We start from the raw sequence: 461373 nt of genomic DNA, 5'->3' as shown, positions 1-461373 counted from the left end.
GGAATGCGCTGAAAATACCTCCAAGCTATTTGAATTGCAGCAGCAGGTCATGGCGCTTGAGAATCAAGTTGAAGTAGTTGCTGCCGAGGGGCTTGTAGCAGATGTATTGCGGGCTGATGATTTAATCGTCCTGGATGCAAGTGTGCGTGACATTGATGAGTTTGACCAGGCATCGGCCATTGCACACAAAATCAAGATGACTATTGGAGAGTTTAAGCGACTCTTTAAGAAAAAACCGCCAACTGGCGTGAATACCTACGTTCTTGATCAGGAAGATGACACCAAGGACGAAAACAAAGATTACGACAACGACGATAAGATGATCATCGTCTATGAAGTGTGGTCACTGGCCGATTTAACCGTGTACACGCTGTGCGAAGGTGCCAAAGAGTACATCCGGCCACCATATCAACCTACTGCATTAGGTGCTAAATGGTATCCGTTCTTTGGGCTACAGCTTCGCCGGGTAGAAGGCGTCAAATATCCACGTTCATTTGTCGAGCAATTGATCGAGTTGCAGGACGAATACAACACTATGCGCACGAATGCAAAAGAGCATCGTCGCAAGAATATACCGGTCCGGGTTTTCAACAAGGCGGCTGGCATTACGGATGAAGAAATCGGCAAAATCAATGCGCGAGATATCACCACTGATGTGATTGGCGTTACTGCTGACAGTATTGACCCTGCCATCTTCGCTAATCAGATGGTTAGCCTGCCTGAAATACCTTACAACCCATCAATGTATGACCCAAGCGGCGTTTTGTACGATATGGAGCGCGTTGGTAACACCCAGGATGCCGCAGTTGGTGCAATTCGTGAGGCCAAGACAGCTACAGAGGCGGAAATCGCTGCCAGCGGCCAACAAGGGCGCGCCAGTGAGTCATTGGATGTAGTTGAGGATTGGCTATCTGACATTTCCACATATGCAGCGCAATTACTGCTTCAGAATGTGCCGGAAGCCACAATTAAGAAGCGATTCGGAGCAAATAGCGTATGGCCAACACTTACCAAGCAAGACTTATTCGAGCTAGTGAACATCACCATTCGCGCCGGATCAACTTCCAAGCCTAACAAGATGCGTGAGCGTGATCAATGGATTCAATTGCTGCCACAGATTCAAACAGCACTCGATACGCTTATCACAGCGAAAAAAGAAAACAACACACAGCTTGAAAGCGTTGTTATTGCCTTGCTGGATGAAACATTCAAGCGCTTTGACGAAAAGCTGGACGTGAAAAACATCCTCGGCCTGACTGATGAAGAAGGCAACGATGTTGAGAATGAACCGGAACTGCCGCCTGAAGTAATTCAGAAGATGGAAGAAATGAAAAAGCAACTTGAAGCTGTCACGCAGGAAAACGAGCAATTGAAGGCGGATCGCAGCATTGATCAGCAAGAAGTCGATATTAAACAACAGCAGGCCGATAACCAGTCGCTTGAAGTCATGAAAGAGGGAGTAGTAAATGCCTAATATCCACATCGTACGAGAAAATAGCCTCAATCTGAATCGTGGCATTTATGCTGACTGGATGGGGAACGCTCTTAGTGACGGCAATGCTAATACATTGCTTGTTGAAGGTTCGGCTGTGTTGGTTAATTACAAAAACGCATACCTTAACGAAGCATTGAGTGCGGCCCAAATAGCAAATGGGAATATTAATGGCGTTGCTGGTGTAGGAGATGGCATTCTCTACGATGAAAACGGCGAGGAAATTGTTGTAGCCACTGATCCATCTAGCAAGGTTGCAAACTCGCTAAGCGCATCGGATAAATTCATAGATGTAACCCAGCGCCATTATGCTTTTCAAGACAACACAGCAACCACAGCAGCCTTTCGGATCTGCTATCAAAACGAAAACAGGGACGGAATCACAATTATCAATCCGCCAACTAATACAGTCACTTTGCGGATAGGTTTAAAAGATTCTGACAATGTTCTAGATGCAAACGGCTCATTTTCTGTGTTTGAAACAGTTGCCCCAGGCGAGCAATTGGACCTTCCTTATGAGCGTAGACAAGTGTTTTTAAAGCAAGCCCAAAATGGGGTTGTTGCTGATCAATATGCTGTAGTGACAGAAAGGTTTTCATTATGATTACAAAAGGCCCAATTGTGGCGCCTCAGAATAACGGGTTCGGCCTCAAAAATATTGCATACATCAATGCAGTTAATGAGCCATTAAAGCTAAGTGCTGATATGGTGACCTTTTACGGTAGAAACCTAACATCTACTTCTACCCTTAGTTTCAGCACCAACGTTGACACGCTATCAACGCCGACATGGACGGACATATTTACTTTCCCTGTTGTGAATGGGTCTCAGCTTCGGAACTTCATTGAGTTGCCTAACGGCGAAGCATTGGCTTCCTGTGATGAAACAACAAATCCAACAGGTACAAATTTAAGCCTGGTCTATCAATCAACCGGATGGAATTTTGGTGTTGGCAGGCTGACTGCCACATGGGAGTTGGTGCATACAACCATCGGAGGGAAAATAGCCCCGCATTACTGCTTTCATGATTCTGCATTCGGTAAGAATGGCGTCATGATGTTTTCAGAGGAAGGCACCCAGACAACAGGCGGCGCAGGCAACCAAGCTGCTGACGTGAGAAAGGCCCGCCGTGTATGGAGTTATAACTACAACACAAATGTGGCTACTCTGATATTCGACATTTACGAATACGGAGCCACGCAAGGTTTTCAATATCCAGCAACAGTTCATATTCACGGGGTTGGATATGATGAGGATTGGGATCGTTATTGGATTTGCTATGGCGACGGAAACGGCAATGGGAAGGATATTGCCGGGCTAGGTAACACAATGATCGTATATATGGACGGGTTAAAAGCCTGGACAGGATTAAACGGGTCTGACTGGATCAAGCTGCCTCTACCAAAGAACTGGACTAATGCTGCACCAAATCAGTCGCAGACACAGCAATGGATTTGCCCACTAATTACGCCGAAGGCTATTGTATTCACCCCTGACACTGTAGAGCCTAAACGCCAATGGGTGTACCCAAAAATGGGCTATCGTAAACTTGGCGCACCAGCTGTAGCCACTCGTTATCGTGGTACCTCGTCACAAGGTGGCGCAGTCAATGGCATGGTTACAAGGACCAGAAAAGATAGCAAGCACCCAATCTTTTATACGGGCGTTCAGGGCGGGCTGACACAGACTGGTGTTGAGCGCGCAATTATTCCTGTCTCTGATTCTGATGGGTTAAACCACAGCATGATTTCAGAGTTTCTCCCTTTGCAATCTCCGGTTCTGACAAGCGTTGGTTATACCGCCATATTTGGCCCCACAATTAACGGGAAGATTGTAGGTAAGGCGGCACATTACATCAACAACACGCCAGCGAACAGAACAATGGTTGCTGACTTGATTGACTACTCTTACGCAAAGAGCCCTGTTGGTGGTGTAGCACAAGCACAGAATGGCACACTGATTCCTCATGGTTTGCCATTTGCACCTTCAAAAGTTGAGATCAAACAGACGGTTGCTAACAGACAGGCATTTGTATCGGCTGTAGATGAAACAAATATCACTGTTGGTTTACGTGATTTAGCGGGTACAGCCATTGCTGTTAATGAATCTGTCCGCTGGTCAGCGGCTCTTTAGGAAAAACCATGAAAACTCCAAAATTCAAAGTAGGTGATAATGTGAAAATGGAAGGCCGAAGTGATGAACTGATCATTTCAGAGGTTGATGTCTCTCCGTGCTCTTGCTCAAGTCATGAACGGCATGAAGATGATGAGATTTATTACTCTATCAATGACTGGTTTAATGTTAAAGAATCAGAAATAACCAAGGTCTAAAGCAAAATCACTTCTGCCCGCTTCGGCGGGTTTTTCTTTGCCCATGCAATACCAATATCGCATGGAAAAATATGCGATGTTGTAAATTCATGGCACGTGTAAACAACTAAGGTGCCGACCACATGAATAAATTGCTTTGCTTCCTGTTTTCTTTTCTGACTATGTATGCCGTTGATCCAGCCGAAGGTGGAGGTGATCAATCAAGCGATTCTGATACGGGGGCTGACGGAGTTGAAGAAGCGGTAGTTGAAGATGTTGGTGAGTCTGCCTGGGAAGCAATACAAACCGAAGATGATGGCACTGGTGAAGTAAAGCCAGAAGAAGAACAACTAGCTGGTGAAACACCAGAACAAATTGCAGAAGCGGAAGCTGCTAAACAGGCCGAGGCCGAAAAAGCTGCTGAAGCTGCAAAGGTTATCACTGAAGATGACCTGAAACCACTTGAAGGCGCAAAGCAAAGCACCCAGGACCGGTTTCAAAAGATTACTGAAGGTTATAAGACTGCCACGGCAAAGGTTGAGACATTAACTCAGGAAAACCAGCGCTACAGAGAATCGTTTGACTCACTGCGCCAGCTTGGATTTTCTGATGAAGCTGCTGCAAGTGACCTAGTTGAATTCTCGCAATACAGACAGGTTCTTGCATCTGGTGATGTAAATCAATTCTCTGAGATTATCAACGCTCAGTTAAAACAGTTTCAAGACCTGCATGGAAAGCCTGTGCAAGTTGGCGGTTCGATTATCAATGATCATCCTGACTTGCAGCAGAAGGTTGACAACCTTGAGATTGATGAGGCTACAGCAATAGAGGTGGCGCGCGCACGTAATCTGCAAAACCGCGCAAACAGAGATAACCAGCGCCAGGTTGAGCAGACTCAATCAGCGCAACAAAGCCAGCAAGTGATTAATGATGCCGTTGATCAGGTTGTGAAAATGGAAGATAACTGGCGCAAAACAGATCCTGACTTTTCGGCAGTGTTGCCAGAATTGCAGGAATCAATCGCTGAGATACGCGAAAAGATGCACCCAAGCCAATGGCCGGTAGCTATAGAAATGCAATACAAAGCAATTAAAAAAGCAATGGCTGGTGCAGCAGTGAATACGCGCCAGGCAACGCCTTTACGTGGCAATGGCCACATGAGCGGTAATAGACAACCCGCAAATATGCAGGAAGCTGCATTGCAAGAAATGGGAATGGACTTTTAACGCTTTGTTGTACCGGCTGTTAGCGGATTTCGCCACCGCGCAGGGCTGTAATGGTAGTCGCCCAACCGTGAAATGACCCCTCAATTTACGATTGGAGTATTACTATGCCTTTGAACGCTGGCGAAATCGCCAAAATCTCTAAAACCGCCATCACCGCGTATGGCAAAAACAAGCCGATTGACCAAATCAACGTTGAACGTCCTTTGCTGGATATTCTTGTGCCTAAAGCAAAAGACCTGGTTTCCGGCCCTGATGGCTGGACTATCAACGTCTTTAAAGCCAATGACGGTAACGGTCAATACTACTCTGGCAACGGTAAGGTTACTTACAACAGCCGCAACCCTAACGAGTTGGCGAAATACAATCACACTAACTTCCATGATGGATTTGTGCTGAACGAAGATGAACTGTTCCGCAACGGCATCAAAGTGAATGATGATATCGGCAAGTCCACTGCAACCAAGTCAGAAGTCATTCAGTTGACCAATATGCTGGAATCACAGTTCATGGCATTGGAAGAAGGCGCAAAAGACTTCATCCACGCTGCTTTGTGGTTGGATGGCTCTCAGTATGCCGACGCAGTGCCAGGCATTGACGCATTGGTTTCAACTACACCATCATCCGGCACAATCGGTGGCATCCCGGCTTCTAACGCTTACTGGCAGAACATTGCCCGTACAGGCTTGGGCACCACTCTTGCAGTGCTGTTAGATGCAATGGAGCAATCAAAACGCGACATCATCCGTCGTAAAGGTCGTTTTACACATATCTTTGTTGGCTCTGCATTCTACGATGCTCTGCGCAACGCTGTGATCGCTGCAAACGTTACTCAGATCACATATGGCGGTGGTTCAAAACTGAACATCGATATGGCGACAGACACAATCAAATTTGATGGCATTCCATTGACTTATGTGCCTGACTTTGACACCAACTTCGGTTTGTCTGCACCAACAATCCCTTGGACAAAACGCTGCTACTTCCTGAACCTGAACCAAGCTGCTGACACTGGCGTTGTATTGCGCGCAGCTAAAGAAGATTTCATGAAAATGCGCTATCCAGGTCGTCCAATTGACCAATACACCTATCACTTTGCAATGACTGCAAAATGGGGCATTGGTGTTGGTAAACGTAACTCTAACGCAGTATTGGCAATCGCCTAACCAAATAAGAGCGGGTGTAATGCCCGCTCTAACCGTTTTTACAACCAGGAGAAATCCAACATGAAACAACCTTATGTAATTGCACTGCTTCGCCGGTCAGAGAATGAAAAAACGCCTCTGGTAGTTTATCCGCATGAAGTTGAAGTGCTGAAAGCCCTGCATGGTAGTGATGCCATTGTTGAAACAGAAGATACGCCACCGGTGGCAAGTGGTGAGTTTGACCCACATGATGAATATGCGCGCCTTGAAGGTTTGTACATCGGTAATGAACAGCGCCCAAATCCAGTTTTCACTGCCCTGGGTGATGTTGATGAATTCGTTGCATCTTTCAAAGGCAAGAAAACAACTGTCAGCACACAAACGCCAAAAGATAGTGGCGACGATTCCGAGAAGGATGAACTGGTCGAGAAAGCCAAAGGTCTGGGCATTAAATCACCTCATCTATTCGGCGTTGATAAGCTGAAAGAGAAAATCGAAGAAGAAGAAGCCGACAAAATCAAAGCATTGGTCGAGAAAGCTGAATCTTTGAACATCGAAGTTCAAAATGAGTGGGATATCGCTACTCTTGAATCTGAAATTGCCAAGGCACAGTCATAAGCCATGGCATTGCCGCTGAAAAAAACGCTTGGTGAGATCCGGTCACAGATCCAATCCCGCTTGGGCTTTGGAATGGCCGGAAATGCTCAGATCGTTAACTCTGCATTGATCGATGATTTCATTATTGATGCGCAAGAGGCTTTATATATTCAATTTGATTGGATTGAGCTAAAAGCAACATATGAGCGTTACACCGGCGTTAATCAGCAGTTCTACGATTACCCGCCTGATTGCAATGTAGAGCGCATAAAAAGCCTTTCTGTGTATTGGAATGGTGATTATGTGCCTCTCATTGAAGGAATTGATTTAAAACATCGCGGCATTACGCCTGGAACTATTCCTTGCAGATATGAGCGCCGCGACCAACTTGAAATATGGCCGATTCCACAATCAGCCACCTACAAACTACGATTTGAGTACGAGCGCACCTTACTCCCTCTGGTAGACAACAGCGATAGGTTATCTTTGCCTGATGAAATGGTGAAGCTGTATGCATTGGCAAACGCCAAGGCGCATTATCGCCAGCCAGATGCAGACAGATATGCATCACAGCTTGAATCAATGTTATTGCGTCTTAAAGCACAGCATAGATCACGCACTGAATGGAAGCGCACTGAGCGTGTGCCATCGCCATATGCAAGCGTTTCATCAGATCAGGACGTCTAAGTGCCAAAGACTATCAGCTTTGATCGGTTTGATTTCGGACTTGATCTAAGGAAAGGTTTATCAACTTCTGACGCCAACCGTTTGCGTGTATTGAAGAATGCGCATGCTACTGAAGGCCGGACAATTCGCAAGCGGCCAGGAACTGTGAAGGTTGCAACGCTAGAGGCTGGCACTGAAGGCTTATTTGCAGGTAATGGCAAACTTAATACCTTTTACGGCGGCACAGCGCCTATCTCGCATGCAAATGCGCTATTCAAAGCCAATAACGTACAAAACCCTGTCACGCCAGCATTAACGCTGGATAAAGTGCATTACGGTGATGTGTTTAATGGCTTTATGTACGCTGCTGTCGAATATGTTGGCGGTGAGATTAAACACCACTATATGGAAAACCCATCTCCTTGGTCAGCGGCGGCAGTTGTTTATGTTGGATCAGTTATTCAGCCAACAACATCTAATGGATTTCGTTATGTGGCGACAAGTATTACAAATGGTGTTGCAACATGGGTGGAATACAACATCGAGACATTAGGGAATTTCAAAGTTCCCACAGTCCCAAATGGATTACGTTACAAAGTAACAGATGTTTCTGTTGGTGATGCTACATGGGCTGCTAGCGCGGCTGTCATTCTTGGTCAATTCAGGAAACCAACGGTTTCAAACGGTCATCGCTATGAAGTAACCGTTGCAGGAACAACATCATCTGTAGAACCGGCTTGGCCGACAACGGCAGGTGGAACAGTCGTTTCTGGTACTGCAACATTCACATGTCGAGATACAAACAGAAGTAACGGGATCAGAACGTTCCCTGCAACTACTGCATTGGTTAATGGTGACAAGGTGCAGCCATCAACGCCAAATGGATACTTTTACGAAGTTACTACCCCAGGCACTACGGCGGCATCTGCACCTGTATGGCCAACGGTGAATGGTACAACAGTCGTTTCAGGCGGCGTGACGTTTGTAACCAAAACAAAACCATCGCAAGAACCTGTATGGCCAACCGCAGCAGGTCAGACAGTAACTGATGGAAACGTGATCTGGACTTGTGAATCTACTGCGACAACGAGCGGTTCAGAACCTGCTTGGAGTACGACAGCCGGGGCAACGGTTAATGATGGATCTATTGTATGGGAAACACAAACCTATGCCGTTATGGATGCCAATTGCCCCAATACAAAACAAGTCACAAAAATTGCATCGAAGATCTGGGCCGTTGGCATTGATGGCGATGTAGTCAGATATTGTGCGACGAATACACCGCGCGATTGGACGACCGCAAATGATGCGGGGTTTCTGCCGGTTGGACTGCAACAATCAGGAGCTAATGAAGCTACAGCATTGGGGTTTTACAGCAATAGACTGGTTGTATTATTCGCAGATTCATCGCAAATATGGAATGTTGATGTTGACCCGGCATTGAATGCATTCCTTCAGGCGGTTGATGTTGGATCAGTATTGCCTTATTCCCATGCCAATATGGGCGGCGATGTGTTTTTTCTCTCTCCGGCAGGTGTAAGGACAATCACGCGCCAGGATGTGACGACGAACCTCATTGATGCTGACGTTGGATCACCTATTGATCGTGAGTTGATAAGTGGTGAATTTATTAACATAACAGATGCTAAAGCTCAGTATTACAGAGGCGGCGGCCAGTATTGGCTTTACTCTGGCAATACTGCAGTTGTGTACACATTCAGCCGAACAGCCAGTATCTATGCTTGGAGCGTTTACGAATTCCCTTTCAATCTGGATTATCTGGATGAGCTAAACGCCGAACTATATATTCGCTCCGGCGATGATGTATATCGCTTGGACCGCACAGTAAAAACTGACGATGGTGTCCTGTACTCAGTAGATATTGAGCTTGCATATCTTGACTTCAAGTCACCTGGCATCCTTAAACAGATTCAGGCTATGGATGCAGTCGTTAGCGGCTCATGCCAAATTTCACATCGTTATGACCCACGCAGCACTGAGTTGGTGACAAATCCACCTGTGACTATTCAAGGCGATTCGCGCCCTGGCTATTTGATGCCGGTGGAATTATGCGCTGTGAGTATTGCGCCGGTGATTCGCAACTTTGATGATGAAGATTTCGAGCTACATCAGCTTACTTACTATTATGACAATTTGGCCCCTTTATGATCAGAAACGCCACTCTAGATGATATTCCGAAGCTCGTTGAGATGGGCCAAGCACTTCACGATGAAACAACGTATAAGCATGTTTTATACAGCCCTGAACGTGTTGCAGAAACATGCCGCCTAATGATTGCTAATGGATTCTTGGTGGTGGCTGAAAAGTCCGGAGAAGTTATCGGCGTAATGATGGGCGATGTTTATATGCCTTGGTATACGACGGAACGCATGGGAATTGACTACACGTTATATATTTCTCCTGAACACCGAAATGGATTGATTGCAGTCAAGTTGATTAAACGTTTTGAACAATGGTGTATTTCAATGGGGGCCAAACAAATCAGGCCAGGGATCGGAACCGGAGATATGAAGGTCGCCAGGCTGTATAAGGCGCTTGGTTATAAATCGGTTGGTGAGTGGTTTTTGAAGGATGTGACATGAGATATTTAGGACAAGAATACATTGCACACATTGATGGCAACCAATCCGTAGATGGCGGTAAGCTAGGCCGTAAATTACACAAAGGCGGTGGAGGCGATGGTGGCGCGGCAGAACGTAAAGCGGCTGAAGATGGACGGATTGCAGCAGGTATTCGGCGACTAAATGAAGTGTTTGGCATTTCATCACCAAAAAGTGTCGATAAAAATCAGTTTTATGTCACTGTGCCAACAAAATCAACTGGCTCACCAATGGCAGATGTTGGACAGTCAAAGTACACAAAAATATTTAACCAAGCAGCTTATGACGATGCTGTTAAAAAAACGCAAGACGAAGCTTTAACTAAAAATCCCAACGCTGTAGCAAGAGAAAATCTATATTCAAAAATTGGTACTGATGCTACTAATGTCGCGAAAACAGATATTGATAAAGAAAGAATGCTTACTGAGCGTGAGCTTAAATTTCAATTGGCCAGAAATGGCCTGAGTGGTGGTAGCCGTGATATTGATGCAAACCGTGATGTGCTTGATACCTATCAACAAGGCGTTTTGAAAGCCTCAAACATCGGAACGCAGACGGCTAATGAAGCCAGGTCGAATGATGAGAAAACCCGAGTTAATCTGATCAATTCAATTCAGGCCGGGCTTACTTCTGGTGACGCGGTGCAACAGGCTTATGCGGGCATGGCGAATAACGCCACAGCCGCGCAAGATTCAGCCAATGCAGCAAGCCTAACAGGATTCTTTGATGTGCTGAGAAATCAGCAAGACCGTAACCAGTACCGCGCTGGAGTTGAAAGTGTTGCCGGGCAAAAAACCAAACCAACATACAACAGTAGTGCAACCGCTAATTACGGCGGCACGGTTAGATCAGCTTAGGGAGTGAATCATGTGCACAGGCGGTGAAATATTAGCAGTAGGGGCTGCATTAGGCGGTACCTATTTACAGCAAGAAGCGGCAGCCGACACTGCGAAACAGCAGCAAAAGATTATCAATGCCGGCGCTGACGAAAACTCACGCCTTCAATCAAAGAAAGCTGACACCATAACCGGCTTTGCTGAAAATACTTTCGATCCAACAACACGTGAGCAACGCTATGAAGATGCGGCCTCCAAGAACGAAAGCTCATTAAAAGATGCGCTTTTAAGTGCTTCTGGTGGCGAAGGTAAGATTTATACCGGCACCGAAGGCAATTTATCAAGCGATTACGGCAGATCAAAAGCCGCAGCAACATCAAGCGCCAGCCAAGACATTTTAAACCGGGCTAAATTGCTATCTAGAAGTAATGCAACCGGCCTTATGTACAACGACGAGAGCTTAAAGGGCGGTACGTTGGCAAGCGATCTTCTAGGTATTAATGCTGCTGGTTCACGCAATGGAAGCGCTACACAAGCTGGCGTAGGTTCAGTCCGCAATAACGGCTCAGTGCTTGGTGGAATTCTTACTGGAGGCGCGGCAGGTATAGGCAAGGCTTATGACAAGAAATACAACTCACAGTAATTTATAATTAAAGGCACCAAGATGCAAAATCGCACAAATCTGGGCATGTCGATCGGTCAGATGCTTTCATCAGCAAATGGCGGAAATAATAGTTTTATGCAAGGGCAGCAGGCCGGGGCTGATATTGCTTATCGCAAAGCCGCAGCCGATAAGATGAATGCAGAAGCTGAATCTGAACGAGCTGCCCAGTTAGCCAGAAGCGATGACGGATTAGCTAAAACATTGTTGGCCGGTATTGGTGCTGATAGCGAAGATGGCCGCCGTGATTTCAATGCGTCTCTTTCAGGTACATATCAACCACCAACACAGCCGCTTGCCTTCATTGATGGCGGGAAAGAACTGCCTGCGCCTGAATATGTAGCCAAATTCCCTGAATTGCAAAACAGATATTCAACATTAAAACAAATGCTTGCTCTGGGCGACAAAGACATCACCCATCTGCCAAAAACTATTCAAGGTGATCAGCGCAATGCAATAACCGCAAACCTTGGTAACGCCACGCCACAGGAAGCGGCAAAAATAGGATTGCGGGCATCAGCGCTTGAGGGCAATGTGAATCCGCTGGAGATGCAGAAAGCGGCGATTTTGTATGGTCTTACCAATGGTGAGAACTCAGTAGATGCGCAAAATGCTTTATTGCTATCCCAGGGTAAGACTCGTTTTGATAATACCGGTGATGTTGGAGTCATCGACCTCCTCACTGGAAATCAAGACCTGAATGTAATTGGAACTACTAGAGCAGATGAAAATACTGGCAAAGCAAATCAAGCCAATACGGCCGCTGATCTGAACACTGCCAAAGTTGATCAGACTGTGGCTTCTACAAATTTAAATAATGCCAATACAGGATTAGTCCAAGCTAAAACAGCCAATGAAAAGCTTAAGCCGACAACTTCAAAAGGATCTAAGGGCAATGCGACATTGCCGACTCCTGCATTGAAAATGCAGCAGGAAGAATTAGAGGCCATCGGCACGGTAGCTGGCACTAATTCAGACTTGAGTGCAATCAAAGCACAAATTGAAAATGGAACATTGAAGCTTGGCACGTTCACAAACTTTCTTTCCGGTGCCAAAAACTATCTAGGTCAAAGTGATGAGTCTAGCCAGGCATATTCGACTTTGCAGGCCATGCTAGAAAAGGCCCGTAACGCTTCATTACAGCTAAACAAAGGCGTGCAAACTGATGGAGATGCCCAACGGGCCTGGAATGAGTTGATTACCAACCTCAATGATCCTGAAGTTGTAAAAAAACGCCTTGGCGAGATTGTCGGTTATAACGAGCGTGCCGTTAAATTGCGCAAGGCAAAAGTAAATAATCTTCGTAGCAATTATGGCGCAGGACCAATGGATTTTAGTGAGTTTGACTCGCCGAATACGTCAGTTAAATCGAAAACTCCTGCAAATACTAATCCAGCATCAAGCGGACAAGATCAGGCAGCTATCTCTTGGGCCAAATCAAACCCAAATGATCCACGTGCAAAACAGATTCTTCAGTTGAACGGACAGTAATCATGGAATATGCAAAACTACTTGATGAAGCTGAAACTAAATATGGGCTTCCAAAAGGACTTCTGCATTCGCAAATGCAGGCAGAATCTAATGGCAATCCAAATGTTAAATCCCCAGTTGGCGCTGTTGGACTGATGCAGTTTATGCCAGATACGGCTGCGCAATATGGAATTGATCCTCTTGACCCTGCCCAATCTATAGACGGCGCAGGACGTTACATGCGTGATTTGGTTAAACAAACTGGGAACACTCGTAGTGCTCTTGCTGCCTATAATTGGGGCATTGGCAACCTCAAGCGGAAAGGCATTGATAATATGCCTGACGAAACACGCAACTACATCGACAAAGTAAGCAAAGGCATGAAAACAATAGCCAAAGCCGGCTTAAATGGTGTAGTTACAACGGCGCATGCAGAAGCTGGACCAAATACAAACAGTATTGCAAACGCATCGAACATAAATCAAAGTAACAGCTTCAACCCTGATGCTTATCTTGCAAATAAGGCACCCAAAGCAACGACACAGACTGTATCAACCTTTGACCCGGATGCATACCTTTCTTCCAAAACATCGCAACCAAAAAAAGATGATGGCATTTTCTCAGGTCTTTCATTAAGCAACGTGCCTGGCAATCTTAAAAATCTAGTTGGCGGTGCCGCTGAAGGCATTGGACAGATTGGGGCAACCATTGCCCAGCCAATTCAATATGCTGCAGAGAAGCTATTTGAAAAGCCGCCAACTATGGCAGAAATGATTGCCGGGAAACACAAAACTAATAGTCCGCTCGGTAACAACGCAGAAATGCGCGATAACATTGCCAAGAATCTGCGTGCCATGGGGGTCGATACTGATTCCGGCTTATATACAACTGGAAAGCTTGGTGCAGAGATTGCGGCAACGCTACCAGTTGGCGGCGCGATTGGCAAAGTTGTTGGTAAGGTAGCGCCTGCCCTTGGTGAAGCAATTGCATCTGGCGGCTTCTCGCTTGGGAAAGCCCCTGCAGCAAGTCTTGGTGAGTCGGCTGTTAACGCTCTTACACGTGTTGCAGGTGGCGCTATCAATGGCGGTGCAACGGTTGGTTTAGTAAACCCTGATGATGCGGCCACCGGCGCGATAGTAGGTGGCGCATTCCCTATTGCGGCGAAGGTTGCTGGCGAAACTGGCAAAGCAGTAGGCGCAGCTGTTCGCCCGCTCTATGAAAAAGGCAGAGAGGCGATTTTAGGTGAAAGATTACTTGAGCAAGCTGGGGCGAACCCTGGACAAGTTATTCAAAACTTGAAAGCCGCGAAAGGTAGTACGCCAGGATTTAATCCTACTGTTGGCCAGGCTGCTGGTAGTGACGAACTGGCAACTATGGAGCGTGTCATGCGCGGCGCAGCCCCTGGCGCTTTCCAAGATACTATGGAGGGTCAAACTAAGGCTTTGGCTAATGCTGTTCGTCAGCATGGCGGTGACGATGTGCAAAGACAATTATTAGTTGATGCGCGCGCCAATGCAAGTGAACCTTTGTTCAATGCAGCAAATAGTCAACAAGTGCAAATGACGCCTGAAATTGAAGCGTTAATGCAACGGCCCTCTATGCAGCAAGCGACCAGCCGCGCAGGCACTATTGCAAGTGAAAAAGGGATCCCGTTTGATTTAAACAATCTTACTGGTGCTGATGCTCAACGTATAAAAATGGGCTTGGATGATTTGGTAAATACCGGTGGCCAATCTGGACTAGGGGCAAACGAGTTAAATGCGATTCGTGACACTAAAGGCAATTACCTGTCTGAACTAGAAAAGCAGATACCAGCATATCTTGAAGGGAATCGCGCGTTTAAAGCTGGATCAGAACCAATTAACCAGATGGATCTAGGCAATGCCATTGCCGACAAGTTTATTCCGGCATCACAGCGCGATATGGATATCCCGATAAGCCTAAACTATGAAACTTTGGCAAAAGCTCTTAGGGATAACGGCGACGGCATTGCGAAGAAGGCTACAGGATTTAAAGGCGCTACTCTGGCGAATACAGCCAGCCCGGCGCAATTGGAAAGCTACCAGAATGTTTTGAACGATATTGAGTATGTAAAACAAGGCATGCGCGGGAAAATGGCTGGCAGTGACACATTCCAAAACCTTTTATTCAATGCAAAAACGAAGGATGGCATCCTGGCCAATATTCCGGTGTTCAAGGGATTGAGTGCGGCCTCGTTATTGCGAGTGCGTGATTTTATTTACAAGCAGCCAAATGAAGCATTACAGCAGAAACTTCTAACGGTATTGCAAGACCCGAATGGCGCAGCGTTATTGATGGAAAGCGCACAGAAGGGTAGCGCAACGCCTGGATTGGTTCGCATGTTGAAAAGCCCGGCCATCATCAATGCAACTGAAGTAATGCTGGCAGAGTGATTATTTTAAGTAGCCAAACAGGCCGGCAAAGAATGCAATAACGCAAACCACAGCCATCTTTAGCAACTTAAATTCTATTAATGTCATTGAGAAATATTATCATAAATAAGGAATCATCATGGAAAACAACTATTGCCCACATTGCGGAAAAAGCATGAAAGAAGAAGATGGCTCGAAAGAAGCAATGATCGATGAGTTGATTGAGTCATTTAAAGCAGAAGGTGAAAGCAAAGAATCTGATAAAAAGCAACCAGCAAAAAAGGCTTCAAAGTAAGTAATCGCATGGAAATCTAGCGCGCAATATAGGATAGGTCAAATTCAGGAGTTTGACCTATGAGCACCGCACCAGACTATACGCCAGGCACTAGCTTTGCAGATGACGAAGCAAATAACGTCGCCGGGCGTTCTCTTGTTAAAACGACCAGCCTAGATACTGAACTGGCTAACGTTTCAACGTCTATCAATGACATCAATGCAAACCTTCAAGCAATCCAGCGTGATGATAATAAGCTTAAGGACGGCATTATTGAGCCTTATGCTCTATCTGAGCAAACAAATGCTCTTATTGCTGTTGGTGGTTGTAACCCTAGAGGTACATGGGCACCAGATACAGATTATGCTTATAAAGACCTGATCCAGAGAAATAATATCGCCCAGATATGCTTGCAACAGCATAATTCTGGGTCTTTGTTTGTACAGTCTTTTTGGCTTCCTATATCCGGTGATGGTACGAGTGCAGCAAATGCCGCAGCTGCCGCAGCTTCTGCAAGTGCCGCATCAACGTCAGCATCCAGCGCTTCAGCTTCTGCAACTACAGCAACAAATGCAGCCAGTTCTGCATCTACTAACGCAACCAATGCTGCGTTGTCAGCAACCAATGCAAGTAATAGCGCAACGTCTTCTGCTACAAGTGCCACAGACTCAAGCAACAGTGCATCAGAAGCATCTGTAAGTGCTGCATCCGCAGCAGCAGCAGCAGCGTCAATAACAGCACCAGAAAATAATGCATCAGACCCAACGCATACTAGCGTCTCCTCTACAAAAGCAGCATCTCCTGAATGGGTAAGGGGGCTAATAGGTGAATTGCGCCATGCAAGAACATCATTCAGCTCCCCCTATACCCCAGCTTCAGGAGAGTCGTTCCTTCGCCCACATGGTTTAACAGGGAAAGTGCCGTTTGGAGGAAGAATAATTCTTGAATGTGTTGTTGCTGAATTTGGTTATGCGCCTGGCGATAGGGTTACCGCGTCATTCATGCGCACGGGTGGAACAATACTACCCCTCATAAATGTAATCTCTGATTCAACAAATATTGGGATGACATTGCCATCCGGTTACTCTCTTGCAATTTCAGTTAAGACCACAGGGAACGCTGCAACGCCCACAGCCTTAAGCTGGAAGTATGCATTTGAGTTTACATACATAGGCTAATCATGCAGACGAAATACTTTGTTAATGAACAGGGCAAATATATCGGTTCAAGCTCCGATCCTGTGCCGCCTGTCACTGGCATAGAAGTTCCAAGCTATCCGAGTAATCTGACAGACGAAGTTTGGAACGGTACTCAATGGGTATTCATAAAGAACATCACTGTATCGCGCGCACAAGCAAAGATCGCATTACTGAATGCTGGAAAATTAGCTTTGGTTCAGCCTGCTATTGACGCAATTAGTGATCCTGTATTACGCCAGAGAATGCAAATCGAGTGGGATGAACGGTTGGAGTTCAATAGCCAGAACCAAACTTTGCGCACACTGGCGCAAGTAATAGGAATAAATGATCAGGAATTAATAGAGCTTTTAGAGATAGCTTCAGAACTATAAATATTAAGCAGCCGCTTTCGAGCGGTTTTTTTGGCTGAATAAAGGAAGTATAAATGAACCAGGACGCACACGACAGATTGACCGAACTCGAAAAAGACTTCGTTCAGCTAAAAAAAGCGGTTGCCGAAAATACCAAGATAACCAATGAGATCAACAATACTACCGGCGAACTGCTTGAGTTATTCAAGACGGCTAAAGGTGGCTTCCGGGCGGCTTATTGGATTGGAAACTTTCTTAAATGGACATTCGGCCTGATTGCGGCTGGCGCAGCTGCATACGTTGCCGCGCGTGAGTTCTTGGGGAAGTAGCATGTTCTCGTTAATCACGAAGGTTATTCACGACTGCTTAACTGGCGTTGATGGTGTGACATATGACCCGGCCCGCGTTTATGGGGGCATGGCTGTCAATGTGTTCTTGTTGAATTCCATGTATGCCATCTATCGCGGTCAACCATGGGGGGCTGTGGACTTTGGTACAGGCTTTGGTTTGTTGATGGCTGGATTTGGTGCTGCTGTGGCTTGGAAGTCTAAGACTGAGCCTACACAGGAAGAGGGCGGTAAATGATCACCATCGAACAATACGTTGGCAAATGGTCAGAAAATGAGGATTGGACCGAAGTGCGCCAAGCGTATGCAGCGCAGTTGTTGATTCAGGTTAACAAGCTTCTTGAGGCCGCCAAAAAAGCAGGTATTGAGCTTAAAAATAATCCGAATACAGATTCACTTATTTCCGGCACTCAATACGGCGGATTCCGCCCGCAGTCGTGTCCGATTGGCGCGGCAGGATCAAGTCACAAGCAAGGCCAGGCGGTTGATATATTCGACCCGCAGAACAAGCTGGATGGCTGGATAAATGATGCCATCCTGACGCAGTACGGGCTTTATCGGGAACATCCGGATGCCACAATCAGATGGTGTCATTTATCAACGCGCGCGCCGAAGTCTGGCAGAAGGACGTTTTTGCCATGAGTGAAGAACAGTTATCACTTCAGCCAACATATGGAATTATTGATCCTGATTATGCGCGCATCTATTCAATTATTCGATGCATTGCTTGGGGATATGGCTATGCCGCGATGATGCATGGATCCTTTACGCGTGATTTAGATATCCTAGTTGTTCCTTGGGCTGAAAAGGCCAATACACAGCCGCAAAGATTTATAGACCTTATTTGTGCAAAATGCAATTTAAGAGAAAACGGCCATCCACCAGGCATCAAACCTCACGGCCGCATTGCTTACACATTGATGCTTCCTGAGTTTGGCGACCCGCGATTTGTTGATATTTCATTCACACCCAGCAAAGGGCCTGCCGATGTTTAAAATCATTGGCGGATTTGTACTAAAGCACCTGCCCGCAATCATCCTGGCCGCACTTATAGCAATCATAGCCTGGCAGTTCTACAGCATCACGTCAGAACGCGACAAAGCCATCAAAGACTATACCGAGCTAAAGCATGCCTTAGATATCGCCAAAGCGGAAAATACAGGCAAGCTGGCAGAATTGAAGGCTGAAGGTTTCCGCAACAAAGCTGACCAGGACAAGCAACACATAGCCGACATTCAACACATAGGCACTCAATACGGAAGGGTGATCAATAATGACAAAGCAACTATTAATCGTTATCGGGCTGATATTTCTGACAAGCTGCGCCAGCAACAAGCCGCAAATAGTGGCAATGGAATGCCCAAAGATGATGCCGGCGGACTTGCCGGAGACGACGGCAACCCAGCCGCTATTAGACTGGAAGAAGAGTCGCCCGGCTTCTACAAGCAAGCCTACTCCGGCGCCCAGCAATACATCGAAACCTTAGAGCAGGCCGGGGCAGTTTGCGCGGTTGATTATAACCGTTGTTATGCTTATGCGAAAAGCGAGCAGGGCAGGCTGGGTGTTGAATCTAGTGATGTAATTGAGTGACTAAATCCATATTAGTTTCAATAATAGTTGTTGGAATTTTATGTGCATCTGCCGCTTCTATTATCCTCGCCACAAAAGCCCAATCATTTTTATTTAGCATCCATGTATAAGGCGAAATGGAAATGATTTGTCCAGAATTAATTGCCGCATCTACGGAAACACCCATTTTTCCATAGAAATTATTCCATTGACTTACATCAGCTTTCAAAGAAATTATTACTTTAGCGGTCATTTACCTCTCCCTTTAATTAACCTTCAATAATTCATCCCAGTTCGTAGTATAGCTCGGACTCTTACGTTCTTGCTTCATCGCCCACGGCTGGCCGTATCCCTGGCTGCCGACAATCAGTTTACCTTTCCCCATTTTCCTATTCACTGCATCCATGGTTTGCATGAGCCTGTCGCTTTTGCTATCTGGCTCCATGTTGCTAAACATATCATTTTGAATTCCAGCGGCCGGCACAATCTCACCCAGCATGATCCCGGCTTTGGCATATTGATAGCCTGGCTTATATATCTGCTTCAGCACCCACATTGCGATACTGGCCAGCCTGGTTGTGTTGTCAGTGGGTGAGGGTAGTGGCACTGTAAATCCATTACTATACTGCGGCTGATCAGTCCGGAACGGGCTAGTGTGAATGAATACATGCAGTGATCCGGCATACGATTGTTGTCGGCGTAACTTCTCGGCGGCCCGGCTAATATAAAGTGAAACAGACTGCGCCAAATCTTCCAGGGTGGTCACCGGCATGCCAAAGCTGCGGGAGCTGACAATTTGCTGCTTGGGTGGTGCGATTTCTTCCATCTCGATGCAGATCGTGCCATTCAATTCGCGAATGGTTTTTTCCATCACCACGCTGAATAGCTTGCGGAGGCGGGTAGGGTCTGCCCGTTTTAAATCAAATACGGTCATGATTCCCAGGTCATTCAAACGCGGCGCTAACTTGCGACCTACACCCCACACCTCGCCAACTTCAATTTGCATTAAAAGAGCATCGAGCGTCTCATCATCAAAATAGTTGAAATTGCACACACCATCAAATTCAGTTCGTTTTTTCGCACAATGATTAGCAAGCTTTGCCAGTGTTTTAGTTGCACCCATGCCCACGCAAACCGGAAGCCCGGTACCTTGTAATATGGTCTTTCGTATCTGCTGACCGTACTTAATCAGGTCGCGACGCTCAAAGCCTGTCAGGTCCAGGAAGCTTTCATCAATGCTGTAAATTTCCTGCACTGGCGAGAATTGCCTGAGTAGTGACATCACCCGGTTTGACATATCTGCATACAGCGCGTAATTTGAAGAATAAGCAATGATTCCGTGCTGCTTGGCTAGCTCTTTCAATTTGAACCATGGTGCCCCCATTGGAACACCTAGGGCTTTTGCTTCGTTTGATCTGGCAACCGCACAGCCATCATTGTTTGATAGAACGACAACTGGCTTACCGTACAACATTGGATTGAATACGCGTTGACATTCAATATAAAAGTTGTTGCAATCCACTATTGTTATTGTGCGCTGAGCCATGATTTTCGGGATTTCTGACAAATGTTTTTATTGTAACAATAAAAAATATTGAAAGATGTAGGATATGTGTAGTAATTACCAGCCGATTAAAAGAAGCAGTAATCCATGGGTAAAAGACCACTTTAAGATTGACCTTCCAGATGCTGATTGGAAAGGGCACACCTGGCCTATGGATAAGGCACCATTTATTTTTATGGATAATGGAATTCTCAGATGTGAATTAGGAAAATTCGGGCTAGAACCGCTATGGGCTAAAACTAAAAAAAATTATGGTAGGTGGACATATAATGCCCGCAGCGAAACGGCTGATAAAAAACCAACATTCAGCCCGGCGTGGAAACATCAACGCTTTGGGCTAGTGCTTGCTCAACAATTCTTTGAGCCTTTATATCGAGACGGAAAACCAGACTGGGCAGCGATTTCCCGCAAAGACAATGAGCCGACAGCAATAGGCTCGCTATGGGAAAGTTATCCGGACCATGATACGGGTGAAGTAGTACGCTCATTTTCAATGCTGACGGTCAATGCCGATGAACATCCATTCATGCGGCAATTTCATGAGCCAGGCAAAGAAAAGCGTTCAGTTGTGATTGTTGAACCTGGTGATTTTAATAAATGGCTTAATGCCAATCATGAACAGGCAAGGGAGTTAATCAAGTTGCCAAATGTAAATGCACTTGAGTTTGAGTTGTGATAATATTTATTCACTCATTGCAAGTGAGTGCTGTTGTACTACGAGTTTGAAGGCCATCGAAAGGTGGCTTTTTTTTCGCTATGCGATGCCGTTTACCACAGTAATGCCTTCAACTTTATAAGGCACATCACCACTGGATAGGTGGTCAATATCATCACTCGTTAAATCATCAGCTGCAAGTATGCGGATCTCGGCACGGACATTGTTAGTGATCGAGCCGCCAATCAAAGCGACATTATGCTTTTTGCAAATCACCTCTATTTCGTCAATAATTTCCTGGGCTTTGTGAATGTCCATTTTTTGGCCTTAAAAGTGGGTGATAGATAAATAGTGGTGTTATATAAATCAAAGACTTAAAGCGCGTAGAATGGTTTCACAATCACCCAAATATATATAAGTAACTGTATGATTATTAATAGAAAAACAGTTGCGCGAGGCCGTGTCTACGAACCAAAGGGTCGGGCGTTCGAATCGCTCCGGGCGCGCCAAAAAAATAAAAGGGCTAGGTGATTAATCACCTAGCCCTTTTTTTATTTGATGGATTATGATCACGGTTTTTATCATCAGTTAGCAGCATATTTATGCTGCTAAGCGTGATGGCTTGAAAGCGCTATGTAGGCAAAGACTCCTTCAGCAAATGAATGGTTTTTGCGAGGAGTGATGCGTTTTATTGCGGTTAATTTTGAGTGACTTCGTGTCTGAGTGATAAGTCACTGAAATGGTCCGGTCTGTTTTTATTGCTCCTTTTCCGCCAGTGTGGATAAGCGGTAATTTAATGAATCAATGAGTCCTTCCTATCGAATATGCGCATATTAGTGATTGAAGATAACAAAGATATCCTGGCGAATATCGTTGATTTCCTGGCTAAAGATCACAAGGTTGATTGTGCTCAAGATGGTCTGACCGGTTTGCACTTGGCGGTCACACATGAATTTGACCTGATCATTCTCGATGTGATGTTGCCGGGCATGGATGGTTTGCAGCTCACTAAGCGCTTACGCCAGGATGGCAATATCTTTACACCTATCATCATGTTGACCGCGCGTGATACGCTGGAAGATCGTCTGAAAGGGTTCGATTCAGGAGCCGATGATTATCTGGTAAAACCATTCTCATTGTCTGAGCTCGAAGCAAGGGCACTGGCTGTCCACCGGCGTAGCAAAGGGCTGGTGCGTTCCAAATTAATTGTGCATGACTTGGTATTTGAACGGGAAAGTCTGGTAGTCACGCGTGGCGGAATGGTACTCAAAATCCCGCCTCTAGGGTTGAAACTCCTGGAATGCCTGATGCAAAACAGCCCCAATATCGTCAAACGTAGTTTTCTGGAAGAACATTTCTGGAGTGATGTTTCTACGCGTGGCGATAATCTCCGTGCGCACATCTATCAATTGCGTAGCGAAATTGACAGGCGATTTGATGTGCAGCTGGTCCATACAATTCACGGCATTGGCTACAGGGTCGGTGTTGAGCAAACATGAATAAAATCTCGATCAGATGGCGTATCGTGATTGCATTCACGTTGATCACATTATTTGTCGGCGGCGCTTTTTCGCTTGGCATTAATCAAATCATTCATGCCATGGAAGATGAGTTAATTTCCGATCAAATGGATATCAAGTTAAAACTCATTATCTCCAACCCAACACATACCGATGCCAGCCTGGCAAAACTGGGTTTGCATTTGTTCACGCCAGCATCTCCTGAGCATCCAGAACTATCTAAACATCTGGTGAATCTTCCACATGGATTTACTGAAGTTGAGAACGAGCCTTACAGTTATTACATATATCGCCAAACGGTAGATGGGCTTGATTACATCCTAGTGCAAGATCAAAGTCATTATGAAGATGGCTTTGAGAAAAATTTATTCATTGTCTTAAAATCAGGTCTTTTGTTAATTGTGTTGCTGGGGGGGCTGGTGGGCTGGCTACTGGCGCGGCAAATCCTGGCGCCTATCGTCAAATTATCTGAAGTATTCGCCAAACGGAAACAGCAGTCATTACATGAAACTGCCATTGCTGAAAAATTTTCCAATGACGAAATTGGCAGTCTTGCGCAAGCATTTGAAGATACTTATACCAAAGTGAAGGACGCACTTTGGCGTGAGCGGCTTTTCACCAGCGATGTCAGCCATGAGTTTCGTAGCGCATTAATGATTATTTCTTCCAGCTGTGAGTTGTTGTTACAGGATAAGCAAAACAACGATGCCGACTATGAGCGGATCACGCGCATAGCGCGTGCCAGCGCGGAAATGCAGCAACTGATTCAGTCATTACTCATGATTGCGCGGGCAGAGCATACGGCGATTAACCCAACGCAGACGCAAAGCCTGGAACACATCATTGACGAGGCTTTTGCTCGCTGGCAACGAGCTTTTTTAGAAAAGAAAATCGTGCTTAATGTCATTAAAAAAGACATGACAGTTGAAAAGAAAGTGAATGCAGATTTACTGTTAACGGTGTTATCCAACCTGCTCAAAAACGCGCTCAATTACACGGACAGCGGAAAAGTTGAAATTATTTTAGAAGGCCATTCAATCTCGGTGGTGGATACCGGGATTGGCATTGATTTAAACAAGCAGAGCCAGATGTTGAAACCCTTTGTGCGGGGTAGTGAACTGCCTCTTGATGGCCTGGGTTTGGGGCTATCACTGATTCAACGCATTTGTGAACATAAAGGCTGGCGCTTAAATCTGTTTTCTGAACCTAGAAAGGGTTCTACATTCACCATTATTGTGTAGCATCTTCACAAAAAAATCACAAAAAAACAACGGAAACTTAACTTCCCATTTATTAGTATTCTGGAATGAGATGGCTTCTCATTATTAAACGCAGTAATACTAATTAAATTAAAGGGATATGATGTATAACACGCGCGCTTTCCGTATGCGGCCGATGGCGGTCATACTTGGATTACTCTTTGCGAGTGCACAGCCAGCTTTTGCCGAAGAGCCTCAACAACTTCCGGATGTGGATGTCAAAACCACCAAAGAAAAACCGATAACAAATGGCTATGTCACCAAAAAATCCAGCACTTCCACCAAAACTGAAACAGACCTGATTGATATTCCACAATCAATCACCGTGTTTAACAAACAGCAGATGAAGGATCAGGCAGTACAGAATCTTGGAGATGTAGTTCGCTACACACCTGGTGTGGGTGCGGCACAAGGTGAAGGAAACCGCGAAACATTTATCTTTCGTGGCGTTGCTTCAACTGCTGATTTTTTCCAGGATGGCATTCGCGATGACACACAGTATTATCGCGACCTGTATAACGTAGAGCGTGTTGAAGTCCTGAAAGGCCCTAACGGCATGATTTTTGGCCGTGGCGGTGCAGGCGGTTTGATTAACCGGGTCACCAAGGAGGCAAACTGGAACAGCTTGCGCGAAATTGGCTTGCAATATGGCTCATTTGACCAGGCCCGCGGTACCGTTGATTACAACCAGGCTATCAATGATGTGGCGGCTTTCCGTCTGAATGCCATGTACGAAGACGGCAACAGCTATCGTGATGGTGTGAGTCTAGAGCGTAAGGCGATTAACCCAACCGTGACAATCAAACCATCTGACAATACTAAAATTGTTGCAGGCCTTGAATATTTTAAAGACGAAAGAATCGCTGATCGTGGCATTCCATCACGTAATGGCCGCCCGGTAGATACAAATGACTCCACATTTTTTGGTAATTCAAGATTAAGCCCTACACATACCGAAGTGACCGCTTTCAATTTCTTGTTTGAGCACTTGTTTGATAATGGCGTGACTTTGAAAAACCGTACTCGCTATGCAAACTACAATAAGTTTTACCAGAACGTATTTGCAAATGGTTCTGTTACACCACTATCACGAGTAGCCATTGCTGCTTATAACGTCGATACAGATCGCCAAAATCTGATTAACCAAACCGACCTGACTTTTAACTGGGATACCAGTTTCATCAAGCATGAATCACTTGTGGGTGTGGAATTGGGTCGCCAGCGCACTTCTAATTTTCGTCAAACAGGCTTTTTCAATAATCTCACTACGTCTGTTACCGTTCCATTAAGCGATCCTACTACCAATGCACCTATTACCTGGCGCCAAAATGGCACAGATGCTGATAATTACGTTCAAAATGATACTTATGCAGCATATTTCCAGGATCAAATGAAATTTAGTGAACAATGGTCTGCAATTGCGGGGTTAAGGTATGACCGCTTCAATACTGATTACACTAACTACAGGTTAACGGCGACAAACACAAACTACAACATCAAGACCAGCGATGATTTATTCTCACCACGTGTTGGATTAATCTTCAAACCGGTGGAAAACCTGTCTGTATACAGTAGTTATACAATAAGCTACGTGCCTCGTGCTGGTGAACAACTTGCAAGTTTGACAGCTACTAACAAGTCATTCGACCCTGAGCGATACAATAATATGGAAGTGGGTGTTAAGTGGGATTACTCACCTGATCTCGCGCTAACGGCTGCCGTGTATAAATTGGAACGTAACAAATTTGCTGTGGCAGATCCAGCCAATCCGGGAACTAATCAAGTACTAGTCGACGGACAAGAGGTCAAAGGTGTGGAAATCGGCATTAACGGCAAGTTAACCGATGCCTGGAGTGTTGCAGGTGGTTACGCTTACCAGGATGCCGAGTTCACCAAAGCTCAGCCCAGTGCTAATGCATTGAACGTCATCCCGGCGGGTGCGGATGTTGCCCAGGTGCCACGTCACACATTTTCATTGTGGAACCGTTATGACTTCAATGAAGTCTGGGGTGCTGGGCTTGGAGTGATCAGCCGTTCAGAAATGTATGCACTAGCACCTACCGTATCTACCAGCGTGATGCTGCCGGGTTATGTACGTCTGGATGCAGCCGTGTTTGCGCAAGTGAATAAGGATCTGCGCGTACAACTCAACATTGAAAACCTGTTGAATAAAGACTACTACCTGTTTGCGCATACTAACAACAACATCACACCGGGTTCGCCACTGGCGGCCCGTTTATCTGTGATTGCCAATTTCTAATGCCTTAGCGTTTCTAAGCATTGGAAAAACTTAAAGCCCCAAGTGTCACTTGGGGCTTTTTTCATTTTGAACATCGTTTAAACATAGGTATAAATATAGTTGCTAAGCATCTGTCGAATATATAACCAGCATTAGCAGGCGCTAACCAAGCACTAGGCACATGCCAGCATAGCGAGAGGTGTGTCAGATATGGTATGCTTTAACTTTGTTTTTTCATTGGTGTTTTAGTGTCTCTTAATGCTTGTTTGGCGCGGATTGCAGACGATATGCAGCAGGTGGATGTCGTTGTTCGCCAGTCTTTGTCATCCCAAGTTCCACTGATTAACCAAATCTCAGAATACATCATCCATAGTGGCGGCAAACGCCTGCGTCCGGCACTAGTATTAATGTCTGGTGATCTGGCTGGTGGTGTAACGCCAGCGCATCATCAGCTTGCAGTCATTATCGAATTCATTCACACCGCGACCTTATTGCATGATGATGTGGTGGATGCCTCAGACCTGCGTCGTGGAAAATCGACCGCCAATCACGTCTATGGAAACCCAGCCAGCGTACTGGTGGGTGATTTTTTGTATTCACGCGCTTTCCAGATGATGGTCAAGCTGCAGAATATGCGCGTGATGGAAATCCTGGCTGACGCCACCAATACCATTTCTGAAGGTGAAGTGTTGCAGTTGCTGAATGTGCGCAACATTGGCGTAAGTGAACAGGATTACCTGCAAGTCATTCATTTTAAAACAGCCAAGTTATTTGAGGCGGCCACACGCCTGGGTGCGGTGCAATGCCAGGCAAGTCCAGAGCGTGAGGAAGCACTGGCAACCTATGGCATGCATTTAGGAACGGCATTCCAGCTGATTGATGATGTATTGGATTTAACCGGGGATAGTGAAAAAATCGGTAAAACCTTAGGCAATGACCTCGCGGAAGGCAAAGTGACTTTGCCTATGCTCTATGCGATTCAGCAGGCGCCCTCGGAACAGGCCGAGTTGGTAAAACAGGCATTGCTGGAAGGGCAGGTAGCCCAGTTAGAACAGGTGCTTGAGATTTTGCATGCAGTGAATGCATTTGAGTATGTGCGTTCAGTCGCACAAAAAGAGGCGCTGTTAGCCTGTCAGGCGCTGGATAGTTTTGAATCAGGCCCTGCCAAGCAAGCATTGCTGGATCTGGCGCAATTTTCTGTCAGCCGCCAGCAGTAAAACTGCTGCAGCATGCATTGTGAGAACGCATGCTGCCCCGACTAAACCTCAGCTAATTTAGCGCAATCGGTTCGCCACTGACGTGGTAATAACTTAATCTCGCGCATTCATTGGTTGCGTTAGTCAGCGCGCCGTCAAACAGCGATTCGCCATCCACATCGACTACCGCATAGCCGTTATGATAAAGCGTCACTTCAGCTTGCAATGTATGGTCCGAGCGGCTGGCAATGGTTGGCAAGCCATGTTTGTGCGAAGCGCGCATGGCGAAGCTGACGCAATTTTCCTCTTCCTCCTCACTGTAGACTTCCCAGTGTGATTGTCCGGTCAGGTTTGCCAACCATCCTGGCAGGTCGACTTCAACCCGGCAAATCACCGGTTCGTCCCAGGCCGGATGTTCCACCTGGCCCAGCTCGACTTCGGCCAGCTCGACTTCGGTAGGAGGCGTGAATTTGATTTGATCAGACATAGGCAACTTCCTTCACTAGTAAGATTCAGATGCGAAGTCACTCGACTGGAGTGTGATTCTCATCTTACACATAAATGGTGACATTGAATCTGTTTTCAAGCCCGTCATTTCGGCTTTCCAACAGGTTTTGCCACGCACACACGGCTTTTAATCTTGCTTACTTGTATTAACGATGAGATGATGCAGCAACCTTAATAGTGTTATCGGTATCATGACAGAATTCCTTGAACCTGTTTTAAATTTATTAAGAACGCAACCACATTTTCTGCAGGGTGTATGCCTGGTCCTCGGCTTGCTGGTGGGCAGTTTCCTCAACGTAGTGATACACCGCCTGCCCAAAATGATGGAGCGTGAATGGCATGCCAATTGCCTGGATTTGCAGGGTAAAGATGTGCCAGAACAGCCAAAATATAACCTGGTGGTTCCGCGCTCTTCCTGCCCGAATTGCGGCCATATGATAGGCGCGCTGGAAAATATTCCTGTCATCAGTTATCTGTTTTTACGCGGACGATGCAAGGCTTGTAAAACACCAATTTCTATCCGTTATCCGCTGGTTGAAGCGCTGACTGGTGCATTATCCCTTGCGGTCGCCGTGCAATATGGTTATAGCCATCTGACCTTGTTTGCCCTGGTATTTGTCATCGCGCTGGTTGCTTTAACCTTTATCGATTTCGATACCCAGTTATTGCCTGACGATATTACCTTGCCGTTGTTGTGGCTGGGCTTGTTGCTGAATCTGAATAGCGGATTCACGGATATTAATTCTGCTGTAGTGGGTGCCATGGCCGGTTACCTTGTACTATGGGCTGTGTATTGGTTATTTAAACTCGTCACCGGCAAAGAAGGCATGGGCTACGGCGATTTTAAATTGCTGGCCGCGATTGGTGCCTGGTTTGGCTGGCAACTACTGCCTGCGGTGATATTGCTGAGTTCAGTGGTCGGCAGCGTGATTGGCATAGGTTTGATTCTATTCAAAGGTAAAACCCGCCAGACCGCCATCCCTTTTGGCCCCTTTCTGGCGCTAGGTGGCATTGCTGCCTTGTTTTACGGTCAAACGCTGGCCGCTTTCTATCTGATGCCTTGATGGGTAACTGATGACTAAAGTGGTAGCCGTCACCGGCGGCATAGGCAGTGGTAAGAGCGAGGTGGGCAAAACCTTTGTTGAGCTTGGTGTCCCTGTCGTTGACCTGGATGAGATCGCACATGCGATGAGCGCTCCCGGGAGTGCTGCCATGCAAACCGTGCGGCAGACATTTGGTGATGCCATGTTTGCGGAAAATGGCCAGCTAGACCGGAGCAGACTGCGCGAACTGGTTTTTGCAGACCCGGATGCCCTGGATAAGCTCAATCAAATCATGCATCCGGCCATCCGTGCAGAGGCTATACGCCAGATTGAGCAACATTCCGCGCATCCTTATGTCATTCTGGCGATCCCGTTACTTGTTGAAAGCCGCGATGACTGGGCCATCATCGATCATGTGGTGGTTGTGGATTGCAGTGAAGACACGCAACTCGCGCGCGTGATGCAACGTAATACGTTTTCTGAAGCGATGGCTCAAGCCATTATTGCCGCGCAAAGCAGCCGTCAGGAACGACTGGAGATTGCTGATACAGTGATCGAAAACGATCAAACATTGCCAGATTTACACGAAAAAGTACTCAAGTTTCATCAAATTTTCTCAAAAACTTGCCAGTGAGTAAAAAGGGTTTCATAATCAGGCTTTTATTGCATACTTTTCAAGTATCAGCTGACAGAAAAGGCTGCCGTGTCGAGCTACGAGTTTCCATTTAACGAGCGCATCAGAACATATCTCCGCCTGGAAGATTTGTTTGTAAAGATGTTGCACCATATTGAAGTAGGCCATGAGGTGAATCATCATGTGGCGCTGCTGACGCTGCTACAAATCCTGGACCTGATTGATCGTGGTGATTTAAAAGTCGATTTATTGCAGGAACTGGACAGGCACAAAGTCCAGCTTTCATTCTTGCAGAACAATCCGAATATCGATCAAGATGCATTGAGCGATACCTTGGCCAGCCTTGACCGTTGTGCAACGGCATTAAGGTCGGATCACCAGAAACTAGGCCAGTCGTTGCGCGATAATGACTGGTTGATGAGCGTGAAGCAACGTGCCGGTATCCCGGGTGGCGTCTGTGAGTTTGATTTACCTTCCTATCGCCACTGGTTGTATTTGTCGCTCGAGCGTCGCAAAACTGACTTTAACCAGTGGTTAACGAAGCTGATGCCCATGTACGAAGCTATCCGCATGATTCTGCAGCTATTGCGCGGCAGCGGTCAGGTACTGTCGCTCGTGGCGCATAAAGGGGCTTACCAGCAGCAGTTATCCGGCCATAAACCCGCACAATTATTGCGCATTGAAATAGGCCACGATGAATGCTTCCCTGAGGTGAGTGCCAACAAGTACGCCATTAATATCCGTTTCCAGAAACTGGATTTTGTGCAAAGACCTAAAGCCTGCGAGCAGGATATCCCTTTCAAGATGATCATCTGTAACTTCACCGGCCCTGGACACAACTAATGCAGACAACGGTCAAACCCCGCCAGGTGGCGTGCCCGGGCTGTAGCGAACTGGTCGTGTATTCAACCGCTAATCCCTACCGCCCATTTTGCAGTGAGCGTTGCAAATTGATGGATTTGGGCGATTGGGCCACCGAAAAATTCAGGATCCCTGATGCAACGCCGCCTGACCTGGACGAATCTGAGTCTTGAACAAAGCTGAGTAATGCGCCCATGTTAAAAAGCATCATCATGAAAAAACCGGCCAGCATTTTATCCAACCTTGTTTTAGCTGGCTGCTTGATGCTGGGTTCCAGCATAGCGCAAGCGGAGGTTACCATTAGTGATGCCTGGGTGCGCTCGACTAACCCTGGCCAATCTGTGGCAGCTGCTTACCTCACGCTGAGCAGTCGCGAAAATGTAAGCCTGGTCTATGTTGAAACCGAACGTGCTGGCACGACTGAATTGCATAGCATGGCCATGCAAAACGGTGTGATGAAAATGCGCCATGTGGAAGCACTGACTATTCCAGCTAATAAGCCAGTCAAGCTCGCGCCTGGCGGCTTGCACCTGATGCTGTTTGAATTACCAAGTCCGTTTAAAACTGGTGAGCAGATCAAATTCCGGTTTTGCTTCAAAGACAAAACAGGCAGGATTCATGAGCAAGTTGTCAGCCTGCCTGTCAAAACAGCAAATTAAAGCTGAATTCGCACCCCCTTTATTCTTTAAATTTTTAGCTTCCAATGTTGCTGCATGTGCTGGTAAATCATTTACTACGCAACGATAATGAATATCGTTAATACGATTAACATAACTTTTCTCAAGCCCTCCTTAACTTACTTCCTGGCTAGCCGTTATCTGTATGCGGACCTGGTATTTACTCAGGATGCATATCCATTGATGATCGGTAATAATATTAACAACAGGTTATAGGGCAATGACAACCAACACATTGCAGCGTATGCGTACCGGAGAACTGGCGCTCGGTATGTTTGTCGCTGAATTAGACATTCCATGGCTGGATAGTCCATTTATCCTGCAGGGTTTCCTGATAGAGAATGACACGCAGCTGAGTGAGTTGCGTACGCTATGCCGTGAAGTCATGGTAGATAAAAATATGTCTACCGGTATGCATTTCGCGCCAGTTAAACGTGAGAAAGCGACAGGTGTTTCCCGCACTGCGTCCGCCAGCCAGGTAAATGAAGGTTCACCTACTGCGACATCCCGCAGGTCACAGTCTCCAAATAGTTTTTTAAAGGTTGTACACGCGTTGCGCGAAGGTAAAGTGCCGCCTGTGGTGGATGTGGCATCACCTCAATCGACCTCTGCGAAATCAGCAAATGTATCTACACATGTAAAGCCTGTATCAGCGCAAACTTCTCAAAAACATCACCAGCAGGCCTCGGTATCATTCTGGAACCGGCTGTACAGCTGGCTTTACGGTTTAAGCACTCCGCAAAAGAAAAATGCGGACAGTGACCTGATTAAACTGCAGAAAACAGCCCCGGATCAACAGGAAACAATCGCTTCAAGTATTCCGGTGGAGCTTGAGATTGTTGAGGTATATCCGCAGTTTGCCAAAACTGAGGCGGATACCCGCGATGTGTTTGAGAAGATCGCGCTAGGCACCAATGTAGATCTGGTGCATGTCAGCCAGTCGCTCGATAATATGTTGCAGAGCATTGAGCGTAATCCGGATGCGCTGTTGTGGCTTTCCCGCCTCAGGCAAACTGATGATTATGCCTACAACAAGGCGCTGTATGTCAGCATCAATATGATGGCATTCGGTCATTTCCTGTCGCTGCCGAGAAAGCATGTCAAAGATTTGGGCATGGCTGGCCTGTTTCAGGATCTAGGCAAAATCCAGATTCCTACCGAAATCCTGCAAAAACCAGGCCGGTTGGAGGAAAGCGAGTTCCTGTTGGTGATGCAGCACGTGCAGACCAGCCTGGATACTTTGCGGTCCAATACCGATATCAGCCAGGATGTGATGCAGATTGTGGCTGAACACCATGAGCGGTTTGATGGCAGCGGTTATCCCAATCAGCTTGCAGGCGCCGATATTTCTTTACTCGGGCAAATTGCCGGCATTATGGATACCTATTGCGCCATGACCAGCGATAAACCGTATGCCAAAGGCATGTTCAGTCATCAGGTGCTAGAGCACTTATATACCACCAAGAATGAAAAATTCAGCGAGTCATTGATAGACCAGCTGATCCAGTTTTTCGGTATCTACCCGGTCAGCTCGCTGGTTGAGCTGAATAGCGGCGAAGTTGCAGTCGTGATTCAGCAGAACCAGATCCGGCGATTACAACCGCGCGTGATGATCTTGCTGGATACACAAAAAGTACGTATGAAATCGCCTGTCACCCTGGACCTGATTCATGGTCCGCTGACGCCAGCCGGCGATGCATATAGAATCGTGCGTGGCTTACCCCCAGATTGCTACGGGCTTAATCCGGCGCACTATTACGATTAAACATGCAATACATACAACCTACTGAGCGCGCAGCACGGCTTGAAAGTGACAAGCCGTCAGAGCAAAGAGCATTTAGGCGTTACCAGCCGTTATCAGCCGATGCATTGGCAGCACGCCTTTTGCAGTTTGGCCTGAAGCCCGCTGATGTTACGCGTAGCGCACTCCGCTTGCAGTCTGCGCAAGTAGCACACATACAAACGCATTTAATGAATGAGCCGCAGGTGAACCGGGCGCTGGTGCAACAATATAGCAGCGCTATTGAGAAGCTGGTCCAGCGTCATGATCTGGATGCATTTACAGAGGCTTTCAATGACCTGGCTGTCATCTGGATTGACTTGTATGCAGAAGGTGTTTCCATTACCTCCGTGGATACATTATTGAGTGCCATATCCGTTCCGCAATGGTTTTCAAACTCTAAAACGCAAGCGCTTAAGCATTGCCTTTCGCATTGCTTGATAGAGTCAGCCGCCAGGTATGACCATACCGCTCTCGAGTTCGCCAGACGCCACCATCAGCATAGTCATTTACCTAACGGCCGCTTGCTGATGGAACAATTGCAGCAACTGCTGATCTTTAGCCAGTCCGAAGCAGGCTTGCTACTGATCAGCTTTAAACTGAGTTCTACCATGCTGGATGGCCATCGCCACCGTATGCCTGAAGTCGCCGTTGAAATCATAAAACGCCTGCAACAAAGCCTGCCTAAAGACCATACCTTGTTCCACCTTGATGCATACGAGTTTGCAGTGTTATCACCGCAGCTAGACCATAGCGTGAAGCTCGACCTGCTCTCGGCGAAGCTTAGACGCCCATTTGAATTCACCGTGAATGCCAATCACCAGATGTTTTCTGTGAGCCCGGTGATCGGCGGTGTGTGTCGCGATGCTACCCACAAAAAAGCCGAAGATATGCTTTCGCAAGCACGTCTGGCACTAGAGCACGCGGATAGCACCTATCAATCTTTTGCCACGTATTCAGAAGCATTAAGCCAGCATGCAGATGCCAACGCACAACTGCGGCAGGACGTACTGGAAGCGTTCGAAAATGACCGTATGGCTTTATATCTGCAACCGATTGTGGATACCCATAGCGGGGAATGCATGGGCGCCGAGGCATTGTTGAGGTGTCGCAAAGCAAATGGTGAATTCATTCCGCCGCCGGTGGTGATCGAAGTGCTGTACCAACAGGGCTTGGGCAACATGTTTATCCGCTGGCTGATTAACACGTCATGCCGCTTGGCCAGCACCATTAAACAGAAAACGCAGCAGCCGATTTTTCTTTCCATCAACCTGACTGCTGACGATTTGATCAATAGGGAATTGCCATATTTGCTCGCGCAGGCATTAAAGCTTTGGGATGTAGAAGCCAGTATTTTCACACTTGAAATCACCGAAAACGGCTTGCTGGTGGATGAAGATACCGCTGTCGAGATCATGCACGAATTCACCAGCATGGGGTGCCGCATGGCGCTGGATGATTTTGGTACAGGTTATTCTTCCATGTCACGCCTGCGTAATCTGCCGATAGACCTGGTGAAAATCGATCAATCCTTCGTTCGTAACGTAGCGCATTCAGCACAAGACCGTGCCATCGTCCAGGGCATCATCACCATGGCCCACGGGCTGGGTAAAAAAGTCGTTGCCGAAGGTGTTGAAGATGCCGACTGCCTGGCAATTATCCAGTCATTGCAATGCGAAAAAATCCAGGGTTATTACTTCTCCCGACCTTTACCCTTTGAGCAGTTTTTAGCATGGATAGAAGAGGGGAAAGCATCGGTTCCAGAAGTGGCAATCGTGAATCAGCAGGCAACTGCATAAGGCATCACCTATCAAATTACGCCTAAGCATCAGTAAGGCATTAGCAAATCAAATCATGATTGGTGCTGGGCAGGCAATCTGTCTAATATCGTGGGTCATCGTTGTGGCGTATAAACCTCTACATCTGAATTGAATTTTTTCGGGACTAAAGGCTCATAGCTTTTTGATTAGGTTAATACGTTAATCATTCATCCAATGATCCTTATTGAAAACACTAACAATAATCTATGCCTAATTTTCATGCGATTCCCACTCTCATTCCTGCCAGTTTTTACACCACCGCACTAGTCATCATGGGTTTGCTGACAAGCGCTTGTTCGCCGGTGAACATACTCAATGCGGTGATTTCCGATAAAGCATATCGACTCACCAGTGGTGTTGCCTATGGTGATTCACCCAGGAAAACACTGGATATCTACATTCCGGCAAACCCGGTGAGTGAAAATCCTGAGTTAAATGGAAAAACAGAAAACACCCGCACCGTAACAAACAAAACCTTACCGGTCGTGGTATTTTTTTACGGTGGCAGCTGGGATTCCGGCAATCGCGGTAGCTACAAATTTATAGGCGAAGCTATGACTTCGCAGGGCTTTATTGCAGTGATTCCAGATTATCGCGTCTACCCTGAGGTGCTGTTCCCCGGCTTTATGGAAGACCCGGCCAAAGCCGCCAAATGGGTCAAACTACATGCGGCTGAATTTGGCGGTGACCCCGAGCGTGTTTTCCTGGCAGGGCATTCAGCCGGTGCGCATATTGCCGCCATGCTGACATTAGATCCCGAGTTTCTTGCAAAACAGAACAGCAAACCACAAGACTTCGCAGGCATGATAGGCCTGGCTGGCCCTTATGATTTCCTGCCGCTAAAGAGTAATCGATTGAAAACCATTTTTGGCCCGGAAGATCAGCGATCAAAATCGCAACCGATTAACTTTGTCACCGGCAACAATCCACCCATGTTGCTGATGGTAGGTACAAAAGACGGCACCGTCTGGCCCAGAAACACTTACAACCTGGCTGCCAAAATCAAGGCCGCAGGCGGTCCGGTCGAAGTTGCCGAGTTTGCCGGGTATGGCCACGTCGATATGGCGGCCAAACTGGCAAAACCCCTACGTGACAAATGTATGTTAGATACGATTGCAGCGTTTATAAAACAGCATTAAAGTCGGTGCCAGCTACTTAGAAGGTGGATAGATATAAATTTTCCACCTGCTCCCTGGCCCAGGGTGTTTTGCGCAAGAACTTGAGGCTGGACTTCACCGATGGATCGTTGTTAAAGCAATTGATATTGATTTTATCGCCAAGCTTTTCCCAGCCGTAATGGTCAACCAGTCGTGTCACGATACTTTCAAGCGTAACGCCGTGTAAAGGATTATTTGGCTGAGCAGGTTTAGAGGTAGTCATTTTTTGGGGCAGGTTAATATTGATATTTTGGTTTCTTGATTAAGCCTGGCTATCTTGCTGCCAGTGAAACTTGTGCATGATGCGATGCACAATTGGTGTCAGAACCAAACCAACCGTGACTATAAAAACAAGCCCCGCATATAATGCATATAGGCCGGCAAAGATTTTTCCATCATCTGTTTTTGGCGCATCCACAGGCCCCATGCCACCCATCAGCATTGCCGAGTTTAAAAAGGCATCGCGCCACGCGAGCTGCTCATAATGCATGTAGCCCGCCATCCCTATAGCCAGTGAAAGCAGCAACAAACCGATAGCGATAACAGCATGGAGCGCAACACGCTTGGCGAACAGTCTGTGTGGAATAGGTGGCTTATTTTTTGATTCGTACATGATAACGATTGTAGCCTAAAGCGAAGGCGCGGGAGTTAGCCAATCACAGTTTGGTAGTAGTTTAGGCCATCAAAAAATTAACTTCCTGTCCCAAGTCTCTAAGTCAATGAGCGCTTCGATACTTCTAAAGTTATCGGGCTTTATCTCGACTTGAATTGCAGCCTTGGTGCAGCATGATATGGATTTTATTTAGATGCGCTAACGATGTAATAAAGGAGGCTTGGTTGCCCACCAAATACATAACAACAACAGCATCTGCAAAGGTAAGCGAGCGACTAGCGCCCAATAAGGCACATCGGGAAACTGGCTGGCGTTTTGCAACATAAAAATATTAGCAGGTGTCACTGCAATAGTTAACAGAATCAGTCCCCAACCCGCAATGCGGCGTGTGCGGGTGAATAAAATTCCGATAGCGCCTGCCAACTCAAAGACGCCACTAATCACCACCAACTCCCTGTGTGCAGGCAACCAGGGAGGCACAATTTTCATCTCGAGTTCAGTAAAGGCAAAATGCGCAATTCCACCAATAAAAAACCATAAGAAAACAAAGGCAAGCGCCAGTATCCTGGGTAGCCCAAGTTTTGGATCACGGACTTTCTTAGTACTGCAATTATCGATTATTTTTTGAGTCATAGAGTATGAGCTATTCATGTTGAAGAATATTAATGAGTTTGCCAACAGGATCCCTGACATAAAACCGGCGAACACCCCATGGTTCGCTGACAGGGCCATACTCTAGTGGAATATTAGCTTCCATGACTCGCCGTAGTGCCTCATCAAGATTGTCTACTTCAATAGAAATATCAGGTACTGGCGTATCGGAACCGCCCTGACTGGCAACACTGATTTGTACTGGCATTTGGGCAGAGCCAGCATATGTGCGAATCCATCCCTGATCCATAGCAAGATCAAGACCAAGAATACCTTGATAGAAAGCATCCGCATCAGATTCTTGTGGCACTGCGATGTTGGCAATGATTCGTTTGACGTTCATGCGGTTTCCAAAAGAAGCCCTTGAATAATCGTTTAGCCTCAACGTTTAGACTTAAGTAACTGACGAATACCTAGTATAACCAAACCTAAAAAGGCAGAGAATAGACAAAAAAGATGAAGTTCTCCGAGTGGGATCAGCTGATAAAGCACGTTAGTCTTACTAAATGGTGAGAGTGGAGCAATGTCGGCGTGCATGAGACTATCGAACGCAATGTGAGAATAACTGCCAGTTGCTGCACCTAGCCAAATGGGAAAAGGACTTAAGCTTTGCCAATGAAATGGATTAGGTAACGTTATTCTTGAAGACAACTTTAGCGCAGCAAAGAAAATAAGCACGGTAATCACCGTGATGATGGTTGCGCCGATGTAAGTATGAAAAAATCTGTGTAAGGGATACTGCCCCGTAATCATGTAATAAAGTGGCTCAATATCAATCAGGACATTGGCAGTGCAAAAGGCTAAAAAACTGACATGCTTAGGTGCTATAGCATGAATCGCTGCACCATGGCCAAAATGAAAGGGAGTGATGGGCATATTCGTTTTATAGTTTAAAAATGAAAATTAATACTCTATAGCACCAGCCGCCGGCTAGCCCGCTTGACTTGACTAGCCAATGGAGCTTTTAGCAAACGTATTTCTTTCGAGTTTCGGAGGAAGATGAATTTCCTCTTCCTTTTTCTCGTCCTTTTTATTGCTTGAAGGCCAATCACAGTTACATGCATCTGCACAGTTAAGTACGTTGAACATGGGACATGATTTTAGATTTGGCAGTTTGCAACCATTATCGCAAGGTAAGTCACACCCAATGTCACAATCTCCTCGTTGTTTCCGATGCGGCCTTAATTTTGGCGGCGAATAGCGACGATGTGATACTCCACAAAGATAAAGTCGTCTTCTTAAAACAAAAAAACCATCAATTACGCCATATCGTTGAATTGCACGAAAACCAAGAGTAGAGCAGCTTGCATGCCCAGTGTGATGGCTGTAGGCGCAACAAAAACCCTTGAACGGGGAAATAAAGTGTTGATAAAACCTGATGATGTTAAGCGCAAGGAGTTGCATTGAATTTTGCTTAACGTTTGAATTGAGGGTTGCCATCAGGCACCCTGCTTGACTGTTGGGCAAAGGCCGCGGCAGATAGGCGATACAAGCAATGCTCACGCATAGGGTGACCATCTGGTAACGACGGATGTTGGAAAGTTAGTTGATCTCTTTGCATACCAAGTCGCTTCATAACGCGCTCCGATCGTTCATTTTCCAGAGTAGTGAAAGCAACCACTTCAGGCAACAACAATTTGTTGAAGGCAAACTCAAGCGCGGCACGGGCGCTCTCTGTCGCCAGTCCTTTACCCCATGAGGACTGAGCGAGCCTCCAGCCAATTTCCACGCAGGGCGAAAACGGTAGGTCGGCAATTGGTATGTGCAGACCAATAAATCCAATGAATTCATTAGACAATTTTTCCTGAGCGGCCCAAAATCCCCAGCCGCGCTGTTCAATAAGGTCATGGCATCGCTGGGCCATTGCGTAACTCTCTTGCTCGCTCAGCTTTGCCGGGAAGTACCGCATCACCTCTTCGTCGCTGTTCATTTGCGCAAAGGCAAGGAAATCAGAGCGCTGCCATTGACGCAGAAGCAGCCTTTCTGTTTCAATTTCGTGAATGTGCAACATTGTGGTTTTTTGGAAGCCTAACGTTTAACATAAGGGGCGCGCTTTAGCGCGTCCCTGTTGAATGATAGGTTTGGCATTGGAGTCTAATTAGCAGGACCAACGTCCATTCCATCATATGACTCAAGGTGATACCTTTACAGCGAGCTTGTAGAATTCGTGGTTTCGTTCATTAAGAGATTCAGGACTATGATGCTCAATTTTTTCCACATGCAGAAAAAAAAGTTTTCTTATCGTCTGTCGGGTAAATATTAACAAAGCGATAGCCATTCTTTGTGAGGTATTCAGCAACTGTTTGAAGTTTTTTTGGGTTGGGGTCTGTAAAAAATAGCCCCAAAGTAAATTGCCGTTGATGTTCCATTTCTTGTAACCAGGGTTCGATCGCATGTTTTCAAACATCTGGTTTAGTTGCTCCAACGTTATAGCCGCACTTCCTTCAGCCATTGCTGTGTCTCCAAAGCTCCAAAGGGATAATACAACTACAAAAAATCTGATTATTTTCATAATTATTATGCCCAACGTTTGAATTAAGGGGCGCCGTTAGGCGTCCCGCTTGAATGATGGCTTAGGGTTAAGAGGTGTATGGCTCATGCAGCACTCTCTCCGACACCCACCAAATGTTCCCATGTTTGTCCCTGACGCCACCTTGGCGGTCTCCATAAGGCATATCCTGCACATCCATTTCTAGAGATGCCCCGTGTTCAATGGCTCGTTTCATTGAGGCATCCGCATTTTCAACATACAGGTAAAAAGCACAACCCATATTTGGGTATTCTATTGTTGCCTCGCTAACCATAACTGTAGATGTACCAATAACTACCTGAACATTCAAAATATGACCGTTGGGGCGCATGGTGCGGCAAGTTTCAGAACCTCCCAACCCGTTGACTAGAAATGCTATAAAAGACTCGGCGTCTTTAACGAAAAAGTAAGGTGTAATTGTATTAAAGCCGGGTGGAATGTACATATCAATCCTAATGTACTGAACTAAGAAAACCTAACGTTTGGCATAAGGGGCACGCTTTAGCACGTCCCGCTTGAGGGATGGGTTAGCAGTCATTTTTCTTTTCTAAACCAATCAGATGTGCCTTTTTGGAATAGCCGATAAAGAATAAAGATTTCAACTGGAATAAGAGAAATTGAAATAACATATTCAAGTTTCATTTTTTCGTAACCGACCCCACCAAGCATTATGAGAGCTGATGCAATTGTAATAATTAAATAGGCATAGCGAGCAGCATTACTTTTATTACTAATTTTGTAAGGCAAAATACAAAGCAACGAATAAAGAATGAGTGCAAATGTAAACTCGCCATCTGTAGCATGACCAGTCAATTTTTCATATAAGGCTAGCAATGCATCAATAGCAAGTGTTGCCCATATTGCTATAACTGCTTGTCTAATCCCCATCGGCATATTTTGAATTCCTAACGGTTGAAGAAAGGGGCTGGCGATAATGGTGGCACAACCCTCGTTATTAAAACTGTATCATCAAAGTGCGTTTTCACCAGTCGCACTTGATGGTTGGATTAGGCTTAAAAATCTGTAGACGAATATAAGAGTTTCCCAGCGCTATGCAGAGTTGTGAGTCCTTGAGTGATGTGAGACCTAACGCTTGAGTGGGATATTATTCGATAACCTCGATTTGCACATCAATCACACCGTTTGAAATGCTGCCAATCTCACTGAATGCAGACTTTGAGAGATCAATTACCCGTCCTTTTACATAGGGGCCACGATCGTTAATTTTGACAAGGACCGATTTACCAGTATCGACGTTTGTCACTTTAACCAGCGAACCAAATGGCAATACTTTATGTGCACCTGTTTTAAGTTCCTGTTTATATAGCTCACCGCTTGCCGTCTTTTTTGACTGGTGGCTGTTGGCGTAATATGACCCCTTTCCACTTTCCTTGTATCCAACCCAGTCTGCATTGGACTTGGGACTGAGTGTGCCGCATCCACTGATAACGAAAGCGATAAATACTAAAAGATACCTTGTCAATTTAATCCCCGCTTTGAGTTTATGTTTTGAAGACAGATGCGATGCAAGGTGGGTCCAGTCATGGTTGTATCCAGATCGCTCGTTGCATAGCTATACCACGCGCGCCACTGGCTTGAGCTTGTGAAACATGTTCCGGTCGCATGCCACCCAAACCATAGATCGGTATTTCCAGACCATTTAGCATTTCACTAAATTTCTCCCAACCTAAGCCGCTTGCTTCAGGATGACTTGATGTCGGCAACACCGGCGAGAGAAGGGCACAGTCAAGTTTCAGATCCTGTGCTTTTTGCAGTTGCTCAGCATCGTGACAGGAAGCGCCAGTGAGCAGGTTATCTGGCTTAGTAATCATGGTCATCAGGCGCTGGCTGTTAAGGTGCACGCCTTGGTAGCCGAGTTGCAAGGCTTGTTCCGGGCTGCTATTTAACAAACAGCGGCAGTCGTAAGGCGCGCACAATGACAAGACTTTTGTGCTCAACTGAGAGAGGTTGCTTTCGTCGAGTTGCAGTTCGCGGATTTGCAGCAGTTGCAGGCCTTGATCCAATTGTTTTCTCAATGCTTGCAAGAAAGTATGTTCCCCCATTTTCTGTACATTGCTGATGGCGTACACAGAGGGCAATGACAGTGCCTGCATGATAGGGGCATTTGCGGGGAGCACCGGGCTGACATTCAGCTTTTGCGGATGCTGCCAGGCAAACTGCTGGCCTTCACGCGCTTGTAATTCACCTTGCCATTCGCTGACAAAAAAGAAATGCAGCAATACGGTTTTAGCTTCTGCATCATGTGTGGCAGGGTAGTCGTAGCGACGTTTGATCCATGGTTGTATCCGGGTCGGCGTAATGCCCAACTCTTCCTGTGATTCACGAATCAATGCGTGTTCAGGGCTTTCCCCAGTTTCAATCTTGCCACCGGGGAATTCCCACCAGCCTGCCCAGCCTTTGCCATCAGGCCGGCTGGCGAGCAGGTAATCACCGTTTGGTCGTATCAGGATGGCGACCGCGACTTGGACTAGTTTTGCCATCCTTAAGACTTCAATTGGAGTTTGCCGGCGTAATCCTTGGCAAACTGGAAAGCGACGCGGCCACTGCGGGCGCCACGGGTATGGTAAAACTGCAAGGCAGCATGTCGGGCAGTGTCATCCATGCTGACGCCAAAGCTTTTGAGCCAGTGTTCGGCAATGTTCAGGTATTCATCCTGGTCAAAACTGTAGAAAGATAGCCACAGGCCAAAGCGTTCGGCCAGCGAGGTTTTTTCATCTATGGTGTCATTCGGGCGAATCTCACCGGTTTTTTCCAGCACCGGTTGATTGTCCGCCATATATTCAGGCATCAGGTTTTTGCGGTTGGAAGTAGCGTACACCAACAAATTGGATGAAGCGTTTTCAATCGAACCGTCAAGGATGACTTTCAGGGCTTTATAACCGGTGTCGTTGGCTTCAAACGTGAGATCGTCACAGAAAATAATGAATTTTTCCGGTCGGTTCCTGATCAATTGTGTGATTTGCGGCAAGTCGGTTAAATCCTGTTTATCGACTTCGATCAGTCTTAACCCAATGTCTGCATAAGCATTCAGCAAGGCTTTCACCAATGACGATTTGCCGGTGCCACGCGCACCAGTCAGCAGTACATGGTTGGCGGGCAGGCCTTGCAGGAACTGTTTTGTGTTGCGTACTACTTCAGCTTTTTGCCTGTCGATAAAGCGGATATCTTCCAGCGAAACCGTATGCGGATGTTCGACTGCATGCAGTTGGCCTTGCGCACCATGTTTGACCCAGCGCCAGGCAGTGACTTGCCAGTTAGGTTCAGCCAGCGGTGCAGGTAACAGGGTTTCCAGGCGCGTGATCAAATGTTCGGCACGCTGTAGCAGGTGTTCAATCGAATTCATGCAGGTTTTCTTAAATTGTCGTGTGAGGTGAGCGGCTATTGTACACAATGCCGGAAAGGGCTGTCAGCGCCAGTGTTGCTTTGGCAAAATGGCTTTGCCGCAAATTTCGGCGCCTTTGTGGTAACTTGTCGGGCTTATACCAGTCACGTTTTCAATTCCAACAGGTTACTTAATTATGCAACACAAAAAGATTATTCTGGCATCGCGCAGCCCGCGCCGCGTGGAACTATTGGCGCAACTCGGGGTGCAGTGCGAGATTGTCCCCGCGGATATTTATGAATCCTGTCTAGCCGGTGAAGACCCTGCTATATATGTACAACGTCTGGCAAAAGCCAAGGCGCTGGCGATAGCCGCCACGCATGCAAATAGCGGATTACCCATTCTGGCTGCGGATACCACCGTGGCGCTGGGACAAGAGATTCTTGGCAAACCAGAGAATGCTGACGAGGCGATGGCAATGCTGTCCCGCCTGAGTGGCAGTGTGCATCTGGTGCATACGGCGGTGGCGGTTTTTCTGACTGGTGAAGTGCACTGTTTACTGAACACAACGCGCGTGGAAATGATGCAAGTGCCTAAGGATGTTTTGCAGGATTATGTGGCTAGCGGTGAACCGATGGACAAAGCCGGTGCCTATGGAATACAAGGCCGCGCGGGTGCCTGGATTGCGCGTATCGACGGCAGCTATAGCGGGGTGATGGGCTTGCCGCTGCATGAAACGGCGCAGTTGTTGCACGCGTGGTAAACTCTGGAAAAAAACGCTAACGGTTTGGGATCGGGTAAAGCAAAATGTCATTGGCGCAGGAAGTATTAATCAATGTCACGCCGCAGGAGACGCGCGTGGCGATTCTGGAGCAAGGTGTGGTCCAGGAGTTACACATAGAGCGGGCATCGTCACTTGGCATTGTCGGTAACATCTATCGCGGTACCGTGGTGCGGGTGCTGCCCGGCATGCAATCTGCGTTTGTTGAAATTGGCTTGCCGCGCGCGGCTTTTTTACACGCTGCCGATATTATGGAATGTCACTCTGAAGAAGGCGATGTCAAAACTGACAGGCCGATCCAGGAAGTACTGCATGAAGGTCAATCGATTATCGTGCAAGTGATCAAGGAAGCGATTGGCACCAAGGGTGCGCGCCTGACCACTGAAATCAGTATCGCCGGGCGCTTCCTGGTTTATTTGCCTTATCAAAAACATATTGGTGTCTCGCAACGCATTGATATAGAGGAAGAACGCGAATTCTTGCGTAACCGTTTGCTGGGTTTACTGCCGGAAGAGCGCGAAGGCGGTTATATCATCCGCACTATGTCAGAGGCTGCAACTGATGAAGAGTTACTGGCTGACATTGAATACCTGCGCAGGGTGTGGAGCAAGATCCAGACTGAGAGCAAAACCGTCGGTGAGCGGTCGCTGATTTTTTATGACCTGAGTTTGCCGCGTCGTATCTTGCGCGACGTAGTGTGCAAGGAAACCACCAATATCCGCGTTGATTCCCGCGAAATGTTCGAGCGTTTGAAAGAGTTTGCCGAGCTGTATGTCTCTCACGCCGTCAAGCCGCTGACTCATTACAAGGGTGAGCGCTCCCTGTTCGAGTTTTATGATATCGAAAATGAAATCGAAAAAGCACTTTCCCGCAAGGTAGAACTAAAGTCTGGTGGTTACCTGATTTTTGACCAGACTGAAGCATTAACCACGGTCGATGTGAACACTGGTAGCTTTGTCAGTGGCAAAAACCTGTCTGACACCATATTTAAAACCAATCTTGAAGCCGCACAAACCATCGCGCGCCAGCTACGTTTACGTAATCTGGGCGGCATTATCATCGTCGACTTTATCGATATGGATGAGGACGCGCAGCGTGAAGCGGTACTGGAAGAGCTGCGCAAAGCGGTGACGCTGGATAGGGCGCGTATCAATGTGAATGGTTTCTCTGCGCTGGGATTGGTGGAGCTTACCCGCAAGCGTACCAGGGAAAGCCTGGCGCATCTGCTATGTGAATCCTGCAAGGTCTGCCAGGGCCGTGGCGAACTGAAAACAGCGCAAACGATTAGCTATGAAATCATGCGTGAATTGTTGCGTGAGTCACGGCAGTTCAAGAGTGCCAATGCCTTTAAAATCCTGGCATCGCCTGAAGTGATTAATATGCTGGGCGATGAGGAATCGCAAAGCCTGGCCAGCCTCTCTGACTTTATTAAAAAACCGGTGACACTGCACCCGGATACCCAGTACGGGCGCGAAGAGTTCGATATTGTCTGGATGTAAATCAAATGCTGGGCGACTAAGCAGTCGCCCAGGCTAGAGTACTAAAATATGCTGGCTGCCAGCCCTGGCAACACGATATGGCTGATCATTTGCAGCAAGATCAGTGCGACCAGCGCTGAAAAATCAAAGCCCTGGATCTGTGGCAACACCCTGCGTAAGGGGTCGAGAATAGGATAGCTGAGTTGGTTTATCACCCCATAAATAGGGCTGTAAGGGTTCACCCAACTTAGAATCGCCATCAGCAGAATGGCATAGAAGAATACATCTACGATCTGCTCCAGTACGCCAAAAATCGCCTGCCACACCCACAATACAGGCGCAGCGCCCAAGCCTGTCAGTGTTGAAAGCAGGGCGAACAAAATCAGCTGCATCAGGTAAGCCAGCAACAAAGTAGAGATATCCCATTGCCTGACCGGGCGGATCAGCTTGCGCGTCGGTTTGACCATGAAATCGGTCAGCACCATGGTCATTTGCCCGAGCTGGTTTTGAAACGAGGTACGCGTCCATTGCATCAGGAAACGCAACACCAGTAAAAACGTCAATATGCCGAATACGGTCCTCAGCAAAAATACGGTCATCTCACCTAACATTATTGTCCTCCCAGTTCGTCGCCCAGGGTTTTTGCCCGGTTGGCTGCTTGTTGTGCCGCATGTTGCATGATGGCATGGATATTGTGCTGATTGAGGCTCAGCAAGCCTTGTTCTGTCGTGCCGCCTTTGGAAGTGACTTGCTCGCGCAATGTGGCAACAGGCGTTTCGCTGGCAGCGGCCAGCAGGCTGGCACCTCTGAATGTTGCGATACTCAGCTTCAGTGCCTGTGCTTGATCCAGTCCCAGTGCAACGCCCGCTTCCGTAAGGGCTTCAATCAGAAGAAATACATAGGCCGGACCACTACCAGAAATGGCGGTCACGGCATCCAGCTGTGCTTCATCCGTCAGCCATACTACTTCACCCGCTGCCTGTAGCAATGTATCTGCCAGTTGACGCTGCGTGTCATTGACATCAGCAAGGGCAAACACGCCGGTCACGCCCGCCTGGATTTGCGCCGGCGTGTTAGGCATGGTGCGTACCAGCGTGCGATAGCCATTCAACCAGCGGCTTAAATCTGCGGTACGTATACCGGCCGCGACTGAAATCACCAGTTGCGATTGCAGGAAAGGCGCAAGTGATTCTGCTACTGCTTTCAACTGCTGCGGCTTCACCGCAAGCACAATCACATCGACGTGTAATGCCTGCCCGGATAAGCTCTGCGCCGTAAGCACGCCCAGATTTTTCTGCAATCGATCATGCTTGCCGGCATCAGGGTCTATCACCGTAATCTGCTGCATGGGGAAGGCGCGCTGTTTAAGGCCGGTGATCAGGGCTTGCGCCATGTTCCCGCCGCCTATAAAAGCAATGCGGGGTGATGCGAGTGAAGACATGGTTAAGCAGCTCCTTTGCTGGCTAAATCTGAATCTGGGGAAGGTTTGGGCTGGCGCGCACCAAAAATCGCGGTGCCTATGCGTACCAGTGTAGCGCCTTCGGCAATCGCGGCCTGGTAGTCGCCGCTCATGCCTATCGATAAGGTATCTAGTTGCAGGTCATGCGTATTCAGATGCTCGAACAGCGCGCGCACCTGCCGGAATTGGTCACGTTGGGCTGCAAAGTCTTGTTGTGGCGCCGGGATCGCCATCAACCCGCGCAAGTGCAAGTGTGGCAATTGTTTGATCTGTAAGGCAAGTTCCAGCAATTCCTGGCCACTGGCACCACTCTTGCTTGCTTCCTCACTAATGTTCACTTGCAGGCAAATGTTCAGCGGCGCAAGCTCTGGTGAGCGTGCATCTGACAGGCGTTGCGCAATTTTTAAGCGGTCAACCGAGTGTATCCAATCGAATTGACGGGCAATTTGCTGTGTTTTGTTGCTTTGAATCGGCCCGATAAAGTGCCATGCTATTGCACAGTCCTGTAACTGCGCCTGTTTACTGAGCGCTTCTTGCAGGTAATTTTCGCCAAACACGGTTTGGCCTGCTGCATAAGCTGCACGGATAGCTTCAGCCGGTTGTGATTTGCTCACTGCGCACAGCGTCACGTTTTGAGACATTTGAAAGCGCGCTTTTGCCTGTGCAATGGTTTGCTGTATCTCAGCAATATTGTCAGCAGGGGCGTGAATAGGGGCGGTCATGGCTGGGTAAGGCGAGCTCTGGTATGCAGGTTAATAACAAAACAACATTATATAAATAATCACTGGAGTGAATTGTGGATATTTCAGATTTATTGACATTTTCTGTCAAAAATAAAGCGTCAGACTTGCATTTATCTTCCGGTTTGCCACCGATGATACGTGTGCATGGCGACATCCGTAAGATCAATTTGCCGGCGATGGATCACGCTGAAGTCCATCGCATGCTGTACGACATCATGAATGATACCCAGCGCAAGGTGTTTGAGGAAAAGCTGGAATGCGATTTTTCCTTCGAAATCCCCGATCTGGCACGTTTCCGGGTCAATGCTTTTAACCAGCAACGTGGTGCCGGTGCGGTATTCCGTACCATTCCGAGCAAGGTGCTGACGCTGGAAGAGCTGAATGCACCCCGTGTGTTTAAAGACCTCGCCGATACGCCGCGCGGCATTGTGCTGGTAACCGGGCCTACGGGTTCAGGTAAGTCGACTACGCTTGCTGCCATGGTCGATTACATCAATGAGACACAAATGTCGCATATCCTGACCGTGGAAGACCCGATCGAATTTGTGCATAGTTCCAAGAAATCGCTGGTCAACCAGCGTGAAGTCGGCCCGCATACGCAATCATTTGATAACGCCTTGCGGTCAGCCTTGCGTGAAGACCCGGATGTGATCCTGGTCGGTGAGATGCGTGACCTGGAAACCATACGCCTGGCGCTAACGGCCGCTGAAACCGGTCACCTGGTATTCGGTACACTGCACACCAGTTCCGCTGCCAAAACGATAGATCGGGTGGTGGACGTGTTCCCGGCTGCTGAAAAAGAAATGGTGCGCTCCATGCTGTCAGAGTCTTTGCGTGCGGTGATCTCGCAAACCCTCTGTAAAACCAAGGATGAACAGGGCCGCGTGGCGGCACATGAAATCATGATAGGCACACCGGCTATCCGTAACCTGATCCGTGAGAACAAGATTGCGCAGATGTATTCTGCTATCCAGACCGGGCAAAACGTTGGCATGCAGACGCTGGACCAGAACCTGCAAGACCTGGTGAAGCGCAATATCATTAGTGCCGGTGAAGCGCGGACCAAAGCGGCCAACCGCGATTCGATTATTGGGTAGCACAGACGATGGATAGCATACAAACTGGCGCCGACCTGGCCCAGACCGAGAAGTTTGTAAATGACTTGCTGAAGCTGATGGTGACCAAAAAAGCTTCAGACTTGTTTATCACAGCCGGTTTTCCGCCGGCGATGAAGATAGACGGCAAACTGACGCCAGTGTCATCACAAACGCTCAACACCCAGCAAACCGCAGAAATAGCGCGCGCAGTGATGAATGACAAGCAGGCGCAGGAGTTTCAGACTACCCGTGAATGCAATTTCGCCATCAGTATGTCCACAGTGGGACGCTTCCGCGTCAACGCCTTTATTCAACGTAGCGCAACCGGGCTGGTGTTCCGCGTCATTAATACCAATATCCCGAAATTTGAGGATTTGAAACTACCGCCAGTGCTCAAAGACGTGATGATGGCCAAACGCGGCCTGGTGATCTTTGTCGGCGGCACCGGTTCGGGCAAGTCTACTTCCATGGCAGCGATGCTGGGTCATAGGAATGAAAACAGCTACGGCCATATTATTACCATTGAAGATCCGGTAGAGTTTATCCATGGCCACAAGAATTGTATTGTCACCCAGCGTGAAGTGGGCGTGGATACCGAAAACTGGCACGCGGCCTTGAAAAACACCCTGCGCCAGGCGCCGGACGTGATCATGATTGGCGAGATCCGTGACCGTGAAACCATGGATTACGCGATTGCCTTCTCGGAAACCGGGCACTTGTGCCTGGCGACCTTGCATGCCAACAGCACCAACCAGGCGCTGGACCGGATCATTAACTTTTTCCCGGAAGAGCGCCGTCAGCAATTACTGATGGATTTATCGCTCAATCTGCGCTGTATCGCATCACAACGCCTGATTCCCAAAGTGGATGGAAGTGGTCGCGTCGCTGCGGTAGAAGTGCTACTGCATTCGCCACTTATCTCGGATCTGATTTATAAAGGCGATGTACACGCGATCAAAGAGATCATGGCCAAATCTCGCGAACTGGGCATGCAAACGTTTGATCAGGCATTATTTGAGTTATATGAAGAAAGTAAGATCACTTATGACGATGCTTTGCGCAATGCTGATTCGGTAAATGATTTAAGGCTGAAGATTAAACTGAACAGCAAGCTTGTTAATCCGGAAAACCAGGACCAAAGCAGGATTTCTAACCTGGATATTTTATAAGGGCATTCTTAAGGCGCAGCCTTAAGCTGCGCTGATTAACAGGCCATCGCTCAAAAATGAGCAGTGGCCTGTTGTTTTCAAACGGCGTGAATACCTGGCTGGACGCCCAGTTGCAGCGTTTCCTGCTGGAACACCAGTTCGCCACTGGTGATGGTTGCCGAAACTTTGCCGGACAAAGACTGGTTCAGGAAAGGCGTATTCTTGCCTTGGCTGACCAGTACACGGCTATCGACACGCCATTCGACTTCAGGGTCGTAAACCACCACATCGGCAGTGGCGCCAACCTTCAAAGTACCGGCGGCGATGCCTAGAATGTTGGCAGGTGCTTGGGTGATTTTCAGCAATGCCTGCGCAGGAGTGAGTTTGGCTTGCGCTGCCCATTTCATGGTGAGTGGCAATAACAGTTCCAAAGCCGAAGCGCCGGGGTGCGACTCGGCAAATGGTAAGGCTTTGGCATCGTCATCCACCGGCGTGTGGTCGGAGCAAATCGCATCCAGCGTGCCATCAAGTAACCCGGCACGTAAGGCATCACGGTCGCGCTGCGTGCGTACCGGTGGTTTTAAATGCGCCATGCTGTCAAAAAAGCCGATATCCATTTCTGTCAGGTGCAGATGCTGGATGCTGACATCCGCAGTCAGGCTGACGCCGGATTGCTTGGCCTGGCGTATCAGTTCGACAGATTCAGCCGTGGAGACGCGGGCAATATGTAATTTGGCGCCTGTATTCTGGGCTATGCGCAGCATGGTTTGCAGGGCGATGCTTTCAGCTGCCACCGGTATGCCTTTCAGGCCTAACCTGGAAGCCACTTCCCCATCGTGAGCCACGCCATTTTTCGCCAGGTAAGGGTCTTCTGCGCGCATAAACAGGGTGTAGCCAAAGGTAGCGGAGTATTCAAACGCGCGCCATAGTACTTGGGTATCGACAATCGCTGTATCTGCTTGTGAAAAACCGACGCAGCCAGCAGAAGTCAGGGCAAACATTTCTGTCAGGAAGTGGCCTTCCAGCTGACGGGTGACTGCACCCAGCGGGTAGACATGAGCCAGCGCGTGTGACTTGGCTCTATGTTTGAGCATTTCAACCAGGCCAGGCTCATCCAGCACCGGATCGGTATCCGGCGGGCAGGCCAGGCTGGTGACACCACCAGCCATGGCCGCGCGCAGTTCGCTCAGCAGGGTGGCTTTATATTCGCTGCCGGGTTCGCGCAGGCGTGCGCACAAATCCACAAGGCCAGGCAGTACCCATTTGCCATTGGCATCCAGCGTCTGGTCGGCTTTAAAACCTGCCGGGGCATCACCTATGGCAACAATTTTATCTTCCCTGATATAAATGTCTTTGACTGCATCCAGCTGCTGGCTGGCGTCCAACACGCGACCTTGTTTGATGATTATATTCATGCGGCGTTGCCTCCCCCCAGAATCGCCATCACTGCCATGCGTACCGCGATGCCATAAGTGACTTGCGGCAGAATGACAGATTGTTTGCCATCCGCTACGCTGGAATCGATTTCAACGCCACGGTTCATCGGGCCAGGGTGCATCACTATCGCATCTGGTCTCGCCAGTGTCAGCCGCTCGGGTGTCAGGCCAAAGGTCTGGAAAAACTCTTGGGTACTTGGCAATAAGGCGCCTGACATGCGTTCGTTTTGCAGGCGCAGCATCATGATCACATCCACGTCTTTCAGGCCTTGCTCCATATTGTGATACACCTGTACGCCCAGTTTTTCAACCTCAGCGGGTAACAGCGTACGTGGTGCAATGACCCGGATTTCAGGCACACCCAGTGTGGCGAGTGCATGAATTTCACTACGGGCTACCCGCGAATGCAAGACATCACCCACAATCGCAACGCGCAGATTGTGCATCTCGGGTTTATATTTTCGGATGGTGAATACATCCAGCAAACCCTGGGTAGGATGCGCATGGCGGCCGTCGCCGGCGTTAATCACACTGATGTGCGGTGGCACATGCTGCGCAATAAAGTGTGCAGCGCCACTTTGTTGGTGGCGGACGACAAACATATCCGCATGCATGGCAATCAGGTTATTGACGGTGTCGAGTATGCTCTCGCCTTTGGATTGCGATGAGGTGCTGACATTCAGGTTCAGCACATCGGCAGACAGCCGTTTGGCGGCAATCTCAAAGGTAGTGCGTGTACGCGTGCTGTTTTCAAAAAACAGGTTGCAGACGGTTTTACCGCGCAGCAGCGGCACTTTCTTGATCTCGCGTTCAGCCACGCCGACAAAGTTTTCGGCGGCATCCAGGATGTCCGTCAGGATACGTTTGGGCAGGCCTTCGATACTGAGCAGGTGTTGTAGCTGCCCCTGCGCGTTCAGTTGCGGGTTATACATGTTAATTGGCTCCAGTATCTACAGGAGAGTTGTCGTCAGCTGGTTTGGTCTCTGTCACGGTAAGGTTCAGGCGTCCCTGGGTATTGATCGAAAGCTCGAACGCCTGATGGGGCTGGAGTGGAATATCGGCACCGACAATATCCGGGCGGATCGGTAACTGTGCACCACCGCGGTTTATCAGCGCGGCCAGTTCTATCAGGCCAGGGCGGCCATAATCAAATAATTCGTTAATCACGGCGCGTACCGTGCGGCCAGTGTAAAAAATATCGTCTATTAGAATGATATGCCTGTCATTCACATCGAATGGTATATGGCCAGGCTGGGCGACAGTTTTCATGCCGCGTCTGGCATAGTCATCCCTGTACATGGAAGCGCTGAGTTTGCCATGGGCAATGTCACGCCCGAGTTCTGTTTGCAGGCGTAGCAGTAATTTTTCCATCAGCCACACGCCGCCGGTATAAATGCCGACCAGTGCGGTATTGTCGTTGATGCGGGGTTTTAATTGGTCGTAAAGCTGATCCAGTAACTGTTCGGGGTCAGGCAGTATCATGAGAGTCCTGTGCTATGAACGTGAGTGATAGGTATCAAAGTAAGATTGTAATATAGTTTGTGCGGCAACCTGGTCCAAATGTTGTTTTTGCGCACGGCCGGTAATGCCTGCCTCGCGCAGTGACTGCGCGGCTTCGGCCGAGGTCAGGCGTTCATCTATCATCATCACCGGCAGGTTAAAACGGCCTTCCAGCCGCTGGGCGAATTTTTGTGCCAGGGCGGTCATGGCGTGGGCGTCGCCGTCCATGGTCATGGGCAGGCCGACAATCAGCAATGCCGGTTGCCATTCCTGCAACAGCGACGTTATCTGCTCAAACTTTGCGGTATTCTCTTCCGCGTCTATGGTTAGTAAAGGATGTGCCAGGCTAAGCAAGGTTTCGCCGACTGCCACGCCTATGCGCTTTTCACCAAAGTCGAACGCGAGTATGGTGCCGCTGATATCAGGGTAACGGCGTTCTCTAATAGGCAGATGGCTTTGATTCAGGGGTTGCTTGCCGTGCTTGAGCGCTTCAGGCATGCCCGGCCACCTCGGACAGGGTGGCATAATCCACCCCAAGTTGCTGCATGGCCCATAGCACTTTGTCATCGTTAGGCAGGGTGAAGATGAGTTTATGCAGATTTTCGCTGTCTTCCAGCGGTAAAGTGAGCCAGGCATTAGCCTGGATCTCATCCTCCAGCTGACCGGAAGACCAGCCGGTGTAACCGAGGGCGATAAACATATCCTGTGGCGCCTGGTCGCGGGCTGCTGCTTCCAGGATGTCCTTGGAAGACGTCATTGCCAGTCCTTCGGACAAACCCAGCGTGGTGTTGAATTCTGTGGCAGGTGTATGCAACACAAAACCGCGCTCGACCTGCACCGGTCCACCAAAATGCACCAGTCTATCCTGCTGATGCGGGGCGTCACAAGCCATATCCAGTTGCTCAAACAGGTCGCCAACATTGAGTTGCAGCGGATGGTTGAGGATCATGCCCATGGCGCCATCATCATCGTGGCTGCAAATCAGGATCACACTTTTGCTGAAATAGGGGTCTTGCATGGCTGGCATGGCGATGAGGATCTGGCCAGTGAGGTTTAGTCTTTCGCTGATCTCGGACAAAGGTAATTGTTCACTCATAAGGGTGGCGCTTCTTCTTCGCTGAGGTAACCGGTAATTTCAAGGCCGAAACCATCCATGCTTGGCATCTTGCGCGGTGCTGCCATCAGGCGCATTTTTTTCACGCCCAGGTTTAGCAAGATCTGTGAGCCGATGCCGTAATTCCGCAATTCCTGGTTGAGCGTGATTTTCTGGTCAGCCCGCAAAATGCGGTCGGTCAGTCCCAGGCCATCTTCATCATGGTTAATCAGCACAATCACTCCACACGGCGCATTGCTGATGGTACGCATGGCTTGTAACAGATTCCAGCTATGCGACTGATGGCTGCTATCCAGCAAATCAATCATAGACAAAGGCTCATGCACACGCACCAGGGTTTCTTCCGCAGTTTGCGGATCGCCTTTGACCAGCACCAGATGTGTTTCCTGTGCGATATTGTCACGGTAGGCGATCAGTTGCATGGGTCCGAAAGCCGTTTCAATCTTGCGTTCGGCACTGCGTTCAATCAGGGTTTCATGCGCTGCGCGGTAATGAATCAGGTCAGCAATGGTGCCGATGCGGATATCATGCTCGGCAGCCACCTGCATTAAATCCGGCAGGCGCGCCATTTCACCATCGTCTTTCAGGATCTCGCAGATGACGCTGGCAGGCTCGCAGCCCGCCAGTTGCGCCAGGTCACATCCCGCTTCCGTGTGTCCTGCGCGCACCAGTACGCCGCCATTCATGGCGCCGATCGGGAAAATATGACCCGGGCTGACAATGTCGCTGGCTTTGGCATTCTTGGCAATGGCTGCGCGGATAGTCGTGGCTCGATCAGCGGCTGAAATGCCGGTTGTCACGCCTTCTGCCGCCTCAATCGAAACAGTGAAGTTGGTGCCCAGTCGCGTACCGTTTTTGCGTGTCATCGGCGGCAGATTCAGCTGTCGGCAACGTTGTTCGGTCAGCGTCAGGCAAATCAGGCCCCGGCCATACTTGGCCATAAAGTTGATATGTTCTGCGGTGACGAATTCGGCAGCAATCACGAAGTCGCCTTCATTTTCCCTGTGCTCGTCATCCACCAGGATGACCATTTTTCCCGCACGGATATCGGCAATAATCGCTTCGATAGTACTGATCTGTGCCGACATTATTCCTGCTCCCAGGCTTGCATGCGCTCAACGTAACGCGCGATTAAATCAATTTCCAGATTCACTGCGTCTCCGGGTTTGGCAAACTGCATAACAGTATGTTGCATGGTGTGGGGAATCAGGTTGATGCTGGCTTCATCCTGGGTGATGGCGTTTACCGTCAAGCTTACTCCGTTCACACACAACGAGCCTTTTTGTGCGATATATTTGCTTAGTGCATGCGGTGCGCGCACTTTGAGCAGCCAGCATTCGCCGACGGGTTCTAAAGCCGTAATGGTACCTACGCCATCTACATGACCGGTGACAAGATGCCCGCCAAGACGGTCAGCCAGCCGCAAGGCTTTCTCCAGATTCACCGGCCCCGGTTTACCCAGCCCGGTGGTGACTTCCAGCGTAACTTTGGATGCCATGACCTCGAAAGTGTTGTGGTCCAGGCTGGTGACGGTCAGGCATACGCCATTGACGGCGATGCTATCACCCAGCTGTACATCTTGCAGGCCTAAATCGGAAGCTTCGATACGTAATGCGCAATCGTCGCCGTGCGTGACTACGTCGGCGATATGGCCGACGGTTTGAATAATCCCTGTGAACATGGTGTGATTTTATCAGTGCTGCATGCTAAAGTAATCACATTCCCGCAACATTTTTCATAATCCAATACTTTTTCATACTTGTCCGGGTGAGCATATGCGTTTAGATGATCTGGAAGACAGTCAGCATGTTGAAGACAGCCGTGGCAGTGGCCTGATCGGTGGCCGCAGTATCGGCATAGGCACGATTGCCATCGCACTGGTGGCGATGTATTTTGGCGTGGACCCCAATCTGGTTTTAAACCTGGCGCAACAAGCACAACCCGCTGCGCAAACTTCAGCGGCCCCTGCTGATAGCAATGACCCGAAAGTGAAGTTTGTCTCCAAAGTATTGTGGAGTACCGAGCAGGTCTGGCAAACCATATTCACCTCGGCAGGAAAGCAGTACAGCGCGCCTAACCTGGAAATTTTCGGTGGCGCCACGCAAACTGCCTGTGGGCAAGGCCAGGCAGCAATGGGGCCATTTTATTGCCCGGCTGACCAGAAGGTATATATCGACCTGAGCTTTTACCAGGAACTGCAGGAGCGTTTCAAGGCGCCTGGCGACTTTGCGCAGGCTTATGTGATTGCGCATGAAGTCGGCCACCACGTACAAAATCTGCTGGGGACTTCACAAAAAGTGCAGCAGGCCAGGCAGCAGGCTGGCTCGGAAGCTGATGCCAATGCTTACTCTGTCAAACTGGAATTGCAGGCTGACTGCTACGCTGGTGTGTGGGCGCATCATGCCAACCAGCAGTTCCGTATCCTGGAAGACGGCGATATTGAAGAAGCATTGCGCGCAGCGACCGCCATTGGCGATGACACCTTGCAAAAGCAGGCGCGCGGTTATGCCGTGCCTGACAGTTTTACCCATGGCAGTGCGGAGCAGCGCGTGCAATGGTTTAAAACCGGGCTGCAATCCGGCAGTGTCAACGACTGCAATACTTTCAAACATTCGGTATAGGTAGTATGGAATTTAAGGCATGACCCAACAAGGTAATTCTTCACCAGCATCTGCAAGTGATCATCCAGGCGACCAGCATTTAATTGAAACCACTGTTTCCAGCGAGATTCTGGCGCAAGGCAAAATGCTGACTGTGCGCTACGACGAAGCACGTTTACCTAATGGCACCATCAGTGGCCGTGAATATGTCACCCACCCAGGCGCTGTGGTCGTTGTTGCGCTGACCGAAGACGGCGGGGTGGTGCTGGAAAGGCAGTTTCGCTACCCCCTCAAGCAAGTATTTATAGAGTTACCCGCCGGTAAAATTGATCACGGAGAAGCTGTATTGCATACCGGGCAACGCGAATTGCTGGAAGAAACCGGTTACAGCGGCAATACATGGGTGAAGTTAGGCATCCAGCATCCGTGCATTGGCTATTCGAATGAGGTCATTCATATTTATCTGGCCACGGGCCTGACGCTGGGTGAGCATGCCAGAGATATAGATGAGGCGATGGATGTATTTGTGTGGCCATTTGCAAACGTGATGCAAGCGATTGAAAACGGCGACATTACGGATAGTAAAACCATGGGTGCCATGTTGCTGGCAGAGCGTTATTTGCGTCAGCATCCCGTTTCAGGATTTAGTGTTTAGAAAGTGTTGTGAATGAAAGTATTGCAGATAGGCTGTGGTGGATTGGGTACGTTGATTGCGCAAGAAACCCTCACGCATGGACATGATCTGACGATAGTCCGTCGTTCCAAACAGGGGGTGCCGGAAGGGGCGCAGGTATTGCACCTGGATGTGGTTGCCGATGGAGCGTTAGCCGAGCTTGCTGAATTGCAGCCTGAAATCCTGTTGTATTGCCTGGCGCCAGTAGAAGGGCAGTCTTACCAGCAAACCTATGTGCAGGGTTTGAAAAACGTGTTGGCACATATGTCTAAATCAGCGTTACGTCATGTATTTTTTATTTCCAGCACCGGCATTTACGGGGAACATCAGGGCGAGTTTGTTGATGACAGCACTGCCGTAGCCCCCGCAGATGTGGATGGGCAGGTGATGCTGGATGCCGAGCGCTTGCTGTATGAGCTACCTTGCGGACATTCTGCCCTGCGCCTGTCAGGCATTTATGGTCCGAAACGCTTATATTTGTTACGCGCGGTTCAGGATAAAGCCCGCTGGCCAAAACAGTCGCACTGGACTAACCGTATTCATGAGCTGGATGCAGCGCGTGCCGTCGTGCATCTGTATGAACTACTCGCCAATGACGTGGTTTTGCCAGCGCATTGCATCATCACCGATGGCGTGCCTGCTTTGCAGCACGAGGTATTGCAGTGGATGGCCAAGCAGTTGCAAGTGCCGTTACCGGAAACACCGCCTTTGCAGCCGCAATCAGGCAAGCGCATCACCAACCAGTTTTTGCCACAAAGCGGTTTCAAGTTAAAGTTTGCCGACTATCAGGCAGGCTATGCCGCAATATTGGCTGACAATCAATGATGGCCATCTCATTCATCCATGCAGGAAAAACCATGCAGGAAAAATTAGGTGCAAGCTTGAAAGCATTACTCATGACCGGGCTGCTATTAAGCAGTGCGCTGACCAGCGCTGATGATGGCGAAGGTTTTCCAGCCTGGGTTGCGGCATTAAAACAAGAGGCGCTGGCTTTACATATTGCGCCGCAAGCAGTTGACGTCACCCTCAGCCAGGTGACTTATCTGCCAAAAGTGATTGAACTGGACCGTAAACAACCTGAGTTTGTCACCAGTTTTTCAGCTTATGTGAACCGCCGCATCAACCAGCGTGTGGTCAACAAAGGCAAGCAGATGCTGCAGGACTATCAGGGCGTGCTGTATGTCGTCGAAGAGTTGTACCAGGTGCCCAAAGAAGTCTTGGTGGCATTCTGGGGACTGGAAACCAATTTTGGCGGCTTTATGGGGGATATTCCGCTGGCCTCTGCGCTGGCGACCTTATCTTATGAAGGGCGGCGTGCCGAATTTTTCAAACGCGAGTTGCTGAACCTGATGCGCGTGGTCGAGCGCGAGCACCGGTATGATAGCCCGGTCACCGGTTCCTGGGCAGGCGCTACCGGGCATATGCAGTTTATGCCGAGTACTTTGCTTAAGTATGGCGTCGATGCAGATGCCGACGGCAAAATTGATATTTGGGGTTCGTATCCGGATATATTCAGTTCAGCGGCCAACTATTTATCACAGGCGGGTTGGCAAGCGGACAAACCCATCAGTATGCTGGTGGCACTGCCGCCGGGATTCGATTATAGCCAGGCGCAGTTGCAGCTGTATAAACCAGTCAGTGAATGGGTGAGGCTGGGTGTGGTTGGCGTGCCTGACAGTGCACTGAGTTTGCCGCAAGCAGCGATTATCTTGCCACAAGGCTTTGATGGCCCTGCCTATATGGTGTTCCCGAATTTCGATGTGATCATGCAATGGAATCGCTCGGTGAATTATGCACTGAGCGTGAGCCTGCTGAGCCAGCAGTTACGACAGGATATATATACTCTGGCTATGCCGCCTGAACCGCCCGCCCTGAGTTACCAGCAAATGTGGACATTGCAGGAAGCACTGAACGCGAAAGGCTTTGATAGCGGTACACCGGATGGTTTTCCCGGTGGCAAAACGCAGGCCGCCATCCGCCGTTACCAGGCTACGCAACAACTACCGCAGGATGGCTATCCCGGCATAGCTATATTTAACCGTCTGACGGCAGAAACGATATATAACGCACCCATCGGTGAGTAGGTCAGCCGGGCAATAAATAGATCAGCAGGTTTAATTGATTAGCGGGTTTTAAACCAGCCGGTCACACTCAGTCGGGCTTGCTTGGCAGGTAACACGGTATGCCAGAATCTGTCCGATAAAAACAGTACCAGCCTGCCCCCTGTCGGTGAGATGTCGATATGAGCAGCCTCTGGCAAAGGTTGCGCAGTATGCTGGCCGGTATATAAACGTAATTCTCCGCCAGCTTCTTCCGGCCAGCCTTCATTTAAATAGATAATCAACGTGAGCGCTCTGCTGCCAGATACTGGACCTGGGCTATGCTGCTGGAATTGATCAATATGCGTGGCATAGCCAGAGGAACCGGCCGGGTAGATGGCAAAATGCGTTTCGACAGTATCCAGCCCCATCATTAAATTTCTATTCACCAACTGCTGCAATTTGCTTAATAACGCAAAGTATTTGCGCAGTGCCGGATGCGGATCACTTTCATCCAGCCAGGCGATCTGGTCGCCGCGCAAGGCCGGGTTGGTGATGGCAGATTTGCTGGTACCTGCCTGGTGCATGAAGCCCGCTTGCTGGCGTGTCAGCGCCAGGTCGCGCAGGGATGCGATTAAGTCAGCTGGAATAAACTGGTCAATCACGCAGTAATGCTGGCGAGTTAGAGCATCCAGTAACGGATCCGCCACCTCTTCAGGCAGCGGGGCAGGAGTAAAAGCAATGTGATTCATAGCGATATTATAGGCCCGATACCATTGCCTATCCGCATGCTTTCGGATAGAATGCGCAACCTTATTGATTTGCAGCATGACTGTGAATTTATAGTCGCGTAGCTCAGCTGGTTAGAGCACCACCTTGACATGGTGGGGGTCGATGGTTCGAGTCCATTCGCGACTACCAGATATTAAAAGCCACCTCAGACGAGGTGGCTTTTTTGTTTTTGGACTGGATTCGCATTTTCTACGCTTCAATCAACCAGCTTAATGACGCTTGACTGTCGCTTCAACTTTGGTGAGCCGTTCCGTTGCAGACTTTTCACGCGCTGTGCGATAATGTTCGTTTGGTCACGAAGCAGTGCCATGCGCTTGTTTTATTAGTGATTTTAACCTTTCGAGAGAGAATACATGCCTGTAATACGCTTGCCTGATGGGTCCACCCGAAGCTTTGAGAATTCGGTGACCGTGGCTGATGTTGCGATGAATATTGGTGCTGGGCTGGCAAAAGCCGCTTTGGCAGGCAAGGTCACGCATCCAGGACAAGAGGCTAAACTGGTGGATACCAGTTACCTGATCGAGCAGGACGTGGATCTCGCGATTATCACCGACAAAAATGAAGAGGGCCTGGAGGTGATCCGTCATTCCACCGCTCACTTATTGGCTTATGCGGTCAAAGAATTATTTCCTGATGCGCAGGTAACTATTGGTCCTGTGATTGAAAATGGCTTTTACTATGACTTTAGCTATAAGCGCCCGTTTACACCGGACGATTTGGTAGCGATTGAAAAGAAAATGGTTGAGCTGGCTAAAAAGGACGAAAAAGTTGAGCGCACCGTATTGCCGCGCGATGAAGCCGTAGCCTATTTCAAAAGTATCAACGAGCATTACAAAGCAGAAATCATTGCCAGCATCCCAAGTAATGAAGATGTTTCTTTATATGGCGAAGGTAACTTTACCGATTTGTGTCGCGGCCCGCACGTGCCGAATACCGGCAAATTAAAAGCATTTAAATTGATGAAACTGGCTGGCGCTTATTGGCGTGGTGATAGTAACAACGAGATGTTGCAGCGTGTCTATGGTACTGCCTGGCGTAATAAGGATGAGCTGGAAGCTTATCTGCATATGCTGGAAGAAGCCGAGAAGCGCGACCACCGTAAGTTGGGCAAGCAGCTTGATTTCTACCATATGCAGGAAGATGCGCCTGGTATGGTGTTCTGGCATCCGCGTGGCTGGGTGATCTGGCAAGAAGTCGAGCAATACATGCGTGCCAAATTCAAAGAGTACGACTACCAGGAAGTGCGTACGCCGACAGTGCTGGATAAGACCCTGTGGGAAAAATCCGGCCACTGGCAGAATTACCGCGACAATATGTTTGTGACGCAGTCGGAAAGCCGCGATTACGCAGTGAAGCCGATGAACTGTCCTGGTCATATCCAGATTTTCAACAGCAGCCTGCATAGCTATCGTGACCTGCCTTTGCGCCTGGCTGAATTCGGTTCCTGCCATCGTAACGAGCCTTCAGGTTCCCTGCATGGCCTGATGCGTGTACGTGGCTTTACCCAGGATGATGCGCATATTTTCTGTATGGAATCGCAAGTCGAAGCCGAAGTGGCCGACTTTATCAAGATGCTGTACGAGGTCTATAAAGACTTTGGTTTTGATGATGTGATCGTCAAGTTGTCTACCCGTCCTGAGAAGCGCGTAGGTACTGAAGAAGCCTGGGATATGGCGGAAACTGCATTGGCGAATGCGATTAAAGCAAATGGCCTGGAATTTGAATACCAGCCAGGCGAGGGTGCTTTCTATGGCCCGAAAATCGAGTTTACATTGAAAGACTCACTGGGCAGGATGTGGCAATGCGGTACCATCCAGCTTGACCCTAACCTGCCAGAGCGCCTGGGTGCGGAATATGTGGCAGAAGATAATTCGCGCCAGCGCCCGATTATGCTGCACCGTGCCATCGTCGGTTCCATGGAGCGTTTCCTTGGTATCCTGATTGAAAACTTTGCTGGCGCGATGCCGGCCTGGTTGGCGCCGGTACAGGTAATGGTCCTGAATATTTCTGATGGTCAAGCCGATTATGTGCGCCAAGTAGTTGAAAGTTTGAAGAAAAATGGCATCCGATGCGATTTTGACTTGAGAAATGAGAAGATTACCTATAAAATACGCGAACATAGTTTGCAGAAGTTGCCATACCTGATTGTGGTGGGCGACAAGGAAATGCAAAATGGTCAAGTGGCCGTACGTACCAGAAAAGGTGAAGATCTGGGTGTGATGACGGTAGACGCGTTTGTAGCGCGTGTGCAGCAAGACATCCAAAGCAAGGTCTGATTTTCTCAGGTGCTGTGCGGCTTTGTTTGTTTGTTTAGGGGATTGTTATAGCTCAAGATAAAGATACACGCATCAATGGCGATATTACTGCGCCACAAGTGCGTTTAGTTGGTGTAGATGGCGAACCGTTAGGTGTGATGACTCTCAGAGAGGCCTTTGCCAAAGCGGAAGAAGCTGATATTGATATTGTTGAAATTGCACCAAATGCCGCACCACCAGTGTGCCGTTTGATGGATTATGGCAAATTCAAATACGCCGAGAGCAAACGTCTGCATGAGCAAAAGCTGAAACAAAAACAGGTGCAAATTAAAGAGGTCAAATTCAGGCCAGGCACCGATGATGGCGATTACAACATCAAGTTAAGAAATATCATCCGCTTTTTGGGCGATGGTGATAAAGCAAAGATTACTTTGCGCTTCCGTGGGCGTGAGATTACACACCAGGAATTTGGTTTGGCACTGTTAAAACGTCTGGAAGCAGATTTGTCAGAGCATGCACTGGTTGAGCAATATCCTAAAATGGAAGGCCGCCAGATGGTGATGGTGCTTGCACCGGCAAAGAAAGCGATACCAGTCGTGAAAAAAGCAGATAAACCTGCTGAAAAAGAAACACCAGCCGCTGAATAAATTCAGCGCTAAAAGTTTAAAGCAATACATAAAGTTTTTTTGGAGTAATACGGCTAAATTGGCTGCCTAGTTACTCTCTATTCAACCTCTAAGGAGACCAAAATGCCAAAGATGAAAACAAAGAGCAGCGCCAAAAAGCGCTTCAAGTTCTTGGGTAACGGTAAAGTGAAGCGTACACACTCTCACTTGCGCCATATCCTGACCAAGAAAACCACCAAGCAAAAACGTAAACTGCGCGGTACTTCCATTATTTCTGCAACTGATGTCAAACGCGTTCGCGCAATGATGCCAACACAATAAGGAGACCGATATGCCTAGAGTAAAACGTGGCGTCATAGCCCGCGCAAGACACAAGAAAGTTTTAAAAGCAGCCAAAGGCTACCGTGGCCGTCGTAAGAACGTTTACCGCGTTGCCAAACAGGCGGTGATGAAGGCCGGTCAATACGCATACCGTGACCGTCGTCAGAAAAAACGCCAGTTCCGCACCCTGTGGATTGCGCGTATCAACGCTGCAGCGCGTGAAGCTGGTTTGACATATAGCCGTTTCATGAATGGCTTGAAAAAAGCTGCGGTTGAAGTAGACCGTAAAGTGCTGGCTGACCTGGCTGTATTTGATAAAGCTGCTTTCGCTAAATTCGTAGAATTGGCAAAATCAGGTTTAAGCGCCTAGTCTGACCTAACGAAAAAAGAGGCTGCGGCCTCTTTTTTTTATTCAATCGCTGTACAAAATAAAATTGCTAGAAAATATACCTATGGCCGATCTCAATCCCTTAATCGCAGAAGCACAGCAAGACTTTGCTAACTGTCATGATGTGCCTGCCCTGGAAAATGCCAAAGCCAAATATTTGGGTAAGTCTGGCGCATTGACCGAAGCCCTTAAAGGCTTGGGTAAACTTTCTGCGGAAGAGCGTCCGGCAGCAGGTGCTGCGATTAATGTGGTTAAACAAGCGGTTGAGCAGGCACTGAATGCACGCCGCGACAGCATTATGGCGGCAGAGCAAGCTAAGCAGCTGGCGAGTGAGAGCATAGATGTAACATTGCCGGCAAGAGCCCAGTCTGCAGGTGGTTTGCACCCTGTGACGCTGACGTTACGCCGGGTAGAAGAACTGTTTCATTCTATCGGTTTCAGCGTGGCCAATGGCCCTGAAATTGAAACCGATTTTTATAATTTCACCGCGCTGAATATTCCGGATAATCATCCGGCGCGTGCCATGCACGATACGTTTTACGTAGATAACGGCACTGACAGTATGGAACACGTGTTGCGTACGCACACTTCTCCAGTACAAGTGCATTACATGGAAAGCAACACGCCTCCGCTGAAGATTATTGCGCCTGGCCGTGTCTATCGTGTCGATTCAGATGCCACGCATTCCCCGATGTTCCACCAGGTGGAAGGTCTGTGGGTGGATGAGCAGATCAGCTTTGCTAACCTCAAAGGCGTGGTACAGGATTTCCTGCAAAAATTCTTTGAGCGCGATGACCTGACGGTGCGTTTCCGTCCGTCATTCTTCCCGTTTACCGAGCCTTCTGCCGAGATGGATATGAGCTGGAATGGTGGATGGCTGGAAATCGGTGGTTGCGGCATGGTGCACCCAGAAGTGCTCAAGCACGTGAATATCGATAGCGAAAAATATCGTGGTTTTGCCTTTGGCCTGGGCGTTGAGCGTCTGGCAATGTTGCGTTATGGCGTGAATGATTTGCGCCATTTCTTTAATAATGACCTGCGCTTTTTGCAGCAGTTTATTAAATAAGTAATAAGCGCCCGTTACTTTTAAACCTGAGGAAACATGAAATAAGTGAGCGAGCGGGATAAAGTGCAAGGCGCACGGAACGCAGGAATCAAGACAGTACATACAGTACGGCTTGGTTCCGAGTACTGTGCAACGCAGCAATTTCCCTGTCTAGCCACTTGCTACATGTTTTCTTGATCAAATAGGTAAAGATAAAAATATGCAGTTTTCAGAACAATGGTTACGCTCCATGGTCAACCCGGCGCTGGATACAGCGCAGCTTGGTCACGCATTGACGATGGCGGGTCTGGAAGTGGAAGAGCTGACACCAGTGGCGCCCGCTTTCCAGCGCATTGTGGTAGCGGAAATCCTGGAAGCCGCTAAGCACCCTGATGCTGACCGCTTGCAGGTCTGTAAAGTGAACGTGGGTGGCGAAATACTACAAATTGTCTGTGGCGCAGCCAATGCCCGCGCTGGCCTGAAAGCGCCTTGTGCACTGGTTGGTGCAGAGTTACCTGGTATCAGCATCAAACAGGCCAAAGTGCGTGGTGTGGAGTCATTTGGCATGATGTGCTCGGCCAAAGAGCTGGGCATTGCAGCAGAAGCGAACGGTATTCTTGAGTTGCCAGCCGACGCGCCTGTCGGCCAGAATATTCGCGAATATCTTGATCTGAACGATCATACCTACACGCTGAAACTCACTCCTAACCGTGCGGATTGTTTAAGTATCTTAGGCATCGCGCGTGATGTGGTCGCCATGACCGGCGCACCTATTCATGCGCCATTCATCCAAGAAGCGGAGGTTACCAGCCAGCAGAGCAAGGCAGTGACTGTCAACGCCAGCGAAGCATGCCCTGCCTATTACGGCAGAGTGGTCGAAGGCGTGAATGCACAAGCCGCTACACCTGATTGGATGATACGCAGGCTGGAACGCAGCGGGATACGCAGCATCAGTGCCCTGGTGGATATCACCAACTATGTATTGCTTGAACTGGGTCAGCCATTACATGCATTTGACCTGAACTTGTTGCAAGGCGATATTCAAGTGCGTTTTGCGCAAGCGGGTGAAAAACTGGCCCTGCTTAACGACACTGAAATTACTTTAAAAGCCGATGACCTGGTGATTGCCGATGCCGATGGCCCCGTCGCTTTGGCCGGGATTATGGGCGGCAAGCCTAGCTCGGTCAGCGATGCGACACAGGCTATTTTCCTTGAAAGTGCTTTCTTCACTCCGGATACCATCGCGGGTAAGGCACGTCGTCTGGGCCTGAGTACAGATTCATCTTATCGCTTCGAGCGTGGGGTTGATTTTGGCAATACCTTGCAAGCCCTGGAGCGCGCAACTGCCCTCGTGCTTGAAATCTGTGGAGGCGAGGCCGGCCCAGTCACCGCAAGTACCAGCCAATTACCAGAGCGCAAACAGGTGAGCTTGCGCTACAACCGTTTGATTTCCGTGCTAGGCATTGATATTAGTTCTGCGCAAGTCGGCCAGTTGCTGACCCAGCTTGGTTTTGTATATAGCGAAACCGGCGGCGTATTCAAGGTGAGTGCACCTAGCTTCCGCTTTGATATTGCCCGTGAAGAAGACCTGATTGAAGAAGTCGCACGCCTGCATGGCTACGAGCATATTCCTGCCTTAACGCCAGTCGCCTTACAAGGCATGCTGACTGCGCCGGAGGCCAAGCGCCACACTGATCACTTGAGTGACGTGATGGTGCAGCAAGGCTACCAGGAAGTGGTCACCTACAGTTTTGTCGATGCAGCATGGGAACGTGATCTGTACGGAAACCAGCAACCCATCGCCCTAAAGAACCCGATTGCCAGCAATCTGAGCGTGATGCGCTCTGGTTTGTGGGGCGGCTTACTCGATACCCTAAGCTACAACCTGAATCGCCAGCAATCGCGTGCGTTATTGTTTGAAGTGGGGAGCAGTTATGAGCGTCAGGTACAGGGTTATGCTGAAACCCTGACCTTATCCGGGCTATGTTTTGGTAATGCATTACCTGAGCAATGGGGTACTACAGCACGCCAGTTCGATTTTTACGATGCCAAAGCGCATGTAGAGGCCTTGTTCGCACAGCCGGTGCGTTTTGTAGCTGAGCAACATCCGGCGTTACATCCGGGACAGACAGCCCGGATTTATGCTGGTGAAAAAGCCGTTGGCTGGCTGGGTAAATTGCATCCGCAATGGCAGCAGCAATACCAGTTGAATCAGGCCTGTTTCCTGTTTGAAGTCGATGCAGATAGCATTCAAATCAGTCATGTTCCTGCTTATCAGGAAGTCAGTAAATTCTTGCCGGTGCGTCGCGATCTGGCCATGGTCGTCGACCAAAATATCTCTGCGCAGGACATGATAAATGCCATTATTGCAGAGCAAATTCCACAGTTACAAAGCGTGAAATTGTTCGATGTTTATCAGGGTAAAGGCGTGCCGGAAAACAAAAAAAGCCTTGCATTTCTTGTACTTATGCAAGATACTGCCAAGACTATGGTCGATGAGGAAGTGGACACAATCGTGTCACAAATCCTCAAAAATTGGTCATCGAATTTTTCTGCAGTACTAAGATAATTATTCGGATATTCCTCGGTGAGTCGAGGAATATCAGTTAATTCGATACTAGCGTAATCTCACATAATAAGAAGGTTCAGGGGATCGTTAATGACACTCACAAAAGCTGACTTGGCTGACTTGTTGTTTGAACAAGTTGGACTAAATAAGCGTGAAGCCAAAGATATGGTCGAAGCGTTTTTTGAAGAAGTACGTAATGCACTGGAAAATGGAGACAGCGTAAAACTTTCCGGATTTGGCAATTTTGAATTGCGTACCAAATCCGAGCGTCCAGGCCGTAACCCAAAAACAGGCGAAGAAATACCAATTTCGGCACGTCGTGTAGTGACTTTCCATGCCAGCCAGAAATTGAAATTGCGGGTAGAAGAACATTACGCAGAACAACCTTTGCAAGCACAAGCTTAATTTAGTATTTATACATGGTCGAAACGCAAAAAATCACGCTACCGCCTATCCCCGCCAAACGTTATTTCACCATTGGTGAAGTCAGCGAATTGTGTGGTGTGAAGCCGCATGTGCTGCGTTACTGGGAACAAGAGTTCACCCAGTTGAAACCTGTCAAACGCCGTGGCAATCGTCGCTACTACCAGCATCATGAAGTGCTGCTGATCCGCAAGATTCGCGAGCTGCTTTATGAACAGGGTTTTACCATCAGCGGTGCCCGTAACCGCCTGGATGGTGTGGACGAGAAAGCCGAGAAGGCCGGTCGTCTGGCAGCCGAGTCTGCCACTGCATCCACCTTGAACACGGCCGCACTTGCTGCCGAAGCTTCAAGATTACCTTCTGTCGATATCCTGGCCTTAAAAGAACAAATACAGCAGGTAATCAACTTGCTCAAAATCGCCGTTTAATTGGCTTTCCCGATACCTAAAACCGCATATTCTGCTTAGCGAATATGCGGTTTTGTTTTATAATTCAGCCTTCTTTTCAGGCGGGTTCCCGCCTGAATTCAAATGTCGGGGCGTAGCGCAGCCTGGTAGCGCACTTGCATGGGGTGCAAGGGGTCGAGTGTTCGAATCACTCCGTCCCGACCAATGGAAACTTATTAAATTAAGTGTTCCATTTTATTCAAGAAAACGGCTCTAAATCCCAAATCAAATGCAGCTGAAAACATGTCGTTTGTCGAGTGTGGAAGGTTGGATTATCAGAATTACTTGCCCCTACTGAAAGCTAATAACCGCTTCTACTATTTACGTGTTCGCTGTTCTAGGTATTTATCGCCAGCTATTTGATTTGCCTTATACATTTCATCAAGCTTGTTATTCAAAGCATCACACTTATCTTTCCATTGTTCGGAATCTTCCAAGCCGTCATTAAGGTGTGACATTAAATAATCATACCTTTCATTTTTCTGCTTTTGCGTTAAGCCTTGCTCATCCATAGATGCATTAATTGCTTTCATCCGCTTTATTCGAATGTTTGCTTTAGCGGAATATTTCGCACAGACCCCCTCTTGATTGGCTTCAACTTTTTTGATTTCGGCTTTGGAAAACGGCATTGCCTTTTCATAAGTATTTGTTGTGGTGATCGATTGCTGTGCGCATGACGTTGTTAGTAAAGCAACCAGAAAAATTATTGCTCTTATCACTATAGACCTCCGCTCTATTAGCTTTCAGGTATTAGCATACAGCAAAGAAGTTAAGGATGATTCTGTGATCGAGAAAATGCGCGAGTTGAAGGCACTAGGGCTGGGATCGTCACTAGATGAGTTTGGCACCGGCTACTCTTCACTGAAATACTTATCCATTCTGCCGGTGGATTACATCAAAATAGATCAATCTTTTGTACGTGACATGATTCCAAATAAGAGCAAGAACAGCATCATTATTGCGGTGATCGCCATTGCGAGAAGCCTGGGCATACGCGTGATTTCAGAAGGCGTGGAAACTATCCATCAGTTTGAATATTTAACTCAGGAGGGCAGTAGCTTGTTTCAGGGCTTTTACTTTTCCGAACCCGTGCAAGTGAGGTCGTTTGAAGAAGCATGGTGTGTGCTTACAGAATAAGGTATTCGTGGGTGTTTTAAAATATCAAGTCGGCTTATCAGGCATAGAAGCAATCAATAGTGATATTGATTGCTTCTATGCGTTGGGCAGATGTTCCAGGCACAGCGCTTTAAGCACTGACATCTGTTGTAGCAGATGCAGAACTTGCCGTTGATTTTTGTAAGGTATTATTTGCTGAAAAGTGGCGTGACAACGCTTCACTAAGAGGCGCTGGCCGGTTAAGGTAAAAGCCTTGTGCATAGGCCACGCCCATTTCTTCCAGGCAGTCCAGGGTGGCCTGGTCTTCTACATATTCGGCAATGGTTTGAATACCCATAGACTCCGCAACACTTTGAATGGCTTTGGCCATCGCCAGGTCGACTTTATTAATGGTGATGTCTTTTACGTAAGCACCATCCATTTTGAGAAAATCTACCGGCAGGTGTTTCAGGTAACTGAAGGAAGACATGCCACTGCCGAAGTCATCCAGCATAAATCTTGTGCCCATTGCTTTCAGCTCAGTAATCAGTTTGATGGTGTTGTCGATATTAATGATGGCCGAGGTTTCCGTGACTTCAAAACAGACATGGCTGGGAGAAATCTCATAGTTGGAAAAACACTTTTGAATGTAAGGCAGCAGGGTGGGGTCACCGAGTGACATTCCCGACAGGTTGATACTGACAATGAATGGCCTGGTGGTCGACTGTGATTTAAATAATGGTTGTAATGCCATGAATGCGTGTTGGATCACCCAGCGATCAATCTTGGTCATCAACTGATAACGTTCTGCAGAAGGAAGGAATTCGGCGGGAGGAATTATGCCGCCATGTTCGTCACGTTTGCGGATCAGGATTTCGTAGAAAGGAGGCAGCTCTTTCTGCTGCATGGGGAATATCCCCTGGCAGTACAGCACAAAATCATTATGCTCTATGGCTTCGTTGATGCGTAATACCCACTCCATCTCGACGTGCCGCTTGAGTAATACATCATCTTCCGGGTGGAACAAATGTATCTGGTTACGGCCATTGTCTTTTGCCACATAGCAGGCTGCATCTGCATGGCGGGTGATCTGGCCAACGTCTTTCAGGTCGGCGGTAACTTCCACAATGCCGATACTGATGCCGGTCTGGAACAGGCGGCCTTCGTGCATAAACCTGAACGCTTCTACCATCTGGCGTAGCTGCACGGCGATTTCAATCGCTTTTTCAACCTGGCAATAGCTGAGCAGCAAACCGAATTCATCGCCGCCAAGACGTGCAAAGGTGTCTTCCGCACGGATGCGCTGGCTCAAAATCATGCTGATCTGCCTCAGCATCTCATCGCCGGCTGGATGGCCACAAGTGTCATTGATAACGCGGAACTGGTCCAGATCCATATAGCAGAACACATGGTTGGCACGGTGCTGTTTCACGTCTTCCAGCGCCTGTTGCAGGCGTCTTTCCAGTTCCTGCCGATTGACTAGTCCTGTCAGGGCATCATGCCTTGCCTGGTAGCGTAATTGTGCCTGTGCATCCTGGATACGATGGCGCATATCGGCTTCGACATGTTGCATCTCTCTGGAAATCTCGTTGATAGTCGTTTGCAGGGAGTTGATTTCAGGCAGCGTATTCTTTACCTGGCTGATGTGCTGGTTACCTACAACAAACCGTTTCAAAGCCGCTGTCAATTCACGAATAGGCTGGCTGATAGAGCGGCTCACCCAATAGACCAGCACCGAACATAGCATCAGTCCCAAGGTGATGTAACCGATATTCCTGATGAATGCCTGCCGGTGATCTTCTATCATTGCGGCCTTATCAATGGCGACAAACACAAACCCGAGCAGGGCATGTTTGGATTCGCTAGTGAAGATTCTCACCATGGTCACGTCATGCGTAGCCTGCTGCATTACCATAGTTTCTTGTTGCGGTAATGATTCGTTCACGATGAAAGAGGCGCCAAGTTGCGCCAGCGGACGGTTATCCGCATCGGTAATCATTAGTGAGAGGTAAGGCTCGCGGTCAAGCTGGCTGGCTTTGAGCAGCCGGTCTATATATGGGCGGCCATGCAGCTCTGATTGGTTGTGAACAACGGCGGAGAGGAATTTGGCGGTGGTCAGCGCATGTTGACTAAGCTTTTCTTCGTCTCGCTGTAATTGCTCCTGAAAATCAAACAGCAAGAAGGAACAAGATAAGGCGAATACTGGCGCGATCACCAGTAACAATAGCCTGGACTGAATACTTAAGGTTTGGAAAAATTGCATGGTTCCAGGTAATTCATTTAATTCAAAGCAGCGGTTAATACGTGAGGATGAGCATAGTAAATCGCGCTAGCTGAAGTCATGACATCCCCCCGGATTTCGTGTATAAGTCCAAAAGATAATATGGTAACAATTAATCTGCAGTCATTTACCAGATCGTTCATCCAGTCCCGCCAGCAAGTCCAATCAGGCCCGCAGGTTTGTTAACTTGTTTTTGCAGAAGAGTGTATTTGTTTTTTCATGATACAGCAAATTTATATCACAGATTATTTGTCTGATGCAGCAGCCGATACAGCGGCTGTGATTGAGCGCCTGACAGAGCAATGTCCCGTGCTGTTGAAAGCCGACTGGCAGGTGGTGTCTGCGACGCCTTTAAGCGCTTTATTTGACACCTTGCACTCTGTATCACCTGGCATATCAAAAGTGGCAGCAATCCTGCGCGCACGACAAACTTCTTTAAAAGGTCTGCCGGCATTATGTCTGTTGCCGGTGCATCTGGGTTTGCAACTGGATACCTTTTCGCTCAAGGGGACTGTCCCGCTGTCGCCGGAAGTATATGCCTATTTGACGGATATGCTGCAGCAGCATTTTCAGCAGGATTTCATCGTGCATGCGACCGCCGAGCAGCGATTCTGGTGGGTACAGCCAAACCATCTTTTAGATGTCCAGTGCCCCTGGCCGCAAGACTGTTTATATCAGCAGGCTTTTCAATGGCAGCCACAAGGCACGCATGCGTCGCTGATACGGCAATGGACCAATGAAAGCCAGATGCTGCTACACCCTCTTTCTCATGACCAGAATTTGCCGGGCTGGCCAGCACAATTGAACAGTCTATGGTTTGCAAGTGTGCCGGATGTGCCGGTATGGAAACATCAGTGGCAAGCTGTTTTCGGCACCGGCGCAGTGTTTGACGGGTTGCGGGTATCTGAACTACCGGCAGTGAAACAGCTGTCTATGGCGCAGATGCTGGAGGATGCGTCCATCACGAATGCGCTCATGGTTGTTGACCAGCCAGATCAGGTTGACTGGCATAGTCTTTCTGCGGCACTCCAGCAAGGCCGCATATCTACACTTGAGATTGTATTGCCACTGGCCGAGCGCAGCATACGTGTGACCTACAGAAAGCGTTACCGCTGGCAGTTCTGGCGTAAGACTTATACATTACCAGCCTTGTTTGACATGCTTGAAGCTTCATTGCCAAGCTTTAAAATACCCGAGTCTCTTTAACAGCGTTTGGGTTTATCCGGAATATAAATTCAGCCAAAATGAAAATTCAGCAAAGACAATACTCCACGACCTCTTTCCAGGCCTTGCAGGCACAAGGATTGCCAGACTTGATGGCCCGCTTGCTGGCCGCCAGGGCGGTTTCGGTCGAGGACTGGACTTTGCAGGACATGCCGCATCTGCTAAAGCCGCAGGCCTTGACCGGCTGTGCCGAGATGGCACGCTTGCTGGCCGATGCCATTCAGGGAAAGAAAAAGCTCCTGATCATTGGCGATTATGATGCAGATGGAGCGACTGCGACCAGCGTCGCCATGCGCGGATTGAGCATGATGGGGGCACAGGTCGATTTTCTGGTGCCCAACCGGTTTGAATATGGCTATGGCTTGACGCCGGAAATTGTCGCGCTGGCCGCACAACAGCAACCGGATGTGATTTTAACGGTAGACAACGGTATTGCCAGTATCGATGGTGTCAGCGCGGCGAAATCCCTGGGTATGCAGGTGTTGATCACCGATCACCATTTGCCAGCCGATCAGACCCCGATCGCCGATTGTATCGTTAACCCAAACCAGCGAGGCTGTGATTTCCCAAGTAAACATCTGGCGGGGGTAGGTGTGATGTTTTATGTGCTGATAGCCCTGCGCGCCGAGCTCAAGCAACGTGGTTTGTTCGTTGAAGAGTCAGTCCACCTGGGCAGCCTGCTGGATCTGGTGGCATTGGGCACCGTGGCTGACCTGGTCAAGCTGGACGCCAATAACCGCATCCTGGTTAGGCAAGGCTTAAAGCGTATCCGCCAAGGTCAGGCCTGCCCGGGCATTCTGGCGATTTTGAAACTGGCCGGGCGTAATGCTGAACAGGTCACCGCACAAGATTTAGGATTTTATGTCGGCCCGCGCCTGAATGCGGCGGGCAGGCTGGATGATATGACCATCGGTATCCGTTGCCTGCTGGCAACCACGCCACAGGAAGCCATGATGTATGCGCAGCAGTTACACGTGCTGAATGCGGAGCGCAAACAGATCGAGGCAGAAATGCAGTGGGATGCCATGGCCGACCTGACGCAGGATTTTCAGGATAGCCAATACACTATCAGCGTATTTCAGCCAGACTGGCACCAGGGCGTGATTGGCATTCTTGCCTCGCGTATCAAAGAGCGTTTTCACCGGCCGGTGATTGCATTTGCAGATGCCGGGGATGGATTGATTAAAGGGTCAGGCCGTTCGATCGCGGGGTTACACCTGCGGGATGCGCTGGACCTGGTGACCAAGCTGCAGCCTGATTTAATCATTAAATTTGGCGGGCATGCCATGGCCGCTGGCTTGAGCATACGTGAACAGGATTTTGCACGCTTCCAGCAAACGTTTGAGCAAGTGGTGCAACAGCTGATTAATGCTGAAACCCTGCAACAAGTGCTGGAAACGGATGGTGTCCTCCAGGTGCATGAGATGACACTGGAAAATGCAGAAGTCCTGGGCCATCAAGTATGGGGTCAGGGCTTTCCGCCGCCTTTGTTTTATGATGATTTCGAAGTCATACAGCAGCGTATCCTGGGCGAAAAGCACCTTAAGTTGCGCCTGCAAAAGCAGGGCGCGCAGTTCGAGGCCATTTACTTCCAGCATGCTATTTTGTTGCCGGAAAAAGTCACACTTGCTTATGCCCTGCAGATCAACGAGTTTAATGGCGCCAGGAATCTGCAACTGCAAGTGGTACATGCGGATATTGCTTGAGACAGGTTCAAGCCCGGTTTTCAGATTAGCTTTTCAAACCAGGCAAGATTTAGCCTTAGGGCGAACCTCTTAAATACGGTAAAATACAGCCTTCATTCAAGAGGTTAAACATGGCGCGTCCATTTAAAACACCTAAACCAGGTACTCCCGCAAAACGTCCAGCAGCACCCCAGCCACCTGCGATAGAAGCAGAAGGCGATGAGTCTGCTGCTCCGGCACGTGCAGGGCATCGCTTGCATAAACTGCTGGCGCTGGCAGGGTTTGGTTCCCGCCGCGACATGGAAACGCTGATTGAAAGTGGCCGCATCACCATTAATGGTCAGGTGGCACTGGTCGGTGCCATCGTCAATGAGCAGGATATCGTGCGCCTTGATAGCCGCATCCTGCATTTACCGTTTGAGCCTGAGCTGCCGCAGATATTGCTGTACCACAAACCGGAAGGTGAACTGGTCAGCCAGGATGACCCGGAAGGCCGTGCCACCGTATTTGATAAATTACCCAAGATTAAACAGGGTAAATGGATTGCGATTGGCCGTCTGGACATGAACACCAGCGGCTTGCTGATATTCACCAATTCGGGCGAACTGGCTAACCATTTCATGCATCCGCGTTATGAGGTCGAGCGCGAGTATGCCGTGCGTATTCTGGGTGAGCTGACTGAAGACCAGTTAGCGCAACTGAAACAGGGGATTGAGCTGGAAGACGGCCCGGCTAATTTTGAGAGCATCCACGCCAGTGGCGGCGAGGGTGTCAACAAATGGTACCAGGTGGTGATTAAAGAAGGCCGTAACCGCGAAGTGCGTCGCCTGTTCGAGGCATTTCATTTGCCGGTGAGCCGTTTGATGCGTGTGCGCTTCGGCCCTATCAATTTACCGCCACGCCTGAAACGCGGCACCATGCTTAAGTTAGAGCAAAAACAAGTGGTGGGTATCCTGGAGTGGGCGGGTCTGCCGGTGCCACACAAGCCACTCAAGCAATTAAGCCCGCGCGAAAAAGACCGTGCGACCAGCGTGTTCGTACCTAAAGTGCGCAAGCAGCGCCGCAGCCTGCTGGAAAGCGCCAATGGACCTGCGCCTGAAAAACCTGCACGCCCGGCACCGCCACCAGGCACGCGCCGTATTCGTCAGGATTCAGATTTGAAGCAGGCTTCACGCCAGAATGCGCGCGTGAATACGCGTGCTAAGAGGCCTGGGACAAAAAAGCCTGGCGCTTAAAAAAGCCAGGAACTTAAATTTAATTGCCCGCAATCGCAGCCGCGGTTAATTTGAATAAAGCTAAACTTGAGTTGACTTTGCGTTAAAGCAAAACAGACAAGTTAAGCAGATTTGTATGGTGGTAAAAAAAGCTCTACGCAACGTAGAGCTTTTCGTTTTATAGCTGAAGCTTTACTCTGTAGGCAAAACTGCTTCCAGCAAATCCTCTTTAGTCAGCATAAACACAAACTGGTCACCGCCACTGGTATCCAGCCAGGTGAATGGCAGGTCAGGGTAGGCTTCATGCAAGGCATCACGATTGTGGCCGATCTCGACAACCAGCACACCGCCATCATTCAGGTATTCACTGGCCTGTGTCAACAGCGTATGTGTATGATCAAGACCAGCATCACCACTGCCTAATGCCAGTTGCGGCTCCTGGCGGTATTCTGCCGGCAGTTCAGCCATGCTGGGCGCATCCACATAGGGCGGGTTGCTGATAATCACATCATATTTGCGGCCCTTGAGCGCACTAAACATATCGGATTGCACCGCCTGCACCTGGTCTTCCAATGCGTAGCGCTTGATATTGATATTGCTGACATCAATCGCATCAGAGGAAATATCGATAACGTCGATATGCGCATTCGGGAACGCTTCAGCCAGTAATATGCCCAGGCAGCCGGAACCGGTACAGATATCGGCAGCAGATTCGACCATTTCCGGGAACTCTACCCACGGTTGCAGGCCATTTTCCAGCAGTTCGGCGATAAACGAACGTGGCACGATCACACGCTCATCGACATAAAACTTATAGCCGCGCAACCAGGCTTCATTGACCAGGTAAGCGGTGGGCGTGTGTTCGCTGACGCGTTTTTCTATCAGCGTAGCCAGGTGCCGGTTTTCTTCTGTAGTCAGGCGCGCATCCAGGAAGTTATCCAGTGTGTCGTGCGGCAGGTGCAGGGCGCTCATGACCAGCCAGACGGCTTCGTCATAGCTGTTGTCGGTGCCGTGGCCATAAAAAATATCTGAGTTTTCAAAACGGCTGACCGCATAGCGCAGCCAGTCACGTATGGTTTGTAGAGTGTCGGTCATATCTTATTTCAGCAGTAACTGCATGGTGCGTTTGTAGGTTTCCTTGAGCGGTTCAATATCTGCAACCGCCACACATTCATTCAGTTTGTGGATGGTGGCATTCAAAGGTCCGAACTCAATCACTTCCCGGCAAATTTCAGCGATAAAACGGCCGTCAGAAGTGCCACCTGTGGTCGATAGTTCCGGCGTGATGCCGTAACTTTGTTGAATCGCCTCACTGATAGCGGCCACCAGTTCACCGCGTGGCGTGATGTAAGACTGATTATGTTCCCAGTCCAGCGTATATTCCAGCGCATGTTTGTCCAGGATGGCATGCACACGTGAGCGCAGGCTGGTTTCTGCACTGCCCTGACCATCTACTTCCGGGCAGTAGCGGAAATTAAACAGGATCTCTACTTCACCTGGCACCACATTGGTCGCGCCGGTGCCGCCATTCATATTGGAAATTTGCCATGACGTCGGCGGAAAGTATTCGTTGCCGTTATCCCACACAGTTTCAACCATGTCTTTGATCGCAGGCGCGACTAAATGAATCGGATTTTTCACCAGGTGCGGGTAAGCGATATGGCCTTGTATGCCTTTAACAACGAGCTTCCCTGATAGTGAACCACGGCGGCCATTTTTAATCATGTCTCCTACCAGCTTGTTGCTGGTCGGTTCGCCGACGATGCAGTAATCAAAAGTCTCACCGCGCGCCTGTAGCGCTTCAACCACTTTGACCGTGCCTTCAATGGCAATGCCTTCTTCGTCAGAAGTCACCAGCAAACCAATGGAGCCAGGGTGATCAGGATTTTCCGCAATAAACTCCTCAATACTGGTGATAAACGCCGCCAGTGAAGTTTTCATATCCGCCGCACCACGGGCATACAGCATGCCGTCTTTAATGGTCGGTTCAAACGGTGGTGTATGCCATTGGTCCAGCGGACCGGTCGGTACCACATCCGTATGCCCGGCAAATACAATCAGCGGGCTGGTTGTGCCACGGCGTGCATAAAAATTATCTACCTCACCAAAGCGCATACGCTCGATCTTAAAACCCAGCGCCTCCAGTCGTGCAATCATTGTTTCCTGGCAATCGGCATCTGCCGGTGTCAGTGAGCGGCGTTTGAGTAAATCAATGGCAAGTTCCAGTGTCTTGGACATAAGCATTATTCTTTGGCGAAAAGTTGGGAGTAGTCGGCTTCGTTAAAGCCAAGTGCGAGAATCTGGTTTTGATTGACCAACACCGGACGTTTGATGACAGAGGTTTTATCCTGCATCAGCGGCAAGGCGCTGGCGGCATCAACCACCGCATTTTTTTCGGTATCACTCAGGTTGCGCCAGGTCATGCCGCTACGGTTGACCAGTTTTTCCCAGGGCTGCTGGGACAGCCATTGCTGGCCGGTGGCAGCGTCTAGGCCGAGCTTTTTAAAGTCGTGGAATTCATAAGCGATTGCGTGCTGGTCCAGCCAGGCCCGCGCTTTCTTGACGGTGCTGCAATTGGGGATGCCGTAAAGTTTCATGACGGTAATTCTTGGTCAAAGAAACTATTTTACCAGCCAGCGACTTGGGTGTTGAAATTTATTCGGGTTCGCCTGGTCGGGTAAGTGCATTCAGGCTGTATGCATACAATCAGCGAAAGAGGCTAAAACAGACTTTTGGTGGTGGATTTGAGTTGCAGTTCACTGAATACATCAAACAGGAATTTCTGCTCTACCGGTTTAGAGAACAGGTAGCCTTGCATCTGGTCACAGTTGATGCTGACCAGGGCCTGGCGCTGGTCTTCGTCTTCTACGCCTTCGGCCACCACGTTCAGGTCCAGCGCATGTGCCAGTTTGACAATCGCTTCTACAATAGACAGCGAGGTTTTTGAAGCCGCCACGCCTTTGGTCAGTGAACGGTCCAGTTTGACTTCGCTGATCTCCAGGTCTTGCAGATGCGTCAGGCTGAACGGGTGCAGGCCAAAGTCATCCAGGGAGATTTTCAAACCCTGTTTTTTAAAGTGACGTAAGGTTTCCTTGAACTGTGCCTGGTGATGGATAGCCGTGGTTTCAGACACTTCCAGGATCAGGTTGCGCGCTTCTACCTGATGTTCTTCCAGAATGGCTTGAATATGCGCATCCAGGTGCTTGTTCCTGAATTGCTGGTTAGACAGGTTGACTGAGATACTCAGGTCTATACCTCTATCCCTGGCCTGGCTGATGGTACTGCAGGTTTGCGAAATCACCCAGGCATTGATTTCTTCAATCATGCCAAAACGTTCGGCCGCCTCAATAAAGAGGGTAGGCGAGAGCAGGCCGCGGGTGGGGTGCTGCCAGCGTAACAAAGCTTCAGCACCATGCACCAGCCGGGTGACGGCATCGACCTTGGGCTGGAACAGTAGCCTGAATTCCTGTTCGGTAATGGCTTTTTTCAGTTCAATGCGTGTCTGCTGCATTTCATCCGAAGCCTGCTCGATTTCGGCATCGAAAAAACGATACTGGTTCTTGCCGTTTTCCTTAGCCTTGTACATGGCTGCATCGGCATTCAATTTGAGTTTTTGCAGGTTGCCATCCTGCGGATACATGGAAATACCGATAGAGCAGGAAATCTCGATCACATGATTTTCGATAACAAATGTCTCGCGTAGTGAGTCAATAATGCGCTGGATCACAGTCACCGCACTCTGGTGATTCTCAATTTCACTGAGTACGGCAATAAATTCATCACCACCTGCGCGAGCCACATAATCACAGTTACGGATAGCATTGCTAATGCGTTTGGCAACCTCTATCAACAGCAAGTCACCAATGTGGTGGCCAAACTGGTCATTGACCGGTTTAAAGTGGTCAAGATCAATGTAGGCCAGTGCCAGTGATTCGCCATTGCGGTCACAGCGTTTGGCACTGATGGCCAGATGCTGGTTGAGCGCATCGCGGTTAGGCAGGTGGGTAAGCGGGTCGTAAGCGAGGAATTTCTTGCTAGCATCTTGCGTATTGCGGAAAGTCAGTTTGCTTTGCGCGAGATCGACATTGCGCTCGTAAAAGATCACCAGGATAAACGAGGTGATAAACAGCAGCACCGGTGCCAGTGTTAACAACAGTACCAGATAATTGCCCGCCTGGTCAGTGGGCTGCCCGATAAACATATTGTTATGCAGAATACTGAGGTTGATCGCTGCATGCGAAGCGAGGAAGCCCAGGGCAATTTCGACTGCAAACATCACTTTCAGGCGTTGCAGAGCCTTGCCTTCATAGCTCTTGATCCACAGCATGGTGACAATGGCAAGCGCCGAAGTCAGGCAGGTCAGGAAAAATGCAAACAGGGCAGTCCAGGTATCAATACGGGCGTTTATGGTGCCGGCACTGATCTGGTAGAAATAGGAAAGCAGGTAACCGCTGATGGCGGCCGCAAACGACGCATATAGCAGTTCACGCAGCGGCAGTTTTTTCTTATTGACGGTATTGAGCAGCGAAAGTGCAAGCATGTATGCGCACAACAGGCTGCCAATAAAGTCGACCGGGTGTTCAGTGATTTTGGGGAAGTTGTCTGCGGACATCTGGTAGCCACAGTGCAGCAGGAATACACCAAGTGCTACGACCAGTGCATTTTTTCTGAGCATGGAGTCGTGGTCTTTGGCTGTGACTTTACGTAGCCTGTCGACCAGTTCAAACGCAAAATAGCACCCGACCACACTGAGTGTGAACAGAACCGGGATAAGGAATTGCGTTGTAGTCATATTGTGAGTAATTACACGATTATTTTGATTGTTGGTGTTGTGACACTACTACGATTTTTTACTGTTACGGTTTGTTGCTTATTAACTCATTCTCCACACTAAACATTTCCCGTTTTGATACACCATCACGGGAATCACATTGATAACGACGTTTACAAGTGATAACTTGAGCCGAAAAAAGCCGGACCTATGCATACGCGGTGACTTGGGCTAGGTCAGGTGACACCTGTACCCCGCCCCAGTCCCATGCATGTAGTGATTCCTCGTTGATAAAGGTCTGAGGTTAGATACCGCGTAATAATTCGTTAATGCCGACTTTGCTCAATGTTTTGGCATCGACTTTTTTCACGATCACCGCGCAATACAGGCTGTATTTGCCATCGCTTGATGGCAGATTGCCAGACACCACTACTGAGCCAGCTGGAACGCGGCCATAATGCACTTCGCCGGTTTCGCGGTCATAGATTTTGGTGGATTGGCCGATATATACGCCCATGGAAATCACGCAGTTGTCTTCAACGACTACGCCTTCAACCACTTCAGAACGTGCGCCAACAAAACAGTTGTCACCAATAATGGTTGGGCCAGCTTGCACAGGCTCCAGCACGCCGCCAATACCTACGCCGCCGGACAGGTGCACGTTTTTACCGATTTGCGCACATGAACCAACGGTCGCCCAGGTATCTACCATGGAGCCTTCGCCCACATAAGCACCGATGTTGACGTAAGAAGGCATCAGCACGGTATTTTTGGCAATGAAAGAGCCTTTGCGCACGATGGCATTTGGCACCACGCGGAAGCCGCCGGCCTTGAAATCTTCTTCAGTGTAATCGGCAAATTTCGGGTCGACTTTGTCGAAGTAGCGGGTCACGCCATCATCCATCAGGTAGTTATCTTTCAGGCGGAAAGACAGCAGCACGGCTTTTTTCAGCCATTGATGTGTTTCCCACTGTTGGGTGTCGCCAATACGGCTGGCCACGCGCAGTTTTCCAGCGTCCAGGTCATCAAGAATGGAAGCAACGGTTTGCTTGATTTCTGCAGATGCATTCGCAGGGTTGATGTTGGCGCGGTCTTCAAAAGCCGCCTCAATAATGCTTAGACGTGGATCCATGATGTTCTCTATTGATAGGAATGGGTAAAACCCGAAATTTTAACCTAATTTCGGGTGTTTAGTACTTTGCATGTGGCAATGAATGTAAGGAGCAGATGTGCTTATTTGGATTTTGCTGCCTGGTATAAAGGCAGCACTCTCGGCATCATCGCCTTCAGGTCTGCGATGCGGCTGTCTCCTGACGGGTGGGTGCTCAGGAACTCAGGCGGTTTTGAACCGCCAAGCGCATTCATTTTGTTCCATAGTGTGATTGCTGCTTCAGGGTTGTACCCCGCACGTGCTGCCAGTTCCAGGCCGATCTCGTCGGCTTCATGTTCTGCGGTACGGCTATTAGGTAAGGTCAGCGCGACGGCAGCTACCGTGCCGCCCAATGCCAGGGCAGCATTGGCATTGTCGGCGTTTTTGGTTGTGACGCCCACCGCCGCAGCCAGGCCGAGTAAACCGTATTGTTGTACTTTGGCACGAGACATCTGCTCACGTACATGTTCACGCAAGGCATGGGAGATTTCGTGCCCCATAACTGCAGCCAGTTCGTCATCACTCGGCTTGATCTGGTCCAGCAGGCCCGTATACACCATGATTTTGCCACCGGCCATGCAATAGGCATTTACTTCCTTGCTGTCCATGACATTGATTTCCCATTTCCACTTGAGGGCGTCGGGACGGAACACGCCGACCTGGGCGATCAGGCGGTTGGCAATATTACGCACGCGCTGCGTTTCCTTGCTGTCGGTATTCAGCACCTTTTTGTCCTGGGCTTCTTTCACCGTTTTCTGGTAGGCCAGCGCTGATTCCTGCTCGGCCTCTTTCTCGGACACCAGTCCCACATACTGTTTACGCTCTACACCAACGGCGCCGGACTTGGTGGTGCTGGTGGTTGCGCAACCTGCTAACTGCAGGCTTAACACAGAGGTTGCAATAATCAAGTAGGTTTTTATGGTCATAGTTCATCTCACATGTGGCTATACACAAATTTTACTACGGTTGTCTTTTCCGTTCATCAATCGCATTTTATCTGCTTTGAGGAAGTGCTAAATTTTTACCTGTGACCCTAATTCAACCACCCGGTTAGGCGGCAGCTTGAACTGGTTGGTGATGGTTTCCGCCGTCCTGAACAAACCAATAAAAATCTTTTTGCGCCAGAATGCCATGCCTGGTTTGTCAGAAGCAATCAGACTCTCTTTACCGACAAAGAATGAGGTATCCATGGTATCCAGCGTTAAGCCCTGTGCTTCGGTCAATGCCAGGTCACGCGGCAGGTCAGGCTCATCCATATAGCCGTAACGGATAGTGACGCGATAGAAACCATAGTCCAGGTTTTCTACCGCGAGACGTTCTTCCTGGCTGGTGTAAGGGTAATCTTCAAAGCGTACGGTCAATATCACGACATTGTCATGCAACACCTTGTTATGTTTGAGGTTGTGCAACAGTGCATGCGGTACGCCATCCGGGTTAGGTGTCATAAACACACCGGCACCATTGACGCGAGCAGGCGGATGCGCGCCTATGGCCTGGATAAACGGCACCAGTTCCATGGATTCTGACCTGAGGATGCGATAGAGCAAGGCCCGACCTGTTTTCCAGGTACGCATCAGGGTGAAAATAATCAGCCCCATCAGTAAAGGCACCCAGCCACCATCAGGAATTTTCAGGATGTTGGCGGTAAAGAAAGACAAATCAATCACCAGGAATACTGTAATCAGGCAAGCGGTTTTGAATTTACTCCATCCCCATAAATGATGGAAAACCACTGCTGCCAGCAAGGTGGTGATGACCATATCGCCAGTCACCGCAATCCCGTAAGCCGCTGCCAGGTCGCCTGAGCTGCCAAAAATCACTACCAGGCCCATGGTCGCAAGCATCAGGCCCCAGTTAACGCGTGGCATATAGACCTGGCCTTCAGTTTGCTCGGAGGTATGCGCAACGTGCATGCGCGGGATAAAGCCGAGTTGCAGTGCCTGGCGCGACACAGAAAATGCGCCGGTAATCACGGCCTGTGAAGCAATCACGGTGGCCAGCGTGGCCAGCAGAATGAGCGGGAATAATGCCCAGTCGGGGGCCAGGTGATAGAAAGGGTTCTGGATGGATTCAGGATCGGCAAGAATCAGTGCGCCCTGGCCGAAGTAATTACAGATCAAGGCAGGCAATACAAACAGGAACCAGGCCAGGCGTATCGGTTTACGGCCGAAATGGCCCATATCTGCGTACAGCGCTTCGGCACCTGTGACAGCCAGTACCACGGCACCCAGGGCAATAAAAGCGATCTTGGGCTGGGTGCTGAAAAACAGGTAAGCATAATAAGGGCTGAGCGCTTTGAGGATTTCAGTATGGTGGCTGATATTAATGGCACCGAGGATGCCGAGCACAGCAAACCAGGTCAGCATGATAGGGCCAAAAAAAGCACCCATGACCGCGGTGCCTTTGCTTTGCGCCCAGAACAGTAAAAACAGCACAAACAGTGTGATGGGCACTATCCAGTCATCCAGCTGCGGTGCGGCAACCTCAAGCCCTTCCACCGCAGATAACACAGAAATCGCTGGTGTGATCATGCCATCGGCGTAAAACATGCAGGCGCCGATAATACCCAGCATCATGATGCGTTTGCGCTGGTCAGGGTCACCGCCAGCATAACGGCTGGCTAGTGACAGCAAGGCCATAATACCGCCTTCACCACGGTTATCTGCCCGCATGATAAAAGCCACATACTTAAAGGAAACAATGAGCAGAAGTGCCCAGGTGATCAAAGACAAAATACCGTAAACGTTATCTTGTGTAAGTAGAAGCGGGTGATGGCCTACCGCAAAAACTTCTTTCATCGTGTAGAGGGGGCTGGTTCCGATATCACCGAATACGACCCCGAGTGCGGCAAGTGCCATGGTATGGAGTGCCGCGGGCTGACTTTTTGTATTGTCCATTGTGTGAACGACGTAAAGCAAACGTTTATTATCTGTCAATTTGACAGCTTAACCAAAGACTTTTGCTGCCGCACCGGTATGGCTATGTTAAGAATATATAAAAAACATTAATCCTCGCTTTGGGCGATTTGCGTGACGACTACGTTGGCTGAGCCTTTGTGTAGCGTCACGCGCAATGGCTCCTGTGCCACCAGTTGCTGCACATCTGTGACTGGTTGACCATCCGCTTTCTGCACAATCGCGTAGCCACGTGCCAGTACCTCGTGCGGATTCAGCTGCTGCAGGCTGGTAGAAAAGTGATCAAGCCGTCGCAATTGTTTATTCAACAGATGCTGCATGGCTAGCTGTAAACGGTGTTGCCATTGTTGCAGCGATTGCTTTTGCTGCTGTAATTGCTGCGTTGGCGAAATCAGCCTGCGTGATAAGTAATCGAGCGTCTGCGCCTGTTTTTGCAACAGGGATTGCATGGCGCGCATCAGGCGCGCTTGTGATTGTGCCAGTTGTGATCGCAACTGTGACTGGTCAGGGCAGGCAAGCTCTGCGGCAGCCGTCGGTGTGGCGGCGCGCAGGTCAGCGACAAAATCAGCAATCGTAAAATCCGTTTCATGGCCGATGCCACTGATGGTGGGCAAGCGGCAATCTGCAATGGCGCGTGCCACCACTTCTTCGTTAAAAGACCATAAGTCTTCAATACTGCCACCACCACGGCAGATCAGCAGGGTATCGACTTCCTGCCGCTGGTCAGCCTGGCGGATAGCGTTCGCAATCAGCTCTGCCGAGCCTTTGCCTTGTACCGGTGTCGGGTAAATAATCACCGCCATGCCAGGGTAGCGCCGGCGTATCGCCGTTAACACATCGCGCAATGCCGCTGCATCGGGGGAAGTGACAACACCTATGCGATGCGGATCTGCCGGAATGGGTTTTTTGCGGGATTGATCGAACAGGCCTTCGGCCTGCAGGCGCTGTTTTAACTGCTCGTAAGCCTCATACAGCCTTCCAAGGCCGGCTGGCTGCATAAACTCAATCGTCAGCTGGAAATCGCCACGCGCTTCATACAGCGTCACGGTGGCACGCGCTTCAATCGAATCGCCTTCGCGCGGCATGTTTTCCACAAGGCTGTTACGCCCTTTAAACATCACGCAACGTACCTGGGCCTTGGCATCCTTGAGTGAAAAGTACCAGTGGCCACTGGCCGCGCGTGTGAAGTTGGAGATTTCACCGCTGATCCAGAATAAGGGGAAACTGGTTTCCAGTAATTCCTTGGTGAGTCGCGTCAGGTCGCTGACATTTAAGATTTGCTTGGAAGAGGTCGATAACAAACTGGCCATAGGCCCACATTATCCAACAGCCAGTGTTGGTTGGCTATGTTTTTTCTGTAGCCCTGAGAACTGGCTTATTCAATATAAAAATAATGTAGACGATATTTTTCGCCCTCTGCAAGTTAGGCAAAAGGGCACTTTTTCACTGCATATGAGTCCTTAAATAGGTCAGGCATAGAAAATTTTTTATCGTCATGCTTTAGATAATGTCAAAAATGCAAATAAAAACATATACATATACTGCGCGTAAGACATTCTTGTTTATGTCACTCTGGTTATCAATGGCGGTATTTACGCTGTGGTCGCTCACGTCCGTAGCTGACGAAGAAAAGACCGCGAATGAAATTGTAATGAACCAGCCAGCAGAAGATGTAGAAAGCACACCTCAGGCGAGTGAGCCAGTCCCTGGCTATAGCCGCGAGCAGTCAAAAATGCAGAATGAAGGCTACAAGCAGTTTATCAAGCTGCAAACCAGCCTGGCTTCGGGGACTAAAAATGCGCTTGGTTTAAGCAGTTATGAGCAGGCCTATACGGATTATTGTGCCCTCGCCGGCGAAGCCCACAATCCTGACGCACAATTCGCCATGGGCTGGTTTTACAGTACCGGCAAAGGCGTGGAAGTGAACCATGATATAGCGGCACGCTTTTTCAGCCTGGCTGCGATACAAGGGCACCGGGACGCGAGGGAATGGCTGGATAAAGAGCCGGGCAATGTGGCGCTGGCAAAATTGCCTGCGTGTATGCATAGCCAGGAAAATTCTGCTGCCCAAGTGTTATACCGTAAACGCGGGCCGGTGTATCAGCTGGTGAAAAAGCATGCGCCAACCTATGGTGTGGATGTGGATCTTGCCATGGCGGTGATTGCGGTGGAATCCGGCTTTAACCCGAAAGCCACTTCGCGCAAGCAGGCGCAGGGTTTGATGCAGTTATTACCTGATACTCAGGCCAGGTTTCATGTCAAGGATGCTTATGATCCCGAACAGAATATCAAGGGCGGGCTTTCGTATTTACGCTGGCTGATCGCTTATTTTAAAGGTGATGTGGAATTGGTCGCGGCTGCCTATAATGCGGGCGAAAATGCCGTGCAGCGCCATCAGGGTATCCCGCCATATCCCGAAACGCGAAATTATGTGAAACGCATTGCCTTTTACTACAAAAAGAAACATCACGAGGTCAGGCAAAAAACGGCCATGCGCCAAAATGATGTGGCATCCTCCGCGTCCTGATGCAGTTTTTTTAATGAAGCATTCATTAAAATTGGAGAACCATCTATCCGCCTAAGCCATCACAAGCCGGTTATCTATTACAATTTCAGTCTTATTTAATGCGCAGGAGCATGCAATGTGTCAATGGTTTAAAGGGAAGGGCGGCTATGTATTGGGGTTTCTGGCCTGTTTCGGGATAGTCGCACTGGCTTTGGCGATACAGGTGCATTACAACCTTGAGCCCTGCCCATTATGTATTTCACAACGCATTATTTTCATGAGCCTGGGCGTATTGTTCCTGGTGCATGCATTTGTGCAGCCTAAATCCTGGTTAAGCACCGGCTTAGTCGTGGTGGAAGTGTTAACTGCTTTAGGTGGTGCAGGTGTGGCAATCCGCCACTGGTGGCTGCAAGTGCATAAAGATGAAATCATTGCCGACTGCGGTGTGGGTTTTGACTATATGTTCGAGAACTTCCCGTTGAAGAAAGCCCTGACGCTGGTATTCCGCGGTACCGGGGATTGCGCGGCGATTGACTGGACTTTGCTTGGGTTGACCCTGCCACAACTCGGTTTGATCAGCTTTATAGTATTTGGCAGCTATGGCGTATTCCTGTTTCGCGCCAGACGTTGCAGTCGTTAATTAACAGCTAGCTCTAAATCTGGCGAAAGATCTAATCCGCCGCAGTAAAGGCGGTGACTTTCACACCGGGCAACTGCTCATACAGCATGGCAGATTGCCTGGAAATCGTCTCATGCCACTCCTGAAACTGGCTTTCGCACGAATGCTCGGCCAATTGCGGCACCATGTCATTGGGGATGTCGGAGGCGCGCAATTTGGCTTTTTCGCGTTTCAGGCAACCCAGGTATTTGGCTTTGGCGTAAATCTCTTCGGTATGCATGCTGGCAATCGCCTGGTCAGCCTGGTTGATGGACTGGCACAATGGCGCTTGCTGGCTACTCCAGGCATAGCTGGCGTTCTTTTGCATATGAATCACGCTGGCAATATCCTCGCCGCGTTTGTGTATCCAGCCTTCCAGAATCTCGTTGCCACAACTTTCGTTCTGGCAACGCATGACACTTTTAATCAGCCAGGCGGCCTGCTTGGTCATGCGGTCTTCAGAAATGCCGCAGTTGTGAATGACATCATGCGACCGGGACATATACAGCTTGTAATTGGCGCGCCAGGTGGCGTGGCTGGCACAGGCGACCTTGCGCAAGGGATTGGAAACGGCGCATTGTTCAGTCGGCATGCTCTGCAATCGCTCGGGGGACCGGTTGCCGACCCGGCGGCAGGCCAGTGAAATCGCCTGACCATATGCTTGCGTGATGCCCCAGAACGACAGTCTGGCACGGCTGAATTCCGGACTGCTTTTAAGCGTGCCATCATTTTTCCAGTCCAGCGTCTCCGAAGACATATTCGATTTATGAAACACTACTTCACGTTCTGCTTCCATCGAGAATTCACTGCATGATGCCTGTACAAACTTGGTGGTGATGGTGTCGTCATGATCGTCCGCCCTCAGTTTGAAACGGATCATATCGTCGAGCTGGCCGACTTGCAGAGAATCAAGATCGACAGACACGGTGAGGAATTTTTCGCGGCCCTGGACCGTTTGCCATTGCTCTGCATGTAACTCAGGGATGAGCAGCAACATCTGCAAACAAACTAATACAGCACATCTAAACATCATAAATAAAACTACATCCGGAGTGATCAGGTACTTTTTTTCAAAAGCATTCAGCCTAGCGCAGCTGAATATACATTATTACGACCGGCCTGTTTGGCTTCGTATAATGCATTATCAGCGCGATGCAACAAGTGTGAGAGTGTATCACCGGCTTGCAACACGGCAACACCTGCACTAATCGTAATGGTATCTATCTCGGTAATGTCGAGTAAGTGTATCTGCTTGCGCATTTTTTCAGCCAGCTGATAGGCCTGCTTTAGTGATGTGCGCGGCGCGTACACAATCAATTCATCCCCACCCCAGCGCACGGTAATATCCGAAGCCCGGCTATGTTTTTTAATGCACGCAGCAACGCTTTTCAGCACCTTATCTCCCAGTACATGCCCATAGGTATCGTTGATTTTCTTGAAGTTATCTATATCGATCAGTATCAGCGCATCCGAAGTTTTCCCTCGGGTAGCGGGCGAGTATTCGGCAAATACATTCTCAAAATGATGGCGATTGCTGAGGCCGGTCAAATGATCTGTGCTGGATAGTCTGGTGAGATTTTCTTTTTCCTTTTCGAGGGCCGAATTCACCGCAGCCAGCTGTTCAGTGCGTTGCTTGACCAGCGCTTCCAGATTGGCGTTCAGCGCTTTCAGATGACTGGTTTGCGTTTCGCGCAGGCTTTCATAATTGTGGATGATAAAAAACTGGGCCAGCATGTAAAAGCCCAGGCTGAGGATATCCAGATTTTTAAATTCAGAAGGAAACAATCCTGATAAATGGTTGCCTACCACCAGAGCTAGGATGATTGCCAGCATTGAATAGCCGGCTTGACGACCTTTGAGGTAAAAAGCGGAAGCTAATATCAGTAACAGCAGGCCACTGCGGGTTGGATTGCCATTGGCCAGAAAAAACACGATGAGAAACTGCACGAAGCATAGCCACAGGGCGATGCTCGCAATTAACTCCACCATTTTATGATGGCGGTGCAGTATCCATAGCAGGATAAATGCAGCACAGGCAAACAGAAGGTCGACTTTGCCCAGAAAGGGATTGGTATTCCAGCGGATCACGCTCATGGCCAGGGATACCAGGCCAGCAAAAGTGAACACATTATTGAGGAAAATCACCTTGTAACGAACGTTAACGGTGTCTGTTAACGCCGGAAAAAGCTGGATCGGACGTAACATGACCACAAGCAGCTTGTTAATCCACTTTTTCAATATCCGTTTTCCTTGGCAATTATTGTTTTTGTGATGCGGTCAGTTTATGTAAAATGGCTACTGCGTCAGCTAAGTCAGGAACTTCATTGGAATTTTACATATATTAAGCTGGCGCGTGTATTAAATTATCACTTCAATTCTGGATATTTGAATGATGGATGATTCCGGCTGCCAGTGCGGAAAAACTCTGTCGATCTGTTATGAAACCATATAAAACCTTAGATGACTTTGTCGGCAACACACCCCTGGTTGCTTTGCAACGCATCAACCCGAACACCAGCAATACCATTCTGCTCAAGCTAGAAGGCAATAACCCGGCCGGTTCGGTTAAGGACAGGCCTGCCTACAGCATGATCCTGCGTGCCGAACAACGTGGCCAGATCAAGCCCGGCGACACCCTGATTGAAGCCACCAGTGGCAATACCGGCATTGCGCTGGCTATGGTAGCGGCCATGCGCGGCTATAAAATGATACTGGTAATGCCGGAAAACCAGACCATAGAACGCCGCCAAAGCATGAAAGCGTATGGTGCCCAGCTGGTGCTGACGCCCAAGGATGGCAGCATGGAACTGGCGCGCGATTTGGCGATGAAGATGCAGGCAGAAGGCGAAGGTATCGTACTCGACCAGTTTGGCAATTCGGATAATCCGCTGGCGCATTATGAAGGCACCGGTCCGGAAATCTGGCGCGATACCGAAGGCAAAGTCACGCATTTCGTTTCCAGCATGGGCACCACCGGCACCATTATGGGCACCTCGCAATACCTGAAAGAACAGAATCCGGCTATCCAGATCATAGGCGTGCAGCCGGAAGACGGCGCCCAGATTCCGGGTATCCGTAAATGGCCCGAGGCGTATATGCCTAAAATTTTCGATGCCAAGCGTATAGATGAATTGCGCTATGTCAGCCAGAAGCATGCTGAAGATACGACGCGCAAACTGGCCCAACAGGAAGGTATTTTCGCCGGGATTTCCAGTGGCGGGGCTTTGTATTCGGCATTGCAATTATCCAAAGAAGTGAATAACGCCGTGATTGTCGCCATTGTGTGTGATCGCGGTGATCGCTATCTATCTTCCGGAGTGTTTCCTGATTGATGCGCAGTTTGTGCCTGAGCCTGATTCTGTGGTCGGCACAAGCCTGTGCCATCAGCCAGATCAGCCTCAGCGCAGATAGCGTCAGCAGTGACCTGTTTCAACTGGAAAAGCCCAATGCAGTACTGGACTTACGCAGCAAACAGCAGGTAAAAATCAACGCCGAGCGGCTGCAATTGGGTGATGCAACACTGGATAAACCGAATATCTCGCTGGACATCAGCCAGCGTCCCACCTTGCTGATCACTTCCGATCAATTGCAGATGCAGCCTTACCAAGTCAGGCATCCGCGCATTTTCCTGGATTACCGGCAAAAGACGGTTCAACCTACTTTGTCTCTGGATGCCGAAGTCAAAGCATTGCATGACGAAGTCTGGGGCAAATTTCACCTTAATTGTCTGGTGGCAGCACAAGCTGAGACGCAAACCTGGCGTTGCGAAGATGGCTTGTATCAGGATATTCGCTCCAACGTTCCCTTTGATTTGCTGGTGACCCCGACTTGGAAAGCCGTCGCTAAAAGCGGTGAGATGGCGAAGGGTGTAGACGTGGAGTTATCAGTCAACCAGGCAAAGTTCAGCGATGCAGAAGGTTTGCATGCAGCGGATAAGCTGACCGGCAAGGTCAATCTTTCGGCGCATGAACAAGCCGGCGGCTGGCGCTGGCAGGGTGTTTTCGACTGGCAACAGGGGGAGCTATTCTGGCAGCCATTTTATTTTGCCGATGGCAACAAACGGTTTGAGATCAGAGGGTTTTACCGCCAGCCTTATCTGGATATCGAGCAGGCTACCCTCAGTTTGCCAGGCGTAGGCACATTGCACAGCCAAAGCCGTGTCAACCTGATCAGCAAAGAATTCGAGATATTAAAGGTCGATGCCCATGATGTGGATTTTAATGGCGTCTACCAGGCGTTTATCCAGCCGCTGATTCCCAATTCAGCATTCGGGCATCTGAACGTTTCCGGCAAGGCGGACTGGTCTTTCGAAGCTAAAGGATTGCAGCCTTTGAAGTTCCACCTGAATATTGTGGATGCCAGCCTGGAAGACCAGCGCGGCAAATTCGGCTTCAGCCATTTGAGTGCCAATATCCCGTGGGATTATGAGCAACCAACACAGATAGCCATGGGTTACCAGTCCGGCCATATTTTAAAAATCCCCCTGGGCCCAACCAGCTGGTGGGCTGAAGTTAACCGTTATTCCATCACTTCACCCAGCCTGAAGCTGCCGATCCTGGATGGGATGCTGGATTTCCAGGATATTTCCGCCGCCTGGATCAACCAGAGCATGGTCTGGCATGTCAAGATGGATATGCAGCCTATCAGCATGTCACAATTCAGCCAGGCGCTGGACTGGCCGACCATGCGTGGCCAGATCACCGGGGCTGTGCCATTGATCACCTATGCCAACCATGAGTTGCGCATGACTGGCGATATGCAGTTCAGGCTGTTTAATGGCATGGTCGGCATGTCTGACCTGGATATTGATGACCCGTTAGGCGCGGTGCCGAAATTGCACGCGAATTTCACCATGCGCGATATTGACCTGGGTGAAATCACCCGCACCTTTAATTTTGGCTCTATCAGTGGCAAACTGGAAGGCGATATCAAGCACTTGCGGTTGCAGAACTGGAAACCGGTGTATATGGATGCTGTGATCCAGACCGCTGATGGCCCGTTTGAAAAGAAAATCTCGCAGCGTGCAGTGGAAAATATCACGGCATTGGGAGGAGAGGGGACGGCTGCCGCATTGCAACGTACTTTCCTGCGTTTTTTTAAAGAATTCGGTTATGAAAAGATTGGCCTGCACTGTGAGTTGCGCGGGGATATCTGCAAAATGGGTGGCGTGGAAGCCATCCCCGATGGCTTCGTCATTGTCAAAGGCAAAGGCGCGCCTTCAGTCAACGTCAATGGCTACACCAAATATGTGAGCTGGAAAGATGTGCTGGCACGCATGCAGCGCGTGACGGATAGCAATAGTAAGATCATTATTGATTAGGCGACAATGGATCATGGGAAAGGAAGCAGATTGAATTTTGCGATGGATAAACAGTATATGCGATGGCTACGCACAGGGCTGTTGATTGCTGCCGCCATCGAACTGACGGCATGTGTCACCATTAATATCTATTTCCCGGCGGCGGCGGCTGAAAAAGCGGCGGATAAAGTGATAGACGAAATCTGGCAGACCCCTGCCGGGCAGAGTCCGGCATCTGTTCCGAACACAGCACCTGCAGCAGCTACACCTGCTGCAGTTCCAGCCGTTAACCAGGAGTCTGCACCATGAGTATCTTTATCAAAACAATCCAGCAGCGGCTGCTGCAATTGCAACTATTTAAGCTTTGGGGCAATCACATCTTTAAGAAAGTGTTATCCAGTGCAGGTTTGCTGGTACTCATGACAATGCAGAGTCATGCAGCTGCCGACCTTGATGTGAATACGCCCGCAGTTGCTGCGGTGAAGGCCAGTATGCAAAACCGCCATCAGCTGTTATCGGCGCACTACCAGTCAGGGGCTGTGGGCTTGACTGCAGACGGCTTTGTCGCGGTAAAAGATGCAGGTTTGGTGCCATTGTCCCAGCGTAGTGCACTGGCCGCGCTGGTAAAGGATGAAAATGCAGACCGCGGCAGGTTATATCAGGGTATTGCTGCCGCAAATGGTCACCCTGAGTGGGAAGGCGAGATACAGCGGACTTTTGCCCAGCGCTGGATAGACCGCGCCCAAACAGGCTGGTTGGTACAACGTGACGGGCAGTGGGTGAAAAAATAATGGCTAAGGTCTTGTATAGCAAAGCTTTATCAAATGCTGTTTAAGCTGACCGTGAAATTAAGGCCTGTCATGTAAATTATTTATCATCCAGACAAATCGAAAAACAAAGCGGTAAAAAGACCGGGTTTCAATTTCAGGCACGGTCATTGCATACAAATAAAATGCATATTGCGATGGAAGGAGTTTGTTGTGGCAAATAATCTTTTCGTTCTACCTCGTCTGGGCCAAACTATCCGGCAGGAAGATTCGGGCATTTACTACATCCTGAATCAGCAAACCGGGCGGGTCCGTTCCCTGATACAACTGGTGCGTGAAAACCTGCACTGGTATATCTTGCAGTTACAGCCGATTGCAGATGGCCTGGATTACCGCTGGTCAGTGTTGTCGCGAGAAAACGATTGCGCACTTAAGCCAGCGACTGACAGGCAGATCGCTCATTACTTTTCCAAACCCGAATACACCGAACCAATCGGTGCCTGGCAAGTGATGCGTAATGCAGACTTTGGCTTTGGCAAGTTCACTCCCATCGAAGCGCCAGAAGATATCAGCTATGCCATCCTGACCTTTGAAGGGGATGAGATGAAGACACCTGTCCGTTTGCATAAAGCGCCTAGTGAGTGGCTGGAAGAAAGCAACGACAAAGACATTCTGCAACTGGAAATTGCCTGACGTTTATAGATTCACTGGTTTGTTAGATTTCCACCCGTTTCCCGCTAATAAAGGGATTGATGATTATCTCTTCAAACCACTGAGCGTTTAACGATAGGCATATTCGGCTGGTGAGGTGCCTATTGCCTGTGATATGGTAACGACCATATTATTTTATGGGGCAATCCGGCCGGATTGTTTTTCTCATGCTGCACAGCCTGGTGTTTGATATAGAAACCATTCCCGATATTGACGGTATCCGTCAATTACATAATCTGCCCTCCGACTTGAATGACAGCGATGTAGCCAACATCGCTTTTCATCAACGTCGCCAGCAAAATGGAACGGATTTTTTACCGCACCATTTGCAACGGGTATGTGCAATTTCTTGCGCCATGCGTGAAGGCAACCAGTTCAAGGTGTGGACCTTAGGAGATGAAGATTCAAGCGAAGCAGAAATCATCCAGCGCTTTTTCGACGGTATTGAGAAATACACACCCAACCTGGTGAGCTGGAATGGTGCCGGCTTTGATTTGCCAGTATTGCATTACCGCGCCATGGTGCATGGCATCACAGCACCTAGATACTGGGATCTGGGTGAAGATGACAAAGACTTCAAGTGGAATAACTATATCAGCCGCTACCACATGCGGCATGTGGATCTGATGGATGTACTGGCGATGTACAGCGGCCGCGCCAATGCGCCGCTGGATCAGATGGCCCAGTTATGTGGCTTCCCCGGCAAGCTGGGTATGGATGGCAGTAAAGTATGGCAGGCGTATCTGGATGGCGAAATCAAAGCCATCCGTGACTACTGTGAAACCGATGTTGCCAACACGCACCTGGTTTATCTACGCTTTTTGAAGATGCGCGGCCATTTAACTGACGCGGCATATCAGGAGGAAATCAGTTTGGTACGTGAGACCTTGACTGGCTACGATGCCACGCACTGGCAACAATTTGTAGCAGCGTGGGACCCGGTTAGCTGAAGGACCCGGTTAGCTAGCTGAGTCCACTGCTGCCCTGGTATCGTTCTTGATTTCATCAGGGGTGACATCATCTTGCCTGTTTTCTTCCCGTGAATCCTCATCAAGCGTCGTGTTCTTCCAATTGAGTATCACGCGCTGGTGTTTTTTAGCGTTAGCATTCAGCGTGTAACGCTGGGAGTTGCCCTGGTAACTGGCAATCACCGTATATCTGCCAGTTGGCAAGCTGAGTAATAATCTGGGAGCGGCGTGTTCCAGGCTGAACACTGTCTGTTTTTTTGCGTCGAGGATGCTGATATTGACGTCATCGACCAGGCGGCCGATTTTACCTTCAGAAAACAGGAAATACAGATTGAACTGTTTTTTGAATGACTCCAGCGCTTCGACTTCTTCCGAGCCTATGCCGCCAGTCACGTAACTCACACCATTTGCATCCTGCTGTATGGCAATCTCATCTGCCCGGCAGGCTGACGAAGTGAACAATGCCACCACCAGTGCAATACTTAGACTCCATTGTTTTAACATATGGTCTCCCTTATTTTGCAGTGCTTGTTGAGGGATTGTAAGCCCAATTCAGGTAAAATAACAGCTATGAGAAGCAACCGTCAAAGAACCCGCCTGTCGCCAGCGTCAATGGCGAAACAACCTCCCCGTATCGCCGTTATCGAATCCCTGGACCAGGAAGGCCGTGGTGTCGCCCATGTCGACGGCAAAGTGGTTTTTATTGAAGGGGCATTGCCATTTGAGAAGGTGCGGTTTGCCTCGCACTATTCAAAAGCGACTTATGAAGTCGCGGCGACGCTGGAAGTATTGAAACCCTCGAGCCAGCGTGTCACGCCTGGCTGTATTTATTTCGGCACCTGTGGCGGTTGCGCCATGCAGCATCTGGAGTTTTCCGCACAGGTGGCCGCCAAGCAACGCTTGCTGGAAGCTGATTTGTGGCACATAGGCCGCATCAAGCCTGAAAAAATGCTGCCACCGATCCAGGGTACCCCCTGGCAATACCGCCATAAGGCCCGCCTTCGCGTCAAGTATGTGGAGAAAAAAGGCGGCGTGCTGGTCGGGTTTAATGAAAAAGGCACCAGCTACGTCACGTTTATGGATAGCTGCCAGGTGCTGCCGAAAGCCATTTCTGACCTGATCGTGCCGTTAAAGGAATTGATCGGCCAATTGAGTGTGAAGCAATCATTGCCACAGATTGAACTGGCTGTCGGTGAAGATGCGACGGTGTTACTGCTGCGTATCCTTGAGGCACTGGAAGAGCGTGACCTGCCTTTGCTGCAAGCGTTTGAAGCAGCGCACGGGGTGCAATTCTGGACGCAAACCAAAGGCCCGGATACTGCTAAACCTTTGTTCGGCCACAGCGATCGCTTGCATTACAGCCTGCCTGAATACAATCTGGAATACCCGTTCAGCCCGATAGAGTTCACACAGGTAAACCCGGGTATCAACCGGGTGATGATCCGCCGTGCCATGCAATTACTGCAACCGCAGGCGGGCGAGCGCATTGCCGACTTTTTCTGTGGCTTGGGTAACTTCACCTTGCCGATTGCCCGCAGCGGCGCGCAAGTCTATGGCGTGGAAGGCGCGCAGGCGCTGGTCAAGCGTGCGATTGAGAACGCCAGCCTGAATCATATCCCCAATGTAGAATTCGCAGAATCCGACCTGTTTGATATGACGCCGGAACTGTTACAAGGCCTGGGCTATTTTGATAAATGGCTGATCGATCCGCCACGCGATGGCGCGATGGAACTGATCAAGTCACTGCCTGATGATGGCCAGGGCGCACCTAAGCGTATTGTGTATGTCTCGTGCAACCCATCTACGCTCGCACGCGATGTGGCGATCCTGACGCAGTCCAAAGGCTATCAATTGAAGGCGGCAGGCGTGATGAATATGTTCCCGCATACCGCGCATGTGGAATCAATTGCACTGTTTGAAAGAACCTGAAGTGTTGTTGAAAAGCGTTGCTGTTTGGGGGGTGTTGGGGCTTGCGTTAACCATTTCCGGCTGCCAGCCAGACAGGGAACCACGCGCATTGGTATTTGCGGTCGCTCAAGCGCCGGTGAACCTTGACCCCAGATTCGCTACCGATGCCGCTTCCGAACGCATCAATCACCTGTTGTACCAGCGCCTGGTCGAGTTTGATGCCGCCTCGCGTGAAGTACCGGGGCTGGCCTCGTGGCAAATGCAGGATCCCCAGCATTACCGCTTTCACCTGCAACAACCAGCCGCCAGTTTTCACGATGGCAAGCCACTCACGGCTGCCGATGTGAAAGCGACCTACGAAAGCCTGCTACAGCTCAAGAACTCTCCGCATACGGCTGAGTTCAAGCATATACAGCGCATCAGTACCCCGGATGCACAGACCATCGATTTTGAACTGAGCCGCCCGGACCCGCATTTTGCAGCGCGTTTGATCATCGGCATTTTGCCGGCAGATAAGATCGCCGCCGGACATGATTTTGGGCATGCGGCATTGGGCAGTGGCGCGTTTAAACTGGATCGGTGGGACAGTGAATTACAGTTAACCAGGTTGAATGACGGCCTCAAAGTCCGCTTCAGTGAAGTGAAAGACCCGAATGTGCGTGTGCTTAAACTCAAACGCGGCGAGGTTGACTTGATTCAAGGTGATTTGCCGCCAGAATTGGTGAAGTACCTGCAAAAGCAATCCAACATTTCGGTACAAGCCGTGGTTGGTGCCAACTACTCTTATCTGGGATTAAATGTGCAGGCCGAGTTCCTGCGTGACGTCCGGGTCAGGCGCGCCATTGCGCATGCCATTGATACACAGGCGATTATCGATAAAGTGATGGTCAGCCACAGCCGCCAGGCGAATGCCATACTGCCGCCTGAACATTATGCGGGCAACAAGACCTTACAGGCTTATGGTTACCAGCCAGCATTGGCCCGGCAATTATTACAATCGGCTGGTGTAAAACTGCCATTAACGCTGATATATAAAACCAGCACCGACCCGCAACGTGTCAGGCTAGCCACCATTCTGCAGGCGCAAATGCAGGCGGCGGGTATCGATTTACAGATTAAAAGCCTGGACTGGGGCACCTTTTTTGCCGATGTGCAAAAAGGTAATTTCCAGATGTCCGGGCTCACCTGGGTCGGCATCAAAACGCCGGAAATCTACAGCAAGGTGTTTGGCTCAGACAATAGGCCACCTGCCGGATTTAACCGTGGTGGCTACCGCGATGCTGCGTTGGATATGTTACTAAAGAATGAGGATTGGCCTGCTGCCACCCGCCGAATCCATGAACAATTACCGTATATCCCTTTGTGGTATGAAGGGCAATTTGCGGCCTACCAACGCAGTGTCAAATCTTACCAGCCGATGCCGGATGGTAATTGGGATGGCCTGACCAGCATTGTTTTTCAGCCAACCCAACACTAAATCTTTCTTAAGCATTCACCCCAAACAAATGGCCGATGAATGCGGTCGCGGCCATGGCAAGCGCACCCCAAACGACAATGCGGCTGACGCCTTTCCACACGCTGGCGCCACCTGCATGAGCAGCAACAGCGCCCAATATGCCTAAAAACGGCAAGGTACTGAAAATCAGCCAGGTTTGTACCTGTTCATGAGGTGCCAGCCAGGCTGTGAGTAAGGGCAGTGCGGCACCACTTGCAAAAGCAAGTGCCGACGCCAGCGCCGCATGCAAAGGATTGGCCTGGTTCAACTCATGCAAGCCCAGTTCATCACGCGCATGTGCTGCCAGCGAATCGTGATGCGACAATGCCTGAGCTACCTGCTGCGCCAATTCTGCAGAGAGTCCGCGCTGTATATAAATGCCAGTGAGTTCACGCAGTTCGCTGTCCGGATTTTCCTGCAACTCCCTGGCTTCGCGTGCCAGGTCAGCTTGTTCAATATCCATTTGCGAACTGACAGAGACATACTCCCCGGTGGCCATGGAAAGCGCACCTGCTACCAGTCCGGCAACGCCAGTTAGCAACAGGGCGCTATTGTCCGCACCTGCTGCAGCAATGCCCATCAGCAAGCTGGCGGTAGAAATAATGCCGTCGTTTGCGCCTAATACAGAAGCCCGGAGCCAGCCACTGCGCTGCAAAAAATGCATTTCATGATGCGGCATTCTGAACACTCGCTAAAATAGAATGGCTGTGATTGTAATGGAAACACGGGGTAAGTGTCTGTGCGCAAGCCCGGTATGAAATCTTTACTTCACGCGTGATTCTGAGTCTAATCCCTTACAAATCGCTTAGAATAATGCCTATGCATATTGAAATATCCATTCCTGAACAATCACTGACACTGTTAGACGACAACGGCGCGCAGGTCAGCCTTTATGCGGTTTCAACTGCGGCTAACGGGGTTGGATGTGTGAAAGATAGTGGTTGTACACCCTTAGGGTCACATATTATCCGCGCCAAAATTGGTGCAGATGCGCCGGAGAATACAGTGTTTGTCGGACGTAGGCCGACCGGGGAAGTTTTTGCGCCAGCACTGAAAACTCAATTTCCTGAGCGTGACTGGATATTAACCCGCATTCTATGGTTGAGTGGCACGGAGCCGGGTAAGAACCGCCTGGGCAACGTCGATACCATGCAGCGGTATATTTATATTCACGGCTCACCCGACCAAACCGAGTTTGGCGCGCCTGGGTCCCACGGCTGTGTGCGTATGCGCAATGCCGATCTGATTGCTTTATTTGACCAGGTGCCGGTAGGTACTACGGTGAATATTGTTGACCATGGCTCGGAAGGCCAGGGCTTGGAAAATCAAACCATTCCTAACTCAAGTGGCGGATGATTAAGCGTCTCAGCACATTGCTACCGGTCATTGCAGGGGTACTTTGCCTGACCTTTGCGTTGTTACATATGGTGCCGGGCGACCCGGTCGATGTAATGTTGGGGGAATCTGCCAGCGCGGCAGACCGCCAGCTGCTGAAGGCTCAGTTGGGTCTGGATCAGCCACTGTATGTTCAATTAGGGCAGTATGTAGCGAATATACTTCAGGGCGATTTCGGGGTTTCAATCCATACGCAAACGCCGATTACACAGCTGCTGGCAACCGCTTACCCGGCGACATTGATACTCGCAGTGACCGCACTCAGTATAGGGTTACTAATAGGTATCCCGTTAGGCATCTGGTCGGCACTCAAGGCAGGGCATTGGCAGGATGTGATGGTGACCATGGTGAGCATACGGCTCGCTGCTATGCCAGCTTTCTGGCTGGGGCCAGTGCTGATGCTGGTGTTTGCCGTCTGGCTGGGCTGGTTGCCGGTCAGTGGTATGGGTAGTCCCGTTGCCATCATTTTACCCGCAGTCACACTCGGTCTAGGGTTGAGCGCCATTCTTACGCGCATGACGCGTACCAGCCTGCTGGAAGTCTTGAATGAAGACTACATCCGTACCGCGCGCGCCAAAGGCCTGAGTGAGCGGCAGGTGTTGTTACGGCACGCGCTACGCGCAGCACTGTTGCCTCTGGTCACCATCGTTGGCCTGCAAATGGGTAGCCTGCTAGCGGGCGCAGTCATTACCGAAACCATTTTCAGCTGGAACGGCATAGGCAGACTGTTAGTGGATAGTATCGAAAAGCGCGATTACCCGGTGACGCAAGCCTGTGTGCTGGTGATCGCGTTCAGCTATGTGCTGATTAACCAGTTGACTGATCTTGCTTACCGCTGGCTGGACCCACGCACCCGGGGGGCACGATGAAAATTTTTTCATTGTCTACACTGGCCTTCTGGTTGTTTGCAGTGATTATTGCTCACCTCGCAGGCACAAATCCCAACCACACCGATCTTGAAGCGATTTTGCAATGGCCAAGCCCGCAACACTGGCTGGGTACTGATGATTTGGGGCGGGACATTCTGGCGCGTGTTATTCGGGGTGTAGAAGTCTCTTTCCTGGTGACTGTTGTGGTGACGGCAGTCACGATGACGACAGGGATCAGCATCGGTCTGATTGCAGGGTACAAAGGCGGCAGGCTCGACTATGCATTAATGCAACTGACCAATATTTTCCTGGCGTTCCCCGGTATTTTGCTGGCGATTGCGTTTGCTGCCGTATTGGGCGCGGGCATTAGTAATTTGATCCTGGCCTTATGCCTCACGGGTTGGGTGACTTATGCACGCCTGTCACGCGGGCAGACGCTGGCATTACGTCAGCGTCTGCATGTGCTGGCGGCCGAGTCGCTAGGGGCCAGCTCGTTGCGCGTCATGCTGTTGCATATATTTCCGCTGTTAGTATCTATTCTGTTGGTAGAAGCCGCTTACAGCATGGCCAGCGTCATGATTGCCGAGGCTTCCCTGTCGTTTCTTGGGCTGGGTATCCAGGCACCAAACGCTTCATGGGGCGCTATGTTGCGTGATGCCGTCAGGTTTATGCTGGTGGCACCGCATTATGTGCTGACTGTTGGCCTGTGCATGATGAGCCTGATCTTGGCGATCAACCTGGGTGGCGATGTGTTGCGGGACAAGCTGGATGTGCGTAGCGAGGCTAAAGCATGAGAAGTTTAGCCCATGAGAAAGAGTAGGCCATGAGAAAACAGTATCGTTATTACGACCTGATCATGGCGGCGTTTGTCACTGTGCTGGTGTGTTCCAACCTGATCGGTCCGGCTAAAGTCACCCAGATTGATGCACCTTTATTAGGCACATTAACCTTTGGCGCTGGTGTACTCTTCTTCCCTATCAGTTTCATTTTTGGCGATATCCTCACCGAAGTGTATGGTTACGCGGCCAGCCGCCGGGTGATCTGGGCGGGTTTCGCCGGTCTGGCATTCGCAAGCCTGATGGCCTGGATGATCGTTGCCTTGCCACCGGCACCATTCTGGGAAAACCAGCACGAATATGAAGTAGCCTTTGGCAGCACCTGGCGCATCTCTTTGGCAGGCTTAATTGGATTTGCCGTCGGTGAGTTTGTGAATAGTTTTGTCATGGCTAAAATGAAAATATGGAGTGCGGGCAGGCATTTATGGCAGCGCACCATTACAAGTACTGTGTTTGGAGAGGCAATAGACACAGTCATGTTTGTACCGCTGGCTTTCTGGAATACGGGCATTATCCCCAACGATAAAATCCCATTGGTGATTGGTGCGCAAATCATTTCGAAAATCCTGGTCGAGGTGGTGTTTACGCCGGTGGTTTATAAAGTGGTGGCGTTTCTCAAACGTGTAGAGAATGAAGACTACTACGATACGAATACTGACTTTAATCCTTTTGCAATAAAACCTTAGAATAATGCTTTGGCACTGATCGCGCTTGGTTTGCATGCCGTGGTTCAGTGACAGATCATTGAATAAGTACTTGTAAATCTAATCAATAAAAACAGGGAGCAAACAACAATGGATTCAAATTTTCCAATAGCGCTGATTTTGTCAGGCGTGGCAGCACTCATCGTGGTGTGGTTGTTTCTATGGGTGATATTTTTACGTAGAGTGGTTTCCACCAATGAAGTGCATATCGTCCAGGCAGCCAAGCAAAGCCGCTCTTACGGTACCGGGCTGCAATATGGTAATACCTACTATCAATTTCCTATGTGGATCCCGGTGCTGGGTGTAGCTGTATCGCGTTATCCTGTGTCTGTGTTTACAGAAGAACTGATTGATTACGAGGCTTATGACCAGGGTCGTTTGCCATTTGTGATTGATGTAAAAGCGTTTTTCAGGATTGACGACAGCGATACTGCCGCTAAACGAGTCTCTTCATTTGAGGAAATGCGTAATCAGATGAATGCCATCTTGCAGGGATGTATCCGTTCTATTCTGGCAATGAATGACATCGAAACCATCATGCAGGACCGGGCCAAGTTTGGTGAAGAGTTCACCAAGCAGGTGGATGAGAACTTGAGATCCTGGGGTGTGGTGACCGTCAAATCTGTGGAGTTAATGGATATACGCGATTCACAAGGCTCCAATGTCATTCGAAATATCATGGAGAAGAAGAAATCCGAGATTGAAATGCAATCCAGGGTTGAGGTTGCCGCGAATAAACGTAAGGCCGAGATGGCAGAGATTGATGCCAGCCGTGATGTCGAATTACAAAAGCAGGTGAGTCTGCAACAGGTAGGATTACGCACAGCCGAGAAAGAGCGCGAAGTTGGTATAGCGCAAGAGCAGTCTGTACAAAGTATTAAAGAGCAGGAGCGCATCACCAAAGAAAAAACCATGGCGATTGAGCAAGTGGCACAAGTGAAACAGGCCGAGATCAGTAAAGAAGTGCAAATTGTGGCAGCCAACCAGCAAAAAGAAACCGCCATTATTAATGCCGAAGCGAACAAAGAAACGATTTTGATTAATACCGAGGCGGAAAAGCAATCCGCTTTAATCCAGGCTGAAGGCGAGAAGTTTTCAACTGTTGCCATTGCGGAAGGTCAAAAAGAAGCCAAGTTTCTTGAGTCCAAAGGGATTGAAGCAGAAGGACACGCGCGTGCTGAAGCAGCGAAGGCCATGCAACTGGCTTCAGTACAGGCAGAAATTACCCTGGCTGAGAAGATTGGCGAAAATGAAAGCTATCAGAGATACCTGATTTCGCTGGAACAAGTCAAAGTGATGGGCGAGGTTGGTAAAGAGCAGGCCAAGGCGTTGGAAAAAGCCGACGTGAAAATTATCGCCAATGCGGGAGGTACCATCAGCAATGGCATCAGCAAAGTGACGGACCTGTTTAGTGCCAACGGTGGTACGCAAGTGGGCGCCATGCTGGAAGCATTGGGTCAAACTGACCTGGGCAAAAGCATGTTGAACAAGGTCACAGGTGCAGAAGAGAAATCGCCTGTTAAAGACCAGTAAGTATTTTTCTGGTCGGTAACAGCCAGCCAGAATTTAAGCAGTCACTAGGCACTTTGGCGAATGCCATGTATAAAGCATGCATTATGCTCGAGTGCCTTTTTATATTTATATCGGAACCCCATTGAACCAAATTAACTGGTACGAAAAAAACAAAACCCAAGCCGCTGACTGGCAATCTGAAGCAGGCAATCCGGCACCTAAAGCGGTGGTGATAGCCGACGATACCACCAAAGCCGATGAAGCCTATCGCCTGGCTTGCGAAGGCACAGCCTTGCTATACCGCGGCGACTTCCAAAATGCCAAACAACTGCTACAGGCTATCACCCGCCGCGTAGATCGCAAGCCGGTTAAACCTGCCGCCACCATGCTGGAAAGTTTTCATCAGCACCGTGCACGCCAAATCGGCCGCGCCAACATCACCAACAAGGTGCTGATTGAACTCAAGTATGGCCAATGTGACTTGCCACGTGCGCCAGATGTGAAAGCGGCGGTGCAGGGCGCACTGATTATCGACGAGAAAAAAGACAAGTTGCCAGCCAGGCTGGTGTTGTCACTGCGCGAATTGTTAGGCATGGTGGGCGCATATGAATGGCGCAAAAAAGGCGTGCCTATCAATGCCCTCAATGCCAATATCCATGCGCATTACGGCGTGTATTCACCTGTACGTGGCGAATATCTGGAACTGATAGACCAGGCGCCACTCAATCATCCGCAAGTGGCATGGGATATAGGCACTGGTACTGGCGTGATTGCGGCTGTGCTGGTTACGCGTGGCGTGAAGCAGGTGATAGCCACCGAGACAAACCCACGTGCACTCGTATGTGCCAGCGAAAATATCCAGCAACTGAATATGCAAAGCAATATCCAGGTGGTTGAGGCAGATTTGTTCCCGGAGGGGAAGGCAGATTTAATCGTATGTAACCCGCCGTGGTTACCGGCTAAAGCCAATACCACGATAGAGCAGGCGGTTTATGACCCTGATAGCCAAATGCTGAAGGGCTTTTTAAGTGGCTTGAAGTCGCACTTAAATCCAACTGGTGAAGCCTGGCTGGTGATGTCTGATTTGGCGGAGCTGATTGGTTTACGTAAGCCTGATGAACTAACCGACTGGATCGCTGAGGCAGGACTGGAGATCATCGAGCGGTCAGATACACAGCCCAAACATGGTAAGGCGCAGGATAAACAGGATCCGCTTTTTGCGGCGAGATCTAAAGAAGTGACCAGCCTTTATCGTTTAAAATTGCATTAGTTTTTTAATAGGAAGCGTTATGTCTTTAGGTCCCGTGATGCTGGATGTGGTTGGCAAGGAGCTGACTGCCGATGATATCCGCCGTTTGCAACACCCGCTGGTGGGTGGCGTGATTTTGTTTGCGCGTAATTTTGAAAATACCGAGCAACTGAAAGCGCTGACTGCCAGCATTCATGCCGTGCGCCAGCCGCCATTACTGATTGCGGTAGATCACGAAGGTGGGCGCGTACAGCGTTTCAGGGAAGGTTTTACCAAGATTCCGCCCATGCGCGAGTTTGGCCATATCTGGGATAAAAATCCGCGCAAGGCGAAAGAGCTGGCAGTTGAGGCTGGCTATATTTTAGCTGCGGAGTTACGCGCACATGGTGTCGACTTCAGTTTTACGCCGGTGCTGGATATGGATTATGGCGATAGCCTGGTGATCGGTGACCGTGCCTTTCACCGCGACCCACAGGCCATCAACGAACTGGCATTCAGCCTGATGCAGGGCCTGAAAAAAGGTGGTATGGCCGCCGTAGGCAAACATTTCCCCGGCCATGGTTTTGTGGTGGCCGATTCGCATGTGAGTATCCCGGTCGATGAACGCGAGTTTGACCAGATTGCGCAAAACGATATGCAGCCGTTCCGGCAGATGATCGATGAGGGCCTGCATGCGATTATGCCAGCGCATGTGATTTATCCTAAAGTGGATGAAAAACCGGCTGGATTCTCACCGCGCTGGTTACAAAAGGTGTTGCGTGAGCGCCTTGGATTTAACGGCGTGATATTTAGTGATGATTTGAGTATGGAAGGCGCTACCGTGGCTGGTGATGTGACCGCCAGGACATTGGCAGCGCTGAATGCCGGATGTGATATGGTATTGCTATGCAATCGTCCCGATCTGGCGGATGAGTTGCTGGAAAACCTCGAATGGAGTATTTCAGCACAAACGATTGCACGTTTGGCACGTATGCACGGCGGCCATCACCCGGCGGATATGATTGCATTACGTGAGTCAGCAGATTATGTCGATGCTGTGAAACGGGTTGCGCTGGTAGGCTTGAAAGAAGCGGATTTGTTTGCGTGAAGGCTTTCTAAACCAGTCAGGATAAAGTAAGCTCAACGCTTAATAATTAGTAATATTTTCAGACTCAATCATCGGTAATCGCTATGAAATGGATCATCCTCGGGATATTTTTGGCATCTGTCAGCTATGTACACTTTCGCGGCAAAGTGCGGCATAAGTTTTACAGGCAGATATTTGATCATTCCGGCATTGTGTCGCCATTCAATGTTTTTTTGTACCTGTTCTCAAAAGCGCCGACCACGCCATATGTGCAAGTCAGCGAATTCCCCGAATTGAAGGCCATCAGTGACCGCTGGCAGGATATCCTGAAAGAGGCCTTGCATGTACGCGAGCAGGAGCGCATTGCCGCCGCCAAAAACAATAACGATGCCGGCTTTAATTCATTTTTTAAAACCGGCTGGAAACGTTTTTACCTCAAGTGGTACGATGCCGAGCATCCTTCTGCCAGCATTTACTGCCCGCAAACAGTGGCTTTGCTGCAAAGTATTCCCAGCGTCAAAGCCGCCATGTTTGCCGAGTTGCCGCCAGGCGCGCATTTGAACCCACATCGCGACCCATATGCCGGTTCATTACGCTATCACCTTGGCTTAACAACGCCAAATAATGACCTGTGTTATATCAAGGTCGATGGCGAGGATTACAGCTGGCGTGACGGGCAGGCGGTCATGTTCGATGAAACCTACATCCACGAAGCTTATAATAAAACAGACCAAAACCGCATTATCCTGTTCTGCGACATCGAGCGCCCGATGCGTTATGGTTGGGCGCAGGCTATTAACCGTTTCCTTGCGAATACCATCGTCACTGCTGCCAGCTCTCCTAACGAAGACGGCGACCAGACTGGCGTCATTAACCGACTGTTCCATTATGCATGGGTAGTAGGTCAATACCGCCGTCGTTTTAAACGCTGGAATAAAACGGTATACCAGTGCACCCGTATTGTGCTGATTGCGCTTGCCGTTTATGTGATATGGAAGATTTAGGATTAATTAGTAAATATCGATAAAGTGATGATTAAACTTGAAACTTTGTCCATTTACCCTTATCTTAGGTGTGGAAAGTTAAAAGTAATAACGTTTTATTTGAGAGGAAGAAAATATTATGTCAGATATGCAAGTTTTAGGTCGTGAGGGTAGTTTATCCGATACGCAGAATCGCGTATTGCGTAACACATACGCCTTGCTTGGCTTGAGCATGGTGCCTACCGTGATTGGTGCTTACGTCGGCCTGCAAATGAATTTCGGCTTTGTGGCAGAACATCCGTTCATATTCGGTATCGGCTTCCTGGCCGTGATGTTCGGTATGTTCAAACTGATTGCCATCAACCAGAATAGCAGCATCGGTGTCTGGTTATTGCTGGCAATGACTTTTGCCTTCGGCATCATGCTGGGCCCTATCCTGCAACATGCATTACATCTGCGTAATGGTGCAGAAATTGTTGGTTTGGCCGCAGCCGGTACCGGCATCACCTTTCTGACCCTGGCTGGTATCGGTTCTTCACCAGCACGTGATTTCAGCGGCATTGGCAAATTCCTGTTTATAGGCCTGATCCTGGCAATTGTAGCTAGCCTGGCAAATCTGTACTTCCAGATTCCGGCATTGTCACTGGCTATCTCTGGTGTTTCAGTACTGATTTTCTCTGGTTACATTTTATATGATGTAAACCAGATTGTACGTGGTGGCCAGACAAACTATGTCATGGCAACCCTGAGCCTGTATCTGGATGTTTATAATCTGTTTGTTAACCTGTTGAACATCTTGATGGCATTGCTGGGCAATCGCGATTAAGTCATATTAAAGGTTAAATAAAAAACCCGCTCTGGCGGGTTTTTTTATGTCTACAACCACCTTGGTGCAAAATTGATTCTTTAAGGCTGTTTGCAACCAGGCTGGTTTAATACAGCCAAATTAATTGATTGTAATGTTGTATTAAGGGCGCAACCATATGATTATATTAAGAAAAAATATATAACCGAGATGGTTTGATTTTTGCACTCCTCCTCGCAATGGGGGAAGTGAAGTGATAAGCAATAAAATAAAATCAGTATTGTTTCTAGCAGTTTATTCATGTGTTTCTATTGCGGCAGATGTAAATGATGCGCCAGCAAATAACAATACAAAAGCGCCTGAATCAAATGCAACAATTCAATTGGATGAGATTGAGATTAAGGCCAAGCGTCGCCGCATCATTACGCCTTTACCAGGTGTACCTATTGATAAGGCTACTGCAACTACTAATATCCAGAGTGCTACTGCTAAGGAAATTGAAGAAACCAAGGCTTTGAATGTCACTGATTTCATGAATAGCACCATGCAGTCAGTGACAATCAATGATTACACGGGGAACCCGTTCCAGCAGGATTTAAATTTCCGTGGATTCACAGCATCGCCTCAGATTGGTACTCCTCAAGGTATCTCCGTGTACCTTGATGGGGTTCGTGTAAACGAAGCGTTTGGGGATGTCATGAACTGGGATTTGATTCCCATGAATGCCATAGAAAGCCTGAGCATGATCCCTGGTTCGAATCCTCTGTTTGGATTGAATACCCTGGGAGGTGCACTTGCCATTCGAACCAAGGATGGTTTCTCGGATAATTACCTCAGAACACAGTACCTGATCGGTTCATGGGGCAGGGAGCAGGCACAGTTTTCAAATGGCATCAATAATGGAACCGTGGCTTTGTTTACAGCCTATAACCATTTCAAGGAAGATGGCTGGCGAGATAACTCACCCAGTAACTTGCGCCAACTGTTTAATAAAGGAACGCTGCGTCTGGAAAAAGGAGAACTTAGCTTTTCTGCGATAAATATTGATACCGATCTGGTCGGTAACGGCATGCTTCCCTACGAAATGGCTGAGCAGGATAGAAAGCAGGTCTTTACCTCTCCCGATGAAGTCAAAAATTCACTTGGACATTACAACCTGAGCGGTAGTTGGTATGTCAATGATGTACTGACCCTTTCAGCAATGGGCTATAAGAGACGAATGATCCAGTCAGCAGTTGGCGCTGATGTCTATGATGCATACTATGCCGCCCAGCAGGTCTGGGATCCGATTAACTATCCGGGAGCAGATAGAGTCAATGGCATATTTAACTATATGGATCTTAATCAAAAAAGCCAGGGTTACACCCTGCAGGCGGCTCTGGATCTTGAAAAGCACCAAATGGTATTCGGGGCTTCAAGGGATTCGAATGACATACGATTTCTTCAATCGCAGTTGCTAGGCGAGATCAATAAAGATCACGAAGTGAATCCGGTGAATAATCCAGCGTTTGATCCGGTGTTTGACTTTGCTGTATATCGAAAAATCCTGAGGAATAATCTGACTGGCTCAAGCCGTACGAAGAGTATTTTTCTTTTTGATACCTGGTCGCCTGCCGATAATCTGCATGTCAGTCTTGGTGTGCGCTGGAACTGGACGAATGTCAAAAACTATCTTGAATCAGAGGTAGGTAAGGATCCTTACAATTATGTTCCCAATGATCTTCAGCGATTAAGATGCGCTGTTCCTGGAGAACCGGCCCAGAATAAAGGATTGTTTACCTGCAGCACTGGGGATTATGATTATCGCAGTTTCAATCCATCTCTCGGTGTGACATGGGAGTTTAAAGAAAATGTTTCGGCTTATACCAATGTCAGCAGAGGGGCGAGAGCACCTACGGTGATTGAACTGGGCTGTGCTAACGATAAAACCAAGGATAACACGGTCGGTAGTACGAATTACCAGCAAGGGTGTTCTATTCCTACTTCACTCTCAGCTGACCCTTATCTGAAACAAGTCAGATCTACCGCCTACGAATTAGGTTTGCGTGGTGCAGATACCAACCTGGACTGGAATATCGGATTATTCAGAACTGATCTGACAGATGACATTTTATTCGTCCCGCTTGGCAGGAAAAACCGTGGTGTTTTTGATAATTTCGGTCAAACGTTGCGCCAGGGGCTGGAGATGGGCGTCAAGTGGACCTGGGGCGATGATAAATTCAGCCTGAACTACACATTGATGAAGGCGACCTTCGAGTCTTCAGCCAGACTTGTAAACCCTGCCAATAGTAGTAATGGCCAGAACTCCAGTGGTGTAAATGCGCAGGCATATGTCGATATAAAAGCGGGAGATGAATTACCCGGGATGCCCAACCATATTATGCAGGCAAGCTGGAATCATCGGTTTAACGATAAATTCGATGCAACGTTATCAATGATCATGCATTCATCCTCTTACGTACGGGGTAACGAAAATAATGAGCATCAGCCCAGGGATAAACAAGGCATTGAGTTTTATGATTACATAGGGGATGGCACTATTCCCGGGTATGCTGTGTTTAACTTCCGGGCTAATTACAAGGTAAGTCCGGGTATCAATATGTTTATAAAAGTAGATAATATTTTTGACAGGGAGTATTCAACAGCCGGTAATCTGGCATTAACCCCTTTTAATGCGGCTGGCCGATTCATGACAGGTACAAATCAAGCTTCTTCTGAATGGAATAACACCACTTTCATTGGGCCCGGGGCACCAAGGGCAGCGTGGATAGGACTTTCAATAGATTGGAACTGGAAAAATAAAGCTTTTAAAGATTAAGACGCGGATGAGATAAAAAGCCAGCATTGATTGCTGGCTTTTTTCTTGGTTGTTTTCGGCAACCAATCGGTGGTTTATAACAACCATTATTACGGATTGATTTGGTATTAAAAACTTTTCTTAAATCTGTTAATAAAATTTAAACAAATATTTTAATCCATAAAAATTAAATCATTATTTATCAGTCACTTATAAATCTTCCTGACGCGGGGAACTGCCTGTGTAAATTTGTGATAACCGGAAAAACGCTGGCACAGGTTTTGCCATCTGTTAAAGACGAAGCTGCTAGAAATCAAGTGATTGTTTTAATAATGCAGCAGGTATTGGTTTTGTTATCTAGCCATGACAACTGGAATTAGATTGAAAACAAATATTCTTTAAATATAGGAGATTAGTGATGAAGTTAAAAGCAATATTGTTAGCCAGTATGCTTGCTTTAAGCGTAAACAGTGCTTATGCAGGAAATTTTGTATCGTTAACACAAGGTGTGGGCGGAGACCTTTCCCTAGCTAATGGCGGTTTGAAAAACGGGATCAATAATCCGAACAGGGACATTTTCTACATTGAGAACCTGACCTCAACGACTTATCTGAGTGGTTACGAGTACGGTTCAGACAATGGTGTGGTCGCATCTGCATTGAATTACAGAACCTTTGCAACCACTACCGGTAATCCAACGATTTCAACAGGTACATTGTCCCTGGTTGACTGGCGCGTGACTGAAAACGTAACTTTGTTACCTGGTATTGCCCAGGCAACCGTGTTTGATTATGTCTACCGAGACAGCGCTGACGGCAAACTGGTTTTTGGTACACGTTACATGAACCTGGTTGATAACGATCAGGAAGTTAACTACCTATATCGCCAGGGCGCAGGTGACAATCCTTCAGTCGCCTGGACGTTCCTGTCCGATTTTGATCTGCGTATGTATCAGGCCGGCCAGACAAATGATTTCACTTATGACCCGGTTGTGGATTACACCAACGGTATTGTTCGTCAAAAGGCTGATATCAGCGTTTCAGAAGGTAACCCTTGGTCTGGCTTGTATCTGGTAAAAACCGATGCTGTGAATTATGGCCTCGGCGCTAACGCCATTGGATACTATCAAGCTGGTGAAGAAGGTCAGTCTGTAGTCGGTGGTTTCATGACCGGTTTCGTTGCCACTCCTGTACCGGAAGCAGAAACCTATGCCTTGATGTTGGCTGGCCTTGGCGTAGCAGGCGCTGCCGCACGTCGTCGTCAATCAAAATAATGGCTTAAGCATTTCAATACTATATGCCATGAAAAAAAGAGCGGGGAGCCAAGGCTACCCCGCCATCTAAATATCTTAATTGCGAGGAAATAATACTATGAAAGCTACTCTTTTGAAACACTCTTTGGCAGTCGCTGCGATCACTTTTGCAGCTGCAGGTTCTGTATATGCAGGGGATTTCACCACTATCTCTAACAATGGTGCCCGTACGCCTGGCAGTACCAACAACCCTGCAACTGATCCGTTCTTTATTAATGATTTGCCATCTTCCTGGACACTGAAGAACTCTGTGACCACAGATGTTTACTCACCAGTTGCTGGCAGTACTAGCCAGATTGTTGGCCAGTTTGTGGATTCTTTCTGGTACGAAGCTTCAAGTAATTCCTACATCATCGGCACCTATTTCCAGTTAACCAATGATGATCATGGCATTACTGAAATCAATTCTATCGTGCGTAGCGGTTTCGCCGACGCAACCGGTGATTTAAGTGCAGCATGGACCTATGCATCCGGCATCTACAGTGATGCTGAAGCCGGCTATCGTTTGCGTGATCCTTCACGTTCCGATTACATTGCATCTTACAATGCCGGCACCGCTGGAACAGGCGCATACTTTGATGCAGATAAAGTAGCTATCCGTACAGACGTTAGCCTGGGTGAAGATAACCCTAACAGTGGTTTGTACCTGATCAAGTTCAGTGCTGACAACTCTATCGTTGAATGGACATCAAACGCTGTGCATATCGTGCAAGGAGCATCTTCTTCTGAAGGTGGCCGTATCCGTCAGGATATGTTCCTGAGCGGTTTTGCTGTGACTATGGTTCCTGAAGCTGAAACTTATGCCATGATGATTGCAGGTCTGGCTTTGATTGGTACTATCGCACGTCGTCGTAGATCTGTTTAATTTGCTTTAAGTAGTGATAAATAAACCCGCCATCGGCGGGTTTATTTTTTTATGCGTCAGGTACGCTAGTTAGTTTTGATCTTTGGATGCCTGGATGCACTAGGGCGAAAGTTTGTCTTGTGCTTTATCCAGCCTGCGCTGTCTAAAAAAACTGCTCAAGAGCGCTCCGCATTCTTCAGCCATTAAACCTCCCACCACTTCACAGTGGTGATTGAGTTTTTGCTCAGCCATCAAATTGATCACACTGCCACAGCAGCCGGTTTTAGGGTCGCTGGCACCATAGACTAATCGAGAGATTCGCGCATGTTGAATGGCACCGCTGCACATTGCGCATGGTTCCAGTGTGACATACAAGGTGCAATCAATTAACCGATAATTGCCCAGGTATTTAGCCGCTTCACGCATAGCTTGAATCTCAGCATGTGCAGTGGGGTCGTTCAGGTTGATCGGTGCATTTCTCCCTCGGCCAATCACTTCTCCATTTTTAACCACTATGGCACCTACTGGTACTTCACCCAGGCTGGCCGCTTCTTCAGCGAGCGTAATCGCCATACGCATGTAATCATCGTCTTGCATGGCGTTATTGACTACTTGGTCTATCGGCCAGGCGGATCAGTATATAAACCAGCCCCATCGTAAATGCGCCTGCCAGCCAGATGCCGATTTCCTGATAAGTTGGCGTTGCATCTTGTACAGGCAGCACAATCAGTTTGCGTAGAAACATGACCAGAACAACCTCGACAAACGTTTCTACCAATAGCTTATGGCCGCGCAGGTAGCGGATTTCGGCGGAGATTAAGGCAGAGATGGACCATAACAACATCAAGGTGCCCAAAGCGCGTAAAAAGCCGTGTACCAGTGTGTTGGTTGAAGCGGCTTCTTTGACATCGATAAAGAATAGCCAGGTGAACATGATCACCGAGATGGCTAACGCTAAGCCGATGATGATGTGGGCTAGGCCGTTCAGCCATAGCATGGCTTTGATGGCGATGCGGTTGAGCGGTTCGAATTCTTCGGGTAGTTGTTCTTGCGACATGGCGCTTCCATCAGACAATGCAGATGGAATGATAAATCATTTGCTCAGCAATTGCTCCAGTGTCAGTTGCGAGAGCTGCTTGATGAGCCACTGCATGGCCTTACCCATATCGGCGGGGCGTTGCTGGCGCCAGGCTATAAACGTCGGCGCCACCGGTTTGGGTTCTGCCACTTGTTTAATCAGGAGCAAGCCTTGATCGGCTGCAGATTGCGCCATCTGTCTTGGTAGATAGCCGATGGCGATGCCGGAGATCTGCGCCTGCAGTTTGGTGCGCATATCCGGTACCGTCAGCGTGTCCTGGCCCGTAAGTATGCCGGATGTACGCGGAGGCAGGTTGCGTGAACTGTCAGCTGCGGCGACCACGCGGTGCTGGACAATATCATTGGCGTTTAAGGGCTCAGGCAGTAATGCCAACGGGTGGTGCGGCGCGATGGCAAACACAAATTCCAGTTGGCCCAGCAGATGGGTACCGAATCCGTTGCCGGGCGGGGAATCTCCCGGCGCGCCAATCGAGATATCTGCTCGATTGGTTTGCAAGGCATCCCAGCTACCACCGTAGACTTCGCGCAAAAGTTTAACGCGGGTGCCAAAGCCTTGCTGGTAGAAAGATTGCAGCAAGGTCAGAACGGGGTCAAAGTCGAACAGGTCACTGATAGCGATGGCGATATCAGTTTCAACACCGGTGGCGATCCTGCGCACCCTGCATTCGAGTGTCTGGGCTGCATCCAGTAAATAACGACCTTCTTTAAGTAACTCTGCACCTGCCTGGGTCAGGGTGGCGCGGTGCCCGCTGCGGTCAAACAGCTCTATGTCTAAGTCCTCTTCCAGCTTGCGTACGGTATAAGTGAGTGCTGAAGGCACGCGATACAAGGCTTCAGCGGCGGCTGCGAAGCTGCCTTTGCGGTCTATCATGTCGATGACTTCGAGCGCTTCTAGGCTGAGTTTAATGCTCATAAATTCTTAATCAAAAAAATTGAACGACTGGTGCAAAATGTTTTGCTATCAATCATCTTAGTGTTTTTTTATCATACATTTAATCTTTCAAACGGAGTGAATAAATGTTGAACATTCGCCCTTCAAACACACGTGGTTACGCCAATCATGGCTGGCTGGAAAGCTTCCACAGCTTTTCATTTTCCAGCTATTACGATCCGGCCCATATGGGGTTTTCGGTGTTGCGCGTCATCAATGACGACAAAGTTGCGCCTGGCAAAGGTTTCGGCATGCATGGCCACCAGGATATGGAGATCATTACCTATATGCTGGCAGGTGAGTTGCGCCATACCGACAGTATGGGTAACGGTTCAGTGATCCGTGCGGGTGATGTACAGCGCATGACGGCTGGCACCGGCGTCCGCCATAGCGAGATGAATGCGTCTGATGAAGCCACTGCGCATTTGTTGCAGATATGGATCACGCCTGACACATTGAATCTGGCGCCTGGCTATGAAGAAAAAACCATTTCTGTAGAAAGCAAACTGAATCGCTGGGCCCTGGTAGCCTCGCCAGATGCCTGGGATGGTTCATTAAAAGTACATCAGGATGTGACACTCTGTGCGACGGTGCTGGAGGCTGGCCACAGCCTGCCGCTGGAAGTCAGCGAAGGCCGCAGTGCCTACATGCATGTGGCGCGTGGTGAAGTGGAGATTGACGGCCAGCGCCTGGCGACTGGCGATGCGCTCAAGATTGACAGTGCGACAAAGTTGGAAATGCGTGCGCACGATGTGAGTGAAGTATTGTGGTTTGATTTGCCTGGCAGTGATGATTAATTTTGCTTTGAACAATTTTTAATTAAGGGAGTAAAAACATGACGCAAGTTTCAATTGTGTATCACAGTGGTTATGGCCATACCGCGGAGCAAGCCAAAGCCGTTGGGCGCGGTGTTGAGAAGGTGGAAGGTGTAACCCTGCATCTTCTGACAGCAGAGGAAGCCCAGCAGCAGTGGGATGTGCTGAAAACAAGTGATGCCATTATTTTCGGCAGCCCAACTTATATGGGTTCCGCAGCGGCTGCTTTTAAAACCTTTATGGAAGCCAGCTCGGAGAAATGGTACGTCCGTGAGTGGCAAGACAAGATTGCCGCGGGATTCACCACTTCTGCCAGCCAGAGTGGTGACAAGTTAAGTACATTGATCCAGTTAGCTGTGTTTGCAGCACAACATGGCATGATCTGGGTGGGGCAGGATTTGTTGCCGGGGAACAATAACAGTAAGGGGTCGGTCAACGATTTAAATCGTTTGGGTGGCTTCCTGGGTGCGATGGCGCAGGCAAATGCAGATCAGGGTCCTGAATTTGGTCCGATTCAAAGTGATTTGCTGACTGCCGAGCATTTGGGTGAACGTGTCGCTACGATTGCCAAACGGTTTTCTGAATCTAAATAACAATCCAAATTAGGGAGACATTAAATGAAAAAGTTATTCTTGGCTGTCAGTCTGTTGGCAGCTTCACAAGCCTGGGCCGCTACCGAAACCTACAATATTGATGCTGCACACAGTTTTGCCAATTTCAGCATCCGCCATGTGGTTGCCAAAACGTCCGGCACTTTTAATGATGTGACCGGTGTGATCACGCTTGATCCAGCCAACTTGAATACGGCTACCGTGCGAGCCACTATCAAGGTTGCCAGTGTGAACTCTGGTTTAGCCAAGCGCGATGAGCATATCAAAGCCGACAAATATCTGGATGCTGCCAAATACACAGAGATTCAGTTCGAAAGTACCAAGATCACTGCTTCAAACCAGAATCAGGCCATTTTACAGGGCAAGTTGACCATGCATGGCGTCACCAAACAAGTGGATATCCCTGTACGCGTACTAGGGTATGGTTCTGATCCATGGGGTGGTCAGCGTGCTGGGTTTGAAGGGCATGTGACTCTGAAGGCCTCAGATTACGGTTATGGCTGGGCGACGGGTGCTAACTCACCAGTAGGCGATGAAATTGAAGTGACCTTGTTGATTGAAGGCGTTAAAGCTAAATAACGCTGATTGATAGTAGCGAAATTACGGAGGCCAGGCGCAGATTAGCTAGGCTCCGTATTTTCGCTTTAAAGTTTCTTAAAATGCAGAGAATGGAGAGTGTATGGCATTGGATTTATTTTCCCCGGCAAAACTAGGCGCAATCAGTTTGAAAAATCGCGTGGTGATGGCACCTCTCACGCGTAATCGTGCAGGCGAGGGTGGCGTGCCGCAAGCCATTAACGTGACTTATTACGAGCAGCGCGCCACAGCGGGCCTGATTATTACCGAGGCAACACCAATTTCACCCATGGCACACGGTTACCCCGCATTGCCCGGTATTTATACCGACGCACAGATCGCAGGCTGGAAAAAAGTGACTGATGCAGTGCATTCACAGGGTGGAAAAATCGTGATTCAGTTATGGCATGTGGGCCGTATTTCTCACCCTAGTTTGTTGCCTAACCAGGCGCAGCCGGTGGCACCTTCTGCAATTAAACCGGCTGGCCAGGCGTTTACCTATCAGGGTTTGCAGGATTACGTCACCCCGCGCGCGCTTGAACTGGATGAGTTGGCTGTCATCGTGCAGGATTATGTACACGCGACACGTTGCGCGATTGCCGCAGGATTTGATGGCGTTGAAGTGCACGCAGCCAATGGCTATCTGCTCGACCAGTTTTTACGCGATGGCAGTAACCAAAGGGAAGATGCTTACGGTGGCTCGGTAGAAAACCGCGCGCGCTTGTTGCTGGAAGTGGTGCAAGCGGTAGTGGATACCATAGGTGCGGACAAAGTTGGTGTGCGTATCTCACCAGTCAACCCGTTTAACGATATGAAAGACTGTCAGCCACAGCAGACCTTTAACTATGTCGCCAATGCCTTGAACCAGTTTAACCTGGCTTATCTGCATGCGGTAGAGGGCGGCATTCATGGCGGTGGCGAGTCTGCGCCGTTTGATTTTGACGCGCTGCGTCAACTGTTTAAAAATGGCTATATTGCCAATTTGAGTTACGACAAAGCACGTGGCAATGCGGTGATCGCGAGCGGTCATGCAGATGCTGTCGCGTATGGGGTACCATTTATTGCAAATCCTGACCTGGTGGAAAGGTATGCCAAAGATGCGCCACTGAATGAAGCGGATTCTGCATCATTTTATGGTGGGAATGCACAAGGCTATACCGACTATCCGTTTTTAACCGCTTAGTTTTTTACGAGGTTTTAAACCTCCGGGCTTGTCGCTCACAGTGTGCGGGCGTAGAATTCGCGCAAAGCAAATTCAATGAGCTTACGCTCCGTACATTGTGAGTTAATTTTCTGCATGTCCCAACCTGATTCAAATATTCCTTCCAACAAATTAGTTGTCGCTAACTGGAAAATGCATGGCAACCTGGCACTGAACCAGGTGCTGATTGACGGCTATCTGCAAGGCTTGCAGTTCCTGCCGCAAGCCGATGTCGTGGTCTGTGTACCTTACCCATACTTGGCGCAGGCGCAATCATTATTGGCATCTACCCGGCTGGGCTGGGGTGCGCAGAACCTGGCCAAGTTTGAGCAGGGCGCTTACACCGGTGAAGTAGGCGCCAGCATGCTGCGTGATTTTGGCGCGCAATATGTGATTATCGGGCATTCCGAGCGCAGTACTGCCTATTGCGAGTCGGATGAGAATATTGCCGAAAAAATGATGGTTGCCAAACGCCATGGCCTGAAGCCGATTCTGTGTGTCGGGGAAACCTTGCTGGAGCGTGAAGCCGGGGTGATGGAGCGTGTGGTTGGCAAGCAGCTGGAGACCATTATTCGCCTGTTTGGTGGTGAGGCGTTTGCCGATACGATTGTTTCATACGAGCCGATTTGGGCAATTGGTACCGGATTGGCGGCCACCGCAGAACAGGCAGTTGCCATGCACCAGTTTATCCGTGACACGGTGGCAAGTGCCGATAAATCAGCCTCCACCTCGTTAAAAATCCTGTACGGGGGCAGCGTAAATCCACAAAATGCGGTACAATTATTAAATCAGAAGGAAATAGATGGTGCGCTGATCGGCCGTTGCTCATTAGATGTCGAGCAATTTATAAAAATATGTCAGGCCGTCCCTGTAAAATAGTACCTCTAGCTAAATAACATAGCGTGCCACAAGCACAATTGTTATTCATTTATCGGATTAAAGGATTATGGAAAACGTCATTCTCGTCATTCATGTGTTGGCAGCTGCTTCAGTGATTGGCCTGGTCTTATTACAGCACGGCAAAGGCGCTGACATGGGTGCAGCGTTCGGAAGTGGTGCCTCAGGTAGTCTGTTCGGGGTTTCCGGCTCTTCCAATTTGCTCAGTAAGCTGACATCGATTTTTATTACAGTATTTTTTGCAACCAGTTTGACGCTGGCATTTATGTCCAGCAATAAAGCGGGTTCTGGCAGCGTGGTGAAAGCCCCGTTGACACAACAGGCTCCGGCCAAAGGCGAAGCAGTTGAACCTGCCAAGCCGGTTGAAAATACACCCAAAGATATTCCCAATTAATTTTTAAGCCGTCGTGGTGGAATTGGTAGACACGCTATCTTGAGGGGGTAGTGACGAAAGTTGTGCGAGTTCGAGTCTCGCCGACGGCACCAGTGACGTCATGCTTGATCTGCCTGTAGTTTGATTGCAGATTCCGCGACGTTGGCTGTTTGGGAAGTGTTTGCTTGGGCGTGTTTCGTGTGTGCTTGTCAGACCGTGTGGTTTGCAGTGAAATGACTTGTTAACATGATCGATGAAGGCAATCAGTGTTAGAAAATTATTTCCCGATTTTGATGTTTACCCTGGTGGGCTTGGGCGTTGGCCTGGGGCCGCTTATCGCTGGTAAACTTGTCTCTCCGCATCGACCTGACGCGGAAAAAAACTCTCCTTATGAATGCGGCTTTGAAGCGTTTGAAGACGCGCGTATGAAATTTGACGTGCGCTATTACCTGGTCGCCATTCTGTTTATCCTGTTTGATCTCGAAATTGCTTTTCTCTTCCCATGGGCGATCGTCATCCAGGAAATTGGTCCGGCTGGCTTTTGGGCAATGATGGTGTTCCTGTTTGTGCTGGTGGTCGGCTTCATCTTTGAGTGGATGAAGGGTGCTCTGGAATGGGATTAACTGGAATAGAGTTGATGGAAGTGGGGTTGATGCTATGAGCATTGAAGGCGTACTGGAAAAAGGCTTTGTTACCACCACCCTGGATACGGTGATTAACTACACGCGAACCGGTTCATTATGGCCAATGACCTTTGGTCTGGCATGTTGTGCAGTAGAAATGATGCACGCAGGTGCAGCCCGTTACGATCTGGACCGCTTCGGGATTGTCTTCCGCCCCAGCCCGCGCCAATCAGATGTGATGATAGTCGCCGGCACACTGGTGAACAAAATGGCGCCAGCCCTGCGTAAAGTGTATGACCAGATGGCAGAGCCACGCTGGGTCATCTCCATGGGCAGCTGTGCCAATGGTGGTGGTTACTATCATTATTCCTATGCAGTGGTGCGCGGTTGCGACCGCATTGTGCCGGTAGATGTGTATGTGCCCGGTTGTCCGCCAACAGCTGAAGCCTTGCTCTACGGCATTATCCAGCTGCAGAAGAAAATCAAACGCACTAATACTATCGCCAGAACCTAACTAGCCAGCCCAAGAAATTACACTATGTCAGCAAAACTAGAACATTTGTCCGCACAGCTCAAGCTAGCCTTGGGTGATGGCGTAGTGAAGCTGGAGCAAAAGCTGGGCGAAATCACTGTTGAAGTGCACGTGAAGCACTTGCTGGCAGTGGCTGACAAACTGAGAACCCACGCCGAGCTCAGGTTTGAACAACTGATTGATTTGTGTGGCGTGGATTATTCCGACTATGCTGACGGCCGCTGGGAAGGGCCGCGCTTTGCAGTGGTGTTGCATTTGTTATCAGTCGGTTTGAACCAGCGTGTGCGCATCCGCGCATTCGCTACCGATGATGATTTTCCTGTATTCCCGACTTTGGTGGATGTCTGGCCGGTAGCCAACTGGTTCGAGCGTGAAGCATTTGACCTGTATGGCCTGATGTTTGAAAACCATCCTGACTTACGTCGCCTGCTGACAGATTACGGTTTTGTCGGCCACCCGTTCCGTAAAGATTTCCCCATGATAGGTAACGTGGAAATGCGCTATGACCCGGTGCAGCAGCGTGTCGTCTATCAGCCGGTATCGATTGATCCGCGTAACAATGTGCCGCGCCTGATCCGTGATGAAGGAAAGCATCATGGTTAATCGCTTAAGCATGTCAATCAATCACAGTCATTCATTCTTTTTTCAAAGTTCTGCCTTTGCATTGGCTGAATATTGCATGTTTGGGGCTTGCTAGCTATGGCAGAAATCAAGAATTACACCATGAACTTCGGCCCGCAACACCCGGCGGCGCATGGTGTGTTGCGTTTGGTGCTGGAACTGGATGGCGAAGTGATCCAGCGTGCTGATCCGCATATTGGTCTATTGCATAGAGCCACGGAAAAGCTGGCTGAAAATCGCACTTACCTGCAAAGCGTGCCGTATATGGACCGCCTGGATTATGTATCCATGATGGCCAACGAGCATGCCTATGTGATGGCGATTGAGAAAATGCTGGGGCTGGAAGTCCCCGTACGTGCCCAGTACATCCGCGTTATGTTTGACGAAATTACCCGTATCCTCAATCACCTGTTATGGCTGGGTGCGCATGCGCTGGATGTGGGCGCGATGACGGTATTTCTGTACGCTTTCCGTGAGCGTGAGGATTTGTTCGATGTGTATGAGGCCGTTTCCGGCGCGCGTATGCATGCGGCCTATTACCGTCCGGGCGGTGTGTACCGTGATCTGCCGGAAAGAATGCCGCAGCACCAAACCACCAAATTCCGTAGCGATGCAGAAATCAAAAAGCTGAATGAGAACCGCCAGGGTTCCATGCTTGATTTTATTGAAGACTTTACCAACCGTTTCCCTACTTACGTAGACGAATACGAAACTCTGCTGACCGATAACCGTATCTGGAAACAGCGTACGGTGGGCATAGGCGTGGTGACACCTGAGCGTGCATTAGCATTGGGACTTACTGGCGCGATGTTGCGTGGTTCAGGGATTGCCTGGGATTTGCGCAAGAAACAACCTTATGAAGTCTATGACAAAATGGATTTCGATATTCCGTTGGGTGTGAACGGCGACTGTTATGACCGCTACCTGGTGCGCGTGGAAGAAATGCGTCAGTCCAACCGTATTATCAAACAATGTATAGACTGGCTACGTGTCAATCCAGGCCCGGTCATCACGGATGATAACAAGGTTGCGCCGCCTAACCGCGAAGGCATGAAAACCAATATGGAAGACTTGATTCACCATTTCAAGTTGTTCACTGAAGGTTTTCACGTACCGGTAGGCGAAGCCTATGCAGCGATTGAACATCCTAAAGGTGAGTTTGGTATTTACATGGTGTCTGATGGCGCCAACAAGCCTTACCGTCTGAAAATACGGGCGCCTGGGTTTGCACATCTGGCCGCGCTGGATGAAATGACCAGGGGACATATGATTGCCGACCTTGTGGCGATTATTGGTACACAAGATATTGTGTTCGGCGAAATCGACAGGTAACCCGATTAGCGTGATACACCCGGATCGAAGAGATATTAAGGTACAAGCATGTTAAGTGCAGCATCTATTGAGAAGATTGAATACGAACTGTCCAAGTATCCTAAAGACAGGCGCCAGGCGGCAGTAATGTCCGCATTGCGCATTGTGCAAATGGAGCGTGGCTGGTTATCCAAGGAAAGTATTTCAGAGGTGGCAAAATATTTGCGCATCCCGGAAATTGCGGCACTGGAAGTGGCCACTTTCTACAATATGTATGACCTGGAACCGGTCGGCGAACACAAGATCACCATTTGTACCAATATCTCCTGCATGCTACGTGGCTCGGATGAAATTGTGGAACACCTGCAACACAAACTAGGTGTTGGCTTTAATGAGGTCACCGCCGATGGCAAGTTCTGTTTGAAAGAAGGCGAGTGTATGGGCTGTTGTGGTGGCGCGCCATTGCTGCATGTGAATAATAGCCAGATGCATGAATTTTTGACCACTGAAAAAGTGGACGCGCTCATCAATGAGCTAAACAAGGGCTGAAGGAACTGTTAATGGCAAATACTTCAACTACCTCAATCAAGCAGACTACAGCTCATCAGGCACCTGTGGTGAAAACGGATCTGGCCGGGCAAACCCTGGTGACCTTACGTACGCTGACAGAAGAAAATCCTGCTTCACTTGCCACGTATGAAAAACTGGGCGGTTATGTTCAGCTCAAGCGACTGGTAGCAGAAAAAACCAAAGCGCCGGAAATCATCAGCCAGATCAAAGTCTCCAACTTGCGCGGACGTGGGGGTGCTGGTTTCCCCACTGGCCTGAAGTGGAGCTTTATGCCGCGTTATTACGATGGCACCAAATACCTGGTATGTAATTCCGATGAGGGTGAGCCAGGCACATTTAAAGACCGCGACATTATCCGCTATAACCCACATCAATTGATTGAAGGTATGGCGATTGCGGCTTATACACTGGGCGCACGCGTCGGATATAACTATATTCACGGTGAGATCTGGCAGGATTACGAGATATTTGAAGCCGCACTGGCAGAAGCGCGCGAAGCGGGCTATCTCGGTGAAAACCTGTTTGATACCAACTTCAGTTTTGATTTGTACGCCGTCCATGGTTACGGCGCCTATATCTGTGGCGAAGAAACCGCGCTGATTGAATCCATCGAAGGCAAAAAAGGCCAGCCACGTTTCAAGCCACCATTTCCAGCCAGTTATGGTGTATTTGGCAAACCAACTAACGTCAACAATACCGAAAGCTATACCTCAATCCCGTGGATTATGCAGCATGGCGGCCAGGCATTTGCCGATCTGGGAGTGCCTAACTCCGGCGGCAGCAAGCTGTTCTCGGTATCAGGCCATGTTGAAAAACCTGGCAATTACGAAATAAAAATGGGCACGCCTTTTAAAGACCTGCTGGAAATGGCGGGCGGTATCTGGAAAGGCCGCCAGCTTAAAGCGGTCATCCCTGGCGGCCCTTCTACTGCAGTGATGCCAGCGAGCGCGATTGAAAATGCCACTATGGATTACGATGGCCTGAGTAAAGCCGGTTCCAGCCTGGGTGCGGGTTCCATGATTGTGATGGATGAAACCACCTGCATGGTGAAAACACTCAAGCGCCTGAGCTATTTCTTCTACGAAGAAAGTTGTGGTCAATGTACACCATGCCGTGAAGGTACCGGCTGGGTTTACCGCATCATCGAGCGTATCGTGAATGGCAAAGGCAAGATGGAAGACCTGGATCTGTTGACTGATTTAAGCAATAACATTTCCGGCCGCACCATTTGTGCGCTTGGCGATGCAGCGGCAACCCCGGTGTTGAGCTTTATCAAGCATTTTCGCCCCGAGTTTGAGTATTACATCCAGCATGGTAAATCCATGATAGACGGTAAATAAAAATCTATTTTTGAGACCAGCTCAACAAATAAATTTTAGAGATAGCAGACATGTTAAATATCGAAATTGACGGCAAACCACTAGAGGTCGAACACGGCAGCACCATTATTGATGCTGCGGATGCGGTTGGCATTGCCATCCCGCGGTTCTGCTATCACAAGAAACTGTCGGTCGCCGCCAACTGCCGTATGTGCCTGGTGCAGGTTGAAAAGTTTAATAAGCCGCTGCCAGCCTGCGCCACGCCAGTGGCGGATGGCATGAAGATTTTCACTCGCAGCAAAGCTTCGGTCGAAGCACAAAAGAGCGTGATGGAATTTCTGCTGATCAACCACCCGCTGGATTGCCCGATCTGTGACCAGGGTGGCGAGTGTGATTTGCAGGATATCGCGGTGGCTTATGGTGCTTCAGGTTCACGTTACACCGAAGAAAAACGCGTGGTATTCAACAAGAATATAGGCCCGCTGGTCAGCACCGATATGACGCGTTGCATCCAGTGTACCCGTTGCGTGCGCTTCCTCAAGGAAGTCGGTGGCATGCAGGAGCTTGGCCTTGTGAATCGTGGCGAACATGCTGAAATTACTGCGTATGTTGATCAATCCGTTAACTCCGAACTCAGTGGCAACATTATTGATTTATGCCCGGTCGGTGCGCTGACCAGCAAGCCATTCCGCTATTCGGCGCGCAGCTGGGAGCTGGTACGCCGTCCTTCGATTGCACCGCACGATGGCCTGGGTTCGCATGTTGAAGTGCATGTCAAAGATAACAAAGTCATGCGCATATTGCCGCGTGAAAAAGAATCGATCAACGAATGCTGGCTGTCTGACCGTGACCGTTTCTCCTACGAAGGCCTGAATAGCCCGGACCGCCTGAAAGTGCCTATGATCAAGCACAACGGGCAATGGCAGGAGACTGACTGGAAAACCGCACTGGAATTTGCGGCTGGCCAACTGAAAGATATCACCAAGCAATACGGTGGTGAAGCACTGGGTGTGCTGGTTTCACCAAACAGCACCATGGAAGAAGGTTACCTGATCAAGCAACTGGCCGATGGCCTGGGTTGTGGCAATGTAGATTACCGTTTGCGCCAGACTGACTTCCGCCTGGATGGAAAACGTACTGGTACGCCCTGGATGGGCTGCAATATCCAGGAAATCGAAGAGCTGGACCGTATTCTGCTCATCGGGTCCAATATCCGTAACGAGCACCCGTTGCTGGCACAGCGTATCCGCAAGGCCGTTGCCAATGGCGCCGAACTGAGTATCGTCAGCCCACTTGATAACGATCCGTTGATGGATATCGCACACAAAGTGATCGTGCGTCCTAACGATATGGTGAACGTGCTTGGCCAGATTTTAAAAGGCATGTCCGGCCTGCAAAAACTCTCGTTGTGCCTGCCTCCGGCTTTGAATCAATTACTTGAAGAGATCAAGGTACGTCCAAATACGCAAAAAATTGCGGAAAGCCTGGCCGGTATCCGCGAAGACCTCATCCTGATTGCGCCTAAAGTCGGTATTTTCCTCGGCAATATGGCACTGAGTGACCCACGCTTTACCGAGATGTACAGCATGGCGGAAGCGATTGGCGGTATCAGTGGTGCGAAGGGTGGCATTTTGCCACCGGCTGCCAATAGCACAGGCATGCATATGATAGGGGTAATGCCTGCAGCCACCGGCATGCATGCGCGTGCCATGCTGGAGGTACCGCGCAAGGCTTACCTGTTATTGAATATCGAACCGGAACTGGATTGCCAGCACGCTGCATTAGCAAATGATGCCATGGCGAAAGCCGAGTGCGTGGTGGCATTAACCGCGTACAAGTCTTCGGCTCTGGAAAATGCCGATATCCTGTTGCCGATTGCGCCTTTTACAGAAACCTCGGGTACTTTTATGAGTATGGAAGGCCGCGTACAAAGCTTTCAGGCAGTCACGCGTCCATTAGGCGAATGCCGTCCTGGCTGGAAAGTCTTACGTGTATTGGCCAATACCTTGGGGCTGCCAGGATTTGACTACAACAGTTCGGAAGAAGTGAAAAATGCAGTCTTCAATGGCGAGAAGCCTTCGACTGTGGTTTGGCGTAGCCTGAACAACAACCTGAAAGAACTGGTTGAAATTCAGGTCAATATCAAGAAATTGGGTTTGCAACGCATCGGTGAGGTGCCGCAATATGAGTTTGACCCGATTGTGCGTCGTTCCAATCCTCTGCAAAAAACCAAATACAACATTCGTCCCATGGCGCGTATGCATGGCGACCAGCTGGCTGAATTAGGCTTGCAGGATGGCGATATTGTGGTGGCACGCCAGGATAAAGGCAGTGCGGTATTGAAAGTGCGCCTGGATAACCATGTGGCCAAAGGCTGCGTACGTGTCGCAGCTGCACACCCGTTGACTGTTGGCCTGGGTGACCTGATGGGTGATATCACCATTGAAAAAGCGGCGGTCGAGCAAGTCGCGATTTACGAAAAACAACTGACCGAGATGGCATAACATGCAATTCTTCTCTGAATTATTTGGATCCTACTGGCCAGATGTGCAAATGGTGACATGGACACTGGCAAAAATTGTTGCCATCGTGCTGCCATTAATGATTTGCGTCGCTTACCTGACTTATTTTGAGCGTAAGGTGATTGGTTACATGCAGGTGCGCATAGGGCCTAACCGTGTCGGCCCGTTTGGTTTGTTGCAACCGGTAGCCGATGCCTTAAAACTGTTGTTTAAAGAAATCATCCTTCCCACCGCCTCCAATAAAGTGCTGTTTTTTATTGGCCCGATTTTAACCATTGCCCCGGCATTTGCTGCCTGGGCGGTGATTCCATTTGATGCAACGCTGGTATTAGCCAATATCGACGCAGGATTGCTGTATATCCTGGCCATGACCTCTGTGGCTGTCTATGGCGTGATCATTGCCGGTTGGGCATCCAACTCCAAATATGCATTCCTGGGCTCTCTACGTTCAGCCGCACAAATCGTTTCTTATGAAATCGCCATGGGTTTCACCCTGGTTGGCGTGCTGATGTGTGCCAACTCCCTTAACCTGGGCAAAATCGTGATGGGACAGGAGGGCGGTTTCTGGCACTGGTACTTTATTCCATTGTTCCCGCTGTTTATCGTGTACTTCATCAGTGCCGTCGCCGAGACTAACCGCGCACCGTTTGATGTGGCAGAAGGTGAGTCCGAGATTGTGGCCGGTTTCCATGTGGAATATTCCGGCATGGCATTCGCGGTGTTCTTCCTGGCGGAATATGCCAACATGATTTTGGTGTCCATGCTGGCCGCCTTGATGTTCCTGGGCGGCTGGTTGTCACCCGTGCCGTTCTTGCCGGATAGCATTTTGTGGCTGCTGGCAAAAGTCGCTTTCCTGTTGTTTATGTTTTTATGGTTCCGCGCGACTTTCCCGCGTTACCGCTATGACCAGATCATGCGCCTGGGCTGGAAAGTGTTTATTCCAATCACGCTGGTATGGATAGTCGTGGTAGCCGCCATGATGCAAACGCAGTGGGCTTATTTGTTCCATTAATGAATTTCAAACTTTGGACAATGCACATACAGGGATAACAGAAACCTTACCATGTTGAACGCGATTAAAAATACATTAGGCAGTTTGATGTTATGGGAAATGCTGAAAGGCATGGCCCTGACAGGACGCTATTTCTTTGCCAAGAAAATCACTATCCAATACCCTGAAGAGCGCACGCCGCAATCGAACCGTTTCCGTGGCCTGCATGCCTTGCGCCGTTACCCTAATGGTGAAGAGCGTTGCATCGCCTGCAAATTGTGCGAAGCAGTGTGCCCGGCGATGGCGATCACCATCGAATCTGACCAGCGTGAAGATGGCAGCCGCCGGACTACCCGTTACGATATTGACCTGACCAAGTGTATTTTCTGTGGTTTTTGTGAAGAGTCCTGCCCGGTAGACAGTATTGTTGAGACGCGTATTTTTGATTACCACGGCGAGCAGCGTGGTGACTTGTTATATACCAAAGAAATGTTGCTGGAAGTGGGCGATAAATATGAGGCGGAAATCGCTGCTGATCGTACCCAGGACAAAGCGTATCGCTAGGCGCGGACAGGAAAATCCATGATATTTACCGATGTAGTTTTTTATGTGCTGGCAGCCATCCTGTTGTTTTCCGGCATCCGCGTGATTACCACCCGTAACCCGGTACATGCTGCCTTATTTCTTGTGTTGGCGTTCTTCACGGCAGCCGGTATCTGGCTGTTGCTGGAAGCGGAGTTCCTCGCCATTGCGCTGATACTGGTCTATGTGGGCGCAGTGATGGTGCTGTTCCTGTTTGTGGTCATGATGCTGGATATCAATCTGGACAAGCTGCGCGAAGGGTTTTGGGAATACCTGCCCATGGCGGGTTTGATTGGTCTGCTGATGGTGGTGGAAATGACACTGGTGCTGGCGGATAAAAACCTGCAACCCAGCCAGGCAGTAGAGTTGCCTGCTAATTACAGTAACACCGCTGCCTTGGGCAAAGTGCTGTATACAGACTATCTGTTACCGTTTGAACTGGCGGCTGTTGTGCTGCTGGTCGCCATGATTGCCGCCATTGTGCTTACGCTGCGTGAGCGCAAGGATAATAAATCCATGAACCCATCCGAACAGGTCAAAGTGAAGCGTAACGACAGGCTGCGTATTGTTTCCATGCCAGCTGAGGTAGAACCACCAGAACCTGTACCAGCACCGGCTAAAGAGGAGAAAAAATAATCATGGTCGGTTTGTCTCATTACCTGATTTTAGGTGCGTTGATGTTTGCCATCAGCGTGATTGGTATTTTCCTTAACCGTAAAAACGTGATCATTCTACTCATGGCGATTGAGCTGATGCTGCTGGCGGTGAACCTGAATTTCATTGCCTTCTCCCATTACCTCAACGATATTGCCGGCCAGGTATTTGTGTTTTTCATACTGACAGTGGCGGCCGCTGAATCAGCGATAGGCCTTGCCATCCTGGTCGTGCTGTTCCGCAATCTGCATACCATCAATGTTGACGATCTGGATCAGTTAAAAGGTTAAGTGTAATGACAATAAAACAAATCCTGATATTGATCCCGATACTGCCATTACTGGCAGCGGCAATCGTCGGCTTATTCCGTAACTTCCTGCCACGCTGGGCTGCGCATGTTATTACCATTGCCGGTGTTGGCGCTGCGTTTGCGCTTTCTGTCAGCATACTTAACCAAACACTGGACGGTTTTACCCTGAATGAATCGGTCTACACATGGTTGAATTCAGGCGACATCCATTTTGAAGTCGGTTTCCTGATCGATAACCTGAGTGCCATGATGATGGTAGTAGTGACTTTCGTGTCATTAATGGTACATATATACACGATTGGTTATATGCATGAAGACCCTGGCTACAGCCGCTTCTTCAGCTATATCTCCCTGTTTACTTTCTCCATGCTGATGCTGGTGATGAGTAACAACTTCATGCAGCTGTTTTTCGGCTGGGAAGCAGTAGGTCTGGTGTCTTACCTGCTGATCGGTTTCTGGTTTACGAGACCCACGGCGATTTATGCCAACCTGAAGGCTTTCCTGGTTAACCGGGTAGGCGACTTTGGTTTCCTGCTGGGCATAGGTATGGTGCTGTATTACTTCGGTAGCCTGGATTACGCTACTGTATTTGAGCGTGCGCCTTCATTAGCAGAAACACAGGTGAATATTCTGGGAAGCTGTTCCTGGTCCTTGATGACGGTGACTTGCCTGCTATTGTTTGTTGGTGCGATGGGTAAATCGGCGCAAGTGCCATTGCATGTCTGGCTGCCGGATTCCATGGAAGGCCCGACACCAATCTCGGCCCTGATTCACGCGGCAACCATGGTGACCGCCGGTATTTTTATGGTGGCGCGTATGTCGCCGCTGTATGAATTATCAACCACTGCCTTATCTACAGTGATGGTGATAGGCGCCATTACTGCCTTGTTTATGGGCTTTCTCGGCATTATCCAGAACGACATTAAACGTGTGGTGGCTTATTCCACCCTGTCACAGCTGGGTTATATGACAGTCGCGCTTGGCGCTTCAGCTTATTCAGTGGCGATTTTCCACCTGATGACACACGCCTTCTTCAAGGCATTGTTATTCCTGGGCGCGGGTTCAGTGATTATGGGTATGCACCACGACCAGGATATCCGTAATATGGGTAACCTGAAAAAATACCTGCCGATTACCTGGATCACTTCGCTGATAGGTTCGCTGGCCTTGATAGGTACACCTTTCTTCTCCGGTTTTTATTCCAAAGACAGCATTATTGAGGCAGTGGAGTTATCACATATCCCCGGTAGTGGCTTTGCCTACTTTGCCGTGATCGTCGGTGTATTTGTCACTGCGTTTTATTCTTTCCGTTTATATTTTCTGGTCTTTCATGGCGAGGAGAAGTGGCGCGTTGCATCGCATGCACATGCCGACCAGAGTTATGGTGCACATGGCCCTGATGCGCACGATGAGCATGCTGAAGCGCACCATGATGACGACCATGCCCACGATGATGCGCATCACCACGGCTTAGGCCCGAATGACAATCCGCATGAGCCAGGCTGGGTAGTGACTCTGCCTTTGATCTTGCTGGCGATTCCATCTTTGGTGATTGGCTATTTTGCCTTGGAACCAATGGTGTTTGGCGAGTTTTTCAAAAACGTGATTTTTGTCAATGCTGAAACACATCCTGCAATGGAGCATCTGGCACATCATTACCATGAGTTTATGCATAGCCCGGCCGGTATGGCGATTCATGGTTTTGCCAGCCTGCCGTTTATCCTTGCTGCTTCTGGCGTGTTGCTGTCATGGTTCTTCTACATGAAACGCCCTGATATTCCTGCTGCGATCAAACAGCGCTTCAACCTGATTTACCGCATACTGGATAACAAATACGGTTTCGACAGCTTTAACGAGAAGTTCTTTGCCGGTGGCTCACGTTACCTGGGGCGCTTGCTATGGAAGTTTGGTGATATCACCCTGATTGATGGCGCCATGGTCAATGGCACCGCCAGGACCATGGGCAAGATTGCTGCCAGATTACGTAATGTGCAATCAGGCTTAATTTATCACTACGCTTTTGCAATGATCATAGGCGTATTCCTTCTCATGACTTTCTTTATAAAAATCAATTAATGATGCAAGCCGACCTCACAAGTATTTCATGGTTAAGTCTGGCCATCTGGCTACCGGTATTCTCCGGTGTGCTGGTATTGCTGCTCGGGGGCGACCATAAGGCGACACTGACGCGCTGGCTGGCGCTGGCGGGTAGCCTGGCCAGTTTCCTGGTCACCATTCCGCTGTATACGCTGTTTGACGTTCAGGATGGCTTCTTCCAGTTTGAAGAGTTATTGCCATGGATCCCGGCTTTTAATATGCACTATCACCTTGGCATCGATGGCTTCTCCATGCCCTTGGTGCTTCTGACCAGCTTTACTACCGTGATTGTGGTACTGGCAGGCTGGGAAGTGATTACCAAACATGTCGCGCAATATATGGCGGCGTTTCTCATCATGAGCGGCATCATGATAGGCGTGTTCACTTCGCTTGATGCGATTCTCTACTACGTGTTCTGGGAGGCGATGCTGATTCCCATGTTCCTGGTGATCGGTATCTGGGGCGGGCCTAACCGTGTGTATGCCACGGTCAAGTTTTTCCTGTATACCTTGCTTGGGTCCTTGTTGATGCTGGTGGCATTTATCCATCTGTATCACCAGACCGGCAGTTTTGAACTGGCTGATTACTACTTGCTGCCATTGAGTATGCAGGCACAGATTTATATCTTTATCGCCTTCTTTATGGCCTTTGCCGTGAAGATCCCGATGTGGCCGGTACATACATGGTTGCCGGATGCACACGTGGAAGCACCTACCGGCGGTTCCGTGGTGCTGGCAGCGATTGCGCTGAAACTGGGTGGTTATAGTTTCCTGCGTTTTGCCATGCCGATTGCGCCGGATGCTTCACATTACTTTAGTACCGCCATGATTGTGCTGTCATTGATCGCTGTGGTCTACATTGCTTTGGTCGCTTTGGTGCAAACCGATATGAAGAAACTGATCGCTTACTCTTCTATCTCGCACATGGGCTTTGTGACACTGGGTTTCTTTATGTTCGGCCAGCTGGCGCTGGAAGGGGCGGTGATGCAGATGATCTCGCACGGCTTTATCTCTTCTGCCATGTTCCTGAGTGTGGGTGTGCTGTATGACCGCGTGCACAGCCGTGAGATTTCAGCCTATGGCGGTGTTGCCAATAAGATGCCGGTATTTGCCGGATTCGCGGTGCTGTTTGCCATGGCGAACAGTGGCCTGCCCGGTACCTCAGGCTTTGTCGGTGAGTTTATGGTGATCCTGGCCGCCGTGAAGTTTAATTTCTGGGTAGGTTTCGCGGCTGCCACCACACTGATTTTTGGCGCAGCCTATACCTTGTGGATGACCAAGCGGGTGTTTTTCGGCGATGTTACCAACCACCATGTAGCTGAACTGACAGATTTGAATAAACGCGAATTCCTGATCCTCGGTATTCTGGCTATTTTAGTGATTGGCTTTGGTCTGTATCCACAACCGATTACTGAAGTCATGCAGGCGACCAGTAGCGAATTCCTGAAACACATGGCGATTTCCAAATTGCCGGTCACAGGCTATTAAGGCAGGATGTTAGAAAATGGATAATATGCAATTCGATTTGCTCGCCCTGTTGCCGGAACTGGTATTACTGGGCATGGCCATGTTTATTTTGCTGCTGGATTTATTTATCCTGCCGCAAAACCGCTCCATTATTTATGGCCTGAGCCAGTTCACACTGTTTGCAGCGGCATTCTTTACGTTTAAAACCCATACCCCTGCGGTCGGCTTTGCCTTCTCGCACATGTTTATCGACGATACGCTGTCAGACGTGATCAAGATGATGATGTATCTGGGCACGTCATTGATCTTTGTCTACAGTCGTAAATACCTGCAAGACCGCAATCTCTACCGTGGTGAGTTTTACGCCATGGTGCTGTTTGGTTTGCTGGGCATGATGATCATGGTGTCAGGTCATAACCTGCTGCTTATCTATATCGGGCTTGAATTACTTTCACTGTGCCTGTATTCACTGGTGGCCTTCGACCGCGACAATCCTAAAGCTTCCGAAGCCGCCATGAAGTACTTCGTGCTGGGTGCACTGGCATCAGGCATGTTGTTGTATGGCATGAGCATGATCTACGGCATGACAGGTAGCCTGGATGTCAGTGACATTGCTAACAGCATCCTGCAGCAAAACAAGAGCCCGGTATTGATCATGGGTTTGGTGTTCCTGGTCTCTGGCATCGCCTTTAAATTTGGTGCTGTGCCTTTCCAGATGTGGGTGCCGGATGTGTATCAGGGTTCGCCAACACCGATGACGTTGTTGATCGGCTCCGTGCCCAAACTGGCAGCATTTGCGATGACGGTGCGCTTGCTGGTGCAAGGCCTGCATCCGCTGGCGCAAGACTGGCAGGATATGTTGATGCTGATGGCGATCCTGTCCATCATCATTGGTAACTTCAGTGCCATCGTACAAACCAACCTCAAGCGCATGCTGGCGTATTCCACCATCTCGCATGTCGGCTTTATCCTGTTCGGCATGATGAGCGCGAACGCCAACGGCTTTGCCTCCAGCTTTTTCTATATCAGCACTTATGTACTGACCTCGATTGCCGGTTTCGGCATTATCCTGTTGTTGAGTCGCCAAGGGTTTGAGGCAGAAGAAATTGATGACCTGAAAGGCTTGAATCAGCGGCATCCGTGGTTCGCTTTCCTGATGCTGATCATTATGTTCAGTATGGCCGGTATTCCGCCTACCATTGGTTTCTATGCCAAGTTCACCGTGTTGCAGGCTGCATGGCAGGCCGGGTTTACCTGGCAGGTGGTGCTGGCAGTATTGATGGCAGTGATTGGTGCTTTCTACTACCTGAATATCGTACGTAAAATGTATTTTGATGCGCCGGTAGATAACTCACCACTGACTGCCCCGGTAGATATGCGTTTTATGCTGAGCGTACATTCGCTGGCATTGCTAGGTCTGGGCTTGTTCCCTGAAATTCTGCTTAGCGTCTGTGGACGCAGCCTGTTGATGAGCCTGCAATAATGCTAACCAAGCTTTTATATCTGGTATTGATGTTATTCATGGCCAATCTGGGCTGGATCTCGGATAAATGGCTGGGCATTGCCGGTCATATCACCCAATTATGGCAACGCTTTGCAGTGCTGTTGCCAGCTTACTTTATCACGCTGGTGATCGCCTATTTTGTTGAGCAGCTGGTCATGGGCCAGGTCTGGCCTCAGGGCTGGGAGTTTTACAGTATTACCGTCTGCCTGTTCCTGGTATTTTCGTTCCCTGGCTTTGTCTACCGCGTGTTGTGGAAGTAGTTCCTGACTATATAGCCGAGTCACATTAACTTCACGAATCCTTCACGATAGTTTCAAGCATCTCAGTCAGACTACGATCACCTAAGTAGTCGGCTAACCCCAGCAGCACCGAGGTTAGCCCCGGAAAGGACCTGAGATGCTAAAACTACAACAAACGTTGGGATGGGTGCAGGCTGTGGATAGCCGGTTGTGTGTCAAAGTCAGCCATACCGGCCAATATAGACTCATACGTCATTTTTTCCGCGCTATCTCGCGCATGGGCGACGGCATGTTCTGGTATCTGCTGATGCTGGTGATTGCTGTGACGCAAGGGCAACACGGTTTATATGTCTGCCTGCAAATGCTCACTGTTGGCCTCACCGGCACTTTAGTCTATAAATGGTTAAAGCATAGAACCAGCCGCCCAAGGCCATTCCAGGTGCGCCAGGATGTATTACTCAGCGGTACACCTCTGGACTATTTCAGTTTCCCGTCGGGTCATACGCTGCACGCTGTGGCATTCGGCATGGTCGCCGTGCAGCATTATCCGCAGCTATTTCCTATTATTTATCCCTTTGTGGTATTGGTCGGTATGTCACGGGTGGTGCTAGGACTACATTACCCAAGTGATGTGTTGGCCGGTGCCGGGATAGGGTATCTGTTGGTGGCCCTGTATTCACCGCTGTTTTAAGCTGGCTTTTCATAAAAAACGGATGCAGTGGCATCCGCTTTTTATGTGTTCATGACAATTTCAAACTTGACTGCATCTTGGTTCTATCGCCGACTACGATAGTTTGATAGTCCAAATATAGCGTTTACAAATGATTGATACGGGCAATGACAGACGCCATTTCCTGGTCTTGTTCACGACCGCTCTCACGCAGTCCTTGTATCACGCCCAGCTGGTTTTCAACAGGCTGGTTCTGGCTAACCTTGTATTTACCGCTTAAGTGCGTGATCTCTATTTCAATTCCCACAACTGCCTGTATCAGCTGATCAATAAACGAAGGTGGCGCATCTGCCATTTGCCACGGCTTTTCAAGTCCGGCCTCGTGCTCCGCAGTCAACATTTCAAGGTGCGCGCGCAGCCATTCGGCATCATCCATCACTTTCAATTTACCAGATGCATGCACAACCACATAATTCCATGTGGGGACCACCATGCCTGTGCGTGCTTTGCTTGCGTACCAGGAAGGGGCAATATAAGCATTGGGACCATGAAAAATGGCCAGCACTTCTTCACCACCATTGATTGCTCTACCTAGTGGGTTGGCTCTGGCGATATGGCCGCTTAAAATACCTGATCCATACTCTTGCCGGGTAAAGTGCAATGGCAAATGGTTGGCATCCAGATCGCTGCCTGATACATGGGATACCAGTGTTGCGAGCGGATAAGCACGTATCGCCGCATGTAAGGTCGCATGATCAGTTTCGGAAAAGTTTTTTGGAATATACATTGCTAATGTTACTCATAGGACTAAAGCGGAAGAAGCTGGCCCCTGACCAGCACCAATTTCTGCTGTGCCTGCGTACTATCACTACACGGAGTGCCTGCAGAGAGATTTTTTAGGCATGCCTCACTTTGTTGTGCATTTGCAGTCACCGCTGAATCAAAAGGCATATCTGGCACATGCATGAGTAAAGTCGTCGTCACCACGACACTGATGATGAGATATTTCATATTGGGGTCTTCCGTAATAATGGTCGCATCATAACGGCGATAGCATGTACACTACAGGTACAATTTAAAGAACAATCAAAAGCACTGTACAGGGTCTTTTACCATGCCAGTTACGCAAGCACTGATTACATTGAATCCGTTAGAGTCCGTCCCGCTGGTTGAGCAAGTCGTGACCGGCATCAAACAATTAGTGGAGCAGCGAGTACTGCGCGCAGGGACGCGCTTGCCTTCTATCCGCGATTTCGCCGTGCAGCACGGCATCAGCCGCTTTACCGTAGTCGATGCCTACGACAGGCTGGTTGCACTCGGGTATTTGCTCTCAAGGCGCGGCTCGGGGTTTTATGTCGCTTCTCTGGCAAAAGCCGAAGAAACTGCTCCACAGGCAACTTTTCTGGAACGGGCAGATGATGTGTTGTGGTTATTGCATAATACTTTCAGGGATGTCCCCGATGTGGTGAGGCCAGGCTGTGGCTGGTTGCCAAGTGATTGGCTGGATGAAAAAGTCATTCAAAAGAGCTTGCATGAGCTGTCACGCAAGTCCGGTGCATTTTTAACTGCTTACGGTGATGTCAGCGGCTACCTGCCTCTGCGCCAGCAATTGTCTCAAAAGAACCTTACCGATATAGGCATCAGTGCCGATACGCAGCAGATCATCATGACCAATGGTGCCTCGCACGGGCTTGACCTGGTGGCCAGGTTGTTTATCCAGCCCGGAGATGTGGTGCTGGTAGATGATCCGGGCTATTACACCTTGTTCGGCTACCTGAAATCGCTGGGTGCCAGGCTGATAGGCGTACCACGCCTGGTCAATGGTCCGGATATCACCGTACTGCAACAGCATCTTGAAACCTATAAACCCAAGCTTTTCTTTACCAATACTGTATTACATAACCCCACCGGCACCAGTACCAGTGCAGCCATTGCCCACCAGCTACTACAACTGGCGGAAAAATTTGGCTTATATATTGTGGAGGATGATATCTATGGTGATTTTCACTCGCAGCATGCGACGCGACTGGCCGCGCTGGATCAGCTGAATCGTGTCATTTACGTCAGCAGCTATTCCAAAACCATTTCCGCCAGCATGCGGGTTGGTTTTATTGCATGCCATCGCGAGCTGGCGATGCGCTTGCTGGACCTGAAATTGCTGACAGGCCTGACCACCTCGGAAATCAATCAGCGCATCATGTACCAGATCCTGGTCGAAGGGCGTTACCGCAAGCACATTGAAAAAATACGCACACTGCTGGAAATCAAGAGAGGGCAGGTGATCCGGGATTTAGAAGCCTGTGGTTTACATATTCATGCCGAACCAGCTGGCGGTATGTTTGTGTGGGCGCAGCTTGCGGATGAACGTAACGCTGCTGAAGTGGCGACTGTGGCATCCAAACAAAATATCATGCTGGCACCGGGGAATTTATTCAGGCCTTATCAGGAGCCATCGTCATGGTTGCGCTTTAATGTGGCGCATTGCGATGAGCCCAGGATTTTTGCATTATTGAGCTCGCTTTAAGTACAAAATATGGCTGGATATCACCCATATTTCAGTCAAAAAGGCATGTTGAATAGTTGCTTTTATGTCCTGCAGGCCTTGAAATCTAATGATTTTTTTGATTTTTAAAACGTTTATCAAATTTTTGTTGCCAATCTCGAATATTCCGTGCATAGTGTGCCCTCACGAAGTTCAAGTAGTGTCGTTGTTCTATGGTTCTATCTTTTGGTGTATCGTTACTTCCCGCCATCTTGATCCTCGTTATGGGCAATAGCCCGAATTATCAATTTTCATTCAAGGATTTATTATGGTAACAGGTTCAGTTAAATGGTTTAACGACTCAAAAGGTTTTGGCTTCATCACTCCTGACAACGGCGGCGAAGATTTGTTCGCACACTTCTCTGCGATTCAATCTGCAGGCTTCAAAACTTTGAAAGAAAACCAACGCGTGAGCTTTGAAGTTGCTACTGGCCCTAAAGGTAAGCAAGCTGCAAATATTCAAATCATTGAATAATTCAATGCATGTCCGCAAGGCTGATTAATCGGCCTACCGGAAAAAGGCCCGGAAATTCCGGGCTTTTTTTATTGTTAAAGGATGCTTAATGGCAAAAGAAGAGTTAATTGAAATGCAGGGCGCAGTCACCGAGATTCTGCCGGATGCGCGCTATCGTGTGAAACTGGAAAACGGTCATGAGTTGATCGCTTACACTGGCGGCAAAATGCGTAAACATAAAATCCGTATTCTGGCGGGCGACAAGATCACCATTGAAATGTCTCCGTATGATATGGATAAAGGTCGTATCATTTTCCGTCACCTGGAACCACGCAAGCCTTTCTAACCTGCCCGTCAGTTTAAGCGAGCAGGTCTGCCTACTCCTGGCAGCCAGACTCGCTCTCCAATGCTTCCTCTACTGCAGAGGAAACAAAGTCACTTATGCTCTTTCACCAGCCATTCCGTCAGCCGTAATAACCACGGCGCAACAATCAGAATACTCACAAACACGATCGGCCAAGCTACTGTGATGCTGGTTAGCCATTTTGCAAACAACAATGCCCTGGGCACGTGATAAATAAGCAGGATAGAGATGCTCACGATATTCACAGTTACCAGTGACATCAGCGCTGCGAATAGCAATTTACGTTTGAAGGCCACGCGTTTGTTTGTACTGTTTACCATGGTAAAGCCTGGTCCTCATGAAAGTAACCACCGGTAGGGCCGTTATCGTCCAGTGTAGCTAACCTCACTGAAGTCTTCCAGCTGTCACTGATCTCCATTGGCGCATTGGGTCCGCCCAGTTCGGTCTTCACCCAGCCCGGGTGCGCAGAATTGACTTTAATGGGGGTGTTTTTTAGGGCATGTGCCAAATGTATGGTAAACATGTTCAATGCTGTTTTTGAGGCGTTATACGCGAGGCCTTTAGCAACCTCAATAGGGGAGTCTGGCGAACTGTGTAGTGTTTGTGAGGCCAGGATGCTGGACAGGTTAACAATTCGGCCCGCTGGAGATTTTTGAAGCAAGGGCAGCAAGGCTTGAGTTAACGCCACTACTGCAAAAAAATTGGCATCAAAAGTAGCTTTAAGGGTGTCCTGGTCAACGGTTAACGTATTGTTCTGGCCTATCAATTCTTCTTTCAATATCCCGGCATTGTTAATCAGGATATCCAATTTCCCAAAGCGTGATTGCAATGCTTCAGCTACTGTTTGAGGAGCGTCCGTTGAAGCCGCATCATAATGCAAATATTCCGCATCAATACCGGCAGCTTTTAATTGCGCTACGGATTCCAGGCCTTTGGCTTCATCACGCGCACCAAGAATAATTTTGATGCCTTGTCCGCCTAACTGCTTGGCAGTTTCAAAGCCGATACCGCGATTAGCGCCAGTGATAAATGCAATGCGTTGCTGTGGTGTACTCATCTTGAATTCCTTCTAAAATTTGTTCTGTAATTTAATTACCATTCGGTATATAAATAGTAATGAAGCTGTTTATACTTGTCAATATATTTATTACCAATCGGTAAATAATTTAATATTTTGCGAAAATTAGAGGTGTGCAGCTTGAAAAGTCATTTGGTATTGAAAAGCTAATCAGTCTTTTTTAAAGACTCGAATGTCTAGCCAAATCTAAATGGTTAGAGATTAATTCTAGATGAGCTGAGGTCGGATGTGATAAAAGCGAGCTAGGAAGTAATTGCAGAGATCACTAAACAAACTGTAAAAACACCAATGTGCCACCAGGTAAGCACATTGGTGTCTTCACGTTATCAGGTTGCGTGATGCACCAGGGTAATCGCTGCTAATTTTGCACGAGTAGCCGCGCCGGTGTTCGGGGCAAGTCGTTCTACCAATGCCGCACCTTCAAAGAGAATGGTTAATTGCTGACCCAATGCTTCAGGGTCTTTAGCACCGGCATTGCGGGCAATTTTACATAGATAGGTTTGCAGCTCTACAGAAAGAACGGCTGAATACTGGTTAATCGGATGCTCAGGATCCGGAAACTCTACTGCAGCGATATGGAATGGCAAGCCATGAAATTCTGGCTGGGTAATCCATTGTTCCAGTAACTCACATAGTTGAATCAGCAACTCAATCGATTCACTTTTACCTGTAGCAAGCTGGGCATTCAGCCAGCCATAAAATTTGTCCGACTTTTCGCGCAAATAAGCCGTAATCAACAGGTTCTTGCTGGGGAAGTGCTTGTACAGCGTGGCTTTGGCTACGCCTGCTTCCAAGATGATGGTATCAACACCTGAAGCTTGTATGCCTCTGGTATCAAACAGGCTACTGGCAATGGTTAATATTTTCTCTCGCATGTTCATCACTTATCCTTTTTTCCCAATGCTGGGATATCCCGATTTTTTTGCTTAAAGTCTTTCACCACGATCACGTCCTTGCGGGTGCATGAGTTCCTGCGGATACAGGCAGCTGACGTAGCCCAGCGCCTGCCGTAATTGCTCAACATGCTCGACATCTACCTTGCCTTTGGTCACAAACATGATAAACGCCTGACGCTGTGCGTCGGGCAGCATCGCTGCTTGCGGAAGTTGGCAGCTGCCATTCTGCATCTTCTGGTAGGCTAGGTTGAGCAGGCTGATGGTCACCGGATCAGGGATGCCGCTGGCGTCGCTCAATTGCGCCTGTTCATAAGGCGACTCAGCCATGGCTGACGGTTTTTGCACGGGGGTGACCATGGTCATCCACACCACGCACAGCGTTACCAGCAAGCCAAAAGACAGTGAGCTATGAAATGCTTGCCCGCCTAGCTGTTCATGCACCGACTGATCAAACAAATGCCAGGCGGTGTCTTCACCTGTTTGCGACTGCACTCTAATGGCACCTATTGCCTGAAAAAACCACTGGTCCAGCAGGGCAGGTGGCAGTTCTGCTACCGACCTTAGCTGCGCCTGGTCTATCAATTGGCGGATATGCGAGATATCCTGCGCATTTAGTGCGGCGCTTGCTCCTGATGTTGCCACGCGTTGCGAATTCCACGTCACTAACTGGTGATGCAGCTGGTAAAACGGCGCATGCCTGCTCAGCTGTTTCAGCCCCAGTTTCCACAGGCCATGCAGTACGTAAGCTTTTGCTATACGCACATATCGCTGTCCTGTCTTATTCACACTCGCTAGTACATTCACGCTGATAACCCCTAAAAATCTTCTTGCTTTTTTTTCGATGGCTGCATTAAACTAGGAAAAAGTGAACAGACCTGTCTGCATATTAGCGTGCTAATGCAAAAATTGCAACAGTTCTTAAACACCTTTCCAGAAGCTACTTTGGCATCATAGCCCCGGCTGAATTTGTAAACAAGGGATAACCATGACATCCGTATCAATCGAAACACAATTGACCGAGTGGCGCGACCATGCGCTTAAGCTCGAAAACGAAGTGAAAAAAGTAGTGGTCGGCCAGGACAAGGCTATACGTGCGATTAATATTGCCATTTTCGCCCGTGGCCATGTGCTGCTTGAGGGCGGTGTGGGCGTTGGTAAAACAACCTTGCTGCAATCGATTGCCCGTGGTTTGGGCGGCGCTTACGAGCGTATTGAAGGCACGGTCGATTTAATGCCGAATGACCTGATCTACCATACTTTCCTTGGGGAAGATGGTAGGCCAAAAGTGGAAGAGGGGCCTTTGTTGCGGGCAGGCGAGCAGTTGTCGGTATTCTTTTTCAACGAGATCAACCGTGCCAGGCCGCAAGTGCACGCATTGATGTTGCGGGTGATGGCGGAACGACATATCGGCGCCTTCAAAAAGGAATACCGCTTGCCACATATGCTGGTTTTCGCTGACCGTAACCAGGTCGAAAAAAATGAAACCTTTGAGATTCCATCTGCAGCGCGTGACCGTTTCATGATGGAAATTCCGATTGAAATTCCTGAGGATCGTGCGCTACGTAAAGCTTTGATGTTTGATGTCAAATTCCAGCACGCCGAGCGACTGACCCAGCAAGTAGATAGTGGTGTGTTGGCTTATGACCAGTTAAATGCTTTCTCAGACATATTACAAAGCCATATCCGCGCCAGTGATGTGCTGGAAGATTATGCGCTGGATTTATGGGAGTCTACCCAAAAACCATCTGCCTTTGGTATTCAATTAGATAGCGTTGATGTCAACCGCCTGATCCATACCGGCGCAAGCCCGCGCGGTATGGGTATGCTGTTGAAAGCGGCACGGGTACATGCCTGGCTGATGAATCGTGACAGCCTGTTCCCGGAAGATATTCATGCAGTATTCCATGAAATTATCGCGCACAGACTGGTGCTTAACCCGATGTTCGAGAGCCGCCGTACCGAGTTGTCGCGTGAGTTAACCAACCAGATACTGGCGTCAGTCAGTGTGCCATCCAAGGCAAAAGCAGCATGATTCCCGACTACGCCCAGCCTTTTTTCTACCAGGTGCCCTGGCGTTCCGCCAGCGTGCATACTGGCGAACACCTGGGCATACAGCGTGGTCCGGGCGATGAATTCAGCAAGCATGTTTCGCTAGTCGATTATCCGGATGCCAGGCGCGTGGATTTACGCCAAACAATACGTGACCCTTATGAGCAGATTCAGGTGCGCGTATTCAAGCAGGAGGCTTCTTCGCCGCTGTATGCCGTATGTGATTTGTCCAGCTCCATGCAGTTTCAGGGACAAATACGCAAGCTGGATACGGTGAAAGCCGTGGCGGCATCGATTGCCTGCTCCGCGCACGAGAATAGTGACCTGTTTGGCATGGTCAGTTATGACCAGCACGTGATTCCGCATTTGAGCATGTCTCCGGGACATCATGCGCACCAGTCATTCGCTACGATTGCTGAAATGGGTGATTTTCGCAGTGCCCGTCGTGATGGCAGTGGCATCGTCGAAGCCGCTGGATTGTTGGGTCAGCAAAAAGGCCTGGTGTTCTGGATTTCGGATTTCCACTTGCCATTGCCACTGATTGAACATGGCCTGAACCTGATGGCCAACCACCAGATCATTCCCATCGTGTTGTGGGACCCGCTGGAATATCAGCGTTTGCCGCGCTTTGGTTTCGGCAATCTGCAAGACCCGGAAACCGGCGAGCAAAAAACCATTTTCTTCCGCCAGGCCATCCGCGCGCAGTTTGTCGAGATGTTTGAGCAACGTAAACAGGCACTGGACCAGCTATTTGCGCGCTTTGATATCCGTCCGTTGTATGTTGATGGGCGCTTCGATTCGGCCTTGCTGTCGGATTATTTTGAACAACTTATCCATTAGAGTGTGCTGATGAAACAGATTTTTTTATGGTGGTTGATGGCGACTGTATGCCCAAGCCTTGCCTTGGCCGAAACACAAGCGGCTAACGTACAAGTACTTAGCGTGCAAAACCCGGCTTCTTATGCCGGAATACAGATCGGTGACGTGTTGCAACGCACGATCCAGATTTCGGTGGCTGCGAATGATCAGCTCAATGACAGTAACCTGCCGCTGAAAGGCTTGCAACGTAACGGTGTTGAACTCCGGCAGTTGCAAATCGATAGCCGCAAGCAGGGTTATCAACAAGTCTACACGCTGGTATTTGATTACCAGGTATTCGCCAGCAGTGGTAAACCTGTGCAATTGCAACTACCGGCTGAACAAGTAACATTTAAAAGCGGTGCCAAGGTTGAATTACCTTCATGGCGCTTCTGGTTGATGGCGCAACTGCCAGACCAGTTACAAAAAGCCAGGCAAAGTGTGGTTGCACAATACCGCCCGGCATTACTGGATACGCAAACGCCACAACGAGGGCTGTTTATCAGCCTGTTACTGTTGGTGATTGGTGGCCTGGTATTGCTTTACCGGAATTCCGACTGGACTTTATTGCCTATGGTGAACGGGCACTTTGCGCGTGCTTACCGCAAACTGAAAAAACTGCCAGCGAACGCTGAAGGCCAGAAGCAAGCTGCCCTGATTGTGCAAGATGCATTGAACCAGCGCTTTGGCCAGCAAATGCTGGCGTCACATGTGCCACAGTTTATTGCGCAGCAGCCTGGTTTTAAACCACTAGAACAAGCGCTTCATGTTTTTTTTGCTGAGTCTAATGCCGTGCTGTATAGCGGGCAAGCCATCGACGCTGCCGGTTATTTAATGCAATGTAAAATATTTACGCGCCAGCTGCGCGATTGTGAACGGGGCGTCTGATGCATTGGTTACACCCGTGGTTCTTGCTGCTGTTGCCGGTAGTCGCTATCCCTTTTTTATTGAAAAGCCGGCATGCGCAAACTTATTCATGGTTGCAAATGGTGCCCGCAGACCCGTTTTCAGATACCGCCAACCGGCTGGTTAAAGCCGCTACCTCACTGATGCTGCTCTGCCTGATACTAGCGTTAGCCGGTCCACAGGGAGATAGCCACCAGGAGCAAAAAGTCGGCAAAGGTGCACAAAGTGTCTTTGTGATTGACCGCAGTGTCAGTATGGATCATCCGTTTGCCGGACAAAGCAACGGCGGCCATGCGGCAGAGATCAAATCTGCGGCTGCCAGACGCCTGATTACTGCATTTATCGATTCCAGGCCGGATGACATGATGGGCGTGGTCGGTTTCACCAATTCTGCTTTGTACGGGATGAAAATCACCACTAACCGCGATGGCATCCACTCGGCAATCCAGGCCGCGACCGGCCCGGCATTAAACCAGACTAATATCGGTGCCGGCATCACCAATGCGGTGACATTGTTTGAAAACATTGCCAGTACCGGCTCGCGCGCTATCGTTTTGCTGTCGGACGGTGCCGGTAAATTAAGTCCTCGCGTCAAATACCAGATCCAGAAACAGCTGACAGGTAAAAAACTCAATCTGTACTGGATTGTGCTGCGCGAACCGGATGACATCAGTATTTTCAGTGACAACGTCTATGAAGAAGAGCGGGTGCCGGAAGCGATCGCACTGGACCGGTTCTTCCGCTCACTGAAAGTCAAATACAAGGCATTTGAGGCAGATAACGCCACCGCACTGGAGTCTGCCCTGCGCGAAATCGATGCCAAGGAAAAAAACGTCATTCAATACGCCATCGTGATTCCCGGACACGACTATGCCCAAGATTTGATCTTGCTGGCATTGGTGCTGGGGTTGGGCTTGGTGCTGGTTAAACATATAAGGATGTACTAGATGGCAACACATGCGAAAAAAGCCAATTGGCTGTGGGGAAGCATCACCGTGGCAGGAATCATCGGCGCGCTGTATTTTGGCTGGCAGTTGCAGTCACTACACGCACTTAACCAGAAAATCCAGAGTGGTGCTCTGATCAAAGAGAATGAGTACCCGTACTTGCAGCGGTTTACTGCCGCTTATGACCAGGGTAAACACAACGATTACAAACATGCGGTGCAGACCTATGCACAACTGCTGGAGGTATTGCCACCGGAAGCCGAATTGCCGCATATCCATTTCAATATCGGGAATAACCTGTTTTTGTCAGGCTTGGTGCGCACGGTCAATGAAGATGGCTCGTTCCAGGATGAAGCACGTTATGCATTCACGCAGGCGAAAATCGCTTATGAGCAATCACTGCGTCTGCAGCCAGCGGATAAAGCGGCCAAGTTCAATTTGAGTTTATTGCACTCAGTGATGGCGCGTGGCATGCAGGCGGGCGCCAAAGACCAGTCGCACATGGAACTCAGTAATCTGCCGATTGGATTGCCATAATGAAAGTCATTGGATGGCTGAAACAGTATTATGAGCCGGTGCTGTATGTGCTGGCGTTGAGTCTGCTGGTGTTGGCGCTGGTCAAGCCCAGCATACAGCTCAGGCAGCAGGTCCGGCATTATTTGCTGATCACCGATGTATCGCAAAGTATGAATGCGGAAGATGAAATGCTGAACCAGAAAAAAGTCAGCCGCATTGCCTACGCACAACATTTGATGAAACAGATCGTGCATAAAGCGCCATGCGGCACGTATTTCAGTTTAGGCATTTTTGCATCTGATAACGTGGCCATGCTGCAAACACCGCTGGAAGTATGCAAGAACCTGGATGTGATTACCGATGGTATTGATCACCTGGAATGGCGTATGGCCTGGAAAGGCAATAGCCGCCTGAGTTTCTCCGTACATGCAGCGACCCATATTTATGATGCGCTGAATCAACCGGCACAAATGCTGTTTTTCACCGATGGCGATGAAGCGCCACGCGTAAACGTGACCATCAAGCAGGATTTAAGCGGGGTGCAGATCGGCGAGTTTTTCACGTTTGTCGGCGTAGGCGGTCCGGAAAAAGTCGCGATTACCCGCTACAACACTGCCAATAAGCCTGTGGGATACTGGCCGGTCAGCGAAAATAACAACGCAGGTGCCGTAGGCGTGACTTATGCGGACCCAAGTAGTGATGAACCGGATCCGCCGGTGGCTTATGCCGAATATGACCGCATGCTGTCACAACTGGAAGAAGAATATTTGAAAGAGCTGTCAGCGGAATTTAAAGGCAGTTACGTGAAAGGGCAGGACCAGGAAGCGTTTTACCAGTCTATTGCCTCAAAAAAAACTACCGCCAGTTTTGTCACAGATTATCCGCTACGCGTCGTGTATCTAGTGATGGCGATACTGCTAGTGTTGGCTAGCTATTTGCCGGATGTGCTTTACCGCAGGCGCGTTGCGGGTTGACAGCGCCAAGTATTGATTAGAGCGTCAATGACGCTCTAATCATTTGCCGGTACTAGGGTCAGGCAGGTGATCTCTGAAGGTGAGCCAAAGCGGTTGGGTGGGCCCCAATAGCCGGTTCCCCTATTCACATATACCCACAAATTTTTCAAACGGTGCAGGCCAGCTACATAAGGCTGTTGCAGTGGCACCAGGTATTTCCATGGCCAGAACTGGCCGCCATGCGTATGTCCGGATAACTGTAAATCAAAGCCTGCCGACTCGGCTTCTTTGGAACTCAGCGGCTGGTGCGCGAGCAGGATCTTTGGTACATGCAGGGGCGCACCGGCAATCGCTGCATGCGGGTCACTCTGGTGATGGTCATAGAAGCCGCCAGCGGTAATGTCTGTCACCCCTGCCAATACCAGCGTTGCGCCATCATGCGTCAGCTGCACGTGCTCATTGAGCAATACCTGTATCCCTAAGCGCTTTATTTCCTGAATCCAGTCCAATGCGCCAGAATAATATTCATGATTCCCGGTCACAAAAAAACTGCCGTGGCGCGCATTCAATTCCGCCAGCGGTTGGGTATGCGTTGAGAGTTCACTGACGCGGCCATCCACCAGGTCGCCGGTAATGGCAATCAGGTCGGCGTTCAGGGTGTTGACGCGATTAACGATGCGCGAAAGATAGCCTTTTTTAATGGTAGGCCCGACGTGGATATCGCTGATCTGCACAATACGGAAGCCATTCAGCGTGGCAGGCAAATTGCGTAAAGGCACTTTGATTTTAATCACCCTGGCTAATCGACGGGCATTGAAAAAGCCGATCACGCTGATTACCAGTGCGCCTGTGATTGCCAATAAAGCAGTGTTTTTCTCCAGCGTGAAAAAGTTCGCCTGGAAAAAGCGGGAAGCATCCATGCCAGCGACCACCAGCAAGAAAATATCTCGTATTAGAGTCAGGACCAGCAACGAAGAAAACACGCCCATCAGCGTCATTGCGACCCAGCTGGTGGTATCACGTAAAGCATGGTTACGCAGCCCGCGTGCCAGGAAAGCGACTGGCTGCAGCACAGTGGAAATGACCAGGAATATCCAGCCGGCCCATAGTACCCAATCAGCCCAGGCAACGGAATTTAGAAGGCGTGAACCGATATAGTAATGCAAGACACTGACCATGGTGGTGAATGTGAGCAGGAAGCGTAGAGGCGGCATGTATTATTTTTGTTGGGTGGAGGATGGGTACTCGTTAGATGGAGCCAGCGCGAATAGATTCAAGTCGACCGGTAATTTAAAGCATAACCGCTAGCTGTTAAGGCAACAGCGTTTGCTTGGCTTTGTGCGCTAGCAGTCGGGTTGGTTAAACCACTGATGCTGGTAATGCTCAAACGCTTGGATGGCACGGGTAGGGCGTAGCCTTGCATCTTGCAGGCATTTTTGACGCCAGTCATCCAGTTGTTCCATGCCTAAATTGACATGCTCGGCATGCAGTGAGGGAAACGACCCGTTGAGTAACTGAGGCAGGTCTTGCAAAGCCAAACTCACCTGGTCGCGGTAATAGGCCAGTTTGTGTTCAAATTCGTTATCCAGCCTGCCGTAACGGCGCAACAAATATTGGGGAATACGCGACAAGCGTAATGCCTGGTCGGCAGTGGCTAACCTGGAAACAGCTTTTTCTACAATGCCGGAATCACACTGCATGGCTTGCGTTAACGTTTCCACAATGGTTTTGCGGTGTATACGCAATAGCTTTGAAGGCGAAGGAATCTCCGTCGTTTGCAGGTAAGCATCCATGGCCCATTCGGCAGCCGCATGCGTGAGCAGACTGTCATGCTGCCACTTGGCTTCAAAAGTGGGTACGAAATGCTGGTGGGCCACCACATCGGTGAGTAAATGCACGTTATAGCCAATCCCCAGCGCCAGTTGCCTGTCATTGTTGGTATGCAGTAATTGCTGGCCTATGCCCCAGCCATGGCTGTGATTAAAGGTACGGGAGACCACTGCCAGGTCTGGCAGGCAGGCGCCAGCCAGTACCAGAGTCGGGTAACGCCGCATCACGCCTAGCCAGGGCAATGGCAATAAAGGTAATGTCTGTAACCAGCTGTGGGTATAAGCCACATGAGAATACAACCCCCAGGCATGTGCCTCACCGGGCATCGCAATCAGTAATAGCATTACGGCCAAACATTGGAAGATACTTTTTCGCATGTGCGCACTCTGCGCCCGGTAGATGACAGATGCATGATGATTGTATGACATTGATATGAAAGGGATTTGGTCATAAAAGCATCACGAAGCGTTGTTAAAGTATGTGAGAATTGTTTACATGGAACCGCTTAAACGGAACTTTGCATGAAAATATTGATGATTTCAGATGTGTATTTCCCGCGCGTAAATGGCGTTTCAACCAGCATCCGTACCTTTGCAGAAAGCCTGCGTGCTGATGGGCATAGCGTGCACCTGATCGCCCCGCAATACGCGCAGTCCCTCAATCATGCACTGATTGGTGATGAAGCCTGGATCACGCGCATAGATGCGCGCAAGATTGTGTTTGATCCTGAAGATTACTTAATGAAGTGGTCGGCACTGGTGGCTTATATTGAAAGCCTGCATCCAGGCGATTATGACATGGTGCATATCCATACACCCTTTATCGCGCACTATGCCGGGCTTAAAATCGCCAAGAAACTGCAAGTGCCGGTGCTGGAAACCTACCACACTTTCTTTGAAGACTATATGCACCATTACTTGCCGTGGGTACCACGCAAGTTTGCGGTGAATATTGCGCAATGGGTATCTCGTAAGCAATGCCAGCAGGTAGATACCGTGGTGTCACCTTCAGGGCAAATGCGTGATGTTTTGCAACAATACGGGGTGACCACGCCAATTACCGTGATTCCTACCGGCCTGGACGCCTCACGTTTTGTACCTGGTGATGGCGCAGCTTTCAGGGAAAAATATGGCATCCCTGCACAAAGGCCTTTGCTGATGTTTGTTGGCCGGGTTGCGCATGAAAAGAATATCCAGTTCTTGCTGGAAATGTTGTCACTGGTCATCCAGGATCACCCCGAGGTTTTACTGGTGATCACCGGTGAAGGCCCGGCTGAAGCGATGTTGAAGAAAATGACCAAGGACAACGGCCTGCAACAGAACGTGATGTTCCTGGGTTACCTGGACCGTGCTGTCGGCCTGAATGCCGCTTACCGTGCTGCGGATATCTTTGTGTTTGCTTCCAAAAGTGAAACACAAGGGCTGGTATTGCTGGAGGCCATGGCACAGGAAACCGCAGTGGTTGCGATTGCTGAATTGGGCACTGCATCCATTTTGCGTCAGGAGCAGGGCGCATTAATTGCCCAGGATGATGAACTGCATTTTGCCGAGCAAGTGCAAACATTGCTGATTGATCATCAACTGCGTGAGCGTATCGGCAAACAGGGCAAGCGTTATGTTGAGCAGGTATGGTCTAGCGAAGCACAGGCGAAAAAGTTGATTGAGTGCTACGAGCGTTTGATGCTGGCTAATTTTCCGCTGGCAGCTTCTGCAGCTGCATAATCCGGGCAGCATCAAATTATTTTAATGCTGCCATCCCTGCGGATTTTCTGTAATTTTTCCTGGACCACTTGACGCTTGCCAGCTTGCGCGCCAAGATACCGGCAGCCTTGCATTCGAGCAAGCAGCACAATCTCAGGATAATCTAATATGTTAACTCAACATCTGCCGCAAGCTGGTTGCCATTTTTGACTGCCAGCCGAGCATTTGGCAGTCTTTAAATTTCTCATTGATTTAATCAATAAATTTAAAACCCGAACTAAATGATTATTTCCATAAATCCAAGGAGTGAAAATGACAGCATATTTAATTGCAGATGTACTACTTAAAAATGATGAATGGGTTCCTGAATATGCAAAGCATGTTCACCTGATTGCTGAAAAACATGGCGGAAGATATTTAAGTCGTAGTGCCAACATTGATGTGCTTGAGGGTAAGCCATTGGAAAACACATTGATTGCTTTGATTCAGTTTCCGAACAAAGAGGCAGCATTAGCATTTGCGAATGACCCTGAATATGCGCCATTCTCAAAAGCCAGACAAGAGGGTACTGAAAGCCGTTTCCAGTTGATAGATGACACTGATGTTGCAGGAGCCATCCCTTACCTTCCTAAATAACGGATCAGTTTCATCTGAGCAAATTATCCAAGATTAAACGCTTGAGCATGTTGTAAGTGACCAATAAAAAACGCCGCAAATTGCGGCGTTTTTTATAAGGTAAGGTAAATGTGAATTAACCAAATTTACCGGTAATGTAATCTTCAGTTTCCTTACGGCCAGGGTTAGTGAAGATTTTGTCGGTATCATCATATTCAATCAGTTCACCCAGGTACATATAGGCAGTGTAATCAGACACGCGAGCGGCCTGTTGCATGTTATGTGTCACGACCAGGATAGTCAGTTTGCTACGCAGCTCAACCATCAACTCTTCGATATTGGCGGTTGCAATCGGGTCCAGTGCTGAAGTCGGTTCATCGAACAGCATGATTTCCGGGTCAGTCGCCAAAGCACGCGCGATACACAGACGCTGTTGCTGACCGCCAGACAAGTTGAATGCCAGGTCATGCAAACGATCTTTCACTTCGTTCCATAGTGCAGCGCCTTTGAGGGCTTCTTCCACTTTGTCATCCATGATGCGTTTGTTGTTTTCACCACGCACGCGCAGGCCGTAAGCTACGTTCTCATAGATGGATTTCGGGAACGGGTTAGGTTTCTGGAACACCATGCTGATGCGCATGCGCACTTCAATCGGGTCCACGCCGCTATCAAGCACATTGGTGTTATCCGGGTGCATGACGATCTGGCCTTGGTATTTGTTGCCAGGATACAGGTCATGCATGCGGTTGAAGCAGCGCAGGAATGTGGATTTACCACAGCCTGAAGGGCCAATCAGCGCAGTGATCTTGTTCTCGTACAAAGGCATTGAAATACCTTTGAGTGCGCGGGCGCCGTTGCTATAAAAGAAGTTTAAATCGCGTGCTTCGGCTTTAATCGGGGTCGTTATTGTGGCCATGATATTTTCTGAATCCTGTGTGGCATTACCATTTAATATTTTTACGAATTTTGTAGCGTAACCAGATCGCGCCACCATTCATCAGCAAGGTGACAACAATGATCAGTGCACCTGTAGCGGCAGCATTGACATGGAATGCGTGGTCAGGGCGGGACAACCAGTTAAACATTTGAATCGGCATGACAGTGAAACCTGAAGAAAGCCATTCAAAGTTTAAAAATGGCGGTTCTGATGTAATAGGTGAGGGCGGCAGGAAAGCAATAAACGTCAGCGCTCCAATCGTGATAATCGGGGCCGTTTCACCGAGTGCGCGGGACATACCGATAATCACACCTGTCAGAATACCGCCATAGGAATACTTGAAAACATGGTCGTAAACCACTTGCCACTTGGTTGCACCTACGCCATAGGCGGCCTCGCGAATCGAGACGGGAATGGCACGGATCGCTTCACGTGTAGACACAATCACAATCGGCAATATCAGCAGACCCAGGGTTAAACCAGCCGTGAGGATACTTTGGCCGAAACCGAGGATGTAGACAAACAAACCCAGCGCCAGCAAACCATAAATAATGGAAGGCACACCCGCCAGGTTGGACACATTGATTTCAATCAGGTCGGTGAACCAGTTTTTCGGTGCGTATTCTTCCAGGTACAAACCGGCGGCCACACCGACCGGCACTGCCGACAGGAAAGTGACAGTCATTACCAGCAGCGACCCTACCCAGGCGGAAAGCAAGCCAGCACGGCCAGCGCGGCGGGAAGGGAATTCAGTCAGGAACTCGAGGTTGAATTTTGGGTAGCCATCGGCAATCAATTGCCAGAACAGCAACATCAACGTCAACAGACCAAACATCAGGCATAGCAGGCCCAATGCAGCAAACAGGGTGTCGTTACGCTTGTGGCGTTTAATCATGGCGCGCACTTCGCCCAGATTTTCAAGTACAGAAGCTTTATGTTCCATTTGTTGTCTTTCCTGCTTCTTCCGGTAGGTTGGCTAGCCGCAGTGTATCGTTGTTATGTGTCAGTATCGAGTCAGCGTACAGGGCAAGTATTAGTAGTTTTCGCGGTAACGCTTGCGCACCCAGTGGCCGATAATGTTGAAGGATAATGTCATCGCCATCAGCACCAGGCCGGCGGCAAAAATACTTTGGTAACCAATGCTGCCATGCGGCAAGTCACCCATCGCCACCTGCACAATATAAGCGGTAATCGTCGCCGCGCTTTCGAGCGGATTGAACGTCAGGTTAGGTTGCTGGCCCGCAGCAATCGCCACCACCATGGTCTCACCAACGGCACGGGAAATGGCCAGGATATAGGCCGCGACAATCCCGGAAATAGCGGCTGGTGTAACAACTTTAACCGCAGTCTGGAAACGGGTCGCACCCATCGCATAAGAACCTTCACGCATGCTCATAGGCACCGCACGCATGGCATCTTCAGACAGTGAGGCAATGTAAGGGATAATCATGATGCCCATCACGATACCGGCGCCCAGCATGTTGAAGCTAGGCAGGTCAGGATAGATGGTTTGCAATAATGGGGTCACAAAGAACAGCGCGAAGTAACCAAATACCACGGTAGGTACACCGACCAGCAGCTCAAGGATAGGTTTTACGATTTCACGTGTTTTATGTGAAGCAAATTCAGACAGGAAAATCGCTGACACAGTACCGATAGGGACGGCCACTGCCAGCGCAATCGCTGAAGTAGTCAAAGTACCGGAAACCAGTGGCATGATGCCGTAATGCGCATCTTCAAACAGCGGTGTCCATTCGGTATCGGTAAAAAATTCGACTACAGAGACAGTTTTAAAAAAACTTAAAGACTCATACAACAGCACGCCAACAATCGCGAAAGTAGTGGCTACGGCCACCAGCGCGGCCATCATCAGTATCAGTTCAATAATACGTTCTTTGACGTTTCTACGGATGTTTTTAGCCAGTCTGGGGCTAATGGGCAGTTCCACGGGTGCTTGCATTGCTTGAGTCGCCATAGTGATGATCTGTCAGGGTGAGAATTTTAGCGGATAATCCGCGCTACAGGCCGATTAGTGACGAAAAAAGGGGCTTGCTCAGCCCCTTTCATCATTACTTGATACGGGATAACAGGTCAGTAATCTTGATGCCGACTTCTGAAGTACCGTTAAAACCAGTACCTGGTTTCATCGCTTTGAAATGCGTTTTTACCGCATCGTAATCTTCTTTAGGCAGTGGTACGTATTTCACTTCTTTAACCAGTTCCGGTGCATTTTCCAGGTAGAAATTCACGAACGCTTTGATTTCCGGTTTGAAGGCAGCTGAAGTCGCATTCACGTAGATAAACAAAGGGCGTGCCAGTGGCTGGTAAGTACCGTCCATCACAGTCGCTTCAGAAGGTAATACTGGTTTGCCACCTTCTTTAGCAACGATAGGGATGGCTCTCAGCTTGTCTGTGTTTTCCAGGTAGTAAGCCAGGCCGAAGTAAGCTAAACCGCCTACGTTACCCGATACACCTTGAACCAATACGTTGTCATCTTCTGATGGCGTGTAGTCTTTACGGCTGGCTTTGGCTTTGCCATTCACCGCTTCAGTAAAGTAATCAAATGTACCTGACGAAGTGCCTGGACCATACAGGTTCATCGCTTTGTCCGGGAAGGTTGCGTTTACTTGCTTCCAGTTTTTAACTGAAGAGTTTGGCTCCCAGATTTTTTTCAATTCTGCGACTGTCAGTTGTTTTACCCAGTCATTTTTGCTGTTTACAACCACGGTCAACGCATCGTAAGCCACTGGCAATTCGATAAACTGCACGCCACCTTCTTTACACAGGTCGATTTCTTTTTGTGTGATCGGGCGGGAAGCATCAGAGATATCGGTTTCGCCACGGCAGAATTTTTTAAACCCACCACCCGTGCCTGACTCACCCACAGTCACTTTAATGCCTTTGGTACGCTGAAACTCTTCAGCGACGGCTTCGGTGATCGGGTATACGGTGCTTGAACCGTCAATTTTAATAATCTTGTCCGCTGCATTAGCTGTTGAAAAGCTGAATGCCTGCACAATCAGTGCGGCGATTAAAGTAGTGCGGAACAGCTGGGTATTCATTTATACACTCCTGTGTGTGGTGTTATCTTGCAATGCGTGAATCTTAGAAACTTTATATGACAGAAATGTGACAAAAAATAAAAAAGGCGCGCCGGAAAATAAGAAAGGCGCACTTGGCGCCTCTTTTTGATGACATTTTTCTTACAACACGCTTTCACCAATATGGTAGGCAATCGCCGCCATGATGGCTGCGCAGGGGATAGTCAGCACCCAGGCCCAGACAATCCTTGAAGCCAGCCCCCAGCGCACTGCTGTCATGCGACGGGATAGTCCGACCCCGACAATAGCACCAGTGATGGTATGGGTGGTAGAAACCGGTATGCCGAGGCTGGTAGCCAGGAACAAAGCGATAGAGCCGGAGGTTTGTGCCGCAAAGCCACCAGTAGGGCGTATTTTGGTGATACCCATGCCCATGGTGCGTACGATGCGCCAGCCGCCAAACAAAGTGCCCAAACCCATCGCCAACTGACAGGCGATGACCACCCAGAACGGCACATGAAAGTCGCCTTGCAGGTAGCCGTTGGCAAATAGCAATACCGTGATGATACCCATGGTTTTTTGTGCGTCGTTAGCGCCATGCCCCAGGCTGAATAACGAAGATGAAATAAATTGCATCTTGTTAAAGCGGCTCTCGATTTTATAAGGTGAGGAGCGCTGAAATAGCCACATGATGCCTATTGATAGCAGTAATGCCAGTAACATGCCGAACAGCGGAGACAGGATGATCGCGATACCGGTGCTGATCAGCTTGCTACCGATAATCACGCCCTTGGTGCCTGAATGTGCCATGCCAGCACCGATCAAGCCGCCAATCAGGGCGTGTGAAGAAGATGAAGGAATCCCGAACCACCAGGTGATGACGTTCCAGGCGATCGCGCCAAACAGGGCACCAAAAATGATGGTGTTGTTGACGATATTCGGATCTATGATGCCTTTGCCTACCGTGTCTGCCACATGCAAACCGAAAAACAGGAAAGCGACAAAGTTGAAAAAGGCGGCCCAGATCACCGCGGCTTGCGGTGTCAGCAAGCGGGTAGAAACCATTAATGCGATTGAATTGGCAGCATCATGAAAGCCATTCATAAAATCAAAGATCAGGGCGACGAAGACTAACACCGCCATGACGATTATCACGTGATCCATGATGCTTCCTTAGATTCGTTCCAACACAACGCCGTGAATCACATCCGCGACATCCTCACAGCTGTCGACAGCCTCTTCGAACAGATCATATAGTTGCTTGGAACGGATCAGGGTGCGGGCATCATGGTCTTCAGAAAAGAGCCTGTGCATGCCAGAGCGCATAATATGGTCAGCTTCGCCTTCAATGGTGCTGATTTCTTCACAGGTACGCAAAATGCGCTCGGCATTTTTCATATCTGACAGCATATGCACGGCATCGCGTACTTTCTCAGCAGCACGCAACAGGATTTGTGCCAGCGCAACCATTTCAGGTGTGAATTTGCTATGGCCGTAGATTTCCGCACTCTGCGGAATTGCTTCCATATAATCAATGATGTCATCCAGCGCCATCGCCAGTTCGCGGATTTCTCGGCGGTCAAACGGGGTAATAAAGGTCTTGTGCAGAGAGAGCAGAATCTCTTTGGTATATTCGTCCGCTTCGGATTCAATTTTGCGGATTTCAGCAAAATGGGTGTGGAAACCAGCCTGATCTACCTCTGCCGCCATTAACGCCAGTACTTTGGAACCACGCACCGCACAGTCTGCCAAACGGTTAAACAGCACAAAGTAGTTATCGTTTCTAGGGCTGATTGCAGCCATAATGCGGCCAAAGGTGGCATGCGCCATTGAGGACTCCCGGACGGTTACAAAGTTTTGTGACCGTGATTTTACTATTTTGTGACAGTGAATGTGACAAAAATATGAATTCTTTACTAAATTGATGCCTACACATGGCCCTGAATCACATGCCCGGCTGCGGTATAATGCTGGCTTTTACTCTCTGACCAATCACAAAATGGAAGCTGAACACCTCAATAGTATCGCCAATGCGCTTAGCGATTTGGCGCAACGTCACCAGGCCCTTCGGGGGTATCTTTGACTACGAAAACAAAGAGCAGCGTTTAGCCGAGGTCAATGGCCTGCTGGAGGATCCCAAGGTCTGGGACAACGCAGAAAAGGCACAAAACCTGGGCAAGGAAAAGCGCATGCTGGAAACCGTGGTCATGACGCTGGATGAAGTGCATCAGTCATTGTCCGACAGCCGTGAATTGTTTGAGATGGCGCGCGAAGAGAATGATGATGACACTTTATTGAGTGTAGAAGCAGACACGCAAAAGATTGAGGAAATCATCGCTGCCATGGAATTCAAGCGTATGTTCTCGCAGCCTATGGATGCCAACAACTGCTTTATCGAATTCCAGTCCGGCAGTGGCGGTACTGAAGCGCAGGACTGGGCGGGTATGCTTTTGCGTATGTATTTACGCTATGTAGAGCGCAAAGGCTTTAAAGTCGAAGTGCTGGAAGAGTCCGAAGGCGATATTGCCGGGATTAAAGGTGCGTCTATCAAAGTCAGCGGAGATTATGCGTTTGGTACCTTGCGCACCGAAAGCGGCGTGCATCGCCTGGTACGTAAATCACCATTCGATGCCAACTCCAAGCGTCATACCAGCTTTGCCAGTGTGCAGATTTTTCCTGAAGTCGATGATTCCATTGAAATTGACATCAACCCGGCGGATTTGCGTATCGATACCTACCGCGCCAGCGGTGCCGGTGGCCAGCATATTAACAAAACCGATTCTGCGGTGCGTATCACTCACTTGCCGACCAACGTGGTCGTACAGTGCCAGAATGACCGTTCGCAACATCGTAACCGCGAAGAAGCGATGAATATGCTGAAAGGTGCTTTGTATAACCTGGAACTGAGCAAGCGTAACGAGGAAAAGCAGGCGCTGGAAGATGCAAAAACCGATATCGGCTGGGGTCACCAGATCCGCAGTTACGTACTGGACCAGGGCCGTATCAAAGATCTGCGTACCAATGTCGAGATAGGCAATACGCAAGGTGTGCTGGATGGCGACCTGGACCCGTTTATTATGGAAAGCCTGAAGCAGGGACTGTAATCTGTCCAGGTTTTCTCAATAAAAAAGCAGCGTAACCGCTGCTTTTTTATTGCCTGGCTACTCAATCAGGCTGGCCGTCCACATACACCCAGCGTCCGCTTTCACGGCTGAAACGACTATGTTCTGTCAGTTGTTCTTTTTTCTGCTTGCCGCTCTGGAAGGTGGCTACAAATTTCACGAAAGCAGCATCTGCTTCGGGTTGCTCGTGCGATAAAACCTGCAGCTTCAACCATTTGATGCCGCTTAAGTCTTCGTGGGTTAGACTTTTTGGGCGAGTATCTGCATGCCATGTATGCAAAATATACTCAGGTAGCTTCAATGCATAAGCGCTGTAGCGTGAGCGCATCAAACGCTCTGCATCAGGTGCGGCTTCCCCTTCATGCAAGGGCTGGCAGCAATCGTTGTAAGCTTTGCCGCTAAAGCATGGGCAGGCATTTTTCATTTGGGATAACCAGTCTCGAAAGTCGAAGCAGGGATACACGGTCCGGCAGACCATGTTGACACATTAAAATAAAGCTTTCTGAGCGGCAGGTGGGGCAGCCAAGACCTTGTCTACATCAATCTCGAATATGCCGAGTTTGCCAGCACAAGGTATTAGCGGTAATGGTCTTGCCTGTTCAAATAGAAAGCCATAATACTCCTGATGTACACCGCCAAAATGCGCGCGCTGCTCGCGGCTGATGCCTGCAGGTAATTCGCCAGGTTTGCTGCATAACACCAGTTTAGCAATGCCAACGACGCCTCCATATTCCAGTTTATCCCTGTCAGGGATGGGCACATCCGTATTGGATTTGATGTGCTGGTAATACGCTTCATACAGGCCTTTGCTGGCATGAATGAGGATGGGGCCGCGGTATTGCGTGCCCCATGTACGGTCATCTACCAGTAAATAGCCATTTGCTATCAGCCAGGCAAACGGTTGCTTGAGTGATAAGGCCTTGATGACGCCAGATGGCGTTGAAGTTGACATATTCTGTCTTAAGACGAAATTACTTAGGCTTAGATAATTTTTTCTTAGGCGATTTCCCGTGTTTCCATAAACTGGATATCCGGGTAACGCTCTTGCGCCATTTGCAGGTTCACACGGTTAGGCGCCAGGTAGACATAATCATCTGCACTATCCAGGCCAACGTTAAAACCGTACTTGTCAGCAATCGCTTTCAGGTCGGCATCTGAGCCTTTCAGCCAGCGCGCTGTGTAACAGTCGTAAGGTTCGAAGATCATATCCACACCGTATTCATGTTCCAGGCGATGTGACACCACTTCAAACTGCAGCATACCTACCGCACCCAGAATCAAATCATTTGAGAGTAATGGACGGAACAGCTGCGCTGCGCCTTCTTCGGACAATTGTTTGAGACCGATTTGCAACTGTTTCATTTTCATCGGGTTCTTGATGCGTGCTCTGCGGAAGAACTCCGGTGCAAATGAAGGGATACCTGTAAATTTCAGCGCTTCGCTTTCAGTAAACGTATCGCCCAGTTTAATCGTGCCGTGGTTGGGAATGCCAATAATGTCGCCGGAATACGCTTCATCCATAATGGTGCGGTCTTGCGCCATAAAGGTGATGGCGTTGTTGACGTTAAGCATCTTGCCGGAAGCAACTTGCTTGATTTTCATGCCACGTTCAAAACGGCCGGAACACACGCGCAGGAATGCAATGCGGTCACGGTGTTTCGGGTCCATATTGGCCTGGATCTTGAATACAAAGCCGGCAAACTTTTCTTCATTGGCTGCTACTGAGCGTGTCGCTGTGTTACGTGCCTGTGGTGGTGGCGACAAGTCTACGACTGCGTCGAGCAGGGATTGCACGCCAAAGTTATTCACGGCAGAACCAAAAAATACCGGTGTTTGCTTGCCATTTAAATAGCGCTCTTGGTTAAACTCATTAGAGGCGCCACGCACCAGTTCAATATCTACGCGTAATTCTTTTGCCTGGTAACCGATTAGTTCATCCAGGCGCGGATTGTCTATGCCTTGAATGGTTTCTGAAGTCCCTTTTTCAGCACGTGGATCGAAAAACAGAATACTGTCAGTCACCAGGTTATACACACCACGGAAAGTTTTACCCATACCGATAGGCCAGGTCATAGGCGCGCATTCCATGCCTAAAGTGGTTTCAATCTCGTCCAGCAACTCGATTGGTGCGCGGCTCTCGCGGTCCAGCTTGTTGATAAAGGTGATGATAGGCGTGTCGCGCATGCGGCAGACGTTGAGCAGCTTGATGGTTTGCGCTTCTACGCCATTGACTGAGTCAATCACCATCACTGCCGAGTCAACCGCTGTCAGCGTACGATAGGTATCTTCAGAGAAGTCATCATGGCCTGGCGTATCGAGCAGGTTGACCATATGCTCACGGTAGGGAAACTGCATCACGGAAGAGGTGACTGAAATACCACGTTGCTTTTCCAGCTCCATCCAGTCAGACGTGGCATGGCGCGCAGCTTTACGGCCACGCACTTCACCGGCGACCTGGATCGCGCCGCCGAACCACAGCAGTTTTTCAGTCAGCGTGGTTTTACCCGCATCCGGGTGAGAAATAATGGCAAAGGTGCGACGGCGTTGGACTTCTTGCTGCAAACTGGACATGAAAAAATAGCGGCTCGTTTAAAAGCCGCTATTTTAACCTATTTGCCTGACGGGGATGGCTGTGAGTAAGCTGATTGCTATTTTCGCATCAGGAAAACCGCAATTGCGATAAATACCACCAGAATAATCAGGCCTTCCACAGGGTGATTCTGTATTTATAGCCTGGCTTAGCTGACTGGCTGTTTCAACTGTTCCAGAATCGCCGGGTTGTCCAGGGTTGAAATATCAGACGTGATTTCTTCCCCTTTCGCCAGGCTACGCAGCAAGCGGCGCATGATTTTCCCTGAACGCGTTTTTGGTAAATTATCTCCAAAACGGATTTCGTCCGGCTTTGCAATTGGACCGATTTCCTTGCCTACCCATTCACGCAATTCAGCGACGATTTTCTTGGCTTCTTCGCCTTCCGGACGCTTGCCTTTTAGCACCACATACGCCACTACAGATTCGCCTTTAATCGCATGCGGTTTACCCACCACGGCGGATTCTGCGACCAGAGGATTTGCCACCAGTGCCGATTCAATCTCCATGGTGCCGAGTCGGTGGCCCGAGACATTCAATACGTCATCTATCCTGCCCATAATCGTGAAATTGCCGGTAGTGGCATCACGCACCGCGCCATCACCCGCCAGGTAGATATTTCCGCCCAGTTCAGCCGGGTAGTAACTGGCTTTGAAACGTTCTGGGTCGTTATAGATCGTGCGTATCATCGATGGCCAAGGTTTTTTGATCACCAGCAGGCCGCCTGTACCCCAAGGCAGGTCATTACCGGTTTCATCCACCACATCGATATCAATGCCGGGGAAGGGCAGGGTACAGGAACCCGGCACCAGCTTGGTCGCGCCTGGCAACGGCGTAATCACATGGCCGCCGGTCTCGGTTTGCCAGAAAGTATCCACGATAGGACAGCGGCTGCCGCCGACTTGCTCGTAGTACCACATCCACGCTTCAGGGTTGATTGGTTCGCCTACCGTGCCTAATAAACGCAAGCTGGATAAATCATACTTGCTTGGATGCGTAGCAGCATCAGATTCACCAGCTTTAATCAGTGAACGAATCGCGGTCGGCGCAGTGTAGAACACGCTAACCTTGTGGCGCTGTATCATTTCCCAGAAACGGCCGGCGTTAGGGAAAGTAGGGATACCTTCAAACACGATCTGCGTCGCGCCCATCGCCAATGGGCCGTAGGTCACATAACTATGGCCGGTAATCCAGCCCACATCGGCGGTACACCAGTAGATATCGTCCGGCTTGATGTCGAATGTCCAGCGCATGGTGTTCATGGCATGCAGCAGGTAACCCGCCGAGCTGTGTTGTACGCCTTTCGGTTTGCCGGTGGAACCCGAGGTATACAGCAAGAAGAGAGGATGCTCGGCATCTACCATCACTGGCTCGCACTCGTCAGGTTTTCCTGCGATCAGGTCATGCCACCAAGCACATTTGCTGTCCCATGCCACATCCTGGCCGGTTTTCTTGAATACAACGATATTGCGGATGCTGTCACAGCCACCCATGGCTATGCCTTCATCGACTGCTTGTTTCAATGGCAGTGTTTTGCCACCACGGTATTGACCATCAGAGGTAATGACTGCGACAGCACCGGCATCAATAATGCGCTCGTTCAGGCTTTTTGCAGAAAAGCCGCCAAATACTACAGAGTGAATAATGCCCAGACGTGCACACGCCTGCATGGCAACAATCGCCTCAATGCCCATAGGCAGGTAGATAATGACACGATCACCTTTAACCAGGTTGAGTGATTTCAGGCCATTGGCAAACTGGCAAACCTGGTGGTACAGCTCTTTGTAAGTGACGTTTTTAACGTCGCCGTTATCCGCTTCAAAGATAATGGCGGTCTTGTTCGGAATGGTGTTCAGATGCTTGTCGAGACAATTGGCAGAAACGTTTAATTCGCCATCTTCAAACCACTTATAGAAAGGCGCCTGCTCTTCATTCAGGGTTTTGGTGAATGGTTTGTGCCAGATCAATAATTCGCGTGCCAGATTGGCCCAGAATCCTTCGTAGTCCTGTGCAACTTCTTTGCACAAACGGTTGTATTCCTCCATGCTGCCCACGGCTGCCTGGCTGGAAAAAGCTGCGCCCGGTGCAAACACGCGGTGTTCATGAAGTACAGATTCGATAGACATAGCGTCCCCCAAAAATCGATGTCAAAAAATGAAAGTCTGAGTGAACCTCAGGTATTATTATTCTGGTTCTGATTGACCAACTCTCCGAGCACACAAAACACCCTCATAAAAGCGATATCTCATGCAACAGCTTGCCGAAATTCTAACAGAAAAGCAGGTGCCGTCCACAGAAGCGGCCTATTTGCTACATGCGGCGGCATGCAGCCCGTTTTTTGCCAGATTCGTTACAAGAAATACAGATTCCCTGACTGATCTGTTAGATAACTTATACAAGACCTATAAGACTGAAGATGTCGCGGCGCTGTTTGCCAATGAAAAAAATCAGGTAGAAACGGTTTTTTTGCAACAAATCAGGCAGATACGCCAACGGTTGATGGCGCACATGATAGTGCGCGACCTGAATGGTCTGGCTGATTTTGAAGAGGTCGTGGAGACCACCAGTGCACTGGCGGAAGCTGCGATTGCCGCGGCGGCAGATTTCTATCATGCAGAACTGACCAAGACTTATGGTACACCGCGTAATGCGCAAGGTCATTCTCAACAATTGATCGTTGTTGGCATGGGCAAGCTTGGCGGGCGTGAACTGAATGTGTCTTCCGATATAGACCTGATTTTTGCCTATGAGCATGAAGGCGACACCGATGGTGAAAAATCCATCAGCAACCAGGATTTTTTTACCAGGCTGGGTAAAAAATTAATTGTGGCGCTGGATGATGTGACTGCTAATGGTTTCGTGTTCCGCGTGGATATGCGCTTGCGTCCCTATGGTTCTGAAGGTGCGCTGGTTTGTAACCTTGATGCGCTGGAAGATTATTACCAGAATTACGGACGTGAGTGGGAGCGCTATGCCTGGATTAAGGGGAGAGTGGTCTATGGGCCAGCCCAAGCATTGAATAAGCTCATCCGGCCATTTGTATTCCGTAAATACCTGGATTTCAATGCTTATGCCTCAATGCGTGACCTGAAAACACAAATCCAGCGCGATGTGGTGCAGCGGGGCATGTCAAACAATATCAAGCTGGGTCGCGGTGGCATACGCGAAGTTGAGTTTATTGCACAGGTGTTCCAGTTGATCCGTGGCGGGCAGTTGCCGGATTTGCAGATCAAACCAACATTGGCTGTGCTGGCGCGTCTGGCGGAACGCGGCATGTTGCCTGCGGAAGATGTCGCAGCACTCACAGAAAGTTATATCTACCTGCGTAACCTGGAGCATCGGTTGATGTATATCGATGATCAGCAGACGCAGGATCTGCCGGATTCTGAAACCTATCGTGGCTACCTGTTATGTATGCTTAAACATGAAAGCTGGGAAGGTTTCATCGTCGAGCTGAATCAGCACAGGGATAGGGTGCAGCGATTCTTTGATGATACTTTTAAGGATCAGAAAAGTAATGATCCGCAAGCGAACGATTTGGAACAGGAAGTTGCCATCTGGCAGGGTACGATTGCGGCGAGTGAAGCCGGGCAATGGTTGCAGGAAAAGGGCTATACCCGGCCTGCCGATATCGTCCAACTATTGCAAACCACGCGTGCCAGCCAGAGAATCCAGCAATTACCCGAGCAGAGCAAACGTCGCCTAGATCAACTGATGCCGTTGCTACTGCGTGAGGCGATACAGCAACAAAGCATAGCGCCAGACACGGCATTGATACGTACGCTGGATTTACTGGAAAGTATCTGCCGCCGTGCCAGCTACCTGGCCTTGCTGGCTGAATTCCCCGATGCGTTGGCATTGATAGTGAAACTGTGTGCGGCCAGCCCGTGGATTGCACAATATGTGTCTGCGCACCCGGTGTTGCTTGACGAGTTACTGAACAAACAAACCCTGTTTAAACGACTGGATGCGGCGCAATTAAAAACCGAGTTAATCCAGCATATGACGCATCTGGCGGGTGATGTTGAAGCGCAAATGGATGCCATGCGCCACTTCAAGCATGCCAATGTACTGAAAATCGCCGCACAAGACCTGATGACTGCATTGCCGCTGGAAGCGATCTCAGATGACCTGAGTGCGCTGGCTGAAGTGGTCTTACAGGTCAGCCTGCAAACTGTCTGGCAGAATATTTCGTTCAAGCATAGAGAAACGCCACAGTTTGCAGTGATTGGCTACGGTAAGCTGGGTGGCAAGGAGCTGGGCTATTTATCCGACCTGGATATTATTTTCCTGTATGACGATGATGCCGATAACGCGCAGGAAGTCTATGCGCGTTATGCGCAACGGCTGAATACCTGGTTCAACACCATCACCAATGCGGGTTTGCTGTATGACACCGATCTGCAATTGCGGCCGGATGGCAATAGCGGCCTGCTTGTGAGCAGCGTTACTGCATTTGAGGAATACCAGAAAAACAAAGCCTGGGTATGGGAGCACCAGGCGATTACCCGTGCACGTTTTGTCGCCGGGGAGGCCAATGTCGGCGAGCAGTTTGAGCGTATCCGCCTGCAGCTGCTAAAAACAAAACGTAAGCAGGCAGAGATCAAGCAGCAGATACTGGATATGCGCCAGAAAATGCGTGCCTCGCATCGTTTTGATCCTGCCCTGTTTGACCTGAAGCATGAAGCTGGCGGCATTATCGATGTTGAGTTTATGGTGCAATACCTGGTGTTATTGCATGCGGCTGACTATCCAAAACTGACCGAGAATATCGGTAACATTGCTTTACTCGGTGTGTTGGCAGAAAACAGATTGATTAATGCTGTACTGGCCGAACAAGTACAACAATCTTATCGCCAGTATCGTGCCTGGATACACGCCAGTAAATTACAAGGCGAGCCAGAAAAGGTGGATAAAGCATTGGCAGAGCCATTGCAGAAACCGGTGATTGCGTTATGGCAGGCGGTATTTGAATCCTAGGCTGGCAGGGAGAAAACTCTGATTCTTACGCACCCCAACGTAATCCGGCGGTATGCACCGGGCTATCCCAATGCTGCTTGATTTCATCATCCAGTAAGCAAACACTAATCGATGCGCCCGCCATATCAATCGCCGTAATATAGTTGCCGACCAGGCTGCGGGCGACCGTAAAGCCTTTTTCTTTGAGCAGTTTGGCGGCGGTGTTGTATATCAAATACAGTTCCATTAATGGCGTCGCTCCCAGGCCATTCACCAGTAATAGAATTTCACCCTTTAACGGCAATTGTTTAGCTTCAATGTCATGCACAATCGCAGCCACCATATCATTGACAATAGCATCTGCCTCTCGCATCGCTTCCCGTCGGCGGCCTGGTTCACCGTGAATGCCAACACCCATTTCAATGTCGCTGTCTGAAATATCAAAAGTAGGGCGGCCCGCAGCCGGCACCGTACAACTGGTCAACGCTGCACCTATGCTGGATGTGCGAAGATTGATTTTTTCACCCAGTACTTTGCATGCTTCTAAATTTGCACCGGTTTCTGCCAGGCTGCCTACACATTTCTCAACAATCACGGTACCGGCCACACCACGGCGACCAGTAGTGTAGGTGCTGTTCACTACGGCACAGTCATCTGAGGTGTAGATCGTGGCATGTTCAAATGACAGCATTTCTGCCGCCATTTCAAAATTCATCACGTCACCGGCATAATTTTTCACAATAAACAGCACCCCTTTGTCAGCATGCACTGCTTCTGCAGCCGCCAGCATCTGGTCTGGTGTGGGGGAAGTGAATACCTGGCCAGGGCAGGCGGCATCCAGCATGCCTTTGCCGACATAGCCTGCATGCAGGGGCTCATGCCCGGAACCGCCGCCGGAAATCACGGCAACCTTGTTTTGCGCTTTCTGTTTGCGTTTGACAAAAGTGGGCTCAAACTGCACCTCTACCAGATTGGCATGCGCAGTGGCGAATCCGGTCAGGCTTTCAGCCAGCATATGATCTACATTATTCAGAAATTTTTTCACTTTGATTCTCCCGTGGGCTTGCTTATGTTGGCATCGCAGACTGATTGTTGGTTAATGCGCTTTTGCCAGGATCTGGTCGCACACCGCGTGTATCATCACTTCACAGCTTTTAGCCCCGGCATCCAGATGGCCAATGGCGCGCTCGCCCAAGCCCGATGCCCGGCCTTTGGTGGCAAGCAGGTTGCGTGTGGATTCCAACCCTTCGCTGGCGACTGTCTTTAATATTGTGGCAATTTCTTTGGCTGGTTTGTCTTGCCCGGCCAGTTGCTTGAAAGTATCGGCAACCGGAATCAATACATCCAGCATGGTTTTTTCACCGGCCTGTGCCTTGCCACGCTGCATAATAGCCTGCACGCCTGACTCAAAAGCCAGGGCGATGTCTTGGATGGTTGCTGTCTCGGTCGTCTTCAGAATTTTGCCCATGCTCATAAAAAAGCTGGCAAATAAGGGGCCGGATGCACCACCGATTGTGCTTAGCAATTTCATGCCTATCTTATTCAGCGCATCGGCAGCCGATAAAGGTGCTAGTTCTGCCGAGATAGTAGCAATCGCCTCACAGCCGCGCTTCATATTGATATAGTGGTCGCCGTCACCGATTTCCCGGTCCAGGCTTTCGATGTCGGCTTCATGCGCTAAAATAGCAGCACGGATGGCTGCAGCCATGTGATTGATGGTGTCGCTATTGATCATAAGTGTGGTGTCATCATCCATAGTGCCAGTCAGGGAGCTGGCAGGTGAAACAGTTACGCAACGGCGATCATGCAGTAAAAGCCTGTTTTTTCGTCTGCCGCGCTAGGTGTTTTACTCGCTAGCGTTTAAAATACCGTCGCTGTCCTCGTGGTGAAACAGGATATCACCAGCCCCTCCTAAGGGCTAGTTTCAGGTTCGAGTCCTGACGGGGACACCCATTCCGCATGAATTATCGTGGTAAGTGCTTGAAAACAAGCGTTTTCTACCATATAATTGCGGATTGACTTTTTTGTCAATTAACTTGGCATGTATTCACATAGGGTGCCCGCAAGGGTGTTATTGAATGCATGTGAATGAATAACCCTTTGAAATAGAAAGACTTATTATGTCAGTGACTATGCGTCAAATGTTGGAGGCTGGTGTTCACTTTGGTCACCAAACTCGTTACTGGAACCCGAAAATGGCTGAGTTCATTTTTGGCGATCGTAACAAAATCCATATTGTTAACCTTGAAAAAACCCTGCCATTATTTGAAGATGCACAAAAATACGTGCGTACTCTGGCAGCCAACAAGGGCCGTATCCTGTTCGTAGGCACCAAGCGTCAAGCCCGCGACATCGTTAAAGAAGAAGCACAGCGTGCTAGCTGCGCATACGTTAACCACCGCTGGTTGGGCGGTATGTTGACTAACTTCAAAACTGTTAAACAATCTATCAAGCGTTTAACTGAGTTTGAAAGCATGATGCAAGATGGCAGCATCGACAAATTCGGCAAAAAAGAAGCGTTGGGCATCAAACGCGAAATCGAAAAACTGGAGCGTTCCATCGGTGGCATTAAAGAGATGGGCGGCTTGCCAGATGCGATTTTTGTGATTGACGTTGGTCATGAAAGCGGCGCAATCACTGAAGCACGTAAACTGGGTATTCCAGTGATTGGTATCGTTGATACCAACAACTCACCAGATGGCATCACTTACGTGATTCCTGGTAACGATGACTCATCCCGCGCGATTCGTTTGTATGCACGTGGTATGGCTGATGCAGTGCTGGAAGGCCGTGCTAACGCGATTTCTGAAATCGTGAAAGCAGCGCAAGAAGAAACAGCACCAGCTGCAGCGCCTACAGAGGCTGTCGCCGAGTAATCACTCGCAGCGAAAAAAGGGGCTATGCGCCCCTTTTTCTATTGCATCGCGTGCAATATGACTGACACACAGTCAGTGTATTGTTGATAAAGAATATTTAGTAAATCCTCAAGCAGGAATCCTAACAAAAGGAGTAGTAAATGGCTGAAATTACCGCAGGCATGGTGAAAGAGTTACGTGAGCGCACCGATGCCCCAATGATGGACTGTAAAAAAGCATTGACTGAAGCTGAAGGCGATATGACGCGTGCTGAAGAAATTCTGCGTGTGCGTTTTGGTAACAAAGCAAGCAAAGCCGCTGGCCGTGTGGCTGCCGAAGGTACTGTTGGTATCAGCATCGCTGCTGGTGGCAAACTGGGTACTCTGATCGAAGTTAACTCTGAAACAGACTTCTGTGCCAAAAACGAAGAGTTCCTGAAGTTCGTTGCTGACCTTGCACAAGTGGTTAACAAGAATAACCCGGCTGACATTGAAGCGGTTGGTTCAGTGCCTCTGCGTGGTGAAACTGCTGAAGCGGTGCGTGCGCAACTGGTTGGTAAAATTGGCGAAAACATTACGCCACGTCGTTTTGTGCGTACTGAAGCCAAAGGCCAGTTGTACAGCTATGTACACGGTAGCAAAATCGGTGTGCTGGTGGACCTGGTTGGTGGTGACGAGACATTGGGCAAAGACCTGGCGATGCACATTGCTGCTGCTAAACCAAAATCACTGGATGCCAGTGGTGTGGATGCGGCTTTGATCGAAGCAGAGCGTCGCGTAGCGATTGAAAAAGCGAAAGAAGCGGGCAAACCAGACGCAATGCTGGAAAAAATTGCTGACGGTACTGTGCAAAAATTCCTGAAAGAAGTGACTTTGCTGAGCCAGACTTTTGTGAAAGATGACAAACTGTCGATTGAGCAATTGCTGAAAAATAACAATGCAAGTGTTGCTTCATTCACAATGTATGTCGTTGGTGAAGGTATTGAAAAAGTAGTGGTGGATTACGCTGCTGAAGTAGCTGCCGCAGCAAAAGTTTAATTGCTATCAGGCAATATCTAAAAAGTGGAATCTGCGGATTCCACTTTTTTTATGCTTCACGGGTCGGTTTCTAGCCCAAGAAACCGTGTTTTGTGATTAAATAGGCACATTTTGAGTTTGGGAAAAATAGCAATGGCACAACCTGTTTTCAAGCGAGTTCTCCTTAAATTATCCGGTGAAGCGCTGATGGGCGATGATGCTTACGGCATTAATCGCGAGACGGTGAATGCGATTGTTTTGCAAGTCAAAGAAATCGTTGATATGGGTGTGCAGGTTGGCATCGTGATTGGTGGCGGTAATATTTTCCGCGGCATCGCACCTGCGGCCGAAGGCATGGACCGCGCAACGGCTGATTACATGGGTATGCTGGCCACGGTGATGAATGCCATGGCCTTGCAGGATGCCATGAAGCATGCCGGTGTGGCTGCGCGCGTGCAAAGTGCGTTGAACATTGAAGCGGTGGCTGAGCCATACATTCGTGGCAAAGCGATTCGTTATCTGGAAGAGGGGAAAGTGGTGATTTTTGGCGCCGGTACCGGTAATCCATTCTTCACCACCGATACCGCTGCGGCATTGCGTGGCGTGGAAATTGATGCGGAAATCGTATTAAAAGCCACCAAGGTCGATGGTATCTACACGGCAGATCCTAAGAAGGACCCATCTGCGACACGCTATGACAATGTTTCATTTGATGAAGCGATTAATAAAAACCTGAAAGTAATGGATGCCACGGCATTTACTTTATGCCGCGACCAGAAGATGCCGATTGCAGTATTCAGTATTTTCAAGCAAGGTGCCCTGAAGAGCATCATCCTGGGTGAGAATGAAGGCACACGCGTTGAGGCTTGATGTCGTGAACGCGGGTGGAAGTAAAGCAAGATTGGAGAATAAACATGGTTGAAGAAATTAAGAAATCTGCCGAGCAGAAGATGCAGAAGTCACTGGAGTCATTGCGTGCCGACCTGGCAAAAGTCAGGACTGGCCGCGCACATGCAGGCCTGCTGGATCATGTCATGGTTGAATACTATGGCTCATATGTGGCTGTTAACCAGGTTGCCAATGTAAATCTGGGTGATGCCCGTACCATCAACGTCCAGCCTTACGAAAAAAACATGATTGCAAAAGTTGAAAAAGCGATCCGTGACAGTGACCTGGGTCTGAATCCGGCGACTAACGGCGATTTGATCCGTGTGCCTATGCCTATGCTGACTGAAGAGCGTAGACGCGATTTGACTAAAATCGTACGTACCGAAGGCGAGGGCGCCAAAGTGGCAATCCGCAATGTGCGCCGCGACGCTAACGATGCCTTGAAGAAGCTGGTCAAAGACAAGACGATTTCTGAGGATGATGAGCATAGGGCGCAAGACGAAGTGCAAAAGATGACCGATAAAGCCGTGGCAGAAGTCGATAAGCTGTTACAGCAAAAAGAAACGGATCTGATGGCGGTGTAAACTGCCATCTGGCTGAGCGTATATATTTTGGGTTTCTTTTCCAGTTCTACCAAGCAAGTCCCTGACACCGGTGAGCTGCCACAACATGTGGCGGTGATTATGGATGGTAATGGACGTTGGGCAAAAAAAAGGTTTTTGCCGCGTGTAGCGGGTCACCAGCGTGGCCTTGAGTCCGTCAGGCAGTTGGTGAAAATCTGTGTCCGCCTGGATATTAAATTCCTGACCTTGTTTGCGTTTAGCAGTGAAAACTGGCGTCGTCCTTCTGATGAAGTCACCTTCCTGATGGGGTTGTTCCTGGAAGCACTTGAACGCGAAGTCAGCAAGCTGCATGAAGCCAATGTCATTCTCAAGCTGATTGGTGACCGTAGTCCGTTTAACGAAGTATTGCAGCAGAAAATGCTGGAAGCTGAACAAAAGACCGCAGCTAATACTGGCCTGACATTATCTATTGCGGTTAACTATGGCGGCCGTTGGGATGTGGTCAATGCGATGAATGCGCTATTGCAAGCCAGTCCCGAGCCAGTCACAGAAATCAGCGAATCTGACCTGACCCCTTATCTTTCCATGCCTTATGCGCCGGAACCTGATCTGTTTATCCGTACCGGCGGTGAAACGCGTATCAGTAATTTCCTGTTATGGCAGCTGGCCTATACCGAACTCTATTTCACGCCCACTTTATGGCCAGATTTTGATGATACGGCGTTTGAAGAGGCATTAGCTTCCTACCGTCAACGCGAGCGTCGTTTCGGACGCACCAGTGAACAATTCAGTACTAATAGTAGCGCGACGTAATTTATTGATTCTATGTTGAAAACCAGAGTGATTACGGCAGTGGTATTGCTGGGGCTATTTCTCCCGGCGTTATTTTATTTGCCTATGATGTGGTGGGCATCTGCCATGCTGTTGCTGACGCTGGTCTGTTTACATGAATGGGCCGGTTTTTTGAGTTTAAGCCCAATGCAAACCCGTTTTTATCTTGCCTTTTCAACCATCATTGGCGTCAGCATGCTGGTTTTGTTGCAGCAATGGGGGTTCCACTGGTTTTTCTATCATGCCCTGCAAGTATTTATGGGAATGACTTTTTTCTGGTTAATCGTTGTGCCATTGGCCATGTTTTTTAACACCTTTTTTAAACAGCAGGCGGTGAATCTTTTCCTTGGCTGGTGTCTGATGCTGTCATTGTGGATGGCTCTGGTGACCGCGCAGGAAATTAACCCTTACGTATTACTGGTGATTATCTCCACCATCTGGCTGGCGGATAGTGCGGCTTATTTTTTTGGCAAGCAGTTCGGCCGGCACAAACTGGCTCCGGCGATCAGCCCGGGTAAAACCTGGGAAGGCGTACTGGGTGCTTTGCTGGCCGTAGCGGTGTATGCTGTGACTTTGAAAGCCAGCGGTGCGGTATCAACCTGGTGGGTATTGCCAGGCCTGTGGGTGATCACCATTGTGGGTATCTATGGCGATTTGTTTGAATCATTTTTCAAACGCCGCGCCAACCTGAAAGATAGCGGGCAATTTTTGCCCGGCCATGGCGGATTTCTTGACCGTGTTGATGGTGTGATTCCTGCGCTGCCGGTCGGTTTGTGCCTGGTGTTCTGGTTTCATTACTGGCAACAGTCTTACTCATTTTAAAAGGCCACTTTGCAATACGTCACCATATTGGGTAGTACAGGCACCATCGGGCAACAGACGCTGGATGTGATTTCACAGCATACTGATCGCTATGCTGTGTTCGCCTTGACCGCCCACCAGAATGTGGACGTTATGTTGCAGCAGTGTGTACGCTACCAGCCGCAATATGCAGTGATGCAGGATGCAGAGGCTGCGCAACGTTTACACCAGCGACTACAGGCTGAAGGTTTTACGATTCAAGTGCTTTCCGGCATGGAAGGCATGATCGAAGTCTCGGCGCATGAAGCCGTGCATGCCGTGATGGCCGCCATTGTCGGCGCTGCCGGGTTGTTACCTGTGCTGGCCGCTGCCAAGTCTGGCAAAAAGATATTACTCGCGAATAAAGAGACTCTGGTCATGGCTGGCCAGTTATTCATGGATGCGGTCAAGCAAGGGCAAGCGACGCTGCTGCCGATAGATAGCGAACATAACGCCATCTTTCAGGCCATGCCCGGGCAGCCGTATGATGACCTGGCCGAAGTAGGTGTGAACCAGATTATCCTGACTGCTTCTGGCGGCCCGTTCCGCTGTTACACCAAAAAGCAACTGGGCGAAGTGACGCCAGCACTGGCACTGCAGCATCCAAACTGGGTGATGGGTGCCAAAATCACCGTCGATTCTTCTACCCTGATGAATAAGGGCCTGGAAGTGATCGAAGCACATTGGTTATTCAATGCGCGTCCGGAGCAGATTGAAGTGGTGGTGCATCCGCAAAGCGTGATTCATTCCATGGTGTCTTACGTTGATGGCAGTATCCTGGCGCAATTGGGTAACCCGGATATGCGCACGCCGATCGCTTATGGACTGGGTTACCCGGAGCGCATTGCTTCAGGCGTGAAGCCCTTAAGTCTGGTTGAGATCGCCAAACTTGAATTTGAAGCACCTGATACTGACCGTTTCCCCTGTCTGCAACTTGCCTATGATGCCCTGGCTGTAGGCGGAACTGCACCCGCCGTGCTTAATGCGGCCAATGAAGTAGCAGTGGCGGCTTTCCTGCGTGATGACATTCATTACCTGGATATCCCTCGCCTGCTGGATGACACGCTGCAAAAACTGCCTGTCGAAAAAGTCACTTCTATCGATCAATTGCTGGAAATCGATGCCCAGGCGCGTGCCTGTGTCCAGAAGGCCATTAGCAAAACCTCAATCACCCATGCCTGTAAAGCGGTAGCGCTATGATGTCAGCATTGGCATTTATCGTTGCCATCGGCGTGCTGGTGACCATACACGAGTTCGGTCATTATCTCGCGGCACGCAGCTGTGGCGTCAGGGTGCTCAAGTTTTCAATTGGTTTTGGTAAACCTGTTCTCCAGTATCAGCACACGCCGCAATCTACTCAATGGGTATTATCGTGGATCCCCCTCGGTGGCTACGTCAAAATGCTTGATAGCCGCGATACCGAGTCACTCACGTCAACCGAACTTCCAGCCACAACGACCGACTGGTCCCGCGCGTTTGACCGCCAAAAAGTGGCTGCCAAAATGTGGATAGTATTCGCCGGGCCATTGGCTAATTTGTTGCTGGCCTTTGCCTGTTACTGGGGCCTGATTGCGCAAGGCGAAGTGGGCCTGAAACCTTACATCGGGCCGGTTGAATCCGGCTCACTGGCAGCACAAGCAAAGTTGCGCTCAGGCGACCTGGTTGTTTCCCTGGATGGCAAGCCGATAGGCACCTGGCAAGATGCCCAATGGCAACTGCTCGAGGCCTGGATGGCACACCGTTCACTGAACGTGGTGACGCGTACAGTGCAGGGTGACTCGCATACACATGTGTTGCCTATGTCAAAGTTGCCTGGCGAGCCTGAAGGCGACGTCTTGCAAAAGGTAGGTATTTCCATGCTGATGCCTGTGATCCCTGCCGTGGTGGGCGAGGTACTGCCCGGTTCGGTTGCGGAAAAAAGTGGATTGCAGATTGGCGATCATATTCTCAGGGTGAATAACAAACCGGTCGAAGACTGGCAACAGTTCGTCAAACTGGTCAGGGCCAATCCGTCACTGCCATTAAAAGTGGAGTACCAGCGGAGTGGTGAAATCTTGCAGGTTAAATTGCTGCCTGAAGCGGTAGTCGAAGCAGGGCAAAAGATTGGCCGTCTGGGTGCCGGGGTCAATATGGATGCGGTGGACCTGAAGCCTTACCGGGTAGAACGACACTACACAGTGGCTGAAGCTGCAGTCCGCGCAGTGCACAAGGTAAAGGAAACCATTGTCTTTACATTGAAAATGATAGGTAAAATGCTGACCGGGCAAGCGTCCCTGAAATCAATCAGCGGTCCTGTCAGTATTGCCGATGCAGCCGGTGAAACGGCCGGATTGGGCCTCAAGCCTTATATCGGGTTTATCGCATTGCTGAGTATCAGCATCGCAGTCATGAATCTGCTACCAATACCAGTATTGGATGGCGGGCATTTGTTGTATCATATGGCGGAATTGATTCGAGGAGAACCTTTGCCTGACAAGGTTCTGGAGATTGGCCAGCGCCTTGGTTTGGGGTTATTGGGTGCATTGATGTTTATTGCGTTTTTTAATGACATTAATCGTTACCTGGTAGGTTGAGAGCATAGTTAATGAGAATAAAGTCTAGTTCCAAGTTATTGTTGTGCCTGTTAACAGCAATTATCCATCTGAAAGCCTACGCGACAGAGCCGTTTGTCATTTCTGACATTCGCGTCGAAGGCTTGCAACGTACCGAAGCCGGTACGGTGTTCAATTACCTGCCAATGCAGGTAGGCGATGTGATGAGCGACGAAAAAGCCGCACAGGCGATTAAATCCCTGTATTCCACCGGATTTTTTAAAGATGTACGTATTGAAAATGAGGGCGATGTACTGGTGGTGACAGTGCAGGAACGTCCTTCCATTTCACAGATTGACTTTAGCGGTAACAAATCTTTCCCTACGGATAAGATGAAAGAAGGCCTGAAACAGATAGGCATCGCCGAAGGCCAGATTTTTGACAAGGCACAACTCGACCGGGCCGAGCAGGAAATCAAGCGTCAATATCTGTCGCAAGGTAAATACAGTGCCGAGGTGAAAGCCACTTCCAGTCCGCTGGAACGTAACCGCGTGTCTATCCGTTTTGAGATCACAGAAGGCCCTGCTGCCAAAATCCGCGATATCAATATCGTCGGTAATCACCTGTTCACCACTGAAGATCTACGCGCCAACTTTTTGCTGACGACGCCAAACTGGATGAGCTGGTGGAACAAGGATGACCAGTATTCCAAACAAAAACTGACGGCTGACCTTGAAGCACTGCGTTCTTTTTATATGAACCAGGGCTATCTTGAGTTCTCCATCGATTCCACACAGGTATCGATTTCACCTGACAAGCGTGACGTCTACATCAACGTCAATATCACTGAAGGCGAAAAATATAACATCAGCAAAACCAAGCTGGCTGGCGAAATGCTGTTGCCTGAAGAAGACTTGAGGAAACTGATCAATATTCAAGACGGCGATGTATTTAACCGTCAAAAAGTGACTGATGCGAGCAAGAATATCAATGACAAGCTCGGTGAAGAAGGCTATGCGTTTGCCAATGTCAATGCGGTGCCTGAAATCAACAAGCTGGAGCACACAGTAGCCTTTACCTTCTTTGTCGATCCGGGTCGCAAGGTGTATGTACGCCGTATCAATGTACAGGGCAATACCAGAACGCGTGATGCAGTGGTACGACGCGAAATGCGCCAGCTGGAATCAGCCTGGTATGCCGGTGACAAGATCAAGCGTTCCAAAGAGCGTATCCAGCGCCTGAACTTCTTTGACAGCGTTGAACTGGAAACGCCATCCGTCCCGGGCATTAACGACCAGGTTGACATGACCGTGACAGTAGCTGAAAAAGCGACCGGTAGCGTGCAGTTCGGTGCCGGTTTATCCAGTAGTGATGGTGTGGTACTGGGCTTTAACGTCAACCAGCCTAACTTCCTGGGTACTGGTAACCGCGTGGCTTTGCAAGTGAACACCAGTAGCTACAACACTGTGTATTCACTGTCTTACACTGACCCGTATTTCACACCGGATGGCATCAGCCGCGGTTTTGATGTCTATCGCCGCGATGTGGATACCAGCAGGAGAAACTCCTCCACTTTAAACGTGGGTAACTACAATAGCCAGTCTTACGGTGTAGGTATGCGTTTTGGTATGCCACTATCTGAAATGGACTTCCTCAGCGCCGGGGTCACACTGGATATGACCAGTGTGGATCTGTCTGCTGACAGCCCGATCCAGTACTTGAGATTCTGCGAAAACAGCAGTGGTTGTAGCAGTAACTCTATTGTCTTAAACGCTGGATGGACCTTTGACTCCAGGGATAATATCCTCTTCCCAAGACGAGGTGTGTTGCAGCGGTTGTCAGGTGATGTTTCATTGCCAGGGCTGGATCTGCAGTACTACAAGATGAGTTACCAACATAGCTGGTTCAAAGACATGGGTAAAGATTTTACCCTGATGTTGAATGGCGAAGCCGGTTATGCAAAAGCCTACGGTGGTAAAAATTATCCGTTCTTCAAGAACTTCTATGCCGGTGGTGTGAACAGTGTGCGTGGTTTCCTGAACTCTTCATTAGGTCCGCGTGATGTTAACCCGATTTCTGGCTCTGATTTTGCGATTGGTGGTACCAAGCGTTTGGTGGGTAATATCGAATTATTCATGCCGGTGCCTTTTGTGTCGCAGTCTAACCAGTTCAGGTTAAGTGCATTCGTAGATGGTGGTGGTGTTTTCGGTGAGAATGATCCCATCAGTTCTGAATATCTGAGATTCTCTACCGGTGTAGGTGTGACATGGGTTTCCCCATTTGGTCCGCTGAAGCTGGTGCTGGCCAAGCCGCTGAAAGAAAAAGAGAACGACGATACACAGACACTACAATTCCAGTTTGGACAGCAGTTTTAATGGCGGACTGGCTTAATTCAGCAACAATGCCCGGGCGGAAAGGAATGGCTGCATGAGAAATATTTTGATGTTGTGGCTAAGCCTGTTTTTATTAAGCGGCCAAGTTGTGGCAGCTGATTTCAAGGTCGGCTACGTGCAGGTGGATAAGCTGCTGCAAGAAGCGCCGCAAACAGTTGAAACAGGCAAAAAGCTGGAGAAAGAATTCAGCCCTCGCTCACTGGATCTGGAAAAACTGCAAAAGCAGATTCGTGATATCGAAGCCCAGCTGGATCATGAACGTAGCAACGTCAATGAGTCTGATCGTCGCATCAAAGAACGTCAGCTGAATAATATGCGTCTGGAGTTCCAGAGCAAGCAGCGCGAATTGCGTGAAGATATTAACCTGCGCAAGAACGAAGAGCTGGCGGTATTGCAAGAGCGCATCAATAAAGCCGTACAAACTGTGGCCGAGAGTGAAGGTTACGACCTGGTGGCTTACAGTGGCATTGCTTACGCCAGCAAACGTATCGATATCACTGATAAAGTACTCAAACTTCTGGGCAAGAAGTAAGCTTGCGATAAAGCAAGATAGCATTTTTAAGGTCAAACAAGTCCATGGCGCAACATTTTTCATTGCAAGACATTGCTGCGTCATTGGGTGGCGAAGTCAATGCCGGACTGTCTGCCGTTAGCCCACAGCAAATACAAGTCTCACGCATGTCGTCACTGGCGCATGCGCAAGCCGGGTCCATCAGTTTTTTCAATGACACCAAATACACGCAGTCGCTGCAAAGCACACAGGCGACGGCGGTTATTCTGCGCCCCGAGCACCAGCACCTGACTGGTTTGCCATGCATACTGACTGAAAACCCTTACGCCTATTTCGCCAGGCTGTCTGCGCTGTTCAATCCGCCCAAGCAATATACACATCATGTGCATGCCAGCGCTGTCATTGGCTATGAAACCAGGTTGCCATCGGATCTGACCGTTGATGCAATGGTCATCATCGGTGATCGCGTCAGCCTGGGCAAAGGAGTGCGCATCGGTGCAGGCTGTGTGATTGAAGATGATGTCACCATTGGTGCCCATACTGTTCTGGAACCAAGAGTGGTGGTCAAGCATGGCACTGTGATTGGCCACGATTGCCACCTTTTTTCCGGCGCTGTGATCGGAAATGATGGTTTTGGCTATGCGGAAGAACAAGGCCAATGGGTTAAAATACCGCAGATAGGTCGTGTGCTCATAGGCAACCATGTTGATATCGGTGCCAATACCACCATAGACCGTGGCGCTTTGGATGATACTGTCATTGAAGACGGTGTGAAGTTGGACAATTTGATACAGGTCGCCCATAATGTCCGCATAGGTGCGCATACCGTGATTGCAGGCTGCACGGGCATTGCCGGAAGCGCTGTGATAGGGCAGCACTGCAAGATTGGCGGTGCCGCGATGATACTGGGTCACCTGCAGATTGTGGATGGCGTGACGATATCGCCAGGTTCCATGATCATGCGGTCCATCCAGCAACCTGGTACCTACACCGCGCTGATGCCTTTCCAGAAACATGAGGACTGGCTGCGGACAGCTGCAAATATCCGGCATTTGGAACAAACCAACCTCAAGCTCAAGCAGCTTGAGCAAGCAATAAGTAGTATAAAAAAACATACAGAAGATTGAGAGAATTTATGGCTGAGAATGCAATGAATAGCATGGATATTCATGAGATTTTGGAACACTTGCCGCATCGTTACCCATTCGTATTAGTGGATCGCGTACTGTCGCTAGAGTTGGGTAAAGAAATCGTGGCCCTGAAAAATGTTTCAGTGAATGAGCCATACTTCCCTGGCCATTTCCCGTACCATCCGGTCATGCCAGGCGTGCTGATTGTTGAAGCCATGGCGCAGGCGGCAGCCATCCTGTCGTTCAAAACCATGAACACCAAGCCAACCAATGATTCTGTGTATTACTTTGCCGGGATTGATAACGTGCGTTTCAAGAAACCTGTTTCTCCAGGGGACCAGATTATCCTGCACGTTAAAATTGACCGTATCCTGAAAGGGATCTGGAAATACAATGCCGTGGCCAAAGTAGCTGACGAAGTGGTGGCTGAAGCCAACATGATGTGTATTCTCAAAGCGATTGAAAAATAACCTCTTATCTCCGTTCTGCTGGCGGTATGCAGCACACAATAACGATGCAAAGCCTGATCCATCCTACTGCCATTATTGATCCCAAAGCTGAACTGGATAGTTCAGTGGAAGTGGGGCCTTTCACGACTATCGGCGCCGGTGTGCGTATTGATGCCGGAACAAAAGTCGGCTCACATGTGGTGATCGAAGGACCGACCACTATCGGCAAACACAACGAGATTTTTCAATTCTCTTCCCTGGGTGCAAAACCGCAGGACAAGAAATTCAAAGACGAACCAACCCTGCTTGAAATCGGTGACCACAATACCATTCGTGAGTTTTGTACGTTCAACCGCGGCACCATTCAGGATAAAGGCACCACTAAAATTGGCGACCATAACTGGATCATGGCCTATGTGCATATTGCGCATGATTGTATCGTCGGTAACCACACCATCATGGCCAATAACTCGTCCCTGGCCGGACATGTGACGATTTACGACTATGCCATCCTCGGTGGTTTCACCCTGGTACACCAGTTCTGCCAGATCGGCGAACATATCATTACTGCTGTTGGTTCTGTGGTGTTCAAGGATATTCCGCCCTATGTCACTGCCGCTGGCTACGATGCACAACCGCATGGCATCAATGCCGAAGGCTTGAAGCGCCGTGGCTACAGTGCAGAAGCGATCCAGCAGATCAAGCGTGCTTACAAAGTACTGTATCGTCAGGGCCTGTCATTCGAAGAGGCAAAAGTGGCTTTGGCCACCATGGAACAGACTTGTCCCGAGATTGGCCTGATGACCCGTTTCCTCGCGCAAACCACGCGCGGCATTGTGCGTTAATTCAAAAATATGGCGAAGATTGCAATGGTGGCGGGGGAAGCCTCCGGTGACTTGCTGGGTTATCACCTGATCCAGGAACTGAAATCACTGCATCCCGATATCGAGATTTTCGGTATCGCCGGGCCCAAAATGATGAGTCTTGGCGCGAAATCGCTCTACCCGATAGAACGCCTTTCTGTACGCGGTTATCTGGAAGTGCTCAGGCATCTGTGGGGCCTGCTGAAATTACGCAAGGAATTACTCAAGCAGATACTCCAACAAAAACCGGATGTCTTTATTGGTATTGATGCACCTGATTTCAACTTCTGGCTGGAGAAGAAGCTCAAGGCCAAAGGCATCGCCACCATCCATTATGTGAGTCCGTCCATCTGGGCATGGCGTAAAAACCGTATTCATAGCATCAAACGCGCAGTGTCGCACATCCTGGCGTTGTTCCCTTTTGAGCCCGCGCTCTATCAGCAGATAGGCGTTCCTGTGACCTATATCGGCCACCCATTGGCTGATGCGCTGCCTATGGAGCCGGACGTGCCGCAGATGCGTGAAAAACTCAAATTGAAAAAGAATAGCGTAGTGATTGCACTCCTGCCAGGCAGCCGCCAGTCAGAAGTGATTTTTCATGCCGAACTCATGCTGGAGAGCGCGATTTCGTTTGAACGCCTGATGCGCGAGAATGGCAAGAATGTACAATTTCTGGTGCCACTGGTCACGCGTGAAACGCGTGATATTTTCCAGAATGCCTGGCATCAATTGCTGACACAAAAGCCCGACGTCCAGATTGATATGCAAATCATGTTCGGGCACGCACATGAGGCCATGATCGCTGCCGATGCCATCGTCGTAGCCTCAGGTACCGCTACACTTGAAGCTGCTTTACTCAAGAAGCCTATGGTCATCACTTACAAGATGTCTAATATGAGCTGGCAGTTGCTGAAACGCATGCGGCTGCAACCCTATGTCGGCTTGCCCAACATACTGGCTGGCGAATTCATTGTGCCGGAGTTATTGCAAAAAGACGCTAATCCAGAACAAATCGCACAGACGCTGTATAACTTGCTGGCAGATAAAACCGGTTTAACCGAATTACGGGAGAAATACCGCAATATCCATGCCCAGCTAAAACAGAACAGTGCGCAAAAAGCCGCCGCTGTCATCAAACAGTTTTTACCTGCCGCATGAGTTTACTTAGGCTATGCGGCATTGATGAGGCGGGCAGGGGGCCATTAGCGGGTGCGGTGTATGCCGCAGCTGTCATCCTGAACCCTGAACGCCCCATACTCGGGCTGGCAGATTCCAAAAAACTCTCTGAAGCCAAACGTGATGCTCTCGCGATTGAAATCAAGGCACATGCCATGGCATGGGGAATCGCCAGTGTCAGCGCGCAGGAAATCGACGAAATCAATATCCTGCAAGCCAGCATGCTGGCGATGCAGCGCGCCTACCTGGCAATGGTGACAGATTTTGGTATGCATGCCACCTTGATCCAGGTGGATGGCAATCGTAGTCCAAAGTTTGATTTACCCTGTGAAGCCATCGTCAAAGGTGACAGCAAAGTCGCCGAAATTTCAGCGGCATCTATCCTGGCGAAAACAGCCAGGGACGCTTCTTTGCTGGAACTCGATACACAATACCCCCAGTATGGCTTTGCCCAGCATAAAGGTTACCCGACAGCTTTGCATTTGGAGCGTCTTGCAGAATTTGGTGTAACGGCTGAACACCGCCGCAGTTATGCGCCTGTCAAAAAGCTGCTGGTGGTGAATTTAGGCAATCAGGCTATTACACCAAGCTAATAAATTTAAGTCTTAAAAAACAAAAAAACCGCTCAATTGAGCGGTTTTTTGTTTGAAGCAAGTTTCTTACTCAACCAGTAATTCGGTTTTTCCTGGTTTTCCGTTCATGTCATCCGCTTGCGGTAATGGGTCTTTTCTGGAAGTAATCGCAGGCCATACTTGCGACAGGCGCGCATTCAGCTCGATAAAATGCTGCTGGTCAGCCGGGACATCATCTTCGGAGAAAATGGCTTCAGCCGGGCATTCTGCCACGCACAGGGTGCAATCGATGCATTCATCCGGGTTAATGGCGAGGAAGTTAGGGCCTTCAACAAAGCAGTCTACCGGGCAGACATCTACGCAGTCGGTATATTTGCACTGAATACAATTTTCGGTTACTACATATGTCATATTTTAAAATCCTTTGAGGCTTGGTTTCCAGCCAAAATATTAGGGTCAGCCAATACGCTATTTTATGGCAAATTAGTCTAATTGACGATGCGGCGTTTGTGTTTAATCAAACAATCATGCCAGCGCCAACGGTATTGTTACTGCTTTCGTCAATCACGATAAAAGCACCAGTCGCACGATTCTTGTCGTAACTATCCACCATTAACGGCTGCGCCAGTTTAAAACTGACACGGGCGATATCATTCATTTTAAGATCGGCAGTGGCCTGTTGTTCCAGGGTATTCACATCTACCTTGTATTGAATACTGCCGATCTTGGCTTTTGATTCGCGACTGGTATGGCGTACGATGTAAGTGCGCGCAGTAGACAGCGGCGTTTCAGACAGCCAGCACACGTGAGCTTCAATCTGTTTCACCGGCTCTATCACTTCAGCCGTTTTCACTATCATGTCGCCACGCGACGTATCAATCTCGTCTTCAAGTAACAGGGTAACACTTTGTTCCGTTTGCGCGCTTTGCAATTGTTCGTTACCCAATTGTATGGCTTTCACTTTTGACTGGTAGCCATTCGGCAACACGGTCACTGCATCACCAACTGCAATATCGCCTGATTCTACGCGGCCCATAAAGCCACGGAAATCATGCAGCTCAGGGTTGGCGGAATCATGTGGACGGCAGACAAACTGTACCGGGAAGCGGAAGGCTTCCGCCTGCTCGCTATGCGCAGCAGGTACATCTTCCAGAATCTCCAGCAATGTTTCGCCCTGATACCAATCCATATTGTCCAGCCGGTCTACCAGCATATCGCCATTCAAGGCAGACAGCGGCAGAAACTTGATATCGCGCGCCTGCGCCAGGCCAATTTCGCTGGCAAAAGCAATGTAATCTGCCTTGATCTTCTCATAAACGACCTGGTCATAATTCACCAGGTCCATCTTGTTCACGGCGACCACAATGTGCGGAATACCGACCAGATGCGCCAGGTAGCTATGACGGCGTGTCTGCGTCAACACCCCTCTACGCGCATCAATCAGGATGATCGCCAGGTTGGCGGTTGACGCGGCAGTCACCATATTGCGGGTGTATTGCTCATGACCAGGCGCATCGGCAATGATGTATTTACGCGTGCCGGTGCTGAAATAACGGTAAGCCACGTCAATGGTGATCCCTTGCTCGCGCTCTGCTTGCAAGCCATCCGTCAGCAATGACAGGTCTACGGCTTCCATACCGCGTTTGCTCGAGGTACGCTCAATATTGCTGAGCGTATCAGTCAGGATGGTTTTGGTGTCGTACAGCAAGCGACCGATCAGGGTGCTTTTGCCATCATCCACGCTGCCGCAAGTCATAAACCGCAATAATGAGTCGTTATGTTTGTTTGTCATGTCTATTCTCAATCATTAAAAATGCTTGAAAAATTCATTTTATGAAAGTGAGTGCAAGGCGCACGGAGCGCAAAAAACGGAATGTACAAAAAGTACATGAGTATTTTGAGCACCGCGCAACGCTGCAATCGATTCAGAAAATGAATTTATCTGCATTTTTAGAAATAACCTTCTTTTTTACGCTGTTCCATCGAAGCCTCGGAAGTCTGGTCATCCAGGCGGGTCGCGCCGCGCTCGGTGATAGTAGTCGTCGCAGTTTCCAGCACGATTTTGCTGACGTTATCAGCATCCGAAATCACCGGTGCCGTACAAGTGATATCGCCCACCGTACGGAAGCGCACCTGCATATTGATCACTTCTTCGCTACCTTTGGGTTGATTAATCAGCTCGCCATTTGATAGTGGTACATTGACCGGGAAGATAGAGCCTTGACGCATGACGATATCGCGTTGATGCGCAAAGTAGATGCTTGGCAGCTCCAGTTTTTCGCGCTCGATATATTGCCAGACATCCATTTCGGTCCAGTTGGAAATCGGGAAGGCGCGGATATTTTCACCCTTGTGCACGCGAGCGTTGTACAGGTTCCATAATTCCGGGCGCTGGTTTTTAGGGTCCCATTGGCCGAATTCGTCACGGAAACTCATGATGCGTTCTTTGGCGCGTGCTTTTTCTTCGTCCCTGCGGGCGCCGCCTATGCAACAATCAAAACCGAACTCTTCGATGGCTTCGAGTAAAGTCACAGACTGGTGCTTGTTGCGAGGTTCATCAGCTGATTTCAACACCACAGTGCCGCGCTTCATGGAATCTTCCACCGAACGCACAATCAGGCGCTCACCCAGCTCAGCCGCACGCTGGTCACGGAAGTTCACAACTTCCAGATAATTGTGGCCGGTATCGATATGCAGCAACGGGAAAGGGAAGCGGCCAGGGCGGAACGCTTTTTCAGCCAGGCGCAAAATGCATAATGAGTCTTTACCGCCCGAGAACAGCAATACCGGATTGGCGCATTGACCAGCGACTTCGCGCAAAATATGAATGGCTTCGGCTTCCAGCCAGTCGAGGTGAGACAAAGGTTGTTTGGTTGTCATTTCAGTCTTCTATCAATCAGCTACAGATGCTTGGTAAGTATGCTTCTGTCGTTACTTTTTAACATGCAGTCCGCATTCTTTGCTGGTCGGGTCTTCCCACCACCAGCGGCCGGCACGGATATCTTCGCCCATGGCGACTGCACGCGTACATGGCGCGCAGCCTATGCTTGGATAAAACTGGTCGTGCAAATCATTGTAGGGCACACTATACATGCGGATATAAGCCCATACTTCTTTTTCAGTCCAATCACTTAAAGGATTGAATTTTTCCAGTTTGTTGCCAGCATCGTATTCACGGGTCGGCAGGTTGCTGCGGGTAGTCGCTTGTTCAGCACGCATACCAGTGATCCAGGCCTGTTTACCGGAAAGGGCGCGCTTTAAGGGTTCTACTTTACGCATATGGCAGCAGGCTTTGCGCAACTCAATGCTTTCGTAAAAAGCATTGATGCCGTGCGTGCGCACATAGCTTTCAACGGCTTCGTGCCTGGGGAAAAACACCATGGGTTTAATGGTGTAAGTATTTTCCACATCAGCCATCAGTGTGTAGGTTTCAGCAGGCAGGCGGCCGGTATCCAGTGAAAATATCTCGATAGCCAGATTTTCTTTGGCGATCAGGTCGGTGAGCACCATATCTTCCGCGCCATAACTGTTGGCAAAAGTAATCGCGGGAAATTCGGCGGCTGCCGCTCTCAGCAATTCGAGCGCTTGCGCCCGCTTAACTTGCACACTGTTAACCAATGCATCAATCAGTTCAGGGCTGGTAGCCGGATTTTTACTGGCCGGCTTGAGCATGCTGACAGCACCACTCATGTACGATTTACTCTCCGCCAGACAGGCACATCATCTACAGCACCCTGATAAGGTTGGCTAAAGTCATTCAGGCTGGCGACCGCTTCTTGTGCCGAACGGTCTGCACGGATCAAAAAGCTGGTAAAGCCGGAACGTTTATGGAAAAACAATTGGTCGCGGAGTACGTCGCCAATGGCCCGCAATTCGTTTTTATAACCAAAACGGGTGCGTAACCAGTTGCCTAGCGTGAAGATACGGCCATCGGCAAAGCGCTCTACAAATACGGCGACCAGGGGCAGGGTATTGATGTCAGCGAACTCTGCCTGTAATGCTTCGGCAGTTTCATGCGTAGCCAGGACAATGCCAACCTCAGCGTTATCAAACCTTGCTTGCAACTCAGCTTTGCGTGCCTGCCAGATAACCAGCGGCACAAGGACTTTACCGGTAGCCGGGATCACCGTGTCAGCGATTTGTTCCGGGGTATAGCTTGCTTCACCAGTCAATTTAAACAACACCACTTTACCGGCCTGCTTGCGCACAGACTCTTCGGCAGGCGCGGGTGGTATCACGCGCGTCCACTGATCTTCAACGATCTCGGCAACAACCTCGGCATTCAAGCGAATCAGGTTACTCATGCCGTGGCTCCTTTTTCGTAAACATGCGCTTTAAACGGCGCAATACCCAGGCGGCGAGCAGTATCGATAAAGCGCTCATCTTCATGACGCTCACGGATATATACTTCTATCAATTTCTGAACCACGCCAGGCATTTCTTCCGCAGAGAAAGAAGGGCCGATCACGCTGCCAATGCTGGCATCATTACCCTGTTTGCCACCGATGGTGACCTGGTACCATTCTGATCCATCTTTATCAACACCAAGCACGCCAATATGGCCAACGTGGTGATGACCGCAGGCGTTCATGCAACCGGAAATATTCAATTCGATATCACCGATTTCGTACAGGTAATCGAGGTCATCAAATTGCAGCTGGATCGCTTCGGCAATCGGAATGGATTTGGCATTGGCCAGGCTGCAGAAGTCACCGCCAGGGCAGCAGATAATGTCGGTCAGTAAGCCAATATTTGGTGTTGCCAGGCCTGCTGCGCGTGCTTTTTCCCACACGGCAAACAGGTCTGACAGTTTTACGTCTGCCAGGATCAGGTTTTGCTCATGAGAAGAACGCAGTTCGCCAAAGCTGTAAGCGTCAGCCAGGTCGGCCACTACATGCATTTGCTCACTGGTCACATCGCCTGGCGCTTTGCCATGCGGTTTTAATGACAAAGTCACTGCACGGTAACCAGGCACACGGTGCGCTTGCACGTTGCGTTTCACCCAGGCGGCAAAGGCCGGATTGCAGGCAATAGCTGCATCAAATGAGGCATCATTGGCAGGCAATGTCTCATATGGCATAGGCTCAAAATGTTTAGCCACACGATCAAGCTCGGTTTGCGTGATGGTGAGCGGGCCATCTTTTAAATGCGCCCATTCTTCTTCGACCTGGCGTTTGAATTCTTCGATGCCTAGTGCTTTGGCCAGAATCTTGATACGTGCCTTATAGGCATTATCGCGGCGACCATGCACGTTATAAACGCGGATCACGGCTTCGCAGTATGAAAGTATATGGCGCCATTCCAGGTGCTCACGGATCACCATGCCCAGGATAGGCGTACGGCCCAAGCCACCGCCGACCCAGACTTTAATCGCCATCTCCTCGTTATTGTCTTTATAGAATTCCAGGCCGATATCGTGCGCTTGCACAATGGCGCGGTCCTGCGTCGTGCCGGACACTGCGATCTTGAATTTACGTGGTAACAGGGCGAATTCCGGGTGGAAAGTACTCCACTGGCGCATGATCTCGGCAATCGCGCGCGGATCAATGATCTCGTCAGGCGCAATGCCTGCAAACTGGTCGGTAGTGATGTTGCGGATGCAATTGCCTGAAGTCTGGATGGCGTGCATCTCAACCGTGGCAAGCTCAGCCAGGATGTCCGGCGTATCTTCCAGCTTAGGCCAGTTCAATTGCAAGTTCTGGCGGGTACTGAAATGGCCGTAACCACGGTCATATTTTTTGGTGATATCCGCCAGTTTGCGCAGCTGTTTGCTGGAAAGCAGGCCATAAGGAATCGCGATACGCAACATAGGCGCATGGCGCTGGATATACAAGCCATTCTGCAAACGTAGCGGGCGGTACTCTTCATCTGAGAGCTCGCCAGCGATGTAGCGGCGGGTCTGGTCGCGGTATTGCGCGACACGTTCATTAACAATTTGTTGGTCTATAGGGTCGTATTTGTACATGCTTGAATCACTTTTTCGCCATATGCGAAGAGGCAGTATTTTAATGGAAAACCAGCTTAAAGCCTACATAAATCAATATCATAGCCAGTACAATACGCACCCAGTGCTCGGCAACCCTTGAACTCATCAGGCTGCCAAGGTAGATTCCAGGGACGGAACCTATCAATAATGTACCCAGCAAGGTGTAGTCTATCGTGCCCAGAGAGGCATGTCCTGCACCTGCCACCAGTGTCAGGGGCACCGCATGTGCGATATCGCTGCCGACAATAGTGGTGATCTTTTCTTTAGGGTAGAGCATGATGAGCGCGGTTACGCCCAATGCGCCGGCACCTACTGAAGTGAGTGTCACCAGTCCGCCCAGGACTATTCCGAGAATGACAGTCGCCACGGGAACATAACGTACAGGCACCCATTCTCCATTTGAAGCTAAAGAATGCAGCCTGTTGCGCAGCAAGACAGCGATAGAAGTGACAATCAGCGCAATCCCCAGCCAGAATTTAATGGTGGAGACGGCGTTGCCGGATTGCAAGTCCATACTCTGCAATGCCCACAAGGTGACCATGGAGGCGGGCACGCTACCGATGGCCAGGCGTTTGACAATACGCCAGTCAATGTTACCCAGTTTGCCATGCGCAAAAATACCGACAGATTTGGTGATGGATGCATACAACAGGTCTGTACCGACCGCCACCGCTGGTTTGATGTTATAAACCAGCAGCAGGATAGGGGTCATTAACGAGCCACCACCAACGCCGGTGAGGCCCACCAAAAAGCCGACAATAAACCCTGCCAGTATGTATCCGAATTCCATGAGGAGTATCTTCTAAACTTTAGTGCGCGAAATGTACCAGATTTTTAATTATTGATTTAATAACCAGTTGTTCTATGATATAGCTTTTGGTTATATTGAGCAGGCAATGAAATTCCATCAATTACGCTATGTACACGAGGTCGTCCGACAACAGCTGAACATCTCTTCAGCGTCAGAAGTACTGCACACTTCACAGCCCGGCGTCAGCAAGCAAATCCAGCTGCTGGAAGAGGAATTGGGCCTGCAGATATTCCAGCGTAACGGGAAACGCCTTATCGGCGTCACCGAACCCGGCCGTAAGATTGTGGATCTGGCAGCACGCGTGATACTGGATATGCAGAATATCAAACGCGTGGGCGATGAATACAGCCAGGAAGACAGTGGCGAACTCACGATTGCTACGACACACACGCAGGCGCGGTACCGTTTGCCGTCGGCGGTCAAACAGTTCATCGCGCAATATCCTAACGTCAAACTGGCGATCCACCAGGGCAACCCGGCACAGGTCACCGAGCATGTGGCTTCCGGTGAGGCCGATATCGGCATCGCAACCGAAAATATCAGTGATGACGAGCGCTTGTCCTGCCTGTCATGCTACGAGTGGAACCGCTGCCTGGTGGTGCCGCCGCAGCATCCTTTGCTGCAAAAAGGCAAGCTCACATTAAAAGACCTGGCGGATTACCCGCTGATTACCTATGACTTTGCATTTACCGGCGGTACGCTGGTTTCCAAAGTATTTCATGACGCCGATTTACAGCCGAACGTAGTGTTTACCGCGATTGATGCCGACGTGATTAAAACTTACGTCAACCTCGGTCTCGGGATAGGCTTGATCGCAAACATGGCCTATGACGAAGTACGGGATGCACCGCTCAAAAGCCTGGATTGCAGCCATTTATTCCCGAATAGCACCACTTATCTGGGCGTTCGTCGCGATGCCTTCTTGCGTGACTATATGCTGAACTTTATCACCATGCTGTCGCCGCAATATGACAAACGTACGGTGCAGCGCGCTTTTCATCAAGACTTATAAACCCGCTGGTGATTTGCCGTGATTTTTGTCACATGACTGCTTATTGCGCTGTGCTGTAATGGATTTCTATTAAAGAAGGAATATGACCATGCGTCACTGCATATTGGGATTATTTTGTTTGCTATGTTTATGTGTGCCGATAACGGGGTGCGCACAGGCTGTTGATAAAGGGCCGCACATGCGTGCAATCGGCCATGGCATGCCGGATGTAGATCTGGATAATGCGATTTATGAAGTACCGGTTCAGCCAAATGTCAGCTACCAGGATTTGGTGGATAGCTTAAAGTCTATTTCTGAAGGCATGAATTTTGTCAGCCCGGCCAATTTCCCGATTGGTGAACATATGAAACAGCGTGGACAGGACCCCGAAGGAATCAAGGAAGTGCGTACCTTCTGCAACTTGAGTATGGGAACAGAGATCATCCTGGATCATCCGGAATTTCTGGTATTTGCGCCATGCCGGGTGGCGATTTATGAAAAGCCGGATGCGCATGGCAAACGGCACTTATATTTAGGGCTGGACCGGCCTACCCATGATTTAAAGAATATCAAGCATCCCACTGCCAGGGCGCAAGCGTCCGCCCAGCAACTGGAAGATGCATTAATCAGCCTGATGGAAAAAGCCAGGCGCGGTGATTTTTGAACCTCTGAACGCTTTTAAAGCGCATTGTTTTCGGCTGGCTGCCTTCCACTTTTCCAGCCCTTCACCTATACTCAAACCAACCCATTACTAACCCGAGTATCCACCATGATAGAACCCATGCTCATCGCCAAAAATAATGAAACCGACAGCGTGATGCTGCCAAGAATGGCTAACCGCCACGGCCTGATTGCAGGTGCCACGGGTACAGGTAAAACCGTGACCCTCCAAAGCCTGGCCGAACAGTTTTCACGTATTGGTGTGCCGGTATTTATGGCGGATGTCAAAGGCGATTTGTCCGGCATGAGCCAGGTTGGCGGAGGTAACGCCAAAGTCGAGGCCCGCGTGCAGCAACTGGCATTAACGGGTTACAGCAATAAAGCTTACCCGGTCATGTTCTGGGATATGTTTGGTGCTAAAGGCCATCCGGTTCGCACCACACTCAGCGAAATGGGCCCTTTGCTACTTTCCCGCATGCTTAACCTCAATGAAGTGCAAAGCGGTGTACTGAACGCGATTTTCAAGGTGGCTGATGACAATGGCATGCTGCTCTTGGATTTGAAAGATTTACGTGCCATGGCGCAGCACTGTGCTGAAAATGCCGCGACCTACCAGACGCAATACGGCAATATTTCAACCGCCAGTGTGGGCGCGATTCAACGATCATTACTGCAACTGGAAACTGAAGGCGGTGATGCTTTGTTTGGAGAGCCAGCGCTAAACCTGGAAGATATGATGCAAACCGATGCCAAAGGTTTGGGCTATATCAATATCCTTGCGGCGGATAAATTACTGAATTCACCACGGGTCTATGCCACTTTACTATTGTGGCTGTTATCCGAGCTATTTGAAAAACTGCCGGAAGTGGGTGACCTGGAAAAACCTAAACTCGTATTCTTTTTTGATGAAGCGCATTTGCTGTTTAACGACGCACCCGCCATGTTGATGCAGAAAATCGAACAGGTGGTGCGCTTGGTGCGTTCCAAAGGGGTAGGGATCTATTTTGTGTCGCAAAATCCGTTGGATATCCCGGATGTGGTGCTGGGGCAATTGGGTAACCGTGTCCAGCATGCTTTGCGCGCTTTTACACCGCGTGACCAGAAAGCAGTGCAGGTCGCGGCGCAAACTTTTCGCGCTAATCCCAAATTGAATGTGGCTACTGCCATTACCGAGCTAGGGGTAGGTGAAGCGCTGGTTTCATTTCTGGATGAGAAGGGTGCCCCGACGCCGGTAGAACGCACATTTATCTGTCCGCCGGAAAGCAGGGTGGGCCCTGCAACCGATGCTGAACGTAACCAGGTAATGACGCAATCACTGGTCGCGGGAGTATATGACAAGTTAGTGGACAGGGAATCTGCCTATGAGACTCTTAAGCAACGGGCTGAGCAAGCCGCTGCGGCCACTCAGGAAAAAGCCCCGCAAGAGCAAGAGTCCTCTTCGGGATTTGATCTGGGCGGGATTCTCAGTGGCAAAACAAGCCGTTCCGACTCTGTATTAGAGTCTGCCGCTAAATCCGCTGCACGGGCGATTGGCTCACAACTGGGCCGTGCCATTATCAGGGGCGTGCTAGGATCTATCCTCGGAGGCAGCAAATCCAAACGTTAATATTGAAACTTGACCTTAAAACCTGAACCAGGGAAATGCATGTTAAGTGATATCGAAATTGCACAAGCGGCCACATTAAGCCCAATCACAGATATTGCGGGGCGATTAGGGCTTTCTGTTTCAGATTTGCATCTTCATGGCCAGCATATGGCCAAGCTTACACAATCCACCGTGAATCAGCTGCACACGCAACCGGTGCGTGCCAAACTGATTTTGATGACAGCCATCAATCCCACACCAGCAGGTGAAGGCAAGACTACTACGACAGTGGGTTTGACCGATGCGTTAAACCTGGCTGGCTACAAAGCATTAGCCTGTTTGCGTGAACCCTCTTTAGGACCTGTATTTGGTATGAAGGGAGGAGCCACCGGTGGTGGTTACGCGCAGGTCGTGCCCATGGAAAATATCAACCTGCATTTCACCGGCGATTTTCACGCCATCAGTGCGGCCAATAACCTGCTTGCCGCTTTAGTGGATAACCATATTTACCATGGGAATGCGTTGCAGTTTGACCAAGTGAGCTGGCGGCGCTGTATGGATATGAATGACCGCGCCTTGCGCAGGATTACCATTAACCAGCCTTATGCCTATGACACCGGTTTTGATATTACGGTAGCCAGTGAAGTGATGGCGATTTTTTGCCTGGCAACTGATCTGGCAGATTTAACCCACCGTCTGAGCCGTATGCAAGTGGGACAGTCAACAAAAGGCCAGCCTATTTTTGCCAGTGATTTGCATGCTGAAGGCGCGATGACCGCCTTATTGAAAGATGCCTTTCAGCCTAATCTGGTTCAAACCCTGGAAGGGTCTCCAGCCTTGTTACATGGTGGCCCATTCGCCAATATCGCTCATGGTTGTAATAGCCTGGTCGCCACGCAAACTGCCTTGCGGCTGGCAGATTACGTTGTGACTGAAGCGGGCTTTGGTGCCGACCTCGGTGCCGAGAAGTTTATAGATATCAAATGCCGCCAGTCAGGGTTAAGGCCGGATATGACGGTGATCGTCGCTACAGTGCGGGCGCTTAAATATCACGGTGGCGTGGAAGTGGCTGATCTGAATACAGAGAATCTGCAAGCGCTTTCAACCGGTATGGCTAACCTGAAAAAACATGTAGATAACATGCGCCAGCATTTCGGTTTGCCGGTATTGGTCGCACTTAACCACTTTACCCATGATACTGAGGCTGAAGTTGCGTTGTTGCAGTCCGCTGTTGAATCCTGGGGAAGCAGTTTACATGTATGCCGGCATTGGGCGCATGGTGGTAAGGGTGCACTTGACCTGGCACATGCGGTCGCCCGCATGGCGCAACAAACAGCCAGTCCAACATTGCTCTACCAGGATGATTTGTCCCTGCCTGATAAACTGCATGCCATTGCACGATCACTATATGGTGCTAAAGATGTGACATTCAGCGCGCAGGCAGAACAACAGTTAGGTACCTTGGCCGAAACAAGTCGCGGCTTGCCGGTATGCGTTGCAAAAACACAATATTCATTATCCTGTGATGCCAAACTTCGCAACGTACCGGAAGGGCATACCCTGCATGTGCGCGAATTGAGATTATCGCGCGGTGCCGGTTTCGTTGTCGCTATATGTGGCGACATTATGACCATGCCGGGCTTGCCGAAGCAGCCCGCCAGCCACCGTATCAGTGTGGATGCCAATGGTAGAATATGTGGTCTTTCCTGAAATCTTAGTCATGCAGACGTTTCGTCAACTCGGCCAGGCCGACCAAACCATCAATAAGTCACGCTTTATTGCACGTGCCGGACGTTGTGAAAACGAGCGCGAGCTGGCATTGTTTTTACGCCAGTTTGCCAGTGAGCATCAAAGCGCAGGTCACCTGGCGTATGCTTTTCGTATGAAAACAGCAGAAGGCATAGTGGCTCGCTTTTCCGACGCGGGCGAGCCTGCAGGCACTGCGGGCAAACCGATTCAGCAAATGCTGGACGGTCAAAATTATGTCAATTGCTGTGTTGCCGTCATCCGCTATTATGGTGGCATCAACCTCGGTACTGGTGGCCTGGTGCGCGCTTATGGCGGCACTGCCAAGCAGGCCATGGACCAGGCTGGGACAATCCCGTTTGTTGAAATGGTACACCTGAAAATTTCCACGACTTACAAGCGTGTGGATGAACTGACGCGCGAAGTTCAGAAGTTGCATGGAGAGGTGCTTGATAAACAGTTCGATGAAGCCGTACATTTCCTGCTGAAATTACCTATTGATGCGGCTAAGCATTTACAGTCCAAATATTAGCTATTTATGATGAAAATCCGGAGTCTGTAGTGACCCAAACCCAAAAATTTGATACCGCCACTTATGTGCTGATGGCCGTTTTGATGTGGCTGGTATTAAAAGTGCAGCTACTGCCTGCTTTACTGGTAGGCCTGCTGGTATTTGAACTGATTCATGTGATTTCACCTATTATTGCGCGCAGGGTGCCTGGTAAATATGCGAAGTGGCTGGCAGTGGTATTGCTGGCGACCTTTGTGATTGGTTTACTGGTGGCGATGGGCATGAGTATCGTGACCCTGATCCGCAGTGATACTGGTGGCCTGACCATGCTGTTCGACCAGCTGGCCCGTATTATTGAAGACTCGCGCGCAGTGCTGCCAGTGTGGCTGAATGACCGCCTGCCTGATGATGCCATTACGCTGCAGCAAACGGTGATTGAATGGTTACGTGCGCATTCGGCAGATTGGCAATTACTGGGAAAAGAAGCAGGGCATCATTTTGCGCACATCCTGATTGGCATGGTGATTGGAGCGATGGTGGCTTTGCATGACGTGCAAACCAAAACCAATCAGCGTCCGTTTGCACAAAGCCTGTTGCAGCGCGTGGTGTTGTTTGCGCAGGCTTTTAAGAATATTGTATTTGCACAGGTCAAGATTTCTGCGGTGAACGCCAGCCTGACTGCCATTTACCTGGCGATTATCCTGCCGCTTTGCGGCATCCATTTGCCTTTCACCAAAACCATGATTTTGCTGACTTTCCTGGTTGGCTTGCTGCCGGTGGTGGGTAACCTGATTTCAAATACCGTGATTGTGATTGTCAGTATCAGTCACTCCTTTATTGTCGCCATCGGGTCACTGTTATTTTTAATTGTGATTCATAAACTGGAATACTTCCTCAATGCGCGGATAGTCGGTAGCCAGATACGCGCACACGCCTGGGAATTGCTGGTCGCGATGCTGCTTATGGAAGCCACTTTCGGTTTAGCGGGCATAGTAGCGGCACCGGTGTATTATGCTTACATTAAAAGTGAGTGCCGCGAGCGCGGTTGGGTATAGGTTGCTAGATCAAATAAGGCTCGCCACGGCGAGCCTTATTTATTTTCAGGAATAAAGTTTACTTCAGCTTGTAGAGACGGTTTTCCAGGGTTTTACCCCCACTGATTTTATCTATCTGGTCACCGCTGACCAGGCTCAGTTGCGCCACACGGTCATCCGGGTGAGGGTGGGTCTGGAAAAGCAGCGCTACGCTGCCATCATTACTGCCTAGCAATTCCATATCCTGTAATACTTCTGCCAGGCCATACGCGTCATAACCGGCCCTTGCAGCTAATACTGTGCCCATGCTGTCAGCTTCGTATTCAGCACTTTTATCCAGGTTGCGGGCACTGATTTCGGCACCGGTAGTCACGGCACGCTGTGTGATTTTATTTTTGCTGATTTTCTCTTTGAGGAATGATGTACCGGCATCCATCAAGGCCTGTTTTTGCATGACCTTCAAATGATGCCTTTGCACGACATGGACGATTTCATGGCCCAGCACGCCTGCCAGCTGTGCTTCACTGGTTAAGCGTTGATAGAGACCTTTGGTGATCAGCACATAACCGCCGGGTGCGGCAAATGCGTTGACATCAGTACTATCAATCACGCCAAAATGCCAGGGCAGGCTGGTACGCTCGGACTGGCTGGCGACCCAGCGCCCGACTTTGTTGACGTATGCTTGCAGCTTGGCATCGTTTACTAACGGTGCCGCACCGAGAATAGTGCCGGTCACATTGCGGCCAACGGCAATCTCGTCTTCCTGGCTAGGATTTTTCCAGTTGATATTGGCTAATTTATCCTGCGCTGACGCATTTTCAGGGTTAGTAGTCGCAGCTTGCTCATTACTGCTGCCGCCCAGCTGGTTATTGACGGCATCCTTGAGTGCACCTTTCAAATCGAGCGCAACTGCGGTACCTGCCATAAAACCACCAAATAACGCAAACACGACTGCATGTTTAATAAAGGTTTTCTTGAATATATCTTGTTTCAAAAGGCTGTGTTTCATTGCTGGCTAGCTCCCTGGAAATATGGCGTCTGGCGGCTGCTCAAGCCACCGCTGGCAGCAAACTGTTTTGCTTCATCCGCACTGACGGTATAGCTTTCCAGTTTTTTAGTTTCCGCTTCGTTGAATTGCGCTGTTTTCAGATCCTCGGCACTCAGGCCACGGATACCAGTGGTGGAAACCACTTTGCCTGTGCCACTGCGTCCTGTAGCCACGCCCACCACACCGGCAACGTTATTGCCGCCGGCACTGTTACGTTTCACCGTCAGCAAACGCACCCAGCCGGTTTTGCCACCAGATTTGATTTGCAGCCAGGCACCTTTTTTATTCAGGATATCGACAGCATCGTTTTTGCTCAGATTGCCGACTACTTTGGCGTCACTAAAAGCATCCGCTCGTAGTTGGTCAGGTTTTAATACCACGCCAGTTTCGGCTGCCATCGCGCTGCTGCAAGCGAGTGCGGTCAACAGTCCCAGTAAACTGTTTTTTATCATGCTTCTTTTTATCATCTAGGTGTCTCAACTTTCTCCGTGGTTGATAAATAGTCTTTTTCCAGCTCAATCATGGCTTGTGCAAAAAGGAGCCGCCATTGTGCCGCCAGTTGGTCCGCGCGGTTGACGATATTGCCCTGGTGCATGCCATAACGCAGCGTAGGGTGATTTGGCAGACCCAGCTTATTCAGTAATGACGGTAATTGTGCCGCCAGTTGCTGGGCATCCTGCGCTGCAGCCTCACGATAAGCGTCTTCAGGTTTATATTGCCAGCTGACAATGACCATGTCGCCAAACAAACCCCAGATGCCGCTTTGGGTACCAACCAGAATATCGGTCTGGTTGGGCGCGCGGCAGGCAAATTCGATTTCTTTGCGAACCAGCTTCATCACCGCGTCACCCAGGGTTTCCGGGCTTTCAATCGCTATCGGCATGAGCAACACTTCCAGCGTTTCGCTGTTGGAAGTCAGCCCAAACGCCAGCCAGCGCTGCAAGGCACGGTCAGTCGCCAGCGCATAGATTTTGGCGACACCGAAGTAAGCCACTGCCCAGACAATAGGTGCGGCCAGGTCGAGGTAAGTATGAATAAAGTTGATTGCCAGGTATGACAACACCAGCAGCCCGATCTGGCTACCGGTAAAAATGCCATTGAAACGGTCACGGTCTACCTTGAAATAAAACGCCAGTGTGGTCAGCCACACCAATAACAGGCTAAGCAAAATATAAGGCAGTTTGCCCCGCCAGACTTTCAGGTAATCCTTGTGCAAGGTGTTATCCAGCGCCGTTGCCAGAATCTCAACCCCCGGGAATTGCTTATCCATCGCCGTTGGCTTGATATCAAACAGCGCCGGCGCGGTGGAACCTATGATGACGATCTTGTCCTTGAATTCGTCACCAGCGCGTTTGGGCTGTGAGCTGGAGCTATCGGTGTAAACCTCACTGAACGAAACATACTGGTAGGTAAAAGGCTTGCCTCGCCAGTTCAGCAGCATGTCATCCGGTGTGTTGCTGGTCTCGAACTGCATGGCATCTGCCACCAGCAAGGGCAGGGCAGGCAAAGTCCAGCCGCGGTCGTGATGACGCATGCGGTATTGGCGTACCACGCCATCACTATCCGGGTAGACATTGTGGGTGCCCATACGCTGTTGTTTCCATGCCCCTTTGAAATACGGGGGGATGGCCGCAAACGTCGCTTGCTGGTCTGCATCAGTGCTATGGGCCAAGCCGGGGATTTGCGCGTAAGTCAGCTGGCTTTTACTGTCCTGGCTGGCATCCAGCCGCAACAGCGGGAAAAAGCAGTTTTCACAAGCGGTGATGACATCATTGAAATAGCTGTCGCTGTCAGGGTTGTAAACATCAGCATCTGAAAAAACGATATCGAAGATGATCGCTTTCGGTTGCTGGCGCTGGATATTCTCGACCAGTTCGCCTATGACCTGCCGCGGCCACGGCCAGCGGCCATATTCCTTGGACATTGCTTCCAGGCTGGCTTCATTGATATCGATAATCACAATCGAAGGATCAGGATCCGGTTTGAAAATGCGGTTTTTCACCATCATGTCAAACGCCTTGTCGCGCATGTTCTGCCCGACATGGAACACCCCTGCATCCAGCAAAATAAAAGCGCTGAACAGCAATGCCAGATACAGGTAAAAGTTATTTTTCAGCCTGCGGGTCAGGCTGGCCAGCCAGAACCCCAGCATGAGTTTTAGTTTTAGCATATCGCTCCCTTTAGATGGCGTATCACGCCAAGATGGGATGGTTAGTATTATTGTCGTACGCCAGGTCTGTATTGACCCAAACGGGCCATTGAGAGACAAATGCGATAGCCCTATTCTAGCAACATCACAAATGCACAGGGTCGTTTATGAGTTTAAATCTGAAAATTCTGTTTTTTGGATTTATGCTACTCATGATCATCAGCATGATGGATGCCTTTGTGTGATTGCGTCGTGTTTTCAAGTTAAAGTCATTTATAACCCCGTTTATTCGGGGTTTTTCTTTTCTAGAACCTTGTCCAGCTAGCCAAGTAGTCTTACTAGTCACATAAGCTTCACGCGAGTGAAACCTTTCTGCAACAGATGTTTTTAACAATACTCAGGTAAGTGCGCTGGCCTAAACGCCCGCGTACAAGTTAATCACAGACAATCAGGGAGAATATTCAAATGAAGCTTAACTCTTGGGCGATGACTGGCATGCTGGTATTGGCAGCACTGTCACCAGCAACACAGGCGGCCGAACTCATACAAAACGGCGGTTTCGAATCACATGGAGCGGATGTTTACGATATCACCAGCTGGCAAGTGGCGGAGCAGGGCTTTTTTGGCAGTGTGCTGGCGCAAACCGGCACTTCTACTGAAGTCACCGCAAACAACACCGTTGGCGCTTATCAGGGCAGCTACTATGGCATTCTGGATAACTACGGTTATGCCTGCAATGCATTGTTCCAGACCTTCAACACCGGCGCGGTTTCTTCAGCTACTTTAAGCTTCCAGATGTTTGTAAATAATCAGAACAGCACCACTAATATTGATGCTGCCGGCCTGGATTACAGCGTAGATGCGACAGACAATCCTAACCAGCACGTGCGTGTAGATATTTTGAAGGCAGGTGCCGATCCTTTCTCAATCGATAGTGCGGATGTTGTACAAAGTCTTTATATCGGTGGCGCCAATGGTGTGCTGGCAGCGAACAGCTATGTGAATTACAGCTTTGACCTGAGTGCTAGCCTGGCTTCAGGCGGTAGTTATATCCTGCGTTTTTCCACTGTGGCAAACCAGAATTCATTACAGCTGGGTGTCGATAACATCAGCCTGAATACAGTATCTTCTGTCCCGGAAGCCGATTCAGTAGCCATGCTGCTGGCAGGCCTGGGCCTGATGGCAGGTGTGATGCGCCGTCGCAAAAATTAATTAAAAATACTATAAACTCTAATTAAAGGAATCATCATGGACTTTTTAAACTTGAAACGCACCGCCGTGGTTGCCATGCTGCTGGGCTCACAATTCGCATTTTCTAACGTTGCCCTGGCTGAAAATGCACAGTTCTGGCTGAATGATGGCGCTGCCAGCCTGAATGACAGCAAAAAACTGGTACCAAATGCTAAAAAAGCTAAAAACATCATCCTGTTCGTGGGGGATGGTATGGGTATCTCTACTGTGACAGGTGCCCGTATCTTTGAAGGCCAGTTGAAAGGGATTGATGGCGAGCGTAATCGCCTGTCATTTGAAGAGTTTCCTTACGTAGCCTTATCCAAGACTTACTCTACTAACCAGCAGACTTCTGACTCTGCGCCGACCATGACGGCGATCATCTCTGGTGTAAAAACCAATGACGGCATTATTTCACTGAACCAGTCTGTGGCAAGAAACGAAGCCAATCCATCTGTGATCAACGCTGGCAAGGTAACTACTATCCTGGAACAAGCTGAAGCTGCCGGTAAATCTACAGGCGTTGTGTCTACTGCGCGTATTACGCATGCCACCCCGGCGGCGACCTATGCCCACATTTCAAACCGTGACTGGGAAGCGAACGCCAACCTGTCATCTGCTGCTGCGACTAACGGCGTGAAAGACATTGCTGCGCAACTGATAGACAACTTTGGAAGCGGCAAGATTGGTGATGGTATTGATGTGGTTTTCGGTGGTGGCCGTAGCTACTTCCTGCCAAATACAGTGACTGATATCGAAGGTAGCAAAGGCCGCCGTACTGATGGTCGTAACCTGGCGCAGGAATATGTGAGCAAATTCGGTGGTGTGTATATTCAGGACAAGAACGGGTTTGATGCATTGAACCCAGTGACCACCAACAAGGTCATCGGTTTGTTCAATCCATCACATATGGAATACGAGCAAGACCGTCCGAACGATATCGCTGGCGAGCCTTCATTATCTGAATTGACCGGCAAGGCGATTGATATCCTGAAGAAAAACCAGAATGGTTATTTCCTGATGGTGGAAGGTGGCCGTATTGACCACGCTTCACACGCAGGTAACGCTTACCGTACATTTAAAGATGCAGTGGCATTGTCCGACGCAGTCCGCGAAGCGGCAAGCAAGGTCAACCTGAACGACACGCTGATCATTGTGACGGCTGACCATAGCCACACACTGACTATCGGTGGTTACCCGAAACGTGGCAACCCGATCCTGGGTAAAGTGGTTGAGCCTGGCAAAACAGCCCCAACGCTGGCGGCTGACGGCAAGCCCTACACCACTGTGAGCTTTGCTAACGGCCCTGGCTACCACACTAACTCACCAGGCGACGCTGTGTATAACGAAGCAATTGCTGCCGGTCGTGTAGTGGATATGTCAGGTGTGGATACTGAAGATCCTGATTTCCACCAGGAAGCATTGGTGCCATTGAGCTCTGAAACACACGCTGGTGAAGAAGTGGCGATTTACGCAGTGGGTCCTAAATCTTACCTGGTACATGGTGTGCAAGAGCAAAGCTATATTTACCAGGTGATGAAAGACGCTTTTGGTTATTAATTGAGGAACCAAGTGGCTGCGCGGGCAAATTACAGCTTTGCGCGGTACTCAAAATCCTCATGTACTCATGTACATTCCGGTTTTTGCGTGCCTTGCGCCTTGTACTTTATCCCGCTCGCTCACTTATTCCGGGTTCTTTGAGAAAGTGTCCGTACCTCGTTTAGGTGTTTTGCAATACAGGGCGGCAATGTGTCGCCCTGTGCCACATGATGGAAAAAAGTATGAAAATAATTCAAACGCTAGGATTAGCGACAGCGTTGATGATGGCTGCCAAAGCAAGTATTGCAGAAGAAATCGTCAATGCACGTTTTGAAACGACACAGTGCGCGACACCTTGTACAGATGCGTCTGCGAAACGCTTGCAGTGGTGGTTAATGCGTGAAGACGACCAGGTCGAGATCCGCAACCTGTACCAGAATGGCCAACCGGCACACAACAGCAGCCTGTGGATGAAAAAGCCTGCGGGACAATTCAATTACAGTTACCTGATGCATGAAGACGGCCGCGCGATTGATTACTCAGATGTAGACCTGAAATTACTGGCGATTAAAACCGATGCCCAAATCTGGCAGGTTAAGTCACAACTGATCACTGATGAAGAATTGGCAAAACTGAAAAAAGTACCAGCTGATAACCAAAAGCAATATGGCCAGGATGTGGAAAAGTATGTTGGTGAACTAGGTAACGGTGTGGGCACAGAAGTATTGTGGATGCCTGCGCTGAAATTGCCATTTACAGTGCAATACCACTATCCCGAGCATACAGTCACCATCCAGATGCAAGCTTTGCAAACGGGAACGCTTGCTGCCACCGATGCTGCCAAGCCGCCGAAGGCAACACTGGCAACATTGAGCAATTACCAGCATGTGGATTATGCCGACCTCGGTGATATGGAACATAATCCATCAGAAATGCAGTGGCTGGCACGTGCGCATGGTGCGCCTGGCTTGCAGGCGCATAATCATTAAGACGAGCCTTGCTTGCAACAACATCCTCTTAAGACTTGCCTGATTGCCAGGCTTGAAAGTCTTCATATTTAACCTTTAAGAGTCTCCCGTCCCGGGAGACGCAATCCCTTTAGTCGTTATTTTCCTGAGTCCATGTGGCTGCTATTGTCATCGGCTATAATGCCGGCATGGCACTTCAAATTATTCAATTACTGTTATTGCTGCTGATTATCGGCATTCTGCTCTTGCATTCACGCAAGCAGCAACAGACCTCACAGCAAGCCCTGGCAATACTCCTTTCACAGCAACTTGAAGAAAAACATCGACTGATGATGGGGGAGATGCATCAGTCTCTCAATCTGCTGGCAGATAGATTGCAAAGCCTGAACGCTGACCAGCAGGATCGTTTGCGTGCGCAGCTGTCACAAGAATTGAACACCACGCGGGAATCCATGCAGACATTGCGCGTTGCCATGCAGGAGCTACAGGTTGCCCAGCGTGATCATTTAACCCAAAGCACAGAACAGCTCAGCCTGAGTTTGCGTAATGGCCTGGCCGAACAAGGCATCTCCCAGCAAAACATGTTGAAGACTGCATTGCAAACGACCACGCAGACATTGTCGCAAAGCGTTGAAGCACTCACCAAGATTGTAGATTCACGCCTTGAAGAAATGAGCGGCAAGGTTTCCGAGCGGCTGGAAGCCGGATTCAAGAAAACCAACGAGACTTTTGTCAGCGTGATGGCACGCCTGGCTACCATTGATGAAGCACAGAAGAAAATTGATGGCCTCAGCGTCAACATGGTGAGCCTGCAGGAATTATTGGGCGACAAACGCAGCCGTGGCGCGTTTGGTGAAGTGCAACTGGAAGGACTGGTGCGCAATGTGTTACCAAGTAACAGTTTTGCCATGCAGCATACTTTCAGTAATGGCGCGCGAGCGGATTGCGCCTTGTTCCTGCCTGATCCAACGGGTACTGTGGCAGTAGACAGTAAGTTCCCGCTCGAAAATTACCATCGCATGTATGAAAGCAGCCTGGGCGAAGTATTGCAGGCGCAGGCAGGGAAACAGTTTAAGGCGGATATCAGGAAGCATATCGACGATATCAGCAACAAATACATTATTGCCAATGAAACCTCGGATGGCGCGGTGATGTTTATTCCGGCGGAAGCGGTATTTGCCGAGATTCATGCCTACCATAGTGAAGTCGTGGATTATGCCATGCAGAAACGCGTGTGGCTGGTATCACCAACCACGCTGATGGCCGTGTTGAATACTGCCCGCGCCGTGCTGAAAGATGTGGAGATGCGCAAGCAGGTACATATCATTAAAGATGAACTGGGCAAGCTGAGCAAAGACTTTAACCGCTTTGATACGCGCATGAAAAAGCTGGCTGATAATATCCGCCAGGCGCATGAAAATGCACAGGATGTGCATATCAGTAGCCAGAAGATCACCCGGCGCTTTGCCCAGATTGAAAAAGTGGAGCTGGCCCAGGAAGAAGGATTGGGAACGCTGGAACTGCTGGATGAACTAGAGGAAATTGAGAAGAGTAACCCGTCATGAAGATCACCATTTTGTATTTTGCGCGCATCAAGGAAGTTGTTAATTATTCCTCCGAAGATGTAGTGCTGCCTGAGGGTATAGAAACTATTATTGCCTTGAAATCCTGGCTGTCTAAACGTGGTGAAACCTGGCAGAGACTGTTTAACGGCAGTGGCGTGGTTCGTGCGGCAATCAACCATGAGTTGGTCGATGATATGGCGACCATGGACGAAGGCGATGAAGTGGCATTTTTCCCGCCGGTGACCGGAGGTTAAGCTTGAGCACGCCTGCTTATCTCAAGGTTTCTGTACAACCGGAGGATTTTGATACCGGGGCTGAATTGCAGCAGCTAAAAGCGGCGACGCCGCAGGCGGGCGCATTGGTCAATTTTATCGGCATGGTGCGAGATTTATCGGCGGATGGCAAACTGGATGAAATGGTCATTGAACATTATCCGGGCATGACTGAAGCCGCTTTGCAACGCATTGCCGAACAGGCTTGCCAGCGCTGGCCGTTGCTGGGCGTGCGCTTGATCCACCGTGTGGGATCATTGGCTGCACAAGCACAGATCGTGCTGGTGGCGACTACCAGCCTGCACAGGCAAGCGGCATTTGAAGCCTGCGCTTTTATGATGGATTATTTAAAAACAGAAGCCCCGTTCTGGAAAAAAGAAATAGGCGATTTTGGTGAGCGCTGGGTCGAAGCCCGTGCGACCGATGAAGATGCCAAACAACAGTGGCAAAAGAACAATGGAAAGTCACCTACATGATGCAAGTATTGAATCCTAATGAAATGACGGTTTCCTACAAACTGTCACCCATGTCGTTTGAGTCTACGCAAGAGTTGCTGGATGCTTCCGATTTGAGCCTGGCCGACTATGGCTGGAAATTGCAGCCTGAAGCGCAAAAAACCTTGATGATGGGGTTGTCGATACAAGAGGGTGGCTGCAATGTGCTGGTGCTGGGCACGCCAGGTTCCGGTCGTGCCAGCCTGAGCATGGCCGCTATGAAGGCTTCAGCTGTGACGGGTATTGATAGCTCGCTGACTGACCTGGTGGCGCTGTATGATTTCAGCCAGCAATCCTGTGCCAATTACATCAAGCTACCGGCAGGTCTGGGTTCGCAATTGCGGACTGTTATGGATGCCTTCATTAAAACGCTGATGGTGGAAATGTCACAGTGGCTGGATAGCAATGGCCAGGTCAATTTTTCGCAGGCGGAAGTCTGGCTGGAAGAGCGGGTGGACAGCCTGCGTACACAACTGAGCAGTGCCAAGTTGTCGCCTTTGTTTAATGTGATCAAGCCGGAAGTATTGGCTTATCTGCAAGCCTGGCAACAGCTGGGTAGCGAGCCTGAAGGCAGCAACGATGGCGTGGTCAACGAAGGGTTTTTATCGCGTTTCCGCGTCAACTTGCTGGTAGACCAGCGCGCGAATTTAACCGCTGGGGTGAAGCAGCCTATCGTTGAAGAAAAGGATCCCGGTTTCGCTGCTTTATTCGGCATGCTGGAAACCGCAGCCGGTGAAGCCGCGCAATGGCCTGAGTTTTTGCGCTTGCGTGCCGGTAGTGTGCATAAAGCCGATGGCGGTATGTTGTTGCTGCATCTGCGCGACCTGATGCAGGATGAGAATAATGGCGGTGCGCTGCTGGAAAAACTGTATCGCCTGATGCGCAACCGTGAAGTACAGATTGAAGACTGGGCCAACCATGCCCAGCAAGGCGCAGGTGGCAATCGGCACGGCGCATTACCTGTGCATGTGAAGGTGATCATGATCGCCACACGTGAAGATTATTATGATTGCCTGGAAGCGCAGCCGGATTTCTTTGATTTTTTCCCGGTCAAGGTCGAGTTTGAAGACCGCGTCGTCGCCTCGCTGGAAAACTATGCCTGGGTAGCTGGTTATATTGCGCAGAAATGCCAGCAGCACAGCCTGCCGCATTTCAGTGGCGCGGCAGTCAATGAGCTGCTGCATTTTATGCACCGGCTGGAAGAAGACCAGGGCCGTATCAGTATCCGTTTCGCTCATCTGGATCAACTCATGCACGAAAGTGTCGCTGCGGCAGCGAATGCGCGACTGGTCACCGATGCGCATGTAAAACAAGCGTTATCAGCCCGTCTGCTGCGCCAGCAGTTTTTTGAAACGCAAATTCGTGATTCCATTATTGATAACGAGCTATTAATCCAGGTGCACGGCGATGTGGTCGGCCAGGTCAATGGCTTAACCCATATCGAGCTGGGCGATGCCAGTTTCGGCTCACCTATCCGTATCACAGCACGTTGCTATCCTGGCCGTAGTGGTGTAATCAATATTGACCGCGAAGTCGAGATGAGCGGCCCCAGTCATGATAAAGGTATCTATATCCTGCAAAACTGGCTGAGTGCCAGCTTTTGGGCACTGGCACCATTAAGCCTGAGCGCTTCACTGGTATTTGAGCAGGAATACAACGGCGTAGAGGGCGATTCCGCCTCCTGTGCCGAGTTGTTTGCATTATTGTCGGCACTGACCGGTCTGCCCATCAAGCAGGGCATTGCCGTGACTGGCGCACTCAACCAGTTTGGTGAAGTGATGCCGATTGGTGGTGTCAACGAAAAAATTGAAGGATATTTCCGCGTCTGCCAGGCCCTGGGTTTAAATGGCGAGCAGGGCGTGATCATCCCCAAGCGCAACCAACGGCATCTGATACTGGATGAAAGCGTGGTCACCGCAGTGAACAATGGCATGTTCAAGATTATTACCATAGACCATGTGCTGGAAGGCATTGCGCACCTGACCGGTAGCGAAGCTGGTACACAGGAAGCCGATGGTACTTATAGCGGCAATACGCTGATGGCACGCGCGCAAACCGTGCTGGCCAGTTTCAGGCAGACCCTGGAACGCAACCAGGCACATATGGCCTATATTCAACAGCAGGTAGATAACAACAAGCCTTAATGAATACTATGGCCAGAACGCACAATAAAAAACAGGATAAATCATCGCCCGTCGACAAAGACGAGGATGATAGCTGCCGCCTGGACAAGTGGTTATGGGCGGCGCGCTTTTTTAAAACACGCAGCCTGGCAGCGGATGCTGTGGATGGCGGTAAAGTGCGGGTAGATGGTGACCGCGCCAAAAATGCCAGGGAGATGAAGCCGGGTATGCGCGTCAGCATCAAAAACAAAGACATGCAAATAGAAGTTGAAGTACTGGCGCTTAGTAATGTACGTCGTGGCGCGCCAGAAGCAGCTTTGCTTTACCGCGAAACTGAAGAAAGTCTGCGTGTGCGGCAACAGGCCCAGGAAAGCGGCTCTGATCACTTTGCCGAACGGGATCGAGGTGTAGGCCGCCCTACCAAACGGCAAATGCGTGATATTCAGCGCTTTACCGGTCGGGATTAAATATGGCGCTCGCCTAGTTAGGCTTTGGGTACGCAGTCACCGTACCGGTTTTGGCCACCGCTTGGGCACGACACGAAACATCCAGTTTCTGGAAAATGCGTTTCAGGTGATTTTTGACTGTATTGGCGCTGATATCCAGGATCATGCCGATTTCAAGATTGGTTTTACCGCCGCGTACCCAATGCAGGATTTCCTGCTCGCGATCTGATAATCCGCCTTGCGTCATGCTATCGAGCAAGTCCTCATCTTTCACCAGTGGTGCCAGGTGTTCAACGCGCCTGATAGCTGCATCCAGATGCGGCATCATCATGCCAAGCAATTGGTCGGGCACATGAAACTCTTTGCTGCGGTCAAAAAAGACATAGATGCAATCGGTTTGGCGACGTGTGTCGCGCACACCATATACCAGTAGTGAATGCATTTTGTTCAATTGCTGGGTAAATGGATTAGGTGATTGCGCATACATGCCACTGGCATCGAACCGATTAATGACATACCACTTTTCATCGTTATCCACCCAGCGCTTGTACAGGTTGCACATCAGGTAATTGACAATGGCCGAATCCTGCAACAGGACTTGAGTTGTGACGTCAGGCAGGGAGGATGCAACATCAAAATGCAGGTCGCCGGTATTGAAATTGCCCCAGGTCGCCAGCAATACATCGTGGCGCATCAGCGGATGCAGATCTTGTTTTAACCAGTTAAAAAACTCCACGTGTCGCTTGATCGCGTACGAGTTCTGGATAGCATGCAGGATTCCTTCCCAGTGTGCTTGTTTTTTTTGTGCCAGCATGGGGTTACCTCAAAGTTGTTAAGCGCAGGGCAGGGTGTGCCCATGCACATTCATGGTTTAACTTTGTTTACGGCAGAGCCTTCGTGTTTCTTTAATCTCCGTGATTCAAGCCTGGATGACATAAGATATTGTTAGAGATTAACCCAGCTAAATTCGAACTGGGTCGCACATGTTTCGTATGACACTTGCGTTAAAATGAATGCATGGGTTTTTCTGGTGTCATAACTGGATAAATATGGAGTGAGCAATCTATGAGCATCCTGAACAAGCTTCCGGGCGGTGTACGTTATTCCAGTCATAAGGAGTGGCAGATTTTGAAGAAGCTGCCAAAGTGGTGGTTGCTGGGCACGCTGGTATTTGTAGCACCTCTTTTATATACCTGGCAGCAGCAGGGGGATTTGCTGACGCAGAATCTTGAACGTACTTCCATGTTCATCGGTTTGCTATTCACTTTCTGGTTCTTTATTGGTGCCATGATGATAGGGCTGATCGTCATTATCATCATGAAAGGGCCTGGCTATGTGGCTGATCCGTACTTTCTGCCCAAAGAAGATAAAAGCCTCGAGAATCCACCGCCCAGGTAATCACTAAAGCAATAAGTCCTTGATTGCAGTTTGAAATCTGGTTTATAATCTCTGGTTTTGCAACCTTGCCACACTTTGTTTCGCATCAAAGGTGGCTATAACCGTAAGGAGATTACATGCGACACTATGAAATCGTGTTTATTGTTCACCCAGACCAGAGTGAACAAGTGCCTGCGATGATCGAGCGCTACCGTGCTCAAATCACAGGTAATGGCGGCAACATCCATCGTCTGGAAGACTGGGGCCGTCGTCAACTTGCCTACCCAATTAATAAAGTACATAAAGCCCACTACGTGTTGATGAACATCGAAGTGAGCCAGGAAGTGCTGGAAGAGTTGGAGCACGGCTTCAAATTTAACGATGCTGTATTACGTCACCTGACTACTTCGACTAAAACAGCCGTGACTGCACCTAGCCCAATGATGAAAGAGGAAAAATCCAAAACCATCGTAGGTGATGCGCCAGCAGCTACTGCAGCGACTACTGAGGCAGCCGCTTAATCGTTGTGAATACGCTGGTGATCGCCGCGACGGTACAAAAAATTGAACCGTTACGCTACACACCGGCCGGGTTACCCTTGTTGCGTTTGCAGTTGCAACATGATTCGGAGCAGCAGGAAGCTGGCCTGAATCGCAAAGTGCAGTGTCAGTTACCCGCAGTGCTGATTGGTGAAAAAGCCAGTCTGCCATTGCAAAGCGGAGATAAGATCAAAGCAAAAGGTTTCCTGGCGCAGCGCAGTGCAAAAAGCACACAAGTGGTCATGCATATACAAGAGATACAGCTAATACAGCATACAGAATTGAAGGAGTTATAAATGGCAAGAGATATGTACAAACGCCGCCGTTACTGCCGTTTCAGTGCAGAAGGCATCAAAGAAGTTGATTACAAAGACGTGGACCTGTTGAAGGATTTCGTTTCTGAAAACTTCAAAATCATTCCAGCCCGTATGACTGGTACCAAGGCTAAATACCAACGCCAACTGACAACTGCGGTTAAACGCGCACGTTTCCTGGCGCTGATGCCTTACACAGACAAACACCCAGGTTAATCGGCGGCTTAGGAGAATAACATGCAAGTAATTTTATTAGAAAAAGTAGCAAACCTGGGTGGACTGGGTGATGTGGTTCGCGTGAAAGACGGTTACGGCCGTAATTTCCTGATCCCTCAAGGCAAAGCCAAACGTGCAACTGAAGCCAACCAGGCTGAGTTTGCTGCCCGTCGTGCTGATCTTGAGAAGCAGCAATCTGACTTGTTGGCCGTTGCGCAAACACGTGGCGAAAAACTGGCAGGCTTTGCATTAACTATTGCGCAAAAAGCCGGTGTTGATGGCCGTCTGTTTGGTTCTGTGACCAACCTGGACATCGCAACCGGTTTGCAGGCACAAGGTCATGAAGTGAAAAAATCAGATGTACGTTTGCCTAACGGCCCACTGAAAAATATCGGTGAGTTTGTTGTAAGCGTTGCACTGCACCATGATGTTGTGGTTGATATCAATGTGACAGTGGTTGCTGAAGCTTAATTTAAGCGTTTAGAAACACTTAAAAAGGCTACTTCGGTAGCCTTTTTTATTTTGGAAAATACACATAACAAATCGGATAAACTGGACTCTCTTGATGACAGCCAATCAGTCCAGCGATCCGTTGCCGGAATATATCTATATACTTTAAGCAAGCCCTCCCGCTGCTGTAGAGCATATTGTGCGATTGAGCAAGCAAAGAAAATTGAAACAAACACGAGTTGTATGCATCAAACTTCCAACCCTAACGAAATGACCTTTTCAAATCGTCTTCTTCCCAGTCAATGAAGCAATCTCCCGCTTAGAAACAGCGCTTTTGTTGTAAGATATAACAGCTTTTTCTACTCATAATTTTTATAAATTTATCCTTCCGCATGGCCTTCGAAAACCACACCCCCATGATGCGCCAGTACCTGGCGCTTAAAGCGCAGTATCCCAATATGCTGCTGTTTTACCGCATGGGTGATTTTTATGAGCTGTTTTTTGAAGATGCGGAAAAAGCATCCCGGCTATTAGGCATTACGCTGACCCGCCGCGGCGCCAGCAATGGTGAACCGATCAAGATGGCCGGCTTGCCATACCATGCAGCGGAACAATATTTGGCCAAGCTGGCAAAGATGGGCGAAGCAGTCGCCATTTGCGAGCAGGTCGGTGATCCGGCGACTTCCAAAGGGCCGGTGGCGCGGGAAGTAACGCGGATTTTAACGCCGGGTACTTTAACCGATGCGGCCTTGCTGGATGAAACACGTGACAATACCTTGCTGTGCGTTGCCAGGGGCGATGGTGTACTGGGGCTGGCGCGACTGAACCTGGCTTCCGGCGAATTTGTACTCAGTGAGATTGCGCCCGGGCATTTGTCACAGGAACTGGAACGTATTCATCCTGCTGAATTGATCACGGGTGAGGACCATGTGTCTGAGGTCTTGCAGCAGGCACGTTGCGCGAAGAAGCGGCTGGCGCCCTGGCAGTTTGATCAGGAATCTGCGCAGCGCAGCCTTTCCCAGCAGTTCAATACGCATGACCTGGCCGGGTTCGGTTGTGGCGAGATGCCGGTGGCGGTGGCTGCGGCTGGCGCTTTGCTGGATTATGTCAAGCACACCCAGCGCACGGCGTTACCGCATATCACCGGTTTGCGGGTGGAGCAGACCAACCACTATCTGCAACTGGATGCTGCGACGCGTCGTAATCTGGAAATTGATACCACGATTCGTGGTGAGGCGAGCCCCACTTTATATTCCTTGTTGAACTCAACGCAAACGGCGATGGGTGCGCGTTTGTTGCGGCACTGGTTACACCATCCACTGCGCAATCAGCATGTGATCCAGCAGCGTCATTTGGCGGTAGCCGAGGTATTGATGCAATTCTTGGATAGCACCTTACAGCAGGCTTTACATCCTATCGGTGATATTGAGCGTATGACCGCACGCGTCGCCCTCAAAAGTGCGCGGCCCCGTGACTTGTCTGGTTTACGCGACAGTTTGTTGCAATTGCCATCACTGGTTCAAACATTGCCGAATGTGCAATCCAGTTTGTTGCAGGGACTACTAGCAGAGCTGCAAATTCCGTCGGACGCTTTGCAGTTATTGGTACAAGCTATTCAGGCCGAGCCTTCAGCCATCTTGCGCGAAGGCGGGGTGATCGCGAATGGTTATGACGCCGAGTTGGATGAGTTGCGGGCGTTACAGACTGATCATGGTGACTTTCTGCTGCAATTTGAAGCAGCAGAAAAAGCCAGAACCGGGATTGCCAATCTCAAGGTTGAATACAACAGCGTGCATGGTTTTTACATTGAGATCAGCCGTTTGCAGGCCGAGAGTGCACCTGCAGAATACCGTCGCCGCCAGACACTGAAAAATGTAGAGCGCTTTATCACACCGGAACTCAAGACCTTTGAAGACAAGGTGCTAAGTGCCAACCAGCTTGCACTGGCACGTGAAAAAATGCTGTACGAGCAGGTGCTGGATGCCATGTTGCCACATATTACCGCCTTGCAGCGTATTGCCACGGCAGTCGCCACGCTGGACGTGGTTGCCTGTTTTGCCGAACGTGCGCGGGCGCTGAATTACGTACAACCACAATTCCGTGCCGATATTGGCCTGGATATCCAGCTTGGTCGCCATCCGGTAGTCGAGAGTATTGCTCAGCCGTATGTGGCAAATGATGTGACACTGAACCCTTATCGCCAGTTACTGTTGATCACCGGCCCGAACATGGGTGGTAAATCCACGTTTATGCGCCAGACTGCGCTGATTGTATTGCTGGCTTATTGCGGCAGCTTTGTCCCTGCGCAAACGGCAGTCATTGGTGAAATTGACCGCATCTTTACCCGCATCGGCGCCTCGGATGACCTGGCCGGTGGCCGCTCCACCTTTATGGTAGAAATGACGGAAACAGCCAATATCCTGAACAATGCCAGTGCAAACAGCCTGGTGCTGCTGGATGAAATCGGCCGTGGCACCAGCACTTTCGATGGCTTGAGCCTGGCCTGGGCAGTGGCCAAGCAATTGCTGGAAAAAAACAAATCACTGACCTTGTTTGCCACGCATTATTTCGAGCTGACGCGGATTGTCGATGAATCCAAACACGCTGCAAATGTGCATCTGGATGCGGTTGAGCATGGACAAGGCATTGTGTTTTTGCACAAGGTGGAAGAGGGCGCCGCCACCATGAGTTATGGCATACAGGTGGCGCAACTGGCTGGTATCCCGAGATCAGTTGTGCAACTGGCCAAGCGCAAGTTGCAGCAACTGGAAAACCAGACCATTGCCGCCACCCCGCAGAATGACTTGTTTGCTGCTGCAGCCGAACCTGAGGAACCGCCATTGCATGCCGTGGTCGCAGCATTAGAAAGTATTCAACCTGACGATTTAACGCCCAAGCAAGCTTTAGAGCTGCTCTATACTTTAAAAAAACAACTGTGAGGATTTATGACCATACAAAAACCAGCCATTACTCAACAACCTATCCATGAAGTGATTGCCAACCGCTGGAGCGGTAGGGCTTATGATGCCGGCAAACCGGTGAGCAAGGAGCAGGTTATCAGCCTGTTAGAGGCTGCCCGTTGGGCACCTTCCTGTTTTGGTGATGAACCATGGCGTTATGTGGTCTGTAACAAGGCCGATAATATGCCAGCCTGGCAGGCTGCTTTTGATTGCCTGGTGCCGGGCAATCAGGGCTGGGCTGTGAATGCCCCGGTATTGCTGCTGATTTGTGCAGATACGGTGTTCAGGTCTAATGGCAAACCTAATAAATGGGCACCTTATGACACCGGCGCTTCAACAGAAAACTTGTGTTTGCAGGCCGCAGCATTAGGCTTGATGGCGCACCAGATGGGTGGCTTCGATTCTGATAAAGCACGTGCCACCTTCAAAGTGCCGGAACGTTACCTGATCTTGCCTATGGTGACAGTCGGTTACCAGGCTGCGGTAGAAACATTGCCTGAAGATGTAAAAGAACGGGAACTGGCTGCACGTAAGCGTCAGCCGCTGGGCGAGCTGTTCTTTGATGGTGCCTGGGAAAACCCGATTATCTAATTGGGACCACCTTTTTGGGTTAGGGGCAGGGAGCTCGGTTTTCACTGCTCCCATGTAAAAGTGCGATGGCTAGCTGCCTATCGCACTTTTTTGTCCATAGATTACGTAATATTCCTGGCAAGGTTGACCCAATCCTGTACGCTTGGGCGTTGCCACTGTAATGCCGCATAATTAGCCAGATGTTCAGGTACCGGATCCCCGGCCAGCACCAGGCGGTTAATCATCAGTGCCAGGTCGGTATCGGCAATAGACCACTGCTCAAACAAATGTAGTTGACCAGGTTGCAGTAATTGCGCCGCAGCGTGAAATAGCTTATTGGCTGCCGCCTGCGCTTTTGCAGATAATGGCTGCGGCGAACGTTGCAAGAACACCACTTCTGTGGAACGCTCTTCGCGGATAGATAACAAATCACTTCTTAACCAGGCCTGCAAGGCTCTGGCTCTGGCTCTTGATAATATGTCTAAAGGATATAGCTTGGGTCCTATATAGCATTCATCAATGTATTCGCTGATGGCAGATGATTCAGATAAGCTGAAGTCGTCATCCACGATGGCGGGTACCCTTTGCGTGCTGGAAATCTCAGCGTAGGCGGGTGCAGACTGTTCGGATTTTTGCAGGTCCAGCAGATGCAGCTCAAAGGTCAGGCCTTTTTCACGCAGCGCGACGAAGGCCGACATGGCGTAGGGCGAAAGATAATTGGCATCGACGTAAAGTATCACCTGATATCCTTTCTTATCATTGAAGAGCTGTTTAGATTCTCAATAGGAAGTGGATGCATCTGCCCCCACTTTGCTCAAATGCCCTTAAACCAGGGTAGCTATTTTAAGACCAACAATGCCTGCCACAATCAGCACCAGGCTGGCGATACGCAATGGCGTTGCGGGTTCGCCAAACAATACCATGCCCAATATGACGGTGCCTATGGCGCCAACGCCTAACCATATGGCATATGCTGTGCCTACCGGTAGTGTCTTCATTGCCAATCCCAGCAGTCCCAGGCTGATCACCATGGCCAATACCGTTCCCACAGTGGGCCATAGCTTGCTAAACCCGTCGGTATATTTCAGGCCTATGGCCCAGCCCACTTCAAACAATCCTGCAATCACGAGAATAACCCAAGCCATCACATTCCTTTCAATTTAAATCAGGGTCGTCCCTGGAAAAAATGGAGCGGTGGGGTCGTCCTCACTTCCTGGCTTAATCATACCTCAGGTGAAATGTTATTCAAGCGTTGTCGTTTTCTGCGACCTGGAGGCCGATATACAGCCGCAGGTGTTGTTTGGTCTCAGGGTTGGTTATGACTGTCATATCCTCTGCTACAATAACGGCACAAAAATTAATCCATTGGAACAGGAAATATCATGGCAGTATTAACGCTGACTAAAGCGAATTTTAAAGAAACCATTGAAAGCAATGATTTTGTCATCGTAGATTTTTGGGCACCGTGGTGTGATCCTTGCGTCGCCTTTACGCCCACTTTTGAAGCTGCTGCCGAGAAGCATCCGGATATCGTGTTTGGCATGGTCAACACAGAAGCCGACCCGGAAATCTCAGAGTATTTTGACGTCAAACAAATTCCTGGCCTGCTGGTGATTCGCGAGCGCGCAGGTATCCATGCACAAGTGGGAGAGATCGGCGCCCCTGCCTTTGATGAAATCATCAAATGGGCACGTGACTTTGATATGACACAGGTGCGCAAGCATTATGCTGAAGAAGACGCGAAGAAGAAGTAAGCTGTCTTAAATAGTGAATAAAAGGCCATGCCATGCATGGCTTTTTGTTTTTATACGATGGGCAACCTGGCGCGGGCAATGACATTGCGCAAGACAAAGCTGGTATGCACACCAGTCACCCCGCTAATTTTGGTGATTTTATTCAGCAGTAAGTGCTGGTAATCATCCATATCCTTGACGACAACTTTGAGTAAGTAATCTGACTGCTGGCCGGTGATCAGCAGGCATTCCAGCACTTCCGGCACCTTGCCTATACTGACTTCAAAATTGGCAAACCGCTCCGGCGTATGCTGGTCCATAGAAATACCGATCAATGCCATCAGGCTTAACCCCAGTTTTTTAGCATCGACCAGTGCCTGGTAGCCGATGATCAGCCCTGTCTGTTCCAGTGCTTTTACCCTACGCAAGCAAGGTGCAGGAGAAAGCCCGATACGTTCAGCGAGCTCCTGGTTGCTGATATGCCCATCTGTTTGCAGGATGTCCAGAATCAGCTTGTCAAAACGGTCCAGTTTCATATTTTTTGCGCATTAAAATTTTAATTGAAATAATATTACATTTAAATTAAGTAATATTGAAATTTAATTTCAATATTACTTAATTTAAAACAAAATTCGCAATAATATTTTTTACAAAGTCACTATCATGTCTTCTATCGAATCAGTCATCCAGGAAGACATCATGCACGCACAACCTTCACACAAATATAAGCCTTTTCCACCGGTTAATCTTAAAGACCGCCAATGGCCGAATGCAGTGATTAGCCAGCCACCGGTATGGATGAGCACCGATCTGCGCGATGGCAATCAATCACTGTTTGAGCCTATGGATGCTGATAAAAAGATGCGCATGTTCAATATGCTGTGCCAGATTGGTTTCAAAGAAATTGAAGTGGCATTTCCTTCAGCTTCGCAGACCGACTTCAATTTTGTACGCAGCTTGATTGATCAAGACCTGATTCCGCAGGATGTGACGATAGAAGTGCTGACGCAGGCGCGTGAGCACCTGATTCGCCGCACCATGGAGTGCGTACGTGGTGCGCGGCGCGTGATTGTGCATATCTACAATGCCATTTCGCCGACCTTCCGCGAGGTGGTATTCAATATGAGCAAGGCGGAAGTAAAAGCGATGGCGGTTGATTCGGTCAAACTGGTTAAAGCCATGGCAGCGGACATGCCAGAGACGGAAGTCATTCTCCAGTACAGCCCGGAAACCTTTACCGCGACCGAGCTTGAGTTCGCCAAAGAAGTCTGTGATGCGGTGACGGAGGCTTGGGGCGCGACGCCAGAGCGTAAAGTCATCATTAATTGCCCGGCGACAGTGGAAGTAGCAACACCGAATATTTACGCCGACCAGATTGAGTGGATGCACCGCAATCTTGCGCGACGTGACAGTGTGATCCTGAGCCTGCATCCGCATAATGACAGGGGCACCGCTGTGGCGGCGACCGAGCTTGGCATCATGGCAGGCGCGGATCGTGTCGAGGGTTGCCTGTTCGGCCATGGCGAGCGTACCGGTAATGTCGACCTGGTCACGGTGGCATTGAATATGTATACGCAAGGCGTGCATCCAGGTCTGGATTTCTCTGATATGAATGCGGTGGGCCGCACAGTAGAGGAGTGCACGCAGATTGATATTCATCCGCGCCATCCTTATGCAGGTGACCTGGTATTTACCGCATTTTCCGGTTCACATCAGGATGCCATTAAAAAAGGGTTCGCTAGTCAGCAGGAAGATGCGCGCTGGAATGTCCCTTACCTGCCGATTGACCCTAAAGACCTGGGGCGCAGTTATGATTCGATTATTCGCGTCAATAGCCAGTCCGGCAAAGGCGGCGTTGCCTACCTGATGGAAAGCCAGTATGGCGTGGTGATGCCGCGTCGCCTGCAAGTGGAATTTTCCGGCGTTGTCCAGCAATATACGGATGCGCATGGTAGCGAGGTGACGGCTCAGGATATCTGGCAACTGTTTAACCGGACTTATACCGAACCAGCCTCACTGCTGAGTTTTCACGAGTATCAGCTGCAATCGCAAGAGGGTGGCCAGTCCATCCGGCTGACAGTGAACGTGAATGGTGTATCGACAATACTGAGCGGGCAAGGCAACGGGCCGGTAGATGCGGCGATTCATGCCCTGCAGGGAATCGGCGTCTATGCGCAGGTGCGTAGTTTCGAGGAGCGCTCCATCGGTGCCAGTGCCTCGGCTGGAGAAGCCTCTGCCTGTGCGTTTGTCGAGGTCGTTTGCGAGGGTAAGGTATGTTACGGTGTAGGGATTAATCCTGATATTGTGACTGCCTCGATTCAGGCAATTATCAGTGGCATTAACCGTTGTGGGGTGGTTCCAGGTGATATGGTGTCAGCGGGCGTAGTCAAGGTAGCTTGATGATATGGTCTTAGCCATGGCTAAGACCAGTTTTACCAGTGCCCGGTCGTCAGCAGGCGGTAGATAAAATAGACCCCCACCAGCATCATGAGATAGACGGGCAGGTTGCTGGCGTAGCGCCTGTTCTGGTTACTGATGTGGCTGTTATAACGGTGAAAACCGATCACCACCACAATTGCCAGGATGGCCAGCGCAGTATTGACAGGCGAGGCAGTGAGCCAGTGCCACCAGTCATAGGGGGTGATACCGGAGCCAAACATATGCACGGCGATGCCTATCAGTCCGCAGATAATCAGGCCTACGGTGATTAAAGCCTGCACCAACTGCCAGGCACCATCGGGGCGAATATCACGGTTCTTGTCGAATTGATTGGGATCCATACAGCTTTTCCTTTCTCAAACATCCTGCACATTGTGCGATTGACTGCCTGAAACGTCTTTACTGTAGAGCGGACGATATATCCGCCGTCATAAAGTCAGCTATTGCTGCTGTTACCTGTTGTACCCGGGTTAGCGCTAGAGCCGGGATTGCCAGGCAAATAGCTGACCGGGTCCACAGGCTTCCCTTTTTGGCGGATCTCGAAGTGCAGCATGGGTGGTTTGTTATTGCTTGCCGCGGGCAGTATCGCCAGTTTTTCACCCTGCGTCACAAAAGAACCTTCTTTGACTAAAGAGTTTCCCTGGTGCGCATACACAGACAGCAAATTGCTGTTGTGTTTGATAATGATCAGCTTGCCGTAACCACGCACATCCATACCGCTGTAAATCACCTTGCCAGCCCCTGCAGCATTGATTGCCTGCCCGGCGGTGCCTGTGATATTCAATCCCTTATTCAATTGCGGATCAAATCCGGCACTGACTTTTCCGGTAACTGGCCATTGCCACTGGATATCGCCGTCGGCAACGGCTTCAATATCCTGTCCATCAGTCGCTGCTTTTGTGCCATCTGTCGCAACGCCAGGGTTTGCTGCAGCCGCAGCAGTATCACCGGCAGGCGCAAGTTCAGGACGGGTAATTGCTGAAGTCACCACTTCCGCATCGTCTGCACCAGCAATATCGTTGGTTTTACTGTTTGCCACGCCTGCTGGCGCTTTAATATTCAGCACCTGGCCGACATGAATCTCATAAGGTGCCTGCAACTGGTTTATTTCAGCGAGTTTCAGGTGAGGAATACCGAATTTCCTGCCGATGTTGTACAGGTTGTCGCCTTTTTGCACCTGGTACTGGTTAGGGCCCACAACGACAGGGGCAGGCGGTTTGCTTTCTGGTGCTTTAGTACTGCTGCTGACCGGAGCGCGCGGCATGGGGGAGTTGAGCGCACACGCTGCCAGTGTCGTGGCCGTGAATCCGGTAATGAGAAGAGAGCGTAATCTCATGATAAAGCGGTTCCCCCTAATAATGGTACAAACTTGACCGGTTCCAGCGCGGTTTTCTGCACGCCTTGCGCGGTCCTTTCTATCAGGTGCAATACCTGTTCTGAGGTGCCGACAGGAATCACCATGCGGCCACCTACTGCCAGCTGGTCTACCAGTTCTTGCGGCACATGGCTGGATGCAGCCGTGACCATAATGGCATCAAACGGGCCGTAATCCTTGAGGCCTATACTGCCATCTGCATGGTCGAGTTTTACATTGGTACATTTCAAGGCGCGCAAATGCGTCCTGGCTTTCATCACCAGTGGTCGGATACGTTCGAGTGAATAGACTTCATTGCTCACACGCGATAACACGGCAGTCTGGTAACCGCAGCCAGTGCCTATCTCCAGCACCTTGTTCAGCTGTTTGCCATTGCGCAGAATCTGCGTCATTTTCGCCACGATGTATGGCTGCGAAATGGTCTGGCCATAGCCTATCGGCAACGACACATCTTCATATGCACGGATAGATAACGCTTCATCGACAAAGATATGGCGCGGAATCTCGGCCATGACATTAATCACGACCTCATCCTGTATGCCTTGTTCACGCAAACGGGTCAGCATGCGCTCGCGCGTACGCGAGGAAGTCATGCCTATGCCGGTTTTATTGGTTGTTCTCGGAATTGCCATGGTACTTAATTCTTGGCTTGTAACCACTGTTGCATGGTGTTGATCTGGGAGTGTTTGGTCAGGTCTACCTGGATGGGTGAAATCGACACAAAGCCTTCTGAAACTGCATGAAAATCGGTACCTTCGCCACCGTCATTCGGCTGCCCGGCAGCCCCTACCCAATAGACGGTTTCGCCACGCGGGGTTTTCAGTTGAATCACCGGTTCGGCTTTATGGCGTTTACCCAGGCGGGTGATTTTCTGACCCTTGATTTCCTGCAACGGCACATCCGGCACATTGACATTCAACAAGGTTGGTTCAAGGAGCTCACTGCGGTTAAAACGCTGGACCAGATCCACCATGACCTTGGCCGCGGTGTCAAAATGACTAGGCGCATGCTGCGACATGGAGACAGCAAAAGAGGGGATGCCAAGCAAATAACCTTCTGTGGCCGCGGCTACCGTGCCTGAATAAATCGTGTCATCGCCCATATTGGCACCATCATTGATGCCGCTGATCACCATATCCGGCATTTCCTGCATCAGCCCGGTGAGTGCAATGTGTACACAGTCAGTTGGCGTGCCATTCACATAAAAAAATCCGTTGGCAGCCTGTTTAACGCTCAAAGGCCTATCCAGTGTGAGGGAGTTACTGGCACCGCTGCGGTTGCGTTCCGGTGCGACCACCGTAATATCGGCAATTTTACTCAGGTGTTGTGCCAGTGCAGCCAGGCCGGGAGCCAGGTAGCCATCGTCGTTGGATAACAGGATTTTCATGCCGGATATTATATAAGGTTTAATGCGCTTGTTTATGCCAGCAGATGAAAGAATTTAGGAAACACGAAATAAGTATTTGCGCGAGCGAATTGCCCAATAAATATGCTTTAAGTGGCGCGGTTTTTTAGCTCCGGCATAACCTGAAGGTTAGCCTGCACTGAAACTTCGTTTTCGTAACCTCGCTGTATACGACATACTATCTCGGCTTCTGCGTTCCGTGCGCCTTGCACTTCATCTCGCACAAACACTTATTTAGTGCTGCCTTCATGACATATGATGTGCGGTCAAGAATTCCAGCGTCATGCAGCCTGGTAACGCCTTCCGGTATATTTGGAATAAGCCACCACACTGGCAAAGAAGACCACGCTCAACACAATTTCCGTCCATGCAAGTGCACGCGTGATGCCGGATTCGGACCACGCCCTGACCACGCCCTCGGTAAAGTAAAACAGGATCAGCATGCCGGACCATTGATAGGTATAGCGTTTGCCGCGCAAAATACCAAACAATGGTGCCAGCAAAGGCAGGGTTTTTAAAAACAGCAAACTGCCGCCGCTGCGTAAGGGCGCCCAGAAGATTTCCCAGCCCAGGCATAGCAAAATCAGGCCCAGCAGGCTAAGGCTGGCGGCCAGACGGCTCCATTTCAAAATGCGCTCTATCATGATCGGCAGGCTTGCGCGAGGGCGACCAGGGCTTTGCGCGCATCCATCGCATTTAACACCGGTTTTTCGAACTGAAAGCGTAACTGGCCGTAAATTTCTTCGCCCTGCGTATATTTGACGTCAAAGCCTTCGGCATCCAGGCCTATCATTTCTGCCTGGTCGGCGGTGATACCGTGGATGTGCTGGCAATATTCCAGCATGCTGTCGATATGATCATCGTTCATATGCGACACGATGCCTGCTTCCTGCGCAGCCAGCATGCTGTCTGACAAATCCTCATTCAGACTATCGCCTTCAAACCAGTCTACACGGCCAAGCCCGGCGATATAGCGCACATGTTCTACGCGAACGCGGTAAAGGTGGAATTCATCCAGGTCATAATAAGTCACTGCATCGGGAAAATAGCGCAGGTAGCGGGCGCGGAAATCAGCGTCATTTTTTTCGCAGGGCAGCGCTTCGCCTATCAAGGTCAGTTGTGCCTGTCTGTTTTCCGTCTCGGAGAATACCAGCAGTGAGACTTTGGCATTTTCATGCACATTTTTCGCATGTTCGGCGCTGGCATTGACCAGGATCACCGGCTCGGCTTGCTGGTTACAGATGAAAGGCGCGATTGCACCAAACGGATAGCCCGGGTATTTCATGGAATAAGTCGACAACACGGCATGGCGTGTGGCGAATAGGAATTGGCGGGCTTCGCGGGTGAGAGCGGCAGACATACAAGTTTCCTCAGTAAACAGTTATTGCAATTTGAGTGCGGTTTCGGCCAGGCGTTTCCCTAAGGCCATGCACAATTTTTTTTCATCGTCGGAAATAGGCTGGTCATCCTTTGCGCCGCCAATATGGCTGGCGCCATAAGGGGTGCCACCGGTCCTGGTCGTCCCCAGTTGCGGTTCAGAATAGGGCAGGCCGACCAGCAGCATGCCGTGATGCATCAAGGGAATCATCATGGTCAGCAATGTCGTCTCGTTGCCACCATGCAGGGAGCCGGTGGAAGTAAATACTGCTGCCGGTCTTCCGATCAATGCGCCTTTGAGCCAGAGGCTGGTGCTGCCATCCAGAAAGTATTTCATAGGCGCGGCCATATTGCCGAAACGGGTCGGGCTGCCCAAGGCCAGCCCGGCACATTCTTCCAGGTCTTGCAACGTGGCATAAGGCGCGCCAGACGCTGGAATGTCCGGTTCAGTCGCTTCGTGGTTAGCTGAAATCTTTGGTACGGTACGTACTCGGGCTTTGGCACCAGGCACGCTTTCCACACCACGTGCGATCAGTTGTGCCATCTCTTTTACAGCGCCGCCCTGGGAATAATAAAGAATCAGGATATCAGTCATTTTTTTCGTTTGTCGCGTAAATTTTGATTTTGATCATCTAACTCAAATAAGCCGATAGCATTAATTAATTCACTGAATTTTGTATAACCATAGTTTCTTGAGTCAAATGCTGAATAGTTTTTGACAATGTGGTTTCTGACGGCACCCGTGGGCGCAAACCCTGATTCATCAGATAATGCTGTGATGGCAGAACGAATGAGAGAAACGAGTTTTGTATCCATCGCCAGTTCTTGCTTGGTTTTCTTAGCGATGGGGACAAGTTTGATCGGCTCATCTTCAGATTTGCTTGCAACGTCTTTTTCAATTTGAACTGGAATTTCTTCAGCAGTTTTATTTTGCAAAAGGATTTCAAAATACACAAATTGATCACAAGCTTCTCTTAATGATTCTGGCGTTTTTTCTTCACCAAATCCATACACCTTTTTCCCAGCTTCACGTAAGCGAATAGCCAACCGGGTGAAGTCACTATCACTTGAAATAATGCAAAATCCATCAAGCGGTGCAGTGTAGAGTAAATCCATGGCATCAATAATTAACGCACTGTCCGTAGAGTTTTTACCTTTGGTATGTGCGTATTGTTGTATAGGTTGAATTGCATGTTTGGGAAGAACTGGTTTCCACTGTTTGACGTGGTCTGAGGTCCAGTCGGCGTAAATACGTCTGACACGCGCATCTCCGAATGTTGAAATTTCTTCAAACAATTTATCAATAATAGGGATGACCTTGAACGTATTGTCAGCATCAATCAAGACTGCCAGTCGTGGATTTTTATTGTCCTGCTGCATGCCGTCCTCCTGGGTTAATCAAAGCTGAAGCCGTAAAACACATCCAGCGCATTATCCGAACCGGTTCGGGTTTCAATCGAGATCCGGTTGGTTAATTGGTAGGTGAGTTTACCAACATTTAGTAGCCCGACAATGCTTTTTTCATAGCCGACCACCAGCTTGCTATTAATGCGTTTACCGACGCTGACCGCATAATTGGTCGAGCCCGAGCCGCGTACATCAATGCTATCCAGGCCTATGGTCTGCGCGATCTTGGTTTGTAATGACACCGAGTCACCTTGCGATAACAAGGCGCTGGCCGCCACGGAGAGCATGGCCATATCGTTGCTGCCGACGGCAGACATCGGTTGCCCCAGCACTAACAGCGAGATTTTGTTTTCATTGCTGGTTTCAGGCGTGGAGACCAGTTTCAGTTGTGGCGTTTGCAGGCTACCGTTGATTTGTATGCCGACTTTGGTATTTTCCACCTGCCGCGTCGCCAGAACGTCCAGGCCAATGTTAGGGATTTTGCCACTGAAAATAAGGCGGCCGGTCTCGATATTAAGCGATTGGCCATAAGCCAGGTAGGTGCCCGTCACTTCCAAAGTGCCACTGGCGGAGAGGTCATCCAGCATGCCGTCAAGACGCATTTTCCCGCTCAAGGCACCATTCAGGCCTTGCCCGCGCAGCATGAATTCTTCTGACTCCTTAAACGGCAGGCCGGGTTTGTCGCCAAAATCGAGACCGAAGTCCTGGAAGCTTATCTGGGATTTTTTTGCCGGCGCTTTATTTTCAGGCGATTGAATGATGATGTCGCTATCCAGCTGTGGCTTATCACCTTTGGGCAATTCAAATAGTCCTTTATGGATGTTGAGGTTGCCGCTGATGCTGGTGTGTGCACTAGTCAGTGTTAACTTGGTATCGCCACTCAGTTGTACCCAGCGGTCCACGCGGGAAAGAGCCTGCAATTGATTGAGCTTGGCAGATAAATCCAGTTGCCAGTCAGGCTGCTGTAAAGACAATCTCCCAGTGGCATCCAGTTCACCGCTCTTGCCGGCAAAATGGATCTGGTTGAAAGTAATCTGGTCGCCAGCCATGGTCGCATTCAGGCGTCCCTGTTCCAGCCATACCCCTTGCGAAGGTATTTGCAGTGCGAGCGCCTCACCTGTCATCGAGCCTTTTAACTGGGGCTTGGACATCACGCCGCTGACTTGTGCATCGACCACCAGTCTGCCTGCAGGTTGAATATCCGAGAATAATCTGGAAAACCAGTTTAACTGCCGGACATCCGCTTTCAGGCTGGCGGATACCGGCGCCGAATTTTTGATCACAAATCCAGTTGTTGTAGGTGTGAAAATGGTATTTGCTGATAATTGCAGGTTAATTGCATCAGCGGAATTGATGGTACTTTCAACACTGACCTTGTTATTTTCTGCTTTGACATTGGCAGCCAGCGTTTGCAAGCCAAGGCCCTGCCATTTGGCGTTATTGATGTCATATACCTGCCAGTCACCCTGACTGCGTTGTAGTTGCAGAAATCCGTTGAGTCGCTGGTCTAGCTGCATATCCCACTGTGCAGATAATCGCAGATGGTCTGCCGGTAACGGGGCTGATTGTTCAGGCACCAGCCACGCCATTAATGCTTGCAACGGAAAGTCTTTGAGCGCACCGCGAGTCTGTAATTGCATCATCTCTGCCGGTTGCGCTGATATGGTGCTTGCAGCTTTGGCCGGGCGGAAATGTAGCCGCTCCACCTGCATCTGGCCTTCGTATACATTCAATGCCAGTTGTTGCAGATCAAAACCTTGCGATGCGCTCCAGGCCATGTTCGCAGGATTGGCTAAACGGAACACTTTTCCGCTGGCATCCTGTAATTGCGTAAGCTGGGCTTGCCAGCGGTCATTCTGCCATGCTCCGTTCAGCGCTAATTGTATGTTGCGTTGCAATGAAGGATCTGAATCTTTGATTTGTACCGTGAGTTGATGCTGTGCCAATGAACCCTTTAAATTGAGCTCAGCTTCAATGGGGGGACTCTCCGTGCCCTGGGCGTTTTGTTGCGACAAACCGTGTAGCTTGATCTGGTGGTCTAAAGCGTCCTGCACATTGTCAGAAGCTTGTCCCTGCACTTCAAACCCGGCTAATGCCAGGCCTTGTGGTAATTGCAGTTGTTGACCAGATAAACGGTAGCTGGCATGGAAGCCATCTGACAGGTGCTGGAGCATGCCTTCGCCTTTCACCTGGCCGGAAAATCCAGGCATAAACTGCGCCAGGTTTGGCAGATTGGCCTGCCATGAGAGCTGGGTTGCCTTGGGTGTAGCAGTTTGCGTGCTACGGATTGTGAATGTGTTTTTATCCAGTTGCGCCAGCAAATCCATGGCGGTTAATTGCTGGCCTTGCAATGTGGCTGACCCACGGACTATCAACGGCTGCGTTTGCAGGCGGCTGTCTCCTGCATCCACTTTTACCTGGATAATGCCGGTGTCGGTCAGGCTGCCATCGGCGGTGACTTTTAAATCCATATGTCCAGCCAGTTGCGGATGCACATGCCTGGCCTGGAATTGTTGCAGGTGAAACAGGAAATGGCTGTTGCGGGCGTCGTCCAGGCCTATAGTGGCTTTCAATAGCACCACATCTTCACCAGGCTGTGTGGCAGGCGCGATAGCAAACGGTTTACTCTCCGGCTGGTAGTGATGGCTGGCGGCAATATCGACTTTGGTCAGATCGCCATGTAATTCAGTGCGCAGATGATAGGGCAGATCCCCTTGTGGTTGCTTGATATCCATCCAGCCATTTAATGGAAACGGCGCTGCATTCTGCATCTGGAAGTGGGTGCTGATTTCCCCCCATGGGCTGTGCGCCTGTGCGATGCGGAATTGCATGGCTTTATTGTCAGCGTCAAGATCAAACTTGATCTGCTCTATATGGTAAGTGCTTGGCCCTTGGATAATCGTCAGCCGTTCAATGTTACCGGACAGCAGATGGAAAGGTAGCGGGATGTTGATGCGGTTCGGCAAGGGCCCGCTTGCCGTTTTGGTCGTGGGCGCAGGATTTTCTGCCTGCGGTTTGAACTGTAAGGTCACCTGTTTGGCCACAAAGCTTGATACGGTGAGTTCACCACGGGGCGTGACGCCTAATCGCATATCCGATGCAATACCTTCGACCTTGAGGGTGGCATTTCCCAGATCAGTTTCAAATTCTTTCAGGCTGGTAACCACCATGACATTGGCTGCCCACACGATTTGCGGTGTGATGACCAGGCTAAGGCAAAGCGTAGTTACCAGTAATAAACGACATAAAGTTGAGAGAGTGTGCATGAACAACATTAAAAATTCACTCCCAGGTTAAAGTGCAAACGGTATTCCTTGGTTTCTTCTCCATAGGCGATATCCACCCCCACCGGCCCGATCGGGCTGCGGAAACGTGCACCCACCCCGTAGCCAAGCACCGGGTCATAATCTTTCCAGCTGTTGGCGGCGTTACCAAAATCCACAAATACTGCTGCGCCCCAGGAGGGCGTCAGCCATTGCACCACTTCGCTGCTGCCGGTCAGCAGTACACGGCCGCCCACAGTGGCACCACCTTCATTCACACCTAATGACTGGAAGGCATAGCCACGCACAGACTGGTCCCCACCGGCACGGAATAAATAAGTGGCGGGAACGCTGTTGGCGGAACCGGTGACACTGCCCACTTCCAGCCTGCCCAGCCATTGGGTGGAGCTGGTTAATGGATAAAACACCTGCGCCCTGGCTTGGGATTGTAAAAAGCGCCCGTCAGAAATCTGCTCAAACGGTGAAAGCTGGAATTGGGTATTTAATATCCAGCCTTTGGTCGGCGCCTGCTGGTGATCGAGATCGCGCAGGTTAAAACCGTAGGTGACCGTCAGGGCTTTATTGAATTGTGAAGTGACGTCATCCACTTGCAGGTATTCGTACAGCAGGTTGGCGCCAATGAACTGCTCAAATTTTCTTGGTTGCCCCCAATAGCGGCGCACCCCGTTTTGCAATGCGGTGGTGACTTGTCCTTCCAGGTCAGTGCGGGTAAGGCTGTTCTGTATGCTATCCCGGTAACCTTTTGCATCCATCAGGAAGTTGATATTCGAAGTGGCCGCCTGTAAGCGCTGTTCCAGCCGGATGCTGCTGTCCCACAATAACCCGCGATCAAACAAGTTACGATCTGTGTAGTTAAACACAATACGCGCACCGGTATTGGTGCTGGCGCCAACGCCTATGCGGAAGGATTTTTCTTCCATCTCCCGCACGGTAACATCTACATCTGCCGTGCGGTCCGGGTTCAATGCCTGGGTATTGGCGACTACATCCACCTGGCTGAATTTGCCGGTGCTCATAAAACTGTTTTGTAACAACAGTAAATCGGATTGACGATATGGGTCGCCAGCTTTAACGGTATTCAGCGGACGGATCAAGGTTTCCGGATAATGTTTCAAGCCGTGGATATTCACTTTGCCAAAACGCACTGCCGGGCCGGAGTCTACTGCAATATCAATAGAGACTTCCTGTGTTTGCGGTTGGACCATCGCTTGTGATTGCGTGATTTTCGCATTGGGGAATTCGACCTGCAGCAATGAGGCTAACAGGTCACGTTTTGCTGCCGCCCAGGCTTGCTGGGTAAATACATTATTCACTTGTAAACGCCAGTTTTTATTAGCGTTTTCCAGAATCTCTTTATAGGCAGGCTGCTGTATTTCGCCGGTCAGCAAGACAGAGACTTTGCTGACTTTTGCCTGCGGCGGCAAGTGGATGCGAAATTCACTGACATGTGCGGAAGGCTGGTAGGCCACCGTTTTTACTTTGAAATAGCCTTCTGTAGCCAGCAGGTCAGCGATTTCCTGCGGCGTTTTCTGGATCAGCCGCCGCCATTCACCTTCATTCATGCGCGGGTTTTGCATCGCTTCATGTAATGTCAGATGTTTTTCCAGCAACTCGCGCAGTTGCTGTTTATTTTCAGGCGCTGAGTCGTTATCCAGTGAAAATCTGGTTTGATAAGTTTTGCCCTGCTTAACCTGAAACCAATCGCTATCTTTTGCCTGAGCGGCAGGCGTCGTAATGATTGTTGTCGTAAGCAATAAGCAAAAAAATATGAAGTACTGCGAAGAATAAGGTTTTAGAGAAATCAGGCGTAGCAGCCAGGGCAGTCCGCCCTGACTAACAAAAGAAATCAAACCAAAAGCGGGCTGCCTTAATGCAGTGTGTGAGAAATTAAAAACAGAACAATCCCTGAACAAGTCACTAAATATGTTTTACCAATTGACTCGCCTTACCGGTATAAGTTGCAGGTGTCATTGCCAGTAAAGTCTGTTTTGCTTCGGCCGGGATTTGCAGCGTTTCAATAAAGGCATGCAGCGATTGCTGGTTAATGCCGCCTTTACCGCGTGTCAGTTCTTTTAACTGCTCATACGGGTTTTCAATGCCATAGCGACGCATCACAGTCTGGATAGGTTCGGCCAGCACTTCCCAGCTATTGTCCAGATCTTCCTGCAAGCGTTGTGGATTAATCTCAAGCTTGTTGAGGCCGCGCAGGCAGGAGTCATAAGCCAGCAGGGAATAGCCAAGCGCGACACCCATGTTACGCAACACAGTAGAATCAGTCAGGTCGCGCTGCCAGCGTGAAACAGGCAGCTTTTCTGCCAGGTGACGCAGGATGGCATTAGCCAGGCCCAGGTTACCTTCCGAATTTTCAAAATCAATCGGGTTGACTTTATGCGGCATGGTAGAAGAGCCGATTTCGCCAGCTTTGACTTTTTGCTTGAAATAACCTACTGATATATAACCCCAGATGTCACGATTCAGGTCGATCAAAATGGTGTTGATGCGGGACAAGGTGTCATACAGTTCAGCCATATAGTCATGCGGCTCGATCTGGATAGTCATTGGGTTGTAAGTCAGGCCCAAAGACTCTACAAAGGTTTTGGCAAAGTTTTCCCAGTCAATATCCGGGTAGGCAGACAAATGCGCATTGAAGTTACCCACTGCGCCGTTGATTTTGCCCAATATTTCGTTGGCTTGCAGTTGTTTGAGCTGGCGTTGCAGGCGATACACTACATTGGCTAGCTCTTTACCCATGGTGGTCGGGCTAGCTGTCTGGCCGTGTGTGCGCGACAGCATTGGTTGCTCGGCCAGCGCATGTGCAAGCTCGGTTAATCGGGCAACAACTAAAGATAGGTTAGGCAGAATCACGCTGTCACGTGCAGATTTAAGCATCAAGGCATGTGACAGGTTATTGATATCTTCTGAAGTACAGGCAAAATGGATAAATTCACTGGCTTTTTTGATGTCGTGATTGCCGTCAAATTTTTCCTTGAGCCAGTACTCCAGCGCTTTCACGTCATGATTGGTACGCGATTCAATCGCTTTAACCTGCATGGCATCATCCTCGCTGAACGTTTGGATGGCTGCATCGAGTTCAGCAATGGTGTCGGTGCTGAACGGCGCGATTTCTGCCAGTTTTGCTTCTGCACTCAGCGCTTTTAACCATTCCACTTCTACCAGGGCTCGATGTTTGATCAATGCATATTCGCTAAAAAATGGGCGCAACGGGTCAAGTTTCGCGTGATAACGGCCGTCTAACGGGGAGAGTGCATTGAGGGTGGTAAGAGACATGAATATAAAGCGGGGTGGATTTGAAAGTCGACATTTTACCCAATCCGGCAGCGCTTGTCTTTTTCTATTCTTGTACAGTTGTGTGCCTTTTAATCCTTGGCTTAGGTTAGAGTACGGTTACAGAGGAGCGAATTTGCAGATGAAAACCGCTTTGTTTGGCAAATTATGCTTGCCAGTGCCGTGACATAATCGCTCACTGGAAATCTATTGCACATGAGACGCCACTCTCCATCCTTTATTAGTATTGCGGCAGGCTTTTGCCTGTCGCTGTGCCTGCTATGGTCGCAGATACTGGCGGATGATTACGTACTGGCGATGCTGGAAAAGGTCAGACAGCGTTATGGTGAAGAGGCCTACCAGAATGTCATGCGCTTGAATGAGCTGTTCAACCAGCTTGGCAGCGCCACTGAAATGACCAAGATAGGCATGGTCAATGATTTCACCAACCAGCATGTGCTGTTTGTCGATGATATCAATTTATGGGGCGTGGACGATTACTGGGCCAGCCCGCTGGAAACCTTGGGCAAGGGTGCCGGGGACTGTGAAGACTTCAGTATCGCCAAATATACCTTGCTCAAGAAACTTGGTATCCCTCAGGACAAGTTACGCCTGACTTATGTTCGCGCACGCATGGCTAGCGGCAACATTCGACCGCATATGGTGCTGGCTTATTATGCAATGCCGACCAGCGACCCCCTCATTCTTGATAACTTGAATTTCGAAATATTGCCAGCTTCAAGGCGCGGCGATTTATTCCCGGTATTTAGTTTCAACGAAAAAGGCCTGTTTGTCGCCAATAACCCGAATATGCGTGCCGGATCACCGAATAATATTTCCAAATGGCGAGATGTGCTGACACGCATGCGGCAGGACGGACTGGAATAATGAGAACCTTAAAACACCTGAACCAACTGGAATATTTGAAAACCTTGGCTAAGATATGGTTAACGTGGAAAGTTAATGCTAGTCTTATGATTAAAGCCTGCATGAAAGCCGGGTTATCGATGAGTTTACCCCAAGAAAAAAGAGGGCTTAGAACATGTCATTAATAAAACAAATACGCATAGCGATTTCTGTCATTATTTTGATGGTGGCAGCAGGGTGCCTGTTTTTGGGGGTGTATGATGACCACCGTTTCATGGCCGAGCAATTGCAGAAGAAAAATAACGATAATGCCAATGGCCTGGCGATTACCTTGTCCAATATCCAGAAGGATAATGTCACGGTAGAGCTGATTATCAGCGCCCAGTTTGACATGGGTCATTACCGGCGCATCGCGATTATCTCGCCTGATAACAAACCCATGATTGAGCGTATCAACCGCCAACCACATTCAGTAGCACCGGGTTGGTTCCAGTCCCTTTTCTCCGTCAGCATTCATCCTGGCATTGCCAATATCCAATCTGGCTGGCAGCAATATGGCACGCTGGTACTCGAAAGTGAACCCTCCCTGGCTTATGACCAATTGTGGGAGACCTCGCGCCATGCCGTCTTGTGGACACTGATCGTGGCTTTCTTAAGTTATGTGGTGTCCGGTTTTTGGCTGAAAAAAATACTGAAACCACTGGATGATGTGATTGCACAGGCTGAAGCCCTGGGTGAGCGCAAATACATCACCATTGAAGAGCCACATACAGAAGAGTTCCGCAAACTGGTACGCACCATGAATACGCTTTCTGACCGGGTGAAGTCAATGGTGACGGCGGAATCAGAGCGTTTGAATGTACTGAACCAGCAAATCAACTATGACGAGTTGACCGGGCTGATGAATCAATCGCACTTTACCAATACTGCCTCGGTCGCCCTGAAAAGCGAAAGCTTTGTGGAAGGCATGCTCACGCTGGTGCAATTGCATAATCTGCCAGACATCGACAAGCAGCTGGGCTACAGCGTCACCAACCAGCTGATCAAAAAAGTAGGCGATGCCCTGCAGTTGCAGATGTCGCATTACCCTGATGTTGTTTGCGGAAGATTGTCCGGTAGCGAGTTTGGTGTGTTCAGCCGTCAGCCTCTGGATGATTTTATCGTGGCTTCAGAACTCAAGCTGGTACTTGAAAAACTGAATGCAGCACAACAAATCGTGCAGTTCCAGTTTGTGTTGACGCATACCAAAACCAAAAAAGGTGATGACTTTGTCGATATCCACCGGGTCATGCAGTTTATTATGGACCTGGCCAGTGACCAGGCAGCCTTGCCTATGCGTGTGATGAATGCGAATAGCATCGTCACTTCTCGGAAAAATTACCTCAGCCAGTGGAAAGAACAATTCCTGCATGCCATCGAGCACAAGCAAATCAAGCTCGCGCGGTATCCGGTCATGCAAAAAGGTAAACAACTCTTCCACTATGAATGCCCGCTGCGCCTCCATATTGATGAGGGTGACCAATGGCTGGCGGCAGGTGCGTTTATTGACTGGGCAAGCCAGCTGGACATGATCAAAACATTGGATGGCCTGGCGCTGGAATACGCTGTCGACATGCTGGAAAAAAATAATGCCAACCTGAGTGTCAATGTGTCAGCTGCTGCGATGCGTAGTGACGAGTATAAAGACAAGCTGCAAAGCCTGATTTTAAACGTAAAAAATCCTTCAAGACTAAGTTTTGAAATTGGCGAAGAAGCGGCATTCAGTGATTTTGTGCAATTCACACAGTTTGTTCATTTAGTCAAATCTCTGGGCTGTGTGGTAGGCATGGAACACGTTGCGACAAGACTGGCGCAGCTGGGTGACTTGCATGAACTTGGTCTGGATTTCGTGAAATTTGATGCCTCTTTGATACGGGATATCCATCTGCGCCCACAGCAGCAATCGCTATTGCGTGGCTTATGCATGATGGTACGCACCATGGGAATCCTGCCGATTGCGGAAGGCGTACAGGATCAGCAGGAGCTCGATAGCCTTAACTCGGTGGGAATTGGGGCTGTTACAGGACCTTTTGTGCAGGAAACACTGCAATTTGGTGACTAGTAAACAATGTCAATCTTTGTAACTCGCGGGATTTTTGCCATATACTCAGCGTATTGAGTGGGGTTGACACTACATATAATCGAAGCTGCTTAATATTAAGTATGAGCCGTTGATAAGGACAATAAAAAGCCAAAGCCATGGAAACGACGCAATATTTTAATCAAACCGACAAAGACGTTTTACTCGAGTGTCTGCTTTATATCTGCCGTCATAATAGACTGGCAACCACCCGGGATGCGTTAACTTCCGGCTTGCCTCTTGAAGACGGCAAGCTCAACCCTGAGTTGTTCAAACGCTCTGCCGAACGGCTGCGTCTCGACGTTACCGTGCAGCAAGCTGCGATCACTGCCCTGAACCAGCCGCAAACAGATATTACCTTGCTGCTTAATAATCATCGGGCCTGCCAGCTCTTAAAGGTCGATGACAGCCACCATTTCGCCCAAGTGGTTTTCCCCGACTTGTCACCCGAGCCTGTGACCATGAGCCTGGCCGATCTCGCTGCAGAATATACAGGGTACGCGCTGGTCACCAAACAGAGCTATATCTTTGATGCACGTACACCCGAAGTCGGCAGGGTGAGGATCAGGCACTGGTTCTGGGGCACGATTGCCGAGAATAAAGGCATTTATCGCGATGTGATGGTCGCAGCCTTGCTGATCAATATCTTCGCGCTGGCGATGCCGCTGTTTACCATGAACGTGTATGACCGCGTAGTACCTAACAAAGCGGTGGAAACGTTGTGGGTATTGGGTATCGGTGTCGGCCTGATTGTGCTTGGCGATTTGCTGTTGCGTTCCATGCGTGCCTATTTCCTCGACTGGGCCAGTTCACGTATCGATGTGAAGCTCAGTGGCCAGATTATGGAGAAGGTGCTGGGTACACGCTATGATGCCAAGCCAACCTCAGTCGGCTCTTTTGCATCCAACCTGCGTTCATTCGAAAGCGTACGTGACTTTATCACCTCGGCCACGGTGGTGACGTTGATCGATCTGCCATTCGGGATTATTTTCCTGGTTGTGATTGCCTGGATCAGTCCGTTTATGGTGTTACCGGCAGTGATCGGCGGCGCAGTAGTATTGATCTACTCACTCAGCGTGCAAAGCAAAATGCATGATTTGTCCGAGACCATGTACCGCGCCAGTGCACAACGTAATGCCACACTGATTGAAAGCCTGGTCGGCCTTGAAACGGTCAAGTCCATGGGGATCGAAGGGCAGATGCAGGGGAAATGGGAACGTAGTGCGCTATTCCTGTCCGAAGTCGGCAGCAAGCTTAAATTGTTATCTTCTTCAATCACCAATGGCTCTTATGCCTTGCAGCAAATTATCAGTGTCGCCATCATTATTCTGGGTGTATACCTGATTTCGAATGGTGACCTGACCATGGGTGGCCTGATTGCCTGTTCACAATTGACCAGCCGCGCATTAGCGCCGATTTCACAAATCGCCAGCCTGTTTACCCAATACCATACTGCCGCTACTTCACTGAAGTCATTAGAGGCGATTATGGAAAAGCCGGTTGAGCGCGGTAAAGATGTGAGCTTTCTGTCACGTCCAGCCTTTAAAGGTGAAATCGAATTTAAAAATGTGTCTTTTAAATACCCTGGCACAGATGAGCTGGCATTAAACGGGATTTCTTTCAGGATACGTCCAGGCGAGCATGTAGGCCTGATCGGGCGTATGGGTTCAGGCAAAACAACGATCAACAAACTCATTCTTGGCCTGTACCAGCCTAGCGAAGGCGCCATCCTGATTGATGGTATTGACGCCCGCCAGATTGACCCGGCCGAGTTACGCCGCAGTATTGGCTATGTACAACAGGATAACCACCTGTTTTATGGCACGCTGCGCGACAATATTACTTTGCGCCACCAGCATGCGGATGATCAGGCAGTGCTCAATGCGGCTCTGGTAGGTGGTATAGCCGAATTCGTCAATGCGCATCCTAAAGGCTTTGATCTCGAAGTAGGCGAGCGCGGGGACACTTTATCAGGCGGCCAGCGACAAGGTGTGGGCATCGCACGTGCTTTTGTGACCAGCCCGCAGATTGTGCTGCTGGATGAGCCTACAAGTGCAATGGATCATTCCGGAGAAGAAAGTGTAAAGAATCGAATTGCTGAAGCAACAGTCAACAAAACCTTGATTGTGATCAGTCATCGTAACGGCATGCTGGAACTGGCCGAACGTTTAATCGTGATTGATTCCGGGCAGATTGTGGCTGATGGTTCTAAAGAAGACGTTACCGCTGCGTTGCGTGCGGGTAAAGTGGGTAAGGCAAGGTAACATCATGGCAAAAAAAATATTTGATAAATATGGTGACATTACCAAGAACGACAGTATCTGGGTGCGCTTAGGCAAGCCGGTACATTTATTAGTCGATAAGATAATCAAGACCGACACAGCAGAAAATCGCTCATGGACCGAACAGGCTCATGATGTGATGGTTGAGGACAGCATGCTGCATGCCAAGCTGATTATGTATGCCATCTTTGTGATTTTGATTGTATTGCTTGTATGGGCGAATTTGGCTGAAGTCGATGAAGTGACGCGCGGTGAAGGCCGCGTGATTCCTTCCGGCCAGATACAGTTGGTGCAATCCCTGGATGGCGGTATCGTGACCGATATTATGGTCAGGCTGGGAGATACGGTAAAACGTGGGCAACCGCTGATTAAAATTGATGAAACAAGGGCCATCTCTTCGTTGAAAGAGAATGAAAGCCAGTATTTGTCCTTGAGAGCCAAAGAGGCACGCTTAAAGGCGTTGGCAAATGGTGGTGCTTTTAACCCGCCGAGTGAAGTGCAACTGAAAGTGCCTGATACTTATCTGCAAGAGTTACAGTTATTTAATGCAGGGCGTGCAGAACTGGATTCGCAGGTTAATATTGCTAGGGATCAACTGTCGCAACGTGAGCGTGAACTTTCAGAGGTCCAGTTTAAAAGAGAAGTAGCGATCAAGACTTATGACTCTAATAGCCGCGAACTGGCAGCGAATCGTCCGTTACTGAATAGTGGCGCTGTCTCTGAAATTGAAATTCTGCGTTTGGAGCGAGAAGCCAACCGGGCCAAAGGGGATATTGACCAGGCTTCGGCACAAATGGGACGCATTACAGCATCCATTTCAGAGGCGCGCCGCAAGATTTCAGAGGCGCAACAGACCTTTACGAGTAAGGTGCGTACAGAGCTGAACGAGACGACGGCGAAAATTAATAGCCTGACCCAATCCAGCCTGGCATTGTCGGATAAGGTTAAACAATCGACGCTGCTATCTCCTGTGAATGGCAAAATCAGCAAGCTGTATTACAACACTGTAGGTGGCGTGATTCAGGCCGGCAAGGAAGTCATGGAAGTGGTACCTTCTGATGATGCGCTGGTGATTGAAGCCAAAATCCAAACCAAGGATATTGCGTTTATCCGTCCCAAACAACCGGCTATTGTCAAGCTGACAGCTTACGATTACAGCATTTACGGCAGTCTTGATGGAGAAGTGCAAGATATTGCAGCGGATTCGACGATAGACGATAAAGGAAATGCTTTTTATGTCGTTAAGGTAAGAACAATAAAGAATAATATCGGCGACCATCTGCCAATTATTCCTGGTATGGTGGCACAGGTAGATATTTTGACAGGCAAGAAAACCGTGATGTCTTACTTGCTTAAACCTGTGCTTAAGGCTAAATCGTATGCATTAACCGAGCGCTAATCACTATGAAACATATTTTTATTACATCATTAAAGCAGCCCGTCGAAGCCTGGCTGAATGCCTTCCCTAAGTTGGTCACCAGTGCGGAAGTGGTTTCTGCCGATGTTGCCGGAGCGACCATAGTATGGGTACACGCTCAGTTGGAAAGCAGCAACCAATGGCGTACACAAGTGCAGCAAGTGCTGTCCTTGATTCCTTCAGCCAAGGTGATTGTGCTGTCGAATAACCCTGAGCAGGCTGAAGCGATGCAGGCCCTGGAGTTGGGTGTGGTTGGTTATCTGCACGCGTATGCGCATCACCAGGTGCTTAAAGAGGTTTACAGCGTGGTATCACATGGCGGTATCTGGTTGGGACGCGACTTGTTGAAGCATTTGATTACGTTGACCGCCCGCGGCTCACGTCAAACTGTCGATGTGCTTGAAGAGGTGCTGGAAGGTTTGACCAAGCGCGAGCGTGAAGTTGCACTTGAGGCAGCCAAAGGTAATAGTAATAAAGAAATCGCCAGAACTCTTTCCATTTCAGAGCGTACTGTCAAAGCACATCTGACATCCGTATTTGATACCCTGAAAGTAAGAGACCGTTTGCATCTGGCATTGGTATTACAAGGTCAGTCCCCGCAAGGTCATTTTGGCCTGGAAAAGGGCGTAAAGACCGGTTCATCAGGTAAATCACATCTGAATTCATAAATTCGGATGCTCCATTTACATCAATAATCCTTAAATTAATAGAGTTTAGGGGATTTTTATGCAAGGTATAGAGTCTCAACATTCCTGTTTGTGACTTTTTTGCCTAAAATCCCCTATTAAACCAACTTTGGTAGGGTGGGTTATGCTTGTGCCTTAACAATACTGTCGTTATACTCACTTCAGGATGAATCTTTAATAACTTGTTAAGAGTCTGCACATGAAACTAAAAAAAATTGCCTCTGCATTAATCATAGGAGTGTTTTCCTACTCCTCTATATCTTGGGGTGCTAGTCCCGAAACTTTGGAAAAAATAATCGAGAAAGCGGTGTCTGAGAACCCTGAGGTTCAAGCCCGCTTTCATGCTTATAAAGGAGCTGAATTTGATGAAGCTGCCGCCAAAGGTAGATACCTGCCAAATGTGACAGTTGATCAAGTATTCAGAAATCAGGAGCGTGTGGTTCCTGTCAATATTAATAATACTAACTCTCCAAACCAGCAATCCACCTTAACTTTACGCCAAATGATTTTTGATGGTTTGGCGACCCCGGCAGAGGTTGGCCGTCTGGACCATGTGGCAAAGTCCCGTTTTTATGATTTACAAGGGCAAATGCAAAGTGTTGCATTGGATACTGCTACTGCTTATTATGATTTGTTGCGATATCGTCGTCTAGTTTCTTACGCTGAAGACAACTATATTGTGCATAAGCAAGTGCACGAAAAAATCAAGTCTCGTGTAGATGCCGGTGTAGGCAAAAAAGTTGACCTTGAACAAGCCACTGGCCGTTTGGCACTGGCTGAAGCTAATCTGCTGACAGAAACAACGAACCTGTATGATGTGTCTGCAAGATTCCAGCGTCTGGTAGGCGAGCTACCTCCAGCCAACGTGGTTGAAGTGCAGATGACAGGGGATGGCTTATCCGAAAGCGCTGATCAGGTACTTGATACAGCATACAAACAAAACCCTAATATCTTGGCGGCCATTGAAAACATCGTTGCTGTTGAGAAATCTGTTTCTGGCAGAAAAGCACCTTTTATGCCCAGACTGGATTTGCAAGGGCGTAAAGTTCTTGATGTAAATGATGCAAGCAGAAACAGTATACTGGCTGCAGATACACTTGAAGTTACTGCCAGCTGGAACATTTTCAATGGCTTCACGGATAAAAATAATTTAGATTCTGCTTCTCAAGAACTTAACCGCTCACATGATTTACGTGACAAAGCTTGTATCGACACGCGTCAACTGGTGGCAATCGCTTACAACAATATCCGTCAATTAAATGAGCAAGTTGCTTATCGTAAACAACATCAAGACTCGATTGAAAATGCACGTCTGGCTTACCGTAAGCAATATGATATTGGCCAACGTACATTGCTTGACTTATTGGATACGGAGAACGAATATTTCCAGTCCCGTCGTAACTTCACCAATGCTGAAATGGACTTGAGTACTTCTTACGCAAGAACTTATGCCGGACAAGGTTTATTACTGCGTAAGTTGGGTGTAACCCGTGCTGATGTCGGTGAATATGCGCGTGAAGAATATCTGGATCGTGAGAATGTTTGTCAGGCGCTGGCACCAACACAGTTGGTGAGTGATAAAGCCGCCTTAATGGCGAATGCCAAACCTTGGGAAGGCGAAGCTTTTAAACCAAAAGGTCCAGAAAAAGCGACCATGAAGTTTACGCCACGTATTCTGTTCCAGGCCAATAGCGCTATTATTTTGCCTGAATCCTATGCTGATCTTGATATCGTCTACGACGTAGTCAAAGAGTGGGGTAATGACAAGATTGAAATTGCCGGTCACACAGATAAGCGTAATACTTCAAAAGAGAAATACAACCTCTTACTGTCTGAAAAACGTGCGAAAGCAGTTGCTGACTACCTGGCCAAAAAAGGTCTGGATGCGAGCCGTATCGTTGTTAAAGGTTACGGTTACTCTCAGCCGATCGCTGAGAATGATCCGGTCAATGGTAATGACGCGAACCGCCGTGTTGAAGTCATTCGTTATCAGTCAGTCGCTGAGTAATTGATATTGATTGTATTGCCCGCCTGATTGCGGGTATTGAATAAAAAGCGAAGCTGGTATCAGCTTCGCTTTTTCTATATTGAACATCAATTTGAGCTTATATTCTTGAGCCGCGCATTATTCTTAGTCATCCCTGCTAAATATCTTTCCATCAAGTGCAAATATTGTACTTCGGTACAATAGATTTTCATTTTGTATTGCAGTCTAATACGTCACTATCTAGATTTCTCTCAACTTTAAGTGGGGCAAAAAAATGGCTACAGTGATTGGTACTGTTACAAGTGTTCAAGGTATGGCTATCGTGGTGGATGCCAATGGCAACCGTCATATGTTACAAGTTGGCGAGGTTCTGCATGCGGGTGATAAGGTAATCACCGCTAGTGGCGCCAGCGTCTCCGTAAAGCTTGCAAATGGCGAGACAGTTAATTTCGCTGAAGCACAAACAGTTAAAATCACTGACAATCTGGCACAGGTAGATGTGTCCGATGTGACTGAAAATGCAGTCAATCAGGCTGTTTTTGATGCGGTATTGACTGCACTGAACGAAGGCCGAGACATTACTGAAGTGCTTGATGCGCCTGCTGCTGGCGAGGGTGGTAGTGATGGTAACGCCAGTTTTGTTAACTTGGATCGTATTTCTGAAAGTGTAACTGGCGCAACATATGATGGTGGAAATGGCTTCGTAGAAACGGCTCAATTTTCGCTTTTGCCAAACTACCAGTATTTCCCTGAAGATCCAACTATTGATTTCGTCACACCAAGTAACCCATTGCCAAACAGCGATCAGGTGATTGAAGGCAATTCAATGGTGTTCACTGTCGGCTTGAGCACCCCCACTCAAGCGCCAGCCACATACACATTTTCACTGGGTGGCGGAACTGCTTCCACTGCAGACTACGGCACCCCAGTATTCAGTAATGGTGTTACTTACAATCCTGTAACTGGCACAATCACTGTACCAGCAGGTGTAAGCAGTTTCACAGTGACTGTGCCAACAGTGGATGATACTTCAGTCGAACTAAACGAGACTTTGCCAATTAATGTGGGTGGAGTAGAGGCTATTGGTACGATTGTAGACAATGACAGGGCAACCGTTGTTACCGTAGAACCAGGTCAGCCTGGTACTGGTGATGATAGCGTCATCGAAGGTGCTTCCTTGGTTTACACGGTTACTTTAAGTGATCCAACTAATGCGCCTACTACTTATACTTTTAATCTGGGTGGAGGCTCAGCCTCTAACGCTGATTTCGGTGCACCAGTTTTCAGCAACGGTGTAGTGCGTAATCCGAACGGTACAATTACTGTACCAACTGGCGTCACCAGCTTCACTGTGACTGTACCCACTGTGGATGACGATGCTGTCGAACCTAACGAAACAGTGCCACTCACCATTGGTGGTGCCACAGGTACAGGTACCATTATTGATAATGACCGCGCAACCGTAGACACAGTGACTGCAGGTCCAAATGGTGGTTCAGTGGTTGAAGGTAACGATTTGGTTTATACAGTCACGTTGAGTGATACAACAAACGCACCTACTACATACTCATTTACTCTAGGTGGTGGTACTGCATCTGGAGCTGATTATGTCACGCCACCAACATTTAGCAATGGTGTGACTTACAACTCAACTAATAATACGATCACCGTTCCAGCCGGTGTTAAAGATTTTACCGTTACTGTGCCAACAGTAGATGACACATTGGTTGAGCCAAATGAAACCTTGAATCTCAATGTAGGCGGAAAACAAGCCACAGGCACCATCGTCGATAATGACAGGGCTACTGTCGTCACTGTAGAACCAGGTACGCCTGACCCTAATGATAACAGTGTGATTGAAGGCAACAACCTGGTTTACACCGTGACTTTGAGTGATCGGACCAATGCGCCTACCACTTATACATTTAATCTTGGTGGCGGTACAGCGTCCACCTCTGACTATGGCAATCCAACATTCAGTAATGGTGTGACACGTAACGCTGATGGGTCAATCACCGTGCCAGCAGGTGTAACCAGCTTCACTGTGACAGTACCTACTGTTGATGACACTATCGTAGAGCCAAACGAAACAGTGCCACTGACAATCGGTGGTGCCACAGGAACAGGCATCATCGTTGATAACGACAGAGCGACAGTCGATACTGTAACTGCTGGTCCGAACGGTGGAACAGTCGTTGAAGGCAATAACCTGGTTTATACAGTCACTTTAAGTGCTACCACAAACGCAGAAACTACCTACAGCTTCACACTTGGTGGTGGTAGTGCATCAGCAACTGATTATGTCACTCCTCCAACTTTCAGCAATGGCGTGACTTACAACGCTGCCAACAACACCATTACCGTGCCGGCTGGCGTGAAAGATTTCACAGTGACTGTACCTACAGTGGATGACACCATTGTCGAACCAAATGAAACTTTGCCGATTAAAGTTGGTGGTGTGACCGCTATCGGTACAATCGTTGATAACGACAGGGCAACAGTCGATACTGTCACCGCTGGCCCTAATGGAGGCTCAGTCGTTGAAGGCAACAACTTGGTGTATACAGTAACTTTAAGTGCTGAAACAAATGCATCAACAACCTACAGCTTTAACTTAGGTGGCGGTACTGCCTCTGCCGCAGATTATGTAACACCTCCAACATTTAGCAATGGTGTGACATACAACGCAACCAATAACACGATCACAGTTCCACCTGGCGTAACCAGCTTTACCGTGACTGTACCTACAGTGGACGACACACTGGTTGAGTCAAATGAAACCTTGCCAATCAACGTTGGTGGCAAAACGGCAACAGGAATCATCATTGATAACGATGGCGGTATCACTACCGTAAACGGCAGCAAATTTGCTGTTTCCGAAGAAGGTTTGGCAGGCGGTATCAAAGACAATACAGGTAGCAGCGATACCACTGACTCAGCTGAAGCGACAGGTGCATTCAGCCTGAATGGTAGCAGCGCCGGGGCAGTGTGGACATTAACCGCACCAACAACACCTTTGACTTCTGGTGGCGTAACTGTAACCTGGACATTGTCTGCTGATGGCAAGACGTTGACTGGTTCAGCAGGTAACGAGAAAGTATTGACTGTCACTATTAATGATAGTGGCGAATACAAAGTGGTATTGAGTGGCCAAGTTGATCATCCTGTAGCGAACGTTGAAGACACAGTACTGGCAAACGTAGGTGTCAAAGTCGTGGTCAATGGCGTGACACAAACCACTACTTTACCAGTAACGATTGAAGATGATGCGCCAGTTGCAAACGGCGGATCAGTGACCGTGACTAACGAAAATACTGCAAACGTTGCACCTGTTGCAGCGATTGCTAATACTGGCAATCTGTTAGGATTGGTAGGCCTCTCGGCATTGAACCTGATTGACCTGAGCACACGTTCTGCCTTCGGTGCTACCGATGCAAATAACAACATCAGCAAAGTTGAACTGAACTATCAATCCCTGATATCACTGGGTGGCCGTCAATTCACAGTCTCTCAAGCACTCGCAGCGGAACTAGGCCTCAAGGTAGTTATTACTAATGACCCGGGTTTCCTGACACTGATTGGCCCATCTTCTCATGTAGTGATTACTGCACTTGATGGTGGCGCCATTGATAACCTGGCTGTCAACGAGTTGCTGGCAACTGCCCGCCTGAGTGGCGGTGCAATTGGCGCTGAAGTGCTAAATGGCACTTCAATTACAGTAACTGACTCACAGGGCGCAAGCTCCTCAGCTGCACTCAGCACATTGGTTGATGCAACTGTTCTGAGCAACGCTACTGCCAACCCTAACCTTAAAGAAGGTGATGGCAACGGTAATACACTGACCGGTACAGGCAATGATGACCAAATTTACGGTTACGGTGGCAATGACACGCTGAATGGCGGGGCCGGCAATGATATCTTACGCGGCGGTTCAGGCAATGACACGCTGGATGGTGGTATTGGTAATGATATCCTGGTCGGTGGTTCTGGTAATGACAGCCTCACTGGTGGTGCTGGCCGTGATATCTTCCGTTGGGAAAAAGGCGACGCAGGTACTGCCGGTACTCCGGCTGTAGACACAGTGACTGACTTTACCTTGAATGCAGATGTGATCGACTTGAGGTCCGTGTTGCAAGGTGAAAGCCTGGCTAATCTGTCAAACTATGTACGTGTAACTGTCGAAAACGGCAACACTGTCTTGCATATCAGCAGCACAGGTGGATTCAGCAGTGGCTTTAGTACTGCTGCCGAGAATCAAACGATTGTATTGCAAGGTGTTAACCTGCAAACCGCTTACGGCACAACCGACAGCGCACAAATCCTGACCAACCTGGTCAACAGCGGCAACCTGGCCATTGATCCGGCTGCTGCTACAGCATCTGGTAGCCTGGGCGCGTTTGGTGCAGATGGCGGACATGTACAAAGTGTCGTTGTCGGTGGTGTCACTTACACTTACAACGCAACAAACAATACTGTGAGTGCCAGCGGTAACTCGCCAGCGGTCACCGGTTATGGATACAATGCAAACAGCCATCAATTGACTGTGACCACCGCTAAAGGTGAAACGATCACTGTAAACGTTGAAACCGGCGCTTACCTCTACAATGGTAGCCGCCCGCTTGTTGCAGGCGAAACTACCAGCGTAGGCTTCACACTGATTGATAATGATGGTGATACCTCTACATCTTCACTGCAATTCAATGGTACTGGTCAACCAACTATTACCACCGTTGAGCCTGGCCAGCCTGGTACAGGCGATGACAGTGTTGTTGAAGGTGCCTCACTGGTTTACACAGTAACACTAAGCACAGCTCCTAATGCACCTGCTACCTACGCTTACAATCTGGGTGGTGGTACAGCCTCAACTGCTGACTACGGTACAGCAGTATTCAGCAACGGTGTTGTTTTGAATCCAAACGGCACCATTACCGTACCAGCAGGTGTTACCAGCTTCACCGTGACAGTGCCGACCGTGGATGACCTGATTGTTGAATCAAACGAGACACTACCATTAACTATCGGTGGAGCAACTGGAACAGGCATCATTGTTGATAACGACAGAGCCACAGTTGATACTGTGACAGCTGGTCCGGCTGGTGGCTCGGTAGTTGAAGGTAACAATCTTGTTTACACAGTGACACTGAGTGCTACAACCAATGCGCCAACAACATACAGCTTTACGCTGGGTGGTGGTACTGCGTCTGCGGCTGATTACGTCACTCCTCCAACTTTCAGCAATGGCGTGACATACAACGCCGCTAACAACACAATTACAGTGCCTGCTGGCGTTAAAGACTTCACAGTCACTGTGCCTACAGTGGATGACACCATTGTTGAGTCAAACGAAACCCTGCCATTGAACGTTGGTGGTGTAGTTGCTGTTGGTACGATTGTAGATAACGACAGAGCTACAGTGGTGACGGTAGAGCCAGGTCAGCCTGGTACCGGTGATGATAGTGTTGTTGAAGGTACATCACTGGTTTATACAGTAACTCTGAGTGCAACTACAAATGCGCCTACTACTTACAACTATAGCCTGGGCGGTGGCACAGCTTCTACTGCAGACTATGGAACCGCAGTATTCAGCAACGGTGTTACTTACAATGCCGCTACCGGAACAATCACAGTTCCAACTGGCGTCAGCAGTTTCACCGTAACAGTACCTACAGTAGACGACACACTGGTTGAACTGAACGAGACATTGCCACTGACTATCGGTGGTGCAACAGGTACTGGTGTGATCGTTGATAACGACAGAGCAACTGTAGTGACTGTAGAGCCAGGTCAGCCTGGTACAGGTGATGACAGCGTTGTTGAAGGTAACAACCTGGTTTATACAGTGACCTTGAGCACAGAAACTAACGCGCCTACTACTTACACATATACCCTTGGTGGCGGTTCCGCTTCTACTGCGGATTACGGTACAGCAGTATTCAGTAATGGTGTTACTTACAATGCAGCTACTGGCACGATCACAGTTCCAACTGGTGTGAGCAGCTTCACCGTGACAGTGCCGACAGTGGATGACACACTGGTTGAGCTGAACGAGACACTGCCACTGACTATCGGTGGTGCAACAGGTACTGGTGTGATCGTGGATAACGACAAGGCAACAGTCGTTACTGTAGAGCCAGGTCAGCCTGGTACAGGTGATGACAGCGTTGTTGAAGGTAACAACCTGGTTTATACAGTGACTCTGAGTGCAACAACAAATGCGCCTACTACCTATGCTTACAGTCTGGGTGGCGGTTCAGCCTCAGCTGCTGACTACGGTACAGCAGTATTCAGTAATGGTGTTACTTACAATGCAGCTACTGGCACGATCACAGTTCCTGCTGGTGTGAGCAGCTTCACCGTGACAGTACCTACAGTGGATGACACACTGGTTGAACTGAACGAGACACTGCCACTGACTATCGGTGGTGCAACAGGTACTGGTGTGATCGTTGATAACGACAAGGCAACAGTTGTTACTGTAGAGCCAGGTCAACCTGGTACAGGTGATGACAGTGTTGTTGAAGGCACTTCACTCGTTTACACAGTGACACTGAGTGCAACGACCAACGTACCGACAACCTACACCTATACACTGGGTGGTGGATCAGCCTCAACTGCTGACTACGGTACAGCTGTATTCAGCAACGGCGTTACTTACAATGCAGTGACTGGCACGATAACGGTACCAGCTGGTGTCAGCAGCTTCACCGTAACAGTACCTACAGTAGACGACACACTGGTTGAACTGAACGAGACATTGCCACTGACTATCGGTGGTGCGACTGGCACAGGTATCATTGTTGATAACGACAAGGCAACAGTTGTCACTGTAGAGCCAGGTCAACCTGGTACAGGTGATGACAGCGTTGTTGAAGGTAACAACCTGGTTTACACAGTGACACTGAGTGCAACGACCAACGTACCGACAACCTACACCTATACACTGGGTGGTGGGTCAGCCTCAGCTGCTGACTACGGTACAGCTGTATTCAGCAACGGCGTTACTTACAATGCTGTCGCTGGCACAATCACAGTGCCAGCTGGTGTCAGCAGCTTCACCGTAACAGTACCTACAGTAGACGACACACTGGTTGAACTGAACGAGACATTGCCACTGACTATCGGTGGTGCGACTGGCACAGGTATCATTGTTGATAACGACAGAGCAACGATAGATACCATTACTGCTGGCCCTACTGGCGGCTCTGTAGTGGAAGGTAATAATCTTGTATATACAGTTACCTTGAGTACAACTACCAATGCACCAACTACCTACAGCTATAACCTGGGTGGTGGTACAGCCTCTACAGCCGATTATGGTTCAGCCGTATTCAGCAACGGGGTTACCTATAATGCCGTGAACGGCACTATTACCGTGCCAGCTGGCGTGAGCAGCTTCACTGTGACTGTGCCAACCATTGATGACACCTTGATTGAGCAGAACGAAACTCTGCCATTGAGCATTGGTGGCAAATCAGCAACCGGTATTATTATCGATAACGATAGCGGTATCACAGTTGTGAATGGCAGCAAATTTACAGTGTCTGAAGAAGGCTTATCCGGTGGCATCAAGGACACTGCTGGTAACACAGATACTACGGATTCAACCGTTGCAACCGGTTCATTCAGTTTGAATGCTAGCAATAGCAGCGGCGCTGTATGGACATTGACTGCCCCTGCAGCAGGTACACTGACTTCCGGTGGTGTGACCGTCACGTGGTCATTGTCTGCAGATGGCAAAACATTGACCGGTTTTGCAGGTACCGAGAAAGTACTGACTGCAACGATCAATAACAGTGGTGCCTATAACGTTACATTGAGTAAACCGATTGATCATCCTAATACAACGACTGAAGACACTCTGAAAACTGAAATTGGTGTCAAAGTAGTGGCAAATGGTGTAACGCAAGTCACCACTCTGCCTGTCACAATTGAGGATGACTCCCCAGTTGCAAACAATCAGACAGTCTATGCAACCAACTCTGCAAACACCAATGTGATGATTACACTGGACGTTTCCGGCAGTATGGCTGGAAGAGATGGTGTAGGCGGTCAGACTCGTTTGGCAAGTGCTATCCAGTCAATTAAAACGCTGTTGGCAAGCTACGATGATCTGGGTGATGTGAAAGTTGCCCTGGTGGTGTTTGCTGGTGATGCGCAAACCAGGCAATTAGGTACAACCTGGTTAACGGTTACTGAAGCTAACGCTCTGTTGAACACCTTGTCTGCCAATGGCAACACAAACTATGACTCAGCCCTTGAAACAGCAATCAATGCTTATGGTTCTCCTGGCAAATTAGATAATGCACAGACTGTGTCTTACTTCTTTACCGATGGTGAGCCGAATCGCGGTTTGGGTGGTACAAGTGACCTGAGCGGCAATGAGAATGCATCCTCAGCTGACGCAGGTATTCAAGCTGCTGAAGAAAGAGCGTGGATTCAGTTCCTGGAAACCTATAACATCAAGTCATATGCACTTGGATTAGGCCAGAACACCTCTACAACTCAGTTGGACCCAATTGCTTATGATGGTCAGGCTGGTGTGAATACTGGTGGTGTCAAAGTGACTAACTTTGACCAACTGGACGGTGTGCTGAGTGAAACTGTAGCAGCTTCCATTTCTGGCAGCCTGGTGACCAACGGTGGTTTTGGTGCAGATGGTGGTTATGTGAAATCAGTGGCAGTGGATGGTAGCACTTACACATTCAATGCAACGACAGGAGCAATTACTGTAAATGGTACTAATAACAGTACTTATGATTCTGCAAGTCACAAACTGACAATTACCACCACTAAAGGGTCATTGGTATTAGATCTGGATGATGGCACATTTGTATTCACACCTAAAAACACCAGTGTTTCAGGTGTGGCTGACTTCAAATACACATTAAGCGACAGGGATGGTGATACAAGTTCTGCAACATTGAGCATTAATGTCACCAAGATCAATGCTGTTCCACAAGTGGCGCCTGAAGTAAGTACCGGTGTCAATTCAGCTGGATTGTTGACCATCCCTGGCTTGTTGAATGTTGACCTGCTGAACTTCTCGAGCAGACAAGGATTCAGTGCCAGCGATGTCAATAACAACATCAATAATGTCACTATTACTTACAGCGCATTGATTGCACTAAGTGGCGCTTTCCTGAACTACTCTTCTGCTGTTGCAAGCGAGTTAGGCCTGAAAGTAACTTATGCACAAGATAATGGCTTCCTTGGTCTATTAGGTGGCAGTGGCAAGCTGGAAGTGACTGCCCTGGATGGCGGTACTATCGATAACCTGAAGCTGAATGAATTCTTGTCAACTATCAGAACAGATAACACTATTGGTGTGAATGTGCTGGACAGCTTCAAAATTAGTGCGACAGACAGCACCCATTTGAGTGACAGTGCATCTTCAGCCAACCTGATCAATATTGATCTGTTGACTAGCGGTAATAGCGGAATCATCAGTGGCACCAGCGGAAATGACACCCAGCTTAACGGTACTTCCGGTAACGATATCATTTACGGTTTAGGTGGTAACGATACGTTGAACGGTGGTGCTGGTAACGATATCCTGCGCGGTGGTGCTGGTAACGATACCTTGAATGGCGGTGAAGGCAACGACATCCTGATCGGCGGTAAAGGTAACGATACGCTGACTGGCGGTGCTGGTGTGGATGTCTTCAAATGGGATCGTGGTGATGATGGCGTAGCAGGTAACCCTGCGCGTGACACCATCACTGATTTCAACAAGGCAACCCCATCACAAGGTGGTGATGTGCTGGATATTCGTGATTTGTTACAAGGCGAGAATCCAGGCAACCTGCAGAATTACCTGCATTTTGAAAAATCAGGAAGCGATACCATTGTTCATATCAGCTCTAATGGTGGCTTTGCGAATGATGCACACAATGTGTCAGGAAGCTTTAGCAGTGGCAACACTACCCAGCAGATTGTGTTGAATGGTGTCGATATTACTACCGGTCAAAGTAGTGATGCAGCGATTATCAATAGTCTCTTGGCACAACAAAAGCTGATTGTTGATCAATAAATTAACGTAGTTGAAATAAAAAAAGCGACCTTCGGGTCGCTTTTTTTATTTCTGGATATTCATACTTTTGAGTATCAATATTCCAGATAACAAAAGCATTAATTGGATAAAAAAGGGCACAAGTGTGCCCTGGCTAAAACTAAATGCTGGTGAGGCTAAAGTGCCAGCAAATCTACAAACTCGTTTACGGCGGTGTTTTCCAGTGCTTTCTGGTCCTGGCAAAGCGTTAATATTTCTGATTGTTTTTTTTCATCAAAACGACGAGCCAGATTCACTTTGAATTTCTTCACTAATTCAGGGATACCTTCTTCACGGCGGCGGCGATGTCCGATCGGGTATTCCACGGCAATATTGCTCGATTGGCTACCATCTTTAAAGAATATCTGGATCGCATTGGCGATAGAGCGTTTTTCCGGGTCAAGGTAATCGCGCGTATATTCCGCTTTTTCCACACAAGTCATTTTATCGCGCAAGGCATCGATTCGCGGGTCAGCAGCAGCTTCATCTTCATAGTCAAGAGCAGTCAGTTTACCTTTCAGCAAGCCAACTGCAGCCATGTATTGGATGCAGTGATCTCGGTCAGCCGGATTATTCATCGGGCCGGTTTTATCAATAATGCGGATGGCTGATTCGTGCGTGGTAATGACGATTTTTTCAATATTGGCAATATCATCCAGTGATTGCAGGCGGTTCCCGACTTCTGCATTCAGCTGGAAAGAAGATTCCACGGCAGTTTGTGCATGAAATTCTGCCGGGAACGAGATCTTGAACAGTACTTGCTCCATCACGTAACTGCCGTAAGGGCGCTGGAATTTAAAAGCATTGCCTTTAAATAACACGTCATAAAAGCCCCATGTTTTGGCAGTGAGTGCACTTGGATAGCCCATTTCGCCTTGTAAAGTCATCCAGGCCAGGCGCACCGCACGAGAAGTCGCATCACCGGCAGCCCAGGATTTACGCGAACCGGTATTCGGGCTATGGCGATAAGTGCGCAGGCTCTGGCCATCGACAAACGCATTGGAAACGGCATTGATAATGTCCTGTTTGTGACCACCTAGCAGTTTGGTGACCACAGCGGTAGAAGCAATTTTAACAAGGATGACATGATCCAGCCCGACACGGTTAAAACTGTTTTCCAGTGCCAGTACGCCCTGAATCTCATGCGCTTTAATCATGGCAGTCAGCACGTCTTTCACGGTGAGCGGTGCTTTGCCTTCGGCTACATTTTTGCGGGAAATATAATCTGCTGAGGCAAGGATGCCGCCAAGATTATCTGAAGGATGCCCCCACTCGGCGGCCAGCCAGGTATCATTGAAATCCAGCCAGCGGATCATGGCACCGATATTGAATGCGGCCAGGATGGGATCAAGCTGGTAAGAAGTCCCTGGTACTTTAGCACCATTAGGGACCACCGTCCCGGCAATCACAGGCCCCAGCAATTTGGTACACGCAGGATAATCTAATGCTTCAAACCCGCATCCCAGTGTATCCATCAGGCAGTTACGCGCTGTATCGTAAGCTTCGGCAGAGTCAATATCAAAATCTGCCACGTAATTGGCGATATCGACAATCACCTGATCCGGATCAGGGCGTACATTAGAAATATGGGCTGACATATTTATTACCTTTATCAATAGGTTAAGAATGAATCAATTGCTGCTCATGATTCGTTAAATATTTAAATTTCGACGCACCTTGGCTTGATGCTTTATGTTTTAAAGCAACGGGAAGAACTAAAGATGCAGGTCAAAAGTGCGTGATTAACGCTGTTTAATTTGAATAAAAGGCCTGTTATCCGGCCCGTTATATTCCGCATTAGGACGAATAATTTTGTTATCGATACGCTGCTCAATGGCGTGTGCTACCCAGCCGGTGGTGCGCGAAATCACGAAGATAGGTGTAAACATCCCGGTAGGGATACCCATCATGTGGTAGCTGGAGGCGCTGTACCAGTCCAGATTGGGGAACATCTTTTTCTCACGCCACATGGTTTCTTCAATGCGGGCAGAAATATCAAACAGTTTCAGATCGCCAGCATCTTCTCCCAGTGAGCGGCTAACCTCTTTGATGGACTCATTCCTTGGGTCGGCGATGGTATATACCGGGTGCCCAAACCCTATGATGATTTCCTTGCGTGCCATACGCGCCATGATGTCAGCCTCGGCTTCATCCGGATTGCTGTAGCGCTCAATGATTTCCATCGCTGCTTCATTGGCACCGCCATGCTTAGGGCCACGCAGGGCGCCAATTGCGCCCGTGACACAGGAATACAGGTCAGACAAGGTGCCGGCAATCACGCGGGCAGTAAATGTGGAAGCATTGAACTCATGTTCCGCATACAGTACCAGTGAAGTATTCATGGCTTTGATATGCAGTTCGGAAGGTTTTTTGCCGTGCAGGATATGCAGGAAATGTGCGGCAATCGAGTCATCATCAGTTTCTACCTCGATGCGTGTGCCACGCTGGCTGAAGTGATACCAATACACCAGGATAGAGCCAAAACAGGCAATCAGCCTGTCGCCAAGTGCTTGTGCACCTTCGGTATTCCGGTCCGAGGATTCAGGTTCCAGCGTGCCCAGCATGGAACAGCCGGTGCGCATCACATCCATAGGGTGCGCATCGGCAGGAATCTGTTCCAGTACGGCTTTGAGTGCACTGGGCAGGCCGCGCAGCTTTTTGAGCTTTTGATGATATTGCGTGAGTTGTGCCTGGGTGGGCAGCTCGCCGTAAATCAGCAAATAGGCGACTTCTTCAAACGTGGCGTTTTTTGCCAGCTCGATAATATCGTATCCGCGGTAGTGCAAGTCATTGCCGCTATGGCCAACGGTGCAAATAGCGGTGGTGCCAGCCGCCACACCTGCCAGCGCAACGCCTTTCTTGCGTTTGGGTGCTTCCGTTGACGTGTTTAAATCAGTAGGTGTATTCATCATGATCTCCAAGAGCCCTTATTGCTTGAACAGGGCGTCGAGTTTTTCTTCAAAGGCGTGATAGCCGAGATGGGTATACAGGTCGGCCCGGGTTTGCATCAGGTCAAGCACGTTTTGCTGCGTGCCATCCTTGCGCACACCCTGATAGACGGCGAGGGCGGCCTGGTTCATGGCGCGGAAAGCGGAGAGGGGGTATAAGACCATACCTACGCCAGCCGTTGCCAGTTCATCAACTGTGAATAATGGCGTCGCGCCAAATTCGGTGATATTCGCCAATACTGGCACTTTGACGGCTTCGACGAATTGCTGGTACATGTTTAAGTCCGTCATCGCTTCTGGGAAGATCATGTCTGCACCTGCTTCTACGCAGGCGCTTGCACGGTCTATGGCTGATTGCAGGCCTTCCACCGCTAATGCATCGGTGCGTGCCATGACCACAAAGTCATCATAGGGTTTGGAATCCACTGCCGCTTTTACGCGATCTACCATTTCATCCAGGCTGACGATGGCCTTATTCGGTCTGTGTCCGCAGCGTTTGGCGCTGACCTGGTCTTCAATATGCACCGCAGCCGCACCTGCTTTAGCTACGCTTTTAATGGTACGGGCAATATTGAAAGCTCCACCAAACCCGGTATCGATATCGACCAATAAGGGCGTATCGACGGCGTCAGTGATACGACGCACATCAATCAGCACATCTTCCAATGTGGAAATGCCCAAATCAGGCAAACCAAGTGAGCCCGCTGCCACACCGCCACCAGACAGGTAAATGGCTTTAAAGCCACTTTGCGTCGCTAGCATGGCGTGATAGGCATTAATGGCACCTATGATTTGTAACGGCTTTTCTGTCGCCAGCGCGGCGCGAAAGCGTGCGCCCGCCGTAAGAGATTGAGTCATGATCAGGTTTCCTGTTAGCCGGTATTAGAAAAAAGCTGCTTCAGCTTCAGCAGGCATAGTGACACCGGTTTGCTTGGCCTTTTGCAGCACTTCCCAGAAGTAACGGTAGGTGGCGCGGTCGTGTAATTCCCCGGCGTATTGAATCGGGCCCCAATCGGCGGCTTGCGCCGTGAGCAGGATATTGGCAGCATCGCTGACTTCATCGAAGTTGGGCTTCATGGCATCAACAATTGCCTGGATCTGCGTCGGGTAAATACTCCACATACGCATGAACCCGAACTCATTGCGGGCCCGGTAGGCATCGCTGTAAGTCACTTCGGCATTTTTCAAATCCAGGGTGACGTTATGTGCAGGCACTACGCCATTTGCCAGCGCGGCGGAAACGACTTCACTTTTGGCACGCGCCAGTAATTGATGGTCAAACTGGCCCGGGCTGCGCATGGCAGTGGCTGGAATCGCGCCGTGATGGGCACTCACAAAATCCATTAAACCAAAATCCAGTACCTGCAACCATGGCAGTTGCGCAATCTCATGCACCTGGCGCAGGGCGCCATGTGTTTCAATCAGTAGATGCACCGGAATTTCGCGATCTATGCCGTGCTGCTTGGCAACCTGCTGAATATAGGCAATCATTTCGCGAGCCTGGGCGATATCCGTACATTTGGGGATCGTCAGGTAGCTCAATACCTGGCCGGCACCACCAACCAGGATATCAATATCTTTTTTCCAGTGCGGGTGGGTGTAATCATGGATGCGTGCACCGGCCATCTTGTGCTGGTTGGCCTCAGAGTTCAGGATGCGTACTATCATTTCTGCATGTGCCTGTTCCTGGCCGCTGGCCGCACCATCTTCGCAGTCGCAGGTGATATCGAATACCGGGCCTGCGCCATTTGGGTTCGCCGGATCTTGCAGCGACAATGCCTTTAAAATCAGTTTTTCACTGCCGGCAAAGTGCTCACAGGCCGGGATCACCGGGAACGGTTTTTCACCGCTAAACAACGCCTGATTTGGATGAACCGCCATCATCAATTTCCTTTTCGTGGAATGAGTACTGTGTAATCGAGATCGAGCACCACGTGCGGATGGTAGCCCTGGGTAGTTTTGATATTCTCCAGTGTGGTCGGAGGCATATTCTTGACGCCCACCATACGCAATCGCAATGCGCCCAGTTCCGGGTGCGGCAGCGACCATTTGTCCAGGACCTTGGTCAGACAGTAAATCGTGTCACCGGCATAACTCGGGTTGGCATGCGTGCCGCCATTGATCGCCAGGATAGAAATGGCATTCTCCAGTCCTTCGTAACTCAGTGCCCGACATGCCGAAATCACCACGCCGCCATAGACCAGGCGCTTGCCTTGAGGTGTGCTTTTCATCAGGTGCGCGTCAAAATGCAGGCGGGCATTGTTCTGGTATAAATGTGTGGCCAGGGTATGGTCGGTTTCATTGATGGTCAGGCCGGATGGGTGGCGCATGCATTCGCCTACTTCGTAATCATCCCACCAGTATTTGCCGCGGGTGGCAACGCCCAGGTCATTTTGTAACTTGAAGTTGGCAGGTATAGCTAATGACTCAGCTGCTACAAATTCAGGTAGTTCTGGAATGACGGTTTCCGGGGCAGTGGCCTCATGGTTTCTTTTTTGTACCATGACCCAGCGTACCCAGCTAAGCACAGGCTGTTGATGCTGGTTAAGCGTAGTTGAACGTACCCAGACCACGCCATTTTTGCCACTGGAATTCTGTTTAAGACCTATCACTTCGCTGGAAGTCGTCAGCGTGTCACCTACATAAATCGGTTGCAGGAAACGCACATCGGCATAGCCCAGATTGGCAACCGCATTGACTGACACATCCGGTACTGTTTTACCAAAGGCGATATGAAACGCCAGCAGGTCGTCTATCGGCATATTCGGGTAGCCTAAGGCCTGCGCCAGCGGCTCACTGCAATGCAGCGGGTTGCGTGCTCCGGTCAGGGCAATATAAAGCGCACTATCCCCGGCAGTGATGGTGCGTGGGGTCGCGTGCTGGATGACTTCGTGCAGTTTGAAGTCTTCGAAGAAACGGCCTGCAGAAATTTTGCTTTGCATGGTGTCCTCCTTTAAAACTTTTCAGTAGGGTTAAGCATTAAATAAACTCCTCTTCCAGTTCGCTGATAGCCTCGGCGAGATGAATCAGGCGTTGTGCTGCTTTGATATGATGGTGTTCTACCAGCTTGTCGTTGACGACCACTGTGCCGCGACCCGCTTCATTGGCCTCTTTTAAGGCCTTGATAATCAGGCGGGCATGTTCAACCTCGCTGCGCTGAGGTGTATAAGCGTCATTACAGTAAGCAATCTGCGCCGGATGCACCAGTGACTTGCCATCCATGCCGATATCGCGGCCAATGCGGCAGGCGTATTCAAACGAATGCATATTTTTGAAATCACTGGTGATGCCATCAATGACGCCTTTACCATAAGCACGTGCGGCAAGAATCACCAGGGATAATGAAGTCAGGATAGCAGAACGTTCGTGCGTCACGCGTGCATGTAACTGCGAAATCAGATCTGAGGTGGCCATCACCATACAGATCACACGTTCAGAAGCAGCGGCGATCTCTTTGGCATTCAGTACCGCCAGCGGGCTTTCTATCATCACCATCATGGGCACGTCTTTGCCACCGGCATCATCCAGTAATTGTTGCGCGCGCAAAACGTCTTCGCGGGATTCTATATTTGGAAACAATATGGCATCGGCACCCACATTAGCCACGGCCTGGATATCATCGTGACCCCAGATCGAATCCAGGTCATTGACGCGAATGACGACTTCGCGTTTGCCATAACCACCTTGTCTGGCTGCGTGCACCACATTGTCGCGTGATTGCAGTTTGGCATCAATCAGAATCGGGTCGCCCAGATCCAGGATGACTGAATCTGCCGCCAGCGTGCGTGCGCGTTCCAGGTAGTGTGTATTGCACCCTGGCACATACAGCATGGACCGTCTGGGTCTGAGTGGATAGGGCATTCTTTTTTCCTTGTTAGGGAGATTTCACTGAATTATTGATGATAAAATTTTGTCTGTCAATGAATATCTTATGTCTTATATAAGATATAAAACAGTGGACATCTGAGTTTTGTCTATGGTATAAATTAATTAAGCATGGCGGAATGAAGTTTTTCGCATATCAGAAAATGAATAAAGCGTTTACCTGGAGCGTTTACCAATGATGGATAAGCAGTTTGCATCGGCGAGTTACAGACCCTTATATGATCAGATCAAGGTGTTGATTACGCAAAGCCTGATTGGCGGTGAGTGGCGGCCTGGTGACATGATCCCCAGCGAGATTGACCTTGCGCAACGTTATAAAGTCAGCCAGGGCACGGTGCGTAAAGCCATTGATAGTCTGGCGACAGAAAATATCCTGATTCGCCGCCAGGGTAAAGGCACATTTGTCGCCACTCATAACCAGGATGACGTGAAATTACGTTTTTTAAGGCTCACAGCAGAAAATGGCCAGAAAGAGTTACTGCAAAACGAGTTTCTCTCCTGTATTAAAAGCAAAGCCAATGCGCACATAGGAAAAGTGCTGGAAATCAAGGCCGGTGCAACCACTATTGAAGTAAAGCGTCTGTTAACTTTCTCTGGCCGCCCCCTGATTTATGACCATATCGTGGTGCCGGCTGCGCCATTCAAAGGCCTGAATCGCGCCAAGGTGGAAGAGAGCAATGGCTCGATGTACAGCATGTACGAGTCGCAATTTGGTATTCGCATGATACGGGCGGAAGAGCGCATCAAGGCGGTAGCGGCGGATGCGGAAGTGGCAAAAGCATTGGGTTTGAAAGAAGGATATCCACTATTGAGTATTGAGCGGGTGTCGTTTACTTATGGCGATAAGCCTATGGAATGGCGGTTTGGGTTGTGTCTGACCGACGACCATCACTACATGAGCGAACTCGAATGATTAAAAATTCTTCATTAGCGGCGTTGGACTGCGCTTGCCGTGCTGCTCGCACTGTCTGCGCTTATCCGCCTTGCTACTGAAGTTTTTTAATCATTCTATCCAGATAGCCAAGGCAAGATTAAGGAAAAATAATGGACGATTTGAAGAAGCGCGCACTGGATTACCACCAGTTTCCCAAGCCGGGAAAACTGAGCGTTGAATCGTCCAAACCATGCGCCACACAGCAGGATTTATCGCTGGCTTACACACCTGGCGTGGCTGAACCGGTGCGTGAAATCGAAGTAGATCCTGCCAATGCGTATAAATACACGAATAAAGGTAACCTCATTGCCGTGATTACCGATGGCACGGCAGTGCTTGGACTTGGCAATGTGGGCGCACTGGCAGGCAAGCCGGTGATGGAGGGGAAAGCGGTATTGTTCAAACATTTTGCTGGGATTGATGTGTTTGATATTGAAGTGAATGCTGCGACGCCGGATGAATTTATCCAAACGGTGGTGAATATTGCACCGACTTTTGGCGGTATTAATCTTGAGGATATTGCCGCCCCCCACTGTTTTTATATAGAAAATGAGTTGAAAAAACGCCTGGATATTCCGGTATTTCATGACGACCAGCATGGCACTGCGGTGATTGTCGCAGCGGCATTGCTGAATGCGCTTGAGTTACAGGGAAAAACTTTGCCTAGCGTGAAAATAGTATTTTTAGGTGCAGGTGCAGCCGGTTGCTCGTGTGCAAAGTTGCTCAAATTAATGGGCGCCAAATATATCACCATGGTAGACCGCAAAGGCGTACTGGATACTTCACGTGATGATTTACACGATAACAACCGTGAGTTGGCCGTTGCGACTACAGATGCCAATAGCCTGGCAGATGTCATGCCTGGTGCCGATGTATTTATTGGTGTATCCGCTAAAAATGGCCTGCCGCCAGAATTGGTCACTGATATGGCGGCAAAACCTGTGATCTTTGCATTGGCGAATCCGGATCCCGAAATTCTGCCTGACCAGGTATTTGCGCTACGCGATGATGTCATCATGGCGACCGGTCGCAGTGACTTTCCTAACCAGGTAAACAATGCTTTGTGTTTCCCTTACCTTTTCCGCGGCGCGCTCGATGCACAGGCGAAGCAGATTACAGAAGAAATGAAAGTCGCAGCTGCTAAAGCATTAAGTGCGCTGGCACGTGAGCCGGTACCGCAACAGGTGCTGGATGCTTACCAGCTGGAATCACTCTCTTTCGGTAAGGATTACATTATTCCTAAACCATTTGATCCGCGGTTAATGGAGTTTGTCGCTGGCGCTGTGGCGCAGGCGGCCAAACCAGGTAAATGAAGACATTATGATTGTTAAAAAACCAAAAAAACAACGGCCCAAAAACCTCAATCTGTTCACCATTCGCTTGCCAGTCAATGCCGTGGTGTCGATTATGCACAGGGCCAGTGGTGTAGTGCTGTTTCTGATACAGCCGTTGATGCTATGGGCACTGTATCTCTCGTTGCGCAATGAGCAAGGGTACTCCGCTGTTTCAATGCAGTTGCAGCAATGGCCGGTAAAGCTGCTGTTGACTGGCTTGGCCTGGGCTTTCTTTCATCACTTTTATGCTGGTCTCCGGCATCTGGCGATGGACGTGCACTGGATGACCACTTTGCAAAAAGCAAGATTCTCCAGCCGCGTGGTCTTGGGTTTGGTGGCGGTGACTATGTTGTTTGTGATATTTGCCTTCTGGAAATAAGTTTGGAATATTCGTTTGAAGATTGAGTTTCTGCCATGCTTTTAGAACTGCTGACCGCAAAGTACCCTGGTATGCGGCTGTGGTTGACACAGCGCTTGTGTGCATTGTCCATGGTGGCAGGTTTGCTGCTGTTTTGGGTACGTGTGTTATGGCTGGCACCACAGAATTACGACGGCTGGGTGGCTGTATTTGCACCTTGGTGGTGGCGTTTGCTGTGTGTTTGGTTTTTTATTTGTATGTTGCTGCATGCATGGCTGGGCGTACGCGATGTATTGCGTGACTACGTACCGCATTTAGGTATACGGGCGGTATTGCAATGGCTGGTGAATCTCGCTGTATGGGGTAATGCAGTGGCGGTTGTATGGATTTTGTCTGGAATGAAGTTTTGAGGTGATTGGCATGGCCGGGTTCATAATATGAGTGCAAGTAATATTCAGCATCACAAGGTAGATGCCGTCATTATCGGTGGTGGCGGTGCCGGCTTGCGCGCCGCCTTACAGCTGGCAGAGTCTGGTGCAGATGTCGCTTTACTATCAAAAGTATTTCCTACCCGTTCACACACGGTGGCTGCACAAGGCGGTATCGCCGCAGCGTTGGGTAATGTCTCTGACGACAACTGGCTGTGGCATATGTATGACACGATCAAGGGCTCGGATTACCTTGGCGACCAGGATGCCATCGAATTTATGTGCCGCAATGCTGCCAAGGCGATTATTGAACTCGAACACTTCGGCATGCCCTTCGACCGGCTCGAGAATGGCCGTATCTTCCAGCGTCCGTTTGGCGGCATGACGCGTAACTTTGGCGAACAACCGATTTCCCGTACCTGTGCTGTGGCTGACCGCACCGGCCATGCCATGCTGCATACCTTATACCAGCGGAATGTCAAAGCCAACACCCAATTTTTTATTGAATGGTTCGCCCTGGATCTGATCCGTGACAGCGATGGGGATGTGCTTGGCGTGATAGCGCTGGAAATTGAAACCGGCGATATCCATGTCATTCATGCCAAGGCCACAATGCTGGCTACCGGCGGTGCAGGCCGTATTTTCCAGGCCAGTACCAATGCGTTTATCAATACCGGCGATGGCCTGGGCATGGCGGCACGTGCCGGCTTGCCGTTGCAGGATATGGAGTTCTGGCAATTTCACCCGACTGGTGTACTCAATGCCGGCGTACTGATCACCGAGGGCGTGCGTGGGGAGGGTGGTTACCTGGTCAACAGTGAAGGCGAGCGCTTTATGGAGCGTTACGCGCCAACCGCCAAAGACCTCGCCAGCCGCGATGTGGTTGCGCGTGCAATGGCGACGGAAATCAAAGATGGTCGCGGTGTAGGCAAATATAAAGACGCTGTCTACCTCAAACTGGACCATCTGGGCGAAGACATTATCAATAAACGCCTGCCAGGTATCCGCGAAATCGCCAAAACCTTTGCCGGGGTAGACCCGACTGCCGCGCCAATTCCGGTCGTGCCGACTGCACACTACATGATGGGCGGGATTCCAACTAACCTGGATGGACAGGTAGTGATCCATGATGGCGAATCTGAACGGGTGGTGAATGGCTTGTATGCGGTGGGGGAATGTGCCTGTGTATCGGTGCATGGTGCCAACCGCCTGGGTTCTAATTCATTGCTGGACCTGGTGGTATTCGGCAAGGCTGCTGGCGACAAAATGGCGGCAGATATTGCTAGCACTCAATCACACAAACCTTTGCCTGCCAATGCAGAAGAAGCCACTCTCGCCCGTGTAAACCGCCTGGAAAGTCATTCAGCCGGAGAAAATGTAGCCGACACCGGGCACGCCATGCGCCAGGTGATGCAAAAACATTGTGGTGTATTCCGTTTTCCGGAGTTACTGGAAACTGGCGTCAGTGCGATTGAACAAGTCGCCGAGCAGGCAGCGCATCTGCGTATCACAGACAAGAGCAAAGTATTCAATACCGCACGCGTGGAAGCGCTGGAACTGGATAACCTGATGCAAGTGGCAATGGCTACCATGAGTGCAGCACATGCGCGACAGGAAAGCCGTGGTGCACATGCGCGCGCAGATTTCCCGGAACGCGATGATACGAAATGGTTAACGCATTCACTATATTTTGCCGGCGAACAAAAGCTGATTTATAAACCGGTGCGCTTGCAGCCATTAAGCGTTGAAACATTTGCGTTGAAGAAAAGGGTGTATTGATATGCGTTTCTCCATCTACCGGTTTAATCCGGACGTAGACAAAAAGCCCTACATGCAGGACTACGATATCGCGCTGGAAGACAGCGACCAGATGCTGCTGGATGCGCTGATTCGGGTGAAAGCGCTGGATGATACCTTGAGTATGCGTAAGTCGTGCCGCGAAGGGGTGTGCGGCAGTGATGCGATGAATATCAATGGCAAGAATGGCCTGGCCTGTATTACCAAACTGGGAGATTTGCAGGAACCGGTAGTGCTGCGCCCTATGCCGGGCTTGCCGGTGATCCGCGATCTGGTGGTCGATATGACGCAGTTTTTTGAGCACTACAACTCGGTGATGCCATATTTGCAAAATCACGAGTCACCGCCGGAAACTGAGCGCCTGCAAAGCCCTGAAGACCGCGCCAAGCTCGATGGCCTGTATGAATGTATTTTATGCGGTGCCTGTACTACCTCATGCCCCAGTTTCTGGTGGAACCCGGACAAGTTTGTCGGCCCGGCCGGATTACTGCAAGCCTACCGTTTTATTGCTGATAGCCGCGACCAGGAGCAGGAAGCGCGCCTGGAAAACCTGGAAGACCCTTACCGTTTATACCGCTGCCATAACATCATGAACTGTACGGATGTCTGCCCAAAAAAACTCAACCCGAATGCAGCGATTGCAGCCATCAAGGATCTGAAAATAGAGACTGCCAAATCGCACAAGCAGGATGCGCCCGGCAAGAAAATCTTTGGTATCAAGGTACTTTAAGGAGTGGACATGTTGAACGCGGAAATCTTACGAGAAGCAGAACAACGGCGACTGGCCTGGCGCTGCCGCCGTGGCATGCTGGAACTGGATATCGTATTGCAACGCTTTGTCGGCAAACATTTTAATGGCCTGACCATGACGGAAATGGCACAGCTGGATACGCTCCTGGAATTGCCGGACAACGTGTTTTGGGAGTTGATACAAGAGGTCCAAACTCAAGTGTCAGCCACAAAATCACTGGCTAAAGAGTACGCATCCGTGTTGCAGAAATTAAGGGAAAGCCGGCCATCGGCAGAACAGGAAACTGCATGATTCAGCATATGGGGGAAGAGCCAATCGCGCTGGACGCCAGTGCCCTGGGTGATTACTGGCCGGGGATACAGCTTTATTATCCGCCGGTGAAATATGCGCCCAGCCTGGGTATTTATGAAGATATGGAGCAGGCAGCCAGCCGTATGGTCAAGCATGCCCATTTCACCAATGCACACACGCTGATTTTTGACCTGGAAGATGGCTGTAGGCAAAAGGAAATGAGCCGGACCTTGCTACGCCAGGAACTACCTAAGCTGCGTAAGGTGAACGAGCGGGTAACGATTGCCATCCGTGCCAACTCTTTTCGTACCGATGAGTACGAAGAGGACATGAAACTGGTGCGCGATATGGGCGAGTATATCGATGTCGTGATGCTGGCGAAAGCAGGGGAGTCCTATGGCGCGGCAGAGGTGCGTGATTTATCCAGTTTCCTGATCAGCATTAACCCGCACATTACCATCCAGCCGATTATCGAGCACCCGAAATCGCTCAAGATCGCGCCGGACTTGATGCAGTACGACACTGTAAAACATGTGGTATTCGGTATCCATGACTTCTCCAAGGCACTGGGCATACATATCACGCCGGAACACTGGATAGAAGAGCTGTTTTACTTTATCAACCAGATGATTTTTGAAGCCAGGATCGCCGGAAAAGGCGTGATTGGCGGCGTCGAAACACTGATAGGTAGCAATATCATGCCGGACAAATTTGTGGAGCCGCATGATGTACGCCGCTGGCTGGATCTGCATGGTGATAACGAGTCACGCGTGGTTTACAAGCATGCCTGCCAGGAAGCGGCCATGGGATTGACTGGCAAGCAGGTGATCCACCCCGGCCATATTCATTTGTGCAAAACCGCTTACACGCCATCGCCGACTGAAATCAACCAGAAAGTGGCGATCCTGAAAGCGGCGATTGAGGCGGATGCTTTGCTGGGTGGCGCAATCAAGTTCGACGGTGAGATGCTGGATCCGCCTATGTTTGGTAAGGCCTTGCAGACGCTGTTGCGGGCGCATGCATTAAGGGCATTGAAGACCAGTGATATGGAATTTGCGCTGCATGTGTTGCAGTTGATGCCGGCGCAAGTAGTACGCCAGAACTGGCCCTACGGCATTCTGCTTTAATCAATGGCTGCGCGGGCGAATCACTGCGTTGCGCGGTACTCGAAATCCTCATGTACTTGAGTACATTCCGGTTTCTGCGTGCCGTGCGTCTTGTGCTTCATCCCGCTCGCTCATTGATAGGAGTGATGATTACTTAAAAGGCATTTCCAAAAGAAATGCGTATGACGCGTGATAAAAACCCTGCACGCTTAGAGATTCAGGAAAGGTTTTGAGATGACACAGTTAGCACCTTATCCACAATGGCACTGGGACATCCCCGAGCTGTTTAATATTGGTGTCGCTTGTAGCGACCGCCATCTGGGTACTGCAAAAGCAGGTAAGATTGCCATGATTGTGGAGGATGATACCTTCGGCACTAGTACGATTACGTTTGCTGCGCTGGCGGAACAGACTAATCGTTTTGCACAAGTATTACGCGATCTTGGCGTGGTTGCGGGTGATCGCATCCTGATCCGTTTACCTAATAGCCTGGATTACCCTATCGCTTTTCTGGGGGCGATGAAAACTGGTGCGGTTTCAGTGCCAACGTCTACCTTGCTGACTGCGGAAGAAGTGGCTTATCTGGCGAAAGATTCAGGAGCTGTAGTGCTGGTAAGCGATGCAGCTGCTTGGGCGACTATGTCAGTCAAGATGCAGGAAAACATCGCGCAAACGCCCAACCTGAAGCATATTTTACTGACGCAGTTAACAAGCGAAGTTCCAACTTCAGGCGTGTTCAACGTATTGTCATTTAAAACAGCATTGTCAGTAGTTCAACAAGCCAAGCCCGCTTATGCAACACGCGCTGAAGATCCTGCTTACCTGGTCTACACTTCAGGGACGACTGGATATCCCAAAGGAGTATTGCATGCGCATCGGGCTTTGCTAGGACGCCAGCCCGCGGCAGAGTACTGGTTTAATTACAGTGATGAATTGCAAGACCGCATCATGCATTCCGGCAAGTTTAACTGGACTTATGTGTTAGGTACCGGCCTGATGGATCCTTTATATCTGGGTAAAACCGTGATTGTGCATGAAGGTAAGAATGATGCTCAAAAATGGCTGGACTTGATTGCCAAGCATAAAGCCACCATCTTTATTGGTGTGCCAACGATTTATCGCCAGTTATTACAGAAAACCACCGCTACCCAAGCGGATATACCAAGTGTGCGCCACTTTATGAGCGCCGGAGAGCATTTGTCCGATGAAGTGCTGACGCAATGGCGGGAGCGTTTCGGCTTGGATATCTATGAAGCGGTGGGCATGAGCGAGTTTTCCTATTACCTGTCGCAAAGTATTTACCGGCCCATACGCGCCGGGTCGGCTGGCTTTCCGCAGCCCGGACATGATCTGGAATTGCTGAACCCGGAAACGCGCGAGCCGGTCGCAGCAGGTGAAGAGGGGATGATTTGTGTGCCTGAGTCTGATCCGGGGTTGTTCCTGAGTTACTGGAATCTGCCGGAAGAAACCGCCAAATACAAACATGATGGTTATTTCTTCACCGGCGATTATGCCAAATACGACGCCGATGGTTATATCTGGTTTCTTGGCCGCAAGGATGACATTATCAAGAGCTTTGGCTACCGCGTCTCACCCTATGAGATCGAGCGGGTTTACAAAGGTCATCCTGGCGTGGCGGATTGCGCCGCGATTGGTGAAGAGATTGAGAAAGATAAACTGCTGGTGGTGATCTATGTGATTCCGAAACCAGAGTGTGAAGTGCAGGCAGATGAACTGATTGCTTTTGGCAAACAACACCTGGCCGCTTACAAAACACCAAAAACGGTTTACCTGGCAAAGGAATTTCCACGCACTAAAAATGGTAAAATTCTACGTAAAGATGTGGGACCGGCGATTGCCTACATGAAAAGCAGCGCCCGCTAACCATCACAATCATTTCAAGAACACCTATACCGAAAAGCCATGGCCCTGATCAAGACACAGGATTTTATCGAGAGTGTTGCGGATGCCCTGCAATATATCTCTTACTACCACCCTGAAGATTACATCCGGGCCTTGGCCGTTGCTTACGAAAAAGAACAATCTCCCGCCGCAAAAGACGCGATTGCACAGATTCTGACCAACTCGCGCATGTGCGCGGAAGGCAAACGCCCGTTGTGCCAGGACACCGGCATAGTGGTGGCGTTTGTCAAAGTCGGCATGCAAGCCCGCTTTGAAGGCGATATGACAGTGGCAGAGATGGTGAACGAGGGCGTGCACCGTGCTTACCTGCATCCGGAAAATACCTTGCGCGCTTCTATCGTTAATGATCCTGCCGGAGTACGCAAAAACACTAAAGACAATACGCCTGCCATTACCCATATCGAGATGGTTGCGGGTGACACGGTTGATATCCAGATCGCGGCCAAAGGCGGCGGCTCGGAGAATAAATCCAAACTGGCAATGCTGAACCCTAACGATAGTATCGTCGACTGGGTGATGAAAGTAGTCCCGCAGATGGGAGCTGGCTGGTGCCCGCCCGGTATGCTGGGCATAGGCATAGGCGGTAGTGCGGAAAAAGCCATGCTGCTGGCCAAAGAATCATTGATGCAGCCGATTGATATTCAGGAGTTACAAGCCCGCGGTGCGAAAAACAAAATCGAAGAACTGCGGCTGGAGTTGTATGAAAAGGTCAATCAGTTAGGCATAGGTGCGCAAGGGCTGGGTGGGCTTACCACGGTGCTGGATGTGAAAATCCTCGACTACCCGACTCATGCCGCCAGTTTGCCGGTGGCGATTATCCCGAATTGTGCGGCGACACGGCACGTGCATTTTACGCTTGACGGCTCAGGAGTGGCAGAGTTGACGCCGCCAAACTCTGATGTTTATCCGGATGTGCATTGGACACCAAGTCCGCAAGCTATCCGTGTTAATCTTGAAACAGTGACGCGCGAAGAAACCCAATCCTGGAAAAACGGCGATACCTTGTTGCTCACCGGCAAGATTCTGACCGGACGCGATGCAGCCCACAAACGCATTAAAACCATGCTGGATAAGGGCGAACCCTTGCCGGTGGATTTCAATAACCGCTTTATTTACTACGTTGGACCAGTCGATGCCGTCCGCGACGAAGCGGTCGGCCCGGCTGGCCCGACCACAGCAACCCGCATGGATAGCTATACCGATATGATGCTGAGCACTGGTTTGCTAGGCTCGATCGGCAAGGCCGAACGTGGTGAAGATGCTTTGGCTGAAATTGCCAAGCATCAGTCGGTTTATCTGATGGCGGTAGGTGGTGCAGCTTACCTGGTAAGCAAGGCAATCAAGAAATCCCGCGTGCTGGCTTTTGAAGATTTAGGCATGGAGGCCATCTATGAGTTTGATGTGGTGGATATGCCGGTGACTGTGGCCGTGAGTGCCAATGGCGAATCTGTGCACAATACCGGGCCTGCGCTGTGGAAAAAAAAGATTGCCTTGCTCGCGGTATGATTTTAATCGCACTCATGTGCCTGAAATCACAGAGTTTGCGCACGAATAGGTGAAAGATACGTCATACTACTAAGGGCATAAATGAGGCCAGTATGATAAAAATGAATGGTGGGAAATTGCGATGTTCAATGGCATGCGTTTGGCTGATGTGTAGTGTCAGCCTGGTTGTGCATGCGGAATCCGCGCTGGATTATTTTACTGACAAGGATGGCCGCTACAGCGGGCCTTCACTGGAAGATCAGGTTGCCTTGATGGATACTGATCGCAACGGCTTTGCCGATGTGTTTGAGGTGCGTGCCTATCTGGAAAAACAGCATGGCAAAGGCTACCAGAAAGAATTGCTGGATAAATGGGAGTCGTCTGCCTCTGGCAAGAGTTGCAGCACCCCGTTTGCCAAAGAACTATATAGCGACAGTAACCGATAGTGTATTTTCGCTGTCGGTGCTTGTCAATTAGAAGATAATATTGAATGTTACAAGCAGTTAACATTCTGCAGAATGGACTGCATTATAATTAAGTGAGGCTACACCTCACACTCAGGCAAATATCCAGCGTTATTTGCATCACTATTTTGTATTATCACCGACTTTGTTTTTTGATAGAGCCTACATCATGTTACAAGCATACGATATCCACGTAAAAGAACGCGCCGCGCAAAACCTGCCTCCCTTGCCACTTAATGCCGAGCAGGTGGCGGAACTGGTTGAGTTGTTAAAAAATCCTCCTGCCGGTCAGGAAGCCTTGTTGGTTGATCTGCTGCAAAACCGTATTCCTGCTGGCGTAGACCAGGCGGCTTATGTGAAAGCAGCCTTTTTGGCCGACATTGCGAATGGCACATCGCAATCACCACTGGTCAGCGCCGAAAAAGCGGTGGAATTACTGGGTACCATGCTGGGTGGCTATAACGTGCAGGCACTAGTGGCTTTGCTGGATACGCCTATGGCGTCCCATGCAGTCAAAGCACTGTCTACCACTATCCTGCTGTTCGATGCATTTCATGATGTAGATGAAAAAATGAAAGCGGGTAACCCGCATGCCAAAACATTGATTACTTCGTGGGCGAACGCTGACTGGTTCACCAGCAAGCCAGCCCTGGCAGAAGAAATCAAACTGGTAGTATTCAAGCTTGAAGGCGAAACCAATACTGATGACTTGAGCCCGGCACAAGATGCCTGGAGCCGCCCGGATATTCCTTTGCATGCCAAAGCCATGCTGGTCAATCGCATGACTGACGGTCTCACTGTGATCGAAAACCTCAAGCAAAAAGGTTTGCCATTAGCTTATGTGGGTGACGTAGTCGGTACAGGTTCCTCGCGTAAATCTGCCATTAACTCAGTGCAATGGTGGATGGGCGACGACATTCCGTTTATTCCTAACAAGCGTACCGGTGGCGTGGTCATCGGCAGCAAAATTGCGCCTATCTTTTTTAACACCGCTGAAGACTCCGGTGCGTTACCGATTCAATGTGATGTTTCCGGGCTGAACACTGGTGATGTGATTGTGATCAAACCCTATGAAGGCAAAGTATTGTCTGAGGCGGGTGCATTACTGTCTACTTTTGAGATGAATCCGATTACCTTACCGGACGAAGTGCGTGCCGGTGGCCGTATTCCGCTGATTATTGGTCGCGGCCTGACTTCGAATGCTCGCAAGGCCTTAAACCTGCCGGACACTGATGTTTTCATCAAATCGATTCCAGCTAAGGATACCGGTAAAGGTTATACCCTGGCACAGAAAATGGTCGGCCGTGCCTGTGGCTTGCCAGAAGGTTTCGGCGTCCGCCCTGGTACGTACTGTGAACCGAAAGCTACTACGGTGGGTTCACAGGATACCACCGGCGGGATGACGCGTGATGAGCTGAAAGAACTCGCTTGCCTGGGCTTTAGTGCAGATCTGGTGATGCAAAGCTTCTGCCATACTGCGGCTTACCCGAAACCGGTCGATATCAAGCTGCAACACGAATTACCTGAGTTTATGTCCAGCCGTGGTGGCGTCAGTTTACGTGCTGGCGATGGCGTGATTCACTCATGGTTGAACCGCTTGATTCTGCCGGATACCGTCGGTACCGGTGGTGACTCACATACCCGCTTCCCGATTGGCATCAGCTTTCCGGCCGGTTCCGGCCTGGTAGCATTTGCCGCAGCCACAGGTGCCATGCCACTGGATATGCCGGAATCTGTACTGGTGCGCTTTAAAGGCGAGATGCAGCCTGGCATTACCTTGCGTGACCTGGTGAATGCGATTCCCTATGCTGCGATTAAAGAAGGGACTTTAACGGTAGGCAAGCAGGGCAAGAAAAACGTATTCAATGGCCGCGTGCTGGAAATCGAAGGCTTGCCAGACCTGAAAGTGGAACAGGCTTTTGAACTGGCCGATGCTTCTGCCGAGCGTTCCGCCAATGGATGTACCGTATTGTTGAACAAGGAGCCGGTGATCGAATTCCTGAGTTCCAATATCGTGCTGATGCAGAACATGATCGAAAACGGCTATGCCGATGCACGTACGCTGGAGCGCCGTATCGCCAGCATGAAAGCCTGGCTGGCGAAGCCGGAGCTGTTGCAACCGGATAGCGATGCCGAATACGCCCATATCATTGAAATCGACCTGAAAGACATCACGGAACCACTGGTCGCTTGCCCGAATGACCCGGACGATATCAAACCATTATCTGCAGTTGTCGGTGACAAGATTGATGAAGTCTTTATCGGTAGCTGCATGACCAATATCGGTCATTATCGTGCCGCCGGTAAGGTACTGGAAGGCGCGGGCGGTATTCCAACCCGATTGTGGATTGCACCGCCGACGCGTATGGATGAAGCACAATTGCGTGCAGAAGGTGTGTACTCAACCTTTGGTGTCGCCGGTGCGCGTACTGAAATTCCGGGTTGCTCGCTATGTATGGGTAATCAGGCGCGCGTGGCCGATAAAGCCACGGTATTCTCCACCTCTACCCGTAACTTTGATAACCGCATGGGTAAGGATGCACGAGTATACCTTGGCTCGGCTGAGCTGGCGGCAGTGTGCGCCAAACTGGGCAGGATGCCTACTGTGCAAGAATACCTCGATACCTTGGGTACTCGCCTCACCAATACGGCCGAGATATACAAATACCTGAATTTTGACCAAATGACACAATATGCAGATTCCCTGCAGAATGTGAAAAAGATTATCCCGATTCAAGAAACGGCATAGGCTTTTTATACGGCTGATAAAAGGGAGCTTAGGCTCCCTTTTTGTTTTCAGTCAGAACGCATCCTTGCAACTGTAAAACCTGCATTGCTGACACCAGTTTTGATTATGATGTATTTACCTGCATATATTTTTTGATGCGTATGCGTCAGATATGCTGAGTCCGTCACCATTTTTTCACAGCCAAGGAGAAGCACATGAAACCGTTTGACCAAGGATTGGTTAATTATCAACATCGTTTATTGGCTCATGATTACGGTCAGGTATTTTGCCGTTTTGATGCCAAACAGCAGGCTTTATGGAGCTATTTACATCAACCGCAACGTATTCCGTGCATCAACCATGAGTTGTTGCTGAATCTGCATGCGCATCATGAAGATATCCAGCGCAGCGGAGGCTATGTACAAACGGACTCTGAAGAAGTGTTGCCTATCCGCTATTCCATTTTTACTTCAGCCACCGCAGGTTATTTCAATATGGGCGGCGATTTGAGCAAAATGGCAGAGGCCATCCGCAATAAAGACCGTGCCCAGTTACAAGACTATGCAAAGTTGAGCATTGATGTGGTGGCGCAACGGGCATTTCGTTTTAACCTTGATCATGTCACCAAAATATCGCTATTGCAGGGAGAAGTGTTAGGCGCAGGGATAGAAGCAGCATTGACCAGTGATGTGCTGATTGCAGAACGCCAATCAGTGTTCTGCTTTCCGGAATTATTTTTTAACATGATTCCTGGTATGGGTGCTTACAGCTTTATCGCGCGTAAAGCCGGCATGGCTGTGGCGGATAAAATGATCCTGGGTTGCGAGCGGTTTACCGCTGAGCAATGCCTGGAAATGGGCCTGATTGATGTGGTGGTGGATGAAGGTGAGGGTGAACAGGCCGTGCAGGCTTTTATCCAGAAAAACAGCCGCCAGTCAGAAGGCTTTTTATCTGCGCAGAAAGCCAAGGCCAGGGTCAATCCCTTAACTTATAGCGAGCTTGAAGATATCGTCAATGTCTGGGTGGAAAATGCGCTGCGGCTGACTGAACGCGATTTAAAAGTGATGGACCGCTTTTATCGTGCGCAGTCCCGGTTATTTCCTGCTCAGGCATCTGAGAGTCAAGAGTCTGAGTCAGTGCATAACATAGACTCAGCGAATGACATTCAATCGGCAAATAACACTCAAATGGTACAGCACCATGCTGTGAATCAATAATGTTGCAGCTTACCTGTCATGCTTAAGTGCCCAGGCGCCCAATCATTTATTGGATCGTTTAGAAGAAAGCTTGCTGCGGTACTGCTGCAGTTGTGTGCGCGTTTCTTCGTACACATCCACAACGGCTTGATACAGGCCGGAAATGGTTTGGGCATCTGCCATACTTAAGCCTAACAGGCGGCGGCTACGCTTGCTGAGCGGAATCAGGCCCATATTGGCAGATTCCCCGGCCAGTGTATGCGCCAGCTTGTGCACGTGCTCAAACTTCAGGTCCAGGCATTCTGTGCCCAGGGTGCGAATCATGTCATCCGTCGTTTCAATAAATTCTGTAATCAGGCGATATAAAAACGCTTCACTACCGCCGAGTTTCAGTAAATGCTCCATGCGGTCATTGTCCAGCAGCGGCTCGCTAAGTGGAGTCATACTGGCTACTTTTTCGGCAGGCAATTCAGTGTGTGGACTGTTGGCTTTAACCAGCGCTTGCGCCGCAGTTGCGCGTGACGCACTTGCGGCAGGTTTGGCCGCAGGTTTCTCAATATTGCCGGTATCTATCGTTTGCGCAATGGCTTCAATCAAACCTTGAATCTGCCGCGAAATCACCGGCTTGGTCAGCACTTGGTAAACCCCTGCGTTTAGGCAGCGATCCTGCGTGGCCTTGGTGGCATCGGCGGTCAGGATGACTGTACGCAGCGGTTTGCTACCGGGCAGGGCATGGTAGATATTAAATACTTCCAGGCCATTCATTTCCGGCATGTTGTAATCCAGTATCATCAGGTCAAACTGATGATGTTCCAGCGCATCGAGTGCCTCGTCGCCATTATCGGCGGCTTTCACCACGCAATGCATGCGCTGCAATGTTTCATTCAGGATCATGCGGTTGACCACATTGTCGTCTGCGATCAGCACGCGGATTTTCTTGCGGAAACGGGTATGGCTGCTCAATGGCACCACGTTTGAAGTCAACTCAAGATTGACCTCATTTGAAACGTGTTGCGCGGAGGATTCACCGTGGGCCAGTGGCAACATCACTTCAAATGTGGTGCCGCTGGTGACATCACTGGTGACCTGAATCTTGCCGTCCATTAACTCAACCAGTTGCTTGGCAATCGAGGTGCCCAAGCCAGTGCCGCCATAGCGTCTGGTGATACTGCTGTCTGCCTGGGTAAAGCTGTCAAAAATATGCGGCAGTGCATCCGGTTTAATACCGATGCCAGTATCGCGGATATGGAATTTAAGTACGCTCATATTGGCATAGTGCTGCGTCAAAGTGACCACGACATCGACACCACCATGCTGCGTGAATTTGATCGCATTCGCCACCAGGTTCATCAATACCTGTTCAATATGGTGCATGCTGCCCACATAATGGCGTTCTACTGCCGGTTCCAGGTTAAAGCGCAACCATAATTGTTTGCGCTCGACTTCAATCTGGAACATCAGTTGTAGTCTATGAATCAGGTCCGGTAAATAGAATGGAATATCTTCCAGGTCGATTTTGCCTTTTTCGATCTTGCTGATATCGAGCACGTCATTGATCAGCTTTTTCAGGCTATTAGCCGATGCGCCAACCATTTTCAGCAATTCGGATTGTTTTTTGTCCAGTTTGGATTGCGCCAGTAATTCACTGGCACCAATAATGCCATTGAGAGGGGTTCGCATTTCATGGCTAATATTGGAAAGGAAGTTGGTTTTGGCCTCGTTGGCTTCACCGGCCTGTTTGGTGGCTTTTTCCAGGCTGATCTGCAAGCGCAGGGTATGCGGGGGAATAAGCAGGAGTGTCAGCAGGAAGCCGTAAGCCAGATGCTGGTGCTGGTTCCAGTAAGGGTTAAGGTATAAGGTAATGCTGAACCCGATCAGGCTGAGTACATAACAACCTTTGAAAAACTTGGTGCCGTAGCGCAGGCCATAACCGATAATCAGCCATAGATAAATGCCAATAAAAACGCCAGCCATGGCGCCTGAAATCATCTGCTCCAGCGAAGTGGCCGTGATATCCATGACCATGGCGACCCATTGCCGCCGTTCATTTTTCTGCGGATTACGCAAAATGTTGAACAACATCAGGAAACCACAACACAGGTAAATCAGGCAGACGCCGACCGGTTGGTAACCGCTGCCATTAAATAAAAGGTAGAGTGTGATGAAACTGACAAAAGTCACTCGAATCAACGCCTGTTCAGTTTCATTGCTGACGGATTTGATTTCGGTTAACTTATATATTATTTGTCTGATTAAATCACGCATGCTTGATTGCGGCCGGAATTATGTCATATCGGGGCAGATGCCCATCGTCTGGTCATCTTCTATGGATGTATAACGGACGATTCTTAAGATAACTTAAAGTTTAACAGGCTAAATTTGATAATCAAAGAAAGTTTACCTTTTAAGCGCCAAGCAGTGACAGTTACTGCCAGATATGATAAAAAAGCCTATGCTTTGCTGATTTTTACCCCTCACTATGACTGACCCCACCGTTTCTACGCCCGATTGTACGCCTCCCTCTTTCATCTCCCGCTGTCTTATGCGCACCAGGGCGCTATTGCCGATCTCATTTTTTATCGGCGGATTTGTGTGGGATGCAATCACCATAGGCAAGAAGGTCGCCATGCTCGATATGGTGATTTTTGCGTTGTATTTATTCATGGCCGCGATTTTAATGCATCAACTGGCAGAACCTTCCTCAAGCACCAGGCGTGTCGGTGAAAGGTTGCTAGGCTGGCAATGGGTTCAGAGCAGGGTATCCAGCTGGGCAGTGCACGACTGGCCTTACTGGATACTGCAATTCCTGTTTGGCAGCGTTTTGAGCGCGTTGTTTATCCTTTACTTTAAAAGCTCCAGTTATGGCCTGGCCTGGGTGCTGACATTGCTGCTGGGCGCCTTGCTGGTTGCAAACGAATTTATGGAAAGTGAATACCGGCGCCTGAGTCTTTGCTGGAGCATGTTCGGTTTGTGCTCCATTTTATGGTGCAACTTTGCCTTCCCTTTCCTGTTTGGCAGTGTGCATGCCGCCTGGTTTTATTTGAGCACGTTATTAGGTGCCACCATTACTTATGTGCTATACCAGCGTGCACCACGCCATGCCGGGCGCATCTGGCCGGTATGGGCAATTGCAGGCTTGTTAATGGTTGCCTACAGGGCGGACATGATTCCGCCAGTGCCATTGGTAAAACAGGCGGTGGTGGTCGCTTATGATCTGGAAAAGTCAGAGAAGGGCTACTGGATGACGGTGGAAAAGTCGCCATGGTGGAATTTCTGGCGCGTGGATAATGATCATTTTTATCTGGCACCAGGGCAGAAGCTGGTGTGTTTTTCATCGGTGTTCGCGCCACAGGGCTTGCATACCAAACTCGTGCATGACTGGCAGAGGAAAGTGGCAGGACAGTGGGTCAGTGTCTCAACCCCGGGATTTTCGCTGGCGGGTGGCCGGGATAACGGCTATCGCGGATATACCTATAAAAGTAATGTCACCGCGGGCGAATGGCGGGTCAAGATTCAAACTGCCACCAGGCAAACGATTGCGGTGAGTACTTTTAGTGTCAGCATCGGCACGCAGTCAGAATTGAATCATCGCGTACGCATACGTTATTAACTGGTTAGCGTTGCTGGCCTTCGCACCATGCGCGCGCATGTGTATCCAGCGCAAGCGTTTGTGCCAGCCAGTCCAGGTGCGGTTCAATTGATTGCCTCAAGGTCCATGGCGGATTGATCACCCACACGCCACTGCCATGCATGCCAAAGCCATCTGCACTTGGCTGCTGTACATCCAGGCAAACATGCAAATAATCGGTATTGAGGCTGTGCAGCTTATCCAGCATTTGCTGCGGTTCAGGCCGTTGCAGGCGCGGATACCAGATCAGGTAAGTGCCAGTGGCGAAGCGCTTCAGGCTGTCTTTAATGCAATCCACCACGCGCATGTAGTCATCTTTTACTTCATAGGGCGGGTCTATCAGCACCATGGCGCGTTTGGTTGGCGGCGGCAGGCAGGCTTTGATGCCCTCGAATCCATCCCTGGCCTGTATGATGACCTGCTTTTTCTGTGCATTGAACGCCTGCTCAAGCAATGCAGCATCGGCTGGATGCAGCTCAAACAAACGCAGTTTGTCATCTGCCCTTAAAAAGTGCTGTGCAATACAGGGTGAGCCAGGGTATGTGTCCTTACCGCTGGTGGCATGCGTCGCTGAAACGGCTTGCAGATAGCTATCAAAGACTTCGGGCGTGTCGGCCTGCTTCAGCCTGGCGATTCCACCCAAATACTCGGCCGTTTTATTGGCAACAGCTGTATCCAGGCGGTAAATGCCGGCGCCTGCATGGGTATCGATTGCCCAGTAAGGTTTATCTTTCTGGTTAAAATAATCCAGCACCAGGCTATAAACCCAATGCTTGAGGACATCGGCATGATTGCCGGCGTGAAAGGCGTGGCGGTAACTTAACATGGCATGGCTCTTGAACAGTCGTTATTATAAGTCACAATGCGGCGGTCACTCTCTGCATTTTTCTCGCGGCCTATTGTAGAAGCAGCCCAAATTGCTTTAGCATGCAGGCATGGATAAATCGCATACCAAACACAAGGAAACACACGATTGCTGTGGTTCAGGTCATCACGAATATAATGAAAAACACGCTCACACGCATGATGATCATGCGCATAACGATCACACACATGGCAACCCATTTTTAATTCCTTTCCTGGCCATCACCGTGTTTGCCGTGGTCGAGTTTGCAGGCGGCATGTGGACACAATCGCTGGCGCTGTTAAGTGATGCCTGGCATATGCTGTTTGATGTGCTGGCCCTGGGCCTGGCCATGTGGGCCGCGCATCACGCCCGCAAAAGCCCTGAATCCAGCCGGCTGGAGCTGCGTGTCTCCATGGTGAATGCCGTATCCATGCTATTGGTTGCGGTGTGGATCATCATCGAAGCCATTGAAAGACTCAGGAATCCCGTGCCGGTGGCAGGGGGCTACGTCAGTGTCATTGCGGTGCTGGGGCTGCTGGTGAATATCTTTGTTGCCAAGCATATGCACCACCAGCATCAACATCATGGCGGTGACGCCAGCCTGAACCACCGGGCCGCTTTCTTGCATGTGCTGGGTGATTTGCTAGGCTCAGTCACTGCCATTGTGGCAGGTGTCGTGATTTACTTTACCGGCTGGGTGACCATAGACCCGATCTTGTCTATCGTGATTTCAGTATTGCTGTTTGCTGTCACCCTTAATTTAATCAGGGACATACGACGTGGCACTATTCATCACCCACATTAGTCATCACCCCCATTAATCTGAAGGAGACCATCATGCCTTACGTGAATATCAAACTTGCAGGTTCAGTGACCAAAGAGCAGAAAAAACTCATTGCCAAGGAAATCACCGAAACCCTGACCAAGCATGCCCAAAAACCGGCCAACTACACCTATATTGTGTTTGAAGAGGTCGCGTATGAAGATTGGGCGATTGGTGGTGAGTTACTGGGGTGACGCGCTCAAAGCTGCCGCCTTCAAACCCGGCAACATGCGTGTAAAATACACGCATGTTTGATTCCAAGCCAGTACTCAAGAACTTACCCAATTTGCCAGGTGTTTACCGCATGCTGAATGCGGAAAACACTGTGATTTATGTCGGCAAAGCCAAAGACCTGAAAAAACGGGTTTCCAGCTACTTTAATAAAAACATCAATAGTCCGCGCACCAAAATGATGGTGTCGCAGATTGCGGGCATAGAAACCACAGTCACGCGCTCTGAAGCTGAGGCCTTGCTGCTGGAAAATAATATGATTAAAGGGCTGATGCCGCGCTACAACGTGTTGTTTCGCGATGATAAGTCCTACCCTTATATTTCCCTCACTGGCGATGCGTTTCCCAGGCTGGCATTTCACAGAGGCACACAGCGTAAAGGTCACCAGTATTTCGGCCCATTCCCCAGTGCACTGGCGGTGCGTGAGAGTATCCAGTTACTACAAAAAGTATTCAAGTTGCGCACCTGTGAAAATACCGTCTTTTCCAATCGCTCCCGCCCATGCCTGCAATACCAGATCGCGCGCTGTACCGCGCCTTGTGTGGACCTGATCTCGAAAGAAAATTACGCACAAGATGTACGTCATGCCGCCATGTTTTTGTTGGGTAAAACCAATGAAGTGATTGATGCCATCGGTGATGAAATGAATCGGGCCGCCGAAGAAATGGAATATGAACATGCTGCGATTCTGCGTGATCGCATGCAGGCTTTACGCCAGGTGCAGGCCAAGCAGTTTGTGAGTGATTTCAGTGTCAGCGATGCCGATGTCATTGCCTGTGCCGAGGCTGAAGGGCAGCATTGCATTAATCTGGTGATGATCCGTGGCGGACGCCATCTCGGCGATAAAAGCTTTTTCCCTAAAAACAGCCAGGATGCCGAGCTGACCGAAACCGTGGAAGCGTTTCTCACGCAATATTACATTTCGCAAAACACGCCGCCCTTACTGGTATGTGGCGCTGAAGTGGATAAAGAAGAATTTGAGGAAGTGCTCAGCGAGCAGGCTGGTCGCAAGATTCGCGTGCTGACCAATGCCATCGGGGATAAAAAAGTCTGGCTGAAAATGGCGCAAACCAATGCCGAGCTCGCCTTGCAGCAACGCATGGCTACTTCAGCCAACCAGCAGGCGCGACTGGTCGCATTGCGTGAAGCACTACGCCTGACTGAAAGTACAGAGCGCATCGAGTGTTTCGATATCAGCCATACCATGGGCGAGGCGACCGTCGGCAGTTGCGTGGTGTTTGACCGTGGCGATATGCAGAATAGCGAGTACCGGCGCTACAACATCACCGGCATTACACCAGGCGATGATTATGCCGCCATGCGCGATGTATTGACCCGGCGTTATAAGAAAGTAGCAGCGGGTGAGGGTAAGCGACCTGACCTGGTGTTTATCGATGGCGGCAAAGGCCAGTTGGGCGTGGCTATCGAAGTCATGCAGGAAGTTGGCCTTGACGATATTTTGCTGGTAGGTATCGCCAAAGGCGAAGAACGCAGGCCGGGCCTGGAGACCATGATTTTTTCCGACACCGGCGAAATGCTGAATCTGCCTACAGATAATATCGGCCTGCACCTGTTACAGCAGATCCGTGACGAAGCGCACAGATTCGCCATTACCGGCCACCGAGCCAAACGTGCCAAAGCACGCATCACTTCCAGTCTTGAGGAAATAGAAGGTGTCGGCGCCAAGCGACGCAAGGCCCTGCTCATGCGTTTTGGTGGCCTGGATGGGATAAAAAGTGCTAGCATAGATGAAATTGCCAAAGTGGAAGGCATTAGCCAGGCGTTGGCGCAAAGCATTTACGAGCGCCTGCATTAAAGTCTTTCAAGCAAAGTACTTACCAGCGACTAAAACCAGAAACAGATATCTATGTGGACCATCCCCAACCTGCTCACCTTGCTGCGTATCGCCATGATTCCGGTGTTCGTCGGTATGTTCTACCTGCCAGCCAATGCCGTTTCAGCTGAAGGACTCCCTGCCCACTGGGTGAACCTTACTGCTTCCTCCGTCTTCATGCTGGCCGCTTTTACTGACTGGCTGGATGGGTACTGGGCGCGCAGATACCAACAAATGTCCAAGTTCGGCGCATTTCTTGACCCGGTGGCCGATAAATTGATGGTGGCCGCAGCGCTCATCGTGCTGGTAGAACTCAACCGGGTAGGGGCTGTGGTGGCCTTGATCATCATAGGCCGTGAAATTGCCATCAGTGCCTTACGTGAGTGGATGGCCAGCATCGGTAAAGGTGCTAATGTCGCCGTTGCCGTCGTCGGTAAAGTAAAAACCGCAGCGCAAATGCTGGCTATTATTTTGCTGCTCTGGTACGACCCGCTATTCGGATTAAACATCCAGTGGTTTGGTGAATGGCTGATCGTCATTGCTGCATTACTGACACTGATTTCCATGGGATATTACTTGCGCGCAGCCTGGCCTGCCATCCGCGAAACCCTCTAAAAAAGCATTCCTGGTAAAAGTCTGGTTTTTTCATAAATCTTCCTTGACACAGGGTCAAAAATCATTAAAATGCCAGCTTCCTTACGACGCATGGCGCAAGGAAATACGCGGGAATAGCTCAGTTGGTAGAGCGCAACCTTGCCAAGGTTGAGGTCGCGAGTTCGAGACTCGTTTCCCGCTCCAAATTCAGGGGAAAGCACAGCTTTCCCTTTTTAACATAAGATGTTTTTATGTTGTTGGTTCTGGCGCGATAGCAAAGCGGTTATGCCGCGGCCTGCAAAGCCGTTTAGGCCGGTTCGACTCCGGCTCGCGCCTCCAGATATGCGGGAATAGCTCAGTTGGTAGAGCGCAACCTTGCCAAGGTTGAGGTCGCGAGTTCGAGACTCGTTTCCCGCTCCAAATTTCTCACAAGCGCGTTGCCTAAAAAGGTATGCAAAACCTTTCAAGGTGGTAAAATACGCAGCTTGTCAGACCTACCGCCCGGATGGTGAAACTGGTAGACACAAGGGACTTAAAATCCCTCGCCGCAAGGTGTGCCGGTTCGATTCCGGCTCCGGGCACCACTTAAGATGTACAAGAGTCCATCAAGTAAAAAAAGCAGCCTTTATTCAATAAATAAAGGCTTTTTTTACGTCCAGAGTTTTTTATATTGCTGTTTGACAGCCCTTATTTTTGTTAGTAACGTTTGGAGTAAGCTACTTTTATTAGAAGTCCGTTACCGGTCACTGATATATCGATTGAGGAAACAGTTAGCTTTTTATCGTATATGGTAAGTTGATCGAAAGTTGAATATAAGAGATGAAGTTTCTGATTCTGACACTTACTTTTTTTCTATACTCTGCTACAGCGAGTGCAGAAAAAAACACATGGTTCTATAAATCATCAAAACTCCTGTTGTCCAAGGAGTTGAACACTTGCCATGATTACCGCAATGCTGGGAATATTCCTGCTTATAAAGACTGTGTGACTTCAAAGTTGAATGCGTATGACTTGATCAAGCAGAAAATGGATGATCCTGCACACAGCCCTTTAATAGGTGAGTCGGTATGTGTGGACAAGATTAGATCCAGTTTTGAATATGGCGCGCGTTGCATGGTGGCGGCGGCTGAAATCTGCAAACAGGACAGTGCAGGGAATATTGCAAATGCGCTAGGGTGTTTACGTACTTTCTCAAGCCCAAACTGGCAAGCCAACCCCCAGTCAATGAAGCTGGATTTCACAAAACCGGTCAGGAGTGAAGACGAGATTGGAAGATATGTACAGTAGTGTTTTTAAAGTTGATTCCTGATTTTTCAATCACACGCTTATTTGCATCTAGTCTCCTTTTTGCGGAATATAGATGACCGGATAGAACTCTGAATTGACATCCTCCTCTAAACTCCTGGCAGCAGGGGGGATGATGTCTGGGTCACATGCGTCCAGATTGATGGATCTGAATTTTTTAAAGTCCTTGGCGGCATTTATCGTTTTTGGTTGCCTTGACTTACAAGAAGTCAAATCCGATTGATTATCATCTAATATGGCAGTGCAACTGTCTTCACCGTGTTTTAAAGCCATTAAGCGCTCCTTTCTACTTTGAAAATAGTAGTCAATCAGCAACCAATCAATAAATATAAAGCTGTTTAAATTTTTATGCTATACATAAATATCTGATAGCTATGTAGGAATCTTTTTAGTGATGAGCGTTTTCTATATTAATCAATCTCGTACTAAATTACTACTGGCATCCCTTTGTGATTACGGCTGGGTTTTTTGCTATGATGAGTGGCATTAACAGGAGTAGTTATGAAATACCTTTTCATTCTGATCATGACCATTTCTCTATCTGCCTGTATCAGCACGCCTGAGGTTAAGAACCGGGAAGTCTCGCCTGCCCAGAGTTATCACTTTGAGGGTGATGATGAGTCGACCAAAATTACCGGATTACTGGAAAAATATGGCAATGACTGGGCTTATCATGGTGCATTTTTGACGGTCCAGATCGGTAATGAGAAGGTGATCGCCAGAAAGCCGGTAGATAGATACAATTTTTCTGGTGAAATTGGCGGCGGGACTTACCGTGACAAAAAGGTCAACGCCTCATGCATAGGCTACGCGGTCACAGACCGATGGACAGATGTGCGTTGCACCATCTTTGTCGACAATCAGCAGACTGTGACGCTAGTCTTTTAGTCCATTTGGCTTTTAATTCAAATAGCTTTTTAATTCTAAAAAAACTGAACTGTCCGGGCTATATTTGCATTTGATCATTAGATAAAGGGATTTTCCCTTTTTAATCAATGTATTAATTGACTGTGAAAATGGTTACCTTATCAAAAATACATAAGGGGTAATCATGAATTTCAACAATATCAGCGCAACCAACAAAACCTCACTCACAAATATTGAGCTCAGGTTTGAGAAAAAAGCTGCTGAAGACGCAGGCCCTGCAGCTGTAGAGCAAAGCACGCCAGCGTCACAAACCTACCTGACGGAATCTTCATCCAAATCGGGTATCAAGGACCCGTATCAGGAATTAAGTGATTTCATGAAAATGACCGATGCGCAGAAGATGCAATATCTCTGGCTGAAAAAGCATGGTATTTCACCGGAAGAGTTCGAGTCCATGAGTGGTGAAGATAAACAGAAGCTGGTTGAAAAAATGCAGGAAGAACTGAAAGCTCAGATGAAAGAAGCGATTGAGTCACCAGAAAAAACATCCTTAGCGTTATCTTAAGCCTTCAAACCAGACTAGCTTCACCAACTTTCTTGTCCCTATCTTCTCTTAAATCTTAAAGCACTTCTTAAGTATTAAAGAACTAACACGTCAGCCATTTCTGACAGCAGAATGCGGTATCGTCTTATGCCTGCAATGTAGTGAAATAGTTATGCTGAATTTGCTGATTTCAATGAGATTGACTCATTTAGAACGCGGCATCGAACGGTGCCTTAACGGTGCCGTTTTCCGTTTGGAGGATTTTTAAATCCCTCCACAAGACTGCTCCGTTCGGCTGATTGTTTCGCACACCTTTAAAGAAATTTAAGAAGAGTGAATAGACTGAGATGACAATGAAAGAAACATGGGTACTGATTAAAAGCGCTTTCACTTCCTGGAGCGATGATTACGCGCAAAGTATGGGTGCTGCTTTGGCCTACTACACCATGTTTTCGATTGCACCTTTGTTACTTATCGTTATCTCAATCTCTGGCCTGATTTTTGGACAGGAGGCGGCACGTGGCGAAATCATTGGCCAATTGAATAACCTGATGGGCGAACAGGGCGCAGAGGCGGTGCAAACGCTGCTGCAAAGCACCAGCCAACCCGCTGAAGGAATCACTGCTACAACAATAGGTATCATATTGTTACTCGTCGGTGCCACCAGTGTGTTTGGTGAGTTACAAGATTCACTGGACCGCATCTGGAAAGCACCGGCCAGGGTCAAAAGTGGCATCTGGAAGCTGATTCGTGCCCGCTTGTTATCGTTCGGAATGATTATGGGCATAGGTTTCTTGTTGATGGTTTCACTGGTGTTCAGCGCAGGCTTATCTGCGATGAGTAAATGGTGGTCGCCGGTATTTTCAAGCTGGGTGCTGGTGGCTGGCATTTTCAATTTCATATTCAGCTTTTTATTAACCACCGGCATGTTTGCCATGATCTACAAAATCATGCCACGCGCGAGTATCCGCTGGAGTGAAGTGTGGATAGGCGCACTATTGACGGCTGTTTTATTTACGATTGGTAAATGGTTAATCGGCATTTATATCGGCAGAAGTGCCATTTCAAGTGGTTACGGTGCAGCTGGCTCTATCCTGGCATTGTTGATCTGGATTTATTACTCAGCACAGATATTCCTGATAGGCGCTGAATTTACCTGGGCTTACTCCCATATTTTCGGATCACGTAAAAATAAGGAGACGCCACCTGAATTGACAGAAGCATTAGCAGAAAATGGCGCTAAAGCATTGGAAGCAGATAGTGAAGTAGCAAAAACTGCACGTACCAAGACTAGAAACTCATCCAGAAAACCACCCTCAAAGCGTCATTGATGTTTGTTGAAGTCTCCGCCAGCAGCCATTAAATAGTTCATATTGTCTTTTTAATATTATATAAACTTGTATAATGTAGGAGTCTTGATCTGCTTCAAGTGTTTTTCCAATTGGCGGTTGATCTTCATCAACTTTCAAACGCCCTCATAAAAGTATGCTGACAAGACAGGCTATGCGTTCTAAGTATTAAAGTGAGTAGGAAGCTGTGTGATTTACGTTGAATTGAAATCTGTCATTCTAAAAAAACAACTGGCGTGGGGTAGAACGATTACTATCACAGAAATAGCGGATGCCAGCGGGATTAGCCGCATGACCTTGCATCGTATGCTCAAAGACCAGACCTACAATGCCAGTACTGACCACCTCAATAAACTCTGCGCTTACCTGCAATGTGCATTATATGACCTGGTTCGCTGGGAGCCTGACACCCCTGACTTGCAGGAATATGTGGCTTAACTTCATCTATCCTTGCTTATCATTAGCTTTTCGCAGATAGCTTCGCTGCGTAATGTGTGACAAAACCGCATTGTTTACGGCGATTTTTCTCCAAGCTTTAATTAAAAAACACTGACTGACTAAAACCCGCTGTCCCTGCGTTTTGCCTGAGTTTGAGGCCAGACATACGCTGGTAAGAGATTTCAGCCAATATGCCCAGTTTGAAACAGTCAAGTTGACTGGTGTTTCCCGCTTTTTTTCTGCAATCCATATCCGTACAAACTCACAATAATAAGAGAAATTTTTTGGAATTTCTTTTATGCGTTTGTCGTCCGATGTCTCGCCGTCCGCTCACTCCCTGGAAAGGGACTGCAGCTATTGGATGCAACAGCTCGTAGAAGCCTGGAAACAGGGCGAGTGGCCACAGTGTCTGACATTGGCGCAGAAAATCACGGCTGACTTCCCAGATGAAGGCCTGGCATGGAAGTTACTGGGCAGCCTGTATCAGCAAGAAAATCAGTTAAGCGCTGCCGTTGAAGCCTTTTCACACGCAGGCAAACTGCTGAAAAAAGATGCTGAAGTATTTTATAACCTGGCGAATGTGCATGCGCAGTTGCAGGAACATCCACAAGCAATCAAATATTATCGCCAGACACTTAAGTTAAGTCCGGCATTCAGTCGCGCCTATGCAAATTGGGCGAATGTGCTGAAAAAAACCGGCCAATTGAAAGAGGCCGAGAAATTATTGCGCCGTGGCCTGAATATTCACCAGCAGGATGGCCGTGTCAACTTCGAACTGGCAACCTTGCTGCATGAAGCAGACAAGCCATTGGAAGCGATTCAGTATTACCGCGAAGCGGCCGCTATCGAGCCTGGCAATGCCATCATCTTTTTTAATATGGCGGTCGCGCTGGAGCTATTGGGCAACGAAAGTGAAGCCATCCAGGCCTATGAAACAGCGATTGCACACCAGCCTGACTATGTGGAAGCTTATAGCCATCTGGGAGGGCTGTATCTTAAAAAAGCCAATTTTGATGAAGCGGAACAATGGCTGCTTGCAGGATATGCTGTCAACTCGCAAGAATTATCCATCTTAAAAAATCTGGCCAAGTTATACCGGGTCACGCAACGCACACGCGAGTATCAGCATTACGTTGACCAGGTCATGCGCCTGCAGGACTTTAATGCGGAGCAACTGAATAATGTAGCTGCAGAATTACTGGATCAGTGCCTGTACGCAGAGGCTGAACGCTATTGCAATAAGGCTCTGGAACAGGATCCGGGTAACCCTTATATTTATGGCAACCTCGGATTGATCGAAAATGCACGTTCAGCGTTTGACAAGGCATGCCTCAATTTTGAAAAAGCCCTGGCGTTGTTGCCTGATTCCGAAGTGATACTGAGCAATTACAGTATCAGCCTGCGTCTGCTGGGCCGTTATCCTGAAGCGATTACCAGCCTGGAAAAAGCCATCGCGCTCAAGCCTGACCATCTGTCAGCTTATATCAACCTGAGCAGTATCTACCTGGATCTGGGTAAAACTGAAGTGGCGATTGAGATGCTGGAAAAAGTCCTGGTACAGGACCCTAACCATGTCATGGCGCTGAGAAACCTGTTATTTTCAGATAGCTATGTCAATTACCTGACTGAAGAAAAACATACAGCCTATGTCGCCAGACTCGGGCAGTTAATGATGCAGGATAAAACACCGTTCCAGGCATGGAACATCCACAAAAATGACCAGCGTTTACGCGTAGGCATTGTGTCTGCAGACCTGAGACGCCACCCGGTCGGCTATTTCATTGAAAACTGGGTCAAGCATTTTCATCCTGGTCAGCTGGAAGTCTATGGCTACTCTACCGATGGCCGTGAAGATGTACTCACGCACGAATTAAAAGGCTACTGCAACGAATGGCGTTCGCTGGCTGGTTTGACCGATGAACAGGCTGCAGGCCTGATTCATAGCGATGGCATTCATGTTTTACTGGATTTATCCGGCCTGACCGGAGGCACACGCTTACCTGTATTTGCCTGGAAACCGGCACCGGTACAAGCTGCCTGGCTGGGTTACTGGGGTACCACCGGCTTGCCGGTGATGGATTATGTGATTGCTGACCCTGTCAGTGTCAATGCGCAGGTGGCACAACGCTTTACCGAGCAAGTCGCCTATCTGCCACATACCCGGTTGTGTTTTACGGCACCGCCGTTCGACATTGCCGTCAATGCCTTGCCTGCTGAACAATCCGGCGTGGTCACTTTTGGTTGCTATCAAAACTACACCAAAGTCACCGATGCGGTATTAACGCTTTGGGGACGTATTTTTGCGGCGCAGCCAGCTGCCAGGTTGCGCTGGCAGTGCAAAACTTTCAACGATGCCGCCGCCAGGGCCGAAACCGTCGAAAGATTAGCTAATGTCGGCATCAATGCCGAGCGTTGTGAATTGCTGGGCATGGTCACGCGTGAGGCTTACCTGAAGAGCCATCACGCAGTGGATATGATCCTGGATACCTTCCCCTTCAGTGGCGGTACCACGACTTGCGAAGCCCTGTGGATGGGCGTGCCTACGCTGACATTATTGAGTGATACTTTGATCGGTCGCCAGGGCGCGAGCATGCTGACTTGCGCAGGCTTGAGCGACTGGGTGGCAGAAACTGCAGACGAATATGTAGAGAAAGCGGTGACATTCGCCAATGATTTGCCGGCTTTGGCAACCACGCGATTAGGTTTGCGGGCACAAGTATTGCAGTCACCATTGATGGATGCAGCACTGTTTGCGCAAGATTTTGAAAAACTGTTATTCAGCTTATGGCAGCAGGCCAAATCCGGCCTGACGGAAAATCAGCTACTTGCTCGCGCGCCAGTTCAGGCCGTATTTAGCGGTGAGAAACCGGTATGGGTAGTCAGTGCCACACGCATGAGCGAAGCAGCCTTCTGGCGCGATGCGGCACTGGGCAAATCTTTAAAACGCCATATGCGCCAGGATGCGCGACTGGTTGCCAGGATCGCTTGTGAAAACACGCGCGGCCTGTCCGAGATTTTTAATGATGCCATTGCCGCGGCACCTGATGATGCCTTGCTGGTCTTTATCCATGACGATGTCTGGATTGATGAAAATACCTTTGTAAAAACAATCTCTGACGGCTTGCAGCAATACGACGTGATTGGCGTGGCCGGTAATGCCCGTATTCAGCCTGGCCAAACCGGCTGGTGTTTTGTGGATACCAAATTCACCTGGGATGATACCGCGTATCTGCGTGGTGCAGTCAGTCATGGCCAGCACGCATTTGGCCCTGCATCTGCCTATGGCGAGCCTGCCGGTGCCACCCAGTTAATGGATGGCGTGTTCCTGGCCGCTTATAAAAAACGACTGGTCGAATCACAGGTGAGCTTTGATACGCAGTTTGACTTTCACTTTTATGACCTGGATTTTTGCCGTACCGCTACCCTTGCCGGATTGCAACTCGGTGTGTGGCCTTTGCGCATGACCCATCAGAGTGGCGGTGCATTTGGTACCCAGCGCTGGCAGGATAAATACCTGCAATATGCGCAAAAGTGGGAACCAGCATTGCAAACACCGTCCTCAGCGCTGGAAGCCTCCATTGCCGAAGTGTTTGATCAGGCAGCTGCGGAACAGCAACAGGGCCACTATGCGGCAGCACGCGCGCTGTACCAGGAAATCCTGCAGATTCATCCTCGACATGCATTGTCATTACATAACCTGGGCCTGATCGCCTGGGATGAGCAACAGCATACGCAGGCGATTGCTTTATTTGAGCAGGCTCACACGCTGGTACCTGAGCAATGGCAATTATTGAGTAATTACCTGAATGCTTTACACGCTTCAAATAACCCTCAATTCCAGGAGGTTCTGGAGCAGGCGTTGCAACGCGGCCAGCATACGCAAGCACTGAACGCTTTGCTGGCCTCATGGGGATTGGCAGAGCAGGCGACCAGTGTTCAAGTCCTGGAAGCTGAGGAGGCGGATTTACTGGGTCTGTTTGAGCTCGGCAAATACACCGAGATGCAACAGCGCTTGGACAGTCTGTTGCAACAGCATCCGGACTGGCTGAACGGCTGGAAGATGCTGAGTGACGTACGCATGTTGCTGAAGGAAGATGCACGCGAGCCAGCTAAACGCGCCCTGGCACTCAATGCTCATGACCCGATAGAGCATTGCTATTACGGACTGGTGCTGAAAGCACAGGGTGATTTGACCGCTGCCGCCCAGGCATTTGAACAAGCCATCGCACTGAAACCGGATTACGCAGCTGCCTACAATAACCTGGGTATTGTGCTGAAAGACCTGGGTGCCGTGGATAAAGCGATTTCCCATTTCAAACAGGCACTGATATTACAACCTGGCGATGCCGGTTGTTTCAGCAACCTGCTGTTCTGCATGAGCCATGCGCAAGGCATTCCCGCAGCAGAATTATTGCAGGCCCACCAGGCCTATGCAGAATTATATGAAGCACCGTTAAAAGCTCACTGGCAGCCACATCACAATGACAGAGACCCGGATAGACCACTGAAAGTAGGCTTTGTGTCTGCGGATTTCAGGGCGCATTCCATTCCCCATTTCCTCAAGCCGCTGTTGCTTGGGTTGGCAAGCAACCAGCAACTGGAGTTGCATGCTTATTACAACCATCCGATAAGCGATCAAGTCACCGCAAAAATGCGTGAATATTTTGCCAGCTGGAAAGACGTGACTGAACAGTCTGATGAGGTTCTGGCAAAGACGATCCGCCAGGATGGCATTGATATCCTGATTGATTTATCCGGCCATACCTCTGGCAACCGCCTGCTGACATTTGCCAGGAAACCTGCGCCTATCCAGCTTAGCTGGCTGGGCTATATGAACACCACAGGCCTGGCTGCCATGGATTATTACCTGACTGATGAAGCATTGACGCCTATTGGTGAATTTGATGCCCAGTTCACTGAAAAACTGGTGCAGTTGCCGGTAAATGCGCCATTTATGCCTGATGCCAGCATGCCTGAAGTTGAGCCATTACCTGCATTGAGCAATGGCTATATCACTTTCGGCTGCTTTAACCGCCCGAACAAAATCACGCAAGCCACCGTGCAGTTGTGGGCGCAGCTGATGCAAGCTGTGCCAGATAGCCGCATGATCCTGGGAGGCATATCCTCTTCCGAGAATGGCAGTCATCTCGTGAGCTGGTTTCAGCAGGCAGGTATTGCCAGCAACCGCCTGCAACTGGTTGCTCGCACTCAAATGGCTGACTATCTGCAGCAATACCACCGTGTAGATATTTGCCTAGATACCTTTCCATCGAACGGGCTGACCACAACCGCCCATGCCTTATGGATGGGTGTACCTACGCTGTGCCAGATAGGTGATCGCCTCAACAGCCGCGGTGCAATGGCATTGATGCAGCATGCGGGTTTAAGTAACTGGATTGCTGCTGATGCACAAGCCTGGATAGCACAAGGAATCACTTTATGCGCTGATCTTGCTGCGCTGGCAGAAGTACGTAAAGGCATGCGTGACCGCTTGCAACAGTCATTGCTGTCGCAGCCTGCCAAATTGTCAGCCACCCTGGCTGATGCATTACGCCTGATGTGGCAACGCTGGTGCCAACACCAGCCTGCACACTCTTTTAACATGCCCTTGCTTGCAGAAGAGAGCGACGTACTGGCGTCACCTGCAACCCAACTGACCGCAACCAACAAAATGACCTTAAAAGGACCCACCATGGAAACTTTAGCGATGCAATCTGCCTCTGCGGAAACAGCTTTAGACTCACAAAACGCTCACCAACAGACACTGGAACAAACCGTTGAAGAAGTCTTGCAACTGGCGATACAACACCAGGTAAAAGGTGAGGTGACTGAGGCTGCTGCGCTGTATCAGGAGATTCTGGAGATTGCCCCGAAACATGATGTGGCTTATTACGGGCTGGGACTCATTGCATTGCAGGAGTCTGCCAAAGCAGCATTGCCGTTGCTTGAGCAGGCTGTGATCCTGGCGCCGCAAACGCAGGATTACTGGACTGCCTATGTGCATGCACTTATGCAAACCACAAATGAGAAGGAAGTGACGGAAGTGATCGCTTTCGCCAGACAGCATGGCTTGTCCGAAGCCGCGATCCAGCAACTGAACCAGGCTTGCCAGGAATTTTATGCCCAGGCTGCACCGGTGACCGTTTCGCCTGTGGCCATTGGCAGCCAGAAACCAGCTACCGTTGGCGGCTACATTTACCGCGCGCAGGATAACTTCTACCAGCGCGCGCAGGCGGAAGCTTTTGGTTATCAGGATGCCGGTAATGCCGAGCAACGTTTGTATGACATCATCCGCCAGGCACGTGATAAGAGTGTGTTTTCAGATGAGTTGGCTGCTAAAGCGACTGACTGGCCCAGCTATTACCACCTGACTTCACAACGCGCCAATCTGTTGCGTCCGTTTGCCGAGAAAATAGCTAACGGCAAAGTGCTTGAGTTAGGGGCCGGTTGTGGCGCGATTACACGTTTCCTGGGTGAGCTGGGTGGCGAAGTGGTCGTGGTGGAGGGCAGTCCTAACCGTGCGCGTATCATCGGCCAACGCTGCGCTGAACTACAGAACGTCAACATATTCTGCGATCTGATCCAGTCATATGAAACAGATGAGAAATTCGATGTCGTCACTTTGATTGGCGTGCTGGAATATGCACAAGTGTATGTCAAGGAAGCTAACCCGTTGCTGGTATTACTGCAAAAAGCCAAGTCTTTCCTCAAAGAAGACGGCATGCTGATCGTGGCAATCGAGAACCAGCTGGGCCTGAAATATTTCAACGGCGCGCCTGAAGACCATATGGGCCAGGCCATGTATGGCATCAATGATTCCTACAGCACTACCAGCCCGATCACTTTTGGCCGCGTGGAACTGGATGCGTTGATCCGCAGCGCCGGGTTTGAAACTACCGAACTGTATGTACCGTTGCCCGACTACAAAACACCGGTCACCGTGATTTATCCTGAAGGTTTTAATACTGCGCATAAAGCCGCAGGCTGGGACATTGGTGCCTTGGCTGCCGGTTCAGTGGTGCATGACAGGCAATCGCCACGTCATCCTACCTTCTCTCTGGAAAATGCGTGGAAAGTACTTGCGCGTAATAACCTGGTGGAAGATATGGCGAACTCATTCATGTTCGTGGCTTACCCTCAACAGCAAGCCGGGAAACAGCATCCTGACGTATTGGCCGCGCATTACGGTTGCCAGCGCCAGGCAGTGTTCAGCAAAGAAACCCAGTTTGTGCATGCTGATGACACTGTCTCTACCCGCACCCGCAGCACCGGTGAAACACCGAAATTATTGCAAGCCGATTGGGAACAGTCTGCTTACCATGGCGGCACTTTATGGATGGACAAATTGACGCAACTGGTCAACCGTCCTAACTGGCGTGTGGAAGACCTCACCGCCTGGGCGCAGGTATGGGTGCTAGCATTGGCTGCCAACGCAAAGCCGGGGGCGCATACACTGCCTGAGTTTGCAGGCGCAACCGACCTGTTGCCATCTCAGTATTTTGACGCAACACCAACTAATTTTGTAGTGGATGCGCAAGGGCAGGGACATTTCTTTGACCTGGAATGGGATTTTGCGATCCCATTGCCGGTGTCATTCGTAGCATTGCGTGGCTTGTTCCTGACGTTGCATCGTATCCGTGGCTGTGCCAAGCCGCATGCAAGTACACCATCCAATATTGGCGGGTTGTCACTGGCAGTGCTGGAGTCATTGGGGTATACCTTCAAGGATCAGGAGTTGCAGGCATTTATCAGTGTGTTTAACCGTTTGCAGAACCTGATTCAGGGATTGCCGGAGCAGCATGTGAATGGGTTGACTGCGGAGTTCTCGCGCGCGGGATTGCCGGTGAGACAGTTGTTTACTTAATTAAAAATGTTTTGGAAAAGCCTGCCATTGAAAAGTGACGGGCTTTTTTTTATGACGGCTGCATTTGAGGGGATTATCGATATTGAAACAGGTTAAGTCACTGGGGCTATGAAAGAAACGAATGCTCCGGGCAATAACCGTCATTCTGGCGCAGGCCAGAATCCAGGTAAGGTCAATGCTTAGCCTAGTTGCAAATGTTGTGCTTGCTGTAAAGTTTTAATCGGTATTTCTTTGGAAGATTTAACCGATTCTTTTCGCCTCCAGGCGAGTTACTTTTCTTTGCTTGCCCAAAGAATAAGTAACCAAAAGAAAGGGCACCCTAGCTTCCGCTTTTTTCCTGCGTTGCTCGTCAACGTGGGCGGCCAACGAAACTCGCCCTGACAAGCCACACATAACGTGGCTTGTTGCGGAACTCGAGCAGACGCTGGCCGAATACTCCCACGCTGACTGCGCTACTCGGCGCGTCAGATAGGGGCCCGTTTAAAACCAGCACGACGTGACTTTAGTGAATAGCAATGGGCAGAGGACGCTTAGCAAATGTGTAATCTAAAACCAAATCCGCCAACGATCTTTCTTGCTTTGTTTTTGATTTATTTTTATTTCGCTAATTGCGCGGGATGCGATGTGGGAAATCTAACCTAAATAACAGCGTAGTGTTTTTCAGGGTCCCCTATCTGACGCGCCGAGTAGCGCAGTCAAAATAAGAAATAAGGGAGCGACTGTGTGAATCCCGCGGTGGCCTGCGCAGTGTGCAGGCCGCTAGGATGAGTTTCGTGACCGCTTATTTTGACGAGCAACGCAGGAAATAAGCGGAAGCTAGGGTGCATTTCTTTTGGTTACTTATTCTTTGTGCAAGCAAAGAAAAGTAACTCGCCTAGAGGCGAAAAGGAATGCTTAATACTCAAAGAAATACCTACAAGCACATCACTTGTTATGTATTGAACCAAGCTAGTCATGAACCTTGCCTGGATTCTGGCCTCCGCCAGAATGACGGCTTGTGCAGAGAGTTTCTGCTTCATGTAAGGCTACTGATACACATGCACAAAGCATGCTGCAAGAAACGCTGCGACACCTATCGCAAGGTTGGCAAGCCTAAAACATCGTTTCCATACACTTGCGTATATGCGGAATAGACGCCGCCGAGTTAGGCGCATGCTTGCTCAGTTTCACCAGCGTCTGCAACGCCTTGTCCGCTTTCTCCTGCAAACAATACACTTCCGTAAGATTGCTCAGCGGAATCGCAGGGTTTTCCTGCGCAAAATGCACCGCTTTTTCCAGCAGCATTTCAGCATCTTCAAACTGCCCCTGGCCTACCAGGAAAGTGCCGAGGTCATTGTAAGGCTCCCAGCAGGTGCTGCCTTTTTTGACCAGTTCCAGCATGATCTGCGTAGACAGTTGCATATCACCTTGCGCTGCCAGTTGCTCTGCCTGCTGGTAGGTGGTGCGGTCGATTTCAACCTGTGCAGTCAGCGCAGGCGTAGGTAATGGTTGGCCTTGCAAAGCTGCCAGCAGATTGTCGACAATCAGTCTGGCGCTTTCACCCAGGTGGGCAAACTGCTGTTGCTTGTTGACGCTGATTTCGGCCTGGTACTGCTGCGGGCGTTCCAGTACGTCCAGCACAGTGTCGCGCAGGTTGGCGCGTGTGGTTTTGGTCACGTAATCGTAAGGCACACAAGCCGGTCTTGGCGGGTTGGTGTCCGGGATGACCCAGTCAATCACTGCCACGCCAGGTACATCCAGCAGCAAAGCTTCGGTCAGTACGCTGGATTCGTCAGATACCATGACATCAGCCAAACCCAGGCAGTACATGATGCTGATCTCGCGGTCTATGACATAGACATTGTCGGCGCAGCCTCTGTGCAGCGCGTCCATTTCGTCGATATTATTCAGTACCCAGCGGTATTTTTCTGACCAGGGTGCCTGTTTCAGCAACAGGTTTACCGGTAGATCTTTCAAAGCTTGAACAAAGTCATCCTGCTTGCCGTGGTTTTCCCATGAAGGGGCGTACAGCACCGAGCGTTCGTATTTCAGGCCCAGTTGTTCGCGCAAGGCTTTCGCCTGCTGCTTGAATTCATCCTGGTTGCGGTAGACCAGGTCGGCCTTGGGCCAGCCCAGATCGAATACGCCTAATTTAGGTCTGGCCTTGGCAAATACTGCCTGGGTTTGCCAGCGGTCTACCCAGTTAGCGCCGGGTACGATGCCCATATCAAAGGCATCCCACGGTTCATGATGCCAGAAGTGAGGCCAGATATCATGGCGCTGTGCCAGGTCGTGCAGCAATATAATGGAAAAGCCGGCATTTGGCTTGCACGCATGCTCGCAATAGACGCCGATTTCGGCATATTGCCTGGAATCCATGCTCCATTGAATCGGGAAGCCTCTGCCTGCCGCTTCATCCGCGATAGGCGCCAGGGCCTGGCGTTCGCAATTATCGGTATAAAAGAAAGTAATTGCAGGCAGGGTGTTTAATGTGGATGTCGTCATGATCAGTCGTTATCCATGTAAGTGTTTGGAGAAAATCACACTGAAACGAAATTCGCTTTGCGTATAGTTAGGCACGCAGCTTTCGAAGGCCTGGTGTGGCCATTCCGGTAACTGATTGATAAACCATTCCGGTGTGTAATAGGTGTGGTGCAAACCACGGTATTTCTCTTCGTATTCAGCCTCGGTCAGCGCTTCACGGCGAGCCAGTTCACAGGCTTCACGAGTGGCCGCATTCGGCACATCCAGTATGGCAATCCCATGCCTGGTTTTTTTCCACATGGCCTGTAATACCTGCGCGGCGGTCGCCTCATCAAAATAATGAAACACGCTGTTGGCGATGACAAAATCGTATGTTGTTTCTGTATCGAGCGACTGCGCACCCTGTACCAGGAATTCACCATCTGGCATGGCTTTTTGCGCGGCTGCTATCAGACCTGCGGCATAATCCAGGCCGCCGACTTCCAGCGCCATTTGTTCACGTAATGAGAAGAGGAAAGCCCCGGCACCGCAACCTACTTCAAATACGGAGTTGCCCGGTTTCAGCTCCAGCTTTTCACTGATACGGCGGGTATATTCCTGCCAGTCGGCCAGATTGATCTTGCCGGCACCGCTATCAAAGCCATCCAGCGAGATCAAGGTCTCGAGCGTGATTGCATGTTGTGGTTGCAGGGTACGTTTTTCCCAGATTTGTTGCCATAAATTGCTCATGAGTTAGCTTCCATTTTTTGACTGACGGCTTTCAGTACACGGGCACGCAGTTGCGTGCTGCTGATGCCTTCTGTACGTGGCAGGATATGTAATTTTTCAGCGGCGATCGGGTTGCTGTTGTCGTGACCGTGTACCAGTAGATCGATATTGTGCTGCGCTAAAAACGCTTCATCCAGCAACCAGGGGCTGGGCACGACTTCATCGACATCGCGCATGGCCAGTAATACTTCTGCACGCGCGGCATAATCCAGTTCTGGCTCGTAGCCTTTTTTACTGCGTATCTCTTCATCGGTGGTCAAGGCCACTACTACGTGCCCTAGCTGTTTCGCCTGTTTCAGCAGGCGGACATGGCCGTGATGGATCAGCGTGGCGGACATATCGACCATGATGCGTTTAGGTGCGTTCACGCCAGTACCTCCAGCATATTCAAGATATCACCCTGTGCAGATGAGCCAAGGTGCGCTTCACCAAGATGGCAAACCACGCTGCCACGGCTGATGCCGCGTGGTGCATACAACACGGCACGCGGGTCTTGTGAGCCTATCCTGGCATCCACCCAGGTGCATAATGCAGGCTGGTGGCTGGCCGGGTGGGTGGCATAGTTTGCAAATTTTTGCAGCATGGCCGCCTTGTTAATAAACACCGCCTCGCGTAAATCATTATGCTTGGGCAACACTTCATATAGCGAAGCGATCGCATGGTAAGGGCCAGTCATACGCCGTTCCAGGTGGGTATGCAGGTTCAGGTAAAACCCGTCTACGCTATTGGTCGGTAACTGGTTAAAGGCAATAAAGGCGGCACCGGTCAGGCCAAACAGGCCTTTGCAGGAGCTATAGGCAATCACATCCGCCTGGTCATGGTCGGCTTCGAGACCAATTGAAGCGGTCGCATCCAGGAATAGTTGCGCGTCGGCACGGTTCGCCAGTGCACGCAATTCATTCATAGGCAGTTTCAGGCCTATGCTGGTTTCGGTATAACAAGCCACTATCCAGTCATACTGGTCGGCGATATCTGCCAGGTCCAGCCAGTTGACGACAGTCACTGATCTGACATGGCCCAGGCGTTGTGCCGCTTCAGCAAAACTGACCAGGCGTTGTGCGTAATAGCCGCTGTCTATCACCAGTACTTTGCCGAACAGAAAATTCAATGAGGCGATTTCCAGCGCCAGGCTGGCAGAACCTTGCAGGCGGGCGATCTGCGCATGACCTGTCATGCTTTTTAATGCATCGAGTACAGCCTGTTCCACTTGCTGGTAATCGGTGTCACCCCGGCCAAAACACGGGCGCAGGCCTAGCAGGTTTTCTTCCAGCAAGCTGGCAGGCCCTGCGGTAAACAAGGCTTTGGCGCTGTTTTGCTGCGTGATATGCGCTAGTAAGGTTGGCGACTGGTCAGGCATACGCGACCTCTTCCAGAAATTGCATAAAGTCCTGTTTGTTCTGTGCCGGTGTACGGGTAGGGCGGCCAAGATCGGCGCGTGCACCGCGACGGCACAGCACTTCAATAAAGCAGCTCTGGCCCAGGCTTAATGCATATTGCAGCGATTCATTTAGCTGGCTGCCTGAACTGACGCGAATCACCCATTGGTATCCGGCCGCTTTGGCAATGCTGGATAAATTCAATTGTGCAGCAACGGTCGGTTGGCCACCAACGGAATCATGTGCGCCGTTGTTAAAGACGATATGCACAAGGTTGCGCTGCTGGGCGCTGAGCGTCAGGCTACCCATATGCATGAGCATGGCGCCGTCACCATCCAGGCAAACCACTTGCCGGTCAGGTTGAGCGAGTGCGATGCCACAAGCGATCTGTGAGGCATGCCCCATACCACCCACGGTTAAAAAGTCGCGCGAATGACCACTATTCTGAGCATGGCGGAATTCAAATAACTCACGCGATGCCATGCCGGTGGTCGCGACCACGGCAACATCCTCAGCCAGCAGGCGCACGATATTGCTCAGCATATCTTCACGGCTTGGCAGGGTGGCTTCATTGGCATGGCCGGATTTAATCACTGTTTTGGCTTTATACGGGGCAAAGCTCTGTTTGCGCACCACCAGGGCCACCGGGCCGGAGCGACGTTTTGCCAATGCCAGCAGGCGACGGGTCTGTGTTAAGGCGCAACTTAAGTCTGTCTGGAAAATCTCAAACGGGATGCCCATCATTTCCAGCTGTTCCAGCGTGATCTGGCCTTGCTTGACATGCTGAGGCTCATCATGGATCTGGGTGCCATCCTGCTGCATTTCACCGCGCCAGCCGATCACCATCAGCATGGGGATACCATAAATCTGCGGGTCTGCCAGTGACGCAATCGGATTCACCACATTACCCAGGCCCGAATTCTGCATATACACCAGTGCCGGGCTACCGGTCGCCAGGTAATGTCCCATCGCCAGGCCAGTGGCGCCGCCTTCATTGGCAGCGATCACATGTTTATGCTCGGGCAGGCGGTCAGAAAAGCAGGCACACAATTCCTTTAATAAGGAATCGGGCACGCCCGTAAAAAACTGCACACCTGCATGTTGCAGCGCTTCCAGAAATGCACCAGCTTCAATCATGATGGATGCTCCTTTTATTATTTGGTACCGGGAATCAGCGACAGCACATCGTTGATCGACATCAGTTCGGATTCGACTTCTGCGGTTCTGCCGTTCTTGAGAATTTCCATGGCCGTGCGCTGCATGGCCGGATAAGCCGCGCGCATCATATGGTTGGCATAAATCACCAGGTTGAATCCACGTGCGGCCAGTTCTTCTTCGGTCACCGTGCAATAGCTGGTAGGGACACATACCAATGGCGTGGTCGGGAATTCGGATTTGAAGATTTTGGCAAACTCGAATACTTCATCCGGCGATTTCTGGCGGCTGTGGATCATGATGCCGTCTACGCCTGCACCGACATAAGCTTGTGCACGTTTGACGGCGTCTTCCATGCCTTTTTCCAGGATCAGGCTTTCGATACGCGCAATCACCATAAAGTCATCACTGACACGGGCGGCACGGCCGGCGGCGATCTTGTCGCAGAACGGTTGAATGTCATCCTGCAATTGCGCCACCTCATTGCCAAACAAGGAATTCTTTTTCAGACCTATCTTGTCTTCTATGATAGTGGCGGAAATACCCAGGCGCTCCATGCTGCGCACATTGAGTTCAAAGTGCTCCAGCTTGCCGCCGGTATCAGCGTCCATCACCAGTGGTTTGGTCGTGACATCAAAAATATCGTTGATATTGGATAAGCGGCTGTTGATCTCAAGCGCTTCAATATCCGGTTTGCCGCGCGCGGTTGAGTCGGTCAGAGAACTGGACCAGAAACCATCGAACTGGCAGTTCTTGCCATTGCGCTGGGCGATGGCATGCTCTGCAATCAGGGCCGAGATCGGATTGTGCGCTTCAATAAAACGGGAAATCGGTTTGGCCGCCAGCAATCTTTTTAAGGTACGGCGGCGGATATCAGGGGTGGTGCCCAGTGTTTGAATCTGGCCCAGCATTTCATTTGAGGAGATGCCGCGGGTATAAGGAATCTCGATCAGGTGGCCGCCATATTCAGCCAGTGCTGCGCGGGCGCGTTCACGATAAGGCAGTAACGGGCCATCCAGCCAGTCATCGCCATGCACCATGATGTCAGGTTTGTGTTTCAGCAGGTTGGGCGCATAGTCCCATTCATCCTGTGGCACGACATTCACCACACCACGGATATTCTCAACGATAGATTTACGTTGATCATAAGTCAGGTAGGGCAAGCGTTTGTGATCTGCCACAGCCGCATCGGACAATAAACCAATCGTGACATCGCCATACTTTCTTGCCTGCTCGATGATATTGATATGTCCGTGATGCAGAATATCTACCGTCATACCTACATAAACTGATGCCATGCAACACTCCTATATATATGCCTAGTTCACATCCGCCAGAAAGGCGAGCTGAACATCTATAGGAATTATGAAATGCAGGGCATGAAATTGATTGTGTGAAAAACGCCTTAAAGTACCTTTAAATCCTTATCTATATATAAGGTTGCTTTTCAGGCAGATATCGCATCAGCTAGTTAAATAAATTAAGAGGTGATTCACGGCTAACTCCGCAAATGAATTCGGGCTGGCCTTATTTAAAATAGGTCAAATTGAATTTATAACCATGAAATTTCAACAAGGACTAAAGAACTCCGAAGAGCCGTCGTTAACAGAAACAAGTGCTCGACCGATGTAAAGATGTAAAAAAGAAATTTTAAATGCAACATTAAAGAAATTTCGGAAGCGGTCGATAACATAAACAACAACGATGAATTAGCAAGATTTAGTAAGTAGTAAGCGAATCAACGTTGAAGTAATAGTAATACGACGATTTGACACTTAACTGGATATACGACTCTCAAGGAGAAATAACATGGCTTCAGTAATTAACACAAACATTGCATCTTTAAACGCACAACGTAACCTGGGTACTTCCCAGTCAAGCATGAATCAATCGATTCAACGTTTGTCTTCAGGTCTGCGTATCAACAGTTCTAAAGATGACGCCGCCGGCTTGGCAATTGCAACACGTATGGATGCTCAAATCCGCGGTATGGATGTTGCAGTTCGTAACTCTAACGACGCGATCTCTTTCCTGCAAACTGCTGAAGGTGGTTTGTCTAAAGGTACAGATGCTCTGCAACGTATGCGTGAATTGGCTGTACAGGCAGCTAACGGTTCTTACAGCTCTGGTGACCGTGCAAACCTGGATGCAGAATACACACAACTGAAAGAAGAGTTGACACGTTTAAGTACTGCAACCAAGTTCAACGGTGAAGCTGCATTAGGTAAAGGTTATCAGTTCCAGGTAGGTGCAGATGCTTCTGACACCATCAGCGTAAGCTCTGTCGCTGCGGTAAGTATGGCTGGTTCACTGTCTTCAGCTTCTGCGGCTTCTGCAGCACTGACAGCGATCGACTCAGCACTGGATTCAGTAAACACCAACCGTGCGACATTGGGTGCTTACCAGAACCGTTTTGAATCTGTGATCAGCAACCTGCAAATCTCTTCTGAGAACATGTCTGCTGCCAAGTCTCGTATCATGGATGCTGACTTTGCTTCAGAAACAGCGAAGATGACACGTGCACAGATCCTGCAACAAGCAGGTACAGCGATGTTGGCTCAAGCTAACCAGCTGCCTAACCAAGTGATGACACTGTTAAGAGGTTAATTCCCTAAACCAGTCGAATCCTGATCCACAGAGAACACTCTCTGTGGATTTAGGTTAAGCAGAAGGAGCAATATCATGAGTCAATCTATAGATGGAATAGGTGGACGTCCGTTAAGCGGACTGGCTGCTGTAAACAGTCTTAAGTTGGTGAAGTATGGAAATGGTGAGCAAAAAGCTGCTGATGTATTGGATAAAGCAACTTTGACAGGTGCGGTGAACAAGTTGAATGAGTATGTTGCGCCCGCATTGCAAACCATAGAGTTTTCGATTGATGATGAGTCTGATCGCATCGTGGTGAAGGTAGTGGATACTGAAACACAAAAAGTATTGCGCCAGATCCCGAATGAAGAAGTACTTGCGATTAGTAAAACCCTGGATAAATTGCGTGGTCTGGTGATCAGGCAGGCAGTTTAGGGCAACTGTTTTAAAAGTGTCTGGAGATTAAAAGATGGCTTCAATTACATCAACAACCGGTGCATCCGGTCTGGCAATTGACTCGATAGTCACCGGGTTGATGACGCTTGAACAACAGCCCATCACACAAATCAAGACACAAGTCAGCTCATACAATACCAAACTCACCGCTTACGGCACGTTGAAAAGCGGTTTAAGTACTTTTCAGGCCGCCGTTGATAAACTGGCAACCGCCGCCAAATTCACGGCACAATCTGCCAAACTGACTGACAGCAGCAGCCTTGCGGCGACTGCGGACGGTACAGCGGCAAACGGCAGCTACAGCATTTCAGTCACCCAGCTGGCTACTTCACAAAAACTCGCAACATCGGCTTATGCCAGTGCCACCGATGTGATCGGCACAGGGACGCTCAATATCTCTTTTGGTACCTACACTGCCAGCCCTGCAAGCTTCACGGCCAATGCAGACAAGCAGGCATTGAGTATCACCATAGACAGTACCAACAATACACTGTCCGGGATTCGTGATGCGATCAATGCCAAAAATGCTTCAGTATCCGCATCAATCGTGAATGACGGTAGCGGTAACCGCCTGGTGATCACTTCAAAAGATACCGGTGCGGTCAACAGCCTGAAAATTGATGTCACTGATGGTGATGGGAACAGCACGGATGGTACCGGTTTATCAGCGCTGGCCTATGACCCGTTAAGCACTGTGGGTGCAGGTAAAAACATGACACAGCTGGTGGGCGCACAAAATGCCCTGCTGACGGTGGATGGCCTGAGTATCAGCAAGCCAAGCAATACGTTGAATGATGTGATCCAGGGGGTGACTTTAAACCTGAAATCCATCACCAGCGTCAATACCACGCTGGAAATCGCCACAGACACTGACACCATACAGGCATCGGTACAGAACTTTGTCGATGCCTACAACAAGCTGAATTCAAGCTTGCGTGACCTGACCAAGTTTGTAGAAGGGGGTTCTACCTCCAACGGGCCTTTGCTCGGGGATTCAACCACGCGCGACATTATGGTCAAGCTCAAATCCATGCTGGCACGTCCTTCAACCACGGCAACCACCTTCCGCACGCTGAGTGATATCGGGGTGAAGTCAGGTGAAAATGGCGTACTTACGCTGGATACTGCCAAATTAACCACGGCGTTAAACACCAATTTAACCGATGTGGCCAAATTGTTTTCGCCTTCTGCCACGACCTCGGACCCGCAAGTAACGTATGTCAGCAGCTCGAACAAGACACAGACCGGTACTTATGCAATCAATGTGACCAGTCTGGGAACGAGCAGCCAGGATGCAGCCGGTATGATCAATGGCGTGACGGCTTATGGCAGCGGCGCCAGCCTGATCGGTGCGGCTGACAATGCAGCCCAGGGTCTCAAGGTTTCCATCAATGGCTCCGCTACAGGCAGCCGTGGCACGGTGACTTTTAACAAAGGCCTGGCGGGTGAACTCAGCAGCATGATAGGCGGCTGGCTGGATACGACCGGTTCATTGACCGTTAAAACCGACGGTATCCAGACCTCTATCAAGGCACTGAACAAGAAATCTACGGATTTAAGCGCAAAATTACCAGCGATTGAAGCGCGATACAGGGCGCAGTACGCAAAACTGGATGCATTACTTTCCGGTATGCAAAGTACCAGCTCATACCTCAGTCAACAAATTGCTGCATTGAATAAAAGCTAACAGCATCAGGAATTAGGAATCAGGAGAATTTTATGTTTGGAATGAAACAATCAGGCATTAATGCTTATGCGAATGTTGGCTTGGAAACCGGCGTGGTAGATGCCAGCCCCCTGAAGTTGACTGTGATGTTGTATGAAGGCGCGATTACCGCGTGTATCCAGGCCCAGCAGGCGATGGGGCAGGGCAATATCCAGAAAAAAGGCGAGTGCCTGACCAAAGCGGTTTCGATCATTGATAATGGCTTGCGATCCAGCCTGGATAAACGTGCCGGTGGCCAGATTGCCAGCAACCTGGATGAGCTTTACCTGTATATGACACGTACCCTGATGCAGGCCAGCTTGCGTCTGGATGTGAAGAAAGTAAATGAAATCCAGCAGTTATTGATGGAGTTGAAAAGTGCATGGGAATCACTGGAGAAATCCGGTGCCCAAAAGACTGTCCAGGCTAGCGCACCTTTTAATGCACTGGTTTCTCAAAAGGCGCAGTCCATTCCTGCAGTAAATACCAACCGTTTGGCTGTTGCCGGAGTATAAGATGATGTCAAAAGCACTGATTGATACCTATGAATCTTCTGCGAAAATCATGGAGCAGATGCTGATTGCCGCCAGACAAAGCGCCTGGGAAAAAGTCACCGAACTTGAGCAGTCTTATATGCTCAAGATCGAAGTGATTAAAACGCTGGAACAAAACCTGCGCTTGCAATCCGAAACATTGAACGCGGAAGAACATAGCCGCAAACAGAAGCTGGTACAGAAAATCCTGGCCGATGATGGCGAGATCCGTAACCTGCTTTACCCGGTGATGCACAGGATTACCGATATGATTTTTGATGCGCAGCTACATGCGCGCATCCCGCCCGATGCCATATAGCGAGTGCTAAATAAATGATTCCTATCCAGCAAGTTCTCGCTAATCGTTTCGTAGCACAAGAAACAGAGAGCTTGCGTGCCGTCTCCTCGATCCTGCCGGTTGAAGGGGCACAATCCGAAGCGCCCTTGTGGAGCCGCCTTCGCCCGGGCATGCAATTCACCGGCATGATCCTGCAAAAAGAATCCAATGTCGCCAATGGCTCGGAACTGGCCAATTTCAAAGTCCAGGTGCAACTCCCCAACCAGCAACCGGCTGTGGTGCAGATGCAATTACCCGCACATCTTGCTCAGCAACAAGCCCTGCAAATGCAATACCTGGGCCAGGCAGCGACCGGGAAAGACGCACAAAGCGTATACCCGCAAGTGCGTTGGGGGATACAGACCCAGCCTAAAACCGCTGATCAGCCTGCCACCAGCCTGGTGACGACCGGATTGCTGACCGCATCGCAATCAGACACAGCGGATAATCTGCCTCAGCTGTTAGGGGCGATGGCGGGGCAGACCGCCAGCCAGGTCGATTTGAGTAACCCTGCCCAGCAGTTACAGCGCTGGTTAAACTCACCCATGTTCCAGCAGCAGGCAAATGCATTGCAGGCACAAGCGATTGTCAGCCATAGCCCGCAAAAGCCGCAGGTACTGGCGCAGGATTTAAAACATGCGCTGGACAGTTCCGGCCTGTTTTACGAATCCCACCTCAAGGATGCAGCACTGGGCAGCCGGCCCTGGCATCAGCTATTGCAGGAACCGCAAAACAAACCCAATTTTATGCCACCGGAAATGGTGGCCCAGCAGTTGCAGGTGCTGGAACAGCAACGCCTGGCCTGGCATGGTGAAGTCTGGCCTGGGCAAAGCATGCACTGGGAGATCAGTGAGCGCGAGTCCTCCGTCCAGTCAGCAGACGATCCTGCATTGAATGCAATACAAAGTAACATGAAGTTGCAACTCCCGCAGCTGGGTGAAGTCTCAGTACGCATCACCATGGTCAACGGACGCTTCTCTATCCGTGTGCAACCTGAAGAAGATAGTGCATTCACTGCCATGCAATCCAGCCGTAGTGGGCTGGCAGCAAATTTGCAATCTGCCGGGCTGACCCTGGAGTCATTGCAAATCACCAGCGACGCGCATGAAGCAGACAGGCAGCAATATGCTGCAGGATAAGCCTTTGACCCAGTCAGCCATCGCGCTGGCGTATGAAGCAGGAGACCTGGCGCCGCGTGTGGTGGCAAAAGGGAACGGCCTGCTGGCGGAGCGTATTATCGCCATTGCCAGAGAACACAATGTCTATGTGCATGAATCGCAAGCGTTACTGGGATTGTTGATGCAGGTGGAGCTAGATGCGCATATCCCGCCCCAGTTATATCAGGCGATCGCCGAGATACTGGCATGGCTGTATCAGTTGGAGCAGGGCGTTGTGCGTGAAGCGCCTGACGTCTAAGTAGCTCGCGAAGCGCCTTGTTCAAGAAGCAAGCGGTGCGTCGCGAGTAAGTAGCTGGTATAGGGATTGAAGTGATGAGACTATCTAAATGCAGGGATTTAAACCTGCATATTCATCATGTCCTGATAGGCACTCACCAGTTTATTGCGTACCTGTACCGTGGCCTGGAAGGCGATGTTGGCTTTCTGGCCGGAAATCATGACGTCAGACAGGCTGACGTTATCGTTGCCCATGGCAAAGTCCTGTCCGAGTTTCTCGGACTGCAGTTGCATATTGTTAACCGAATCCAGAGAGGATTTCAGGGCATCGCTAAAGCTGACCTGGCTGGTAGGGCTGGCAGCAGTGGGTTTCTGTACCGCGTTCAGTGCCTGTGTGGCACCAGCGCCCAGGCCTTCAGGTTTTTGTGCTGCTGCACGTAATTGTGCCAGCATGGACGAAATGCGTTGTGCATCAATGCCGCCTACGCTCATGGTGGTCTCCTTTCGTAAAACGGGTGTATTTACCCTTTAATGACAATGGAGCCACTTTAACATTGCTACAAATGAGTCGCTCTCAAAAATAGGCGATATTAAGCCGTCTTATTTGCCAATTTGAATTTGCAGGTGAGGCGCATAATGTGTCCCATGTATGAATACCAATGTAATGGTGTTCTGTTTAGATTAACGACATGCCCGGTGCAGTACGATATGCCTGGCGCAGGTCGGTCAACATGGAGATTTAAATGGCTGCTGCTGATGCCACGCTTGCTTCAACAATAGAGCCCACGATTGCGACACCGGACATATTCGGTAAGATGGGCCAGAAATTGCTGTTAGTAGCTGGAATTGCCGCCGTGGTTGCGGTGATGGTAGTGTTTTGGCTATGGAGCCAGAAACCGGATTACCGTGTGCTGTTCTCCAATTTTGCCGATAAAGATGGCGGCGCCATTGTTGCTGAGCTAGACAAACTGAATATCCCATACAAATTTTCCGAAGGTGGCAGTGCCATCATGATCCCTGCCGAACAAGTGCATCAGGTACGCCTGAAACTGGCGGCACAAGGCCTGCCTAAAGGTGGCAATATCGGTTTTGAATTACTGGAAAACCAGAAATTTGGTGTTTCCCAGTTTGTTGAGCAAGTGAATTTCCAGCGTGGCCTGGAAGGGGAGCTGGAGCGTAGTATCCAGTCTATTTCCGCAGTGCAGGCTGCCCGTATTCATTTAGCCATTCCAAAACCTAGCGTGTTTGTGCGTGAACAGCAGTACCCGACCGCTTCCGTATTATTGAATCTGCATAATGGCCGCCGCCTGGATGGTCAGCAAGTCGGTGCCGTGGTACACCTGGTGGCCAGCAGTGTGCCTAACCTTTCCGCAGACCATGTGACCGTGGTCGACCAGAATGGCAATCTGTTGTCTGACAATGCCAATAAAGCCAAACAGAATGGCCTGGACCCGGAGCAGATGGCTTATGTAGAAAATATGCAAAGCAATATCGCACGTCGCGTCGAGTCTATTATCACGCCTATCGTAGGTGCCAAGAATGTACATGCCGAAGCCAGTGCCGAGATTGATTTTTCCAACACTGAGCAGGCCAACGAGTCTTACAAACCTAACAGCAAACCTGAAGACATGGCGGTGCGTAGCGCCCAGAATCATGAGTCACAAAACAGCAGTGGCAGCAATGGTGCGGTGCCTGGTGCGGTGTCTAATCAGCCGCCGGGTGAATCCACTGCGCCTGTCACTACACCAGCCGCACAAGGTGGTGATGAAAATGCGCCTGCTGCAGCTCCACCAGCACCGCCACAAAACACCCAAAAAGACACGACTACCAATTATGAGCTGGATAAAACCATCAGTTATGTCCAGCAGGCTAAAGGCGGCGTCAAACGCCTGCACGTAGCGGTAGTGGTGAACCATATCCCGGTAGTAGATAGCACCGGTAAAACAACTTACCGTGCACTGAACACTGCCGAGAAACAGCAAGTGAGTGACCTGGCGATGCAGGCGATGGGTTTCAACCGTGAACGTGGTGACACTATTTCCGTTGTCAATACACCGTTTATCAGTGAAGCACAGGAAAAACTGGTCGAGCCACCATTGTGGAAAGACCCGGTCATGATTGAGTACGGTAAAGATGCCTTGCGCTTCCTGGCCGGAGTCATCGTATTGATGATGATCTACAAGAAATTGCTCAAGCCTCTGGCCAGTAAACTGACCGGCGCCGATAAGAAACAGCTGGCGATGGTGGCTGGTGCACCGGCACTTCCCGGTGCTGAGGGCACGACAGAAGAAGATGCACTGGTGACGCTGAGTGGTGAAACCCCGGCATTGCCAGGCGCTGCCAGCTCCAGCGCATTGAACGCGACGCTGGAAGCGGCAAAACTGGTGGCAAAGGAAAATCCGCGCATGGTAGCTAACGTGGTATCTAACTGGACCTCGGCGGAGAAATAACACATGGCGTCTGATGGATTAACAAAAAGCGCTATTCTGATGCTGGCGCTGGGCGAAGACGAAGCAGCCGAAGTCATGAAGCACTTGTCTCCGAAAGAAGTACAGCGGCTGGGCATTGTCATGGCTTCAATGAAGCCGGTGCCAAAAGAAGAAGTGGAAGAAGTGCTGGAGAAGTTCATGCTGGACTTTGCTGGCAGCAGCGACTTCGGCCTGGATTCTGACAGTTATATCCGCTCTGTGCTGGTGAAAGCATTTGGCGATGACAAGGCTTCCAATTTATTGAACCGTATCCCGCAATCGCAGGACGCCGCAGGTATCGAGAGCCTGAAATGGATGGATGCATTCAGCGTGGCTGATTTCATCAAGAACGAGCACCCACAGATTATTGCAACGATTCTGTCGCACCTGGAAGCCGAACAGTCTGCCGAGATCCTTGGCCACTTCACCGAACGTTTACGCCAGGATGTGATTTTGCGGATCGCCACGCTGGACAGCGTCAAGCCAACCGCATTGCGCGAACTGAACGAAGGCATGCTGAAGATGCTGGCCGGTAACGATAACCTCAAGCGCCAGACCATAGGTGGCGTGAAAACTGCCGCTGAAATCATGAACTTCCTCAGTGGCGAGAATGAAGCCAAATTGATGGATGGCCTGAAAAGCTATGACGATGGCATGGCGCAACAAATCATGGACCAGATGTTTGTGTTCGATAACATCATTGATATCGACGACAGAGGCATACAGGTATTGCTGCGCGAAGTGCAGTCTGATGTGCTGATCGTGGCCCTGAAAGGCACTTCCGAAGAAATGCGCGAGAAATTCTTCCGCAATATGTCTTCCCGTGCCGCCGATATGATGCGCGAAGACCTGGAAAGCCGTGGACCAGTGAAATTATCTGAAGTCGAGACACAGCAAAAAGTGATTCTGCAAACAGTCAGACGCCTGTCCGATGAAGGCCAGATCATGCTGGCTGGCAAAGGTGACAGCGAGCAGTATGTGTAAAGCATTTTTGAAGGAATATTCAGCATGGTAGCTTCTGCAACCCCTAAGGAACAAATGACTGCTTATCAACGCTGGGAAATGGCCAGTTTTGACGATGTGGCTTCCAGTGAGCGCGTCAGGCGCGATCGTGTACAGGCAGAAGAAAACGCGCGTACCGTCAGCCATATCCTCAAGCAGGTCAGGCAGGAAGCCTATGAAGCCGGTTTCAAGAGCGGCTATAAAGACGGCCTGAGTAAAGTACAGAATGAAATTGAAGCAGAGCGTGCGCAATTGCTGCAATTGTCCGGCAACTTTCAGCAGGCACTCTCCATGCAGGATGTGGCGATTGCCGAATCAGTGCTGACACTGGCGCTTGAACTGTCCAAAGCCATGCTCAAAAGCAAGCTGCAGGCGGATCCGCAAAGCATCATTCCGGTGGTACTGGATGCCATGCAATACCTGCCGCAAGTGAAACAGCCTGCCCGCGTGATTGTGCATCATGAGGATGCCAAAATCCTGCGTGCCAGCATTGCTGAACAGATGAAAGACCAGGGCTGGCAACTGGTGGAAGACAGCCAGATTGAACGTGGTGGCTGTCTGGTTGAAACTGCTGAAAACCAGATTGATGCGACCAATGAGATGCGCTGGAAGCGTCTGGTACAAGGCTTGTCCCGTTATGATGACTGGCACAAACCTGCTGCAACGAATGAGTAAAAAGCATTCGAGCCAGCTCCTGATCTTGATCCGGTATGAGAATTAGATAAAACATGACCACTGCACATGATGCTGACCTGCCATCTGCTATTCCCGCTGCACAGGCTACGGCTGCAGAGGCATTGACAGCCTCGCCTGAGGCATCGGCGCCAAACGAAACACCCCAAAGCGACACAGAAAAAACTACCGTATCCAATCCGGCTAATATCCATAGCCAGCGCTGGCAAAGCTATTTGAAAGACTGCCGCGAGATTATCAACCTGGTCGAGCCGCTGGAAGTCGCTGGCCGCATAATTAAAGTCACCGGCCTGGTCATGGTCGCTACCGGTATCAAGATGCCTATTGGTGGCGCCTGTTATATCCCTTTGCAAGATGGTGGCCGTGTTGAAGCTGAAGTGGTCGGCTTTGATGGCGAGAATCTGTTGCTCATGCCGCAAACAGCGGTGGAAGGCGTAGTGCCTGGCGCCAAAGTATTCAGTATGGATGTCACCGAAACCCTGCCTAAACCCCAGTTCGGCCGCCCACCTCGCCGCCGTGCGCAAGACAGGGCAAGACATTTTCCCATAGGTGATGGCTTGCTTGGCCGTGTGGTGGATGCCGCTGGCATTCCGCTCGATGGCCTGGGGCCGATTCCCAACGATGTGACGGCGCCTTTGAGTGGCCGCGTGATCAACCCGCTGATGCGGGCGCCGATTGAAGAAACCATGGATGTAGGCGTGCGCGCCATTAATGCCATGCTGACAGTAGGGCGTGGACAACGCCTGGGTTTGTTTGCCGGTTCTGGTGTAGGTAAAAGCGTATTGCTGGGCATGATGGCACGTTACACCACTGCCGATGTGATCGTGGTCGGCCTGATTGGTGAACGTGGCCGTGAAGTACAGGAATTTATTGAACAGATTCTGGGCCCTGAAGGCCTGGCGCGTTCAGTCGTGGTGGCTGCCCCGGCGGATGTGTCTGCACTGATGCGTCTACAAGGTGCGAGCTATGCGACCACCATTGCCGAGGGCTTCCGCAAGCAGGGTAAAAATGTGTTACTGATCATGGATTCACTGACCCGTTATGCCATGGCACAGCGCGAAATCGCGCTGGCGATCGGCGAGCCGCCGGCCACCAAAGGCTATCCGCCTTCCGTGTTTGCCAAACTGCCGGCGCTGGTTGAGCGCACCGGTAATGGCGCACGTGGCGAGGGTTCGATCACGGCTTTCTATACAGTGCTGACCGAAGGTGATGACCAGCAGGACCCGATTGCCGATTCAGCCCGCGCCATTCTCGATGGTCATATTGTGCTCAATCGTACATTGGCCGAAAGCGGGCATTATCCGGCGATTGATATCGAGCAATCCATCAGCCGCGCCATGCATAACATCACCAGTAGCGAACACCAGAAGCAGGCGCGTTTGCTCAAGCAACTGTACTCGCGTTATTTGCGTAACCAGGATCTGATCGCCGTCGGTGCTTACCAGGCGGGCGCTGACCCCATGCTGGATGTTGCTATCAGGAAGCGTGACCAGATCAATGATTTTCTGCAGCAGGATATTCATGAATGTGCAGATATGCAGTTTAGCCTGCAACATCTGGCACAAGTCGTGTCTTGACTGGACTAGGCAACAGCGATGGCGACACAATCGACTCAGACATTGACCTTGCTAAGCCAACTGGCTGGCGATGAAGTTGAGGCGGCCATGCAGGCCCTGGCACAAGCCATGAAGCAGCTGGAGCAAGGCCGCCAGCAGCAGACGTTGCTGGGCCAGTATCAGCAGGAATACCAGCAACAATGGCAAAGCGTCGTGCAAAAAGGGCTCAAAGCGGATTTGTACCGCAATTTTCAGGGCTTTTTCTCGCAATTGGAAACCGCCGTGCAGAGTCAAAATGCTCAAATCGAACAATTACAGGCAGTGGTTTCGCACAGACAGCAAATACTGCAGGAAAAACAGCGTAAACAAAAGTCGTATGAAGTGCTGATATCACGTGCAAATACCCTGCATGAGAAAATCGAGCGCAAGCGTGATCAGAAAATGATGGATGAGTTTGCCAGCCGTGCCAAGCGCACGACCATGTAAACCTTGTATCGTACGGGAGAGTGAAATGGCATTTTTAAATTCTGCAAGCTTATTAAACATGGGTGCTGCCGATGCGGCGAAAAAGGCAGCTGCCAATACGCCGGTGCAGGAAACACAGGCAAATCAGTCAGATGAGTTTGCCCAGGCTTTGCGCAAGCAATTGCAGCAGGCCAATAAACCTGCCAGCAACCCTGTGACGCCTGCCGTTGCCAGAAATAATCCGCCGGCCAAAGAGACCATGCACGCCCAATCTGCGCAAGAGTCTGCCAGACTAGCCAAAAACGAATCGCCAAAAGAACAACCGATCGCGAAGACACCCTCCAAAACCGACGCTGCAAAAGCAGATGATAAAAACACCAACGACAAAACTGATGCTGAAAGCAACCCTGTCGAAGAGAATATCACTACCACAGAAGCCGTTGCTGCCCTAGCTGAAACGCCGGTAGACAAAAAACGCCTGATCACCAATCTGGAAGCCACCGACCCTGCTACAGTCAGCCTGACGCCGTGGATGCAAACCATGCTCGCCATGCGCCAGCCTTCAGGCCAAAGCGCGACCGGTGAGCAGGCACCATTAGCAAGTGCTGTCGATGAAACAGCCTTGCAACCTGCTGAATTACTGGCGGATGTATCCGCAACTGTGGTCACTGAGCAAGCCGATAAAACATTCGCCGGCAATGTGGCAATAGAAATCCGTCCTGAAACCAAGCCGGCTGGCTTGCCCGTAGGCACCGAACAAACTGCGGCTGACAAACCTGCACATTTCTCTGAAACGCTGGATATCGCAAAATCTGTCGCCGAGGCTGTCAAGGAAACGATTGCTACCGACAAAGCTGTTGATAGGGCGGGTAATATTGATATCCAGACTGAAACTTCTAATACCGTCACGCTGCCGGCGGCACAGGCTTTGCCTAACAGCTCATGGTTAAGTGCGGCTGGCGTTACACAAACTTCAAATGTGATGATGTCACAAGTCGCTGCTCCGTTTGGCAACGAACGCTGGCAAACCGCGATAAACCAGCATGTGCTGAACATGGCGGGCAGTGGCGATGAGGTGGCTAACCTGACTTTGTCACCACCTGATCTTGGCCCTATTCAGGTAGTGTTGAAAGTGGATAACCAATCAGTGAACACCAGTTTTATCACTGACAATCCACTGGTCCGCCAGGCACTGGAAGATGGCTTGCAGGACCTGCGTGACCGTATGCAGTCGCAAGGCCTGGAACTGGGTCAAACGTTCGTCGGCAATGGTCATCAGGCAGAACAGCATTTTGAACAGCAGACAGCCAGGAGTGGTGCCAGGGCGGCAGAATCATCTGCCGGGACTGACACTGCGGCAGTGCCCCAGACAGCGGTAAAAGCCCGAGTGGCACGCGGCCTGGTAGATACTTTCGCCTGATCGCTTTTATCTGCAAACGCGCCAGCCTGGTTGCTGGCGCTGCACAAAGTGTGATTAAGCACCGAATTCACCCTTTTATCCAGCAATCTCACAGCCTTCGCCATAGGCATAATGTCACAAACTCTCACGCTATTTTGAAGCTAACATGAAAGGTTTTGTGCAATGGCTCAAGAACCCGCTAAAGCGGAAGCTGCAGTAGCAGCCCCCAAATCAAAGAAAAAACTCATCGTCATTCTGGCAGTGGTGCTGGCATTGGCCGTCGTTGGCGGCGGTGCTGCATTCTTTCTGATGCAGAAAAAGGAAGATCCGCAGCATGCCAAGGCTAAGCCCGCCAAAGAGGGCGAAGAGGCTGAAGCAGAGGGCGGCGAGCACGAAGAAGAAGCCGAGGCGGAAGGTCATGCTGACCCAAAAACAGCTTTAACTTATGTGCAGTTTGAAACATTTACTGTCAACCTGTTGCCTGACCCTGATGACAAGTTTTTGCAGCTCGACCTGACGGTAGAAGTAAAGGGTGCCGAGCTGGCAGAGAAATTCAAAACACAGATGCCGGTATTACGTAACCGCGTACTGTTATTGCTGACCAGTAAAAAAGCGACAGATATTTCGACACCGGAAGGCAAAACGCAATTAAGCGAAGAGTTGCTGGCCGAATTGAAAAAACCGTTAACCGCCAGTGGTAAACCACTCAAGGTGACACAGGTACTGTTTACTTCTTTTGTGATTCAGTAAGTTTAAGCCCCAGTTTTATAGCGAGTAACCATGTCAGCTGACAAGTTTCTATCACAGGATGAAATTGACGCGCTCCTCAAAGGTGTTGAGGGCGATGACGATAGTGATGCGTCGGATAAAGACGAAGCCAGTATCCGTAACTACAACCTGGCGACGCAGGAACGCATTGTGCGTGGCCGCATGGCGACGCTTGAGATCATTAACGAACGTTTTGCCCGACTGTTACGCGTGGAGTTGTTTAACTTCCTGCGGCGTACGGTAGAAGTATCGGTCGGCCCGGTCCGTATCATTAAATATACAGACTTTATCCGTAACCTGGTGGTGCCTACCAATCTAAACCTCATACACATGAATCCGCTGCGTGGCACTGGTGTGATGGTGCTGGACCCGACGCTGGTATTCCTGGTGGTGGACAATATGTTCGGTGGCGATGGCCGCTTTCATACCCGGGTAGAGGGCCGCGATTTTACACAGACAGAACAGCGCATTATCCAGCGCATCCTGACGCTGATGTTTGATTCGTATGCCAAAGCCTGGTCACCGGTGTACCCGGTAGAGTTTGAATACCTGCGTTCGGAAATGAATACGCAATTTGCCAATATTGCCACGCCGAATGAAGTGGTGGTGGCGATCACCTTTAATATCGAGCTGGGCCCGAATAGCGGCGAGATGCATTTCTGCGTGCCTTATTCCATGGTCGAGCCGATCAAGGATCTGCTGACATCGCCATTGCAGGGTGAAAACCTGGGCGGTGACAAGCGTTGGGTCAAAATGATGACACAACAGATCCAGGCAGCGGAAGTTGAAATTGTCGCCAACCTGGCCACGCGCAGGATGACGGTGGCAGATTTACTGGAACTGAAAGCAGGCGATGTGATTCCTATCAGTATCAGTGACACCATTGAAGGACAGATTGATAATATCCCGGTGATGGAATGTCGCTACGGAGTATTTAACGGGCAATACGCCCTCAAAGTTGAAAAATTAATTCGCGCTGACGGTAGTCAAGAGCAATTGCAAGGAGAGTCATAATGGCTATGGATCCCGCCACTGGTAACAGTGCTGATGATGAAATGGAAGCGGCAATGGCTGCGATGGGTGTGTCTGATAGCGGCGATGTGCATACCATCGCCGAAGATGACTGGGGCGCTGCCCTGGCAGAGCAAACGCAAGCCGAGTCTTCAGCCTCAGCCCTGCAGGAGCAAACCAGCAAAACTGCGGTGTTTAACGAGTTTAGTGCCAACAACAAGATGGAAGGGACACAGAACGATATTGATTTCATTCTGGATATCCCGGTACAACTGACGGTAGAATTGGGCCGCACCAAAATCTCGATCAAGAACCTGCTGCAACTGGCACAAGGCTCGGTCGTTGAGCTGGATGGCATGGCCGGTGAGCCTATGGATGTGCTGGTGAACGGTTGCCTGATTGCACAGGGTGAAGTGGTGGTGGTGAACGACAAGTTTGGTATCCGCCTGACTGATATCATCACGCCAGCCGAGCGTATCCGCAAATTAAACCGTTAATTAATTGAACCGTTAGTTCAGGAACACATGAAGCATTACAAGTCATTAGCATGCATCACGCTTAACCTGTTCTGGCCAGTATTGGCCTTCTCAGCTGAAGCCGTTAAAGCCGCTCCGGCACCTTCCGCCAGTGATAGCCTGGGCCGTATGGTGTTTGGCACGGTGGTGGTGTTACTGGTGATTGCCGCGATTGCCTGGGTGTTGAGACGCGTCTTGCCAGGTCAGGGCTTGTCTCAAACGGGCGTGATCAAGCAAGTCGGTGGCGTACAGCTGGGGCCACGGGAACGAGTGGTCGTACTGGAAGTGGCTGGTCGCTGGCTGGTGGTTGGTGTCAGCCCGGGGCAAATGACGGCCCTTGGTGAAGTGGGGCCCTTGACCGCAGACCCTGTCACAGAAAATCAAAGTCATTCTTCCCCTGTTTCGCCTGTAGATCCGCAAGCTTCTTTCGCCGTGCGCTTGCAACAGGCCATGCAACACACGGTCAAATCCTTCAAAAACAAGCCTTGAGTCGCTCACTTCCAACCTTTGAAAAGGGTTAGGCAAGCGTACACTATCTCCATCTTTGAATCATGCCCGGCAATAGCGGCATGACTAAACTTCAGGTGTGCTGATAAATGCGAGTGATCTCTGTCTTGAAATTCATTTTATTTCCCTTGCTGGCCGGGCTGATCTGGCTATGGCCTGCACATTCCTGGGCGGCAGAAGGCTTATCCATAGGCTCAGTCACACCAGCGGCAGGCGGCGGCCAGGATTACACTCTCAGCCTGCAAACCCTGATCCTGCTGACATCGCTGACCTTTATTCCGGCCGCGATTTTAATGATGACCGGCTTTACCCGTATCGTGATTGTGTTGTCCTTGCTGCGCCAGGCACTGGGTACGCAGTCTGCGCCATCTAACCAGGTGCTGATCGGACTGGCCCTGTTCATTACTTTTTTCGTGATGGGCCCGGTATTCGACAAAATCTATGTCGATGCCTATCAGCCTTTGTCTGAAAGCAAGATCACCATGCAGGAAGCCCTGGACCGCGGCGCATTGCCACTCAAAGGATTTATGCTTAAACAGACGCGGGAGAATGATCTGGCCATGTTTGCCAATATGGCGCACACCCAGGCCATCAACACGCCGGAAGAAGTGCCATTACGTATCCTGGTACCGGCTTTTATGACCAGTGAACTGAAAACCGCTTTCCAGATCGGCTTTGCCATTTACATTCCCTTCCTGATTATTGACATGGTGGTCGCCAGTATCCTGATGGCGATGGGGATGATGATGGTGTCGCCGGCCATTGTGTCGCTACCTTTCAAGCTGATGCTGTTTGTGCTGGTGGATGGCTGGCAACTGATCCTGGGATCACTGGCACAGAGTTTTGTCATGTGATGATGCGTCTTGGCGCTGTCATCGATTGAGATTAAAGGAGTATTCATGAGTCCGGAACAAGTATTAACCATAGGCAGTGAAGCGATGCAGACCACGCTGATGGTGGCCGCGCCGATTTTAGGCACTGCCCTGGCGATAGGCCTGATTGTCAGTATTTTTCAGGCCGCGACACAGATTAACGAGCAAACACTGTCATTTATTCCCAAACTGGTGGGTGTGATGGCCATGCTATTGCTGGCAGGTCACTGGATGCTGATGACCCTGGTGGATTACATGCACCATGTGTTCAGCATGATCCCGCAGCTGGTCAATTAAGTATTTATTCACTGAATAGCTTTATCCAATGCTGACCATCCATGCTTCTGACCTGCAACAATGGATAGTGCAGCTGCTCTGGCCCCTGACACGCATCCTCGCCTGTATTGCAGTGGTGCCCCTGTTTAGCCATCCTTCCATTCCCAACCGCATGAAACTGGGTATAGGTTTCGTGATTACACTGGCGATCCTGCCCTCAATCAAAGTCCCCGCGATAGACGTGATGTCCTGGCAAGGCCTGCTTTCATTACTGGCGCAAATGGTCATAGGCATCAGCATGGGCTTTGTCATGCGGTTGATGTTCACGGCAGTGGAAATGGCCGGTTTTATGATGGGCATGAGCATGGGCCTGGGTTTTGCAAGCTTTTATGACCCGCAGACCGAAGGGCAGACCATGGCGGTGGCACAATTCCTCACCATGCTGACGCTTATGGTATTTATGAGCCTGGATGGGCATCTGATGGTGGTCGCCGTCATGCTGCAGAGTTTTGAAACCATGCCGATTTTGCTGGAACACTGGCAACTGAATAGCCAGGTGATTGCCGAGCTGGGCGGGCATATTTTTTCACAGGGCCTATTGATGTCTTTACCAGTGGTGGCGAGTCTGCTGATCACCAACATGGCATTGGGTATCCTCACTAAAGCCGCGCCGCAGTTTAATATTTTCGGTATCGGCTTCCCGATCACTATCTCCGTCGGCCTGGTGATGACATTACTCAGCTTGCCTTCATTAGTCAGCCCGGTGAACCGCTGGCTGATAGATGCGCAGCAACTGATGCTGCAAGTCATACGCTGATACTGATTTCATTGGCTTTAAGCCAGGCAATAAAAAAGCTGACATTTAGTCAGCTTTTTATTTTAGTCGATGTGTGAATTAAATAAACGAGAACAGGGATAGCTGTGAAGTCTGCACATACGATTTTTGTGCCGCTTCCAGGATAGTCGTCCTCTTCGATAAATCTGATAGCGCCTCGGTGTAATCCAGGTCCTGTAGTTTTGAAATGGAAGCGGTGTATTGCAGATCCATATCACTACCAGTGACATCCAGTGTATCCAGTTCATTCAGTTTACTGCCCAGGTCAGCGCGTACATTGAGTACCTGGTCCAGCACGCCTTGCACTTTGGTGATGGTGTCTGCCAGGCCATCACTGTAAGTTTTTTGGGTGGTTGCATCGGTAATAGGGGTTTTTAGCAGGCCTATCATATCTTTCAAGCTGGCAAACAAGTCGTTGCCATTGGCCTGGAATAATTCATCACCGGTGTAAGTGATAGGCATCTGGCGCTGTACATCCACTTGCAGGGCGCGTTTAGAGGTGTCGCCCTGAAAGTCTACATTACCTGTGACCGTATTCAGCACGAACGGTACGGTGTCGGTCTTGTAACCGGAATACATATAATTACCCTGTGCATCCTTGGTATTTGACAGGCCAATCAGGCTATCCAGTCGGCCTTGCAGTTCACTGGCAATGTTGGCGCGTTGCTCGTTGCTGTAAGCGCCATTACCTGCTGCCACCAAAGACGATTGCGCGTCCAGAATGACATTGGTGATACTGGTCATATTGGTTTCATAGGTTTCCAGCGCTGTTTTAGCCACATTGCGGGTGGCGGCATAAGTATTATTCAGGTTCTGCGAGTTTGTCAGTTCGAGAATACGCGCTGAGGCGACCGGGTCATCTGCCGGGCTACGCACTTTCTTGCCAGAAGAAATCTGCTCGTTGAGTTTGCTCAGGTCATTCTGCAAATCCATCAGGCGATTGGTGCCGCTCTGGTAAATGGTATTGGTGCTGATTCTCATGATTCACTATCCTTCAGAATATTACTGGCCAAGCTGCAACAGAACATCAAATAACTGGCTGGCGATTTGCATCATTTTGCCAGCAGCCTGGTAGGCTTGCTGGTAACGCAACAAGTTGGCGGCTTCTTCATCAATATTGACGCCGGATTCAGACTGCATCGCGCTGGTGGCACCTTCCAGTGCCGAAGCATCGGCCTTGCTGGTGACCATCATCTCGTTGGTTTTGGTGCCGACGGCGCTCACCATCAAGGCAAATGCCTGGGCATAGGAGCGGTTGGCATTACTGCCCAGCAAGCGTACGCTGGCAGCGTCCTGTAGTTGTGCCAGGCGCAAACCGTTGGTATTGTCACCGGCACCTTTAAAAGCGATCACGTTGCCATTCGCATCCACACGTTCTGCCAGTGCCAGTTTTTCAACATCATCAAAGGCGAGTGTGATTTTGCTTGCCGCACCCTGGGTTGGGCGGATCATGTACTCGTCACCTTCTACCGGTGTTGAGGTATTCACATTAAATTCAATGCCATCGACGGTGACCGGTAAGGTAGCTGCGCTGGTAACGGTTTTATCGCTGTTGCGGATAATATTGTACTGACCACCGGTATATTTCAGCGTGTAGTCGCTACTGGTTATTTGTTGCGATTGTCCCGGCACAAACGTAGCACTGGCCATCTTTGATTTGTCTACGTTATTTGCGCTGCTGATGGTCTGTGGCTGCGGAATGTTAAACATGGCCACACCGGCAGTGCCGTTCAGGTCGTAACCCTTTTGCTGCATGTCATTGAACTGGCTCGCCAGCGTGATCGCCAGCTGGCCAATCTGGTTTTGTACCGTATCCAGTGTTTCATTCCTGAAGGTCAGAATGCCGCCCAATGTACCGCCAGCCAAAGTAGCGCTATCGATAATTTTCGGGGTGCTTTTATCGCCGTATGCGATTTCGAGGCGACCAGGGTCAGTGTAGCTGGATTGCGCATATAGCGGATAGGTGTCATCACCCACCACCAACGGCATGCCATTGCCTATGAATACATCATAGTTACCATTGCTTTGCTTGACGACTGTCGTTTTGACCTGCTCACTCAGCTTGGACATCAACAGATCGCGTTGATCCATCAGGTCATTAGGTGGATTGCCGGTGGTACTCATCGCCTTGTCTATCACCAGGTTCAATTGCGAAATCTGGGTGGCATAGCTGTTGATGGTATTCACACTGGCCGACACTTGTGTGTTCAGGCTCTGGCGGATATCATCCAGGCGGCTGTTGACTGCTGAAAAGCGATTCAGCAGGGAATTCGCCGAGGAGAGTACCGTTTGTCTGGTGGCGACATCTGTAGGGTTAGCCGCTGCAGCGCTGACCGCACTGAAAAACTTGGTCATCACCGGGCTTAAGCCTGCGTTAGAGTCGGAAAGCAAGCCGTTGATTTCATTAATACTGTTGTAATAAGCAGTGCTGGCGCTGCTGGTAGAGGTGGTATTCAGTAATTGTTTGGCCAGTGTGTCGTTGTATACGCGGTTGATGCCGGTAATATCCGTGCCCTGGCCGACAAAACCATAGCCAAAGTTCTGCGCTTGTGACGCCGCCTGTACGATCACCTGCCGGGTATAGCCGGGAGTGGATGCGTTAGCAATGTTGTGGCCGGTAGTGGCAATCCCGATCTGGGCTGCGTTTAAAGCACTTTTGCCGATATTTAATATGTTGGACATACTTGAGCCCTCATGTGTCTTGGTCCTGCAGAACGGTTGACACGAATGTAAAGTTACAATTAGTTAGCCTAACGGCAGTTTTTTAAAATTCTTTAGGAAACACAGAATAAATGTCTGCGCGAGCGAATTGCTGCGTTGCCCGGTACTCTGAACCTCGCCGTATACTCATACTGTCTCGGCTCCTGCGTTCCGTGCGTCTTGCACTTCATCTCGCTCGATCAATTATTCCGCATTTCCTTCATACTAACTTTGCAGATGCTTGATGACCTGCGTCAGTTTTTTGCCATATTGCGGGTCAGTCGCGTAGCCTGCGCGTTGCAGTGCATGGGCATAAGCACTGGCATCGTGGGTGTTACTCATGGCTTTTTCATAGCGTGGATTTTGTGAAATCAATTTGGCATAATCTTTGAAGGCATCGCTGTAACTGTCATAGGCACGGAATTTTTCTACGCGGGTTTCCTTTACGCCATTCACGTATTCGGTAGTGACACTGTTCGCTACTTTGCCTTTCCAGCTGGCATCGGCTTTGATGCCGAACAGGTTGTGGCTATTCACACCATTGGTGGTCTTGATTTCATGTTTACCCCAACCGCTTTCCAGTGCCGCCTGGCCGATCATGAATTTGGCCGGAATACCTGAATCGCTGCTGGCAGCTTGCGCGTGCGGCAACATGCGCTGGATAAACTGTTGTGTCTTACTGGCGACTTCGCTCATGGCTGTCGCTAAAGGCGCAGCTTGTGGCAAAGTGAAGTTCTTCACGTTTTCCTGTGCTTCTTCCATCAATGGCGGCAGCTCAGGAATACCGCGTGCCCAGGCAGTATCGTTATCTGCTTTCGTAGTGTCAGGAGTGGTCGCGTCCCATTGCTGATAGGCTTCACGTATCTTCTGTGCGGCCTGCATTAATACGGTTTTGCCTGAAGAAGGGTTACTCGATGACAAACCATTCACCAGGTTGTTTTTAGTGTCATGCAATTGGGTTTTTGTTTTATCAGTTTCTTCAGCGGGTTTGGGGCTGAACTTGCTCAATTGCCTGACCAGTACTTCGGTCAGGCCCATGCCTTTCTGGCTGAGTTGTGTCGTGAGCTGCTGGTCCAGCATGCCCATGAACATCTTGCTTTGTTCGTTATCGGTGATGCCATCCTGCGGCACGGTGTCGCGCATGCTTTTCAGCATCATGTTCATCAGCACGCCTTCAAACTGGCGGGCGACCGCACGTATGGCTTCCGGCGAATCGCTTTTGGCGTTCTTGAGGCCGTTTAGCGCGCTGCCATCGATGGCCAGACTGTTAGGATCGACACGTGGTTGCATGGCAATCTCGCTTAGATGACCTCTAGCTCTGCGTTCAGCGCACCTGCGGCTTTCATCGCCTGCAGAATGGCCAGCAAGTCTTGCGGCGTGGTGCCAATCGAGTTCAGTGCTTTCACAACATCTGCCAGGTTGGCACCATTGTTCAACTTGAGTACTTTGCCAGGTTCCTTGTTGATATTGATCTCGGAAATGGCGGTCGATACTGTCTGGCCATTCGAGAATGGGCCAGGCTGGCTGATCACTGGTGAAGTATTGACGACCACAGACAGGTTACCGTGGGAAACTGCGCAGCTATCCAGCGTCACGGCCTTGTTCATGACTACGGAACCGGTACGTGCATTCATGATGATCTTGGCCGGTGTTGCCGCCAGTGCCACATTGATGGTTTCCAGGTTAGCCAGGAAAGACACACGGCTCATGGTTTCCGGTGGGCGCACCTGGATCACGCGGCCGCTTTCAGCCTGCGCAGTCATCGGTCCAAATTTCTTGTTGATGGCTTCCACCACGTTGTTGGCAGTGGAGAAATCACTTTCTTTCAGTTCGAGTTTAACCAGGTCCTGGTTCAGCAGGGTGTTAGGCAGGGCACGTTCAACCGTTGCACCATCTGAAATACGGCCTACGCTCAGGTGATTGATCTGTGCCGAGCTGCCATTGGCCGCAGCACCGACGCCGCCAACCACCAGGTTGCCCTGGCCCATGGCATAAATCTGACCATCAGCCCCTTTAAGCGGTGTCATCAGCAAGGTACCGCCACGCAAGCTCTTGGCATTACCCATGGAGGAAACCGTCACATCCAGTGTCTGGCCGGGTTGGGCGAAAGCGGGCAGGGAGCTGGTCACCATGACGGCAGCCACGTTTTTCAGTTGCAGGTTGGTACCAGGCGGCAAAGTGATGCCCATCTGGTTCATCATGCTGATGATACTTTGTACGGTAAACGGTGTTTGCGTGGTCATGTCACCGGTGCCATCGAGGCCTACCACCAGACCGTAACCGATCAACTGGTTGGCGCGTACGCCCTGGATATTGCTGATATCTTTGATACGCTCTGCATGCGCTAAAGGTGCGGATAGCACCAAACCTGATATCACTATCAGGTTAAGTAGCTGCGTGGCAGTGCGGGTGAATGTGTTAAACAGGCGTGGCATGTTCAACTCTCCTATAACGGGATCATGCTAAGAAAGAAGCGGGAGAAGATGGAGAACGCTTCGGCAGCATCAATCTTGCTGCTGGAGCGATACTCGACACGCGTATCTGCCACTTTGGTAGAGAGAACTTCGTTACCGATGGTAATGGTGTCCGGGTTAACCACACCGGAAAACCTCACGTATTCGGTACCTTTGTCAAAGCCGATCTGTTTTTCGCCACTGATGACCAGGTAGCCATTAGGTAACACATCGACCACAGTCGCAGTGACAGAGCCACTGAACGTATTGCTGGCATCGGCACTGGCCTTGTCTTTGAAAGACAAGCTGGAACCTGCATTAAAGGCTGATTTAGGCACGTTATGCCCGAACAGGCCGGTAATGGAAGCGCCGACTGAACCATCTTTGCTCTGTCCGTTATCAGATGCTTTGTTGGCGGTGGTGTTCTCTGTAATACGTACAGTCAGGATATCGCCCACATAACGTGGTCTGCGGTCTTCAAACAAGGGACGGTAAGCTGCGGTATTGAAAATGGCGCCTTCGGTACGTGCATCAGGACGACCCAGGGTAGAGCGTGGTGTTTCCGGTTTTTGTACGATGGTTGAAGGCGTGACTGTGCAGCCGCCCAGCAACTGCGAGAGCGCTAAACAAAACAATAAGCTGGTCATCAATCTATTCATCATCATATCCATCTTCAACATAGAACTAGCCTTCAAACAAAGATTACATCTGTGACAGTTTTTGCAGCATCTGGTCCGAGGTTGTAATGGCCTTGCTGTTAATTTCGTAGGCACGCTGGGTTTGGATCATGCTCACCAGTTCTTCGACAACGTTGACGTTGGATGTTTCCAGGTAGTTCTGTTGCAACAAGCCTGCACCATTGGCGCCCGGGGTATTGGTATTCGGGTTGCCCGAAGCGGTGGTTTCCACATACAGGTTTTCACCTTTGGATTGCAAACCGGTCGGGTTGATAAAAGTAGCCAGTTGAATCTGGCCGATTTGTGTGGATGCAGTGGAATCTGCTGTTGTAATTGATACCACGCCATCACGGCCAATCGACAATGATTGGGCATTGGCAGGAATAGTGATTGCCGGTTGCACAGGGAAACCGCTGGAAGTCACCAGTTGACCCTGGCTATCCATCTGGAAAGAACCGTCACGTGTGTAGGCAGTAGAACCATCCGGCATCAGGATCTGGAAGAAGCCGTTGCCCTGAATCGCCACATCCTTGCTGTTATCTGTTTGCTGTAAATTACCCTGGGTAAAGATACGCTCTGTTGCTACCGGTTTCACACCAGTACCTAATTGCAAACCACTTGGTAACTGGGTTTGCTGTGAGGATTGCGCGCCAGGCTGGCGGATGTTCTGGTAGAGTAAATCTTCGAATACGGCACGTGATTTCTTGAAGCCACTGGTGCTGACGTTGGCCAGGTTGTGGGAAATGACGTCCATTTGCGTTTGTTGCGCATCGAGACCAGTTTTGGAAATCCATAATGAGCGTATCATCGTTTACTCCTTTGGGTTAAAAACCCTTGTTCATACCGTAAATAATATTACAGACCTTAGCCATTCAAACTGAAGAGTTGATCGGCTTTTCCGGCGTTGTTTTGCGCGTTTTCCAGCATCTTCATTTGCATCTCGAAACCGCGTGCCAGGCTGATCATATTGACCATGGTTTCTACCACGTTGACATTGCTGCTTTCCAGGGCGCCACCGGCTACGGTGACATTGGCGTCAGCAGGCGCTGCCTGGCCATTTGCCGTGACAAATACGCCGTCGTCAGCACGCTTCATGCTGGCGGGTGGCGGGTTGGTCAACTTGATTCTGCCAATAATGGTAGTGGGACTGGGATTTGTTAAATTGCTGACTGTTGAAATGGTGCCATCCTTGCCAATCGCAATCGCCGAATCCGGCGGGATGCTGATCGGGCCACCATCGCCCATGACATTGAGCCCGGTAGAGGTTTGCAACTGGCCGTTTTCATTGATTTTCAATGCACCGTTACGGGTATAGCCTTCAGAACCGTCGGCACGCTGAACTGCGATCCAGCCTTCGCCAGTGACGGCGACATCCAGGTCACGGCCGGTTTGCTGGATAGCGCCTGATTTGTAGTCGGTGGCAACAGTAGCATCCACCACAAAAGCACGCGTTGGCAGGCCATCACCTAGCACCGGTACTGCCCTGAAACTGTCTACCTGTGCCTTAAAGCCGGTGGTGGTCGCATTTGCCAGGTTATGGGCAGTCGTCGCCTGTTGTTCCAGAATATGTTTGGCCCCTGTCATTGCAGTGTAAATCAGGCGATCCATACCAGCTCCTTAGTCATTCAATAGTCAAGATTCAGCTTAAAGTCAGTGCGCTACTTATCTCAGGTTGACCAGGGTTTGTAAAACCTGGTCCTGGGTCTTGATGGTTTGCGCGTTGGCCTGGTAAATACGTTGTGCCGTGATCATGTTCACCAGCTCGCCGGTCAGGTCTACGTTTGAGTCTTCCAGTGCAGAAGATTGCAGTACACCCATGCTGCTGCTGCCTGGTGAACCGATCAGTTCAGCGCCGGATTCATTAGTCGCTTGCCATTGGTTGCCACCAAGGGATTTCAATCCGTTCGGGTTGGCAAAGTTGGACAGCACGACACGTCCCAGTTGCTTGGTTTCATTGTTCGTATAACGGCCAAGGATGACGCCGTCATCACCGACGCTAAAGCTGGCGATCCGGCCAGAAGTGTAGCCATCCTGGGATTGTTTGTTCACGCTGAAAGTCGCACCGTATTGTGAGCTGTTGGAATAATCCATCGCCACAGTGACCGGGCCGGAACCTGTGGTTGGCGTGAAGGTGATGTTGCCGACTGTAGAAGTTGCAGTGTCATACACACCGGTGCCGGAGAAGTTCATTTCTGGCACAGGGTTAGGGGTAATATTAGTGCCATCGGCAGTGGTGTATAAATTCCAGCTATTCGCCGCTGTTTTCACGAAATAGCTTTGGATGTTGTGTGCATTGCCAAGGTCATCATAAACTTTAATGGCGGTGGCATTGGTATAGCTTAAAGGATCTTGCGGATCAAATGGCCTGACCGCCTGATCGATAATCGGGCTCTCGGAGTTCAGGTTAAATTGGCCGGTGATTTCTGTCGTCGTCACTGGTTTCAGGTCGCTGGTATCAATCTGCAGTTCGACCGGCGATGAACCGTTCAGGCTATCCGCAGGGTTACCCATCAGGCGGTTGCCATCACTGGTCTGGATAAACCCATTTTTATCCAGCTGGAACTGGCCGTTGCGGGTATAAGACACCGCACCGTTGTTGCTCAGACGGAAGAAACCGCCACCATTAATCGCAATATCCAGGGTGTTGTTGGTTGCAGTGATGTTACCTTGCGTAAATTGCTGCGCCACATTGGCCAGCTTGGTACCAATACCGATTTGTGCCGCGCCACTGCCTATCAGTGAAGCTGCAAACATATCTGAAAACTCCGCACGTGACTGTTTAAAGCCGACGGTGTTGGCGTTGGATACGTTGTTGCCAATGACTTCCAATTGTTTGGAGGCTGCGTTTAAGCCACTTAGACCTTGTTGAAAACTCATGATGTAATCTCCTGGAGAAAGACTGGATGCTGCAAATTAAATTAAATAAAACGGATTAGAAAATCTCTACGACGTCGGACACTGCCACTGCCGAGTTATTACTCAGGTTGAGCTTGATGCCGCTGGTGCTGTTGGACACACTTTGTACCTGGGCCAGGCTGAGTGCCGAGCTGGTGGTGACAGCATCGCCGATTTTGGCCGTGATTTCGTAGGTGTAGTCGCCACTTGGTGCAACGGTGCCATCGGTGGCTTTGCCATCCCAGCTCAGGGCATTCACGCCAACATCCTGTTTGCCGAAACTGAGCGTGCGTACAACCTGGCCTGCGCCATCTTTGATATTCACGGATACGCTGTCTGCCCCGTTAGGTACATTCACCCCAAAGTAGCCGCCTTTATCGGTATGGCTCAAGCTATTGCCTGACACCAGTACGCTGTGGCCTATCATGCTGGTGGCTTGGTAAGACTGGCCCAGCTGTACGCTGCTGATCAGGCTGCTCATGGTGTCATTCAGTTTGTTGATACCAGTCACCGTATTGAGTTGCGCCATCTGGCTGGTCACCTGCGCATTATCCATAGGATTCAGCGGGTCCTGGTTTTTCATCTGCGTCACCAGCAGGGTCATGAAGCGGTCTTGTGCTTCATCAACAGTGCTGCCTTTAGAACTGCTTTTCTTGTTGACCGCATCAAGGATGTCCTGCGATACCTGGTTTGTATTGACGGTTGTCATGTTAAAAATCCTTATATAAGGTTATTGACCGATATTGAGTGTTTTGAGCAGCATGGATTTAGCCGCATTCATGGTTTCCACGTTGTTCTGGTAGGCACGGGATGCTGAAATCATATTGACCATTTCTTCGGTGACATTCACGTTAGGCATGGTGAGGTAGCCATCGCTGTTAGCCATCGGGTTTTTGGGGTCATAGACCATTTTGCCGGGCTTGGTATCTTCAATCACACGGTCTACCTGTACCGTGCTGGAATTGGTCGCAGCATCCTGCACCGCTTTAAACACCACCTGTTTGGCCTGGTAAGGCTTGCCGTCCGAGCTGACCACGCTATCAGCGTTAGCCAGGTTGCTGGCGACGGTGTTGAGGCGCAGCGACTGCGCACTCATGGCGGAGCCGGAAATCTTGAATACATTGAATAAAGACATATGCTTGCTCCTTTAACTTACTGTCCGGTGATCGCTGACAACATCTTCTTGATCTGGCCGGACATCATGGTAAGGCTGGCTTCATAACGGATACCGTTATCTACATAGGCATTACGCTCGACGTCCATATCTACCGTGTTGCCATCGACAGAGCCTTGCAGCACCGAGCGGAACAGCACATCGCCTGACGCCAGGTTGCCATTGCCAGCTGCAGCATTCATATGGCCACCATTGGTTTGCTGTAACAGGCCGGCAGGCTGTTGCGCAGGTTTTCCACCTGTGCTTTGCTGTAATGCTGCCTGCATGGTGGATTTAAAGTCTATGTCGCGTGCCTTGTATTGCGGTGTATCGGCATTGGCGATATTCGAAGCAAGCAATTCCTGACGCTGATTGCGCACGCGCAGCGCCGTCTGGTGAAAACTCAGCGCGGCATCCAGTTTGTTGATCATCGTCTTTTCCTTTCCCGGGCATTCCCCGAAAGAAATCTCAAGGTACTTTTAAAGTTTTGCCATCTGCCGTCGTTAACCCTGATAAGCGGGTCTGCTTTCACGCACACATGACTTTTACTAGCTGTGCTTAGTGTACGCGGCGATGGCAATAATGATTTCGGGATTAAGAGGGTGAAATACCCTTTATTTCATCAATGAGTTGATCCTGTCATGCGTAGAATGAGACTCCATGAAACCTCGTCTGCTTACCATTTTTGCTGCAGTGATCACTGGATTGATCGGGCTTTTAGCCTGCCATGTGCAGGCCGCTGATCGTATGCCGGCCGCTGCTGTGGCCACTAATCAACGTGCGGTAACACCAGCTGCAAGCGATATGCATACACGTGTTTACCAGACTGTCATGCAGTATGTGCAAGGTCAGACGCAAGGTTATCCAGGTAAAGTGAATATTGAAATCCAGCCATTGGATAACCGTATCCGTATCGCGGACTGTGACCTGATGGAAGGATTCAACGTGCAGGGCGCACGTCTGTGGGGGAAAACCCATATTGGTGTACGCTGCTTGCAATCAGCGACCAAGCCATGGACGATCTATGTACAGGCAGATGTGCAGGTTTGGGGTGAGTACGCGGTGACCGGGTTACCTGTCAGTCAGGGTTCACCAGTACAGGTATCTGATATCGTGATGCAGACCGGCGATCTAACCAAACTACCTTCAGGCATCATTACTGACCTGTCTATGCTGGAAGGCAAGAAAGCGTCATTGAATATGCCATTGGGCACCGTATTGAGACCTGAATTGCTCAAAGCAATGCCAGTGATCATGCAGGGCCAGATGGTGCAACTAAACAGCCGTGGTGAAGGATTTGTCATCTCGGCAGATGGCACCGCCATGCAAACCGCAAATGTCGGCCAGGTGGTGGATGTGAAAGTCAGCAGCGGCCAGGTGATCAAAGGCGTGGCGCAAGCTTCCGGCAAAGTGGATGTGCGTTTTTAGCCAGCAACAGTATTCAGGGTTTTAGAGTCGAAAATGCTTATTGATCATAAACTTGAGATAAAAAGTATATTAAGCACTAAAGTTCGCTTAAACTATGTCGTTAGTACTGTTAACAATTGAGGGTTTAGTGGCCCTTACATCCAGACAAACAGAGACAGAGGTACGGCATGAATATTTCAGACTCCATTAAAAAACTTGGTACCGTTGATAAACCGGTACTGGATAAAAGCACCAACAGCAAAAGCAGTGAAAAAGCGACTGGTTCTTCTGGCAACGCAACGTCAGATAATGTGACCTTGTCTGCAGCTTCAGTACAACTGCAAACACTGGAAGCCGGCCTTGCTAACGGTGAAGTCTTTGACACTAATAAAGTGGAAGAGATTAAAGCAGCGATTGCACGTGGTGATTTCTCGGTAGACACTGCCAAAGTGGCGGATGGTTTGCTGCAAACCGTAAAAGATTTGATACAACCGAATAAAGGATGACGTTATGAGTACTGCAGATCGCACTTCAGTTCCGGCTATTAGTTTTGAAGCCGATGCCACGCTGGTGGCCGAGTTGATTGACGATTTGCAGAACGAGCAAACGGCGTTAATTTCTGCTGACCTCGATATGATCGAGCAGATGGTAGATAGACGGGTAGGATTGTTGCAAGCCTTGGGTGAAGCCGCCAACACACGCTACACAGCGCTGGCAGCGGCAGGGTTCGAGGCGAATGAAAACGGCATGTCCAAATGGCTGGAATTGCGTTCCAGCTCAGTGCTGGATGATGCCTGGGTAAAATTCCAGAAGCAGCTGGCGCAAGCCAAAGAACTTAACCGCCTGAATGGCGTGCTGATCAACAAGCATTTCCTGCGTAACCAGGAAAAACTGGCTGTATTACAGGGTAATGCGACTAATAGTACGCAACTGTATGGCAAGAATGGCCAGTCACGCGGCGGCAGTAGCACACGGGCCAGTTTCTCTGTGTAACTAATTCAGTTTTTGTCAAAAAGCCGAATCAAATGATTCGGCTTTTTTAATGTGTTGCGGCAGGGTTGGATCCGCTGGGTCAGAAATGTTGCTGGCTTACTGCAGTTTTTCCAGTGTTTCCCAGCGTTCCAGTTTCTGCAGGATCAACGCTTCAATCTCGCTTAATCTGTCTTGCAAGGTTTTAGCCTGTTCCGGCGCCTGTTTATAAATATCCCCCTGCGCAAATTGCGTTTGAATCGCTGCTTGCTCCTTCTCTAACACTTCAATCTCTTGCGGCAAAGCTTCCAGCTCACGTTGCTCCTTGAAACTTAAGGTTTTTCGTGCGGGCGCCGTAGGTGACTGAGCTGCTGGCGCAGCAGTTACTTTTGGCGCAGGAGCGGTTTTGTTCCTGTCCTGGCTGAATCTTAACCAGTCATCATAGCCACCGCCGAATTCGGTCAGTTTCCCTTGCCCTTCAAACGCAATCACCTGCGTGACGGTGTTTTCCAGGAATGCCCGGTCATGACTGACGAGGAAGAGGGTGCCTGTGTAATCCTGTAACAAATTCTCAAGTAACTCCAGCGTATCAATATCCAGGTCATTGGTTGGCTCATCCAGCACCAGTACATTGGCAGGACGGGCAAACAGACGCGCCAACAGTAAACGGTTGCGTTCACCACCGGAAAGTGATTTCACCGGAGAACGAGAGCGTTGTGGCGGGAACAGGAAATCTTCCAGGTAGCTGATGACATGCTTGCGCTCGTTACCGATTTCCACAAAGTCCGAGCCCGGGCTGATGGTATCTGCCAGGGTGGCTTCTTCATCCAGTTGCTCGCGCATCTGGTCAAAATAGGCGACATTCACTTTTGTGCCGCGCTGGATATCGCCACTATCTGCTTCAATGTCACCCAGAATAAGTTTCAATAGCGTGGATTTGCCAATGCCGTTCGGGCCCAGTAAACCAATTTTATCGCCACGTAAAATACGGGTGCTGAAGCCTTTGATCAGGGTTTTGTCGCCATACGATTTGTAGACCTGATCAAGTTCTGCCACCAGTTTTCCACTACGTTCGCCAGCATCCAGGTTGAGCTTGACGTCGCCCTGGCGCTCACGTCTGGCTGCACGGTCCAGTCGTAGCGCTTCCAGTCTTCTCACGCGCCCCTCATTACGTGTGCGGCGTGCTTTAATGCCCTGGCGTATCCAGACTTCTTCCTGTGCCAGGAATTTATCGAACTTGGCCGCATGGGTTTCTTCGACTGCGAGCAGCTCTTCCTTTTTTACTTGATATTGAGAAAAGTTGCCCACAAAATCTGTCAGGTTGCCACGGTCAAGCTCGGTAATGCGGGTGGCCAGCTTGTCCAGGAAACGGCGGTCATGGGTGATAAACAACACACTGCCATTAAATCCCAGTAACAAGTCTTCCAGCCATTCGATGGCTTCTAGGTCCAGGTGGTTGGTCGGTTCATCAAGTAGCAATACTTCTGGCTCTGCAACCAGGGCACGCCCAAGAGCCACGCGTTTGCGCCAGCCCCCGGAAAGCGTAGAGACTAATACATCCGCATCCAGCTTCAAGCGACTTAGCACGGTTTCAACACGTGATTGTGCCACCCAGCCATTCTGTGCATCCATTTCATGCTGCAATGCCTGCATGCGCTCCATCAGTGCCTCAATATTGGCATCCGGCATGCCCATATCATGGGTGACCTGATGATAGTCAATAATGGTTTGCTGCAAGCTGCCCAGGCCTTCGGCCACCGCTTCAAATACTGTGTGCGCATTATCGAGTTCAGGTTCTTGTGGCACATAGACAATACGAACACCTGGTGCACGCCAAACGTTGCCGTCGTCTAGTTTGATGGTCCCCGCAATGGCTTTTAGCAAGCTGGATTTACCGGCACCATTGCGGCCAATCAAACCGACGCGTTCACCCGGATCTAACTGAAATGATGCCTGGGCAAGCAGGGCATGATGACCAAATGCCAGGCTGGCATTATCAAGGGTAATATGAGGCATAAAGGGAGTTGAAGCAGAGGTTGTTGAATCGATTCGACATTGTAAACGACATCAAACCATAGACTACGCTTGATGCATAAATAAAAGCACAACCAAACAGGTCAGAATGGACCTGTTTGAGGATGAGTAAAGCAGGTCAGTGTATCTGTTGCGAAGGGGAAGGGAGGGTATCCAGAGACAGCGTGTCGCCCCGCAAGGAAATGCTTGGTGCCGGGCGTGTATCAGGCTGGTACTCTTCTACCCAGCGTTGCAAGTCTTGTTTGAGTTGCGATTCAGCGAGATGCGGACTGTTAGTCAGCCACTCAAGCAGGTTGGCTAACCAAACGCTATCTGCCGAACGCGCCTGGGCAATGCGCAACTTCTCGTGGCTGGTAGGCAGCGTGTTTTCATCGTCTGCCAGCAACTCTTCATAAAGCTTTTCGCCCGGGCGCAGGCCGGTGAATTCAATGCGGATATCATGCTCTTGCAAACCAGACAATTTAATCATGTCGCGTGCCAAGTCTATGATCTTCACCGGTGTGCCCATATCCAGTACAAAGACTTCGCCGCCATTCCCCATAGTCGCCGCCTGCAAGACAAGCTGCGCAGCTTCCGGGATAGACATGAAGTAACGTGTGATTTCCGGGTGGGTGATGGTTATTGGCCCGCCATGGGCTATCTGCTCGCGGAATTTGGGGATGACACTGCCACTGCTACCAAGTACGTTGCCGAAACGTACGGTAATAAACCGAGTGACGGATTTCTCCTTATGCTGCAGTCCCTGGCAAATAAGCTCTGCCAGGCGTTTGCTGGCACCCATGACATTAGTCGGATTCACCGCTTTATCAGTTGAAACCAGCACAAAGGTCGGCACCCTGGCTGCCTGGCACGCCGAAGCGATCTGGTAGGTACCATAAGCATTATTCTGCAATGCTTCCACTACATTAAAATGCTCCATCATAGGCACATGCTTGTATGCGCCTGCATGCAGCACTACGTCCGGCTGATGATTCTTCAAAATGCGCTGAATGCGCACACTGTTTTTGACATCCGCGACTACATAGACTAATTCGGTATCGGTAGACCACTGACTGAACTCTTGTTGCAACGTATACAGAGCGTATTCCGAAATATCCAGGCAGATCAATTGTGACGGGTAAAAACTTAAAATCTGGCGGCATAGCTCTGAACCAATAGAACCTGCAGCGCCAGATACCAGCACTACTTTGTTTGCAAGCATGCTATTTAATCCATGCGCATCCAGTTGTACTACATCGCGTCCTAGCAAATCCTCCACATCAATTTTGCGGATTTGCGATAAGCTGACGCGGCCACTGATCAGGTCTGACATCGCCGGCAAGGTTAATACCTCCATGCCTTCGACCTGGCGGGCTGCTTCTACTGCCAGACGGCGCTTTTCATGGCGACTACCCGGCATCGCAATCATGCAATGCAAGGAGCCATGACGTTCTGCAATTTGGGGAATATCTTCCAAAGACCCCTCAACCTTTGTATGCATGATTTCTCGCCCAACTAGCTTTTTATTGGGATCTATCATCGCCACCACACGCCATTCCGGGCTTTTGCTTAATTCTTTGATCAGATTGAGTGAGGTGTCTTCGACGCCAATCACGATCACTGGCTTGCCTTGTGCAGCTACAGTGTTGAATAAACGTCTTTCTTTCCATGAGCGATAAAGAAAGCGGCTGCCACCCATTATGATCACCAGTAACATCGGATGTATGAACAAAACGGATCTTGGAATGATGATTGAAGGATGAACGACCAGCGCGAAGCTGGCAGCGAGCAGGGCGCCAAATGCGATTGCCCTGACAATACGCTTCAAATCCGGCAGGCTGGCGAAGCGCCAAAGACCGCGATATAGCCCAAACGCATAAAAGCAAATGCTATGGAAAATAAAGACCGCGGGCAGGCTTTCAAAGAAATATACTTTGAAACCAGCCGGCATATTGAAGTTGAAACGCAATAGAAAAGCCACCCACCATGCAAGTGTGAGAGCCAAAGCATCATGTGCATAGGCTAGCCAGGATAAGAGCCGGACAGGAAGTTTAAGCATTGGACTGTTCTAAATGGCTGGTCAATGCGAGATGTTATCACGTCTTAACACTTTGAGAATGGTCAGCAGGATGATTTTGAAGTCCAGCCAAAGTGATTGATGCTGCAAATAATGGGTATCGAGCGCCACTTTTTGTGGAATAGGAATCTCATCTCGACCATTGATTTGTGCCCAGCCAGTAATACCGGGCTTCAGGGTTTGCACGCCTTTTTCTGTCCTGAGAGCAATCAGGTCATCCTGATTAAACAGTGCAGGACGCGGCCCGACGACAGACATGTCGCCCTTTAATACGCTCCATAATTGCGGCAGTTCATCAAGGCTGGTTTTGCGTATAAAACTGCCAACCGGCGTTAAAAAAGAATTTGGGTTGGCTTGCTGGTTCATCAAATGGGTAGCTATTTGCGGTGTACCTGTGCGCATGGATCGGAATTTAGGCATCAGGAAAAGCCGGTTACAAGAACCAACGCGTTTACTCCAGTACAAAGCCGGCCCTTTTGAGGTCAGTTTGACCAGCAGATAAGTCACTATCATGAAAGGAAACAATGCAACGATGGCCAGCATTGTCAGGAAAATATCGAACAGTCTTTTTGACATGGCTATTTTTCCAGCACCCTGGCAATACCAGCATGAAAGCTCAATGTTGGCTGCCAGCCGAGTAGTGTTTTCGCTTTGCTGATATCTACCTGTAATGTACCGAATAGCCTGGATGCAAGCCCTGATTTGCCTGTCAGCTTGAGGATAGATTCAAGCAAGCCTGGCGGCATGGAAAACAGCATCGCTTTTTGCTTGTTGGCGGATCTGATGGCTTTGATAAGTTCAGCCATTGAAACATCCTGATCATCCGAGATCAGAAAGGTTTGATCAGCTGCTTGCGGATGAATGCAGCATAAGCTGATGAAATCTACAAGATTGTTCAAACTGACAAAACTTCGCCTGTTACTGATTGAAGCGAACGGCAACGGCACTGGTAACAAGCACAATTTGATTAGTTGCTTGAAGTTGGCTTTGACCCCAGGCCCATAAATCAGGGGAGGGCGGATAATGACCAACTCCATTTGATGCTCAGCGCAGAATTTTTTCAGGACAAGTTCTGCTTCCAGCTTGGTCTGTCCATAAGCGTCCAGAGGAGCCGCTGTATCCGTTTCGATAAAAGGATGTACCGATGCTTCACCATTTACTTTAACCGAGCTGAGAAAGACAAAGCGCTTGACCTTCAGCTGCCTGGCCAGTTCCGCGACTTTGAGCGTGTAATCGATATTAACCATGGCATAAGCCTGGTAGACATCTGTAGCTGTGTCTTTCATGACATGTGCCCGGCCCGCCAGGTGGATCATGCAATCATAAGTGCCAGGATAGTGTTCAGGCTCAAGCGCTCCACGCCGGACTGCGGTGCAAGCATGGTCATGCGTTACTAATTCCCGGCATAATGCGTGGCCGACAAAACCGCTGGCACCAGTGACTAATACCTGCATTATTTGAGCTCGGGTTTGCTAAAGAACTGTGGAATCCTGGAAAGGATTTTTCTTGCAATAAAAAAGGGGCCAACTGCCAGGCGATGCATTTTACAGGCGCGATAAGCTTCAAGGTTCCCTTTAATGATACCTTTGATACTGTTATTGGATGCCCCGCCAATGCGCATTTTTACCCAAATCTTGGGTATATATACGGATTTTATCTGATGAATTTCCAGAAAGCGCATCGTCAATTCAAAGTCAGCCTGACGCGGAAATTCCAGATTGAAATCACCCAGTTGCTCATACACTTCTCGCCGAACAAAAAAAGTCGGGTGGGCTGGCATCCAGCCTTTTTTAAACAGGCCGGCACGGAACGGCATCGATTTCCAGTAGCGAAGAATACGCGAGGTATCGTTTTTATCGACATAGACCAAGTCTGCATAGCAAGCTTTTACAGTAGGGTCTTTGAATGTTTCAGCCACTTGGGTCAGGATGTTGTCGTCGGCATAAAAATCATCTGCATTCAACAGCCCAATAATCTGGCCATTAACCAGTTGTAAGCCCTTGTTCATGGCATCGTAAATACCTTTGTCAGGCTCTGATACATAACGCGAGACGCTTGGAGCCTGTTTAACAATATCCATGGTGTTGTCCGTCGATCCACCATCAACAATGATGTGCTCTTTGTTGTTGAATTTTTGGTTGGCGACAGAGGATATGGTGTCGCTAATTGTTTCTGCGCTGTTGTAACAGACGGTAATGATTGAAATACTTAAGTCACTCATGTTCTATCGCACTGTGTTTCTAATGTAACGGAGGATCACCAAGCAACATAAAACCAATCTGATTTTTATTTGCTTATATAAACTAAAATTACTTTTCTCTGCAGTCGATGATGCATTTTTGCCATGCCTTCGATAAAGAACTAATGGTTCACGTATAAAGCTTACTCTTCCAACCGTTTGTGCAATCAGGCCTATCCACATATCATGCATAGGTGCAGATTGCGGAAAAGGTAATATGTATGACATCAGTTCTTTGCGGAAAGCGATACAACATCCCAGGTAAGCGTTTTTATAAAGATTCCTAATGAATCCTGGGCCAGAGTTTCTCAAAGCGAAAAATGAAGGGCTTACTTCTAAAAGATTCGCATCAACCACTTTACAATCCGATACAGTGAGGACACTGTATCGGAGCGATTCTATTGTGCGGTTAACCTTATTTTCAAGCCAAATATCATCTTGGTCGCAGAGGAAAATATAATCACCAGATGCAGCAGAGAGCGTTCGTTCAAAGTTCTTTACAATTCCGAGCCTTGTATTAGAAAGCGGTAAAATTTTAATTCTAGAATCTTCTATCGCTCGAATTATTTTAATTGTGTTATCAGACGAGCCATCATCTGAAACTAAAACTTCGTCGCTTGTGCCAAGTTGACTAAGGACAGATATCAATTGATCCTGGATAAAAGCTTGGCCATTGTACGTAGCTATACATACAGAAATCATTTAGATATCTTCAAATACAATTCTCTTAATTGAGAGAAGATTGATTTTGGCAAATAATGTTTTGCGTATCTACTTAATTTTCGAGCCAGGCTTATTTCTAAGTTGTCGGGCTGACTTGTAACAAGATTTAGCGATTTTTTAGCTGGGTTATTGAGCTCTGCTTTAATCACACATTGATAAACATTTCCAAAAACATTTGTTTTCAATTGAAGTTGTAGCTCTTTCGGCAAAGATTTCCAGGCGGAAGCAAACTCTGTATCTTCGGGCTCTCTCTGTACAAATTTATAGTCAACGATACATAGTCCGGCTGAAGTGATTAAATCCTGCATGTTTTTGATACAGAAAAATTTAATATGCGTTCGATCCAGTAATCCTGAATCGGCGTATGCAAAATCCTGATTAAACAGAGAAGCTATTATTCCATTGTGACCAATGTGAGGAAGTGAAATTAAAATACTTCCATTTTCCTTCAGTAGATTTTTCATCTCCAATATAGCTTTTTCAGGACTTGCCAGATGCTCTAAAACATCGGCTGCAATCACAACATCATATTTTTCCTGATTAAAGCTATTGCCCCAGTGAGGAAGGTTTAAGTCGATCTTATGAATTTTATTGCAATAATTCTTTAATATTTCTATAGCATCTTGGTCAATTTCTGCTGCTGTAACATCTGTATCAGGAATCTGAATTAAATGTTTTGTTAATGAGCCAGGGCCTGCCCCAATTTCTAATATGCTTTGTCCAGCAGAAATCATATTTGTTATATATGAAATTGAATTGTCAGCGTTCTTTTGAACTTCATATTTGTACTTATGGTCGATTTTCAAATCATAAATCCTATCGATTTAAAGAAAACAATCTCGCAAAAGCATTCAAATAACGTAATAAGAAAACTTTTACAAAAAAATGTCTAATAATATTTTTTTCTTCAGATACTTCAATTTTGATGTGCTCAACATTTATCTTTCCAGTAGATAAATCCGTCTTGAATGGGTCAATGATCCATTCTCCACAGTGCACACCCGTACCATCAATGCCGATATTTAAAACCAAAGATTTGGTCGGACATAATACGATTTTAGAATCTAAAAAAATAGTTGCATACCATCGAATAAACCAGGAATTGTTTTTCCCGGCAATCTGATGTTTTAGCATTGTCAAACATCCCGGGGGACCATTTCTATCAAAATCATTTATTTTCCCATTTAAACAAAGTTCGTCTATTAGCTGCTTTCCGTCAGGGTTGAAACTTTTCCATGCTCTCTGCCAGGTCGCCCAACCCCAACTCATTGGAAAGTCCAGAAAAATCGTGTCTGATTTAGTTTTAAAACTCACGGGGTACATGTAACCAGAAATAGCTGACACTTCACTGCGTTCTTCATATCTAGTCAATGCTTGGTTCATGAAGTCCAGAAAATGCGTAGAAACAATTAAATCATCTTCTAACACTATCACACTGCCAAATTCATTACACAGACGGGTGACACCATCAATGACTGAATTAGCTAATCCCAAATTAGAGGATCTTTCGACAATCTTAATGGTTTTGAAACCAGAAATTTGGTTGATGTAATTTCTTACTTCAGCAACAGCTTCCTTCGCGGAATCATTTTTAGGCGCATCAGAGAAAATATACAAATCAGAGTGCTTGGCTTCTGCATTCTTAAGCAAAGCTTCAACGGTTTCGCGAGTGTGTTTAGGGCGGTTGTAAACAAAAAGTGCTATAGGAGCGAGGTTGTTCATATGAAGTTATTAACCATCATTCTTCAGAAGCATAGTTATGAGGTTTCATTTATTTCTTTGATATTGCCAGTAATTCTAAACTGTACCTAATTATAGGTTTATTAAACGTTATGCTTAGTAGCAAATATAGTATTGCAGCTACAAATAACCCAAGTGTTAAGCGGTAAAGTGCATCACCCAACGGTATGGTGATACAGTAACTTAGCGTCGTCGCTATTACAGCCAATATTAATGGGATAGCTGATTGAGCGGAGTATTCTTTTAAATTAGCGCCGCATGCAGGTTTTACTAAAAAATGCCAATTTGGTAAATATGCGAGTGTCATTAATATAGCCAATGCAATTGCCATACCGTAAATCCCCCAATAACTTCCGAGCCATAAGCTGGGCCCTGTAATTATGGTCCAAAATAAATTCCACCTAAAAAGCATATCTGCTCTACCAACACCTAGTAATAAACTACCAACGGGATTACCTATCGAACGTACTAGCCCCCAGATTGCGAATATTTTTATAAGCGGTATTGAGTCTTCCCATTTTTCACCCAACACTAAATGTACGATTTCGCTTGAATAAAAAGCAATGCCTAAATAAATAGGGAAGTTTATAGATGATGTTAATAGAATAGTTTTTAAGTAGATATTTTTAAGACGATTTTTATCATTTTGAGCAATAGCCATAACTGGCAGTCCGACTTGAGTGATTATGGGATTGATAGCCATTTGCACATTTAACATAAGTGTTTTAGGAACGTTGTATAAACCTATATCATTAGCGCCGAATATACGACCACCAATCAAAATATCTATCTGAGCATTTACTGTGCTCACTAAATTGTTACCTATCATGTAGCTGCCATATTGTAGAAACTTTGTAATTTCGGCAATCTTCAGATGCAATTTTGGTTTCCAACCATTTGCTAAGAATATCCAAGCAAACAAACAGTAAATAATGGCAGTCAGCAATGTGCCAAGTGCGATTGAGTAAACACCCCATCCATATAGGGCTAAAATTAGGCTTAACAAAAATCCACTAAGTACTGCAGATAACTCTATTTTTACCAGTGGAGAAAATAAGAGATTTTTCTGGGCATTTACACGAAGTTGCTGACCTAGAGCATTTATGAATAATGTCAATGCTGCTATATATAGCAAATTTACGAGTTCAGGCTGTCTATACCAATCAGCTATAAAACTAGATGCGCCAACTAGAACAGTAGCTAATATCGCCCCCAGACTTACATTTAGCCAATATAAGCTTGAGAGTTGGTCGTTCGAAATTTCTTGAAAATGAATAATTGCGTTACTAACACCAGCATCTGCAAATATCTGTATAAATGCAACTGTCGCTAAAGCAATAGCGATTAAACCAAAATCAGCTGGTGTAAGCAGCCTTGAGAGTATTACTAATTGCGATAATTGCACTAGTATCTTAACGCTGGAAGATAATGCGGTCCACCTTATAGATGTGAACGCTTTTTTTCTTAAGGTCATTTAAGGTTGGATAGTCGATTTGAAAAAAATGACCTGATATCGAATACACAGTTAAGCAAAAAGCGAGTTGGAAGTGCTTTAATTTTTATTAATGTTAACTCCATAGAACTAAGCTTAAATTTCTCAAGAACCTCATCTTCTAGATAACCATGGCGCCTCAGTAAGATTTCGCACATTTTTAGCTTTTGCTTATTGTTAAAGTAGGTATCTGGTATTTTTAACAGAGCATGTTGAGCGCTGTGACTGAGATGCCTTATTTTGGTTAACTTGGATGTAAGATCAACATCTTTCTCCCAGAATACTTCATTTTCCCATTGGTGAATGACTACTGGCTCATTGATGTACAAACAGCCGCCAGCACTTAAGGCGCACATTTCCGTACTGATGTAAGAGTTAGTACTGTGTATAAGCCATTCAATAAAAGAGGGTATATTTTTAATGACACAGCCAGATAAGATATGTGTGTAGCGCTCAATTTCAAAAAAGTTATCGTGATTGTCAAAATCACTCAATAAATGTTTGTGGCCATAAAAGAAAGTTTTCTTTCTTTTCACCAAATACGTGATGTTTGCGAATTTAATAAACTTTACTGAAGAGTGAATGTGCTTTTTTAATAAAGAAAAAGTATTGGGTAAAATGAGATCGTCGTCTGTAAGGAAGAATAAATACTCACCCTTTGCCTTTGAAATCAGTTTTTTGACGTTATTTAAGCCTCCAACATTTTCATTATTCGTCCAATGGATAAAAGTTATGTTTTTGTTTTCAATGCTTAAGTTTTCTAAATAGCTTCTTGTGCCGTCCGGTGATGCATTATCGCTCACCAAAACTTCTATTGGCTCATCTAGAATGTTGGCCGCAGCGATTACCGAAGCAATGGCGATTTTCAGGTCGGCAAGACGGTTATAAGTTGGAATGCAAACGGAAATTAGCATCGGGGTTTGCAACTAGCTTTTTAGATTTGAAATTTGTAGGGCGTGTTTGTCGGAATGAAGAAAAAAGAAGTTCGTTTCTACCGTGTCATCCGTCATCGTATTAATTTTAACTAGCTTATCTTCAGAGCAATAAAAACACTCATATCCCAAATCTGAAAACATCAAGATTATTTCATTGGGATGGTAGTTAAACTTAGCAGACCACTTTCTTAACATTTCTGTAAACACTATCGGTTTATCTCTCTTGATGGATTCAACTCCACCTTTAAAGGCAAAAAGCTCTGCGCCTTCGACATCACACTTTATGAAGTCTATTTTAATTTTTTTTTGTTCTACAAAATCATCTAATTTTTCAACATGACAGTTTATTAATTCAACATCCTCACGTTCACTCACGTTCGCTATTGATGCATTAACGCCGCCCTCAGGATAGAAGTAGAAAGCCAGATCATTTTTTTCATTTGATAAGCCAAAAGGGCATGCTTCAATATTTTGGATATTGTTTAGGCTGATATTCTCGGCTAGATAATGATATGTTTTGGGTATGGGTTCGAAAGCATATATTTTGCTATCCGGATATTTTTTCGCAATATTAATTGAATACCAACCCATATTCGCACCAATATCGACAACACAATCTGCTGGTTCCAGAAGTCGCATAATCATTGCTGACTCCATTGTTTCATAATCCAGGAAATTCAATGATTCGATTGGTGCAACACGATGATCTCCTTTGGGGCAAATCATTTTTACCTGGTCACGTGATGTAACAATGACTTTTTCATCGATAATTTCTATCGACGATATGTTGGTTTGCTTAATAAACTCCGCATACTCAAAAAGCTTACTATGATGGAATTGATACATCTGCTTAATGTAGTCAGGTTTTGAAAGTTGATTGTTAAGGTATTTGGTGCGTGTATCAAAGATATTCATAGCTTGTAACTTTCAATTGTTTTACTGAAACCATCACTGAGTGTTGTGAGTGGTTTCCAACCCAGAGTTTTGATTTTTGAAATATCTGGGCATGTGATGGAAACCGGGCTTTCAGTATAAAAATCGAAGTTGTCCCTTTGTTTGAAGATTACATTTATACGTTTTTCGGAATCCAATCCTGCAACTAAAGTTGCAAGGTCGCGAATGCTAATTTCACCCTCTGGATTGCCCACATTGTATGCTTGAGCATTTTCGCCTTTAAGTAAAATGATCCAAAATGCTGCTACCGCATCAGCCAAGTAACAAAATGATCGCCTGGCTAATCCGTTACTTTTTATTTCTATATCGTTGCCATTCACAGCGCTGGCTACGAAATCAGCATAAACTCTTCCATCGTCAAGTTTCATTCCAGGCCCATATGTATGAAACGGCCTGACAATTTTAGTGGGAACATTGTATTGGCGATTCCAAGCTACACACATATTTTCGCCCATACGTTTACTTTCAGCGTAACAAGAGCGAACGGACATAGGATCAAGGTACCCATAGTCAACTTCTGAAGTCGGAATATTTTTGACTTCTCCATATATTTCGCAACTACTAAAGTATAAAAAACCTTTTACTTTTTTACTTTTTGCAAATTCCAGTAGGTGCATGGTCGCAATTGTATTTGCGCTTAAGGTTCCCACAGGATCAGTCTCATAATATTTAGGACTAGCCTGGCTTGCAGCGTGAACAATAAAGTCCACTTCTCGAATTATATTGATGGGCTGGCAAATATCCTGCTCAATAAATTCGACTGCAGCGCCAATAGTGTTCGTATCAAAAGTTTTTTGAAAGCGCTCGCGGTTCCTACAAACCGCGATGATACTTACATTTAAAAATATTTTTTTATTAAGGTATAACAGTGTCTTGATCATATACGATGCAAGAAAACCTGATGCACCTGTAATCAATACCGTTTTATCTTTTAATGCAATCCAAGGTATTGCATATTTTTGAGTGATTAACTCTAGATCATCGGTTTCAATACTGTTCATAGCTTTGGGATGTCATTAAATCTTTGTGATTTCAAATCTATTTTTGATGTGATAAGACAAATTTGAACTAGAGTCTATCGTTGGCCTTTACTCTAAAACACAATAAGAAATACCTGTTTCCCATGGAAAGCGTTTCAGTCTAATATTGTTAATACCGATACTATCTACGATCGCTTTGGTTTCACCTGGATAAGGAACTTGGTTCACTTCATCAAATACAATGATGGCGCCCTTAGGCATTAATTTTATTACATGATCAAGAGCAACTTTAGTTGCTTCGTATACATCGACATCTATGTGTAATAAAGATACGACTAAATGGCCATTTTTGCTTATATATTCTGGAAGAGTTTTGGTAATGTCGCCTTTAACAAGTTCAATCTTGTTGATATGCCCCAAGGTCCTATTGCTATCATATTGTTGAATTGCAAGGTCGAGCTGTTCAATGTGTTCAAATTTAAAGCCACCTTTTTTTAAATGCGAGGATGGGGAAGGGCTAAGTAAGTCAAAGTCGGTGATTCCCGGAATCCCCTCAAAGGTATCAAAGCCTATGATTTTCCTGGTGTAATTTAACGGCTCTTTAATTGCAGACAGTTGTGCCCAAGTAAACAAGCTTTGGCCAGCCGAAACTCCAAGATCCAGAACAGATCCGTGAACATCAAGGATTTTGTTGAAAATTTCTTCTCGCGCCATAAATTTTGAAAGGGCTTGCCTGCGAACATGCCTTGCAAAATTGTCAAGTTTGCTGAGCGTAGTACCCGGAAAATTATCATATAGTGTTTCCGTGCCTACCATCGCCTCAATATTTGATTTGGTTTGGCGATCCCATTCCGCCATGATTGTTTCGTCTCTGTTTATTTTAGTCATCTGCGTTATCCGAAAGAATTTCTAATGTGTCCAGGTTTTGCATTCTAAATACACAAACCAGTCTAGCTCTGTTTTTGACGGTATTTATCATGCCGGTGTGGAGAAATTTACTATGAAATAAAACCAAATCACCAGCTTGAAACTGGTCAATCTGTATTGACTTCAGATCTTTTATCACTTCCTCATCGAGTGTCAGTGAATGTCTTCTAGCTTTAGAATTTGTTATAAAGGCGTAATCTTTTTTGTGGGATCCGGGCACCATCTTAATTGGGCCCATCGCTTTATCAATTGATACTAAAGGAAGCCAGAATGTATAAGAATGTGATGTCCCCCGATTGTATGAATAATCTGTATGCCATTCAATCAAGTTTTCATTATCATCGGCCAAGTCGAGCCTGATCTGTATTCTTGGCCAAACGCCTATATGGCTTGTATTCAAAATTAATTTTGAAAGATTAAATATTTTGTCAGTAGATGGTAGTTTCAATAATTGTGGAATTTGCTGCAATCTTTCGTAAAGAGGGGATTGAAGTCTTTTATTTTTTTCAATTAGGTCTACAAATGCTTCATCTATGTTTTCGTATGAGTCAAGCTCTTTTTGAGTTATACCAAACGCCAGTGCAAGGTTCCTTAGTTCTTCAAATAAGGGACTGAGTTCATTATCGGATAGGAATCCCCTGATTACCACAAACCCGTTAGTGGCTATTTCTTCCAGATGACTATCGCTTATTAAATTATTCATGTGTTTTAAAACCAGTAATTTATTTAGAGCAATTATTGACTAGATATATCAAAATGAGGAAATTGTTCGTCTAATTTCGATCCAAATGCTAATCTTGGTCTGCATTCGGTCGCACCTTCCATCAGCACTTCAATGAGCATAGGCCCACAATTTTGTGACACTACCCTGAGAGCATCTTTAACTTGGTTTATGTTGGATACTCGTATCGCTCCAATTTCATAAGCTTTGGAGATTTTTTCAAATGATGGAGAGCTATAGCCTTTTTTTGTTGATTGATCGCGGCCATTGAAATACATATCCTGGAAATTCTTTACCATCCCAAGCGTAAAATTATTTAATACAATCACCGTGATATCCAGATTGAGTCTTTTAATAGTATCTAATTCTTGTATGTTGATCTGCAAGCTACCATCACCGGTGATGACGATGACTTTCGATTGAGAAGTTACAGCTACACCGATAGCAGCCGGGAGCGCAAAACCCATAGCACCCATGCCCCCGCTATAATGTACAGCTTGCTCGCTGTTGATTCTTATCGAGTGAGCCGCCCACATCTGATGATTTCCGACATCACATACGTAGTCGACACGTTTGCCGTGCATTGCGTCATTTAATAATTTGAAGAATATACTTGGGCTTATCTCACTTTCAGGATACTCATCCCTGTCAGCTTGACTTCTAATATTCCGGAGTTGATTGATCCAGTGCTTGTCTAGATTTGGGAATGTGCTACTTGAAATTTGAAATGATTTTAAGAAATCATCTGCTGAACAACAAAAATTTAAATCTGCACAGATTCTATTATCTAACTGGCTAGGATCTATATCTATTTGCACAATCTTTGCATTTCGGGCAAAGTCATTTGTGTCTGAACCAGTTTGGCGAACGTCAAGTCTGGCACCGATCACGATTAATAAATCGCAGTTTTGAATTGCCCAATTCGCTTCTCTGTTACCGTAACTGCCGATCATGTTGAAATAACAGTCTGTTACGGTAGTTCGCTCATGGCCCATTAATGTAGAGACATATGGCAAATTGTTATTGTTTAATACTTGTAGCCAGTCTGATAAAAAAGATGAGTTGCGCGCGCCGCCCCCCACGCATATTAATGGTTTATTTGAATCTGCACACAAAGACAGTAGTTTTAACAAATCCTTTTGTTCGGGCTCTGGTGTGATCTCCATAATCAAAGGTTGATTCACCCAATACTCCACATCTGAATTTGGGACATCCATCTTTTGGATGTTATTGGGAATGTCAATCAACACAGGTCCTTGCCTTCCGCTTAGCATCAAAGACACAGCCTTATGAAGGGTTGGTAGTAAACTGCTGACCTCTTCGATTTTAATTGAGAATTTTGTGATTGAGGATACGACTTCGACTATTTCCAGTTCTTGAAATCCTTGCTGCCGTATGCCACGTTTCCCTTTTTGTTCATTGGTGTTTACCTGACCGGTAATGAATAAACACGGTATAGAGTCAAACCAGCAGCTTCCGATTCCTGTAATGAGATTAGTAGCACCTGGGCCGCTTGTACCCAATGCAAGGCCTATTCTCTTACCTTTCGAATATCTGGCGACACCCTCTGCAGCAAATGCAGCCGCTTGTTCGTGATGCATCGAAATAATATTGAACTGCTTAGTTTCGGCAAAGCTGTCCAATAAATGTGTGATCATCCCACCTACCAGCTCAAAGCATGTATTGATCTGATGTTTCAACAAAAAGGATGCAACTGCGTCAGAAGCTTTCAAAATAGCTACCAGTATTTAATCAAAGTTAAGGCCAAGAAAGGTTTCAATTTTGGTGGCAGAGAAATCCAGCATTTGCTCAGTCAATCCAGGATATACTCCGATCCAGAAACTGTTATTCATTACAGTATCTGTATTATGCAAATCACCGCTGATTCGATAGTTCCTGCCTTCCATGTACGGTTGGCGGGTCAGATTGCCAGCAAATAGCAAGCGTGTGCCGACCTTGTTTTGGTCAAGGTAATTGAGTAAGTCGACTCTTCGTATTCCCGCTTCCGGTTTGATTGTCATTAGGAAGCCAAACCAGGATGGATCACTTTTTTCAGTTGCCTCAGGCAGCTCCAGAAAATCCTCGCAACTCGAAAGTCGGTTTTTAAGATACGCAAAGTTATCTTTGCGAGCTTGTACAAACCCATCTAGCTTGTCCATCTGTGCCAGACCACAGGCGGCCTGCATATCTGTAATTTTGAGGTTATATCCCAGATGAGAGTAAGTGTATTTATGATCGTATCCCTCAGGTAGGTTGCCCAGTTTCCAGCAAAAGCGTTTGCCACAGGTATTATCTTTACCAGGCGCACAATAACAGTCACGCCCCCAGTCCCTGAAGCTCTCTATAATGAGCCTGAGTTCAGCATTGTTTGTGAAGACAGCGCCACCTTCACCCATTGTGATGTGGTGGGCAGGGTAAAAGCTTAAAGTACCAATATCACCAAACGTGCCAGTAAGCTGATCGTTATATCGCGAACCTAGCGCATCGCAATTGTCCTCAATCAACCAAAGGTTGTGTTTTTTACAAACTTCCAAAATCACTTGTAAGTTGAATGGATTTCCGAGTGAGTGGGCCAGCATGATCGCTTTGGTTTTAGGACTGATTGCTTCTTCAAGCTTGGTGACATCAATATTATGGGTTTTGATATCAATATCCACAAATACTGGAACTGCACCGTATTGCAGGATAGGATTAACTGTTGTGGGAAAACCCGCAGCAACGCCAATGACCTCATCTCCCGGTTTAATCGCCCGATCTTTAAGCCTTGGAGAGGTTAGGGCAGAAAACGCAAGTAGGTTGGCTGAGGAGCCAGAGTTCGTTGTTAGCAGATATTTAACACCAAGATACTCAGCAAGGCGTTTTTCAAATTCTTGATTGAATCGTCCGGTTGTAAGCCATCCATCAAGGGATGCTTCGACCATTAATTTTAACTCACTGCTGTCCAGTACTTTCCCGGACGGCGGAATGATAGTTTGACCAGGGTTAAAAGTGGTCGGAGCATATTTTAGTTGTGCGTATTCTTCAACCAGATGGGCAATTTGTTGTCGAATTTCTTGAGATTTGTCCAAAATTAATCCTTGTTTATAAAAAGCGCATAGTCTTCATATAGCCATACTATGAATTTGAGTATTGCTTGATTTCATCTAGGCAATACTCACGCATATTGTTGCCTTCTAGATAGGCTTTGTGCCAACTACATATTTTCTCTATTGATTGTGTTATGTCCCATTTAGGGTGCCATTTCAGGAGGCTGCGTGCTTTTGAGCAGTCTAGCTTTAGCAAATGGGCCTCATGCAAGGTAGTTGCTGCTTCATTGATCCGATAACTTGCGCTTCCTCCCCAGTGGTTAACCATTGTTTTAGTTATCCATTCAACTGTTTGAGCACCAGAATCTCCAGGGCCAAAATTCCAGGCCTCAGCATATTCTTGGCCTTTTTCGTATAGCGCTTGTGCGAGCATTAAATAACCGTTTAAGGGTTCTAGTACGTGCTGCCAAGGTCGGATGGCATTAGGGCTTCTTAGAAGTGCTACTTGATTATTGCTGATAGATTGAAGTATGTCTGGTATCAGCCTGTCTGAAGACCAGTCTCCGCCCCCGATGACATTTCCTGCTCTGGCACTAGCCAAAGCAATCCCTTGGTTTTCTGACATGTATGATAACCGATAAGCAGAGGTAACAAGTTCTGCACACCCTTTACTGTTGCTGTAAGGATCATGCCCACCCATGGGCTCGTTTTCGCGATAACCCCATACCCATTCTTTATTTTCGTAACATTTGTCACTGGTGATATTCACTATGGCTTTGACCGAGCCCGTGTGTCGCGCAGCCTCAAGCAAATGAACCGTACCCATCACGTTTGTGGCATATGTCTCCACAGGATTCTCGTATGAGTATCTCACAAGCGGTTGAGCTGCCAGATGAAATATGATCTCCGGCTGGAAAGAGTTGACAACGCCATTGAGCTCTTCAAAGTTCCGAATGTCTCCAATAAAGGACCGCATGCCAGCAGCAATATTTGCTACTTGAAAAAGGTTAGGTTCAGTAGAGGGTTTGAGAGCAAAACCTGCTACATTTGCATTTAGTGACTGTAGCCAAAGCGAAAGCCAGCCCCCTTTAAAACCAGTATGCCCGGTGACCAATATCCGTTTTCCAGACCAGAAATCTTTGGTTATTTCCATATTTTCCAAGGCGCCTTGTCCGATTGCCATAGATCTTCAAGCATAGTCTTTTCGCGAAGTGTATCCATTGGCTGCCAGAAACCATTATGCTCATAGGCAACAAGTTCGCCCATTTTCGCCAATTGAATCAATGGATCACTCTCCCAGCTGGATTGATCATTCTCTATATAATCAATACATTTCGGAGAGAGAACAAAAAAACCGCCGTTGATCCAGCCGCCATCACCTTTAGGCTTTTCAGAAAAACCTATGACCTGCTGCCCATTTAACCGCAATGCACCATATCTTCCTGGTGGCTGTACACCTGTGACGGTAGCGAGTTTTCCATGCTGCTGGTGGAATTCAACCAGCTCGGCGATATTGACGTCCGAGAGGCCGTCTCCATAGGTAAAGCAGAAAGCTTCTTCGTCTTTGACGTATTCCTCAACACGTTTCAGGCGTCCACCTGTCAGTGTTTGTTCACCAGTGTCAACCAGCGTTACTTTCCAAGGTTCAGCATTACGTTGATGGACTTGCATGCTGTTATTGGACATGTCGAATGTTACGTCGGACATATGCAGGAAGTAATTGGCGAAATATTCTTTAATGATGTAGCCTTTGTAACCACAGCAAATCACAAAATCGTTGATTCCATGAGCTGAATACAATTTCATGATGTGCCAGAGAATCGGTTTGCCTCCGATTTCAATCATTGGTTTTGGTTTTAGATGAGTTTCTTCGCTAATGCGAGTTCCCAAACCCCCGGCCAGAATGACAGCTTTCATAGTTTTTGTGTATGTATGGATTTAAAGTCGTTATATGTATTCGTCAAACCAGATTCCAAGCTAAATTGATTTACATGGCCTAGATTGAATATCTTTGAAGAATCCATCAGTTTTCTAAGGGTCCCATCTGGCTTGGTGCTATCAAAACTTATATTACCTTGGTAACCGACAACTTCGCCAATTTTCTCTGCCAGCTCCCTGATGGTAATGTCGCTTCCAGAGCCTATATTAACCAGTGGCGGCTGAAATGATTCGGCGTGTGAGTCATTGCTGCCTAAGCATTTGCTGAATAAATCATCTTCAAGTTGCATCAAAAAAACACAAGCATCTGCCATATCCTGATTGTATAAAAATTCTCGCATAGGTGAGCCTGTACCCCAAACCACCACTTCTGAGCGGTTATCTATTTTTGCTTCATGAAACTTCCGGATCAGTGCAGGGATGACATGACTGTTTTCAGGATGGTAGTTATCCCCTGGACCATATAAGTTGGTTGGCATCGCTGCAAGAAACTGAGTTCCGTATTGCCTGTTATAACTCCAGCACATTTCAATACCCGCAATTTTAGCCAGTGCATATGGCCGGTTTGTAGCCTCTAATGGGCCAGTCAGCAGATACTCTTCTTTGATTGGTTGTGGGCAATCACGTGGATAAATACAGCTCGACCCTAAGAACAGTAATCGTTTAACCCCATTTACATATGACTGGTGGATAACATTGGTTTGAATCGCCAGGTTCTCATGGATGAATTCGGCGGGGTAAGTATTATTAGCATAAATGCCTCCTACTTTTGCCGCTGCCAGTAAAACGTACTCAGGCTTCTCTGTCGCAAAAAATTCTTTTACAGCAGTGTGGTTTGTTAAGTCCAGCTCTGCATGACTACGTGTAATCAGATTGTTATACCCTTTTTGAGTAAGGGATCTTATCAGCGCAGAGCCTACAAGTCCGCGATGACCAGCAACGTAGATTTTTGCATTTTTATCCATGGTTACTCGTTGTAATCCATTGCTTGATAACCGTGTTTTTTGATCAATTCGTCTCGCTGAGCGGATTTGTAATCTTCGCGTACCATTTCTGAAACCAGCTCTTCAAACGTAACTTTCGGCTCCCAGCCTAGCTTTTGTTTGGCTTTGCTTGGGTCACCCAGCAACGTGTCTACTTCGGTCGGACGGAAATAGCGGGGGTCCACTTGCACAATACATTTATCACCCGAATAGCCTTTCTCATCCACGCCAGTACCTTCCCAGCGAATGGACATGTCAAGTTCTTTGGCTGCGGCATTGACAAAATCACGCACACTGTATTGTTTGCCGGTGGCAATGACAAAATCTTCAGCCTGGTCTTGCTGTAGCATCAACCATTGCATCTCGACGTAGTCCTTGGCGTGTCCCCAGTCACGTAAGGAATCAAGGTTGCCCAGATACAGGCAATCCTGCAGATTGAGTTTAATCCTGGCCAGCGCCCGTGTGATTTTGCGGGTGACAAATGTTTCGCCACGGATAGGGCTCTCATGGTTGAACAAGATGCCGTTGCAGGCATAAATGCCATAGGCTTCGCGATAATTGACTGTAATCCAGTAAGCGTACATTTTTGCAACGGCATACGGGCTACGAGGGTAGAAAGGCGTGGTTTCTTTCTGCGGTGTTTCTTGAACCAGACCATAGAGTTCGGAAGTGGATGCCTGATAAAAGCGTGTTTTCTTTTCCAGCCCTAAAATACGGATCGCCTCCAGAATGCGCAAGGTACCGATGCCATCGGCGTTCGCCGTATATTCAGGGGTTTCAAAACTGACCGCGACATGGCTCATCGCTGCCAGGTTGTAAATTTCATCAGGCTGAACCTGTTGAATGATCCTGATCAGATTTGTAGAGTCGGTCAAGTCTCCGTAGTGCAGGATAAAATTTTGATGCTCAATGTGAGGATCTTGGTATAGATGATCGATTCTGTCTGTATTGAATAACGATGCTCTGCGCTTGATACCATGCACAATATAGCCCTTGTTGAGCAGGAGCTCGGCTAAGTAGGCACCATCTTGGCCGGTAATGCCGGTAACTAAAGCGACTTTTTGAGACATGTTCTGACAGCTTGGTTAAAAATTGTGTGGATTATAACATGGGCTATATTGTGCTTAAGAAAGGCGGCCAAAGTTATTTACTTGCCAGCATCGCCTTGATATTCGCCATCTTGCTTTTGCCATAATCTTTGCTTGCCGGCTCGCCGGAGCTGTTAAAAGGGTTTCCAAAGTGTTTGACGTCATCCTTTGGTAGTTCTGCAATAAACCGGCTTGGTTCGCAGGCCTGCATTTCGCCCGCGCGTTTACGTTTTTTGCACCAGGTGATATTCAGTGATTTTTGTGCGCGGGTGATGCCTACGTACATCAAGCGGCGTTCTTCTTCGATCTGATCGTTGTCGATGGATTCGCGGTGAGGCAGGATGCCATCTTCACAGCCGATCAGGAATACATGGCCATACTCCAGGCCTTTAGAGGCATGCAGGGTGGAAAGCTTGACTGCGTCTTGCTCTTCGCCATCCTTGCCTTCCAGCATGGTGATGAGGGCGACCAGTTGCGTAAGTTCCAGCAAGGTTTTGCCGGGAGATTCGTTGCCGTATTCAGTCGAAGCTTCGCCTTTTTTGCTGAGCCAGGCTACAAATTCCAGTACGTTGCTCCAGCGTGATTCTGCCGCGCGTGCTTCTTCGCCGTCGTACAAATAGGTTTCGTACTGGATGGCGTTCAGCAGGTCATTCAGCACTTCGTTGGCAGGGTCTTTCACAGCCCGGGTTTGCAGATTCTGGACATAGCGGCAGAACGTGAGCAGGTCATCCAGTTGTTTCGCTCCGATATCGTGCTGGAAACCGCCTTCAAACGCCGCAGCAAACAATGAGAGTTTATGTGCGCTGGCGTATTCACCCAGTCTTTCCAGGGTGGTGTTGCCTATGCCTTTTTTCGGCGTGGTGGCGGCCCGGATAAATGCCGGATCATCATCCTCGTTGGCGATCAGGCGTAGATAGCTGGTGATGTCCTTGATTTCAGTTTTATCGAAGAAGGATTGTCCGCCGGAAATCGTATACGGGATTTTCTGGTTGCGCAGGAATTTTTCCATCACTCGCGCCTGATGGTTGCTGCGGTAGAGCACGGCGTAATCTTTATACGTGGTTCTATGCTCGAATTTATGCGCCTGCAACTTCATCAGTACAGTTTCGGCTTCGTGCTCTTCGCTTTGCGTGGCGGTGACGTGAATCAGCTCACCTGTGCCGAGATCGCTCCACAGTTTTTTCTCAAACAGTTTGGGGTTATTGGCGATCACGCTGTTGGCGGCACGCAGAATACGCACGGTTGAACGGTAGTTCTGTTCCAGCTTGATGACTTTAAGTTTTGAGAAGTCTTTAGTCAGCTGACGCAGGTTTTCGACGTCGGCGCCGCGCCAGCCGTAAATGGCCTGGTCATCATCACCCACCGCCGTAAATTGACCGCGTACGCCTGTAAGCTGCTTGATCAGGCGATACTGGCAGGCATTGGTATCCTGGTACTCATCGATCAGCAAATATTGCAGTTTGCGTTGCCATTTATCCAGTGTTTCACTGTGCTGGTCAAACAGTTCTACCGGTACTTTGATCAGGTCATCAAAATCTACTGCCTGATAGGCGCGTAAAGTTTGCTGATAGAGCTGGTAAACGCGCGCGGCAGCATGGGTTAACTCTTCGTCGGCCTGCGACTTGGCCTGGTCCGGGTTTACAAACGCGTTCTTCCAGCCGGAAATCTGCCATTGCGTTTTGCGTAGCAATTGCTTGTCAGTCGTCGCCAGGATATCGCTGAGGATTTTAAAACTATCCGAGGAGTCCAGAATGGAGAACTGGGGTTTGTAGCCGAGCAGGGCAGCTTCCTGGCGCAGCATTTGCAGGCCCAAGGAGTGGAAGGTTGTGACGGTCAGCCCTTTGCCACTTTTACCTTCCAGCAGCGGAGCAACACGCTCCTGCATCTCGCGCGCGGCTTTGTTCGTAAAAGTGATAGCGGCAATCTGCGAGGCTTTGTAATTGGCCTCGTTCACCAGGTAGGCAATCTTTTGCGTGATGACGCGGGTTTTGCCACTGCCGGCACCCGCGAGCACCAGTAATGGGCCGTCCAGGTAATGAATCGCTTCGCGCTGAGGAGGGTTTAAGAGATGCTGCATGGAACTTCTACTGTTTGCTAGAGACAATCAAAGGAGAGGAATTAGCCTGTATGGACTATTTAACCCTTTAATTTATATGGGTATAGTCGCAATACCATAGTATTATGCCCTATCAGGTAAACTAAAAACTTTGACCTTCCCTGTGCTAGATCTCAATAGTGTCATTCTATCATCAATCGGCCTCACCTTTACTTTGGTTCTGGTTCTATTGATATTTGGCGCTTACCAGCAAAAAGCACTGATTATGAATTGGGTGCGCGGCCTGCTAATGATGGGCCTGGGCTTGGGTATTTACTTTATTCCACTGATTACCGCCAACTATGGCCAGCGTATCGTGTATGTCGCGACGTCGATGACCATGTTTGCCCTGGGCGTCAGTATTTATGTCAATGGCATACGCATGCTGCGTGGCTACCGTGTCTACCGCTACCGAACCTTGCTGGTCATGACCACATTGCTGGCCTGTAATGCAGTGATGCTGAATATGCATGCAGCTGACAAGTGGGTCATCCTTTCTAATTTACTCGTGCTGGTCTGGGTATTTTCTTATGGTAGCCGCAGTTTGAGCGGGCATGGCAGGGACTTCGTAGCGCAAGTGTTCTGGCTGTGCTGCAGCCTGTTTGGCGGCATCAGCCTGATGCTGGGCTTTTTCGCGATTGAAGTGGCCCTGGCAGATGAGGCGGCGCTAATCTCGTTTATCCACTGGCCTGTGCATGCCTATCTCACTACAGCGATTATGATGGTCCTCACTATCGCCACCAGTTTGCTATTGCTGGTGATGAATGTACGTACCCAGGCCGGATTGCAGGCAATCGCTACCCTGGATGGCTTAACCGGTGTCTTGAACCGCAGGGGATTGCAGGAAGCCGCTACCCGCATGCAGGCAGTGTCACAGCGGATTAGCCTGTCTATGGGCATGCTAATTATCGATCTGGATTACTTCAAGAAAGTAAATGATGTCTATGGCCATCTGGTGGGTGACGAGGTGCTGAAATCCTGCGCAGGCAATATACGTGGGGCGTTGCGCGGCGGTGATGTGATCGGCCGTTACGGGGGTGAGGAGTTTTGTATTTTGCTGCCTAATACCGGTGAGCAGGAAGCCATGGTACTGGCTGAGCGTATCCGCAGAACCATAGAAGTCACACCAGTCAGTATTGCGGGCGTTGAAAGCATGAGTGCAGATACTCACGCCATCAAGTGTACGGTGAGTGTCGGAGCAGTGAGTTCTGAAACGGTGGGCTATGCACTAGATAGCATGTTTGCGGCGGCTGACCAGAATCTGTACAAGGCCAAGCAAAATGGCCGCAACCGGGTAGCGAGCAATATTGAATTATTGATGACGCAACCACCTGCCACAGGTAAACCTGTGAAGCGTAATGCGAGCGTGATTGCTTAACTCACGGTTGTTTATATCACTATACTTTTAGTTTACGTTTCAATAAAACTTAGGGCGCATCAGCTTCTGTTGTCGTCTCTGGCTGTTCATCGGCAGTGTTCGACTTCTCTTTTGACAGTGCAATCATCTCTGCACGGCTCTTGGGGGATTCCAGGCTGACCCTGCCGATCGCGCCGCCGCGATAATCGGTCAGAAACGCCATCGCCGTACGCTCCATATCCCATTGCCCGTCATTACGCTTGTAAGCCCTGCGTTTGGCAATCGCCTGTAACAGGTCTATGCCATCTATCTGTTGTACATCCAGTTTCATGGCATCCAGTTTGTAACGCGTATTGATCAATGCCGGGTATTGTTTCAACAGTAAGTTGCCAAGAAATTCCGCCACATCTTCATCAATCACCGCATTGCGGCCAATGGCATGGCTGGCGGCCAGCATATAACCATCCGATTCATGCTCAATCTTAGGCCACATCATGCCCGGGGTATCGGTGATGCTCTGGTTATTGCCCAGGTCGAAACGTTGCTGGCTTTTGGTGACTGCCGGTTCATCGCCTACTTTAGCCGCGCGGCGGTTGAGCAGGGCGTTCATCAAGGTGGATTTACCCACGTTAGGGATGCCCATGATCATCATGCGCAAAGGCTTGAGCGGTGAGCCGCGATGCGATGCCAGTTGACGGCACAGGCCGGGGATTTTTTTAGCGTCACCGGCTTTTTTGCAGGAGAGTGCCACGGCTTTGGTATTCGGCTGGCTATTGAAATAATTCAGCCAGGCTTGCGTGATTTGCGGGTCGGCCAGGTCAGCCTTATTCAGGATTTTAAGGTTAGGGCGCTGGCGGAAGTTGCGCATGTCTTCAATCATGGGGTTATGGCTGGCGGCGGGTACGCGTGCATCCAGTACTTCAATCACCACATCGATATGCTCCAGGGTTTCCTCTGCCTTTTTGCGGGCTGAAGTCATGTGTCCCGGGTACCATTGTATCGCCATATTTTTGCTCCATCATTCCATCAAAAAATACGGTGTTTACATGCTGTGCCGTACTCCAACTATCGCTCCGGCACATTTTTTCTGATTGCGAATGTTGCAATGGCCAATGCTACGATTGGCCATTTTAACATTCAAGCGTGCAACGCGCTAAATTTCGTCAGGCTTGAAATTTACTTCCAGGTATATCCAAGTGTGAACAAGGCTCGCGTGTCGCCTTTTCTTCTATCATCTGCCGGGCGGGTGTCCAGGTTGTAATCCAGTTGGGTGGTTGCGCTCAAGCCCATAATAAAGGGAAAACGCAAGCCAGTTGAGCTGTAAAGGAGGATTTGTGAAGGTGCACGCGGGGTATATAAGACTTCGTGGCGATGAAATGCCTGTACAAAAGAATTAAACAGGAACTGGTTGTAGTTAACGGCCCAGCGAATGGCGGCATGGTCCTCATCCTGCTCTTCATAGAAATCCTGGTTAATCCACGACAGACCGCCTTCCAGTGACAGATTGAGTTTTTCTCCTTCAAATAGCTGGTAACCGGTACCCACACCGTACTGGCTGCGTAACTTGATGTCCCTGAACCGGTCTTTTTCCTGGATGGTATTCAGATAGGTAAACCATTTTTTGGTGAAAAAGTGGTCATACTGCCCACGTACACGCATATTGTTCTGGGTTTGTTCACCATTATCTTCTGCCCAGTATGCATAACCCTGCGCGGTATACCTGTCTTCCAGGCCGCGTGTAATCGATTCGCCGTTGAACTGCATATTACGGTTTTTGCTGTTGCCGTTATTGAATGCGCCGCCCAGGTTGAGGTTGCCGCTCCAGACATAGCCTTCACCTATCAGGTCTTTGGAAGGGTTGATATATTGAATTTCTGCCAGCTCGGTATCCACCAGTTCGGTTTTACCGTCTTCGTCCAGAATCGCTTGCCCATTTTCACCATGTTTCAAAAAACCGGTGACTACCGTCTGATCAGACAGCATCATGGTGTAAGATTTTTCGGCGTCTATGCTAAGAATATCTGCCCAATTTAATTTGATGTCGCCAGCATAAGAAGTATTGATCACGACTTTATCTGTCACTTTGACAACCAGGGTGCCGGTGATTTTGTCGCCGTTTTTCATCCAGACACTGTCTGCATGAATGCTAGCAGAAAAGAATGTGATTAACGCTACAGTACTATACAGAAGGGTATTGAGCTGTTGTTTACGACGCTTAAGGGCCTTGCTGGCTACATTGAAAAACATTCATTCTCCCTTATTAATTGAATAGCTGGACGTGAAACCTGGCAAGAGAAACACGTCCAACAAGCTTTTCTGGCAAAGTTTAACTACATTAGCATGCACATGGCATTAGCGCATGGCGCTAAAATTGACCCACCTGATAGGGTAGTCAGCAAAAAAACGCATGAGTTCCCGATATAAGTTCCCTGAGGAAAGCAGGAATGACAAGCAACACATTTATGCTGAGTCACTCATTTATTGCTAGACTACTGGATTAGTATTTTAAAGCAGCAACCCGTATGGTCAAAACAATTTTGCCACCCCAAATGAAATTGCCACCAGAAGTCAAACCGGGTCAATCTATTCCTTTATTGCAGGCATTGCACATCCTGACGCGCGACGGCAAGCTCAACCAGGATAGCCGCCGTAAACTCAAGCAGGTTTATCACCTGGTTAATTTTATCGAGCCGCTGATGCAGTCCGTCATGACTGCACAGCAAAATCCAGTGCTGGTTGATCATGGTGCCGGTAAGTCCTACCTTGGTTTTATCCTCTATGATTTATTACTGAAGCAGCATGCTGGCGGCCAGGTAATCGGAATTGAAAACCGCGCGGAGCTTATAGAAAAATCCCGCCAGCTGGCCAGCGAATGTGGCTTTGAACGTATGCAGTTTGAGCCATTGACGGTGGCGGATGCCATGAGCTCCGAACAACTGCCGGCAAAGGTGGACATTGTCACCGCACTGCATGCCTGCAATACCGCCACCGATGATGCCATACAGTTTGGCCTGCAAAAGCAGGCGCAATATATGGTGCTCGTGCCTTGCTGTCAGGCAGAAGTGGCTGAAGTGATGCGTCAGCATAAAGCAGATTCCCTGGCAAAAACCTTATTAAGTGAGCTCTGGCGCCACCCGATCCATACCCGTGAATTGGGTAGCCATGTCACCAACGTATTGCGCTGCCTGGAGCTGGAAGCGCATGGCTATCAAGTGACCGTGACCGAGCTGGTGGGCTGGGAGCACTCCATGAAAAACGAACTGATTATTGCCAAGTTTACCGGCCAGAAGAAACGCAGCGCGCTCGAGCGCGGACAACAGTTGCTGGAACAACTGAATTTGACCAGTCTTGCCGGTCGATTTAACTTGAACGGTTAAAAAAGCTGTATAAAAAAACCTCTGATACAGCAAAGTATCAGAGGCTGAATGGAGCTGAAAACTCCAGGGAAGAGACTTTTGAAACTGTTTAGAAGCGTTTGCCGACCCCTATGCTTAAGACCCATGGGTTTACTTCAAGAGAGTCGATCTTGCTCCAGCCGCCTGCTGTTTTCAATTTCACATCCGTATCAATCCACAGGTATTTCACGTCGGCGTTTAATAACCAGCCATCTTGCAGGTTGACATCAAAGCCAGCCTGCAATGCAGGGCCAACGCTGGTTCTATCGATTTTGATATCCGTGCCAGCCAGTGGGCCCTGGCTCAATTCCAGTTTGCGGTCCAGCATAAAGGTAGCGTTAATGCCGGCACCCACATAAGGGTCAAAGGTCTGGTCAGGGTTGAAGTGCCATTGAACTGTCAGTGTTGGTGGCAATGCATCAATACTGCCCAGTTTCTGGTTTGGTACCACAGTGCCTGGCTCTTTGGAAACACTGACATCGTGCTTGGAGCCTAGCGCCAGTATCAATTCAGTGGCGATGTTCCTGGTCCAGTAATAACTGATATCAAGTTCTGGAATCGTATTGCTGTCTACCTTCAGTTCCGCACTATTTGACATGGCGCCTGCAGCCACATTTTTATTTACATATTTACCCAGGTCGCTGCTTTCATTCGGGCTGATATTCGTGGCGCGCAGGCGGACCACCCAGTCGCCTTGTTCGGCATGACTATTCGTCACTGACAACAGGGCTGCCAGTATTAAACTGATTGCGGTTTTTTTCATTGTGATCACTCCATCTCGTGCATTGAACGTGATGGCATTCTAGGAGCGTCAGGCAAAGCAGGTATTGACCCAAATCAACTAAATCGAATTAGTGTTTGGGTCAATCAATGACTAGGAGGTGAGTAACTGTGAGGTGAGCTTTAAAGTTCAGAGTGTGTAGCTAAATGACGCACATGACGCATTAGTAGTTATTGCGACTTTTCCAGGCTTCGTCCAGCACTTTGGATTTTTGCTCGAAGACTGCTTTCCTGGATTCAAGGTCCTGTTCTGTCTGTGCTTTTTCAGTCTGGTATTGCTTCAGTCTTTCCTGCTCTTTGGCGATCAGCTCTTCCTGGGATTTGATACGCTTATTAAGGTCTTCCAGCTTGCTCATGGAATCGCCGACAGCATCGCGGGCCGAGGCGGCATCATTTTGTTCCGGCAAGATGCTGCGCGCAAATGCTGACTGGCTGTGGCTGGCGACTGCCAGTGTCGCTAGTAGCAGTGCAACCATCAACGGGGAAGAGATGAATGGTTTGACAGAGAATTTTTTGACTTGCATGTATGACTCCGTGAGTATAAACAGGTAATGGAATGCCTTGGTTGAACTGTACTAGAGTGAAATTGTACTAGCGAATATCGCATTGGCAAGCCATTGTTTTTTAGTAAGCCGGTTTGGCATAAGGTTCCGGGTATTCAAATTCTTCAAGGCAATAAAAAACCCGCCATTGGCGGGTTTTCGTCATTCAGCCTTGGCTGAATTATTTGTTCATCACGTACATTGTTACTTCAAAGCCAAAACGCATTTCTGTAGCAGCTGGTTTAGTCCACATGATAATCTCCTTTTGGTTATTAAGTGCATCTCAGTGATGTACTTGTATGACTGTTACTATACGCGCCTGTTTCAAAAACACCCTGAAGTGATCACGTAAAACCGCCTCATGATTTTACGTAGTTTGAACCGCCTGTTTCCGTTATTTGTTCGTCTCCTCAAAGGTCGGCATTTGGCTAAAGGATTCAAGCGTAAAAGGTTTTTCCTCGAACAGGTAAGGATAAGCATCATGCCGCAGTTGCGTATGGAATGCAGTGATGCGTTGTCTATGCGCAAGCAGGTCAGAGACATTGCTGTGCGCGATATCTTCCAGGCTGCGCTGCACCCATACTGCCGGTAAAAAGTAGCCGAGTAAGCCAGTGGCCTGGTCCCGTTGCATGAGCGCTTTTTCACGTGTTTCCACTTGTTTTGCAAGTTTCACATCTGCCATATGTTGAAATGCGTAATACCATTTCCAGTGAAAGCGGTCGGTGACTGGCGCTGACTTTTGCCATTGTGGATACAGCGCATAAAACGGTGTCAGCGTGTCAGTCTTCGGTAGATCCCAGGCACTATGCACGGCCTGCCGGTGTTGCAAGGCGATCTGGCTGCCATCCTCTACCGGGTAACGGTGGTGCAACCACACTTGCGCCAGGTTAGGGAGCACGATACAAGTCACTAGCCAGAGGCTGGTTAAAGCAAGTGCGTTCAAGTTGGCATTGAGTGCACGGGCCCGCAGGCTGAAGGCTGCGCATAGCCCGGTCCAGAGCAGGGTATATAACAGCGTGACCACCAGCACCTGCAGGAGTGGCGCCAGGCTAAGGCCGTATATGGCCGTAAATACCATGACTGGCAGCGAGAACGTCAATGCAATCAACAGCCAGCGGGAAGCCACGCGCTGACGCCAGAAGCGTGCCGGTTGAGCGGTCAGGCTTTGTAAAAACAGCAGCCGCTGTGCCTGGTGCTCACTGGCTTTAAGATCATGCAACAGTGCGATACACAGCAGCGGTGCAAAAAACACCAGCCAGAATGCATAATCGAATCCGCCCAGCATCACATATTCAGGATGATGCGATTCCCCGTCGTAGAGCTGCCCTTGCAAGCCCAGCAAACGTATGCGCTGCACATAAGGCGTCACCAGCCGGTTACCCAGTGCAATAAAACTCCATTCGCCTGGGGTGTGGTAAACGTTGTGGAACACGTAATAGCCAACTTCACCTACATCTAGCGTGTCATGCTGGCTGTGCTGTTTGAGGTAATCCTGATGACGCAGACCTTCTCCCTCCTTTGCATGATTGATTTGTGCCTGGATATGGCTGATATTCTGCCATCCATTAAACAGGCTAAAGCCTGTCAGTAACAGGTTCAGCAACAGCAGGATCAGGATGCTGCGTTGTTTGAGTAATAAAATCAGTTCTTGTTTCATGTGCGTTTTGCCACTTTCATCAGCAATGCGCCCGGTATCAGTATCCAGCCCAGCAACACCAGCAAAGCGACCTCGATACTGTGACTGCTGACTGAAACTGGTGCCAGGGTAACGGCAGGGCGCGGCGCTTTTTTCCAGAAGTCGGCAGACACACGTGTGTCGTGATCATGGTGCTGGTCAACTTTCATGGTATGGATCTGATTCAGGTATTGGATCAATTTGTAACGGCGGTCTTCCGCTTGCCGGATAAACGCCTGGTGGTGCGCCAGGTCGTTGCCACTGCTGGCCATCTGTACATACTGCAATGCCAGCGCCGGTGTCAGCCATAACCAGTGCCGGATGCTCGTATTTTGCCTGTTCAGTTGCGCATCATGCAGGGCTTGTTGTTCACGGTAAACAGCTGTGGTCAGGCGTTCGCCTTCCTGCATCAAAAGACCGTGATAGTTGACTGGCAAATCCTCAATTGTTGTGACCTGGTATTTCTTGAGGATGCCAGCTTTAAACGCCGCAAAATGCGGGTCGTCCGGGTTATGGCTATCACCCAGGGCTTTCAGTTTGATTTCCGCGTGATGTTCAGCCTCCGTGCGCGGCTGGGTCGGGTAGGTCGTCTGCGCCAGGTTGGCTAATCCGCGCGGGAAAATAATGCAGACGCATACCCAGCACAGCAGCAGTGTCAGCAAGGCGCCATGCAATTGCTTGCTGAACCACGAAATTGTCAGCACCAACAGGCACCAGCCAGCGATATACATCGCCTGCGCCAGCAGCATCAGTGATAAGCGTAACAGCGTTTGGTCGCTGCCCCAGCTCCAGGCCAGCGTCAATAAAGCTTGCAGGCAAAGCAGGGTAAATAATGGCAGGAATAGCGCCAGCCACTTTCCGGCCGCAATCACCCAGGCAGACGTGCCATTGCCGCGCATAAAAGCCAGTATGCCGGTGATTTTTTCGGCAGTAATAGTGGCATAAGCAATCATGATTAAAAATAGTGGCATCCACCACTGCACAATCATGGCCGGGGTAATCAGCGGGAAACGGCCCAGGCTGGTCGCTTCGGTGGCAGGGTTGAAATTGGCACTATTTAAGCGATGCGCCTCCAGGTAAACCAGGTGCCCCGATTGATCGAGTATTCCAGGTTCAATCACGCTGAGCGGGTGCAACGGTTTGGGCACAAAATCACCAAAATGGGAGACCCGGTGCGGGTGGCGGTCAGGTTGCGATTGCCAGTCCTGCTGGCTTTGTTGCGTGACTTTTGCCACAATTGTGGCATGATCTTGCCAGTGGTGATGGGCGGCGAGGGCGGCAATCGACCACAGCACGATTAATATCAGCATCAACAAGGCAGGGATACGCGCATGCCATAAGCGCCGCCATTCATTGATGGCGATTTTCCAGACAAGTGAAATCATGCCTGCCCCTGGTAAAGTCGCTTGAGGCTATCCAGCGTTAGTGACGATTGGTCTATCACTACCGGCTGTAATTGCCCGTTGGCCAGCATCAGCAGGCGGTCTGAGAATGCCATCGCTGATAACACGTCATGTGTCACCACCAGTATGCCCATGCCGCGTGCCTTGCACTGCACAATCAACTGGTTCAATTCTTCTGTCGCCTGCGGATCCAGCCCCGAGTTAGGTTCATCCAGAAGTAGAAGTTTTGCCTGTTTTGCCAGCGCAAACGCCAGCATGACTTTTTGTTTCATGCCTTTTGAATATTCACTACACGGACGATGCCATGATTGCTCTGGCAACCCTGCCATGGTTAAACAGCTAGCGATATCTGCTGTCTGGCTGATCGCCCCCAGGCTCAGGAAGTAACGGATATTCTCAAGTGCTGACAAATGGCCGTAGACCGCTGGCTGCTCAGGGACATACGCCAGTTGTGAGAGCGCCTGGTGCCGTGCCTGCTCCAGGTCAACGCCTGCAATCTGTATCGTGCCTGTCTGATGCGCTGCAGTGTGCAGGCCGAGGATGCTTTTGAGCAGGGTAGATTTTCCTGCGCCGTTGCTGCCCAGTACCGAGACGACTTCTCCCGCCGGTAAACTGAGATCAAGCTGTTTAAGGATCTCACGTCCGGCAAAACGCAGGCTGAGTTGTTGGATGGATAATAAAGCGGTCATTTGAAATCCACTGTTGCGGTGAGCATGAAGTTACGGCCAGCGCCGGGAGCGAAGTTTAGCTGGTTTAAAGCGCCGGTACTGCTGAAGTCATACACATACTCATAGTATTTATCGAAAATATTGTTGGCCAGCAAGCTGACCCGCCCCCAGTTGGTTTTGTAATCAATATTGGCATTGGTCAGGGTATAAGCGCCATATTTGCCGCCATTATTGCTTTCGTTGACGTAGTAGGCGCCTTGCCGGTCAATATGTAAACGCGCAACCCAGTCGGAATCAGGTGTGAATTGCAAACCGAGTGAAGCAGTGTGGTCAGGAATGCCGCGTATGCTATGCCCTTTAAATCCCGGGTTTTGCGGATTAGGCTCTTCAATTTTGGCATACACCTTAGAGACGTTACCCCAGAAACTGAAATAGTCATTCAATCTGTAATCAAAACTGGCATCCAGGCCTTGCCTGAGTGTCTCGCCTAAAGGTCGGCGGATGTTGTCAATATTGATAAACTCATTCTTGGCTTTTTGCTGCCAGTAGGAGACTCGTGTATTGAGGTCACTGTTCCAGCCGCTTTTAAGGCCTATTTCCCAACCATCATTCACGGCAACATCGATAGGAATTCTAGCCCCACTATTCGCATTGAACTGGTTCAAATTGATACCAGTCGGCGTTTGGAAACTGCGACCTGCATTGCCAAACAGGGTGTGCTGTGCGTTCAGGTTGGCAAACGCATTGAACTTGGGTTGCACAATTGTTGGTGAGTCGTACAAGTCTGTATTGATTTGCCTGGCCGGGATAGCATTGGTACCGATAATGATAGGTTTATTCGCTGTTGCGTCCAGCCGGTCCGCACGCAGGGCAAAATTCCAGCGTAGCCATTCAACCGGTGTATTTTCCAATTTGGCATAAATACCTTGTGCGGTAAAGTCGTAATCAGCTTTGATACGAATGACGTTCACCCCTGCGCCATTAACCCTTTGGTTAAACTGGCTGACTTCCTGGTGCTCAATATCATAGCCAGTCTCAAAAGCCCATTGCGGATTGATTTTCCAGTTTAATTTTGCAATCAACCCTGTTGATGTTTGATCATCCAACCTATTTTCGACATTCGGCGAACCCACAAAACGCACATTGCGTTCGCGGTCAAAGTTCTGCCAGTAAGTTTTCAGACTCAGATCCACATCATTGTTAAAGAAATAGTCGTAATGCAAGCTCAGGTGTTTGAATTCCTTTTCACCGCTGTCATTGCGTGCAATAGCGGCCACACCGGTACGGTTCGAGCGGGCCTGTTCTTTAGGCATATAGCCAGGTGCTTCCGGTGAATTGTATTTGCCATACTTGGCACTTAGGGCCAGGGTGGATTGATCAAAATCCAGCTGCCAGCGGCCGGATAGGGCGATCTTTTCATTTTCGGTATGGGAGCGGAAACCATTGCCCTTGCGGTAACCAATCGCATAGTTCTGGATGAAATTGTCCTGCTTGTCACCGAAGTAACCCTGCATTTCGCGGGTATTGAAGCTGCCATAGCCGAATTGCAACTGCTTGCCGACATCTTTGCGTGTTTCCACCTTGTAATTACCGGCAGTGGCAAACAAGCCGGTGGTGGCGTCACTGGTGCCTTTGAACACTTGTATGTTCTGGATATTGGTCGGGAACAGGTAATCCAGTTCACTCAGGCCGGAAAACAGGTTGGAAGGAATACCATCGACCAGCAGTTTGGCATTGGGTGTCTCGCCGTCACCACTAAAGCCGCGGATAGAGATTTCAGTATTCACAATGCCCTGGCTGTAGCGCGATAGCACTATGCCTGGCGTTTTACTGAATAATTCCAGTGTATCGGTCACATGCTCGTATTCCAGCTCATCACGCGTGATGACATCGACAGAACCGGCCAGGCTCTTATCTGTGGCGGGGACTTGCTCCTTTTTGCCAAGCACAATGACGCTATCCAGTTCAACACTGACTGTTTCCCTGGTTTTATTTTTTTGTTTGCTGCTTTCGGTCGTGTTGTCTAATGCAATTGTTTCTTCGGCATAGGCCGGCACAGCAGGTAACAACAGGAGTGCCAGCAGGCTGGCAATCTTTTTTTGTTGCATCATGATTTTTCTTCCCTGGGTATTTAGGTGTTATCAATTGGAACGATGAGGCCTTGCAGACTGCACCAGACTATTGATTGTCATTTTTTGAGAGCAAATTTTTGAAGTGATTAATCATCATTATAAGTGTGTCCATTTGGCTTTCTCACTATAAAACCACTATTTCATAGACAAAAAAACACTGAGTGGACGCTGCGAAGCTTTTATGGGATTTGGTGTCACTTTTGTGTGCATTGTTTGTGGTGTGATTCATACACGGGATTTACCAGATGGCATCCAATGCCAGGACAACCCGCCTCATAGTCGCTGGAATAGATGGCGAACGATGAATGGCCCCAGCCTGTTGATTGCCTTGCCATAAACTTCCTTTAAGCAATACCAGTGCTTGTTCTGGCGCCTGGCGTATGCCTTGAGGGTGCAGGATCAACGCCTGATTAAAAGCTTCGGTTGTAGCGTAGGGATTGGCAAACGCATTTCTATCGCAAAACGCCTCATCCAGCCATTCGGTGCCTGGTCCCAGATAGGTGCAAAGCAGGCGGATGCCGGTACGGTCAATATGAAATTTGGGGCACATGGCGTGCGTCAATACTTCCAGCCTGATGCCAACTTTCGGGCAATCCATCAGGTCGGCGTAGAGGTTTGCCAGCGTACTGATATCTTCCAGCAGCGCCTCTTTACCTACGTCATCTGGTAAGCGCATTTCGCGATCAAGCCGGTCGGGCGTGACTTCCGTGTGTCTCAGCGTCAGCCTGTATCCTCCGCCCAATCGGCTGCTGACTTGCTGCAAGAAGCTCGATAGTTGCGCTATCTCAGGTCTTGCAACGACATTTACCTGCTGAGATGGCTCAAAAATGGAGAGTAAATCCATAGGATTGAAATCGAGTCTTCCGCCAGGCGCAGGCGCGATATTAGGTGGGATTTGTGCAGCCATGAGCATGGTTATACGGTCTCCTCTTCAAGCAGACGGGCCGTTTCATCTGGCTGGGCGACAGACCATCGTGGGAAAGGGTCAGGCAGCTCACGCCAGCCCTTCATGCCCAGCGCGGTCTCAGCATCCGTCAACAGGCAGGCATCGAATTTTGCAGTCAGCGCGATTTTATCCATGTCCATGCCTATGATGACTAACTCCTGCTGCCGGTCGCCATACGGGGCCCGCATACGTGAGCGTATGTACTCCTGGCTTTCATGGTCTTGTGGCCAGTCATGGCTGGGGGTTGCCGCCCACCACATGCCTGCCAGCTCAGTCCTGGTCACGGCACCTGCCTGCGACCACATGCCGCAGAATTCCGGCTGCGAGGCAATCCAGTAGCGGCCTTTGGAGCGCACCACGCCTGGCCACTCGGTATTCAGCCATTGCCATAAGCGTTGCGGGTGGAAAGGCTTGCGTGCGCGGTACACAAAACTCGAAATGCCATATTCTTCAGTCTCAGGCACGTGTTCACCACGTAACTCCTGCAACCAGCCTGGTGCTTCCGCGGCCTGGTCAAAATCAAACAGGCCGGTATTCATAATGCGATTAAGCGGCACTTTGCCAAAACTGCTATGCAGAATCTGCGCACGCGGATTCAAAGCTTTCAATATTCCTTCGAGCTGCGCGATTTCATCCAGCGTCATTAAGTCTGTTTTGTTGAGCACCAGCACATCACAAAACTCAATCTGTTCTACCAGCAAATCAACCACCGTGCGCTCATCTTCCTCACCCAGCGACTCGCCGCGCTCACTCAGCAAGGTCTGTGAGCTATAGTCTTTCAGGAAGTTATAACCGTCCACCACTGTCACCATTGTGTCCAGTTGCGCGACATCCGCCAGCGAAATGCCATCTTCATCGGCAAAGGTAAACGTTTCGGCAATCGGTAAAGGCTCTGAAATGCCGGTGGTTTCAATCAGCAGGTAATCAAAACGGTTTTCTTTCGCAAGGCGCGTGATTTCAACCAGCAGGTCTTCGCGCAAAGTGCAGCAGATGCAGCCATTGCTCATCTCGACCAGTTTTTCTTCCTGACGTGATAACTCCGCGCCACCGTCACGCACCAGTTGTGCGTCTATATTCACCTCAGACATATCATTGACAATCACCGCGACGCGTTTGCCTTCGCGATTATTGAGAATATGGTTGAGCAGGGTGGTTTTGCCAGCACCGAGAAAGCCGGAGAGTACTGTCACAGGGAGTTTTTTCATGGCGTGTTCCTTCGCATGTCTTAATGGTTGAATAGCCGTTCGCGGCGCTCATGGCGCTCTTGTGCTTCCAGGCATAGTTTGGTGGCCGGTCTGGCAAACAGGCGCGCCAGGCCGATGGGCTCACCGGTCTCTTCGCAATAACCATACTGGCCTTGCGCAATGCGCAGCAGGGCGGATTGTATGGTTTTGATATGTTTGCGTTCACGTTCCCGCGTGCGCAGCTCAAGACCGTGGGTTTCTTCCTGGGTAGCCCTGTCTGCGGGATCCGGCGTTTCCTGTTGTTCATGCAAATGCGTGCTGGTGAGCAACATATTGGCTTGCAGGGTATCCAGTTGCTGTTCCAGCAGTTGTTTGAAAAATGCCAGTTGCGCCTCGTTCATATAGGCATCTTCTGGCATGGATAGAAGTTCAGACGGAGTTAACATTTAACGCAACTTGATTGCAATGCAATTTTGTTGCATTTTATGCGAATGCTTTATTAATTGCAACTAAGTTGCAAAACTAGACTGGTTTAGGTGATGGGTGAGAAGAACGGAGTATCAGTAAATTACCGGAATTAAGATTTTGGCATCAGGGCTTCTGGCAATCCAGGCACAGCCCTTTCAGGCTGATTTCGATATTAGACACCCGGTAGGTATCGAACAGGGATTGCGGGATATGCGCAGCCAGTTCGTGAATGCATAACACGGTGCCACATTGCTGGCAGTGCAGATGGGCATGGCCGTGGTTATTTAAAAGGCCGAGGTGATCCGTTCGTCCAGGTTCTGCACTTCGATAGCTACGCTTAGGCGCATTGAGCTGAAATTTCCAGGCGCGGTCATCGCTGGAGATTTTATGGATCAGCGAACTTTCCAGTAACCAGTCCAGCACGCGATAGACGGTCACCCGGTCTATCTCAACGCCTTGCAATGCAGCCAGGATATCCGTGTGGCTCAGCGCAGTGGTGGAGTTCAGCAGGGTGTTTAAAACGGCAGTCCTGGCTTTGGTTGGGCGCAAGCCAGCGTCAGTCATTAATTGTTCGGCAGTCAGCATAGTTTATTTTGCTTAGGAAACTCGAAATAAGTGATTGAGCAAGATGAAGTGCAAGGCGCACGGAACGCAGAAACCGAGGCAGTACTTTAGTACGGCGAGGTTGCGAAGCTGTATTCATAAAGTCTCGCGCAACGCGGCAATTCGCTTGCGCAGACACTTATTCCGCGTTTCCTTAATTATGAGCTACAGGATAACATGGAGCAACCCGCTTTATGGCGCGCCCAGTCCGGACGTTTTTTGGCGAATGCCTCCATGCCTGCCTGCTCGGTATAAGGGTGACGCAACACTTCAAGCAAGGTCAGTAGGCGTGAATTGTCACCCTGGGTGGCCAGGTCAATCGCTTCTTGCGCCAGGTAATTACGCAATACATATACCGGATTGCTGGCTGACATGCGTTGTTCACGCTGCTCCGCAGAAAGAGTTGATTGTTGTACTCGCTGGCTATAACGCTGCAACCAGCCCTGTATATCTTCACCAAAGTCTTTCAAACCCTCCTCGGTATAAAAAGCATCTTCCAGCACCGAGAGTTGCGGCCGGGAAATATCCAGTTGCTTAAGGTGAGTAAAGAATAAGGTTTGATCCACCTCCGCACGCTGCATCAGTTCAAAAATATCGTTGATCAATTCACCATCACCTGCTTGCCAGCTATCCAGGCCAAACTTGTCGGCCAGCGAGGTCGTCAGCGCGTCAAAATACACGTTATCAAAGTGGCTTAATCCTTGTGAAAGGCCATTGGTTTCTGGGAGTGCTGTCGCCAGCGCTTCCGCCAGCCGCTCCAGGTTCCAGCGCGCAATATCCGGCTGGCGACCATAGCAATAGCGACGGCCTTGTGCATCGGTAGTATTAGGCGTCCAGCTCGGGTCGAAATTATCGGTCCAGCCATACGGGCCATAGTCTATGGTCAGGCCCAGGATAGACATATTGTCGGTATTCATCACGCCATGCACAAAGCCGACCCGCATCCAGTGTGCCACCATGATGGCGGTACGCGCACATACTTCCGCAAACCAGGCCTCTATCATGCCCTGTCCTGGATTATCTACATCCAGCAGCAGGCCGGTGCCAGGCCACCACTCGGCATAATCGCGGTCTATGGTGAAGCCGATAAAGCGTTTCAATAGCGGTAATTCCTCGCGACTGGCGAGTATCTCAAAGTGGCCGAAACGGATAAAGGAAGGGGCGACCCGGCAGACGATGGCGCCCGGTTCGAACTCAGGGTTGCCGTCATAAAACATATCCCTTACCACCGGTTCGCCAGTGGTCACCAGGCTTAATGCCCTGGTGGTGGGGATGCCCAGGTGATGCATGGCTTCGGAACATAAAAACTCACGCAGGCTGGATCGCAACACGGCCCGACCATCGGCCCTGCGGGAATAGGGAGTTTCGCCAGCGCCTTTCAGTTGCAATTCAAATCGCCGTTGCTGGTGTACCAGTTCACCCAGGTAGATAGCACGGCCATCACCGAGTTGTCCGGCCCAATTGCCGAACTGGTGGCCACCGTAACGCGTGGCATAGGTGAACATGCCTTGCAGGGCGCCATTGCCACCAAGCGTTTGCACCATATCGGGGTCATGCATATCTGCATCGCTTAAGCCCAGCATACTGGCAACTTCCGCGCTGTAAGCGAGCAGGGTAGGCTGCTTGACGGGTGTTGGCTGCACGGCGGACCATAAACAGTCACTCACCTGACGCGTGAAATTGTCGGTTACGCGATCACCGGGTAGCTCGCGTATAAAGCGGTTATCAAAAACAAGTGGTTTCATCATGCGTATTCTAGAGGCTATCTTCATTGATGGGCATGCTTAATCAGCATTTATGGCTATGCTTAATTGGGGCCATGCTTAATTTAGTCAATACAAAGGGCTAAAGTTCAATCTCCGCCAGAAAAGTCGATGCTTCTCGGGTAAAATAGCGTTTTGAATTCTATCCGTGTGTTTTCCACACTCAAAATCTCCCGCAATGAATGTTTTTTACGAAGAAGACGGTGGCTTCAAGGTCGCTTCCATTATGTCCGAGGCTGACAGCAGCATGCAGGTCGAGGCCAGCAGTGGCAAACGCAGCAAGATCAAAGCGGCCAATGTCTTGATGCGGTTTGAGGGTGGGTTGTCCGGTTTCCTCGAAGCTGCACAAACGGAAGCGGAGACGCTGGATACAGATTTTTTGTGGGAATGCTGTGGCGAGCCTGAGTTTGGTTTTGAATCGCTGGCTGAAGAATATTACGGCGGTAAACCCAGCCGCCAGCAGGCTGCTGCCATTGCGATCAAACTGCATGGCGCGCCCATGTATTTTTACCGTAAGGGTAAAGGCCTTTATAAAGCCGCGCCGGATGAGACTTTGAAGGCTGCTCTGGCAGGCGTAGAGAAAAAACGGCAGCAAGCCGAATTGATGGCTACCATTACAGCGCAGCTGGTTTCCAAACAGTTACCTGACAGTGTTTCGGCCAAGCTGGACCAATTACTCTATGCGCCGGATAAAAATGCCATGGAGTGGAAAGCACTGGAGCAAGCGGCTGGCGAGCTTAAGAAGTTGCCGGTGCAAGTGCTGCATGAGGCAGGAGCCATTCCTTCCATCCATGATTACCATCTGGGCGCTTTTTTGCGCGAATATTTTACGCATGGCACGGCCTTTCCTGAGTTTGAACTTGCAACTTTACCGGACGATTTGCCAGTGTCAGACGTACACGCTTTCAGTATCGATGACAGTACCACCACTGAAATTGACGATGCGTTATCGGTGACACTGTTGCCAAACGGCAATACGCAGGTTGGTATCCATATTGCAGCGCCTGCGCTGGGCGTGGCACCGCGTGAGGCGCTGGATCACGAAGTAATGAAACGCCTGTCTACCGTATATATGCCTGGGCATAAAATCACCATGCTGCCGGAAACCGCCATCCGCCCGTTCAGCCTGGATGCAGGCGAAACCAAACCGGCTTTGTCGCTGTATCTGGAGGTCACAGCAGATTACAGTATTGTTCAGCAGCATAGCCGTTTAGAGCTTGTGCAGATTGCGCATAACTTGCGGCACGACACCCTCGAGCCTTATTTCAACGAAAATACCCTGGAAACCGATAGCGGCCACCCGTTATGGCAGCCGCTGGTATTCCTGTTCCACTTTGCCGAAAGCCTGGAAAAAGCGCGTGGTAAATACGATCCGACCAAGCAGCAACCGGTCGATTACAATTTCTACGTCACCGATGGCATCGTCAGCATCATCAATCGCCAGCGTGGTTCGCCTATGGATAAGCTGGTGGCAGAACTAATGATTGCCGCCAATAGCCAGTGGGGCTTGTTGCTGGCAGAGCATGAGGTGTCCGGTATTTACCGCGCGCAAAATGGTGGCAAGGTGTATATGACAACCAAGGCAGAAGGTCATCAGGGCCTGGGCGTTGCGCAATATGCCTGGTGTACCTCGCCGTTGCGGCGTGCAGTCGATCTGATCAACCAGCGCCAGATCATCAGCGTACTGACCTTGCAAGCACCTGTGTATGCCGCGCATGGCGATGAAATCGTTGGTCATATGCGCAATTTTGACCAGACTTATAATGCCTATAACGAGTTCCAGACCCGCATGGAACGCTATTGGTGCCTGCAATACCTGGTGCAGGAAAACATCCAGGAAGTGGAAGCCACGGTCTGGCGCGAAAACCTGGTGCGCCTGAGTGGCTTGCCCTATATGACCAAAGTACATGCCTTGCCTGTATTGAAACCTGGCAGCAAAGTGCAATTGTCCGTGCAGAAGGTGGATACCTTGCTGATGGAGCTGGAATGCAAGTTCCTGCGTTTGATTGAAGACACCACACCTGATAACGCCGCAGCGGAAACAGGCGATACGCCGCAAGTAGACAATACTTCGGTAGATGTGGTGGAAAACGCATAATGTTTAAACTCAACCGTAAAATCCATAAAGCCATTTCTGACCTGGAAATGGTAGAAGTCACCGAAGTCGATGGCGTACGTTCCATGCACCTGGGTTCGCCAACCATCCAAAGCAGCATGAAGGTCAAAGACCCGTTTGCGCTGGTGCTGGCTTATTCCTGGGGTATGCTGAGCAGCCTGTTGTTCAAACCGGATATCCGCAACACTATCCTGGTTGGGTTGGGCGGCGGTTCAATTGCCAAATATGTATGGCAAGCCTGTCCGCAGATCAGGCAAACCGTGATTGAGCTGAATCCGCAGGTCATTCAAGTGGCTCGCAGTCATTTTTTCGTGCCAGACGATGATGAGCGCCTGACTATCGTTGAAGGTGATGGCATCGCCTATATCCAGCAACATCTGGGCAGTTGTGACTGGCTGATGATGGATGCATTTGGCAGCAACGGTTTGCCGCCGGATTTTTGCACGCAGGCTTTCTTTGACGACTGTGCGGAAGCCCTAACGCCGGATGGCCTGTTCGCGATCAACTTGTGGGGCTCCGACAAAAAGTTTGATATCTATATGCAGCGCATAGAGCAAACGTTCGACCAGCGCGTGCTCATGATGCCTACCGGCAAGCCGGGCAATATCATTGTATTTGGCTTCAAGCCTGAACTGGCCATGCCTGATTTGATCACCCTGCGCAAACGTGCGCAGGAAGCCATGCAAACGCATGCGATCCAGTTCCTGGATTTAATTGACCGCTTGCAGGGTGCAAACCCTAATGACGGTAAAGGATTCACCTTGGGCAGAGATTAATAGCGAAGCCTGCAAACATTGGCTCACTGCTCAACTATTAAGTTGATATTCAACTAGAAAATCAGAGATAAACATGCGTAACCATTATTTTGCAACCTGTCCGCGCGGGTTGGAAACCATACTTGTCGAAGAGCTCAAGCTCAGCGGCGCAAACGACATCAAACCAACCGATGGTGGCGCCAGCTTTAATGGCGACCTCGGTGTCTGTTATCAGATCAACCTGCATTCGCGCGTGGCTACCCGCGTCCTGATGCAAGTGGGCAATGGCCAATATGCGACCGAGGAAGATATTTACCAGGGTGCGCTCAAGGTCAACTGGCCGAACTGGTTCAATGTGAAATACAGCATGATGGTGAAAGTCACCGCAGTGCGCAGCCCGCTGAAAAGTCTGGAGTTTATTACGCTTAGAGTGAAAGACGCGATTTGCGATAAATTCCGCCAGGCGGTCAATAGCCGCCCCAATATCGATACCCGTGAGCCGGATGTCAGGGTGCATGTCTATTTAACCAGCGATCGTTTCCTGCTGTATGTAGATACTTCGGGTAACCCCTTATATCAGCGTGGCAACCGCAAGAATACGATAGAGGCGCCATTGCGCGAGAACCTGGCAGCCGGTATTTTGAAACTCGCTGGCTGGCAGCCAGGCCAGGCATTGCTGGACCCTATGTGCGGCAGCGGCACTTTTCTGCAGGAAGCGGTGATGATGGCGCTGAATATCGCACCAGGCCTGAACCGCAATTTCGGTTTTGAAAAACTCAAAAACTTTGAATCAGATACTTTCAAGAAGATCCGCAATGCAGCGGCCAAAGCCGTGAAGCCGGTCAGCTTCCAGAAAATCTATGGCTCAGATATGGATCTGCGCGCTGTGCGTGTGACCAAACAAAACCTGGAAATGGCAGGATGGAGCGAAGCTGTGCAACTGAGCCACATCGAATTCACCAAACTCACGCCACCGGCCGACAGCGGCGTTCTGGTCGCCAATCCACCGTATGGCGTACGCATTGGTGAAGATGAAACTTTGGCAGAGTTGTATCCGCAAATGGCTGTCACGCTCAAGCAGCAGTTCAGCGGCTGGAATACCTATTTCCTGACCAATGACCTGCGTATGCCCAAACTGATGCGTTTGAGCCCTAGCAAAAAGACACCGCTATATAACGGGCCGCTGGAATGCCGTTTGTTTGAGATCAAAATGGTGGCGGGCAGTAACCGCCGTGATAAGCCTGAATCAGCAGAAGCCAAATCTCAGGATAAAGAATAACCAAGATAAAAGAATAACTTAGGATATCCAATTCAACACTTTTACGATAGGCAACTATGGCAGATTCAATTGATGCATTACGCACACGCGTGAATAATTTCGTTGAGGAACGTGAATGGTCGCAATTCCATTCGCCAAAAAACCTGGCCATGGCGATGATAGTAGAAGCGGCGGAAGTGGTCGAGCATTTCCAGTGGATGACCGAACCCGATAGCCGCCAGCTGGATGCAGAAACCAGGGAAAAAGTAGGTCAGGAACTGGCCGATACTTTTGTATATTTAATGCGTATCGCTGAAGTCTGTGGCATAGACCTGATTGCAGCTGCCAACGCCAAGATAGACCTGAATGCCCAGAAATACCCGGTAGAAAAATGCAAGGGTAGTAACGATAAATATACTAAATATCAATAATTTAAATTAATTAGTTAAAGTATTTTATATTAACTGGATATCTGCCATGACCACCACTTTTCAATCTGCTGTAACTGACTTGCTGCAACAACAGGGGGTAGATTTTCAGGTGATCGAAATTCCTTTAAGTGAAGATAAAAAACCTATCCGTAGCCTGGAAGAATTACTTTCTTCGCAAGGGTTGCAACCACAATCCGTGGTACGCAGTGTGGTGTTCAAGGGCGAAAACAGCGGCTTCAGTTTGCTGGCGGTGGCCGGTGGCGGCCGTGCCGACTGGGCATTGCTGCGTGCACACCTGAATGAACGCAAATGCCGCATGGCAGAGTATGACGAAGTGCCTGAAGCGACCGGCTATTTGGTTGGCGCAGTACCACCGATTGCCTTGCCAGCTGACTTACGTGTGCTGGTGGATGAAAGTGTTTCTCACTATGAAACAGTGATCATCGGCAGCGGGGTGCTTGGTTATGCGCTGGCACTTAAATCAGCAGATTTGCTGGGCTTGCTGGCGGATAAAGTAAAAGGTAATTTTGTAAAAGTCGACGCTTAGCGTTCGTCGCTGAGGTCGAAATATAGAAGGTTGCAAGGCTTCATTGAGCGCCTTTGCCAGGCTTAGCCACCAAGCATGGTTTTAATCGAGGCATTTTTCGCTTTTTCGACCATCACCGCCGCTTGTCCAGGATTCTGGCTGATCGCATCTGTCCAGTCTTCACTTGCTCTGTCAGCATCACTGTCGCCACTCATCATTCCCAGTAAACCGCTGCTGTCTTCATTGCTTTCTTCATCATTCCCAAACAGCAGCATGGTATTGCTGAGTTGAATTTGCCGCATTTGCTGTAACAGGCCTTGCGCCGTGTAAATCTCTGTCGTGTTGCCGGATTGACCCAATGTCACCTCGGCGCTGGCGCCGGCCGGATTGTCTTTCGCTGTGCCTGCCGCAGCTTCTTTTTTATTCCCGTCCACGGCTTTGCTATTGCCTGCCGCGCTGGTGCTGCCTGTGGCTGCGCTATTGGCCATGGTGCTGGCGTCAGCGCTGTAGGCTTTATTGATCATCGCGGCGACGTTAGTCTGAATGCTGGAAAATGCCATGTCCGTGCCTCCGTTAAAAGTGCAGATACAATACCTCGTAACCTGTTAACGGCATCCGAACATTAAACTTTAGAAAATTGTTTAATTCTTTCTACGAAATTTTTGCCAAGGTTTATCGGAGTGATCTTCAGTGGATTTTCTGTGGCCGATTTCTGCCTTCGGCTGCGTCGTTTCCAGCGGTTTTATGGTAAGGTTTCAGCCTTATTCAGGTACATCTATTTTTTCCTCTCAACATGACAACTGTCCGCTATTGTGTAAACGGCAAACTGGTGAGCGGCATTGCCCCCACCAATCGCGGCTTTGCCTATGGCGACGGTGTTTTTCGCACCATGCGCCTGCTCAATGGCGAACTGCAAGACTGGCCGTTGCACTACCAGACATTGGTTGCAGACTGCAGCAAGATCCAGATTGTGTGCCCGTCAGCCGAACTGCTGATGCAGGAATTCAAGTACTTCTTGGCGTCTGCCAGTGAAGAAGACACGCAGTTCAGTATCATCAAGATCATCATTACCCGCGGCGAAGGGGCACGTGGCTATGCGCCACCTGCGGTGAGTGAGCCGACGCGGGTGCTGATACAAAGCCCGCTGCCAGATTACCCACCGGAAATGTATACCCATGGCGTGGCACTCTACACCTGCCAGACACGGCTGGCGCATCAGCCTTTACTGGCAGGTATCAAGCACCTGAATCGCCTGGAAAACGTGCTGGCCCGCGCCGAACTGAAAGACCCGCGCTTCTTTGATGGTTTGTTACGTGATTACGATGACAATGTGATTGAAGCAGTCAGCGGTAACCTGTTTATCCGCAAGGATGGCATGGTCAGGACGCCCCCGCTGGATAGCTGTGGCGTGGCGGGCGTAATGCGGCAGAAAATACTGGATTGGTACAAGACGCAAGGCCAGCCTGTGGTGATCGCGCCCTTATCCATGGGTGACTTGTTGCAGGCAGATGCCATGATCATTGTAAACAGCGTTTATGGTGTATTGCAGGTATCGCATATTGACGATCAGCCAATCACAACCAACCACTGGGCAAAAGAGCTCAGGCCTCAATTACACTATGTCACCCATTAGCAGTATGTTCGCCAGGTCTTATGCAGTCGATTAAGAAGTTTTTTAAGTACACGCTGGTATTGCTGGGTGCCTCTGCACTGGCACTGGCGCTTTGGCTCGTGATTTTCATGATAAGGCCCTTGCCTATGGCCTCTGAAACCATAGGCATGCAGATCCCTGCCGGTGCCAGTGTGCGCGGCATTGCTGACCAACTGGTATCAGCAGGAGTATTGAGTGAGCCGTATAGCTTCCTGCTGGTTGTCAAACTGACCGGCAGCGGTAGCCGCTTGCAGGCGGGTGATTATGCCTTGAACGCGCCGTTGCAAGTACTGGGCCTGATAGACCTGCTAAAACATGGCACGTTTGACCAGTTCAAGCTGCAACTGACAGAAGGCAAGACCTTTGCTGATTTCCGCCGCAAGCTGGCGCAGATGCCTGGTATACGACATGACACGCTGAACCTGTCAGACATTGAGTTGATGCAACTGGTCAGTGGCGAAACGAGTTCGCCAGAGGGCTGGTTTTTTCCGGACACCTATTTTATCGACAGCCAGAGTACTGATACGGACATGTACAAACGGGCGTATCAAAAGATGAAACAGTACCTGGCTGCCGCATGGGAAACCCGCCAGTCCGGATTGCCTTATAAAACACCTTACGAAGCGCTGATCATGGCTTCTATCGTAGAGAAAGAAACCGGTGTTGAAGTCGAGCGTCCACAGATTGCCGGTGTGTTCGTCAACCGTTTGCGGATAGGCATGCGCCTGCAGACTGACCCCACCGTGATTTATGGCATGGGCAGCCGTTATCATGGCAATATTACGCGACGTGATTTACTCACGGATACGCCGTATAACACTTATACTCGCAGTGGTTTGCCGCCGACGCCGATTGCCTTGCCTGGTTTGGCTTCCATCCAGGCGGCGCTGCATCCGGCCAATACCAAGGCGTTGTATTTCGTGGCGAATGGGCAGGGCAGACATGTATTTACCAGTACGCTGGAAGAGCACAACAAGGCAGTCCGTGCCTATCAATTAAAGAAACATTAATCATATGTGCAAGAGTTGGGAAGTGAAGTAATGGCTGGTTTGTTTATCACGCTGGAAGGCATGGATGGTGCGGGCAAGAGTACGCATATTCCGACCATACTGGCATTGCTGGGAGCATCCGGGCGTGAAGTCGTTTCTACCCGCGAGCCTGGGGGGACGCCTTTAAGCGAACAGCTGCGCGAGTTGTTATTGCACCAGGACATGCATGTGGAAACAGAGTCACTGCTGATGTTTGCCGCACGGGCAGAGCATTTGCAGCAGGTAATCCTGCCCGCACTGGCGCGTGATGCGATTGTATTGTCTGACCGCTTTACCGATGCTTCCTACGCTTATCAATGTGGCGCACGTGGCCTGCCATTGGAAAAAATGCAGACACTGGAAGCCTGGGTGCAAGGAGATCTGCAACCCGATATCACCTTGCTGTTTGATGTGCCGGTAGAGGTCAGTCTACAGCGACTGGCTGGCGCACGTACGCCGGATAAATTTGAAGCACAAGGCGCTGAATTTTTTGCCAGACTGCGTGCCCAATATCTTGCACGGGCAGCAGAATACCCGCAACGTTTTCGCGTGATTGATGCGAACCGGTCGCTGGAAGAAGTGAAGAAATCAGTTGAAGAAATTATTCTATCATTATGATTAGTAATGTATATCCATGGCAGGAAACCCTTTTTTCGCATTGGGTGCATGCAGGCGAGGGCCGTCATCATGCTTTGCTGTTTCATGGTAAAACCGGCATAGGCAAACTGGCGTTTGCGAATACCTTGGCGGCAGGCCTGTTGTGCTCGCAACCGCAACAAAATGGGATTGCCTGTGGACAATGCCAGTCATGCCACTGGCTGTCAGAAGGCGCGCACCCTGATTTCAAGGAAATCACGCCTGAAGATGATGAGGTCACAGATAGCAAGAAGAAAACCCGCAAGCGGCAACAGATTTTGATTGACCAGATCAGGGCCTTACAGGATTACCTTTCCCTGACCAGCCACCAGGTGGGCGGTATTCGCGTAGTATTGATTCATCCGCTGGAAGCCATGAATGTGGCAGCTTCAAATGCATTATTGAAACTGCTGGAGGAGCCGCCGCAACGCACCCAGTTCCTGCTGGTTTCGCATCAACGGCAAGCTTTATTGCCCACTATCCTAAGCCGCTGCATGCAGGTGGATATGCCGGTACCGACGCAAGCGCAGGGTTTGCAATGGTTGCAGTCACAGTCTATTTCGCAGGCGGAATGGATCTGGCACTACAGTGGCGGCGCACCGACCACCATCCAGCAGGACGATCTGGACTGGTATGGCTGGTATCAGCAATGGAGCCCGCACCTTTCGCGTGGTGCTGCGATGGATATTGCATTGGCTGGCGGTGTCCTGATCAAGCAGGGCATGTCTGCCGCCATCCAGGTGTTACAAAAATGGTTGCTGGATTTATGGCTGTCGCGGCACCAGCTGCCATTGCGCTATCATCCGGATGCATCGACTAATTTACAAACACTTGCATCGAAACTGGAGTTAGCGCGCCTGCTGGCATTTCAACAACAGCTGAATCGCTTTAAAATGACTGCACTGCACCCGTTGAACCAGGAGTTGCAATTGGAGCAGTTGTTATTGCAGTACAAGAAAATGTTCGGCTAACCGCTATTTGCGCCTAAGCATACAGCCCAATCAGTCAGAGACTCAGGAGCACACAGGAGCCCATGCATGACAGACACACAACCACCATCGACTACTAATCCTGCCGGGTCTGCGAAACCCGGGGTGCTGTCACTGGCGATTCGTGAAAAAGCTGCCTTGTTCGCCGCCTATATGCCATTTGTCAAAGGTGGCGGCTTGTTTATCCCGACCAGCAAACCTTTCAAGATGGGTGAAGAAGTGTTTATGTTGCTGACTTTGCTGGATGATCCGCAAAAACTGAAAATCGTGGGTAAAGTGATCTGGATCACGCCACAGGCGGTGAACAATAAGCCACAAGGCATAGGTATACAATTTGGCGACAAAGACGGTGGCGTAGAGGCGAAAAAGCGCATCGAGACTATCCTTGGTGCCGCCTTGAAATCCAGCAGGCCTACGCACACTATTTAAGCACTTACATCTTCAGTATTTCTAACGGACTTTTCATGCTTGTAGATTCACACTGCCACATCAACTTTCCCGAGCTGGTCCAGAATATGGATCAGTTACGGGCTGACATGCTGACCAATGAGGTCGGGCATGCGCTGTGTGTGTCTGTGACACTGGATAAGTTTCCCGAAGTATTGGCGATTGCTGAGCAATACACGAATATTTATGCCTCAGTCGGTGTGCATCCTGACTATGAAGATATCCAGGAGCCTACCGTTGATCAACTGGTGTCGCTGGCAGATAACCCGCGCGTGGTGGCCATTGGTGAAACCGGCCTCGATTATTTCAGGCTCACCGGCGACCTGGAATGGCAGCGTGAACGGTTCCGCACCCATATCCGTGCCGCCAAAGCCACAGGTAAACCGCTGATCATCCATACCCGTAATGCGGCGGAAGACACCATCCGCATCATGCAGGAAGAGGGTGCCGCTGAAGTCGGCGGTGTCATGCATTGTTTTACTGAAAGCTGGGAAGTCGCGCAGGCGGCCATAGAAATGGGTTTTTATATCTCGTTTTCAGGCATTGTCACTTTCAAGAATGCCGTGGCATTAAAAGAAGTTGCGCAAAAAGTGCCACTGGCATCCATGCTGGTTGAAACCGATTCGCCTTACCTGGCACCTATCCCGTTCCGCGGCAAAACCAACCAGCCCGCCTATGTGCGCCACGTGGCGGAGGAAATTGCCAGGTTGCGTGATATTCCGCTGCAACAGGTCATGGATGCCACCACCCACAACTTTTTCACGCTGTTTAAACACGCGCAGCCATGCAACTGACCATACTGGGTGCGGGTTCGAGTGCAGGCACACCAGCCCTGGGCTGCACCTGCGCCACCTGTGTCTCCACTGACTCCCGCAACAAGCGCACACGTTGTTCCAGCATGGTGACGCTGGATGATGGCCGCGTGATCCTGATCGATACTTCACCAGATCTGCGCCAGCAGGCGCTGCGTGAACACATGCATCGCGTCGATGCTGTGCTGTATACCCACACGCATGCCGATCACCTGCATGGAATTGATGACTTGCGCGCTTTTTGCCAGATCAACCGCTGCCAGATCCCGCTCTACAGCTATCCGGAAGCCATCAGCCATATCCAGGACAAATTTGGCTACACCTTGCGCGACCCCAGCCATTACTGGGATTTGCCTGTACTGGCTGCCCACATTGTGGAAACGCCTTTTGAAGTCGCCGGGGTGAAGGTCATCCCTATCCCTGTCATGCACGGCAAGATACGCATTTATGCCTATCGCATCGCCAACCTGGTTTATATGACGGATGTGTCTGCGATCCCTGAAACATCCTACCAGTGGTTGCAAGACGTCGATGTACTGCTGATTGATTGCCTGCGTGAAACGCCGCATCCTACCCATGTCAGCGTCAGCGAATCGCTGGCCTTGATCAGCCGTATTGGCGCTAAACGCAATGTGCTGATTCATATGACGCATGAGCTGGAATACCATGCGCTTCAGGCAAGCCTGCCTTCAAATGTGGTTGTGGGTTACGATGGCCTGCAATTGGCGCTGTAACTGGCACGCGCTCTTGTTTTTTGCCTGGTTGTAGTCAACCGAAATGCCATATAAACAGTTATACTTTCACAAATAGAATAATTGTTAACACATTTGATTTTGGGATACAGGAAATAAACATGAAGTTTTACTCAAAAATATCAGCTGTTGTCGTTGCCCTGGCTGTGTTATTCAGCACCACATCGGCGTTCGCAGGCAAATCCTACAACGAAAATGATTTTATCAATGGCTTTAGTGGCAAGTCCAAAAAAGTGGTGCTGGAAAAACTTGGCCAGCCATTCAAAAAGCAGCAATCAGTCAAACCCAGTAACGCCGGCAATATGATCGCAGGGATGGGCAAAGGCGAACAAAACAGCAAACCGGTGCAGGTGGAAATGTGGTACTACAAGAATATCGTCAAATATGATGACAAAAACACTTACAAAGAAACGGAAATGACTTTCGTCAACGACAAGGTCGTGAATATTGGATTCTTTAATAATCGCTGATTTCCTGAATTCATTATTTAGCTGATTTCAAAAGCTGTGTCTCAGGAAACACCTTTTTTTATGGCCGCCATAGTGTGTGATATTCAACATTTCATACTAAAACACCTGTTTGTATGGCAACATTAAAATCATAATCTATTGAATTTAAAGGTATAAAAATATGGCATTCAATTTGCTAATCCTGATGTGACATTGTTAAATCAGGAAAATTGAAATGCCAAGAATTATTGGGGTATCCGGAAATATCACCGCGCCTTCCAGAACACTCTCGTTAGTGGATGCGGTCGTGGCAAAAGCCAGCCAGAAGTTTCATAGCCCGGGCGAGGTGATTGATATTTCCAAACTGACTGCGGATCTGGGACCTACTGTCTCTTTCAACAACTTTCCGCCAGCACTGACCCAGGCATATGACAAGCTGCACCAGTCGGACCTGATTGTGATTGGCACACCAGTATACAAAGCCTCTTACACTGGCTTGCTGAAACACTTTTTTGATTTAGTTGATCCGAAGAAACTGACCGGAAAAGTGGCGATTCTGGTGGCGACCGGTGGCAGCGACCATCATGCCCTGGTGCTGGAGTCTCATTTACGTAGTCTTGCCAGTTTTTTTGGTATTTACACCATCCCGACTACGATTTATGCCAAGGATATCGAGTTTAAGGATTACCAGCTGGAAAGTCCGCTGATTGAGCAGCGTATTGATCAGGCGCTTGAGCAAGCGGGTGTTTTGATCAAACAGCACTTGCCCGAAACACTGGTTGCCTGATCCTGGAATAGCGTCTAATTAGCACAAATAAAAAAGGGGATTTTCATCCCCTTTTTTAATGCCTTCCACTTTTGATTAATCAGCATTTTAAGCGATGAGATTCAGCTCTTTTAACCTGGCGCGCAGGATATTCCTGCTGATACCCAACAATTTCGCCGTGTGTACCTGGTTGTTTTTACTGTGCTCAAATGCCTTGCTCACAGTGGTGCCATTAATCAATTCATACAGATTATCGGCACCTTGCTCAAATAACTCCTCCAGCACGCTTTCCAGCTTATACAGTGAGCTTTGCTGCTCGTAACTGATTTTGCCTGTGGCTGGCGCGGCTACAGAATAGTGTTCATCTGTGATTACATGCGAAGCATTAAAGCTGATCTTGGGCAAGTTCAGATCTTTTGGCGACAAGGTATCCGAAGTGCTGACCAGCACCGCCCTATGGATCACATTTTCTAGCTCGCGGATATTGCCTGGCCATGGATACTCCATCAGCAATGAAATGGTTTCCGGCGACAGTTTGTGTTCAGAAGTATTCAATTTGCTGCGGTAAACATTCAGGAAGTGTTCAACCAGTGGCAGGATATCGCCACGACGTTCCCTTAATGGCAGAAGCTCAACCGGTACGACTTTGATCCTGTAGTACAAGTCTTCGCGGAAGCGTCCGGCTTTCACCGCTTCTTCCAGGTTGACGTTGGTGGCGGCAATCAGCCTGACATCAATGGGAATAGGCTTTCTGGAGCCAACACGTACCACTTCGCGCTCTTGTAGCACCCTCAACAGTTTGACCTGGGTCGATTGCGGCAAATCGCCAATTTCGTCCAGGAACAAGGTGCCGCCATTGGCCGTTTCAAACCAGCCGATTTTGGACATATTCGCACCGGTGAAGGCACCTTTTTCATAACCGAATAACTCGCTCTCAACCAGCGTTTCAGAGAACGCTCCGCAATTGATCGCCTGGAATGGCCCGTTTTTTCGATTGCTAAGTGAATGGATATGGCGCGCAATCAGCTCTTTGCCAGTGCCGGTCTCGCCGATAATCAATGCCGTGGCATTGCTGGTCGCAATCCTTTCGATCAGCGAAAGCAGGTTTTGCGATTTTGGATCGCTAAATACCAATGCGCTGGCACGTATAGACAGACTGACAGCAGATGGGTTAGGGTGAGTAATCACATGATCGACACGTTCAGTGTACGAATCACGGATATCCCAGCGTTGTGCGCTCATAATTGACTTCCTCACTTAACAGGCGTGTCAATATAATGTATTTATCGTTAAGAAGTCAAAGTTCTATAAATTATATTTATATGCTAAATGGTTATATGTTGGCTGATGTTTACTCCGCACTGTAATTCAACAATTCACTGTATTGATTTAAACACTTGCTGAATTTGCAACACATCTTTTTTGTACTAATAACCTCTAATTATTTAGTTAACCATCTGATTTTTAATCACTAATTTCTTGTTTGTCAAAATGGCATGTAACTTGCAAATAACGTTGCGATGAAATTCCAGACCAAATAAGAAAGGGTTAGACATGACGGTTGCGACAATAAATACAGAAATTGATCTAGATCTTTACATCGCGGAGACAGTGGCGGAAGCCAAGCTGGCTTTCGAGGTATTCAGGGAAACAGATACTATCACCGCGAATGGTACGGTCGGCTTTGTGCACAGGGTGCCAGGCCAGGAAAAGCTGATCATTATCAATGATCCAGGCCCGTTTAACAAGGATAAACCGCTTGAAGCGTTGGTGGCTGGTTTTGATGGTGTCGTTTATTCCGGCAAAGGCAATGGTGCTGCGGTTAACCGCTATCTGAAATTATTTCAGGTGCATCCTGAAGTGACTACCATATCGCATATCCACTCAACTTATCTGGGTGCATGGGCGCAAACGCACCGTACATTGCCGATTCGCTACGTACCGGTTCAACGCTTCAACCTGATTAAAGAGTTACCTATCTATATCGACCGCCGTCAGCAGGAAGTTGACTTTATCCTGGACCAGATTGCAATCAATCCGCATAACACAGCCATCCTGGAAGCCAATGGCGGTTCAACCGTATGGGGTAAGCAAGGCTTGCGTAAACTGGCCGAGTTCACCTTGTTACTGGAAGAGGGCGCCAAATTGCAGACACTGGCAGAGTCGCTGGGTGGTTCGCGTGATTACGGCCCGGGTGTACTGAAACAGCAATGGAAAATGGCCAAGCTGTATGACCAGGCCCAGGCAGAAGGCCTGTTGCGTCCTTCTGATCTGTAAATTCTGTTATTGCCGGAGAAAACCATCGTGACCGTTCAGCAAAACACCGCTTCGCAAAACCCAGTCCCACAAGCCATTGATCAAATCTGGTTTACGCGCTGCCCAGTGCCTACCGCCACCGGGCTGGCCTACAAACTGGGCTGGCTGACCGAAGAGTTCGCCCGTGACAATATCCAGATCAATACTTTGCAGGAAGCGCCTAAAGCGTTATCCAGGCATCATTATGATCATGATCTGAACAGCCTGATTCGTGAAGGTGGCAATCTGCTGGCCCTGGCAGCCAAAGCGCAGGGCGCGCCTACCAAACTGATAGGTCTGACATGGATTGATGAATGGCAAGCCATCCTGGTGAGGCCAGATAGTGGCATCACACAGCCGGATCATTTAAAAGGCCTGCGTCTGGCTTTGCCGGAATTTATCGATCACCCGATTCCGAGTCATGTCCGTGGCAGCAGTATTGCGCGTGGCATGAGTCTGCAAGGTTATAAAGGCGCGCTCAAGATCGCCGGGTTGACGCTGGATGATGTCAAGCTGGTTGAAGTGGCTTCCGGCCGTGGCAACCGTAATGGCCTGGGTGAGTTATGGGCCGGGCTGGATGCACTTGTCGCAGGGGATGTCGACGCAGTCTACGTCAAAGGCGCTTCAGCAGTCGATGCCGCTAAACGCGTGGGTGCAGTGGTTGGCATAGACCTGGATAGCTACCCGGATTTGTCTACCCGCGTTAACAATGGCACGCCTAGACCGATCACTGTGCACCAGGACTTGCTGGATAACCATTTTGACCTGGTGGTGAGGTTTTTGTACCAGACATTGCGTGCCGCTGATTGGGCGAAAAACAACCTCAAAGGCGTACGCGACATCCTCGAATCAGAAACCCGTTCCGGGGAAGAGGGCGTCGCCACTGCCTATGGCGATGATTTTCATCTGCAACTGGCGCCGGACTTGTCGCAAGAACGTATTGAACTGTTCAGGCAACAGAAGAATTTCATGCTGGTCCACGGTTTGCTGGATAAAGATTTTGATCTGGATAGCTGGGTTGATGACAGGCCTTTGCGAGAAGCCGAGCAATTGTTGCATAAATATCAAGCCGTGGCTTAGGTTTTCAGTTATTGAGCTTTTCAGTTATTAAAACTGCAATGTTTATAAAGGTCACTTAGTTGAAGACCTGAAGTGATATAGGAGTAAGTGTGATTAAATTTATAAAAGTGGTTTTTACAGCGGCCGTTCTGGTGCCTTTCATCAGCATCACCGATGGTCATGCTGCGGAAACCAAAGCAGCCAATGAACCCAAAGTAGTCCGGATTGCCACCGTGGCCTACAACGTCAATGGCAAAACCCGTTATCTGGGCAGTACAGAGTTAGTGACTGAAACCGGGCTGGATGCCGAATTGGCCAAACGTGGGGTGAAAGTAGAATGGGTGCCTGCCGCCCATGCCATGGTTGGCCCGATTGTGAACGAAGCGTTTGCCAACAAAACCATCGATTTCGCCGCGTATGGTGATTTGCCGCCCATCATCCTGAACGGTTCCAAGCCACGCGTGCAATTGGTGGCACCCTGGGGACGCAGCGGTAACTCTTATTTAGTGGTACCTGCCAACTCAACGGCCAAAACCATTGCTGACCTCAAAGGCAAACGTATTGCCTTGCATAGAGGCCGTCCCTGGGAGATTGCTTTTGCCAACCTGGTACAGAAGAACGGCTTCAAGCTGACTGACTTTAAAATTGTGAATGTCAATCCGCAAGTCGGTTCCGCTGCACTGGCAAGTGGTTCTGTCGATGCTTTCTATTCGCTGAGCGATGCTTACAACCTGGTGGATAAAGGCGTAGGCAAGATTATCTGGTCTACCAAAACCGCACCACCGGACTGGAAGCTGATGGGTGGTTTGTGGGCGCGTAATGATTTTGTGCAGCAGTATCCTGAGTTAACCCAGGCGATTGTGACTTCATTTATTAAAGCCAACCATTGGGCAGCGCAGGATGCAAATAAAGAAACCTACCTGAAAAACTATGCCAGCCTGGTACAACCGGAAAGTGTGGTCAGACGTGATTATGAAGATGACGTCGTCAGCTGGCGTGACCGCTGGTCACCACTGTATGACCAGGCACTGGTAGATCACTACAAGCGTGCCACTTCATATGCGCGTGAGTCAGGTTTGATCCGCAAGGATATTGATATTAACCAGCTGCTGAATTCCGCTTTTGTCGATAAAGCACTGAAAGAATTGAATTTAGAAACTTTCTGGGCGCCATCCCGGATTGCTGCAAAACAATAATTTTTATTGCCTCCTGGCAATCCTCCCTAGACAGATGGTTTCCCTCCATCTGTTTTTTTTGTCTGTTGCTGTGACAGCAACAGTTCACATTCAAATGATTCATAGTCAACATCCTTTCAGCCAAAAACCTGTTGAGTTATTCGTAAATAACTGTTTATAAACATAAAAATAATATTTTTAAAATTGGCACAGGGTTTGCCTATACATACCTAGTCATTTTGTACAGGAATAAACATGGGCAGGACCAAAGCCGCTTTAAATTATATTGATCAAGAGAGTGTGAACGATCTTGATCCTGCCACAGCACCAGCTGCGCAAACTAGCGGTTCAGTTGTTGGCGCCAATCATTTATCCCTGGCAAAAGCCGCTCAATCCGGCAGCAGCGAAGCAGCCGTGCTGGCGATAGAGGGAGTATCGAAGTCTTTTCAGCTCAATGGCAAGTCGCTCAATGTGCTGTCAGATTTCTCTTTGCAGGTAGCCAGAGGTGAATTTATTTCCATCGTCGGCAGCAGTGGGTGCGGCAAGTCGACCTTGTTGCGTTTGATTGCCGGGCTGGATACTTCTTATGACGGCAGTATCGTCTGGCTGGGTGACAACATATCGGGCACTTCGCTGGATCGCGGCCTGGTGTTTCAGGAACACCGTCTGTTCCCGTGGCTGACTGTACAACAGAACGTGGCCCTGGCGCTGGAGTCATCCGGTTTGAGCCAGGCAGAAGTCAATGCACGTGTAAAACACCAGATTGAGCTAGTCGGCTTAAGTGGATTTGCACAAGCTTACCCACACCAGATATCAGGTGGCATGTCGCAACGTGTTGCCATTGCCAGGGCGCTGGTATTAAAACCAAGACTGTTGTTGCTGGATGAGCCTTTTGGCGCACTGGATGCCCTGACCAGGCTCAAGATGCAGCAAGAGTTGCAACGCCTGTGGGAGTCTGAAGAAACCACTTCTATCCTGGTGACCCATGATGTGGAAGAAGCCGTTTTCCTGGGTGACCGTGTGGTGGTGATGGAAGCCAATCCAGGCCGTATCAAACGTATCGTTGAAGTCGACTTGCCCAGACCACGGCATAGGGCTTCAGCGAAGTTTCAGCACATCAAGGACGATGTGCTCAGTGATTTCATCGAGATTAGTTAGAGTTATTAGGAGTTTGTATGTCAACAACGGCACTGAAATCGCCTGCCGAGCATTCCACCATTTGGGATTCACTGACTGATAAAGGTCGGAGCAGAAACCAGCTGATCTCAACAGGAGGGGATTTTAAGAGGTTATCGGAACGACTGGTGACCAAGCTCAACGCAGTAGAGCATGTGATCCCGCGTAAAAAGCTGGCTACGTTGATTGCCCTGGTTGTGGGTGTGCATGTGTTGGTCATCGCTGGTTTTCTGAGCGCATTGAACGAGCCAAGCATCGTCAAGCCAAAAAAGAAAGAAGTTATTGTTGAGTTTGTGAAGCCAGAGGTCGTCCCGCCACCGGTGATTGAGCCGCCTAAGCCACCACCTCCGCCACCGCCACAGAAACGTGCCGATCCGCCACCGCAAGCAGCAAAGCCACCTGCGGCTTTAAGAACCGCCCCGGCATCTGAAAATATTTCTGCAAATGACATCGTGATCCAGGAAAACACCGAAGCGCCGAAAAGTACAGGCCCGGTTGTGGCAGCGCCTCCCGCGCCCGAGCCACCACCACCTGCACCGGTGGTGAAAGAGGAACCATTGGTTGAGGCTAAAGGGGGCGTAGGGCATTTGAACAATCCACCGCCTGAATATCCTGAGTTCGCAGCAGACCAGGGGTCTGAAGGCACAGTCATTCTAAGAGTAAAGGTGTTGCCTAATGGCAAACCTGGTGAAGTAAAGGTCAAGAAGTCCAGTGGGTTCAGTTTGCTGGATGATGCTGCGGTTGCTGCAGCGAAACGCTGGGCATTTACCCCGGCAAAACGTGGGAATACGCCTGTCGAAGGTTGGGCAATATTCCCGGTTGAATTCAAGCTGCAGTAATTTTTTAATTTGAAAGAGAAGGAAATACCATGTTTAGTTTAGAAACTTATCAAAGTGCATCTCCAGTGGTGCTTGGCGTATTGATCACCTTGCTGATTGCATCCGGCGTTACCTGGACGCTTATCCTGGCCAAGTCATTCCAGGTCTGGCTGATCCGCAAACAGAACGTTAAATTCAGGGCTGCCTTCTGGGGCGCAAAAAGCCTGCAGGAAGCTGCTACGCTAGAAGGCCACAACGGTCCCGCATACCGCGTGGCACAAGTAGGTTTTGAAACCTTGAAAGACCTGGATGTGGAATCTGCCGATGACTTGCGTCATAGCGGTGACCGCCAGGAAGTGCTGGAGCGTGCATTGCGCCAGCAGATTCAAAAAGAGCGTGTATTGCGCGAAGCTGGCTTGGTCGTGTTGGCCAGTATCGGTAGTACGGCACCATTCGTCGGCCTGCTGGGTACGGTATGGGGCATCATGCATGCGTTGACCGATATCAGCAAACTGGGCACTGCCAGCCTGGAAGTGGTTGCAGGCCCGATTGGTGAAGCCCTGGTAGCGACTGCGATTGGTATTGCCGTGGCTGTACCTGCAGTGCTGGCTTATAACTTCTTCCTGCGCCGCCTGAAAACCAGCAGTAACAACCTGGATGATTTTGCTGAAGACCTGATCAAGGTTTCCCGCAGAGTGACTTTCAAAAAACCTGCAGATGCGACCAAGCCTGGTGAATTCGTTTCTTCTGCGTCTGCCTCTGCTGCTGTCGTACGTAACCTCAAAGGAGCAACTGCATAATGGCTATTTCTACAAATGCCGATGATGACGTATTGAGTGAAATCAACGTCACGCCATTGGTCGATGTCATGCTGGTATTGCTGGTTGCATTTATTGTGACGGCACCGTTGATGACCAACTCGATTCAGGTCAACTTGCCCAAAACCTCAGCAACCAAAACGACCGAGCAGAAGAAGCCGGTCACGGTGTCTGTGGATGCCGCAGGCAAGCTGTATATAGACAAGCAGGAGTATCCGCTGGAAACCATTGAGCCTGAACTCAAGCGTATCCACGATAGCAACCCGGATGTGACCCTGCACCTGAGTTCGGACGAAGCCGTCAACTACGGCAAGGTCGCCAAAGTGATGGCCGCCATTGAGCGCGCAGGTATTTCACGCGTGGCTGTATTGACGCAAGCTGAGTAGTAGATTGGATTCGAGGTTTAGTGTCATGACACGCCAATGGAAGTATGTATTACCTTTCCTGATCTCCCCGCTACTGGTGCTTGCCATCTGGTGGTGGGTGTCAAACGCAGGTTACTATTCTGACGATGTCCTGGTCACCCCGCAGCAGGTGTTTGCCACGCTGGGTGAGCTGAGCGATAACGGCGAATTACTCCTGCATTTGCAAGCCAGCTTCAACCGCTTGCTGATCGGGTTCAGCCTGGGCGCTGTCGTCGGCGTACTGTTTGGCATCTGGATGGCGATTTCGCCGCGCGTGGAAGCTTATGCCTTGCCGCTATTCCAGGGCTTGCGCCAGGTGCCCACCATCGCCTTGATCCCTATCCTGATTTTGCTATTAGGCGTGGATGAGATATTCAAGGTCATTATTGTATTTAAGGCGGCGTCTTTAACCGTGGCACTGGCCGCTTATGAAGCAACCAAAGGGGTTTCAAAAACCTACTTTGAAGTAGCCAGCATCTACCAGCTACCGAAAACAACCTTGTATCGCAAACTGATTATTCCAGCCATTACGCCACCTGTGTTTACTGGTCTCAGGATCGCATTCTCACGGTCGTGGACTATTTTAGTCGCCGCTGAGTTGCTGGCCGCTGATAGTGGCATAGGCCAGATGATGCAACTGGGTCGCGAAATGTTCAGGCTGGATGTCGTCATGGTTGGTGTGGTGATTACCGGTGTGGTCGGTTTCAGTATAGACAAGCTGTTTAAATGGGGCGAATTACGCCTGATCCCCTGGCACCAACATGTGAGAGCGTAAGTTAAAGCAATGAATTTTCTATCGACTAAATGGATTCCTGACTGGCGCGGCTGGGTTTTGCCGCTGCTGATCGTACTGGCATGGGACTGGATGTCACGGCTGGATGCTAACCATGCTTATGCCTTTGCCTCACTCAGCCAGATTGCAACCGCTGTCAGCCAGCTATGGCAAAGTGGAGAGTTAATGGCTAACGTGTCTGCCAGTGTGGCACGTGCGCTAACCGGCTTGCTGATAGGTGCGAGCACAGGTTTTATCGTAGGTTCACTGGTCGCTGTGTCGCGCATCGCCAATGTCCTGATCACGCCGGTGTATCACGCCATCCGCCAGGTGCCCTTGCTCGGCCTGGTGCCGTTATTTGCCCTGTGGTTTGGTAATGGTGATACCTCGAAACTGATTGTGGTCAGCCTGTCTGCGTTTTACCCGGTGGTGTTATCTACTTTTGAGGGCATGTTGCAGGTAGATGGCAAGTACAGGGAAGTCGGCCAGGTCTACAAACTGAGCGCATGGCAGGTCTACCGCAGAGTCATCTTGCCTGCGTCATTACCGCAGATATTTACCGGTTTTTCACTGGCACTGGCTTTCGCCTGGCTATCCACTATCGGCAGCGAACTGTTATTCACGGCCGGTGCCGGGCTGGGTAACCTGATGATGAATGCACAAGAAGCTTCGCGGATGGATATCCTGATTATTGTGACTTTTGTCATCGGCATCCTCGGTTACCTGATGTCGCTGTTTATCAAGCTGGCAGGCAATGCCCTGTTCAAGTGGCGTAATACGCGTTGATCCGCGGCCTGCCAGGCACGCGAGACAAAATAAAAACAACCAGGCTTTGAACAATAATAACAATGTCGAATTCAACCAACCATAACAAGCCCGATGCACTCTGGTACACCCGCTGCGCGGTTCCCACGCCTTTAAGCCTGGCGATTCAGAGCGGCTGGATCCAGAAAGAGTTTGCACTGGATGGCATTCCCATCCAGTCGTTAAGGGAATCTGCCAGCCTGGCTGATTTCCAGTCCCATTTTGATCATCACCTGCCACACTCATTCCGGCAGGGTGGCAGTGTGCCAGCCATCTGGGCGAGAGCCAGCGGACAGCAAACGCGTGTCATCGGCCTGACCTGGACCGACGAATATCAATCCATCATCAGCCTGCCCAACTCCAAGCTCCGTACTATCAAAGATTTAAAAGGTTGCCGCATTGGTATTCCCAAGCATGATGTCAGCATAGACCACCAACGGGCCTCGGCTTTACGTGCATTTGTGGTGGCGCTGGATACTGTCGGCCTCAGCCTGAAAGATGTTGAACTTGTCGATTTGACCGATACGCCTGTAGAAGCTAACCCGGCAACTGGCGGGCCGGATTGGGGGCAGGGCAGGCATAGCTATGTCAATGAACTGTATGCCCTGGTGAAACACCAGGTCGATGCTATTTATGTCAAAGATGTGCGTGGCGCCGAAGTGACCCATTTGTTGGGTGCGCAAGTGTTGTTTGACCTTGGCTTTCACCCGGATAGCTTTATCAGGATCAGTAATTGCACACCGAGGCCGCTCACCGTCAATGCCGAGACCATAGACCAATACCCGCACATCGTCAGCCGTTTTTTGCGCCGTGTGGTGGATGCTGGAGACTGGGCAAAAAAACACCCGCAGGAAACCTTGCAACTGATTGCCAAAGAAACCGGCTGGGCAGAGCCTTGGGTACAAAAAGTCTATGGGCCCAACGTACACCAGCAGTTGCGCCTGGATTTATCCGAGCACTCAATCAAGAGTTTGGAAGTCCTCAAGAATTTCCTGTTTGAGTACGGTTTCCTCAAGCAGGATTTCAATATTATGGACTGGGTAGATCATGCACCGCTTGATACGCTCAAAGCACCAGTCCTCAGTCTTCACCGCTAGTTTTTTCAAGAATTGATCCGTTTTGAATCTTCGTCAATATCCGCTTATCCGCTGTTTACTGCTGTATCGCAGGACTCCCATCAGGTTCTGGATCTGTACCGGGCTGTTTGCCGCAGCCAACTTTATGCTCGCCTTGCAACAAGGCCTGATCGCAAAAGCGATTGATGATGTGCAGCATGGCAAAGCCATTTATCAGGAGGCCACGGGTACGCTGAACAGCGAAGCCGCCTGGCACTGGCTAATGATTATTGTGGCTGTTGCCCTGGGGCGTGCCCTGATTATGTATTTTGTCGGCTGGCTGTCACTCATCATCCAGCAAAACCTGATCGGACATATCCGCGAGCGCATCCTGATCCAGGTACAGCGACTGGACCAGAGTTATCACTGGGCGCATGGCGCCGGTGAGTTGGTGACGCGAACAACGCGTGATTCAGACAAGCTGCGTGATGCCCTGATCAGCTTCTGGCGTCAGGTGGTGGATACCGGCCTGGTGATTGCCGCTGCCATGGGTTTCCTATTCTGGTATGACTTCTGGCTGGGCCTGGTGCCATTAATTCTATGCCTGGTCGGTTTCGGCATCCTGCTGTTGCAAACCGAACACCTGGTCAAACTGGATAGGGCAGTCGGTGAAGCCTACGATGCCGTCAACCAGGACCTGACCGAGGGGGTGAATGGTGTGCGTGTGATCAAGGCATTTGCGCTGGAGTCTAGCCGTATCAATAAATTTGAACAGCATGTGCAAAGTTTTATGTCGCACGCGTTTGCCGCACTGACTTTCTATACCTCGCGTATCCCTTTGCCGCAATTTGTGGTGGCTCTGGGGCAGGTATGGGTGCTGGGCTTTGGTTGTCACCTGGTCTATACCAATGCGCTGAATCTAGGGCAACTGATTGCAGCTTTGCTGATGGTGAATACTTTGGTATTCAGGGTAGAAGGTGTAGGCCGTGTCATGCAGATTTTTGCCGATGCGCGTTCCTCTGCCGCCAGAATCTGGGATTTACTGGATGCTGAACCAGAGATCAAGTCCGGCAGCATGGCCTTGCCGGAGGGCCCGTTATCCTTGCGTTTTGAGCAAGTGGCGGTGCATCCACCGGAAGGCGGTAACCCGATACTGAATACCTGTAGCTTTGAAATCAATGCCGGTGAAATTGTGGCATTGGTAGGTACTACGGGCTCAGGTAAAAGCACACTTGCCGGGTTGGTGCCTCGCCTGTCCGATGTGATACAAGGCGCGGTAGAAATTTCAGGCAACGCAAGCCAGTGGATCAATGTCAAAGACCTGGACCTGGCGAGTTTGCGCAAGCAGGTGCATACCGTACCGCAGGAGGCTTTCCTGTTCTCGGACACGCTGGCGGCCAACATGCGCTTATCAGCGCCGCAGGCTAGGGAAGATGAACTGGAATGGGCATTGCAAATGGCCAGTGCTTCCGAGCTCTTGGTCAGCTTGAGTGATGGGCTGGAAACCAAAATTGGTGACCGGGGCGTGACACTGTCAGGCGGTCAGCGGCAGCGTGTCTGCCTGGCGCGGGCTCTGCTGGGCCAGCCACGCATACTGGTGCTGGATGATGCCACCAGTGCGCTGGATGCGGTGACCGAACGCAATGTGCTGACCAATATCCGTGCGTTGAAGCAACAGGATAAAGCCACCACAGTACTTGTGATTGCCAGCAAACTTTCGACCATATTATTGGCAGACAAAGTGCTTTTCCTGTCTGAAGGCAATATCGTCGCGGCTGGCAAGCACACGGCACTGGTCAAGAGCAACACAAGCTATCGTGAATTAATGGGGTTGGATGATGGCCGCTGAACGTAATACCAATCTGAAAGTTTTGTCGGATATAGAGCTGGAAGAAAAATTCGCTAACCAGCAACTGAACCGCAATATGTTGTGGCGATTATTGCCGCTGCTAAAACCGGTTAAAAACTACATTCTGACTGCGGTGGTGATGGAAATCATCCTGGTTGGCTTTGTCTTCCTGCGGCCTTATTTTATCCAACAGGCCATAGATCACGGGTTGTTATACCAAACTGAAGCTGCGGCGGCAGCTTCGCAGAAACTGGTCATTGGCATCGATTGGCATGTCATAGACTGGGCGCTGGCAGGCCTGGCCGGCATGTGGGCGGCGCGATTTGTGTTTGCCGGATTATCGCAATACTTTTCCGGCACCGCCGCCATTCGTATCCTCAACCAGTTGCGCGTAAACCTCTTCAGCCATGTGCAGCAACTCAGCGTGGCCTATTTTGACCGCACCAAGTCTGGCCGTATTGTTTCTCGCATAGACCGGGATATTGACGCGCTGGAACCGTTACTGATCCAGGGGCCGCCGGAAATATTCTCTGCCTTGCTCAGGTTTGTCATGGCGGCTTCCATATTGCTGTGGGTCTCGCCAACGCTGTTTTATCACCTGGCCTTGGTGATTCCATTGCTAATTTTATCGAGCATGTTATTCCGGAGGCTTTCCGGCCACCATTTTGCCCGGGTGGCAGAAAACCGTGCCCGCTTTACCGCGCATCTGGTCGAAACCGTGGCCGGGGTGCGCATCATCAAGCAGACCGTGCAGGAAGACAGCAACCTCAAGCGCTACCGTGGCTTGGTCGATGCGTTTATTCACTCACTGGTACAAAGCAATATTGCATCCGGCTGGTTTACGCATTTTACGGGCGTGCTGACTATTCTCGGGCTGATGCTGCTATTGGTCGCTGGCGGGCAGGAAGTCACCCTGGGTCATTTGACCCTGGGCCAGTTCGCTGCCAGCCTGTTTTATGTCTATATGTTTTTAGGCCCGTTGCAGGAGCTTGGTGACCTGGTGGAGCGCTATACCAATGGCGTCGCTTCGGCGCAACGCATCTTCCTGCTGCTGGATACACAGGCGGAAGTGGTAGATAGCGCAGATGCGCGTAGTCTGGACACTATTAAAGGCGAAGTGGCATTCAAAAATGTATTGTTTTCCTATTTGCCCGACCACTCCAGGCCTGTCATCAAACACTTGAACCTGAAAGTACCCGCCGGGCAAGTGTTGGCCATCGTCGGCCCGACCGGCCATGGCAAAAGTACGCTGATCCAGCTGTTGACGCGCTTTTATGATGTGCAGCAAGGCCAGGTGCTGATTGATGGCGTAGATATCAGGCACTTGACCCAGCGTAACCTGCGCCAGCACGTGGGAGTCGTGTTACAGGATAACGTCTTGTTCAGCGGCACTATCATAGACAACCTCAAACTGGCTAAACCCCATGCACAACAGGCTGAATTTGAACAAGCTGCTGCTGAACTTGGCATTGATGATCTGATCACCCGCTTGCCGCATGGCTACCAAACAGAAGTTGGTGCCATGGGCTCTCACCTCAGCCATGGCCAGCGCCAGCTGGTATGCCTGTTGCGCGCTTATCTTGCCAACCCGACTATCCTGATCCTTGATGAAGCGACTTCCGCAGTGGATATCCAGACCGAGCGCCGTATCCAGCATGCCCTCAGGCGTTTATGCGAAGGCCGTACCGCCATTATTATCGCCCACCGCCTGGCGACCATACGCGATGCTGACCTGATTGCCGTCATTCACCACGGTGAGCTGGCCGAGCTGGGTCCACATTCACAACTGATTCAGAACAATGGCAAATATGCCGATTTGTACCATGCCTATGAAGCTGGGGAACAGCTTTAAGAAGAGAGCCAACATCCGCTTGGATTACTGAAATGATGCGTAGACCGTCATATGGAGTTTAAGATGAAAAAACCTTTAGTAGCCATTATATTTCTGTTGTGGTGCGATATTAGTTACGCAGCAGATGAACCGGCAAAAGAAGCCTGGATTACTGATGACCAAGGCTGCAAAGCTTATAATCAATTACCTCAACCCTTTGAAAGTATCGAATGGACTGGTGCATGTAAAGATGGCTATTTAGATGGCGTGGGGACGCTTAACTGGTTCCATGATCGAGTTCAGAAATATAGCTATACCGGCCATTTCGTACAGGGGAAATTACAAGGTAAAGGTGTCGCTGAATATTTCAACAATACTAGTCATGGCATTCGGTTGGAAGCAGATTTTGTTGATAGCGCCGCGCATGGACAGGGTGTACAGACTTGGCCAGACGGTCGACGTTATGAAGGGGAGTTCAAAAAAGGCTCAAAAACAGGTAAAGGCATAAAAACCTGGTCCAATGGCGCCCGTTACGAAGGAGAGTTTAAGGATGGAAATCCTACAGGCGCAGGATTTCAACCGCTTAAAATATCGACTCGAGAACTCGCTTCTTATCCAGAAGAGCTTTTTCTTCATGGTAATGCGGGGGCTTTTTTTGCACAGATATCAGTCAATGAAAAAGCAAATATCCAGTCGATAGATGTTCTTTTTTCGAGTCACCCTGCATTCGAGAAAGCCGCTATACGCACTTATCAAAATGCCAGGGTGACACCAGCCTTAGCCAATGGAAAGCCTGTTCCTGAGCGTATTTACAAGGTTATTAATTTTAGCTTATCTAAAAAAAGTTTTCGTGGAGCTTTGCCATTTACTTATCCGGCAAAAGCAAGCAGTCAGCTACCAGATGAGTTTCAATATGACAAACCACCAATTGATAAATTGGTTGCGCCGTTGGTTTATCCTTTAGATCTTTTACAACGACGAGTGAAAGGGTCAGCAAAGGTGTCCGTGGTGATTGATCCGCAAGGCTTACCCACACAAGTAGAGTTGCTGGAGAGTAGCGCTCCGGAATTTGGGGCTGCACTTAAAGCCATGGTTTATTCCTCCAGCTTTTATGCCGCACGCAAAAATAAACAGCCTTCATGGTCAGCCTTTACCATCACGCGTGAGTTTTCGGAACATGACAGCAGGGAAACTGCGATTGATGCGAATGGCTGGCGTATTCTTAATAAATTAAAAGACTCACCGGCAAAAATATTGGCTGTATCTCAACTGGATACTGCCCCCAAGCCCTTTTACACTCCACCACCCGTATATCCGCCAGAACTTGCTGATAAAGGCGTGACAGGCAAAGTGCTGGTCGAATTTTATATCGATAAAGAAGGCTCAGTGCAGTTTCCGCATACGCTAAAGGCTGACAATGAGGAACTGGCCTGGCTGGCCCTCACGGCTGTCTCGCGCTGGCAGTTTTATCCGCCATTGGTCAAGGGTGAACCCGTAGATTCCGTAATGACAGTACCTGTTGCTTTTAATCTCAACAACTGAGTGTTTGGTTCGCTGTGAGAGTAGTCAAATATGAATACTGATTAAATTAACATTCAACTGTTGCGGTTTCATCACTGCTTTGCTCATTGGTAAACAGCGCGCAATTGAATCGGGTTTCAGTACGCATTTAATGCATTGATTTATATAGGGTATTTAAATTTCTTTGCATTTGGCATATTTCCTGCAGATATCCTGACTGATTTGTTAAGTAGATGCACTAGTAAACCAGCGATTGTCTGGAATCGTGTGCAAAACGGTGTTGGCTAGGCCATGCAAGCAGGCCTGATGACGGGCACCAGGTTAACAAACAAGCAGTAACCAATCGCTGTTGATCACAATGTCATAACGGTTGGTCAGACGACTAAAAATTTCAATTCATCAAAGGAATGTATTATGAGTAATCAACAACAGCTTCCTGACAATACGCTCTGGTTCACCCGTTGCGCGGGCAATGGCCAGGGTGGTGTACCTACAGCTTCCGGCATCGCGTTTAATCTTGGCTGGTTGCAGGACGAATTTACCAAGGATAATGTCCGCCTGCGCGCTTTGCAGGATGACGATAGCGCCGATTTCAGACATCACCACTATGACCATGGTTTGCAGACCCTGATCCGCGAAGGTGGCAACTTGTTTGCAATTCCGGCCAAGGCACAAGGTGCAGATACCGTGCTGATCGGCCTGACCTGGATCGAAGAGTCACAATCCATCATCGTCCGTCCGGATTCGAATATCCGCAAACCGGAAGACCTGAAAGGTAAGCGTCTGGCCTTGCCTGGCTACAACCCTAAAGACATCACTGAAAACAAACGTGGCCGTACGATCACACGCCACAGCAGCCTGCATGGCTACAAAGGTGCGCTGGCTTCGGTTGGCTTGACCCTGGATGATATCCAGCTGGTTGAAGTGGGCCAAAACGAAGTCACGGCCAGTGGCCGTCGCTACGGTGGCTGGCAAGCCAGCTTTAATGCCTTGCTATCAGGTAAAGTCGATGCGATTTATGTCAAAGGCGCTGCTGCACAAGATGGCGCACGTGACCAGGGCCTGGTGGTTGGCATTGACCTGGATACCTTGCCGGAAAAACGTTTCCGCGTGAATAACGGAACACCACGCCCGGTGACTGTACATCGTTACCTGCTGGAAAATCATTATGACGTCGTTGTACGCTTCCTGACCCAGACATTACGCGCTGCGGAATGGGCGAAGACCAACCTGGCTGGCGTGCATGAAATTCTGCAGAATGAAACCGGCGGTACGGCTGAAGGTGTAGCTGCTGCCTACCGGAATGGCTTCCATCTTTCATTGGCGCCTGACTTGTCTGCTGAGCGTTTAGAGTTGTTCCGTCAGCAGAAAGACTTCCTGTTGAGCTATGGCATCCTGGATAAAGACTTTGACTTTGATGCCTGGGTTGATCACCGTCCGATTCAAGATGCCCAAAAAGCCTTGCAAGCACTTCTCGCTAATGAGCAGGCCGGTAAGCTGGCAGCGTAATTATCGTGTGGAGTAGTGCACAAGCACGCTCCACAATTATTTTATCTGGAGTAAGCATGGCTTTTACAATTGATGCAGTCGCACAACAAGTGCGTAATTTCCTCCTGGAAGATCAAGGCCCGGCAGGCCGCGAACGCGTCCGTGTCTACTTGCAGGACGTAGTCTCCGATCAGGCATTTGCAGCGGAATATCTGGATGACGAACAGCCACAGCGCCGCGTATTGTATGAAGATGCCGATCTTGGTTTTGCCATCTTGGGGCACGTTTTCAAGGAAGCCAGGAAAGCACCGCCGCATGACCATGGCATTTCCTGGGCCATTTATGGTCAGGTTGCTGGCGTCACCACCATGGATGGCTGGGATGTGGTTGAAGCTGGCGTGGGCACGGTCAAGTTGCGGGATTCCATTGAGTTGACGGCTGGCAATGTGCGCGTCTATAACGAAAATGAAATCCATTCGCCCAGACGTGAAGGTCCCGCCAAGCTGATCCGTATTGAAGGGAACCCCAACCAGAATCCTCCTGGTCGGGTCTGGCAGCCAGTACAATAAGTGACAGGTCAAACACTTCAACTGTATTAAAAGGATAAAACGATGTCAGAACATATTTATAAAGTGGTTGAATTGGTAGGTTCCTCTACCGTGAGCAGTGATGATGCCATCAAGAACGCCATCGAACGTGCAGCCAAGACGCTTAATCACCTCAACTGGTTTGAAGTGGTAGAGACGCGCGGGCATATTGCAGATGGCAAGTTAGCGCATTTCCAGGTCACGATTAAAGTCGGATTCAGAATCGAAGATTAAAACAACAATATCCAGTGTAGTGCTTTGAACACGGTCTGGGCCTGTACCCCGGACCGTTTTTTTATATAAAAGTTAATGTTACTTAGTAAATGTTACTCAGTAGTTGATGACTGGGTTTTCGAAGTCAAGCTATATCGCAGGAGGGACTAATGTGAAAACCTACGACCTCCGTCATAACGACGGAGGCCGGTATTCAGGCATAAGCCAATATTATGATTGAGGAAAGTAGAAAGCAGTTTTTTCTACAGCGCATTGGCTTTTGCAAAGAAGTTAAGGAGGCCGTTTTCTCAACGCAAGCCTGCAAATGTGGTCACACAATTCAGCAAATGAAATGCCCATTACAGCGGCCGATTGCGGCATCAGGCTGGTAGATGTCATGCCTGGCAAGGTGTTGGTTTCCAGGCACCATAACTTCCCGTTTTCATCCAGCCTGAAATCCGAGCGGCTGTAGCCCGCTAGCTTTAATGTCTTGTGCGCCAGCGCCGCCAGGCGCTGCGCTTCGGCATAGATATCTGCAGGTAATTCAGCCGGGAAGATTTCGCGCACTTTGCCGGCCTGATATTTTGATGAATAGTCAAAGATCAATGCCTGATCGAGCACGATCTCGCCCACGCCCAGCGGTTCACCGTCGAGTACACCCACACTTAACTCTCTGCCGGCAATGTACTGCTCCAGCATGACTTCGTCACCAAACTGGCGGGCGAGGGTGATGGCAGCATCCAGCGCGGCCAGGTCATGGATGATAGACAGGCCGACCGTAGAGCCCTGGGCATTAGGTTTGATTACCAGCGGCAAACCCAGGGTCAGCAGTTCTCTTTCTGTGTAGTCCGGGGTCATACGCCAGGCCGGGGTGCGGATATCGGCCAATGTATACAGCCGCTTCGTAATATCCTTATCCATTGCCACGGCACTCGCTAACGAGCCGCTTCCTGTATAAGGCATGTTCGCCATATCGAGCATCGCCTGTATGCTGCCGTTTTCGCCAGTGCCGCCATGCAACGCCAAAAAATACACATCAACATCAGCCAGTTGTTGCGCCGGGAGAATATGTGTCTGACGCATGAGGGCTAATGAATCTGAACCTGGCGGTAATGCCGCCACTTTATTAGCGAGCAACCGCGCTTCTTGCGAGTGGTTAAGTATGCCGGTGGCGGTATCAATGGCTATGACTTCATGACCAACTTCCCTTAACGCCGGGATGACTTGTGCCGCACTGGCAATAGAGACATCGCGTTCTTCGCTGACGCCGCCAAACAAAACAACAACTCTTAATCTCTGCATAGTGATTATTAAAGGGTGAATATATGGAGGAGTGTAAAACTCAAAATGACTCAACCACAGTCATTAATGTTTTCACTGCATTCGTTCGAAAGTCAGCATTCTCTGAGGTATCCAGGGTGTTTTTATCGCACCATGCAATGGCCGCGATTGATTGAATGGCTATATAAATGTGAAATAAATGCCAGTCTTGCGGTGCGTCATAAGCTCGAGCCCATGCTTTGTAAAATGCCGATGTCTCTTGCTGGTTCTGCCAATCCAATGTTGCCCAGACAAATTTGGCCGCATCATAAGCGGGGTCCCCTATTTGAACCTCTTCAAAGTCAATTAATCCCACTAAAGACTGGCTATCCACAATGATGTTCCTGCCTACAAAATCACAGTGCAGAATACTTTTGGTCTTAGGCTCGGGGATTTGAGCAGACAAAGCCACAATCGTTTTTACCGCATGTTCCAGATTGAGCTGTGTATCTGGCTCAGTGAAGCGTATTCTCCCCACCCATTTATTCACGAGCAACTGGATATAACTTTGCCATTGCGGAAGCTTACTTTGCGCTTGATCATCCTTATGCCAGAAATGGAGTTTAGATATTTCAGGCTCTCTAAAAGCCTGATGGAATGAAGCCAGTAACCGACCACACGTTTCAATCAAACAAATCCGTTCCGCATCGTTCTGGATAGTCGGAAGCACATGCGACAAGGGTACTCCGGGAACCTCGCTGATTACGCGAGCATGCCAACCCTGCCACTCTGAGTGTGCGATGAGCTGAGGGAAGGATGCTGCTTCTGGGATTGCCTGCAAAACTTCCACTTCACGCTTGAATGGCGCTAACTCGGTAGACAGTTTGATGTATACGACTTTGTGATTGAATACGCCTTTATATACATAACCACCTCTGCGCTGTATGACTAATTCCAGATTGGAAACCTTGAAGAAATCACCAATCAGTTGGATATCTGGAATATTCATGGAGTGAGTGTAATAGCTGGTTTAATTACAAGAAGAAAATCATCAATCTTTAGTTTTTATTCCTGCCTAAAGCCAACACAAAGTCTGCCGAAAATGCTGCTGCTAAATGACTTGTCGACTCTCCTGCCAGGCCATGGTCACCAACCACAATCGCAGCTCTGGCAGGGCCACCAGCACGTGCCAGGAAACTATACAGCGTATTGATATTACAAGCTGAGTCCGCATCGCCAGCAATCCAGATGGACGGTCTGCGTTCGTCTCCAAGTTCAGGGTAAAGCTGGTCAGCGGTGAAACCTTCTTTACTGCACACCGGTGTGAGTTGCAGGATGCCTTTTAAACTTGGATCGTTACGCAAAACTTGCCAGGCGATGATGGTGCCGCGTGATTTTCCGCCAACGATAATGGATTTGGTGTTTACATGTTTATCGGCTTTGGCAAGTGCGACGACGGTTGAAAAGTCTTCGATTTCGGGGCTGCGATCAGCGTCTGATGGTTTGCTGTTTTTGTCTTTGACATAAAACGCCCATTCAAATCGGTACACGGCGATATTGTTTTTCAGCAGTTCGCGCTCGACGACTTCGTTGATTTTCTGTTTCATGGTGCCGGTGCCTGGCCCGAGGATAACAGTGGTAAAAGGGCCTGTGCCTTCAGGGAAGTTAGCTACCACAGTGATTGGTGCGCCGCGAGGCGTGGTCACCGTAACAGGGTCAGCTGCATTTGCATGCAGGCTGATTAACAGTGCTGTAATCAATAATGGGATGGCCAAGCGCATTGAGATTTTTCCGCTCATGAATAAAAGGCCCGGGATGATACGGACCTTTTTTTGTTATTTATTTGGTTGCGGGGTGAGTCGCAGATAAGGTTTTACAGCCTTGAATCCTTTTGGAAACTTGGTCTTAAGGACTTCAGGGTCAGTGATGGATGGCAAAATCACCACGTCCTGGCCGTCTTCCCAGTTAGCTGGCGTGGCCACACTGTGGTACTCGGTCAGTTGCAGTGAATCAATCACGCGCAACAGTTCATTAAAATTACGGCCAGTACTGGCAGGGTAGGTGAGTGTCAGGCGGATTTTCTTTTTAGGGTCTATCACGAATACTGATCGTACCGTGGCTGTTGCGCTGGCATTGGGGTGAATCAGGTCATACAACTCAGATACTTTACGGTCAGCATCCGCAATGATGGGAAAGTTGACTTCGGTAGACTGGGTCTCGTTGATATCTTTAATCCAGCCATGGTGTGACTCGACCGGGTCTACGGACAGGGCAATCGCTTTCACATTGCGTTTTTTGAATTCACCTGCCAGCTTGGCGGTGGCGCCAAGCTCTGTGGTGCACACTGGCGTGTAATCAGCCGGGTGAGAGAACAATATGGCCCAGCTATCGCCCAGCCACTCGTGGAAAGATAGCGGGCCTATGCTGGAATCTTGCGTGAAATCAGGGGCGGTATCACCTAGTCTTAAACTCATCGTCATGCTCCTTAATGAATGTGGTTATTTGTATGAATGTGATGTGCAGTGAATTATTTACAGTGCGCCTGATGCAATGCCATGCCGCCTTTATTCAGGATCTGCTCGACATGGGTAAAACCGGCAGTCATTAGTGCAGATTTTTGCTCTGAGACAGACATGTATAACTCGGTGTTTTGCATGCCACCGGTATCCGTATGATGGTCGCACAGTAAATAATAACCATCGCTTTGTAACAGGCTTTTCACTTGCTGATGTAAGGCACTGGCGCGGGTTTTATGGCGTAACTCATGCACGGCTTGCATGGTGACGACTACATCAAACACACCTAGCCCTTGCGACCAGTCGGGCGTGAGGAAGTTTCTTTCAATAAAGTGGATGTGTTCTCTACCCGGGCCAACGCATTGCCTCGCCAGCGCATGCATGGCGGCGGAAAAATCGAGCGCGACATATTGGCTCTCCGGTAATGCCTGCAATAAATGCTCGGCAAGAAAACCTGGCCCTGAACCCAGTTCAAGGATGCGCACGGCGCCAGCCGGAAAGTGTTTAAGGATAGTGTCGGCAAATGCCTGGAAAAACTCGGGACGCCATGGGCGTTTGACCAATGCTGATTGTGCCCAGTCTGCGGCAGTGGCCGGGTCTCTTAGATCGATAGGGCTGGGGATTTCAGGCTGCATCTTCTTCGTCTATAAAAGTAAAAGTGGCAGATGCCAGGGCGGACCTTAAGCAGCTGCCACACGAGTGCCAAAAATTAAGCAGCTTTTTTCTTCAGGCGCTGTACTTCAGCCAATGCTGAAGGATCAATCCATGCCTGCACATCAAAGTCTTCCTTGATGAAACCCCACTCCAGCAGGAAGTTTTTATAACCTTCCAGGGCGGCGATGGACTCAGGGTTCAAATCAGTACCTTGATGCAGGTGCACGTCGTGGCCATAGGCTTCACGTACCCATTTGTCTGTGGAGCCTGATTCCTTGGCAATGTAAGCCACAGTTTCCGCTTCATGCTTGGCAGCCCAGTCAGACACATCTACAATCTGGCTCAAAAAGCGTACCACCAGGTCAGGACGTTCACGCAGCAAAGCGGCATCCACTGTAATTGGGCGTGGTGCGCCATTGTTGGCTCTTACTTTTGGGTCCGGATGCTGACGCACATCATAAACAATGGTCACGCCGTGTTCATTGGCGCTTTCATAACCACGGGCACCTTTAACGAAAATCGCATCTACTTCGCCGTTTTTCAGGGCTGCATATTCCGCCGCATAAGCGGCGCGTTTGCCGGATTGCCAGCCTATGGTAGGTGGTTGTTTTTCAACAGCAACATCAACCAGTTCAACATCTTTAGGGGTCAGGCCGCCAACTTCCAGTGTGACTACAATGCCACGCAAAGCGCTGGCACGTTGGTGATCAATGCTGATTACGTGTTTAGGCACCGCAATGCGTTTGCCTTTCAGGTCTGCCGGTTTGCTGATACCTGAGTTTGGCAAGGTCACGATCAGTTGTGCTTCATCTACCCAGTTCAAACCGATCACTTTGGTATCCGTGCCCCTGGATTTTGCCCAGATGGCCGGGACATTACCGCCCTGGCGGAAAGAGTGCGGCAAACGATGGTCGTAATGTGATTCCAGCAGCTCCGGGTCTTGTGTTTCCTGCAAGGTGTTGATGGTGATGCCATCTTGTGCAAATTCCTGGCTGATCCAGCCTTCACGTGCAGCCAGTCCCAATGGGGTAGGCACCGGGCAGCGTGTGTACCAAATGCTATCAATCTTGTCTTGTGCAGACATATCATCTCTCCTGATGAGTTAAATTAGTTTGGAACACTCTGTAGTGCATGAAGTGTGCCAGTGTGTTTAATGATTATTAATCAATGAGATACACTGTTTTGTATTTCTAAATGCCTTTGTTTTGTTTGCCTGGCAACATCCACATTCAAGCAACTGTTGTTCTGCCAGCATCAGGCAAGGCGGAGGCTTCTGAGGCTTCCTGGTAGGCTTTATACAATCCTGAATAATGACCGTGCAGGGCGATCAGTTCGTTGTGCAAGCCTTTTTCAACGATCTGGCCATCCCTGATCACGGCAATCGCATCCGCATCTCTGATGGTAGATAGCCGGTGCGCGATGATGATGGCGGTGCGGCCTTCGCTTAATCGCCTGAAGGCGTTCTGGATTTTTCTTTCAGTATGCAAGTCCACCGCAGACGTGGCTTCGTCTAGCACCAGAATGGCCGGGTCTGCCAGATAAGCCCTGACAATACACACCAGTTGCCGTTGACCATGGCTGAGAAAAGCTCCCAGTGGACCGACTTCGGTGTAATAGCCTTTTGGCAGTCTTTCCAGAATCTCATCTGCGCCGAGTTCTTTTACCGCCTGAATCAGCGTGTCGTCTGAGGCTTCAGGCGCGGCCAGGCGCAGGTTATCCAGCACGCTGCCGCTGAACAGCACGTTATCCTGTAATACCAGGCCCACCTTACGGCGGAGCAGGGTTTGTTGGTAGTCTTTAACGTTCACGCCATCGACCAGTACTTCACCCTCATTGACCTCATAAAAGCGCGTCAGTAACTGCACGATAGTGCTTTTACCGTGGCCCGTCGGGCCCACAATAGCTAATACCTGGCCTGGCGGAATTTCCAGGTTGAGTCCTTGAATCACTAGCTTGGCTGCGTCCGGGTTGTATTTGAAATGCACATTGTTAAACGCGACATGACCACTGACCGGCGGCAGTTTTGGTTGCGGTGGGTCTATGATTTCAGGCTCGGTATCCAATAATAAAAAGATACGCTGGGCTGATGATGCGCCGGTGGAATAGCGTTCAAACAAGTCATTCAATTCTTGCAACGGACCCAAGAACAGCTGTACGTAAAACAGGCTTTGTGCGATCTGGCCAACTGTTAACTCCTGTTCGACAATGCCTAATGCACCAGTGCCTAGCAATAATGCCATGCCAACGGTGCTCAATACCTGCGTAAAGGGCAGGAACCAGCTGGTGCGGATATTGCCTTTGATCAGCGTGGTGTTGAAGTCATGCAGCAAGCTGCGGTAACGGTGCGCATTATCTGCTTCGGTCACGGTTTGCTTGATGATGCGCACCCCGGACACGGTTTCCACCAGGTGTGCAGTAAAGCGCGCCCTGGCTTCAGCCACTTTGGCCCAGTTTTTTTCTGAAATACGTTTGAATAACCAGGTAGCTGCAAAAAGGGCAGGCACAATGCTGGCCAGTGCGAGCAGTAGCTTGGGCGATATCCACCACAAGGCAACAGCAGCGACCACAAAGCGTAGCAGTGCTGATAGCAGCTCGGGCGGCCCCTGGATAAGCAAGGGCTCCAGGGCATCGATATCGCGGTCTGCGCGTGAAATAATGCGACCTGCCTTGGTCTGGTCAAAGTAACGCATGCTCAGGTGTTGCAGGTGTGCGAACACCTGCACGCGCAAGCTGTTCAGGATATGCACAGCAGCACTGCCGGACAGGTATTGCGATAACCCTGAAATGCCAAAACGCACAATCCAGCTCACCGCCATGCCTATGCTCATCCAGGTCAGCAAGGGCGTATTTAGCAGAATGCCTTGAGCAGTCTGGATAAAGCCATTGTCTATCACTTCGCGCAAAAACCATGGCCTTATGAAAATCACACCCACTAATACCGCTTCGAGCAGGATGACAGTGGTGACTTGTTTCCAGACCTGTTTCAGCAGCGGTAACAAACGCCAGAACATATTGCGGTCCAGGCTTTTTTTAGCGAGCGCCTGTTCGAGTTCGATATCATTGAGTGCGCGTTCTTGTCTTAATTTTTCAGCCATGTTGAACTCCTACTAAATCCCGGTAAGCCCAGCTAGCGCCAGCAGAAGAATCCTTGATCAGGTCTTCATGCGTGCCTTCTGCAATAATCTTTCCTTCAGCAAGCATGGCGACACGGTCAGCCAGCAGAATGGTGGAAAGCTTGCTGGCGATAATCAGCACGGTGATGTTCTTGCCGGTGTGCTCGCGCAAATGGCGGATGTTGTCTAGTACAGTGCGTTCAGTGATCGCATCCAGCGCACTGGTGGAATCATCCAGCACCAGGATCGCTGGCTCAGACAAGAATGCCCTGGCCAGGCTGATACGCTGGCGTTGCCCGCCAGACAGGGTGATGCCGCGATCACCAATCTTGGTGTGCAGGCCATCACTGAGTTTTTCCAGTACCTCGTCAGCAGCGGCCAGGTGCAGCGCTTTTAACAGCTCTTCATCTGTGGCATCCGGTTTTGCCAGGCGTAAATTGGCGGCCAGGGTGTCCGAAAAAAGGAAGCTTTCTTGCGGCACTACATGCACCAGTTTGCGTAACTGGTGCAGGTCCAGTGTCTTGACATCATGCCAGCCAGCCCAGGCCGAACCGACTTCTACGCTGCCTTGTGCGGCATCCAGCAGGCGAGGGAGCAGGCCTGCCAGCGAGCTTTTGCCTGCACCGGTGGCACCCACTATGGCGATGGTCTCGCCGGGGCTGACTTCTAGGCTGCAATGTTGAAGAATCGCTTTGTCGCTGTTAGGCGCTTTGGTGGTGATATCCAGCAAACGAAAGCCCAAAGCCTGAGGTTGTAGTTCTGTATTGCCGGAGAGGATTTTCGGTTGTTCATCCAGCAGTTCCCAGATCCTGGCGGCGGATGAACGTGCGTCGGCAAATACCTGCATGACCCTGCCTATGCCTTCTACCCTGAACACCAGCGCGTTGGCGATCAGTAGTGCAGCCACCAGCTGACCGACATTCAGTACCCCTTTGCTGACCAGGTAAGCGCCCAGGGCTAAAATCCATACCTGGCTAAACCCGATGACGATTTGCGGTAAAGGGATTCTTTTTGCGGCATAAGCCAATGCAGCACGCGCATGCGTGACAAAGGTATCTACCAGCCCGGTAAAATGCGCGGTGCGCTGAGCTTCCAGTCCAAATGCCTTGATCACGCGAATGCCGTTCACGCCTTCGCTGAGCTCCTGATTGACCTGGTCATAGGCGCTACCCACTTCACGATCAAGCAACACCAGGGCATTCGTGTGCTTGAAAAACAGCAGCATACCTGCCATTACCAGCAGCAAGGTGCCTATACCTATCAGTGGATGGTAAATGCTGAGCACCGTGACCGAGATCAATACCCAGATAGATGCTTCAAATACCTGGCGCCAGAAGTTAATCAGCGCATCCCGCACCTTATCGGCATCGCGGGTGGTACGCGTCACGATTTCGCCGATTCCGTGCTGCCAGTGATAGGCCAGGTCCAGCCTTTGCACCTGGTACAGAATGCGTTCACGCAATATATACAGTAATTCCTGGCCGATAATCAGCGACATCACGCCGCCTATGTATTGCAATATCGCCCGGCCAATGGCGACGCCGATCAATAGCGTGAGCCAATAGCGGGCGTTAGAAAAATCGAGTATGCCCTGGGCATTCCGCGTAATGAATTCACCGATATGGATGGATTGAACCACCTGGCCAACCAGCCATAATTGCCAGGCCATGCCAGCGTTCACCAAAATGAATAGCAGAGCAGTAATACTGAATTGCCATGGCATGTACGCGTACAGTGTCAGGCATCGTATGAGTGGGTGCGTGCGTTGGAAATGAGCAAAGCGTGACGTGGATTGCGTCTGCCCCTCGATTTCGGTCTCTATGTAGGACTTCAACAGGCGCTCCTTTAAGAATTATCTATATCAAAAACGCCAGAACACACGAAGTGTCCTGGCGTTATCACTAGGGTAAAACGATTAGAATGCAGCGGTGAATGAAGCACCAACAATTCTGACAGCACCCTGAATGATGTTGTCACCATTGATGACAGGGGCTGCCGGGCTATAAGCCGGGGTGGAGTGTTGCAGATACTCTTTATCAAACAGGTTGTTTGCAAAAACTGTGAAGTTATACTTATTACCTGGTGTGATATAAGAGATACGCGCATTCACGATAGTAAACGCACCTTGCTCAAGTCCTGAACGATACACGCCGTTGGCATCAACACCTTGTGGCGTGACATAGTAGTATTGTTTCGACAGGAAGCGTGCATCACCCCCCAGGACTACTTTCGCGCCGTTGTCGACATGGAATGTATAGCTGGTCAGCAAGTTAGCTGTCACATTTGGAGACCTGACCAGGCGGTTGCCATCAAAGTTACCACCATTGTTCAGGATTTCGGCATCTTCATATTTAGTACTTAATAGACCCAAGCTACCGCTCACAAACCAGTCGGTTGTTGGTAGTGCTTGAACTTCCAACTCCAGACCGTAAGTTTTAGCCTTGTCTACGTTTTGCAGGTACGAAACAGTTTGGCCCGCAAGTACGTTAAAGCCTACTACGTTAACCTGAACGTCTTGATAGTCGTAGTAGAAAGCCGTGGCGTTGAAGTTGAGTCGTCCTGCCAGCCACTCTGACTTGTAACCCACTTCGTAAGAATCAAGTTCTTCCGGTTTCACCTGATTAACAGCTGCCAGGTTGGTAGCTGCGGTGTTAAAGCCACCCGACTTGATGCCGTGTGCGTATTTAAAGAACACGCGGTCAGTAGGTGTGATCTTGTATTCGGGAGTGAAGTCATAACTCCAGCGGTTCCATGTTGCTGAATCGCTTGTACTGAATGTACCCGAATTCAATGGACCGGCAGGAGCGAATGCGCCGGTATAGGACTCCCACCAACGACCAAGGCTGCTGAAGGTTCCTAGACCTGTCGAACCTCTGCGGTTCAGGTCATAATCTTTTTTCTCCCGGCTCCAGCTCAGGCCCGCTGAGGTTGCAAAATCATCCGTCCAGTTATAGGTTGTATTACCAAATAATGAAAAGCTGGTTGTTTCATGCTTCAGGTCAGTGTCGTTATAGGTAACTGTAGGACCTGAGTTGACCGGGCTGGAGTTTGCTACCTGACCAGAAGGCAATTTGGCATTCTGGCTGTTTAAATCAAGTGTCTCTTTAAATAAATGAACACCACCCAACCAGTTCCATTGGTCTTCACGAGGTGAGGTGATACGGAACTCTTGTGACACTTGACGAGATTGGCTATCTGTATGGCTGCGCGAAAGTTCAAGTGGTGTATTATCCCCATCGCTCAAACCTTCGTTCTTGAAGCCTTCAAAGCCAGTAATGGATGTTAAAGCCAGTTTGCCTATGTTCCATTTCAGGTTCAGGTTTGAACCAGTCTGAGAAGCGTCAGTCCAGTTGTCTGCGTTGGTGCTGACGTCGCTATATCCTGTACTTGGTCTGTAGCCATTGCGGAAAACACCGCTAGGTGCATAGCTGTTTGTCGTGGTAATAGCACCATCGGTTTTGTATTTGCGATAGTGGACATTCAGCAATGCTTCAAAGTCATCGGTGATTTTACCCAGCAACTGGGCGCGGAATGCCCCATCTTGCAGGCCGCCATCTTTAGTACCTTTAAACTGGTTGCGGAAACGGCCATCGGTATCTTCATTATAGAAAGAGATACGCGCACCCAGCCTATCATCGACCAGAGGAATGTTGACGCCACCCTGAACGATTTTGTCATTGTAAGAAGCATATTCAGCTTTCACGTAATCATCGTTTTTGCCTTCTTTCAATGAAGGTTTTTGCGAGATGATGTTCACTGCACCACCGGTGGTGTTCTTGCCGTATTTGGTGCCTTGTGGGCCACGCAGTACTTCTACGCGCTCCAGGTCAAACAGCGGGAAACCAGTCGCGTTGGCGTTACTGATATACACATCATCAAGGTAGAAGCCGATAGGGCTGGCCAGATCCTGCTGTTGCTGACCGGCGCCGATGCCACGGATCCACCAGCGTGGACGACCATGCTGTTGCCCAACTGCAGTCGCGTTTGGTACATAGTTAAAGATCTCTTGTGCAGAGCGGCCTACGCCTTGTTGCAGCAAATCCTTGCCTTTCAACACAGTGATCGGGGTAGCAATTTTTTGCGCATTTTCTTTACGTCTGTTTGCCGTCACTGTCACGCTACCGAGTGAGGATTCTTGAGACTGGGTTTCTTCAGCTGGTTTTTTGGTCTCATCGTTAGCCGCAGTTTCAGAAACTTGCGCTTCCTGGCTTTCAACTGCTTTTTCCTCTTCAGCAGCCCAGGCAGGATTCAGTGCCAGTGACCCTGCAAAGGCACTCAGCACTGCAACTTTAACGGTGCTTAATTTCCATAAATTTCTCGGCTGTTCGGCGCCGATAGAGTGACTCGTTCTTTTCATAATGTTCCCTTGAGTTTGAGATGAAGCACTTATAAAAGTGTTGGAACCTCAAGGGCATGAATCATGCCAATCAGAATATATATTGTTAACTATATGATTTTTATTGTTTTTTTAATTCATGGGGTAGGGATTTAAAAAATAGAAATTGTTTTGTCAGCAACATTACCGGGGATAACTGTTTTGCCCGAATGTTGCTGAATAAACACTTTTAAGAAATGTTTACGACTTTTTCAAAGGGTAATCTTGGTCCGCGTTTTTGGGTGGTTTCACATTCATATAACCAATATTCAACAGTAGAAAAGCTTTAATATTGGCCGTCCCGAAAGAAAGTCGCATCGATCTGGTCAGGGTTAAAACCTGACATGGACCCGACTGATAAACCCAGTGCGCGGGCGGCGATAATCAGGTATCCGGCTTGTAGTGCTGCATTGAGTTTTGCAGTCGGTTCTATCCAGGCCGGGGATTTTTCCAAAAAAGCTGCGTGCATCATCAGCGGGGAACTGTTCGGTGAGTTTATGATGAAACTGCTTGTCATAAGCCACGATGAGGTTCATGGGCGCAGCCAGTGTTTTCTCGCGATTGGCGGATGACAAATGAGTAACCAATTTCTTCTTTTGCGCCTGGCTACGGATAAAAAAATACCTGGCCGGTTGCGCGTTGAAGCCAGTGGGGCCTAATTCCCCAAATTCATATCACTGGTGAATGACTTCATCTGAAACGCTGGCATCACTGAAATGATGTTCAGTGTGTGCTTCAGTAAACAGTTGCTTGAGGGCGTTATCTGCTAGGACAGGCATGTGATTCTTTCTGTTGATTAAATATCCATCATTCGTAAACCACAAGTCAGCAAATGGCATACCATCTTTTCGCCAGGTTTTTTGTTGCAACAGCAACAAAAAAAGAGTTTGCTGTTGCCAGACCAGCAGTGTGATGTTGATGCATGTGCTATTCCAATTACTCATAACAAATTCCAGTCTGCCGGCAATAGTCATTAAATATCAATCACATACCTGATTCATCCCCTTAGCCAGAAATGACTGATTCAGAGTTGGCATGCCGTTTGCCATTGCATTGATGTTTATGCACTTTCTAATGGGCAAGATTTAAAGGGGTAGGGTATGAGTCAACATTCTTCAGCATCGAATCAGGCAGTCAATTTGTGGTACACCCGCTGCGGCGCAGCAACGGCATCCGCATTGGCTATTCGCCAACAATGGTTGCAGCAGGAATTTGCAGGCAACGGCACGCAGTTGCATTCATTGCGCGATTCGGAAAGTCTGGAAGTCCGTAACTCGCACTACCATCACAAACAGTCCGGCATGTTCAGGGAAGGCGGCAATATTCCGCCTATCTGGGCTAAAGGCCAGGGTCACGATACCGTGGTGGTGGGTATCACCTGGCTTGACGAATACCAGGGCATTATCGTCCGTGAAGACAGTGGCATTCACTCGATCACGGATCTTAAAGGTAAACGCCTGGGTATCCCCAATCATGCGGATGCGGTGATTGATTTCCAGCGCGGTGCTGCCCAGCATGGCTTTGCGACTGCGTTTGAATTGCATGGCCTGGTACCTGCTGATGCAAAATGGGTTGATATCGCTGCACCCAGCTATGATCTGGCTGACGGCCCAAGACGCGAGCGCTCAGAATACAAGCATGTCGAACTCGAAGCGTTGAACGATGGCCGTGTCGATGCAATTTTTGTACGCTTTGCCCGCGGTGTGCGCCTGGCAAATACCCCTGGCTACCGCCAACTGATCAATATCAATGAACATCACGACCCGTTCGTGCGCGTCAATAATGGCACGCCACGGCCGGTCACCGTAGACCGTGCTTTCCTGCAGAAACATCCGGATGTGGTTGACCGCTACCTTGCCGTACTGTTGCGTACCGCTGCCTGGGCCGCTACACATCCACAAGAAGTCGTGGATTTACTGGCACCCGAAGGCCAAAGTGCCAGCGAGGCCGAAGTGATTGCATCACACGGTGCCAATGTGCACCTGTCATTTACCCCAACACTGAGCAACCAGTACGTCAAAGGTCTGGAAATCCAGAAGAATTTCCTGCGTGACTGGGGCTATGTGAAACAGGATTTTGATATCCAGGACTGGATTGATCCTGCACCTTTAGCGAGGGCAGCACATCTGGTCAGGCAACAACCCGAATTTACCGTTTTTGCGGCAGCGCAAGCTGCATAACACCCTTAAAACAGGAGACTTACATGAGCGATACTTTTACCGAAGCAGAATTAGTGAAATATGTAGAGCAGGCCAAGGCTGATGCTTTGCATTCATTCAATTTTCTGAAAGAAACCGGCACTTTGTCTGCCACCTGGACTTACCACATCACCCATAAAATCCCGGGCCAGGACAAGCTGCTGAACATCCGTTTCCCATGGCCATGGGAAAGATCACGTGATCCGGTGGTCAGCATTGATACTTTCTCTGAAAAGAAAGACCACATCCTGCAAGAGTCACGCATTGATGCGGATACCGTGATCCATGCGCATACGCCTTACCTGGCAGCATGGTCACTGGCGCAAATCAATTTCCCTATTTTATATGTGGCTGCACAGCGTCATTTGCTGGCGCGTGAAATCCCTAACCACCTGGACCGTACCCGCAGCATCCTGTCCATCATTTCAGAGCGCCTGGATAACCATCCTGAGCTGGCACCACCGCCAGCCCTGCTGGAATCCAACGGCGGCGCCAATATCTGGGGCAAGGGCATTATCGGTACTTCGCAACTGGTGTTGCTGATTGAGGAAGCGGCACGCTTCCAGTCACTGGCTGAGCAGGTCGGTGGTGCTAAAGACTACACGCCTGGCGCGCTGGAAGTGCAATGGAAACGTACTGGCCTGGTTGAAAAAGCCAAACAGTACACTGGCCGCTTTATTGCTGATTTGTTGAAGCAGGAAGACAAGCAGAAGGCTGCATAACAAAAGAAAAGCGTGAAGTGTCTTCGCGAGCGAATTGCAGCGTTGCCCGGTGCTCGAAACCCTCATGTACTTCAGTACATTCCGGTTTCTGCGCTCCGTGCGCCTTGCACTTCCATCTCTCTTGATCGCTTATTTCGCGCGCTCTCTTATTTGTGGTCATTCCGGTCCAGGCCAGAATAGCGATGATTGTGGTTGGATTAGCAACGGATTGTTCGAAGTAAGTACCAATGTCGGGGCAAGAAACGCTTGCGCCCGACTTTTTATTGAAAGTGTTGATGATGAGTCAAAGCAAAAAAAGACAACTGGCCCTGAATGTATTTTTGTTACGTTACGGACATCACCCTGCGGGCTGGTTACACCCGACCTGGACTGAAAACGGGCGTCCTGACCTGCAATGGTGGATACGTGCGGCTAAAATTGCCGAGGCTGCCAAGTTCGATACTTTTTTTGTGGCTGACTTTATCGGGCGTTCAGGCGTGATCGATAAACAATCGGTTAAAAATCCCAATAACTTTCATTTTGAACCGTTTACCTTGCTGTCAGCGATTGCTGCGCAAACCAAGGATATCGGCCTGGTGGCTACGGTGAATACCAACTTTTCTGACCCTTACAATGTCGCACGCCAGTTCACTTCGCTGGATCATTTGAGTGGCGGCCGTGCCGGTTGGAATGTGGTGTCATCCCTCAACCCGGTGACAGCCAAAAACTTTGGTATCGAAGCGCCGATCACGCATGAAGAACGCTATGAGCGTGCCAGCGAATTTATCCAGCTGACCAAAGCACTATGGGATAGCTGGGATGATGATGCATTCGATCACCCTAATCGCCAGAGTGGCCAGTTTTATGACCCGGCTTCCGGTCATCCGGTCAATTTCAAAGGTGAGTATTTCAAATCAGAAGGCCTGTTGGATTTTCCGAGGCCTATCCAGGGCTATCCGGTATTTGTGCAGGCGGGCAACTCAGAAACCGGGCGTGAGTTTGCCGCGCGTGAAGCGGAGATGACCTACAGTTCTGCGACATCGCTGGATGTAGCGAAAGCCTATTATGCCGATGTGAAGTCGCGCATGGCGAAATACGGTCGTGACGAAGACCAGCTGAAAATCACCCCGGGCCTCAATGTGGTGGTCGCCGAGACTGATCAGGAAGCGCAAGACAAATACGGCGAGTTGCAAGCGCTGGTCGATTTCTCAGAGTTAGAGTTTGGCGGCCAGGATTTAACCAAATATCCACTGGATGGACCATTGCCTGACCTGGACTATGACCCGGGCGAGAATGGCCGTGGACGTTTCCAGCAACAACTAGAATTGGCAAGGCGCGAAAACCTCACCATACGCCAATTGGTGCTCAAATTCCGTGTCGCCCGCGGCCATTTGCAGGCAATCGGTTCGGCTAAATCAGTCGCCGATACCATAGAGCAATGGTTTGTGGAAAAAGGTGCCGATGGTTTCAACGTGGTGCCGCCTTACTCCATCAAGGGCCTGGAAGATTTTACCCGCCTGGTGGTGCCTGAATTACAGCGCCGCGGAATTTTCCGTAAAGAATATGAAGGCAAAACCTATAGGGAAAACCTGGGCTTGAATAGGCCTGAGAATCCGAATACGCCTGTTGCCGATAAGCTCAAAACAGGTTCTTGATTCCTCATAGCTGATTTCACGCGATGAAAGTACATATCACTGGTGCTTCAGGCAGTGGAACAACTACCCTTGGGCAGGCGCTGGCGCAGGCACTTTCTTCGCGCCACCTGGATGCCGATGCGTATTTCTGGCTGCCTACCATGCCGCCTTACCAGGAAAAGCGCCCGCAGGCCGAAAGGTTGGTTTTGTTGCATGCAGACCTGCAATCCGCACCTGACATTGTGGCTTCCGGTTCGGTAGTTGGTTGGGGAGCTGAGATTGAAGAGGCATTTGATCTAATAGTATTTCTATACCTCCCTGCCATCACCCGCATTGAACGGTTACGTCAACGTGAAATCACCCGCTATGGTTTCGTTAATCCAGAGTTTTTAGCCTGGGCAGCACAGTATGATGAAGGTCCGGCCGAAGGCCGCAGCCTGGCCAAGCATGAGGCATGGCTTGCCCAGCGAGCCTGTCCGGTATTGCGTCTCGAGCAGGATATATCTGTTCAAGAGCGCTTAGGTCAGGTCCTAAATGCAATCAATCATTTGCCTTCCAGGCAGTCTGCATGAATTTTCACCTAAATTAAAACACCATCAGGAACCCCCATGGCCAGTACTCCCCGCCAACTTATTTTAAACGTCTTCTTCCAACGCTTCGGCCACCATCCCGCCGGCTGGCGCCACCCCAGTTCCAAAGATGACGGCAGGCCTAACCTTGCCTGGTGGCTGCGCGCCGCCAAGCTGGCCGAAGATGCAAAGTTTCATACATTTTTCCTGGCCGATTTTATCGGGCGTTCGGCTGCAGTAGATAAACAAACCGGCCGCAGTGGCCTCAGCTACCAGTTCGAGCCGTTGACACTGCTTTCGGCCATTGCTACACATACACAACACATAGGGCTGGTCGGCACAGTCAATATCAACTTTTCTGATCCCTATAATATTGCGCGTGAATTCACCTCTCTGGATCATTTGAGCGGTGGCCGGGCTGGCTGGAATATTGTGTCCTCGTTCAATGAGGCGACCGCCAAGAACTTCGGTATTGAAGCGGCGCGTGGGCACGAGGAGCGTTACGCCAGGGCCGCAGAGTTTTTGGATCTGACCAAAGCCTTGTGGGATAGTTGGGATGATGATGCTTTTGATACTCCGGACCAGCAAACCGGCGTCTATTTCCAGCAGGAAAGTGCGCACCCGGTGAACAAGCAGGGCGTCTATTACAAATCTGAAGGGTTGCTGGATTTCCCAAGGCCTATCCAGGGCTACCCGGTGTTTGTGCAGGCAGGTAATTCCGACACCGGTCGCGAATTCGCTGCCCAGCACGCAGAGATGACTTATTGCTCAGCCACCTCACTCAAAGTGGCGCAGGAATATTATGCTGATGTCAAAGGGCGTATGACGAAATATGGCCGCGACCCTGATCAATTGAAGATTTCCCCCGGGCTCTCTGTCGTTGTCGGCGAGTCTAATCAAGAGGCTCAGGATAAGTTTGGCGAGCTTCAATCCGCCGTCGATTTCAGCCATATTGAATTTGGTGGTTATGATTTAAGCCAATATCCACTGGATGAACCTCTGCCTGACTTGCCATACCAGCCTTCCGAGAATGGCAAAGGCCGCTTCCTGCAACAACTGGAACTGGCACGCAGGGAAAACCTGACCATCCGTCAGCTGGTACTCAAGTTCCGTGTGGCACGCGGGCATTTGCAGGCGATTGGTTCAGTGAAAACGGTTGCAGACCTGATAGAAGAGTGGTTTGTTGAAAAGGGCGCGGACGGTTTTAACGTCGTACCGCCATTGCTGCCACAAGGCTTTGAAGACTTCACCCGTTTAGTCGTCCCAGAATTGCAACGCAGGGGTATTTTCCGCAAGGAATACCAGCATGGCACGTATAGGGATAATCTGGGATTGGATCGTCCAGCCAACCCCAACAGCCTTGATAGCAATGCATGATGGCATTACCAAGCAAACAGGCTATCGAGTTCATCATATTCGATTGCGACGGCGTGTTAGTGGATAGCGAACCGATTTCGAACCGTGTATTTTGCGAAGCGCTGAATAAAGCAGGCGTGGCCATCACCCTGGCCGAGTTGTTTGAACATTATGTCGGGCTTTCACTGGAACAAGGCCTCGCCATTATCAACCAGAAGTATGGTGTTTTACTGGGCCCTGATTTTTTAACCGAGTATAAAACTGCACGAGATGCGGCGCTGGCATTAGAGATCAAGGCGATTACAGGCGTGGAAGCGTTGATCAGGCATTTAACGCTTCCGTTTTGTGTTGCCTCGAATAGTGAAGCCGGCAAGGTAGAAAAAATGCTTGGTTTAACCGGGCTGCTTCCCTACTTTGCAGGTCGCATATTCAGCGCTGCTGACCTGGGTAAACCTAAACCTGCGCCGGATATTTATTTGAAAATCGCTGCCGAGTTTGACGTAAATCCCGCGGCTTGCCTCGTGATAGAAGATACAGCCACAGGCGTCAGGGCAGGCGCTGCTGCCGGCATGCAAGTCATAGGTTATTCCGCGACGACTTCTGAACAGGCGCTGATTGCTGCAGGTGCAGTCCAAGTCTTTAAAGCAATGTCTGAGATACAAAAAGTAATTCTTAAAGGATCAACGCATGTCTGATACAACCCCACAACGTTATAACAACACGGCCATCCTGCTGCATTGGGGATTGGCGATTTTAATTATCGGCTTATTAATCGTCGGCTACTTTATGCCCGATTTGCCCAAGACGCCATTACGTAAACTGATCTATAACGCGCACAAATCTTTCGGCTTGATTGTGTTTGCACTGGTGCTGTTCAGGATTTACTGGCGGCTGAGTTCTGCTGTGCCCGAGCATGTGCCAGGCTCGCCATTGCAAGTAAAGCTAGCCCATTATGCGCATATTTTCATTTATGCCCTGATTCTTGTTGTACCTGGAGTAGGGTTGCTGGCTAGCTCGTTCAATCATGGGTTTAATCTGTTTATATTTCACTGGGAGCCATTGTTTCCGGTGGATAAAGAATTGGCGCATGCCATTATGGGTTGGCATGGGGTGGCGGCTTATGTGTTAACCGGATTGTTGGGTTTGCATGTGGCGGCATTTGCCTGGCATCAGTTTGTGCAGAAAGATGGGTTGATTCGCCGGATATGGTTTGGTGTGGCGCAGTAAGGAGCCACGGAAGAAGAGTGAGCGAAGTGTTGTGTGCTCCTAAAATGTATAATTGAAAATTGCTAGATTGTCTTTCGCCCCTAGGCGAGTTACTTTTCTTTGCTTGCCCAAAGAATAAGTAACCAAAAGAAAGGGCACCCTAGCTTCCGCTTATTTCCTGCGTTGCTCATCAAAATAAGCGGTCACGAAACTCGCCCTGACAAGCCACACAACCCGTGGCTTGTTGCGGAGCTCAGACAGTCGCTCCCTTGTTTCTTATTTTGATTCCGCTACTCGGCGCGTCAGATAGGGCCCGTTTAAAACCACCACGATGAAGTGTTAGCGGGACGCAATGGACAGAGCGCGCTAAGTGACCTGTTTAATTTCTAAGACTAAACTCAAAAACCAATTATGTTGTTTTGTCTTTTGTCTTTTGTCTTTTGTCTTTTGTCTTTGTTTTATTTCAATCGTGGAGCGGGAATGAATGTGGCGAGTCTCACGCTAACTGAAAGCGTGTGGTTTTCATGGGGCCCCTATCTGACGCGCCGAGTAGCGCAGTCAGCGTGGGAGTCTTCGGCCAGCGTCTGTTCGAGTTCCGCAACAAGCCACGTTTTGTGTGGCTTGTCAGGGCGAGTTTCGTTGGACGCCCACGTTGACGAGCAACGCAGGGAGAAAGCGGAAGCTAGGGTGCATTTCTTTTGGTTACGTTTTCTTTGGGCAAGCAAAGAAAAGTAACTCGCCTAGGGGCGAAAGACAACCTCACCTATATCGTAATGCCTGCGTCATGTACGTATGTGATCCAATTATCTTCTATCTATTCCATCCCGCCCAGTGACTGTTGACTGTTCACTCTAATGTCCTTCCTGCAACAGCGACCAACTGCCGCTGTTGTTCCCGCATCAGACCTCCCGCTATTTCTGTTTAAGTAAATCATGCGCTGATTTTATTAAGTAATTGATATTAATCACTTAAATAGCATTTCTCTTAAAAAAACCGCGCTTTTAAACAGTTGGTACGGAATCTGCAGTACTACGCCAGGCAGTCAACCCTGGTGTAGCGGCATGCCAGCATCCAACAACCTGAAAAATAAAACAATATGTGGCATTACTTATTAAAGCGCCTCCTGATTATGATTCCCACCCTGGTCGGGGTGATGACCCTCACTTTCCTCGTGACACAGTTTGTGCCCGGTGGCCCGGTAGATAGTGCCATTGCGCAACTGGATTCGCAGGATGGCCGGTCAGGGACTGATGGTTCTTCAGGTTCAGGCGGCTGGAGCTACAGCGGCAGACAGGGCATAGATACGCAGCAGGTAGAGCAATTAACTGAGTTATATGGTTTCGATAAGCCGGTGCTGGAGCGCTACTGGCAGATGATCACACGGTATGCACAATTTGATCTGGGTGAAAGTTATTTCCGCAACCAGAGCGTGCTGGAGCTGATTAAAGACAAGTTGGGCGTTTCGATTGCGCTGGGCTTCTGGACATTCACCCTGACTTACCTGATTGCCGTGCCCTTGGGCGTGGCCAAGGCGGTGAGGGCAGGGACGACATTTGATTTTGTCACCAGCCTGGTGGTGTTGATCGGCTATGCGATTCCCGGTTTTGTATTGGGGGTGTTGCTGATTGTGCTGTTTGGGGGGGGGTCATTCTGGGATGTGTTTCCGCTGCGTGGATTGACTTCAGATAACTGGGCGGAGTTGAGCACCTTTGGCAAGATCACCGATTATTTATGGCATATCACATTGCCGGTGACAGCCTCCGTTGTGAGTACCTTTGCATTTAAAACACTGCTTACCAAGAATACTTTTCTCGAGGAAATCCGTCGTCAATATGTGCTGACCGCCCGCGCCAAAGGGTTGTCTGAGCGCCAGGTACTATGGAAGCATGTGTTCAGGAATGCCTTGTTGCCGTTGATCACCGGCTTTCCGGCCACATTTATCACCGCGTTCTTTACCGGTAGCCTGCTGATAGAGACTTTGTTCTCCCTCGACGGCCTGGGTCTGCTTTCCTATGAATCCATTAATAGCCGTGATTACCCGGTGGTGCTGGGCACGCTGTACCTGTTTACCTTAATCGGGTTACTGATCAAGTTGCTGGGCGATTTTGCCTATGTGCTGGTAGACCCCCGAATCAAGTTTGATGGTCAAGATTCTTAATTTTGGAGTCATAAGTGAGTCAAGTTATTCCCCATCTTTCTCCTGCGCGCCGTAACTGGCAGCGTTTCAAGCGTAACCGCCTGGGTTACTGGAGTCTTATCCTGTTTGTGGTGCTGTATGTCATCAGCCTGGCGGGAGAAGTCATTTCTAATGACAAACCGCTGATCGTACGTTTTGAGAAGCAATGGTATTTCCCCTTGCTCAGTGATTATCCGGAGTCGGTATTTGGCGGTAATTTACCGATCAAGGCTGATTACCATGACCCGTTTATCAAGGCGCAGTTAGCCAAATCCGGCAATTTTGCCTTGTATCCGCCTAACCCTTATTACTACGATACCTTGAACTACTTTTCCAAAGCCGAGCATTATCCGGGGCGCCCGGATGATGAGAATGTGCTGGGTACTGATATCGCCGGGTATGACATCCTCGCACGCCTGATTTATGGCTTCAGGGTATCGGTGACCTTTGCACTGGGGCTCACAGCGGTAGGTGTCATATTAGGTATTTTTTTTGGGGCAATACAAGGGTACTTTGCCGGCAAGGTCGACCTGATCACCCAGCGCCTGATTGATATCTGGGGTTCCATGCCCGAACTGTACCTGCTGATCATTTTCGCCTCTATTTTTGATCACAGCCTGTTGCTGTTATTCGGCCTATTGGCGCTGTTTGGCTGGATCACTTTGTCGGATTATGTGCGCGCTGAGTTCTTGCGCAACCGCCAGCTGGAGTATGTGAAATCAGCCAGGGCACTAGGGTTATCCAATTTCCAGATCATCTGGCGGCATATTCTGCCTAACAGCCTGACACCGGTGATTACCTTTTTACCTTTCCGCATGAGTGCTGCCATCATGGCACTGGCCAGCCTGGATTTTCTTGGCCTGGGCGTGACCGCACCCGCGCCTAGCCTGGGGCAGTTACTGTTACAGGGTAAGGAGAACCTGGATGCGTGGTGGATAGCAGTATCCGCATTCAGCGTACTGGTGTTGACCTTGCTGCTGCTGACGTTTACCGGGGAAGCGCTACGTAACGCGCTGGATACCAGGATCTCTGATGCAAGACAAGGCGGGGCACTGTAATGACTCAGCCATTATTATCGATAGAAAATTTCTCAGCCAGTTTTGAAAATAAAACGGTGGTTGAACAGCTCAACCTGACGATCCAGAGCGGCGAACGGCTGGCACTGGTGGGTGAGTCCGGCTCTGGCAAAACGGTGACTGCTTTATCCATTCTAAAACTGGTAGAAGCGGCCAGACTGAGCGGAAAAATCATCTTCAACGGTGAGGATTTGCTGCAAAAATCTGCGCAGGAAATCCAGCGCGTGCGCGGCGCCGATATCGCCATGATCTTCCAGGAGCCGATGACGGCGCTGAACCCGCTGTTTACCATCGGTGAACAAATTATCGAGACCCTGATTGCGCATCAGGCGTTGTCGCGTACTGACGCCAAGGCGAAAACACTCGAATTGCTCACGCGCACCGGTATCCGCCAGCCGGAAAAGAATATCAATAGCTTTCCGCACCAGTTGTCGGGCGGTCAGCGCCAGCGCGCCATGATTGCCATGGCCTTGTCCTGCAAACCAAAACTGCTGATTGCCGATGAGCCTACCACTGCGCTTGACCTGACGATTCGCGCGCGTATCGTCAAGTTGCTGATTGATATCCAGGAAGAAGAAGTGCGTCAAAATGGCGCGCAAGGCATGGCGATCTTGCTGATCACGCATGACCTCAACCTGGTGCGCAAATTTGCCCACCGCGTGGCGGTGATGGAGCGTGGCAAACTGGTAGAAACCGGCGATACGCAGACGCTGTTCGAGCAACCACAACACCCTTACACCATTAAACTGATCAACAGCATCCCGGTCAGGAATGTGTTGCCTGTGGCTAGCGACGCCAAGACCCTGCTTGAAGCCAAGCGGTTGCGCGTGGAATATCCGCTGCCAAGGAAAGGCTGGCGCGGCTTGTTCGAATCACATGCATTCACTGCGCTGCATGGCGCGGATCTCGTGCTGCGTGAAGGTGAGACGGTAGGCATCGTTGGTGAATCCGGTTCAGGCAAATCGACTCTGGCGCAAGCGGTGCTTAACCTGATCAAGGTCAAGTCTGGCGCGATTGAAGTAGAGGGTGCGCCGGTCTACAGCCTGAGCAAACGGCTGCAACGGGAACTACGTGCAAGGCTGCAAGTGGTGTTTCAGGACCCGTTCGGCTCTTTGTCCCCACGGCAAACGGTGCGCCAGATTGTCGGTGAAGGGCTGGAACTGCACTTCCCGGATTTGACCGCAGAACAACGCTACGAGCGCATCGTGCAGATATTGTCTGAAGTCGGCTTAAGCGCGAATGTGCTGGATTCTTATCCGCATGAGTTTTCCGGTGGCCAGCGGCAGAGAATCGCCATCGCGCGTGCTTTTGTGCTTTCACCCAAGGTCGTGATCCTGGATGAGCCTACTTCTGCGCTGGATGTGTCTATCCAGAAACAGGTACTGGAATTGCTGGTGTCGCTACAGAAGAAATTCGGTCTCAGTTACTTGCTGATCAGCCACGATTTGACCGTGATCCAGGCACTGGCGCATCGCGTCTATGTGTTGAAAGACGGCGAAATCATTGAGTCCGGCGATACCGAACAAGTGATCCAGCAACCCATTCACCCTTACACACAAGCTCTGGTACAGGCTTCTCTTTAGTGAACTCTCATGACTCATCGTTATAAAAATAAACCCGACGCTTCCCGACCTGGTTATTCATGGCTGCTCCTGATCATTTTATCGTTTGTGTCAGGTATCTTATGGCCATGGCAAAGCGCGCTGGCAGCACATGCGGTTGCCCAGTTCGGCGAGCCTAAATACCCGGCGGATTTCACCCATTTTGAATATGTGAACCCGGCCGCGCCCAAAGGTGGCCAGATCCGTTTTGCCATCATCAGCCAGAACAGCGGTTTTGATAAATTCAATCCTTTCAGCCTGAAAGGCAAACCCGCGCCCGGCCTGATCGAGCAGATGTTTGAAACACTGACGGTATATAGCCTGGACGAGATCAACACCCAGTATGGCTTGCTGGCCGATGATATCAAGCTGGCACCTGACTTTAGTGCCGTGACCTTTCATATCAATCCTTTGGCCAGGTTCTCCAATGGTGATCCGGTCACCGCCAAAGAGGTCAAGTATTCATTTGATACGCTGACCAATAAAGAAGGCAATCCGCGCTTTAAAGCCTATTTTTCCGAGATTAAATCACTGACGGTCATCGATGCGCAGACTGTACATTTTGAATTCAAGCGCAAAGGCCGTGACTTGTCATTCGTTGCGGGTAGCTTGCCGATATTTTCGCCGAAGTGGGGATTAAAAGCGGATGGCACGCGTGTGCCGTTTAATAAAATCGGCCTCGAAGTGCCGGTGACTTCCGGCCCTTACCTGATAGACCGCGCGGTCAGCGGTCAGGCGGTGACTTACCGTAGAAACCCGCAATACTGGGGCGCAAAAGTCCCTTCACGCGTCGGCAGTTACAACTTTGAGCGCGTGGTGTACCGTATTTATAAAGATACCGACACCATGGTCGCTGCGTTACGCGCCGGTGATTTCGATTTCCTCAGTGAAAACAAGATGCGTTACTGGTGCTGCCAGTACATCGGCAAGCGCTTTGATGAAGGCGAGCTGATCAAGGAACTGGTCCCGCACCAGAATCCGGTCGCCATGAATGGCTGGATCGTGAACTTGCGCCGTGAAAAATTTCAGGATCCACGCGTACGCCTGGCCCTGAACTACGCCATGGACTTCGAGTTTATGAACCAGAAGATCTTCGATAACGAGTTTAACCGCGTCAACAGCTATTTTGCCTATAGTCCGCTGGCGGCAAAAGGCTTGCCCAGTCCGGAAGAACTGGAAATCCTGGAACCTTACCGCCAGCAATTGCCGCCCGAAGTGTTCGGCCCCATGTTTGAACAGCCGAATACCAAATCACCCGGCAGTATCCGCAATAGCCTGACCAAGGCACTGGCATTATTTGCACAAGCAGGCTGGCACAACCGGGATGGCGTGTTGCGCAATGCCAAGGGCGAGCCTTTTGTAATTGAGGTGACCACCGCACGCGGCCAGAACCCGTATATGGACCCAATCTACCTGAATATGAGCAAGCTTGGCATTGTGGTGGTCAAGCGTGTCTCGGATGCGGCTACGGCACGTAGCCAGTTGAAAACCTTTGATTACGACTATACAACCATTGCCCTGCGTGAAGGCCGCATGCCGGGTGCCGAGTTATGGCGCAGTTTCAATAGCAAGGATGCAGATAAACCTGGCTCGGAGAATTTTATCGGGACCAAGTCGCCGGTGATCGATGCGCTGATACAGAAATTACTGAATGCGGACAGCCAGCAGGAACTGGAACTGGCGGCACATGCGCTGGACCGTGTTTTGGTGCATGGTCATTACGTGATCCCGTGGCGCTACCTGACCAAGCATTACATTATTCATCACCAGCGTTTACAGCGCCCGCAGGTGCTGCCCAAATACTACGGCGCGCAGGAATGGGCACTGACGTATTGGTGGGATAGCCAACCTGACCATAAAAATTCTAAATCTAATTAAGTGTGATGCAGATGCAATTGCAGAAAAAAATAGTTATCGTGCTGGCTGGGGTGCTTCTGTTTGCCGGGATAGGCAAAGGCTGGAGCGAATTACGCAGTAACCATCCTCAAAAGGGTGATGCTGTACCAGCAGAAGCTGGCCAAGGTAAAGGCCCTGAAGATAAAAATTCTGGGAATAAAAATCCTGATGATAAAAGCACTGGCGATAAAGGTCCCGGCAAAAAAGGCGGCAAGCCTTTATTCGTATCGGTGGAACAGGTTAAGCCAGGCACCATCCATGTCTATCACCAGGCCCTGGGCACAGTCACGTCTTTCGCCACTGTGGCTGTGAAAAGCCGGGTCAACGGCCAGCTGACAGCGATCAATTTCAGGGAAGGGCAGTTGGTCAAGGCCGGCGATGTGTTGGCCAGGATAGATGCCAGGCCATTTGAAGCGCAACTGTCACAGATCCAGGGGCAACATATCAAAGACAAAGCCTTGCTGGCTAATGCAGTGGCTGACCTGGACCGCTACCAGACGCTGTTAAAACAGGATTCCATTGCCGGCCAGCAGGTGGATGCGCAGGCCTCACTGGTGCAGCAATATAAAGGAACGGTGCTGTCAGACAGCGGTGCGGTAGAAAATGCGCAGTTGCAAGTGGCGTATACCAGGATTGTTGCGCCCGTCAGTGGCAGGATAGGCCTCAGGCAGATTGATGCCGGTAACAATATCACGACCGCAGATACCCTGGCCGTGATTAACCAGATATCGCCGATTGCAGTGACCTTTACCTTGCCGGAAAACATGGCGCAGGAAATCAGTCGTTTGCTCGACCAACAGTCCAGCAAAGGCTTGCCCGTGCAGGCGCTGGATAAAGGCAATACACGCGTGCTGGCGCAAGGTAAATTGCTGACGCTGGATAACCAGATAGACCCGGCTACCGGCACCATCAAGTTGAAAGCGCAATTTGCGAATGGCGATAGCGCCTTGTTCCCCAACCAGTTTGTCAATATCAAAATATTGCTGAATACGCTGCAACAGGTGAATGTATTACCGCAAGTGGCGATCCAGCATGGTAGCCAGGGGCATTTTGTCTACCTGGTAGACACGCAGGATAAGCTGCATGTGCAGCCAGTCACCACAGGGCCAGCCGACGGCGATAGCGTCGCAGTGCTTAAAGGCGTCAATGCCGGAGACCGTGTGGTGGTCAGTGGCCTGGATAAATTGCGCGATGGTGCCAAAGTGATCGTCGCTGGTGCTGGCAAGGGCAAAGGCAAGCACGAGCACTCCAAAAGCGGTGAATCCAGCGCACGGCATTCGTAACCCGGGATAAATCATGAATCCCTCCCGAATATTTATTGAGCGTCCGGTAGCGACCCTGCTGTTGATGCTCGCCATTTTGCTGTCCGGCCTGATGGCGTATCGCTTGTTACCCCAATCGGCGCTGCCGCAAGTCGATTACCCGACCATACAGGTCGTCACCATGTACCCCGGAGCCAGCCCGGACGTGATGGCGACCGCTGTCACTGCACCATTGGAACGTCAGTTCGGCTCCATGACCGGTCTCAGCCAGATGTTTTCTTCCAGCTCGGCCGGTGCTTCGGTGATCACCTTGCAGTTCGCCCTGCATCTGAGCCTGGATGAGGCCGAGCAATATGTGCAGGCCTCGATCAATGCCGCCGACAATTACCTGCCTACAGACTTACCAGCGCCGCCGGTATTTAATAAAGTGAATCCGGCCGATGCGGCCGTGCTGACACTGGCGGTAAGCGATGAGACATTGTCTCTACCCGATTTGCAGGATCTGGTTGAAACACGGCTGGTACAAAAAATCTCGCAAGTCAGCGGGGTAGGACTGGTCAGCGTGGGTGGGGGTAATCGTCCGGCAGTGCGTGTGCGGGCCTATCCCCAGGCACTGGCTGCTTATGGCATCAGCTTTGAAGCGTTACGTCTTGCCATCGCCGCCTCTAACTCCAATCAGGCCAAAGGCAATATCGATGGCACTTTCCTGTCAATTGCGCTGGATGCCAATAGCCAGCTGAAAAAAGCCAGCGAATACCGTACTCAGATCATTGCCATCCGCAATGGTACGCCGGTGAGATTAAGCGATGTGGCTGAGGTGACTGACGATGTCGAAAACCCATATCTGGGTGCCTGGGTCAATCAACGTCCCGTCATCCTGCTCAGTATCCAGCGCCAGCCTGGCGCCAATGTCATCGATGTCGTTGACAGGATACAGTCACTGCTGCCGGAGTTAAAAGCCACCATCGCTTCCGATATCCAGATCGATGTGATTTCGGATAGAACCACCAGCATCCGCAGTGCCATCCACGATGTGCAGTTTGAACTGATGCTGGCCATTGGCCTGGTGATCATGGTGATTTTCCTTTTCCTGCGCACGCTGTCCGGTACGTTGATCCCCAGCCTTGCCGTGCCTTTATCGCTGCTGGGCACCTTTAGCGTGATGTACTTCGCCGGATTCAGCGTCAATAACCTGACACTGATGGCGCTAACGATTGCGACCGGCTTTGTGGTCGATGATGCGATCGTGATGATCGAAAACATTTCACGCCATATCGAAGAAGGCGCCAGCCCCATGCAGGCAGCGCTGGATGGTTCGCGTGAAATCGGCTTTACCATTATCTCACTGACTTTTTCCCTGATTGCCGTGCTGATCCCGCTGCTGTTTATGCAGGATGTCGTCGGGCGGCTGTTCAGGGAGTTTGCCAGCACCCTGGCGATTGCCATCCTGATCTCGGGCATTGTGTCGCTGACGTTGACGCCGATGCTGAGTGCACGTCTGTTAAAACCGGTGGATCCTGGTCGCACCAGAGGCTGGCAGCAATGGGTAGAACAACGTTTTAACGCGCTCACCAACGCTTATGGCCGCTCCTTGAACTGGGTACTGGCGCATCAGCCACTGGCATTGGCGGTCACGCTGATCACGGTGTTGCTGACTTTCCTGCTGGTGTGGTGGATCCCGAAAGGGTTTTTTCCGACACAGGATAACGGGCTGATACAGGCGGTGATTGAAGCGCCACAAAGCTGGTCATTCAGGCAGGTGTCGGAAAAACACCATGCGATGGTAGAAAGTATTTTGCAGGATCCGGATGTGGCGAATGTGTCTTCTGTGGTCGGCGTTGATGGCATCAACAAAACGCTGAATGAAAGCCGTCTGCTGATTGCACTTAAACCTATAGCGCAGCGCACGGCCCGCGTCCCAGAGATCATAGAGCGTATACAGCAACAGGTGCCTGACGATCAGGGCTTTAGTATCAGCATGCAACCTGTGCAGGATTTGACAGTGGAAACCCGTACTGGTCCCACCAGTTACCAGCTCACAGCCGTCAGCCTGGATGCCGAAGCTTTGCATCAAAGTATCCCCAAACTGGTAGATGCGCTGGAAAAATTACCGGCACTCAGCGATGTCTCCAGTAGTGACAAGACTTCCGGCCTGAAGGCATATGTCGAAGTAGACCGCGATGCAGCCAGCCGGCTAGGTATCAGTATGGCAGCGATTGATGACGTGTTGTACAGCGCCTATGGCCAGCGATTTATTTCCACTATTTTCACCCAGACCAACCAGTATCGTGTGGTTCTGGAAGCCAATACCAATCCTGATGCCGGGCTGCATGCGCTGGAACAACTGTACGTCACCAGTGCAGCAGGTGAATCCATTCCGCTGTCAGTGATTGCACGTCTCAGTGAAGGTTCGGGCAGCCTGGTGGTGCACCGGCAAGACCAGTTTCCGGCGGCAGTGGTGTACTTCAACGTCGCCAGCGGTGTGTCGTTGGGTGAAGCTGTGACTGCCATTGAATCAGCCACAGCTAAACTTGGCCTGCCATCCACCGTGCAGCTAGGCTTCCAGGGCGCGGCACTGGCTTTCAGGGCGGCGCTGGATAACGAATTGCTGCTGGTCATCGCGGCGATCATCACCATGTATATCGTACTGGGCGTGCTGTATGAAAGCTATGTGCATCCGCTCACCATTCTTTCCACTTTACCTTCGGCCAGCGTCGGCGCTTTGCTCGCCCTGTTTATCAGCGGTCATTCACTGACCATTATTGCCATTATCGGTATTGTATTGCTGATCGGCATCGTGCAGAAAAATGCCATCATGATGATCGATTTTGCGCTTGATGCCGAGCGGCTGCACAGCAACCAGGCACCGCAGGCAATTTACCAGGCAGCCTTGTTGCGCTTCCGGCCTATCCTGATGACGACGTTTGCCGCCTTGCTAAGTGCCTTGCCATTGATGTTCAGCCAGGGCACCGGCTCAGAATTGCGCCAGCCCTTAGGCATCGTCATGGTAGGTGGCTTGTTGTTCAGCCAGGTATTAACGCTGTACACCACGCCGGTGATTTACCTGAGTTTTGATCGCCTGTCGCGCCGCTTTAAACGCAATCCGCCTGCGCCTCTTAGATCTGCTACCCCACTGGAAAAGTCATGAGTTTCCTGACGATGTTTATCCAGCGTCCGGTAGCTACGTCTTTATTGACGCTGGCGATTGCCTTGCCCGGTGTGCTGGCTTTTAATGCCTTGCCACGCGCTGCCTTGCCGCAAGTGGACTATCCCACCATTAACGTCTCCGCCAATTTACCGGGTGCCAGCCCGGAGACCATGGCTGCCACCGTCGCCACGCCGCTGGAACGTGCTTTTGGCCGGATTGCGGGCATAGAGGAAATGACCTCGACCAATACCCAGGGCGCTACCCGTATCAATCTGCAATTTGAACTGGACCGCAATATCGATGGCGCTGCCAGGGATGTGCAGGCGGCGATTAATGCCGCACGTGCCTTGTTACCCCGCAATATTCCCTCCAACCCCAGCTACAGACGCATCAATGCCTCAGCGGCGCCTATCCTGGCCATTTCACTGACCTCACCTACGCACACCAAAGAACAGTTATATGACTATGCGTTTTCCATTCTTGGCCAGAAAATCTCGCAGGTGAAAGGGGTAGGGCAAGTCAGTATCAATGGCAGTGCCTTGCGTTCGGTGCGGGTAGAAGTGAACCCGAATGTTTTGAACCAGTATGGCGTCAGCCTGGAACTATTGCGCACAGCCATCGCCGCTTCTAACCAGAACCGGCCCAAAGGCCAGATCCAATCTAATACCAGAGCATGGCAGATTGAAGTCAACGATCAGGCCAAACGTGCAGTCGATTACCAGCAACTGATCGTGGCCTATCGCGGGCAGTCGCCTATCCGGTTGTCCGATGTCGCCACAGTGAAAGACTCCGTGCAGGAAGTGCGCAATGCAGGCTCAGCCAATGGCAAAGCAACCGTCATGCTGGTGGTGCTCAGTCAACCGGGCGCGAATGTGATTGAAACGGTTGATGCGATTCATGGCATGTTGCCTAAACTGAAAACGCTGATTCCAAGTTCCATAGACCTGGATGTGATTATTGACCGCAGCACCACGGTCAGGAAATCGATTACCGAAGTGCAGCATACACTGTATATCTCGATTGGCCTGGTGATACTGGTGACGTTTATCTTTTTGCGTAATGGCCGTGCAACGCTGATTCCGACCATCGCCATTCCGGTGTCACTGTTAGGTACGCTGGCAGTGATCTACCTGCTGGGCTACAGCCTGAATAACCTTTCCCTGATGGCATTGATTATTTCTGCCAGCTTTGTGGTGGACGATGCGATTGTGGTGGTGGAAAACACGATACAGCATTTGGAAAAAGGCGAAACACCGGTGGAAGCCGCCATCAGGGGCATGCGTGAAGTCGGTTTCACTGTGCTGGCAATGAGCCTCTCACTGGTCGCGGTATTTGTGCCATTACTGTTTATGGATGGAATCTTGGGGCGCCTGTTCAGGGAGTTCGCGGTAACGCTATCAGTCGCGGTGCTCATCTCACTGGCAGTGTCATTAACCACTACACCGATGTTATGCGCCAAATTTCTGAAGCCACACCCACCCAAGACTAGCAATGAATCGCGCGGCTGGTTTGCAGCCCTGGCTGATGTGCCTTTCAGGGTTTACCGCCGCACGCTAGGCTGGACGTTAAAGCATGGCTGGCTGATGCTGATATTGTTGCTGGGTGTGATTTTGTTGAATGTGCATCTGTACCGCAGCATCCCCAAAGGCTTTTTTCCGCAACAGGATACGGGGCGGTTGCAAGGCTCTTTCCAGGGCGATCAAAGCCTTTCTTTCGCCGAAATACGCAAACGTATAGACCGCTTGATGACCATCGTCAGCAAAGATCCGGATATCAAGACTTATTATGAATATACCGGTGGCGCAGGTGGCGGGCAGACCAATACCGGCACCATGTTTGCCAGCCTGCGGCCTGCGGATGAACGTGAAGCGACCGCCGCTGATGTAGTGGCACGATTACGGCCAAAATTAATGAAAGTGCCTGGCGTGTCATTGATGTTGATGTCGCAACAGGAGCTCAGCATAGGCGCCAGGCAGGGCGGCGCCCAGTTCCAGTACACCTTGCTGGCAGATGACATTGCTACGCTGGAGAAGATCACGCCCAAGTTGCGTGGTGCGATGAACCGCCTGCCTGAACTGACTGACGTCAACACGGATTTCCAGACCCAGGGATTACAACTGCAACTGGAAGTCGATCGCCAGGCGGCTTCACAATTAGGTATTACCGCAGCACAGCTGGATGCGACCCTGAATAATGCCTTTAGCCAGCGCCTGATTTCTACCATATACGAACCGCTTAACCAGTATTACGTGGTATTAACGCTGTCGCCTGAATTTACCAAAGGGCCGCAGGCGCTGGATCAGATTTACCTGGTCGGGCTAAACAACACTCGCGTGCCATTGTCTTCCATCAGCCGCTGGCACCTGAAAAGTGCGCCATTGGCTGTCAATCACCAGGGGCAGTTTGTCGCAGCCACACTGTCTTTCAATGTGGCAGAAGGCTATGCCCTGGAACAGGCCACCGCCGCTATTGAGCAGGCTTTTCAGCGTATAGGCGCACCTGATAATGTCCATGGCACTTTTTCCGGCGCGGCAAAGATGTTCAAGGCTTCGCTAGATAGCCAGCCTTGGCTGATCCTGGCCGGATTGCTGACGGTGTATATCGTGCTCGGTATCCTGTATGAGAGCTTTATCCATCCGCTCACCATACTTTCCACCTTGCCTTCGGCAGGCATAGGCGCTTTGCTGGCACTGATGGTGTGCGATACCGAATTCTCTATCATCGCGCTGATAGGCGTCATCCTGCTCACCGGCATCGTGATGAAGAACGCCATCATGATGATTGATTGCGCCTTGCAACTGGAGCGCGAATCCGGCTTTTCGCCTTATGAATCTATCAGACAGGCCTGCCTGTTACGTTTCCGTCCTATCCTGATGACCACGCTGGCCGCCATGCTGGGCGCCTTGCCTTTAGCCCTGGGCTCGGGCGATGGTGCCGAGATACGCCAGCCCCTGGGCATATCGGTGGTCGGCGGGCTGTTGTTCAGCCAGTTGCTGACGCTGTATACCACGCCAACCGTGTACCTGGCGCTGGACCGTATGCGGCATTACTTTATCCGTCGTTTTAACCTCAAAACCTATTCGCATTTAAAGCAGGCTTGATATGCATCATTCACTACAACGTATCGGGTTGATTCCCTTTTTACTGCTAAGCGCATGCTCGCTGTGGCCTGAGTATGAAAAACCTTCAGTCGCCATTCCCGAAACATTCAAGCAGGCCAATGCAGTGAATGGCTGGAAAACCAGTCAGCCTGGCGATGAGCAGTTGCGGACTGCCTGGTGGGAAAGTTACCAGGACGCGCAATTGAACAGCCTGGTCACGCAGGCATTATCCGCCAACCAGAACCTGGTATTGGCCGAGGCCAATTTCCGCCGCGCTTCAGCTGCTTCTTCCGTCAACCGCTCGGCACTGTGGCCTACGGTCACCGCCAACGGTTCCGCCACGCGCGCCAAACGCAGTACCAACGCTATCAGGATAGGCAGCGATCCTATCCTGGAGACTTATAACCTGAGCCTGAACGCATCCTGGGAACCGGATATCTGGGGGCGCATCCGTAAACAGATTGAATCCGGTGACGCCCTGTTGCAGGCGAGCAAAGCCGATATCGAAGTCAGCAAACTATCGCTGATCGCCAGCCTGGCACAGGAGTACTTCCAGTTAAGGGTGCTGGATACGCAACTGGTGCTGATAGATGACACACTCAAGGCACTTGATCGTTCCAAACAGGTCACCATCAATCGCTATCGTGCCGGGGTTGCTACCAAAACAGACGTCAACCAGGCCGATGCCTTGCACAAAAATACGCAGGTCGTTGCCGCTGAAACACGTTTGCAACGCGCACAAAGCGAACATGCGATTGCCTTACTGCTAGGCAAGGCGCCAGCCGAGCTTTCCATCGCCGCCAGCCCGTTTAATATGCAGACGCAACTGACGCCACCTTCCGTGCCTGTCAGCCTGCCCGCCGCGTTACTGGAAAGACGCCCGGATATCGCCGCTGCCGAACGCCGGGTTGCCTCAGCCAATGCGGAGATAGGCATCGCCAAAACTGCTTACTTTCCTTCCTTGAATTTGACTGCAGGGGCGGGCTACCAGAGTAATGCCTTTAGTAACCTGATTTCCACACCTAGCCGCATCTGGTCAATCGGGCCACTGATTGCACTCAATGTGTTTGATGGTGGACTGCGCAAGGCGCAAACCAATGCGGCCATTGCTGGCTACGATGCCACAGTAGCCCAATACCGGCAAACAGTACTGACTGCCTTCCAGGAGGTCGAAGATCAACTGGCGGCCATCAGCCTGCTATCCGAAGAAGCCGGATTCCAGCAAGCTGCTATCAAAGCTTCCAGTGATGCCTTGCAGGAATCCACCAACCGCTATAAAGCCGGGACACTGGATTACCTCAATGTCATTACCTGGCAGACCAACACCCTCAATAACCAGCGCAACCTGATTGCCATCCATGGCAGGCAATTGCAAGCCAGCGTTGCATTGATCAGGGCCATAGGCGGCGGCTGGAGTAATAGTCTCAACGCTACTAGCAATCTGAACACCACTAATAACCTGAACACCACTGGTGGCCCTAATTCGCAAACCCCTCATTAATCATCAAGAGAATGACATGACACAAGCTACAAATAGAAACGCGCACCACACCATAGAACCGATTTTCATAGACCGCTGGTCACCACGTGCCTATACCGGCGAAGCGATAGATGACACCACCTTGCGCAGCCTGTTTGAAGCGGCAAGGTGGGCACCTTCTGCCAACAACTCGCAACCGTGGCGTTTTATCTATGCCAAAAACGGTTCTGCGCATTGGGATGGCTTATTCGCATTACTCAATGAAAACAACCAGCGCTGGGTCAACCGTGCCGCTGTGCTGATTGCACTGGTCTCGAAGAAAACACATGTACGCCAGGGTGAAACAGCACCGTCCCCATTAAAAAACCACTCTCTGGATGCAGGCGCTGCTTGGGCCAGCCTGGCTTTTCAAGCCTACCAATCCGGCTGGCGTACACGTGCGATTGGTGGATTTAATCGTGATGCAGCGCCTGCAGCACTAGGCGTACCGGAAGGCTACCAGGTAGAGATTTTAATTGCCGTGGGCAAGCAAGCCGATAAATCGGTATTGCCGGAAGACTTTCATGAACGCGAACAACCAACGCCAAGAAAATCGATAGAGCAATTTGTGGCAGAGGGTACGTTTAGTTTTAGCGAATAATTCTAGAAAAAAGATTGTGTAAAAGCCAGGTGGAGACCATGCGTTTAAATTCAACGTTTCCAATCATGCCTTCCCTGGCAAAACATTTTATGCGACTGGCGCAGCTGGAAGGTCGTAAGGCACTGCCAAAATGTCTTCCAAACCCACCAATAGGGTGTGTTTTAGTCAGGGATGGGCGAGTGATTGCCAGCGGATATACCCAGTCACCCGGGCAATATCATGCAGAGGCCATGGCGCTTTCGCAGCTAGAAGGAGATTTATCAGACGTCATTGCTAATGTCACGCTGGAACCATGCTCATTTCATGGCAGAACGCCATCTTGTGCCAAAGCTTTGGTGACAAGAGGGATTAAGCGTGTTGTGGTCTCTATGCCAGACCCCGACCCTCGTAATGCTGGCGCAGGTATTGAAATGCTTAAAGCAGCGGGCGTCGAGGTGACTGTAGGTGTTTTAGAAAAAAGCGTGCTAAAAGATATTGGCCCTTATTTAGCCAAGTCCTATGGGCATGGTGACAAGGACAGTCATGTTGATACTCCGATGACGTATTAGCTAGCTGAATTCATGAATCTTAGACATCTTAAACAGCAAGATTTACCGGCACTATTGAGCTTATATGCGCATTTGCATGTGTCAGATATGCCTATGCCATCTGCATCAGAAGTTGAAGCTGTGTGGGCCGAGATCCAGGCAAATGACCGCATCCGGTATTTCGGTGTTTTTGTGAATGATCAGTTGGTTTCGAGTTGCACCATTGCTGTCATTCCCAACCTGACCAGGGGTTGCCGTCCATATGCGGTGATTGAAAATGTGGTGACACATTCAGCGCATCGCAAACATGGCTACGGAAACGCCATTCTGCAATCAGCCCTGACGTATGCCTGGTCGGCAGGTTGCTACAAAGCCATGCTGCTCACCGGACGCAAGGATGAAGAAATATTACGTTTCTATCAGTCTGCGGGGTTTGATCCCAACAGTAAGCAGGCATTTGTTGCAAAACTTGATGATGCAGCACTTGCAATGGAGAGGCGTCGTTCGTAATGCGCGCAGTGCTATTTGACCTTGATGGGACGCTTCATGATCGCGCTGCAGGTCTTGTGGCATTTGTAAGGGATCAATTTATCCGTTTTGGCATTGATCCAAAACAGTTGAACAGGTTTGTCAGTCGTTTCATCGCGCTGGATGCCAATGGCAAGGTCTGGAAAACAGAAGTGTATTCTCAACTCATCAAAGAATTCGAGTTGATGGGCAGTCCTACAGTTGAAGCGTTGGTGAAAGAGTACCTTGGTCTTTATCCAGGCTTTGCAATGCCTATGGCAGATGCCAAGTATGTTCTCGAGATATTAAAAACACGCCAAATAGTAGTTGGAATTGTGACAAATGGTCGCAGTGACCTTCAACGCTCGGTGATCACGGCGCTGGGGTTTGATGCATTAGTAAGTGCGATTGTGATTTCGGAAGAAGTAGGTGTTCGTAAACCGCAACGCGAGATTTTTGATAGAGCTTTAAAGAAGCTAGGTGTTAGCGCTGCAGAAACTATATTCGTTGGTGATGACGCGGTTGCAGACATAGAAGGTGCATTAAATGCTGGCCTTTATACGGTGGCGTTTCACTGTGTGGCTCCTGAGGAGGTAACGTCGACGAATACCTTGAGAGAGGTGTTACAGGCAATTGACTCCAGGTTTGATACACATCACCTTGCGACAGGTAATGCAGCATGAGGATTAAGCAACGATATGCAATTTATAAAGGGACACTATGAAATTTAAATGTATTGAATTCTCGTGGCGTGCGGCCTTTATCGGCCTATATCTCACTCCTGAGCGTGACAGGCTTTGGGTGACGATTATCCCTTTCTTCCCGCTTTATTTTAAGAAAACCTAATTCCGCAGCGAGCATTAGCTATGAGCTTTATTAAACAATTACAAGCATCCTGGCAAAGCAGCGATTCCTTGCTTTGTATCGGCCTTGATCCAGATATGGAACGCTTTCCAAAATCACTGGCGTCAGGCGCTGACAATATATTCAGGTTTAACCAGGCCATCATCGATGCGACGCATGATCTGGTATGTGCATACAAACCGCAAATTGCCTACTTTTCCGCTCTGGGTGCGGAGCAGCAACTCGAGAAAACCATTGCCTATATTAAATCCAATTATCCGCATATCCCGGTCATCCTGGATGCCAAGCGCGGCGATATTGGCAGCACGGCAACACAATATGTCAAAGAGGCGTTTGTGCGTTACCAGGTCGATGCCGTCACGGTGAACCCATATATGGGGTTCGATTCAGTCAAGCCATTCCTGGATTATCAGGATAAAGGCGTCATTGTGCTGTGTAAGACTTCGAATGAAGGAGCTTCGCAACTACAGGAAGTCCGATTGCAGCAAACAGATTCAGATGGTGAGCCAGTGTATGAATATATTGCGCAGCTGGCCGCTACAGAGTGGAATTTTAATCACAACTGCCTGTTGGTGATGGGCGCGACCTGGCCGGAACAGGTCGCCAAGGTAAGAAGTATTGTTGGCGATATGCCATTTCTGGTACCTGGCGCCGGGGCGCAGGGCGGCGATGTTGGCAGTATCGTGAAAGCTGGTCAAACGGCAGATGGCACTGGGCTCATCATCAGTGCTTCCAGAAGTATTCTCTATGCAAGTAATCATGCGGACTTTGCCGAAGCAGCGAGAACGCAGGCTGAGGCATTAAAGCAGGCCATCAATAGTCATAGAAACAAACATGCAACCGCTGTATGACACTATAGGGCTAAGTTACAGCCAGACCCGTTGTGCGGATGCCGCCATTACCGCTACATTGGCTGAATTGCTGGCTGTGCAAGCGCAAGGCGATTACCTCGACCTGGCTTGCGGCAGCGGGAACTACACCCTGGCATTGGCCGCGTTGGCAGGCGCATGGCACGGTGTTGATATCTCGGAAACCATGATACGGCAAGCCAGTGCGCATAGAGCATCGCAGCAGCACCCACATCATTCCAGCATCCATTGGCAATTAGGCAAGGCGAATGCGTTGCCATATGCGAATGATTTTTTTGATGGCGTGATATGCACACTGGCAATCCATCACTTTGCTGATTTGCATCAATCATTCAGGGAAGTCCATCGCGTCATGCATGAGGGCCGATTTGTGTTGTTTACAGCTTTTCCCAAGCAGATGCGCGGCTACTGGCTGTGTCATTACTTCCCACAAATGATGAAACGTGCCATAGCGCAAATGCCGACTGAAGCAGCAGTGACCAACGCATTACACGCTGCCGGGTTCGAGGTTGAGCGCGTTGTGCCGTTTTGCGTGAGCAATGCTTTGGAGGACCTGTTTCTGTATTCCGGCAAAGCACGGCCCGAGCAATACCTGGACCCTCAGGTGCGTGCCAATATGTCTTCTTTCGCTTCACTATGTTGTGACACAGAGCTTGCTGCTGGCTTGCAACGGTTAAAGCAGGATATTGAGTCGGGTGCCTTTTCTCAGGTAGCAGATAGCTACCGCATAGGGCAGGGGGATTATGCCTATGTGGTGGCGCGTAAGTCGCTTTAGTCGCAGTTAACAAACTCAATCCTAAAGTTGCTTCACCAACACCTTTGATAGTAGTGCTGTTGCTCAGGCAACAGCTTGCTCGTCATATTCATTACTCCGCTAACTAAAAATTTAAAAACACCTTTAAATACATAAGGTTATTTTTTGATTTTAAAGTGCTTAATAGATGCTTATGTTGGCACGAAAACTGCAAATCATGCGTTAGCCCGTAATTGAAAGCACAGGTTTGTGCTGACTTCATGAAGGAGAAAATAATGGCTAATCAATTTTATTGGCAGCTTCCTACCTCTGGCGATGCACGCTATGGCGATGCCACCAAACAGCGTCGCGGAGAAGCTTCTGATCCACATTATCCGGTGTTCGGTAGCGGCGTCACAGACCCGCGTAAAAACGCATTCAACTATTACGACTATATCCACCAGGTCACCAAAGCAGCGGATATCTCCGGCTTTACCGGCGTGTTTATTCCGGATAATCCGGATGGGGAAGAACCCTGGATTGTTGCTGGTTATATTGCCAGAAGCACGCAGCGTTTACGCCTGTTGACACAGTTTGATGCTTCCAGGGGTTCCGCCGTATATGCCGCAAAAAATGCTGTGAGTTTTCAGCGTTATACCGGTGGCCGTTTTGCCTGGCACATTACCGAAGGCAACAGCGATGAGCATACGCGTAAACAGCTGGGTGACTTCGTTCCTAAAGAAGATATCCTGGCGCGGATTGATGAGTTCATCACCGTTGCCAAAGGCGTATTGACGACTTACCCGTTCAACTTTGTCGGGCGCTTTTTTGAAGTACAGGATGGTGGTTTTCAAGGGCCACTAGCTAACCGTGAAGTACCTCGCGTTTACCTGAGCGGCAATTCGCCTGAGCAGCTTGCGCTTTCAGCCAAACATGCTGATGTACACGTGCTGGATGCGGCCGATCATCAACTCATTGCGCAACAGATTGCGCAATACCAGAAAGCCGCCAAAGGTCATCCTGAATTTGCATTGCGCATTGATGTGCTGGCGCGTGAAACACGTGAAGAAGCGGTGGCGGATGCCAAGCGATTCCTTGGCCAGACGGATGCCGCTATTCCTAAAAATGATGCTGCTGTGCTGTGGTCAGGATTTGCCGAGCGTTTCACTGGCGCCAAGGCTTCACTAATCGGCAGTTATGATGAAGTGGCCGCCGCCCTGGCTGCTTATGCCAATCTGGGCGTGACGCAATTCGTACTAGCCGCCGTACCGCACTTTGAAGAAGCCTACCGCGTGGGCAGCTATGTCTTGCCATTGGTGCGCGAGTTAACCAATCCGGCGCAAAAGCAGGCTGCCTAGGATTATTGAGGAGATAAAAATGACAATAGATGTTTTCTGGAGAATTCCAACCCACGGCGAGCCCACATCACACCGGGCGCGTTCACCATTTCGTGGTGACTGGTTCCCCGGCAATGATAACCAGACACTGAGCGGCTTGAGCGGCGGTGGCGATGATGGCTTCACTTATATTGATTATCTGGCAGAGATCGCGCGTGCCGCAGAAATCTCCGGCTTTCAGGGTGGCTTGATTCCTTCTTTCCCCAATACGGATGAGCCTTGGGTGATTTCAGCCTTTCTGGCACGTGAGACCAAGAACTTCCGTTTTATGATCCCGTTCCAGCCTGGTTTCCTGAATCCGGTCACGGCTGCGCGCATGACTGCCAGCTTGCAACGTGCTACCGGTGGCCGTGCGCTGTATAACGTGATTACTGGCGGCGGCGGTCCCTCACAATTGTGGTGGGGGGATCCTGTAAAACATGATGACCGTTATGGCCGCACCACCGAGTTCCTGGATGTATTGAAAGGCATCTGGGCGGGTGGCCCGTTCTCTTACAACGGCCAGTTTTACCAAGTCGAAGATGCTGGCCTGCCAGACCCGCTGTCTAAAGAGGAATACCCTGAGATTTATTTCTCAGGTTCTTCTGATGCGGCATTGGCTTCAGCTTCCAAACATGCAGATTACTACCTGACATGGCTCGAACCGTTTGAACAGATCAAAGACAAGTTTGCGCGCGTGAAAGAGCGTACCGATCATCTGGGTCGCAAGATCAAGTGCTCGATACGTGTAGACATCGTGGCCCGCCCTACGGAAGAAGAAGCCTGGCGCGAAGTCAGCCGTGGCTTTGATAATATTCCTCGAGAAGTGCTGGAACGTTACAAAGCACAAAATGCCGGTGATTCAGTGGGTGCCACCCGTCAGCGTGGCCTGAGACCACAGACTATCAATAGCTACAAAGACTTTATCCTGGCGCCTAACATCTGGACCGGATTCAGCTTGCTACGTGGTGGCCAAACCCTGGGTATTGTCGGTAGCTACGAAAACGTGGCCGCTAGACTGGATGAACTGGTGCAACTAGGTACGGATGCCTTTATTCTCGCCAGTACGCCACACCTGGAAGAAGCTTACCGCGTGGGTGAAGAAGTCTTGCCACTGGTACGCGGCAAGACCGGTGCGAGTAATTTACGCGCGGTCGCCTAAGCCTGGCGGGTACACATGGCCATTTCCGGTATCAGTCACATCACGTTTATTGTGCGTGATGTCGATCTGACGGCCAAGATCTGGATTGATGGTCTGGGTGCGGAAGAAGTCTACGATAGTGGTGATCAGACTTTCTCTTTATCCCGCGAAAAGTTCTTTTTATTAGGAGGAGTCTGGGTCGCCGTCATGCAAGGCGAACCGGGCTCCAGATCCTATCGGCATATTGCCTTACAAGCTACCGCAGATGATCTGGTTCAAGCTGAAAGTCGTTTGCGACGCCTGGGCGTTGAGATAAAGCCTGCCAGGCCAAGAGTCACTGGCGAAGGCGAGTCACTGTATTTTTATGATTTTGATGACAACCTGATCGAACTGCATACCGGCACGTTGCGAGAAAGGCTGCATAGCTACCAAAAAGGGCTGGATGGCCAAGCCTTAATCTAAACACTCTTAAGCTTCATAGAAGAATTCCTCATGAGTCTCGCAATAGCTATTAAAAAAAACTCCCAACTGTCCGGCGATTTTTTACTCAGATCGGGCAAACGTAGCCAGACTTATTTTGATAAATACCGTTTTGAAGCAGATCCAATATTACTGAAAGACATCGCCCTGGCGCTGGTGCCTCTGATCCCTGCTGGCACCCAGGTACTGGCAGGGCTGGAGTTAGGCGGCATCCCCATCGTCACCATGCTCAGCCAGTTAACGGGCTTGCCTGCCGCATTTATCAGAAAAGAAGCTAAAGCCTATGGCACCTGCCGTTATGCAGAAGGTGCCGAATTAAACGGCAAACGATTTGTCTTGATAGAAGATGTGGTCTCCAGCGGCGGCGCCATTTTAGACGCGATCAAGCTGCTGAAAGCAGATGGGTTGTCAGTCGACTATGCCATCTGCGTCATAGACCGCGAGACAGGCGGACAGCAAGCGCTGCAAGCTGCTGGCGTGACGCTGAAGGCGCTGCTGACTATGTCTGAGATAGAGCAGGCAGAGTCATGAATCATAGGTGAGCCGTTTTTAGCGTACACCATTCTTAAGGGTAGACATTTTTTAATGAGCTATGAGATATCAAGCATCACGGTCGCGCATCTGCAAGGCTTTGCGGCGGCGGTTGCCAGTGTGGTGCGAGAGCAAATATACCTCTCATTCAATGAACCGCCCAGCGCTGAAATGACCCGTGACTTTGTACTAAGGAATATCAACGGCCATTGGCCGCACTATGTTTTACTGCATGATAATGGCGGTGAAAAAACAGTGATAGGCTGGTGTGATATCACGCCATTGGAGAGATCGATCTACGCGCACGTTGGAGTATTAGGCATAGGTATCATAGAGGCGCATAGGGATAAGCAGCTGGGCAAGCGTTTAATACAAACGGCACTGGCTGCGGCTAAGAAAAAGGGTTTATCCCGGGTCCAGCTAACCGTCAGGCAGCACAACTATCGTGCCATCCGGCTGTATGAGCAGTTTGGATTCGTCAAAGAAGGATTGCATGTCAATGCCGAAAAGAGAGATGGCCAGTTTGAAAACCTGATCTCTATGGCATTGCTTTATACAGAAAATAACGGATACGACATCATGGAGCATTCAAATGACTAATAGTCTCAAATACACGGCAAACGATTTCCACCCTGAAGTGCTGCGCCTGTTCGACAAGCTGGTGCACGGAGATATAGACAGACGCGAATTCATAGCTAAAGCCACCAGGTTTGCCGGTGCATTTACCGCAGTCGGGCTGCTGGACGCACTGAACCCGAAATTCGCCCATGCGCAGAAAGTTGCCAGCCAGGACGTCAGGCTGCAATCTCACACGGTAGAGATAGACTCACCCAAAGGCTATGGCAAAGCCAAAGGCTATCTGGTCAAACCGGCCGAGGTCAAAGGCCCGTTGCCGGTGGTGTTGGTGATTCACGAAAACCGCGGTTTGAATCCGCATATTGAAGATATCGCACGCCGGATTGCGCTGGAAAACTTCATTGTGTTTGCACCAGATGCTTTATTCCCGCTAGGTGGCTACCCAAGTGATGAAGACGCAGCGCGTGAGCTATTCAAACAGCTGGAACAGCCCAAAGCGCATGAAGATTTTGTCGCCGCTTTCCATTGGTTGAAACAGCTGCCAGAGGGCAACGGCAAAGTCGGCGTGATCGGTTTCTGCTATGGCGGCGGGATTTCAAATTTGCTAGCAACGCGCCTGCCTGACCTGGCAGCTGCTGTGCCTTTCTATGGCAGCGCGCCATCCTTGGAATTAGTGCCAAATATCAAATCGCCCTTGTTAATCCATTTTGCCGAAAATGATGAACGCGTCAATGCCAGCTGGCCACCTTATGAGCAGGCGTTAAAGGTAGCGAATATTCCCTATCAGGCATATATCTACCCAGGCACACAGCACGGATTCAATAATGATACGACGCCACGGTTTGATGAAGCGGCGGCGACTCTGGCATGGCAACGTAGCATTGCATTCTTTAATACATATTTGAGAAAGTAATCGTCGGTATACGATATGGAAGGCTATCCAGGTGTGATGGATGTTTGCTTGATTACAACAAACATCTTTCCTGACTATAAGCTAAAAACTTGAGACGCATACTTATCACTGGGAATGCAGGTTCTGGCAAGACAACCCTTGCCATGGAGGTCGCCACTTTTACAGGTTTTCCATACGTAGGTTTAGACATGATAGTCTGGCAGCCACAGTGGCAAAAAACGCCAAAGTCTGATCGTACTAGACAGGAATTGTTGATTGCGAATCAGGATACCTGGGTTGTTGACGGGGTGTCAGATGCGTTATTAGAGGCTGCAGATACCGTCATCTTTCTAGACTTTCCAAGATACCTCTGTTTATGGCGTGCATGTTGCAGAAATCTGCCTTATTTGTTCCGTTCACGACCAGGCCTGCCTGAACGATGCCCGGAAATCCTCATTATTCCCACACTGCTGAAAATAATCTGGTTATTCCCTAAGCGTGTTCGCCCACAAATCATTGAGACTTGCCAGTCAAAACACCAGTTGATATTTCATATCTGCTCTCGCAGAGATTTACAGGATTTTAGAGCGGCGATTCAATTGCAGCATGTTTCAACTCAGCAGAAAGGTTGAGGGCGCGGATATTAAATAATCCGCTTAACACCCTACGTACAATGAATTATTTACTCTGGGATTTTGATGGAACACTAGCGGAACGCCCTGGATTATGGTCTCAGTGCCTTGCTGATGTAGTCAATGAAAACCAGCAGACCAAACATTTCCAACGTCATCACTTTAGCCCGCACCTCTCAACCGGGTTTCCTTGGCATACCCCAGAAATTACACATGAACATATTCTGACTGCAGAAGCCTGGTGGGAAAATTTAGAAAGCACACTCATTCAAGCGCTCGTTAAAGGGGCTCAGCTCTCCTTAGCGGAAGCTACTTTACTCATTCCTAACACTCGTATGCGCTACATCGATCCAACAGGCTGGCAAGTGTATGAAGACACTGTTCCAACGCTGAAGCAATTATCAAAGGACGGCTGGCAGCACCTTATATTATCCAATCATGTTCCTGAGTTACCCGCGCTGGTTGAGAGTCTTGGGCTTACCGAACATTTTCAATCAATTTACACCTCTGCGATTACAGGCTTTGAGAAACCTAACCCGGCTGCTTTTCAATATGTCTTGAAACAATTACCGCAGGATGCAAACGTGATTATGATAGGTGACAGCTATGAGGCTGATGTTCTGGGTGCACAATCAATCGGGCTCGCAGCGATTCTTGTCCGCAACCATCATGCTGAGATGCCTGAATTGTTAAACCTACATAAACTACCTGACATTCTGCGCGTTAAACTCGACTCGGCAACCTTTTAGATTCGTAGTTCAGCTTGCACTTATTCGCGCCATATTATGAAGTGTAGATGGTAATTCTGACATGCTGGAAAAGGTCTGCCTTTTTTATTGTCCTGAGGTTATAGCTATCCTTTTTCAGGCGCACGTGTTGACCACCAGATACAAGCCAATAGCAATAACTGCAGCGGTAAACGCAGGGTGAGTGCCCAATAAGGAACCTCTGGAAACTGGCCAGGGTTTTGCCACATGAAAATATTGGCAGGCGTCACTGCAATGGTTAAAAGAATCAGGCCCCAGCCAGCAATACGCCGGGTGCGGTTAAATAAAATGCCTATCGCACCTATTAACTCGAATGCGCCGCTGACAAGCACTAACAACCTATGTTCAGGTAACCAGAGCGGTACGATTTTCACCTCAAGATCAGTGAACAGAAAGTGAGCGAGGCCGCCAATGAAAAACCATATAAACACGAAACTCAGACCTAAGACTCTTGCCAGTCCAAGGTTGCCGTTACCTGCTTTTTCTATGTACATATTAGGTCCGTGACAATAAGTGAGAATATGAACGTCTGACAGAAGGAGGGCACTTTAGTGCGTGGTTCGCTTAGTGAGATGAGCTTATTTTCTGCCACCCTTGCTCATAGTACACAGGGTATGCGCACAGAGATGTAGATTAGCAAGTCAACTCATGAAGAATAGATGGCAATTCAGACATGCTGGAAAACGTATTAATACCTTTTTCTGTTTTGGCTTGTGGCGCATAGTGAAATGCATGCATACCCGCAGAGGCTGCTGCTTCGAGTCCAATGACACTATCTTCTATCACTATGCAGTTTTCTGGCGCGAATCCCATTGCCTTTGCTGCATACAGGAACAATCCTGGGTCGGGTTTCCATGAGACAACGGTGTAAGAACTGAAATATCGCTCCCCAAAAAACGGTGTCAGCCCTGTCACTGCAAGCGCATGTTTAATTTTTTCAGAAGGCCCGCTCGATGCAATACAAAAGGGTAGTTCCAGTGCTTTCAGCATGTCCGGCACGCCTTTAACTGGTTTTAGCTCAGTCGCGAAAGCATCCGCCACTCTTTGCCGGTAAATGTGTTCGAAATTTTCTGGTAATGACGACGGAATTTTGCGTTCGATTTCGCTGAGAATTTCCGCTAATTTTTTTCCACGGAATTGATCAACGAGTTGTTCAACCGTTTCATTGAGTGATGGGATTAAATCAAGAAATGCTTGATTACAAAGCGTTTCACTGTCAATCAGAGTGCCATCAAGATCGAAGATTACAAGCAATCGTGACATATACTATTTTTCAAAACTGCTGTGATGCCGGCACTTGCTTTGAGCAAGCCTACTTTATTCGTTTCTGCAAACCGTCTAGCCAACAAAGCAAGCTTTAATAATTGATTAGGAATCGATGAAGTCATATCTCAGTTTTAGCTTACAAAAACTTAATGCTCGGGTACAACATATTCAAATGCCCAGAAAAAGTGCCACGATGTATACCGAGGTAAGCATCCCAAGCCATTTGCGACGAGTGCATGTAATTGGTCAGCGCTGGGAAAGTTTTTGAGGATTTTATGTCTGGAGCCATCGGCCAACGTTCGCGATTGGTAAGTATTGCCAAACTTATCGCGTTCGCAGATAGCTGACGAGCTTCCTTCAACGAAAACATTGTCCAGTAGCAAGACTTTTGCGCCTGGCTGCAATGCTTTATTCAACCCGGTGAGAAATTCGATCTGCCGCTCAATGAGAACATGCGAAAACCAGAAACCGGCAAATGCAGCGTTAAAAGTGCGTTCATCTGTTCTTGGCGCGTATGCGTCATCAATAGCGAACGATACATTACTTGCTGGAATTCTCTGTCTGGCGATTTGTAGCGTTTCTTCAGCACTATCTATTGCATAAATAGAAGAGGCTTCAGGCGCAATAAATTGTGTCCAGTAACCTGTGCCGCAGGCAATTTCCAAAATACGCTTGCCTTGTAAAATCGATGGCAGCCATTGTTCAATTGAGCGCAGATCAATCTGACGTTCCGGCTTCTCGTAAACAGCATCATATTCACTTGCACGCGAGGCGTAATAGGACTGTATGGGCGTGAACTTATGTTGCAATGTAAAATTACGGCCGACCCAAAAAGTCCTGCTTGCCAACATCCAACCCAATATTTCGCAGCACCGCATAAGCCGTGGTCAGATGGAAGTAGAAGTTAGGCAAGATATTGTTCAGCAAATGCGTCTGGCCTTGCACCACTCTTACTTCGGTACCACGCGGGATGGAGATTTCACGTAATTCCTGGCCGTCAATCTGGCTGGCTTCCAGGCCTGACAAAAATTCGATTGAAGCTTTGATCAGGGCTTGGTAGTCAGCAATGGTGGTTAATGGCAGGTCAAATACAGGGGGCGGAAGTCCGGCCAGTCTGGCGGAATAACTTGTGGCGTGATCGGCGACGCGTTGCAATTGGCGGCCAAAGGTAAACATATTTGGGTAGAGGCGGGTTTCTAGCAACACGCTTTGTTCTATCTTTTTCTCGGCGGCAAAGGCGGTGGCTTTATCCAGGATCAGGGATAAATTGCCGAGAAATTTAATAAATACCGGGACGGATACTTGATAAAGAGAAATGCTCATATTGAGATCACCATTCGTAGTTAAAGTTAAAATCAGGCTTAGGCGACTGCCAGATGGCCTTTGGATTGCAGGGAAAATAGCCGGGCATACAGGCCTTGGGCTGCCAGCAATTCATCATGTGCGCCTCTCTCAATCACACGCCCATATTGCAGCACCAGGATAATGTCTGCGTTCATCACTGTGCTTAGCCTATGCGCAATTATCACTGAACTGCGGCCTGACACCAGTTGCTCCAGCCCTTGCTGGACCAGGTGTTCGGATTCGGAATCCAGCGCGCTGGTGGCTTCATCCAGGATAATCAGTTGCGGATCCTTGAGGATAGCTCGGGCAATGGCGACGCGTTGTTTCTCACCGCCTGACAGCTTGATGCCACGCTCGCCGACCAGGGTTTCGTATTGGTGGTCCAGGTGCAGGATAAACTCATCGGCATGTGCTGCCTTGGCTGCGGCAATCACTTCCTCTGTCGTTGCACTGGGGCGGGCAAAGGCAATGTTTTCGCCTATGCTGTCGTTGAACAGGGCGACATCTTGCAGCACAACGCCCATCACGGCACGTATGCTGCGCTGCTGGTAATCCCTTAAATCTATGCCGTTGATCAGGATACGCCCTTCAGTCGGGTCGTAAAAGCGCATCAGCAGTTTCACAATAGTCGTTTTGCCACTGCCACTGGTGCCTACAAGCGCTAGCGTTTGTCCAGCCGAAATATGGAAAGACACTTGTTGCAGCGCGCTGATTTCTTTGCCCGGGTAACGGAAGGTGACATTCTCGAAAGTGATGGTTTCCAGCTGCCTGAGCACGATGGCATCTGCTTTGTCATGATGTTCCGCTTCTACATCCAGCAGTTCTATCAGACGCTCGGCGCTGCTCTCGATTTCACTGGCCTGGTTAACCTGTCGCGAAATCGGGGCGATGGTACTGATCAGGTTCTGGCTCAGGGTTAATACCAACAGGATGTCACCGGTGGTATAAGCGCCTTTCAGGGCGCCATTCACTGTCAGTGCCACGGCGGCAAATACACCAAAAGTATTGACGACATTCAAGCCCTGTTCAGATTTCCACTGCGTTTTATGCAGGTTGTCGCGCACGATGCGCCACTCTGCTTGTGTGTTGTCATAGCGTTGTTTTACTGCTGGCTCACCGCCAAAGCTTCTCACCGTGGCGATATTGCCGACCATTTCTGCCAGTAAACCTGTCATCCGGCCCGCTAATGCCTGCCAGCCGCGGCGGTGTTTATGGGTCCAGCCTACTGTCCGGTATGAAATCCAGAAGTTGATGCCCAGCACCACGGTCATGATCAGGCCAATCACCGGTGCTTTAAGCAGTAACACGGTCAGGATAAACAGCATTTGCAGAAGGCCAGACAGCGTGCCTTCGGTGAGCGACGATAGCCACATGGTAATGCTGGTAATGGTGCCAAACCTGTCCATGATTTCGCCGACACGGGTTTTCTCGAAATAGTCGATAGACTTTTGCGTCATATTGTCGAATACGCGCTGGCGGAAGGTGCTGACGGTATCCAGCCAAAGGTCATCCGCTTGTTTGTTTTGAATTGCACCGAAAATAACGACGCCCAGACGCAAGGCGAAAAATACGCCTAGTAAAACGGTCACGCTCCAGGTGGCTTCTGCCTGGGTGATCGCCCCGGAAAACATGCGGGAAATAACATCGACGATAAATTTGTAGATGTAAGGTGTGGCGGTATTGATAAATCCGAGCGCGGTGCCTACCAGGATGACACCGACGACTTTCCCTTTATATTCGGGAATAAACTGAATGGCACGCCATACGTTTTTCATAAATGATTTCTCTTTCAAACTACTTCAATGAAAAGGGTTGTCCCTAATCCAACCGTAAGCACTATCAAACTTCGTGCCATGTTTTTCCTGAATGAAATCAACGTGGCTAAACTTTACGGCGGGGACTAAATGTTGATGCATGTGCACTTGATGTTTGCCAAGTGTTGATTTTTCAGCAATCGGTGAAAGTATTTCTTGTAACTCAAGGGCAGGGTTGGGGGCTTGAAATAAGGGGGGGATATGCCCCTCATTGCGTTAAAACACCAAAACTCAGAAGTCAGCTGAAGAGGGCGCGTAGATGTTAGTTTGTTGAGATATTACTTTTGATTTTGGCCAGCAAAATCAGCAGCGTTTTGTATTCCTCTTCACTTAACCCTTGTACGGCCAATTCAGACAATTCTCTTTCTGACGTCTTCAGGCTCTCAAATACCTTAATGCCTTCAGGCGTCAGGCTAAGCCTTGAAATCCTTCTATCCGATTCATCCGGCTTGGCATCCAGCAACCCTTTACTGCGTACTTCTGTAATCAACCTGGCGATTTGCGCTTTGTCCTTACCTGTATACGACACCATATCGCTCAATGTCGCATCAGGATGACGGGCGAAAAATCCCAGCACCTTGTGTTGCATATGCGTCAGGTCCACGCCGCTTTCCTGGATAAACCGGTATTGGCGCGCGCGGAAATGATGCATCAGGCGATGAATGGTTTCGAACACCTGATGCTTATCATCCGGATTATGGTTGACTTTGTCTACTTTTTTATTCATCATAGTTGATATTATCAACTAAATAACACATCATGGAAACTGTCTTGAAAAAACGTCACTTTGAAAGAGTCCGCTTTGAGCTGCAACAAAGGTCAGTGGTGGTGTCGCGTGTAGAAAGAACCAGTGAAGGCTTTATCACAATAGTGTTTACCGGCCCCTTGCTTGCCCAATTCAATAGCCTGTCGTTTGATGACCATATTAAATTTATCTTTACTAACGCGGCGGGTGAAACGGTCCGGCGGGATTACACGCCGCGCAGTTTCAACACCGCAACGCAAGAATTAGCTATTGAGTTTGCATTGCATGCGCATGGCGATGCTTCTGATTGGGCCAAAAATGCCAAACTAGGTGATAGCGCAGTGATTGCCGGACCTAAAGGCTCCATGGTGATTCCCAGGGATTTCGATTGGCATTTATTGATCGCAGATTCTTCGAGTTTGCCAGCATTGGCACGCAGGCTTGAAGAATTGCCGGTAGATGCCCAAATGATGGCTTTTATTCAGGTTGAGCATGTGAATGACCGGCGCAAATTTGAAACATTGAACAGTCAAGTAATCACATGGGTTGAAACGCACCAGGAGGTAGTCACACTGGTAGAGGGGCTTGCTTTACCGGCTGGTGAAGGATTCAGCTGGGTAGCTGGCGAGCATGCGTTTGCTTTGCAGGTCAGGGATATCCTGCTAGAAAAAGGACAAGCGAAAGAGCTAATGAAAGCGGCCGCTTACTGGAAAAAGGGCGCGGCAAATTTCCATGAAAAAATCTAGATTACTGTTGCTAGTCATCCAGACGATGCATTAATTATGAAATTGGATACTTAGAATAGATGAGTATGAGCCGTGCGGAATTCATTCATTTAATCTGTTTAATTCAGTGGTATTTTCCGAGGTGTGGCATTCTAAAATTTCCACATCCTTTTCTTTGAAAGTTAACTTTTCCACCGTATTAATGTTACTTGCGAACTTGTTGTTCAACTCACCACATTTATGCGTTCTTTTATTCACAAATGATAGGTATTCCTTTTTCCTTGTATCCAGAATCGCGGCTGGTGCCGAACCATCATTAATCAGCTTGGTAAAAGTACTGCGCAGTCTCAATTCAGACAGGCTCCAGAGATTGAACACCAGAATGTTTCTTGATGGTTCTTTTTGTAGCACATGCTCAGGTTCCTGTCTGTGACTAATTTCAGGAGTAGATTCTGCACTGGTTGATGGATTTCCAGCGACGAATTCTGCTGGCTTACTATATTCAGCAGCCGGTGCAGTTGCTTCACGTTTTTTTCGGGATTTAGAAGGCGCTTTTAATTCGGTTTTTGGTGGCTCCACCTGTTCTACAGCCGCAGGTGCGTTGTCTTGAGCATCCAGCGCCGCTATTTCCGGTGTCGTCACGGTTTGTACACGTACGGGCTGGTTCAACAGCGGGGCTGTGGGTACTTCTTCCTGTGAAATCAGGGCGGCCAGGATCACTATAATCAGACCGATTAATACGATATTCAGTTTGCCGATTTCCATGATGCCATTTTGAAAAGATGGTGACTGCATGGGCTTGCTGTTTCTGCTTGAAAGCGATTTGTTTTCTCGCTCAACACAGGCTTTTTCGGGGTGATGCGTGCTACTCATTCATTTATCCCAATGTTTTTGGATCATACCGATTTTATTTAATCGCCCACAATGCCTTAAAAGTCTTCATGACTCAAGTACTTTGCACCTTCGGAGGCCTTTTTAGCCTAGCGTTGAGGGTGAAGAAGTCAATGCTGCGCATACAATTTCACAGTCTTTATTGTAAACTCATGAGGGGAAATTGATGCCTGGAATAAACATGGGAAAACCCTCTCCAGCGCTCAATTAAAATAAATCACAAAAAATAAAAAAGGTTAAGCCATGACGTTTTCTTTAGGTCTGCAGCGGGATCGCTTAAAGTTACTTGCTTTGGGTGCATTTCTTCTAAGTGCTTCTTCATTTTCAACTGCCGCCAGTGATAGCGCCCGCATCATTAGCACACCTGTTGAGAAGAATGCTATTAAGCAACCAACATCCGGTAAAGTCACGCCAAATAAATCGTCTGTGGTCGGCTTGATCAACCTTGAGGAAGTGATGCCGGATTGCCAGCAGCAAGTAAGCAAAGCCAAAATTAAAAGTGTTCAGCGCAGTGAGAGTGGTATTACCACTGAGAGCATTACCTTCAGCTTGGCTAACGGTAATGTCACCCTTGCTACGCATATGAGCGACAATCCGGTGTTAACGCTTGATGACCTGATGGATGCGACCAAATTTATCAAGGTGGGAAATACTTATTTTATTCATTTCCAGATTTGTGAGCAGACACAAGAGCGCAGCCTGATCAATATTTACGCAATATAGGCAGGATGGCAGTGTGAAAAATTTATTTGCCGGAGATCAACAACTCAACGCTACTGGCCTCTGCCAGTCGTATGACGGACACGTGCTCACGCTCGAAAGCGCTGATTAACTCTTTCAGGGTGTTGTTCGGCAGGGCGCTGTCAATATTGAATGCCAGGAATTCCAGGTCGGCCAGCACTCCAAGCACAACCAATGAATGACGCTCCTTGAAATTAATCCTGTCTATGAAAATCGCCTGGATATTTCTCACTGAGCTGCAAGCGCGCCCTACGGCTGAGATGAGGTCCCAGCCAACTTCACGAATCGCGAAGTCATAATTGGCACCATCAGCGATGGCTTCTGCTTCGGCTCTATCGGTAAAGAAATAATCGACATTACGATATTTGCTGGAAAAGGCTACATGTGGCGCCTTAGCCGTTTCAGCAGCCAATAACAAATCAGCAGTTAAAAAACTGCTGATGATTATCAACGCTGAAATTAGCCTGCGCATTTGAAGTTTTGGTTAAGCTGCAGCGAGCTCAGCATGCGTCTCTTCAGCATTCAAGCTGGCAAAAACGTGATTACCTTTAATTGAAAGTTTAGGTTGTTGCTGTTTTGGCTCAATATTGTTCTGTTCTGAGTCAGGTGAAATAGTGTGAGATTCTTCACGCAATATGGCATCAATATAAAAGCTTTTATTTTTGTTATTCTTTTTATTAACTTTATAGAAGTTGCCAGTATTGGTGGCTTGCATTGCAACTGGTAAAACAGCTACATTCTGAATTCCATCATTGCTATCAATGAAATTAGACGCCGTTTGTTGCGAACCTGGATTGATAGATGCACCGATGGAAATAATGGTTACGATGGAGCCGATTGACATAATCACTACTGCGGCAGCTACAGCGCCAGCAGTAATTGCAGCTAGTGAGATCGCGCTTGTAGCGCTGTTTGTGCCTGAAGATTGTGACATTTTGTGTCCTCCCTCTGATTTTTTAATTTGGTGAAATGCATTTATTTCAATGAAGGCTCAATAATGCTGATTTATCAAATTCGGCTCCATACACCTTTGGCTGAATATCGTGTAGGAATATTCGTACAAAAACCTACATTGACCGAGGAAGATGAAGCCTGGTTTTTGCTTGAATATCCAATCACTTAGCTGGTTTTTTAACTAGAAAGGTGATATGCAAATAAAAGTTCCTGATTAGACTCATGGTGTGATGTAAGCTGACTTTTTTGGAGCTATTTAAGGGCGGTTTTTCCAGTTAAAAATACACTGGTATTTAAGCAACTTCTTTACAGATATGGCGTCTGTGGTTAATGTGATTTGCAGAATCCAATTTAAGATGACATGGATATCAATTAAAGCCTTTGAATTCGGAGAAGAAGTTTGAACATGCCAGGCAAACAATCATTAGCACCATTCAATCACGCACTAGGCCTTGTCAGCATGTTGCTAGTGAGCCCGGTAGTATTGGCAGAAACCAATATTGACAGGCAGACCGAAACTGCCATGCCGCGCCAGAAAAATATGTATGGCCTGGGCGTTGGTGTGATTCCAAAAACTTCGGGCTCCAAAGATCAGCGCATGCTGATCTTGCCGGTCATCAATGCCAATTATGGCGAGCGCTTTTATATCAATGGGTTGCAGGCTGGCGTCTGGTTACTGGAGTCTGATGACAAACGTATCCGGATGGGCTTGTCTGCCGATGCAAGGTTTGGCTGGGATGCCGATGACAGCAGCCGTACCAAAGGCATGAACGACCGTGATTTTTCTGTAGATGTCGGCCCCGTGCTACGCTGGCAGACAGATTACGGCACCATCAACGCACAATGGGGATTCGATGCCGGCGGTGCCAGCAACGGCCAGAATGTGCAGCTACAATTTATCCGCAGCCTTTACCGGTCTGAGCGGTTCCGCGTGAATGGCCTGGTTGGCGTGCAATGGAACAACCGCAAATTTAATGACTATTACTTTGGCGTCGATGCCGATGAAGTTCGCGCCGATCGCCCAGCCTATCAGGCTAAGGCGGGCACGCAATTGCAACTGGGCGTTAATGGGATTTATAGTGTGACTGCTGATCAGGCCGTGTTTTTCGGGCTGATTGCCAATCGTTTGGGTAATCAGCAGGCTGATAGCCCGATTGTGGAAACACGTTTTCAACCACTGGGGTACGTGGGTTATTCCATCGGCTTTTAAAACGCCACTCCCCATCAGGTTTCAATCCTGTAACAAAACAGGCCAACCGCCTATCACGCATCAACAATGTTGGTAAGGGTGGTTGGTCTTTTATCATACCAGTTCATCATTCGGACCCTTATCAACATTCAGATATCACTTGCCGGTTGCGTCGTTGTTGATGCTCGCATTCTATGAAATAATCAAAGCGAGACACCCACTTAATCCGCAATACCTTCATTCGTCAGGAGAAACAGCCATAGACCAGATTCATCTTATGCGCGTGTTTGTGACAGTGGAAGAAGAGGGCGGTTTTGCTGCCGCCTCACGGAAACTGGATATCTCACCTGCAGCCGTGACGCGTGCCATTGTGGCACTTGAAGAGCAGTTAGGCGTTAAGCTGATCCAGCGTACCACACGCAATATCCGTTTAACCGATGCCGGCCACCAGTATTATGAAGATAGCAAAGCGATACTGGCCAGTATCTCTGAAGCCAATGAGGCGGTTTCAGGCTCCAATACTGAACCGCACGGCACGCTATCTGTGACGGCATCCGTGCTATTCGGGCGCTTATATGTGATGCCCAGCATCATCGACTACATGCAGAAATATGCCAAAGTAAAAGTCATCGCGCATTTTGTAGACCGCGTGACTAACCTGGTGGAAGAGGGTATCGATGTCGCGATCCGCATTGGTGAATTGCCGGATTCATCATTGCGTGCGATTAAGGTTGGTCAGGTGCGACGGGTATTGTGTGCTTCCCCGGCCTATCTTGAAAAGCATGGCGTGCCTGAACAGCCTGACGACTTACCTGCACACGCCATCATTTCTGCAAACGCTATTTCGCCCAAGGTCGAATGGGGTTTTGGCGCAGCAAAAACCTCAAAAAAAATACGCATGGAGCCCAGGCTGATTGTGTCGAGCAATGACGCCGCTCTGGCGGCCGCCATTGGCGGACTGGGAATTACGCGCTTGCTGTCTTATCAGGTGAAGAGTGAGGTTGAGCGAGGGGCTTTGGCACTGATACTTGAAGACTATGAAGAGTCACCTTGGCCTATCCATGTTGTCCACCGCGAAGATAAATTAGGTTCTCTAAAAGTGCGTGCCTTTATTGATGGCATCGCTAATCATCTACGGAATCATCCTAATCTTAAATAGCCATGTTGATACCCATGTTGCGCCCAACGAAATAATCAATTTCTCGCCGGGTGGTTTTTTCCTGTTGAGCGGATTTGTAGAATGCACTCGTCTAACAAACGACAGTGAAATACAACCCGCTTGATCAGGAGACCAAAAATGAAAGCAGCGATTATTATTTTCTCAGACCCGACACATGGCGGAGAAGAAGCCTTGGGGCGTGCATTTAACGGACTGGCCGCCGCGTATGATTTCAAACAGCATGACACTGAAGTCGCCGTTTATTTCCAGGGTACCGGTACACGCTGGGCAGGAATAGTCAGCCAGCAAGACCATGCTTTGCATGCACTCTATAGCGCTGTTTCTGACACCATTGCTGGCGTATCATGCGGGTGTGCCGATGTTTTCGGCGCTCGTGAGGCCGCTGAGAAGAATGGCTTTGAGCTGGTCAAGGATAATCGTGTACCTGGCACCTCTGGCCTGCCAAGCATTGCCCAGTTGACAGCACAGGGATACACCATATTTACTTTTTAGGAGAAAAAGACATGACATCGACCCCATCCTTTCGTCCACCCGTGCCACCGTTTAACCGCGAAACCGCGATTGAAAAAGTGCGACTGGCTGAAGATGGCTGGAATTCAAGGGACGCTGCCAAAGTGGCTCTCGCTTATTCCTTGGATACAAAATGGCGCAACCGGGCCGAGTTTGTCAACGGCCGTGAGCAGGCGCAGCAATTCCTTGAGCGTAAGTGGAACAAGGAGCTCGAGTATCGCCTGATCAAGGAATTATGGGCCTTTACCGAAAACCGGATTGCGGTGCGGTACGCCTATGAGTCTAAAGATGATTCTGGCAACTGGTTTCGCTCTTATGGTAACGAGAACTGGGAGTTTGGCCCGGATGGCCTGATGATCAACCGCTTTGCTTCTATCAATGACCTGCCGATCAAAGAAAGCGAGCGTTTGTTTCGCTGGCCGCTGGGGCGGCGCCCGGATGATCATCCAGGCTTGAGTGAATTAGGACTCTAGCAAAAAATAAAGCCCGGTAATTATTACCGGGCTTTGCTTATATTCTGACAGTGATTACCTGCCTTCAGAAATCTTCTTCAGGTTATCCAGACCAGATCTGTAAACCACGGTCATGGTTTTAACCGCGTCATCATCTGTCTGGTTAGCGACTGGTTTATCGGAAAGATCCTTACGTTTGAAATCTCCACTCCAGGTAACTTTGGATTTACTGTCAGACAGCGCCTTCACCGTGATGGTTGAGCGGTAATTGCTCACCGGCAACACACCCTCAAGGATTTTGTAGCTAAAGGTTTTTTGCGCCGGGCTGAAAGTAAGTAACTCTTCTTTCACCTGGGTATTGTCCTGCAAGGTCAGCAAGCGGATAGCGCCAGGCAGGTTAGGGGTACCACTCAAGATATGCGTGGTTTTAATGGCCGGATGCCACAAACCCAGGTCGCCAAAGTTACTGACATTTGCCCACACAGTATCTGCCTTGGCATTGATCTCGACAGACTCTTCCAGCTTGAGTGTTTCTGCCGCTGCATGGCTGGCCGCAGGAATAAACCCGGCGACAAGTACTAACGATGTGAATAAAGCCTTCATTCAGTTCTCCTCTAGATTATTGTTGATTGGTGTTTAAACATATCCTGGTGCATTGCTTAGTGAGAGACTGTTTTGGAAAATAAATTCATTATCAGTACGCCTGCCAGGATAAAAGCCATCCCAATCAGTGCCGGGGTATCAAGTTTTTGCCCATAAAACACCCAGCCGACAATCGCCAGCAGCACAATACCCAGGCCTGCCCAAATCGCGTAAGTGATGCCGATCGGGATCGCTTTCAGAGTCAGTGACAGGAAGTAAAACGATAGTGAATAGCCAATGACTACTGCTATTGAAGGCAGCAGGCGTGTGAAGCCTTCACTGGCTTTCAGGCTGGAAGTAGCCGTAATTTCGGAAATAATTGCAATTGCCAGATAGAGCCAGTACTTCATGTGTTCTCCGTTAAGCTAAAAATCAAGATAAAGTTATGTAGATGGAATATTGCTAAAGTCCTGCTATCAAGCTGACGCAAGAAAATAAGTAACCGGGTTAGTCAAAATTAAATGCGTACTGTTCGGACTCTTCACCTGGCTGTCTGCCAGGCCGTTCCAGGCCGCTGGCTTTCACGCCGAGCAAGCGTATGGTGCGGTCAAGATCAATCCTTTTTAAACACTTGCCTGCAGCTTTGCGTATCGATTGTGCATCGGCCACAGGTTTGAGCAGGGTGAGATCGCGGGTGACGGTTTTAAAGTCATCAAAGCGCAGCTTCAGGCCTATCTTGCGGCACACATAACCCTTGCGCTGCAGATCATCGGCAACCCGTTCGCATAATTGGGTGAACGCAGTGCTCAATGCCTGTTTATCACGCACAGCATGCAAATTGCGTTCAAAGGTGGTTTCACGGCTCATCGAGACTGGTTCGCTCTCGGTCACCAACGGTCTGTCGTCATGCCCACGTGATACCCGGTACAGCCATTTACCGTAGCTTTGCCCGAAATGCTGTGTCAGCCAGGCTTCATGCAACGTTGCAATCTCGCCTATGGTCTGTATTCCCAGTGATTCAAGCTTGGCACTGGCCTTGGGGCCTATGCCATTGATCTTGCGCGCGGGCATCGGCCAGATGCGGGTGGGCAGATCTTCCATATTGATAATGGTAATGCCATCCGGCTTTTGGATATCCGAACATAACTTGGCCAGTAACTTATTAGGCGCGATGCCGACTGAACAGGTGAGGCTGGTGGCCTCAAGCACGGCAGTTTTCAGTCTTTGCGCAATGGTCAGCGAATCCTCATCCAGCATGGTGATATCTACATAAACTTCATCAATGCCTATATCCTGGATCACCGGACTGACCGAACGGATAGCTTCTTTAAACAGTCGCGAATAGCGCCGGTATAAATTGAAATTAACCGGGAGAATAATGGCATCTGGAGCCAGTTTCGCGGCGCGCATGGTAGGCATGGCCGAATGCAAGCCCAGCGCACGGGCTTCATAAGTCGCGGTAGTTAACACCCCTCGGCCCACATAATCCCGCAGTCGTGAGAAAACATGCGTGCCGTCTTCATTCAACTGGGGCGTATCCGAGGCACGACCACCGACAACGACAGGCAGTCCGCGCAATTCCGGATATTGCGATAATTCGCAGGAGGCAAAAAATGCATCCATATCGATATGGGCAATGCGGCGTGCATTTACATCGCACATGGTGAGCTAAAGATAACTGAAATCATGCGCGTGGATTGTAGCTGTTTAAAAACGTATTTAATATAAACGCTGCTCAGCCCAAGCATTGTTTGCCTGGCAGCTAAACAAATCGTGATGTTATTTCGGTTCAAACGTGCGTTGGTCTTTTTGTGCTCGCTCATTCACGCGAATAGCTAGTAGAGAACCGCCTGTAATAATCACTGCTGTAATGGCTTTGTAATCTGGATCAACGATAGTCCAGATGATTGAACTGATCAATAACACTGCCAGGAATATTTTCAAAGCTAACATTTGGCCTCCATAAACGGTCATTTAAGTATGCATACCCCATACCATTGATCGATTCTTAAAATAGATCAAAGTTTCGGATAATAAGTTGTCGGCTGGAAGTTAAATCTGAATCAAAACTAAATAGTGATAAACTGACCCTATGTACCAAATCAGTCGGAATGAAGTTTATGCGGATAGTTTTTTGGGTGGCCTAAAACAAAAAAATCCTAAGTTATTTCTAACAAAGGATTGTTTTATTCTTTATGGTGCCCAAGAGAGGACTCGAACCTCCACGTCGTTAAACACTAATACCTGAAACTAGCGCGTCTACCAATTCCGCCACCTGGGCTAAAGAAGCTGTGCATTTTAAAGGAAGAATAAATATTGTCAACAAAAAAAACGAAACAAAACCTGCGTACAAATGACCCGCAGGCGCAACGAGAAGCCGAGTTATACCAAACGCCGTTACCAAGCCGTGAGCTAGTGCTGCAACTACTCTCCGATCAGGGCGTTCCCCTCAGTGCAGACCAGATCTACCTGTTGCTCGATATCAGCCATGACGAGCGCGATAACTTTAACCGT

449 protein-coding genes and 8 tRNA genes (2 of these 457 running past the window's edge) are annotated in these 461373 nt (G+C 49.4%); 278 read left to right on the top strand and 179 right to left on the bottom strand.

Going from position 1 to position 461373, the window contains the following annotated elements; all coding sequences use genetic code 11:
* From ACFQ2T_RS04945 to ACFQ2T_RS04840, 22 genes are all read left to right on the top strand, one after another.
* Positions 1-1474 carry the 3' portion of a hypothetical protein gene (locus ACFQ2T_RS04945; protein WP_379031302.1) on the top strand. Its footprint begins 548 nt before the window's first position, so 1474 of the gene's 2022 nt are visible here — the last part of the coding sequence; the start codon falls outside the window, past its left edge; it ends in the stop codon at positions 1472-1474.
* Positions 1467-2096, top strand: coding sequence for a hypothetical protein (locus ACFQ2T_RS04940; protein WP_379031299.1), 630 nt, complete (start codon positions 1467-1469; stop codon positions 2094-2096). The genes ACFQ2T_RS04945 and ACFQ2T_RS04940 overlap by 8 nt, the downstream gene beginning before the upstream one ends.
* The gene (locus ACFQ2T_RS04935) at positions 2093-3625 is read left to right on the top strand and encodes a hypothetical protein (protein WP_379031296.1); all 1533 of its coding nucleotides are present in this window, start codon (positions 2093-2095) and stop codon (positions 3623-3625) included. Before ACFQ2T_RS04940 ends, ACFQ2T_RS04935 begins: the two co-directional genes overlap by 4 nt.
* An 8-nt stretch (positions 3626-3633) precedes the next feature.
* Entirely contained in the window at positions 3634-3822 is a 189-nt protein-coding gene (locus tag ACFQ2T_RS04930) for a hypothetical protein (RefSeq protein WP_379031293.1), read from the top strand.
* A gap of 122 nt (positions 3823-3944) precedes the next feature.
* Positions 3945-5027, top strand: coding sequence for a hypothetical protein (locus ACFQ2T_RS04925; RefSeq protein WP_379031290.1), 1083 nt, complete (start codon positions 3945-3947; stop codon positions 5025-5027).
* Between the two features lie 104 nt (positions 5028-5131).
* A complete protein-coding gene (locus ACFQ2T_RS04920) occupies positions 5132-6190 on the top strand; it encodes a phage major capsid protein (RefSeq protein WP_379031287.1) in 1059 nt (352 codons plus the stop codon).
* A 60-nt stretch (positions 6191-6250) separates the two neighbouring features.
* The gene (locus ACFQ2T_RS04915) at positions 6251-6787 is read left to right on the top strand and encodes a hypothetical protein (RefSeq protein ID WP_379031284.1); all 537 of its coding nucleotides are present in this window, start codon (positions 6251-6253) and stop codon (positions 6785-6787) included.
* Positions 6788-6790: 3 nt separating this feature from the next.
* A complete protein-coding gene (locus tag ACFQ2T_RS04910; RefSeq protein ID WP_379031282.1) occupies positions 6791-7453 on the top strand; it encodes a phage adaptor protein in 663 nt (220 codons plus the stop codon).
* Positions 7454-9601 (top strand): hypothetical protein, encoded by a 2148-nt coding sequence (locus ACFQ2T_RS04905; RefSeq protein WP_379031279.1) that lies wholly within the window; start codon positions 7454-7456, stop codon positions 9599-9601.
* Positions 9598-10035 carry a GNAT family N-acetyltransferase gene (locus tag ACFQ2T_RS04900; RefSeq protein ID WP_379031276.1) on the top strand — a complete coding sequence of 146 codons (438 nt, stop codon included), beginning with the start codon at positions 9598-9600 and terminating at the stop codon, positions 10033-10035. Before ACFQ2T_RS04905 ends, ACFQ2T_RS04900 begins: the two co-directional genes overlap by 4 nt.
* A complete protein-coding gene (locus tag ACFQ2T_RS04895; RefSeq protein WP_379031273.1) occupies positions 10032-10910 on the top strand; it encodes a hypothetical protein in 879 nt (292 codons plus the stop codon). The genes ACFQ2T_RS04900 and ACFQ2T_RS04895 overlap by 4 nt, the downstream gene beginning before the upstream one ends.
* A 10-nt stretch (positions 10911-10920) precedes the next feature.
* Entirely contained in the window at positions 10921-11532 is a 612-nt protein-coding gene (locus tag ACFQ2T_RS04890) for a hypothetical protein (protein ID WP_379031270.1), read from the top strand.
* Positions 11533-11553: 21 nt separating this feature from the next.
* Positions 11554-13041: a hypothetical protein gene (locus ACFQ2T_RS04885; protein ID WP_379031267.1), complete on the top strand. Its 1488-nt coding sequence runs from the start codon at positions 11554-11556 to the stop codon at positions 13039-13041.
* 2 nt (positions 13042-13043) lie between these two features.
* Positions 13044-15434 (top strand): lytic transglycosylase domain-containing protein, encoded by a 2391-nt coding sequence (locus ACFQ2T_RS04880; protein ID WP_379031264.1) that lies wholly within the window; start codon positions 13044-13046, stop codon positions 15432-15434.
* 118 nt (positions 15435-15552) lie between these two features.
* The gene (locus tag ACFQ2T_RS04875) at positions 15553-15708 is read left to right on the top strand and encodes a hypothetical protein (protein ID WP_379031262.1); all 156 of its coding nucleotides are present in this window, start codon (positions 15553-15555) and stop codon (positions 15706-15708) included.
* A 59-nt stretch (positions 15709-15767) separates the two neighbouring features.
* Positions 15768-16865 (top strand): hypothetical protein, encoded by a 1098-nt coding sequence (locus ACFQ2T_RS04870; protein WP_379031259.1) that lies wholly within the window; start codon positions 15768-15770, stop codon positions 16863-16865.
* 2 nt (positions 16866-16867) lie between these two features.
* On the top strand, positions 16868-17257 hold the full coding sequence (locus tag ACFQ2T_RS04865; protein ID WP_379031256.1) for a hypothetical protein: 390 nt from the start codon (positions 16868-16870) through the stop codon (positions 17255-17257).
* A 53-nt stretch (positions 17258-17310) separates the two neighbouring features.
* On the top strand, positions 17311-17565 hold the full coding sequence (locus ACFQ2T_RS04860) for a hypothetical protein (RefSeq protein WP_379031254.1): 255 nt from the start codon (positions 17311-17313) through the stop codon (positions 17563-17565).
* Positions 17566-17653: 88 nt separating this feature from the next.
* Positions 17654-17821 (top strand): hypothetical protein, encoded by a 168-nt coding sequence (locus ACFQ2T_RS04855; protein WP_379031251.1) that lies wholly within the window; start codon positions 17654-17656, stop codon positions 17819-17821.
* A complete protein-coding gene (locus tag ACFQ2T_RS04850) occupies positions 17818-18225 on the top strand; it encodes a hypothetical protein (RefSeq protein WP_379031249.1) in 408 nt (135 codons plus the stop codon). Before ACFQ2T_RS04855 ends, ACFQ2T_RS04850 begins: the two co-directional genes overlap by 4 nt.
* A complete protein-coding gene (locus ACFQ2T_RS04845; protein ID WP_379031246.1) occupies positions 18222-18578 on the top strand; it encodes a hypothetical protein in 357 nt (118 codons plus the stop codon). Before ACFQ2T_RS04850 ends, ACFQ2T_RS04845 begins: the two co-directional genes overlap by 4 nt.
* Positions 18571-19173, top strand: coding sequence for a hypothetical protein (locus tag ACFQ2T_RS04840; protein WP_379031243.1), 603 nt, complete (start codon positions 18571-18573; stop codon positions 19171-19173). Before ACFQ2T_RS04845 ends, ACFQ2T_RS04840 begins: the two co-directional genes overlap by 8 nt.
* Here the strand turns inward: ACFQ2T_RS04840 and ACFQ2T_RS04835 are convergent.
* Positions 19154-19405, bottom strand: a complete 252-nt coding sequence (locus ACFQ2T_RS04835) for a hypothetical protein (RefSeq protein WP_379031241.1) — start codon at positions 19403-19405, stop codon at positions 19154-19156. The genes ACFQ2T_RS04840 and ACFQ2T_RS04835 overlap by 20 nt on opposite strands.
* Positions 19406-19417: 12 nt before the next feature.
* Positions 19418-20698, bottom strand: a complete 1281-nt coding sequence (locus tag ACFQ2T_RS04830) for a Y-family DNA polymerase (RefSeq protein ID WP_379031238.1) — start codon at positions 20696-20698, stop codon at positions 19418-19420.
* A 64-nt stretch (positions 20699-20762) separates the two neighbouring features.
* Between ACFQ2T_RS04830 and ACFQ2T_RS04825 the strand changes: the two genes are divergently transcribed.
* Positions 20763-21392 carry an SOS response-associated peptidase family protein gene (locus tag ACFQ2T_RS04825; protein ID WP_379031236.1) on the top strand — a complete coding sequence of 210 codons (630 nt, stop codon included), beginning with the start codon at positions 20763-20765 and terminating at the stop codon, positions 21390-21392.
* 78 nt (positions 21393-21470) lie between these two features.
* Here the strand turns inward: ACFQ2T_RS04825 and ACFQ2T_RS04820 are convergent, their stop codons facing one another.
* On the bottom strand, positions 21471-21689 hold the full coding sequence (locus tag ACFQ2T_RS04820; RefSeq protein ID WP_379031233.1) for a hypothetical protein: 219 nt from the start codon (positions 21687-21689) through the stop codon (positions 21471-21473).
* A gap of 506 nt (positions 21690-22195) precedes the next feature.
* Between ACFQ2T_RS04820 and ACFQ2T_RS04815 the strand changes: the two genes are divergently transcribed.
* The 4 genes from ACFQ2T_RS04815 (at position 22196) to ACFQ2T_RS04800 (ending at position 27606) form a co-directional block, all read left to right on the top strand.
* Positions 22196-22870 (top strand): response regulator transcription factor, encoded by a 675-nt coding sequence (locus ACFQ2T_RS04815; RefSeq protein WP_379031230.1) that lies wholly within the window; start codon positions 22196-22198, stop codon positions 22868-22870.
* Positions 22867-24132 (top strand): sensor histidine kinase, encoded by a 1266-nt coding sequence (locus ACFQ2T_RS04810; RefSeq protein ID WP_379031227.1) that lies wholly within the window; start codon positions 22867-22869, stop codon positions 24130-24132. Before ACFQ2T_RS04815 ends, ACFQ2T_RS04810 begins: the two co-directional genes overlap by 4 nt.
* Positions 24133-24250: 118 nt before the next feature.
* On the top strand, positions 24251-26410 hold the full coding sequence (locus ACFQ2T_RS04805) for a TonB-dependent receptor (protein ID WP_379031225.1): 2160 nt from the start codon (positions 24251-24253) through the stop codon (positions 26408-26410).
* A 266-nt stretch (positions 26411-26676) separates the two neighbouring features.
* Entirely contained in the window at positions 26677-27606 is a 930-nt protein-coding gene (locus tag ACFQ2T_RS04800) for a polyprenyl synthetase family protein (protein WP_379033900.1), read from the top strand.
* Positions 27607-27658: 52 nt separating this feature from the next.
* On the opposite strand, the gene ACFQ2T_RS04795 is transcribed toward ACFQ2T_RS04800, so the two are convergent.
* Entirely contained in the window at positions 27659-28072 is a 414-nt protein-coding gene (locus ACFQ2T_RS04795) for a hypothetical protein (protein WP_379031222.1), read from the bottom strand.
* Positions 28073-28283: 211 nt separating this feature from the next.
* On the opposite strand from ACFQ2T_RS04795, the gene ACFQ2T_RS04790 reads away from it, so the two are divergent.
* The 8 genes from ACFQ2T_RS04790 (at position 28284) to ACFQ2T_RS04755 (ending at position 36046) form a co-directional block, all read left to right on the top strand.
* Positions 28284-29156, top strand: a complete 873-nt coding sequence (locus tag ACFQ2T_RS04790) for a prepilin peptidase (protein WP_379031219.1) — start codon at positions 28284-28286, stop codon at positions 29154-29156.
* Positions 29157-29166: 10 nt separating this feature from the next.
* Positions 29167-29769 carry a dephospho-CoA kinase gene (gene coaE / locus ACFQ2T_RS04785; protein WP_379031216.1) on the top strand — a complete coding sequence of 201 codons (603 nt, stop codon included), beginning with the start codon at positions 29167-29169 and terminating at the stop codon, positions 29767-29769.
* 69 nt (positions 29770-29838) lie between these two features.
* A complete protein-coding gene (zapD, locus tag ACFQ2T_RS04780; RefSeq protein WP_379031213.1) occupies positions 29839-30612 on the top strand; it encodes a cell division protein ZapD in 774 nt (257 codons plus the stop codon).
* The gene (locus tag ACFQ2T_RS04775; protein WP_379031210.1) at positions 30612-30803 is read left to right on the top strand and encodes a DNA gyrase inhibitor YacG; all 192 of its coding nucleotides are present in this window, start codon (positions 30612-30614) and stop codon (positions 30801-30803) included. The genes zapD and ACFQ2T_RS04775 overlap by 1 nt, the downstream gene beginning before the upstream one ends.
* Positions 30804-30824: 21 nt before the next feature.
* Complete coding sequence (locus ACFQ2T_RS04770; RefSeq protein WP_379031207.1) at positions 30825-31289, top strand: copper chaperone PCu(A)C; 465 nt, start codon at positions 30825-30827, stop codon at positions 31287-31289.
* A gap of 238 nt (positions 31290-31527) precedes the next feature.
* Positions 31528-33072 carry an HD-GYP domain-containing protein gene (locus ACFQ2T_RS04765; protein ID WP_379031204.1) on the top strand — a complete coding sequence of 515 codons (1545 nt, stop codon included), beginning with the start codon at positions 31528-31530 and terminating at the stop codon, positions 33070-33072.
* Between the two features lie 2 nt (positions 33073-33074).
* Positions 33075-34886 carry a putative bifunctional diguanylate cyclase/phosphodiesterase gene (locus tag ACFQ2T_RS04760; RefSeq protein WP_379031201.1) on the top strand — a complete coding sequence of 604 codons (1812 nt, stop codon included), beginning with the start codon at positions 33075-33077 and terminating at the stop codon, positions 34884-34886.
* 227 nt (positions 34887-35113) lie between these two features.
* Positions 35114-36046 carry an alpha/beta hydrolase gene (locus tag ACFQ2T_RS04755; protein WP_379031198.1) on the top strand — a complete coding sequence of 311 codons (933 nt, stop codon included), beginning with the start codon at positions 35114-35116 and terminating at the stop codon, positions 36044-36046.
* 16 nt (positions 36047-36062) lie between these two features.
* Here ACFQ2T_RS04755 and ACFQ2T_RS04750 read toward each other — a convergent pair whose 3' ends face one another.
* The 13 genes from ACFQ2T_RS04750 to ACFQ2T_RS04690 form a co-directional block, all read right to left on the bottom strand.
* Complete coding sequence (locus ACFQ2T_RS04750; RefSeq protein ID WP_379031195.1) at positions 36063-36287, bottom strand: VF530 family protein; 225 nt, start codon at positions 36285-36287, stop codon at positions 36063-36065.
* 39 nt (positions 36288-36326) lie between these two features.
* Positions 36327-36677, bottom strand: coding sequence for a hypothetical protein (locus tag ACFQ2T_RS04745; RefSeq protein ID WP_229007680.1), 351 nt, complete (start codon positions 36675-36677; stop codon positions 36327-36329).
* A 198-nt stretch (positions 36678-36875) separates the two neighbouring features.
* The gene (locus ACFQ2T_RS04740) at positions 36876-37310 is read right to left on the bottom strand and encodes a DoxX family protein (protein ID WP_379031192.1); all 435 of its coding nucleotides are present in this window, start codon (positions 37308-37310) and stop codon (positions 36876-36878) included.
* Between the two features lie 10 nt (positions 37311-37320).
* A complete protein-coding gene (locus ACFQ2T_RS04735; protein ID WP_379031189.1) occupies positions 37321-37671 on the bottom strand; it encodes a VOC family protein in 351 nt (116 codons plus the stop codon).
* A gap of 38 nt (positions 37672-37709) precedes the next feature.
* Positions 37710-38204 carry a hypothetical protein gene (locus ACFQ2T_RS04730; RefSeq protein WP_379031186.1) on the bottom strand — a complete coding sequence of 165 codons (495 nt, stop codon included), beginning with the start codon at positions 38202-38204 and terminating at the stop codon, positions 37710-37712.
* 72 nt (positions 38205-38276) lie between these two features.
* Positions 38277-38732, bottom strand: a complete 456-nt coding sequence (gene yidD / locus ACFQ2T_RS04725; RefSeq protein WP_379033898.1) for a membrane protein insertion efficiency factor YidD — start codon at positions 38730-38732, stop codon at positions 38277-38279.
* A 10-nt stretch (positions 38733-38742) separates the two neighbouring features.
* Positions 38743-39339 carry a GNAT family N-acetyltransferase gene (locus ACFQ2T_RS04720; protein ID WP_379031183.1) on the bottom strand — a complete coding sequence of 199 codons (597 nt, stop codon included), beginning with the start codon at positions 39337-39339 and terminating at the stop codon, positions 38743-38745.
* A gap of 120 nt (positions 39340-39459) precedes the next feature.
* Positions 39460-39840, bottom strand: a complete 381-nt coding sequence (locus tag ACFQ2T_RS04715) for a hypothetical protein (protein WP_379031180.1) — start codon at positions 39838-39840, stop codon at positions 39460-39462.
* 67 nt (positions 39841-39907) lie between these two features.
* Positions 39908-40303: a VOC family protein gene (locus ACFQ2T_RS04710; RefSeq protein ID WP_379031178.1), complete on the bottom strand. Its 396-nt coding sequence runs from the start codon at positions 40301-40303 to the stop codon at positions 39908-39910.
* A gap of 89 nt (positions 40304-40392) precedes the next feature.
* Positions 40393-40752: a hypothetical protein gene (locus tag ACFQ2T_RS04705; RefSeq protein WP_379031175.1), complete on the bottom strand. Its 360-nt coding sequence runs from the start codon at positions 40750-40752 to the stop codon at positions 40393-40395.
* Positions 40753-40963: 211 nt separating this feature from the next.
* Positions 40964-41341, bottom strand: a complete 378-nt coding sequence (locus ACFQ2T_RS04700) for a septal ring lytic transglycosylase RlpA family protein (RefSeq protein ID WP_379031173.1) — start codon at positions 41339-41341, stop codon at positions 40964-40966.
* A 58-nt stretch (positions 41342-41399) separates the two neighbouring features.
* The gene (locus ACFQ2T_RS04695) at positions 41400-42359 is read right to left on the bottom strand and encodes a Nudix family hydrolase (protein ID WP_379031170.1); all 960 of its coding nucleotides are present in this window, start codon (positions 42357-42359) and stop codon (positions 41400-41402) included.
* Between the two features lie 2 nt (positions 42360-42361).
* Positions 42362-43222 carry an ATP-binding protein gene (locus tag ACFQ2T_RS04690; RefSeq protein ID WP_379031167.1) on the bottom strand — a complete coding sequence of 287 codons (861 nt, stop codon included), beginning with the start codon at positions 43220-43222 and terminating at the stop codon, positions 42362-42364.
* A gap of 175 nt (positions 43223-43397) precedes the next feature.
* On the opposite strand from ACFQ2T_RS04690, the gene ACFQ2T_RS04685 reads away from it, so the two are divergent.
* Entirely contained in the window at positions 43398-43964 is a 567-nt protein-coding gene (locus ACFQ2T_RS04685; RefSeq protein ID WP_379031164.1) for a Maf family protein, read from the top strand.
* A gap of 50 nt (positions 43965-44014) precedes the next feature.
* Positions 44015-45481: a ribonuclease G gene (gene rng / locus ACFQ2T_RS04680; RefSeq protein WP_379033896.1), complete on the top strand. Its 1467-nt coding sequence runs from the start codon at positions 44015-44017 to the stop codon at positions 45479-45481.
* A gap of 41 nt (positions 45482-45522) precedes the next feature.
* Here rng and ACFQ2T_RS04675 read toward each other — a convergent pair whose 3' ends face one another.
* From ACFQ2T_RS04675 to ACFQ2T_RS04665, 3 genes are read right to left on the bottom strand one after another with little or no spacing between them, the layout of a single operon-like run.
* Positions 45523-46071, bottom strand: a complete 549-nt coding sequence (locus tag ACFQ2T_RS04675; RefSeq protein ID WP_379031162.1) for a YggT family protein — start codon at positions 46069-46071, stop codon at positions 45523-45525.
* Complete coding sequence (proC, locus tag ACFQ2T_RS04670) at positions 46071-46901, bottom strand: pyrroline-5-carboxylate reductase (protein ID WP_379031159.1); 831 nt, start codon at positions 46899-46901, stop codon at positions 46071-46073. Before proC ends, ACFQ2T_RS04675 begins: the two co-directional genes overlap by 1 nt.
* A gap of 2 nt (positions 46902-46903) precedes the next feature.
* The gene (locus tag ACFQ2T_RS04665; protein ID WP_379031156.1) at positions 46904-47641 is read right to left on the bottom strand and encodes a YggS family pyridoxal phosphate-dependent enzyme; all 738 of its coding nucleotides are present in this window, start codon (positions 47639-47641) and stop codon (positions 46904-46906) included.
* 74 nt (positions 47642-47715) lie between these two features.
* Here ACFQ2T_RS04665 and ACFQ2T_RS04660 point away from each other — a divergent pair, with 74 nt between their 5' ends.
* The gene (locus ACFQ2T_RS04660; protein ID WP_379031154.1) at positions 47716-48759 is read left to right on the top strand and encodes a type IV pilus twitching motility protein PilT; all 1044 of its coding nucleotides are present in this window, start codon (positions 47716-47718) and stop codon (positions 48757-48759) included.
* Between the two features lie 8 nt (positions 48760-48767).
* A complete protein-coding gene (locus tag ACFQ2T_RS04655; RefSeq protein WP_379031151.1) occupies positions 48768-49928 on the top strand; it encodes a PilT/PilU family type 4a pilus ATPase in 1161 nt (386 codons plus the stop codon).
* A 77-nt stretch (positions 49929-50005) separates the two neighbouring features.
* Here the strand turns inward: ACFQ2T_RS04655 and ACFQ2T_RS04650 are convergent, their stop codons facing one another.
* From ACFQ2T_RS04650 to ACFQ2T_RS04620, 7 genes are read right to left on the bottom strand one after another with little or no spacing between them, the layout of a single operon-like run.
* Positions 50006-51322, bottom strand: a complete 1317-nt coding sequence (locus ACFQ2T_RS04650) for a dihydroorotase (RefSeq protein ID WP_379031148.1) — start codon at positions 51320-51322, stop codon at positions 50006-50008.
* Complete coding sequence (locus tag ACFQ2T_RS04645) at positions 51319-52275, bottom strand: aspartate carbamoyltransferase catalytic subunit (RefSeq protein ID WP_379031145.1); 957 nt, start codon at positions 52273-52275, stop codon at positions 51319-51321. The genes ACFQ2T_RS04650 and ACFQ2T_RS04645 overlap by 4 nt, the downstream gene beginning before the upstream one ends.
* Before the next feature lies 1 nt (position 52276).
* Complete coding sequence (pyrR, locus tag ACFQ2T_RS04640; RefSeq protein WP_379031142.1) at positions 52277-52825, bottom strand: bifunctional pyr operon transcriptional regulator/uracil phosphoribosyltransferase PyrR; 549 nt, start codon at positions 52823-52825, stop codon at positions 52277-52279.
* Between the two features lie 12 nt (positions 52826-52837).
* Positions 52838-53341 (bottom strand): Holliday junction resolvase RuvX, encoded by a 504-nt coding sequence (gene ruvX, locus ACFQ2T_RS04635; RefSeq protein ID WP_379031140.1) that lies wholly within the window; start codon positions 53339-53341, stop codon positions 52838-52840.
* Positions 53334-53939 carry a YqgE/AlgH family protein gene (locus ACFQ2T_RS04630; RefSeq protein ID WP_379031137.1) on the bottom strand — a complete coding sequence of 202 codons (606 nt, stop codon included), beginning with the start codon at positions 53937-53939 and terminating at the stop codon, positions 53334-53336. The genes ruvX and ACFQ2T_RS04630 overlap by 8 nt, the downstream gene beginning before the upstream one ends.
* Positions 53936-55045: a bifunctional 3,4-dihydroxy-2-butanone-4-phosphate synthase/GTP cyclohydrolase II gene (ribBA, locus tag ACFQ2T_RS04625; RefSeq protein ID WP_379031134.1), complete on the bottom strand. Its 1110-nt coding sequence runs from the start codon at positions 55043-55045 to the stop codon at positions 53936-53938. Before ribBA ends, ACFQ2T_RS04630 begins: the two co-directional genes overlap by 4 nt.
* A complete protein-coding gene (locus tag ACFQ2T_RS04620) occupies positions 55045-55638 on the bottom strand; it encodes a riboflavin synthase (RefSeq protein ID WP_379031131.1) in 594 nt (197 codons plus the stop codon). Before ACFQ2T_RS04620 ends, ribBA begins: the two co-directional genes overlap by 1 nt.
* 94 nt (positions 55639-55732) lie before the next feature.
* Between ACFQ2T_RS04620 and ypfJ the strand changes: the two genes are divergently transcribed.
* From ypfJ to ACFQ2T_RS04600, 4 genes are read left to right on the top strand one after another with little or no spacing between them, the layout of a single operon-like run.
* On the top strand, positions 55733-56578 hold the full coding sequence (gene ypfJ, locus ACFQ2T_RS04615) for a KPN_02809 family neutral zinc metallopeptidase (protein WP_379031129.1): 846 nt from the start codon (positions 55733-55735) through the stop codon (positions 56576-56578).
* Positions 56579-56597: 19 nt separating this feature from the next.
* Positions 56598-57212, top strand: coding sequence for an NUDIX domain-containing protein (locus tag ACFQ2T_RS04610; protein WP_379031126.1), 615 nt, complete (start codon positions 56598-56600; stop codon positions 57210-57212).
* 12 nt (positions 57213-57224) lie between these two features.
* Positions 57225-58055, top strand: a complete 831-nt coding sequence (locus ACFQ2T_RS04605) for an NAD-dependent epimerase/dehydratase family protein (RefSeq protein WP_379031124.1) — start codon at positions 57225-57227, stop codon at positions 58053-58055.
* A 32-nt stretch (positions 58056-58087) separates the two neighbouring features.
* Positions 58088-59314 carry a lytic murein transglycosylase gene (locus ACFQ2T_RS04600; protein WP_379031121.1) on the top strand — a complete coding sequence of 409 codons (1227 nt, stop codon included), beginning with the start codon at positions 58088-58090 and terminating at the stop codon, positions 59312-59314.
* A 38-nt stretch (positions 59315-59352) separates the two neighbouring features.
* On the opposite strand, the gene ACFQ2T_RS04595 is transcribed toward ACFQ2T_RS04600, so the two are convergent.
* Positions 59353-60021, bottom strand: coding sequence for a 2OG-Fe(II) oxygenase (locus ACFQ2T_RS04595; RefSeq protein WP_379031118.1), 669 nt, complete (start codon positions 60019-60021; stop codon positions 59353-59355).
* 92 nt (positions 60022-60113) lie between these two features.
* Between ACFQ2T_RS04595 and ACFQ2T_RS04590 the strand changes: the two genes are divergently transcribed.
* The 10 genes from ACFQ2T_RS04590 to ACFQ2T_RS04545 all read left to right on the top strand — a co-directional run bounded on the left by ACFQ2T_RS04590 (position 60114) and on the right by ACFQ2T_RS04545 (position 68299).
* A tRNA-Val gene (locus tag ACFQ2T_RS04590) sits at positions 60114-60190 on the top strand.
* 224 nt (positions 60191-60414) lie between these two features.
* Positions 60415-62337 (top strand): threonine--tRNA ligase, encoded by a 1923-nt coding sequence (gene thrS / locus ACFQ2T_RS04585; protein WP_379031116.1) that lies wholly within the window; start codon positions 60415-60417, stop codon positions 62335-62337.
* A gap of 41 nt (positions 62338-62378) precedes the next feature.
* Positions 62379-62963 (top strand): translation initiation factor IF-3, encoded by a 585-nt coding sequence (infC, locus tag ACFQ2T_RS04580; RefSeq protein WP_449288954.1) that lies wholly within the window; start codon positions 62379-62381, stop codon positions 62961-62963.
* Between the two features lie 102 nt (positions 62964-63065).
* A complete protein-coding gene (gene rpmI / locus ACFQ2T_RS04575) occupies positions 63066-63263 on the top strand; it encodes a 50S ribosomal protein L35 (protein WP_019881750.1) in 198 nt (65 codons plus the stop codon).
* Positions 63264-63273: 10 nt separating this feature from the next.
* On the top strand, positions 63274-63633 hold the full coding sequence (rplT, locus tag ACFQ2T_RS04570) for a 50S ribosomal protein L20 (protein WP_379031113.1): 360 nt from the start codon (positions 63274-63276) through the stop codon (positions 63631-63633).
* 82 nt (positions 63634-63715) lie between these two features.
* Positions 63716-64717 (top strand): phenylalanine--tRNA ligase subunit alpha, encoded by a 1002-nt coding sequence (gene pheS, locus ACFQ2T_RS04565; RefSeq protein WP_379031110.1) that lies wholly within the window; start codon positions 63716-63718, stop codon positions 64715-64717.
* Between the two features lie 199 nt (positions 64718-64916).
* The gene (gene pheT / locus ACFQ2T_RS04560) at positions 64917-67265 is read left to right on the top strand and encodes a phenylalanine--tRNA ligase subunit beta (protein ID WP_379031107.1); all 2349 of its coding nucleotides are present in this window, start codon (positions 64917-64919) and stop codon (positions 67263-67265) included.
* Positions 67266-67355: 90 nt separating this feature from the next.
* Complete coding sequence (locus tag ACFQ2T_RS04555; protein ID WP_055826063.1) at positions 67356-67670, top strand: integration host factor subunit alpha; 315 nt, start codon at positions 67356-67358, stop codon at positions 67668-67670.
* Between the two features lie 14 nt (positions 67671-67684).
* Positions 67685-68116, top strand: a complete 432-nt coding sequence (locus ACFQ2T_RS04550) for a MerR family transcriptional regulator (RefSeq protein WP_379031105.1) — start codon at positions 67685-67687, stop codon at positions 68114-68116.
* Positions 68117-68222: 106 nt separating this feature from the next.
* Positions 68223-68299, top strand: a tRNA-Pro gene (locus ACFQ2T_RS04545).
* A 152-nt stretch (positions 68300-68451) separates the two neighbouring features.
* Here ACFQ2T_RS04545 and ACFQ2T_RS04540 read toward each other — a convergent pair.
* The gene (locus ACFQ2T_RS04540; protein WP_379033958.1) at positions 68452-68853 is read right to left on the bottom strand and encodes a hypothetical protein; all 402 of its coding nucleotides are present in this window, start codon (positions 68851-68853) and stop codon (positions 68452-68454) included.
* Here ACFQ2T_RS04540 and ACFQ2T_RS04535 point away from each other — a divergent pair.
* Positions 68786-69271, top strand: coding sequence for an EAL domain-containing protein (locus tag ACFQ2T_RS04535; RefSeq protein WP_379031102.1), 486 nt, complete (start codon positions 68786-68788; stop codon positions 69269-69271). The two genes, ACFQ2T_RS04540 and ACFQ2T_RS04535, sit on opposite strands and share 68 nt — an antisense overlap.
* Before the next feature lie 109 nt (positions 69272-69380).
* Here ACFQ2T_RS04535 and ACFQ2T_RS04530 read toward each other — a convergent pair whose 3' ends face one another.
* Positions 69381-71492 carry a putative bifunctional diguanylate cyclase/phosphodiesterase gene (locus ACFQ2T_RS04530; protein WP_379031099.1) on the bottom strand — a complete coding sequence of 704 codons (2112 nt, stop codon included), beginning with the start codon at positions 71490-71492 and terminating at the stop codon, positions 69381-69383.
* 237 nt (positions 71493-71729) lie between these two features.
* On the opposite strand from ACFQ2T_RS04530, the gene ACFQ2T_RS04525 reads away from it, so the two are divergent.
* From ACFQ2T_RS04525 to rluB, 3 genes are all read left to right on the top strand, one after another.
* Positions 71730-72716, top strand: a complete 987-nt coding sequence (locus ACFQ2T_RS04525) for a hypothetical protein (RefSeq protein ID WP_379031096.1) — start codon at positions 71730-71732, stop codon at positions 72714-72716.
* A 38-nt stretch (positions 72717-72754) separates the two neighbouring features.
* On the top strand, positions 72755-74440 hold the full coding sequence (recJ, locus tag ACFQ2T_RS04520) for a single-stranded-DNA-specific exonuclease RecJ (RefSeq protein WP_379031093.1): 1686 nt from the start codon (positions 72755-72757) through the stop codon (positions 74438-74440).
* Between the two features lie 110 nt (positions 74441-74550).
* Positions 74551-75654: a 23S rRNA pseudouridine(2605) synthase RluB gene (gene rluB, locus ACFQ2T_RS04515; RefSeq protein ID WP_379031090.1), complete on the top strand. Its 1104-nt coding sequence runs from the start codon at positions 74551-74553 to the stop codon at positions 75652-75654.
* A gap of 171 nt (positions 75655-75825) precedes the next feature.
* Here the strand turns inward: rluB and prmB are convergent, their stop codons facing one another.
* From prmB to xseA, 8 genes are all read right to left on the bottom strand, one after another.
* A complete protein-coding gene (gene prmB, locus ACFQ2T_RS04510; RefSeq protein ID WP_379031087.1) occupies positions 75826-76728 on the bottom strand; it encodes a 50S ribosomal protein L3 N(5)-glutamine methyltransferase in 903 nt (300 codons plus the stop codon).
* 3 nt (positions 76729-76731) lie between these two features.
* The gene (gene dapE, locus ACFQ2T_RS04505; protein ID WP_379031085.1) at positions 76732-77871 is read right to left on the bottom strand and encodes a succinyl-diaminopimelate desuccinylase; all 1140 of its coding nucleotides are present in this window, start codon (positions 77869-77871) and stop codon (positions 76732-76734) included.
* Between the two features lie 5 nt (positions 77872-77876).
* Positions 77877-78230 carry an ArsC family reductase gene (locus tag ACFQ2T_RS04500; protein WP_379031083.1) on the bottom strand — a complete coding sequence of 118 codons (354 nt, stop codon included), beginning with the start codon at positions 78228-78230 and terminating at the stop codon, positions 77877-77879.
* Between the two features lie 122 nt (positions 78231-78352).
* Entirely contained in the window at positions 78353-80425 is a 2073-nt protein-coding gene (locus tag ACFQ2T_RS04495; protein ID WP_379031080.1) for a bifunctional diguanylate cyclase/phosphodiesterase, read from the bottom strand.
* 283 nt (positions 80426-80708) lie between these two features.
* The gene (dapD, locus tag ACFQ2T_RS04490; RefSeq protein WP_055826029.1) at positions 80709-81536 is read right to left on the bottom strand and encodes a 2,3,4,5-tetrahydropyridine-2,6-dicarboxylate N-succinyltransferase; all 828 of its coding nucleotides are present in this window, start codon (positions 81534-81536) and stop codon (positions 80709-80711) included.
* Positions 81537-81637: 101 nt separating this feature from the next.
* Positions 81638-82480: a M48 family metallopeptidase gene (locus ACFQ2T_RS04485; protein ID WP_379031077.1), complete on the bottom strand. Its 843-nt coding sequence runs from the start codon at positions 82478-82480 to the stop codon at positions 81638-81640.
* A gap of 87 nt (positions 82481-82567) precedes the next feature.
* Entirely contained in the window at positions 82568-84451 is a 1884-nt protein-coding gene (locus ACFQ2T_RS04480; RefSeq protein WP_379031074.1) for a potassium transporter Kup, read from the bottom strand.
* A 107-nt stretch (positions 84452-84558) separates the two neighbouring features.
* On the bottom strand, positions 84559-85779 hold the full coding sequence (gene xseA, locus ACFQ2T_RS04475; RefSeq protein ID WP_379031072.1) for an exodeoxyribonuclease VII large subunit: 1221 nt from the start codon (positions 85777-85779) through the stop codon (positions 84559-84561).
* 341 nt (positions 85780-86120) lie between these two features.
* Here xseA and ACFQ2T_RS04470 point away from each other — a divergent pair, with 341 nt between their 5' ends.
* Together ACFQ2T_RS04470 and ACFQ2T_RS04465 are read left to right on the top strand one after the other, a co-directional pair.
* Positions 86121-86996, top strand: coding sequence for a transglycosylase SLT domain-containing protein (locus ACFQ2T_RS04470; RefSeq protein WP_379031069.1), 876 nt, complete (start codon positions 86121-86123; stop codon positions 86994-86996).
* A 115-nt stretch (positions 86997-87111) separates the two neighbouring features.
* Positions 87112-87615, top strand: a complete 504-nt coding sequence (locus ACFQ2T_RS04465; protein ID WP_379031066.1) for a disulfide bond formation protein B — start codon at positions 87112-87114, stop codon at positions 87613-87615.
* A gap of 31 nt (positions 87616-87646) precedes the next feature.
* Here the strand turns inward: ACFQ2T_RS04465 and ACFQ2T_RS04460 are convergent, their stop codons facing one another.
* A complete protein-coding gene (locus ACFQ2T_RS04460) occupies positions 87647-88630 on the bottom strand; it encodes a hypothetical protein (protein WP_379031063.1) in 984 nt (327 codons plus the stop codon).
* A gap of 83 nt (positions 88631-88713) precedes the next feature.
* Positions 88714-89871: a GGDEF domain-containing protein gene (locus tag ACFQ2T_RS04455; RefSeq protein WP_379031060.1), complete on the bottom strand. Its 1158-nt coding sequence runs from the start codon at positions 89869-89871 to the stop codon at positions 88714-88716.
* A 200-nt stretch (positions 89872-90071) separates the two neighbouring features.
* On the opposite strand from ACFQ2T_RS04455, the gene cysM reads away from it, so the two are divergent.
* The 6 genes from cysM (at position 90072) to ACFQ2T_RS04425 (ending at position 95360) form a co-directional block, all read left to right on the top strand.
* Complete coding sequence (gene cysM, locus ACFQ2T_RS04450) at positions 90072-90965, top strand: cysteine synthase CysM (RefSeq protein ID WP_379031057.1); 894 nt, start codon at positions 90072-90074, stop codon at positions 90963-90965.
* Entirely contained in the window at positions 90965-92953 is a 1989-nt protein-coding gene (locus ACFQ2T_RS04445) for a hypothetical protein (RefSeq protein WP_379031054.1), read from the top strand. Before cysM ends, ACFQ2T_RS04445 begins: the two co-directional genes overlap by 1 nt.
* 42 nt (positions 92954-92995) lie before the next feature.
* Positions 92996-93241 carry a hypothetical protein gene (locus tag ACFQ2T_RS04440; protein ID WP_379031051.1) on the top strand — a complete coding sequence of 82 codons (246 nt, stop codon included), beginning with the start codon at positions 92996-92998 and terminating at the stop codon, positions 93239-93241.
* Between the two features lie 110 nt (positions 93242-93351).
* Positions 93352-93723 (top strand): YdbL family protein, encoded by a 372-nt coding sequence (locus tag ACFQ2T_RS04435; RefSeq protein ID WP_379033892.1) that lies wholly within the window; start codon positions 93352-93354, stop codon positions 93721-93723.
* A gap of 189 nt (positions 93724-93912) precedes the next feature.
* Positions 93913-94392 (top strand): hypothetical protein, encoded by a 480-nt coding sequence (locus tag ACFQ2T_RS04430; protein WP_379031049.1) that lies wholly within the window; start codon positions 93913-93915, stop codon positions 94390-94392.
* Positions 94393-94577: 185 nt separating this feature from the next.
* A complete protein-coding gene (locus ACFQ2T_RS04425) occupies positions 94578-95360 on the top strand; it encodes a 3'-5' exonuclease (protein ID WP_379031046.1) in 783 nt (260 codons plus the stop codon).
* Positions 95361-95369: 9 nt separating this feature from the next.
* Here the strand turns inward: ACFQ2T_RS04425 and ACFQ2T_RS04420 are convergent, their stop codons facing one another.
* Positions 95370-95882: a hypothetical protein gene (locus tag ACFQ2T_RS04420; RefSeq protein WP_379031043.1), complete on the bottom strand. Its 513-nt coding sequence runs from the start codon at positions 95880-95882 to the stop codon at positions 95370-95372.
* Between the two features lie 66 nt (positions 95883-95948).
* On the opposite strand from ACFQ2T_RS04420, the gene rlmD reads away from it, so the two are divergent.
* Together rlmD and ACFQ2T_RS04410 are read left to right on the top strand one after the other, a co-directional pair.
* Positions 95949-97307, top strand: a complete 1359-nt coding sequence (rlmD, locus tag ACFQ2T_RS04415) for a 23S rRNA (uracil(1939)-C(5))-methyltransferase RlmD (protein WP_379031040.1) — start codon at positions 95949-95951, stop codon at positions 97305-97307.
* On the top strand, positions 97273-98763 hold the full coding sequence (locus ACFQ2T_RS04410; protein WP_379031037.1) for an ABC transporter substrate-binding protein: 1491 nt from the start codon (positions 97273-97275) through the stop codon (positions 98761-98763). Before rlmD ends, ACFQ2T_RS04410 begins: the two co-directional genes overlap by 35 nt.
* 7 nt (positions 98764-98770) lie before the next feature.
* On the opposite strand, the gene ACFQ2T_RS04405 is transcribed toward ACFQ2T_RS04410, so the two are convergent.
* Positions 98771-99460, bottom strand: a complete 690-nt coding sequence (locus ACFQ2T_RS04405) for a VIT1/CCC1 transporter family protein (protein WP_379031034.1) — start codon at positions 99458-99460, stop codon at positions 98771-98773.
* Positions 99461-99600: 140 nt separating this feature from the next.
* Between ACFQ2T_RS04405 and ACFQ2T_RS04400 the strand changes: the two genes are divergently transcribed.
* The 12 genes from ACFQ2T_RS04400 (at position 99601) to ACFQ2T_RS04345 (ending at position 113174) form a co-directional block, all read left to right on the top strand.
* On the top strand, positions 99601-100137 hold the full coding sequence (locus ACFQ2T_RS04400) for a L,D-transpeptidase family protein (RefSeq protein WP_379031032.1): 537 nt from the start codon (positions 99601-99603) through the stop codon (positions 100135-100137).
* The gene (nikB, locus tag ACFQ2T_RS04395) at positions 100134-101045 is read left to right on the top strand and encodes a nickel ABC transporter permease (protein ID WP_379031029.1); all 912 of its coding nucleotides are present in this window, start codon (positions 100134-100136) and stop codon (positions 101043-101045) included. Before ACFQ2T_RS04400 ends, nikB begins: the two co-directional genes overlap by 4 nt.
* Complete coding sequence (locus ACFQ2T_RS04390) at positions 101042-101839, top strand: ABC transporter permease (RefSeq protein WP_379031027.1); 798 nt, start codon at positions 101042-101044, stop codon at positions 101837-101839. Before nikB ends, ACFQ2T_RS04390 begins: the two co-directional genes overlap by 4 nt.
* 29 nt (positions 101840-101868) lie before the next feature.
* Positions 101869-102567, top strand: a complete 699-nt coding sequence (locus ACFQ2T_RS04385) for a queuosine precursor transporter (RefSeq protein WP_379031025.1) — start codon at positions 101869-101871, stop codon at positions 102565-102567.
* A gap of 108 nt (positions 102568-102675) precedes the next feature.
* Entirely contained in the window at positions 102676-104118 is a 1443-nt protein-coding gene (locus tag ACFQ2T_RS04380) for an SPFH domain-containing protein (RefSeq protein ID WP_379031022.1), read from the top strand.
* A 121-nt stretch (positions 104119-104239) separates the two neighbouring features.
* The gene (locus tag ACFQ2T_RS04375) at positions 104240-105367 is read left to right on the top strand and encodes a methyltransferase (RefSeq protein ID WP_379031019.1); all 1128 of its coding nucleotides are present in this window, start codon (positions 104240-104242) and stop codon (positions 105365-105367) included.
* A 19-nt stretch (positions 105368-105386) separates the two neighbouring features.
* Complete coding sequence (nagZ, locus tag ACFQ2T_RS04370) at positions 105387-106433, top strand: beta-N-acetylhexosaminidase (protein ID WP_379031016.1); 1047 nt, start codon at positions 105387-105389, stop codon at positions 106431-106433.
* An 83-nt stretch (positions 106434-106516) separates the two neighbouring features.
* The gene (locus tag ACFQ2T_RS04365; RefSeq protein ID WP_379031014.1) at positions 106517-107416 is read left to right on the top strand and encodes an aspartyl/asparaginyl beta-hydroxylase domain-containing protein; all 900 of its coding nucleotides are present in this window, start codon (positions 106517-106519) and stop codon (positions 107414-107416) included.
* 118 nt (positions 107417-107534) lie between these two features.
* Positions 107535-108221: a Bax inhibitor-1 family protein gene (locus tag ACFQ2T_RS04360; RefSeq protein WP_379031011.1), complete on the top strand. Its 687-nt coding sequence runs from the start codon at positions 107535-107537 to the stop codon at positions 108219-108221.
* A 232-nt stretch (positions 108222-108453) separates the two neighbouring features.
* Positions 108454-111018 carry a TonB-dependent receptor gene (locus ACFQ2T_RS04355; protein WP_379031008.1) on the top strand — a complete coding sequence of 855 codons (2565 nt, stop codon included), beginning with the start codon at positions 108454-108456 and terminating at the stop codon, positions 111016-111018.
* Between the two features lie 397 nt (positions 111019-111415).
* A complete protein-coding gene (locus tag ACFQ2T_RS04350; RefSeq protein ID WP_379031005.1) occupies positions 111416-112270 on the top strand; it encodes a PEP-CTERM sorting domain-containing protein in 855 nt (284 codons plus the stop codon).
* 97 nt (positions 112271-112367) lie between these two features.
* Positions 112368-113174, top strand: coding sequence for a PEP-CTERM sorting domain-containing protein (locus tag ACFQ2T_RS04345; RefSeq protein WP_379031002.1), 807 nt, complete (start codon positions 112368-112370; stop codon positions 113172-113174).
* 99 nt (positions 113175-113273) lie between these two features.
* Here the strand turns inward: ACFQ2T_RS04345 and tadA are convergent, their stop codons facing one another.
* Genes tadA through ACFQ2T_RS04330 form a run of 3 tightly spaced genes read right to left on the bottom strand, consistent with a single transcriptional unit; the run spans position 113274 to position 115164 of the window.
* The gene (tadA, locus tag ACFQ2T_RS04340) at positions 113274-113750 is read right to left on the bottom strand and encodes a tRNA adenosine(34) deaminase TadA (protein ID WP_379030999.1); all 477 of its coding nucleotides are present in this window, start codon (positions 113748-113750) and stop codon (positions 113274-113276) included.
* Positions 113751-113754: 4 nt separating this feature from the next.
* Positions 113755-114210 (bottom strand): phosphate-starvation-inducible PsiE family protein, encoded by a 456-nt coding sequence (locus tag ACFQ2T_RS04335; protein WP_379030997.1) that lies wholly within the window; start codon positions 114208-114210, stop codon positions 113755-113757.
* Positions 114211-114246: 36 nt separating this feature from the next.
* The gene (locus ACFQ2T_RS04330; RefSeq protein ID WP_379030994.1) at positions 114247-115164 is read right to left on the bottom strand and encodes a LysR family transcriptional regulator; all 918 of its coding nucleotides are present in this window, start codon (positions 115162-115164) and stop codon (positions 114247-114249) included.
* A gap of 104 nt (positions 115165-115268) precedes the next feature.
* Here ACFQ2T_RS04330 and ACFQ2T_RS04325 point away from each other — a divergent pair, with 104 nt between their 5' ends.
* From ACFQ2T_RS04325 to ACFQ2T_RS04215, 23 genes are all read left to right on the top strand, one after another.
* Positions 115269-115979, top strand: coding sequence for a pirin family protein (locus tag ACFQ2T_RS04325; RefSeq protein WP_379030991.1), 711 nt, complete (start codon positions 115269-115271; stop codon positions 115977-115979).
* A 38-nt stretch (positions 115980-116017) separates the two neighbouring features.
* On the top strand, positions 116018-116590 hold the full coding sequence (locus ACFQ2T_RS04320; protein WP_379030988.1) for a flavodoxin family protein: 573 nt from the start codon (positions 116018-116020) through the stop codon (positions 116588-116590).
* Between the two features lie 24 nt (positions 116591-116614).
* Positions 116615-117187: a YceI family protein gene (locus ACFQ2T_RS04315; protein WP_379030985.1), complete on the top strand. Its 573-nt coding sequence runs from the start codon at positions 116615-116617 to the stop codon at positions 117185-117187.
* Between the two features lie 100 nt (positions 117188-117287).
* On the top strand, positions 117288-118367 hold the full coding sequence (locus ACFQ2T_RS04310; protein ID WP_379030982.1) for an alkene reductase: 1080 nt from the start codon (positions 117288-117290) through the stop codon (positions 118365-118367).
* Between the two features lie 114 nt (positions 118368-118481).
* Positions 118482-119264, top strand: coding sequence for a triose-phosphate isomerase (gene tpiA, locus ACFQ2T_RS04305; RefSeq protein ID WP_379030979.1), 783 nt, complete (start codon positions 118482-118484; stop codon positions 119262-119264).
* A 67-nt stretch (positions 119265-119331) separates the two neighbouring features.
* Complete coding sequence (gene secG, locus ACFQ2T_RS04300) at positions 119332-119676, top strand: preprotein translocase subunit SecG (protein ID WP_379030976.1); 345 nt, start codon at positions 119332-119334, stop codon at positions 119674-119676.
* Between the two features lie 7 nt (positions 119677-119683).
* Positions 119684-119768, top strand: a tRNA-Leu gene (locus ACFQ2T_RS04295).
* Positions 119769-119921: 153 nt separating this feature from the next.
* Positions 119922-120278, top strand: coding sequence for an NADH-quinone oxidoreductase subunit A (locus tag ACFQ2T_RS04290; RefSeq protein ID WP_379030973.1), 357 nt, complete (start codon positions 119922-119924; stop codon positions 120276-120278).
* 34 nt (positions 120279-120312) lie between these two features.
* A complete protein-coding gene (locus ACFQ2T_RS04285) occupies positions 120313-120792 on the top strand; it encodes a NuoB/complex I 20 kDa subunit family protein (protein ID WP_055825969.1) in 480 nt (159 codons plus the stop codon).
* A gap of 24 nt (positions 120793-120816) precedes the next feature.
* A complete protein-coding gene (locus ACFQ2T_RS04280) occupies positions 120817-121413 on the top strand; it encodes an NADH-quinone oxidoreductase subunit C (protein WP_379030969.1) in 597 nt (198 codons plus the stop codon).
* Between the two features lie 96 nt (positions 121414-121509).
* Positions 121510-122763, top strand: coding sequence for an NADH-quinone oxidoreductase subunit D (locus ACFQ2T_RS04275; RefSeq protein ID WP_379030966.1), 1254 nt, complete (start codon positions 121510-121512; stop codon positions 122761-122763).
* 48 nt (positions 122764-122811) lie between these two features.
* Complete coding sequence (nuoE, locus tag ACFQ2T_RS04270) at positions 122812-123291, top strand: NADH-quinone oxidoreductase subunit NuoE (protein WP_379030963.1); 480 nt, start codon at positions 122812-122814, stop codon at positions 123289-123291.
* 11 nt (positions 123292-123302) lie between these two features.
* Positions 123303-124652, top strand: coding sequence for an NADH-quinone oxidoreductase subunit NuoF (gene nuoF, locus ACFQ2T_RS04265; RefSeq protein ID WP_379030960.1), 1350 nt, complete (start codon positions 123303-123305; stop codon positions 124650-124652).
* 50 nt (positions 124653-124702) lie between these two features.
* Positions 124703-127135: an NADH-quinone oxidoreductase subunit NuoG gene (nuoG, locus tag ACFQ2T_RS04260; RefSeq protein WP_379030957.1), complete on the top strand. Its 2433-nt coding sequence runs from the start codon at positions 124703-124705 to the stop codon at positions 127133-127135.
* Between the two features lies 1 nt (position 127136).
* A complete protein-coding gene (gene nuoH, locus ACFQ2T_RS04255; RefSeq protein ID WP_379030954.1) occupies positions 127137-128165 on the top strand; it encodes an NADH-quinone oxidoreductase subunit NuoH in 1029 nt (342 codons plus the stop codon).
* Between the two features lie 51 nt (positions 128166-128216).
* A complete protein-coding gene (gene nuoI, locus ACFQ2T_RS04250) occupies positions 128217-128708 on the top strand; it encodes an NADH-quinone oxidoreductase subunit NuoI (protein WP_379030951.1) in 492 nt (163 codons plus the stop codon).
* A gap of 18 nt (positions 128709-128726) precedes the next feature.
* Positions 128727-129362, top strand: coding sequence for an NADH-quinone oxidoreductase subunit J (locus tag ACFQ2T_RS04245; RefSeq protein WP_379030948.1), 636 nt, complete (start codon positions 128727-128729; stop codon positions 129360-129362).
* A gap of 2 nt (positions 129363-129364) precedes the next feature.
* A complete protein-coding gene (gene nuoK, locus ACFQ2T_RS04240; RefSeq protein ID WP_055825950.1) occupies positions 129365-129670 on the top strand; it encodes an NADH-quinone oxidoreductase subunit NuoK in 306 nt (101 codons plus the stop codon).
* 5 nt (positions 129671-129675) lie between these two features.
* A complete protein-coding gene (nuoL, locus tag ACFQ2T_RS04235; protein WP_379030945.1) occupies positions 129676-131766 on the top strand; it encodes an NADH-quinone oxidoreductase subunit L in 2091 nt (696 codons plus the stop codon).
* Positions 131766-133274, top strand: coding sequence for an NADH-quinone oxidoreductase subunit M (locus ACFQ2T_RS04230; protein WP_379030942.1), 1509 nt, complete (start codon positions 131766-131768; stop codon positions 133272-133274). Before nuoL ends, ACFQ2T_RS04230 begins: the two co-directional genes overlap by 1 nt.
* A 16-nt stretch (positions 133275-133290) precedes the next feature.
* Positions 133291-134736, top strand: a complete 1446-nt coding sequence (gene nuoN / locus ACFQ2T_RS04225) for an NADH-quinone oxidoreductase subunit NuoN (protein WP_379030939.1) — start codon at positions 133291-133293, stop codon at positions 134734-134736.
* Positions 134736-135017, top strand: coding sequence for a DUF2818 family protein (locus ACFQ2T_RS04220; RefSeq protein ID WP_379030936.1), 282 nt, complete (start codon positions 134736-134738; stop codon positions 135015-135017). The genes nuoN and ACFQ2T_RS04220 overlap by 1 nt, the downstream gene beginning before the upstream one ends.
* Before the next feature lie 136 nt (positions 135018-135153).
* Positions 135154-135687, top strand: a complete 534-nt coding sequence (locus ACFQ2T_RS04215) for a phosphatase PAP2 family protein (RefSeq protein ID WP_379030933.1) — start codon at positions 135154-135156, stop codon at positions 135685-135687.
* A gap of 124 nt (positions 135688-135811) precedes the next feature.
* On the opposite strand, the gene ACFQ2T_RS04210 is transcribed toward ACFQ2T_RS04215, so the two are convergent.
* Together ACFQ2T_RS04210 and ACFQ2T_RS04205 are read right to left on the bottom strand one after the other, a co-directional pair.
* The gene (locus ACFQ2T_RS04210) at positions 135812-136453 is read right to left on the bottom strand and encodes an FMN-binding negative transcriptional regulator (protein ID WP_379030931.1); all 642 of its coding nucleotides are present in this window, start codon (positions 136451-136453) and stop codon (positions 135812-135814) included.
* Positions 136454-136473: 20 nt separating this feature from the next.
* Positions 136474-136677: a hypothetical protein gene (locus tag ACFQ2T_RS04205; protein ID WP_379030928.1), complete on the bottom strand. Its 204-nt coding sequence runs from the start codon at positions 136675-136677 to the stop codon at positions 136474-136476.
* A 103-nt stretch (positions 136678-136780) separates the two neighbouring features.
* Here ACFQ2T_RS04205 and ACFQ2T_RS04200 point away from each other — a divergent pair, with 103 nt between their 5' ends.
* The 3 genes from ACFQ2T_RS04200 to infA all read left to right on the top strand — a co-directional run bounded on the left by ACFQ2T_RS04200 (position 136781) and on the right by infA (position 139008).
* On the top strand, positions 136781-138190 hold the full coding sequence (locus tag ACFQ2T_RS04200) for an aminotransferase-like domain-containing protein (protein WP_379030926.1): 1410 nt from the start codon (positions 136781-136783) through the stop codon (positions 138188-138190).
* A gap of 286 nt (positions 138191-138476) precedes the next feature.
* On the top strand, positions 138477-138683 hold the full coding sequence (locus ACFQ2T_RS04195) for a cold-shock protein (protein WP_018985697.1): 207 nt from the start codon (positions 138477-138479) through the stop codon (positions 138681-138683).
* A gap of 88 nt (positions 138684-138771) precedes the next feature.
* Complete coding sequence (gene infA / locus ACFQ2T_RS04190) at positions 138772-139008, top strand: translation initiation factor IF-1 (protein ID WP_055825931.1); 237 nt, start codon at positions 138772-138774, stop codon at positions 139006-139008.
* A gap of 89 nt (positions 139009-139097) precedes the next feature.
* Here the strand turns inward: infA and ACFQ2T_RS04185 are convergent, their stop codons facing one another.
* From ACFQ2T_RS04185 to ACFQ2T_RS04170, 4 genes are all read right to left on the bottom strand, one after another.
* A complete protein-coding gene (locus ACFQ2T_RS04185; RefSeq protein WP_379030921.1) occupies positions 139098-139346 on the bottom strand; it encodes a DUF2798 domain-containing protein in 249 nt (82 codons plus the stop codon).
* Positions 139340-140083 (bottom strand): SDR family oxidoreductase, encoded by a 744-nt coding sequence (locus ACFQ2T_RS04180; protein WP_379030918.1) that lies wholly within the window; start codon positions 140081-140083, stop codon positions 139340-139342. Before ACFQ2T_RS04180 ends, ACFQ2T_RS04185 begins: the two co-directional genes overlap by 7 nt.
* Positions 140084-140430: 347 nt before the next feature.
* Positions 140431-140985, bottom strand: a complete 555-nt coding sequence (locus tag ACFQ2T_RS04175) for a TetR/AcrR family transcriptional regulator (RefSeq protein WP_379033890.1) — start codon at positions 140983-140985, stop codon at positions 140431-140433.
* A 45-nt stretch (positions 140986-141030) separates the two neighbouring features.
* Positions 141031-141762: a hypothetical protein gene (locus tag ACFQ2T_RS04170; RefSeq protein WP_379030915.1), complete on the bottom strand. Its 732-nt coding sequence runs from the start codon at positions 141760-141762 to the stop codon at positions 141031-141033.
* A gap of 223 nt (positions 141763-141985) precedes the next feature.
* Here ACFQ2T_RS04170 and ACFQ2T_RS04165 point away from each other — a divergent pair, with 223 nt between their 5' ends.
* From ACFQ2T_RS04165 to ACFQ2T_RS04140, 6 genes are read left to right on the top strand one after another with little or no spacing between them, the layout of a single operon-like run.
* Positions 141986-143032: an AAA family ATPase gene (locus ACFQ2T_RS04165; protein WP_379030913.1), complete on the top strand. Its 1047-nt coding sequence runs from the start codon at positions 141986-141988 to the stop codon at positions 143030-143032.
* The gene (locus tag ACFQ2T_RS04160; protein ID WP_379030910.1) at positions 143029-143889 is read left to right on the top strand and encodes a DUF58 domain-containing protein; all 861 of its coding nucleotides are present in this window, start codon (positions 143029-143031) and stop codon (positions 143887-143889) included. Before ACFQ2T_RS04165 ends, ACFQ2T_RS04160 begins: the two co-directional genes overlap by 4 nt.
* A gap of 9 nt (positions 143890-143898) precedes the next feature.
* Positions 143899-144795, top strand: a complete 897-nt coding sequence (locus ACFQ2T_RS04155; RefSeq protein WP_379030908.1) for a hypothetical protein — start codon at positions 143899-143901, stop codon at positions 144793-144795.
* Entirely contained in the window at positions 144795-145760 is a 966-nt protein-coding gene (locus ACFQ2T_RS04150; RefSeq protein WP_379030905.1) for a vWA domain-containing protein, read from the top strand. Before ACFQ2T_RS04155 ends, ACFQ2T_RS04150 begins: the two co-directional genes overlap by 1 nt.
* Positions 145761-146297, top strand: coding sequence for a hypothetical protein (locus tag ACFQ2T_RS04145; protein WP_379030902.1), 537 nt, complete (start codon positions 145761-145763; stop codon positions 146295-146297). It begins immediately after the preceding gene.
* Complete coding sequence (locus tag ACFQ2T_RS04140; protein ID WP_379030899.1) at positions 146297-147250, top strand: vWA domain-containing protein; 954 nt, start codon at positions 146297-146299, stop codon at positions 147248-147250. The genes ACFQ2T_RS04145 and ACFQ2T_RS04140 overlap by 1 nt, the downstream gene beginning before the upstream one ends.
* Before the next feature lie 35 nt (positions 147251-147285).
* Here ACFQ2T_RS04140 and ACFQ2T_RS04135 read toward each other — a convergent pair whose 3' ends face one another.
* Both ACFQ2T_RS04135 and ACFQ2T_RS04130 read right to left on the bottom strand, forming a co-directional pair.
* Positions 147286-148443, bottom strand: a complete 1158-nt coding sequence (locus ACFQ2T_RS04135) for a metallophosphoesterase (RefSeq protein ID WP_379030896.1) — start codon at positions 148441-148443, stop codon at positions 147286-147288.
* Positions 148444-148572: 129 nt separating this feature from the next.
* Positions 148573-149403, bottom strand: coding sequence for a zinc dependent phospholipase C family protein (locus ACFQ2T_RS04130; RefSeq protein WP_379030893.1), 831 nt, complete (start codon positions 149401-149403; stop codon positions 148573-148575).
* Between the two features lie 177 nt (positions 149404-149580).
* Between ACFQ2T_RS04130 and ACFQ2T_RS04125 the strand changes: the two genes are divergently transcribed.
* Both ACFQ2T_RS04125 and ACFQ2T_RS04120 read left to right on the top strand, forming a co-directional pair.
* A complete protein-coding gene (locus tag ACFQ2T_RS04125; protein WP_379030890.1) occupies positions 149581-150780 on the top strand; it encodes a glycosyltransferase in 1200 nt (399 codons plus the stop codon).
* Positions 150781-151071: 291 nt separating this feature from the next.
* The gene (locus ACFQ2T_RS04120) at positions 151072-151395 is read left to right on the top strand and encodes a DUF1330 domain-containing protein (protein WP_379030887.1); all 324 of its coding nucleotides are present in this window, start codon (positions 151072-151074) and stop codon (positions 151393-151395) included.
* A gap of 115 nt (positions 151396-151510) precedes the next feature.
* Here the strand turns inward: ACFQ2T_RS04120 and pstB are convergent, their stop codons facing one another.
* The 6 genes from pstB to ACFQ2T_RS04090 all read right to left on the bottom strand — a co-directional run bounded on the left by pstB (position 151511) and on the right by ACFQ2T_RS04090 (position 157182).
* Entirely contained in the window at positions 151511-152290 is a 780-nt protein-coding gene (gene pstB / locus ACFQ2T_RS04115) for a phosphate ABC transporter ATP-binding protein PstB (RefSeq protein WP_055825903.1), read from the bottom strand.
* Between the two features lie 25 nt (positions 152291-152315).
* A complete protein-coding gene (gene pstA / locus ACFQ2T_RS04110; RefSeq protein ID WP_379030883.1) occupies positions 152316-153254 on the bottom strand; it encodes a phosphate ABC transporter permease PstA in 939 nt (312 codons plus the stop codon).
* A 90-nt stretch (positions 153255-153344) separates the two neighbouring features.
* Positions 153345-154271 carry a phosphate ABC transporter permease subunit PstC gene (gene pstC / locus ACFQ2T_RS04105; RefSeq protein ID WP_379030880.1) on the bottom strand — a complete coding sequence of 309 codons (927 nt, stop codon included), beginning with the start codon at positions 154269-154271 and terminating at the stop codon, positions 153345-153347.
* A 109-nt stretch (positions 154272-154380) separates the two neighbouring features.
* Positions 154381-155373 (bottom strand): PstS family phosphate ABC transporter substrate-binding protein, encoded by a 993-nt coding sequence (locus ACFQ2T_RS04100; RefSeq protein ID WP_379030877.1) that lies wholly within the window; start codon positions 155371-155373, stop codon positions 154381-154383.
* Positions 155374-155514: 141 nt separating this feature from the next.
* Positions 155515-156516 (bottom strand): inorganic phosphate transporter, encoded by a 1002-nt coding sequence (locus ACFQ2T_RS04095; protein WP_379030874.1) that lies wholly within the window; start codon positions 156514-156516, stop codon positions 155515-155517.
* Between the two features lie 9 nt (positions 156517-156525).
* Entirely contained in the window at positions 156526-157182 is a 657-nt protein-coding gene (locus ACFQ2T_RS04090) for a DUF47 domain-containing protein (protein WP_379030871.1), read from the bottom strand.
* Positions 157183-157351: 169 nt separating this feature from the next.
* On the opposite strand from ACFQ2T_RS04090, the gene prfB reads away from it, so the two are divergent.
* Positions 157352-158456, top strand: a protein-coding gene (gene prfB / locus ACFQ2T_RS04085; protein ID WP_379030868.1) for a peptide chain release factor 2 whose coding sequence is annotated in 2 segments (ribosomal slippage) — positions 157352-157432 and positions 157434-158456 — 1104 coding nt in all. Because the reading frame shifts where the segments join, the coding sequence is not laid out codon by codon here.
* Positions 158457-158517: 61 nt separating this feature from the next.
* On the opposite strand, the gene ACFQ2T_RS04080 is transcribed toward prfB, so the two are convergent.
* From ACFQ2T_RS04080 to acs, 4 genes are all read right to left on the bottom strand, one after another.
* Positions 158518-158898 (bottom strand): YchJ family protein, encoded by a 381-nt coding sequence (locus ACFQ2T_RS04080; protein WP_379030865.1) that lies wholly within the window; start codon positions 158896-158898, stop codon positions 158518-158520.
* A gap of 63 nt (positions 158899-158961) precedes the next feature.
* On the bottom strand, positions 158962-159426 hold the full coding sequence (locus ACFQ2T_RS04075) for an ASCH domain-containing protein (RefSeq protein ID WP_379030862.1): 465 nt from the start codon (positions 159424-159426) through the stop codon (positions 158962-158964).
* A 44-nt stretch (positions 159427-159470) separates the two neighbouring features.
* The gene (locus ACFQ2T_RS04070) at positions 159471-161045 is read right to left on the bottom strand and encodes a peptide chain release factor 3 (protein ID WP_379030859.1); all 1575 of its coding nucleotides are present in this window, start codon (positions 161043-161045) and stop codon (positions 159471-159473) included.
* 167 nt (positions 161046-161212) lie between these two features.
* Positions 161213-163189, bottom strand: a complete 1977-nt coding sequence (gene acs, locus ACFQ2T_RS04065; RefSeq protein ID WP_379030856.1) for an acetate--CoA ligase — start codon at positions 163187-163189, stop codon at positions 161213-161215.
* A gap of 121 nt (positions 163190-163310) precedes the next feature.
* Here acs and glnE point away from each other — a divergent pair, with 121 nt between their 5' ends.
* On the top strand, positions 163311-166043 hold the full coding sequence (gene glnE, locus ACFQ2T_RS04060) for a bifunctional [glutamate--ammonia ligase]-adenylyl-L-tyrosine phosphorylase/[glutamate--ammonia-ligase] adenylyltransferase (RefSeq protein WP_379030853.1): 2733 nt from the start codon (positions 163311-163313) through the stop codon (positions 166041-166043).
* 25 nt (positions 166044-166068) lie between these two features.
* On the opposite strand, the gene dhaK is transcribed toward glnE, so the two are convergent.
* Together dhaK and dhaL are read right to left on the bottom strand one after the other, a co-directional pair.
* Complete coding sequence (dhaK, locus tag ACFQ2T_RS04055) at positions 166069-167067, bottom strand: dihydroxyacetone kinase subunit DhaK (RefSeq protein WP_379030850.1); 999 nt, start codon at positions 167065-167067, stop codon at positions 166069-166071.
* Between the two features lie 51 nt (positions 167068-167118).
* On the bottom strand, positions 167119-167754 hold the full coding sequence (gene dhaL / locus ACFQ2T_RS04050; RefSeq protein WP_379033888.1) for a dihydroxyacetone kinase subunit DhaL: 636 nt from the start codon (positions 167752-167754) through the stop codon (positions 167119-167121).
* A 388-nt stretch (positions 167755-168142) separates the two neighbouring features.
* On the opposite strand from dhaL, the gene rpsB reads away from it, so the two are divergent.
* The 15 genes from rpsB (at position 168143) to rnhB (ending at position 182661) form a co-directional block, all read left to right on the top strand.
* Entirely contained in the window at positions 168143-168898 is a 756-nt protein-coding gene (gene rpsB, locus ACFQ2T_RS04045; protein WP_379030848.1) for a 30S ribosomal protein S2, read from the top strand.
* Between the two features lie 140 nt (positions 168899-169038).
* Positions 169039-169914, top strand: coding sequence for a translation elongation factor Ts (tsf, locus tag ACFQ2T_RS04040; protein ID WP_379030845.1), 876 nt, complete (start codon positions 169039-169041; stop codon positions 169912-169914).
* A 132-nt stretch (positions 169915-170046) separates the two neighbouring features.
* Entirely contained in the window at positions 170047-170763 is a 717-nt protein-coding gene (pyrH, locus tag ACFQ2T_RS04035; RefSeq protein WP_379030842.1) for a UMP kinase, read from the top strand.
* Between the two features lie 44 nt (positions 170764-170807).
* Complete coding sequence (gene frr / locus ACFQ2T_RS04030; RefSeq protein ID WP_379030839.1) at positions 170808-171365, top strand: ribosome recycling factor; 558 nt, start codon at positions 170808-170810, stop codon at positions 171363-171365.
* Positions 171366-171392: 27 nt separating this feature from the next.
* Entirely contained in the window at positions 171393-172157 is a 765-nt protein-coding gene (uppS, locus tag ACFQ2T_RS04025; protein ID WP_379030837.1) for a polyprenyl diphosphate synthase, read from the top strand.
* A gap of 12 nt (positions 172158-172169) precedes the next feature.
* Positions 172170-172997 carry a phosphatidate cytidylyltransferase gene (locus ACFQ2T_RS04020; protein WP_379030834.1) on the top strand — a complete coding sequence of 276 codons (828 nt, stop codon included), beginning with the start codon at positions 172170-172172 and terminating at the stop codon, positions 172995-172997.
* A gap of 9 nt (positions 172998-173006) precedes the next feature.
* Complete coding sequence (gene ispC, locus ACFQ2T_RS04015) at positions 173007-174215, top strand: 1-deoxy-D-xylulose-5-phosphate reductoisomerase (RefSeq protein ID WP_379030831.1); 1209 nt, start codon at positions 173007-173009, stop codon at positions 174213-174215.
* The gene (rseP, locus tag ACFQ2T_RS04010) at positions 174212-175588 is read left to right on the top strand and encodes an RIP metalloprotease RseP (protein ID WP_379030828.1); all 1377 of its coding nucleotides are present in this window, start codon (positions 174212-174214) and stop codon (positions 175586-175588) included. The genes ispC and rseP overlap by 4 nt, the downstream gene beginning before the upstream one ends.
* 11 nt (positions 175589-175599) lie before the next feature.
* A complete protein-coding gene (bamA, locus tag ACFQ2T_RS04005) occupies positions 175600-177921 on the top strand; it encodes an outer membrane protein assembly factor BamA (protein ID WP_379030825.1) in 2322 nt (773 codons plus the stop codon).
* Positions 177922-177973: 52 nt separating this feature from the next.
* Complete coding sequence (locus tag ACFQ2T_RS04000) at positions 177974-178471, top strand: OmpH family outer membrane protein (protein ID WP_379030822.1); 498 nt, start codon at positions 177974-177976, stop codon at positions 178469-178471.
* A gap of 44 nt (positions 178472-178515) precedes the next feature.
* Positions 178516-179577: a UDP-3-O-(3-hydroxymyristoyl)glucosamine N-acyltransferase gene (gene lpxD / locus ACFQ2T_RS03995; RefSeq protein ID WP_379030820.1), complete on the top strand. Its 1062-nt coding sequence runs from the start codon at positions 178516-178518 to the stop codon at positions 179575-179577.
* Positions 179578-179585: 8 nt separating this feature from the next.
* Positions 179586-180050: a 3-hydroxyacyl-ACP dehydratase FabZ gene (gene fabZ / locus ACFQ2T_RS03990; protein WP_379030817.1), complete on the top strand. Its 465-nt coding sequence runs from the start codon at positions 179586-179588 to the stop codon at positions 180048-180050.
* Positions 180051-180094: 44 nt separating this feature from the next.
* Positions 180095-180874 carry an acyl-ACP--UDP-N-acetylglucosamine O-acyltransferase gene (gene lpxA, locus ACFQ2T_RS03985; RefSeq protein WP_379033886.1) on the top strand — a complete coding sequence of 260 codons (780 nt, stop codon included), beginning with the start codon at positions 180095-180097 and terminating at the stop codon, positions 180872-180874.
* A gap of 9 nt (positions 180875-180883) precedes the next feature.
* Entirely contained in the window at positions 180884-182050 is a 1167-nt protein-coding gene (gene lpxB / locus ACFQ2T_RS03980; protein WP_379030814.1) for a lipid-A-disaccharide synthase, read from the top strand.
* The gene (gene rnhB, locus ACFQ2T_RS03975) at positions 182047-182661 is read left to right on the top strand and encodes a ribonuclease HII (RefSeq protein WP_379030811.1); all 615 of its coding nucleotides are present in this window, start codon (positions 182047-182049) and stop codon (positions 182659-182661) included. Before lpxB ends, rnhB begins: the two co-directional genes overlap by 4 nt.
* Before the next feature lie 66 nt (positions 182662-182727).
* On the opposite strand, the gene fdxA is transcribed toward rnhB, so the two are convergent.
* The 7 genes from fdxA to ACFQ2T_RS03940 form a co-directional block, all read right to left on the bottom strand.
* Entirely contained in the window at positions 182728-183051 is a 324-nt protein-coding gene (gene fdxA / locus ACFQ2T_RS03970) for a ferredoxin FdxA (RefSeq protein ID WP_379030808.1), read from the bottom strand.
* Between the two features lie 106 nt (positions 183052-183157).
* A complete protein-coding gene (gene cysN / locus ACFQ2T_RS03965; RefSeq protein ID WP_379030805.1) occupies positions 183158-184432 on the bottom strand; it encodes a sulfate adenylyltransferase subunit CysN in 1275 nt (424 codons plus the stop codon).
* A 158-nt stretch (positions 184433-184590) separates the two neighbouring features.
* A complete protein-coding gene (cysD, locus tag ACFQ2T_RS03960) occupies positions 184591-185520 on the bottom strand; it encodes a sulfate adenylyltransferase subunit CysD (RefSeq protein ID WP_379030802.1) in 930 nt (309 codons plus the stop codon).
* A gap of 51 nt (positions 185521-185571) precedes the next feature.
* Positions 185572-186330, bottom strand: coding sequence for a phosphoadenylyl-sulfate reductase (locus ACFQ2T_RS03955; protein ID WP_379030799.1), 759 nt, complete (start codon positions 186328-186330; stop codon positions 185572-185574).
* Complete coding sequence (locus ACFQ2T_RS03950) at positions 186327-186944, bottom strand: DUF934 domain-containing protein (RefSeq protein ID WP_379030796.1); 618 nt, start codon at positions 186942-186944, stop codon at positions 186327-186329. The genes ACFQ2T_RS03955 and ACFQ2T_RS03950 overlap by 4 nt, the downstream gene beginning before the upstream one ends.
* The gene (locus tag ACFQ2T_RS03945; protein ID WP_379030793.1) at positions 186941-188605 is read right to left on the bottom strand and encodes a nitrite/sulfite reductase; all 1665 of its coding nucleotides are present in this window, start codon (positions 188603-188605) and stop codon (positions 186941-186943) included. The genes ACFQ2T_RS03950 and ACFQ2T_RS03945 overlap by 4 nt, the downstream gene beginning before the upstream one ends.
* A 40-nt stretch (positions 188606-188645) precedes the next feature.
* On the bottom strand, positions 188646-189416 hold the full coding sequence (locus ACFQ2T_RS03940; RefSeq protein WP_379030790.1) for a sulfite exporter TauE/SafE family protein: 771 nt from the start codon (positions 189414-189416) through the stop codon (positions 188646-188648).
* A gap of 106 nt (positions 189417-189522) precedes the next feature.
* Between ACFQ2T_RS03940 and ACFQ2T_RS03935 the strand changes: the two genes are divergently transcribed.
* The 6 genes from ACFQ2T_RS03935 to ACFQ2T_RS03910 all read left to right on the top strand — a co-directional run bounded on the left by ACFQ2T_RS03935 (position 189523) and on the right by ACFQ2T_RS03910 (position 195985).
* Positions 189523-190449, top strand: coding sequence for a CysB family HTH-type transcriptional regulator (locus ACFQ2T_RS03935; RefSeq protein ID WP_379030787.1), 927 nt, complete (start codon positions 189523-189525; stop codon positions 190447-190449).
* 178 nt (positions 190450-190627) lie between these two features.
* Positions 190628-191092: a DUF302 domain-containing protein gene (locus tag ACFQ2T_RS03930; RefSeq protein WP_379030784.1), complete on the top strand. Its 465-nt coding sequence runs from the start codon at positions 190628-190630 to the stop codon at positions 191090-191092.
* 105 nt (positions 191093-191197) lie between these two features.
* Positions 191198-192694 (top strand): helicase HerA-like domain-containing protein, encoded by a 1497-nt coding sequence (locus ACFQ2T_RS03925; protein WP_379030781.1) that lies wholly within the window; start codon positions 191198-191200, stop codon positions 192692-192694.
* Between the two features lie 39 nt (positions 192695-192733).
* On the top strand, positions 192734-194383 hold the full coding sequence (locus ACFQ2T_RS03920; protein ID WP_379030778.1) for a formate--tetrahydrofolate ligase: 1650 nt from the start codon (positions 192734-192736) through the stop codon (positions 194381-194383).
* 10 nt (positions 194384-194393) lie between these two features.
* Positions 194394-194951, top strand: a complete 558-nt coding sequence (locus ACFQ2T_RS03915; protein ID WP_379030776.1) for an IMPACT family protein — start codon at positions 194394-194396, stop codon at positions 194949-194951.
* Between the two features lie 29 nt (positions 194952-194980).
* Complete coding sequence (locus tag ACFQ2T_RS03910) at positions 194981-195985, top strand: AI-2E family transporter (protein ID WP_379030773.1); 1005 nt, start codon at positions 194981-194983, stop codon at positions 195983-195985.
* Between the two features lie 58 nt (positions 195986-196043).
* On the opposite strand, the gene ACFQ2T_RS03905 is transcribed toward ACFQ2T_RS03910, so the two are convergent.
* The 3 genes from ACFQ2T_RS03905 to ACFQ2T_RS03895 all read right to left on the bottom strand — a co-directional run bounded on the left by ACFQ2T_RS03905 (position 196044) and on the right by ACFQ2T_RS03895 (position 199182).
* A complete protein-coding gene (locus ACFQ2T_RS03905; RefSeq protein ID WP_379033884.1) occupies positions 196044-196889 on the bottom strand; it encodes a M48 family metalloprotease in 846 nt (281 codons plus the stop codon).
* Between the two features lie 80 nt (positions 196890-196969).
* Positions 196970-197464, bottom strand: a complete 495-nt coding sequence (locus ACFQ2T_RS03900; RefSeq protein ID WP_379030770.1) for an SH3 domain-containing protein — start codon at positions 197462-197464, stop codon at positions 196970-196972.
* Between the two features lie 11 nt (positions 197465-197475).
* Entirely contained in the window at positions 197476-199182 is a 1707-nt protein-coding gene (locus ACFQ2T_RS03895) for a CHASE2 domain-containing protein (RefSeq protein WP_379030767.1), read from the bottom strand.
* Between the two features lie 444 nt (positions 199183-199626).
* Between ACFQ2T_RS03895 and ACFQ2T_RS03890 the strand changes: the two genes are divergently transcribed.
* The 8 genes from ACFQ2T_RS03890 (at position 199627) to ACFQ2T_RS03855 (ending at position 207819) form a co-directional block, all read left to right on the top strand.
* The gene (locus tag ACFQ2T_RS03890; protein ID WP_379030764.1) at positions 199627-200373 is read left to right on the top strand and encodes a PEP-CTERM sorting domain-containing protein; all 747 of its coding nucleotides are present in this window, start codon (positions 199627-199629) and stop codon (positions 200371-200373) included.
* Positions 200374-200409: 36 nt separating this feature from the next.
* The gene (locus ACFQ2T_RS03885; protein ID WP_379030761.1) at positions 200410-201951 is read left to right on the top strand and encodes an alkaline phosphatase; all 1542 of its coding nucleotides are present in this window, start codon (positions 200410-200412) and stop codon (positions 201949-201951) included.
* A 221-nt stretch (positions 201952-202172) separates the two neighbouring features.
* Positions 202173-202919 carry a hypothetical protein gene (locus tag ACFQ2T_RS03880; protein WP_379030758.1) on the top strand — a complete coding sequence of 249 codons (747 nt, stop codon included), beginning with the start codon at positions 202173-202175 and terminating at the stop codon, positions 202917-202919.
* Between the two features lie 167 nt (positions 202920-203086).
* Positions 203087-204463 (top strand): DNA recombination protein RmuC, encoded by a 1377-nt coding sequence (gene rmuC / locus ACFQ2T_RS03875; protein ID WP_379030755.1) that lies wholly within the window; start codon positions 203087-203089, stop codon positions 204461-204463.
* The gene (gene moaD / locus ACFQ2T_RS03870) at positions 204460-204717 is read left to right on the top strand and encodes a molybdopterin converting factor subunit 1 (protein WP_379030752.1); all 258 of its coding nucleotides are present in this window, start codon (positions 204460-204462) and stop codon (positions 204715-204717) included. The genes rmuC and moaD overlap by 4 nt, the downstream gene beginning before the upstream one ends.
* 2 nt (positions 204718-204719) lie before the next feature.
* Positions 204720-205211 carry a molybdenum cofactor biosynthesis protein MoaE gene (locus ACFQ2T_RS03865; protein WP_379030749.1) on the top strand — a complete coding sequence of 164 codons (492 nt, stop codon included), beginning with the start codon at positions 204720-204722 and terminating at the stop codon, positions 205209-205211.
* The gene (locus ACFQ2T_RS03860; RefSeq protein ID WP_379030746.1) at positions 205178-207373 is read left to right on the top strand and encodes a Lon protease family protein; all 2196 of its coding nucleotides are present in this window, start codon (positions 205178-205180) and stop codon (positions 207371-207373) included. The genes ACFQ2T_RS03865 and ACFQ2T_RS03860 overlap by 34 nt, the downstream gene beginning before the upstream one ends.
* 8 nt (positions 207374-207381) lie before the next feature.
* Positions 207382-207819 (top strand): RNA-binding S4 domain-containing protein, encoded by a 438-nt coding sequence (locus ACFQ2T_RS03855; RefSeq protein WP_379030744.1) that lies wholly within the window; start codon positions 207382-207384, stop codon positions 207817-207819.
* Between the two features lie 13 nt (positions 207820-207832).
* Here ACFQ2T_RS03855 and epsA read toward each other — a convergent pair whose 3' ends face one another.
* Positions 207833-208612, bottom strand: coding sequence for an XrtB/PEP-CTERM-associated transcriptional regulator EpsA (gene epsA / locus ACFQ2T_RS03850; RefSeq protein WP_379030740.1), 780 nt, complete (start codon positions 208610-208612; stop codon positions 207833-207835).
* Positions 208613-208863: 251 nt separating this feature from the next.
* On the opposite strand from epsA, the gene ACFQ2T_RS03845 reads away from it, so the two are divergent.
* From ACFQ2T_RS03845 to ACFQ2T_RS03815, 7 genes are all read left to right on the top strand, one after another.
* Entirely contained in the window at positions 208864-209196 is a 333-nt protein-coding gene (locus ACFQ2T_RS03845) for a hypothetical protein (RefSeq protein WP_379030737.1), read from the top strand.
* 116 nt (positions 209197-209312) lie between these two features.
* Positions 209313-209696 (top strand): 30S ribosomal protein S6, encoded by a 384-nt coding sequence (gene rpsF / locus ACFQ2T_RS03840; RefSeq protein ID WP_379030734.1) that lies wholly within the window; start codon positions 209313-209315, stop codon positions 209694-209696.
* Between the two features lie 5 nt (positions 209697-209701).
* Positions 209702-210010: a primosomal replication protein N gene (gene priB / locus ACFQ2T_RS03835; protein ID WP_379030731.1), complete on the top strand. Its 309-nt coding sequence runs from the start codon at positions 209702-209704 to the stop codon at positions 210008-210010.
* Positions 210011-210244: a 30S ribosomal protein S18 gene (gene rpsR / locus ACFQ2T_RS03830; RefSeq protein ID WP_024929836.1), complete on the top strand. Its 234-nt coding sequence runs from the start codon at positions 210011-210013 to the stop codon at positions 210242-210244.
* Between the two features lie 21 nt (positions 210245-210265).
* Entirely contained in the window at positions 210266-210715 is a 450-nt protein-coding gene (rplI, locus tag ACFQ2T_RS03825) for a 50S ribosomal protein L9 (protein WP_379030728.1), read from the top strand.
* Between the two features lie 371 nt (positions 210716-211086).
* Positions 211087-213633 carry a DNA mismatch repair protein MutS gene (gene mutS / locus ACFQ2T_RS03820; RefSeq protein ID WP_379030725.1) on the top strand — a complete coding sequence of 849 codons (2547 nt, stop codon included), beginning with the start codon at positions 211087-211089 and terminating at the stop codon, positions 213631-213633.
* Between the two features lie 12 nt (positions 213634-213645).
* Positions 213646-214245, top strand: coding sequence for a nitroreductase family protein (locus ACFQ2T_RS03815; RefSeq protein WP_379033883.1), 600 nt, complete (start codon positions 213646-213648; stop codon positions 214243-214245).
* Between the two features lie 101 nt (positions 214246-214346).
* Here ACFQ2T_RS03815 and yfcF read toward each other — a convergent pair whose 3' ends face one another.
* The gene (gene yfcF / locus ACFQ2T_RS03810) at positions 214347-214964 is read right to left on the bottom strand and encodes a glutathione transferase (protein ID WP_379030723.1); all 618 of its coding nucleotides are present in this window, start codon (positions 214962-214964) and stop codon (positions 214347-214349) included.
* Between the two features lie 84 nt (positions 214965-215048).
* Positions 215049-215369, bottom strand: coding sequence for a quaternary ammonium compound efflux SMR transporter SugE (gene sugE, locus ACFQ2T_RS03805; RefSeq protein ID WP_379030720.1), 321 nt, complete (start codon positions 215367-215369; stop codon positions 215049-215051).
* 237 nt (positions 215370-215606) lie between these two features.
* Here sugE and ACFQ2T_RS03800 point away from each other — a divergent pair, with 237 nt between their 5' ends.
* The gene (locus ACFQ2T_RS03800) at positions 215607-215978 is read left to right on the top strand and encodes a thioredoxin family protein (RefSeq protein WP_379030717.1); all 372 of its coding nucleotides are present in this window, start codon (positions 215607-215609) and stop codon (positions 215976-215978) included.
* Positions 215979-216028: 50 nt separating this feature from the next.
* Here the strand turns inward: ACFQ2T_RS03800 and ACFQ2T_RS03795 are convergent, their stop codons facing one another.
* Positions 216029-216493: an Lrp/AsnC family transcriptional regulator gene (locus ACFQ2T_RS03795; protein ID WP_379030715.1), complete on the bottom strand. Its 465-nt coding sequence runs from the start codon at positions 216491-216493 to the stop codon at positions 216029-216031.
* A 163-nt stretch (positions 216494-216656) separates the two neighbouring features.
* On the opposite strand from ACFQ2T_RS03795, the gene leuA reads away from it, so the two are divergent.
* Entirely contained in the window at positions 216657-218357 is a 1701-nt protein-coding gene (leuA, locus tag ACFQ2T_RS03790) for a 2-isopropylmalate synthase (RefSeq protein WP_379033881.1), read from the top strand.
* 32 nt (positions 218358-218389) lie between these two features.
* Here the strand turns inward: leuA and ACFQ2T_RS03785 are convergent, their stop codons facing one another.
* The 11 genes from ACFQ2T_RS03785 to purB all read right to left on the bottom strand — a co-directional run bounded on the left by ACFQ2T_RS03785 (position 218390) and on the right by purB (position 230532).
* Entirely contained in the window at positions 218390-218737 is a 348-nt protein-coding gene (locus ACFQ2T_RS03785; protein WP_379030712.1) for a hypothetical protein, read from the bottom strand.
* A gap of 95 nt (positions 218738-218832) precedes the next feature.
* Entirely contained in the window at positions 218833-219732 is a 900-nt protein-coding gene (locus ACFQ2T_RS03780; protein WP_379030709.1) for a peptidoglycan DD-metalloendopeptidase family protein, read from the bottom strand.
* Positions 219729-220364 (bottom strand): protein-L-isoaspartate(D-aspartate) O-methyltransferase, encoded by a 636-nt coding sequence (locus ACFQ2T_RS03775; protein ID WP_379033879.1) that lies wholly within the window; start codon positions 220362-220364, stop codon positions 219729-219731. Before ACFQ2T_RS03775 ends, ACFQ2T_RS03780 begins: the two co-directional genes overlap by 4 nt.
* A 44-nt stretch (positions 220365-220408) precedes the next feature.
* Positions 220409-221158 (bottom strand): 5'/3'-nucleotidase SurE, encoded by a 750-nt coding sequence (surE, locus tag ACFQ2T_RS03770; protein WP_379030706.1) that lies wholly within the window; start codon positions 221156-221158, stop codon positions 220409-220411.
* A gap of 299 nt (positions 221159-221457) precedes the next feature.
* A complete protein-coding gene (locus tag ACFQ2T_RS03765) occupies positions 221458-221820 on the bottom strand; it encodes a DUF2069 domain-containing protein (protein ID WP_379030703.1) in 363 nt (120 codons plus the stop codon).
* Positions 221817-222536 carry a HugZ family pyridoxamine 5'-phosphate oxidase gene (locus tag ACFQ2T_RS03760; protein ID WP_379030700.1) on the bottom strand — a complete coding sequence of 240 codons (720 nt, stop codon included), beginning with the start codon at positions 222534-222536 and terminating at the stop codon, positions 221817-221819. The genes ACFQ2T_RS03765 and ACFQ2T_RS03760 overlap by 4 nt, the downstream gene beginning before the upstream one ends.
* A 21-nt stretch (positions 222537-222557) precedes the next feature.
* Positions 222558-223148, bottom strand: a complete 591-nt coding sequence (gene wrbA, locus ACFQ2T_RS03755; RefSeq protein WP_379030697.1) for an NAD(P)H:quinone oxidoreductase — start codon at positions 223146-223148, stop codon at positions 222558-222560.
* Positions 223145-223933: an NYN domain-containing protein gene (locus ACFQ2T_RS03750; protein ID WP_379030694.1), complete on the bottom strand. Its 789-nt coding sequence runs from the start codon at positions 223931-223933 to the stop codon at positions 223145-223147. Before ACFQ2T_RS03750 ends, wrbA begins: the two co-directional genes overlap by 4 nt.
* 14 nt (positions 223934-223947) lie before the next feature.
* Positions 223948-227226, bottom strand: coding sequence for a translocation/assembly module TamB domain-containing protein (locus ACFQ2T_RS03745; RefSeq protein ID WP_379030691.1), 3279 nt, complete (start codon positions 227224-227226; stop codon positions 223948-223950).
* Between the two features lie 8 nt (positions 227227-227234).
* Complete coding sequence (locus ACFQ2T_RS03740; protein ID WP_379030688.1) at positions 227235-228998, bottom strand: autotransporter assembly complex protein TamA; 1764 nt, start codon at positions 228996-228998, stop codon at positions 227235-227237.
* Between the two features lie 163 nt (positions 228999-229161).
* Positions 229162-230532, bottom strand: coding sequence for an adenylosuccinate lyase (gene purB / locus ACFQ2T_RS03735; protein ID WP_379030685.1), 1371 nt, complete (start codon positions 230530-230532; stop codon positions 229162-229164).
* A 213-nt stretch (positions 230533-230745) separates the two neighbouring features.
* Between purB and ACFQ2T_RS03730 the strand changes: the two genes are divergently transcribed.
* From ACFQ2T_RS03730 to ACFQ2T_RS03700, 7 genes are all read left to right on the top strand, one after another.
* Positions 230746-231417 (top strand): transglutaminase-like cysteine peptidase, encoded by a 672-nt coding sequence (locus tag ACFQ2T_RS03730; RefSeq protein ID WP_379030682.1) that lies wholly within the window; start codon positions 230746-230748, stop codon positions 231415-231417.
* A gap of 154 nt (positions 231418-231571) precedes the next feature.
* Positions 231572-233497 carry an EAL domain-containing protein gene (locus tag ACFQ2T_RS03725; protein WP_379030679.1) on the top strand — a complete coding sequence of 642 codons (1926 nt, stop codon included), beginning with the start codon at positions 231572-231574 and terminating at the stop codon, positions 233495-233497.
* Positions 233498-233634: 137 nt separating this feature from the next.
* Positions 233635-235779, top strand: coding sequence for a type I secretion system permease/ATPase (locus ACFQ2T_RS03720; RefSeq protein ID WP_379030676.1), 2145 nt, complete (start codon positions 233635-233637; stop codon positions 235777-235779).
* Between the two features lie 4 nt (positions 235780-235783).
* Positions 235784-237196: an HlyD family type I secretion periplasmic adaptor subunit gene (locus tag ACFQ2T_RS03715; RefSeq protein WP_379030673.1), complete on the top strand. Its 1413-nt coding sequence runs from the start codon at positions 235784-235786 to the stop codon at positions 237194-237196.
* Between the two features lie 5 nt (positions 237197-237201).
* Positions 237202-237882, top strand: coding sequence for a LuxR family transcriptional regulator (locus tag ACFQ2T_RS03710; protein ID WP_379030670.1), 681 nt, complete (start codon positions 237202-237204; stop codon positions 237880-237882).
* A gap of 217 nt (positions 237883-238099) precedes the next feature.
* The gene (locus ACFQ2T_RS03705) at positions 238100-239908 is read left to right on the top strand and encodes a TolC family outer membrane protein (protein ID WP_379030667.1); all 1809 of its coding nucleotides are present in this window, start codon (positions 238100-238102) and stop codon (positions 239906-239908) included.
* A 253-nt stretch (positions 239909-240161) separates the two neighbouring features.
* On the top strand, positions 240162-249917 hold the full coding sequence (locus ACFQ2T_RS03700; RefSeq protein WP_379030664.1) for a retention module-containing protein: 9756 nt from the start codon (positions 240162-240164) through the stop codon (positions 249915-249917).
* 155 nt (positions 249918-250072) lie between these two features.
* Here ACFQ2T_RS03700 and ACFQ2T_RS03695 read toward each other — a convergent pair whose 3' ends face one another.
* The 6 genes from ACFQ2T_RS03695 to ACFQ2T_RS03670 form a co-directional block, all read right to left on the bottom strand.
* Positions 250073-251533, bottom strand: coding sequence for a bifunctional 2-methylcitrate dehydratase/aconitate hydratase (locus ACFQ2T_RS03695; protein WP_379030662.1), 1461 nt, complete (start codon positions 251531-251533; stop codon positions 250073-250075).
* 144 nt (positions 251534-251677) lie between these two features.
* Complete coding sequence (prpC, locus tag ACFQ2T_RS03690) at positions 251678-252844, bottom strand: bifunctional 2-methylcitrate synthase/citrate synthase (protein ID WP_379033877.1); 1167 nt, start codon at positions 252842-252844, stop codon at positions 251678-251680.
* 18 nt (positions 252845-252862) lie between these two features.
* A complete protein-coding gene (prpB, locus tag ACFQ2T_RS03685; protein WP_379030659.1) occupies positions 252863-253741 on the bottom strand; it encodes a methylisocitrate lyase in 879 nt (292 codons plus the stop codon).
* A gap of 24 nt (positions 253742-253765) precedes the next feature.
* A complete protein-coding gene (locus ACFQ2T_RS03680; RefSeq protein ID WP_379030657.1) occupies positions 253766-254764 on the bottom strand; it encodes an HpcH/HpaI aldolase/citrate lyase family protein in 999 nt (332 codons plus the stop codon).
* 2 nt (positions 254765-254766) lie between these two features.
* Complete coding sequence (locus ACFQ2T_RS03675; protein ID WP_379030654.1) at positions 254767-255825, bottom strand: MaoC family dehydratase; 1059 nt, start codon at positions 255823-255825, stop codon at positions 254767-254769.
* 37 nt (positions 255826-255862) lie between these two features.
* Positions 255863-256744 carry an HpcH/HpaI aldolase/citrate lyase family protein gene (locus tag ACFQ2T_RS03670; RefSeq protein ID WP_379030651.1) on the bottom strand — a complete coding sequence of 294 codons (882 nt, stop codon included), beginning with the start codon at positions 256742-256744 and terminating at the stop codon, positions 255863-255865.
* Between the two features lie 202 nt (positions 256745-256946).
* Here ACFQ2T_RS03670 and ACFQ2T_RS03665 point away from each other — a divergent pair, with 202 nt between their 5' ends.
* The 13 genes from ACFQ2T_RS03665 to ACFQ2T_RS03605 all read left to right on the top strand — a co-directional run bounded on the left by ACFQ2T_RS03665 (position 256947) and on the right by ACFQ2T_RS03605 (position 271584).
* On the top strand, positions 256947-257681 hold the full coding sequence (locus ACFQ2T_RS03665; RefSeq protein WP_055831433.1) for a GntR family transcriptional regulator: 735 nt from the start codon (positions 256947-256949) through the stop codon (positions 257679-257681).
* Positions 257682-257812: 131 nt separating this feature from the next.
* Entirely contained in the window at positions 257813-259015 is a 1203-nt protein-coding gene (locus tag ACFQ2T_RS03660; protein WP_379030648.1) for a malic enzyme-like NAD(P)-binding protein, read from the top strand.
* 7 nt (positions 259016-259022) lie between these two features.
* The gene (gene sdhC / locus ACFQ2T_RS03655) at positions 259023-259415 is read left to right on the top strand and encodes a succinate dehydrogenase, cytochrome b556 subunit (RefSeq protein ID WP_379030645.1); all 393 of its coding nucleotides are present in this window, start codon (positions 259023-259025) and stop codon (positions 259413-259415) included.
* Positions 259416-259450: 35 nt separating this feature from the next.
* Positions 259451-259804 carry a succinate dehydrogenase, hydrophobic membrane anchor protein gene (sdhD, locus tag ACFQ2T_RS03650; protein ID WP_379030642.1) on the top strand — a complete coding sequence of 118 codons (354 nt, stop codon included), beginning with the start codon at positions 259451-259453 and terminating at the stop codon, positions 259802-259804.
* A 27-nt stretch (positions 259805-259831) separates the two neighbouring features.
* Positions 259832-261601, top strand: coding sequence for a succinate dehydrogenase flavoprotein subunit (gene sdhA / locus ACFQ2T_RS03645; RefSeq protein ID WP_379030640.1), 1770 nt, complete (start codon positions 259832-259834; stop codon positions 261599-261601).
* 1 nt (position 261602) lies between these two features.
* Positions 261603-262349: a succinate dehydrogenase iron-sulfur subunit gene (locus ACFQ2T_RS03640; protein ID WP_379030637.1), complete on the top strand. Its 747-nt coding sequence runs from the start codon at positions 261603-261605 to the stop codon at positions 262347-262349.
* 9 nt (positions 262350-262358) lie between these two features.
* Positions 262359-262661 carry an FAD assembly factor SdhE gene (locus ACFQ2T_RS03635; RefSeq protein ID WP_379030634.1) on the top strand — a complete coding sequence of 101 codons (303 nt, stop codon included), beginning with the start codon at positions 262359-262361 and terminating at the stop codon, positions 262659-262661.
* Complete coding sequence (locus tag ACFQ2T_RS03630; protein ID WP_379030631.1) at positions 262658-263788, top strand: HpcH/HpaI aldolase/citrate lyase family protein; 1131 nt, start codon at positions 262658-262660, stop codon at positions 263786-263788. Before ACFQ2T_RS03635 ends, ACFQ2T_RS03630 begins: the two co-directional genes overlap by 4 nt.
* Before the next feature lie 213 nt (positions 263789-264001).
* Complete coding sequence (locus tag ACFQ2T_RS03625; RefSeq protein WP_379030628.1) at positions 264002-265651, top strand: acyl-CoA synthetase; 1650 nt, start codon at positions 264002-264004, stop codon at positions 265649-265651.
* Positions 265652-265690: 39 nt separating this feature from the next.
* Positions 265691-267196 (top strand): fumarate hydratase, encoded by a 1506-nt coding sequence (locus tag ACFQ2T_RS03620; protein WP_379030625.1) that lies wholly within the window; start codon positions 265691-265693, stop codon positions 267194-267196.
* Between the two features lie 128 nt (positions 267197-267324).
* Positions 267325-267621 (top strand): hypothetical protein, encoded by a 297-nt coding sequence (locus ACFQ2T_RS03615; protein WP_379030622.1) that lies wholly within the window; start codon positions 267325-267327, stop codon positions 267619-267621.
* 187 nt (positions 267622-267808) lie between these two features.
* Complete coding sequence (acnB, locus tag ACFQ2T_RS03610) at positions 267809-270388, top strand: bifunctional aconitate hydratase 2/2-methylisocitrate dehydratase (protein WP_379030619.1); 2580 nt, start codon at positions 267809-267811, stop codon at positions 270386-270388.
* A gap of 194 nt (positions 270389-270582) precedes the next feature.
* Positions 270583-271584: a crotonase/enoyl-CoA hydratase family protein gene (locus ACFQ2T_RS03605; RefSeq protein ID WP_379030616.1), complete on the top strand. Its 1002-nt coding sequence runs from the start codon at positions 270583-270585 to the stop codon at positions 271582-271584.
* A gap of 42 nt (positions 271585-271626) precedes the next feature.
* On the opposite strand, the gene ACFQ2T_RS03600 is transcribed toward ACFQ2T_RS03605, so the two are convergent.
* The gene (locus tag ACFQ2T_RS03600; protein WP_379030613.1) at positions 271627-273828 is read right to left on the bottom strand and encodes an ATP-binding protein; all 2202 of its coding nucleotides are present in this window, start codon (positions 273826-273828) and stop codon (positions 271627-271629) included.
* A 295-nt stretch (positions 273829-274123) separates the two neighbouring features.
* Between ACFQ2T_RS03600 and ACFQ2T_RS03595 the strand changes: the two genes are divergently transcribed.
* The gene (locus ACFQ2T_RS03595; protein WP_379030610.1) at positions 274124-275173 is read left to right on the top strand and encodes a DUF2914 domain-containing protein; all 1050 of its coding nucleotides are present in this window, start codon (positions 274124-274126) and stop codon (positions 275171-275173) included.
* Positions 275174-275177: 4 nt separating this feature from the next.
* On the opposite strand, the gene ACFQ2T_RS03590 is transcribed toward ACFQ2T_RS03595, so the two are convergent.
* A complete protein-coding gene (locus ACFQ2T_RS03590) occupies positions 275178-276017 on the bottom strand; it encodes a 23S rRNA (adenine(2030)-N(6))-methyltransferase RlmJ (RefSeq protein ID WP_379030607.1) in 840 nt (279 codons plus the stop codon).
* Positions 276018-276126: 109 nt separating this feature from the next.
* Here ACFQ2T_RS03590 and ACFQ2T_RS03585 point away from each other — a divergent pair, with 109 nt between their 5' ends.
* The 9 genes from ACFQ2T_RS03585 (at position 276127) to ACFQ2T_RS03545 (ending at position 280807) form a co-directional block, all read left to right on the top strand.
* On the top strand, positions 276127-276843 hold the full coding sequence (locus tag ACFQ2T_RS03585; protein WP_379030605.1) for a cation diffusion facilitator family transporter: 717 nt from the start codon (positions 276127-276129) through the stop codon (positions 276841-276843).
* 32 nt (positions 276844-276875) lie between these two features.
* Entirely contained in the window at positions 276876-277055 is a 180-nt protein-coding gene (locus ACFQ2T_RS03580) for a tautomerase family protein (protein ID WP_379030602.1), read from the top strand.
* Between the two features lie 53 nt (positions 277056-277108).
* Positions 277109-278908, top strand: a complete 1800-nt coding sequence (gene uvrC, locus ACFQ2T_RS03575; protein WP_379030599.1) for an excinuclease ABC subunit UvrC — start codon at positions 277109-277111, stop codon at positions 278906-278908.
* A gap of 51 nt (positions 278909-278959) precedes the next feature.
* Complete coding sequence (pgsA, locus tag ACFQ2T_RS03570; protein WP_379030596.1) at positions 278960-279541, top strand: CDP-diacylglycerol--glycerol-3-phosphate 3-phosphatidyltransferase; 582 nt, start codon at positions 278960-278962, stop codon at positions 279539-279541.
* 107 nt (positions 279542-279648) lie between these two features.
* Positions 279649-279724: transfer RNA gene (locus ACFQ2T_RS03565), tRNA-Gly, on the top strand.
* Positions 279725-279785: 61 nt separating this feature from the next.
* Positions 279786-279859 (top strand) — tRNA-Cys (locus ACFQ2T_RS03560).
* 5 nt (positions 279860-279864) lie between these two features.
* Positions 279865-279940 (top strand) — tRNA-Gly (locus ACFQ2T_RS03555).
* Between the two features lie 79 nt (positions 279941-280019).
* A tRNA-Leu gene (locus ACFQ2T_RS03550) sits at positions 280020-280104 on the top strand.
* A gap of 235 nt (positions 280105-280339) precedes the next feature.
* Positions 280340-280807 carry a hypothetical protein gene (locus tag ACFQ2T_RS03545; protein ID WP_379030594.1) on the top strand — a complete coding sequence of 156 codons (468 nt, stop codon included), beginning with the start codon at positions 280340-280342 and terminating at the stop codon, positions 280805-280807.
* Positions 280808-280855: 48 nt separating this feature from the next.
* On the opposite strand, the gene ACFQ2T_RS03540 is transcribed toward ACFQ2T_RS03545, so the two are convergent.
* The gene (locus tag ACFQ2T_RS03540) at positions 280856-281098 is read right to left on the bottom strand and encodes a hypothetical protein (protein WP_379030591.1); all 243 of its coding nucleotides are present in this window, start codon (positions 281096-281098) and stop codon (positions 280856-280858) included.
* A gap of 228 nt (positions 281099-281326) precedes the next feature.
* Between ACFQ2T_RS03540 and ACFQ2T_RS03535 the strand changes: the two genes are divergently transcribed.
* From ACFQ2T_RS03535 to ACFQ2T_RS03515, 5 genes are all read left to right on the top strand, one after another.
* Positions 281327-281713: a hypothetical protein gene (locus ACFQ2T_RS03535; RefSeq protein ID WP_379030589.1), complete on the top strand. Its 387-nt coding sequence runs from the start codon at positions 281327-281329 to the stop codon at positions 281711-281713.
* 163 nt (positions 281714-281876) lie between these two features.
* On the top strand, positions 281877-282257 hold the full coding sequence (locus tag ACFQ2T_RS03530; protein ID WP_379030586.1) for a hypothetical protein: 381 nt from the start codon (positions 281877-281879) through the stop codon (positions 282255-282257).
* Between the two features lie 332 nt (positions 282258-282589).
* A complete protein-coding gene (locus ACFQ2T_RS03525) occupies positions 282590-283567 on the top strand; it encodes a YihY/virulence factor BrkB family protein (protein ID WP_379030583.1) in 978 nt (325 codons plus the stop codon).
* A 207-nt stretch (positions 283568-283774) separates the two neighbouring features.
* A complete protein-coding gene (locus ACFQ2T_RS03520) occupies positions 283775-284023 on the top strand; it encodes a helix-turn-helix domain-containing protein (protein WP_379030580.1) in 249 nt (82 codons plus the stop codon).
* Positions 284024-284384: 361 nt separating this feature from the next.
* The gene (locus tag ACFQ2T_RS03515; RefSeq protein WP_379030577.1) at positions 284385-291887 is read left to right on the top strand and encodes an O-linked N-acetylglucosamine transferase family protein; all 7503 of its coding nucleotides are present in this window, start codon (positions 284385-284387) and stop codon (positions 291885-291887) included.
* Between the two features lie 1092 nt (positions 291888-292979).
* On the opposite strand, the gene ACFQ2T_RS03510 is transcribed toward ACFQ2T_RS03515, so the two are convergent.
* From ACFQ2T_RS03510 to aepX, 6 genes are read right to left on the bottom strand one after another with little or no spacing between them, the layout of a single operon-like run.
* On the bottom strand, positions 292980-294371 hold the full coding sequence (locus tag ACFQ2T_RS03510) for a tetratricopeptide repeat protein (RefSeq protein ID WP_379030574.1): 1392 nt from the start codon (positions 294369-294371) through the stop codon (positions 292980-292982).
* Positions 294372-294380: 9 nt separating this feature from the next.
* The gene (locus ACFQ2T_RS03505; RefSeq protein ID WP_379030571.1) at positions 294381-295079 is read right to left on the bottom strand and encodes a class I SAM-dependent methyltransferase; all 699 of its coding nucleotides are present in this window, start codon (positions 295077-295079) and stop codon (positions 294381-294383) included.
* Entirely contained in the window at positions 295076-295486 is a 411-nt protein-coding gene (locus ACFQ2T_RS03500) for an adenylyltransferase/cytidyltransferase family protein (protein WP_229007139.1), read from the bottom strand. The genes ACFQ2T_RS03505 and ACFQ2T_RS03500 overlap by 4 nt, the downstream gene beginning before the upstream one ends.
* Positions 295483-296475: a hypothetical protein gene (locus tag ACFQ2T_RS03495; protein ID WP_379030568.1), complete on the bottom strand. Its 993-nt coding sequence runs from the start codon at positions 296473-296475 to the stop codon at positions 295483-295485. The genes ACFQ2T_RS03500 and ACFQ2T_RS03495 overlap by 4 nt, the downstream gene beginning before the upstream one ends.
* Positions 296468-297631 carry a phosphonopyruvate decarboxylase gene (gene aepY / locus ACFQ2T_RS03490; RefSeq protein WP_379030565.1) on the bottom strand — a complete coding sequence of 388 codons (1164 nt, stop codon included), beginning with the start codon at positions 297629-297631 and terminating at the stop codon, positions 296468-296470. The genes ACFQ2T_RS03495 and aepY overlap by 8 nt, the downstream gene beginning before the upstream one ends.
* Positions 297632-297648: 17 nt before the next feature.
* Positions 297649-298947, bottom strand: a complete 1299-nt coding sequence (gene aepX, locus ACFQ2T_RS03485) for a phosphoenolpyruvate mutase (protein WP_055830994.1) — start codon at positions 298945-298947, stop codon at positions 297649-297651.
* A 511-nt stretch (positions 298948-299458) separates the two neighbouring features.
* Between aepX and ACFQ2T_RS03480 the strand changes: the two genes are divergently transcribed.
* The 7 genes from ACFQ2T_RS03480 to ACFQ2T_RS03450 all read left to right on the top strand — a co-directional run bounded on the left by ACFQ2T_RS03480 (position 299459) and on the right by ACFQ2T_RS03450 (position 304682).
* Complete coding sequence (locus ACFQ2T_RS03480; RefSeq protein WP_379030562.1) at positions 299459-300256, top strand: flagellin N-terminal helical domain-containing protein; 798 nt, start codon at positions 299459-299461, stop codon at positions 300254-300256.
* Between the two features lie 72 nt (positions 300257-300328).
* On the top strand, positions 300329-300670 hold the full coding sequence (locus ACFQ2T_RS03475; protein ID WP_379033875.1) for a flagellar protein FlaG: 342 nt from the start codon (positions 300329-300331) through the stop codon (positions 300668-300670).
* 34 nt (positions 300671-300704) lie between these two features.
* Positions 300705-302378, top strand: a complete 1674-nt coding sequence (gene fliD, locus ACFQ2T_RS03470) for a flagellar filament capping protein FliD (RefSeq protein ID WP_379030559.1) — start codon at positions 300705-300707, stop codon at positions 302376-302378.
* A gap of 32 nt (positions 302379-302410) precedes the next feature.
* The gene (fliS, locus tag ACFQ2T_RS03465) at positions 302411-302911 is read left to right on the top strand and encodes a flagellar export chaperone FliS (RefSeq protein ID WP_379030557.1); all 501 of its coding nucleotides are present in this window, start codon (positions 302411-302413) and stop codon (positions 302909-302911) included.
* 1 nt (position 302912) lies between these two features.
* Positions 302913-303248, top strand: coding sequence for a flagellar protein FliT (locus ACFQ2T_RS03460; protein WP_379030554.1), 336 nt, complete (start codon positions 302913-302915; stop codon positions 303246-303248).
* A gap of 14 nt (positions 303249-303262) precedes the next feature.
* Positions 303263-304405 (top strand): flagellar hook-length control protein FliK, encoded by a 1143-nt coding sequence (gene fliK / locus ACFQ2T_RS03455; RefSeq protein ID WP_379030551.1) that lies wholly within the window; start codon positions 303263-303265, stop codon positions 304403-304405.
* Positions 304392-304682 (top strand): EscU/YscU/HrcU family type III secretion system export apparatus switch protein, encoded by a 291-nt coding sequence (locus ACFQ2T_RS03450; protein WP_379033873.1) that lies wholly within the window; start codon positions 304392-304394, stop codon positions 304680-304682. Before fliK ends, ACFQ2T_RS03450 begins: the two co-directional genes overlap by 14 nt.
* Before the next feature lie 98 nt (positions 304683-304780).
* Here ACFQ2T_RS03450 and fliE read toward each other — a convergent pair whose 3' ends face one another.
* Positions 304781-305152: a flagellar hook-basal body complex protein FliE gene (gene fliE, locus ACFQ2T_RS03445; RefSeq protein ID WP_379030548.1), complete on the bottom strand. Its 372-nt coding sequence runs from the start codon at positions 305150-305152 to the stop codon at positions 304781-304783.
* Positions 305153-305403: 251 nt separating this feature from the next.
* On the opposite strand from fliE, the gene fliF reads away from it, so the two are divergent.
* From fliF to fliR, 13 genes are all read left to right on the top strand, one after another.
* Positions 305404-307110 carry a flagellar basal-body MS-ring/collar protein FliF gene (gene fliF / locus ACFQ2T_RS03440; RefSeq protein ID WP_379030545.1) on the top strand — a complete coding sequence of 569 codons (1707 nt, stop codon included), beginning with the start codon at positions 305404-305406 and terminating at the stop codon, positions 307108-307110.
* Positions 307111-307113: 3 nt separating this feature from the next.
* Positions 307114-308112: a flagellar motor switch protein FliG gene (gene fliG, locus ACFQ2T_RS03435; RefSeq protein WP_379030542.1), complete on the top strand. Its 999-nt coding sequence runs from the start codon at positions 307114-307116 to the stop codon at positions 308110-308112.
* 24 nt (positions 308113-308136) lie between these two features.
* Positions 308137-308805: a FliH/SctL family protein gene (locus ACFQ2T_RS03430; RefSeq protein ID WP_379030539.1), complete on the top strand. Its 669-nt coding sequence runs from the start codon at positions 308137-308139 to the stop codon at positions 308803-308805.
* A gap of 53 nt (positions 308806-308858) precedes the next feature.
* Entirely contained in the window at positions 308859-310400 is a 1542-nt protein-coding gene (gene fliI / locus ACFQ2T_RS03425) for a flagellar protein export ATPase FliI (RefSeq protein WP_379030536.1), read from the top strand.
* Positions 310401-310418: 18 nt separating this feature from the next.
* Positions 310419-310865, top strand: a complete 447-nt coding sequence (gene fliJ, locus ACFQ2T_RS03420) for a flagellar export protein FliJ (RefSeq protein ID WP_379030533.1) — start codon at positions 310419-310421, stop codon at positions 310863-310865.
* 25 nt (positions 310866-310890) lie between these two features.
* Positions 310891-312264 carry a flagellar hook-length control protein FliK gene (locus tag ACFQ2T_RS03415; RefSeq protein WP_379030530.1) on the top strand — a complete coding sequence of 458 codons (1374 nt, stop codon included), beginning with the start codon at positions 310891-310893 and terminating at the stop codon, positions 312262-312264.
* A 162-nt stretch (positions 312265-312426) separates the two neighbouring features.
* A complete protein-coding gene (locus tag ACFQ2T_RS03410) occupies positions 312427-312993 on the top strand; it encodes a flagellar basal body-associated FliL family protein (protein ID WP_379030527.1) in 567 nt (188 codons plus the stop codon).
* 30 nt (positions 312994-313023) lie between these two features.
* On the top strand, positions 313024-314025 hold the full coding sequence (fliM, locus tag ACFQ2T_RS03405) for a flagellar motor switch protein FliM (RefSeq protein WP_379030524.1): 1002 nt from the start codon (positions 313024-313026) through the stop codon (positions 314023-314025).
* On the top strand, positions 314025-314519 hold the full coding sequence (gene fliN / locus ACFQ2T_RS03400) for a flagellar motor switch protein FliN (protein ID WP_379030521.1): 495 nt from the start codon (positions 314025-314027) through the stop codon (positions 314517-314519). Before fliM ends, fliN begins: the two co-directional genes overlap by 1 nt.
* A gap of 27 nt (positions 314520-314546) precedes the next feature.
* Entirely contained in the window at positions 314547-315026 is a 480-nt protein-coding gene (gene fliO / locus ACFQ2T_RS03395; RefSeq protein ID WP_379030518.1) for a flagellar biosynthetic protein FliO, read from the top strand.
* Between the two features lie 107 nt (positions 315027-315133).
* Entirely contained in the window at positions 315134-315898 is a 765-nt protein-coding gene (gene fliP / locus ACFQ2T_RS03390) for a flagellar type III secretion system pore protein FliP (protein WP_379030515.1), read from the top strand.
* Between the two features lie 45 nt (positions 315899-315943).
* Complete coding sequence (fliQ, locus tag ACFQ2T_RS03385; protein ID WP_379030512.1) at positions 315944-316213, top strand: flagellar biosynthesis protein FliQ; 270 nt, start codon at positions 315944-315946, stop codon at positions 316211-316213.
* Positions 316214-316241: 28 nt separating this feature from the next.
* The gene (fliR, locus tag ACFQ2T_RS03380) at positions 316242-317009 is read left to right on the top strand and encodes a flagellar biosynthetic protein FliR (protein ID WP_379030509.1); all 768 of its coding nucleotides are present in this window, start codon (positions 316242-316244) and stop codon (positions 317007-317009) included.
* A 78-nt stretch (positions 317010-317087) separates the two neighbouring features.
* Here the strand turns inward: fliR and flgL are convergent, their stop codons facing one another.
* The 11 genes from flgL to flgB form a co-directional block, all read right to left on the bottom strand.
* On the bottom strand, positions 317088-318008 hold the full coding sequence (gene flgL / locus ACFQ2T_RS03375) for a flagellar hook-associated protein FlgL (RefSeq protein ID WP_379030506.1): 921 nt from the start codon (positions 318006-318008) through the stop codon (positions 317088-317090).
* Positions 318009-318029: 21 nt separating this feature from the next.
* Entirely contained in the window at positions 318030-319709 is a 1680-nt protein-coding gene (gene flgK / locus ACFQ2T_RS03370) for a flagellar hook-associated protein FlgK (protein ID WP_379030503.1), read from the bottom strand.
* Between the two features lie 243 nt (positions 319710-319952).
* Positions 319953-321017: a flagellar assembly peptidoglycan hydrolase FlgJ gene (gene flgJ / locus ACFQ2T_RS03365; protein ID WP_379030500.1), complete on the bottom strand. Its 1065-nt coding sequence runs from the start codon at positions 321015-321017 to the stop codon at positions 319953-319955.
* An 11-nt stretch (positions 321018-321028) separates the two neighbouring features.
* Entirely contained in the window at positions 321029-322162 is a 1134-nt protein-coding gene (locus ACFQ2T_RS03360) for a flagellar basal body P-ring protein FlgI (protein ID WP_379030498.1), read from the bottom strand.
* Between the two features lie 11 nt (positions 322163-322173).
* A complete protein-coding gene (locus ACFQ2T_RS03355) occupies positions 322174-322860 on the bottom strand; it encodes a flagellar basal body L-ring protein FlgH (protein ID WP_379030495.1) in 687 nt (228 codons plus the stop codon).
* A 22-nt stretch (positions 322861-322882) separates the two neighbouring features.
* Complete coding sequence (flgG, locus tag ACFQ2T_RS03350; RefSeq protein WP_379030492.1) at positions 322883-323665, bottom strand: flagellar basal-body rod protein FlgG; 783 nt, start codon at positions 323663-323665, stop codon at positions 322883-322885.
* Between the two features lie 56 nt (positions 323666-323721).
* Positions 323722-324465, bottom strand: a complete 744-nt coding sequence (flgF, locus tag ACFQ2T_RS03345; protein ID WP_379030490.1) for a flagellar basal-body rod protein FlgF — start codon at positions 324463-324465, stop codon at positions 323722-323724.
* Between the two features lie 54 nt (positions 324466-324519).
* Entirely contained in the window at positions 324520-325734 is a 1215-nt protein-coding gene (flgE, locus tag ACFQ2T_RS03340; RefSeq protein ID WP_379030487.1) for a flagellar hook protein FlgE, read from the bottom strand.
* A gap of 55 nt (positions 325735-325789) precedes the next feature.
* Positions 325790-326461, bottom strand: a complete 672-nt coding sequence (locus ACFQ2T_RS03335) for a flagellar hook assembly protein FlgD (RefSeq protein WP_379030484.1) — start codon at positions 326459-326461, stop codon at positions 325790-325792.
* A 21-nt stretch (positions 326462-326482) separates the two neighbouring features.
* Positions 326483-326887: a flagellar basal body rod protein FlgC gene (gene flgC, locus ACFQ2T_RS03330; protein ID WP_055831046.1), complete on the bottom strand. Its 405-nt coding sequence runs from the start codon at positions 326885-326887 to the stop codon at positions 326483-326485.
* A gap of 17 nt (positions 326888-326904) precedes the next feature.
* Positions 326905-327336, bottom strand: coding sequence for a flagellar basal body rod protein FlgB (gene flgB / locus ACFQ2T_RS03325; protein ID WP_379030481.1), 432 nt, complete (start codon positions 327334-327336; stop codon positions 326905-326907).
* 229 nt (positions 327337-327565) lie between these two features.
* Between flgB and flgA the strand changes: the two genes are divergently transcribed.
* The 3 genes from flgA (at position 327566) to ACFQ2T_RS03310 (ending at position 329305) form a co-directional block, all read left to right on the top strand.
* Entirely contained in the window at positions 327566-328333 is a 768-nt protein-coding gene (gene flgA / locus ACFQ2T_RS03320) for a flagellar basal body P-ring formation chaperone FlgA (RefSeq protein WP_379030478.1), read from the top strand.
* 167 nt (positions 328334-328500) lie between these two features.
* The gene (gene flgM / locus ACFQ2T_RS03315; protein WP_379030475.1) at positions 328501-328818 is read left to right on the top strand and encodes a flagellar biosynthesis anti-sigma factor FlgM; all 318 of its coding nucleotides are present in this window, start codon (positions 328501-328503) and stop codon (positions 328816-328818) included.
* A 4-nt stretch (positions 328819-328822) separates the two neighbouring features.
* On the top strand, positions 328823-329305 hold the full coding sequence (locus ACFQ2T_RS03310) for a flagella synthesis protein FlgN (RefSeq protein WP_379030473.1): 483 nt from the start codon (positions 328823-328825) through the stop codon (positions 329303-329305).
* Between the two features lie 96 nt (positions 329306-329401).
* Here the strand turns inward: ACFQ2T_RS03310 and ACFQ2T_RS03305 are convergent, their stop codons facing one another.
* The 21 genes from ACFQ2T_RS03305 to ACFQ2T_RS03205 all read right to left on the bottom strand — a co-directional run bounded on the left by ACFQ2T_RS03305 (position 329402) and on the right by ACFQ2T_RS03205 (position 353194).
* Positions 329402-331297 carry an ATP-binding cassette domain-containing protein gene (locus ACFQ2T_RS03305; RefSeq protein ID WP_379030471.1) on the bottom strand — a complete coding sequence of 632 codons (1896 nt, stop codon included), beginning with the start codon at positions 331295-331297 and terminating at the stop codon, positions 329402-329404.
* 136 nt (positions 331298-331433) lie between these two features.
* Complete coding sequence (locus ACFQ2T_RS03300) at positions 331434-333353, bottom strand: polysaccharide biosynthesis protein (RefSeq protein WP_379030469.1); 1920 nt, start codon at positions 333351-333353, stop codon at positions 331434-331436.
* Positions 333354-333374: 21 nt separating this feature from the next.
* On the bottom strand, positions 333375-333947 hold the full coding sequence (locus ACFQ2T_RS03295) for a sugar transferase (RefSeq protein ID WP_379030466.1): 573 nt from the start codon (positions 333945-333947) through the stop codon (positions 333375-333377).
* Between the two features lie 2 nt (positions 333948-333949).
* Positions 333950-334825: an NAD-dependent epimerase/dehydratase family protein gene (locus ACFQ2T_RS03290; protein WP_379030463.1), complete on the bottom strand. Its 876-nt coding sequence runs from the start codon at positions 334823-334825 to the stop codon at positions 333950-333952.
* A complete protein-coding gene (locus ACFQ2T_RS03285) occupies positions 334825-335592 on the bottom strand; it encodes a glycosyltransferase family 2 protein (protein ID WP_379030460.1) in 768 nt (255 codons plus the stop codon). Before ACFQ2T_RS03285 ends, ACFQ2T_RS03290 begins: the two co-directional genes overlap by 1 nt.
* Positions 335593-335595: 3 nt before the next feature.
* Positions 335596-336312, bottom strand: coding sequence for a glycosyltransferase family 2 protein (locus ACFQ2T_RS03280; protein ID WP_379030457.1), 717 nt, complete (start codon positions 336310-336312; stop codon positions 335596-335598).
* Positions 336309-337139 (bottom strand): class I SAM-dependent methyltransferase, encoded by an 831-nt coding sequence (locus tag ACFQ2T_RS03275; protein ID WP_379030455.1) that lies wholly within the window; start codon positions 337137-337139, stop codon positions 336309-336311. Before ACFQ2T_RS03275 ends, ACFQ2T_RS03280 begins: the two co-directional genes overlap by 4 nt.
* 10 nt (positions 337140-337149) lie before the next feature.
* The gene (locus tag ACFQ2T_RS03270) at positions 337150-338055 is read right to left on the bottom strand and encodes a glycosyltransferase (RefSeq protein WP_379030452.1); all 906 of its coding nucleotides are present in this window, start codon (positions 338053-338055) and stop codon (positions 337150-337152) included.
* Between the two features lie 49 nt (positions 338056-338104).
* Positions 338105-339547, bottom strand: coding sequence for an MOP flippase family protein (locus ACFQ2T_RS03265; protein WP_379030449.1), 1443 nt, complete (start codon positions 339545-339547; stop codon positions 338105-338107).
* A complete protein-coding gene (locus ACFQ2T_RS03260; protein ID WP_379030448.1) occupies positions 339544-340479 on the bottom strand; it encodes a glycosyltransferase family 2 protein in 936 nt (311 codons plus the stop codon). Before ACFQ2T_RS03260 ends, ACFQ2T_RS03265 begins: the two co-directional genes overlap by 4 nt.
* A gap of 12 nt (positions 340480-340491) precedes the next feature.
* The gene (locus tag ACFQ2T_RS03255; RefSeq protein ID WP_379030445.1) at positions 340492-341415 is read right to left on the bottom strand and encodes an FkbM family methyltransferase; all 924 of its coding nucleotides are present in this window, start codon (positions 341413-341415) and stop codon (positions 340492-340494) included.
* Positions 341412-342455, bottom strand: coding sequence for an NAD-dependent epimerase/dehydratase family protein (locus tag ACFQ2T_RS03250; protein WP_379030442.1), 1044 nt, complete (start codon positions 342453-342455; stop codon positions 341412-341414). The genes ACFQ2T_RS03255 and ACFQ2T_RS03250 overlap by 4 nt, the downstream gene beginning before the upstream one ends.
* Positions 342456-342542: 87 nt before the next feature.
* Positions 342543-343292, bottom strand: coding sequence for a class I SAM-dependent methyltransferase (locus tag ACFQ2T_RS03245; RefSeq protein ID WP_379030439.1), 750 nt, complete (start codon positions 343290-343292; stop codon positions 342543-342545).
* 22 nt (positions 343293-343314) lie between these two features.
* Positions 343315-344064, bottom strand: coding sequence for a phytanoyl-CoA dioxygenase family protein (locus ACFQ2T_RS03240; protein WP_379030436.1), 750 nt, complete (start codon positions 344062-344064; stop codon positions 343315-343317).
* 32 nt (positions 344065-344096) lie between these two features.
* Entirely contained in the window at positions 344097-345815 is a 1719-nt protein-coding gene (locus ACFQ2T_RS03235; RefSeq protein WP_379030433.1) for a thiamine pyrophosphate-binding protein, read from the bottom strand.
* 15 nt (positions 345816-345830) lie between these two features.
* Positions 345831-347150: a lipopolysaccharide biosynthesis protein RfbH gene (gene rfbH / locus ACFQ2T_RS03230; protein ID WP_379030431.1), complete on the bottom strand. Its 1320-nt coding sequence runs from the start codon at positions 347148-347150 to the stop codon at positions 345831-345833.
* Between the two features lie 46 nt (positions 347151-347196).
* Positions 347197-348291 carry a CDP-glucose 4,6-dehydratase gene (rfbG, locus tag ACFQ2T_RS03225; protein ID WP_379030428.1) on the bottom strand — a complete coding sequence of 365 codons (1095 nt, stop codon included), beginning with the start codon at positions 348289-348291 and terminating at the stop codon, positions 347197-347199.
* Entirely contained in the window at positions 348252-349025 is a 774-nt protein-coding gene (gene rfbF, locus ACFQ2T_RS03220) for a glucose-1-phosphate cytidylyltransferase (RefSeq protein WP_379030425.1), read from the bottom strand. The genes rfbG and rfbF overlap by 40 nt, the downstream gene beginning before the upstream one ends.
* Positions 349022-350011 carry a GDP-L-fucose synthase family protein gene (locus tag ACFQ2T_RS03215; RefSeq protein WP_379030422.1) on the bottom strand — a complete coding sequence of 330 codons (990 nt, stop codon included), beginning with the start codon at positions 350009-350011 and terminating at the stop codon, positions 349022-349024. Before ACFQ2T_RS03215 ends, rfbF begins: the two co-directional genes overlap by 4 nt.
* Before the next feature lie 2 nt (positions 350012-350013).
* Positions 350014-351099 (bottom strand): GDP-mannose 4,6-dehydratase, encoded by a 1086-nt coding sequence (gmd, locus tag ACFQ2T_RS03210; protein WP_379030419.1) that lies wholly within the window; start codon positions 351097-351099, stop codon positions 350014-350016.
* A gap of 73 nt (positions 351100-351172) precedes the next feature.
* Complete coding sequence (locus tag ACFQ2T_RS03205; protein WP_379030416.1) at positions 351173-353194, bottom strand: UvrD-helicase domain-containing protein; 2022 nt, start codon at positions 353192-353194, stop codon at positions 351173-351175.
* Positions 353195-353438: 244 nt separating this feature from the next.
* Between ACFQ2T_RS03205 and ACFQ2T_RS03200 the strand changes: the two genes are divergently transcribed.
* Positions 353439-354590, top strand: coding sequence for a GGDEF domain-containing protein (locus ACFQ2T_RS03200; RefSeq protein ID WP_379030413.1), 1152 nt, complete (start codon positions 353439-353441; stop codon positions 354588-354590).
* Between the two features lie 49 nt (positions 354591-354639).
* Here the strand turns inward: ACFQ2T_RS03200 and ylqF are convergent, their stop codons facing one another.
* Both ylqF and ACFQ2T_RS03190 read right to left on the bottom strand, forming a co-directional pair.
* Positions 354640-355575, bottom strand: coding sequence for a ribosome biogenesis GTPase YlqF (ylqF, locus tag ACFQ2T_RS03195; protein ID WP_379030410.1), 936 nt, complete (start codon positions 355573-355575; stop codon positions 354640-354642).
* A 170-nt stretch (positions 355576-355745) separates the two neighbouring features.
* Positions 355746-356816: a DUF481 domain-containing protein gene (locus tag ACFQ2T_RS03190; protein ID WP_379030408.1), complete on the bottom strand. Its 1071-nt coding sequence runs from the start codon at positions 356814-356816 to the stop codon at positions 355746-355748.
* Positions 356817-357118: 302 nt separating this feature from the next.
* Here ACFQ2T_RS03190 and ACFQ2T_RS03185 point away from each other — a divergent pair, with 302 nt between their 5' ends.
* Positions 357119-357946 (top strand): class I SAM-dependent methyltransferase, encoded by an 828-nt coding sequence (locus ACFQ2T_RS03185; protein WP_379033871.1) that lies wholly within the window; start codon positions 357119-357121, stop codon positions 357944-357946.
* Between the two features lie 88 nt (positions 357947-358034).
* On the opposite strand, the gene ACFQ2T_RS03180 is transcribed toward ACFQ2T_RS03185, so the two are convergent.
* The 12 genes from ACFQ2T_RS03180 to ACFQ2T_RS03125 all read right to left on the bottom strand — a co-directional run bounded on the left by ACFQ2T_RS03180 (position 358035) and on the right by ACFQ2T_RS03125 (position 370113).
* On the bottom strand, positions 358035-358727 hold the full coding sequence (locus ACFQ2T_RS03180) for an OmpW/AlkL family protein (protein WP_379030405.1): 693 nt from the start codon (positions 358725-358727) through the stop codon (positions 358035-358037).
* A 181-nt stretch (positions 358728-358908) separates the two neighbouring features.
* Positions 358909-359268, bottom strand: a complete 360-nt coding sequence (locus ACFQ2T_RS03175) for a hypothetical protein (protein ID WP_379030402.1) — start codon at positions 359266-359268, stop codon at positions 358909-358911.
* Positions 359269-359467: 199 nt separating this feature from the next.
* Complete coding sequence (pqqA, locus tag ACFQ2T_RS03170; protein ID WP_081624291.1) at positions 359468-359539, bottom strand: pyrroloquinoline quinone precursor peptide PqqA; 72 nt, start codon at positions 359537-359539, stop codon at positions 359468-359470.
* 141 nt (positions 359540-359680) lie between these two features.
* Positions 359681-360943 carry a DUF3526 domain-containing protein gene (locus tag ACFQ2T_RS03165; protein WP_379030399.1) on the bottom strand — a complete coding sequence of 421 codons (1263 nt, stop codon included), beginning with the start codon at positions 360941-360943 and terminating at the stop codon, positions 359681-359683.
* Complete coding sequence (locus tag ACFQ2T_RS03160; RefSeq protein WP_379030396.1) at positions 360940-362346, bottom strand: DUF3526 domain-containing protein; 1407 nt, start codon at positions 362344-362346, stop codon at positions 360940-360942. Before ACFQ2T_RS03160 ends, ACFQ2T_RS03165 begins: the two co-directional genes overlap by 4 nt.
* Positions 362343-363053 carry an ABC transporter ATP-binding protein gene (locus ACFQ2T_RS03155; RefSeq protein WP_379030393.1) on the bottom strand — a complete coding sequence of 237 codons (711 nt, stop codon included), beginning with the start codon at positions 363051-363053 and terminating at the stop codon, positions 362343-362345. The genes ACFQ2T_RS03160 and ACFQ2T_RS03155 overlap by 4 nt, the downstream gene beginning before the upstream one ends.
* Positions 363050-365143: a TonB-dependent receptor gene (locus tag ACFQ2T_RS03150; RefSeq protein ID WP_379030390.1), complete on the bottom strand. Its 2094-nt coding sequence runs from the start codon at positions 365141-365143 to the stop codon at positions 363050-363052. Before ACFQ2T_RS03150 ends, ACFQ2T_RS03155 begins: the two co-directional genes overlap by 4 nt.
* 259 nt (positions 365144-365402) lie before the next feature.
* Positions 365403-366071: a DUF1826 domain-containing protein gene (locus tag ACFQ2T_RS03145; RefSeq protein WP_379030388.1), complete on the bottom strand. Its 669-nt coding sequence runs from the start codon at positions 366069-366071 to the stop codon at positions 365403-365405.
* 8 nt (positions 366072-366079) lie between these two features.
* A complete protein-coding gene (gene zigA, locus ACFQ2T_RS03140; RefSeq protein WP_379030385.1) occupies positions 366080-367315 on the bottom strand; it encodes a zinc metallochaperone GTPase ZigA in 1236 nt (411 codons plus the stop codon).
* Positions 367316-367335: 20 nt separating this feature from the next.
* Positions 367336-367740, bottom strand: coding sequence for an RNA polymerase-binding protein DksA (dksA, locus tag ACFQ2T_RS03135; RefSeq protein ID WP_379030382.1), 405 nt, complete (start codon positions 367738-367740; stop codon positions 367336-367338).
* 145 nt (positions 367741-367885) lie between these two features.
* Positions 367886-368347, bottom strand: a complete 462-nt coding sequence (locus ACFQ2T_RS03130; protein WP_379030379.1) for a Fur family transcriptional regulator — start codon at positions 368345-368347, stop codon at positions 367886-367888.
* Positions 368348-368523: 176 nt separating this feature from the next.
* Positions 368524-370113, bottom strand: coding sequence for a protein adenylyltransferase SelO (locus ACFQ2T_RS03125; RefSeq protein WP_379030376.1), 1590 nt, complete (start codon positions 370111-370113; stop codon positions 368524-368526).
* Between the two features lie 193 nt (positions 370114-370306).
* On the opposite strand from ACFQ2T_RS03125, the gene ACFQ2T_RS03120 reads away from it, so the two are divergent.
* The 5 genes from ACFQ2T_RS03120 to ACFQ2T_RS03100 all read left to right on the top strand — a co-directional run bounded on the left by ACFQ2T_RS03120 (position 370307) and on the right by ACFQ2T_RS03100 (position 375235).
* Positions 370307-372226 carry a ribonuclease catalytic domain-containing protein gene (locus ACFQ2T_RS03120; protein ID WP_379030373.1) on the top strand — a complete coding sequence of 640 codons (1920 nt, stop codon included), beginning with the start codon at positions 370307-370309 and terminating at the stop codon, positions 372224-372226.
* Positions 372226-373020, top strand: a complete 795-nt coding sequence (locus ACFQ2T_RS03115) for a polyamine aminopropyltransferase (RefSeq protein ID WP_379030370.1) — start codon at positions 372226-372228, stop codon at positions 373018-373020. Before ACFQ2T_RS03120 ends, ACFQ2T_RS03115 begins: the two co-directional genes overlap by 1 nt.
* A gap of 73 nt (positions 373021-373093) precedes the next feature.
* Entirely contained in the window at positions 373094-374278 is a 1185-nt protein-coding gene (locus tag ACFQ2T_RS03110) for a THUMP domain-containing class I SAM-dependent RNA methyltransferase (RefSeq protein WP_379030367.1), read from the top strand.
* A 56-nt stretch (positions 374279-374334) separates the two neighbouring features.
* Entirely contained in the window at positions 374335-374688 is a 354-nt protein-coding gene (locus tag ACFQ2T_RS03105; protein WP_379030364.1) for a nucleotide pyrophosphohydrolase, read from the top strand.
* A 46-nt stretch (positions 374689-374734) separates the two neighbouring features.
* The gene (locus ACFQ2T_RS03100) at positions 374735-375235 is read left to right on the top strand and encodes an aminoacyl-tRNA deacylase (protein WP_379030361.1); all 501 of its coding nucleotides are present in this window, start codon (positions 374735-374737) and stop codon (positions 375233-375235) included.
* Between the two features lie 62 nt (positions 375236-375297).
* Here the strand turns inward: ACFQ2T_RS03100 and ACFQ2T_RS03095 are convergent, their stop codons facing one another.
* On the bottom strand, positions 375298-375774 hold the full coding sequence (locus ACFQ2T_RS03095; RefSeq protein WP_379030358.1) for a hypothetical protein: 477 nt from the start codon (positions 375772-375774) through the stop codon (positions 375298-375300).
* Between the two features lie 233 nt (positions 375775-376007).
* Here ACFQ2T_RS03095 and pabC point away from each other — a divergent pair, with 233 nt between their 5' ends.
* From pabC to ACFQ2T_RS03050, 9 genes are all read left to right on the top strand, one after another.
* Positions 376008-376847, top strand: a complete 840-nt coding sequence (gene pabC, locus ACFQ2T_RS03090) for an aminodeoxychorismate lyase (RefSeq protein ID WP_379030356.1) — start codon at positions 376008-376010, stop codon at positions 376845-376847.
* A gap of 20 nt (positions 376848-376867) precedes the next feature.
* Entirely contained in the window at positions 376868-377875 is a 1008-nt protein-coding gene (mltG, locus tag ACFQ2T_RS03085) for an endolytic transglycosylase MltG (protein WP_379030353.1), read from the top strand.
* A 30-nt stretch (positions 377876-377905) separates the two neighbouring features.
* Positions 377906-378511: a dTMP kinase gene (gene tmk / locus ACFQ2T_RS03080; protein WP_379030350.1), complete on the top strand. Its 606-nt coding sequence runs from the start codon at positions 377906-377908 to the stop codon at positions 378509-378511.
* Positions 378508-379500 carry a DNA polymerase III subunit delta' gene (gene holB / locus ACFQ2T_RS03075; RefSeq protein ID WP_379030347.1) on the top strand — a complete coding sequence of 331 codons (993 nt, stop codon included), beginning with the start codon at positions 378508-378510 and terminating at the stop codon, positions 379498-379500. The genes tmk and holB overlap by 4 nt, the downstream gene beginning before the upstream one ends.
* 66 nt (positions 379501-379566) lie before the next feature.
* A complete protein-coding gene (locus tag ACFQ2T_RS03070) occupies positions 379567-379947 on the top strand; it encodes a PilZ domain-containing protein (RefSeq protein ID WP_379030344.1) in 381 nt (126 codons plus the stop codon).
* Positions 379948-379982: 35 nt separating this feature from the next.
* The gene (locus ACFQ2T_RS03065; protein ID WP_379030341.1) at positions 379983-380759 is read left to right on the top strand and encodes a TatD family hydrolase; all 777 of its coding nucleotides are present in this window, start codon (positions 379983-379985) and stop codon (positions 380757-380759) included.
* A complete protein-coding gene (locus tag ACFQ2T_RS03060) occupies positions 380750-381511 on the top strand; it encodes an MBL fold metallo-hydrolase (RefSeq protein ID WP_379030338.1) in 762 nt (253 codons plus the stop codon). Before ACFQ2T_RS03065 ends, ACFQ2T_RS03060 begins: the two co-directional genes overlap by 10 nt.
* Positions 381512-381630: 119 nt before the next feature.
* On the top strand, positions 381631-381999 hold the full coding sequence (locus tag ACFQ2T_RS03055; RefSeq protein ID WP_379030336.1) for a hypothetical protein: 369 nt from the start codon (positions 381631-381633) through the stop codon (positions 381997-381999).
* Between the two features lie 214 nt (positions 382000-382213).
* Positions 382214-382765 (top strand): NAD(P)H-dependent oxidoreductase, encoded by a 552-nt coding sequence (locus ACFQ2T_RS03050; RefSeq protein WP_379030333.1) that lies wholly within the window; start codon positions 382214-382216, stop codon positions 382763-382765.
* Positions 382766-382852: 87 nt separating this feature from the next.
* Here ACFQ2T_RS03050 and ACFQ2T_RS03045 read toward each other — a convergent pair whose 3' ends face one another.
* The gene (locus ACFQ2T_RS03045; RefSeq protein WP_379030330.1) at positions 382853-383986 is read right to left on the bottom strand and encodes a sigma-54 interaction domain-containing protein; all 1134 of its coding nucleotides are present in this window, start codon (positions 383984-383986) and stop codon (positions 382853-382855) included.
* Between the two features lie 312 nt (positions 383987-384298).
* Here ACFQ2T_RS03045 and ACFQ2T_RS03040 point away from each other — a divergent pair, with 312 nt between their 5' ends.
* From ACFQ2T_RS03040 to ACFQ2T_RS02965, 16 genes are all read left to right on the top strand, one after another.
* Positions 384299-385021, top strand: coding sequence for a class II aldolase/adducin family protein (locus ACFQ2T_RS03040; protein WP_379030327.1), 723 nt, complete (start codon positions 384299-384301; stop codon positions 385019-385021).
* Positions 385022-385048: 27 nt separating this feature from the next.
* Positions 385049-386119: an ABC transporter substrate-binding protein gene (locus ACFQ2T_RS03035; RefSeq protein WP_379030324.1), complete on the top strand. Its 1071-nt coding sequence runs from the start codon at positions 385049-385051 to the stop codon at positions 386117-386119.
* 89 nt (positions 386120-386208) lie between these two features.
* A complete protein-coding gene (locus tag ACFQ2T_RS03030) occupies positions 386209-387294 on the top strand; it encodes an ABC transporter substrate-binding protein (protein WP_379030321.1) in 1086 nt (361 codons plus the stop codon).
* 234 nt (positions 387295-387528) lie between these two features.
* Positions 387529-388431 carry an ABC transporter ATP-binding protein gene (locus tag ACFQ2T_RS03025; protein ID WP_379030318.1) on the top strand — a complete coding sequence of 301 codons (903 nt, stop codon included), beginning with the start codon at positions 387529-387531 and terminating at the stop codon, positions 388429-388431.
* A 17-nt stretch (positions 388432-388448) separates the two neighbouring features.
* Positions 388449-389288 (top strand): energy transducer TonB, encoded by an 840-nt coding sequence (locus tag ACFQ2T_RS03020; protein ID WP_379030315.1) that lies wholly within the window; start codon positions 388449-388451, stop codon positions 389286-389288.
* Between the two features lie 29 nt (positions 389289-389317).
* Positions 389318-390067 (top strand): MotA/TolQ/ExbB proton channel family protein, encoded by a 750-nt coding sequence (locus ACFQ2T_RS03015; protein ID WP_379030312.1) that lies wholly within the window; start codon positions 389318-389320, stop codon positions 390065-390067.
* Complete coding sequence (locus tag ACFQ2T_RS03010) at positions 390067-390471, top strand: ExbD/TolR family protein (protein WP_379030309.1); 405 nt, start codon at positions 390067-390069, stop codon at positions 390469-390471. Before ACFQ2T_RS03015 ends, ACFQ2T_RS03010 begins: the two co-directional genes overlap by 1 nt.
* Before the next feature lie 25 nt (positions 390472-390496).
* Positions 390497-391264, top strand: coding sequence for an ABC transporter permease (locus ACFQ2T_RS03005; RefSeq protein ID WP_379030306.1), 768 nt, complete (start codon positions 390497-390499; stop codon positions 391262-391264).
* Positions 391265-391273: 9 nt separating this feature from the next.
* Positions 391274-392047, top strand: coding sequence for an ABC transporter permease (locus ACFQ2T_RS03000; protein ID WP_379030303.1), 774 nt, complete (start codon positions 391274-391276; stop codon positions 392045-392047).
* Positions 392048-392109: 62 nt separating this feature from the next.
* Positions 392110-393162, top strand: coding sequence for an ABC transporter substrate-binding protein (locus ACFQ2T_RS02995; protein ID WP_379030300.1), 1053 nt, complete (start codon positions 392110-392112; stop codon positions 393160-393162).
* Between the two features lie 22 nt (positions 393163-393184).
* Positions 393185-394969 carry an ABC transporter ATP-binding protein gene (locus tag ACFQ2T_RS02990; RefSeq protein WP_379030297.1) on the top strand — a complete coding sequence of 595 codons (1785 nt, stop codon included), beginning with the start codon at positions 393185-393187 and terminating at the stop codon, positions 394967-394969.
* Positions 394956-396821 (top strand): ABC transporter ATP-binding protein, encoded by a 1866-nt coding sequence (locus ACFQ2T_RS02985; RefSeq protein ID WP_379030294.1) that lies wholly within the window; start codon positions 394956-394958, stop codon positions 396819-396821. The genes ACFQ2T_RS02990 and ACFQ2T_RS02985 overlap by 14 nt, the downstream gene beginning before the upstream one ends.
* Before the next feature lie 63 nt (positions 396822-396884).
* Complete coding sequence (locus tag ACFQ2T_RS02980; RefSeq protein ID WP_379030291.1) at positions 396885-398342, top strand: TonB family protein; 1458 nt, start codon at positions 396885-396887, stop codon at positions 398340-398342.
* Positions 398343-398735: 393 nt separating this feature from the next.
* Complete coding sequence (locus ACFQ2T_RS02975) at positions 398736-399830, top strand: ABC transporter substrate-binding protein (RefSeq protein ID WP_379030288.1); 1095 nt, start codon at positions 398736-398738, stop codon at positions 399828-399830.
* A 56-nt stretch (positions 399831-399886) separates the two neighbouring features.
* A complete protein-coding gene (locus tag ACFQ2T_RS02970; RefSeq protein ID WP_379030285.1) occupies positions 399887-400378 on the top strand; it encodes a hypothetical protein in 492 nt (163 codons plus the stop codon).
* Positions 400379-400420: 42 nt separating this feature from the next.
* Positions 400421-400630 (top strand): dodecin, encoded by a 210-nt coding sequence (locus tag ACFQ2T_RS02965; protein ID WP_379030282.1) that lies wholly within the window; start codon positions 400421-400423, stop codon positions 400628-400630.
* 270 nt (positions 400631-400900) lie between these two features.
* Here the strand turns inward: ACFQ2T_RS02965 and ACFQ2T_RS02960 are convergent, their stop codons facing one another.
* From ACFQ2T_RS02960 to ACFQ2T_RS02910, 11 genes are all read right to left on the bottom strand, one after another.
* Positions 400901-401911 carry a D-alanine--D-alanine ligase family protein gene (locus ACFQ2T_RS02960; protein WP_379030279.1) on the bottom strand — a complete coding sequence of 337 codons (1011 nt, stop codon included), beginning with the start codon at positions 401909-401911 and terminating at the stop codon, positions 400901-400903.
* Positions 401912-401951: 40 nt separating this feature from the next.
* Positions 401952-402878, bottom strand: coding sequence for a phosphotransferase family protein (locus tag ACFQ2T_RS02955; protein WP_379030276.1), 927 nt, complete (start codon positions 402876-402878; stop codon positions 401952-401954).
* Between the two features lie 49 nt (positions 402879-402927).
* A complete protein-coding gene (locus ACFQ2T_RS02950) occupies positions 402928-403650 on the bottom strand; it encodes an alpha/beta family hydrolase (RefSeq protein WP_379030273.1) in 723 nt (240 codons plus the stop codon).
* Positions 403651-403704: 54 nt separating this feature from the next.
* Positions 403705-404343, bottom strand: a complete 639-nt coding sequence (locus ACFQ2T_RS02945; protein WP_379030270.1) for a peroxiredoxin — start codon at positions 404341-404343, stop codon at positions 403705-403707.
* A gap of 53 nt (positions 404344-404396) precedes the next feature.
* The gene (locus ACFQ2T_RS02940; RefSeq protein WP_379030267.1) at positions 404397-405020 is read right to left on the bottom strand and encodes a class I SAM-dependent methyltransferase; all 624 of its coding nucleotides are present in this window, start codon (positions 405018-405020) and stop codon (positions 404397-404399) included.
* Between the two features lie 74 nt (positions 405021-405094).
* Positions 405095-406123, bottom strand: coding sequence for an ABC transporter substrate-binding protein (locus tag ACFQ2T_RS02935; RefSeq protein ID WP_379030265.1), 1029 nt, complete (start codon positions 406121-406123; stop codon positions 405095-405097).
* A 145-nt stretch (positions 406124-406268) separates the two neighbouring features.
* Positions 406269-408134, bottom strand: coding sequence for an ABC transporter ATP-binding protein (locus ACFQ2T_RS02930; protein WP_379030262.1), 1866 nt, complete (start codon positions 408132-408134; stop codon positions 406269-406271).
* Positions 408127-409986: an ABC transporter ATP-binding protein gene (locus ACFQ2T_RS02925; RefSeq protein WP_379030259.1), complete on the bottom strand. Its 1860-nt coding sequence runs from the start codon at positions 409984-409986 to the stop codon at positions 408127-408129. The genes ACFQ2T_RS02930 and ACFQ2T_RS02925 overlap by 8 nt, the downstream gene beginning before the upstream one ends.
* Before the next feature lie 81 nt (positions 409987-410067).
* Positions 410068-412509, bottom strand: a complete 2442-nt coding sequence (locus tag ACFQ2T_RS02920) for a TonB-dependent receptor (RefSeq protein ID WP_379030256.1) — start codon at positions 412507-412509, stop codon at positions 410068-410070.
* Positions 412510-412813: 304 nt separating this feature from the next.
* Positions 412814-412981: a hypothetical protein gene (locus ACFQ2T_RS02915; RefSeq protein ID WP_379030253.1), complete on the bottom strand. Its 168-nt coding sequence runs from the start codon at positions 412979-412981 to the stop codon at positions 412814-412816.
* Positions 412982-413201: 220 nt separating this feature from the next.
* Positions 413202-413501, bottom strand: a complete 300-nt coding sequence (locus tag ACFQ2T_RS02910; protein WP_379030250.1) for a hypothetical protein — start codon at positions 413499-413501, stop codon at positions 413202-413204.
* A 126-nt stretch (positions 413502-413627) separates the two neighbouring features.
* On the opposite strand from ACFQ2T_RS02910, the gene ACFQ2T_RS02905 reads away from it, so the two are divergent.
* The 28 genes from ACFQ2T_RS02905 (at position 413628) to ACFQ2T_RS02770 (ending at position 446448) form a co-directional block, all read left to right on the top strand.
* Positions 413628-414707 carry an ABC transporter substrate-binding protein gene (locus ACFQ2T_RS02905; RefSeq protein WP_379030247.1) on the top strand — a complete coding sequence of 360 codons (1080 nt, stop codon included), beginning with the start codon at positions 413628-413630 and terminating at the stop codon, positions 414705-414707.
* Between the two features lie 23 nt (positions 414708-414730).
* Complete coding sequence (locus ACFQ2T_RS02900) at positions 414731-415447, top strand: class II aldolase/adducin family protein (RefSeq protein WP_379030244.1); 717 nt, start codon at positions 414731-414733, stop codon at positions 415445-415447.
* A gap of 278 nt (positions 415448-415725) precedes the next feature.
* On the top strand, positions 415726-417081 hold the full coding sequence (locus ACFQ2T_RS02895) for an LLM class flavin-dependent oxidoreductase (protein WP_379030241.1): 1356 nt from the start codon (positions 415726-415728) through the stop codon (positions 417079-417081).
* A gap of 23 nt (positions 417082-417104) precedes the next feature.
* The gene (locus ACFQ2T_RS02890) at positions 417105-417632 is read left to right on the top strand and encodes an AAA family ATPase (protein WP_379030238.1); all 528 of its coding nucleotides are present in this window, start codon (positions 417105-417107) and stop codon (positions 417630-417632) included.
* Positions 417633-417668: 36 nt separating this feature from the next.
* Positions 417669-419006: an LLM class flavin-dependent oxidoreductase gene (locus tag ACFQ2T_RS02885; protein WP_379030235.1), complete on the top strand. Its 1338-nt coding sequence runs from the start codon at positions 417669-417671 to the stop codon at positions 419004-419006.
* The gene (locus tag ACFQ2T_RS02880; protein ID WP_379030233.1) at positions 419003-419680 is read left to right on the top strand and encodes an HAD family hydrolase; all 678 of its coding nucleotides are present in this window, start codon (positions 419003-419005) and stop codon (positions 419678-419680) included. Before ACFQ2T_RS02885 ends, ACFQ2T_RS02880 begins: the two co-directional genes overlap by 4 nt.
* Entirely contained in the window at positions 419673-420212 is a 540-nt protein-coding gene (locus ACFQ2T_RS02875; protein ID WP_379030230.1) for a cytochrome b, read from the top strand. The genes ACFQ2T_RS02880 and ACFQ2T_RS02875 overlap by 8 nt, the downstream gene beginning before the upstream one ends.
* A 1075-nt stretch (positions 420213-421287) precedes the next feature.
* Positions 421288-422349, top strand: coding sequence for a microcin C ABC transporter permease YejB (locus tag ACFQ2T_RS02870; RefSeq protein WP_379030227.1), 1062 nt, complete (start codon positions 421288-421290; stop codon positions 422347-422349).
* A gap of 14 nt (positions 422350-422363) precedes the next feature.
* Positions 422364-423425: an ABC transporter permease gene (locus ACFQ2T_RS02865; RefSeq protein WP_379030224.1), complete on the top strand. Its 1062-nt coding sequence runs from the start codon at positions 422364-422366 to the stop codon at positions 423423-423425.
* Positions 423425-425026, top strand: a complete 1602-nt coding sequence (locus tag ACFQ2T_RS02860; protein ID WP_379030221.1) for an ABC transporter ATP-binding protein — start codon at positions 423425-423427, stop codon at positions 425024-425026. Before ACFQ2T_RS02865 ends, ACFQ2T_RS02860 begins: the two co-directional genes overlap by 1 nt.
* 9 nt (positions 425027-425035) lie before the next feature.
* Positions 425036-426922, top strand: a complete 1887-nt coding sequence (locus ACFQ2T_RS02855; RefSeq protein ID WP_379030219.1) for an extracellular solute-binding protein — start codon at positions 425036-425038, stop codon at positions 426920-426922.
* A gap of 17 nt (positions 426923-426939) precedes the next feature.
* Positions 426940-428223 (top strand): efflux RND transporter periplasmic adaptor subunit, encoded by a 1284-nt coding sequence (locus ACFQ2T_RS02850; RefSeq protein WP_379030217.1) that lies wholly within the window; start codon positions 426940-426942, stop codon positions 428221-428223.
* Between the two features lie 13 nt (positions 428224-428236).
* Positions 428237-431350: an efflux RND transporter permease subunit gene (locus ACFQ2T_RS02845; protein WP_379030215.1), complete on the top strand. Its 3114-nt coding sequence runs from the start codon at positions 428237-428239 to the stop codon at positions 431348-431350.
* On the top strand, positions 431347-434451 hold the full coding sequence (locus ACFQ2T_RS02840) for an efflux RND transporter permease subunit (protein WP_379030212.1): 3105 nt from the start codon (positions 431347-431349) through the stop codon (positions 434449-434451). The genes ACFQ2T_RS02845 and ACFQ2T_RS02840 overlap by 4 nt, the downstream gene beginning before the upstream one ends.
* A gap of 1 nt (position 434452) precedes the next feature.
* Positions 434453-435952, top strand: coding sequence for an efflux transporter outer membrane subunit (locus ACFQ2T_RS02835; RefSeq protein ID WP_379030210.1), 1500 nt, complete (start codon positions 434453-434455; stop codon positions 435950-435952).
* Positions 435953-435968: 16 nt separating this feature from the next.
* On the top strand, positions 435969-436571 hold the full coding sequence (locus tag ACFQ2T_RS02830) for a nitroreductase family protein (protein WP_379030207.1): 603 nt from the start codon (positions 435969-435971) through the stop codon (positions 436569-436571).
* A gap of 38 nt (positions 436572-436609) precedes the next feature.
* Complete coding sequence (locus ACFQ2T_RS02825; protein WP_379030205.1) at positions 436610-437119, top strand: bifunctional diaminohydroxyphosphoribosylaminopyrimidine deaminase/5-amino-6-(5-phosphoribosylamino)uracil reductase RibD; 510 nt, start codon at positions 436610-436612, stop codon at positions 437117-437119.
* A gap of 12 nt (positions 437120-437131) precedes the next feature.
* On the top strand, positions 437132-437608 hold the full coding sequence (locus ACFQ2T_RS02820) for a GNAT family N-acetyltransferase (RefSeq protein WP_379030202.1): 477 nt from the start codon (positions 437132-437134) through the stop codon (positions 437606-437608).
* Positions 437608-438288: an HAD family hydrolase gene (locus tag ACFQ2T_RS02815; protein ID WP_379030199.1), complete on the top strand. Its 681-nt coding sequence runs from the start codon at positions 437608-437610 to the stop codon at positions 438286-438288. Before ACFQ2T_RS02820 ends, ACFQ2T_RS02815 begins: the two co-directional genes overlap by 1 nt.
* Positions 438289-438471: 183 nt before the next feature.
* Positions 438472-439320 (top strand): orotidine-5'-phosphate decarboxylase, encoded by an 849-nt coding sequence (gene pyrF, locus ACFQ2T_RS02810; protein ID WP_379030196.1) that lies wholly within the window; start codon positions 438472-438474, stop codon positions 439318-439320.
* Complete coding sequence (locus tag ACFQ2T_RS02805) at positions 439304-440113, top strand: class I SAM-dependent methyltransferase (RefSeq protein ID WP_379030193.1); 810 nt, start codon at positions 439304-439306, stop codon at positions 440111-440113. Before pyrF ends, ACFQ2T_RS02805 begins: the two co-directional genes overlap by 17 nt.
* 254 nt (positions 440114-440367) lie before the next feature.
* On the top strand, positions 440368-441429 hold the full coding sequence (locus ACFQ2T_RS02800; protein WP_379030191.1) for an LLM class flavin-dependent oxidoreductase: 1062 nt from the start codon (positions 440368-440370) through the stop codon (positions 441427-441429).
* Between the two features lie 19 nt (positions 441430-441448).
* Complete coding sequence (locus tag ACFQ2T_RS02795; protein ID WP_379030188.1) at positions 441449-442609, top strand: LLM class flavin-dependent oxidoreductase; 1161 nt, start codon at positions 441449-441451, stop codon at positions 442607-442609.
* Positions 442610-442624: 15 nt separating this feature from the next.
* Positions 442625-443050, top strand: a complete 426-nt coding sequence (fosX, locus tag ACFQ2T_RS02790; RefSeq protein ID WP_379030185.1) for a FosX/FosE/FosI family fosfomycin resistance hydrolase — start codon at positions 442625-442627, stop codon at positions 443048-443050.
* A 30-nt stretch (positions 443051-443080) separates the two neighbouring features.
* Positions 443081-443599 (top strand): orotate phosphoribosyltransferase, encoded by a 519-nt coding sequence (pyrE, locus tag ACFQ2T_RS02785; protein WP_379030183.1) that lies wholly within the window; start codon positions 443081-443083, stop codon positions 443597-443599.
* A 54-nt stretch (positions 443600-443653) separates the two neighbouring features.
* Complete coding sequence (locus ACFQ2T_RS02780; protein ID WP_379030180.1) at positions 443654-444199, top strand: GNAT family N-acetyltransferase; 546 nt, start codon at positions 443654-443656, stop codon at positions 444197-444199.
* A complete protein-coding gene (locus tag ACFQ2T_RS02775) occupies positions 444192-445088 on the top strand; it encodes a dienelactone hydrolase family protein (RefSeq protein ID WP_379030177.1) in 897 nt (298 codons plus the stop codon). The genes ACFQ2T_RS02780 and ACFQ2T_RS02775 overlap by 8 nt, the downstream gene beginning before the upstream one ends.
* A 652-nt stretch (positions 445089-445740) precedes the next feature.
* On the top strand, positions 445741-446448 hold the full coding sequence (locus ACFQ2T_RS02770) for an HAD family hydrolase (RefSeq protein WP_379030174.1): 708 nt from the start codon (positions 445741-445743) through the stop codon (positions 446446-446448).
* 104 nt (positions 446449-446552) lie between these two features.
* Here the strand turns inward: ACFQ2T_RS02770 and ACFQ2T_RS02765 are convergent, their stop codons facing one another.
* The 6 genes from ACFQ2T_RS02765 to ACFQ2T_RS02740 all read right to left on the bottom strand — a co-directional run bounded on the left by ACFQ2T_RS02765 (position 446553) and on the right by ACFQ2T_RS02740 (position 451620).
* Positions 446553-446960: a DoxX family protein gene (locus tag ACFQ2T_RS02765; RefSeq protein ID WP_379030171.1), complete on the bottom strand. Its 408-nt coding sequence runs from the start codon at positions 446958-446960 to the stop codon at positions 446553-446555.
* 139 nt (positions 446961-447099) lie between these two features.
* Positions 447100-447729, bottom strand: coding sequence for an HAD-IA family hydrolase (locus ACFQ2T_RS02760; RefSeq protein ID WP_379030168.1), 630 nt, complete (start codon positions 447727-447729; stop codon positions 447100-447102).
* A 149-nt stretch (positions 447730-447878) separates the two neighbouring features.
* Positions 447879-448583, bottom strand: coding sequence for a class I SAM-dependent methyltransferase (locus tag ACFQ2T_RS02755; RefSeq protein WP_379030166.1), 705 nt, complete (start codon positions 448581-448583; stop codon positions 447879-447881).
* Positions 448549-449055, bottom strand: coding sequence for a DUF1993 domain-containing protein (locus ACFQ2T_RS02750; RefSeq protein WP_379030163.1), 507 nt, complete (start codon positions 449053-449055; stop codon positions 448549-448551). The genes ACFQ2T_RS02755 and ACFQ2T_RS02750 overlap by 35 nt, the downstream gene beginning before the upstream one ends.
* Positions 449056-449093: 38 nt before the next feature.
* Positions 449094-450851, bottom strand: coding sequence for an ABC transporter ATP-binding protein (locus tag ACFQ2T_RS02745; RefSeq protein WP_379030160.1), 1758 nt, complete (start codon positions 450849-450851; stop codon positions 449094-449096).
* 301 nt (positions 450852-451152) lie between these two features.
* A complete protein-coding gene (locus ACFQ2T_RS02740) occupies positions 451153-451620 on the bottom strand; it encodes a MarR family winged helix-turn-helix transcriptional regulator (protein ID WP_379030157.1) in 468 nt (155 codons plus the stop codon).
* Positions 451621-451661: 41 nt separating this feature from the next.
* Between ACFQ2T_RS02740 and ACFQ2T_RS02735 the strand changes: the two genes are divergently transcribed.
* Entirely contained in the window at positions 451662-452381 is a 720-nt protein-coding gene (locus tag ACFQ2T_RS02735) for a siderophore-interacting protein (RefSeq protein ID WP_379030154.1), read from the top strand.
* A gap of 81 nt (positions 452382-452462) precedes the next feature.
* On the opposite strand, the gene ACFQ2T_RS02730 is transcribed toward ACFQ2T_RS02735, so the two are convergent.
* Entirely contained in the window at positions 452463-453233 is a 771-nt protein-coding gene (locus tag ACFQ2T_RS02730; protein ID WP_379030151.1) for a hypothetical protein, read from the bottom strand.
* Between the two features lie 261 nt (positions 453234-453494).
* On the opposite strand from ACFQ2T_RS02730, the gene ACFQ2T_RS02725 reads away from it, so the two are divergent.
* The gene (locus tag ACFQ2T_RS02725; RefSeq protein ID WP_379030148.1) at positions 453495-453974 is read left to right on the top strand and encodes a hypothetical protein; all 480 of its coding nucleotides are present in this window, start codon (positions 453495-453497) and stop codon (positions 453972-453974) included.
* A 22-nt stretch (positions 453975-453996) separates the two neighbouring features.
* On the opposite strand, the gene ACFQ2T_RS02720 is transcribed toward ACFQ2T_RS02725, so the two are convergent.
* Positions 453997-454464, bottom strand: a complete 468-nt coding sequence (locus tag ACFQ2T_RS02720) for a hypothetical protein (RefSeq protein WP_379030145.1) — start codon at positions 454462-454464, stop codon at positions 453997-453999.
* Between the two features lie 12 nt (positions 454465-454476).
* Complete coding sequence (locus tag ACFQ2T_RS02715) at positions 454477-454926, bottom strand: hypothetical protein (RefSeq protein WP_379030143.1); 450 nt, start codon at positions 454924-454926, stop codon at positions 454477-454479.
* A gap of 426 nt (positions 454927-455352) precedes the next feature.
* Between ACFQ2T_RS02715 and ACFQ2T_RS02710 the strand changes: the two genes are divergently transcribed.
* From ACFQ2T_RS02710 to ACFQ2T_RS02695, 4 genes are all read left to right on the top strand, one after another.
* On the top strand, positions 455353-456156 hold the full coding sequence (locus tag ACFQ2T_RS02710) for a MipA/OmpV family protein (RefSeq protein ID WP_379030140.1): 804 nt from the start codon (positions 455353-455355) through the stop codon (positions 456154-456156).
* 256 nt (positions 456157-456412) lie between these two features.
* Complete coding sequence (locus tag ACFQ2T_RS02705) at positions 456413-457294, top strand: LysR family transcriptional regulator (RefSeq protein ID WP_379030137.1); 882 nt, start codon at positions 456413-456415, stop codon at positions 457292-457294.
* A gap of 138 nt (positions 457295-457432) precedes the next feature.
* Entirely contained in the window at positions 457433-457807 is a 375-nt protein-coding gene (locus ACFQ2T_RS02700; protein WP_379030134.1) for a DsrE family protein, read from the top strand.
* Positions 457808-457818: 11 nt separating this feature from the next.
* Complete coding sequence (locus ACFQ2T_RS02695) at positions 457819-458298, top strand: nuclear transport factor 2 family protein (RefSeq protein ID WP_379030132.1); 480 nt, start codon at positions 457819-457821, stop codon at positions 458296-458298.
* A gap of 54 nt (positions 458299-458352) precedes the next feature.
* Here ACFQ2T_RS02695 and ACFQ2T_RS02690 read toward each other — a convergent pair whose 3' ends face one another.
* From ACFQ2T_RS02690 to ACFQ2T_RS02670, 5 genes are all read right to left on the bottom strand, one after another.
* Positions 458353-458880, bottom strand: a complete 528-nt coding sequence (locus ACFQ2T_RS02690; protein WP_379030129.1) for an SRPBCC family protein — start codon at positions 458878-458880, stop codon at positions 458353-458355.
* Positions 458881-458936: 56 nt separating this feature from the next.
* Positions 458937-459269, bottom strand: a complete 333-nt coding sequence (locus ACFQ2T_RS02685; protein ID WP_379030126.1) for a DMT family transporter — start codon at positions 459267-459269, stop codon at positions 458937-458939.
* Positions 459270-459366: 97 nt separating this feature from the next.
* A complete protein-coding gene (dinB, locus tag ACFQ2T_RS02680; RefSeq protein ID WP_379030123.1) occupies positions 459367-460521 on the bottom strand; it encodes a DNA polymerase IV in 1155 nt (384 codons plus the stop codon).
* A 117-nt stretch (positions 460522-460638) separates the two neighbouring features.
* Positions 460639-460812, bottom strand: a complete 174-nt coding sequence (locus ACFQ2T_RS02675; RefSeq protein WP_379030120.1) for a hypothetical protein — start codon at positions 460810-460812, stop codon at positions 460639-460641.
* 243 nt (positions 460813-461055) lie between these two features.
* A tRNA-Leu gene (locus tag ACFQ2T_RS02670) sits at positions 461056-461140 on the bottom strand.
* Between the two features lie 35 nt (positions 461141-461175).
* Between ACFQ2T_RS02670 and rnr the strand changes: the two genes are divergently transcribed.
* Positions 461176-461373, top strand: the 5' end (the start) of a protein-coding gene (gene rnr, locus ACFQ2T_RS02665) for a ribonuclease R (RefSeq protein WP_379030117.1). 2268 nt of this gene lie beyond the right edge of the window; the window shows 198 of its 2466 coding nt (coding positions 1-198); its start codon is at positions 461176-461178; its stop codon lies off the right edge, out of view.

Origin of the sequence: Methylophilus flavus (assembly GCF_042678905.1) — a bacterium.
GTDB lineage: Bacteria > Pseudomonadota > Gammaproteobacteria > Burkholderiales > Methylophilaceae > Methylophilus > Methylophilus flavus.
This window is presented reverse-complemented; position numbering and strand designations above follow the sequence as displayed.

What these genes read in the sequence shown, in the direction of transcription:
- rpsB (WP_379030848.1), top strand. Translation starts at nt 168,143, where the DNA reads ATGTCAGTGACTATGCGTCAAATGTTGGAGGCTGGTGTTCACTTTGGT.
- ACFQ2T_RS03580 (WP_379030602.1), top strand. Translation starts at nt 276,876, where the DNA reads ATGCCTTACGTGAATATCAAACTTGCAGGTTCAGTGACCAAAGAGCAG.
- ACFQ2T_RS04365 (WP_379031014.1), top strand. Translation starts at nt 106,517, where the DNA reads ATGAAATGGATCATCCTCGGGATATTTTTGGCATCTGTCAGCTATGTA.
- prpC (WP_379033877.1), bottom strand. Translation starts at nt 252,844, where the DNA reads ATGAATACACCTACTGATTTAAACACGTCAACGGAAGCACCCAAACGC.
- ACFQ2T_RS03270 (WP_379030452.1), bottom strand. Translation starts at nt 338,055, where the DNA reads ATGAACAACCTCGCTCCTATAGCACTTTTTGTTTACAACCGCCCTAAA.
- ACFQ2T_RS02930 (WP_379030262.1), bottom strand. Translation starts at nt 408,134, where the DNA reads ATGGCTGAAAAATTAAGACAAGAACGCGCACTCAATGATATCGAACTC.
- ACFQ2T_RS03190 (WP_379030408.1), bottom strand. Translation starts at nt 356,816, where the DNA reads ATGTTTTTCAATGTAGCCAGCAAGGCCCTTAAGCGTCGTAAACAACAG.
- ACFQ2T_RS04765 (WP_379031204.1), top strand. Translation starts at nt 31,528, where the DNA reads ATGACAACCAACACATTGCAGCGTATGCGTACCGGAGAACTGGCGCTC.
- ACFQ2T_RS04830 (WP_379031238.1), bottom strand. Translation starts at nt 20,698, where the DNA reads ATGGCTCAGCGCACAATAACAATAGTGGATTGCAACAACTTTTATATT.
- ACFQ2T_RS02935 (WP_379030265.1), bottom strand. Translation starts at nt 406,123, where the DNA reads ATGTCTGCACAAGACAAGATTGATAGCATTTGGTACACACGCTGCCCG.
- ACFQ2T_RS03765 (WP_379030703.1), bottom strand. Translation starts at nt 221,820, where the DNA reads ATGATAGAGCGCATTTTGAAATGGAGCCGTCTGGCCGCCAGCCTTAGC.
- sugE (WP_379030720.1), bottom strand. Translation starts at nt 215,369, where the DNA reads ATGGCTTGGGTTATTCTCGTGATTGCAGGATTGTTTGAAGTGGGCTGG.
- ACFQ2T_RS02845 (WP_379030215.1), top strand. Translation starts at nt 428,237, where the DNA reads ATGAATCCCTCCCGAATATTTATTGAGCGTCCGGTAGCGACCCTGCTG.
- ACFQ2T_RS03110 (WP_379030367.1), top strand. Translation starts at nt 373,094, where the DNA reads ATGCGTAACCATTATTTTGCAACCTGTCCGCGCGGGTTGGAAACCATA.
- ACFQ2T_RS03725 (WP_379030679.1), top strand. Translation starts at nt 231,572, where the DNA reads ATGTCATTAATAAAACAAATACGCATAGCGATTTCTGTCATTATTTTG.
- leuA (WP_379033881.1), top strand. Translation starts at nt 216,657, where the DNA reads ATGCACGCACAACCTTCACACAAATATAAGCCTTTTCCACCGGTTAAT.
- uvrC (WP_379030599.1), top strand. Translation starts at nt 277,109, where the DNA reads ATGTTTGATTCCAAGCCAGTACTCAAGAACTTACCCAATTTGCCAGGT.
- surE (WP_379030706.1), bottom strand. Translation starts at nt 221,158, where the DNA reads ATGAAAATCCTGTTATCCAACGACGATGGCTACCTGGCTCCCGGCCTG.
- ACFQ2T_RS03660 (WP_379030648.1), top strand. Translation starts at nt 257,813, where the DNA reads ATGGACGATTTGAAGAAGCGCGCACTGGATTACCACCAGTTTCCCAAG.
- ACFQ2T_RS03540 (WP_379030591.1), bottom strand. Translation starts at nt 281,098, where the DNA reads ATGGCTTTAAAACACGGTGAAGACAGTTGCACTGCCATATTAGATGAT.
- ACFQ2T_RS03020 (WP_379030315.1), top strand. Translation starts at nt 388,449, where the DNA reads ATGTCAACAACGGCACTGAAATCGCCTGCCGAGCATTCCACCATTTGG.
- ACFQ2T_RS04550 (WP_379031105.1), top strand. Translation starts at nt 67,685, where the DNA reads ATGGTCGAAACGCAAAAAATCACGCTACCGCCTATCCCCGCCAAACGT.
- ACFQ2T_RS04720 (WP_379031183.1), bottom strand. Translation starts at nt 39,339, where the DNA reads ATGTTGCACATTCACGAAATTGAAACAGAAAGGCTGCTTCTGCGTCAA.
- fliR (WP_379030509.1), top strand. Translation starts at nt 316,242, where the DNA reads ATGCTGACCATCCATGCTTCTGACCTGCAACAATGGATAGTGCAGCTG.
- ACFQ2T_RS02895 (WP_379030241.1), top strand. Translation starts at nt 415,726, where the DNA reads ATGAGTCAAAGCAAAAAAAGACAACTGGCCCTGAATGTATTTTTGTTA.
- ACFQ2T_RS02750 (WP_379030163.1), bottom strand. Translation starts at nt 449,055, where the DNA reads ATGAGCATTTCTCTTTATCAAGTATCCGTCCCGGTATTTATTAAATTT.
- ACFQ2T_RS03335 (WP_379030484.1), bottom strand. Translation starts at nt 326,461, where the DNA reads ATGACAACCGTCAATACAAACCAGGTATCGCAGGACATCCTTGATGCG.
- pstC (WP_379030880.1), bottom strand. Translation starts at nt 154,271, where the DNA reads ATGCAAGCACCCGTGGAACTGCCCATTAGCCCCAGACTGGCTAAAAAC.
- ACFQ2T_RS04795 (WP_379031222.1), bottom strand. Translation starts at nt 28,072, where the DNA reads ATGTCTGATCAAATCAAATTCACGCCTCCTACCGAAGTCGAGCTGGCC.
- frr (WP_379030839.1), top strand. Translation starts at nt 170,808, where the DNA reads ATGGTTGAAGAAATTAAGAAATCTGCCGAGCAGAAGATGCAGAAGTCA.
- dapD (WP_055826029.1), bottom strand. Translation starts at nt 81,536, where the DNA reads ATGGATCCACGTCTAAGCATTATTGAGGCGGCTTTTGAAGACCGCGCC.
- ACFQ2T_RS04695 (WP_379031170.1), bottom strand. Translation starts at nt 42,359, where the DNA reads ATGGCAAAACTAGTCCAAGTCGCGGTCGCCATCCTGATACGACCAAAC.
- ACFQ2T_RS04440 (WP_379031051.1), top strand. Translation starts at nt 92,996, where the DNA reads ATGGATAAACAGTATATGCGATGGCTACGCACAGGGCTGTTGATTGCT.
- prmB (WP_379031087.1), bottom strand. Translation starts at nt 76,728, where the DNA reads ATGACCGACACTCTACAAACCATACGTGACTGGCTGCGCTATGCGGTC.
- lpxB (WP_379030814.1), top strand. Translation starts at nt 180,884, where the DNA reads ATGGCGAAGATTGCAATGGTGGCGGGGGAAGCCTCCGGTGACTTGCTG.
- fliJ (WP_379030533.1), top strand. Translation starts at nt 310,419, where the DNA reads ATGGCGACACAATCGACTCAGACATTGACCTTGCTAAGCCAACTGGCT.
- fosX (WP_379030185.1), top strand. Translation starts at nt 442,625, where the DNA reads ATGGCCATTTCCGGTATCAGTCACATCACGTTTATTGTGCGTGATGTC.
- ACFQ2T_RS04655 (WP_379031151.1), top strand. Translation starts at nt 48,768, where the DNA reads ATGGATAGCATACAAACTGGCGCCGACCTGGCCCAGACCGAGAAGTTT.
- ACFQ2T_RS04715 (WP_379031180.1), bottom strand. Translation starts at nt 39,840, where the DNA reads ATGAAAATAATCAGATTTTTTGTAGTTGTATTATCCCTTTGGAGCTTT.
- ACFQ2T_RS04460 (WP_379031063.1), bottom strand. Translation starts at nt 88,630, where the DNA reads ATGTTGCTGCTCATCCCTGAGTTACATGCAGAGCAATGGCAAACGGTC.
- ACFQ2T_RS03955 (WP_379030799.1), bottom strand. Translation starts at nt 186,330, where the DNA reads ATGAGTGGTGCTGTCAGCATGCTCAAGCCGGCCAGTAAAAATCCGGCT.
- ACFQ2T_RS02970 (WP_379030285.1), top strand. Translation starts at nt 399,887, where the DNA reads ATGGCTTTTACAATTGATGCAGTCGCACAACAAGTGCGTAATTTCCTC.
- ACFQ2T_RS03900 (WP_379030770.1), bottom strand. Translation starts at nt 197,464, where the DNA reads ATGATAAAAAACAGTTTACTGGGACTGTTGACCGCACTCGCTTGCAGC.
- ACFQ2T_RS04835 (WP_379031241.1), bottom strand. Translation starts at nt 19,405, where the DNA reads ATGACCGCTAAAGTAATAATTTCTTTGAAAGCTGATGTAAGTCAATGG.
- ACFQ2T_RS04620 (WP_379031131.1), bottom strand. Translation starts at nt 55,638, where the DNA reads ATGTTCACAGGGATTATTCAAACCGTCGGCCATATCGCCGACGTAGTC.
- nuoK (WP_055825950.1), top strand. Translation starts at nt 129,365, where the DNA reads ATGGTCGGTTTGTCTCATTACCTGATTTTAGGTGCGTTGATGTTTGCC.
- ACFQ2T_RS04710 (WP_379031178.1), bottom strand. Translation starts at nt 40,303, where the DNA reads ATGTACATTCCACCCGGCTTTAATACAATTACACCTTACTTTTTCGTT.
- ACFQ2T_RS04850 (WP_379031249.1), top strand. Translation starts at nt 17,818, where the DNA reads ATGATCACCATCGAACAATACGTTGGCAAATGGTCAGAAAATGAGGAT.
- ACFQ2T_RS03620 (WP_379030625.1), top strand. Translation starts at nt 265,691, where the DNA reads ATGGCCCTGATCAAGACACAGGATTTTATCGAGAGTGTTGCGGATGCC.
- ACFQ2T_RS03635 (WP_379030634.1), top strand. Translation starts at nt 262,359, where the DNA reads ATGTTGAACGCGGAAATCTTACGAGAAGCAGAACAACGGCGACTGGCC.
- ACFQ2T_RS03025 (WP_379030318.1), top strand. Translation starts at nt 387,529, where the DNA reads ATGGGCAGGACCAAAGCCGCTTTAAATTATATTGATCAAGAGAGTGTG.
- sdhA (WP_379030640.1), top strand. Translation starts at nt 259,832, where the DNA reads ATGAGTGCAAGTAATATTCAGCATCACAAGGTAGATGCCGTCATTATC.
- ACFQ2T_RS03890 (WP_379030764.1), top strand. Translation starts at nt 199,627, where the DNA reads ATGAAGCTTAACTCTTGGGCGATGACTGGCATGCTGGTATTGGCAGCA.
- flgE (WP_379030487.1), bottom strand. Translation starts at nt 325,734, where the DNA reads ATGAGTTTTCAACAAGGTCTAAGTGGCTTAAACGCAGCCTCCAAACAA.
- ACFQ2T_RS02960 (WP_379030279.1), bottom strand. Translation starts at nt 401,911, where the DNA reads ATGCAGAGATTAAGAGTTGTTGTTTTGTTTGGCGGCGTCAGCGAAGAA.
- ACFQ2T_RS04165 (WP_379030913.1), top strand. Translation starts at nt 141,986, where the DNA reads ATGACATCCGTATCAATCGAAACACAATTGACCGAGTGGCGCGACCAT.
- ACFQ2T_RS03720 (WP_379030676.1), top strand. Translation starts at nt 233,635, where the DNA reads ATGGAAACGACGCAATATTTTAATCAAACCGACAAAGACGTTTTACTC.
- ACFQ2T_RS03940 (WP_379030790.1), bottom strand. Translation starts at nt 189,416, where the DNA reads ATGGAATTCGGATACATACTGGCAGGGTTTATTGTCGGCTTTTTGGTG.
- ACFQ2T_RS04730 (WP_379031186.1), bottom strand. Translation starts at nt 38,204, where the DNA reads ATGCCCATCACTCCCTTTCATTTTGGCCATGGTGCAGCGATTCATGCT.
- acnB (WP_379030619.1), top strand. Translation starts at nt 267,809, where the DNA reads ATGTTACAAGCATACGATATCCACGTAAAAGAACGCGCCGCGCAAAAC.
- ACFQ2T_RS03675 (WP_379030654.1), bottom strand. Translation starts at nt 255,825, where the DNA reads ATGCAAAGCAAAATTTCTGCAGGCCGTTTCTTCGAAGACTTCAAACTG.
- ACFQ2T_RS03065 (WP_379030341.1), top strand. Translation starts at nt 379,983, where the DNA reads ATGCTTGTAGATTCACACTGCCACATCAACTTTCCCGAGCTGGTCCAG.
- ACFQ2T_RS04775 (WP_379031210.1), top strand. Translation starts at nt 30,612, where the DNA reads ATGCAGACAACGGTCAAACCCCGCCAGGTGGCGTGCCCGGGCTGTAGC.
- flgC (WP_055831046.1), bottom strand. Translation starts at nt 326,887, where the DNA reads ATGTCTTTATTCAATGTATTCAAGATTTCCGGCTCCGCCATGAGTGCG.
- fliS (WP_379030557.1), top strand. Translation starts at nt 302,411, where the DNA reads ATGTTTGGAATGAAACAATCAGGCATTAATGCTTATGCGAATGTTGGC.
- ACFQ2T_RS03100 (WP_379030361.1), top strand. Translation starts at nt 374,735, where the DNA reads ATGACCACCACTTTTCAATCTGCTGTAACTGACTTGCTGCAACAACAG.
- nuoI (WP_379030951.1), top strand. Translation starts at nt 128,217, where the DNA reads ATGTTGAACGCGATTAAAAATACATTAGGCAGTTTGATGTTATGGGAA.
- ACFQ2T_RS03845 (WP_379030737.1), top strand. Translation starts at nt 208,864, where the DNA reads ATGAGCATCCTGAACAAGCTTCCGGGCGGTGTACGTTATTCCAGTCAT.
- ACFQ2T_RS04935 (WP_379031296.1), top strand. Translation starts at nt 2,093, where the DNA reads ATGATTACAAAAGGCCCAATTGTGGCGCCTCAGAATAACGGGTTCGGC.
- holB (WP_379030347.1), top strand. Translation starts at nt 378,508, where the DNA reads ATGATTAGTAATGTATATCCATGGCAGGAAACCCTTTTTTCGCATTGG.
- ACFQ2T_RS02880 (WP_379030233.1), top strand. Translation starts at nt 419,003, where the DNA reads ATGATGGCATTACCAAGCAAACAGGCTATCGAGTTCATCATATTCGAT.
- ACFQ2T_RS02700 (WP_379030134.1), top strand. Translation starts at nt 457,433, where the DNA reads ATGAAAGCAGCGATTATTATTTTCTCAGACCCGACACATGGCGGAGAA.
- ACFQ2T_RS03885 (WP_379030761.1), top strand. Translation starts at nt 200,410, where the DNA reads ATGGACTTTTTAAACTTGAAACGCACCGCCGTGGTTGCCATGCTGCTG.
- ACFQ2T_RS04125 (WP_379030890.1), top strand. Translation starts at nt 149,581, where the DNA reads ATGAAAATATTGATGATTTCAGATGTGTATTTCCCGCGCGTAAATGGC.
- fliI (WP_379030536.1), top strand. Translation starts at nt 308,859, where the DNA reads ATGACCACTGCACATGATGCTGACCTGCCATCTGCTATTCCCGCTGCA.
- ACFQ2T_RS04385 (WP_379031025.1), top strand. Translation starts at nt 101,869, where the DNA reads ATGAGAAAACAGTATCGTTATTACGACCTGATCATGGCGGCGTTTGTC.
- rmuC (WP_379030755.1), top strand. Translation starts at nt 203,087, where the DNA reads ATGGCACTTCAAATTATTCAATTACTGTTATTGCTGCTGATTATCGGC.
- ACFQ2T_RS03105 (WP_379030364.1), top strand. Translation starts at nt 374,335, where the DNA reads ATGGCAGATTCAATTGATGCATTACGCACACGCGTGAATAATTTCGTT.
- ACFQ2T_RS02945 (WP_379030270.1), bottom strand. Translation starts at nt 404,343, where the DNA reads ATGAGTTTAAGACTAGGTGATACCGCCCCTGATTTCACGCAAGATTCC.
- ACFQ2T_RS02985 (WP_379030294.1), top strand. Translation starts at nt 394,956, where the DNA reads ATGATGGCCGCTGAACGTAATACCAATCTGAAAGTTTTGTCGGATATA.
- mltG (WP_379030353.1), top strand. Translation starts at nt 376,868, where the DNA reads ATGCAGTCGATTAAGAAGTTTTTTAAGTACACGCTGGTATTGCTGGGT.
- pyrR (WP_379031142.1), bottom strand. Translation starts at nt 52,825, where the DNA reads ATGATACTGCCTGACCCCGAACAGTTACTGGATCAGCTTTACGACCAA.
- ACFQ2T_RS04020 (WP_379030834.1), top strand. Translation starts at nt 172,170, where the DNA reads ATGTTGAAAACCAGAGTGATTACGGCAGTGGTATTGCTGGGGCTATTT.
- fliQ (WP_379030512.1), top strand. Translation starts at nt 315,944, where the DNA reads ATGAGTCCGGAACAAGTATTAACCATAGGCAGTGAAGCGATGCAGACC.
- ACFQ2T_RS03005 (WP_379030306.1), top strand. Translation starts at nt 390,497, where the DNA reads ATGACACGCCAATGGAAGTATGTATTACCTTTCCTGATCTCCCCGCTA.
- ACFQ2T_RS02715 (WP_379030143.1), bottom strand. Translation starts at nt 454,926, where the DNA reads ATGTCACAATCTTCAGGCACAAACAGCGCTACAAGCGCGATCTCACTA.
- ACFQ2T_RS04405 (WP_379031034.1), bottom strand. Translation starts at nt 99,460, where the DNA reads ATGCCGCATCATGAAATGCATTTTTTGCAGCGCAGTGGCTGGCTCCGG.
- ACFQ2T_RS02740 (WP_379030157.1), bottom strand. Translation starts at nt 451,620, where the DNA reads ATGATGAATAAAAAAGTAGACAAAGTCAACCATAATCCGGATGATAAG.
- ACFQ2T_RS04925 (WP_379031290.1), top strand. Translation starts at nt 3,945, where the DNA reads ATGAATAAATTGCTTTGCTTCCTGTTTTCTTTTCTGACTATGTATGCC.
- ACFQ2T_RS04530 (WP_379031099.1), bottom strand. Translation starts at nt 71,492, where the DNA reads ATGCAATTTTTCCAAACCTTAAGTATTCAGTCCAGGCTATTGTTACTG.
- ACFQ2T_RS04160 (WP_379030910.1), top strand. Translation starts at nt 143,029, where the DNA reads ATGATTCCCGACTACGCCCAGCCTTTTTTCTACCAGGTGCCCTGGCGT.
- ACFQ2T_RS03240 (WP_379030436.1), bottom strand. Translation starts at nt 344,064, where the DNA reads ATGAATAATTTAATAAGCGATAGTCATCTGGAAGAAATAGCCACTAAC.
- ACFQ2T_RS03250 (WP_379030442.1), bottom strand. Translation starts at nt 342,455, where the DNA reads ATGAACAGTATTGAAACCGATGATCTAGAGTTAATCACTCAAAAATAT.
- ACFQ2T_RS04180 (WP_379030918.1), bottom strand. Translation starts at nt 140,083, where the DNA reads ATGAGTACACCACAGCAACGCATTGCATTTATCACTGGCGCTAATCGC.
- ACFQ2T_RS03130 (WP_379030379.1), bottom strand. Translation starts at nt 368,347, where the DNA reads ATGCTGACTGCCGAACAATTAATGACTGACGCTGGCTTGCGCCCAACC.
- ACFQ2T_RS03205 (WP_379030416.1), bottom strand. Translation starts at nt 353,194, where the DNA reads ATGCAGCATCTCTTAAACCCTCCTCAGCGCGAAGCGATTCATTACCTG.
- ACFQ2T_RS02705 (WP_379030137.1), top strand. Translation starts at nt 456,413, where the DNA reads ATGCGCGTGTTTGTGACAGTGGAAGAAGAGGGCGGTTTTGCTGCCGCC.
- ACFQ2T_RS04525 (WP_379031096.1), top strand. Translation starts at nt 71,730, where the DNA reads ATGATACAGCAAATTTATATCACAGATTATTTGTCTGATGCAGCAGCC.
- ACFQ2T_RS03300 (WP_379030469.1), bottom strand. Translation starts at nt 333,353, where the DNA reads ATGCTTAAACTTCCTGTCCGGCTCTTATCCTGGCTAGCCTATGCACAT.
- bamA (WP_379030825.1), top strand. Translation starts at nt 175,600, where the DNA reads ATGAGAATAAAGTCTAGTTCCAAGTTATTGTTGTGCCTGTTAACAGCA.
- ACFQ2T_RS02890 (WP_379030238.1), top strand. Translation starts at nt 417,105, where the DNA reads ATGAAAGTACATATCACTGGTGCTTCAGGCAGTGGAACAACTACCCTT.
- rplI (WP_379030728.1), top strand. Translation starts at nt 210,266, where the DNA reads ATGCAAGTAATTTTATTAGAAAAAGTAGCAAACCTGGGTGGACTGGGT.
- ACFQ2T_RS04320 (WP_379030988.1), top strand. Translation starts at nt 116,018, where the DNA reads ATGACGCAAGTTTCAATTGTGTATCACAGTGGTTATGGCCATACCGCG.
- ACFQ2T_RS03150 (WP_379030390.1), bottom strand. Translation starts at nt 365,143, where the DNA reads ATGATGCAACAAAAAAAGATTGCCAGCCTGCTGGCACTCCTGTTGTTA.
- dapE (WP_379031085.1), bottom strand. Translation starts at nt 77,871, where the DNA reads ATGTCCAAGACACTGGAACTTGCCATTGATTTACTCAAACGCCGCTCA.
- ACFQ2T_RS03930 (WP_379030784.1), top strand. Translation starts at nt 190,628, where the DNA reads ATGCGTGCAATCGGCCATGGCATGCCGGATGTAGATCTGGATAATGCG.
- pstB (WP_055825903.1), bottom strand. Translation starts at nt 152,290, where the DNA reads ATGGCCACAATAACGACCCCGATTAAAGCCGAAGCACGCGATTTAAAC.
- ACFQ2T_RS03615 (WP_379030622.1), top strand. Translation starts at nt 267,325, where the DNA reads ATGGCATGCGTTTGGCTGATGTGTAGTGTCAGCCTGGTTGTGCATGCG.
- ACFQ2T_RS04845 (WP_379031246.1), top strand. Translation starts at nt 18,222, where the DNA reads ATGAGTGAAGAACAGTTATCACTTCAGCCAACATATGGAATTATTGAT.
- fliM (WP_379030524.1), top strand. Translation starts at nt 313,024, where the DNA reads ATGTCAGCTGACAAGTTTCTATCACAGGATGAAATTGACGCGCTCCTC.
- ACFQ2T_RS04140 (WP_379030899.1), top strand. Translation starts at nt 146,297, where the DNA reads ATGAAAGTCATTGGATGGCTGAAACAGTATTATGAGCCGGTGCTGTAT.
- flgB (WP_379030481.1), bottom strand. Translation starts at nt 327,336, where the DNA reads ATGATCAACAAACTGGATGCCGCGCTGAGTTTTCACCAGACGGCGCTG.
- dinB (WP_379030123.1), bottom strand. Translation starts at nt 460,521, where the DNA reads ATGTGCGATGTAAATGCACGCCGCATTGCCCATATCGATATGGATGCA.
- ACFQ2T_RS03050 (WP_379030333.1), top strand. Translation starts at nt 382,214, where the DNA reads ATGCCAAGAATTATTGGGGTATCCGGAAATATCACCGCGCCTTCCAGA.
- ACFQ2T_RS04145 (WP_379030902.1), top strand. Translation starts at nt 145,761, where the DNA reads ATGGCAACACATGCGAAAAAAGCCAATTGGCTGTGGGGAAGCATCACC.
- recJ (WP_379031093.1), top strand. Translation starts at nt 72,755, where the DNA reads ATGAAAATTCAGCAAAGACAATACTCCACGACCTCTTTCCAGGCCTTG.
- ACFQ2T_RS04865 (WP_379031256.1), top strand. Translation starts at nt 16,868, where the DNA reads ATGCAGACGAAATACTTTGTTAATGAACAGGGCAAATATATCGGTTCA.
- ACFQ2T_RS04815 (WP_379031230.1), top strand. Translation starts at nt 22,196, where the DNA reads ATGCGCATATTAGTGATTGAAGATAACAAAGATATCCTGGCGAATATC.
- pyrF (WP_379030196.1), top strand. Translation starts at nt 438,472, where the DNA reads ATGAGCTTTATTAAACAATTACAAGCATCCTGGCAAAGCAGCGATTCC.
- fliG (WP_379030542.1), top strand. Translation starts at nt 307,114, where the DNA reads ATGGCGTCTGATGGATTAACAAAAAGCGCTATTCTGATGCTGGCGCTG.
- cysD (WP_379030802.1), bottom strand. Translation starts at nt 185,520, where the DNA reads ATGACAACCAAACAACCTTTGTCTCACCTCGACTGGCTGGAAGCCGAA.
- pheS (WP_379031110.1), top strand. Translation starts at nt 63,716, where the DNA reads ATGGCCGATCTCAATCCCTTAATCGCAGAAGCACAGCAAGACTTTGCT.
- ACFQ2T_RS04360 (WP_379031011.1), top strand. Translation starts at nt 107,535, where the DNA reads ATGTCAGATATGCAAGTTTTAGGTCGTGAGGGTAGTTTATCCGATACG.
- flgK (WP_379030503.1), bottom strand. Translation starts at nt 319,709, where the DNA reads ATGTCCAACATATTAAATATCGGCAAAAGTGCTTTAAACGCAGCCCAG.
- ACFQ2T_RS03515 (WP_379030577.1), top strand. Translation starts at nt 284,385, where the DNA reads ATGCAACAGCTCGTAGAAGCCTGGAAACAGGGCGAGTGGCCACAGTGT.
- ACFQ2T_RS02780 (WP_379030180.1), top strand. Translation starts at nt 443,654, where the DNA reads ATGAGCTATGAGATATCAAGCATCACGGTCGCGCATCTGCAAGGCTTT.
- secG (WP_379030976.1), top strand. Translation starts at nt 119,332, where the DNA reads ATGGAAAACGTCATTCTCGTCATTCATGTGTTGGCAGCTGCTTCAGTG.
- aepX (WP_055830994.1), bottom strand. Translation starts at nt 298,947, where the DNA reads ATGGCATCAGTTTATGTAGGTATGACGGTAGATATTCTGCATCACGGA.
- cysM (WP_379031057.1), top strand. Translation starts at nt 90,072, where the DNA reads ATGAAACCATATAAAACCTTAGATGACTTTGTCGGCAACACACCCCTG.
- ACFQ2T_RS03000 (WP_379030303.1), top strand. Translation starts at nt 391,274, where the DNA reads ATGAATTTTCTATCGACTAAATGGATTCCTGACTGGCGCGGCTGGGTT.
- pyrE (WP_379030183.1), top strand. Translation starts at nt 443,081, where the DNA reads ATGAGTCTCGCAATAGCTATTAAAAAAAACTCCCAACTGTCCGGCGAT.
- fliK (WP_379030551.1), top strand. Translation starts at nt 303,263, where the DNA reads ATGATTCCTATCCAGCAAGTTCTCGCTAATCGTTTCGTAGCACAAGAA.
- ACFQ2T_RS03285 (WP_379030460.1), bottom strand. Translation starts at nt 335,592, where the DNA reads ATGAGTGACTTAAGTATTTCAATCATTACCGTCTGTTACAACAGCGCA.
- ACFQ2T_RS04315 (WP_379030985.1), top strand. Translation starts at nt 116,615, where the DNA reads ATGAAAAAGTTATTCTTGGCTGTCAGTCTGTTGGCAGCTTCACAAGCC.
- ACFQ2T_RS03510 (WP_379030574.1), bottom strand. Translation starts at nt 294,371, where the DNA reads ATGACGACATCCACATTAAACACCCTGCCTGCAATTACTTTCTTTTAT.
- ACFQ2T_RS03945 (WP_379030793.1), bottom strand. Translation starts at nt 188,605, where the DNA reads ATGTACAAATACGACCCTATAGACCAACAAATTGTTAATGAACGTGTC.
- ACFQ2T_RS04470 (WP_379031069.1), top strand. Translation starts at nt 86,121, where the DNA reads ATGAACCAGCCAGCAGAAGATGTAGAAAGCACACCTCAGGCGAGTGAG.
- ACFQ2T_RS04800 (WP_379033900.1), top strand. Translation starts at nt 26,677, where the DNA reads ATGCAGCAGGTGGATGTCGTTGTTCGCCAGTCTTTGTCATCCCAAGTT.
- fliE (WP_379030548.1), bottom strand. Translation starts at nt 305,152, where the DNA reads ATGAGCGTAGGCGGCATTGATGCACAACGCATTTCGTCCATGCTGGCA.
- rfbF (WP_379030425.1), bottom strand. Translation starts at nt 349,025, where the DNA reads ATGAAAGCTGTCATTCTGGCCGGGGGTTTGGGAACTCGCATTAGCGAA.
- ACFQ2T_RS03915 (WP_379030776.1), top strand. Translation starts at nt 194,394, where the DNA reads ATGCAGACGTTTCGTCAACTCGGCCAGGCCGACCAAACCATCAATAAG.
- ACFQ2T_RS02710 (WP_379030140.1), top strand. Translation starts at nt 455,353, where the DNA reads ATGCCAGGCAAACAATCATTAGCACCATTCAATCACGCACTAGGCCTT.
- ACFQ2T_RS04940 (WP_379031299.1), top strand. Translation starts at nt 1,467, where the DNA reads ATGCCTAATATCCACATCGTACGAGAAAATAGCCTCAATCTGAATCGT.
- ACFQ2T_RS04690 (WP_379031167.1), bottom strand. Translation starts at nt 43,222, where the DNA reads ATGAATTCGATTGAACACCTGCTACAGCGTGCCGAACATTTGATCACG.
- ACFQ2T_RS02980 (WP_379030291.1), top strand. Translation starts at nt 396,885, where the DNA reads ATGAAAAAACCTTTAGTAGCCATTATATTTCTGTTGTGGTGCGATATT.
- ACFQ2T_RS03415 (WP_379030530.1), top strand. Translation starts at nt 310,891, where the DNA reads ATGGCATTTTTAAATTCTGCAAGCTTATTAAACATGGGTGCTGCCGAT.
- ACFQ2T_RS03160 (WP_379030396.1), bottom strand. Translation starts at nt 362,346, where the DNA reads ATGATTTCACTTGTCTGGAAAATCGCCATCAATGAATGGCGGCGCTTA.
- acs (WP_379030856.1), bottom strand. Translation starts at nt 163,189, where the DNA reads ATGTCTATCGAATCTGTACTTCATGAACACCGCGTGTTTGCACCGGGC.
- ACFQ2T_RS04825 (WP_379031236.1), top strand. Translation starts at nt 20,763, where the DNA reads ATGTGTAGTAATTACCAGCCGATTAAAAGAAGCAGTAATCCATGGGTA.
- ACFQ2T_RS02875 (WP_379030230.1), top strand. Translation starts at nt 419,673, where the DNA reads ATGTCTGATACAACCCCACAACGTTATAACAACACGGCCATCCTGCTG.
- ACFQ2T_RS03165 (WP_379030399.1), bottom strand. Translation starts at nt 360,943, where the DNA reads ATGAAACAAGAACTGATTTTATTACTCAAACAACGCAGCATCCTGATC.
- ACFQ2T_RS04080 (WP_379030865.1), bottom strand. Translation starts at nt 158,898, where the DNA reads ATGAAAAATGCCTGCCCATGCTTTAGCGGCAAAGCTTACAACGATTGC.
- ACFQ2T_RS04410 (WP_379031037.1), top strand. Translation starts at nt 97,273, where the DNA reads ATGTGGAATCAATTGCACTGTTTGAAAGAACCTGAAGTGTTGTTGAAA.
- ACFQ2T_RS04605 (WP_379031124.1), top strand. Translation starts at nt 57,225, where the DNA reads ATGAAAGTATTGCAGATAGGCTGTGGTGGATTGGGTACGTTGATTGCG.
- ACFQ2T_RS02860 (WP_379030221.1), top strand. Translation starts at nt 423,425, where the DNA reads ATGACTCAGCCATTATTATCGATAGAAAATTTCTCAGCCAGTTTTGAA.
- fdxA (WP_379030808.1), bottom strand. Translation starts at nt 183,051, where the DNA reads ATGACATATGTAGTAACCGAAAATTGTATTCAGTGCAAATATACCGAC.
- proC (WP_379031159.1), bottom strand. Translation starts at nt 46,901, where the DNA reads ATGTCTTCACTCGCATCACCCCGCATTGCTTTTATAGGCGGCGGGAAC.
- ACFQ2T_RS04770 (WP_379031207.1), top strand. Translation starts at nt 30,825, where the DNA reads ATGTTAAAAAGCATCATCATGAAAAAACCGGCCAGCATTTTATCCAAC.
- flgF (WP_379030490.1), bottom strand. Translation starts at nt 324,465, where the DNA reads ATGGATCGCCTGATTTACACTGCAATGACAGGGGCCAAACATATTCTG.
- ACFQ2T_RS03060 (WP_379030338.1), top strand. Translation starts at nt 380,750, where the DNA reads ATGCAACTGACCATACTGGGTGCGGGTTCGAGTGCAGGCACACCAGCC.
- fliO (WP_379030518.1), top strand. Translation starts at nt 314,547, where the DNA reads ATGAAGCATTACAAGTCATTAGCATGCATCACGCTTAACCTGTTCTGG.
- rpsF (WP_379030734.1), top strand. Translation starts at nt 209,313, where the DNA reads ATGCGACACTATGAAATCGTGTTTATTGTTCACCCAGACCAGAGTGAA.
- ACFQ2T_RS04195 (WP_018985697.1), top strand. Translation starts at nt 138,477, where the DNA reads ATGGTAACAGGTTCAGTTAAATGGTTTAACGACTCAAAAGGTTTTGGC.
- ACFQ2T_RS02675 (WP_379030120.1), bottom strand. Translation starts at nt 460,812, where the DNA reads ATGTTAGCTTTGAAAATATTCCTGGCAGTGTTATTGATCAGTTCAATC.
- ACFQ2T_RS04810 (WP_379031227.1), top strand. Translation starts at nt 22,867, where the DNA reads ATGAATAAAATCTCGATCAGATGGCGTATCGTGATTGCATTCACGTTG.
- tsf (WP_379030845.1), top strand. Translation starts at nt 169,039, where the DNA reads ATGGCTGAAATTACCGCAGGCATGGTGAAAGAGTTACGTGAGCGCACC.
- ACFQ2T_RS04465 (WP_379031066.1), top strand. Translation starts at nt 87,112, where the DNA reads ATGTGTCAATGGTTTAAAGGGAAGGGCGGCTATGTATTGGGGTTTCTG.
- ACFQ2T_RS03290 (WP_379030463.1), bottom strand. Translation starts at nt 334,825, where the DNA reads ATGCAGGTATTAGTCACTGGTGCCAGCGGTTTTGTCGGCCACGCATTA.
- ACFQ2T_RS04930 (WP_379031293.1), top strand. Translation starts at nt 3,634, where the DNA reads ATGAAAACTCCAAAATTCAAAGTAGGTGATAATGTGAAAATGGAAGGC.
- xseA (WP_379031072.1), bottom strand. Translation starts at nt 85,779, where the DNA reads ATGGCCAGTTTGTTATCGACCTCTTCCAAGCAAATCTTAAATGTCAGC.
- coaE (WP_379031216.1), top strand. Translation starts at nt 29,167, where the DNA reads ATGACTAAAGTGGTAGCCGTCACCGGCGGCATAGGCAGTGGTAAGAGC.
- infA (WP_055825931.1), top strand. Translation starts at nt 138,772, where the DNA reads ATGGCAAAAGAAGAGTTAATTGAAATGCAGGGCGCAGTCACCGAGATT.
- ACFQ2T_RS03855 (WP_379030744.1), top strand. Translation starts at nt 207,382, where the DNA reads ATGGCCAGAACGCACAATAAAAAACAGGATAAATCATCGCCCGTCGAC.
- ACFQ2T_RS02855 (WP_379030219.1), top strand. Translation starts at nt 425,036, where the DNA reads ATGACTCATCGTTATAAAAATAAACCCGACGCTTCCCGACCTGGTTAT.
- ACFQ2T_RS03245 (WP_379030439.1), bottom strand. Translation starts at nt 343,292, where the DNA reads ATGGCGGAATGGGATCGCCAAACCAAATCAAATATTGAGGCGATGGTA.
- ACFQ2T_RS04855 (WP_379031251.1), top strand. Translation starts at nt 17,654, where the DNA reads ATGGCTGTCAATGTGTTCTTGTTGAATTCCATGTATGCCATCTATCGC.
- ACFQ2T_RS03355 (WP_379030495.1), bottom strand. Translation starts at nt 322,860, where the DNA reads ATGTTGAAGATGGATATGATGATGAATAGATTGATGACCAGCTTATTG.
- thrS (WP_379031116.1), top strand. Translation starts at nt 60,415, where the DNA reads ATGCCTGTAATACGCTTGCCTGATGGGTCCACCCGAAGCTTTGAGAAT.
- nuoG (WP_379030957.1), top strand. Translation starts at nt 124,703, where the DNA reads ATGTTAAATATCGAAATTGACGGCAAACCACTAGAGGTCGAACACGGC.
- ACFQ2T_RS02730 (WP_379030151.1), bottom strand. Translation starts at nt 453,233, where the DNA reads ATGAGTAGCACGCATCACCCCGAAAAAGCCTGTGTTGAGCGAGAAAAC.
- ACFQ2T_RS04885 (WP_379031267.1), top strand. Translation starts at nt 11,554, where the DNA reads ATGCAAAATCGCACAAATCTGGGCATGTCGATCGGTCAGATGCTTTCA.
- ACFQ2T_RS03460 (WP_379030554.1), top strand. Translation starts at nt 302,913, where the DNA reads ATGATGTCAAAAGCACTGATTGATACCTATGAATCTTCTGCGAAAATC.
- ACFQ2T_RS02755 (WP_379030166.1), bottom strand. Translation starts at nt 448,583, where the DNA reads ATGTTGGCAAGCAGGACTTTTTGGGTCGGCCGTAATTTTACATTGCAA.
- ACFQ2T_RS02995 (WP_379030300.1), top strand. Translation starts at nt 392,110, where the DNA reads ATGTCGAATTCAACCAACCATAACAAGCCCGATGCACTCTGGTACACC.
- ACFQ2T_RS03600 (WP_379030613.1), bottom strand. Translation starts at nt 273,828, where the DNA reads ATGCGTGATTTAATCAGACAAATAATATATAAGTTAACCGAAATCAAA.
- ACFQ2T_RS02725 (WP_379030148.1), top strand. Translation starts at nt 453,495, where the DNA reads ATGACGTTTTCTTTAGGTCTGCAGCGGGATCGCTTAAAGTTACTTGCT.
- ACFQ2T_RS03625 (WP_379030628.1), top strand. Translation starts at nt 264,002, where the DNA reads ATGACACAGTTAGCACCTTATCCACAATGGCACTGGGACATCCCCGAG.
- ACFQ2T_RS02690 (WP_379030129.1), bottom strand. Translation starts at nt 458,880, where the DNA reads ATGAAGGCTTTATTCACATCGTTAGTACTTGTCGCCGGGTTTATTCCT.
- nuoE (WP_379030963.1), top strand. Translation starts at nt 122,812, where the DNA reads ATGTTAAGTGCAGCATCTATTGAGAAGATTGAATACGAACTGTCCAAG.
- ACFQ2T_RS04675 (WP_379031162.1), bottom strand. Translation starts at nt 46,071, where the DNA reads ATGTTAGGTGAGATGACCGTATTTTTGCTGAGGACCGTATTCGGCATA.
- ACFQ2T_RS02695 (WP_379030132.1), top strand. Translation starts at nt 457,819, where the DNA reads ATGACATCGACCCCATCCTTTCGTCCACCCGTGCCACCGTTTAACCGC.
- ACFQ2T_RS02685 (WP_379030126.1), bottom strand. Translation starts at nt 459,269, where the DNA reads ATGAAGTACTGGCTCTATCTGGCAATTGCAATTATTTCCGAAATTACG.
- ACFQ2T_RS03180 (WP_379030405.1), bottom strand. Translation starts at nt 358,727, where the DNA reads ATGAAAAAAACCGCAATCAGTTTAATACTGGCAGCCCTGTTGTCAGTG.
- mutS (WP_379030725.1), top strand. Translation starts at nt 211,087, where the DNA reads ATGGCCTTCGAAAACCACACCCCCATGATGCGCCAGTACCTGGCGCTT.
- ACFQ2T_RS04665 (WP_379031156.1), bottom strand. Translation starts at nt 47,641, where the DNA reads ATGACCGCCCCTATTCACGCCCCTGCTGACAATATTGCTGAGATACAG.
- ACFQ2T_RS04310 (WP_379030982.1), top strand. Translation starts at nt 117,288, where the DNA reads ATGGCATTGGATTTATTTTCCCCGGCAAAACTAGGCGCAATCAGTTTG.
- ACFQ2T_RS03410 (WP_379030527.1), top strand. Translation starts at nt 312,427, where the DNA reads ATGGCTCAAGAACCCGCTAAAGCGGAAGCTGCAGTAGCAGCCCCCAAA.
- ACFQ2T_RS02870 (WP_379030227.1), top strand. Translation starts at nt 421,288, where the DNA reads ATGTGGCATTACTTATTAAAGCGCCTCCTGATTATGATTCCCACCCTG.
- ACFQ2T_RS04595 (WP_379031118.1), bottom strand. Translation starts at nt 60,021, where the DNA reads ATGAATCACATTGCTTTTACTCCTGCCCCGCTGCCTGAAGAGGTGGCG.
- ACFQ2T_RS04840 (WP_379031243.1), top strand. Translation starts at nt 18,571, where the DNA reads ATGTTTAAAATCATTGGCGGATTTGTACTAAAGCACCTGCCCGCAATC.
- ACFQ2T_RS02920 (WP_379030256.1), bottom strand. Translation starts at nt 412,509, where the DNA reads ATGAAAAGAACGAGTCACTCTATCGGCGCCGAACAGCCGAGAAATTTA.
- ACFQ2T_RS02765 (WP_379030171.1), bottom strand. Translation starts at nt 446,960, where the DNA reads ATGTACATAGAAAAAGCAGGTAACGGCAACCTTGGACTGGCAAGAGTC.
- ACFQ2T_RS02775 (WP_379030177.1), top strand. Translation starts at nt 444,192, where the DNA reads ATGACTAATAGTCTCAAATACACGGCAAACGATTTCCACCCTGAAGTG.
- ACFQ2T_RS04650 (WP_379031148.1), bottom strand. Translation starts at nt 51,322, where the DNA reads ATGAATATAATCATCAAACAAGGTCGCGTGTTGGACGCCAGCCAGCAG.
- ACFQ2T_RS03535 (WP_379030589.1), top strand. Translation starts at nt 281,327, where the DNA reads ATGAAATACCTTTTCATTCTGATCATGACCATTTCTCTATCTGCCTGT.
- ACFQ2T_RS04910 (WP_379031282.1), top strand. Translation starts at nt 6,791, where the DNA reads ATGGCATTGCCGCTGAAAAAAACGCTTGGTGAGATCCGGTCACAGATC.
- ACFQ2T_RS03780 (WP_379030709.1), bottom strand. Translation starts at nt 219,732, where the DNA reads ATGAGATTACGCTCTCTTCTCATTACCGGATTCACGGCCACGACACTG.
- ACFQ2T_RS02760 (WP_379030168.1), bottom strand. Translation starts at nt 447,729, where the DNA reads ATGTCACGATTGCTTGTAATCTTCGATCTTGATGGCACTCTGATTGAC.
- ACFQ2T_RS03155 (WP_379030393.1), bottom strand. Translation starts at nt 363,053, where the DNA reads ATGACCGCTTTATTATCCATCCAACAACTCAGCCTGCGTTTTGCCGGA.
- ACFQ2T_RS03880 (WP_379030758.1), top strand. Translation starts at nt 202,173, where the DNA reads ATGAAAATAATTCAAACGCTAGGATTAGCGACAGCGTTGATGATGGCT.
- rfbG (WP_379030428.1), bottom strand. Translation starts at nt 348,291, where the DNA reads ATGGCAATCGGACAAGGCGCCTTGGAAAATATGGAAATAACCAAAGAT.
- ACFQ2T_RS04600 (WP_379031121.1), top strand. Translation starts at nt 58,088, where the DNA reads ATGCAGGAAAAATTAGGTGCAAGCTTGAAAGCATTACTCATGACCGGG.
- ACFQ2T_RS04220 (WP_379030936.1), top strand. Translation starts at nt 134,736, where the DNA reads ATGCTAACCAAGCTTTTATATCTGGTATTGATGTTATTCATGGCCAAT.
- ACFQ2T_RS03120 (WP_379030373.1), top strand. Translation starts at nt 370,307, where the DNA reads ATGAATGTTTTTTACGAAGAAGACGGTGGCTTCAAGGTCGCTTCCATT.
- ACFQ2T_RS03775 (WP_379033879.1), bottom strand. Translation starts at nt 220,364, where the DNA reads ATGACTTCCTCGCGTACGCGCGAGCGCATGCTGACCCGTTTGCGTGAA.
- ACFQ2T_RS04155 (WP_379030908.1), top strand. Translation starts at nt 143,899, where the DNA reads ATGAAACAGATTTTTTTATGGTGGTTGATGGCGACTGTATGCCCAAGC.
- nuoL (WP_379030945.1), top strand. Translation starts at nt 129,676, where the DNA reads ATGACAATAAAACAAATCCTGATATTGATCCCGATACTGCCATTACTG.
- ACFQ2T_RS03255 (WP_379030445.1), bottom strand. Translation starts at nt 341,415, where the DNA reads ATGAATATCTTTGATACACGCACCAAATACCTTAACAATCAACTTTCA.
- ACFQ2T_RS04895 (WP_379031273.1), top strand. Translation starts at nt 10,032, where the DNA reads ATGAGATATTTAGGACAAGAATACATTGCACACATTGATGGCAACCAA.
- ACFQ2T_RS03280 (WP_379030457.1), bottom strand. Translation starts at nt 336,312, where the DNA reads ATGATTTCTGTATGTATAGCTACGTACAATGGCCAAGCTTTTATCCAG.
- ACFQ2T_RS04760 (WP_379031201.1), top strand. Translation starts at nt 33,075, where the DNA reads ATGCAATACATACAACCTACTGAGCGCGCAGCACGGCTTGAAAGTGAC.
- ACFQ2T_RS04740 (WP_379031192.1), bottom strand. Translation starts at nt 37,310, where the DNA reads ATGACTCAAAAAATAATCGATAATTGCAGTACTAAGAAAGTCCGTGAT.
- ACFQ2T_RS04200 (WP_379030926.1), top strand. Translation starts at nt 136,781, where the DNA reads ATGCCAGTTACGCAAGCACTGATTACATTGAATCCGTTAGAGTCCGTC.
- ACFQ2T_RS04275 (WP_379030966.1), top strand. Translation starts at nt 121,510, where the DNA reads ATGGCAGAAATCAAGAATTACACCATGAACTTCGGCCCGCAACACCCG.
- rluB (WP_379031090.1), top strand. Translation starts at nt 74,551, where the DNA reads ATGGCGCGTCCATTTAAAACACCTAAACCAGGTACTCCCGCAAAACGT.
- ACFQ2T_RS04500 (WP_379031083.1), bottom strand. Translation starts at nt 78,230, where the DNA reads ATGAAACTTTACGGCATCCCCAATTGCAGCACCGTCAAGAAAGCGCGG.
- ACFQ2T_RS03670 (WP_379030651.1), bottom strand. Translation starts at nt 256,744, where the DNA reads ATGCCCTATCCACTCAGACCCAGACGGTCCATGCTGTATGTGCCAGGG.
- ACFQ2T_RS03605 (WP_379030616.1), top strand. Translation starts at nt 270,583, where the DNA reads ATGAAACCGTTTGACCAAGGATTGGTTAATTATCAACATCGTTTATTG.
- glnE (WP_379030853.1), top strand. Translation starts at nt 163,311, where the DNA reads ATGCAACAGCTTGCCGAAATTCTAACAGAAAAGCAGGTGCCGTCCACA.
- ACFQ2T_RS02955 (WP_379030276.1), bottom strand. Translation starts at nt 402,878, where the DNA reads ATGAATATTCCAGATATCCAACTGATTGGTGATTTCTTCAAGGTTTCC.
- moaD (WP_379030752.1), top strand. Translation starts at nt 204,460, where the DNA reads ATGAAGATCACCATTTTGTATTTTGCGCGCATCAAGGAAGTTGTTAAT.
- ACFQ2T_RS04245 (WP_379030948.1), top strand. Translation starts at nt 128,727, where the DNA reads ATGATATTTACCGATGTAGTTTTTTATGTGCTGGCAGCCATCCTGTTG.
- purB (WP_379030685.1), bottom strand. Translation starts at nt 230,532, where the DNA reads ATGTCTCTTACCACCCTCAATGCACTCTCCCCGTTAGACGGCCGTTAT.
- lpxA (WP_379033886.1), top strand. Translation starts at nt 180,095, where the DNA reads ATGCAAAGCCTGATCCATCCTACTGCCATTATTGATCCCAAAGCTGAA.
- ACFQ2T_RS02940 (WP_379030267.1), bottom strand. Translation starts at nt 405,020, where the DNA reads ATGCAGCCTGAAATCCCCAGCCCTATCGATCTAAGAGACCCGGCCACT.
- ACFQ2T_RS04755 (WP_379031198.1), top strand. Translation starts at nt 35,114, where the DNA reads ATGCCTAATTTTCATGCGATTCCCACTCTCATTCCTGCCAGTTTTTAC.
- ACFQ2T_RS04100 (WP_379030877.1), bottom strand. Translation starts at nt 155,373, where the DNA reads ATGAATACCCAGCTGTTCCGCACTACTTTAATCGCCGCACTGATTGTG.
- ACFQ2T_RS02745 (WP_379030160.1), bottom strand. Translation starts at nt 450,851, where the DNA reads ATGAAAAACGTATGGCGTGCCATTCAGTTTATTCCCGAATATAAAGGG.
- prpB (WP_379030659.1), bottom strand. Translation starts at nt 253,741, where the DNA reads ATGACTCAATCTCTTACGGCGGGCGCACGCTTTCGCGCCGCGCTGGCG.
- ACFQ2T_RS02820 (WP_379030202.1), top strand. Translation starts at nt 437,132, where the DNA reads ATGAATCTTAGACATCTTAAACAGCAAGATTTACCGGCACTATTGAGC.
- ACFQ2T_RS03925 (WP_379030781.1), top strand. Translation starts at nt 191,198, where the DNA reads ATGATAGAACCCATGCTCATCGCCAAAAATAATGAAACCGACAGCGTG.
- ACFQ2T_RS03795 (WP_379030715.1), bottom strand. Translation starts at nt 216,493, where the DNA reads ATGAAACTGGACCGTTTTGACAAGCTGATTCTGGACATCCTGCAAACA.
- ACFQ2T_RS04480 (WP_379031074.1), bottom strand. Translation starts at nt 84,451, where the DNA reads ATGGACAATACAAAAAGTCAGCCCGCGGCACTCCATACCATGGCACTT.
- ACFQ2T_RS03800 (WP_379030717.1), top strand. Translation starts at nt 215,607, where the DNA reads ATGGCAGTATTAACGCTGACTAAAGCGAATTTTAAAGAAACCATTGAA.
- ACFQ2T_RS04210 (WP_379030931.1), bottom strand. Translation starts at nt 136,453, where the DNA reads ATGTATATTCCAAAAAACTTTTCCGAAACTGATCATGCGACCTTACAT.
- ACFQ2T_RS04285 (WP_055825969.1), top strand. Translation starts at nt 120,313, where the DNA reads ATGAGCATTGAAGGCGTACTGGAAAAAGGCTTTGTTACCACCACCCTG.
- ACFQ2T_RS03040 (WP_379030327.1), top strand. Translation starts at nt 384,299, where the DNA reads ATGACGGTTGCGACAATAAATACAGAAATTGATCTAGATCTTTACATC.
- ACFQ2T_RS04445 (WP_379031054.1), top strand. Translation starts at nt 90,965, where the DNA reads ATGCGCAGTTTGTGCCTGAGCCTGATTCTGTGGTCGGCACAAGCCTGT.
- ACFQ2T_RS02830 (WP_379030207.1), top strand. Translation starts at nt 435,969, where the DNA reads ATGACACAAGCTACAAATAGAAACGCGCACCACACCATAGAACCGATT.
- ACFQ2T_RS02885 (WP_379030235.1), top strand. Translation starts at nt 417,669, where the DNA reads ATGGCCAGTACTCCCCGCCAACTTATTTTAAACGTCTTCTTCCAACGC.
- ACFQ2T_RS04685 (WP_379031164.1), top strand. Translation starts at nt 43,398, where the DNA reads ATGCAACACAAAAAGATTATTCTGGCATCGCGCAGCCCGCGCCGCGTG.
- ACFQ2T_RS03215 (WP_379030422.1), bottom strand. Translation starts at nt 350,011, where the DNA reads ATGGATAAAAATGCAAAAATCTACGTTGCTGGTCATCGCGGACTTGTA.
- ACFQ2T_RS04860 (WP_379031254.1), top strand. Translation starts at nt 17,311, where the DNA reads ATGAACCAGGACGCACACGACAGATTGACCGAACTCGAAAAAGACTTC.
- epsA (WP_379030740.1), bottom strand. Translation starts at nt 208,612, where the DNA reads ATGCTGGCACAAAAAAAACAAGCACACTGGGAAGGAATCCTGCATGCT.
- ACFQ2T_RS03695 (WP_379030662.1), bottom strand. Translation starts at nt 251,533, where the DNA reads ATGTCAGCCCATATTTCTAATGTACGCCCTGATCCGGATCAGGTGATT.
- ACFQ2T_RS02900 (WP_379030244.1), top strand. Translation starts at nt 414,731, where the DNA reads ATGAGCGATACTTTTACCGAAGCAGAATTAGTGAAATATGTAGAGCAG.
- ACFQ2T_RS02815 (WP_379030199.1), top strand. Translation starts at nt 437,608, where the DNA reads ATGCGCGCAGTGCTATTTGACCTTGATGGGACGCTTCATGATCGCGCT.
- fliP (WP_379030515.1), top strand. Translation starts at nt 315,134, where the DNA reads ATGCGAGTGATCTCTGTCTTGAAATTCATTTTATTTCCCTTGCTGGCC.
- flgJ (WP_379030500.1), bottom strand. Translation starts at nt 321,017, where the DNA reads ATGCAACCACGTGTCGATCCTAACAGTCTGGCCATCGATGGCAGCGCG.
- ACFQ2T_RS02950 (WP_379030273.1), bottom strand. Translation starts at nt 403,650, where the DNA reads ATGCGCTTGGCCATCCCATTATTGATTACAGCACTGTTAATCAGCCTG.
- ribBA (WP_379031134.1), bottom strand. Translation starts at nt 55,045, where the DNA reads ATGTCGGCACAGATCAGTACTATCGAAGCGATTATTGCCGATATCCGT.
- ACFQ2T_RS04435 (WP_379033892.1), top strand. Translation starts at nt 93,352, where the DNA reads ATGACAATGCAGAGTCATGCAGCTGCCGACCTTGATGTGAATACGCCC.
- nuoH (WP_379030954.1), top strand. Translation starts at nt 127,137, where the DNA reads ATGCAATTCTTCTCTGAATTATTTGGATCCTACTGGCCAGATGTGCAA.
- ACFQ2T_RS04205 (WP_379030928.1), bottom strand. Translation starts at nt 136,677, where the DNA reads ATGAAATATCTCATCATCAGTGTCGTGGTGACGACGACTTTACTCATG.
- flgG (WP_379030492.1), bottom strand. Translation starts at nt 323,665, where the DNA reads ATGATACGCTCATTATGGATTTCCAAAACTGGTCTCGATGCGCAACAA.
- lpxD (WP_379030820.1), top strand. Translation starts at nt 178,516, where the DNA reads ATGGCGCAACATTTTTCATTGCAAGACATTGCTGCGTCATTGGGTGGC.
- ACFQ2T_RS02800 (WP_379030191.1), top strand. Translation starts at nt 440,368, where the DNA reads ATGGCTAATCAATTTTATTGGCAGCTTCCTACCTCTGGCGATGCACGC.
- ACFQ2T_RS03710 (WP_379030670.1), top strand. Translation starts at nt 237,202, where the DNA reads ATGAAACATATTTTTATTACATCATTAAAGCAGCCCGTCGAAGCCTGG.
- sdhD (WP_379030642.1), top strand. Translation starts at nt 259,451, where the DNA reads ATGCTTTTAGAACTGCTGACCGCAAAGTACCCTGGTATGCGGCTGTGG.
- ACFQ2T_RS03730 (WP_379030682.1), top strand. Translation starts at nt 230,746, where the DNA reads ATGAGACGCCACTCTCCATCCTTTATTAGTATTGCGGCAGGCTTTTGC.
- ACFQ2T_RS03125 (WP_379030376.1), bottom strand. Translation starts at nt 370,113, where the DNA reads ATGATGAAACCACTTGTTTTTGATAACCGCTTTATACGCGAGCTACCC.
- ACFQ2T_RS04230 (WP_379030942.1), top strand. Translation starts at nt 131,766, where the DNA reads ATGATGCAAGCCGACCTCACAAGTATTTCATGGTTAAGTCTGGCCATC.
- ACFQ2T_RS04555 (WP_055826063.1), top strand. Translation starts at nt 67,356, where the DNA reads ATGACACTCACAAAAGCTGACTTGGCTGACTTGTTGTTTGAACAAGTT.
- ACFQ2T_RS04150 (WP_379030905.1), top strand. Translation starts at nt 144,795, where the DNA reads ATGCATTGGTTACACCCGTGGTTCTTGCTGCTGTTGCCGGTAGTCGCT.
- nuoF (WP_379030960.1), top strand. Translation starts at nt 123,303, where the DNA reads ATGGCAAATACTTCAACTACCTCAATCAAGCAGACTACAGCTCATCAG.
- ACFQ2T_RS03590 (WP_379030607.1), bottom strand. Translation starts at nt 276,017, where the DNA reads ATGTTAAGTTACCGCCACGCCTTTCACGCCGGCAATCATGCCGATGTC.
- rpmI (WP_019881750.1), top strand. Translation starts at nt 63,066, where the DNA reads ATGCCAAAGATGAAAACAAAGAGCAGCGCCAAAAAGCGCTTCAAGTTC.
- fliN (WP_379030521.1), top strand. Translation starts at nt 314,025, where the DNA reads ATGGCTATGGATCCCGCCACTGGTAACAGTGCTGATGATGAAATGGAA.
- ACFQ2T_RS03680 (WP_379030657.1), bottom strand. Translation starts at nt 254,764, where the DNA reads ATGGCGGTTCATCCAAATCAGGCGTTGTTTAGCGGTGAAAAACCGTTC.
- ACFQ2T_RS04330 (WP_379030994.1), bottom strand. Translation starts at nt 115,164, where the DNA reads ATGAGCATTAAACTCAGCCTAGAAGCGCTCGAAGTCATCGACATGATA.
- flgA (WP_379030478.1), top strand. Translation starts at nt 327,566, where the DNA reads ATGAAACCTCGTCTGCTTACCATTTTTGCTGCAGTGATCACTGGATTG.
- ACFQ2T_RS02805 (WP_379030193.1), top strand. Translation starts at nt 439,304, where the DNA reads ATGCAACCGCTGTATGACACTATAGGGCTAAGTTACAGCCAGACCCGT.
- ACFQ2T_RS03305 (WP_379030471.1), bottom strand. Translation starts at nt 331,297, where the DNA reads ATGCCTCATATTACCCTTGATAATGCCAGCCTGGCATTTGGTCATCAT.
- ACFQ2T_RS03895 (WP_379030767.1), bottom strand. Translation starts at nt 199,182, where the DNA reads ATGCTAAAACTAAAACTCATGCTGGGGTTCTGGCTGGCCAGCCTGACC.
- ypfJ (WP_379031129.1), top strand. Translation starts at nt 55,733, where the DNA reads ATGCGTTTAGATGATCTGGAAGACAGTCAGCATGTTGAAGACAGCCGT.
- nuoN (WP_379030939.1), top strand. Translation starts at nt 133,291, where the DNA reads ATGGATAATATGCAATTCGATTTGCTCGCCCTGTTGCCGGAACTGGTA.
- ACFQ2T_RS04095 (WP_379030874.1), bottom strand. Translation starts at nt 156,516, where the DNA reads ATGGATCACGTGATAATCGTCATGGCGGTGTTAGTCTTCGTCGCCCTG.
- ACFQ2T_RS04485 (WP_379031077.1), bottom strand. Translation starts at nt 82,480, where the DNA reads ATGACCATAAAAACCTACTTGATTATTGCAACCTCTGTGTTAAGCCTG.
- flgL (WP_379030506.1), bottom strand. Translation starts at nt 318,008, where the DNA reads ATGAGAATCAGCACCAATACCATTTACCAGAGCGGCACCAATCGCCTG.
- ACFQ2T_RS03505 (WP_379030571.1), bottom strand. Translation starts at nt 295,079, where the DNA reads ATGAGCAATTTATGGCAACAAATCTGGGAAAAACGTACCCTGCAACCA.
- ACFQ2T_RS04495 (WP_379031080.1), bottom strand. Translation starts at nt 80,425, where the DNA reads ATGACTACAACGCAATTCCTTATCCCGGTTCTGTTCACACTCAGTGTG.
- ACFQ2T_RS04790 (WP_379031219.1), top strand. Translation starts at nt 28,284, where the DNA reads ATGACAGAATTCCTTGAACCTGTTTTAAATTTATTAAGAACGCAACCA.
- ACFQ2T_RS04880 (WP_379031264.1), top strand. Translation starts at nt 13,044, where the DNA reads ATGGAATATGCAAAACTACTTGATGAAGCTGAAACTAAATATGGGCTT.
- sdhC (WP_379030645.1), top strand. Translation starts at nt 259,023, where the DNA reads ATGATTGTTAAAAAACCAAAAAAACAACGGCCCAAAAACCTCAATCTG.
- ACFQ2T_RS03175 (WP_379030402.1), bottom strand. Translation starts at nt 359,268, where the DNA reads ATGCAAGTCAAAAAATTCTCTGTCAAACCATTCATCTCTTCCCCGTTG.
- ACFQ2T_RS03430 (WP_379030539.1), top strand. Translation starts at nt 308,137, where the DNA reads ATGGTAGCTTCTGCAACCCCTAAGGAACAAATGACTGCTTATCAACGC.
- ACFQ2T_RS04345 (WP_379031002.1), top strand. Translation starts at nt 112,368, where the DNA reads ATGAAAGCTACTCTTTTGAAACACTCTTTGGCAGTCGCTGCGATCACT.
- ACFQ2T_RS03450 (WP_379033873.1), top strand. Translation starts at nt 304,392, where the DNA reads ATGCTGCAGGATAAGCCTTTGACCCAGTCAGCCATCGCGCTGGCGTAT.
- ACFQ2T_RS04135 (WP_379030896.1), bottom strand. Translation starts at nt 148,443, where the DNA reads ATGCCGCCTCTACGCTTCCTGCTCACATTCACCACCATGGTCAGTGTC.
- ACFQ2T_RS03530 (WP_379030586.1), top strand. Translation starts at nt 281,877, where the DNA reads ATGAATTTCAACAATATCAGCGCAACCAACAAAACCTCACTCACAAAT.
- ACFQ2T_RS03630 (WP_379030631.1), top strand. Translation starts at nt 262,658, where the DNA reads ATGATTCAGCATATGGGGGAAGAGCCAATCGCGCTGGACGCCAGTGCC.
- ACFQ2T_RS03015 (WP_379030312.1), top strand. Translation starts at nt 389,318, where the DNA reads ATGTTTAGTTTAGAAACTTATCAAAGTGCATCTCCAGTGGTGCTTGGC.
- ACFQ2T_RS04750 (WP_379031195.1), bottom strand. Translation starts at nt 36,287, where the DNA reads ATGACTACCTCTAAACCTGCTCAGCCAAATAATCCTTTACACGGCGTT.
- ACFQ2T_RS03950 (WP_379030796.1), bottom strand. Translation starts at nt 186,944, where the DNA reads ATGAGTAACCTGATTCGCTTGAATGCCGAGGTTGTTGCCGAGATCGTT.
- ACFQ2T_RS02795 (WP_379030188.1), top strand. Translation starts at nt 441,449, where the DNA reads ATGACAATAGATGTTTTCTGGAGAATTCCAACCCACGGCGAGCCCACA.
- ACFQ2T_RS03295 (WP_379030466.1), bottom strand. Translation starts at nt 333,947, where the DNA reads ATGTCAAAAAGACTGTTCGATATTTTCCTGACAATGCTGGCCATCGTT.
- gmd (WP_379030419.1), bottom strand. Translation starts at nt 351,099, where the DNA reads ATGTCTCAAAAAGTCGCTTTAGTTACCGGCATTACCGGCCAAGATGGT.
- ACFQ2T_RS04890 (WP_379031270.1), top strand. Translation starts at nt 10,921, where the DNA reads ATGTGCACAGGCGGTGAAATATTAGCAGTAGGGGCTGCATTAGGCGGT.
- wrbA (WP_379030697.1), bottom strand. Translation starts at nt 223,148, where the DNA reads ATGACTGATATCCTGATTCTTTATTATTCCCAGGGCGGCGCTGTAAAA.
- ACFQ2T_RS03745 (WP_379030691.1), bottom strand. Translation starts at nt 227,226, where the DNA reads ATGCACACTCTCTCAACTTTATGTCGTTTATTACTGGTAACTACGCTT.
- ACFQ2T_RS04745 (WP_229007680.1), bottom strand. Translation starts at nt 36,677, where the DNA reads ATGTACGAATCAAAAAATAAGCCACCTATTCCACACAGACTGTTCGCC.
- ACFQ2T_RS03760 (WP_379030700.1), bottom strand. Translation starts at nt 222,536, where the DNA reads ATGTCTGCCGCTCTCACCCGCGAAGCCCGCCAATTCCTATTCGCCACA.
- ACFQ2T_RS03905 (WP_379033884.1), bottom strand. Translation starts at nt 196,889, where the DNA reads ATGGCAGGTACCGCAGTTGCGCTCGATTTGAAAGGTGCACTCAAGGAT.
- ACFQ2T_RS04185 (WP_379030921.1), bottom strand. Translation starts at nt 139,346, where the DNA reads ATGGTAAACAGTACAAACAAACGCGTGGCCTTCAAACGTAAATTGCTA.
- ACFQ2T_RS04870 (WP_379031259.1), top strand. Translation starts at nt 15,768, where the DNA reads ATGAGCACCGCACCAGACTATACGCCAGGCACTAGCTTTGCAGATGAC.
- ACFQ2T_RS03200 (WP_379030413.1), top strand. Translation starts at nt 353,439, where the DNA reads ATGAATTGGGTGCGCGGCCTGCTAATGATGGGCCTGGGCTTGGGTATT.
- ACFQ2T_RS04735 (WP_379031189.1), bottom strand. Translation starts at nt 37,671, where the DNA reads ATGAACGTCAAACGAATCATTGCCAACATCGCAGTGCCACAAGAATCT.
- ACFQ2T_RS02840 (WP_379030212.1), top strand. Translation starts at nt 431,347, where the DNA reads ATGAGTTTCCTGACGATGTTTATCCAGCGTCCGGTAGCTACGTCTTTA.
- ACFQ2T_RS03260 (WP_379030448.1), bottom strand. Translation starts at nt 340,479, where the DNA reads ATGCTAATTTCCGTTTGCATTCCAACTTATAACCGTCTTGCCGACCTG.
- pheT (WP_379031107.1), top strand. Translation starts at nt 64,917, where the DNA reads ATGCAGTTTTCAGAACAATGGTTACGCTCCATGGTCAACCCGGCGCTG.
- ACFQ2T_RS04645 (WP_379031145.1), bottom strand. Translation starts at nt 52,275, where the DNA reads ATGTATAACCCGCAACTGAACGCGCAGGGGCAGCTACAACACCTGCTC.
- ACFQ2T_RS04070 (WP_379030859.1), bottom strand. Translation starts at nt 161,045, where the DNA reads ATGTCCAGTTTGCAGCAAGAAGTCCAACGCCGTCGCACCTTTGCCATT.
- ACFQ2T_RS04325 (WP_379030991.1), top strand. Translation starts at nt 115,269, where the DNA reads ATGTTGAACATTCGCCCTTCAAACACACGTGGTTACGCCAATCATGGC.
- ACFQ2T_RS04920 (WP_379031287.1), top strand. Translation starts at nt 5,132, where the DNA reads ATGCCTTTGAACGCTGGCGAAATCGCCAAAATCTCTAAAACCGCCATC.
- ACFQ2T_RS03045 (WP_379030330.1), bottom strand. Translation starts at nt 383,986, where the DNA reads ATGAGCGCACAACGCTGGGATATCCGTGATTCGTACACTGAACGTGTC.
- ACFQ2T_RS04875 (WP_379031262.1), top strand. Translation starts at nt 15,553, where the DNA reads ATGGAAAACAACTATTGCCCACATTGCGGAAAAAGCATGAAAGAAGAA.
- ACFQ2T_RS04280 (WP_379030969.1), top strand. Translation starts at nt 120,817, where the DNA reads ATGTCAGCAAAACTAGAACATTTGTCCGCACAGCTCAAGCTAGCCTTG.
- ACFQ2T_RS03310 (WP_379030473.1), top strand. Translation starts at nt 328,823, where the DNA reads ATGAGTACTGCAGATCGCACTTCAGTTCCGGCTATTAGTTTTGAAGCC.
- ACFQ2T_RS03665 (WP_055831433.1), top strand. Translation starts at nt 256,947, where the DNA reads ATGGATAAGCAGTTTGCATCGGCGAGTTACAGACCCTTATATGATCAG.
- ACFQ2T_RS02910 (WP_379030250.1), bottom strand. Translation starts at nt 413,501, where the DNA reads ATGACTATTGCCGGCAGACTGGAATTTGTTATGAGTAATTGGAATAGC.
- ACFQ2T_RS02770 (WP_379030174.1), top strand. Translation starts at nt 445,741, where the DNA reads ATGAATTATTTACTCTGGGATTTTGATGGAACACTAGCGGAACGCCCT.
- ACFQ2T_RS02825 (WP_379030205.1), top strand. Translation starts at nt 436,610, where the DNA reads ATGCGTTTAAATTCAACGTTTCCAATCATGCCTTCCCTGGCAAAACAT.
- ACFQ2T_RS04900 (WP_379031276.1), top strand. Translation starts at nt 9,598, where the DNA reads ATGATCAGAAACGCCACTCTAGATGATATTCCGAAGCTCGTTGAGATG.
- ACFQ2T_RS03095 (WP_379030358.1), bottom strand. Translation starts at nt 375,774, where the DNA reads ATGGCATTTTCCAGCATTCAGACTAACGTCGCCGCGATGATCAATAAA.
- rlmD (WP_379031040.1), top strand. Translation starts at nt 95,949, where the DNA reads ATGAGAAGCAACCGTCAAAGAACCCGCCTGTCGCCAGCGTCAATGGCG.
- ACFQ2T_RS04075 (WP_379030862.1), bottom strand. Translation starts at nt 159,426, where the DNA reads ATGTCAACTTCAACGCCATCTGGCGTCATCAAGGCCTTATCACTCAAG.
- rpsR (WP_024929836.1), top strand. Translation starts at nt 210,011, where the DNA reads ATGGCAAGAGATATGTACAAACGCCGCCGTTACTGCCGTTTCAGTGCA.
- ACFQ2T_RS04090 (WP_379030871.1), bottom strand. Translation starts at nt 157,182, where the DNA reads ATGGCGCATGCCACCTTTGGCCGCATTATGGCTGCAATCAGCCCTAGA.
- pstA (WP_379030883.1), bottom strand. Translation starts at nt 153,254, where the DNA reads ATGGAACATAAAGCTTCTGTACTTGAAAATCTGGGCGAAGTGCGCGCC.
- ylqF (WP_379030410.1), bottom strand. Translation starts at nt 355,575, where the DNA reads ATGGCGATACAATGGTACCCGGGACACATGACTTCAGCCCGCAAAAAG.
- ACFQ2T_RS03265 (WP_379030449.1), bottom strand. Translation starts at nt 339,547, where the DNA reads ATGACCTTAAGAAAAAAAGCGTTCACATCTATAAGGTGGACCGCATTA.
- flgM (WP_379030475.1), top strand. Translation starts at nt 328,501, where the DNA reads ATGAATATTTCAGACTCCATTAAAAAACTTGGTACCGTTGATAAACCG.
- ACFQ2T_RS03545 (WP_379030594.1), top strand. Translation starts at nt 280,340, where the DNA reads ATGAAGTTTCTGATTCTGACACTTACTTTTTTTCTATACTCTGCTACA.
- nikB (WP_379031029.1), top strand. Translation starts at nt 100,134, where the DNA reads ATGATTAAGCGTCTCAGCACATTGCTACCGGTCATTGCAGGGGTACTT.
- ACFQ2T_RS04215 (WP_379030933.1), top strand. Translation starts at nt 135,154, where the DNA reads ATGCTAAAACTACAACAAACGTTGGGATGGGTGCAGGCTGTGGATAGC.
- ACFQ2T_RS04630 (WP_379031137.1), bottom strand. Translation starts at nt 53,939, where the DNA reads ATGAGTGAACAATTACCTTTGTCCGAGATCAGCGAAAGACTAAACCTC.
- ACFQ2T_RS02975 (WP_379030288.1), top strand. Translation starts at nt 398,736, where the DNA reads ATGAGTAATCAACAACAGCTTCCTGACAATACGCTCTGGTTCACCCGT.
- ACFQ2T_RS04400 (WP_379031032.1), top strand. Translation starts at nt 99,601, where the DNA reads ATGCATATTGAAATATCCATTCCTGAACAATCACTGACACTGTTAGAC.
- ACFQ2T_RS04335 (WP_379030997.1), bottom strand. Translation starts at nt 114,210, where the DNA reads ATGTCGCAAGAACAACTACCCGAAGAATTCGAACCGCTCAACCGCATC.
- ACFQ2T_RS04380 (WP_379031022.1), top strand. Translation starts at nt 102,676, where the DNA reads ATGGATTCAAATTTTCCAATAGCGCTGATTTTGTCAGGCGTGGCAGCA.
- ACFQ2T_RS03115 (WP_379030370.1), top strand. Translation starts at nt 372,226, where the DNA reads ATGTTTAAACTCAACCGTAAAATCCATAAAGCCATTTCTGACCTGGAA.
- aepY (WP_379030565.1), bottom strand. Translation starts at nt 297,631, where the DNA reads ATGATTGAAGCTGGTGCATTTCTGGAAGCGCTGCAACATGCAGGTGTG.
- yidD (WP_379033898.1), bottom strand. Translation starts at nt 38,732, where the DNA reads ATGCAACTCCTTGCGCTTAACATCATCAGGTTTTATCAACACTTTATT.
- ACFQ2T_RS03480 (WP_379030562.1), top strand. Translation starts at nt 299,459, where the DNA reads ATGGCTTCAGTAATTAACACAAACATTGCATCTTTAAACGCACAACGT.
- tadA (WP_379030999.1), bottom strand. Translation starts at nt 113,750, where the DNA reads ATGCAAGACGATGATTACATGCGTATGGCGATTACGCTCGCTGAAGAA.
- tpiA (WP_379030979.1), top strand. Translation starts at nt 118,482, where the DNA reads ATGTCCCAACCTGATTCAAATATTCCTTCCAACAAATTAGTTGTCGCT.
- pabC (WP_379030356.1), top strand. Translation starts at nt 376,008, where the DNA reads ATGACAACTGTCCGCTATTGTGTAAACGGCAAACTGGTGAGCGGCATT.
- ruvX (WP_379031140.1), bottom strand. Translation starts at nt 53,341, where the DNA reads ATGCCTGAAGCGCTCAAGCACGGCAAGCAACCCCTGAATCAAAGCCAT.
- ACFQ2T_RS03785 (WP_379030712.1), bottom strand. Translation starts at nt 218,737, where the DNA reads ATGGATCCCAATCAATTCGACAAGAACCGTGATATTCGCCCCGATGGT.
- ACFQ2T_RS03360 (WP_379030498.1), bottom strand. Translation starts at nt 322,162, where the DNA reads ATGCCACGCCTGTTTAACACATTCACCCGCACTGCCACGCAGCTACTT.
- ACFQ2T_RS04420 (WP_379031043.1), bottom strand. Translation starts at nt 95,882, where the DNA reads ATGTTAAAACAATGGAGTCTAAGTATTGCACTGGTGGTGGCATTGTTC.
- ACFQ2T_RS04915 (WP_379031284.1), top strand. Translation starts at nt 6,251, where the DNA reads ATGAAACAACCTTATGTAATTGCACTGCTTCGCCGGTCAGAGAATGAA.
- ACFQ2T_RS03700 (WP_379030664.1), top strand. Translation starts at nt 240,162, where the DNA reads ATGGCTACAGTGATTGGTACTGTTACAAGTGTTCAAGGTATGGCTATC.
- ACFQ2T_RS04805 (WP_379031225.1), top strand. Translation starts at nt 24,251, where the DNA reads ATGATGTATAACACGCGCGCTTTCCGTATGCGGCCGATGGCGGTCATA.
- tmk (WP_379030350.1), top strand. Translation starts at nt 377,906, where the DNA reads ATGGCTGGTTTGTTTATCACGCTGGAAGGCATGGATGGTGCGGGCAAG.
- nagZ (WP_379031016.1), top strand. Translation starts at nt 105,387, where the DNA reads ATGTCTTTAGGTCCCGTGATGCTGGATGTGGTTGGCAAGGAGCTGACT.
- ACFQ2T_RS02965 (WP_379030282.1), top strand. Translation starts at nt 400,421, where the DNA reads ATGTCAGAACATATTTATAAAGTGGTTGAATTGGTAGGTTCCTCTACC.
- ACFQ2T_RS04120 (WP_379030887.1), top strand. Translation starts at nt 151,072, where the DNA reads ATGACAGCATATTTAATTGCAGATGTACTACTTAAAAATGATGAATGG.
- ACFQ2T_RS03750 (WP_379030694.1), bottom strand. Translation starts at nt 223,933, where the DNA reads ATGCAGCAGGACAATAAAAATCCACGACTGGCAGTCTTGATTGATGCT.
- ACFQ2T_RS03055 (WP_379030336.1), top strand. Translation starts at nt 381,631, where the DNA reads ATGAAGTTTTACTCAAAAATATCAGCTGTTGTCGTTGCCCTGGCTGTG.
- rplT (WP_379031113.1), top strand. Translation starts at nt 63,274, where the DNA reads ATGCCTAGAGTAAAACGTGGCGTCATAGCCCGCGCAAGACACAAGAAA.
- zigA (WP_379030385.1), bottom strand. Translation starts at nt 367,315, where the DNA reads ATGAAAAAACTCCCTGTGACAGTACTCTCCGGCTTTCTCGGTGCTGGC.
- ACFQ2T_RS03495 (WP_379030568.1), bottom strand. Translation starts at nt 296,475, where the DNA reads ATGCCTGACCAGTCGCCAACCTTACTAGCGCATATCACGCAGCAAAAC.
- fliD (WP_379030559.1), top strand. Translation starts at nt 300,705, where the DNA reads ATGGCTTCAATTACATCAACAACCGGTGCATCCGGTCTGGCAATTGAC.
- ACFQ2T_RS04390 (WP_379031027.1), top strand. Translation starts at nt 101,042, where the DNA reads ATGAAAATTTTTTCATTGTCTACACTGGCCTTCTGGTTGTTTGCAGTG.
- ACFQ2T_RS03920 (WP_379030778.1), top strand. Translation starts at nt 192,734, where the DNA reads ATGTTAAGTGATATCGAAATTGCACAAGCGGCCACATTAAGCCCAATC.
- ACFQ2T_RS03525 (WP_379030583.1), top strand. Translation starts at nt 282,590, where the DNA reads ATGAAAGAAACATGGGTACTGATTAAAAGCGCTTTCACTTCCTGGAGC.
- ACFQ2T_RS03935 (WP_379030787.1), top strand. Translation starts at nt 189,523, where the DNA reads ATGAAATTCCATCAATTACGCTATGTACACGAGGTCGTCCGACAACAG.
- ACFQ2T_RS04175 (WP_379033890.1), bottom strand. Translation starts at nt 140,985, where the DNA reads ATGAACATGCGAGAGAAAATATTAACCATTGCCAGTAGCCTGTTTGAT.
- rnhB (WP_379030811.1), top strand. Translation starts at nt 182,047, where the DNA reads ATGAGTTTACTTAGGCTATGCGGCATTGATGAGGCGGGCAGGGGGCCA.
- ACFQ2T_RS04130 (WP_379030893.1), bottom strand. Translation starts at nt 149,403, where the DNA reads ATGCTATTACTGATTGCGATGCCCGGTGAGGCACATGCCTGGGGGTTG.
- ACFQ2T_RS04820 (WP_379031233.1), bottom strand. Translation starts at nt 21,689, where the DNA reads ATGGACATTCACAAAGCCCAGGAAATTATTGACGAAATAGAGGTGATT.
- ACFQ2T_RS03640 (WP_379030637.1), top strand. Translation starts at nt 261,603, where the DNA reads ATGCGTTTCTCCATCTACCGGTTTAATCCGGACGTAGACAAAAAGCCC.
- ACFQ2T_RS04705 (WP_379031175.1), bottom strand. Translation starts at nt 40,752, where the DNA reads ATGCCGATGGGGATTAGACAAGCAGTTATAGCAATATGGGCAACACTT.
- dksA (WP_379030382.1), bottom strand. Translation starts at nt 367,740, where the DNA reads ATGTTAACTCCGTCTGAACTTCTATCCATGCCAGAAGATGCCTATATG.
- ACFQ2T_RS04000 (WP_379030822.1), top strand. Translation starts at nt 177,974, where the DNA reads ATGAGAAATATTTTGATGTTGTGGCTAAGCCTGTTTTTATTAAGCGGC.
- ACFQ2T_RS02720 (WP_379030145.1), bottom strand. Translation starts at nt 454,464, where the DNA reads ATGCGCAGGCTAATTTCAGCGTTGATAATCATCAGCAGTTTTTTAACT.
- ACFQ2T_RS03585 (WP_379030605.1), top strand. Translation starts at nt 276,127, where the DNA reads ATGGATAAATCGCATACCAAACACAAGGAAACACACGATTGCTGTGGT.
- fabZ (WP_379030817.1), top strand. Translation starts at nt 179,586, where the DNA reads ATGGCTGAGAATGCAATGAATAGCATGGATATTCATGAGATTTTGGAA.
- ACFQ2T_RS04610 (WP_379031126.1), top strand. Translation starts at nt 56,598, where the DNA reads ATGACCCAACAAGGTAATTCTTCACCAGCATCTGCAAGTGATCATCCA.
- ACFQ2T_RS03705 (WP_379030667.1), top strand. Translation starts at nt 238,100, where the DNA reads ATGAAACTAAAAAAAATTGCCTCTGCATTAATCATAGGAGTGTTTTCC.
- pyrH (WP_379030842.1), top strand. Translation starts at nt 170,047, where the DNA reads ATGGCACAACCTGTTTTCAAGCGAGTTCTCCTTAAATTATCCGGTGAA.
- ACFQ2T_RS03145 (WP_379030388.1), bottom strand. Translation starts at nt 366,071, where the DNA reads ATGGCTGCACAAATCCCACCTAATATCGCGCCTGCGCCTGGCGGAAGA.
- fliF (WP_379030545.1), top strand. Translation starts at nt 305,404, where the DNA reads ATGGCTGCTGCTGATGCCACGCTTGCTTCAACAATAGAGCCCACGATT.
- cysN (WP_379030805.1), bottom strand. Translation starts at nt 184,432, where the DNA reads ATGACAAACAAACATAACGACTCATTATTGCGGTTTATGACTTGCGGC.
- ACFQ2T_RS03185 (WP_379033871.1), top strand. Translation starts at nt 357,119, where the DNA reads ATGAAATTGCCACCAGAAGTCAAACCGGGTCAATCTATTCCTTTATTG.
- ACFQ2T_RS04350 (WP_379031005.1), top strand. Translation starts at nt 111,416, where the DNA reads ATGAAGTTAAAAGCAATATTGTTAGCCAGTATGCTTGCTTTAAGCGTA.
- ACFQ2T_RS03715 (WP_379030673.1), top strand. Translation starts at nt 235,784, where the DNA reads ATGGCAAAAAAAATATTTGATAAATATGGTGACATTACCAAGAACGAC.
- ACFQ2T_RS02835 (WP_379030210.1), top strand. Translation starts at nt 434,453, where the DNA reads ATGCATCATTCACTACAACGTATCGGGTTGATTCCCTTTTTACTGCTA.
- ACFQ2T_RS03070 (WP_379030344.1), top strand. Translation starts at nt 379,567, where the DNA reads ATGACAGACACACAACCACCATCGACTACTAATCCTGCCGGGTCTGCG.
- ACFQ2T_RS02905 (WP_379030247.1), top strand. Translation starts at nt 413,628, where the DNA reads ATGAGTCAACATTCTTCAGCATCGAATCAGGCAGTCAATTTGTGGTAC.
- ACFQ2T_RS03010 (WP_379030309.1), top strand. Translation starts at nt 390,067, where the DNA reads ATGGCTATTTCTACAAATGCCGATGATGACGTATTGAGTGAAATCAAC.
- rseP (WP_379030828.1), top strand. Translation starts at nt 174,212, where the DNA reads ATGATGTCAGCATTGGCATTTATCGTTGCCATCGGCGTGCTGGTGACC.
- pgsA (WP_379030596.1), top strand. Translation starts at nt 278,960, where the DNA reads ATGTGGACCATCCCCAACCTGCTCACCTTGCTGCGTATCGCCATGATT.
- ACFQ2T_RS04425 (WP_379031046.1), top strand. Translation starts at nt 94,578, where the DNA reads ATGCTGCACAGCCTGGTGTTTGATATAGAAACCATTCCCGATATTGAC.